This window comes from Pseudoalteromonas lipolytica (assembly GCF_003515105.1).
In the GTDB taxonomy this organism is placed as follows: Bacteria; Pseudomonadota; Gammaproteobacteria; order Enterobacterales; family Alteromonadaceae; genus Pseudoalteromonas; species Pseudoalteromonas lipolytica.
Map to the genome: position 1 here is coordinate 966,713 of NZ_CP032090.1, position 461,373 is coordinate 1,428,085.

Here is a 461,373-nt window from a genome sequence, read left to right on the forward strand (position 1 = left end):
GCTTGCGCTTGGTCGTAGCATTGGTCTTTTCTCAATGGATTTATTCTCCTCGTTAAAAACCCCGTTAGCCAAACAGTTAATGGGTCAAGTTAAGCAAGGTAAACGAATATGAAACAAGCACAGGTTTGTATTGTTGGCGGTGGCTGTGTAGGCCTTACGCTTGCACTTGGTTTAGCTAAAGCCAATATTAGTGTGGTGGTGATTGATGCCAGTGAAAAGCAGGCGCTTCCGGGGGATGAGTATGGCCTTCGCGTTAGTGCGCTGAGTCTGGCGAGCCAAAGTTTGTTTGAGTCACTGAATGTGTGGCCTGAAATTATTAAGCAACGCGCCACGCCTTATACCTCGATGGATGTACGCGATAAAGACAGCTTTGGCAAAATTCATTTTGATCACAATGATCTCGACTTACCGCAGCTTGGTCATATCGTTGAAAACGACATTATTCGCTACGCTTTAATTAGTGAACTTGAAAAGCAAAGTAATGCCAGCTTATTATTCGAAACCCGTTATCAACAAATACATCAAACAGAGTCCGATGTCTTTATTACACTTGAAAGCGGTGAGCCTGTGATTGCTAAATTGCTGGTAGCAGCCGACGGAGCAAACTCGGCGATTCGAAAGCAGTTCAATATGCCAATTACGTTTAAAGATTATGATCATCATGCCATTGTTGCGACTGTAAAAACCGATGATGAGCATAATCACACAGCACGCCAAGTGTTTTTACCAACCGGCCCTTTAGCGTTTTTGCCGCTGCCTGATAAACATACGCATTCGATTGTGTGGTCAACCAGCCCTGTGCACTGCGAGCAGTTACTAGCACTTGACGATACCGAGTTTAATAAAGCACTACTGGCTGCACTGGATGGCCAATGCGGTTTATGCGAAGTTCAAAGTGAGCGCATGGCGTTTCCACTTAAAATGCGTTATGCACAGCAGTGGGTGTCGGGCAAAGTCGTGTTAATGGGGGATGCAGCGCATACTATTCACCCACTTGCCGGGCTTGGCATGAACTTAGGCTTAAAAGATGCCGCTTACCTAATTGAGTTATTAACCAATGAGCAGGGTGAGTTTGCAAGTACACGCACGCTGCGTGATTATGAACGTACCCGTAAGCTTGATGCGCAAAAACACATTGCCATGATGCAAGGACTAAAAGAGTTATTTGCCGGTGCTAATCCGCTTAAAAAGCTCGTGCGCGGTGTGGGGCTTAGCCTTGTTGATAACTTGGGGCCAATTAAACACTTGTTCGCAAAAGAAGCGATTGGTAAGTAATAACTAAGCCGTTGTAAATATTTAAATAAAGCCGTAACTAGCCAGCTAGTTACGGCTTTTTTACGTTTAGCTGAATGCAAAATGATAGCGCTGTCATTTTTGTTAGTGTATGATTAAATTTTTGTGATTGGTATGGAAATTAAACAGCACAATGATGTTTTAAAGCCAGCCAAATAAAAATAATTAATTAAAATAACTAGTTGAGAAAAATTATGGAAGCAACGGTTGAGTGTGACAACAACACAAAACAAAGCATTTGGCTGCCAATGGTATTGGCAGGATCAATGTTTTTTATTCTGGGGTGTATAACGTGGCTTAATGGTGCAATTACACCATTTTTGCAGCAAATGCTTGAGCTGTCGCCGTTACAAGCTTCGTTTATTATTTCTTCGTTTTATATTGCGGTTACTGTTGCAGGTATTCCCTCAGCGATGCTCATAAGACGCGTTGGTTATAAAAATGGAATGGCGATTGGCTGTGCTGTCATGGCGCTGTCGGCGTTAATGTATATTCCTGCCGCGAAACTGCAAATGATCGAAATATTTTTATTTGCACAGCTTATGATAGGTGTAGGTCAAACAATTCTTCAAACGGCTGTTAACCCCTATGTAGTAAAAATGGGCTCTGAAAAATCAGCCGCGGTGCGTGTATGTATTATGGGCTTATTGAATAAGTTTGCTGGAGTTATCGTACCGGTGATCTTTGCTGCGGTCGTTGTAAGCGGTGTAGTCGATGGTGCGGGTAAACTGTCGCAAGAGCAAAAAGACATTATGGCCAATAGCTTAATTATGCCGTATGTATTAATTGCGGGTCTTATTATGTTATTTGCTGCGTTCGCAAAATTTGCGCCTCTTCCCGATTTAGTGTTTGACGAAGGCGAGTCATCAAATGGTAAAGGTGAGTTAAAAGAAACACTTGCTCATCCGCACCTTGTTCTAGGTGTTGTGGGTATTGCTTTGTATGTCGCAGTTGAAGTGATTGCTGCCGATACGATTGGCTCTTACGCTTTGCAAATTGGCGTTGCTGATTACTCCGTTATGACTTCGTACACAATGGCGTGTATGTTGATTGGCTACGCGATAGGTATTGCAACTATCCCACGTTTTATGAGCCAGCAAACAGCGCTATTAATGTCGGGTATCGCAGGCATAATCACCGTGCTACTGGTGGTATTTGGTAGCAATGACTCGTTTATTATTTCTAATCTATTACTTGTGCCATTTGGAGGCCCTGAACTCCCCGATCCTTTATTGTGTATCGCGCTACTTGGTTTTGCGAATGCGATGGTGTGGCCTGCAATTTGGCCATTAGCATTGGCGGGTTTAGGCCGCTTAACTGGCACTGCATCGGGGTTGTTGATCATGGGTATTGCAGGTGGTGCTTTAGGTCCGCTGCTGATTGGTTTAGGTAACGTAGCAGGGCTGGGCGCGCAAGGTGCGTATATTGTTATGATCCCAAGTTATCTATTCATTTTATTTTATGCTCTTAAAGGCCATAAGATGAAAAGTTGGAAATAACAATACGTTAAGAATTCAAGTTAGAACAAAGCCGCGACGACCATCATCGCGGCTTTTTTACGAGTTAGCACGACAAACCGGATATAAATACAAAGAGTTGCGACCCTTACAGCTGAAATTGGCGTTTTAAAATCTCGCCGGTAAAGCTTGTTTTTAAATAAAAGCCGCGAGGTAGGGTTTGGATCACATGCCCATTTGGCCCAATAGCATCAGTAAGCGCTTTACTGTTAGCCGCTTTTGGTCTTATTTGCATTACATCACCCAAGTGTCCCGAAATTTCATCGATTCGACCCAGCGCGATAAGTTCCATTTGCTCTTCCCAGTCACGTTGCAACTGTGCATCTTGCTCAGCACTGGGTTGCCATAAAAAACCACTGCCAATGGTACGATTAAATGGCAGAATTTCGCGTTCTCCCAAAATCGGTAACCACAACACATGATTGAGCTTTTTACGCACCGTACTTTGCTGCCATGTAAGACCTGTTACGTTCAATAACGGCGTAACAGAGACAAAAGTTGTCTCTAAGGGTTTACCTTTAAACGAAATAGGCAAGGTTTTTAACTCAATACCAAGCTCTTCAAAATCAGGAGTGGGTTTCGAGCCCGCTGTTGCCCCTAATACATATTCAATAAGCTGACCGGTCCAGCCTTTTTCACGCAGCAAGTCATCGGGTGTTTTAAATTGGTACTGCTCTGCAAGCTGGCCGAGTGTAAGCCCCGTTATTGCATTCACGCGTTGCATTAATTCGTTGATTGAGCTTGGTTTTAGTGGTCGCATACGGCGTTTATTTGATTGTGTTATTAACCTTAACATGATAGCAAATGCGCATTGCCGTGGATATCTTTGTATTTGGGTGTTTTTTGCGCATGTTGAAAGTGAGTTAAAAATAGTCAATTTGTTTTGTGGGAATAACATCTTAATGTATTGAAATTTAATGACTTTTGTCGGTGTTTGATTTTTGGCTGTTGTATTAATTAGACAGTTGTTTGTATAAATACAGATATATGAACATGTTTATCCACAGTTTCTGTGGAGAAAGTGCTTTTTTGAACTGGCTATTGTGGATTTGTTTGCAAAATAAGCATGATTTACAAAAGTTATGCACAAGCTGTGGGTAAGGTGAGAAAAATACGGTTGTAAACTACTATTTTATTAAAAGCGCGTATTTTCGTAATAATTGCTTTCTAACATATTGATTAAAAGCGCTTGTTAAAATGCTAATTTCAAATCTGGTTTCGGCGAAGGTGTAAAGTGTTTGCTGTATCGCAGGTTATGTGGAACAATCAATAAAAATCGACTTACAAATGAGGCACTAAGGTGATTGATGCCGAAGGTTTTCGTGCCAATGTCGGAATTGTAATTTGCAATAATCAGGGACAAGTATTTTGGGCTCGACGTTATGGTCAGCACTCTTGGCAATTTCCCCAAGGTGGTGTCGATGATGGTGAAACAGCAGAGCAAACCATGTACCGAGAATTACACGAAGAAGTGGGCTTGCTTCCTGAAGACGTCGAGATCGTCGCAAGTTCAAAACATTGGTTACGCTACAAATTACCCAAGCGTTTAATTCGCAGAGACTCAAGTCCTGTGTGCATTGGGCAAAAACAAAAATGGTTTTTACTGAAATTACGTTGTAAAGACGAAGATGTAAACTTACTTAAAACTCATCATCCAGAGTTTGATGACTGGCGATGGGTGAGCTATTGGTATCCGGTGAGGCAAGTTGTGTCATTCAAGCGCGATGTTTACCGTCGTGTAATGAAAGAGTTTGCCCCGTTTGCAATGCCGTTTAATAAACGAGAACAACATAAAGATAATTGGCGACAAAAGCGATAAGGGCAACTTTATCAACTAAATGAAAGGAGCAGCATCATGTTAGCCACGCTCAGATCAATTGCTGAGGCTGTGTCGCAACAAGCGGACTTAAACAGTGCCTTAGCGTGTTTTGTGCAAATGGTAAAAGATGCCATGCAAACACAGTGCTGCTCAATTTACTTTGCTGATTACAGCCAAGACAACTTTGTATTAATGGCCACGCAAGGACTTAACCCAGATGCTGTGGGTAAGTTTAGAATTGGTTTTACCGAAGGCTTAGTTGGCTTAGTGGCGCAACGCGAAGAGCCAATTAATATAGCGTTCGCTAAATCACACCCTCGCTTTAAACTCTCTCCAGAAGTTAATGAAGAAGGCTATAACGCGTTTTTATCTGTGCCTGTGGTGCATCAAAAAAAAGTGCTGGGCGTTATTGTAGTTCAGCAAAAGTTAGCGCGTGTTTTTAGTCCCGATGAAGAATCTTTTTTAATTACTCTTTCGGCACAACTTGCATCGCAGCTTGCACATGCCGAGATCAAAGAGATTTTAAGGCTTGATGAGTTCTCGCATCAGACTTCGGTACTCAAAGGGGTGTCGAGCGCGCCGGGTATTGCCATTGGTGAAGCTTTTGTGGTGTTGCCTAAACTCGATTTTAAATCGATTGAGTTGCAAAAAGACGATGACATAAGCACGCAACGTAAATTATTTACGCAGGCTGTTGCGGCAACACGCAACGAGTTTAATACGTTATCAATGACATTAAGCGATTCGATTCCGCAAGAAGCGCTCGCGGTATTCGATGTGTATCAGCAGCTACTTGATGCAAAAAGCCTAGGCAAAAATGTTGAAGAGCAACTTCAACAAGGCTGGAGTGCAAAAAGCGCATTAAAAATAGTTATCGAAAAGCTGGTGGCGCAGTTTAACGCCATGCAAGACCCATACATAAAAGAGCGCGCAGTAGATGTTAAAGACATTGGTTTGCGTGTTTTACACCACTTAGTTAATACTGAGCATGCGGCAAAACCTTACCCTAAAGACACCATTTTAATTGCCAGTACGCTAACACCTGCCATGCTTGCCGAAGTGCCCAAAGGGCATTTAGCGGGGGTGGTTAGTGTAAATGGGGCAGCAAACAGCCATGCGTCAATATTAACGCGAGCAATGGGGATACCCGCTATTTGGGGTATTGAAGACGTTCCCTTACTGCAATTTGAAGGTAAGCCGATGATTTTAGATGCCTACGCAGGGCGTTTATATATCTCACCTTCGCAAATGCTCCACGATGAATACAGCCAATTAAAATACCAAGAAACATTACTGAATGATCGTTTCGTCGCAGAGCAGAACCTAGATGCGGTCACCTTAGATGGCGAGCACATTAGCTTATTGTTAAATGCAGGCCTTGAATTAAACACAGAGCAAGACAACAAACTGTTTTGTGATGGAGTGGGTTTGTATCGTACCGAAGCCTGGTTTATGCAAAAGGGGCAATTTCCTTCGCAGTCGGAGCAAGAAAAGTGGTACCGAGAAGTGCTTACCAGCTATCACCCGAATCCTGTGGTAATGCGCACCTTAGATATCGGCGGTGATAAAGTATTAGACTACTTTAATATCACAGAAGAGAATCCTTTCTTAGGGTGGCGGGGTATTCGCGTCACCTTGGATCATCCTGAACTATTTTTAGATCAACTCAGAGCGATGTTAAAGGCCAATATCGGTTTAGGTAACCTTAGAATAATGTTACCCATGATCAGTGGCTCTGAAGAAGTCGACGAGTCAATTAAGTTAGTTGAACAAGCGCTGTTCGAACTAGAAGAACAATACCCAGAGCAAGCCATTGACCGCCCAGAAATTGGCATTATGTTAGAGGTCCCTTCAAGTATATTCATGCTCGAAGAGTGGTCACAAAAAGTCGACTTTTGCTCTGTGGGTAGCAATGATTTAACTCAATATATGCTGGCCGTTGATCGCTCTAATGCGCGTGTTGCAGAGCTCTTTAACCCCTATCATCCTAGTGTGCTGCGAGTGCTACTTAAAGTTGCTCAAGAGTGCCAAAACCATGAATTACCCTTTAGTTTATGTGGTGAGCTTGGTGGTGACCCAGAAGGGGCATTATTACTAATCGCCATGGGGTATCGTCGCTTAAGTATGAACCTTTCATCAATCAGTAAAATTAAATTTGTACTGCGTCGCTTAAAAGTAAGCGATATGGAGGAGCTGCTTAGCGAATGTTTATTGCAGCCTACCGCTAAGCAAGTATTGAGGCTCACACGTAACTTTATGATAGAGCACCAATTGGGTGAGTTATTTTACACCCCTAGCCAAGGGCAAGCATGAGAGTAAATTGTACTGTGAAGCGTTTATATATTCGTTTAGTATATACATATAACAAACTGAATATATGAGTGTGCTATGCATGACGTAATACTTTTAATGGTGTACTGCGCTATTTTAGGCAGTGTAGTAGGGTTTTTAGCCGGTCTGCTTGGCATTGGTGGTGGCTTAATTATTGTGCCTGTACTGAGCGCCATGTTGGTATCATTTAATGTTGCTGACTCAAGCCATGTATTAGTTATTGCCATAGCCACCTCACTTGCTTCCATTATTTTTACGTCTACCTCTTCAGCGTTGGCTCATCATCGTAATGCTAATGTGCCGTGGGAAATTGCTCCTTGGGTCATGACCGGTGTAGGTATTGGTGCACTCGTGAGTGGCTTTGCGGCGAGTTTTATTCCTGAGCAGTTATTACGTTTAGTTTTTGCCACGAGTGTGGTGTTTATCGCGTTACGCATGGTGTTATCTACACGTACCAAGGCTGCAAGTGAAAAACCATTGCCCTCAGGTCCCGTAATTGGCTTTTTATGTGCAATAATGGGGGCATTATCAGGACTGATTGGTATTGGTGGCGGTGCACTTATTGTGCCTTTGCTGCATTATTTCTCTGTCGATATTAAAAAGGCCATTGGTTGTGCCGCAGCATGTGGTATTGTCATTGCGCTGTTTGGCTCGGTTGGTTATGTGTCTGCAGGTTGGCAAGTAACCTCCTTTAGTGATGGTTTTGCCGGATTTGTTTATTTACCCGCATTAGTCGGCATCGTTGTCACGTCGTCATTAATTGCTCCTTATGGTGCAAAAGCGACGCATTATTTACCTGTGGCAACAATAAAAAAAGTATTCGCGCTATTACTTGTCATAATTGCGCTTAAAATGGTGTTTAGTTAAAGGTTTTTATTTTTATGGCTCTTCAATTTCCAGAGATAGATCCGGTTATTTTTTCGGTAGGACCGCTCAGCGTACGTTGGTACGGTTTAATGTATTTAATTGGTTTTGCTTTAGCTATGTGGCTGGCAAACCGTCAAGCTGCAAAACCTAATTCTGGGTGGACGAAAGAGCAAGTAAGCGACTTATTATTTTACGGTATGCTCGGGGTAATACTCGGTGGGCGTATTGGCTATGTGTTGTTTTATCAGTTTAGTTATTTTATTGAAAACCCGTTTTATTTATTCAGAATAGACCAAGGTGGCATGTCATTCCATGGCGGCACACTGGGGGTTATTACCGCAATTATGGTCTTTGCCTGGACACGTAAAAAATCATTGTTAGAGGTCGGCGATTTTGTGGTGCCATTAGTGCCATTGGGCCTACTAGCCGGCCGCATAGGTAACTTTATTAATGGTGAGTTATGGGGACGCGTAACCGATGTACCTTGGGCGTTTATTTTCCCTACCGGTGGGCCAGAACCACGCCATCCGTCACAACTATACGAAGCATTTTTAGAAGGCTTGGTGCTATTTTTAATTTTGCAATGGTTTATTAAAAAGCCACGCCCAGCAGGGAGTGTCGCCGGTTTATTTTTATTAGGCTACGGCGTATTTAGATTTGTTGTTGAGTATTTCCGTGAGCCAGACGCGCATTTAGGCCTATTTGCAGGTGTGATTTCAATGGGACAAATACTCTCGCTGCCAATGGTATTTGGGGGCCTTGGTTTGTTAATATGGGCCTACATGAAGCCGCAACGACGCGTTGCAAGCAAAGCATAATAAGAGCAAGTCAATGAAACAGTATTTAGATTTATGTCAACGCATTGTTGATGAAGGCGTGTGGGTCGAAAATAAGCGTACAGGCACCAAATGTTTAACCGTTATTAATGCTGACCTTGAGTACGATGTAGCAAACAATAAGTTTCCGCTTATAACAACACGTAAAAGCTTTTATAAAGCAGCCATTGCAGAGTTGTTAGGCTACCTTCGTGGTTACGACAGTGCGGCACAGTTTCGTGATATCGGTTGCATGACATGGAATGCCAACGCGAACGAAAATAAAGCTTGGCTCGAAAACCCGCATCGACGTGGTGAAGATGATATGGGCCGTGTGTACGGCGTACAAGGCCGTAGCTGGCAGCGCCCAGATGGTACACACCTTGATCAACTTAAAAAGGTAATTACTAACTTATCTAACGGCATTGATGACCGAGGTGAAATTGTCACGTTTTATAATCCGGGCGAGTTTGAGCTAGGTTGTTTACGTCCGTGTATGCATACGCACACTTTTTCATTACTGGGTGATACTCTATACTTAACCTCGTATCAACGTAGTTGTGATGTGCCACTGGGTTTGAATTTTAATCAAATTCAATGTTTTGTGTTATTAGCGTTGGTTGCACAAATCACCGGACACAAGCCCGGAAAGGCGTATCATAAAATAGCAAATGCACATATTTACGAAAATCAGTTAGAGTTAATGCGTGATGTACAGCTCAAGCGTGAGCCATTTGCATCACCTACACTAAAAATAAATCCAAATATTAAATCACTTGAAGACATTGAAACTTGGGTCACAAAAGACGATTTTGAAGTAGAAGGTTATCAGTGTCACGATGCAATTAAGTATCCGTTTTCAGTGTAAAAAGAAAAAAGTTTAAGGAGAAATCAATGAAAGCAGTGATCCCAGTTGCTGGTCTTGGCACGCGTATGTTGCCTGCAACAAAAGCGATTCCAAAGGAAATGTTACCTATCGTTGACCGCCCTTTGATTCAATATGTGGTTAATGAGGCGATTTCAGCGGGAATTAAAGAAATCGTATTAGTGACGCATTCAAGTAAGAATTCTATTGAAAACCACTTTGATACGAGCTTTGAGTTAGAAGCAACATTAGAAAAGCGTGTTAAACGTCAACTACTCGCAGAAGTACAGTCTATTTGTCCTAAAGATGTCACTATTATTCAAGTACGCCAAGGTGAAGCGAAGGGGTTAGGCCACGCAATCAACTGTGCAGCGCCAATCATTGGTAATGAACCGTTTGTGGTTATTTTACCCGATGTGATTATTGACGATGTGGCGAGCGATCTAAAAAAAGACAACCTTGCAGAGATGATTGGACGCTTTGAAAGTACTGGTCAAAGCCAAATTATGGTTGAGCCTGTGCCACTTAACGAAGTTGATAAGTTTGGTGTGGTTGACCTAGGTGATGCGAAAATTAAACAAGGTGAAAGTGCCGCTATTTTAAATATGGTTGAAAAGCCGCCAATTGATCAAGCGCCTTCAAACCTCGCCGTGGTTGGTCGTTATGTATTAAGTAAAAACATTTGGCCACTTCTTGCAAAAACCCCAGCAGGGGCAGGCGATGAAATTCAGTTAACAGACGCGATTGCAATGTTAATGGAAAAAGAAACCGTTGATGCCTACTCAATGAAAGGGAAAAGCCATGACTGTGGAAGCAAAATAGGCTATTTAAAAGCGATTGTTGAGTTTTCATTACGACGCGATGAATTTAAAGATGAGCTCACCGACTTCATAAAAACGCTGGTTAAATAATCAATTCTATTTGATTAGTTAAAAATGATGTAAAAAAAGTGTCTATATGGCACTTTTTTGTTATTTACATGTCATGCACAATTGTCGATTATTACCTAATTAAGGACTTTTCTGATATACCTTTGTATTAGCAGATTGCTAAGATAGTTATTACAGAAAAGTGCTTAGTTACCCACTGTAGAATAGCTAATTAAGCTATACTCATAAAAATACCTATAATGAAACGGATTTTTACTGCTTTAGGTTGTCGTATATGAAAACTTAAGCTGAGGGTGCTACTAAGTTTTTATTGCAGTTAGTAGAAGCACTGTACTGAAAATATAATAATAAAAAAGCAATTTGTTAGTGTTTTCTTGTTTAATATCTAAACGATATTTCAGGCTTTTTACAGGCAGGTAAGTACTAACAAACGGTCTTCTCAGATTAAGAAGCAAATATATAATGGTACGTTTAAGAATCCTGCTTATGAAATATTGCTTAAAACCGTTGCGTTACAGCGCGTGCCTAATGGTGCTGTTTGTTGTATCGGGTTGTAGTAACCATTCATTACCTACCACATTATTTAATTTTTTGTCGTTTAGTCATCTATTTCAGTCAATGAATGTTCAGGCCAATGAGCAAAGCCTATTAGCAAACGTGCAATCGCTGCCTGAGCTAAGCACAGATGGCGCAGAGAGCACAGATAGCGCGTTACCTGCAGCTGGGCTGCCTACTAAAGAAGAGCCAGATTCTATGGCTAAATCAGACGAGCGTAAGAGCAGCGAACAGGTTAAACCTGAATACAGTTTTGCATTACAGCTTGTTGCAGTAAATTCAGAAAAAAACTTAGCCATTACATTTAAAAAAATGAAGGCCTTAGCCCCTGAGGTATTTCAAGGCAAACCGCTATTAAATGTTGAAGTGGCTGATGTTAATCAAAACACCTATTACCGTTTAAAATTTGGTGGCTATAAATACCTTAAAAACGCAACCGCTGATTGTGAAGCCATTAAGCGTCAAGGGCTTGATTGTTGGGTAAGTAATTATACCGATAATCGCATTTACCTATAGCGTGCTGATATAAAGGCTAAAAGCTGGCATTTTATTTGCTGTGCTTAAGCTCTGTTTTTTTAGCTGATGATAAATATGCCAATTTCAACGTTGTTCAAACACTTATTAATTACTGCCAGTGTGAGTCTGTTGCCTGCATGTATGTTGCTGCAACAGCAACCAGAGCCGCTATATACAGAGCAACAAATACAGCAATTTGCGGCTCAATATCAATCACAGCAGCAAAGTATTGCCCGTTTAACCGAAATGGAAAATGATTTACGCATTATGACGGCCGAACTCAATAGTAAGCCAGACGTGCAAACGCTCTCTAAAGCATCTAAGAGTGATCAAACTCATTCCGATAACGCGCCAGTAACCTACAATGATGCCGTAGCGCGAAATGCTCAGGCGCCTGCTGGCGCTCAGCTTGGAGTGTATTTAGACCCAAGCCAAATTAAGCGCCAAGTGTTAATAATGAAAAAACAGTATCCCGGTGCATTTGATAAACTAGAGTTTGTGTTTTTAAAACGCCCCACAAAATCACAAACACGGTATGCACTGCGTGTTGGCCCGTTTGCCAACTACAACGAAGCAACCGTGTTTTGTTACCTTGCTAAACAGCTTCAACAGCACTGTTTAACCGCGCCTTTTCTAGGCGAACCACTCGACTTATCACGTCGCTAAAACGATTTATACTAAGTAGGCACAGTTATTGCTTTTAATTAACCATGTTCGATATGGGATGGCAATTATGCGTCTACTAGTGTCATTAATATTTTTAAGCTTAGCGGGTTGTAAGCTCTCTGAAGAGCCAAAACCAGTGGTAAGTACAGCAGCACCAAAAGCCGTTATGGCGCCTTATACGGTACACCAGTATGTGGCTGATTTAAGTTCGCAATTAAGCCGAATTCAAGGGGCTTTTAAAAGTAATGCACGCATTGCTGTAACCAGCTTTTACTTGGCTGATGCACTTGATTCGGGCCTTGCAGAAGGTCAGGGGGCAGGGCTTAGTCAACAAATTCAAGAAAGCTTAATGACGCAATTTGCTCAGCTTGGTTACCATACCATTGAGTACCGATTAGAAAATAATTTAAATTTACAATCATCTGCCGATAGTATGTTAAGCAGAAATACAAAAAATTTGCGCCAACGTCAGAATATTGACTTTGTGATCACCGGCACCTTAACGCGGCAACAACATGCCTATATTGTTAATGCCCGTTTAGTGGATGCAGCCGATCAGCGTATCGTGTCTGCAGCCAGTACCGAGATCCCCATTAATGTAATGTGGGGAAGTGAAAAAGTTCAGCAGCGCGGTGGCATGATCTACCGCAGTGAATACTAATTAGGAGTCCACTCATGAGACGTTTACTACTCAGCTTATGTTTACCATTAGGGTTCGGCTGCGCACAAATGATGTCACCCTCACAAACGATAGACACCAAAGAGCCACAGCTTACTCGCAGTGAGCGCGCGGTTGCCGCACCACAAACAAATGTGTCGGTTTATCAAAGTAGTCAGGCCGTTAAAAATAACACCACCTTTACTGCAGCCCCTACGCGCAAAAATATAAATCATTATGTACGTGGATTAATGCAAGACATGGCACAAAATCTTCAATACGTTAGTGATAAAACACCCCTTGCCGTATCGAGTTTCATCTTTTTAGATGATCAATACAACACATCGAGCTTACTAGGTAATCAAATTGCCGAAAGCTTCATGCACGAACTGCATACGTTTGGTGTGCCTGTTGTTGATTTTAAAACCACAGACTACATTCGTGTAACCCCAAGCGGTGATTTTGTGTTTAGCCGTGATTATTTAGAGTTGAGTCAAGATCAAAACTTTAATTACGTACTTGCAGGCACGTTAGTAAACCACCAAGGTGGTGTGTTGGTAAATGCACGTATTATTGGGCTTGCCAGCAAAGCCGTGGTTGGCTCGGCACAAGGCTTTATTCCGCAGTCAGTGGTTGATGCTCTTGATAGTAGCAACCGTACCGACGGTATTATGCTTAAACAAGCGAGTGAGTGAGGTAAGCTATGAGCAAGTTTAAACTTGTTGCATTAACCGCCGCTATGACACTCAGTTTATCTGGGTGTGAGTTACTTAGCCAAGCGCCTGAGCCAAGCAACCAGACTGCGAGCAACGCACCAACTAACTATGATATAAACACCATGATGCTACTTGCTCAGCAGCAAAATGAATCAGAGTTACAAACCAATAGTCGCCAATTTAAGCCTTATCAGCATTATAAAACGTTAGGTAATTACGTTGAACAAATGGCGCTTGATATAGCCGACACCATGCAACAAGAGTCCGAGCTTGGCATAGCCGTGACCTCGTTTGTCGATTTAAATGAAAGCCTACAACAAAGTAACCAACTTGGTAATCAAGTGGCAGAAACCTTGTATCATCAACTGCAAAAGTTTGGCTACGGTGTTATTGATTTTAAGACGCGCGATAGTGTGGTTATTGATAAAACAGGTGATTTTGTTTTTTCACGCGATATCAACGAATTAACCAAGCGCCGAATTGCAAGTCATGTGCTAGCGGGCACCTTAATTTATCGCCCGAGTGGCGTTGAAGTGAATGCCCGCGTGATCAACTTAACCACCAAGCAAGTTGTCGCCACCTCAAACAAAGTAATCCCTTACTTTGTGCTGCAAAATGAGTCGATACAGTCGGCAACAGCCCAGCTAAACTAACAAAAATTAATACCAACCGGCTAAAACCGTAGTCGGTTGGCATAATCTCTTGATTACCAAAGCCTTAGCCCGTTATAATTTTACGAGTTGCATACCGCTAGTGACCGTCACTAGAAAACCCAGCGCAAACGTGGCCTCTTAGTTAAATGGATATAACGGCCCCCTCCTAAGGGGCAGTTACAGGTTCGATTCCTGTAGGGGCTACCAATCTCACATTTTTTCCTAATACCGCATGTCTAGCATTGTGAGTTGAGATTTTAAAATCTAACGATGTTCTTATATTAAACTAGCCAGTTATATTCAGGCAGCTTCGTGTCATGAGCGGATATTAATAACATTCTGCTAAACGGCGAGCACTAGCGAGTCCAGTGGAGGATGCGCTTTTTGCAACCGTAACGAAGTTTGAGCGGTTGGTTAGGCAACATTACTCTCTGGCTTAATTTCTTTCATTTTGTAAAAAAGAACTGTTCAAGACTGATTTCACCTTTATTTTTAAAAGCAAATATAGACATAGAAACAGCAAGGTGTTCACTTATTGATTTCTCTATATCAGTAAGCTCAACATTTAATTGTGTCAATTTGTCCAATTTAGCTATATCCACTGAGTTAGCAGGTAAAATATCTGAACGCTACAATGAGCGCCCAGATATAAGTTAGTCTATATTTTGATCAACATTATTTAAGCTTAGTTAAATCATAGTAAGCCTTTATTAAACGGCATACTATAGTAGTCAAACCAGACAAAATTAAAACTATTTGCTGTATTTCTAATAGTGAAATGTCCATGAGACAGCCCTATGTAATATTAAAATTTAAGCAAATGCCAACTGGTCGGATGTGTTATTGCATTGTTTGGTGTTATATTTAAGCCGTCTAAAGATTAAATTAACGTGTGTATGCATGTACATCGTTCAGGTGGCACTTATTTGCTTTGTAAGTGCTCTCTACTTTTCAAAAGCAATTTTCATTGTCATCACATATAAAAGTCCTTAACTAAAAATTTATTAATTGATCTTACTACTCTTCTAAATTTGAAGCAAACGCCACACATGAGAGTAACGTACTGTTATAAAAGAAGTTAAATGATTTTATAAAAAATAAATCAATTATTTTTGTTAGATTTTATAAGCTTTTTAACGTTATTTTGAACATTACAACAAAATTGAAAGCTATAAATGTAATAAAAAATGCTTACTTACCTTACTATGTGGATAGTTTAAAGCAAGGTTCAGTATAGTTAATCGCTTTATATAAGAATTTATAAAAATATGCTTCAGAATTTAAAATCGTCTTATGACACCTTTGACATAAAAAAGGAATGAACTTTTAACAGCTCCCCCCTTTTTGATTATCCTCAATGATCAACCTACTATTTCACATAACAGATTAGTTCTTCAAACCATACATCGCCTTGATTGCAGGAGACCTAATGTTACCTAGATGGCTTGCAGAGCCTTCATCCCATTATCTATACTCATTATTTAGTTCTAGGATTATACTTTGAAGGTTTTCATATTCAGGTACTGGTCTAAAGAATCCGATTAAAGCTATAGTGATAGACACTATAGCTAAAATATGTTCTCTCAAGGTGTCATCCGATTTATACCATTCCGCAAAAATACTTAATCATTTTGAGTGATTAAACCAGTCGCTACCTGCGTTAAAAATTTCTGATTTAGAACAACTAAATAACTAAATTTTTGCCTTGTTATCAACGCGGTTTTATTGCCTCAAAATAGACCACTTAATTAAGCGTAATGGTATTAGGGTATTTAACACCTGATCTTCCCCTGAAGAGTTTGAAGTCTGATACAAATCGGCAAGCTAGGTGTATACTAATTTAGGGGAAGATCAAAATACTCAAGAAACTCTATTAGGGATGAATCTCCAGATAAATGAACTTTGTAAAAAATTTGCATGATATGCCTTAAATATACCTGAAATAACAAGGTTCATTTTTGTAGTATATTAACCTATTCTTCATTATCCAATCAAATCAACTGCAGCGGCTTTATGTACTAGCGCTAAATGCGCATATCTCAGTGTCATTTTTAAGTCACTATGACCTAACAGCTCCCGCACAGTATTTAAGTCTACACACGGCATTACTAGCATGCTTGTAACGTGGTGGTGTAAATCATGAAACCTCGAGTTAGTGATATTTGCACTCTCAAGTAGGTTAGCCTAGTTGTATCTAAAATCGTTTAGCGGTTGCCGATTACCACCTTTGAATAGGTGGCCTATATCACCTGATAAATCTTTTCAGTGAATAAGGTGTTGAACGCATCTGTATTTAGTGGAATGTGGCGAGAATTACCCGATTTAGCATTTTGGAAATCTACTGTGAGGACTTTATTTGTTAAATTGATTGTGCTGTTCCTTTAAATGATTATATTAATCATGATGTTATGTAAGAAACAATTAATAAGTTACAACAACGAATATAATTCGTTTATCAATAAAAGAACTCCAAGTAAGAGATTTCTTGCCATTCTGACAAGTAGATAGCTTAAACCGCATAAGAGGGCTTTAGCTATTTAAAGTGATTGAGTTAGGTTTTTCTAACTGCCATGGGTAAAGCGAATAACAAAGGTTTTTACTTATCGGTTTTTAGAATATCTGTTTGCTGGTTTTAGGGGCTACCAAGTTGCATATCAACCCGAATAACCCCCGTTTTAGTCATTGTGATGACTAATCTGTTACTTTTTCTAATGCACCTGTGCGCCATGGTTCGATGATAATTTTAATGTGGTCGTTTGGTTTAAATAAGGTGTCGAATGCGCCTTGTACACCGTCGATGCCGACTTTGCCGGTGCGCATTTTTTGCCACGCTATTTTGCCCGAGGCGATATTCTCAAGTGATTGAGCGAACTCTTCAGGTTGATAGTAATAAGAGAAAATAAGGTCGAGCTCTTTTACGGTTGCATACGCAAAGTTCACTTCGAGTGGTGCGGTATGAATGCCTGTTACAATAATTTTTGCTTTGGCTGGCGCACGCAAAATATAGTCGTTTAGTAGGCGGCTTACACCTGCACATTCAAAAATTACTACCTTGTGATCGCCTGCGAGTGTGGCCGCTGTTTTTACTTCGTCATCGGCCATGGGGTTTACGTAGTGTGTTGCACCAAACTCAAGGGCGATTTGTTTTTTACTCTCTTGCGGGTCAGAGGCAACAATATGTTTTACGCCTTGCAGTTTTAGAGCGGCAATAGCGGCAAGACCAATAGGTCCGCAACCTACGACAACGGCGACATCATCTTTATTCATGTTTGCGCGATTAACGGCATGCAAGCCCACAGCAAGAGGCTCGGTAATGGCGGCGGCTTCTGATGGCACGCCATCAGGAATAGGTAATAATAGCGCTTCATCAACAATAAAGTACTCTGAATAAGCACCATATATACCGGGTGTTACTCCAACTCCAGCACCGCCTGCCGACATTAAAATAGGCACCGATGTTACGCGAGTGCCCGCAGCAAGCTCGCCTTTTGTATCTGGACCGTAGCTAACAATTTCAGCGGCATATTCGTGGCCGAGTAATACTTCTTGATCGTTCCCTGCGCTTTTATCCATGATGCCAAGGTTCTTATAAATATCAAATACATCGCTCGTATGGCGAGTAATATGAATGTCTGATCCGCAAATTCCACACGCAAGACTTTTTACAAGTACTTGTCCAGGCCCAGGTGTTGGAATGGCTATTTGTTTTACATGTAGTTGGCCATTTTGCATAGCGACCGAATTCATTTGGCTCATATGTGTATCCTCAATTGAACGGGAAAGGTTTTCACCTTGTGTGCTATCTACACTAAGTAAACTGGCAGGGTATATCTTGACTTTTTACGACAAAAACATGATAAATTGCGACATAACAAAGCAATAAGAGCATTAACATGGACTATTGTGTACGTGCAGGTTCGTTAGCTGGGTATCAAGAGTTGGTGAATGAGCTGGGTGCAAACCCTATTAGCTTATTAAAACAAGCGGGTTTTTTACCTAGCCACTTGCGTGACGCTGATAACATGATTGTATACGAAAAAGTATCGCACTTATTAGAGCTAACGGCACTGCAGCTGGCCGACCCTTTATTTGGTTTTAAGTTGGGATTACGCCAAGGGATCCGCGCGTTAGGATTAATTGGCGCACATATGGCGCAGCAAGAAAATATTGCGACAGCCTTGAGTATTGCACGTAAATATTCATTTATGCATGTGCAAGGCGCGCAGTTAGCGCTAACACATTTGACGGCAAAACAATGCGAGTTGCAAATAAGTTTAGTGATAAACGAGTTAAGCCGCAGCACACTAGTCGTGCAATTAAGCATTGCGCTTATTTACCGTATTTTACGTGATATGGCGGGGGCTGATTTTGAGCTTCAGTGTATTTGTTTACAGCAGGCTATTAGCCACGAACAGCAAAAAATACTCCGTAAGATGTTTCAATGTGAAGTTGTGCCACAGGCTCAAAATAATGCTTTATTGTTTTCGTCGCATATTTTGATGAAAAAACCAATTCGTCCAGATAATTTAATTACCGACATTATTAATCAGCAATTTCAACTAAACAGTGCATCTGTAGTGCTACCTATTAGCGATTTAGTTAAGCACAGCATTACAATGTTATTACCGACAGGTGAATGCAATAAAGACAGCGTGGCTTTAAACCTTGGTATGCACCCTAAAAAGTTAGAGCGATCGCTCAAAGAAGCCGGAACAAGCTTTCGGGAAGTGTTAAATGAAACACGAAAATCAATTACGTTACGTACTCTCGAAATGAGTAATATGTCGATGACCACCTTGGCATTGAACCTTGGTTATGCAGAGTTCTCGGTGTTTAGCCGCAGTTTTAAACATTGGTTCGGGCTGTCGCCTCGTGCTTTTAAGCGGCAAATAAAGAGGTAAGCCCTCGGCGCTTTACCGAGGGCGTATTACTGAGTTAGTTAAAATAACCTGTATTTAGGTATAAATGTGTGACCACCCCTGCAAAATAGCCGAGCAAAATAACCGGTGTCCATTTTAAATGGCTATTAAAGGTGTATATACCACGCGCTTGCCCCATAAGAGCCACACCCGCAGCTGAACCAATTGACAATAGACTGCCGCCAATGCCAGCGGTGAGGGTAATTAATAGCCATTGACCATGAGACATATCTGGCATCATTTGCAGTACTGCAAACATCACAGGTATGTTATCTACCACAGCCGACATTAAACCTAAGATTATATTTGCACCTGTTGCTGACCAGTTGTTATAAAGCAAATCAGACAACAAGCTTAAGTATCCGATAAACCCTAAACCACCCACACAAATTACAATGCCATAGAAGAACAGTAGGGTATCCCATTCTGCGCGAGATACGCGGCTAAATACATCAAATGGCACCACGTTTCCTAAACGCTCTAAACGCTGTTTATCACCTTCACGCTCTGCCATAGCACGTTTTCTTGCCAGTGAACCCGGTAGGGTTACACGTAAGAAATAACCAAAGAACTGTAAGTAACCAAGCCCCATCATCATACCTACAACAGGGGGTAAACCAAACGCTGTTTTAAGTACCACAGCCGTAAGAATGGTAAGTAAAAATAGGCATAAAATACGGATAGCACCGCGTTTTAGTTCCACATCTTCATCGGCTGTTTGTGGGTGTTTATTGTTAATAAAGAAAGACATCACTAAAGCAGGAATAATATAGCTGACTAACGCGGGTAAAAATAAAACGAAGAACTCAGAAAAGGCAACAACATCGGCCTGCCAGACCATAAGTGTGGTTATGTCACCAAATGGGCTAAATGCACCGCCCGCATTGGCAGCAATAACAATATTAACGCACGACATAGCAATAAAGCGGTTATCATCGGTTGCTACTTTCATTACCACGGCACATAGCAGCAATGCGGTGGTTAAGTTATCTGCCACAGGCGAAATACAAAAAGCGAGTACGCCACTGATCCAAAATAATTGTTTATAACTAAAACCGCGTGCGACTAACCAGCTACGCAGGCCGTCAAATAGGCGGCGCTCTTCAAGCGCGTTAATGTACGTCATCGCGACCAGTAAAAAGAGCATTAACTCAGAAAACTCAAGCAACGCATGACGAAATGCATTGGTGCTTAAGTCCGACATGTTTTGGGCGCTGTATTGCCACGCAATTAAGGTCCAAATAATACCGGCAGCGACAAGAACCGGTTTTGATTTTCGTAAATGGATTTTTTCTTCAAGAATAACGAGTACATAGGCAAAAATAAAAATAGCGACACAGATAATGCCGACGGGGTGGTTAAGTAGGTCAATAGCGGCTGTTGTTTCAGCGTAAGCTTGGCTACTGAATCCTACCAAGGAGAGCAGGAGTCCTAGTATCAGTTTGTTCATTGTGTGTTCCATTTAGTCATATTTAGAGTCGACGGTATTTACTGTGTGAAGCGGTGGCTATTTTAGATTTTTTTTGTACTTTTTGTAACAAAGAAGTAATAAAAATGTAGGTATATCCAATATAAATATGAGTAATGTTTAGGTATGAAGGTGCTAAAAATAGCAGGGGAAAAGTTCGTAAGGTACATAGGCCGCGATTTCTAATGGGCAGAATCGTTAAAGGTTTTATTTAAGGTTTATTCAGCGCGGTTTATAACGATTAAATAGCGCAAATACAAAAGGGCTACAAAGTAGCCCTTAAAGGAAGTTTTGCGTTGCTTATGCAAAATGTTTTTCTAAGTCGTCTGAGCCGCCAATGTGCTGACCACCAATAAATACTTGTGGAACAGTTTCACGACCAGACAAGGCTTTTAAGCTCGTAAGTGACGCATGTTGCCCCAATACAATTTCTTCGTACACAAGGCCTTTGCTGTCTAGCAATGCTTTTGCTTTTATACAAAATGGGCAATTAGGTTTAGTAATAATGCTCACAGGTTCTGGTTTAACTTGCGCTGGGTTAATGTAATCAAGCATGGTATCAGCATCAGAGACTTCAAATGGGTCACCTGGCTTTTGTGGCTCAATAAACATTTTTTCAATCACGCCATCTTTAACAAGCATTGAATAGCGCCAGCTACGTTTACCAAAACCTAAGTCGTTTTTATCTACTAACATACCCATGCCGTCAGTAAATTCGCCATTACCATCTGGAAGCAGGGTAATATTTTGTGCTTCTTGGTTTTGTGCCCATGCGTTCATTACAAATGTATCGTTTACCGAAATACATACGATGTCATCTACCCCATTTTTCTTAAATACGGCTGCAAGCTCGTTATAGCGAGGCAAGTGAGTTGATGAGCAAGTGGGTGTAAACGCACCTGGTAAGGCAAATAACACCACGGTTTTACCTTTAAAAATGTCGTCAGTGGTGATTGACTGCCATTGCTCACCTACACGTGTTGCAAATGTAACGTTTGGTACTTTTTGACCTTCGATATTGTTTAACATTGTTTTTAATTCCTCTTGATTTGATGAGTACTATTGTGACGGTTTGCTCTTAATAGTTCCAATCGTTTGTTTGTATTGATACGATAGGTAATACCAATCAGTAATAATGCTTAATCATTTTGAGACGGATATGAATTTAAAAGACTTTGAATATGTTAAAGCCGTTGCCCAATTTCAGCACTTTCGTAAAGCGGCCGATGCATGTTATGTCAGCCAGCCTACGTTAAGTGGGCAAATAAAAAAGCTTGAAGAAGCGCTTGGCGTGACTATTTTTGACCGCTCAACCAAGCACGTTACTATAACAGCGCAAGGGCAGCGGCTAGTTGACCAAATTATTGTAATACTTGAGCAAACTCAAGTGTTAAAAGAACTGGCCGCGAGTTCACATGACCCCCTTCAAGGTAAAGTTAATGTGGGTATTATTCCTACCATAGCGCCTTATTTATTACCTACTTTGCTGACCTCAATGAAGCATGCATTCGCTAAAACGCAGTTTTCGTTTATAGAAATGCAAACAGCACAAATATTAAGCGCCCTCGACAAGGGCGAAATAGACATTGCGATTGTCGCTGATGTGCCAGACTTAGAGAGTTATCACAAATCGGCTTTGTACAAAGAAGACTTTTTACTTGCGGTATCTGAACAGCACGCGCTGGCAAGCCATAATGAGGTTGCATTAAAACAGTTAAATGGCGGCGAGTTACTGATGCTTAATGAAGGGCACTGTTTTAAAGAGCAAGCTGAGCAGTTTTGCTTTTCGGCAGGGGTTGAAGTGTCTAATCAATATAAAGGAAACAGTTTAGAAACCTTGCTTGCGCTGGTGGCAATGGATGATGGCGTGACCTTTGTGCCAAAATTGGCGTGTTCACCTAGAGCGGGTATTAACTATGTGTCTATTGCGCCTAATCAGCAGCGTCAAATTGTGATTGCAACTCGAAAACATTACCCACATATCGCTGGGGTAGAGCAATTAGCCGCATGGCTAAATGCTCATAAGGGCTTACACGAACGCTTACTCAGCGCCCGCTAGTTCTATAATGTCGTTAATTTGAATCGCGGGCAAAGGTTGTTTATCGATACTGGTAGCAACCGCTGACTGCTGATACAGCTGTGTTACTTTCACTTGGTTTAAAGTGGTAATTTTGTGTGGCAGCTTATTTCCTTGTGCATCTGTAATGTAGTTGTGATGCGCAATATTTAAAATTTGGCCTTGTTGCAGGCCATGAGCTTTGCCCAAGTTAATAATGAGCGTGTCGTTTTCAATATGTAAGATCTTGCCTTGAGTGGGCAAACACGCCATGGCTGCTTGCAAGTCGTAGGTCAGAGTTTGGTTTACATCACTGATTGCACGGCCATAATCGGTTGCCCAAAATCTATCGCTGTAAACATCGATGATATCGGTTTTTTTGTACGGCCAGACCCCTTCTGCTTGATAGCTTTTCTCCCACAGTTTTTCATAGGTTGTGCCATCAAATAAAACATAATCGACTTTGTAAGCACGTTTAAAGCTGTCGTCCTGCCAAAATGCATAGTCGTTGTTGAGCTTTTGATTAACCGACAGGTCGCGAATACGGCTAAGCAACACGTATTGCGAATTACTGCGACTGGTTATTTCTTCAAGTAGGGCATTACTGTAATCGTATTGTTGGGTAAAAAAGTGATCAACCCTAAGAGGCACGTTGTAATAGGCTGTTGGCTTGGCTGCCATTTGCGTATTACTTAAACTGGCATACAGTTGCTCACTGATCGCTTTATTAACGTCAAAAATTTGGCCCATTCTTGCCTGTTCACGATTTACTAATTGGCTTTGTGTAACCGCGATAAACTTAGTGTATTGATTTGCAGGGCATTCTTCGGCTTGAGGGAATATATCTAAGCGAAGTGTAATGGCATAGGTGTCGTTATGACGGTCTTCGCTGATTAACTCTATTTTTTGGATCTCGCCATGACTGCTGATCTTCAACTGATCTTGTGTCAAAACCCCGTCAACAAGGGTTTGAACAGACGTTACACGGGCTCCTGAAAACACCAATGCTTGGGTGATCGCATCTTTAATGGCGGCTGATTTTGCCTGACTCGTGTCGCCATTTTTCACTACGGCATGCCCTGTAGACTCAAACCATTGAGCTAAGCTATTGTTTGAAAACACAATTGTGAAGGCTAATCCGATACCTTGTAAACTGGCTATAATTTTACGTTTCATGCTGACACCTAGCACCGATAACTATTGATTAGCCTAAACGAGCAAGGAATGTACCAGAAGTGGCATTAAACGTGCATATTTGTGACAAATGAGTTTTAAGCGGAAGCAAATTATGCGAGCACTTCTATTTATTGGGCTTGTTACCTGCGCAGCATTAACGGGCTGTAGCAGTATTTTTGATAAGCATGTTGAGTATACTTACATTGAACCAGATGACTACCCAATACTAAAAGCGGTGGGTTACGCGCCTATTAGTGCGCAGCCAGGCGGCAGTGAATCGCAACGAGCGCTGCTTGCAATTAAAGCCTCTAAGCTTGAAGCCTACCGAGAGCTGGCTGAGCAAGTTTATGGGCAAAAAATTTCCGCCGGCACCACGGTGCAAAATAGTGTTGCGCACAACGATCAATTGCAAAGCCAAGTGCAAGGGGTGATCAAAGGCGCTCAGGTGATCAAAAGCTACGCTGTAGGCGATACGTATGCAACCGAATTACAGCTAGATATGAAACGCGTTCACGACCTTTATATTGGTGAAATTAAGCCGCGTGAAGTAAAAAAAGTGACTTATTATTAACCGTTAAATTCTCATAGTTGCAGCTTGGGTGCTATGCTTTTAAGACTGTCGGTTTTAATAAAAGCATACTGGTGATAACACGTTACTTAAACCAAGCTGTTCTGTTCTTTGGCATGGCCTATGCTCAGTAAAGGCATTGTGAGTGCATGCCGCTTTGCTTGGCGCTATCGCTTTTTTTCGATCCTCTTTTTTTTGGTTTTATGCTTAACGAGCGTCGCGCTTGCTGAGCGTTTGGTGATTGAGTTTTCAACCTTTATCCAACAAATGCAACAGCGTTATGGTGCTAACCGAGTGACTGTCGCCAGACAGTGGCAGGGCATGCTGCAACATGCTGCAGGCTTACCCGAGCAGCAGCAAATTTTAGTTGTGAATGACTTTTTTGCCCGCACACTTCGTTATCAAACTGATATAGAACTTTGGAAGCAAAACGACTATTGGGCGACCCCTCTCGAGACCATGGGTAAAGGGTTGGGGGATTGTGAAGATTATGCGATTGCCAAGTATGTGAGTTTACGTGCACTGGGTATCAGTGACGACAAACTTAGGCTTATTTATGTTAAAGCCCAACTCCCCGGTACTCGGCAAACCCAAGCGCACATGGTGCTCGGTTATTTTACTCAGCCCAATGCCCAACCCCTTATTTTAGACAGTTTGATTGTTAAGGTGCTGCCTGCAGCCAAACGCACCGATCTTAGTCCCGTTTTTAGTTTTAATAGTAAAGGCCTTTGGGCAAATAATTCGACGCAAAGTGTGGCAGATCCAACCGCGAGACTATCGCGTTGGCGTCATATTTTAGAGCAAACGCGTAAAGAAGGAGTTAAATGGTGAGCGTATTTAAAGTGTTAAAACGCAAAAGAAATAAAACCATTACCTTAAAACAGGAATTGTGGATTGCCATTTTAACGGTGATCATTATTGGTTTTGTAAGTAGTTTGCTGATTAGTACCAGCTCGGCGAAAGAATACTTTACCACTGAGCTTAGAATGAAAAATGTCGATAATGCTAACTCGTTGGCATTAATGCTGAGTCAAATGAATAAAGATCCGGTGGAAATAGAGTTACTTATTTCGGCTACTTTTGATACCGGGTACTACCATCGTATTGAGCTCAAAGACCCCCAAGGCGACACCATAATAAAACGCATTTACCGTGGTGAGCTAACCCTAAATGCACCCCGTTGGTTTCGTCATTTATATTCGTTAAATGTGGCGCCGGGCATCGCACAAGTCAGCGATGGCTGGCAACAATTTGGTACGTTATATGTCGAAAGCCACAGCGAATATACGCAAGATGCACTGTGGCAAAGCGCCGTACATTTATTTTATAGCTTTTTAGCGGTTGCGGTGTCTGCATGTATTGCTGGTGCTTATTTCTTATCAAAAATATTAAGCCCATTGAGCGATGTAATGAAACAAGCGGTGGCGCTGGGTGAAAAGCGCTTTATTAAATCAAAAGTGCCAAGAACCTACGAGTTTGCCAAGCTTGTCACGTCAATGAACCAATTATCATCTCGCTTTAGTCGCACAGTCAAAGAAGACCGCCGACGCCTAGAAGAAATGCGCTTTAAAAGTCAGCACGACGATTTAACGGGGCTTGCTAATCGTGAGTATTTTAATGCAACGCTCGATACCTTTTTACAAAACTCACAATCACACGGTGCTTTATTTCTGTTTAGAGTGATTAATCTTGATGCATTATCTGACCAAGTGGGACGGGTTGAAATGGTGTCATTTTTACGCCGTTTTTCAGAGTCGTTAGTGGTGTTTTTAGAATCAAATGAAGACAGTTTTCGTGAGAGCCAAATTGCACGTATGTCGCATGTCGATTTTTTAGTGTTATTTAGTGATGTCAGCGAGCTAAAAACACTCAGCGATAATGTGCTAAATATACACAAACAGTTAGTGGCAGAGTTTGCTCAAGTGGAGCTTGGGGTGTCTCATAGTTGTAGCCTTATTAAAGCCGATGATACTCGAGGAGAGTTACTAACACGCGTTGATCAGCTATTAAAAATTGCTATTGCCCAGCCAGGATGTAATGCATGCATTAACGACAATGTGCCGGTCCATCAAGAACATATTGATGCCGACCAATGGCGCACAACAATCGAAACTGCACTTAAAGAGAATCAACTTGAAATTGCCTTATACCCAGTCAGTAGTTTTAGTGGCTCGTTACTCCAGCAGCAAATTTCATTGAGTTTACTGTTAAACGGTGAAAAATATCGCTTTGGATTTTACTACCAATGGGCACATCGCTTGCACTTATTAGCAAGGCTTGATTGGAGTTTAATGAAACTGATGATCCTTGAATATGGTGATAGTGAGGATGAATCAATACTTGCCATAGAGCTGAGCGCCGATACTTTGCGAGATGACATGGCTGTGGCCTCTATTTTAACAGGGCTTTCTGCTTACCCGAATTTAGCTAAACGCTTATGTTTTGAGGTAAGAGCGGGTTTTGCAGTGAAAGAGTTTAGTTTGTTTAGAAGCTTTTGTTCGCAAGTACACTGTATTGGCGCCAAAGTTGCGCTTAAAAGAGTGGGGGCTGAGTTTACTAAGCTCACTAAAATACAAGAACTTGGCCTTGAGATGATTAAAATTGACACGGTTTATTGCCACAATATTAGTTTTAGTGAAGACAACCAAACGTTCTTACGTGGCGTATGCTCTTTAGCTCATTCTTTAGGTATTAAAGTGGTTGCAGAGGGAGTTAAAAACCCGAGTGACCAAGCCATACTGCACAGTTTAGGATTTGATGGCTTAGTCGCAATTGAGGAACGTGTTGGTTAATGGCCTTTTACGGCCAACATTAATTGCATACGATCGCGTACTTTTAATTTATTAAAAATAGAGCTCATATGCTCTTTTACAGTCCGCTCTGTAATATGTAAGGTTTGCGCAACCTGTTTATTGGTTGCGCCAGTGACAACGTGATCAACAACTTGTTTTTCACGTTTAGTTAAACAGCTCAAATCGCATTGATGTTGGTAGCTAATAGGTTGGTTTGACAAAACACCGACCAGATTCGACAGTAACTGCCCCGGTAACCAAATACCGCCTGAACACACGGTTTCTGCTACTTGCTCGATAATCACCTTACTCGCAAATGCCTCTATGTAACCACGTGCACCAAGTTGAAGTGCTTGACACAACTGGGCTATATCAAGTTGTGTGGTCATTACGATAACGGGTATGCGTTGGGCGCTGTACTTCTCAACGAGAGACGGCCACTCAGGTCCATCGGCTAACAACCAAATTAATGTGTCTGCAATTAATTGCTTGGGCGACGAGGTATGAACGGCACAATCTGGAAACGCACTTTGCCAATGAGGCGATTGCAATTTATCTTGTGTAATAAAAATACTGCGGCGCATGAATACTCCGTAAAAATGCTGTAATTATCTCGTCTTACCTTTCGGTCATCGCTAAAGACGTTGCACGTAAAATGGGTTTGAAAAGGTATTCTAGTACGGTTTTTTTGCCGGTTATTATATCTACCTGAGTGGTCATGCCCGGAATAATGGTCAGGTTTTCTGAAAAATGATTGCGGTTCGTTTTTAACTGCACAACGTAAAACGTATTATCTCTTTCATCGGTGACGGTATCAGCACTGATATGCGTTACTTCAGCTTCTAAGCCGCCATAAATAGCAAAGTCATAGGCACTGAATTTGATCATCGCAGTTTGGCCTGGACGTAAAAAAGCGATGTCTTTCGGTAAAATTTTTGCTTCGACAACGAGCTGATCATCAAGTGGAATAATTTCAAGAGCATCACTGCCCGGTTGTAAAATGCCCCCGACGGTATTAACCAGTAAACGTTGAACCGTGCCATTCACGGGGGAGCGAATTTCGGTTTGTGTTACTTTGTCGGCAAGCCCTGATTCGGTTTCTTTTACAGCATCAAGACGAAGCAAAGCTTCTGATAACTCGTTGCTCCAGCGGTTGATCATGGCAAGCTCAACTTCGGTCACTTTGTTTTTAGCTTCGTTAATGGCTGACATGGTGCGGTTTATGGCGGCTTTGGTTCTGTTTATTTCGCCTGTGTGTTCTACTATTTGGCGCTCTAGGCGAATAATATCAATATCAGAAACGGCACCAGAGCGTAATAATGGGCGGGTGACAGACAACTCACGATTGGCCAAACTTAACGAGTTAGTATGTTGCTGAAGTGCTGCTTTTGCTTCGGCATAATCTTGACGGCGTTGCTCTAATTGCCGCTTGTGTATAGTAACTTGCTGTTCGAGTTCTTGATTACTGCTCTCAAACATGGCTTGTTCGTGGGCGATTGCCTCAGGGGCTTTTTCTATAATTTCTGGATCAAACGCGAGAGGTCTTTTTTGGGTTAACGCTTTAAGGCGCTCTACCTTTGCTGTTAACGACAGTATTTTTGCTTGGTTTTCTCTAAATGAAGAAATAAAGCGTGTTGGATCTATCTTTATTAATACATCGCCTTCGTTAACTATTTGGCCTTCTCTGACATAGATTTGCTCAATCATGCCGCCATCATAAGACTGCACGACCTGTAGTTTATGCGACGGGATAACGCGTCCTTCGCCCCGTGCTACTTCGTCGAGGTGCGCAAATGCGGCCCACATAATTAAGGCTAACAGGCTGAAACAAATAATATAAAGCAGTACTTTAGCGCTAGCAGGTTGCTGCTGCATTTTTTCCCATTGTGCATCTACAACCCAGTCTTGACTGGTTGGGGGTGATAACCAACCTGAAAATAACTTTGAAAAGAGCGAAGGGCGTTTTGTTTTTTGTTTTTCAAGTGCTTTGTTTAAGCGCTCAAACGAGCGCTGTTCAATAGGTAGGTTGTTATCGCTCATGATACTTTTCCTACTGTTTGATGATTTAACGCTGATAACACTTGAGATTTAGGGCCATCGGCAACCACTTTACCGTTATCGAGCACAATGACACGGTCGACCAGTTCGAGTAACGAGGTTCTGTGAGTTACAACGATTAAGGTTTTTTCTTGGCAACTGCGTTTGATGTTATTAATGATCTTAGTTTCGCTGTTGTGATCAAGCGCCGAAGTTGGTTCATCCATCAACAGTATTGGCGGGTTATTTAACAGTGCTCGGGCAATACCAACCGCCTGACGTTGACCCCCAGAGAGTAATCGGCCTTGCTCACCAACTTGCATGTCGAATCCATCGGGGTGAGAGTTTATAAGTTCAAATAACTGACTTTGCTGGCATGCCGAAAGTATTTGCTCATCTTTAGCGTGCCACGCACTGAGGGTGATGTTGTCTTTTAACGAACCAAAAAATAATGAAATGGTTTGGGGCACATACCCAATGTTGTGCCTAAGCTCCGCGGGATCTATTTGGTGGATGTCGTTATTATCAATTGAAATCGTGCCCGCTGTTGGCTCATACAAACCTAAAATTAGTTTTTCTATGGTGCTTTTCCCTGAGCCATTGCGCCCTAAAATAGCCACTTTTTCACCGGCTTTTATTTTAAAGCTAACACCACTGAGCGCTTCGTTGCTTTCATCGGTATATTTAAAGCGTACGTCGTTAAATTCTATGTCGCCAAGCAACACTGGATGACTTAACCAATGTTTACCTGCGGGGCGCTCAACGTCTTTTTCCATGATTTCATTTAACGAGTGCATTGCAATTGCGGCATGATGAAATTGCGCGAGTACAGCCGCAGATTGACTAATAGGAGCCATGGTACGTGACGACAATAAGTAGGCGGCAATTAGCCCCCCTTGGGTTAAATCACCTTCGATAATTAGGTGTACACCTACTAACATAATCACCACACCAACACACTGCTGAACCCACGAGCCAGCATTGGCTATAGAAGATGATATTAAGCGACTTTGGGCATTGACTCGGGCTATAAAAATCGTTGATTTTTCCCAGTTTGACTGGGTTTTACATTCACTGTGAAAGCTTTTGACATCTTCAATGTTTGTTAAGCTTTCAACCAAAACAGCATTGCGCATAGAGCTTGCTTTCATGGTTTGTTCTGACAGGCTCTCGAGTTTTCGATGGGCAGCCAGCGCGTAACTCATTAATAGCAGTGCCCCAACGATAATAGGTAAGCTTAATTCAACGCCAATAATCGCGATGACTGTGAGGTAAAGCAGTACGAAAGGTAAATCGACAAGGGCAATTAATGTAATGGAACTAAAAAAGCTGCGCACTGCCTCAAATGATTGAATATTACTGGCAAACGAGCCTGCTGACGCAGGACGGTTTTTTAACTTCATACCCAACACGCGTTCCATGATCACTGCCGACACTTTGACATCAATACGACTGGCTGCCAGCTCTACAAAATAACTGCGCACGAGTCTGAGAATAAAGTCTGCGGTAAGGGCAATTAGTACGCCTGTGGCAAGCACCCATAACGTTTCAGTGGCATGGTTAGGCACAACGCGGTCATAAACATTCATGACAAACAATGGCATTGCAATGGAAAGAATGCCCAAAGCAATGGCAGAAATAATGACATCTTTGTATAAGCTTCGACACTCTTTAATGACACCCCAAAACCAGCCGTCTTTCGACAGTTTTTGCAGTACGGGGGAGCGCGCATCAAAGGCAAACTCGGGTTGTGCATAAATGATCATCGATGTACTGGTTTTATAAAGCTCTTCAAGGCTTAATGTCACAGCAGAGTCTGGCATCTCGGGGTAGATCACTTCGACTTTATCATTTTGAGTGTCGAGTTTTGTAATGACGCAAGCCTCATTGCCTTGCAAAATTAATACGGCGGGTAACAAAGCAACGTTTAAGTCGCAAAGTGCTTTACGCACAACCTTGGTTTTAAAACCAATACGTTTTGCTGCTCGCGAGAAACCCGATGGCGTTAATAAGCCATCCTCAAGGGGAAGCCCACTAAGCAGTGTTTCACGAGAAAACTCTCGATCATGATAGCGGCATAAAATTTCTAGGCAGTCTACAAGACTGCCGCCGTGGTCGAGTACATCGTTCTCTTGCATAAAATGTCCATTATTAATAAACCTAAAGTTTAAGACCAGCCGTCTTTCATGGCGGGTGGGCGATTACCTTTTTCGGTTATTACCGCTTCAATGCGACGATTTGCTGCGTTTGCGCGAACAGAAATCTCATTTATTCTTGGCTGATCAATTCCATAGCCTAATGACTTCACTCTTGTTGGTGATATACCGTATTGTTGAATGAGTATTTCAGCGACCGAAAAAGCACGTTTTTCTGACAGTTTTTTATTGTAAAGAGCAGGGCCTTCTAATGAAGCATGGCCTTGGATTTCGACATTTTTACTGGGGTGTTCTTTTAAGAAGTCTGCCAGTCTTGCAATTTCTTGCATATATTCAGGGCGTACAACACTAGAGTCGGCAAGAAAGGGAATACCTATTTCGACATTGCTAGTGTTGCTACGGTACTTTGTACAGCCTCTTTCATCGACCTCCGTAAAAGCAGGAGTTGATGGGCAATCATCATTTTCGTTAGCAACGCCGTCGTTGTCATCGTCAACGAAGGTGCTTGCGGGTGTTGTTGGAATGGTGAGATAACTCGGCATGGCTGTCACACTCATATACGCGTTATCTTGTTGCTTCTTTTTTTGTAAAAAGGCTTGTCGACTCAGGGTCGCTGCAACATCAAATTTAGGACAAATACTGTCAGCACTGAGTGCGATAGGGTCGTCGGTTAGCTCACTGATTGCAGGGAATTTATCTGATTTTACATTGAGGGTTTCAAGTAATTTCCCCATTTCGGCTAGCATCGTTAGTATGGCTGCTTGTCTATCGTAAAGGGCTGCAGTGTAAGAGCGATTAGATTGAAATGATTCATTCTCTGCATCAAGTACATCGAGCAATGTGCGCTGACCGATATCGAATTGGTCTTTGTAGGCGTATTTAACTTTTTGCGACGATTCTTTATGGTTAGCGAGCGAAGGTATTTTGCTTTGTAGGACTTGTACACTGTTGTAGGCGATTTGTAAGTTCTGCCTTATTTCTATACATGTTTGATCGCGTTGATATTTAGCAACGTTCACTTCTTGATAGGCTTGGTCTAGATTTGCGCTATCGAGTCCGCCGTTATAGAGGTTGTATCTCACATCAATACCAACACGTGCCTCAGAGCGGGTTTCGTTTAACCCTAACTCGTCTCGGTCTTGCATGCCGTAGCGTGCAGATAAATCAACATTCGGATGAAAGGCCGATTTTTGCGAGTCTGCATTGGCTTTTTGTGCTTCTATATTGTAAAGCGATGCATAAAAATTTGGGCTGTTTTTATAGGCGATATCAAGGGCTTGATTTATTGTGATGGGGATTGCGTCATCACTCAACTTTGCCTTTACCGTACCTTGAGTCGGAAGCTCGCCAATAATACGCAAATAGCGTGCACTGACATCATGCAAGTTTTCATATTCTGTCATCACGTTTGACTGCGCTAATGACAGACGACCACTAATTTGTTCAAGATCAGCAGCACGCGCAACGCCAGCTCCCACACTTTGTTCAATTTGCTGATAAACTGATTCATGTTCTTTAAGGTTAATTTCAGCAAGTTCAACAAGCTCGGTAAACTTTTGTACGTCTAAATAAGCGATACTTGCAGCGAGTGCTGTTTTTTCGGCTTGATCTAATAATTCGAAATAACGTATTAATTGGATTCGTTCAAAACGTTTTACGTTATTTGAGGTTCTGAAACCATCGTAAAGCATTTGCCCGAGCGTTAATTCGGCAGTGTTACGATTATATTCTTCTTCAATACCGTAATTGCGCTTTTCGTACCCAGCACTGGCCGACACATCCACTGTGGGTAAATAGCCAGAACGTGCCGCATCAATACCATGCATAGATGCTTTAAATGCATGCCAAGCTTGTTGCACTTCAGGGTTGGTTGAAATTGCTTTATCTGCCACATAATTTAGCGGCATCACTGAAACTTGTTCTGCATTAGCATTAAAAAAGCTGCCGTTTGCAGCAAATAATAAAGTGAAAAATACAGAGAGTTTCTTGGTAGTGAACTTTTCGCTAATAGTCATATCATCCTCTTTTATCGACTAAATTTAATTCACGCTAAGTTAGTTTTAGTCAACAAATTTAGATACTGCAAATACTTCTTTTGTATTATTTTGTGGGTGTTTGATCGTATTTTACGTGTACCCGTACTTTAGTCCTATAGTATTAGCTTTGTGTAAAACCTGTACCATAGTCCAGTAACTAAGTGCTGTTTCTCTACTAGATTTACGTTATACGCGTGCAATTTAAATATGTTGAGGAATAGCAAATGGATGCGAACCAATTATTAGTTATTGATGTACAAGGCTCTGCCGGTATTATTCAAGCCGATGGGTCAATTAAAGCACTGAGTGTGGGTGATGTTATCACTGTGGGTGATACCGTTATCACCGCGGATAAGTCAACATTGTTAATTGACGTGCAAGGTGAGTCTTTATCTATTCCTGCTAATAAAAAGGTCACCATTACGCCGGACCTACTCGCAAAAGAGGTCAAAGATAGCTCTGAAAATACGGTGTTTGATGACAGTATTGACGACGCCATTGCAAGCTTGAATCAACCAAATCAAGCAACCCCAGACCCGCAGCAAGGTGGTGACATAAGCGACTTTTTAGATGCGCTTGAAGGCGGTGGCGATATTCTCGATAGTTTAGAAGCCACAGCCGCTGGTGGTACAGGGGGAGCGACCTCAGGTGGCGGTACTTCATTTGTAGAATTAGCACGTATTGCAGAGGGCATTGACCCTTCAAGTCTCGCATTTGATGATAGTTTTAATAGCGATAGCAGTGGTATTTTTTCGCCGCGTGATACAACCGATGGTGTTGTCCCAACAGACACCTTAACGGCAACGGTTAGTATTGATGACCCAGGTGTTATAAATAACTCTCAACCTGTGATCACAGGAACCACTGAAAATCTTGTTGGTGAAACAGTCACGGTGACTGTCACCGATGTGAATGGTAATAACCAAGTGGTTACGGTGGTTGTTCAACCCGATGGTACCTTTACGACTCCACCTTTGGATCCACTGCCTGACGGCCCTATTGTGATTGAAGTGGTTGCTATTGACCCAAATGGCGACCCTGTTAGTGACACGATTGGTGCGAATATCGATACCATCGCGCCTGTTGTTACCATTAATGAATTGCCCGACTCTGCGTCACAAACGGTGGTGATTAATGGCTCTGTATCAGGCATTAGCGCAGGTGATGATGTCACAATTACGGTGACAGACAGCGCAGGCCAAGTACAAACATTTGTCACCCAAGTTGATGAGCAAGGAAATTGGAGTATTACCACTGAAGCGCTTGCTGAAGGTTTATATACCGTATTGGCTTCGGCTGAAGATGCGGCAGGTAACGAAGGCACCGATACAGAAAATGGACTCGTTGATTTAACGGCACCGGTGATAAACATAGACCCAATTGGTGAAACTAATGACACAACCCCCACGATTTCAGGCAATGTGAGTGGGGTGACTGTTGGCAGTGAGATCACGGTGGTGATTACTGCAGCCGATGGCGCTATTCAAACCGTGATAGCGATTGTTGCTGACGACGGTAGCTGGACAATTGATGTGCCAGTTGCGTTGGTTGAAGGCGAGTTTACTGTGACAGCCACTGTTTTAGACGCAGCGGGTAACGAAGCACAAGCAAGCACCACTGGTATTATTGATGTAACCGCCCCGATAATAAATATTACCCCAATTGATGATACGCAAGACACCACGCCAACCATAACCGGTAATGTAGTCGGTGTGGTTGAAGGTAGCGTTGTGACGGTTGTGGTAACCGATATAAATGGCCAAGTACAGACTTTAACCGCCCTCACCGATGCTAATGGTAATTGGACTCTCGATGTTCCAAGTGAACTGGCTGAAGGGCCGTTTGAGGTGGCTGCAACTGTCAGCGACTTGGCAGGAAACCAAGCTCAGGATAGCGCAACAGGGGTGATTGACTTAACGGCACCAGACATCACCTTAACTGCCATTGCCAATACGAATGACACCACGCCTGTGTTTGTTGGTCGTGTAGAGGGGGTGCCAGAAGGCACACAAGTGACTATTCAAGTTGTGGGTAGTGATGGCCAATCACAATCGCTTACAGCGTTTGTGTTAGCCGATGGCAGCTACAGTGTGGAGGCGATCATAGCATTACCAGAAGGCAGTTTTACTGCGATTGCAACAGTATCAGATCCGGCAGGAAATTCTGCGACGGCTAATACTTCTGGGACCGTGGCGTTTTCGCCTATTTCAATCACGATCGACTCTATTGCAGATAGCAACGACACCACGCCATTACTAAGTGGTCAAACAGAGGGGGTTGCGCCGGGCACAACTATCATGCTGTCTGTTACAGCAAGTGATGGTAGCGTATTTAATTTATTAGCGATTACACAAGCTGACGGAAGTTGGTCTATTCAAATGACTCAACCTCTTCCTGAGGGGGATTTTACGGTTGTAGCAACCGTGCTAGACCCACAAGGTAACGAAGCGCAAGCTACTGCAATCGGTAATGTTGACTTAACAGTCAGTATTAACTTTATTATTGATACCAATGACACAACCCCCAGTGTATCGGGTTCGACCCAAGATGTTGCCCCGGGCGCAGTGGTCACCGTGACCTTTACAGGCAGTGATGGCGCGACAGAAACAATACAGGTTATTACCGATGCAAATGGTGATTGGTCTGTAGAGGCCACCATTCCTTTGGTTGAAGGCCAATTTACCGTCACGGCAACCGTTACGGATGAGGTGGGTAACACGGCCACAGCCAGTGAAATTGGTGAAATTGACTTAACCGATCCAACTATTTTCATTGATCCCCTTAATGATACCAATGACACAACGCCAACAATTTCAGGGTCAGTACTTGATGTACCCGCAGGTACTACCGTTTCATTGTTTGTGACAGACAGCAATGGAGTAACGCAAACACTAACAGCTACAACCGATGCGCAAGGTAACTGGCAGGTCGATGTTGCCAGCGAATTAGCCGAAGGCGATTACACTGTCACAGCAAGTGTCAGTGATGAAGCCGGGAATACCAGCACCGCCACTGCAACAGGTACTATCGATTTGACCGCGCCTATTATCAACATTGATACAATGGCTGATAGTAACGACACAACGCCGACAATATCAGGCACGACGCAAGGACTTGATGCAGCAACGACAGTTACGGTAAGTGTGACAGACAGTGCAGGCAGTACACAAACATTCACAACAATTACTAATGCCGATGGTAGCTGGTCAGTTACAGTCACTGATGAATTAGCGGAAGGTGAATTTACGGTTGTTGCACAAACACAGGATAAAGCGGGTAATAGTGCTGAAGATACTGAAACAGGTGTTATTGATTTAACCGCTCCGAGCATTGCGATAGACGAATTTACGGATTCAAATGATGTTACACCCGTTATATCGGGTGTTGTTTCGGGCGTTGAGCCAAGCACTTTAGTCACTATTACGCTTGTTGATAGCAATGGCAATCAACAGGTCTTAACTGCGGTTGTAAATGCAGACAACACGTGGCAAGTCGGTGCAAATCAGGTCTTAGCAGAAGGTGAGTTTACAATCACCGCCACGGTGAGTGACCCTGCTGGTAATCAAGCACTTGATACAGCAACAGGCGTTATTGATTTAACAGCTCCTATTATTGCTCTTGACTTCCTTGGAAGCAGTGCAGACAACACCCCGACTATCACGGGGACGGTGCAAGGCGTTAATTCGGGTACAACCGTCACGCTTGTGGTCACTGACTCTAATGGCAATAGCCAAACGTTCACGGCCTTAACCAACAGCGCAGGTGGCTTTAGTGCGGATGTACCAAACGGCCTAGCAGAGGGGGAATACACGGTAACTGCTTCGGTGGCAGACGAAGCTGGCAATCAAGCGCTTGATACCGCAACGGGTAATATCGATTTAACCGCGCCAATTATTGATCTTGACCCCTTAGGGAGCAGTGCCGACAACACCCCGACCATTACAGGTACGGTACAAGGTGTTAATGCTGGAACAACAGTCACGCTCGTGGTCACTGACTCCAACGGCAATAGCCAAACATTTACAACGGTAACCAACAATAATGGTGGCTTTAGTGCAGATGTGCCTACAAGCCTTGCTGAAGGTGAGTATACCGTAACTGCCTCGGTGGCAGATGATGCAGGCAACCAAGCCTCTGACACTGAAACAGGTCAAATCGATAGTTCTTCACTGACTATTTTAATAGACGCTGTCGGTGAGACAAATGATATAACCCCCACCATTTCAGGGTCTACATTAAACGCGACAGCGGGAGATCAAATCACCGTGGTGATTACGCCTGAATCTGGCGTGGCTCAAACCTTTACCACACAGGTTGATGCAAATGGTAATTGGACCATTACAGTATCGCAAGCGTTAGCTGAGGGTGAGTTTACCGTTGATGCAACGCTGACTGATCAATTTGGTAATACAGCAAGCGACTCAATTACAGGGGTGATTGATATTACGGCCCCTAGCGTGACAATTGATACGATAGGCTCAATAAACGACAGCACACCAGTGATTTCAGGCACATCACAAGGTGCCGTGAATGGCAGTACAGTGACTGTGACAGTGGTTGATTCGCAAAATAATAGCCAAGTGTATACCACCACAGTCGATGCTAATGGAAATTGGTTTGTGCCTGTAACCAGTGCAGTCGCGCAAGGGCAATTTACAGTGACGGCCAGTATCACTGATAATGCGGGTAATACAGGCACAGATACCGAAATTGGTAATTTTGATGGTGTGGGTCCGCTATTAACGCTTGATTTCGATCCGCTTACAAATGATACAACCCCACTTATTTCGGGTACTACAGATGCAGTTGCTGGCACGGTTGTGTCGGTTGTTGTTACAGATAGTAATGGAGCGACGCAAACTCTTTCGGCTGTTGTAGCTGCTGATGGTACGTGGTCTATCAGCCCTGATACGCCTTTGGCTGAGGGCGCATTTACAGTCACAGCCAGTGTCGCGGATGAGTCAGGTAATCAAACTCAAGTAACGGATACTGGGGTGATTGATATCACTGCGCCGACCATTTCGATTGATAATCTGGGCACAGTGAATGACACCACGCCAACGATCAGTGGTCAAACAAATGAACCTGCGGGCAGCATCGTAACTGTGGTGGTCACTGATGGTGTCGCAAGTTATGAATTTACAGCAATTGTGAATGCCGATGGCAGCTGGTCAGGCGATGTACCTGCTCAGTTAGAAGATGGCAATATTAGTGTTACTGCTACTGTGACCGATGCGGCGGGTAATTCAGCGCAAGCTAACAGCGCCTTTATTCTTAATAGCTCTGCACCGAGTATTGCGATTGATGCCATTAATGATACCAATGATACAACACCGACAATTAGCGGTACGTCTGATGCCCCTGATGGCACGTTAATAACAGTCATCATTGAAGACAGTGATAACAATAGCCAGTCTGTTACTGCGACAGTGCAAAATGGCGTATGGAGTGTAGAACCAACACAAGCACTTAGTGAGGGGAGTTTCACGGTGTCGGCGTCGGTCACTGTGGATGGCTTAACCAGCGATGCCAGTGCACAGGGTTTAATTGATATAACCCCTCCGACAGTCACTATTGATGCACTTGCAGATACCAGTGATGTTACGCCATTAATTTCAGGCCAAACATCGGGTTTAGTGTCGGGTAGTATTGTAACCGTGACCATTACAGACAGTAATGGGGATTCGCAGGTTGTTTCAGCGACGGTGGCACAAGATGGTTCGTGGTCTGTGGCGGCAAGTACAGACTTAGCCGAAGGTCAATATACAGTAACCGCGGTGGTTGCCGACAGTGCAGGTAATCAAGCAACAGACACCGAAACAGGCATTATTGATTTAACAGCCCCTACAATCAGCATTGATAATATTGCCGACACAAATGATGTAACGCCCGTGTTGTCTGGTCAAACAACGGGTGTACCCGCAGGCTCACAAATTACTCTCTTGGTGACAGATAGTAACGGTAATACGCAAACCCTGATTACGACTACCCTAGCAGATGGTTCATGGTCAGTTGAGGCTGATGTGATTATTGCCGAAGGCGCATTCACCGTTGAAGCAACAGTAAGTGACGCGGCAGGTAATACAGCCACTGATACCGCGACTGGTGTTGTGGATACTACCGCACCTACTATCACGGTGGATGCACTTGCACCAAGTTCAGATGTAACACCAGTGATCAGTGGTATGGCAGAAGGAGTTCCTGCGGGCACTGTTGTCAGTATAGTGATCACAGACAGCCAAGGCGTGCAGCAATCACTCTTTGCAACCGTTAACAACGATGGTAGTTGGTCTGTAGAGGCGTTAGATGCGGTAGCTGAAGGCGAATACACCGTTGTTGCAACAGTGCAAGACGCAGCCGGAAATCAAGGTACAGACACCGAAACAGGTCTTATTGATACCACAGCACCGACAGTGGTCATCGACCCACAAGCTGTGACAAACGACACAACCCCCGTCATTAGCGGACAAACCTCAGGTGTGCCAACCGGCACCGAAGTTAGGCTGATAATTACAGACAGTGCGGGCAATGTGCAAACGCTGGTGGCAACAACGGGAGCCGACGGTAGTTGGTCAGTTGCTGTATCTCAAGCATTAGCGCAAGGCAGTTATACCATTGACGCTGAGGTGTCAGATGCTGCTGGTAACACAGGAAACGACACGGCCTCAGGCGAAGTAGATATCACCGCGCCTGTTGTCAGTATTGATGCGATTGCCGACAGCAACGATGTAACCCCTGTTATTAGTGGCCAAAGTACAGGCGTGCCTGCGGGGACGCTTGTTACATTAACCATCACCGACAGTGCGGGTAATGTTCAAACAGTAACAACAACTGTACAAGCCGATGGTAGTTGGTCAGCCGAAGCAACAACGGCACTCGCCGAAGGTGATTACACCGTTGTTGCAACCATTGTGGATGCCGCCGGTAATACAGGCACCGACACCGAAACCGGCACAATTGATGTGACCGCGCCAACCATCACCATTGATGCGCCAGCGCTGACCAATGACAACACGCCCACAGTCACTGGCTCATCAGACTTAGCCAATACGAATCTTGATGTGACCTTTACTGATGCCAATGGCACCAGCCACACAGTGACAGTGACCACCGATGCGTCAGGTAATTGGAGTGTCGATGCAGCGCAAGCATTGGCCGATGGCAACTACAGTGTGACAGCGAGTATTAGCGATTCAGCGGGTAATAACAGCAGCGCCACAGACAGCGGCGTGGTTGATACAATTCCACCAGAGCTTGCCTTTGTGCCAACCTTCTTACTGGGTCAATTGGTGACTTTAAGCGGTACCTCTGATTTACCGGCTGGTAGCACGGTCACCATTACCCAAAACTTGGTTGGCGGTGGCGTAGTGACATACACTGCGACAACCGATGCCAATGGTGATTGGTCATTGACCGGCTTAACTGTACCACTGGCCAGTTTAGCGTCTATCACCGCAAGTGCGTCTGATGAAGCCGGCAATGTACGCACGATTACCTCAACCGATTTTGATGGTACACCGCCGACCTTAACCGTGAGCGTGGATGCACTGACAAACGACAACACCCCACTTATTAGCGGGACCACCGATGCCGGTGAAGGGGCACAAGTCAGCGTGGTTGTCACCGATGCCAACGGTGCAACAGAAACACTGACCGCCATTGTTGATGCTAATGGTAATTGGAGCGTGAGCCCAACCACCGCCTTAGCCGATGGTCAGTTTAGCGTTGAAGCCAGTGTCCGCGATGGGGTTGGTAACTTAAGCGAAGAAACCGTGACCGGTGTTATCGACACCCTTGCGCCAACATTAACCTTAACTGGCGTGGGTGAGGGCAGTGATGTCACTCCGGTGTTAAGTGGTACCAGTAATGAAATTGGTGCGACGGTTACTATTTCTGTCACGGATAGCAACGGCACAGTACAAACTTTTACTGCCATTGTTGGCAGCAACGGAACCTGGAGTAGAGAAGTTCCTAATGGTCTTGCTGAAGGGGATTATACCGTCACGGTGACAGTAAGTGATGATGCAGGTAACACCAGCAGCGTGACTGCAACAGGCAATATTGATACCACCAACCCGGTTGTTACTGTGAATGATAATGGCCTGGGTAACGACGATACACCAACCTTAAGTGGTACCTCAACCGAGGCTGCGGGAACACTGGTCAGTATTATTGTTATTGACAGTAATGGGGATACACATAACTTTACTGCGACTGTAGCTGCCGATGGGTCGTGGCAAACAGATGCCTCTGTATTACCTGACGGCGATTATACTATTACTGCAACGATCACCGATGCAGCAGGCAATGTTGGCACAGACTCAGGCTCGGGTCGTATTGATACAACGCCACCATTATTAACCATTAATAATCTAGGGACGGTCAATACAGATACGCCAACAATCAGTGGGACTTCGTCAGAACCGGCTGGCACAGTTATTTCTTTAGTTGTAACTGATTCAAGCGGAAATACGCTGAACTTATCAGCGGTGGTTGATGGAAATGGCGACTGGTCTGTTACTTCATCGTCACTAACAAACGATGATTACACGGTTGTGGCAACGGTTGAAGATGCTGCGGGTAATACCGCAACAGCCTCTGAAAGCTTTACACTCGATACCTCTGCGCCAAGCATTGCGATAGATGTTATTGGTGAAACTAACGATCCAACTCCTACGATTACGGGCACAACTGATGCCGCTGATGGCAGCACGGTGACAGTTGTGATTGATGATGGTGTCAATCCGGTAGAAACATTAACCACAACGGTCACTGGCGGGGTTTGGTTTGTGACAGCAAACAATGCGTTACCAGAAGGAAGTTTTACAGTTACCGCAACGGTGACGGTTAATACTATTGATGGCACGGCAACACGCACAGGAACAGTCGATCTTACTGCGCCTAGTATCACCATAAATGATATTAACGACACCAATGATACCACTCCAACGATTAGCGGTACGACAGACGCAAGTGCAGGCAGTTTAGTCACCTTGACTATTACTGACTCTCTTGGAAATACACAAACAGTTGTCGCGACAGTATTAGCCAATGGTAGTTGGTCTGTTGCCGCTTCGACTATATTAGCCGAAGGTACATTTACAGTCACAGCTTCTGTTACCGACGCTGCTGGTAACACAGGCACAGACAATGCGACAGGTAATGTAGATATCACCGCACCTGTTGTCAGTATTGATGCGATTGCCGACAGCAACGATGTAACACCTGCAATTAGTGGCCAAAGTACAGGCGTGCCTGCGGGGACGCTTGTTACGTTAACCATCACCGACAGTGCGGGTAATGTTCAAACAGTAACAACAACTGTACAAGCCGATGGCAGTTGGTCAGTCGAGCTGAGCTCAGCACTGGCTGAAGGAAACTACACCGTTGTTGCGACACTGAGTGATGCCGCCGGTAATACAGGCTCCGACACCGAAACCGGCACAATTGATGTGACCGCGCCAACCATCACCATTGATGCGCCAGCGCTGACCAATGACAATACGCCAACGGTGACAGGTTCATCAGACTTAGCCAATACTAATTTAGATGTGACCTTTACCGATGCCAATGGCACCAGCCACACAGTGACAGTGACCACCGATGCCTCAGGTAATTGGAGTGTCGATGCGACGCAAGCATTGGCCGATGGTAACTACAGTGTGACAGCGAGTATCAGCGATTCAGCGGGTAATAACAGCAGCGTCACAGACAGCGGCGTGGTTGATACAATTCCACCAGAGCTTGCCTTTGTGCCAACCTTCTTACTAGGTCAATTGGTTACTTTAAGCGGTACCTCTGATTTACCGGCTGGTAGCACGGTCACCATTACCCAAAACTTGGTTGGCGGTGGCGTAGTGACATACACTGCGACAACCGATGCCAATGGTAATTGGTCATTGACTGGGTTAACTGTACCACTGGCCAGTTTAGCGTCTATCACCGCAAGTGCGTCTGATGAAGCCGGCAATGTACGCACGATTACCTCAACCGATTTTGATGGTACACCGCCGACCTTAACCGTGAGCGTGGATGCACTGACAAACGACAACACCCCACTTATTAGCGGGACCACCGATGCCGGTGAAGGGGCACAAGTCAGCGTGGTTGTCACCGATGCCAACGGTGCAACAGAAACACTGACCGCCATTGTTGATGCTAATGGTAATTGGAGTGTGAGCCCAACCACCGCCTTAGCCGATGGTCAGTTTAGCGTTGAAGCCAGTGTCCGCGATGGGGTTGGTAACTTAAGCGAAGAAACCGTGACCGGTGTTATCGACACCCTTGCGCCAACACTAACCTTAACCGGTGTGGGTGAGGGCAGTGATGTCACGCCGGTACTCAGTGGTCGTAGTAATGAAGTGGGCGGCACCGTCACTGTGACAGTCACCGACAGCAATGGGGCAGAGCAAACACTCACCGCCACCGTAAATAGCAGTGGTGATTGGAGCGTTGAAGTACCGACAGCCCTAGCCGAAGGCAGCTACACGGTTGCCGTGACCATCAGTGATGATGCAGGCAACACCAGCAACGTTACCGCCACAGGCAATATCGATACCACCAACCCTGTTGTTACTGTGAATGATAATGGCCTAGGTAATGACAGTACACCCACCTTAAGCGGTACCTCAACCGAGCCTGCTGGCACGGTCGTGAACCTCAGCATTGTTGATAGCAATGGTGATTCACACAGCTTGACCGCGACAGTCTTAGCTGATGGGTCATGGCAAGCCACATCAAGCAGCTTGCCAGATGGTGCATACACTGTGACGGCAACCATCACCGATGCTGCGGGCAATGTTGGCACAGACACAGGCACCGGCAGCATTGATACCTTACCGCCTAGCTTAGCAATTGATAGCTTGGGAACGGTGAATGATACCACCCCAACCATTAGCGGTACGTCTAACGAGCCTGCGGGCAGTGTGGTGAACTTAAGTGTCTCTGATGGCACCAACACCTACACCTTCACCGCGACAGTATTAGCGGATGGCACTTGGAGCGCCGATGTCCCTAGCCCACTGGATAATGGCACCTTCACGATTGATGCGAGCATTACCGATGCGGCAGGCAACGCCACCACCGCAAGCGACAGTGCACTGCTTGACACCACGGCCCCAAGTGTCACGATTAATGTGATTGGTGAAACAAATGACACCACACCGACCATCAACGGCACCAGTGATGCAGAGAATGGCAGTGTGGTGACGGTTGTGATTGATGATGGGATAAACCCTGTCGAAACAATTACCACCACCGTCAGTGGGGGCACGTGGAGTGTCACGCCGACAACCGCATTACCAGAAGGTGAGTTTACCGTGACCGCCTCAGTGCTCGAAAATGGTAACACTGGCACCGCCACACGCACCGGTATTATTGATACCACCATGCCAGCGATTGACATTAACGAACTGGGCATTACAAACGACACCACCCCGACGATTAGCGGCACAGCCAGTGCGCCACAAGGCAGCACAGTCACCGTGGTGATCACCGATGCAAACAACAACAGTCACACCGTGACCACCACCATGCAAAGTGATGGTAGTTGGTCAGTGGCAGCCAGCACGATTCTAGCGGAAGGCGAATACACCGTTACCGCGACAGTCAGTGATCAAGCTGGTAACCCAGCATCAGCAAGTGCCACCGGTGAAGTGGATATCACCGCGCCTGTTGTTAGTATTGATGCGATTGCCGACAGCAACGATGTAACCCCTGTTATTAGTGGCCAAAGCAGTGGTGCGGCAGCAGGCTCTCAAGTCTTGTTAACCGTGACTGACAGTGACGGGGCGACACAAAGCGCCACAGCCATTGTGCAGGCTGATGGCAGTTGGTCAGTTGAGCTGAGCTCAGCACTGGCGGAAGGAAACTACACCGTTGTTGCGACACTGAGTGATGCCGCCGGTAATACGGGCACCGACACCGAAACCGGCACAATTGATGTGACCGCGCCAACCATCACCATTGATGCGCCAGCGCTGACTAATGACAACACGCCCACAGTCACTGGCTCATCCGATTTAGCCAATACGAATCTTGATGTGACCTTTACTGATGCCAATGGCACCAGCCACACAGTGACAGTGACCACCGATGCCTCAGGTAATTGGAGTGTCGATGCGACGCAAGCATTGGCCGATGGTAACTACAGTGTGACAGCGAGTATTAGCGATTCAGCGGGTAATAACAGCAGCGCCACAGACAGCGGCGTGGTTGATACAATTCCACCAGAGCTTGCCTTTGTGCCGACCTTCTTACTGGGTCAATTGGTGACTTTAAGCGGTACCTCTGATTTACCGGCTGGTAGCACGGTCACCATTACCCAAAACTTGGTTGGCGGTGGCGTAGTGACATACACTGCGACAACCGATGCCAATGGTGATTGGTCATTGACTGGGTTAACTGTACCACTGGCCAGTTTAGCGTCTATCACCGCAAGTGCGTCTGATGAAGCCGGCAATGTACGCACGATTACCTCAACCGATTTTGATGGTACACCGCCGACCTTAACCGTGAGCGTGGATGCACTGACAAACGACAACACCCCACTTATTAGCGGGACCACCGATGCCGGTGAAGGGGCACAAGTCAGCGTGGTTGTGACCGATGCCAACGGTGCAACAGAAACACTGACTGCCATTGTTGATGCCAATGGTAATTGGAGCGTGAGCCCAACCACCGCCTTAGCCGATGGTCAGTTTAGCGTTGAAGCCAGTGTCCGCGATGGGGTTGGTAACTTAAGCGAAGAAACCGTGACCGGTGTTATCGACACCCTTGCGCCAACACTAACCTTAACCGGTGTGGGTGAGGGCAGTGATGTCACGCCGGTACTCAGTGGTCGTAGTAATGAAGTGGGCGGCACCGTCACTGTGACAGTCACCGACAGCAATGGGGCAGAGCAAACACTCACCGCCACCGTAAATAGCAGTGGTGATTGGAGCGTTGAAGTACCGACAGCCCTAGCCGAAGGCAGCTACACGGTTGCCGTGACCATCAGTGATGATGCAGGCAACACCAGCAACGTTACCGCCACAGGCAATATCGATACCACCAACCCCGTTGTTACTGTAAATGACAATGGCCTAGGTAATGACAGTACACCCACCTTAAGTGGTACCTCAACCGAGCCTGCTGGCACGGTCGTGAACCTTAGTATTGTTGATAGCAATGGTGATTCACACAGCTTGACCGCGACAGTCTTAGCTGATGGGTCATGGCAAGCCACATCAAGCAGCTTGCCAGATGGTGCGTACACTGTGACGGCAACCATCACTGATGCTGCGGGCAATGTTGGCACAGACACAGGCACCGGCAGCATTGATACCTTACCGCCTAGCTTAGCAATTGATAGCTTGGGAACAGTGAATGATACCACCCCAACCATTAGCGGTACGTCTAACGAGCCTGCGGGCAGTGTGGTGAACTTAAGTGTCTCTGATGGCACCAACACCTACACCTTCACCGCGACAGTATTAGCGGATGGCACTTGGAGCGCCGATGTCCCTAGCCCACTGGATAATGGCACCTTCACGATTGATGCGAGCATTACCGATGCGGCAGGCAACGCCACCACCGCAAGCGACAGTGCACTGCTTGACACCACGGCCCCGAGTATCACGATTAATGTGATTGGTGAAACAAATGACACCACACCGACCATCAACGGCACCAGTGATGCAGAGAATGGCAGTGTGGTGACGGTTGTGATTGATGATGGGACAAACCCTGTCGAAACAATTACCACCACCGTCAGTGGGGGCACGTGGAGTGTCACGCCGACAACCGCATTACCAGAAGGTGAGTTTACCGTGACCGCCTCAGTGCTCGAAAATGGTAACACTGGCACCGCCACACGCACCGGTATTATTGATACCACCATGCCAGCGATTGACATTAACGAACTGGGTATTACAAACGACACCACCCCGACGATTAGCGGCACAGCCAGTGCGCCACAAGGCAGCACAGTCACCGTGGTGATCACCGATGCAAACAACAACAGTCACACCGTGACCACCACCATGCAAAGTGATGGTAGTTGGTCAGTGGCAGCCAGCACGATTATAGCGGAAGGCGAATACACCGTTACCGCGACAGTCAGCGATCAAGCGGGTAACCCAGCATCAGCAAGTGCCACCGGTGAAGTGGATATCACCGCGCCTGTTGTTAGTATTGATGCGATTGCCGACAGCAACGATGTAACCCCTGTTATTAGTGGCCAAAGCAGTGGTGCGGCAGCAGGCTCTCAAGTCTTGTTAACCGTGACTGACAGTGACGGGGCAACACAAAGTGCCACAGCCATTGTGCAGGCTGATGGCAGTTGGTCAGTCGAGCTGAGCTCAGCACTGGCTGAAGGAAACTACACCGTTGTTGCGACACTGAGTGATGCCGCCGGTAATACAGGCTCCGACACCGAAACCGGCACAATTGATGTGACCGCGCCAACCATCACCATTGATGCGCCAGCGCTGACCAATGACAATACGCCAACGGTGACAGGTTCATCAGACTTAGCCAATACTAATTTAGATGTGACCTTTACCGATGCCAATGGCACCAGCCACACAGTGACAGTGACCACCGATGCCTCAGGTAATTGGAGTGTCGATGCGACGCAAGCATTGGCCGATGGTAACTACAGTGTGACAGCGAGTATCAGCGATTCAGCGGGTAATAACAGCAGCGTCACAGACAGCGGCGTGGTTGATACAATTCCACCAGAGCTTGCCTTTGTGCCAACCTTCTTACTAGGTCAATTGGTTACTTTAAGCGGTACCTCTGATTTACCGGCTGGTAGTACGGTCACTATTACCCAAAACTTGGTTGGCGGTGGCGTAGTGACATACACTGCGACAACCGATGCCAATGGTAATTGGTCATTGACTGGGTTAACTGTACCACTGGCCAGTTTAGCGTCTATCACCGCAAGTGCGTCTGATGAAGCCGGCAATGTACGCACGATTACCTCAACCGATTTTGATGGTACACCGCCGACCTTAACCGTGAGCGTGGATGCACTGACAAACGACAACACCCCACTTATTAGCGGGACCACCGATGCCGGTGAAGGGGCACAAGTCAGCGTGGTTGTCACCGATGCCAACGGTGCAACAGAAACACTGACCGCCATTGTTGATGCTAATGGTAATTGGAGTGTGAGCCCAACCACCGCCTTAGCCGATGGTCAGTTTAGCGTTGAAGCCAGTGTCCGCGATGGGGTTGGTAACTTAAGCGAAGAAACCGTGACCGGTGTTATCGACACCCTTGCGCCAACACTAACCTTAACCGGTGTGGGTGAGGGCAGTGATGTCACGCCGGTACTCAGTGGTCGTAGTAATGAAGTGGGCGGCACCGTCACTGTGACAGTCACCGACAGCAATGGGGCAGAGCAAACACTCACCGCCACCGTAAATAGCAGTGGTGATTGGAGCGTTGAAGTACCGACAGCCCTAGCCGAAGGCAGCTACACGGTTGCCGTGACCATCAGTGATGATGCAGGCAACACCAGCAACGTTACCGCCACAGGCAATATCGATACCACCAACCCTGTTGTTACTGTGAATGATAATGGCCTAGGTAATGACAGTACACCCACCTTAAGCGGTACCTCAACCGAGCCTGCTGGCACGGTCGTGAACCTCAGCATTGTTGATAGCAATGGTGATTCACACAGCTTGACCGCGACAGTCTTAGCTGATGGGTCATGGCAAGCCACATCAAGCAGCTTGCCAGATGGTGCATACACTGTGACGGCAACCATCACCGATGCTGCGGGCAATGTTGGCACAGACACAGGCACCGGCAGCATTGATACCTTACCGCCTAGCTTAGCAATTGATAGCTTGGGAACGGTGAATGATACCACCCCAACCATTAGCGGTACGTCTAACGAGCCTGCGGGCAGTGTGGTGAACTTAAGTGTCTCTGATGGCACCAACACCTACACCTTCACCGCGACAGTATTAGCGGATGGCACTTGGAGCGCCGATGTCCCTAGCCCACTGGATAATGGCACCTTCACGATTGATGCGAGCATTACCGATGCGGCAGGCAACGCCACCACCGCAAGCGACAGTGCACTGCTTGACACCACGGCCCCAAGTGTCACGATTAATGTGATTGGTGAAACAAATGACACCACACCGACCATCAACGGCACCAGTGATGCAGAGAATGGCAGTGTGGTGACGGTTGTGATTGATGATGGGATAAACCCTGTCGAAACAATTACCACCACCGTCAGTGGGGGTACGTGGAGTGTCACAGCGATGACCGCATTACCAGAAGGTGAGTTTACCGTGACCGCCTCAGTGCTCGAAAATGGTAACACTGGCACCGCCACACGCACCGGTATTATTGATACCACCATGCCAGCGATTGACATTAACGAACTGGGTATTACAAACGACACCACCCCGACGATTAGCGGCACAGCCAGTGCGCCACAAGGCAGCACAGTCACCGTGGTGATCACCGATGCAAACAACAACAGTCACACCGTGACCACCACCATGCAAAGTGATGGTAGTTGGTCAGTGGCAGCCAGCACGATTATAGCGGAAGGCGAATACACCGTTACCGCGACAGTCAGCGATCAAGCTGGTAACCCAGCATCAGCAAGTGCCACCGGTGAAGTGGATATCACCGCGCCTGTTGTTAGTATTGATGCGATTGCCGACAGCAACGATGTAACCCCTGTTATTAGTGGCCAAAGCAGTGGTGCGGCAGCAGGCTCTCAAGTCTTGTTAACCGTGACTGACAGTGACGGGGCGACACAAAGCGCCACAGCCATTGTGCAGGCTGATGGCAGTTGGTCAGTTGAGCTGAGCTCAGCACTGGCGGAAGGAAACTACACCGTTGTTGCGACACTGAGTGATGCCGCCGGTAATACGGGCACCGACACTGAAACCGGCACAATTGATGTGACCGCGCCAACCATCACCATTGATGCGCCAGCGCTGACCAATGACAACACGCCAACGGTGACAGGTTCATCAGACTTAGCCAATACTAATTTAGATGTGACCTTTACCGATGCCAATGGCACCAGCCACACAGTGACAGTGACCACCGATGCGTCAGGTAATTGGAGTGTCGATGCAGCGCAAGCATTGGCCGATGGTAACTACAGTGTGACAGCGAGTATCAGCGATTCAGCCGGTAATAACAGCAGCGCCACAGACAGTGGTGTAGTTGATACAATTGCACCAGATATCCGTATTATTCCTTCATTCTTATTAGGAAATTTAGTTGGCTTATCGGGCACATCAGATTTGCCAGAAGGCAGTGTGATCACAATTACTGAACATTTAGTAGGGGGCTTAATAGGTGCGAATTATACCGCCACGACTGATGCAAATGGTAATTGGACGCTTGCCAACATTACTGTCCCACTTATTAGCCTGGCTTATGTTACGGCAAGTGGCACAGATGCGGCGGGTAACACTGCTACTGTGAGCACATTAGAATTTGATAATGTGGCGCCTGAGCTGACGGTTACTGTTGATGCATTAACAAATGATACAACCCCAACCATTTCGGGCACAACGGATATGGGAGAAGGCACGGTGATCAACATCACCGTTCAAGATGCCAATGGTGATTCACAAACCTTTACTGCAACTGTGCAAAGTAACCAAACTTGGTCTGTCGATGTGCCCACAGCGCTAGCTGAAGGGACCTTTACAGTAACGGCATCGGTAAGGGATCAGGTCGGTAATTTAACTACAGAGCAAACATCGGGTGTGTTAGACAGCATTGCGCCAACCTTAGTTGTTAACGCGGTTGATGGCACCTCTGACGCGCGTCCAACTATTTCAGGTAGTAGTAACGAAATAGGCGGCTTAGTTATCGTTGAGGTTGCAGGACAAACCATTACCACCACAGTAGCATCAGATGGTACTTGGCAGTTTATAGTACCGGTTGATATTACCGATGGCAGTTACACTATTACGGCGACCATAACGGATGATGCTAATAATACGCAAACTGCAACGGCATCTATAACGGTTGATACCGTCGCCCCCGTTGTGGCGATAGATACACTGGGACTTGGTAACTCAAGTACGCCTGTTATTTCGGGCACATCGACAGAAGCCACAGGTACTCAGGTTTCTGTTACGGTGACAGATAGCAACAACGATATACAAACATTATCGGCAACCGTCCAAAGTGATGGGTCATGGCAAGTAACACCGAGTACTATGCCAGATGGCAATTATAGTGTCACAGCGACTATCACAGATGTTGCAGGTAATGTTGGTACTGACACCGAAACGGGGTCAATTGATACTCTTACACCTGAGTTGGTTCTTGATGGTTTAGGGACTATTAATGATTCAACACCAACAATTAGTGGTAGCACCAATGAGCCTGCAGGCAGCACCGTAAATATTAGTGTGGTAAATGATGGGAATACATACAGCTTTACTGCAACTGTTCAGGCTGATGGGTCATGGTCAGCAGATGTTCCAACAGCATTGGCTGATGGCTTACTGACTATTACAGCGACAATTACCGATGCTGCAAACAACACGGCAACGGTAACAGACACGGCAACGCTAGATACCAATGCACCTACAATTTCGATTGATGCTCTTGCAGTCACTAACGACACCACACCGACCATTTCGGGAACAAGTGATGCAGCTGACGGTATTCAAGTGACCATTACTGTTGTCGATGCACTTGGTAATAGCCAAACAGCTATCGCCACTATTAGCAGCGGTACATGGACTGTAGACTTAACAACGCCACTCAGCGAAGGAAACTATACTGTTACAGCAAGTGTATCTGAAGATGGACTCACTGGTACGGCAAGTCGTCAAGGTGGCATCGATCTCACTCCGCCAGCGTTAACAGTTGACTCTCCAGCAATCACGAATGACACCACACCAACAATCAGTGGTACAAGTGATGCACCACAGGGTAGCGTGGTGACGATAAGTGTCACCGACAGTGCGGGCGATATTGTGACAGCATCTGCGGTTGTTGGCACATCAGGTGCTTGGTCTGTTGCATTAGGTACAGCATTAGCTGAAGGTGCCTACACGATTTCAGCAAGCGTTTCTGACACTGCTGGTAACACCAGCTCAGCCTCTGCATCGGGTGTGATTGATATTACACCTGCGAATGTGGTCATTGACACTGTGGCTGTTTCAACCGATTTAACGCCAGTGATAATGGGCAGTGCAACTGGCGCAGTGGCAGGCAATCGAGTAGTCGTTACGTTTGTAGACTCTGCCGGCGTAAGTCACAGTGTCGAAACGACACTAGATGCAAGTTTAAATTGGCAAGTTGAAGCGACTCAAGCACTCGCTGAGGGAGCGTATACAGTAACCGCAGTCGTGACAGATACCGCAGGAAACAATGGCAGCGCTTCAACGACATCTGCGGTTGATACCACAGCACCTGTCGTTAGCATTGATCAAAGTAGTTTAACTTTAACGAACGACTCAACCCCTCTTATTAGTGGTACGTCTGATGCGGCCAATAGCACTATTACAGTCACCTTTATCGCAGCCGGTGGAGCACAGCACAGTGTTACAACGACCACCGATGCGAACGGTGACTGGCAAGCAGCAGCAGATCAAGTGTTGGCCGATGGAGTTTATTCTGTTACTGCAAGTATCACGGATACTGCGGGTAATACCGGAACAGACAGTAAAACAGGTGGCGAAGTTGATACCGTAGCCCCAGAGCTCACCATTGTGCCATCGTTCCTATTAGGTCTGTTGGTCTCTTTATCTGGTACATCTGACTTACCTGAAGGCAGTGTTATTACGATAACAAACTACCTCGTCGGTGGAGTGGCTGGTGTGCCATATACAGCAACCGTTGATGCCAATGGTGATTGGCAAGTATTGAACTTGTCGGTGTCATTATTGAACTTAGCTTATGTAGAGGCAACAGCGACAGATGCCGCCGGTAATACCACGACTATTAGTACAGACACTTTTGACAATTCTGCCCCTGAATTGACATTAGATGTACCCGCTATCTCAGCAGACACAACGCCAGTGATAAGCGGCACAAGTACTGTGGGAACAGGGCAAACTGTGACACTGATTGTGCAAGGTGCCGATGGTGCTTCACAAACGCTAACGACCTTAGTGAACAGTAATGGCACTTGGTCAGTGGAAGTATTATCTGAACTTGTTGATGGCACTTACACCGTAACGGCAAGTGTCACAGATGCTGAAGACCGCACTACAGAGCAAACAGCCTCAGGTATTATTGATGCTGGATTGACTATAACCATTGATGATGGGTTACAGCTAACCAATGATGACACCCCGCTCATTACGGGTAAATCAATTGCACCAAACAGTGAAATAGAAGTGGTGTTTGATAATGGCACTACGCAACAAACGAAAACGGTTACCTCATTAAGTGATGGCACTTGGAGTGTAACACCAGACAGTGCGTTAGTGGATGGCACTTACACGGTAACCGCAACGATTGTTAGTAGTGGCGTAACAACAGGTGCAATTTCAGGATTAGAAATTGATACGATTCCGCCGACACTTGAAAATATAGATGTTAACTCTTTACTAAACTTAGGGCTTGTCATTACTGGCTTTGACGGCACAACGGATGCAGAAGATGGGGCTATCGTGCAATTAGATAACGCCCTTGCTTTAGGGATCACCTTATTAAGTGAAGGCGGCTCGGTTGTACAAAATGGACAGTGGTCAATAGGTATCGTTGATATTAACCTGCTTGATATATTGGGTTTAGGCCTAGCAGATGCACGCTTTAGCATTACAGATTCAATTGGTAATGTGCGCGTTGTTGATATTAACGGCAATGATATTGAAATTAATGGAGAGCCCGCAAGCACTGGTGGTGCGGGGCCTGAAGAAATGGCCTTAGGAGCTGACAGCATTGAGGCTGACGAGCAAACTGCAGAAAGTATTGATCTCAGCCTTGTTCTATTAGATGCAAGCCCAGAGCCAACCTCAAGTGGTGGCATTGCTGCGCTTGACGTGACTATCGAAGATGTCTTAAGTGATAGTGAGCAAAGTAATTTACTTGCCCTTGATAGCAACAGTGAAAGTCAGAGCTTAGCATTTACAGGCAATTCAGAAGTCACGTCAGAGCCTGCCAGTAATATCCAAAGTGAGTCAGATGAGCTAATCAAAAAACTCATTGAGGGAGGCAATAACTCAATTGATATTTAGATAAATAGTTAAGCTTAAATAAGAAAAGCGCGATAATTATCGCGCTTTCTTTTTGAATTGGGTAGTTTGTAAAACGAGAAACGAGAAACGAGAAACGAGAAACGAGAAACGAGTAACGGGTAACGGGCAACGGGTAACGGGTAACGAGCAACGGGTAACGAGCAACGGGTAACGAGCAACGGGTAACGAGCAACGAGCAACGGGTAACGAGCAACGGGTAACGAGCAACGGGTAACGAGCAACGGGTAACGAGAAACGAGAAACGAGTAGCTAGAAACGAGTAACGGGCATTATGCTTTAAGGTTATGCACTATTTTTTTATCGCCTTGAATCACACTGCCACCTTGATCGTAGGTCATCGATGAAGGTGCGCCAATCAAGATATCTTTTAGTTGCTTAACACTAAGCTGGGCTTGATGAGCTGCATGTGCATTCACATCATTTTTCTTTTTACAGGCTGCAAGAAGAGAGTTTACTTTAGAAATGAGTTCGTTTACTTCATCATCTGGCGAGTCATTTTTGCTAACCAGCGTTTGCACTTCTTTATCTATTAACTGAATTTGCTGTAGTAGAGAGACTTTTTGTTGGGCAATACTTTTTAGCCCCTCACCACGTTTTGCAGCAATGGCTGTTAATTCATCATCCAAAAGCACAGCAATAGACTCTAAACAAGTGACTTGTTGTGTTAATTTGCTGGCGATTAAATGATTATGATCAGCCATACACATCAAACTCAAATGCGGCGATATTTTTAGCTAACTTTTCAGCATCAATTTGGTATTTACCTTCGCTGATTGCTTTTTTTAACTCAGCCACTTTATTGCTATCAAAGCCAGACGACTGTTCAGCTTTATCTTGTAAAGATTTAAGTTGTTTAGCCTGAGGCGTTAAGCTTACCGAATCTGCACTTGCTTTTGGCGCTGTCGATTTTGCCGCTGCCGCGTTAGCGTTATCTTTTTGTAAATCAAGATTTTTTTGCTTGGTATTCGTCAACACAGAAGTTTGTTGTTGACCATTATTGACATTGCTTACCATAATTTTTGACCTATACATTACCCAACATATGCCTATATATCGGCGGGCACAGCGGATACTTTAGCATAAATATAAAAAATTAAATATTCACTTGCACAGACTCAACACCATCCACACGTGCATTTAATACTTTACCTGATTTTTTGTTTTTTACACGTACTAATTCGTCTAATGTGCCATCTTCAAGCGCAATACCTGTTGTTTTGATCCTCAAGCCACGCAGTGAAGCATAAATAGTCACATTGTCGCCTTTACACACCATGCAAACATGGCTCATTACAATAGGCACACCACTGCGAATATTGCGCTTGCTACGACTGCCGACAAGCATTGATTTTTCTTGAACATATTGCGTTCTTACAAACTGCTTAGGTTTCATCTCTAAGCGCAAATGCTCTGCTCTAATTACTTCACCGCGTGCTAAATTGGTTGTTACGACAACAACGGGTTCCAGCTCAATAATGCGAACATGCACATATTGAGTCCAACTATTTATGTCATCGCATTTAAGTTGTACGGTAACCTGCCGATTAAAAGGAGGTTCTGTCGGTAATGTTTTATTTAATGGCGATTCACACAATCTTTCTGGAATACGGCTATCAAGTGGTAATGCACTTACTTGCGGTGCCGTATCGAGATCGGGGATCTGCTCGCTGACAAAATCAATAGCGATTTGTTGAAGTTGCTCGTTATTATACACTTCAGCTTGTAGATGCGTGGCAAATAACAAGCTAGAAAGAAAATAAAAAACACTGTATCTTCGGCTTTTTTTTAACAAACTCATATTGTTTCGACTATGCTTATTGTTGAAAACAAGGTATAAATATTTTGCGTCAAAAAACAGACGCTTCGTAACCTTATGTAGCTTTAACACAAAGTAAGCAATTATTGTTCCGGCTCTGGTTGTTTATCTTTAGGAGATTGAAATGGCAGGCATTTTAGACTCAGTAAACCAGCGTACACAGTTGGTTGGGCAAAACCGCCTTGAATTACTATTATTCAAACTCAGAGGGCGACAACGCTTTGGTATTAACGTGTTTAAAGTAAGAGAGGTTCTACAATGTCCACCGCTTACAAACATGCCAAAATCGAATGCTTATATTCGTGGTGTTGCACACATTCGTGGTCAAACCATTTCTGTTATCGATTTATCAATGGCTGTTGGCGGTCCTGCCATTGAAAATATCAAAGATAGTTTTATTATCATTGCGGAATACAATCGTTCAGTGCAAGGGTTCTTAGTCGGTGGCGTAGAGCGCATCGTTAATATGAACTGGGAAAAAATTATGCCGCCACCTTCAGGTGCAGGGCGTTACTCTTATTTAACCGCGGTCACTGAAATAGAAAACGAACTGGTAGAAATCTTAGACGTCGAGAAGATCCTTAACGAAATTTGCCCTGTTAACACTGAAGTAAGTGCGGATGTGATTGGTGAGGGAGAAATCCAAAAAGATTTAGGGGAGCGAATCGTTTTTATTGCTGATGACTCGGCCGTTGCGCGTAATCAGGTAAAACGTGCGTTAGAACCTCTCGGTGTACAAACTGAACTCGCTAAAAATGGTAAAGAAGCTTTAATACGCTTACGTGAAATAGCAGAACTTGATTGTGTAAATAATATTACTGAGCGAGTTGGCTTGTTAATTTCAGACGTTGAAATGCCAGAAATGGATGGCTACACCTTAACCGCAGAAATTAAGGCCGATCCAAAATTATCACCTTTGCATGTAATCTTGCATACATCACTCAGTGGTGTTTTTAATCAAGCGATGATAGAAAAAGTGGGTGCCGATGATTTTATTGCAAAATTTAACCCAGACGAATTAGCGACTGCCGTTAAAAAGTGGGTTCATTGTGATTAATTATTTATAGGTGGTATTACTTTGGAAAATAAGCACTTACAACAAAGCGAATACGATCAGTTCCGCTCTTTTTTAGAGCAACAATGTGGCATTGTACTAGGCGATAACAAACTTTATTTAGTGAAAAGTCGCTTGGCGCCATTGATGGCGCGTTTTAATGTTGAGTCATTGTCACAGTTGGTAAGTAAAACCTTGAGTCCTCACGAGAGGCAGCTTCGTGCCGCAGTGGTTGATGCAATGACAACAAACGAAACTTTGTGGTTTCGTGATCAATACCCATTTGAATTGCTTAAAACTAAACTTTTCCCTGAATTCAAAGAATTGCGTCGTCCAATTAAAATTTGGTCAGCGGCAAGTTCATCAGGTCAAGAACCGTATTCTATTGCCATGTCGGTTGCTGAGTTTCAATCTAAGCAACCTGGCGTTTTAAAAATGGGCGCACAAATTATCGGCACAGATATTTCTAATACTATGCTTGATATGTGCAAAAACGCAGAATATGACTCACTGGCTTTGGCACGTGGCCTGTCTGTTGAAAGACGTCAAAAGTTTTTTAAAGACAGTGGTAACGGTATGGCTCAAGTAGTTGATCCAATAAAGAAAATGGTCAGTTTTAGGCATTTAAACTTATTGGATTCGTATGCCTTGATGGGTAAATTTGATATTATTTTTTGCCGTAATGTATTGATCTACTTTGCACCCGAAGTAAAAGCAAAAATTATCGCGCAATTTGCGCAAGCACTTAATCCAAAAGGGTACCTGTTTTTAGGCGCTTCAGAGTCAATGGCTGGCCTTAGTGACAGTTTTGATATGGTGCGATGTAATCCGGGTATCATCTACCAGAAAAAGTAATCTTTCCTTAGCAACCTAGTTCTTAGGTTGCTAATTTCATTATATATCAACACCTTAATTATAAAATAATCATGCTTAATTTTTGGCTTACCTTTTGCATTAGCTAAGGAGAGTCAAATTTTTGGAGATGGTTATGGCTATCAGTTTTGATAAAGCATTCGGTGTGCATCCTCATGCCATGTTGATCCGTTCACAACGCGCTGAGTTATTAGCGACAAATATCGCTAATGCTGATACGCCGGGCTATAAAGCGAAAGATGTCGATTTTGCATCCGCATTAAAAGCGGCAAAAAGCAACCAGCACGGCGGCAATAGCATGGTAAGAACGGATGAGAAACACCTTGCCGGTGGCAGTCGATTTGTTGGTAATTCAGAAATGTTTCGTACGCCAAATCAAGCAGATACAGGTGATGGTAACTCTGTTGATATACAAGTGGAACGAAACTTGTATGTACAAAACTCATTAGAGTATCAGGCAAGCCTGCAATTTATGAGTAGTAAAATTAAAGGCCTTAAAAAAGCCCTCGGTAGTCAAGGAGCTTAATCATGAGTTTATATAATGTTTTTGATATTTCGGGCACGGGTATGAGCGCACAAAATGTTCGCTTAAATACCACAGCAAGTAATATTTCGAATGCAAATACAATTAGCTCAAGCCAAGACCAGACATACCGAGCGCGCCATCCTGTGTTTGCTGCTGAACTTACAAAAGCGTCAGCATCGCAAAGTAATCCGCAGGGCTCTTCTGTTGGCGTTAAAGTATTAGGCATTGTAGAGAGCGATAAGCCGCTACAAATAGAATACAACCCGAATCACCCCAGCGCGGATGAAAATGGGTATATCTATAAACCAAATGTCAACGTTGTAGAAGAAATGGCTAATATGATTTCTGCCTCTCGCTCTTACCAAACAAATGTGCAAGTTGCTGATGCAGCTAAGCAAATGTTAAGTAAAACACTGTTGTTAGGACAACGGTAATCGAGGATAAGTTATGAGTAACGACATCAGCTCTGCATCATCATCCTATATGGATAGCTTGCGTTGGAATGAGACAAACACGCCAACAGCAAAAGAAGACAGTAATACACTGTCTCAAGAAGATTTCTTTTCGTTGTTAACGCAGCAGTTGTCGTTTCAAGATCCGAGCAATCCTGCTGATAACGATCAAATGATTGCGCAAATGACGAACTTTACCATGGCAGAAGGTATTTCAAATTTAAACACAAAATTTGAGTCACTCACTGCATCCATGACATCAAATTCGGCATTACAAGCGTCAACGTTAGTGGGTAAGCAAGCATTGCTTGAGTCAGAGACTATTGACTTTGATGGCGAAAATTTAGCTAAAGGTTCCGTTGTGGCAGAAACAACTGTTGAATCTCTTACGTTAAGAATCACTGATTCGACGGGACAATTAGTTCGCACTATTGATTTAGGATCGAAATCTGCCGGTGCTCACCGTTTCGAGTGGGATGGTAAAGATGGTGAGGGCAATGTTCTTCCTGAAGGCGAATACAATATTAGCGCTGAAGGCTTCGTAAATGGAGACTACAGCAGCATGCCTCTGGCAACCTTTAAGAACATTGAAAGTGTCAATATTAATGGCAGCAGCGGCATTATCGTAAATACAAAAGAGGGTGCGGTTAGGCTAACTGATATAGCTGAAATCGCATAATTAAAAAGGTTTGGGTTAGCTTAGGCTAAGAGATAGGTTAGAGGTGAGTTATGAGCTTCAATATTGCATTAACAGGTTTAGCAGCCGCACAAAAAGATTTAGACGTAACGGCAAATAATATTGCCAACGTAAACACAACGGGCTTTAAAGAGTCGCGTGCTGAGTTTGCTGATGTGTACGCATCGTCAGTATTTAGTTCTGGTAAAACAAAAAACGGCGACGGTGTTAAAACAGCAACGGTTGCACAACAGTTTCACCAAGGGTCGTTATCATTCACAAATAACTCACTTGATTTAGCAATCACAGGGGAAGGTTATTTTGCGATGAGTGATGACATCGCATCACAAGACTTTACATATACGCGTGCGGGTGCATTTAAATTAAATGCAGATAACTTTGTTGTTGATGCCAATGGTAACTACTTGCAAGGTTTCCCTGTTGACCCATCAACGGGTAATACGACGTCGGTAAGTTTAAGTACTACTTCACCGATTCAAATTCCTGATGCTTCAGGTTCGCCTCGTCATACGAGTAATATCTACAGCTCAATGAATTTAGACGCACGTGTCGATACGCCAACAACGACAACCTTTGATCCAACTGATAGCACGAGCTATAACTCGTCTACTTCAACAACTGTTTATGACTCATTAGGTGAGCCGCATGTTGTACAGTTATTTTTTGTAAAGCAAGACCCTACAGCAACGCCAAATACGTGGGAAGTGTACGCCACAATGGATGGTCAAGCGTTTGATGCTTCAGGTGCTGCAACGGGCACAGGTGCACACACGCCAATTGATACACTTGAGTTCACGGCGGCGGGTTTACCGAACGTAACCGCTCCAGAAACCACATTTGATGACATTATTTTGCCTTCAGATGCTTCGACAGGTTTATCGACACTACTTGGTAATGGCGCACAGTTCCCGAATGAAATCACGGTTAATTGGCGTGATGAAGCAGGCACCGCTAATAAAGTGCCTACGCAATACGCTAGTAACTTTGAAGTAAAAGCACTTGAGCAAGATGGTGCGACAGTCGGTCGTTTAGCGGGCATTGATATTGGTGCAGATGGAAAAGTAGTTGCTTCATACAGCAATGGCGATACTTCATTCTTAGGCCAAGTGGCTATGGTGCGCTTTTCAAACTCTCAAGGCTTACAACAAGCAGGTGACACTTCTTGGAAGAAAAGCCTAACCTCGGGCGAGCCTATTGCGGGTGAGCCCAACTCAGGCACATTGGGTTCAATTAACTCATCAGCACTTGAGCAATCAAACGTTAACTTAACGAATGAGCTGGTTGACCTTATCAGCGCACAGCGTAATTTCCAGGCGAACTCACGTGCCTTAGAAGTTAACTCAACATTACAACAAAATATCTTACAGATCCGTTAATTTTAGCGGCTCTAAGCTTAATCCGACACGAAAGGCTGCCCCCTCTATTGGCAGCCTTTTTTTATTTTCCTTTTCTTATTTCCGCGTCAATTTTACTTTGGCACTTTTATTGCATTTCATAGTTATCGTATTTTTAGTGAGTCAATGTTATGGACAAAATGGTCTACATTGCCATGTCTGGTGCAAAGCAAAGCTTGCGTGGCCTTGAATTAAAGGCAAACAACTTAGCAAATGCAAACACCACTGGCTTTAAAGCTGATTTTGCACAAGCACGCTCAATGCAAGCATTTGGCGAAGGCTTGCCATCGCGTGTATTCGCAATGCAAGAGCGCCCAGGTTCTAACATGGAGTCGGGTGGTTTTGTTGAAACAGGCCGAGAACTTGATATTGCCATGAGTGATCGGGGTTGGTTAAGCGTACAAGATGCATCGGGCAATGAAGCCTATACCAAAACAGGCACGCTGAATATTACTCCCGATGGCGCATTGATGACCAGTCATGGTCGTCAAGTTATTGGCGAAGGTGGCCCCATTATTTTGCCTTTACCAATCGAGAAGATTGAATTTAGTTCTGATGGGTCAATTCAGGTGCGTCCACAAGGGGCACCTGCAAACTTTTTAGAAGTGGTTGATCGTTTAAAGGTAATCGAAGCCGATAACAATCAACTAGAAAAAGGCAATGATGGCTTATTTAGGCCAAAGCCAGACATGTTGGTAAATGATTTATGTGGGTTTTGCGACATTTCAAATAATGTAAAAGTGCTTTCGGGCACCCTTGAAATGTCCAACGTTAACCCCGTACATGAAATGGTCGATATGATCAGCAATCAACGCCAATTTGAATTACAAGTTAAATTGATGAAAACAGCGGAAGAAATTGATGAACGTCAAGATCAGCTGTTACGCATTGTTTAAGATGACTGAGAGGGTAGAGTTATGAATCCTGCATTGTGGATCAGTAAAACCGGGCTTGACGCCCAACAAACCGATATTTCGGTGATCTCAAATAATCTCGCGAATGCCAGCACGGTCGGTTACAAAAAAAGCCGCGCCGTATTTGAAGATTTACTGTATCAAAATATTAATCAGCCAGGTGGTCGTTCCTCACAAGACACTGAAATGCCATCAGGTTTGATGTTAGGCGCGGGTGCGAAAGTGGTTGCTAACCAAAAGAACTTTTCACAAGGTAACATGCTTACCACTGAAAATTCATTGGATTGGATGATTTCAGGACCGGGCTTTTTTGAGGTCTTACTCCCAGATGGCAATATCGCTTATTCGCGTAATGGTCAATTTACCACCGATGAAGATGGCCGCATTGTTACCGCGGGAGCCGGTTTTCCTGTGCAACCAGAGATGAATGTGCCAGACGATGCACAATCAATTACGGTATCACAAGATGGTGAAGTGTCGGTGCGTATCTCAGGCCAAGCTGACAATGTTGTTATTGGTCAGCTAACTATCAGTGATTTCATCAATCCATCTGGCCTTGAGCCTATGGGTCAAAACCTTTACACCGAAACGGCTGTAAGTGGGGCTCCTGTGCAAGGTAATCCCGGTATTGATGGTTTAGGAACTGTTGTACAAGGTTCACTTGAAACTTCAAATGTGAATGTAACAGAAGAGCTCGTTAACCTCATTGAAACACAGCGAATTTATGAAATGAATTCAAAAGTGATTTCGGCTGTTGATGAAATGCTTAGTTACATTAACCAACAGTTATAATGGGTAGGAGGCAGCATGCGTAACATTATCTTAGTCACATCAACAGCGTTATTGCTCGGTGGTTGTATGGCAACACAAAATAACCATGTGGTTCAGGATGACCCTTACTATGCGCCAATGTACCCAGAGCCTGCAGCAGAGCAAATGGTACCCACTGGTTCATTATTTGATAGTTATTTATCAAATGACCTGTATTCAGATAAAAAAGCGTTGCGGGCAGGCGATATCATCACGGTTAAACTGCAAGAATCGACTCAGGCAACCAAAGCGGCGAAAACCGAAACCGATAAAGAAACCGACGCAAGCCTTGACCCAGTCATTGGTTTAGGCGGCAATCCTGTGAATATAGGTGGTGATAGTATCCAATTTGGTATTGGTTCAGATTCATCATTTAAAGGTGATTCTAAATCGAATCAATCGAACAGCTTATTTGGTGATATTTCAGTTAATGTTATGCGAGTTTTGCCGAACGGTAACTTAGTGATCCGTGGCGAAAAGTGGCTTACTTTAAATACCGGTGAAGAGTTTATTCGTCTTGAAGGTTTAGTGCGTCCCCAAGATGTGACAGCAGATAATACGGTGACTTCAAACCGAGTTGCGAATGCGCGCATTCAATACTCAGGTAAAGGTCAACTTCAAGAAGCGCAAAGTGCGGGTTGGTTAACTCGCTTCTTTAGCAGTTCTATTTTCCCATTTTAGAGGATACAAATCATGAATGGGTTTAAATACATTATTGCTCTTTGCTTAATTAGCGTACAGTTTTCTGTTCAGGCTGAGCGAGTTAAAGATGTGTCTATGGTTGAGGGTGTACGCTCAAATCAATTAGTCGGTTATGGTTTAGTGGTGGGTTTACCTGGCACGGGCGAGCAAAGTCGTTTTACAGAGCAGAGCTTTAAAGCGATGTTAAATAGCTTCGGTATCACGCTTCCTGCGAACTTAAAACCAAAGATTAAAAATGTTGCAGCCGTTGCTGTACATGCCGAGTTACCCGCGTTTAGAAAACCAGGTCAAACCATTGATATTACCGTGTCTTCAATTGGCAGTGCAGGAAGCTTACGCGGTGGTACGTTATTACAAACCTTTTTGAAAGGGGTTGATGGTAATACGTATGCCATTGCACAGGGCAGTTTGGTCGTGGGGGGCTTAGGCGCAGAAGGTGCTGATGGCAGCCGAGTGATTATAAACACTCCCACCGTTGGCCGAATTCCGAATGGGGCAACGGTTGAGCGCGCTGTTAAAAGCCCGTTTATGCAAGGTGACTACATCACCTTTAATTTGAATCGTCCAGATTTCACAACGGCAAAGCGCCTAGAGCAAACTATTAATGATTTAGTTGGGCCAAACAGTGCTCAAGCAATTGATGCAGCGTCTGTACGTGTCATTGCACCGCGCGATGCATCGCAGCGCGTATCGTATTTATCAACGCTTGAAAACTTAGAGTTCACACCGGCTGATACTGCGGCAAAAATTATTGTCAATTCACGTACGGGCACCATTGTTATTGGTAAAAACGTAAAATTACAGCCAGCTGCAATTACCCACGGTGGATTAACCGTGACCATTGCTGAGCAGCAAAACGTATCGCAGCCGAATGCACTGAGCGAAGGCGAGACGGTGGTGACAAACCAAAGTATTATCGATGTTAATGAAGATGACTCTCGTGCTTTTGTGTTTAATCCAGGTATTAGCCTTGATGATTTAGTGAGAGCGATAAACGAAGTTGGTGCCGCCCCAGGTGACTTAATGGCTATCCTTGAAGCGTTGAAAGAGGCGGGAGCCATAAACGGGCAACTTGTTATTATATAATCAATTAAAAACGCGCTGAGCTCAGCGCGTTTTTTCATTTCTACCTCCCCTCAATCTGATAAATCCTCTTTTGGCGTAATTATTGCATTTGATTATGCATTATTAATTATTGTGTCAAAAAGCTGATGGATACGAATCATCTCGACAAGCAAAACTTTTTTGATTTAGGCAACTTAGACTCATTGCGTCAAAGTGCTCTAAAAAGTGATGCCTCTAGCGATGCGTCAAAAGAGGCGCTGAAAAAAGCGGCGGCACAATTTGAATCTATCTTTACGCAAATGCTGCTTAAAAGCATGCGTAAGGCTAATGAAGCCTTTGAAGACAAAGACAGTCCGTTTAACTCGAGTGGCGTAAAATTCTTTGAAGAAATGCATGATCAACAGCTTTCTGTTGAGTTGTCTTCTAACGGCTCACTGGGTTTGGCTGATCTTATTGTGCAGCAGCTATCGCCCGACGGTAAGAAATTTACTCCTGGTTCCGTGTTAAGAACAACCGCGGAGTTTGATAGCGATAAGCGTGTTCGCGGTAATCAAGAAGCTAAGCCAGAAACACACTCAATGGCTGAAGTTGCCACTGATGAGCAATCAGAAAACCGCTTTGAAGATGCTGAGTCTTTCATTAGCTCTGTTTGGGAGCACGCAAAAAATGCGGCTGAAAAAATTGGTTTAAACCCTGCTGTTATGGTTGCTCAAGCTGCGCTTGAGACAGGGTGGGGTAAGCATATTATTAGTAAAGCGGATGGCACCAGTAGTAATAACCTTTTTAACATTAAATCTGATAAGAGCTGGCAAGGTGACAAAGCAAGTAAAGTTACGCTTGAGTTTGAGCAAGGTGTGCCTGTTAAAAAGCATGCAAGCTTCCGTTCTTATCAGTCAATTAAAGACAGTGTGAATGATTTTGTTGATTTCTTAAATGAAAACCCACGTTATCAAGACGCACTAAAAAACACCGCAGAACCTGCAGCCTTTTTAGATTCGTTACAAAAAGCAGGTTATGCAACTGATCCAAATTATGCCAACAAAATTAAGCAGGTATTGAAGCGTGTTGAGCTTCAAAGCGTCGCTGCTTCATTGGTACGTTAAGGAGTAAGTCCTCATGTCATTCAGCTTATATGACATAGCAAATTCAGGTGTAAGAGCGAATTCTGAGCTTTTACAAACGACCAGTAAAAACATAGCCAATGTAAATACAGCGGGTTATGTTCGTGAGCGCACTGAGTTCAGCACCATGATCGACAACCAAGTTGGTCGGGGTGAAACGTATCGTTTACTCAATGAGTTTGCTCAAAAACAGCTAAATCGTGATACGTCAAATAAAGCATTTTTTGATCAGTTTGTAACAGAAGCAAGCCGAGTCGATAGCTTGTTTTCTGAAGAGTCGAATAGCTTATCAACCAGCATTAACTCGTTTTTTAATAATGTTCAAGAAAGCTTAAATCAGCCTTCATCGACGGTGGCGCGTTCGCTGGTTATGACAGATGCACAAAACCTCATTGATCAAATGGACAGGCTTTCAAGCATCGTGGTTGACCAGCAGACTGTTGTGAATGAGCAATTAGAAATTTTCTCGGACGAAGCAAATAACTTAATCCAAAGTATTAGCGAATTGAACTCTAAAATTGCCGCGGTGCATGGCACTGATCGTGAGTCAGCGTCTAGCGGACTGTACAACGAGCGCGACAAAGCAATTCGTGACTTATCAGAACTCATTGATGTAGAAACTCTCAACGGTAATAACGGTGAGAAACAAGTCTATTTGGGATCTGGTCAAGCATTAGTGATGGAAAGCGGTACATTTAACCTGTTTTCATTTACTGGCGATCCCGATCCTAGCTTCAAAGAGCTACATTTAGATGTTAATGGTGGCAAAGCCGTGCCGCTTGAGGTTGATGTAAGTAAACTTAAAGGCAAAATAGGCGGCTTACTGTCATTTCGTGATGACATTTTAGTGCCAGCCCAGAATCAATTAGGCCAAATGGGCTTAGCCCTTGCTGATGCCTTTAATCAGCAAAACCGTCTTGGTATGGACGCAAATGGTGAAATTGGTGGTGATATTTTTGCCATTCCAACGGTGAATGGTTTTGGTTATCAAGCTAATACCGGTTCATCGACCATGACGGCAACACTTGAACCTGGTAAGGGCAGTGAGTTGCCTGCCAGTGATTTTATAGTTACTTACACCAGCGCATCGACAGTTGAAATTCAGGCAATCGATAATAAAGGTGAACCGGTAGGCACCGCATCAACAGCAAATGTGGTTGGCGGTGTGATTGATTCATCAACGATCACCGGTGGCGAAGCCTTCGGTTTACAGCTAAATGTGTCTGGTACCGCAAACGCAGGCGATCAATTTCAAATTAAATTAAATTCACAGGCAGCAACAAGCTTAGAATTGGCAACAGAGCGTCCAGAAGATTTAGCGCTGGCTTCACCCATTCGCACCGCAAATGATATTAATAATAACAGCGACGCGAGTATTTCAGCTGGAACTGTATCAGATATTGCCAATTCAAGTGGAATTGCGGTAGGTCCACCACCGAGCTTAGCAAACGGTGATATTACCCTGGTAAAAACCGCCAATGCTAACGAATATCAAATTACCGACGGCAATGGCACCAGTACTTTTACGATTACGCCACCTGCAGAAAATATTCTTGCGCAAGCGGGAGCACCTTACGATACTTACGGGTTTGATTTTAATATCGAAGGTACACCTGCAATAGGTGATACGTTTACTGTTGAGTTCAATGAGGGTGGTTTCGATGATAACCGTAATGGTTTATTACTTGCCGACCTACAAAATGGTGAGTTAGTGCGTCAAAACGTTGAAGCGAGTAGCACGGCTGATAATCATCAAACATTTAATCAGGCTTATTCGGGGATCGTAACCGATATTGGTGTTATTACTAGTCAAGCGCAAACGAACGGCGCAGCATTTAATGCGCTCGCAGAGCAGTCAGAAGCGTGGTACGAATCTCTGTCAGGTGTAAACCTCGATGAAGAAGCAGCCAATTTACTGCGGTTCCAACAATCGTATGCAGCATCAGCACAAGTACTTGCAACAGCGCGTACTATTTTTGATACCTTATTAAGTGCGGCGAGGTAATTATGCGTATTTCAAATAACATGATGTATAAGAATAACCTTAACTCTATTCTTAACAGTCAACAAAATGTCAGTAAAGCACAAGAGCAAGTCAATACGCAAAAGCGCGTATTAACAGCCGCAGATGATCCTTCTGCTACAGCACGTGCATTGCTTTACAGTGACCGCATTCAGGGTAACGAGCAGTACAGCAAAAACATTACAATGCTAACGAGTCGATTAACCACAGAAGAAAGTGTACTGCAGAATATTAAAGGTGCACTTGAATCTGCCTATACCTTATCAATCCAAGCAGGTAATGGCGCTTATAGTGATATTGACCGCGAAGGCATTGCTGAAGAAGTAAAAGCACTGCAAAGTACCGTGCTTGATTTAATGAATGCGAAAACAGAAGACGGTAAGTATATTTTTTCTGGTTATCAAGATAATACCCCTGCTTATTCTTATGATAGTACATCGGGTAGTTATCAATATGGTGGCGACCAAGGTCAACATAAGATAAAGGTCGCAGAAGGTGTTGAAATAAAATCAAGTGATAATGGCTATGATACTTTTGAAAAAGTCGATGCACGTTTAAATGTGGTGTCGAACGATGGTACAGTTTCAGGCGGCATAACCAGTTCTAAAATATATGTCACTGAGCAAGCTGAGTTTGATAAATTTCACAAAGCCAATTACAACGCAGATCCGACGGCAGCAGCCAATGCGAATACCCTGAGCTTTATTACCACAACTGGCACCCCAAATACTTTTGTGGTCGAGCTTGGCGGAACCGCTATTGACAGTGGTAGTTTTGAAAACGGTAAAATAATCTACCAAGGTATGGAAATTTCTGTTGAGCCAGTTGCTAATGGGCAGATTGACGTTCAATTAGAAGCCCCACAAAAAGAAAACGCCCTCAATACTTTAAATAGCTTAATTGCGGGGCTCACCAATCCTGATTTAACTCAGGATGAGTTTGACCAAGTATTGGCTGATGCAATAGTGCAATTAGAGAATGCTAAAAATAAGGTGTCGTTGGTTCAAGCTGGCCTGGGTGGCAGGTTAAATACGGCAGAAAAAATAGAGCAATCAAATAGTGATTTAGATATTAGCAATAAAGCAGCGAAAGCAGAGCTTGTTGAACTTGATATGGCAGAAGCTATTACTGAACTCACTAAGCAAGAAACGGCGTTGCAAGCATCCCAAGCAACTTTTGGTCGTTTAGCAAACCTTTCGCTATTTGATTATTTATAATTTCCCCCAAGCTAAGCTCATTTTTTGAGCTTAGCTTTTAAAAACCACTTTTAAAATATCCCTTTCTACGTCATTTAAGTATTCGTTTTTATTTCTTTAGACTTAATGTCACCCAATTTTTTACTGCTTGTTTGCTGTGGTTTAATTTTGAACAGTAAAAAGTTGATGTTTTTTACTGTTTAAATTCATAGTATTAGAAATATTTTTAAATTTTTTATAAAAATAGCTAAAGGATTTTTTGAGCGGACCGATAACTTAATTAACCAAGCAGCGTAGCAAATAACCGCTACCGCTTAATTAGAGTAAGTTTGAGAGTAAATGATAAGTTTACTTCGGGAGAAATATCATGGCACTTTATGTAAATACAAATGTTAGTTCATTAAACGCTCAAAGACAATTAATGAATTCAGGTAACTCACTTGATACTTCGTTTAAACGTTTATCATCAGGTTTTCGTATCAACAGCGCAGCTGATGATGCAGCAGGTCTACAAATTTCTGACCGTTTAACATCACAGATTAATGGTCTAAACCAAGGTAATCGTAACGCGAATGATGGTATCTCTCTAGCGCAAACAGCTGAAGGTGCGCTTGACGAAGTAACATCAATGTTCCAACGAATTCGTACTTTGGCGCAACAAGCATCAAACGGTTCAAACACAGATGAAGACCGTTTGGCTATTCAAGAAGAAATTCGTTCACTATCTTCTGAGGTTAATCGTGTTGCTGCTGATACAACGTTTGGTGGTCAAAACCTACTAGATGGTAGCTACGAAGCAAACTTCCAAGTGGGTGCTGATGCGGTGCAAACTATCGGTTTTAGTATGCAAAATGTAGGCGGAACTGCTAACACAATGTCTGCAAACGGCGGTTTCACATTATCAGGTATCGCAGGTATTGCATCTGCAATTTCAGGTAGCGTGCTTGCTTCAAGTGTTGCAGGTGTGAGTGATGCAGGTGGTACGGCAGCTGCTTCAACATACACTTATTCAGGTGTATTTACTGAGACAGGTATTAGTGTATCTACTCAAGGTAATGCGCAAGCTGTGTTAGCAGGTATGGATGCAATGATTGCGGTCGTAGATAAGAAGCGTGCGGAATTGGGTGCTGTACAAAACCGTTTTCAGTCAACAATTCGTAACCAATCGAATATCTCTGAAAACCTAAGCGCTGCACAGTCTCGCATTAAAGATACAGACTTTGCTCAAGAGACAGCTAACTTAACGAAGATGCAAATCTTACAACAAGCTAGCCAAACAATCTTAAGCCAAGCAAATCAACGTCCACAAGCGGCATTAAGTCTTCTAGGTTAATAGTTAGCTTAAAGAATATGAAGTCAAAATATTGACTTAAAGAAAAAGCGCCTTTGTCTAATGGGGTATTAACAAAGGCGCCAAGATAGGATTATAAAGCGGAGGCGCTCAAAATCCTGACAGTAGTGTTCTAACATTTGTAAGAACATAAATTACTAAGCACAGATTATGCCATAGTTTGTGTTGATTTAACCCACTCTTAAACTTATCTCTTTATAAGGCTCCTTTGGAGCCTTTTTTCGTTCTCTTTATTATCTTTTTAAATAATTGGCCTACTAATTGCTCTACTTATCTCAAGTTAACTAACTAACCCGCAAAGTGGCAGTTTTTTGCCCCAGGCGACTTAGGTTTGCCGCTGTAACGAGTCACTTTGTCAAAATCACTTTTGAAGTGACTAAACTTTGACAGATAAGAAGAGAGTTTATTATGGCTTTATATGTAAATACTAATGTTAGTGCGTTAAACGCACAAAGACAATTGGACAGAACAGGTACTGATTTAGATACTTCATTTAAACGTCTATCTTCAGGCTTACGTATTAATAGTGCTGCTGATGATGCAGCAGGTTTACAAATTTCTGACCGTTTACAATCGCAAATTCTAGGCCTTAATCAAGGTAACCGAAATGCGAATGATGGTATTTCACTTGCGCAAACAGCTGAAGGCGCGATGGATGAAATTACATCTACATTTCAGCGTATTAGGACGCTTGCTCAACAAGCTGCGAATGGTTCAAATACGGATGAAGATCGTTTGGCAATTCAAGAAGAAATTCGCCAGTTATCTGATGAAGTTAATCGTATTGCTACAGATACAACTTTTGGTGGTCAAAACTTACTTGATGGTAGTTATGAGGCTAACTTTCAAGTGGGTGCTGATGCAGTACAAACTATCGGCTTTAGTATGCAAAATGTCGGTGGAACAGATAATTCATTATCTACGAATGGTGGTTTTACATTATCAGGCATCGCCGGAATAGCATCAGCAGTATCTGGTAGTGTTTTAGCTTCAAGTCTTGCAGGAGTCAGTGATGCAGGTGGTACAGCAGCTGCTTCAACGTATTCTTATGCTGGTGTGTTTACAGCGTCAGGTATTAGTGTGTCAACGCAAGGTAATGCACAAGCTGTATTAGCTGGTATGGATGCGATGATTGCTGTTGTTGATAAAAAGCGAGCTGAACTTGGTGCGGTACAAAACCGTTTCCAATCAACGATTCGTAACCAAGCTAATATTTCAGAGAATTTATCAGCTGCAAAATCGCGTATTAAAGATGCAGACTTTGCTGCAGAAACAGCAGCGTTGACAAAAAACCAGATCCTACAGCAAGCGAGTCAAACAATCTTGGGTCAAGCAAATCAGCGACCTCAGGCTGCGTTGAGCTTACTTCAAGGATAAAAAATTAAATAATATTTAAAATATTTACAAATAAAGCTAAAGCTTTCGCTTTATCAGACGATAAATGAGTTAGAGAACTATCAATCTAGGACTCTAAGTCGGTTGAATAGCAGGGTAGGGGTATCCCGCTATTCTTCTATAAAATGATAAAGCGGAGGCTAATATGGCTTTATACGTAAATACTAATGTGAGTTCATTGAACGCACAGCGCCAGTTAATGAATTCTGGCAACTCATTAGATACATCATTCAAACGTTTATCATCTGGTTTACGCATCAATAGTGCGAAAGATGATGCGGCTGGTATGCAAATTGCCAACCGTTTAACAGGCCAAGTTAATGGCTTAACTCAAGGTAACCGTAATGCCAATGATGGTATTTCACTTGCGCAAACTGCTGAAGGTGCGCTTGATGAAGTAACATCAATGTTTCAACGTATACGTACACTTGCTCAACAAGCAACAAACGGTTCAAATACTGATGAAGACCGTTTAGCGCTTCAAGAAGAAATTCGTTCTTTATCTTCAGAAGTAAACCGTGTTGCAGAAGATACAACTTTTGGTGGCCAAAACCTTCTGGATGGTTCTTATGAAGCAAACTTCCAAGTCGGCGCAGATGCAGTTCAAACAATTGGTTTTAGCATGCAGAATGTTGGTGGAACAGCCAACACGATGTCTGCAAACGGTGGTTTCACGCTATCAGGTATCGCTGGTATTGCATCTGCAATCTCTGGCAGTGTATTAGCGTCATCGGTAGCTGGTGTGAGTGATGCAGGTGGTACTGCTGCCGCTTCAACTTATACTTTCGCTGGTGTATTTACAGAAACAGGTATCAGTGTATCGACACAAGGTAATGCTCAAGCTGTTATGGCTGGTATGGATGCGATGATCGCGGTTGTTGATAAGAAGCGTGCTGAACTTGGTGCGGTACAAAACCGTTTCCAATCAACCATTCGTAATCAATCAAACATCGCTGAAAACTTATCTGCGGCACGTTCTCGTATTCAAGATACAGACTTCGCAACAGAAACAGCTAACTTAACTAAGATGCAAATCTTACAGCAAGCTAGCCAGTCAATCTTAAGTCAAGCAAATCAACGTCCTCAAGTAGCGCTTTCTCTACTAGGCTAATTTACTTGATTTATAAGCCACTTTAGACAGAGGTATTTTTTCCTGAAGTGGCTTATACTTGATATGAGTTAACATTTTGAGGTGTTATGATGATAGATCTTAATTCAACTCAAAGGTCTAATGAAAACCTTTCAACAACGAATAGTGCCAACAACACAAAAGCAGAGTTAGATAACGCAAAACTCGCGAAAGGCACGGAACTTGCTGGAAGAGAACCAATAGACATAGAAAGACAGTCTAAGACTGAGCAAAAAGATAAAAAAGATCTGATTGCTGAAGTGAAGCAAAACTTAGAAAAGCTGAATGAGTATATTCCCGTTACTTCGACAAATTTGATTTTTGAATTTGATGAATTGGGTGACCCCCCAGTAATCAAAGTTCTTGATAAACAGAACGATGAAGTAATTCGAGAAATCCCTACCGAGGAATTTCGAGAAGTGGCTAAAGCTTTGGAAGAATTTGCCGATAAATTAAGCAATAAAGGTTTGCTCTTCGATAGAACTGCATAGAGATTTAGATATTTTAGGAGTATTAGTATGGCTTTAATTACATCAGCAGGGGTTGGTTCTGGCCTTGATCTAGAAAGTATTATTAGTGCAACACTGTCAGCTGAAAATACCCCTAAATTACAAGCTTTTGCTAGAAAAGAACAATCTTTGCAGGTCGAGCTTTCTTCACTTGGTGAAGTAAAGTCAGCAATGTCTACGCTTCAAGATACAATTGAAAAGCTAGCAGACATTGATAATTTCAACAAGCGTATTGCTAACATCAAACAGCCTACGAGTGATGATGGCGATTTAATTTCGGTTACACCTACTTCTGACATATCACCCGGTGATTTTAATATTGAAGTGGTTGAACTTGCTCAAGGTAGTAGAGCAACATCTAATGCTGGTCTATTTACGTCAACAGATGATGTAGTGACAGCATCAGGCGGTACATTATCATTTGCCGCTGGCGATAAGAGCTTTGATCTTACACTTGATGCGGGCGCCACGCTTGCTGATTTACGAGACGCAATTAACAGTTCTGATAATAATTTTGGTGTGACTGCTAATATTATAAATACTGGAACAGAATCAAAGTTAGTGCTTAGCTCTAGTGTGTCTGGAACTGGCAATGATTTAGTTATTACTAACGATAATGCTGAACTCGATAATGTTTCAACAGTTGCAAACGCTGGAGGAGCTGGTGGTATCGCTATTGCTGCGGGTAATGAAGCACGCGATGCAACAATAAAAGTTGATGGTATCACTATAACTAACGACACCAATACTTTTAAAGATGCTGTACAGGATATGACAATTGTTGCTAAACGTCAGAGTGTTGATGGCGAAACAGCGAAACTATCCGTTGAGACTGATAGAGAAAGCGTAACAGCTCTAGTTGATGAGTTTATAAAAAACTATAACAATTTAATCGGTCAAATAGGTTTACAGACTCGAATTGGCAAACCATTAAACTCAGATTCTACAATTCGTTCTTTTGATTCTCAGTTAGTAAATGCACTATCAACTCCCTTGACCGATGCAGGTCCATTTTCAAGCATATTTGATATAGGCTTAGGAATAGATAAAGAAGGCTATCTTGAGAAGTCTAGTTTAGTTCGCAGCCTAAATGAAGCGATGGATGAGAATTATGATGATATTGGCAAGGCTTTTGCAGGTGAAAATGGAATAGCAAAACAACTAGAGTCATTGTTTGATAACTATCTAGATTCTAAAGGGATCATGAATCAGCGAGAAACTAACTTAAACTCGCAACTTGATGACTTAGAAGATGATATTATTAATCATGAATACAGAATGGAAGAGTTAGAGGCTAGACTTCGTCAGCAATATGCGGGTTTAGACGTATTGTTAGCGCAAATGCAGTCAACACAAAGCTATTTGAGCGCTCAATTATCAAGCCTTCCAGGGTTTAAGAAGTCATCTTCGTAAACGCTGCTTTTCTCTTTTTTAGATATAAAGGTGTACCATGTATAACGCTAAAGTTAAAAATTACCAAAAAGAGGCACTTAAGACTCGTGTGGCGGGTGCTGATCGCTATGAAATAATCCAGATGTTAATGGCTGGTGCTTTAGAAAAAATGGTACTAGCTAAAGTTGCTATAGAGAAAAAAAATCTAGAAGCTAAGAGTGAGCACTTATCTAAAGCCTCAGCAATTTTTGAAGCATTACGTGGATGTTTAGATTTTGAAGTGGGTGGAGAGGTTACTGAAAACTTATACGCACTTTATTCATACATGATTGACAGACTCATTGATGCATCAATTAAAAATGATATAGAAATTATTGATGAAGTATCTGGGTTATTAAAAGAAATTAAATCTGCATGGGATGCGATCCCAGTTGAAGTTCGCAATAAAACGTTTTCAGAAAACAGTGCTCATGCAAGCTAATATTCATGATTTGCAAGCTCAACTTGAAAAGGTTGAGTCAGCGTTGAGCGAAGAAAACATTGAAAGCTGTGTTGAATTAGTCAATGAGTTACATTTGATGCTCGAGAGTTTTTTTAACTCAGATAGTGACATCCCATCTGAAGCTCATCCTCAATTAAATCAGTTGTTACAGAAGTTAGATGGATACAGTTCTGATATTCTTTTAAAGAAGAACGAAGCTAAAAGCCAACTAACGAGTATCGTTAAAAATAAAAAGAAAGTAGGCCTTTATAACCAAATAAAGTAGGAACAGATGAAAAGCACTTTGGGTTTAGATAAAGAATTAGATCACCTTGCAGATAAATTGACAGAGGTAAGGGCGCATGAAGAGCGTGAGCAAAAGTTTGCTTCAGAAGCAAATGAAAGATTTGTACTAAACCTAGAAGTCTTTAGGAAATATTATCCTGATATTTTTAACGTTGTAAGTAGCTATAAACCCAGAGAAGATTTCTGCCTTCATGTCACTAAGTCAGGCCATGGTAACTTTAAACCAAAAGACTCTGAAGTTGTATTATATAGTGATAATCCAAAAGCCCAAGCTAAAGAACAAGTAGATAAATACACCTCGCAAGCAAACTTTGGTCGTGCAGACTATTTTTCAACTCAGAAATGGGATACAAGTCCTGATGACGATCGTCTGCACATGAAATATATGTCTAAATTAAGTGGTATTTTAAGTGAGCGGAAGAAAGAGCGTTCGCATAAATTAGCATTTAGTCTCCCTACTCATTATCCTACGGCACTCATCTTTGGCATTGGTTTGGGGTATCACATTCCTGAATTAATGAAAAAGCACAGTTTTGACTATGTTTTTATTTGTGAGCCTGACTTTGAGCTATTTTTTGCGAGTTTGTTTTGTATTGATTGGCAAAAAGTCATTCATGATTTAGATAATGCGGGAAGCTCACTTTTTTTAAGTATTGGCGTTGATTATGAGTCGTTTTTTGAAGAGGTATACAGGATATCTCTCGAAGTAGGTTCTACTGCTGTAGTAAATAGCTTTTGTTTCCAACATTACCCTTCAAAAGAAATTAATGAGTTAATTAAATCTTTTTTCAAAAACTACTACCAGCTTCACCAAGGCTTTGGTTTTTACAATGATGGAATTACAGGGCTAGCCCACAGTATTTACAATGTTGAAAACGGAATAGAATTTTACTTTAAGAATGAAAAAGAAAATCAGTTTTTAGATGATGTTCCAGTATTTGTAGTAGGGAATGGTCCTTCATTAGACCAATCTATTGATCTAATAAGAGAAAATCAAGATAAAGCCATCATATTTGCTGCCGGAACTGCACTCCAAAGTTTATTAAAAGTAGGCATAACACCAGATTTTCATGTGATTGTTGAAAGGCCTAAATCTCAATATGATGTGTTAGTAGATATACTGCCAAGAGAAGAGTACAAAAAGCTAAATCTTTTATCAGTAGATGTTATTTATCCTGAATTACCAAAGCTTTATAAATGGGCAGGTTTAGGTCTAAAAGGGCCTGAAGCATCTACCGCATTTTTGACACTACATAGTTTTTTAAAATACAGACAACCAATTACAGAATTACCAGCGAGTGGGCCTTTTGTATCTAATACCGCCTTTTCTTTTGCAACAATGTTAGGTTTTAAAAATATTTATCTAATAGGTGTCGATAATGGTTATTCGTTAAGTGGTCAAACGCACTCGAAGCTAAGTATTTACTCTGATACAGGCCTTAAATCAAAATACAGTGCCCCAGCTGGTGCTGATATTGACTTTGAAGCGAATTTAAATTATGCCGTTAAAGCAACACCTTTAATGGCCATGTCGAAAAACAGTCTTGAAAGACTAGCAAGGCAGTTACCTAAATCCGTGGCCGTATACAATGTAGGTGAGGGTGCTCGAATTTCAGGAACTCAACCGTTATCTGAGGATGATGTAATTTTATCAAAAGTGATCGATGATAAAGATATGATTATCGAAAAGATAAAGTCAGCAAACTTCCAAAAAGTCAGTTTTGATGATTTTGAAGGTAAACTTAACTTTGATGAGTTTGAGTCTCTTTGTGATCATTTAATTGAGTTAGCGAGTAGTCATTACTCATCTCGTGAAGAAGCGAGTAATTTAGTTAATCGGCAGCAACGCGTCATATATGCTTATAAACACTCAGCCCACCCCCATATTTTTAATTTGCTAAAAGGGACTATGCTGTACTTTTTCTGCCCCCTTCTAACTACTTTGTATTATTTTGAAGATGAAAAAATATCAAAAGATTACTTTTCTCGGATTAATAAACTTTGGATTGCTTTCTTAATTGAAGTGAAAAGTGATTTTAGAGTGAACTGGAAAACCAAATGTAAAACAGTGCACGAAGCACATAAGTAGAGAAATTATAAGTAATATGCTTTTCTTAAATTAACTTATTGCTTCAAGAGTGCACAGTTAAAATCTTTAAGACCGTTGCTATGATCTATCAATAGGCTATAACTTATTTTCAATAAAGTTTGTCGTTAAATACACGTGATATAGCTTTTTAACAATTAGCTTTACTGATTTACTCGAACTTTAGCAATGCGACTCTCTTTTACTTAGGAGGATGTTCATAGCTAGCCTGGAATTAGTCTCGATCGCCTATCTGATATCAATCTGTAAAAATCCAAAATCATTTTGCGGTTTTCTTACCTCAGAATACCTCTCTTAGTTAAACGATTTGGTATAAATTCCAATTTGCCACTTTTTTGCTTATAATTTAAGCAATCGGTTTGTCGGAGGCCGCTATGAAAATTCAATCACCCAAAATCGGGTTACTCAATCAAACTCAGCAAGCAAATAACAAGCTTGCTGAACAATTAGCGACAGGTAAAAAAGTAAATTCTGCGGCGGACGATGCCGCTGTACTGCAAATTATTGATAGGCTAACCTCTCAGCAAAATGGTTATAGCCAAGCTATTAGCAATGCTTATGATGGTATTTCTTACTCGCAAGTGACTGAGTCTAACTTGTCGGGCGTTAACGATGCGGTGTCGCGAATCCGCGAGCTGTCTATCCAAGCAGGCAATGGTGCACTGACAGACAATGACAGAGCAGCATTGCAAGAAGAAGTAACGCAGTTGCAAACGCAGATCACAGAAACATTTGAAAATGCCACTTTTGGTGGTAAGCCATTGTTTGATGGTGAGCAAGTATCATTTCAAGTGGGACCAGATGCCAATACCACCCAGTCAATTACGCCGAGTAACGGCAGTATCGCCTCAGTGATTGCGGGTATTGATATCTCGACACAAGCAGGAGCACAAGCTGCGATTGATATAAGCGACCAAGCGAGCGAAGAAATTAACACGCAACGTACTGAGCTAGGTGCATTTCAAAACACTTTAGAAAGTACAATAAAAGGACTGGGTAACCAACGCGAAAACATTGCAGCAAGTCAAAGTCGAATTGAAGACACTGATTATGCAAAAGCGGTGTCTGATCAAATTGCTAATGATATTTTATCGCAGGCATCCGTTGCACTGCGTGGACAAGCAAACCGTTCTGCAGAATCAATTTTGGGTTTGCTTTAACCCTTTAGTATTAGTTATAGCTGCTGAGTGACTATTTTTTGGCGTTGATGTCAAAAAGTTGCCGCTTAGCGCTTGCATCCCTCTTAAACTCGCTTACAATTTAGAAACTAACTAACCCGTAGTCACTGTGGTTCGCCAATAATGATCTTAATTTTAGACAATAATAATAATCGTGCGATTGGTTTAAATGCAGCCCTCACTTTTATCGGAGAAGCTGTACAACTCGTTGATGAGTCAACACTTCAATCATTTTGTGAAAAACATCAACAACAAGAGTGCATGGTTATTCTTGGTGCACTTCAGCAATTAGATCATGAGTCTGTCATTAAGCAGTTTCCTGCGATCCCTTTTCTTTTGATTGGTGAAACGTTAAAACCACTTTTAAGCATTGCCAATGTTGTAGGCTTAATTTGTGAGCCATTTAATCATGATGTGACTACGCAGCTTTTACATGATTGTCAGCAGTATCAACGTATGTTGCCGGGCGATCATAAACAGTCAAAATCGAATAAATTGTTTGATGGTTTGGTTGGTGAAACAGATGCCGTTAAAGATGTGCGCTTTTTAATTGAGCAAGTTGCTAAAACCGATGCCAATGTGCTGATACTCGGTGAATCTGGAACGGGTAAAGAAGTGGTTGCGCGAAATGTTCATTTGCTATCTAAGCGCAGCTCCGGCCCATTCGTTCCCGTTAACTGTGGTGCCATTCCGGGTGAGTTATTAGAAAGTGAATTATTTGGCCATGAGAAAGGCGCATTTACAGGTGCAATTTCGGCGCGAAAAGGACGTTTTGAATTAGCCCAAGGTGGTACGCTCTTTCTTGATGAAATAGGTGATATGCCGCTACAGATGCAAGTAAAGTTGCTGCGCGTTTTACAAGAGCGAAGCTATGAGCGGGTCGGTGGTACGAAACCAATTCAAGCCGATGTGCGTATTATTGCAGCGACCCATCGCAATTTAGAAGAGATGATAGAAAAAGGCGATTTTCGTGAAGATTTATTCTATCGTTTAAATGTATTTCCTATTGAGAACCCGTCTTTAAGCGAACGCGCTGATGATATTCCGCTCCTGCTTAAAGAGTTAATGCGTCGTGTTAACGAGCAAAGTGGCACGACGGCGAAGTTTACAGAGCGAGCAATTCAAAGCTTAAAAGAGCATGCGTGGCCTGGGAATATTCGTGAACTGGCAAACTTGGTTGAGCGTATGGTGATCATGTTCCCTGATAAAGTGGTTGATGTGCCAGATTTACCTGCAAAGTATCGTTACATAGAAGTTGAAGCCTATCAGCCTGAGTACCCTGAAGAGTTGATGGAACGAGATGCATTTAACGATATATTCAGCACTGGCTTTAGCGATTATGAAGATGAAGAGCCGCAAACGCCCGCTACACATGTTGACTCGGGTTTATTACCAGATGATGGCATTGAGCTTAAAGAATACTTAGCAGAACTTGAAATTAGCCTAATTAGTCAAGCGCTTGAGCGTTATGACTATGTTGTAGCGCGTGCTGCCGAAATTTTGGGCGTGCGCCGCACGACACTCGTCGAAAAAATGAAAAAATATAACTTATCGCGAGACTAGCGCTTGTTTGTATTATGTAGGTCGATGTTTACGGGAATACCTGAATTAACAGGCTAAAGTACGACCTACTTGATATCGCATTACCTTCCTTTATTTAAATCAAGCGCTTAATATTGCTCGATTATCTGGGCTTTTCTAAAACAATCATTACTGTGATCGTTAACCATGCCACAGGCCTGCATATGGGCATAAACAGTTGTTGGACCTAAAAATTTAAAACCACGTTTTTTTAAATCTTTTGCAAATGATGTCGAGGCTTCAGTAATGGCTGGGTAATCTTCAAGTTTATCGACATTATTCACCAAAGGTTTGCCCCCAACGAACTGCCATTGGTAATTTGAGAAGCTACCAAACTCTTTTTGTATCTCAATAAATCGCTTGGCATTATTAATCGTGGCGGCAATTTTTAAGCGATTGCGAATAATGCCGTCATCTTGCATTAGGCGTTCAATGTCGCTGTCATCCATTTGTGCAACGTCGTCAACAACAAAATTTTTAAAGGCGCGACGGTAGCCATCACGCTTTTTTAAAATTGTGTACCAGCTGAGTCCTGCTTGTGCAGATTCTAAAGTAATGAATTCAAAAAGGCGGTGGTCATCATAAATTGGCACCCCCCATTCTTCGTCATGATAGGCGACATAATCGTCTTTGCTGGTATCGAGCCATGGGCAGCGGTTGTGGTGATGGTGTTGCATCGTTCCCTCGCAATTGTCATTTTTTTGTCGTTGTAAAATTAACGCTAAACTACTGAAATAAAACAATAATAATTATGGTACGGATTGTGCATTTATACAGCTAGACACGATTTTTTGAGTATCGATTATGGCCTTAGCACATGTACTAAAACCACAATTTATCACAGCTAATCAATATAACCCATGTTTACAGCAAGAAGAGTATGTGGGTGAGTTGAGTGAACTTCGTCAGCAAGCAAGTTGGTTGAGCCATTTGGTTGATACCATGCCTGCGGGGGTTGTGGTATTGGATGGCCGCGGCATGATTGCAAAAGCGAATCAAATCGCTATCGATATGCTTGGTGAGCCTCTGGAAGGTGAAAAGTGGTTCAGCGTTATTCAGCGCTCTTTTCGTCCTAAACAAGATGATGGTCACGAAGTCTCACTCAAAGATGGTCGTTTGATTAAGCTTGATATAACGGCTCTGACGCCAGAACCGGGGCAATTAATTTTAATGACCGATTTGACCGAAACACGCCGACTGCAAAAGCGTGTTGCGCACATGCAGCGCCTGAGTGCGCTGGGTAAAATGGTCGCATCGCTTGCGCATCAAGTAAGAACACCGCTTTCGGCTGCTATGTTATATGCGGCTAATTTAGGCTCTAAACGCTTACCTGAAAGCTCACGGGGTAATTTTCATAACAAGTTAATGTCACGATTAAAAGATTTAGAAACCCAAGTGAATGATATGTTGTTGTTTGCTAAAAGTGGCGAACAGCAAGTAGTTGAGCGTGTATCAATGCAGCAATTACTCAATGAAGTAAAAGCAGGAGCTGATGCTATGGTGGCGCAAAACCACAGTGAATTAACCGTTAGTTTGCCAGAGCCCGATATTGAAATTGTGGGCAATAAAACAGCGTTAGCCAGTGCTGTTCAAAATCTTATTCATAACAGTATTCAAATTATTGGCCAGCACGCAAAAGTGTCACTCAGCGCTCAGCGTGATGAGAGGAGTGAACACTGTGTTCGTATCAGCGTCAGCGATAATGGCCCTGGAGTCGATATTAGCCAAGCCGAAAAATTATTTGAACCCTTTTACACAACGAAAAGCCAAGGTACAGGGCTTGGGCTTGCAGTCGTAAGCTCAGTCGCTAATGCGCATCAAGGGCGGGTCGAAGTGGCTAATAATGCCCATGGGGGGGCATGTTTTAGTTTAATCCTGCCCATTAGTGCAGAAACTACGTCAGTGGAGGCAAGATGAATACGAACTCTATTTTAGTCGTTGAAGACGACGCAGGCTTACGCGAAGCCTTAATTGATACATTGGAAATGTCAGGTATTGATTGCATCGCTGCCGACAGTGCCGAGCAAGCAATGGTATTGCTAAAGCAAGGAACGTATTCATTGGTGGTAAGCGATGTACAAATGGGCGCGATGAGCGGCCTTGATTTATTGCGTAGCATTAAACTTAATTACCCTGAACTACCAGTATTAATGATGACAGCATACGCCACCATTGATGATGCGGTTGAGGCAATGCGTTTAGGGGCCATTGATTATATGGCTAAACCATTTGCACCCGAAGTTTTACTGAATATGGTGAGTCGTTATTTACCCGAGAAAGAAAAAGAAACCGATGGGCCGATTGTCGCGGATCCATCCAGTATTAAATTACTTGAGCTGGCCAGTAAAGTGGCACGTTCAGATGCCAGTGTCATGGTGCTCGGACCCAGTGGTTCGGGTAAAGAAGTGCTGGCGCGCTTTATTCACGATAAATCAAGTCGCGCAGATGCTCCTTTTGTAGCGATTAACTGTGCCGCTATTCCTGAGAACATGTTAGAAGCGACCTTGTTTGGTTATGAAAAAGGCGCGTTTACTGGGGCGATTCAAGCGTGTCCGGGCAAATTTGAACAAGCACAAGGTGGCACTATCTTGCTTGACGAAATCACCGAAATGGATTTGGGTCTGCAAGCTAAGTTATTGCGTGTTTTGCAAGAGCGTGAAGTTGAGCGTTTGGGTGGTCGTAAAACCATTGAGCTCGATGTTAGAGTACTCGCAACCAGTAACCGTGATTTAAAAGAAGCTGTTAGCGAAAATTTATTCAGAGAAGATTTGTATTATCGTTTAAATGTTTTTCCTTTAATGTGGCGTCCGCTGTGTGAGCGCCCAGGTGATATTATTGTCCTTGCAGAGCATTTAATTGAGCGTCATTGCATCAGAAGTAAAGAGCCTATCGCATTATTAACTGAGCAAGCTAAGCAAAAACTGCTATCGCATGCTTGGCCGGGTAATGTCCGTGAACTTGATAATGTGATTCAGCGTGCACTGATACTATGTGATGGTAATAGCATTCATGAAGACGATATATTTATTGAAGAGCTCTTAGTGGTTAAAGCACAGACTGTAAATAGTGCACCGGTGCAAAATGCCCCGGTTTATAAAGAGCAAGTGGTTAACCCCACGCATGACGAAATTCCATCTGTTAACGAGCAGGGAAATTATAAAGATGAGCTTAAAGACAAAGAGCATCGCATTATTTTAGAAACCCTAGCTAGGTGTCAAGGAAAGCGTAAAGAGGTTGCTGAAACATTAGGGATTAGTCCACGAACACTTAGATATAAACTAGCTCAAATGCGCGACTTAGGTATTGCATTACCCGCTTAAAAGCATCCCCCTTTAACTGACAAGCTCACTCCATGTGGGCTTGTTTGCTGTCAAAACTCTGACAAACAAAATAACCATCTAACACATTGATTTATAGTGTTTTATTTTGTGGCACGTTTTGTGCTTTATCTGTGTATAAGTAAACTGCATTGTCAGAGAGTATTATGAAAGTTCAAAACAGCGCATTATTTCAAGAAATGCAATCTATGGCACTTGAAGCTAGCCGTAGTCAATCCGTTAATAATTTACCAACTCAGGCTCAGCCAACATCATCGGCGCAATTTGGTGACTTACTTACAAGCGCGCTAGATACCGTTAATGGCCTGCAGCAAGAAGCAAAACAAAAAGTAACAGCACTTGAGATGGGAGACCGCAGTGTATCCCTTGCTGAAGTAATGATTGCTTCGCAAAAGTCTTCGGTTGCTTTTGAAGCAACGGTGCAAGTTCGCAACAAACTTGTTGAAGCATATAAAGAAATCATGAACATGCCTGTTTAACTAGGTAGTGGAGAATTATTGTGGCGCAATCTAATCAATCAACTGATCTAGCCCTCGCAGGCGGCGGTGTCGATACTTCAGACACGGATGATCAACAAGAGCAAAAGTCAGGCTACCTCAGTGCCCTCAATGGCGTTGATGTATTACGTCAGGTGACGTTGGTCATTGCACTGGCTATTTGTTTGGCAATCGCAATTTTTATTATTATCTGGGCTCGTCAACCAGATATGCGACCGCTGGGTAAAATGCCAACCGAAGAGCTTATCCAAACGCTGGACTTTTTAGACGCACAGAAGATTGATTATGAACTTGATGGTAATGTCATCTCAGTTGAAGAAGGCGAATACCAAAATATTAAATTATTGATGGCCCGTGAAGGTCTTGAGCAAGCGCCAAGCTCAGGCACCGACATCATCATGCAAGATATGGGCTTTGGTGTTAGCCAACGCTTAGAACGTGAACGTTTAAAACATGGTCGTGAGCAGCAACTTGCTCGCACAATCGAAGAGCTAAAAAATGTCACTCGCGCCAAAGTGCTTTTAGCAATTCCAAAAGAAAACGTATTTGCTCGTCGTGAAAAACTACCATCAGCTACCGTTGTACTGACTCTTAAACGTGGCCGTATGTTAGATGGTGAAGAAATCGACTCAGTTGTTGATATTGTTGCCTCTGCAGTACAAGGTCTTTCACCTGAGCGTGTTACGGTGACAGATCAAAACGGTCGCTTACTTAATTCGGGTTCACAAAATTCACTGGCAGCGCGTTCTCGCAAAGAATATGAAATTGAGCGCAAGCGTGAAGAAGAATACTTAAATAAAATCGACAGCATCTTAATTCCTGTCGTAGGCTTAGGTAATTACACTGCGCAAGTTGATTTAAATATGGACTTTAGTGCGGTAGAAGAAACACAAAAGCGCTACAACCCAGACTTACCTGCAGTGCGCAGTGAAACAACATTTGAAGAAAATAACATTGGTGGTCTTGCTGTGGGGATCCCAGGTGCCTTGACTAATCAACCGCCTGTTAATTCAAATATTCCTGAAGTTGCAGGACAGGGGGGTGCTGGTAGTGCAATGAACCCAAGTCGTTCGCACAAAGAAGCAACCCGTAATTACGAGCTAGATACCACTATTTCTCATAAGCGTCAGCAAACAGGTGTTATTCGTCGTATTAGTGTATCTGTTGCGGTTGACTATGTGCCACAAGTGGGTGAAAACGGCGAGACAACAATGGTTCCTCGTTCTGTTGAAGCGCTGTCAAATATCCGTCGCTTGCTACAAGGCGGAGTGGGGTTTGATATGCAACGTGGTGATGCGCTTGAAGTTGTTACTGTTCCGTTTGTACGTGAAGACACCGCTGCGGCCATAGAAGTGCCTATTTGGGAACAAGACTGGTTTATGAAGATATTGCGTTTATCATTAGGTGCATTAGTGATTATCGTACTTATCATGGCGGTTGTGAAACCTATGCTGAAACGCTTAATTTACCCAGATGATACACTTGAAGAGTATGATGAAGATGCACTTAGCTCTGGTGTAGATATTGGTGATAGTACGCTAGATATGCTAAATAAAGACTTTGACTCTGCTGCTGTAGGATTCTCAAGTGATGGTACACTACAGCTGCCAGATTTACATGGTGATGAAGATTTACTCAAAGCAGTTCGTGCATTGGTTGCTAATGAACCAGAACTGTCTTCTCAAGTAGTGAAAGCGTGGTTAACTGAAGATGACTGATCAAGAACAAAAACAACTCCCACCGGCGTTTGATGTTGATAAATTAGACGGTGTTGATAAAGCAGCGATTTTATTGCTGAGTTTATCGGAAGAAGATGCTGCGCAAATTCTAAAACACTTAGAGCCTAAGCAAGTGCAAAAAGTGGGCATGGCGATGGCTGCATTAGACGATTTATCGCAAGCGAAAATCAGCGCCGTTCATAACTTGTTTATTGAGCAAATTCAAAGCTTCAGTACCATAGGTTTCCAATCTGAAGACTTTATTAAAAAAGCGCTTACGGCCGCACTTGGTGAAGATAAGGCCGCCAGCCTAATCGACCAAATTGTGATGGGTTCGGGAGCGAAAGGTCTTGATTCACTTAAGTGGATGGACTCGAAACAGGTGGCTAATATTATTCGTAATGAGCATCCGCAGATTCAAACCATTGTGCTTTCTTACTTAGAGCCTGAGCAATCAGCCGAGATTCTGTCGCAATTCCCAGAGAAAGTGCGTCTTGATTTAACGATGCGTATTGCGAACCTTGAAGAAGTTCAACCAGCTGCATTGCAAGAGTTAAACGAGATCATGGAGAAACAGTTCGCCGGCCAAGCAGGTGCACAGGCAGCGAAAATGGGCGGCTTAAAAGCAGCGGCAGATATCATGAACTACCTTGATACCAATATTGAAGGTCAGTTAATGGATTCGATTCGTGAGCATGACGAAGAAATGTCGCAACAAATTCAAGACTTGATGTTCGTATTCGAAAACTTAATGGATGTAGAAGATCGAGGTATTCAAGCGATTCTGCGCGAAGTACAGCAAGATGTCTTAATGAAAGCGATTAAAGGCACAGATGAGGCACTGAAAGAGAAGATCTTAAGTAATATGTCTAAACGTGCAGCGGAATTACTGGCCGACGACTTAGAAGCTATGGGCCCTGTGCGTATTAGTGAAGTAGAAGCGGCACAAAAAGAAATTTTGTCTACAGCACGTCGTTTAGCTGACTCAGGCGAAATTATGCTTGGCGGTGGCGGTGGTGAGGAGTTCCTGTAAACCATGACAAAGCCTTCCTTTCATCCCGGACGCCCAGTTCATGCAAGTGACGCAGTCGATGAACTACTCGAGAACTGGCCGATTCCTGATGTAGCGCAAGATACCCGAAAGTTTGCTGGGCGCTCAACAGCTTACGGTACCCCTTTGGCTGATCTGTACCGTAAAGAGCAAGAAAAAAAAGACGTTGAAGAAGAGCCAGAAGAACCTGAATTTCCACCTTTGACGATGGCTGAGCTTGAAAAAATTCGTCAAGATGCTTTCGACGAAGGCTTAAAGCAAGGCCATGAGCAAGGTTACATTGATGGCTTTGAAAAAGGCGTGGGTGAAGGAAAAGAAGCGGGCTACAAAGAGGGTGTTGAGCTGGGTAAAGCACAAGGCCAAGAAGACATAAAACCGATTTTAGAAGAGCAACTGACTACGCTAAGAAGTTTGCTTGATAGCCTAACTCAGCCCTTATCAAAAGTGGATGAAAGTGCTGAAAAGCAACTTGTTCAACTGGCCGTTATGCTTAGCGAATCGCTTATTTATCAAGAAATAAAAACATCACCAGATGTTATTTTGCACGCACTTAAACACGCTATTGATGCACTAGCAGACGAGCAAACAAGAGTGCGTATTCATCTACACCCAGATGACATTGCGCTGATCACCGAAAGTTACGGTGAGCAAACTATTACAGATAATCACTGGCAATTAGTAGCAGAACCGACACTTGAACGCGGCGGCTGCGAAATAAAAACCCCGCAATCATCCATCGATATGACCGTAAAAACACGCGTCAAAGAAACATTGGAAAACTTCTTGCATAATAGTGGTATCTAACTCTTTTTAGGCTCACTATGAGTAGTCAATCAATGACCCTTAGCGACCGTTTAAAACGGTACGAAAAGCATATTAAAGTTTCTAAACCGGCCGTTGCGGGTATGTTGACGCGCGTAGTCGGTTTGACGCTTGAAGCAAGAGGTTTGAGAGCGCCAGTAGGCAGCCAATGTAAAATAGAAACTATCAATGGGTTTGTCGATGCTGAAGTGGTTGGTTTTAACGACCAAACGCTTTATTTGATGCCAAACGACCATATTTCTGGAGTACTCCCCGGTGCAAGGGTGATCCCACAAGTTAATGAAACGGGTTTACCTGTAGGGATGGGCTTATTAGGTCGGGTTGTTGACGGCTTAGGTCGACCGTTGGATGGGCTGGGTGCTGTTAATGCTGAGCACTACCTCAAGTTTGCGCAAAATACGATTAACCCCCTTTCAAGAAGACCAATTAGTCAGCCGATGGATGTGGGTGTTCGTGCGATAAACTCTGTGATTACGGTGGGTCAAGGCCAGCGTATGGGCTTGTTTGCAGGCTCTGGTGTTGGTAAGTCGGTGCTGCTAGGAATGATGACTCGTGGTTCAGAGGCTGACGTCATTGTTGTTGGTCTTGTGGGTGAGCGTGGCCGTGAGGTCAAAGAGTTTATTGAAGAAATACTAGGAGTAGAAGGGCGTAAACGTTCAGTGGTCGTTGCTGCTCCTGCTGATGCATCTCCCTTGATGCGTTTAAAAGGCTGCGAAAGTGCAGTAACCATTGCAGAATATTTTCGTGACCAAGGGCTTAATGTGCTGTTACTGCTCGACTCTGTAACCCGTTATGCTATGGCACAGCGTGAAATAGCGCTGGCAGTGGGTGAGCCACCGGCAACAAAAGGCTATCCACCCTCGGTGTTTGCTAAGTTACCAGCATTGGTAGAACGCGCGGGGAATGGCGGCGAAGGGCAAGGATCTATCACAGCCTTTTTTACGGTACTGAGTGAGGGGGATGATATGCAAGACCCTATTGCTGACTCGGCTCGAGCTATTCTTGATGGACATATTGTGCTCTCTCGAGAGCTTGCTGATAGCGGCCATTATCCCGCAATAGACATTGAAAAGTCGATCTCGCGGGTGATGCCGCAAGTGGTGTCAGAGGCGCATATGCAGCAAGCACGTGTGCTTAAACAGGTTTATTCAATGTATCAGCAGAATAAAGATATGATCACGCTTGGAGCATATCAAAAAGGCACTGACCCGATGCTCGATCAAGCCATTAATATGATGCCAAGAGTCAATCAATTCCTACAGCAAGGCATGAAAGATGTGATCAGTTATGATGATGGCCTTCAAGGCCTTGCGCAGTTATTAGGACAAGCATAATGGCAAACAGTAAACTTGATTTATTATTAAAGCTTGAAAACGACAAAGAAGAATCATTGCGCATGGATTACTTAAAAGCGCAGCAGCACTTGCAAAGTAATCAACAAAAACTGCAAGGTCTAAACAACTTTCGATTAGAGTACTCACAGCAATTGCACTTAAAAGGCCGTTCTGGTTTATCAAGCGCAGGGTTTAGTCAGTACCATTCGTTTATAGCAAAAATCGAAGAAGCCATTCGCCAACAAGCCAGTACTGTTAATACGGCAAAACAAGTTGTATCGCAAAGAAAAACACTGTGGCTAAAACAGCAAGTTAAAGCAAAAGCAGTCGCTAAATTAATTGAGAAACACGCGTTAAAACAGGCTGCGATAGTGGCTAAAAATGAACAAAAAATGTTGGACGAGTTTGCCTCTAATCAGTTCTTCCAGCGTCAACTGAAAAACCCAACCTTATAATCCTGATTTTTAGGCATGCAATTTGCAGCTATCTGCTTAACAGCGTTAATTTTGGCACTTGCGGCGGCAAATTGCCTCTTTATATTTAGGTGAATTATGGCGATCAGTGATATTAATTTGCAGGTTAAAACTGAGCACGATACTGGTTTTTTAAGCAAAGAATCAGAGGCAAATGATCACGCATCAGGCCTAAGCTTTTTAACTGAATTGTCTGAAGCAAGCGAAGCGGTACACTCTAAAACTGTCGCTAATAAACAGAGCGACAATAGTAACGTAATGCAAAGTGAGGCTGAACAAGCAGGCGGTGTCGTAGCAAATAATACAGACAGCAAACAGGTCTCTGATAAGCCGACGCATAATGATGAAGGCACAGACGTTGCCCTCATCGAAGGGGAAGACAACCCACTGCTCTCACAAATTAATGCATCACACGCAATGAGCACGCGTGTAAACGTGCTCGCAGACAAACATGAATTTAGTGGGATTGTGGTTGATAAAAAGCCCACCCCAATTGATGATATTACGCCTGTTATTCCTTCGCCTTTAAGTGCGTCTTTAGCAGATGATGATGCGTTGTCTGACAGCGAAAACTCAGTTGCCAATCTATTAACTAAGTCTAAAGTTGCTACCGCGATTGACAATCAATTGAAACCGATTGGCGAATTGCCACCGAAAGATTCAGTCACGCCAATTATTGATAGTCCGTCTGTACTCGATGACACTGAAAATGCGACAACAGTAAACACTGCCAAGCAGCCTCAAGTTATCACGGCAAATACTACTGAGCAAAATGCAGCGATGAAACAGGCCGCACAGGCTACAGAACTGTTGAGCAGTGTAAGTAATGATACGAAGGCCGCATCGTTAGGTTCAGTGGTGACTCCCAGTGGCGAAGTGCAAGAATCGCAAGTTGTAGATGCTAAGTTAGCACCGACTAACAACGCTGCTGAAAATGCGAAAAATATCGCTAGTAAGCCAGCGATAGATACTGACAATACCATTACTAAAATGGCGGCGACAAATTCAGCTGATAGCGTGATGAGTGAGAAAGCGGCAAACGAGTCAGTCACGAATCAATCAATTGTCAGCTTGTTGGCAAAAGTACAAAGTGGTGATGGTCAAGCGGTCGGTCAATTTGCCAAAGAATTGACTTTAACGTCAACGCAGCAGGTAAAACTTGAGCAGCAAATTAATCAATTAAAGGCGGCAGGTGAGCTAAGCTCAAATGACGTTGATAAGATTAAAGCGCTACTTAGCGAAGCGATGAATACTCATAGTGAAAAAACACAGACACCGCAGCCGGCATTAGTCGCAGACGCAGCGAAAGCAGCACTAAGTAATGCTACAGAAAGCAAAGTGTCTGACAGTAAAGTCCCTGACAGTAAAGTTCCGGCTGCAATAGAAAAACAAATTGCCACATTAACGAAAGATGAGCAGCAAGCATTGCTTAATAAAGTAAACGCACAGTTGCAATCTTTAACACCAGGCACTCAACAATATGAAAAATTAGTGGCGGTGCAGACTCTTTTATCTGACGCGGTTACCCCCGTGAAAGCGGATGCTGTAACACCCACATTAACGGCGACAACAGAGCCTGACAGTAAAAGCCCTAAAGCTGAGCGCAGTGAGCAATTATCAGTGCTAAAAAATGCCAGCGCTGTAAACACAGACACTGAAGCAACATCAAAGCTTGATACTTTACTCGACACTGAGCGCCCAAAAGAGGTGTCGACAGCACGAGTCGTGCAGCTTTTCAATCAATTGACGGCACCGCTTAATCCCTCTCAAACAGGGGCTTATGAGGCGGCCTATCAACAATATGAACAAGCCTTAGATGTGCATAGTTTTCAAACACAGGCTCAACAGCAGCCACAAAGTAAAACAGTGAGCCTTGACCCTGGGGTGATGCAAGCAATTAATATTATAAAAAGTGATGCGGCAAAAATGCTCCAAGAGCGAGTCAGTGCCCTGTTAAATATTAATAACAAAGAAGCTGAAATACGTCTTGATCCGCCTGAAATGGGCAGCATGCAAATTCGTATCCGCAGTGATGCTGAGCAAGCACAAATTAACTTTGTTGTGCAAAATCAACAAGCCAAAGAAGCTTTAGAGCAATCGATGCCACGTCTGCGAGAAATGTTAGCGCAACAGGGGATTGAGCTAGGCGAAAGTAGTATTCAGCAAGGTAACCCTGAACAACAAGGCAGCCAGTCAGAGCAAGGGCAGCTTGCAGGGCATCATAATGACGAAGAGGTTCAGCAAGACGTCACGACGCAAAGCGTAGAAACTTCTCGACAACAATCGTCATCATCAATAGATTACTATGCATAAGTCCTGCTATTATAAGAAATAATACAGTTACAGAGAATGAGTTTACTGTAACGCTTAAGGAAGTGATTATGGCCGAAGACGCAAATTTAGAAATAGAAGATACCGGTAAAAGTAAAAAAAAGCTGATTATAATCATTGCTGCAGTTGTTGTGATTTTAGCCGCAGGTGCAGGGTATTTTTTATTTATGGGCGATGATGCCCCACAAGAAAGCCTTGCTGATGAAACAACGGTTTCTGAAACGGCTGCTCCATCAAGCTCTGCGAAGGTCGGTTCGGCGTTATATGTCGCGATGCCGCGTCCTTTTGTGTTTAATGTGCCAGGTGCCAGTCGTGATCGAATTGTACAAATTAAAGTGCAGTTATTAGTACGCGGTGAAGTAAACGAAGAAACGGCAAAGAAACATATTCCACTTATCGAAAGTACTTTATTAGGGGTGTTGTCTACGACCACAGCTGATGAACTTGGCACCAGTGAAGGTAAAGAGTCAGTGCGTGTGGCGGCACTAGAAAAAGTTCAAACTGCCTTAAATGATGTTGAAGGCAGTAAAGTGATTGAGCGGGTGTTGTTCACCGGCTTTGTGATGCAATAAGGGGTCAGCGTGAGCGATTTATTATCCCAAGACGAAATTGATGCGCTCTTACACGGCGTTGATGAAGTCGAAGAGGAAGATATTCACGACGGTGGTGATTCAGACGGTAATACACTTCAGTATGACTTCTCATCACAAGATCGTATTGTCCGTGGTCGCATGCCGACCTTGGAAATCGTGAATGAACGTTTTGCCCGTCATATGCGGATCAGCTTATTTAACATGATGCGCCGTACCGCAGAGGTATCAATAAACGGCGTACAAATGATTAAGTTTGGCGAGTACATCCATACCTTATTTGTACCAACAAGTTTAAACATGGTGCGTTTTCGTCCTTTAAAAGGCACTGGCCTGATCACCATGGAAGCACGCTTAGTGTTTATTTTGGTCGATAACTTTTTTGGTGGTGACGGGCGTTATCATGCAAAAATAGAAGGCCGTGAATTTACGCCAACAGAGCGTCGTATTGTGCAAATGCTACTCAAAATAATCTTTGAAGATTATAAAGAAGCATGGGCACCGGTTATGGATGTGTCGTTTGAGTACCTCGACTCTGAAGTTAACCCTGCGATGGCAAATATTGTTAGCCCAACAGAAGTGGTGGTTATTAGCTCGTTCCATATTGAACTTGATGGCGGTGGCGGTGACTTTCATATTGCCTTGCCGTATTCAATGCTTGAGCCAATTCGTGAATTACTTGATGCCGGTGTTCAATCAGATACTGAAGACACTGATTTGCGTTGGAGTAAAGCTCTCCGTGATGAAATTATGGATGTCGAAGTCGATTTATCAACTCAGTTATTAGAGGTTGATTTAACGCTTGCGCAAATTATGGAATTAAAAGCGGGTGATATTATTCCCGTTGAAATGCCTGAACACATTACGGTCTTTGTTGAAGAGCTGCCGACCTTTAGAGCTAAAATGGGCCGCTCTCGAGACAATGTGGCATTACAAATTAGTGAAAAAATTAAACGCCCTGAATCAGTTAAGTCTGAACTCCATGTGTTCACTAAAGGTGGCAAAAAACTGGATTCGGATGCAGAATTAGCAGAACTAGAAGAAGATCTTCACCTCTCTGAAGGTGTCGATTTAGACTGGTAGTCGATTTATAAGGTTAAATATAATGAGTGATGATCAAGATACAATGGACGAATGGGCAGCGGCATTAGCCGAGGCCGAGGAAGCCGAAAGTGCAACAAGTAATGCCTCAGTTGCTGAGCTTGACGAGCTGAAAGATGAGAAGCATGAACTCTCAGGTGATGAAAAGCGCAAACTTGACACCATTTTAGATATTCCAGTCACCATTTCGATGGAAGTTGGTCGTTCTAAAATCAATATTCGCAACTTATTACAATTAAACCAAGGCTCTGTTGTTGAGCTTGATCGTGTCGCTGGTGAGCCACTTGATGTGTTAGTTAATGGCACCTTGATTGCGCACGGCGAGGTGGTGGTTGTTAATGACAAGTTTGGTATTCGTCTTACAGATGTGATTAGCCAAGTTGAGCGAATTAAAAAGTTACGATGAGCGCATTTATAGCTTTATCTAGTGCCAGTAGCACTGTTTTTCCTACAGCATCACCTACGGCAGATTTGCTGTCTATGGTGATGTCTTTGCTTTTAGTGTTAGTGGTTATTGTGGTATTGGCGTTTTTTGTCAAGAAGCTCAACCCTAATTTAGCAAACAGTGAAGAGTTTAAAGTTGTTCGCAGTTTACCGCTTGGTTCGCGTGAACGCTTGATGGTTATTGAAATTGATAATGCTCAGCATTTAATAGGTGTTACGCCGCACAGTATTAACTACTTGCATAAGCTAGAAACTCCCTTAAAAGAAAAAGAATTACCGGAACTTGCCAAGCGCTTTGGCAAGTTGTTGAACCCACAATCACCCCCTAATAAAAAGAATTAACGCTATGATCAAGTGGATACTTATTTTAGCTACCGTGTTATTCCTGCCATCTGTTAATGCAGAAGGCATCGATGCACTCACTATCACGACCAACCCCGATGGCTCGCAAGACTACTCGGTAACTTTGCAAGTACTTGCAATAATGACTGCGCTGAGCTTTATTCCTGCGGCAGTGATTATGATGACTTCATTTACGCGTATTATTGTAGTGCTGGCAATTTTGCGCCAAGCAATCGGTTTACAACAAACTCCTTCGAATCAAATATTGCTTGGTATGTCATTGTTTTTAAGTATCTTTATTATGGCGCCAATTTACCAGCAAGTGAATGAGCGTGCGATAGAGCCATACCTAAATGAACAAGTCACCTCAGTGCAAGCGTTAGAATTGGCAAAAGAACCAATGAAAGCCTTTATGCTTTCGCAAGTGCGCCTTAAAGATTTAGAAACATTTGCAAAAATAGCGGGTTACGATAAGTTGGATTCTCCTGAAGACACGCCTTTAATCGTGCTGATCCCCGCATTTGTGACCAGTGAGCTACAAACCGCTTTTATCATAGGTTTTATGTTCTTTATTCCATTTTTGATTGTCGATCTCGTGGTTGCATCGGTCTTGATGGCCATGGGTATGATGATGTTATCGCCGATGATCGTCTCCTTACCATTTAAAATTATGTTGTTCGTACTGGTTGACGGGTGGAGCTTAGTAATGGGGACGCTTGCGAAGAGCTTTGGGCTTGGTGTGTAGCAATGCGTAACATAGCGTGTAACAGTTAGGAGTCATACGATGGAACCGGAAATTTTTGTCGATATTCTCAGCGACGCTTTATTTTTAGTGATCAAGCTGGTGTCAGCGATTGTTGTGCCTGGCTTGCTGGTGGGGCTTGTCGTTGCGGTGTTTCAAGCTGCAACATCAATTAACGAGCAAACACTCAGTTTCTTGCCTCGTCTACTCATTACAATCAGTGCGCTTATATTGGGTGGTCATTGGTTCACTCAAGAACTCATGGATTATTTTACGCGGCTTGTTATGTCGATTCCGGAGATTGCGGGGTAAATGGAGTTTCCATTTGCGGTCATCTTACAGTGGCTCAGTGACTTTTTACTGCCATTTGTACGCATTAGCTCCATGATTATGATCATGGCAGGCTTAGGTGCGAAGAATGTGCCAACGCGTATTAAGCTGGGTTTAGCGGTCGTGGTGACCTTTGTGGCTGTGCCTATGCTGCCGCAGAGCACGTTTACAAACCTGTTTTCGTTTGAAATGGTACTGGTTGTTATCCAACAATTATTGATTGGTGTGGCAATTGGCTTTGCTTCGGTATTATTGCTGAATACTTTTGTACTTGCTGGTCAAATATTGGCGATGCAAACAGGCTTAGGTTTTGCCTCTGTTGTTGATCCCTCGAATGGCTTGAGTGTACCCGCGGTGGGCCAGTTTTACCTGATTCTAGCCACGTTACTATTTTTTGTCTTTAATGGGCATTTGATGATGATTCAAATGGTCATACACAGTTTTGAAGTCTTGCCTATTGATGGTACTTGGTGGTCGGTTGACCACTACTGGGATATCGTTACATGGGGTGGGTGGATGTTTACCACCGCGTTAGTTCTGGCTCTTGCTCCATTGACAGCGATGCTTGTGATCAATATGTCATTTGGGGTCATGACGCGTGCTGCTCCGCAATTAAACATTTTTTCGATAGGCTTCCCTTTTACTCTTGTCGCAGGGCTTGTGATTATTTGGGCTACGTTAGGCAATTTTATGACTCAGTTTGAGTTTCAGTGGTTAAAAATGGTTGAGTTAATGTGCAGCCTTGTTGGCTGTACACCTTAGGAGCGCGCCATGGCTGAAGATTCAGGTCAAGAGAAAACCGAAGAACCCACCGGGAAAAAAATAGAAGACGCCAAGAAAAAAGGCCAAGTTGCCCGCTCTAAAGAGTTGGGAACGATGTTCGTATTAATTTTTTCGGCTATTTCATTGCTGTTGTATGGCCCTGAAATTGGCAAGGGCTTATATAATGTGATGGGACGATTATTAAGCCTTAATCGTAATGAAACTTACGACACCACCAAAATGTTTTCAGTGTGGAGCATTGTCTCTGATGCCTTGTTGTTCCCGATGGCGATGTTTGTTCTCATTATTGTAATAGCGGCATTTATCGGTAACACGTTACTGGGCGGCTTTAACTTTAGTTGGCAAGCTGCAGCGCCTAAAGCCAGCAAAATGTCACCGGCTAAAGGGATTAAACGTATGCTTGGTCCCCAAGCAGGCGTTGAGCTGGTTAAGTCGATATTGAAGTTTGCGGTGGTTGCAGGCTTTGCAGTATTTTTAATTAATACCTTTTTTGATGAAATATTACATCTAAGTATTGAAAGTGCGCCGGGGAATTTCATTCATGCCCTTGAGATTCTAGCTTGGATGTTTTTAGGCCTGACTTGCACGCTAATTATTATTGCAGCGATAGATGCGCCTTATCAAAGCCACAAGCATCACAAAGAGCTTAAAATGACCTTGCAAGAGGTAAAAGACGAATATAAGAACTCAGAGGGTGATCCACAAATTAAAGCCCGTATTCGTCGTACTCAGCGTGAAATGTCGCAAAGGCGTATGATGCAAGACGTGCCAGATGCCGATGTTATCGTGACCAACCCGACTCACTATTCGGTTGCCCTAAAGTACGATACCGCCAAAGCAGGTGCGCCAATTGTACTTGCTAAAGGGGTCGATGAGCTTGCTATGCAAATTCGTAAAGTGGGTAAGGGTAACGATGTGCCTATTGTTGAATCACCCATGCTTACCCGTGCGCTTTATCACACCACCGAGGTGGGCCAGCAAATACCTGATCAACTGTTTACCGCAGTAGCGCAAGTGCTTGCCTATGTATTTCAATTAAAACGCTTCCAAAAAGGGCGTGGTAAACGTCCTGTTCCACTTAATAAAAAGCTCCCTATCCCAGAGGCTTATAAATATTAATTAGCCGTTTAATAACTTGGAATAGTTATTGCAAATTCCGTGTAGTGTCAATTTTTTGAAATTGTTGAATTATGGAATTTAAAGCGGTATTACAACAACTTAATAAAGATAAAAAAGAGTATGCGAAGGGGCTTGGAACACCATTACTGGTGCTTGCAGCCCTTGGCATGGTTATTTTACCTCTGCCTCCTTTTCTTTTAGATATTCTTTTTTCGTTTAATATCGCGCTTGCGCTGGTGGTGTTACTCGTTACGGTTTACACCATGAAGCCCCTTGAGTTTGGTATGTTTCCGGCCGTGCTGCTAATAGCCACAATTATGCGTCTTGCATTGAATGTTGCCAGTACTCGGGTGGTACTCCTTGAAGGTCATAATGGCGGGGATGCTGCTGGTAAAGTAATTGAAGCGTTCGGCTCGGTGGTTATCGGCGGTAACTATGCCGTTGGTCTTGTTGTGTTCCTTATTCTCATTATTATCAACTTTGTGGTTATCACCAAAGGTGCAGGGCGTATTTCAGAGGTGTCAGCGCGTTTTACACTTGACGCTATGCCAGGTAAACAAATGGCGATTGATGCTGACTTAAACGCAGGTTTTATTAGTGCAGAGCAAGCTCGTGAGCGCCGTGAAGAAGTAACCCGTGAAGCCGACTTTTATGGCTCAATGGACGGTGCCAGTAAATTCGTAAAAGGTGATGCTATTGCCGGTATTGTGATCCTTGTGATTAATATCGTGGGTGGTTTATTTGTCGGCATGATTCAACATGACTTAAGCTTCAGCCGTGCAATGGAAGTATATACGTTATTAACCATTGGTGATGGTCTCGTTGCGCAATTACCTTCATTACTTCTTTCAATTGGTACTGCGATTGTTGTGACGCGTCAAAATGAGTCGCATAACATGGGCGATCAGTTTAAGTCGCAGCTAGGAAACGAAAAGTCGTTATTTATCGCTTCAGGTATTTTGATCACCATGGGCCTTGTGCCAGGCATGCCTCATCTTGCATTTTTAAGCTTGGGCGCATTGTTAGGTTACCTTGCTTACTTTACCCAACAACAAAAAATTAAAGCAGAAGCAGAAAAAGCTGAATTGGAAGCAAATGGGGGCTCGCCAGGCACCGGTGTTGCTAACAAGCAAGAGCAAAAAGAATTGGGTTGGGACGATGTACAGCAAGTAGATGTGATTGGTTTAGAAGTCGGTTATCGCTTAATTCCACTGGTTGATCAGTCGCAAGGGGGAGAGCTACTTAACCGTATTAAAGGTGTGCGTAAGAAACTCTCGCAAGAACTCGGTTTCTTGGTACCGCCCGTGCATATCCGTGACAACTTAGAGTTAGACCCTAACGCCTACCGTATCACAATGATGGGTGTATCCAGTGGTGAAGGTGAGCTTAAGCATGGTGACGAACTTGCTATAAACCCAGGGCAAGTATTTGGCCCAATCAAAGGTGTTGAAACAAAAGATCCTGCTTTTGGACTCGATGCAGTATGGATTAAGCCAGACCAGAAAGATGAAGCCCAATCATTGGGTTACACCGTGGTTGATGCAGCTACTGTCGTGGCAACCCATATTAGTCAGCTATTAACAAACAGCGCAGCATTACTATTAGGTCATGAAGAAGTACAGAACCTACTTGATATGTTAGCGAAAAGTCATCCTCGTCTTGTCGAGGGACTGGTTCCTGACGTATTACCATTGACCACGGTTGTAAAAGTGCTGCAAAACTTACTTAACGAAGGGGTCGCAATTCGTGATATGCGTTCAATTGTTCAGACCCTTGTTGAATATGGCCCACGTAGCCAAGACCCAGATGTGCTAACGGCTGCAGTGCGAATTTCACTGCGCAGATTGATTGTTCAAGATGCGGTTGGTATGTCATCTGAAATCCCTGTCATAACCTTGGCGCCTGAGTTGGAACAGATGTTGCATCAGTCACTTCAAAATGCAGGTGACGAAGGTGCCGGAATAGAGCCAGGACTTGCAGAGCGACTTCAGCAATCATTAAATGAAGCGCATCAAAACCAAGAAATGGCCGGCGAACCTTCGATATTACTAACGTCAGGAATGTTACGCACTGTGTTATCTCGTTTTGTTAAGTACACCATCCCAGGTTTAAGGGTAATGTCTTACCAAGAGGTACCAGACGAAAGACAGATTAAGATTGTCAGCTCAGTAGGCCAACAATAGGATAGTAAAGGGGTTGTACCATGAAAATTAAACGTTTTTTTGCTAAAGATATGCGCACCGCACTGAAAGAAGTGAAAGATGAATTAGGTGTTGATGCGGTTATTATGTCTAACAAAAAGTTAGCGAATGGTGTTGAAATTGTCGCCGCTGTTGATTATGACAAAGCAGCCCCAAAAGCCGAAGCGAAACCGGTGCCTGCACACACAGCGCCACAACAGTCGCATAACTTCGTTAAACCAGAACCTATGCGCGCTAAACCTGAGCCACAAGCCCAAGTTGCAGACAGCCTACAAGCGTTACTAGAGCGTCAAGCCCCACGCCCTCGTTCGCCAGAGCTTGCTTCAATGTTTAATCAATCTGGTATTGAAACGAGTGAACATTATCAGCCAAAAACACACAGTTTTGCGCCGCAAGAGCAGCCGCAATATTCAGCAAAACCTCGCTATCAAGAGCAAGCAGCACCGCGAGTGCAAACACAAGCACATAGCTTAGGTTTTGATGATGATTTAGACACAGGCTTCGACGATTTAGATTCACCAGCAGAACACAAAACGGCCACACCCGCAAGCCACTCAGAAATGGCGACGATGCGTGAAGAAATGAATGCCATTCGTCAATTACTTGAACATCAAGTATCTGGTTTGATGCAGCAAGACATGGCGCGTCGTGATCCTACCCGCGCTTGTATGATTGATCGCCTAGCCGGTATGGGCATTGAGCGTGATGTTGCGGAGCAAATGGCGTGTTTTATTCCTGATGACGTTTCGCGTCAACAAGCGTGGCAAGCCTTATTGCAAATGGTTGAAAACCAAATGCATACAACAAATAATGAAATTTTACGTCAAGGCGGTGTGTACGCTTTAGTGGGTCCTACGGGGGTGGGCAAAACCACCACCGTGGCGAAATTGGCAGCCCTTGGTGCACAAAAATATGGTGCAGATAAAGTCGCGCTTATTACAACAGACACTTACCGTATTGGAGCGTATGAGCAGCTAGCCACTTATGGCCGCATTATTGGCTGTGGTGTGAAACAAGTTAAAGACGCAAATGAATTAGCTGAAGTGTTATACCATTTACGCAATAAGCGTCTAGTATTAATAGACACTGCGGGTATGAGTCAACGCGACTTACGCTTAACTGAGCAACTTAATACATTAATGCGCAATCAGCGTGTCGACATTCGCAGTTATTTAGTGTTAAGTGCAACAGCGCAAATTAACGTGCTACAAGAAACCGTTCGCCACTTTAAAAAAGTGCAACTAAGTGGTTGTATCTTCACTAAGTTAGATGAATCACTTAGTTTAGGTGAGATTATTAGTATTGCGATTCAAAATCGCTTGCCAATAGGGTATCTTACTAATGGTCAGCGTGTTCCTGAAGATATTCGCGTTGCGAATGCAGAAAAACTAGTAAAAAAAGCTGAGCAATTATATTTAAAACGAGCAAAAGCACAACATTCACGACGTCAAGCAGTAGCGTCGAACACAGTAGGGATGTATGATTAACACAGTATTAGATCAAGCAAGCGGCCTGCGCAAAATGAATCAAAATAATAATAGTGGCGTTAAAGTTATCGCTGTCACTGGCGGCAAAGGTGGTGTGGGTAAAACGAATGTGTCACTCAATACCGCGATCGCATTAGGTCAGCTGGGAAATCGTGTATTAGTATTAGATGCCGATTTAGGGTTGGCAAATTGTGACGTAATGCTTGGTTTACGTGTCGAGAGAAACTTATCTCATGTTTTATCTGGTGAGTGTGAACTGGATGAAATTCTTGTCGAAGGCCCAGCAGGTATAAAAATTGTGCCAGCGACTTCGGGCTCGCAAAGTATGGTTGAGTTAACACCGTCAGAACATGCGGGGCTTATCCGCGCATTTAGCGAGCTAAATACTGAGTTTGATATTTTAATTGTCGATACCGCTGCGGGTATTTCAGACATGGTATTAAGCTTTTCGCGTGCAGCGCAAGATGTTGTTGTTGTTGTATGCGATGAACCTACCTCAATTACCGACGCTTACGCCCTAATTAAAGTGTTAAGTCGTGAGCATGGCGTTTACAAATTTAAAATAGTTGCCAATATGGTGCGCAGTATGCGTGAAGGGCAAGAATTATTTGCTAAACTCTCAAAAGTAACGGATCGATTCTTAGATGTGTCTATGGAACTTGTCGCAACCATTCCGTATGACGAGAATATGCGCAAATCGACCCGCCGCCAAAAAGTGATTGTGGAGTTATTTCCAAACTCACCAGCCGCTGTGGCATTTAAAACATTAGCAACGAAAGCAGTTAAGTGGCCAATTCCAAATCAACCGTCAGGTCATTTAGAATTTTTTATTGAAAAACTAGTAAACGGTTAACTATGACAACATCGGTGAATAAAGCGATGGGATATCAATCAGCACAGAATTTAAATGCGATTGTTGAAAAACATGCCTCTTTAGTCAAAAAAGTGGCGTGTCATCTAATTGCTCGTTTACCTGCCAGTGTGCAACTCGATGATTTGATTCAGTCAGGTATGATTGGCCTTATAGAAGCGTCGAAAAATTTTGATGCGAGTAAAGGGGCCAGTTTTGAAACATTTGCGGGTATTCGAATTCGAGGTGCTATGCTCGATGAAATCCGTCGAGGTGATTGGGCTCCCCGTTCAGTTCACCGCAATGCACGCCTTGTCGCTGAAACGATTTCGGATTTAGAGAGTATTTTAAACCGCGAGCCAAAAGACACAGAAGTTGCTGAAAAACTTGATATTACACTGGATGAGTACCATCATATTCTACATGATGTAAATTCCAGTAAGGTACTGGGTATAGAGGATTTAGGCGTTGATGAAGACGTCATCACACCTATGGGGCATGATTTAGCACTAGACAAACCGTTTAATAATGTTAAAAATGAACGGTTTAACCAGTCTCTATTGACGGCTATCCAATCTTTACCAGAAAGAGATGCACTCGTTTTGTCTTTGTATTACAACGATGAAATGAACTTAAAAGAAATAGGGCACATACTCGATGTTAGCGAATCGCGTGTGAGTCAAATACATGGTCAGGCGATGATTAAGCTCAAAGCAAAAATCAATGACTGGATTAATTAGTAGTAAGTAAATAAGGTTCAAACCTCACCGGAGGATGTTTTGGATAAAAACATGAAAATTCTTGTTGTTGATGATTTTTCTACAATGAGACGTATCATTAAAAACCTGTTAAGGGATTTAGGTTTTACCAATGTGCAGGAAGCTGATGATGGTTCAACAGCATTGCCGATGTTGCAAAATCAAGAGTTTGATTTTGTTGTAACAGATTGGAATATGCCTGGAATGCAAGGTATTGATCTATTACGCGCAATTCGTGCTGATGATAGCCTTAAACATATCCCCGTGTTAATGGTGACAGCTGAAGCGAAAAAAGAACAAATTGTTGCTGCTGCTCAAGCGGGTGTTAATGGCTATATCGTCAAACCATTCACTGCTGCGACACTGAAAACCAAATTGGAAAAAGTGTTTGAACGTTTAGGTTAATCTAAGGGGAGAGGCTTATGTCAGCACTTGCTGCGCCTCAAATAAGTTTAGAGCAAGCTCGTCAACTTGTTGAGTATCTTGAAAATGGTGAACAAGAGAAGGCTGATAAGCTGATACTTGAAACAGCATCAAAAGAACAATCAGAGTTGTTTGCTGAAGTCGGTAAATTGACACGACAACTTCATGAAGCACTAAAAAACTTCGATCTTGATACTCGACTCACAGATTTAACAACAGAAGCAATCCCGGATGCAAAGCAGCGCTTGAATTATGTCATGGAAATGACTGAAAGCGCGGCCAATAAAACGATGGATGCCGTGGAAGCGAGTTTGCCTATAGCACAACAGCTCGCTGATGAAATTGCCACGATTAAACCAACGTGGGATCGTTTAATGAATCGAGAAATTGAACTCGGTGAATTTAAAACGTTATGCCACAGCTTAGATAAGTTCATGAATAACTCGCACACCAAAACAGATGAGTTACAAGGCTTGATGACCAACGTGCTAATGGCGCAAGATTATCAAGACTTGACGGGGCAGGTAATACGCCGTGTTATCGAATTAGTGCGCGAAGTAGAAGACAGTTTAATCAATCTCTTAACTGTATTCGGCAGTCAAGACGATGGTCAAATAAAACAAGAAAAACAGGCCATAGACAAAGCACCTGCACAAAGCGATACGCTGGCAGGTCCAGAAGGGCCAATTATTGATAAAGAGTCACGCGATGATGTTGTTTCAGGACAAGATGAAGTTGATGACCTATTATCAAGTCTGGGCTTCTAAGAGGAGAGTAGCTGCATGAGCTTTGAAGTCGATGAAGATATTTTACAGGATTTCCTTGTTGAAGCAGGGGAAATTTTAGAGCTTTTGTCAGAGCAATTGGTCGAGCTTGAAAATAATCCAGATGATAAAGACTTACTAAACGCTATTTTTAGAGGCTTTCACACCGTAAAAGGTGGCGCAGGCTTTTTAAGCATGACTGAACTTGTTGATGCGTGTCATGGTGCTGAAAATGTGTTTGATTTGTTGCGCCAAGGCGTGCGCAGTGTCACACCAGAACTTATGGATGTTATTTTACAAGCCCTCGATACAATCAATGAAATGTTCGCGACAATTCAAAATCGTGAACAACCAGAGCCAGCAGATCAAGCCCTCTTAGACGTCCTACATAAATTAAGTCAACCACCAACAGCAGAAGAGCTCGCTGGTGAAGACACAACCGTAACAGACGAAGTAGCAGAAGAAGTCACTGTTGAGCCTGAACCGGTTGTTGATACACCCGAAGTTACTGCTGATGTCTCTAGTAATATTGATGACGACGATCCGTTTGCATTTGATATGTTATTTGATGGGGGATTGGGTGATACCCAAGCTCAACCACAAAACATAGATGAAATTACTGAAGATGAATTCGAAAGCTTGCTCGATGAGTTGCACGGTAAAGGCCAAGGGCCTGCATCAATCACATCAGACACCATGAGCAGTGACAGCGATGATATTACCGATGATGAGTTTGACAGCTTATTAGATGAGCTTCACGGCGTTGGCAGTTTTGGTGAAGTAAAAGCCGACAAAATTACCAGCCAAGCTCCCGCTGAGCCAAGCGCTCCGGTCGAGCAAAGCCCCCCTGCAGTCAGTAATGAAGGCTCTGATGATGAAATTAGTGATGATGAGTTTGAAGCATTACTTGATGAATTACATGGCAAAGGCAGTGCGCCGCAATCATTAGAGACAGATAAGCCGCAAACGCCAGAAACAACCAAAGTTGAGCCAACAAAACCTGCGGCCCCAGTGGCTGCAAAGGTTGAGCCTGCTAAATCTGCGCCACAACCTGCAACGAGTAAGCCTGCGCCAACTGAAAAAGCGCCCGAGAAACAGGCTGCTGCGGCGGCGAAAAAAGCGCCGCCTCCCCAAGCTGAAACAACCGTGCGTGTCGACACTAAACGGTTAGACCAAATTATGAACATGGTTGGTGAGTTGGTGTTGGTGCGCAATCGCTTAGTGAGCCTTGCAAATAACACCAACAGTGAGGCTATGGGGAAAGCCATTTCGAACCTAGATGTCGTCACGGCAGACTTGCAAGGTGCGGTAATGAAAACCCGCATGCAGCCAATTAAGAAAGTATTTGGTCGTTTCCCGCGTGTTGTTCGTGATTTAGCACGTAGCTTGAAAAAAGACATCAACTTGCTATTAGTCGGTGAAGAAACCGACTTAGATAAAAACTTAGTTGAAGCCCTTGCTGATCCACTTGTTCACTTAGTGCGTAACTCTGTTGACCATGGTATCGAGATGCCTGCGGTGCGCGAAGCGGCCGGTAAGCCTCGTACAGGGACAGTTACGCTTTCAGCATCGCAAGAAGGCGATCATATCCTGCTCACCATTCGTGATGATGGTGCAGGTATGGATCCTGAGAAGCTGAAAAAAATAGCAATAAACAAAGGGGTTATCGATCACGACCAAGCGAGTCGTTTATCGGACACTGAAGCGTATAATTTAATATTTGCACCAGGTTTTTCAACCAAAGAGGAAATCTCAGATATTTCAGGTCGTGGTGTGGGTATGGATGTGGTGAAAACCAAAATCACCCAACTAAATGGCTCTGTGAACATTCAATCTGAGCTAGGTGTTGGAACCATACTTGAGATCAAAGTACCTTTAACACTGGCAATCTTGCCGACTCTGATGGTTATTGTGGGTGAGCAAACTTTTGCTTTACCACTGGCTGGGGTGAGTGAAATTTTCCATCTTGATTTAACAAAGACCAACGTTGTCGATGGGCAACTGACAATTATTGTCCGTAAAAAAGCGATTCCATTATTTTATTTACAACATTGGTTAGTGAAAGGAGCCAATCGCCAAGAGCGTAAAGCAGAAGGTCATGTGGTTATCGTACAGATTGGTACTAAGCAAGTGGGCTTTGTCGTTGACTCATTAATTGGTCAAGAAGAGGTGGTGATAAAACCTCTCGATGCTTTACTGCAAGGTACACCAGGTATGGCAGGCGCAACAATCACTTCTGATGGTGGCATTGCACTGATTTTAGATGTACCAAGTATGCTAAAACATTACGTTGGCTAATAATAGTTAGGCTCAATAATTTTAAAGTGCAGCTAATATGCTGCACTTTATGGCATAAATAACAAGAGAGTGCTAATGGCAGTCAAAGTATTAGTTGTTGATGATTCAAGCTTTTTTCGTCGCAGAGTAAGCGAAATATTAGAGCAAGACAGCGACATTCAGGTAATAGGGTTTGCTGTAAATGGCCGCGAAGCAGTTGATAAAGCGCGTGAGCTAAAACCAGATGTTATTACAATGGATGTTGAAATGCCGGTACTTGACGGCATTAGTGCTGTTAAAGAAATTATGGCAGCAACGCCTACGCCAATATTAATGTTTTCTTCGTTAACCCGAGATGGTGCAACAGCCACGCTAGATGCACTGGACGCGGGGGCGCTTGATTTCTTGCCTAAAAAGTTTGAAGACATTGCAAGAAACAATGAAGAAGCGATTGCCTTACTACAAAATAAAGTAAAGGAAATAGGGCGTCGCCGTATTTCTCGTTTTACACGTCCTTTGACTTCACCTCGTCCGGCGTCCCCGACACCTGCAACTAGCACGCGAAGCGGCGGCATTGTTCAGCCAGATCGTAGTTTTAGCCGTTCAACTCCCGCAGCGCCTTCGCCGTCGAGTAATGTTAGAGCGTCAGGGAAACAGTACCAAGTTGTTGCAATTGGCACCTCGACAGGTGGCCCCGTTGCGCTGCAAACAATATTAACGCAACTACCTGCTAATTTTCCGCACCCCATATTACTTATTCAACATATGCCGGCTGCATTCACGCCAGCGTTTGCTGCACGTTTAAATGGCCTGTGTAAAATCAATGTGAAAGAAGCACAGCAGGGTGACAGACTGATGCCTGGCACTGCGTATTTAGCACCGGGTGGTCAGCAAATGCTGATAGAGGGACGTGGCTCTGCACGCACACTGCGTGTGTTTGAAGATGACAGTCCGCGTATTACCTATAAACCCAGTGTCGATGTGACATTTGCCAGTGCTGCAAAAGCATTTGGTGGTGATGTATTAGCGGTGGTGCTGACTGGTATGGGGGCTGATGGTCGTGATGGTGCTCGCATGCTGAAGCAAGTGGGAGCCACTATTTGGGCACAAGATGAAAAAACCAGTGTGGTTTATGGTATGCCACAGGCTGTCGCTAATGCGGGTTTAGCCAGTGAAAACCTAGCTCTTAATGATGTTGCTACACGCTTAATACGTGAGACTGGCTGTGGATAAGCTGTCTTTTCTTGGATTAATCGTTGCTATTTGTGCCATAACCTTCGGCTACGCGCTTGAGGGAGGGGTTGTCAGTGCTTTGTTCAATGGTCCTGCCTTAATTATTGTACTTGGCGGAACTTTAGGTGCGGTCATGCTGCAAACACCAGGCAGTGTGTTTACTAAAACGCTGAAAATTAGTCACTGGGTGTTTTTTCCGCCTTACCATGACGTGGACGCCGCGATTGAACAAGTGAAGCGGTGGTCACAAAAAGCGCGTCAAGAAGGGTATTTAGTTTTAGAGTCTGAAGCGCTTGCGCACCCAGACCCCTATGCTGCAAAAGGTTTAAGCTTGCTTGTTGATGGCGCCGGCGAAAATAAGCTCAGAGATACGCTAGAGATTGATTTAATGCTTGAACGCGAACGTCTGTTAGAAGTCAGTCGCGTGTATGAAGCAATGGGCGGCTATAGCCCCACAATTGGCATATTAGGGGCCGTGCTTGGCCTTATTCAGGCAATGCAATTTATTACTGACCCAGAAAAGTTAGGTGCAGGCGTTGCAACGGCGTTTATTGCGACGATTTACGGCGTCGGTTTAGCTAATTTATTGTTCCTGCCAATGGCAAATAAGCTAAAACAACAGATTGAACAAAAAATGCTGTATCACGAATTACTTGCTGAAGGCATTATTGCGATTGCTCAAGGCGAGAGCCCACTCAATATTGAACTTAAACTTGAGGCGTACCGTGTTGAACGTCCAAGCTTAGTCAGTGAGTAAGTTTTTATGATGCGCCGTCGTATGCGTCATACCACTCAAAAAAGCCAGCACACCGAGCGCTGGTTAGTCTCTTATGCGGACTACATGACTATTATGTTCGCTTTTTTTGTTGTTATGTACGCTATCGCTATTAGCAAGAATGAAGATTTTCAAATTTTGTCTGATTCGCTTGAGCAGGTGTTTGAAAAGTCAGCTCGCAAACAGGAGCAGGCAGGCACAGGCGTCAATGGGACGGGTATTTTAACTGACCGTGTGACCCCTGAAAACGACATTTTGTACGGTGAAAGTATACGTAAAGATGAGCAAGGCCCCGAGTTACTCGACGGTCAAAGTGAAACCAGCAATATAGATAAAAAGCACTTAGGTAAACCCCTTGATAGCTTGCTTACCAAGTTACAATCGGCATTAATCGATGAAATTCGGGATGGTGAGGCTAGTTTAGAGCTTCATCAAGATTGGCTTATCATAGAATTGAGCTCAGGCATGTTATTTTCATCGGGTAGCGCAGTTGCACAACAACGAGCAAAGGAAGTGGTTGCTCTAGTTAAAGAGATTATTGCCCCTGTTGATAACTATATTCGCGTTAGAGGCTACACGGATAATGAAGGTATCCGTAATGAAATGTTTCGTTCTAACTGGGAATTATCTGTTGCACGTGCCACGTCTATACTTGTTGAGCTTGAAAGTTTAGGAATAAACCCTGCGCGAATGGCAATTGAAGGGTATGGCCAGTATTCACCGTTTGCCAGTAATGATACAGCACAAGGTCGAGCCGAAAATCGTAAAGTCGTGGTGGCATTATCTAAATACGGTTTACCGCCAGAGCCAAAGCAGAATAATGATCAACCAATGGATGTCGCACCTGAAGAGCCTGCTGAAATTGAGTTGCCAAGCAATGATAACACCATTAAAGTGATTCAATTACCCCATGGTGGGATTCGAATTACCACGCGCAATGAACAATAATAAGGTGTGATGTGAAAATTTGGACAGTAGCGAATCAAAAAGGTGGAGTAGGGAAGACAACAACAGCTGTTAGTCTTGCTGGTATTCTAGCATTACAAGGAAAGCGCGTTTTACTCATAGACACCGATCCGCATGCGTCACTTACTTATTATTTTGGCATTGATTCAGAAGAGCTGGAAGTCAGTGTTTATGATATTTTTGCCCGCGGCAATAGTATGGCAAGTGAAGAAATTTTACAGGCGCTGTGCCCTTCAACGCTTGAAAACCTTGATATAATGCCCGCGACCATGGCCATAGCAACACTTGATAGAAGCATGGGCAACAAAAATGGCATGGGCCTTATTTTAAAAAAAGCACTGGCTAAAATTAGTGAGCATTATGATTACGCTATCATTGACTGCCCGCCAGTCCTTGGGGTGCTAATGGTTAATGCATTAGCTGCCAGTGAGCGAATTTTGGTTCCTGTGCAAACTGAATTCTTGGCATTGAAAGGGCTTGATAGAATGATGCGTACTATGGAGTTAATGCAAACTTCACAGTCGAAACAATACCAATATACAATTATCCCTACAATGTATGACAAGCGGACTAAAGCATCCCTTGAAGCCTATAAAACGTTGCAGGATAATTACAAAGACAAAGTGTGGTCTGGTGTAGTGCCGGTGGATACAAAATTTAGAGATGCGAGTTTGGCACAACAAGTGCCGATTCAATTTTGCCCGCGTTCACGCGGGGTTTTTGCATATCGCGCGTTACTTGATTTCTTAATTGCACAAGGTTAACGATGAGTAAGCATTTATTTGCCAATGAAAAAGTGATGACCCAATACTTGGGTGCCTTGCTGTGCGAAGATGAACCTGCTGAACAAAATCTAGAGCCTGTTGCAAAATTACTGGAGCAAGTAAAACAACCAAAAGTAGATATTGCTCCGCCAGAAGCGGCACCTGAACCCGAAATACCCCTAGTTGAACCGACTAAAGAGCTTGAGAAAACCGAGAACCAAGCTAATATCAAAGATATAGTCGAGAAATCTAGCAATGACATTGCAGCTAAAACGTCATCTGAACGTCAAGAAGACTATTTTGATGGTGAGTTTCAGGCTTTATTTTTTGAGGTGGCAGGGTTAACCCTTGCAGTGCCGTTAAAAGCATTAGGCGGTATCCATCAACTTGCAGAGGTAAACCAATTATTTGGTAAGCCTAAGTGGTTTAAAGGGGTCATGCTTAACCGCGATGAAAAACTGAATGTGGTAGACACCGCTCGCTGGGTTATGCCAGAAAAGTATAATGAAAAGCTAGAACAATCACTAGATTATCAGTATTTAATCACCTTAGGTGATAGCCAATGGGGATTGTTGGCTGAAAAGCTCGTAAATAATATTACGCTTCGCAAAGAAGATGTAAAATGGCGAGCAAAATCAGGTAAGCGGCCTTGGCTTGCTGGGGTTATCAAAGAAAAAATGTGTGCCTTGATTGATGTTGAAAATTTATATCAATTGCTAGAGCAAGGCTTAGACAGCCGTGAGCAGTAACTATTATTACGGAGTAATAGCATGAGTGAAGAAAGACTACTGTCAGCGAATAAAAATGCTGATAGCAACGATGAAGTGTTACAGTGGGTAACCTTTAAACTTGAAGCAGAAACGTACGGCATTAACGTAATGCAAGTACAAGAAGTACTTCGCTATACCGAAATTGCTCCTGTACCAGGCGCGCCTTCTTATGTACTGGGCATTATTAACTTGCGTGGTAATGTTGTTACGGTTATCGATACGCGTGCACGTTTTGGCTTAATGGGTGCAGAAGTAACAGACAATTCTCGCATTGTTATTATTGAAGCCGAAAAACAAGTTATTGGTATTTTAGTCGACAGTGTGGCTGAAGTTGTTTATTTACGCAGCTCTGAAATCGACAGTGCGCCAAATATTGGCACTGAAGAGAGCGCTAAGTTTATCCAAGGCGTTTCAAACCGTGATGGTGAGTTATTGATCTTGGTTGATCTGAATAAGCTATTAAATGACGATGAGTGGGACGAGCTGAGCGCACTATAAAGCGTTTGGAAATTATATGCTGTTATACTCCTTGTTTGGTGCCTCAATCCTACTTGTATTAGTGTGTTTGGGGCTTATTTTTGTTAATAACAATAAACAATCCGCGGCTATTCAAGCAAAGCAAAAACAACTGCAAGAAACTCAACAACAACTGAGTATTCTGCGTAGTGAAGTGGCTGAAATGCGCGCAGGAATGCTAAGTATTGGCAAACGTGTTGTCGCAGTGGAAGAAAAAAGCCAAGAGCTTGAGCAACTGCAAGACGCACAAAAATATGATGATCCTAATGCGAAAATCTATTCGCGCGCGGTCAAAATGGTTGAACTGGGTGCTGATCTCGAAGAGATTATTCACGAATGTGAACTACCCAGAGCTGAAGCTGAGTTACTTATGTCGCTTCATAAACAAAAAGGTGCTTAAGAGCACCTTTTTGCCAACTTGCACTAATGCTTAATCATTTTGAGGGATAAAACCTATCGCTAGCTGCGTTAAAAATGTCTGATTTACGACTGCATGGGTGCAGGAGGTAGGGCAGGAGCAATTGCCGAGAACAACTAAATAACGACATTTTTGCCTTGCCATCGACACCATTTTTTACCTGATATAGATTATACCATTCCGCAAAAATACTTAATCATTTTGAGTGATTAAACCAGTCGCTACCTGCGTTAAAAATTTCTGATTTAGAACAACTAAATAACTAAAATTTTGCCTTGTTATCAACGCGGTTTTATTGCCTCAAAATAGACCACTTAATTAAGCGGAATGGTATTACTTAATGATGTGAAAGGACGTTCCTTTTTAAGCCTGAATATTTAACTTGCCTTGAAAATCTTGCCAACCAGGGGGAAATTTACCGCGTAAAACATACGAAAAGGCAATAAGCTCAGCAATCACATAATAAAGCTCCTTCGGTATCTCTTCACCTAACTCAAGATGTGACAGTGTTTTTGCTAAATCAGCATCTTGATGAACTAAAATGCCTTTTTGTTCGCCAAGCTTCACAATTTCTTCTGCCAGCTCACCAAATCCTTTACAGGTTACTTTTGGCGAGTTTCCAGCTTCGTAGAGAAGACCAATGGCTGACTTATGTGTGTATTGTTCGCTCATTGAATATTAAACCTTAATGTTGATGATGGCATGCGATTTATAAAATGCCTGATGAGTCGTTGTACCTTGTTTTAAACTTAACTCTCCTACATTTAAACCATGACTAGCGAGCTTATGGCGCAGTGTATCTAAATGCGGGTGCGCTAGAGCGGTTACCTCTTGCGACGATGCAAGCAATTGGCAATCGACCGCGGTATCCATAACCTCAGCCGTTACTTGCAGTTTACCAAGCGTTGCAAAGTCAAAGTTTAACCTAACAAACCACACATTCTTGCTCTCGAGTTTATTTTTACTGGGTTTTTTGTATTGCCCAAGACTTATCTCTGTTTGCCCTGTTTCTGGGGGGAGTTTCATGGGTAAGAAAAATTGCGCGAGGGCGCTGGCATCTTGTTGCTGGTTAATCGGTGTTGCTTGCACTTGAGTGAGCGCTGTTTTTACTTGGCTTATTTCTGCGGCCATGGCTTGCAAGCTAGGTTGTTGAAGTTGTTCGAGTAACTTATTACTGTTCACGGCTTTAAAGTTAGGTACTAACACCTGTAAAAGTGCATCAAGCCCTGTTTGATTATTAAAACTAAGGTTTGTAGGGGCTTGGCTTACGATGGGGGCCGCGAGTGTGGTTATAGCTAATTGTTCAAGCCCTTGAGTAAAACTGGCTTGTTGGCTTTGAGGTGTCAAACTTGAGGGCCTTATAATGCTCAGTAACTCACGCTCAATGGTTGAAGGGTGTACATTTTGAGTTGATATCATTCTATTAAATGCTTGATTCACCAATCTATTTAAATCGACTGAGGGGGATTTGTTTTGCTCACTTAGTTCATTGATTTTTTGACTCAGCTGTACAGGAAGATCACTGACTGCGCTACTTTTGGTGTTAGGTAAAGGCAGTAACTTTGCAATTAACGCCGCCTCTAAAGGCCTAATGGGTTGTAATGGTTGCGCTAAGTTAGGCTCTTTCAACGCTAAATAAGGTGGCTGCATTTTTAATGTATTACCCGCATCTGTCAGCAGTTTGTCTAACTTGGGGTGTGTCAGCGCTGGTTGCGTTTTGAGACTTGCTACATTACTTGGCGGCTGGGTCAGTGTCATTTGGTTTGCTGCAACAGGTTTAGCGTGAGGCTTTATTAATGGCGACTCTGTCCCCTGAGTTTTATTAGCCTCAGCGGGGATTAGTTTTTGTAATTCAATTGCTTGTTGACTATTGATGCGTGGAAAAACACTTGCTTTAATCAATTTAAATAGCTGAACAAGTGGCGCCGATTTAGTAAAGCTAACAGGCAGCATCGGGTTTTCGACCTGCGCTCGTATTGTAGCTGTTGTCCCTGAAGTGTTGGCTAAGGGGGCATGAGTCTTTGGTGCATCAGCCACAGCGGTTGCTGATGTTGGCTGATGGAATCGTGTTTCGGTTGGCCTGTTATTTTCAAAAGCCGCGAGTTTGACAATATCGAGTCGTTTAGCATTAAAGCCAAGCTGACTGATTGAGTCGGTTTTAGTATTCAATGCAGCATCAAGTGAATTATTTGTGGCTTTATTTGCAGCGGGTAGTTTTTCGAAATAACGAACAGCATCGGTTATGCGCGTTTTTAGGTCGGCAAAACTGCCTTTTAACCATGAGCGAATCGGTGAGTCTGTGGTGCTTAGTGGCGTTAATTCAACATGCTGTTTAGGGGAAGCATTGCGCTGGCTTTGCAGTGCTTGAATAAAGGTCTCTGCGAGAGAATTTTTAAGTGTTATTTGCTGTGCAGGCGCTTGATTAATAAGCGTGATAGTGTCTTTAATTGCCTTAGGTGTCATTATTAAACTAAGCGGGCTTAACTGCCATTGAGCTTGAATATTTTTTACTTGCTTAGAGGGCAGTGTATTTAATGGCACCGTTAAGGAGGACGTTGGCTTTTCAGGTATGTTCAACTGCACTTGTTGCCCAGATAGCTTTAGGTTTAGCTCAGGTGTGAGTTTTGCCAAAAGTTCTGCGACCTTTTGCTGGCTAATACTTTGTTGGTGAAGTGAATCACCAAAACGGTTAATGATTGTCAGCGAAAACTCGTTGTGTTTATTGCTGGCAGGCACTATCACAGCCTTGAGTGGAGTTTCTGTTTTTAAGAGTGCTGCAAGGGTGTTATTGAGTACAAACTCAGTGTTGAGTACGGGTAATTGCAAAGCCGGCTTTGTTGCAGCAAGGTTTGCAGGTAAGGGGGCGGTTGTACGTGAGTCACCCTGTGCTAACAGATTAAGTAAAGCGTGTAACTGAGGCGCTTTACTCAGCGTCATTGTTACGGGTAAGGGTGATATTGTCAGTTGTTTACCATCGCTGCTTAATTGAATGGTTGCGGCTAAAAATTTCTCAAGTTGTGGGTTCGCTTGTTCTGTCGATAAGCGTAAGGTTTGCCAGCTGTTATTAATTAATACATCCATTTGCACAGTATGTTTAGTTACAACAATATTGCGTGCTGTTAAGTGCTGATCTGTGAGTGCTTTTAACGCGTCGTTGGGGTGTTGTTGATCAGCCGAATGTATGCCTTTTGGATCAAGGTTTAGGTGAGTGGTGAGAGTCAACTGGCTTTGTTTATTCATTATTTTAGATCAAATATAAGTTAATCGTTATAAAGCAATATTCGTATTACCCTATCATTATGGTAGACTAACGCCTAATTTTGGGTATAGAGAATCATCATCTTGTTACACATTAAGGCCGTCACCTGCATCAAGCAAGATCGTTGTTTGTTTGCGGATCTTAATTTCAGCTTGAAATCGGGGCAAATTATGCAGTTAGCTGGTCCGAATGGGGCTGGTAAAACATCATTATTGCGTATTATTGCTGGTTTCGCTATGCCAGATGAGGGCGATGTTTTATGGCAAGACCGTTCGATTGCAAAATACTACGATGAGTATGCGCAATCGCTTTTATTTATCGGTCATAAAACAGGTGTGAATAGCCAACTGACGGCGCTTGAGAATGTGGCGTTTTGGCTAAAGATTAATGGTTACGATACACAGCAAGATCTCTATCCTATCTTAGCCAAAATTGGTTTAGTGGGGCTTGAAGATGTGCCAGTACGCATGCTCTCCGCAGGACAGCAACGTCGTGTGGCTTTAGTGCGACTATGGCTAAACAGTGCAAAGTTATGGATTTTAGATGAGCCATTTACAGCACTTGATAAAAGCGGTGTGGCATTTTTACAAGCACGATTCGTTGAACACTTAAATGCTGGTGGGGCTATTCTTCTCACTACGCACCAAGATTTAACAACACAGTTTAGTGATCTTAAAACGGTGACTTTGGAGTATCGCCACTGATGGTAAAGCAGCACTCTTATTGGCAACTGTTCTCTGCGGTTTTTTCAAAAGATCTTAAATTAGCGTTTCGTCAGCGTGCTGAAATCGTTAATCCTATTCTATTTTTTCTGATTGTTATCACTCTTTTCCCACTGGCGATTGGACCTGAACCGGGTTTATTAGCACGAATGGCACCGGGTATTATTTGGGTCGCCGCATTACTTTCAACCATGCTTGGTTTAGACAAACTTTTTCGTGATGATTACCACGATGGCACATTAGAGCAGCTTATAGCTTCGTCATACCCGTTACCTTTGACAGTATTGGCTAAAGTGGCTGCTCATTGGGTGATTACGGGGCTGCCTTTGGTATTAATGACGCCAGTTTTCGCTTTGTTATTAAATTTAGAAAGTTCAGCACTTCTTGCTACAGTGCTAACCCTGTTATTGGGTACACCTTTGCTAAGCTTTATAGGCGCAATCGGTGCTGGACTCACGGTGGGTTTACAAAAAGGCGGCATTTTAATGAGCTTACTTGTGTTGCCTTTGTATATCCCAGTATTAATTTTTGCAACATCTGCTATCGACACCAGTTCAATGGAGCTTGCGTATAGTGGACAGCTTGCAATCCTTGGCGCCATGCTAATCGTTGCGATTTTAGCTGCGCCAATTGCCATATCGTCAGCATTGAAAGTGAGTGTAAGTTAATATGTGGAAGTGGTTACATCCCTACGCAAAAGCAGATCGTGCTTACCAATTGTGTAACACCTTACTGCCTTATTTCGCCGTCGTGACGGTGGTGTGTATGATTGTTGGATGGGTCTGGGGGCTGGCTTATGCACCTGCAGATTACCAACAAAAAGACAGCTACCGAATTATTTTTATCCATGTCCCATCTGCAATCTTATCGATGGGTGCTTATTCCTCTATGGCGATTGCCGCAGTGATCGCATTAGTATGGCAACTACGTAATGCTGAACTTGCAGTGATTGCAATTGCGCCTGTTGGAGCGTGTGTAACAGCAATCGCATTAATCACCGGAGCAGCCTGGGGTAAACCTATGTGGGGCGCTTGGTGGGTGTGGGATGCACGCTTAACGTCAGAGCTTATTCTGTTATTTTTATACTTAGGTGTGTTGTCGCTATACCATGCTTTTGAAGATAAGAAAGCCGCAGGGCGAGCCGCGTGTATTTTGGCCATTGTTGGGGTAATAAACCTCCCTATCATTCACTTCTCAGTTGAGTGGTGGAACACCCTTCATCAAGGTGCCACAATCACAAAGTTTGATACAAAAGCGATTGACCCAAGCATGTTTTGGCCATTAATGGTGAATATTGTTGCGTTTGCTGCCTTTGTCGGGACTGTGACGTTGATCCGTCTTAAAAATGAAATATTACAGCGTGAAAAGCACCGTCCGTGGGTGCGTCAAATGCTTGAGCGAGGTTAATCATGCAGTTTGATTCTTTTGCAGATTTTATTGCCATGGGAGGCTATGGCTTTTATGTGTGGTTGTCATTTGGCAGCTGTGCATTAATTTTACTTGGTATTTTAGTGAGTTCGTTAAACGATACGAAACGTATTTTCTCTTCAGTTAAGCAACAAGCACAACGAGAAGAGCGCATTAAAAAAGCGAAGCAAGAGGCAGGGCAATGAATCCAAGACGTAAAAAACGCTTATTAGCTGTTGTCGCCATCATTTTCGGTGTGGGCGCAACGATTGGTTTGGTGCTATATGCACTACAAGAAAACATTAATTTATTTTATACGCCGAGTGAGCTTGTTGATGGTAAAGGCCCTAACAAAGAAAAGCCGCACATAGGTCAAAAATTGCGTATTGGCGGTATGGTTGTGCCAGGCTCTGTTGTGCGTGATGAATCAAGCCTTAAAGTCAGTTTTAAACTGATTGATACAGGCCCAATGGTGACAATTAATTACCAAGGCATCTTGCCAGACTTATTTCGTGAAGGCCAAGGGATTGTAGCCCAAGGGGTGCTTGTGAATGCCAACGAAATTGATGCGTTTGAAGTACTCGCTAAGCATGATGAAGAATACATGCCTGCGGAAGTTGCTGAAGCAGTGAAAGGTATCAAGCACGAAAAACCGACCTATAACTTAGAAAGCGGTAATTAATATGATCCCAGAACTCGGTTATTTTTCACTCACACTGGCCATGGTGCTCAGTGTCTTATTGTGTATTTTTCCATTGTGGGGGGCTCATACTGGTAATTTACGCCTGATGCGTGCGGCGCCCTCACTGGCAGTGGGCCAGTTTGTGTTTGTACTGCTCTCTTTTGCTGCGCTTATTTATGCCAGTTTAACTGATGATTTTACCGTTTCTTACGTAGCCTACCACTCAAGTAGCACCTTACCTTGGTATTACAAAATTACCTCGACGTGGGGGGGCCATGAAGGCGCTATTTTGTTGTGGTTAGTGATGCAAGCAGGGTGGACTGCGGTTGTTGCAATGCGTTCTAAATCATTGCCTTGGGTATTACGTGCGCGTGTACTGGGTGTTTTAGGCTTTTTAGGCGTGGGCTTTATGCTTTACACCTTGTTAATGTCGAGTCCATTTGAACGATTACTGCCTTATTTCCCTGTTGAAGGGCGAGATTTGAATCCACTTCTTCAAGACCCTGGCATGATTATCCACCCGCCATTACTTTACATGGGCTATGTGGGTTTATCAGTGTCATTCGCGTTTGCGATTGCTGCACTCCTTACCGGCAAGCTTGATAATACGTGGGCAAAATGGTCTCGACCTTGGACTATGACAGCGTGGGGCTTTTTAACGTTTGGTATTACTATCGGCAGTTGGTGGGCATACTCAGAACTAGGCTGGGGTGGCTGGTGGTTCTGGGATCCAGTGGAAAATGCCTCGTTAATGCCGTGGCTTGTTGCCACCGCGTTATTGCATTCATTATCGACCACAGAAAAGCGTGGTGTATTTAAGTCGTGGACAGTACTACTGGCAATAGCTGCGTTTTCATTGAGCCTATTAGGCACCTTTATTGTGCGTTCAGGCATTATTGTTTCGGTGCATGCGTTTGCCTCAGACCCTAATCGCGGTATGTTCATATTGGCCTTTTTAGCGATTGTTGTTGGTGGCGGGTTGAGCCTGTATGCACTGCGCGTTTCTCAAGTGAAAAGTGAAGGGCGATATAAGTTTGCATCACGCGAAGTGGCACTGTGGCTTAATAATATCTTTCTCGTTGTAGCGACTTTAATCGTTCTGTTAGGTACGTTGTTACCTATGATCCATAAAGAGCTTGGTTTAGGCAGTATCTCTATTGGTGAACCATTCTTTAACAAGATGTTTGCTATTTTACTTGTTCCATTCGCTATTTTAATGGGAATTGGGCCGCTACTACGATGGAAACAAAATAAGTGGTCAATGCTACAAAATAAGCTTGCGTTATCAGCAGTAGTCAGTGTTGTTGCAACTGCTGCATGGCTGTACTCAAGCTATGATGTAGTGGCGCCAATCACGTTTATAGCCACAACGCTGGCGATATGGATTTTTGTCACAACGTTTGTCGATTTAGTGTCAAAAGTGACTATTCACACGACATTGTCTGAGGGCTTTAAACGTCTAGGTTTGAGTTATTGGGCGATGGTATTGGGTCATGTTGGTTTAGCATTTGTAATTGCAGGCGTTACCTTAACCTCTGCGTACTCAGTTGAGCGCGATGTATCGATGAAGCCGGGTGATAAAGTCGCGCTTAATGAATACCAGTATCGTTTTGACGGTGTTAAAGCAATCCGTGGTGCGAATTACAGTGGTCATGCAGGTGTGGTGACCGTGTTTAAAAACGACAAGCAAGTAACCGTCTTACATGCAGAAAAGCGTCGTTACGACATTGGCATGCAATTTATGACAGAAGCTGCGGTTGATGCAGGGTTTACTCGTGACTTGTATTTAGCGCTTGGTGAGCAACTTAGCCAAGGCGCGTGGTCGTTGCGTATTTACCACAAACCGTTTGTTCGTTGGATGTGGCTTGGTGGTATTTTAATTTCACTCGCGGGTTTCTTAGTCTTAGGCGATAAGCGTTACCGTCAAAAATCATTGAATGGGGAGGCCGCAGCATGAACCGAAAGTTGTTAGCATTAGCGCCTTTGCTGGTTTTTGTTTTACTGTGCGTATTTTTGTACCAAGGCTTATTTGCTAATCCACGTGAATTGCAAACAGGGCGTATTGGTCAAGCGATGCCTACTTTTAATTTGCCTGATTTAATGGATGAGTCTAAACGTTGGACAGACACTGATTTAAAAGGTGAAGTGTATCTTCTTAACGTATGGGGCACATGGTGCCCAACCTGTTTGGCTGAATTAGGCTACTTAACTGAGCTCAGAGAACAAGGCGTTAAAATTATCGGCTTGTACTATGAGCAAGGTTATGACCCTGACTTTGACGGTCAATTTGATATTAATGCGTTACGTGACGATGTCACGAGTATGCTCAATCGTGCTGGCGACCCATACCAGTTTAATATTTTAGACTTAAAACGCACCTTGGCTCTCGACTTAGGTGTATCGGGTGCCCCCGAAACCTTTTTAGTTGATAAACAAGGTACTATTTTACTTCACCATACTGGCGATATTAACCCGCGTGTATGGCGAGCTAAGTTTGCACCGTTAATGCAGGAGCTACAGCAATGAGGTGGGTGATTTTTTTAGTAAGCTTGCTGATCACGGTGAGTGCTTTTGCAGAGCAAGATAAATATCAATTTGATAATAACGAACAAGCAGCGCGTTTTAGTGAGTTAACGAAAGAGCTGCGTTGTCCTAAGTGCCAAAATCAAAATATTGCCGATTCAGATGCCGTTGTCGCAAAGGATCTCCGTGATAAAGTGTTGGCGCTCGTTAAAGATGGCAAAACCAAAGAGGAAGTGATTGATTACATGATTGATCGCTATGGCTATTTTGTTCACTACGATCCACCTGTTACACCAGCAACTTTAGTGTTGTGGGTGTTACCTGTATTGATTGTGGTGCTGGGTTTTGGCTTTATTGTTTTGCGTCAACGTAAAGCGTCGGTTAAACAAACTTGGACAACAGAAGACGAAGCGTTACTCGCTAAGTTAATTGAACAAAATCAACGTCAGGAGCAAAACTAAATGGCATTAATGTGGGCTTCTTTTGTTTTACTCACACTGATTGCATTGCTGTTTGTTGTGGTGCCGTTTTTTAAACGCGAACGTATTCAACGCCTTGATCACAATGCAAACTCGGAATTGATCCGAATTTATTACCAACGTTTAGAAGAATTGAAAGCTGATTTAGACAACCAGCGTATTGATAAAAATATGCACAGTGAATCGGTTATTGAGTTAAAGCGTCGTTTATTAAACGAGCTTTCGCCAGAAAAAGCACTGAATAGTAAAGGTAATAATCGTATTTTTGCACTAACCGGAACCGTGTTTTTAATTACATTAACGGTTATTTTCTACAGCTACACCGGCAGTCAGCAACAGATTAAAGGCTGGCACGATGCCATGGCAAACTTAAAGTCATATGGTGAGCGTGCAGTAATGCAAAGTGGTGAGCCTTTGACAGCAAATGAGCTACAAGCGTTTGCGTTAGCACTGCGTACTAAGCTTGATCAAAGCGGTGACGATGAAGTGGCTTGGATGCTGCTTGGACGTGTTGCTATGTCGTTGAATGAGTTCGACATGGCGATGCAGTCATTTGATAAAGTGTTGAAAATGAATCCTGATAACAAACAAGTGCTGATCAGTTACTCTCAGGTACTTTTAATGGAAGGCAGTGACGCAAACATGTCACGTGCTGCAACAATGTTATCTCGCGTGCTCAAGGCTGAGCCCACCAATATCGATGCTATTTCATTGTTAGCACTTATTGCTTATGAGCGTAAGGATTGGTTGCAAGCTAAAACTGCATTCGAAGTGTTACTTGCTAGTATGGAGCAAAATGATCCCCGTTATCCAATGATTGCACAGCGTATTGCTGAAATTGATGCACATTTAAATAATGAGCAACAAGTCGCAAGCGCTGGTGCAGTCAATGATAGCAACAGTGAGATTAAAATCACGGTCAATTTAGATGAATCACTTAGCAATAAACAACCTGAAAATGGCACTTTGTTTATTTTCGCAAAAGCAGCCAGTGGTCCACAAATGCCATTAGCCGTTGTGAAAATGACCGAGTATAGCTTTCCACTTGAGGTGACCCTCAGTGATAGTAATGCCATGGTTGATGGTTTAAATTTATCGAGTGTCGATAAAATTATTTTAACCGCGCGTTTATCAAAAGATGAGACTGTGGTAACTTCTAGCGGCGAGTTGGAAGGTAATTCGGATGTCTTAGAGCGTAAAAACGTTAAAGAATACGCGTTGCTAATTAATGAGTTAATACCGTAAGGATAGCCGATGTTTAGGCACAGTATATTTTTTATCTTTTTTGTAGTGCTAGCAGGATGCGCACAAATTCCTGAAGAAAAAGTTGATGAGCGTGACCCGTTACAGTCATTTAACCGTCCAATGTACGATTTTAATATGGACGTACTCGACGCGTACATTCTTCGCCCTGCAGCGGTTGGTTATGTGGCCGTTACGCCTATGCCTGTTAGACGCAGTATTGTGAATTTTACCGATAATATCACTGCACCAACAGACATGGTAAATGCGGGTCTTCAAGGTAAGCCTGGTAATATGGGAATTAGTCTGGCACGCTTTTTAGTCAATTCAACGGTCGGTTTGTTGGGTCTCTTCGATGTTGCTTCATCACTGGGGTTAGAGATAGTGGATGAAGATTTTGGCCAAACACTGGGTGTTTGGGGAGTTGGTGATGGTGCCTACTTAATGATCCCAGGCATGGGACCAAGTACAGCCCGTAATTTAACTGGTGATGTTGTCGATAACGTCGTATTACCAGAAATAGCCCTGACTACACCGCAAACCGTCTTGGTTTTTGTTTTAAAAGCAGTGGAGGCCCGTGCCTCATTGATAAACCAAGAAAGTTTATTAAATGAGTCGCTCGATCCGTATATCTTCGTAAAAGATGTCTATTTTCAGCGCCAGCTCTATGAGCTTCACGATGGCAATCCCCCCATCGAAAAAGAGCCTGATGACTTTGATGAAGACTTCTTAGAAAATCTTTAAAAAGTATCCTATAAAAAATGCCAGCATGAATGCTGGCATTTTTTATGGAGATGAAGCGGGGTGGTATTAGTCGCCAAACACAGCCATTTGTTCATTCGCCCAGTTAACAGCGTCATGGTATGCATCGGGAACTTCTTCAGGCTTCAGACCAAGTGCTTGCTGTATTTCATTGGCATTTTGCCAATTAGCTTGCTCATATTGTTTTACCAAGCGTAAATAACTGGCTAAAAGGCCTTCGTCTTTAAGAAGCGCAACTTTAATGTCGTTTGCCAACGGCAACTTATTCATTACGCTAGACATCTCTTCATCTAAAATAGCGTCCATTAAGGACATCATACCGGTTAAAAATGCCATTCCTGTATCACGGAATTTTCCGTGACTGATTGCCAATAACTCTGCAAATCGAGCACGAGTGAGTGATAATCGAATAAGCTCTGCAGGCTTATCAGCAGCCACTTGTGCAGCAAAAAGTAGCGATAAGAAGCGTTTAATTTCTTCACTTCCCAATACAATAAGTGCTTGTTTAATAGTGCTTATTTCTGCACGGCGTTTAAACGCGGCTGAATTTGAGTAACGTAATAATTTATAAGATAAATTAACATCACGCTCAAAGACTTCAGTGATTTTCTTAAGGTTTAGATCAACACTCGATGTTTCGTATAAAAGCTCAGCAAGTGCCATCTCTGACGGAGGCAGCGTTTTACTTTGTACCATTTCAGGTTTTGAAAAAAAGAAACCTTGGAAATAACTAAACCCTAGGTCGAGAGCAAGTTGATACTTTTCGTGGGTTTCTACTTTCTCAGCAAGTAATTTTATATGAGGGAAAGGCTTTATTGCCTCAATTACCTCTTTAATTGACTCGGCCTCGGAGCTTAAAAAGTCGATTTTAATAATATCGATAAACGGATAAAAATGACGCCAAACAGGTTGATGAATATAGTCATCAAGGGCAAGTGTATAGCCTTTTTCTTTTAAATCTTTGACTAAAGCAAGCAGGCGTTTTCCCGGTTGAATTGTTTCAAGGATTTCGACAACAACGTGGTCTTTACCTAATAACAGCGGATAGCCTTTTTGTAAGGTGTCTAAAGTAAAGTTAATAAAAGCGGGTTTATTGTCGGTTAAATCTTCTAAGCCGAAATTAAACTGGCTCCCTTCAATAAGCCGTGAAGTTGCTTCATCGCCATCGATGTCTGGAAACACATTATCTACACCATCCCGAAAGAGGAGCTCGTAGCCTATGAGTTTCTTTTCCTTATCTAAAATCGGTTGGCGCGCAGCGTAAAAATACATAATTGAAGCAAGTCCACATCTGTTAATTCATTTCCTTCCCGCAATATATTGCATTGAGCTTAAAATAGCATTAGTTAAATAAATTTTATGCGGGAAACGTAATTTTATTCTCTTGTTCAAGACCTTAAGACTAAGATAAATTGTGCTTAAATTCTATAACTTGAATTAAATATCAGAAAAATTGTTAGCAAACCGTTGTTATTGTAAATTATACAGCTCATCGGCTTAATTGGAGTTGTGGGGCACAAGCATGATATAGTCGTGTGTGATACCGGCTTTTATCCCAATAATGTCTTAAAACTAAGTAACTTGCGAGTCATTATTTGGATTAGAAGCCTACATTGATTAATTTTTGGAGGCTGATTTGGAAACAGGAATGATAATTTCGTTAGCATTGTACTTCATTGTTATGTTGGGAATAGGGCTTTATGCCTATAAGCAATCAACTGACGATGTATCGGGTTATATGCTAGGTGGGCGTAATTTATCACCCAGTGTAGCTGCGTTATCGGCAGGTGCGTCTGACATGAGTGGTTGGCTGTTAATGGGCCTGCCAGGTGCAATGTATTTATTTGGTTTAAGTAAAGTTTGGATTGCAATAGGACTCGTATTAGGTGCTTGGGCAAACTATTTCCTCGTAGCGCCGCGATTACGTGTGTATACCGAAAAGGCGAATGACTCGATTACTATCCCAGACTACTTCGCTAATCGATTCGATGATAATAAGAATATTCTTCGCGTTATTTCTGCCATTGTGATCATTGTCTTCTTTACTCTTTATACCTCATCAGGTGTTGTTGCCGGTGGTAAATTATTCGAAAACTCATTTAATATGAGCTACGAAATGGGGCTCTATATCACCACGGGTGTTGTGGTTGTGTATACCTTGTTTGGTGGATTTCTTGCAGTAAGTTTAACAGACTTTGTGCAAGGCTGTATTATGTTTATCTCGTTATTAGCTGTGCCAATTGCGACTTTTACAATGCTTGATCAGCCTTTCATGGACACCTTGGCTAATGCTCGCTATGACCTATTATTAAGCTCACCCAAAGAAACAGAAATTCATGCACTTAACATGATGGATTGGTTTGCAGGTGGCTCGACAATTGCGATTATTTCGGCAATGGCTTGGGGCTTAGGTTATTTTGGTCAGCCACATATTATTGTCCGCTTTATGTCAGTGCGCTCTGTCAAAGATATGCCTACCATGCGTCGTATTGGTATGTCTTGGATGACATTGTCTGCAATTGGTGCTGTATTTACTGGTTTATTCGGTGCGGCTTATATGCTTGAAAACCAAATGCCAATCGACGATAAAGAAACAATTTTCTTAGTTTTATCTGAACTCATTTTCCACCCACTGATCGCAGGTTTTCTCCTAGCCGCAATTTTAGCAGCGATCATGAGTACTATTTCTTCGCAGTTATTAGTGTGTTCGAGCTCTTTGACTGAGGATTTTTATAAAATTTACCTGAATCGCGACGCGTCTCAAAAAGAGTTGGTATTAATTGGTCGTGTTAGTGTGATGTTGGTTGCCGTTTTTGCTATCTACTTAGCTTATGACCGTGATAACTCTATATTAGATTTAGTGAGCAATGCATGGGCAGGGTTTGGTGCTGCATTTGGACCGTTAGTGTTGCTTAGCCTTTATTGGAGACGAATGAACCTACAAGGGGCAATAGCGGGAATGGTTGTGGGCGCTGCGACAGTGCTGTTTTGGATTTATGCACCGATTACGATTGATGGTGAAAAGTTAAGTGCCATTATTTATGAAATTGTACCGGGCTTTATCTTATCAAGTATTGCCATTGTGGTCGTTAGCTTGAACACATCAGAGCCAAAACAAGAAATTACACAATTATTTGATGAAGTTGAATCGTCACTTTAGGACGCTAAGTGTCATTCTTTAGAATGTAATTAAAAAGGGCAACATAAGTTGCCCTTTTTTGTGTTAATTTTTTAACTCTACTTTAAGAGTGACCGGTTACTTTGATGAATAATATCCGCTGCTAAAGTAAGGGATATTAACTGGCTGCTTTTTCTTTTATATCAGCGACTTTATCTGTGTCTGCTGATTTGGCTTTTTTCGGTTTGCTAGGCAGTTCTTTAGCGCCTTTTAGGACAGCCATAAATTGGTCTTTTTCTTTTGCTATTTCAAGGGCTAGAGATTCAATTTGTTGCTCACTTAATGGTACATCTACCTTCTCAAGCATGAGCTCTAACGACTCAGCGATGTCGAGCATTTTATCGTACGCATCAGCTTCTTTTTTGGTAGTAAACGTCATGCGCTCGACTCCGTTTCTTTCTACAACATATTTAACAACAACAGCCATGATTTCTCCTGCATTCAAGCGTGGCATTTGCAGCGTGTAATCGCTACTTTGATTACTGTTTTTATATACAGTAATCGTTTGGGGCCGAATTTGCAAGCTGCGTGTGTGTATTTTTTATGACATTAATTTGACAAAAAGGCATAAATTGACTTTATTTAGTTTGTCACCAAATTAGTGACGAATGTAATGGAATTAGTGTTCGGTGACGAGACTATTTAACAGTCCACGTAAGGACATCATGGAGGAAACAATGAAGTTATTATCAAGTTTACTATTTGCAGCAAGTCTTGCATTACTGCCGGCGACTCAGGCACTCGCTGAAAAACCAGCTGAGTCAGTGCAAACAAAAATTCAAAAAGTGAGTATCAATAAAGCCACTGTAGAGCAACTTTCTCAGTTACCTGGCATTGGTAAATCGAAGGCTCAAGCCATTGTTGAGCATCGTAAGAATCAAGGCCCATTTAAATCAGTTAAGCAACTGAAAGAGGTTAAGGGGATTGGTGATAAATTATTCGCTAAAATAGAAGGAAAAATTTCGCTTTAACTAAATAGTAATTTAAACAGGGCGTCTATTCGCCCTGTTTAAACTCTTGTATCGCTTTTCGCAGGTGAGGTTGAGCGAACATATTTTCAACCGGCGTTGTGATTAATGGGTAGCTTAATCCCGCTAATAATAACCAAGGTAAAAGCATCCAACCTTCAAAGTAGGCAAGGCCTAGAAACAAGGGCGCTAAAAATGCCAGTTTGCACACAGATAAAACGATTTTATGCATTGGGCTTAAGTGGCTCAGTGCAATTGCTATTATCTGCTGACGCTGCCTTACTTTAAAGGTCTTTAATTCAGGAATTTGACTGCTAAAAAAGTAAATCATTACAGTGACTTTTTGACTAGTAAGCGGCTTGCTAAAACCCCGACAAAAACAATTGAATATGCGGCAAAGATGACTTCCATCCATGCGGGCATACTCATTGACGCAAATTGCCAATCAATGTTGCCACAGTCTCCTGTTGCTGCGAAAAAGTGCGGGATCCATTCATGTAGGGGCATGAAACTAGGAAAATTTGGCTCAAACGCACAGCTAAATGCAAATGGATCTGTGTTGTTTTGCATAGCAATGTGCTCTTTTGCGATAAAGTAGCCCCAAATGGCAGAGACTCCCCACGTTGCAAAGGCGATTAATCGGTAGGTTACAGCGTGTGGGTTTATTGCTCCAATGATACCCGCGGCTAAGAGACCAAGCATCGCTGTGCGTTGGTATATGCACATAATACAGGGTTCTAGACCCATATTATATTGAAAAAACAGGGCTGTTATTTCAAATGCGAGTGCCGTTAAGGCTAATAATACCCAAGGGGTTCTTTTGTTTGCTAACTCAGCTAACCAACTCATGAAAAATCTCATTTCTAATTGTTTTCAAGATTATGCTTAGGGACTGCGCAGGGTGCAAGTGCCTGCGATGAATATTCGTAAAAACAACGCAGATAAATAGTAAAGGAGCCAACGGCTCCTTTACTTAATGTGTATGAATGAAGGTTAAACACTCACAGCTTGTAGAGATTCACTTTGATAACAACCCAGTACGCGTGTGTATTGGGTATGCTCTTTTAGCTCTTCTAGCGCTTGTTTTACATGTGCATCATCTAGGTTTGCTTCTAAATCAACGTAAAACACTTCTTCCCATGGATTTCCTGGCACTGGTCGAGACTCTAGTTTTACAAGGTTAATTTGATGGTGTTTAAATATCATTAAGGCATCTGCAAGCGAACCTGCTTGCTGTTTAGTTGCCATAATCAAACTTGTTTTAGTGGGGATTTGTTTAGAGACTTGCAATGGTTTACGTGCAACAACAATAAAGCGGCTGTGGTTTTCACTTTGGTTTGCAAGTCCAGACTTAACAACCTCGAGGCCAACATTTTTACCCGCTTGAGCAGAGCCAATGGCCGCACTATTCGGGTTCTCAACTGCGGATTGTAGCGCGTGAAATGTCGAATCACAGGTTTCATGTTGGATATCACCGAGCCCTTGCACAAAACGACTGCACTGTGCGAAAGGTTGTGGATGCGCATATATTTTATTGATGTGTGAAAGCTCAGTGCCCGGTATTGCAAGTAAACAATGCTCAACACTGTGAGTGACTTCACCTACAATAGAAACTTGGGCGTGTTGTAATAAATCAAAGACTTCATTGATACTGCCCGAACTTGTGTTTTCAATTGGTAACAAGCCAAAGTCGGCTTGGCCATTTTCAACTTTCCCCGTGATTTGCTCAAAGCTCGAGCAGCCTATTTCTATGACCTTACCCGGGCGGCGGCTAAAGTATTTATGACACGCTAATTGGCTGTATGAGCCCTGACCACCTAAATATGCCACACGATGCGTTTCGCTCATTGCATCTGGGTTCAGGCTTTTTTGTAACATGGCCTGTTGATTTAATACGGAGTCTTCCAAAATAGTCTGGAACACATTATTAATGTAGTAGGCGTCTAACCCCAGCGACTTTCCATAGCTTATTAGCTTTTCAAGCAATGCTTGTTCGCGGGCTTCATCGCGAATCGGTTTATTGTTGGCAATTTTATATTCAACAACACTGTGACTAATACGTCGTCGTTTTGCGAGTAATACTAATAAATCGGAATCTATTTCATTGATATCGTGTCGTAACGCATTTAATGCATCGTTGCTCATGTTGGTTTCCTCATTCCAAAACAGTGCACAAACAAAAAAGCCTCCCAAGAGGGAGGCTTTAGCTATTCGGTGAATTTATCTCGCAAACAGTTAAGCCTCCTCTATCTAAAGAAGCTAAAAAACGAAAAATAAGTGCGAGAAATAATGTGTTTCATCCAGTTAATGTAAGAAGTGTCGTTTATAAAGTCAACAGCATATCGAAGGAATTTGCAAAACACATGGATTAGTTATGAAAATTCATCAATCTTCATAAAAAATTTATAAATCTAAAAATGAATCTGGTATATTTGTTTTTGGATAATAAATAATAACAATTATTAATAAGGTAGTCCTGTGGTGTATCGACGCCCGCCATCTCGTTTTGGTGTGAATTCGTTAAGTATGAAGCTATCGCTGCTGATTTCTGCAATTTGTTTAATTGCGGGTATTTGTGCAGCGGCATTAATGCTTAAATCAGAAGAAAAGCAGCTCGTTTTTGAAGAACACGAACTTTTAAAGCATTCGAGTGAACGCTTAAGTCGTCAATTTAACGGCTTGATAAAAACAAAAACAAATATTGCTGAACAAGCGAATAATGTCGTTACTAGCCAGTTATTACTTAACGAGTCTCACTTGCAAAGTAATCACAATGCCGATATTAAATTTGCTGTTGATGGCAGCATACGCAGTACGTCTGCAGATGGACTCTCCGCCGCTTTTATTCCTCAAGATAACTATTCCGCTTTTTATAAAAGGCTGATTAACGATTCCGAGTCATTATGGAAAATAGTGTCACCGACACTTATTCAAGATTTCTTTAATTTTTATTTAGTCAGTAAAGATAATTTTATACGTATCGCGCCACCAAACTGGGCACTCAATGTACCTGCTGAGTTTGATTTTACAAAAGGCGAAACATTTAACTACGCACAAGAAGCATTAAACCCAAGCCGAGAAGCAGTCTGGTCAAAAGTTTACTACGACACCATTTGGCATAAATGGGTGGTGAGTGTATTGGTTCCGGTTTACCACAATAATGAATTTTTTGGTGTCACAGGCAGTGATATTGCGCTAGAAACCTTACTTGCTCAATTACCAATTGGTGATCGCGAGCAACATTTATTTGTGTTTGATGCAAAAGGACAGTTACTTGCGCATCCCGACTTAGATAAATCGACATTAGAAGAATATGGTCGCGAAGGTAAAAAACTACTGACAAAAGACTTTGTTAATGCGGATTTACAAACGCTCGTCTCAGAGACTATTCGTTCTAAATTACCTGAATCTGCAAATTCATTTGTGCAAGGCGGCGAAACACACATTATCAATATTCGTAAAGTAGAAGGCCTTAACTGGTACATTGGTATTTATAAAAAGCGTTCTTCGGCGTTGTCTGCCTTAGAAGAGTTAAAAGTTAAGTTTTTTGGACTGTTTATTTTATATGCCATCTTAGTCGCACTGTTGTTACATCAAGCGCTTTACCAGCTTGTTCTGCGCCGTATCCACTCGTTAGTTAATGCCGTTGTCAGCTTTGGCAAAGGGCAATTGCAAACAGAGTTTCCGTACGCAAATAAAGATGAGATTGGCACCCTCAATGGCTCATTTAAAGATATGGCGATAGAAATCAGAAAGCTAATTGATGGTTTAAATCAGCGTATCAGTGAAAAAGAAATTGCCGAAAAAGCGGCTAACCGATTATCAAAAGCGGTGGCATTCTCTGGAACCGGTGTTGTCATCACCAACCAAGATTTTGAAATTGAGTACGTCAATCCGAAAATGGTTGAGATGACTGGGTTTGAAGAGCGCTACTTTATTGGCTCGCCTTTAATGAGCATCATATCGCAAGAAATGGCCATTTTGGTTGACGACATAGATGTTGATTTAAGAAGCCGAAATTATTGGCGTGGCGATACACTGTTACAAGCCAATGAGCGCCAATCTGTATGGGTGTCATTAAGTATTTCGCCGATTCGTGAAGATGGCGGAAAAATTACCAGTTATGTTGCATCAGCGCAGGATATTTCGTTTGTAAAAGAAAGCCAACGTAAGATGGAGCAGTTAGCTTATTTCGATACACTAACCGGACTTGCCAACCGAACGTTCTTTAGAATGCAACTACGTAAATCGATGGCGCTTGCAGAGCGTGGACATTATGCGTTTGCGTTATTTTATTTTGACCTAGATGAATTTAAGCGAATTAACGACACTTTAGGTCACGATGCTGGTGATCAGTTATTGGTCGAAGTGGCTAACCGTTTGAAAAAACGTTTACGCACAGAAGATACGATTGCCCGACTCGGAGGCGATGAATTTGCCGTACTGTTAAGTGGTATTGAGCATCAAACACATGCAATGGAAGTGGCAAATACGATTCAAAGAACGCTCAATGAGCCAATCAAACTTGGTAATAATGAAGTGATTATCAGTGCGAGTATAGGCATTACAATGGCACCATTTGATAGCCAAGAAGAAGATCAATTACTTAAACATGCCGATTTGGCTATGTATGAGGCGAAAGCAAAAGGACGAAATACTTTCCACTTCTACAGCCAAGAATTAAACGCCGCTGCGAATGAGCGGTTGTTCATTGAAAATGAGCTACGTAATGGCATTCGTGAGCGTCAGTTTGAGGTTTATTATCAACCTCAAGTTGATAGCCGAAATCAGCAAGTGGTTGGCTATGAAGCGCTTATTCGTTGGTTCCACCCTAAAGAAGGCATGATCCCACCGACTAAGTTTATTCCGATTGCAGAGGCAACCGGTTTAATTGTTGAATTAGGGGCGTGGGTTCTTCAAGAAGCGTGTGAGTTTGCTGCGCGTTTAGCGAGTAAAAACCTAAAAAATAATATTTCAATCAACTTATCGGCACGCCAGTTTAAAGACGCTAATTTGGTTTCGACACTCGATAAGATCATTAAACAAACAGGGGTTGAGCCTAAGCGACTTCATTTAGAATTAACTGAAAGTATGTTGATGGGGCATGTTGAAGCGGCAATTTTGCAGTTGCATCAGCTTAAAGCATTGGGCGTATCAATCTCTATTGACGATTTTGGCACAGGTTATTCATCGCTGAGTTACTTGAAACGTTTTCCTGTTGATATTCTCAAAGTCGACCGCTCATTTGTAAAAGATATCCCTGAGGATACCAATGACATGGAAATCACCGCGGCGATTATTGCTATGGCGCAAAAGTTAAAGCTTAATGTTGTTGCTGAAGGTGTCGAAACGATAGAGCAAGTTGAGTTTTTACAAAACAACAACTGCTATATTGTACAGGGTTACTATTACAGTAAGCCGGTGTCCGAAGCGCAGCTGCCAGCACTTTTTGAGCGCTTGAGCCATATAGAAGACGTTAATTAAAAGGGGGCTTTTTAGCCCCCTGCGATTTTAACTTTAAATTTGAGCGCTTCGAGAATCGCTTTAAGCTTTTCTCGGTCGTCGCCTTGAACCTCAATAATACCGTCTTTTACTGCACCGCCTTGGCCCATTTTACTTTTAATGGTTTTGGCGAGCTTTTTAAGATCATGTTGTTCAGCGTCAATGCCAACAACAAGCATGACACCTTTGCCTTTACGTCCTTTGGTTTGACGTTCAATGCGAAGGAAGCCATCTTTAAACACCTTACTTTGCAAAGGCTTTGTTTCTTTAGGTTGCTCAATGCGTCCAGTGGCTGTTGAATAAACTAGATTATTATCGCTCATAGTGATACTCGTTATAAAAGCTTGCCTAAATGATAACAAATTTCCTCTTAAGTGTTTTAATTTTTGGCTTATTTCTTCTAAGCAGTTATATTTAGATATGTCTTAGAAAAGATTTGTTTATTAGGAGTTTATTATGAGTTTGACGCGCAGCACTTCTGCTGATGGCGCTATTTTAACTGTACAAATCAAAGGAAAGTTTGATTTTAATCTGGTGCAATCTTTTCGTCAGGCATACGCTGACTTAAGCGATAACATAAATAAGATTGTAATCGATTTAAGAGAAACTGATTACATGGATAGCTCTGCGCTGGGTATGTTACTAAATATGAAAAAAAACCTTACGGGAAAAGTTGATAATATTCAAATTAGTAATTGTCAGCCGCAGCTAAAAAAGATTCTGCAAATTTCTCGTTTCGATAAAAAGTTCGACATTGATTAATGCTTAATATCCTGGTTGTTGACGATCTTGCTCTAAATCGTCGCATGTTAACCGTGATGTTAGAGCAACAAGGCTATCGAGTTTATAACGCTGAAAATGGCTTGATGGCGCTAAAATTACTGGCAGAGCACAGTATTGATATTGTGCTACTTGATGTCATTATGCCGGTTATGGATGGCTTTGAAACAGCTGCAATAATAAAAGAGCGTTTTAGCCAAGTTTATCTCCCCATTATTTTTATTACGTCGCTTGAAGACGAAGCCAGTTTTGAACGTTGTTTAGCGGTAGGCGGAGATGATTTTCTTCATAAGCCGTTTCAAGAAGTGATTTTAAACGCAAAAATTAAGGCGCACAGCCGAATAAGAAACTTAAGCCAAAAGGCGCGAGAACAAAATTTACAACTTGAGTATCACCAAAATCAAGTTGAACGCGAACACGAAATCGTTGAGCATATCTTTAATAATGCGTTAGAAAATCAAAAGCTATTTACGCAACACCTCGATTTTCATCTTTCACCCGCTGCCATGTTTAATGGTGACATGTTTCTCGTCGCGCAAAGTCCCATAGGCAGTTTATATTGCATGCTTGGGGATTTTACCGGCCATGGCTTAGCGGCTGCAGTTGGGGCCCTGCCAGTATCACGAGTGTTTTATACCATGGTGAGTAAAGGCATGTCAGTGAGTGATATTGCTGCTGAAATTAATGCTGTTTTGGCTAATTTATTACCTGGGCACATGTTCTGTGCTGCGACAATATTAGAGCTTAGCCATTCTGGACGCAGTTTATCTGCGTGGCTTGGCGGCTTACCTGACACCTATATCATTAACGATAAAGGCGAAATTACACGTACCTTAGAGTCCCAGCATATGGCACTGGGAATACTTGAGGGAGATGAATTTGAACGCGGTCTAATACATATCGAAGTCGAGCCAACCTCACGCGTTGTGATGGCTACCGATGGCATTATTGAAACGGCCAATCCTCAAGGTGATTTTTTTAGCGAGACGCGTTTTAAAGAAGCCTTGTGTTCAAAAGAAAACATTACAACAGCGCAGGTGTTAGAGCGGGTAAATAAATTTGCGCAAGGTAACGAACAACAAGACGATTTGAGTTTAGTGCTATTAAATTGTTTACCTGTTCCTGAACCAGAACAAGCGGCAGAGCCTTTTTCTCCTTTACCGTTTAACTTTTCTTTGAGCCTGAATTCAAAGCAAATAAAAAGCACAGATCCGGTGTTAGAGGTTGTGGATGTGCTCACCCAAGTAGCGGGCTTGAATGCGCATCGCGCAAATATATTTTTAATATTGTCTGAGGCATACAATAATGCTTTAGATCATGGGGTGTTAGGCTTAGATTCTGAGATTAAAAATCAAGAAGATGGTTTTTTAGTTTATTACCAAGAAAGAGACACCGCACTTGCCACTCTAAGCGACGCTTTAATTATTATTGATATTCGTTATTGCCCAGATAACTTAGCGTTGTATTTTACGGTGTGTGATTCTGGAAATGGCTTTGCTAAGGCGCATGCCTCAGATCAAAGCTTAACGCGAGAGCATGGTAGGGGGTTAAGTTTACTAGGTGAAATAGCCTCTCATATTTCATTTAATGCCGCTGGGAACCAAGTCGAAATTTGTTATCAATTATCCTCATCAAGCACTAGCTCACACTAACAACGCATGTTATGATTCTGCCATTATAGATGTTTGGATGGCTAAATGATTTCAACTTACTTATCAATTGCGCAGCTTGATTTACCAGAAAACCTTGTTGCTGAGCAATTATCGTATCTAGAACAATACCTAGCAGATGCAGAGTTACCTGAAGTACGCTGGCAGTATCAAATTCCTGAATTAGGTGAAGGTGGTGCCTGTAGTCTGTTTGGTTATTTACAGGATGAGCCATTCAAGCTGAGTGATTTTGTCGCTAATAACGCAGAGAACACTGCTAAGCTGGCAAAACTACAACAAATTATTGATTTTGTTGTTGAAAAAACTCAGGTGGACTGGTTTGGTATTTATCAAGCGACAGCAACGGATGAAGGTAAGCAGTTATTAAAATTAGTTTACCATGGTGCCCCAAGTCGTCCTTTGTTTCCTATAACAGAGGCCTTTGCTAAAGGCAGTAACAATGTGCAAGTCGCGTTATCTAAGCGTGGCCGAGTTATTAACAATGTTGCTGATTACCTTGCCAAGGGGGGTGAATATTATACGTGTGATCCCAACGTGAAAGCAGAGACATGTTTGCCGCTACTTTCACAACAAAATGAGTGCTTAGGTATTATTGATGCTGAAGCATTTAATAATGATTTCTTTGATAAGCAAACCCTTGCTTTACTGGTGGCTTGCTGTATCAAAATTCCTCAACTCTTGGTCTAATTTAACTAGTAATTAGGCTGGGTTTTTATGTTAAGCTAGTGGCAACGCTAACCCCTATAAAAAGAGATAGTCAATGTTCTCAGAATTAAAACCATTACCAACAGACCCTATTCTTGGCCTAATGGCGGCCTTTAAACAAGACACAAATCCAAATAAAATTGATTTGGGTGTCGGTGTTTATAAGGATGAGCAAGGCAATACGCCTGTACTTAAAGCGGTTAAAAAAGCGGAAGCGTTTCGTTTAGAAAACGAAACCAGTAAATCGTACATTGGCTTGGCGGGTAACTTAGATTACTGCCAAAAAATGGAAAACTTATTACTGGGCGAGCATCCAGCACTATTAGCAAACCGTGTACGCACAGCACAAGCACCCGGTGGTACAGGTGCGCTTCGCGTTGCGGCTGAATTTATCAAGCGTTGTAACAAAGACGCGACAGTGTGGGTAACAACGCCAACATGGGCAAACCACATTAGCCTATTTGAAGCGGCTGGTTTAACAGTTAAAGAATACCCTTATTACGATTACGAGAATAAAGACCTGTTATTCGATGAGATGATCAATACCTTAAAGCAAGTGCCAAAGGGTGATGTTGTGTTATTCCATGCATGTTGTCATAACCCAAGTGGTATGGATTTAAATGCAGAACAATGGAGCACAGTTGCAGACCTTGCTGTCGAAGTTGGTTTTACACCTCTTATCGATATCGCTTACCAAGGGTTTGGTTCAAGCTTAGAAGAAGATGCTGCAGGCTTACGTAAGTTAGCAGCAGCCGTCGATGAGATGATCATTTGTTCTTCTTGCTCGAAAAACTTTGGCTTATACCGTGAGCGTATTGGTGCATGTTCTATCATCGCCAAAGATGCGGCAACGGCCGATGTGTCAAATTCTGTGCTATTAAGCGTTGTGCGTAGTATTTACTCAATGCCTCCTGCTCACGGTGCTGATATTGTAAGCACTATTTTAAGCAGCACTGAACTGACACAAATGTGGCATGATGAGCTTGATGAAATGCGTAACCGTATTAATGGTTTACGTACTCTAATTAAAGAAAGCCTCGCAGCGAAAGGCATTGCGCAAGATTTCTCATTTATTGACCGTCAAAACGGGATGTTCTCTTTCTTAGGCATCAATAAAGAGCAAATTGATCGTTTACAAAAAGACTATTCAATCTACATCGTTGGCTCTAGCCGAGTAAATGTTGCTGGTATCAGTGATACAAACATTGACTACTTTGCTAACGCAGTTGCTGATGTATGCAAATAAGACATTAATGTATGTCAAAAAAAAACCGCACGACGTGCGGTTTTTTTCTATCTGCTGTTTCGCTAATGTAGCCAGCGAATGGCGCTGTTGAGCATACTGTTATAGCTATCAAGCGGTGCGCCGATACTGGCAATGAGTATTGTATCTGCTCGCTCACCTCGGTTTATATGTCCAGCAAAGCGTTCGTCGCTGAAATCTTCAGCGCCAGTGCCAAAGGGCTGTTCATCAGATGGGACAATAAAAACTGTCATTGGGCCAAAATCAGATTCAAATACTAAATGCAGGCCTTTTTTACCTTGGAAATCACAAAACGTAAGGTACGTTACTTTACCTGGTAGCTCATCTAAGTGTCCGCCGATCGTGGCAAACTTTTTGTTCACATAGGCAAGATCAATTGCCTCGTGTTTATCAAGCGATCCAATCTCATGGTATAAATGTGCAAAAGCATGTTCACCGACACTGTAGAGAGTATGTTGTTTGTTGGTGACAAAGAAAATACTTACGGCGACTAAAAACGACGCTGCTGCGGCTAAATAAAGGCGCTTAAAGGCGAATCGAGATTTTGCCTCAATAATTGTGTCAAGTGGTTGCTCAGCCGTTTGCTCCTCAGCCGTTTGCTCTTCAGTACGATGCTCCTCAGCGGCATAGGTGTTTTCAATAATGCGTGCGGCAAGGTTTTCGGGCACGGGTACATTTAATGCGCTGTGAATTTCAGCATCAAGTGCTCGCACATCATTAATAAATGCGTGTTTTTCTGTGTCCTGCTCGGCAAACGTTTCAAGGTCCTTATCAATCGTGCTTGGTTCGGCGAGGATGCGGCGGCGAAACTCGAGTTCATCCATTACTTTGATGCTCCTCTAAGTTGGTCATCATCACTGCTTAAAGCCTCTTTAAGCTGGTTTCTGGCACGAAAAAGACGTGTCATAACGGTATTTTTATTTAAATCGAGGATCTCGGCAATCTCATCGCCAGAACACCCCATTACAACTTGTAAGAGTAATGGTTCTCGATATTCATCTGCTAACTTTCCAATCTGTCGTTGGATCACTGTTTGTTCCATTTCAGCGTCTAAGGTTGTGCTTCTTTCATCTACTAGCGTCTCGTTTTCAACGTCGGCGTAGTCAAATTGTTTACGCTCAAAACGACGGGCGTTTTCGCGCCTTAGTATGGTTAAAAGCCAGGGTTTAACCGCGTGCTGATCTTGAAGCGAATCCAAGGCACGCCAAGCTCTCAGGAAGGTTTCCTGCACTAAGTCTTCGGCAACACTTTGATCACGACACAACCAATATGCAAAGCGAAAAAGCTCACTGTGGTAGATATGAACCAGCGCTTCATATCGCTTCTGTTTTTCTGTCATAGTAATTAAGACCTGCCTATCAGAAAAAAAATTTCTGATATTATTCATTATTTTTAATAACAGCTAACCTCAAGATTAGCTGTTATTTTTCATTATTTTATTACTATTAATTGATTTTAATCGTAAAGATTTTTCAATGTCTGATTTTGCGCCGCCGATTTAGGGTGTTTTTCAGCCTGGTTAAGCTGATTAACAATCAGCACTAAATCAGGTTTTTCATGCGATGAACTATAGAGTTTTGCACGTAATTTGGCAATTTCAGTGTTTAATGATTCATCGTTTAGTGTGGCTAGCAGTGAGTCTAAAGCCCCCGTTGTTTTTCCTGTGTGGTGTTTTGCATAGCGACTTAATGCACTATAAAACGCAGTGTATTTACCTTGCTTAGCTAACTTTTTAAGCTCGGGTAATGAGGATGAAGTCGTCGCTGAAGTGTGCGTTGACTCTCCTGTTGATTGAGGGCGTTTTTTAAAATACAGCACCAGCGTCACTAACCACAGTATGTAACCGGCAACGGCAATAATTATCAGCCAAGTTGGCGTACTTAACTGAGTAACGACAGCAGGTGTGCTGTTATTTAAGCTAGGCGTGGCTGCTTGCTCTGTAGGCGCTGTAACAGCTGCTTGAGGTGGCGTAAGCGGGTTAGTGCTTGGTACGACGGTAATCGAGCGTGCTGGGATTGTTGCATAGCTTATACGATTAATTTTAGTGTTGAACCAAGGCAGCTTGATTTCGGGCAGTGTATACGTTCCCGGGGTTTGCGGTAATAAAGCATAAGAGGCTGTTTGCTGAGAAATGACGCGGCCATCGCGAACAAGGTGATTGTTCTCTTTTTCGTCAGGGTAGCTTCTAAAACCTTGCACTTGCGGCATATCGATATCAGGAAGTTGCTCTTTAGTCACGCCCAGTGCCGTTAAAGTAATGGTCCGCGTAATCGGGGTGCCAACTTCTACAGTGTCATCTTTTGGTTGCCATTGCTCATCAAGGTTAACCAGCTCACTTGGCAACCAAGCACCAGAATAGTTATCAGGAATCGGTTTGATTTCTGCGTCAATATCTTCGCCCATCGCAGAGATTTCCATTTGGCGATAGTTTTGACGAATACGGCCATTAAACACAGGGGCTGTTATGGTGTGAATGCCACTTTTTTGTGGTTGCACTAAGTATTCACGGGTGATCACTAAATACCGTTTACCGTCAATCAGTTCATAGCTTTCTGATTGTTTGTTAATAGGGGTTAGTTCAGCATCTGCCATGACTGGTGTCGTTAAGTTACCATCGAGCAGTTCTTTGTTATTGTCTAAGTACAGTTTAACTGTGTAAACACCCGCTTCTTGAACATATAAGTTGTTTGGCTTGAGACTGGTTTTTATAAACGCATCTTTATTTTGCTCTGACGATTGGCTGCGTTTAGAAACGCTAAGTTGAATTGGTTTTGAACTTACACCTGCCACCGTAAAAGCAGGAATAGTGTAGGTGCCTTCCTTACGCGTCATGAGTTTTACAGACCAATTAGTTTGTTTACTAATTTCGCCGTTAATAATGTTTGTGCGTGAGCTCACACTGGTTGGCCCAACGACAAAGTCTTTTAATAATACAGAGGTGTCGGGTTGTTCACTGTTAATCGTGTCGTCTGCAGAAATAGTGAGGATAAAAAATTCGCCCGCAAGGACGGGGTTTTTATCAACACTGGCCTGTAGTTGGGTGGCGGCCCAAAGCGGCGCTGCCGCGATTAGCAATAAACAACATAATAATCGCATTACCATGATTTTTCGGCTCCTCGTGGACGACGTTGATAGTTTCGTTTTTGTGCTTCTAACTGCATTTTATTTCTTAATAAGATAGCGGGATCATCGGGAACTTTACGCAGCAACTGATTCAGTTGCTGGGCTTTCTCTTTTTCTTCATTTGTTAGTTCAGCCGCTTGGGCCTGCATAGCTTGTTGTTCAGCTTCTTTTTTAGCTTGTTCATCACTTTGCATCGGCTCCGGCTGCGCGTCTTTTTGCTCGGGTGTTTGCTCAGGCTTTTGTTCACCAGAATCGGATGGTTGCGCTGATTCAGATTGCATTTCAGGTTTATTTTTTTGCTCGCTATTTGACTCGCTTTGCTCACCTTTCTGATCCGATTGTTTATCTTGCTCAGAGGGTTGTTCACCTTCTTGTTGCTCGCTCTGTTCGCTGTTTTCACCTTGCTGCGAATTATCGCCTTGTTGCTTTTGCTGGTCGTCTTGCTGACCATCCTTGTTTTGTTGGTCAGAATTTTGCTGTTGATCTTGTTGTTGCTGTTGTTGATTTAATAACTGCTCAACAAGTGCTTGATTTTCTTGTGCCTCAGTAAAATCATCTTGTAACTGTTGGGCTTGCTTATAGGCATCAATGGCTTGTTCTAGCTGCCCAGCTTTAGCCAGAGCATTACCGTAGTTATAAAGGCCTGTTGCAGACTTATCTTGGCTAAAAGCATCAACCGCAGCTTGGTAATTACCTTGCTGATAAAGTGCGGCTCCTTTTAGCTGGGTGTTATCTGTATTAACGGCCTGATCAAACTGCTTTTGCTGATAAGCATCCAAAGCGCGTTGATCTTGGTTTTTAAACACTGCTGGTAACTCTGCGGCGTGTATTTGCTGTTGTGGTAGTAGCATAATAAACATAAAACCAAGCACTAGGCTGCTGCCCCGGATTAAAAAGAGTGCCAGTGGCATTAAAATCAGTAAGCCATAAATACCTGCATCGATACGCCATAACGTTTGGCTTTGTTTTTCGTCTTTGAGACGCTCTGCGTTGGCGCTGGGGGCGAAGGCTTTTATGTCTTGGTTACTGGTTTGATATAACGCAAATTTGCCGCCACTGTTACGAGCAATTGCTGTTAAGCGGCTGCTATTAAGAGTGGGAATGACGATTTGCCCCTGTGAGTCTTTCAAAAAGCCGCCTTCAGGTAACTTAATGGGGGCGCCTTGTTCAGTGCCAACGCCGTAGACATTTAAGCGGTAGCTCGATTGAGCAGTAAAGCGACTAATGTCATCGTGATCGAGTTGATCAATGCCATCGGTTACCAAAATAATGTCACCGTCTAAATACCCGGCTTGCTTTAGTAAATCATCGGCTTTTTCAAGGCCATCAATCACGTTTGACCCTTTGCTTGGCATAATATCTGGACTCAAACTTGGAATCAGATTCGCTAACGTGCTGGCATCATTAGTTAAAGGCGAAATAGTAAATGCTGACCCCGCATAGGCCACAAGTGCAGTATCACCCTCTTTAAATAGCTCAATCATATCAAGTGCTTTAAAACGCGCTTGTACTAATCGACTGGGGGCTATGTCGGTACTGAACATTGAGTACGACATATCCATGACGATAACGCGTGCATTTTTTGCTTGAAACACGGGCACCTGTTTTTTCTCAAAGCTTGGGCCGGCCGAAAAAACAATCGCAAGCAGGGTAAATAGCGCCACCAACCAGAGTGGTTGTTTTTGTTTGTTGTGACTTTCGCTCATAACAAATTGTGCAAGGTGCGGTGCAATTAAATCAGCTGGAGCATGCTTTTTATTTCGTACAAATAGCACGCTAAAAATAATCAATGCAGGCAGCAATAACCAAAGTAGGGTAGGGCGAATAAACTCAAAATCCATGCTTAGACCTCCCGTTTAAATTGGCGAATAAAATTAACAAGCAAGGCAAGTGCAATAATGCCCAACGCTGCAAGTAAGGGTAAATAAAACAAGGAGACTTGCGGGCGGAATGTTTGTTCATCACTGCTGATAGGCTCCAGTTTATCGAGCTCTTTATAGATTTGCTGAAGCCCTGCGACATCCTTCGCTCTAAAGTAGAGACCACCGGTTTGTTCTGCAATGCGTTTTAGTAAGCCTTCATCTAGATTACCACCACTCATTCCGCCCATGTTAAATAAGCTAAAACCGCGAGGGTTATCGGAACCTACGCCTATGGTGTAGACTTTTATTCCCTCTTCACGGGCAAGTAACAGCGCGTCATCAGGGTCAAGGTTGCCAGCAGTGTTTTGGCCATCTGTTAACAACACCACAATACGGTTACTTTCGTCTTTATTGGCAAACCGTTTTACCGACAGCCCTAAAGCATCACCAATCGCTGTGGCACGGCCAACTAACCCAATTTGGGCTTCGCTGAGCATTTGGCTTACTGTTTTTACATCGCGGGTTAGTGGGGTTTGTAAAAAGGCGGTATCACCAAATAAGATCAGTCCTAAGCGGTCGCCTTGGCGTTGCTCTATAAAGTCACTGAGTACCGCTTTTACCATGGTCAGTCGATCAACATATTGTCCTTGATACGCCATATCTTGCTCTGTCATTGAACCTGATAAATCAACTGCCAGCATGATATCGCGGCCTTCATTTGGTAAGGTAATTGGTTCATCAAGCCATGTTGGGTTGGCAATAGCGATAACCAAAAGCGCCCAAATTATCCACTCGATAATCGATACCTTGCGGCCGTGGTCTTGTACGGCTTGATTATTAAGGCCTAACTTAGCAAATCCAGGGATACGCAAACGCAAGTTACCTTGTTGCTTTAGCGGCTTTAAGCGGCTTAATAACCAAGGTAAAGGTATTAAAATAAAGCACCATGGCCAGCTAAACTCAAACATTAATAGACTCCTTGAGTTTAAAGTTATTGATGGCATGGCGTAATTTTACACCCAGCTCGGCATGGTTATTGTTTGGTTGATAAAGTTGCATTAATTCATCATAGCTAAAGGTGTCGCCGCTAAGCTGTGACAAACTCTGTGACCATTGTGCCACAGGCTGAGCAGCTAATTGTTCTGTGTAGTAGTGACGTGTTAAGCGTTTTAAAATGATATGCAGCGCTTGAACGTCGTCATCTTCGAGTGTGCGACTTAGTTCAATAGCCTGTTTTTTGGCTTTTTTAAATTGGTTATTTTTATATAACTGCACCAAGCCAATAATCAAAAGCACACAGACTATTGAGATTATTAGCCACCAAATAGGCGCAAGTGGCCACCACGCAACCTCTGCGGGTGCAATGACATCATGTAAGCCATCGAGCGGATTTGTTTGCATTGTTACTTTCTCACTAATTGCAGCTCAAGCGGTGTGGCTGCACTGAATGAAATTAAACTCAGCCCCGATTTCTGTAAGCGTTTTAGTCTTTGAGTAAAAGAGTGCTCGGCTGATTTTGCGAAGCGTTCACGGAATTGTTTGTCCATTAATGGTAGGGCTAAATCTTGGCCATTAGCAGACACGGTGACGGTTTGCTTAAATGCTGGCAGCTGATGCTCAAACGGGTCACTGATATGACAACCAATTAGTTCGCAGTGTCTACTGAGCATTTCAAGCTGTTTAAAGCTTGCTTCATCAAGAGCATTAAAGTCTGAGACAATATACACAAGGCTTCCTGGCTTTGCTAAGTGATTTAATCGTTTGAGATTATCGCTGAATAAGCTGGAAGCTGTTTTGTCGATATTGTTAAGTGCGTTGCTGTGAATATCGCATAAATTATGGCAAAGCTTTAATACTGCTTTTTCACGTGATGTAGGTTTTAGCTCATGATGGCTGTGTTGGTTGAACACCAAACCACCTATGCGGTCACCTCGTTGGCAGGCCGACCATGCTACCAGCGCACTGATATGCGCAGCTTGCACCGACTTTAATAATAACCGAGAGCCAAATAGCATCGAGTTTGAAAAGTCAGTAAAGACAAAAACAGGACGCTCTTTTTCTTCTTGAAACAGCTTTGTGTGGGTTTCGCCAGTACGTGCTGTTACACGCCAGTCGATAGAGCGTATATCATCACCAGCTTGGTAATGGCGCACTTCGGCAAATTCCATCCCACGCCCCTTATGAGGCGCAAGATATTGCCCAGCTAAGCTGTTTTTGATTTTTACTTTGGGCGCAAGTTCAAGCAAGCGAGCCTTAGCTTTGTAATACATCAACTCTTTGAGTGATAAATTAACGCCTTGACTATGACTTGCAGCTAACCACGCCGCTGTATCAAATTGGCTCGACATAGTTTATGGCACTGCAACCAATTCTAGGATGCGACTGATAACGTCATCCTTACTAATACCATCGGCTTGGGCTTCGTAGCTTAAAATGATGCGATGACGTAACACATTGTGAAGAACCGCTTGGATATCATCGGGGGCAACAAAGTCGCGACCTTCAAGCCATGCATGTGCACGGGCACATTTATCAAGCGCGATTGTGGCACGCGGACTGGCACCGTATTCAATCCAGCGGCCAAGTTGTTCATCAAGTTCTGATGCTTCACGGGTTGCAACAATTAATTGCACTAAGTACTTTTCAAGCGGTTCAGCAAGGTATAAGCCTAAAATTGCTTTTCGGGCGGCAAATAATTCGCTTTGGCTAATTTGCTCTGTACTCGCTTGTTTATCAGAAATTGCTTCGCCACGCGTCAGACGCAAAATATCAAGCTCATGCTCAGCGCCCGGGTAATCAATGCTTAAGTGTAATAAAAAGCGGTCTAGTTGTGCTTCTGGCAGAGGGTAAGTCCCTTCTTGCTCTAATGGGTTTTGCGTTGCCATCACCATAAACAAGTCTGACAACGGGTAAGTGTTCTTGCCAACGGTTACTTGGCGTTCTGCCATCGCTTCGAGCAATGCAGACTGCACTTTTGCAGGAGCACGGTTAATTTCATCAGCCAAAATCAGGTTATGGAATAACGGCCCTTTTTCAAAGACGAATTCGCTTGTTTGCTGACGATAGATATCGGTGCCTGTGACATCTGCTGGTAACAAGTCAGGGGTAAATTGAACCCGTTGGAAACTGCCTTCAACGCCTTTAGCTAGCGCGTTAACAGCACGCGTTTTAGCAAGTCCTGGCGGGCCCTCAACCAATAAATGACCATCCGCTAAAATAGCGATTAACAGTGCTTGAGTTAATTGAGGTTGGCCGATAATTTGCGTGTCTAAGTATGATTTTAATTGTGAAAATGCGTTAACTGCCATAATAAAAAGACTGTCCTAAAAGCGTGAGTCAAAGTTCATTTTTGTGAAGCGCCAATAAACACTATTCAGTGCCGATAAATTATCCAAGCGATACTGTGATTGGGGCGCTATCAACAAGTTATAAGGATTCAAAAGTCATAACACAAGTGTTAGACAGAAAATCCTAAAATAGTTCGTTATTTTTTAAGGATTTTTAGCCTAGCATATAAATGGTGCTATTTTTTGTAAATAGGTCGAAAAAAGCCTATGGTTGGTAACTTACTATTGGCATTCATACACGGGTTGTTTTAGAATCAGGAAAAACAAACAGGTCAGACCTGTCAGCGGGAGAGCATAAATGTCTGAGCAAAACATACTTAAAACAGCAAAGGGCGATCGTATCGCTATCGTTAGCGGCTTACGAACGCCATTCGCAAAACAAGCCACAGCATTCCATCATGTACCAGCCCTTGATATGGGCAAGTTAGTTGTCAACGAAATGCTTGAGCGCCTTAACTTCGATAAATCTGAAATTGATCAATTGGTATTTGGGCAAGTAGTGCAAATGCCAGAAGCCCCTAATATTGCCCGCGAAATAGTGCTTGGTACCGGTATGCCTGTCTCTGTTGATGCGTATTCGGTATCACGTGCGTGTGCAACAAGTTTCCAAGCAATTGCCAACGTAGCCGAGTCAATTATGGCGGGGTCTGTGCAGGTTGGTATTGCTGGCGGTGCTGATTCATCGTCTGTATTACCAATCGGTGTGAGCAAAAAATTAGCGGGCAGCTTAGTTGATTTAAACAAGGCGCGTACGTTCGGGCAGCGTTTAAAAATATTCTCTAAATTGCGTTTAAAAGACTTAATGCCGGTACCGCCAGCCGTTGCGGAATACTCTACAGGTTTATCTATGGGTCAAACAGCTGAGCAAATGGCTAAAACGCATAACATTAGCCGTGCTGACCAAGATGCACTTGCGCACCGTTCACACACGCTTGCGAGCCAAGCATGGGCCGACGGTAAATTAAAAGACGAAGTGATGACGGCACACGTTGCACCGTATAAGAGCTTCATCGAGCAAGATAACAATATTCGTCATAACTCAAGTATTGAAGGTTACGCTAAATTAAAACCAGCCTTCGATCGCCAACACGGTTCAGTGACGGCGGCAAACTCAACGCCATTAACTGATGGGGCCGCTGCGGTGCTTATGATGAGCGAAAGCAAAGCAAAAGCACTGGGTTACAATATTTTAGGCTATGTCCGTAGCTTTGCGTTTTCGGCAATCGGTGTGCACGAAGACATGCTTATGGGCCCAGCCCATTCAACACCCATCGCGCTTGACCGTGCGGGCATCACATTAGCTGATTTAGATTTAATTGAAATGCACGAAGCATTTGCAGCGCAAACACTGGCAAATATGAAAATGTTTGCATCAGATAAGTTTGCCCAAGAAAAGCTGGGTCGCAGCAAAGCGATCGGCGAAATTAACATGGACAAGTTCAATGTGTTAGGTGGCTCACTTGCTTACGGTCACCCATTTGCGGCAACAGGTGCGCGCCTGATCACGCAAAGCTTACATGAACTTAATCGTCGCGGTGGCGGCCTTGCTTTAACGACTGCCTGTGCAGCGGGTGGCTTAGGTGCAGCCTTTGTATTGGAGAGTGCGTAATGACAGATTCAGTATTTAGTTTATCGGTAGGTGATGACGGTGTTGGCGTTGTGACAATTGATGTGCCGGGTGAAAAAATGAACACCCTGCGCAGTAGTTTCGCAGAAGATTTAAAAACACTATTAAAAGACGCACAACAACAAGCTGTTAAAGGCATGGTATTTATTAGTGGTAAAAGCGATAACTTTATTGCCGGTGCCGACATTAAAATGCTTGATAGTGCAAACAGTCGTGAAGATGCATTAGCGCTGAGCGAGATGTGTCAGCAAGCGTTTTTCGATATGAAAAAACTACCATTCCCAACAGTCAGTGCCATTCATGGTGCGGCGCTTGGTGGGGGATTAGAGTTTGCATTAGCGTGTGATTATCGTGTCTGTTCAGACAGCGACATCACGAAGCTGGGTTTACCCGAAGTACAACTAGGCTTATTACCTGGGGGTGGGGGTACTCAGCGCTTACCTAAATTAGTTGGCCTGCAAAAAGCGCTCGAATGGATGCTAACAGGTAAACAAGTACGTGCAAAACAAGCGAAAAAAACAGGCTTGGTAAATGATTGTGTTCCGCACAGTGTATTACTTGAAGTTGCAAAAGAGTTTGCCCTTAAAGGGAAAGCGAAAGTAAGCAAGCCTAAATTAGACCGTTTGAGCCAATTGTTAGAGTCAAACCCGTTTGGCCGCAATATTATTTTCAAAAAAGCCCAAGAAAATGTGCTTAAGAAAACAGGCGGTCATTACCCTGCGCCTTTAGCAATTATTAAAGCCGTGCGTGCGAGTGTTGAACTTGATCAATTAAAAGCATACAAAACAGAAGCAGAAGGCTTTGCAACGCTTGTTATGAGCGACGAGTCTAAAGCGTTGCGTGGTATTTTCTTTGCAACCACTGAAATGAAAAAAGAGTGGCGTAATGATGACGCACCAGCCATTAGTAAAGCCGCAGTTCTTGGCGGTGGATTGATGGGCGCGGGTATTGCCCACGTAAGTGCTGTTAAAGCGGGTGTGCCTGTGCGTATTAAAGATGTGGCTGAAAAGGGCATTAGTAATGCAATGAACTACAGCTACAAGATTTTAGACAAAAAGCAAAAGCGCCGTATTTTATCAAAAGCCGAGCTGCAACAAACCATGAGCCGTATTACAGGCACGACAGATTACAGCGGCTTTAAACACATTGATATTGTTATTGAAGCTGTGTTTGAAGATTTGGCACTTAAGCAAGGTATGGTGGCCGATGTTGAGCGTGAGTGCCAAGACACCACGATTTTTGCAAGTAATACATCGTCATTACCGATTGCACACATTGCCGCTAATGCTGCACGCCCAGAGAATGTAATTGGATTGCACTACTTCTCACCTGTAGAAAAAATGCCATTGGTTGAAATAATTCCTCACGCTGGCACGTCTGAAGACACCATTGCGCGCGTTGTTAATTTTGCTCGTAAGCAAGGTAAAACGCCGATTGTGGTGAAAGACATGGCGGGTTTTTACGTAAACCGTATTTTAGCGCCGTATGTAAACGAAGCGGCTAATTTACTGCTTGCGGGTGAACCTATTGAGAAGATTGACCAAGCGCTTGTTGAGTTTGGTTTCCCTGTGGGTCCATTAGCTTTACTTGATGAAGTTGGCATTGATATTGGCTCTAAAATTGCGCCAATTTTAGAAAAAGAATTGGGTGAGCGTTTTAAAGCCCCTGATGCCTTTAATCGTTTAATCGATTCTAAACGTTTAGGTCGTAAAACGGGACGTGGTTTTTATCTTTACGACAAGAAAGATAAAAAAGTGGATGAGTCAGTTTACGAGTTATTGGGTGTGACTCCTTCGCCACGTCTAAATAAAAGCGAAATAGCCAAACGCTGTGTGGCACAAATGCTAAATGAAGCGGTACGTTGTTTAGATGATGGCATTATTGCCAGCCCACGTGACGGGGATATTGGGGCTATTTTTGGTATCGGCTTCCCACCGTTCTTAGGCGGCCCATTTAGCTATATGGATAAGCTAGGGGCGGCGCAAGTGAGCTCTGAAATGGCAACATTTGCAAACTATAACCCTATTTTTACGCCATGCGATACATTAAAGGCAATGGCTGAGAATAAGGGGCGTTTTTATCAAAGTGCTGAAGAGTCTGTTGTTGAACAACAGGAATCACACCTAGACCCTGTCGAAGTAACGAAAGAAGTGGTTGAAGATGAGCAAGCCTCAGAAGAGCCAAATGCTGAAACAACTAAAAGTTAAGCTGCGTAGTTAACGAGTGACTTTATACTAAAAGCCCTGTTCCTATTGAACAGGGCTTTTTTGTTGCTGTATTGGCTATAAGTTGTATTTAAAGTAGGGGAGTGATTTGCTATAACAGACTTTATTTAGCAAACGACTAATCACCATGACTCTCACCACTGCGCGATTAACTTTAAGACCTTTAAATGCCGATGACTGGCCATTATTTTATGCATTACACAACGATATTGATGTGATTGAAAAGTGCTTTGATAAACCCTCTGAAGCACACGTACGCGCTAAGTTTAATGAACGCTTAAAGCCTTGGTCACCAGGTGGCAATACGCCGTTGTGTTTGGTGATAGTCGAAACCTGCACGGGCAAAGAAGTCGGGGTGACAGGGTTTACGTCATCCACTGTGCCAAATAGCCAAGAAGTAGGCTATTTGCTACTGCCAAACTTTCATGGCCGTGGCTATGCCACTGAGTCATTAAAAGCGGTGCTTGATTATGCTATTCGCGAACACCGCGTTTGTGAATTTAAAGCCGTGGTCACTGAGGGCAATGTCGGTTCAGAAAAAGTGCTGGAGAAATGTGGTTTTCAGTTAATTGAAAAACAGCCTGATGCTTATATGATAGGGGGTATTTTGTATACCGATCATCATTTTTACTTGAATCGCACTGATCACACCCTGTGATCAGTGCTGATGTAACTAGCGAAGAGGTTAAAGGTGCATCTCAATCGCTTTTCTGTCTTTTTCAGGCATGTTTGCGACCACTAGATTAAACGAATTATCAATCATACGTTCAATCTCCCCTTGTGGTACTGTGCCATCTAAAATAACGGTATTCCATAAACGTTTATTCATGTGATAACCCGGGACCACGGATGGGAAAATATCTCGCAATGCTTGGGCTTCATCAGGATCGCATTTTAAATTTAACCACCAAACAAGGTTACCTTCATCGTCAATTTGGCCTTCTTTTCCCTCTACGAGAGTGGCAAACATTTTATGGTTAACCTTATAAACATCGACATCTTGGCCAAATGGTTGGGTGATCATCACCAATGGCTTTTTCATTAAATATTCGTGTACTGTGTGTTGATTCATGATCCAATCCTTGAAGTCATTTTTCGTAGTTATAAACATAGCAGAATTTTTAAGTTTGGAGATATCTATTTTTATAATTTGCTGAAAACTAGGATAAATAATGCGGGTGATGGAAAACTGCAAATTTTTATTGAACAAAAGCCATTACGTGGTAAATTTCTGTCATCAAAAAACGATAGGAATACACCCATGCCTAAGGCAAGTGAAGTAAAAAAAGGCGCAGCGATTGAATACAATGGCCGTGTTTTAGTAGTAAAAGATATCCAGCGTTCTGTGCCGCAAGGTCGAGCTGGTGGTAGCTTATACCGTATGCGTTTATACGATGTTGTTACTGGCGGTAAAGTCGATGAGACGTTTAAAGACAGTGACATGTTAAAGCTTGCTGATTTGACGCGTCGTGAAGCAATGTTTTCTTATATTGATGGCGAAGAATATGTGTTCATGGACAATGAAGATTACACGCCTTATAACCTTAATAAAGACGCAATTAGCGAAGAAATTTTATTCGTTAACGAAGAAACACAAGGTGTGCATGTCATTGTGATTGATGGCGCGCCTGTTGGTATCGATTTACCTTCAAGTGTAGAACTTGTTGTTGAAGAAACTGACCCTTCGATTAAAGGTGCCTCTGCGAGTGCACGCTCGAAGCCTGCGCGTTTAACTACTGGGTTAACGATTCAAGTACCAGAGCACATTTCAACGGGCGATCGTATTCGTATTAATACTGCTGAACATAAGTTTATGGGTCGAGCAGAAAAATAATTATCAGATCATCTGTAAAAGCCGACGTTATGTCGGCTTTTTTGTTAAGTTAAAATTAGGGCTAAGTTCACTTTAAACATCAGCCTATGTTCCTTTTTTTAGGCTAAAAGGCATTGAAAAAAGACAGGAAAACGCGCATCATGGTTTACTTAACTTATTGCTTTTTAAGGTTCTGCCCTAATAAGCAAAGACGATAATAACGACTAGTAGTAGATTGCATGTTAAACCACGGATTGGAAAACAGAGAGTACATTAAACTCCCAGAAGGTGTTGATATTGCTATAACACCAGCAGGTGTTGTGGCGCGTAGTTACGCTTATATTATCGATCTTATTATTCGTGGCTTGATCCTGCTTGCCATAGCAACGCTCTTTTCTTTTTTTGGAGACGCAGGCGAAGGCCTTGTTCTTATTGCCTACTTTCTTATATCTTGGGGATACAACATCCTTTTTGAAATGGAAAATGGTCAGACCCCCGGTAAAAAACGCCTCAAAATACGTGTAGTACAAGACAACGGTTTGCCAGCGAGCTTTTCGCAAATAGTGGTACGCAACTTATTACGTCCTGCTGATATGCTGCCTATTGGTTATTTTTTAGGACTCATCGTGATGATGTTTAATACGCGATTCAAACGGATCGGCGATTGGGCAGCAGGCACCTTAGTTATTTATGATGATGAGCTGCAAGAGCGCCCATTACTGCCTAAAGGTGATGTGAGCATTCCTGCTGTCAGCTTGACGACCGAAGAGCAATTAGCGGTGCTTGCTTTTGCTGAACGACACAATGAGTTATCCGCTGCCAGACACCTGGAGATTGCCACTATACTTGCTGAGCCTTTAGCCAGTAATGAAACCGATATTGAGGAGCAATTAGCCAGTTATGCCCGTTATTTTGCTGGGCAACTACACGATAATCATGACCACTCACACGTGGAGAGTCAGCAATGAAACAAACCCAATTTGTAAAATCGAACACACAAAGCTGGGATGAATTCAAAGCGTTATGTGAAATGGAACGTTCAGAGTCGTTGCCCATTCATTTTCCAAATCTGTATCGCAAGATCTGTAATGATTTAGCCATCGCTCAAAGCCGTCAATACAGCCCCATACTCGTTGAACAAATAAATCGTTTAGTGCAGTTAGGCCAAAAACGTTTGTATTTGTCTCGTAGCAATCAGTTTTCTGAGCTATGGCATGTCGCACGAACAGCGTTTCCTCGGGCTCTGTATGAAAACCGTGTGATGTTAGCTGTTAATTTGCTGGCTTTTTGGGGCTTAGCTTTAATTGCCTTTATTTGGGTAAGACTGGACCCAGATGCAGCGTATACTTTTCTAGGGCAAGGTACGTTGCTAAACATAGAAAAAATGTATGACCCAAGTGGAAGTGTGCAATCTGCTGAGCGGGGAGCATCACAAGATTTATTAATGTTTGGGGTGTATATCTACAACAATATAGGGATCGCATTTCAAATGTTTGCAGGGGGAGTGTTGTTTTGTGTAGGAGCTGCATTTTTCTTGTTATTCAACAGTTTTTATTTCGGGGCCATTGCCGCACATATTGTAAATGTTGGGTTTGAAGGACCGTTTTTCTCGTTTGTTATCACCCATGGCTCTTTTGAACTGACAGCGATTATCATTGCCTCTGCAGCAGGGTGCCGAATTGGCTACGCACTCCTTAACCCTGGCCAATTCACGCGTGCTTATGCCATAAAACAAGCCGCACAAAAAGCTTTGCCCTTAATTGTAGGGGCCTTTTTAATGCTGGTGATAGCTGCTTTTATAGAAGCGTTTTGGTCCCCGCGCGATATTGCGAATGAAATAAAATATACAGTGGGCAGTGGGTGTTGGGCGTATGTGCTGTATCGTCTCTATAAGGGAATGCGTTATGGAGCTTAATCGCCTGAGTTTTAACCCTCGTAAACGTGATGCTTACGAAACCTTTGATTTAACAGTGTTATTAGTTAAATCGCACTTTTTTTCTTTGTTTTTTATGTATTTATGCATGGCCTTACCACTATTTATAATTGTGGGCGTGTTACTTAATTGGAGCTGGAGTGCCTTTTTAATATGGTGGCTTAAACCTTTATTCGAGCGCCCGATACTCGATTACATGTCAAAGGCGGTTTTTAATCAACCGGTCTCGATTACCCACAGTTTAAAGTCGTTAAAGCAATTAAAGTTGGCAGAGATGCTAGTGCATTTAAGTGTCTTAAGGTTCAGTCCTAATCGTGCTTTCTTGGCGCCAGTTGAACAACTAGAGCAACTGTCTAAAGAACGAAAAGCGAAGCGTAAACAGCTGTTGTTCGCTTCAACAAAACCCAAACAAACACTTTGGATGCTATTTTGTGTCCACTTTGAATTTATTTTGTTGATGGGGTTTTCTGCATTAACGATTGCATTAGTGCCGTATTCATTTACTGCTGAAGAAGCGATGTATCAGATTTTTGAGGCCCCTGAGTGGTTAGAAATTGCCTTTAATGCTTTATATATAGTAAGTATTGCACTCGTTGCGCCTTTATTTGTCACGGGGGGCTTTTTAGCTTATTTACATCGTCGAGTTGAGCTTGAAGGGTGGGATATTGAGCTTGCTTTTAAAAATATTCGCGCACGTCTAAGCGGTGTATTGTGTTCACTGGCACTGCTTTTCTTATCCAGTGTTACTATTGCTCCGTCTGCCAGTTACGCCGATGAAATTGATAAACAACAGGTAAAAGAGCAAGTCACAGCGCTTTATAATGAACCTAATGTGATAGAGACAGAAACAACGTGGACGCCTATTTTTGAACCCAAAAAAGCCTCATCGAGTGACTTATCATGGTTATTTAATATTTTTGAAGCCATAGGGCAGGTTTTTGGTGTATTGGGATGGGTGTTAGTGGCGTTATTAGTCATTTGGTTAGTCTATTACTTAATGAAAAAACGCGGCTTTTTTGCCAATTTAAGCCTGCCTGAACGTGCCAGACATAAAGAGGAGCCCGTGATCCCCAGTTTGTTTGCTGAAATTAAAGCACAGGATTTACCTACAGATTTAATTGCCTCGGCATTGCGTTGTTTTAATGCAGGGCAACACCGTTTAGCGCTGGCTTATTTGTTACATTACTCGCTTAGTTGGGCGCAGCAGCAACATCAAGTGAGATTACATCGCTCAATGACTGAGCGTGAATGTAAGCGTGCGATAGATGCCAAAGTACCGACGCATATACACGATATTTTTACGCGCTTGTTTACAGCGTGGGTGAGTGTTGCTTGGGGGCACCAAACACCCGATCTTGATTTTATTGCTCTTACAGAGGAAATAAAAACAATGACAGCCAGCAAGGAGGAAAGTACTCATGAAGCTTAAATATGTACTGATTGCTGGTTTGGTATTGCTTGGTTTTATTATTGTTGCGGGGGTTGCGTCGCTGGAGTGGGAGAAAAAAGAATTCGAAATAGGTTTTCACTCTGACGTGGCTAAAGATAATTTCACCATGGCGCAGCGATTGTTAAACGCAAATGGCATTAAATGGCTTAAAGATAAACACCTTGCTGCACATGCCGATAGCGAACAAATACGCATTGACCCACACACTATTTTAATTGTCGATGAAGCGGTGCTTGCCGATTCGTATCAATTAGATCAGCAGCTCGCTGAATGGGTGGCTGAAGGTGGGCGATTGGTGTATGTATTAAATCGACAGCGCGATGAGTTGGCACTTGATAATACATTGTTTTTTAATCAACTAGGGATCACCGTTTCAGCGAAAGACAGTGCCTTTGACTATGACTTTGCAATGCTTAAAGAAGGGTCTAAAAACAGCACCTTGGCTATAAATGAAGACACCGTGTTAGCGCTTGAACTAAGCCGTGCATTTACGATTGAACATTGCCCAGGTGTCAGCACAAACACAGAACAGGGCGATACTGTTATGTGTGACCTCGCTTTTGGGCAAGGCCGCGTTATTGTAATGCCGTCATTGGCACCATTTACAAACTATCGATTACGCCACCTTGACCATGGCAGCCTCCTACTTTGGCTTAGCAAAGGGGCTGATAAAGTGACGTATGTTCCTTATTTAACATACCCTAATTGGCTGGCAAAAATATGGCACTGGAGCTGGCAGTTTGTTGTGAGCCTTTTATTATTGGTAGTGTTTACAGTGTGGCATATCAGTAGTCGAATTGGTCGAGCCTATGCCCCTGACTTCGAGATTAAAACCAGTTTTAATGCGCATATTCGTGCGGTGGCTAATTTCTACATGCAACACGGACACGAAGCGTATTTATGGACAGCGCTTCGTAAAGACTTTAATGCCAAAGTAGAGATGCGAGTACCCAATTTTAAAATGTTAAGTGATGATAAACAGGCACAAATTATTGCTAATTTAACGCACTTCGACAAACAACAAGTGACTCAGCTGCTTGTAAGTGAATTACCCACATCACGCGAGCAACGATTAGAATATATCAAACGATTTAAACAATTAAGGAATGCATTATGAGCACGGAACTGGAAAATAAACGCATGAGCTTGATAGATGCAGCGGAGGCTGTAAAACAAGTAAAGCAAAACATTTCACGTGTCCTCGTTGGTCAAGATGCCATTGTTGAAGATGTGCTAACCGTTTTATTTGCAGGTGGTCACGTACTGCTTGAAGGTGTGCCAGGGCTTGGCAAAACGTTACTGGTTAGGGCATTGGCAAAAAGCTTAAACGTGGATTTTTCGCGCGTACAGTTTACGCCTGATTTAATGCCATCAGATGTTGTTGGTCATAGCTTATATGATATGAAGTCGGGTGAATTCAATATTAAAAAAGGACCCGCCTTTACCAATATTTTATTGGCAGACGAAATTAACCGTGCACCCGCAAAAACCCAGTCCTCATTACTTGAAGTGATGCAGGAGCAACAAATAACGATTGATGGTGAATCGCTTTCTATCGATTCTCCTTTTATGGTTTTAGCAACACAAAACCCGCTCGATCAAGAAGGGACTTACCCGTTGCCTGAAGCGGAATTAGACCGATTTATGATGAAAGTTGAATTGGGTTTTCCTTCGCATGAAGCGGAAGTGGAGTTGTTAAAACTTAACACCAAAGTGGTGTCGAATGAATCAACGGTTGAGCAACTGCCAGCAGTACTTGATGCCGCGCGTATTAGTGAAATTAAGCAGCTATGTGCAGATAGGCTAGTTGACGAAAAAATTCTTAATTATGCTGTCGATATTGTTCGTAATTCACGAACTTGGCAAGGTGTATTGCACGGCGCAGGTTTACGAGCATCAATAAACCTGATTAAGGCTGCAAAAGTAATCGCATTGATGAATGGGCGCGATTTTGTGATCCCAGATGATGTAAAATCAGTCGCCCCTAATATTTTAAGACACCGTTTGATCTTATCGGCCGATTTAGAGTTAGAAGGGGTGTCGTACGACGAAGTTATCAATGCCATATTAGCCAGTGTTGAAGCACCTCGCTCATGATTCGAATTAAGCTTAGACCTGCCAAACGCCTTGTTTTACTGCTATGTGCAGTTGTGCTGATGGTGCTTGTCTGTGCTATAGCTGAGCTTGGAAGCGTAATAATGACGGCGTTATTATTGGTGCCTGTCGTGATTACATGGATTGACTTAATGGCGTCAAAGTCGCAGCCGCTGTTATCAACAGAATTGTCGACGAGCCAAAATATGGCATTGTATCGTTGGCAGCCAGTTCAGCTTACTATCAATAACACCGCTAAGCAGCCCCAGCTTCTCGATGCTAGCCTGCATTTAAGTCAGGCCATAGAGCTTGCTGAGCCGCAACAGACGGTATTTTTAACAGCGATGCAGCAAGCACAGCTGAGCTTTAATATTCGTGCTCATAAACGCGGTGACGCTGACATAACCGCTATTGAGCTCAGAGTTGGCTCGTCTTTTGGGCTGTGGCAATCTAGCTGGTTAGTCAAGCAAGAGACTCGGTTAAAAGTGTACCCTGATTTTAGTCGTGTAACCTCAAAGCAACACCTTAATGGCGTAACCAATAAGCCAATTAATGGCTTAAAGTTAACCAAAAAGCGGGGTGAAGGTATTGAGTTTCATCAATTAAGGGAATACCGGCAAGGTGATAGTGTTAGGCAAATTGACTGGCAAGCGACCAGTAAACGTCGTAAATTAATTTCTCGTGAATACCAAGAAGAGCAGAATCAGCATGTGATTGTGATGCTTGATGCATCTAAAAAAATGGCGATTGAAGCAAACGAAGGCACTCACTTTGATCATGCATTAAATGCACTTTTATTGCTCGCTCACACCGTTTTAAAACAAGGTGACTGGTTCAGTATGCAAAGTTTCAATCAAGCCTTGCGTTGGTTACCAGATATTAAAGGGGCGCAGAATGTCTCGCGGGTGATGAATCATTTTTATGATTTATACCCCGATAATAGCAGCAGTGACTATTTAGTCGCGGTTAATCAACTTATTGCTAAGCGAACTAAACGCTCTTTAGTGCTCTTGGTGACAACGTTAGATGAGCAGAGTATTGATGAATTGCTCCCAGCCATAAAAATGCTGCAAAAGCACCACCTTGTAGCGCTTATCAATATAAATAACCGTGCAGTGGCTGAGGTACTCGATGAGCCAATCGAGAAGTATGAAGATGCAACTAGTTATTGTGCGGCACTTGCTTTACTTAATGCACACAAAGCCAATATGGCAAAGCTTAAAAAGCAAGGTGTCATCGCTATTGATTGTAAGCCTACGCAACTACTGCCACATGTGTTGAATACGTATTTAAATGTGAAGCACTCAGGTGCTCTCTAGCAGGTAATAAAAAAGGCATTGAATTCAATGCCTTTTTTACGTTTGTAACGATTATTTTTGCTTGTCTATTGCTTCGTTGATTTTATATTGAAAGTAAATCACGTTGAAGAAAAAGGTTAAAATACCATTTAGTTTGACAGGCTCATCACTGCTTTCGTTAATTAACTCAGTTAAAGAAGTACGCAGTGAAAAGATAAGAATGATCGCGACAACAAAAGAAATAAGCGACACAACCCCCCCAAGTTCGGGGCTAACTCCCGCAATCGATAAAATAATATTCACCGCGTATAAACCAACATAGCCGTAAATTAAACCTTGGCTAACTTGATGTTTAGCGAGTGAATTTGCAAGATTTGTGCGATTTACTAGCCAATAAACACTGTAAATGCCCAGTGTAAAAACACTTAAAAAGAACACGCCCCAGGCAGAGAAACGGTCAAAGTTTAAGATTGGTTTATTACCACTGCTGTTTGCATCTGTTAGGGTAGCTTCGGGCGCTTGGTATAGATTGCTGGTTTCATTAGACATAATATATCCTCATATTTTATTGTTTTTTCCTTAGGTGCCACAGGCACGTTCCTATATTATATCCTCGACTTTATTCTGTATATCATTTCACGCATTTTTTAGCGCTTTGCAATTGATAGTAATAGAATATAACCCGTCTTTATAGTGGCTATTACAGCTTCATGGTTTAAACCTGTGCTTAAATTATATACACTGCGCGCTGTTTTTAATGAGGTGCTGTGTGCTGCTAATTCTACTGAGTTGTTTATTTGTATTGGTGATGTATTTAGAGTCGCTTTCGAAGGGAATGCCTGTAAAACGTTGGATGTTTTTAGGGGGCGTACTTGGGCCCATTGCTTGGTGTTTGTTTAATGTGCACTACCGCCGTGCTTTTGTTCGCCATGTTGGCCGTCAGGCATGTGGTTGGCGCCCTTAATTAACGTTTACACTCCTGATTAAACTTGGAGCTGACTTAGTGAGTTGGCTTTTCAAAAATGCCGTAAATTCAGGGTGTGACAATGGTTTTGAGTAATAATAACCTTGCACCGTTTGACACTTTAATTCTTTTAACATCTCTACTTGTTTAGCTTGTTCAACCCCTTCGGCAACAACATGTAACTCTAGGTTGTGTGCGATGGTAACGATTGAGTCAACCATGTTCCGGCCCCGCTCAGTTTGCATATCATCAATAAATGCTTTATCAACTTTAAGCGTGTTTAGTGGAAACTGTTTTAGATAGGCGAGGGATGAATAACCGGTGCCAAAGTCATCCATCGCTAAGTGAATGCCTCTGGCACTTAATGAGCGCATGACTGCAATGGCTTCTTGCGGGTCATCCATTACGGTGCCTTCGGTAATTTCGAGTTCGAGAAAATAAGAGGGCAACTCGTTCTTTTGTAATATTAAATCAATGCGAGTGGTTAAGTCGGGTAAACTAAATTGCTTAGCGGATAAGTTCACCGCAACACGGCCATTAAAGAGGCCTTGATCTATCCAGTTTTTCACATCGCGACAGGCTTTATTTAAGACCACTTCACCAATTTCAATAATTTGCCCTGTTTCTTCGGCAATCGGAATAAAGACGCCCGGGCTTATAATCCCCTTTTTAGGAGTGATAAAGCGGACGAGTGCTTCCATGCCATCGAGTTTACCGGTGTGAATATTCATTTTCGGTTGGTAATAGACTTCGAAATGATCCTCTTTTAATCCGTAGCGCATTAAGTTTTCAATTTGTAAGCGCTTTACCGCCTCACGGTTCATTGTGTCATTAAAGAATAAGTAGCTGTTGCCTTTTTTCTTTGCGTGATACATCGCAGTATCGGCATTTTTTAGCAATAGCTCGGGGGTATTACCGTCTTCTGGAAACAGCACGATTCCGACACTTGAGGTAATTACCAGCTCATGGCCTGCCATATTAAAAGGGGTGGCAATTGCGGCTAAAAATAGTTTAGCCATCCGTGTGATGGTATGAATGTCGTTAGTGCCCGACATAACCAATGCAAATTCATCACCACCCAAACGATAAAACACATCTTTCTCGCGAGTGAGTTTATTTAAACGCATTGCCAGTTTAGCTAGGAGACTGTCACCTAGTTGATGACCTAATGAGTCATTAATTTTTTTAAAGTTGTCTAGGTCAAACACTAAAAGAGCATGGTGATTGTCTTGCTTTGCGAGTTTTTTTAAATTGGTGAAAAATAAGTTTCGGTTAGGCAAGCCGGTCGTCCGGTCTCTGTTTGATAGGTTATGTAATTGAGACTCCGCTTTTTTACGCTCGGTTTGATCAGAATAAACAACCACGTAATTACAAATTTGATTATGCTCATTTTTAATTTCATCAATTGAAATTTCAATGGGTAATAATTGACGTTGAGCATTTTTAAGTTTGACTTCTTGTTGCCAATGTTCGGTGGCTTTTACGGTGGCTTTAATTTCGTCGACATAACTTTGGTCGTAGCCAAGCAGTGCAAAATCTTTCTTTAAATACTGTTCACGGCTGCCGCCAAACAGAGTTAAAAAGCTCGGGTTTAAATCAACAAGCTTAAAGTTTTTGTCGTAGATAGCAATTGCATCAGTCAGCGATTCAACACATTTAGCAAATAGGTTTAAACGGGCTTCTGTTGATTTTAGCTGTGAAATATCCCTGACAGTGCCTGTCATTCGTAAGGGATTTAGGTTGGTATCTTTTTCGATAATTTTTCCACGGTCTAATACCCAGTGCCAGCGATCAAAACTATCTTTAATTCGGTAACTAGCCTCGAAAAATGCAGTGTGTTCTGCAAAATGTCTTTTGAGTGCATTTTCAACGTGTGGTAAATCATGTGGGTGAATAAGGTCTCGATTAGGAGGGAAGCCGTTGGCGTTATTCGTATCTGTGGTGTATTTATCGTTGATACGTATTACTTCGCCCGTTTTTATGTTCCAGTCCCATAGGGTATCACCACTGCCTTCTACGGTACTTTTTAGTCGATGTTCAGAGATTCGCAGCTGATGTCGAGAACGCTTTAGTTTGTAAATGACAAATAGCAAATATGGCAGCAAGAGCATCATAATTGTGCTTGGGATCAGCAACAGTGTACTTTGCTCAAGCTCTATCGGGCTTGCAGAAGCAGAAAAAACATCCGCCATACTCATTATTAAAAAAGTAGAAATCATTTTTATTATTTTTATCATTAATGAAATACCTTAATTCGCACCAGATAATTTAATCTAAGCTCACGAACGAGTCAAAGAGAATGAGAAGAAAGGTTGGCTTTTGCTGGTTTTTTGAGCTTTGGCTCACTTAAAAGTTCGATTCTAGGCCGATTTTCAGAAAAGATCTCAATAATATATTGCTGCATATCCTCAAGACTCAGCGCATCAAGCTCAGCGATCAGTTGTTGCTGCATATTAAACTCAGTATCGCGGTTACCAATTGCCAGCCATAAACGTTGTGAGCGAAGTCGTAAGTTTTTGTCTTTTTCTGCAATATGTGTCACGAGTCCCGCTTTTGTTTGAAGCCATTGCTGCTCATCAACAGTGGGGATCTGTGCGACAAAATTACTAATAAATTGCTGGTGGCGTTTGAGTATCTCATCAGCGTTGTGTTTAGGCGATTGCACATAAAACGCAATGCCAGCGCGTGTGTTGAATGGGGCATACCCAGCACCCACTAAATAGCCAAGCTGCTGTTTTGTTCTTAGCTCGTTAAAGTAGTCTTGATTGATAAGGTGATTAAGCACCATCATTTTAACTTTTTCTGTGGTGTCATCGGTTAATGCTTGGTAATAAAGCACCATTGCGTGGTCGTTGCAATTGAGTGTGATACGTTGGTGTTCTACTTCGGTAACATCGTTTAGTGGCCGTGTTAAATCGATAATAGTGGTACTGCCAGCGAGGTGATCAACGATTTGCTTTTGAAATTTAAGTGCATCGCTGCGCTGCCAATTGCCATGTAAAAATGACTCAACATGCAAGGCTTTAAAAAACTCAGTTCTAAAGCAGTTGAATTGGTGGAAACTGGTATCTTTTAGCGCCTGAGCAAGTGCATTGGGCTCAGGGTTCCACGGCATAATTTGCGCCCCTAAAATACTGAATAGCTCACTGACGGGTTTGTTTTGATTACTGTTACGCCAATGCCTAACAAGCTGTTTTTTATACTCGGCAAAGCGTTTTGCGCAAATATCGACATTAAACAGTGCTTCGAGTAATTCGTTAACTAAGGTGAGCTGACTTGAAGATAAACCGGCGGTGTGCAGTGTAAGCCCACCCTGATGCGAGGTTAAATGATAGCTCAGCCCAGCCAGTTCGGCTGGATAAAACTGCTCTGCCACACTGTCCATAAAAAGGTCTGCAAACAGGCGCGTTAGCGCCATGTGTTTTACGTCTTTAATTGCGTAGTGAGAATCCATCGCTAAATAAAAATGCCCTTTAGCAACGCGGAAAGTCGCGTCTTGCTTAAACCAAAAATCAAACCCTTCTTGTTTCACAAGTAGTTCAGGCGCTTTTTTGGGAGTGTCTAGCGGTAACAGTTCAACCTCTTTGGTTAAATAAGGGTTAGCGCAAGGCAGACACATTTCAGGTAAGGGCGTGTTTATTTCACTTAATGCTTCTAACCAGCATGGCGATATATCTTCGATTTTATAAGGTGTATTGTACCAAGCGGTAGTATGTTCTGGCTCAACATCGGGGTGAATGAGCACCAATCGCATATTATCTGGGGTTAACCATTGCATCGCAATTTCATGGGCGCAACGATTAAAGCCTTCCATTAAATAATCGCCTTGTACGTAATTTTCTTCATCGTAATGCTGCATGTTAATGCTTAAATTACTAACCCAGTCGATGAGGCGTGCTTTTTCTTGGTTATCAAAGGCAATTTGTAACAGGTTCTTTTTATCTTGATAAAGCCTGGGAAGTTTGGCGCAGTTTTGATTAATTAAACAAATATACTCGAATACCATTTCGACAATATCTTCATAGTATTCAATACCTTCATCTGTAAGAGCTACGCTGATATTAAAATCTTTAAAGTTACTGCCATTAATACCGCCACCAGCAGAAAGAGCATTGATCCAACCTTGTTCTTTTAAAATTGAATACAACGAGCCCTTGCCCTCATAGCCAAGCAAGTGAGCAATAAAACTAACCGTTTTATGGCGATAAAAATCATCAATGTTGGGCATAGCAAAACTGATGATGAGCTTTTGCATATGTTTGTGCGGTTCAATGTGTAAAACTTTTCCTAAATCTTGTTTGCGATAAAGGGGAGGCTCGATGATCTCTTTACTCTTTGCTTGCCCTTTAATATCGCTAAAATACTGCTTAACCCAGTCAGTCATCGTGGCAATATCGGCGTTACTGCAAATAACTAAAGTCATCCATTGTGCTTGATAATGACGGTTGAAAAATGCGCGCAGTTCTTCGCTAATACAGCCCTCACGGTCTGCTAATGTGTGTTGATTACCCACCGAAAACTTAGCAAAAGGGTGTGCCGGGTTTACCGTTTCTTTATGCGCTTGATAAATACGGCGTCCGTCGTCTTTAATTTTTAATTTAAATTCAGCGTCAATTGCATTGCGCTCTTTGGTGGTTTCTTTTGGACTGAGTAAGGGGGCAATAAAAAAGCGACTAAATTGCGCGAGTGCATCTGAAAACTGTTGATTATTGATGTCAAAAAAGTAGCAAGAATGCTCGGTGCCAGTCCAGGCGTTCGTGCTGCCACCTGATTGTGAAACAAAGTTAGAAAAGGCACCAGACTCGGGATATAAATCAGTCCCTAAAAAAAGCATATGCTCTAAAAAATGAGCCAGACCTTGTCTATCAAGGGGATCGTCGAAGTGACCCGCATTAACAGCCATAGAAGCCGCTGATTTTGTTGACTCTAGGTCTTGCACTAAAAGCACTTTTAGACCATTGTCCAGTGTTAGGGGCTGGTATGTTCTGTTATCATTGCGGCTGATATTCAAAAAATTCTCCTGAAAGAATGCGTTAATGTCCTAACAACAGATGATAATCTCAGGAACGCTAAAGGCACAGCAACGAAAATCTACCTGAATATCATAAGCGGATGTTTAATCTATCTTGTGATGATATTCTAATATAGCTAACAATCAAGCAAACTGGCTACTGTTTTATATTCTTTAATTGGTTGATTTTTTATGAAAACAATCTTAATCATGCGCCATGGCGAAGCAACGCCTATGCAAGCAGATGATGCAGCAAGACAATTGACGCCAACGGGTCAACAAGAAGCCAGTAGGATGGGGAAGTGGTTAGCATGTCATTATAAACCAGACGCTTTGTTGGTAAGTCCGTACTTACGTGCCCAGCAAACGGCTGAGAATGCAACACACAATATTCCGTTACTCTACAAAGAAATGTGTCGCGACATTACTCCCGACGGTGTACCACAAGTGGCTACTGATTATTTAGAAACGTTAATCGCGATGCATCCACAGTGTAATACTTGGCTAGTCGTCGCTCATATGCCGATCGTGAGTTATTTAGTTGATCAATTGAGCCCTGGTAATATGCCTATTTTTAATACGGGTGCTGTAGCAGTCATTGAATATGATGAAACGAAACAGCGAAGCCACTACTTAAGTATTCACTCGCCAAATAACGTCGAAATATAGCAGTATGTCTGTTAAATTACTGTCACTGTTAACTATTTAATACATACTATGACAATTGAACGATTACAAACAGGTGCGCGAATGAGTCGCATCGTTAAGCATAACGGCACGGTGTACTTATGTGGGCAGGTGTGCGCTGATGCAGAAAAAGGCATTGCTGAACAAACGCAAACTATGCTCGATAAAGTTGAAACTCTGCTAATTGAAGCCGGTAGCAGCAAAGAGCATATGTTAAGCGCCACCCTCTATCTTAAAAGCATGGAATACTTTGCCGATATGAATGCAGTGTGGGATGCATGGGTACCTGAAGGCCATGCCCCCGCGCGTGCCTGTGTTGAAGCTAAAATGGCGCGTGACGCGCTACTTGTTGAGATTTCAGTTGTTGCAGCCGTTAAGTAACGAGCAACGAATTAACAAGATGATTGCTGATTTTAACCAGCAGTCATCTCGTCAAATTAGTACTTTGCCTGCTTGGCATTTTTGCGATAATGAGGTGGATGCCAATGAATGCGCTGACCTTGTTCTGCAAGGAGTCAAGCGAGCGACCACCTCATCACTGTATTGGTTTGAAGCTAATAACGAGGCGCTCCCTCGGGTTGGTGACTTGGCTATTTTTACGAACTGGCAAGGGCGGCCGCTTGGCATTATTGAAACCACCTCTGTTGTTATCACCCCTTATAATCAAATTACCGAAGCGTATGCCGCGTTAGAAGGCGAGGGCGATAAAAGTCTTCGTTATTGGCAACAAGTGCATTGGCCATACTACCAGCGAGAATTACACGGCACAGCTTATTCACGTCATCCTGAGATGCCCTTAGTGTGCGAGCAATTTCAGTTAGTTTTTAAGGAGTCATCATGAGTTCAAATCCCGTTGTGCTTATTACTGGTGGTGGGCGTGGTATTGGCGCAGCAACAGCTAAACTATTTGCCAAGCATGGCTATGATGTGTGCATTAACTACAAATCAGACCAACAAAGCGCCGTGCAAGTTGCCAAAGAAATCGAAAAGCAAGGGGTTAAAGCGCATACCTTTCAGGCAGATGTGGCTGATGAGCAACAAGTAATGGCTATGTTTGCTGCACTTGATAGCACGGTGTCACGCTTAGATATACTGGTTAACAATGCTGCGATGATGAAGCCACAAATGTCACTTTTAGAAATGGACGCGGCGCGTATTAATGCTATTTTGAGCTGTAATGTGACAGGGGCATTTTTATGTGCGCGAGAAGCTATAAAGCGAATGCACAAAGGCAGTATTGTTAATGTGTCATCGGGGGCTTCACGGACAGGTTCAGCGAATGAGTATTTAGATTATGCTGCCTCAAAAGGCGCACTTGATACCTTTACCATAGGCCTTGCAAAAGAAGTCGCCAGTATGGGAATTCGTGTTAATGCTGTAAGGCCCGGCTTAATTTACACTGACATGCACCGTGATGGTGGTGAAGCTAATCGCGTAGACCGCTTAAAAAGTAAATTACCACTCGGGCGAGGCGGTGAGGCTGATGAGGTCGCCAAAGCTATTTATTTTTTGGCCTCAGAGCATGCATCGTTTACCACAGGCAGTTTTGTGGATGTATCTGGTGGGCTGTAAGACTTAAAGTAAAATGCTTAACCAAACAGTAAAACTTATAACGCTCAGTGTGGTTGATATGACGACAGCACTTGCGAGCGTTGCTTGATGTTGTTTTATTTGGTTAGCTATTAAATACGCATTCACTCCTAATGGCGACGCACTGAGCAATACCAGTACTGTCATCAAAGAGTGTTCAAGGTTGAAAACCTGAGTTGCAAAAAAGTACACACTACATGGTAAGACTACGAGCTTAATGATGGTTGCGATAAGGGATGCTTGCCAGTTATCTGCCACCTTATAAAACGCTAAATTTGCGCCTAACACAAACAGTGCGCAGGCAATAGCTGGCTTGGCAAGTAAGCTCAAACCATTCGCCAAATCGTGATAAAGCGTTACACCCAATAAGTTAATCGCAAGGCCACTGCTTATACTTAGAACCACAGGATTCAGTAACATATTTTTCGCGAAGGCTCGCCATGAAAAGGTTTGCTGCGATTTTGCACTCAATAGAAAAGTCAGTGTAAACAGTAAAGCGCTGTGAAAGGTAATGATCATAAACACAATCCCAACCATTTGCTGCCCAAGTGCGGCGATAATAATTGGTAGCCCGACTAGTACGGTATTAGAGTAGCTACTACCCAGCGCAAACACGGCATGGCGAGATGCGGCTGATTGCTTATAAATTACATAGCGATCAAGCAAATACCCGAGTGCGTAGATTGCTAATACAGGAATATAAAAGCTTAAAAATCCAGCAATACTAACGCTACTATGTAAATCTGCTTGCGCCATATTGACAAATAGAAATGCCGGAACGCTAATATAAAAAGTAAATTTACTGAGGCCTGCGATGTGTTCTTTCGATAAAAATCGGCTACGACTACTAATGTAGCCACTTAGCACGATAAAAATCAGTGGAAAGATGATCGAAAAAATATGCACTTGTGGCCTTATTAAAAGTGACGTTAACGTCGGAATTCGTCACTTTGTGGAAGGTTAATTAAAATAAGTACTGCGCCTTTACCGCCAAATTCAAGCGGGGCTTGGTGCATAGCAATAACATCGGGATGTTGCACTAAATACTGCGGTACTTTGTGTTTTAAAATACGCTCACCAATCCCATGCACGATACACGCGCAGTAGTAATGTTGTTTTTTACATTCGTGAATCAGTCCTGCAAGCTCATCTTTGGCAAGTTCTTTATTTAATCCATGTAAATCAAGGGTTAGCTCAGGTACGTAGTCACCACGACGCAGTTGTTTTGCCAAGTAGGAATCATGTCCTGGTTTGACATAGCTTACAGTGCCGTGCGTATCAATATCTGGCACATATTCGTCTGAAAAGAAAAATTCTGACTGATGTTGCTTTTTTTGCTGGGAAAATTGCTTCGCTTGTGACACTTTAGGCTTGTTAGTAAATCGGATAGTGTCTTGTTTAAATGCTTTGGCACCACTGATACTCTGACGAAATAAGTCTATATCGTCAGTGCTGATGTGATTGTTGTCGTGGGGATCTTTTTTCATGGCGGCAGTCTAAACAAAAAAACGCTAAAAATCGAGTAAAAAGCAATTGAAAAGACGGTACAATACGCGTCAGAACAGACTTTGAAAGTTAAGGAACATACATGAACCATTTCCAAATAGAAGACGCAATTTTAGACGAGGCAATTGCTGAACTTTCAACGTTGCACGATTGGTTACGTTGGACAACCAGTCAATTCGCGAGCAGTGGTATTTTCTTTGGCCACGGCACAGATAACGCATGGGATGAAGCGGTCAGCTTATTGCTACCAGCACTAAGTTTACCTGTTGATGCACCTAAAGAGCTAATGCATGCGCGTTTAACGAGCACTGAAAAAAATCGTTTAGCAGCATTAATCGCTGAACGTATTAACGATTGCACGCCAGTGCCTTATTTAACAAATATTGCCTGGTTTGCCGGCATGCCATTTTATGTTGATGAGCGTGTATTGATTCCGCGTTCACCTTTTGCTGAGCTAATTAACAACCGGTTTGCTCCTTGGCTTGAAGAGCCTGAGTCGGTAACCCGCATTCTTGATTTATGCACAGGCTCTGCATGTATCGCCATTGCGCTTGCACAAGCTTTTGAAGACGCGCAAGTTGATGCCGTCGATATTTCGTATGAAGCCTTAGAAGTTGCTGATATTAATATTAGTGATTACATGCTTAATGAGCGTGTATTACCTATTCAGTCAGACGTATTTAGCGGTGTGCCAGGACAAAAATATGACCTGATCGTTGCTAACCCGCCTTATGTTGATGCTGAAGACATGGCCGACTTACCGCGCGAATTCCACCATGAGCCAGAGCTTGGTTTAGCATCGGGCCATGATGGACTTGACGTCACTCGTACCATTTTAGCTGAAGCAGCAGAGCATCTAACTGATAACGGTTTGTTATTTGTCGAAGTTGGTAACTCTATGGTACATATGGATGCACTGTACCCAGGCGCGCCGTTTGAATGGATTGAATTCGAACAAGGTGGCTTAGGCGTATTTGTGATAAGCAAACAACAGCTTGTTAATTATTTCGCCGATTAATAGCGAATTTAAAAGCCGAGCCTTAGGGCTCGGTCTCAGTAGCCAGGAATGAGGAAAGTTAATGGCAGGTAATAGCATAGGGCAGTTATTTAAGGTGTCCACCTTTGGTGAGAGCCACGGCGTTGCATTAGGCGGCGTTGTTGATGGCACACCAGCAGGCCTTGAAATTAGTGAGGCCGATTTACAAATTGACTTAGATCGTCGTAAACCAGGGCAAAGTCGTTATACAACACAGCGCCGTGAAAGTGACGAAGTCAAAATTCTTTCAGGTGTATTTGAAGGTAAAACCACAGGCACAAGTATTGGTTTACTGATTGAAAACACCGATCAACGTTCAAAAGACTACGGTAAAATCGCTGACGTATTTCGCCCAGGTCATGGTGATTACACCTACTGGCATAAATACGGTATCCGCGATTATCGTGGCGGTGGTCGCTCATCAGCTCGAGAAACCGCGATTCGTGTGGCGGCAGGAGCGATTGCTAAAAAATATTTAAAGCAATTTCATGGTATTGAAGTACGTGCATGTTTAAGTCAGCTTGGGCCTATTAAAGCCGAAAACTATAACTGGGATGAAGTAGAAAACAATGCGTTTTTCTTCCCCGATACCAGTAAATTAGACGCGCTTGATGAGTACATGCGTGAGCTTAAAAAACAGGGGGATTCGGTAGGCGCTAAAGTGAAAGTAGTCGCTAAGAATGTGCCTGTTGGCTTAGGTGAGCCAGTATTTGATCGTCTTGATGCTGAGCTTGCGCACTCACTAATGAGCATCAACGCGGTAAAAGGAGTTGAGATTGGTGATGGCTTTGATGTCGTTGAGCAAAAAGGCTCAGAGCACCGTGATGAGCTGACCCCAGATGGTTTTACATCAAATCACGCGGGGGGAGTGCTTGCGGGTATCTCGACAGGACAAGATATTATTGCGTCTATCGCGCTTAAACCAACGTCAAGTATTACGATTCCGGGTAACAGTATAAATACTAGCAACGAAGCCGTTGAAATGATCACCAAAGGTCGTCACGACCCGTGTGTGGGTATTCGTGCAATCCCCATCGCTGAGGCGATGATGGCGATTACCTTAATGGACCATTTATTACGCCAGCGTGGCCAAAACCCCCATGTTAGCCACGAGCACGGGCCAATCAAAGGCTCAATCTAAAAGTATCTATTTAGAAAAAGTAATGAGCGCGATAGCTTTCAAGCCATCGCGCTTTTTTGTGTTTTAATTTAAAATTTTAACAGAGGCAATAAGCTGTTTTTTTGATCAGTCCATTCTGCAAGTTGATAATTCCCGTAGTGCTTTATAGGCGATAAGTCACTAATAGAAACATCATTTAAAAAAGTGTGATTACTGGTTAATACCACCCAGTCAGAGCCCAGAGATTTTAAGCCACGCCCTTGATAGCTGTACTTTATTAACGTTTTATCAAAATGCTGGCTGTGGGCTTGTAATACGGGCAATAAATCGATGTGGTTATTGGAAATATGCACGATCAGCACGCCATTTTCATTGAGTCTTTGCCAATAGAGCGACATAGCTTCTCGAGTGAGTAAGTGCGCGGGAATAACATCACTTGAAAAAGCATCAATGATTAACACATCAAATGTTTCTTGATGATTTTTTTGAAGCGCAATTCGACCATCACCTATGGTTACTCTCACATTGGCTTTACTGCTATTTAAATAAGAAAAATAATTCTTTGCCATGTCATGCACTGCAGGATTGAGTTCAAAAAAATGGAGGCGGTCACCTTGACCCACAAACTTTGCAAGTACACCAGCTCCTAAACCAATGACACCTATGTTTAATGCGCCCTGTTGTTTTAAAATCGTGAGAGATTTAGCAACACCCGTATGTTGATGATAATAACTTTGACCAAGGAATTGATTATTATCAAGTGGCTCTGCGCCATGGATGGTTGTGCCATCTATTAAGCGCCTTTCTTTTATTGTATTGGTATGAATATCTTTTACTGTGAGGTAACCGTAAAAATTGCGGCTCGTAGCAACATTATACTGATTAAAGTTTACGGCTAAGAAACAATAGCATGAGAGCCATACAACAGCGGTTGCAACGAGGGTGTACTTAATGTGTTTATTACCTGTTTGGGTTTTAAATTGGCAATAGCAAATAAAGCTAAAAATAACAGCTAACCCCAGTAGATACTCATCAAGTTGTACGAAAAGTAAAGGAGCAATCATGGTACTGCTAAGTGAACCTAGCACACCTCCTAGGGCAATATAAAAGTAAAAAGTGGTTAATTGAGCGTTATCAGGGGCTGTACTTCTTAGTTCACCATGACACACCATGCAGGCGGTTAATAAGATAGCGCAATACATAATGAGTTGAGCTAGTGCGCTAAATTGGCTGCCAAAATAAAACATTAACAGTCCAGCAAACACTGCAAATACAAACGTATACGCCCACACATAACGCTGATAATTTACTTTATTGGCAAACGTATAACTAAAAGTGAGTAGGTAAATCACCAGTGGCAAGGACCAAAGTAATGGCATTGGTGGAATATTAGTACTGATCATATGTGTTGTTGACACTAACATCGCGGTACTTAAGGCACTCAAAATAATCCAGATTGATTTTCCTTGTGATAGCTTTGCACTATTCGCTAACTGAGGTTTTCGGGCTACTTTAAGGTCTTTTTTTAGCAAAAACGCCATTATTAATAGTAATAAGGCACAGTAGCAGAGTAGCCCAAAAAGCCAATATGACTTTTGCTGCTCTAGCGAAAACAGTAATTCAAATATAAATGGGTAACTCATTAACGCCATTAAAGAGCCTAGGTTTGAAATAGAATACCAATGGTACGGAACATGTCTTGCAAAGACTTGGATATACCAACGCTGTAAAAGCACACTGGTTGCGCTAAGTAGCATAAAAATAGGGCCTATTTCTCGCAATAAATGCACAAATACAGCGAGAGTTGGAGGCCAATCAGTGAAGTGAAAAATTTCGTTTTGTAAGTAAATAACCAGTGTTGCAATGATAACCAATAACAGGTGAGTAACTACTTGTAATGTAATCGTGTACCGACTGATATAGTGTGCATAAAAATAACCAAGCAATAGCATTGTTTGATAAAACACTAAGCTGGCTGACCAGACAGAGGCACCTCCACCAAAGTGAGGTAAAAGTTGCTTTGAGAGCAGAGGCTGAATTTGAAAAAGTAAAAAAGCACTGATGAAAATAGTGGCGATTGATAAAAGTTTATACATTGTTTTTGTTACCTATTGAAAGATGAAAAAACAATCTACGAGTTTGAGTAAAGCCACAATGGAGTAATGCTTGAGTTTCTCTTAAGAAAACCTTAACCTTTGATTCGTCAATATTTATTGGAGCAGTAAGTGGCGAGTTATCGAATCGGTAAATTTGTGATTGATGAAAGCAGATGTTTAATTTCATCGCAAGAATATGAGCAAGTTGTCGAGCCCAAAGTCATGGATGTATTACATACCCTTTATATTCATCAGGGGAAGGTCGTAAGCCAAGAAATGATCTTCGCTGCGGTTTGGCCTAATTCAATATTTAATCCAAGCTCAGTACAGCGTTGTATTGCGTTATTACGAAAAGCCTTAAAAGAAGATGCCAAGAACCCTCAATTTATAATTACTCATCCAAAACGGGGTTATAGCTTGGAGCAGGTTGAATTGAGCCAATCAACTAAAGCAACTAAAGCAAAAACGCAATGGTTGCCGTTGCTACTCGTGGTACTCGTTTTTACAGGCGTTGTAGTTTGGCAAATGATTGCTGATAAGCAAGCGCATCCAAGTTTTAGTCAATTAATGCCACTGACGTCAAGCGAACTGAATGAATCTAATTTATCTTTATCGCATAATGGTAACCACTTAGCCTTTGTTCGAGGTGATAAAGGCAACCAACATATCTGGTTAAAGGAATTAGCCACAGGTCGAGAAGCTAGGCTCACGAAGTTTGCTGCAAGTTATTTTGCCTTAGGGTGGTCTTCACAAGACAATGCGTTGGCGTTTGTCGAAGCGAGTGAGCATAATCAGTCACTCCAAACTTTATCGCTTGATTTATCGTCATTTGTGGCACGTGAGAAAACGACTGTCAATCGCTTTACCGAGACGACACTGACGAGCCATCATATTTATTGGGGAGCTGGAGAAGTACTCTATTTTATCGAGAAAAATAAACAAAGTAATGACACCCAACTGGTTTCACTGGATATAAACAGTAAACAAAAAAAGCGATTACTAGCGGCTTCTGAGCAAGATTGGTTACTTGTTCATGCGTTATCAAATGATGGTAGTAAAGTCGCGTTAGGTTTTGAAGCAGGACAAAATAAATACCGTATCGATGTGCTTGAGCTTGCTAGTAATACAGTGAAAACCATTGCAGTAATAGAAAACGGTATTCAAGGTTTGAGTTGGCATCCAAACAATCAAGCGTTATTAATAAGCCAACGTAACCAACTTATAAGTTTAGATCTTGAAGGTGAGCTGCAGCTTATTCCGTTTAATAATTATCAAATAATTCGCGATGCCCAGTACACTTCATCTGCTGAGTCAATTTTAATGGAATTAGTGAATGTGGATGTTGATATTGTCAGTCAAACACGAACAGATCCAAATACACTTACAAAGCGGGTGGATACTTCCTCGGTTGACTTTCTGCCAGTGTTTTCACCGGATTCAACAAAATTTGTATTTGAGTCACATCGCTTTGGACTAAAACAATTATTTTTGTATGAAAATGAAAAACAGAAATTAGTCTTCGCAAATCCAGATAACGAAGAGCTGTTTGGTACTGTATGGCATAAAAATGGTCAGCAAGTATTCACTGCAAGCAAAGATACCTTATATAAAATTGATATTGTCAGTGGGACCTATGAAGCTATTCCACATCCTCATCACTCATTTTATTTACGCGAAATGTATCATAATGAAGAATCCATTTTAGTCTCTTACCGCGCAAAAGATGGGGTTACATTTCACCCAGCTAAATTTGATTTAAATGATCTATCGCTGACGCCATTTTCTGGTTCTGGTAAACGCTTGAGTTGCTACGGTATGGACTTAGATGATAAAGACCAGATTTATTTTTCAAATAGTAATGAAGTTTTTCGCGTAAATTCTGACGGTGATATTGAGTTAATATGGCAGTCTCAACAAGATGAAATTATTGGAATTGCAGTTGAAAAGCAGCAATTAGCTATCACCTTAGAACAGCCGCATAGTATCAAATATCAAACGATTGATTTAGTTTCATCTGATAGCGAAAGTTGGCAATTAACAGCCCCAAAACAGCATATGCTGATTAATGCGTCACACGATTTGAATGAGTTTTTATACTTAACCGACCCTAAACGTACGCGCAAATTAGTCAAACTACTTTAATATGTTCTATCAGAGACTTAAGTTGCTCAAGGCTGACGGGGTTATGAGCATGATTACCATGCAAAAGCACTATATCAATCACTGGTAAGAGGGGGAGTGTTTCATCGGTAATTTCTTCTACGCTCTTTTGCATACTAATGCGTGCCATGCTCCCTATTGCGAGATTTTGCTCAATTAAACCATGTAAAGCCCCCACAGAGCCGCAGCAGGCGATAATATTAAAGTGTCGCTCTGCTTTCAGTAGACCTTCGATGCTGGCTTGGTGAAATTTACAGTCGCGTTGAAATAAGGCCAGTGGCAAGGGGGTTGCAGGGTTTAATTTAAAAGACGGACTTTTCACCCACACTCCTTGGCTTGATTGTATTAGGTAACCTTCCTCTGAGTTTGGTGAACGGGTCGCAATCACTAAATCAAGTTGACCTTGGTCAAGCTTAGCCCTTAATTCACTGCTAGGTGCGCAGCTAATTTGTATATCCAGCGCAGTATTTAACATGCGCAGTGAATTCACGAGTCGCGGTAAAATTGAATGGGCGTAATCATCAGGGCAGCCAATACGAATTCGACGGTTTCCAGTGCCTGCTTGAAGTTGCTTAAAGGCCTCATCGTGAAGATTGATTAACTGCTTTGCATAACTTGCTAATTGATGACCTTGTTGGGTAAGCACTAACTGTCGTCCTTGCTTCTCAAATAAAGAACTCCCTGTGTCTTGTTCTAGTTTTTTCATCTGCATACTTACCGCAGATTGGGTTCGGCAAATCTGTGCGGCTGCGCGGGTAAAACTGCCCGTGTCTACAAAAGCACAAAAAGTTCGTAAGGCATCAATATCCATGATGTATCAGTTTCTCTTATGGGTTGTATAAAAACAATTGGCGAGTAATTCGCCTTTTGCTGCTCTATAGTGGGTTTATACCATTTTGCAAAAATACTTAATCATTTAGAGTGATTAAACCAGTCGCTACCTGCGTTAAAAATTTCTGATTTAGAACAACTAAATAACTAAATTTTTGCCTTGTTATCAACGCGGTTTTATTGCCTCAAAATAGACCACTTAATTAAGCAGAATGGTATTAATCTAATCGTTAAGGGATGAAAAATGCAATTATTTATTGGTAATAAAAATTATTCGAGTTGGTCATTAAGAGCGTGGTATTTATTAAGTAAATTCAATATATCATTTACTGAGCAGCAACTTGTTTTAGATACTCCAGACTTTTATGACAGATTAAAAACGAAATTTCCTGTACAAAAAGTCCCTGCATTAATCGACGGTGATTTAGCTGTGTGGGATTCACTCGCGATTTGTGAATACATCAACGATGCTTATCTAAATGGCAGAGCATGGCCTGAAAACTTAAATAAAAGAGCTCACGCAAGAAGTGTGGCTGCAGAAATGCATAGTGGCTTTCTCGCACTCAGAAATGAAATGCCCATGAATATTCGAGCTAAAAGACATGTTGAGCTGTCAGAACACGCAAAGAAAGACATTGCGCGCATTGATGAGATATTTTCGATGCGACCACAATCGTCGTCCAATACATGGCTGTATGGTGAGTTTTCAATTGTTGATGCGATGTTTGCGCCCGTGGTACTGCGCTTTAAAACTTACCAAGTTACATTATCAAGCCCTGCACAAGCTTATTGTGACCAGGTACTATCGTGTCCTGTTTTGAATAATTGGATTGCACACGCACTGCAAGAAACAGATATTGTTACACGTGATGAGGCAGGAGAGAATATTATTTAATCACCGCGCACAAAGCGATAACTTTATGCTTTGTGCCTTTTTCGCAACTTTGTGTTGGTGCATGTGTGTAATTTATATACAAAAGAACGAGTTTAATTGTAAGCTCTTCACTCTATAATGGAACGGTTGCTCTTTATTTAAACACCTCATTACTCGCCTTTTTCCGTTCCTGCGTAGGTATATAATTATGAGCACATTCGGTGCAAAGTTATTAAATCAAGATATGTCAATTGCACGCTACTTTTGTCGGTTCAACTCTATGCAAGTTGAGCAAGCATTTACTCAAAGTAAGCTTGAGCAAGATAAAAAAACTGCACAGTTTCTTGCCTGTATCACCGCCATTATGATTATGCTGGTGACCTATTCCGATAAAATGATAATTCAACCCAACTTTTGGCCCGGTATTGCATTATTTAGCCGGACTATTTCTGTTGCAGTTTGTGTGATCACTGCTCTTGGGGTGTGCTATATCCGGACACCACAGCAATTATCGCAGGCGGTGGCTGCGTTTATGACATTCTTATTTTTTAGTATGCAATTTATGGTGTTCACCTTTGAGCGCCATTATGTCCTGCATATGTTTTTTGATGTGATTATTTTGATCACTATGTATTTCTCTACTTTATTGTCATTAAAGAATGCCACCTTAATCGGTGTGTCTTACAGTGCATTTGCAATTACCGTTATTTATTTTAATAAAGATGTAAGTAGCCATACTTTTTATATGGTTGGGTTGGCACATGTATCCGCTAATTTTGCAGGGGTCGTTATGTCGGCTCATGAGCATTTAATCCGTCGGCAGCTTTTTGTTCGTAACACTCAGCTAAGTCAACTTGCAGATGAAATGAAAAGACAGGCATTTAAAGATGCACTCACACAGCTGCCTAACCGGCGTGCGTTTGATAACAATTATGAGGGATATCAAAAATTAATTAAGCAGCAAAATAAAACGAAACATGTGTGTGTCGTTTTAGCTGATATTGATTACTTTAAACGCGTAAACGATACCCATGGACATGAAATGGGGGATACCGTGCTTAAGCACTTTTCGACTTTTTTAACGAACTCTCTGCGCAGTGCTGATGATGTCTATCGATTTGGTGGTGAAGAGTTTGTCATTGTACTGCCGCTTTGTTCATTAAAAGATGCCACTGCGCTTATAAACGGCATGATAGCAAGGTTAAATGCCGAGGAGTTTAAATTAGGTAGTTGCTCTTTATCGATACAAGCAAGTTTTGGTATGACCATCATGCGTGAGGAGCAGCAAAAATCAGTGATATCACGAGCTGATTTGGCTTTGTATCAAGCTAAGGAAGGCGGAAGAAATCAATTGGTTATTAAAATTTAATCGATACCAAGGTGCGTTTAATTTAGTCAATAAATTGTAATTATCCAAAGATACTTGTATATATTATCTGTACTTCTTTTTTCTTATATTCATTCAATAAAGAGAGCATGCAAGGAGATGCATAATGCTATCACGCCATAAAAAAGGCTATAAAATATCAATTAGAGCGAGTGTTCTCTTAGTCTTTGCGCTTGCCAGTCTTTTGACGGGAATTGTGGCGATTAGCTTGCATTATTACTTCAGTGAAAAGTTAGTATTGCACACCAAAGCTCAGCAATTTAAGCAAACAAGCCAGCAGATTGCTGATCATATCACACGTATAAATCAGCGTGCAGATAACACCCTCAGCGTGATGGTTCATGACACACGCCTATTTTCACAAAGCCAAGGTAACTATGAGATTTTTCGAAATGTACTCATAGAGGTACTGAGGCGCCACACAGATTTTTATTCACTTATTTTAGGGCGTTCGAATGGTGATTTTCTCCAAGTTATTAATCTAAAAGGGTATGCAAATTTACCCGCCAGCTTGAATATAAAAGCTGAGTATAAATGGCTGGTCATTAAAGTATCGGGGGAAGGTGAAGAGCGTCGTAAGTCGATGTTATTTTTAGACTCACAACTGACAGTCCGTAAAGCAGAAGAGCAACAAACCGATTTTGATCCACGAACGCGAATATGGTTTCAAGATGCAGAAAGTGGGGTTGTTACCAAATCTGAACCGTACATGTTTAATGTTTACCACGTACCGGGTTATACCTATTCGATTAAGTCAGATGATACCGGCGATGTGCTTGCGGTGGATATAGCAAGTTCGAGTTTAAGTGCGTATTTAACTGAGCAACAGACTAAAATGCAGTTTTTGGTTTCCGCCGAAATGTATGTCTATCAGGGTAGTGGTGACATTATTGCCAGCAGTAGAACGCAAAGCCATCAGCATACCTTTGATGATTTATCAGCGCTTATTAAGCTTGATGACCAAAAAACAGGCCTTGCAAATAAGCGTCATCAGTTTGGCAAAATGCAGGATGTACATGAAAATGGGATAGAAAAATACATGTTTGTCGTGCCCTTACCATTAAGCGGTGACATGCAAGCTGACAATGAAGATTTCTTCACCGTATTGGTAGCAAAAGAAGATGTACTTGCGGTCATTCGTGAGAAAATTCGGATTTCTATTTTAATAACGAGTTTATGTTTATTACTGCTACTGCCAATATCGTGGTTTTTTGCATCATCAATTGTGAATCCAATTTTAAAGCTTGTTGGTGAGAACAAAAAAATTCAGCAGCGCGAGTATAAAAATGTGTCGACTCTGTCAAGTAGCATTCTCGAAATTCATTATTTAGCCAATTCAATGGTTGATATGAGCCGTTCTATAGAGAAACACGAAAACTCACAAAAAGCACTCATGGAATCGTTTGTTGAACTTATAGCCCAAGCGATTGATGATAAATCACCTTATACAGCAGGGCATTGTGAGCGTGTTCCTGAGCTTGGCATTTGGCTTGCAAATGCTGCATCTGATTCAACAGATCCCGCCTTTGCAGAGTTTGCATTTAAAAACGAAGATGAAAAACGTGAGTTTAGACTGGCAGCGTGGTTACATGACTGTGGTAAAATTACCACGCCAGAACACATTGTAGACAAAGGCACCAAACTAGAAACCATTTATAATCGTATTCATGAAATCCGTACACGTTTTGAAGTGTTACTGCGCGACGCTAAAATAAACTACTACGAAAAGCTGCTTGAAAACCCAACACACAGGGAGACACTGCAACAGCAGTTAGACGCTGAAACAGACAAATTACATGCTGACTTTGCTTTCATTGCTACTTGCAATGTGGGAAGTGAGTTTATGGATGATGAGCAACTTGCACGCTTAAAAGACGTTGCGTGTATTAAGTGGCATCGGCATTTCGATGCAACGCTTGGTTTATCGCCTCTAGAAGAAATACGCTTTGCAGATTTAAAGGGGCAATCTTTACCTGTTGAAGAAACGCTGTTAAGTGATAAACCCAGTGACCTAATTACGCACCACAAGGCTGTGGAATACGATGCTAATTTAGGTATAAAAATGTCGGTTCCTGAATACAAGTATAATTTAGGTGAGTTATATAACTTACAAATTAGAAGTGGAACACTTACCGCAGAAGACCGATTTAAAATTAATGAACACGTTATCAGCACGATTCGTATGCTTAATAATGTGCCATTCCCCGAAGAGCTAGCCCGTGTGCCGCGCTATGCATCGACCCACCACGAAACCTTAAAAGGCACGGGGTATCCGCGTAAATTATCAGCGGATGACTTATCGATACCTGAACGAGTGTTAGTACTTGCTGATATTTTTGAAGCACTCACTGCAGCAGATAGGCCATATAAAAAGGCCAAACCATTGAGTGTTGCTATTGATATTTTAGCTAAAATGGTCGATGACGATCATATTGATCGTGACGTATTTAAACTGTTTTTAAGTTCAGGTATTTACCTTGAATACGCAAAACGCTACTTGAGCCCTGAACAAATAGATAACGTCGATATCGCAAAATACCTCTAACCGAGAGGGGTTGTTTTTACTTTAGGCTGAAAAGTCCGTACAATTCGCCTCGTTTTTGGTGCGTTGTTGTAACGCTTTAACGAGATGAATGTAAGCCAGTATGCATCAGATTGCCGATTTAATTGCTATTTTTGACAGCACTTTTTATCAAAGCCATAACTCGCGCTTAATTAAAGGTGCTGACGAGCCTATTTACCTGCCTGCAGATGAGCAAACGACTTATCATCAAATTGTCTTTGCGCATGGTTTTTACGCCAGTGCACTCCACGAAATTGCCCATTGGCTGGTGGCAGGTGAAAAACGCCGCTTACTGGAAGATTATGGCTATTGGTATTGTCCTGATGGTCGTGATAAACATCAGCAAGCTGAGTTTGAAGCGGTAGAAGTTAAACCCCAAGCAATAGAATGGGCGCTTAGCGCTGCGGCAGGCTTTGACTTTAATGTTTCGGTCGATAATTTAAATGGCGAACAAACGTGTCGTTTTGCTTTTCAGCAGCGTGTTCACCAGCACCTATTAAGTTTACTAGCGTCTGGTTTTAATCAACGAACTTACGCACTACTAAAAGCACTCAGTGATTTTTATAAGACCCCTTGGCCACTGACAAGTGCACAATTTGTATGGCAACATCCAGGAGAGTTATCTGATGCAGTTTAAGTTAGGTTTAATTGTAAACCCTGTTGCAGGGCTTGGTGGCAGTGTAGCTCTTAAAGGCAGTGATGGTGCTGATACAGCAGCGAAAGCCATGGCACTCGGCGCAGAACCCAAAGCAAATTTACGCACCCGTGCAGCACTTGAAGTATTACTTGCGTATCAAGACTCGCTCATTATATACACCGTTAATGGTGAAATGGGGGAGCGAACTGCCACCCAACTAGGCTTTAATACCCAGATTATTTATCACAGTGGCGACGTTACGACGCCGGATGACACCGAGCAAGCTGCAAAGTGTCTCGTAGAACAAGGCGTAGACCTTATTTTATTTGCAGGCGGTGACGGAACAGCCCGAAATATTTGTCATGCTGTTGGCGACACTACACCTGTGTTGGGCATTCCCGCAGGCTGTAAAATTCATTCAGGTGTGTATGCTATTACCCCAAAAGCTGCGGGCCGAGTGGTTGAAATGCTTGTAAAAGGTGAGTTGGTGAGCTTAGGCGATGCAGACGTGATGGATATCGACGAAGCCGCATTTCGCGAAGGCACCGTAAAAGCAAAGCGGTATGGTGAAATGCAAGTGCCGAGCGAAGTACGTTACGTGCAAGCGGTTAAAAATGGGGGTAAAGAAACCGACGAGTTAGTGCTTGCTGATATTGCTGCTTATGTGGTGTCTGACATGGATGAAGAGACTTTATACGTCATGGGCAGTGGCTCAACAGTTGCTGCCATTATGGAAGAAATGGGCCTAGAGAATACCTTACTCGGTGTTGATTTAGTGGCAGACCAAGCGCTGATTGCTCAGGATTTAACTGCACAGCAATTACTGGAGCTAACACACGGTAAACCGACTAAATTAGTGATCACCCTGATCGGTGGTCAGGGCCATATTTTTGGTCGTGGAAATCAACAGCTCAGTCCAGCACTTATTCGTGCTATCGGCCGCGATAATATTATTGTGGTCGCAACCAAAACAAAATTACAGGCCTTGAATGGCCGCCCATTGATTGCCGATACTGGCGACAGTGAGTTAGACGATGAATTAAGTGGTTATATTAGAGTAACCACAGGTTTTAATGACCATATAATGTATGCAGTAGGTCATCAAGATGGGCTGCACCCAGAGGAGAGATAACCATGAGTTTAGTAAATTATATTGATGCAGCGCAGCAATATTTTGATGATTTAGTTGATAAAGCAACCGATGATGAGTTATTTGCTGGTGGCTATTTACGAGGCCATTTTGATTTGGCTGTAGGGTATGCGCAAGTTGAAGAATTAAACTTATCAACCGACGAGCTTAATAACCAAGTCGAGTCGAGCCTGGTTAAAGCATACCGTAATGGTGAGCTTAACGAAGATGATAAAGCATTAGTGGTTCGTTTATGGGATGAAGTAAAAGCATTAGCCTAATCGGTGTTGATGTTATTTAAATAAGCGGCTTTGGCCGCTTTTTTTATATAGTTTAAGTACCCAAATCGGATAGCTTAGTTAACTTAAAATTTACCTCTTAACGCGGATGCGATAAGGTAAGCAAGAAATTTTTCTAGGGAATTCGAAAATGAATAATAACAATGATGTGCAGGCATCAAGCGGAGCAATCGCACGTTTTTTAAATACCATTGAAAGGGTAGGCAATAAGCTTCCTGATCCGGCCATTATCTTTTTAGTGGCCATGTTACTTATTTGGCTGCTGTCGTGGCTTTTTTCGGGCATGACATTTGACGCCATAGACCCACGAACAGGCGAGGCCATTGTTGTCCATAATTTGTTGGCGGGTGATTCCTTAGCCACCTTTTTATCGTCGATGGTAAAAACCTTTACAGGCTTTGCTCCTTTAGGTGTTGTGCTTGTTGCAATGTTAGGTGTTGGGGTTGCTGAGCATTCAGGCTTTATCAATACGGGCTTAAAGCTAATGCTAAAAGTCACTCCTAAGCAGCTATTGACCCCGTCTATTATTTTAGTGGCGATTGTTAGCCACACCGCAACTGATGCTGGCTACGTGTTAGTTATCCCGCTTGCTGGGGTTATTTTTTATGCGATGGGTCGTCATCCTCTTGCGGGTATTGCCGCGGCTTTTGCGGGCGTGAGTGGGGGCTTTAGTGCCAATTTCATTCCATCAGGTATCGATCCATTACTGCAAAGCTTTACCCAAAGTGCAGCACAAATTATTAATCCTGATATGGCGATTAACCCATTAAATAACTGGTTTTTCACCTCAGCTTCAAGCTTATTCATTATTCTATTAGGCTGGTACATTACCGATAAAATTATTGAACCACGCTTACAAAATACCCCACTTGATGGTGACACCGAAGACTTACCCGCTTTTGATGAAGCGCGTAGCGATGAAAAGCGTGCGTTTTATATTGCAAGCACAGTGATGGTAGCAGGCCTTGCTTTACTTTGGTTTGTATCCGCTCCCGCAGACTCAGCTATGCGCAGCCCCGATGGCTCGCTGACTAACTTCCGTTCACCTTTGATGCAGTCTATCGTGCCACTAATTTTCCTACTGTTCTGGATACCTGGTGCAGTTTATGGCTTTGTGGTTGGCACGTTCAAAAGCTCTAAAGACATGATTGATGCCATGAGTAAAGCAATGGGCGGCATGGCGTATTACATAGTAATGGCGTTTTTCTGTGCGTTATTTATCGCGGCATTTAGTAAATCAAACCTTGGGGCATTACTGGCTATTGAAGGTGCACAGCTGTTAAAAGCCATGCAATTACCCAGTTCTGTAACCGTGATTGGTATTATTTTCTTAACTGCGTTCGTAAACTTGTTTGTGGGTTCAAGCTCGGCAAAATGGGCATTACTTGGGCCTATTTTTGTGCCTATGTTAATGCAATTAGGCATATCGCCAGACTTAACCCAAGCAGCGTACCGTGTGGGTGATTCAAGCTCAAACATTATCACCCCGTTAATGCCTTACTTCCCATTGGTTGTCGTGTACTGCCAGAAGTATGTTAAAGGCACAGGTATCGGCACCTTAATTGCCATGATGCTGCCGTACTCTATCGCGTTCCTAATCGGCTGGAGTATCTTCTTACTAGCATATTGGGGCTTAGGCATCCCACTCGGCCTACAGTCAAGCTACGTGTACCCAGCGGGATCATAACGATTAAGTAATAAAGCCTCAGCCATGCTGAGGCTTTTTCAATTTCTATTTATTTAGATTTCATATGGGAAATATAATTGAAACTTAAAATAGATATTAAATCATTACCTCAAGTTGAGTTTCGACCATATATGATTGAATGTGCATATGATTATTATATGGTAGCTAAAACTGCGTCGCATCAGAGAATGGGGCTTCAAAGTGTTTTATCGGTTTTATCTATCGAAATACTATTTAAAAGTTTTAATGCTCTTGCTGTAGGTAATATAAGTAAGCCAAATGAAACATATATCTTCGATAGAAAAAGTTTACCAAAGAAGTCTGATCCACATGATTTAATTATTCTATATCACTCATTACCTCTTGATATCGCAAAATTTTTAGTTAATAAAAATGAGCTTGAAATTCTAGAAAAATATAGAGAATCTTTTAAATCAAGCCGCTACATTTATGAGCCTAATGCTAGTAAATTACATAGGGACGACATAATCAAGCTAGCAGCAAAATTAATATGTTATGTAGTTTTCTTATATAAGGAGCAAGGGTGCAAAGATAGTTTTATTCAATATTTTAATGTTGATGAATTTTTCTTTAATGATGTCCAAAAGTTTCTAGGTGTTTATTAACTTAAGACTGAAAGTTTAGGCTGACAGCTTTACTTCAGACACAAAAAAACCTTGTCACTCTCATGACAAGGTTTTTTTAGTCGTTAGCTTTAAACGCTTAGTTTGCTGTGAAGCTTACTGGACGACGCTCTTTACGAGGGCCGCTACGTTTTTCACCACGGTCTTTGTCTTTGAAGCTACGCTTTTTATCACTGCGCTCACCTGCTGGGCGTTCGCTGCGCTCTGGGCGCTCAGAAGCGGCTTCAGCTTTGGTGAGTGTCATTCCCATTGGGCGTTTACAAATAAACACTTTTTGGAAGTGATCAAGCACATCTTTAGGCATGTTTTGCGGTAATTGTACCGTACTGTGACTGTCGTGCAGACGAATGTCACCAATAAACTTGCTTGAGATATCTGCTTCGTTAGCAATCGCACCAACGATATTTTTAACTTGTACACCGTGCTCACGACCTACTTCGATACGGTATGTATCCATAGGACCCATGCTGCGGCTGTTACGTTCACGCGGCTCACGCGGTTTACGTTCGCGAGCAGGGCGATCACCACGGTCAGCACGTTCGTTACGACGGCGATCACCACCGCGTTCTGTACGTTCGCCACGCGGTTGAACTTTAACTTCTTCAACCTTGATTGGTGATTGTTGCTGCGCTAAACACAGTAAGGCACCTGCTAAGTCTTCGAAGCTTAGTTCAAGCTTTTCAGCCATGTTGGCCGCTACTTGGTTAAAGAACGTGATGTCTTTATTTTCAAGTGCAATAGTCAACTTGTCTTGCAATGCTTTGATGCGTTTTTCTTCAACAACTTTCGCTGTTGGTAAATCTACTTGTGCAATTTCAGACTTCGTATGACGAATGATATTTTTAAGTAAATAACGCTCGTTGTGTTTTACGAAAAGAATCGCTTTACCTGAACGACCCGCACGACCTGTACGGCCAATACGGTGAACGTAGGCTTCAGAGTCTTGTGGAATATCGTAGTTAATTACCAAGCTTAAACGGTCAACATCTAGACCACGTGCTGCAACGTCGGTTGCAATTACGATATCAAGTAAACCACTTTTCAAACGCTCTACAGTGCGTTCACGTGCTTGTTGGTTCATGTCACCATTAAGTGGTGCGGCAGAGAAACCTTCGCGCTCAAGTAATTCAGCTAATTGTACTGTGTCATTACGTGTACGTACGAAAACAATCGCACCATCGTATTCTTCAGCTTCTAAGAAGCGCACGATCGCTTTGTTTTTGTGTACGTGTGCATTCCAAAATACTTGTTCAACAGTCGATACTGTTGAGTTACGCGCTGAAATATGAACTTGCTCAGGCTCGTTCATGTATTTGCTGCTGATATTTTGGATTTGCTTAGGCATGGTTGCAGAGAAAAGACATGTTTGCTTTTCACGCGGTGTTTTTTCCATGATGCTTTCTACATCATCAATGAAACCCATGCGTAACATTTCGTCCGCTTCATCAAGAACAAGGGCTTGTAAGCTCTCGAATTTGATTGTGCCACGGTTAATGTGGTCGATTAAGCGGCCTGGCGTTGCAACAATGATTTGCGCGCCACGACGAAGTGCACTTAATTGGATGCTGTAGCTTTGGCCACCATAAAGGGCTAAAACTTCTACACCACGAGTATGCTTAGCATATTGTTCGAATGCCTCAGCTACTTGGATCGCAAGTTCACGCGTAGGCGTTAGAACAAGGATCTGTGGCTGTTTCACAGACGGGTCAATATTATTTAGTAATGGCAGTGCAAATGCTGCTGTTTTACCTGTACCCGTTTGCGCTAGTCCCAGTACGTCCTTTCTTTCTAGCAATAACGGTATACATTGAGCTTGGATTTCAGATGGAGTCTTGTAACCTAGCTCTTCAACTGCTTTTAAAATTGCAGGAGAAAGATTTAAAGATTCAAACGTGACTGGTTCTGACATTAATACGCCTCAACGAATTTAAAGAGGCGCGCATTGTATAGGAAATACAATGCAATTGCTTGTATAAATTACAACTAATTTGTATGTGGTTGATGTTGGTCATAATTTAATCAGTTGTAATTTACCAAAATCAACCATGTTTACAATTTATTGATATAACCCTAAATTTTCTTTAGCGTATGCTTCGAATTCTGTGAAGCCACCAATGTGAGTTTGGTCAATAAAAATTTGTGGAACGGTTGGGCAAGGTTTGCCAGCAGACTTTTCTAAATCTGCTTTGCTGATACCTTCTTTAATGATATCGATATAGCGAAATTTAAAATCCTCACGCTCGTTCGCTAGTTTTTCTGCTACGTCTTTTGCGCGTACACAGTATGGACAGCCCTCACGGCCAAAAATTACAGTCAACATATCGCTCTCCTCGATGTAAGTGTGTTGGTCTAGTTATCATATTAACGAATTAGATTCATAAAAACAGTGCATAAAATCGATTACTCTATTCTGTTTTTTCTCTGAGTGCCTCTTAAGTCACTTTCGTGTTCGTATGCGCAGCCCAAGTTCTGTGGAATACCCCATAGAATGAGCTGTAATCGCGAGTTGCTCATTAATAACATAATACGTTGGGTAGGCACTGACTTTGTAATCTTGTCCTGTATACCGTGTCCCTAATAAAACGGGCATCGTTAAGTCTAGTGAATCTGTAAACTGCGTTATCTCGTCAATATTTTCATAATCAAGGGCAATGGCAATCGCATTCAGTTCGCCTTGTTGATAGGCTTTTTCGAGATTAGGCATACTGTAGCGACAAATACTGCACCAAGGGGCAAAAAAATACAGCACTGTGTTTGTGCCTTTTAAATCGGCAATGGTGACGCGTTGCTGTGGATTGTCGAGTGTCGCTAAATTGAAATAGGGGGCGGGAGTGTGGTCTGTTGGTAATAAATTTCGTTGCTGAAATAGCGTAACGGCATACAAGATGATAGCCATCAACAGCAAGTTTTTAGTCAAAGCGACTATTTTTTTTAAAACTGAGGGTATTTTTTTCATTTTTATTTTGTACGTGCTTAGCCCTTTAAAATCAACTTATTCAGACCAGAATAAGCCTCAATAAATTTCAAAAAGAGAAAAAAATTGCAATTTTTTTTGTAAAAAATCTTGAAAAGATTTTGCTTGCCCATAAATCGTTTAGTGAGGACGCCTGATGGGTCCCAAACAAACCAAAGTAATTGAAATTTATATAATTAATTTAACTTTGTTAGCACTTGTTCAAAAGAAGAGTACTAACAAAATATCGCTTAAATATGAGGATATTATTATGCGTACAGTAGACTTATCACCACTTTATCGTTCATTCATTGGCTTCGATCATTTAGCATCATTAATGGATGCGGCAGCACGCACAGACAAGCAGCCAAGTTTTCCTCCATACAACATCGAAGCATTAGATAAAGACAAATACCGTATCACTATGGCCGTTGCCGGTTTTAGTGAAAGTGAACTGACCATTGAGTCAGAAAACAATACATTAAAAGTCAGCGGCACAAAAGCTGACAAAGAAGACAATGCAGAGCGTAAGTTTATCCATCAAGGAATTGCTGAGCGCAACTTTGAACGTAAGTTCCAACTAGGTGACCACGTTAAAGTACTCGGTGCAGACCTTGAAAATGGACTTTTAAGCATTGATTTACAGCGTGAAATTCCTGAAGCACTCAAACCACGTAAAATTGAAATTGGCAGTGGTAAATTGCTTGAGAATAAGTAATTAAGCTGTAATCAGCATTGTTTCCCCTTGTTATTTGTTAGAAGTAGGCCGCCTCATTTGAGGCGGCCTTTTTTATAATTTCTCTAAATTATCGACGCACCACTTTGCGCGTTTAAGAGTGGCTTGTTGCTGCGATTCGTCTTGTTTATACCAAGTGTTATAAATCATGCCTATACGCGGATTTTTGCTAAGCAATTGTTCGTGCTCTAGCATGAAGTTCCAATATAAACTATTGAAAGGGCACGCATCATCGGTGGCTTTTTCTTTCACGTTGTAATGGCAATCCTTACAATAGTCACTCATTTTATTAATGTAATTACCGCTTGCGGCATACGGTTTAGTGGCAATTAAGCCGCCGTCTGCAAATTGACTCATGCCGCGAGTGTTGGGCATTTCAACCCATTCGATAGCATCAATATAAATACCTAAATACCAAGCATCGACTTCATTTGGGTTTATGGCTGTAAGCAAACAAAAGTTACCCGTTATCATCAAACGTTGAATATGATGAGCATAGGCGGTGTCTAAACTTTGCTTAATTGCATGGTGCATACATTTCATTTTAGTGTTTGCGTGCCAAAAATAGTCGGGCAGGGCACGCTTTGCGTCAAGGGCATTTTTGTTGGCGTAGTCAGGCATATTTTGCCAGTAAATACCACGCACATATTCGCGCCAGCCCAGAATTTGTCTAATGAACCCTTCAACTTGGGCAATATCAATTTTTTGCTGTTGTTGTTCAAAAGCCTCAATCACGCGCTTAATAACCTGCATTGGGTGCAGCATTTTAGTGTTGAGAGCAAACGACAAGCGGCTGTGATATAACGACCATTGGTGCTCAGATTGACAGGTCATGGCATCTTGAAATTGCCCAAAGTGAACTAACAAATGATCGCAAAAAAAATCAAGAAGCTGCTTTGCTTCATAACGTGTTGTTGGCCAAAGTATCGAATGATTGCACTCTCCAAATGTCGTTATGTTATGTTTTTTTATGCGTGAAAGAATGTCCTTAACATCGTGCCCAAAGCACAGTGGTTCAGGAATTGCGTTGAGATCATGTTGTTTTAACTTGTTTCTATTTTGTTGATCAAAGTTCCACTTGCCTCCGACCGGTTCATTGTTTTCGTCCATTAATATATTGAATCGTTTACGCATTGCGCGATAAAAGAATTCCATTTTTACATGCTTGTCTTTTTTAAAGTGTTGGCATATATCATTAAAGGGAAGTAAAAAATGCTCTGTGTCGTATGCGGTAATCGCACACTCACTGTTTTCTGAGAATGCCTGTAATTGCTGTTTGAGTCGGTATTCATCGGGATACTGGTATTCAATGCGTTTACATTGGTAGTGTTTCGCTAAACGGGTAAGAAGGGCGGGTAATGATTCGTCATCTTCTGTGTCATCTAAGGTAAGATGTAGCACATTAAACCCCGCGCTTTTTAGCGCCTTTGCAAAGTGTTCCATTGCTAAGAAAAAGGCGGCAATTTTTTGTGTATGATGTTTTACGTAATCGGTTTCTTGTTTTAGCTCAGCGATGACATAAAGAGTGGTGTGCTGGTCTTCGTCTTTATACCAGCTGTGGCTAGCATTGAGTTGATCGCCAAAAATAAATCGCAAAGTAGAGTAATGCACAATAGTAAACCCATGATAATTGATTTAAATTACTACGTAATACCGCTGAATTTAGATCGTGTTGGCCCACAACATGCTTACAGAAACACAGGATAAACAACAGGGACGATATTATGAAACCACGCTTCTTTACTTTATTTACACTGGTTTGTTTAGGGGTCACTTTGAGCAAGGCGGCCAACGCGGCAATTTATCAATGTGAAAAAAATGGCATTGTTGAGTTTAGCCAACAACCTTGCGGCAAAGATGCAAAGTTGATCACCGTTAAAGAGCAAAACCCCACATTATTAGGCTCGCCAAAACCTGTTTCTGAATCAAGCGATGTAACAGCAGAGATTGATAACTATATTCGATTAAAGCAAATAGACGCCAAAATTGCAGAACACAATAATAAAATAGACTCTTACTCAGAACGGATGAACAATGAAATTGCGGCATTAAGCAGTCAAGCCGATGCGCAACTGCACAATTTGGTCGGAGCAAAAAAAGAAGCCGCCATAGCTAAACAGATGTCTGCCGTTTCAGAACGTTATAATTTATTGATCAACAATGAGCAGCGTAATATAGACAGGTTAAGCACAGAAAAAAGCCAGTTAGTTTTGCAAAGTAACGATACAGAACAGAATGAAATTGACCATTTTATTCGTAGTGAACAGATTAAACGTGAAATCGCAGAGCACAAAGACAAAATTGACCGTTATCATGTTGAGCTAAATCAACAAATTAAGCGCCTTGAGCAACAAGCCTCTACGAGACCGACTAATCTAGTCGATGCGAGTAGCGACCAGGCTTTATCAGACAAAATGTCTGCGGTGACCAGTAAATTTAATACACTCATTGCTGTTGAGCAGCGCCAAATCGATAGACTGAATAATGAACTTACTCAACATTAATTAGTGTCAGCCCTCAACTACGAACTAAGTCGAGTAGCGCAACGTGTATTGATTGAAATTACATTACTGTAAGCAAACAAATAGCTTTTAACAATGTTGGAAAATATACGAATTGCCTGTGACCACGCTTGTTTTAGGTGGCTGTTTAAGCCTCTTTGCTGGGACTCCAGCGTGTCGAAAAATGCGTCACACAAATGGTCTATATCGTGACTTGATACATTCAAAAAGCTTAGGTTATTTGCTATATATTGAATGAAAGGCATCACCAAAGGTAAGTCATCAAGGTGTGACACAACCTTGTTAAGCGCACAAAATAGTATATAGCTTCGTTTGCTAACACTCTCTTCGCTTGGCATCGTCATTGTTAGATTACACTGGCTCAAATTGTGGTAAAAGATGTGCGTAAATTGATGGAAATCAGGTTTTAGCAATTCAACATTCTGTTGTAAAAGCCTTTTTTGAAAAATAGATAGACTCATAGGAAAATCGCTTAATAGCCAACACTATAGTTTGTTCTTCTTATAGTGTTAACTATAGACCTATTTTTTCGGAAATAGGAAATTTTATGACAAGGTTGTCATTATTTTTTTTCGTAAAAAATTGTCCAACTAATTCATGCCCGAAGGTTGCTAATTGAGCGCTACATGCTTATAATAGCCGCCATTGACTTGATGTGCTTGCCACTCAAGCAAACGATATTAAGTAATTTACTTGATATCCATTGGCGCGGGATGGAGCAGCCTGGTAGCTCGTCGGGCTCATAACCCGAAGGTCGTCGGTTCAAATCCGGCTCCCGCAACCAAATTCATGTTAAAACATCGTAAGTTGTCTTTAACATGCACAGTAATTTTTTACTGTATGAAGTCGCGCATTCTGGGTAATGCGCGTTTTGCGTTTAGGCTATTTAGTTTAATTTAGTCAGGTAATTGACCGCAACCAAGCTTGGCCCTAGGCCACACAGTTTTATGCTTTAGGTGTGACGCCCCGCTTGGTTCGGGGCGTTGTTGTATCTGATTCTAGCATGATTTTATGAATCATTATTAAACTCAGTATTTCAGGGCTATATGCCCTTTTTTTGTTTGTATGGAGGATTTTCGTGACAAAACTTGAGCAAGATTTAGTAGCCATGCTCTCACCAGCCGTTGAAATGTTAGGCTTTGAGTTACATGGTCTTGAGTTTGTGCAAGCTGGTCGCCACTCTACATTACGTGTTTACATCGATCATGATGCAGGGATCACGGTAGACAATTGTGCCGACGTAAGTCGTCAAGTTAGCGCAATCTTAGATGTCGAAGACCCAATTACAAACGAATACGATTTGGAAGTGTCGTCTCCTGGTGTTGATCGTCCATTATTCAAACAAGATCACTACGAGAAGGCACAAGGAGAAGAAGTACGCGTGCGTACTAAGCTTCCACAAGATGGTCGCCGTAATTTTAAAGGCGATTTAGTATCAGTTAGCAGTGATATGATCACACTTTCAGCAGATGGGACTGAGCATATGATTATGCTAAGTAACATTGAACGTGCGAACATCATCGCAAAGTTTTAATTCGAGTGCGAAGGAATAGGGCAAGCGAGGCATAACCCATGGCAAAAGAAATATTATTGGTTGCTGAAGCCGTCTCCAATGAGAAAGCGGTTCCAAAAGAAAAGATTTTTGAAGCGTTAGAGTTCGCATTAGCGACTGCAACAAAGAAAAAACACGATGGTGAGATTGACGTTCGCGTATCAATTGACCGTAAAACAGGTAATTACGATACATTCCGTCGCTGGAAAATCGCTCCTGTGCAAGAAGATGGTTCACTTGAGCACCCGTATAGCGAAATCACGCTTGAAGCGGCACAAGTTGAAGACCCTGAATTGCAAATGGGTGATTACGTAGAAGAACAAATTGAGTCAATTAAGTTTGACCGTATTACAACACAAATGGCTAAGCAAGTTATCGTACAAAAAGTACGTGAAGCTGAGCGTGCACTTGTTGTTGAAGAATACAAAGACCAACAAGGTGAGTTAGTAACGGGTGTTGTTAAAAAAGCAACGCGTGATGCTATCGTACTTGACCTTGGTAACAATGCAGAAGCGGTTATTTACCGTGACGACATGCTACCGCGTGAAAACTTCCGTCCGGGCGACCGTATTCGTGGTCTTCTTTACGAAGTTAAACCTGAAGCGCGTGGCGCACAGTTATTCGTAACGCGTTCTAAGCCTGAAATGCTCATGGAGCTATTCCGCATTGAGGTGCCAGAAATTGGCGAAGAAATGATTGAATTACGTGCAGCAGCGCGTGATCCAGGTTCACGTGCGAAAATCGCTGTTAAGTCAAATGACAAACGTATTGACCCAGTAGGTGCCTGTGTAGGTATGCGTGGTGCGCGTGTTCAAGCGGTGTCTACTGAACTTGGTGGTGAGCGTGTTGATATCGTACTTTACGATGATAACCCAGCGCAATTCGTAATTAACGCGATGGCACCTGCTGAGGTAGCATCTATCGTGATGGACGAAGACACACACTCAATGGATATCGCTGTTGAAGCTGATAACCTAGCGCAAGCAATTGGTCGAAATGGTCAAAACGTTCGTCTTGCTAGCCAGTTAACTGGCTGGGAATTAAACGTAATGACGGTTGATGAAATGCGTGCGAAAAATGAAGCTGAGTCAGACAAGTTAATCAACTTATTTACTGAGTACCTAGATATCGATGATGAGTTTGCAACATTACTAATCAACGAAGGTTTCTCAACCCTTGAAGAAGTTGCTTACGTACCAGCATCAGAGTTTTTAGAAATTGATGGCTTAGACGAAGAAACAGTTGATGTTTTACGTTCACGTGCGAAAGACGCACTGACAACCAAAGCACTTAAAACTGAAGAAAGCCTAGAAGGTGCAGAACCTGCAGAGGACTTATTAGCCCTTGAAGGTTTAGAGCGTCACCTTGCATTCGTTATGGCAAGTAAAGGTGTTATAACATTAGAAGATTTAGCCGAGCAAGGTATCGACGAGTTAGTTGATATCACTGAGCTTTCAGAAGAAGAAGCTGGCAAACTAATTATGGCTGCGCGTAACATTTGTTGGTTCGCAGACGAGTAATTTATTAACGGAGGTATTACACACTATGGCAGAAGTAAATGTTGAAAAACTAGCCGGAGATATTGGTACAACTGTTGATAAGTTACTACAGCAGCTTGAGCAAGCCGGTATTTCTAAAAAAGCAGGTGATATGGTGAGCGAGGCTGAAAAGTCAACGTTACTTGATCACCTTAGCAAGCAGCATGGCGGCACGGGCTCGGAAGGCCCTGCTCGCATGACTTTGCAACGTAAAAGCAAGAGCACACTGAGTGTGACTGGCTCTACAGGTAAAGCAAAGTCTGTACAAGTAGAAGTACGTAAAACACGTACTTATGTTAAGAAAAGCGCCATTGAGCAACAGCAAGAAGAAGAGCGTTTAGCTGCAGAAGAAGCTGCACGTAAAGCAGCAGAGCTTAAAGCCCAGCAAGAAGCTGAGGAGCTAAAAGCGAAACAAGAGGCAGAACGTAAAGCGAAAGAAGAAGCTGAGCGTAAAGCCAAAGAAGAGGCTAAACGCAAAGCTGAAGCTGAGCGTAAAGCGAAACAGAAGCAGATGACCCCAGAACAAAGTGCTAAGTCTGAAAAAGATCGCGCCGAAGCTGAGCGTCTGCAAAAAGAAGCAGAAGAGGCCGCATTGAGAAAAGCTGAAGAAGAAGCGAAACGTCAAGCAGAAGAGGCAAGAAAGCTAGCTGAAGAAAATGAAGCTCGCTGGAAGAAAGAAGAAGAAGAGCGTAAGCAGCGTGAAGAAAGTGCTGATCACCACCTTACGACTTCAACTTATGCACGTGAAGCAGAAGATGAGTCTGATGCTCGTGAAGAGCAAACTGCTCGCCGTGCTAAGAAAAAGAAAAAAGGTCCAGCAAAAGAAAAATTTGTTGCACCTAAAGGTAAAAAAGGCAAGCTTAAAGCGCCTACATCGTTACAGCATGGTTTCCAAAAACCAACCGCAGACGTTAAAAATGAAGTTCGTATCAGTGAAACTATCACTGTTGCTGAACTTGCATCGCGTATGGCTGTTAAAGGTGCCGAAGTTGTTAAAACAATGATGAAAATGGGTGACATGGTTACCATCAACCAAGTGATCGACCAAGAAACAGCACAGCTTGTTGCTGAAGAAATGGGACACAAGGTTATCATTGTTAAAGAAAATGAATTAGAAGAGAAAGTGCTAAACGACCGTAACGAAGAAGGTAAAGCGCTTCCTCGTGCGCCGGTTGTGACAGTAATGGGTCACGTTGACCATGGTAAAACGTCAACACTTGACTACATTCGTTCAGCGAAAGTGGCATCAGGTGAAGCGGGTGGTATCACTCAGCACATTGGTGCTTATCATGTTGAAACAAATGGCAACATGATCACGTTCTTAGACACACCAGGTCACGCCGCATTTACCTCAATGCGTGCTCGTGGTGCAAAAGCCACTGATATCGTAATCCTTGTTGTTGCAGCAGATGATGGTGTAATGCCACAAACTAAAGAAGCGGTTCAGCATGCGCGTGCAGCTGGCGTGCCTCTAATCATCGCTGTAAACAAAATGGACAAAGAAGGCGCAGATCCAGATCGCGTTAAAAACGAATTAGCACAGCTAGACGTTATTCCTGAAGAGTGGGGTGGCGACACGCAATTCGTCCATATCTCTGCCAAAACAGGTTTAGGCATTGATGACTTACTTGAAGCGGTATTAATGCAAGCTGAGATCTTAGAACTAACTGCACCATCAGAAGGGATGGCTGCGGGTGTTGTAATCGAATCACGCTTAGATAAAGGCCGTGGTCCAGTTGCATCTATCTTAGTTCAATCTGGTACGCTTAACCAAGGCGATATCGTACTATGTGGCCTTGAATACGGCCGTGTACGTGCAATGAAAGATGAGAACGGTAAAGACATTAAGTCTGCGGGCCCATCTATTCCTGTAGAGATTCTAGGTCTTTCTGGTATCCCTGCTGCAGGTGATGAAGCCACGGTGGTTAAAGACGAGCGTAAAGCCCGTGAAGTTGCTTTATATCGTCAAGGTAAATTCCGTGAAGTGAAACTAGCACGTCAACAAAAAGCGAAGCTTGAAAACATGTTTACTAACATGACTGAAGGCGATGTTTCTGAAGTTAACGTGGTACTTAAAGCGGACGTACAAGGTTCAATTGAAGCAATTGCTGATTCATTAACTAAACTATCTACTGATGAAGTTAAAGTGAAGATTGTTGGTTCAGGCGTAGGTGGTATCACCGAAACTGACGCAACACTTGCAGCAGCCTCTAATGCAATCGTTGTAGGCTTTAACGTTCGTGCCGATGCATCAGCACGTAAAGTGATTGAATCAGAAAACCTAGACCTACGTTACTACAGCGTAATCTACAGCCTGATCGAAGAAGTTAAACAAGCCATGTCTGGTATGCTTGCACCAGAATTTAAGCAAGAGATCATTGGTCTTGCTGAAGTTCGTGACGTGTTTAAGTCACCTAAGATTGGTGCTATCGCAGGTTGTATGGTGACCGAAGGTATCGTTAAGCGTAGCGCACCTATCCGTGTACTTCGTGATAACGTGGTTATCTATGAAGGTGAGCTTGAATCATTACGTCGCTTTAAAGATGACGTAGCTGAAGTTCGTAACGGTATGGAATGTGGTATCGGCGTTAAGAACTATAACGATGTTAAAGTTGGCGACCAAATCGAGGTGTTCGAGACGGTTGAAGTACAACGTTCACTTTAATTTCGTCTAAGTCACTATTATAAATGGGGGCTAAGCCCCCATTTGTGTATTCGTAATTAAATTAACTTATTTATATACATCAATAAGTTATAATTTTAGAGTGAAGTATAATGAGAGAATTTTCTCGCACTGATCGTGTTGCACAGCAAATTCAAAAAGAGATTGCTGTTATTCTTCAACGCGAAATTAAAGACCCGCGCTTAGGTATGGTAACGGTGTCTGCAGTTGAGGTATCTCGCGATCTTTCGTACGCAAAAGTATTTATTACAGTATTCAATACTGATGATGAAGATAAAGCCAAGCAGAGCGCTAAAATCCTAAATGAAGCAACGGGTTATATTCGTTCTTTATTAGGTAAACGCATTCGTGCGCGCATTATGCCAGAGTTACGTTTTGTCATTGATAACTCACTGATGGAAGGTATGCGTATTTCAAATTTAGTGGACTCGGTTATTCGTGAAGATAATGCAAAGCATGTCAACGAAGATGATAGCGAAGAAGGCACTAAAGACTAATGGCTAGACGCAGTAAAGGTCGTGCAATTGACGGCATTTTATTACTTAACAAGCCGCAAGGTATCTCGTCTAATAAAGCATTGCAGCAAGCAAAGGGCATTTACTTTGCACAGAAGGCTGGGCACACCGGCGCACTCGATCCGCTTGCAACAGGCATGCTGCCGATTTGTTTTGGTGAAGCAACTAAGTTTACCCAGTTTTTGTTAGACACGGACAAAACGTATGTCGTACGCGCTAAACTTGGGGAACGTACAACCACCTCAGATTCGGATGGCGAAGTTGTTGAAACGCGTCCAGTAGCGGTAACTCGTGCTCAACTCGAGCAAGAGATCGCAAGTTTTTTAGGTGAGTCGGACCAATACCCATCAATGTACTCAGCATTAAAATATCAAGGCCAGCCTTTATATAAATATGCACGCGAGGGCATTGAGGTACCGCGTAAATGCCGAAAAATTAATGTGTTTAGTTTAACGCTTGATGAGTTTGATGAAGCAAATAACGAAGTGCAAATGACCGCCCATGTATCGAAAGGGACGTATATTCGCACTATTGTGGATGACCTTGGTGAAAAGTTAGGGTGTGGCGCACACGTTATTATGTTGCACCGAAGTGCTGTTGGTCATTATCCGAGTGATAAAATGGTGACGCTTGAGCAACTTGAAGAAAAATTGCAACAAGCTAAAGCCGATGACGTTGCACCGTCTACTTATTTAGATGCGCTTTTGTTACCCATGGATACCGCGTTGGTTGACTTACCTGTGATTGAAATTAGTAAAGAACAAGGTATGGCATTTAGCCATGGTCAAACCGTGGTGATTGGTAAGCCCGTGCCTGATGGTGTGGTGAAAGTTATGGCTGATGGTATATTCATTGGCACAGGCGAGCGTCATAAAGACGGTCACCTAAAATCAAAGCGTGGTTTATCGAATCAACTGCCTGAGTAAAGATTACCTTGTAGTTATTGCTAAAGCTGGTAGAATACGCCCGCTCAATCGTTTTGGCTGAATTAGTGATCGGCTAAGACACAATTTAAATTAATTTTTGGAGTTACTATGTCACTAAGCAATCAAGAAAAAGTTGAAATCATTGCTAAATTTGCACGCGCTGAAGGCGACACTGGTTCACCTGAAGTACAAGTTGCACTTCTAACGTTCGATATCAACAAGCTTCAAGGTCACTTTGCTGATCACAAGCACGATTTCCACTCACGTCGTGGTCTTCTTCGCAAAGTAAGCCAACGCCGTAAACTGCTTGATTACCTTAAAGGTAAAGACATTGCACGTTACACTGCGTTAATCCAAGAGCTTGGCCTACGTCGCTAAGAACTAGATTACGAGAAAAGGGGCTATATAGCCCCTTTTTTTGTGCGCGTATGAAAGGTATACTAGCGCACAACTTAGTAGCACAGGTTGCTAAGTGTTTGAAAAATCATCATTGCCAATTGTAGTACTTAATTGATTTTACTTAAGGTTAATTAAGTACTGTAATTGGTACTTTGATGGACTATTTTTACCAATTCAGAGATGCAGCCTACGGGCTAATTTTTCTGAGTTGCTTCTACATTTAAAGGACATTTTTAAGTGCAAGCAATTATTAAAGAATTTCAACTAGGTCAACACACTGTGACACTAGAAACAGGTGCTATCGCTCGTCAAGCTGACGGCGCTGTACTTGCAAGCATTGGCGACACTTCAGTACTTGTTACTGTTGTTGGTAAGCGTGATGCACAACCAGGTCAAGACTTTTTCCCACTAACAGTTAACTACCAAGAGCGTATGTACGCTGCGGGTCGTATCCCTGGTGGTTTCCTTAAGCGTGAAGGTCGTCCTAACGATGGCGAAACACTTATTGCACGTTTAATTGACCGTCCAATTCGTCCCCTTTTCCCGAATGGCTTCGTAAATGAAGTACAAGTTATCGCGACAGTTGTTTCTGTAAACCCTGAAATCCAACCTGATATGGTTGCAATGATTGGTACATCAGCAGCGCTTGCAATTTCTGGTATTCCATTTAATGGTCCTATCGGTGCATCACGTGTTGGTTTCATCAACGGCGAATACGTTCTAAACCCAACGTTAAAAGAGCTTGAAGAAAGCCAACTTGATTTAGTGGTTGCGGGCACAGACAACGCGGTATTAATGGTTGAGTCTGAAGCGAACGTGCTATCTGAAGATGTTATGTTAGGCGCTGTTGTATATGGTCATGAGCAATCTCAAGCTATCATCAATGCAATCAATGAGTTCAAAGCAGAAGCGGGCAAGCCTACATGGGATTGGACTGCACCAGAAAAGAACGTTGCACTTGAAGAGAAAGTGGCTGAACTTGCTGCTGATAAAGTGGGTGAAGCATACCGCATCACTGACAAAGTAGCGCGTAAAGAAGCGTTAGGCGCAGCTAAAGACGCTGTTATTGAAGCGCTTTCTGCTGAGCTTGCTGAAGACGAAACACTTGATACTCAAGAAGTAAGTAAAGTATTTGGTTCTTTAGAGAAGAAAATTGTTCGTGGCCGTATCACTGCCGGTGAAAAACGTATCGATGGTCGTGAACCAGATATGATCCGTGCACTAGACGTAATGACGGGTGTATTACCGCGTACTCACGGTTCTGCTATCTTCACACGTGGTGAAACACAAGCACTTGTTACTGCAACGCTTGGTACAGAACGTGATTCACAGTTAATTGATGATTTAACGGGCACGCACAAAAACCACTTTATGCTTAACTACAATTTCCCTCCGTTCTGCGTAGGTGAAACAGGTTTTGTTGGTTCACCTAAGCGTCGTGAAATCGGCCACGGTAACCTAGCTAAGCGTGGTATCCAAGCTGTAATGCCAACACTAACTGAGTTCCCTTACTCAATCCGTGTTGTATCTGAGATCACCGAGTCTAACGGTTCATCTTCAATGGCGTCTGTATGTGGTACTTCTCTTGCGTTAATGAACGCGGGTGTGCCTATTAAAGCCTCTGTTGCAGGTATTGCGATGGGTCTTGTTAAAGAAGAAGAAAACTTTGTTGTTCTTTCTGACATCTTAGGTGATGAAGATCACTTAGGTGACATGGACTTTAAAGTTGCGGGTACTTCAGACGGTATCACTGCACTTCAAATGGATATCAAAATCGAAGGTATCACACAAGAAATCATGCAAATCGCGCTTAAACAAGCAAAAGCTGCACGTTTACACATCTTAGGTGTAATGGACGAAGCGATTTCTGCTCCTTCTGAAGAGTTATCTCAGTTCGCTCCACGTATCTACACGATGCAAATTCCGGCGAAGAAAATTGCTGAAGTAATTGGTAAAGGTGGCGCAACGATTCGTCAACTTACTGAAGAAACAGGCACAACGATTGAAATCGAAGACGATGGTACAATCAAAATTGCAGCAACTGACGGCATTAGCGCAAATAATGCAATCAAGCGCATTGAGCAATTAACAGCAGAACTTGAAGTAGGCACAATCTACACAGGTAAAGTTGTTCGTATCGTTGATTTTGGTGCATTCGTTAATATCCTTCCGGGTAAAGATGGCCTAGTGCATATTTCTCAAATCAGCACTGAGCGCGTAAACAACGTTACTGATCACTTAAGCGAAGGCCAAGAAGTACAAGTAAAAGTACTTGAGGTTGACCGCCAAGGTCGCGTACGTTTAAGTATCAAAGAAGCGATGGCACCGGCTGCTGAAGAAACAGCAGAAGCGCCTAAAGACGCTGAATAAGGTTTGATTTTCCAGTAATTTACTGGATACAAGAAAAAGGGGCTGTTTAGCCCCTTTTTTTATGCTTTAATGAAACTCAATCGCTTCAACTTTGTCTACAGAGAATTCAGGTATTAAGGACTTTAATGATTTTTAAACACTTAGCATTGACAGCTGTGGCTATTTTTTCTTTAAGTGCATGTCAAACAACTTCTCAGCCTGAGTCAGTCCCTATTGTTAATGTGCCGTTCACCGCACCATTAGCGTCTGATTTTCGAAATGAAATTACCATAGCCCGTTATTCAGAGCTGCTTAATCGCACCGATTTAAGTGCAGAACAACAAGCAAAACTTTATTATGATCGCGGTGTGTTATTTGACAGTTTGGGCATGTCGACATTAGCGCGTATAGACTTTAATCGGGCCATTAAACTAAAGCCTGATTTAGCAGAAGTGTATAACTTTTTAGGTATTCATCACACGCTTATGCAACAGTATGAGCAGGCGTATGAGCTTTTTGACTCGGCGCTGGAACTCAATGAACAGCATGAATATGCTTATTTAAACCGCGGAATTGCGTTGTATTATGGAAATCGTCCATTATTAGCGCAAGACGACTTACAGCAGTTTTTAGACCGCTCACCCAGTGACCCTTATCGTGTTTTATGGCTTTACCTAGCACAAGCAGACGCTGACAAGCAGCAAGCGCTGATTGATTTAAAAGCCAATTCACAAGGGGTTGACGAATCCCAATGGGGTTATCAATTACTTGCATTGTATTTAGGCGAAATCAGTGAGTTTGAATTCTTATCAGGTATTATTGAAGGGGTTACTTCTGAGCAAGAGTATGCGCATCGTTTATGCGAGGCGTATTTCTATCTAGCTAAATTACATCAAGCAGCAGGTAATGATTACATTGCGGCTGATTATTTTAGGCTTGCTCTTGCAACAAATGTGCATGAGTTTGTTGAATATAAATATGCGCGTCTAGAGCTTGAGTTAATGGCTGGTGAAGACGCGAGCTAATGTTTACCTGATAGGCGGGTTATTACTGAGCTTGAGCACTCTCTCAAGCTCGGTATCTGACTTCACGCCTTCGTATCTTTATTATTTTAATAAAACCCCAACACGTGCTGTGGCCATTTTCTATTTGGCTCCCACTGTTGTGAGTTCAAACCTTACCCTTGTTGATAATGTTCAATTACGGCAACTCGCTGAACTAGGTGAGTTAGATGCTCATTACCAACTCGCATTACGCTTTCTACAACAAGGTAACCCTGCGGCAGCTAAGCTGTGGTGGCAATCCGAGTTTGATAATTATGCTGTGAACCAGCAACAAGCCTTAGCAGACAACTTGATTGCTCAGCAGCAGTGGCAGTCAATTGAATGGTTGTGGCAAACGAATCGTTTGCCACAAGGCGATGCGAGGCAAGCTTGGTTGTTACGCCAGCGCTCGGATGCAGAGTATATAAAGGCCGATTTTGCAAAACGTCACAATTTTTCATTGTCATTACACACAGTGAGTGTCATGCCACAGTGTAAATTTAATGTGTTGATGTTGACTGATCATCATGCAGGAATTAATGCACTGAAATCATTTAAACGTTTTTACCAAGCTAAACCAGAGCCAGAGAAGAATAGTTTTTGCTTTAGTGAAATTGTCTACGTTGGCGATCAGTTTTCTTGCCGTAATCATGATATGGCAGTTCAGTGTAATTGGGAAAACGCTGTTGCATACAATTGGCCTGCAGGCTTTGACTTTATCGTAATGATGTCAGAGTCGGGCGCGGCAAATGTGGTTGGGGGGATTATGCATATTAATTCTCAACAGAGCTATCAAGTGTTTTTGCATGAGCTAATGCACTTTAATGGTTTTGAGGATGAATACCCACTTCCAGAGAAAAAACAGCAGTGGTTGTGTAAACAGCAGGGTAAAGTGGCGCCTAATTTATTCATTGCCAATGATGTATTGCCACCAAGTGGTTGGCAGAAGAGCCGCGCATGCAAGAATTCAATGGCGTATAAACCCAGTCCTAATTGGTCAATTATGCAATACCAAACAATGGCGTTATCACAGCAATACAGACAACTTTGGCAAAAACAAATTAACCAGCCCTTAACAAAGCCGATAAGGTTTATTGATTACTTCACGTTTTTAGGTGTAAAGCCAACGATAACAACAACTTCAAGCTTGGATAAATTTTCTGACTAATCGTAGAATTATTGCTATTTTAACACACAAAGCGGTTAAAAAATGTGCAAATAGGCTGCTCTCCTATAGACAAAATAGCACCTGATCAGTATAACTATACGCACTGTAAGCTTTTTTTGAAGCCAACTTTTAACCATCCAAATGAACAGTACGCACCTAACTATAACTAGCAGCGGTATTGATATTCTTATGACACAAAAAGGCTCCTTATTATGACTTTGCTCTGGATACCCCTGTTATCCTTAATCGGCAGTGTTATTTCATCCTGCACTTCAAAACTAACGCGAAATCAAAGTACGGCTTTGACCATGTTAGCGCCTTTGATTGCCCTTGGAATTGTATTCTCGTTTACGCCTGCGGTTTTTTCTGGCGAAATAATCCGTTATAGCGCGGACTGGATCCCGCTACTCAACATGCAAGTTTCATTTAGGCTTGACGGCCTAACCTTGCTGTTTCTGTATATGATATTAGGCATTGGTGTCTTGGTCATATTCTATGCTCGCTATTACCTGAGCAAAGATGACTCTTTACCGAAGTTGTACTGCTATCTAATGCTATTCATGACAGCCATGGTTGGCATTGTTATGTCAAATAACGTGATTCAATTATGGCTATTTTGGGAGCTAACCAGCATTAGCTCGTTTTTACTAATTAGCTATTGGTGGGATAAGTCAGAAGCACGTAAAGGTGCGCGCATGGCATTGGCAATTACTGGTGCAGGTGGTTTAGCGTTATTAGCGGGTTTATTACTCATCGGCGATATTGTTGGTAGTTATAATTTAGATGTTATTTTAGCCAGTAAGACACTGATTCAATCGCATGATTTATATGAAGTGGCATTGGTACTTGTGCTGTTGGGGGCGTTTACTAAATCGGCGCAATTCCCATTCCATTTTTGGTTACCGCATGCCATGGCAGCGCCAACACCTGTGAGTGCGTATTTACACTCGGCAACCATGGTTAAAGCAGGGATCTTTTTACTCGCCCGTTTTTATCCTGCCTTATCAGGAACCGATACGTGGTTTATTTTGGTTGCTATGACAGGGTTATCAACGTTGCTTGTTGGTGCTTACGTTGCGCTCTTTAAGCATGATCTAAAAGGGCTGCTTGCCTACTCAACAATTAGTCATTTGGGCCTTATTACCTTATTGCTTGGTTTAGATACAGAGCTTGCGACTGTGGCCGCTATTTTTCATATTATTAACCATGCGACATTTAAAGCGTCTTTATTTATGGCCACCGGTATTATTGACCATGAAACGGGCACACGCGATATGCGTAAACTCAATGGTATGTGGCGTTTTATGCCATATACCGCCACATTAGCAATGGTCGCAGCAGCGGCAATGGCGGGTGTGCCACTACTGAACGGCTTTTTATCGAAAGAGATGTTTTTTGCAGAAACACTGCATCAACAAGTGCTTGGTTCAATGTCATGGTTAATCCCTGTTTTAGCGACCGTTGCAGGTGCGCTCTCAGTCGCTTATTCGGCGCGATTTATTCATGATGTCTTTTTTAATGGTGACCCAATTGATTTGCCAAAAACGCCTCATGAACCGCCGCGCTATATGCGAGTACCAATCGAAATATTAGTCGTAGTGTGCATATTAGTCGGTATGTTCCCGCATTTTGCGGTCAGCGATATTTTGGCTTCAGCGTCATTTGCCGTTTTAGGTGATGCGGCGCCAGCCTATAAGTTGTCTGTTTGGCATGGTTTAAACCTTCCGCTGTTAATGAGCTTTATTGCGACCTGTTGCGGTATCATCATTTATGTGCAGCGCAAACACCTGTTCCATTTCCAAGCATCGCTCCCCACGCTGAATGCTAAAAAAGGATTCGACCTTGGCTTGTACAGTGTTATTAAGTGGTCGCAACAGAAAGTTAATCGTATCGAAAATGGCTCGCTGCAACGCTATGCTTTTGTGATGATTGCGGTGGTTCTTTTATGTGCAGGTTGGCCACTGTTTGAAATGCGCCAACTAGCAGGGGCAAGTGAACTAACGCCGATTGATTTTCATAATGCGATAGGGGCTGGCTTATTAATTATTGGTGCGCTGGCAACTGTTATTTGGCATCGCTCTCGTATGATTTCACTGATCATGATTTCAATCGTGGGCTTAATGGTATCGGTCGCATTTACTCGATTCTCGGCACCTGACTTAGCATTAACTCAATTAACGGTTGAAGTAGTGACTGTTATTCTACTGATGCTTGCGCTGTTTTTCTTACCACAGCGCACACCAAAAGAATCAAGCTCATTACGCATGTTACGTGACCTAGGTATATCCTCTGCATTTGGTGTTGTTATAGCAAGTATCTGTTATGCACTCCTAACTAGACCGCTTGAGTCTATTTCAGACTTTTTTGTGGCAAATGCAAAAACAGGCGGTGGGGGAACCAACGTTGTAAATGTGATCCTTGTTGATTTTAGGGGATTCGATACATTAGGTGAAATCACCGTGTTAGGTATCGCTGCACTGGGTATTTATAAACTATTAATTAACTTGCCATTATTTATGCCAGCAAGTGACAGTGAAGGGCGACCTTGGGCACGTGAACGATACCCCATTTTACTTGCCAGTATTTCACAAAGCTTATTACCGCTTGCGTTATTGGTGTCTGCGTACATTTTCTTGCGTGGTCATAACTTACCAGGAGGCGGTTTTATAGCGGGGTTAGTGACTGCGATTGCCTTTATTTTGCAATATATGGCTAACGGTTCTAACTGGATTGCGGCACGTTTTGATGTGAATTACCGTAAGATTATCGCTTCCGGTATTGCCATAGCCTTATTCACGGGGTTAGGAAGTTGGGTGTTTGGGCGTCCATTCTTAACAACATGGTTTGATTATTTTGATATACCGCTAGTCGGCAAGACAGAACTTGCCAGTGCTATCATGTTTGATTTAGGTGTGTATTTAACTGTTGTAGGTGCAACGCTGATGATTTTAGCAAGTTTAGGAAAACTCACTGCTGATACACCCAAGCAAGAGGTAAATATTTAATGGAAGTATTGTACGCATCATGCGTGGGCGTGCTTGTCGCGTGTGGAATTTACTTAATTTTAAGAGCACGAACCTTTCCGGTGGTGCTTGGTTTAACCATGTTATCGTACGCGGTAAACCTATTTTTATTCTCATCAGGCCGTTTAACAATCAATAAAGCGGCTGTGCTTGGCAGTGGCAGTGAATATGCCGATCCGTTACCGCAAGCGTTAGTATTAACGGCCATTGTTATTGGCTTTGCAATGACGGCATTTGTGGTGATTTTATCTATTCGTGGTCGCGCAGATTTAGGTAACGACCATGTAGACGGACACCTGGTTAAATCGTCGAAGGAGCAAAAATGATCCAGCATTTAGCTTCATTGCCTATTTTAATCCCTATGCTAACAGGCGTTATACTTTTAATGCCGCCCTGTGGGAAAAACCTCTATATTCGCCGTGTTATGTCGGTGATTATGGCTGTGATCACCGTGCTCATTAGCGCTGGTTTATTAGTGTATGTGAATGATACTACGCCACTTGTGTATGCTATTGGCGATTGGTCAGCACCGTTTGGCATTGTATTAGTGGCCGACAGATTAGCGACATTGTTAGTGCTTTTAACCAGTTTACTGGGGGCTGTTGTTGTACTTTATAGCTGTGCCGGAGATGACAAAAAAGGCAGTTTTTTCCACCCATTAGTGCACTTTTTGATCTTAGGTGTGAATGGCGCGTTCTTAACGGGAGATGTCTTTAACCTGTTCGTCTTTTTTGAAGTATTGCTCATCGCTTCATACTCATTATTAATGCATGCTGGCGACAAACACAACACCCGAGCTGCGTTGCAATATGTGATTTTAAATTTAATTGGTTCAAGCGTGTTCCTGATAGCATTAGGCGTGCTCTACGGTGTACTAGGCACATTGAATATTGCTGATTTAGCCCAAAAAGTGCCTTTGCTTACAGGGGATGATGTTTATTTAGCAAAAGTAGGTGGTTTGTTGCTTATTGTCGTGTTTGCGTTAAAAGGTGCGTTATTACCGCTGCACCTATGGCTGCCGAACACCTACGCAAGCGCATTACCGGTTGTGGCTGCACTCTTTGCTATTATGACTAAAGTGGGTGTATACGCCATGCTGCGTGTATACACCGTTATTTTTGGTGATAATGCAGGCGAGCTTGCGCACATGGCTCAACCGTGGTTATGGGGTTTAGCACTTGCTACCATTGTAATGGGGGCCATTGGTGTCCTTGCCAGCCAAGACTTTAGAAAACTGGTGGCCAACTTAGTCATCGTATCAGTCGGTACGTTAGTGGCACTTGTTGCGCTTCAAAATGTAGCGGCAACTGCGGCATTACTCTATTACTTAGTGCATTCGACTATCGTGTGCGCCGTGTTGTTTTTACTTGCTGACTTGGTCGCGCTTCAGCGTGGTAAAGTTGCAGACCGTTTAGTTGCAGGACGCGCTGTCGCTCAGCCGTTTTTGTTGGGGATTAGTTTTGTGATAGCCGCACTTACAGTTGTGGGTATGCCACCGCTGTCGGGCTTTGTGGGTAAAATTTGGATTTTAAAGAGTACCCTAGATAGCGAAAAAGCCATGTTATTTTGGCCTATTTACCTTTTAGCGAGTTTGGCTGTTTTGGTGGCTATTTCTCGTGCAGGTACAAGCTTGTTTTGGGATCATAAACACAAAGACAGCGATGCAATAAAAGGCGTCAATGCACACCCACTGAAAGTAATTGCATTAATGACGCTATTAATTTGCTCGCCGTTGATGGTTATTTTTGCTGGGCCAGTGTCTGAATTTATGTTGGCGACCTCAGAGCAACTGTTCGACATAAACAGTGGTATCAATGATGTTTTACATGGAGGCCAGTAAATGCGGTTAGAAGCTCGTTTTCGTTGGCTACCTACGCCATTTCGCAGCGTATTATTATTTATTGTGTGGCTGCTATTAAATAATAGCGTGTCACCTGGGCACCTATTGTTGGCTGCTTTCTTTGCTATCACGATCCCGTGGATTACTTTTCCATTTCGTGACCCGCAACCGTTAATTGTAAGACCGGGGCTGGCATTTAGACATTTATTGTTAGTTTTATACGATATTGTCACAGCCAATTTGCAAGTTGCACTTTTAATTTTGGGACCAACTAAAAAGTTGCGTCCGGGGTTTGTTAAAGTGCCTCTCGATTTAAGTCATGAAATGCCAATCACAATTTTGGCAAGCACCGTGTCGCTAACCCCAGGTACGGTAAGTGCTGAGGTGTATCCTATTCCTGAATCACTTGCGGAAGGGGAAGAAGTACAGCAACGCTATTTGTTAATTCATGTCTTGGACTTAGCAGATGAACAGGTGTTAATTAATACGATTAAGCAGCGCTACGAAGCACCGCTTAAGGAGATTTTTCGATGCTAGACACGGTTTTTTTAATTGTTTACGCCATGATCGCAATATCGTTATTGCTTAACTTGTGGCGTTTGATTGCAGGGCCATCAGTGCCTGATCGCATTTTGGCTCTTGATACTATGTTTATCAACACCATCGCATTGATTATTCTGTATGGGATGAGCATGGATACAGGGCTTTATTTTGAAGCGGCTTTACTTATCGCCATGTTGGGCTTTGTGAGCACCGTCGCTGTATGTAAGTACCTGCTACGCGGCGATATTATTGAATAAGGTAACAGATGATGAGTGAGTGGATTGTATCAATCTTATTATTAATTGGTGGTTGCTTTATTTTAATAGGCTCAATAGGGTTAGTTAAAATGCCTGATTTTTTCATGCGTTTACATGGGCCAACGAAAGCAACAACATTAGGTATGGCATCGTTACTCATTGCTGCCATGGTTTATTTTACTTACACCCACGATGGCGTGAGCGTAAAAGAAATTTTAATTTCTATCTTTTTATTAATTACCGCACCTATCAGTGGCTACATGCTCATTAAGTCGGCAATACATCATAAGCTACGGGCTAAAGAAGGCACGAAGGGCTTAGATAATATTGAAGACGATTAATATCTGAGCACACAGCATTGTGTGATCTGCGATGGTGGCTTTTATTGCGCTCGTAGATCGCATAAAATGCCCCGTCATTAAGCACACTAGGTAAATATGTCATTATGCGAGTAGCACTTGGAGTAGAGTACAACGGCGCACGTTATAGTGGTTGGCAGCGCCAGTCACATGTTAATAGCGTACAACAAGAAGTAGAAACTGCGTTGTCGCGCATTTGTAATCACCCCGTTGAAATAGTCTGTGCTGGCCGAACTGATGCTGGAGTGCATGGCACTGGGCAAGTCGTGCACTTTGATACACACGCAGAACGTGAAATGGTCGCGTTTACGATGGGCATGAATACCTTACTGCCTAAAGATATTTCGATACGTTTTGCAAAGCCTGTTGATGAAGATTTTCATGCTCGCTTTAGTGCGACGGCGCGTCGATATCGTTACGTGATTTACAATTACACTTATCGTGGCGCAATTATGAGCGAAGGGGTGACGCACTTTCATCACCCACTAGATGAAACTAAAATGCAAGCAGCCTGTCAGTATTTAATAGGTGAGCATGACTTTACTTCGTTTCGCGCACTGCATTGCCAAGCGAATACGGCAAATAGAACGATTCATCACTTGTCTGTAAAACGTCAGGGTGACTATGTCGTTATTGACATTAAAGCCAATGCATTTTTGCACCATATGGTGAGAAATATCACGGGCTGTTTAATGGATATTGGCTTACATAAGCATGAGCCAGTGTGGTTAAAAGAATTACTTGATTTAAAAGAGCGTGCAAAGGCAAGTGCCACTGCAAAAGCGGCGGGACTGTATTTAGTGGACGTGGATTACCCTGAGCATTTTGGTATTCCTAAAACCCCATTAGGACCTTTGTTCTTACCTGATTCAGATAGTTAACTGCGAAAGGCTCACTACTAAGACCAGTTTTTTATATCGTCTGCGGGTAATTCATGTTTTAATTGAAAAAATCTGTCTGCTTATTTCTTGTGTAAATTACTAAGTGGTATTTCACTTTAGCAGACTGCGACACAGAACAGTATTAAGAGAGTTGCAAATGAGTTGGTTAGAAAAAATCTTACCTAAAACGACTAAATCGTCAGGTCGTAAAGAAATCCCTGAAGGGGTTTGGGCTAAGTGTACAGACTGTGATTCAATTTTATATAAAGCAGAATTAGAAAAAGCACTCAATGTATGCCCTAAATGCGATCACCACATGCGTTTAAGTGGTCGTAAGCGTCTTGAAAACTTTTTAGATGACGCTGACCGCCAAGAAATTGGTGCACAGCATGAGCCAAAGGACGTTTTAAAGTTTAAAGACTCTAAAAAGTATTCAGATCGTATCACGCAGGCGCAAAAAGTAAGCGGTGAAAAAGACGCACTTGTTGCAATGAAAGGCCGTTTAAAAGGTATTCCAGTCGCTGCTGTTGCATTTGAGTTCTCATTTATGGGTGGTTCAATGGCGTCGGTTGTAGGTGCACGCTTTGTTGATGCTGTTGACCAATGTTTAGAGCACAACATGCCGCTTATCTGTTTCTCTGCATCGGGCGGTGCGCGTATGCAAGAAGCATTAATGTCATTAATGCAAATGGCTAAAACAAGTGCAGCTTTAGCTAAAATGAGCGAAAAAGGCTTGCCATTTATTTCAGTATTAACAGACCCAACGATGGGCGGTGTATCTGCATCACTTGCCATGTTAGGTGACGTTAATGTCGCTGAGCCAAAAGCATTAATTGGTTTTGCAGGCCCACGCGTTATTGAGCAAACAGTACGTGAAACGCTTCCAGAAGGTTTCCAACGCAGTGAATTCTTGTTAGAGCACGGTGCAATTGACATGATCGTTGACCGTCGTGAAATGCGTGACACCCTTGCTCGCATCCTCGCAAAATTTATGAACTTGCCTTCTACCGAACAAGAGCATAGAGTAGCGTAAATTTCAGCTTAACTGATTACACGCTATGACAGAAATCCTTCCTAGCCAATCATCGAGCCTTGATGATTGGCTTTGTTATTTAGAAAGTATCCACCCTGCAAATATTGAGATGGGCTTAGAGCGCGTTGCACGCGTTGCTAATCAAGTCGATTTACTCAATAGCCCTAGCAAAATTATCCTTATCGCAGGTACGAATGGTAAAGGCACGACTGCGCGTTGTCTTGAAAGCCTTCTTCTGGCGCAAGGCTTTAGTGTTGGTACGTATGCTTCTCCTCATTTAATTCGATATAACGAGCGAGTGCGTATTAACGGACAAGAGCTGGACGATCAATTTCATGTTGATGCGTTTGATATGCTCGAAAAAGGCCGAGGTGACACGTCACTGACTTATTTTGAATATGGCACCTTAGGCGCGTTAGCTATCTTTAAACGCCATGCTGTTGATTACGTGCTGTTAGAAGTCGGGTTAGGTGGACGATACGATGCAACAAATATTGTTACACCGCATGCCTGTGTGATTACTACCATCGACCTTGATCATAAAGAATACCTAGGTGATACACGTGAGCTTGTCGGTTACGATAAAGCCGGTATTTTTCGTAACAATACTCCCGCAGTTGTTGGCGATTTAAATATTCCTCATACGGTTACCGATTACGGTAATGAAATTAACGCGGATATGGTGTTATCTGGCCGTGATTTTACTTTTGCCGAGGACGCTGACGGGTTTAATTGGCAGTATCAGGGAAATAACTGGCGCTTTGCAAAGCCTGCCATCCCTTGTCAAAACGCTGCAACTGCACTGACGTTATTAAGCAAGCTTGCACTTTTACCACGTGAGCAGCAGGTGCGTGAGTGCTTGGCAAATTTAACGGTAGAAGGGCGCTTTCAACAATTAAGCGACACACCACGTGTTTTTACCGATGTTGCACATAATCCTGAGTCAGCACGTTATTTAGCGCGCAAATTAAGCGTGTATAAAGATCAAGGGTTTAAAATTCATGCATTAGTCGCTATGCTTGCAGATAAAGATAAAGTGGCTGCGATGTCGGCCGTGGCAGATGTGGTTGATGAGTGGTCATTAGCGAGCTTAGATTGTTTTCGTGGAGACACAGTTGAAAATCTAGCGAAGGCACTGGCTGAGACACCATCGACAGCACCCAGCACGCATTACCCTAATGTAGAAGCTGCGTTGGATAAAATAGTGCAAACAGTCGATGCGAATACCTTAGTGATTGTGTTTGGTTCGTTTATCACTGTGGCTGCAGCCATTAACTACTTTAAAAAATAGAGAGGAATTCGGTGAACGCAGGGTTTATTAATCGCTTAGTAGGGACCACCATTGTGGTTGTAGCGGCTATTGTCTTTATTCCAAATATTTTGGATGGAGAGAAGGTTCATTACACAGACGGCTTTAAAGCGATCCCTGAACGCCCAGAGTTCACGACGATTGACTTACAAGAGGCGATTGATAATAAGGTCGCCTCAACAGAGCAGCCCTTAGCAGCGCAGGTAGAAGATATTCAGGCTGATGACGCAAAGCTTGCTTCAGACCACGTTAAACAAATCGATGAACCCGCCAAAATGGTCGAAGCATCGACAGACGACACCGTGACTATTGCTAAAATAGAGCCTAAAGCGGAAGTTAAAACGCAAGTTAAAGCGCAGCCTAAGCCTGCTGAAAAAACAGCAGAACCGGCACGCAAAGCCGAAGAAAACTTGACGCAAATGGCTTATGTGATTCAACTCGGTAGCTTTTCGCACGCTCCAAACGTTAAATCACTGCAAGAAAAGCTAAAAGCAAACGGCTTTAAAACCTTCACTCGTCCAATTAAGACCCCTAATGGCACTTTAACAAAAGTCTTTGTGGGTCCGTCACTGAATAAGAAAGAGCTTGAGAGTAAACTGCCCGAGTTAAAACAGCTAACCAAGTTAAATGGCAAAGTTACTCAGTTTGAAGTAACAAAGTGATCTAATCTAAGTTTTACGCTTTCATACCAATGCGCTTATTTAGTTCATTAAAGTGATTTAGTCCCTTAAAGTGATTTAGTCTAATTGCGGATTGGTATAACCCCTTAACCCTCTAACGAATCCTGTAACAGCGACAAGGGGGCTTTCACCGAACGGGTGGCGATACAGCTCAAGTATCATTTAAGTTGCCACAACACCGTACAGCCCCCCTTGTAACGTGCCAAAGGGCATGGCTAAAACATGTTTTTACTGCCTTGTTGATTTAGCCAAGATATCACTATTGCCTGCAATCAATGCCTTGTCTAAATACGTTTTATATCATGCTGAAATCTTGCATCTACAGGTGGTTTGGGTATAGAATGCGCCCCAAATTAACGACTAGTTGGTTATTATGATCTGGGTTGATTACGCCATACTTGGCATCATTGCACTGTCTACCATCATTGGCTTAATACGTGGCTTTGTAAAAGAAGCAATGTCATTGGCTGTATGGGCTGGCGCATTTATCATCTCTAGCTTGTTTTACCAATATTTAGCATCCTTCCTAACAAGTATTTCAGAACCCCTTTTAAGAAATGCTGCCGCAATAGCCATATTATTTTTTGCGACACTCCTGTTAGGTGGATTACTAAACTATATTTTAGGTGAGCTTGTACAACGTACTGGTTTATCTGGCACCGACCGTGTTTTTGGCATAGTGTTTGGTGCGCTTCGAGGCGTGTTGGTCGTGAGCGCGTTACTCTTCTTTCTTGATGCTTTTACCGGTGCACCTAATACGCATTGGTGGGGCAACTCTATTTTGATTCCAGAATTTGGCTTTGTTGTTGAGTGGTTCTTTTCGTACCTCGAAAACAACTCAAGTTTTTTAAATTCTGTAAACCGTTAATCGGCGAGGATAAATTTAATGTGTGGTATCGTTGGCATAGTCGGAACTTCTCCTGTTAATCAGGCGATATATGATGGCTTAACTGTTTTGCAACACCGCGGTCAAGATGCAGCTGGCATCATTACCATTGAAAACAACACGTTTAGCTTACGTAAAGCCAATGGCCTAGTTAAAGATGTATTTCATACCCGTCATATGAAGCGTCTACAAGGAACGATTGGTATTGGCCATGTTCGCTACCCGACAGCTGGTTCATCTAGCTCGTCTGAAGCGCAACCTTTCTATGTTAACTCGCCATTTGGTATTGCACTTGCGCACAATGGTAACTTAACAAATGCAGAAGCATTAAAGCAGCAATTATTTTCAGAAGCTCGCCGTCATGTTAATACAACATCAGACTCTGAGATCTTACTTAATATCATGGCGCATGAGTTAAGTAAGCCAAATAAATTAAAGCTTGAAGCACAAGACATTTTTGATGCTGTCACTGAAGTAATCAATAAAGTAAATGGTGGCTATGCAACAATTGCAATGATCATCGGCCACGGTATTGTTGCTTTTCGTGACCCGAATGGTATTCGTCCGTTAGTATTTGGTAAGCGTGAAACGGCAAACGGCACAGAATATATGTTTGCATCAGAAAGCGTCGCATTAAAAACAGACGGTTTTGAGTTTGTACGTGATGTTGCGCCAGGCGAAGCGATTTATGTGACTGAAGACGGTCAGCTTTTCTCTCAACCTTGTGCTGACAAAACGAGTTACTCGCCTTGTATTTTTGAGTTTGTTTACTTTGCTCGCCCAGATTCAAACATTGACCGTATGTCAGTGTATGCAACGCGTGTCAACATGGGTACCAAGCTCGGTGAAAAAATTGCACGTGAATGGGCCGATAAAGACATTGACGTTGTGATCCCTATTCCTGAAACATCATGTGATGTCGCACTGGAAATTGCTTCTGTACTTAACTTGCCATACCGCCAAGGTTTCGTTAAAAACCGTTATATTGGTCGTACATTTATCATGCCTGGCCAAGAAATGCGTAAAAAGTCAGTTCGCCAGAAATTAAATGCGATTGACCGTGAGTTCAAAGGTAAGAATGTACTGCTTGTAGATGATTCAATTGTACGTGGTACTACCTCAGCGCAAATCGTTGAGATGGCACGTGAGTCAGGTGCTAAAAATGTATACTTTGCTTCAGCAGCGCCTGAAATACGCTTCCCGAACGTGTATGGTATTGACATGCCTTCGGCTGCTGAGCTGATTGCGCATGGCCGTGAAGTAGAAGACATTAATGCAAGTATTGGTGCAGATGGCCTAATCTATCAGTCACTTGATGACTTAATCTCGGCAGTAAGCCAAGAGAACCCTGAAATCACACGTTTTGAAACATCGGTATTTGATGGTCAGTATATTACGGGTGATATTGATCAGGATTATTTAAACCGCATTGACCGCTTACGTAATGATTCAGCGAAATCAACGCGTGAAAATGCAATGTCGTCAGGTTTAGAGTTACACAATCAAGAAGAGAATGGTGCTGATTAATTAGCAACTCGCTTGAATAATAAAAAAGGAGCTTGCGAGCTCCTTTTTTGTTTGTGGAAAGAAAGGATTTAATTCTCGTTAGGTAAACATAGGATGGACAATGCCGTTAGTCCACAAAATAGCGGTTGCAGCTAAAATAATGACCAATAAAATCAGTCCGCATGTGACCACTGAACTGGCATAAATAAAACCTCGCTCCTCAGGGATATGCATTAAAATGGGCACCCCTGTGTAGAGTAAATATACCGAGTAAGCAAGCGCGACCAAGCCTACACACACGACAAACCAGAGCTCGGGTAGAAATGCAGCAAGCGATGACATAAACACCGGTGTTGCCGTATACGCAGCAAGTTCCAAAGTTTGTGTAAAGGTCGGTTTTGCACCAAACGTAACGGCCATCCAATGCGCAAGGTAGGCCAGCGCAAATACGCCTACTATTAGTGCAAAATACATCGCAACCGCGATAAGCAATGCACTATCATGGGTCAAAAAGACTGCCTCACCTGAGCCAATGCTCCAACCCAAATGAACTGAAGAGTAATACCCCATAATAGAGGGGATACACGCGATAAGTAAGATATGTGATAAGCTGTAACGCAAGCTTTCATGCCGATTATCAATGGTTTGCCACTCTTCGAGTGGATGAGCATATAAGCCCCATAGATGGTTTAGAATCATAATTGTTGCCCCTGTAAAAAAGGAATATGAGCTGTTTTATTTTTGTACAGCTTTGATTAAGTTATGGTTCACTTATTAAATCTTGTCAAGAAGCTGAAATAATCGAATACTCAGTTAAGATGTAACTCTTTAGTGCATATAAGAAATTACTTTTGCCCTGATTTGGGTCATGGAGTGAAACGATATTTATGTGGTAAAATGCACGCTTGTTTGACGATGAGAATAGAATCAGTGCCTTACTCTGCATTATTAGCCCCGATACAGTCATTTTTGCAATGCGAAACACCCGATGAGTGGATTGTTGCGGCAACCAAAAAAGAAAACTTAGATATCGTATTAATCGATCACTTAATTTGTGAATTAAAAGCGGCACAGAGTGCGATGTTTTTAATTCGTAAGTATGCGGTTGATAAAGAAAGTGCGGATGCGTTACTTGAGTGGTTAAAGCCCTTTGAAACACTTATTTATAAGCGCGACGGCGATTGGCGTGAGCTTGCAGATAAAAACAAGCTGACTAAGTCGATGATCCCAAAATCGGATTCACCTTATGGGCAAGATCTCATTGATAAAATGGTGATGCTTATTAAAGAAGAGCTGCATCATTTTTATCAAGTGCTTGAGATTATGGATGAATATGGCATTGAGTATAAAAGTATTACCCCATGTCGTTATGCCAAAGGGATGCTGCGCCACGTAAAAACTTACGAGCCAGATGCCTTAGTTGATAAGTTAATTATTGGTGCCTACATTGAAGCACGCTCGTGTGAGCGTTTTGCTAAATTAGCGCCGCATGTTGATAAACGCTTAGGTGATTTTTATATTTCATTGCTGCGCTCAGAAGCGCGTCATTACCAAGACTATTTAACACTTGCGCAAGAGATCAGTGAGTTTGATATCAGCGAGCGTGTCGAATTTTTTGCGCACATTGAAGCTGAGTTAATTTCAACGCCTGATGACGATTTTAAATTTCACAGTGGGGTGCCTGCTTAAGGCATCTCAGTGCGAATAAATGGTGAGTAGAAGGCTTGTTTTTCTTTGTCACTTAGATGATAACGATTAAGGATTATTTCTGCTTGGCCATTGTTAATTATTTCGACCAAGCCTTTTTCTAATTCGTTTTGAAATTCAATTGATTGAGGATGGCTTTTAGCTGAAATGATATAAAGTTGATGAGTCGCAATATTGGGTTTTAACGCGGTAATAACCACATCGCTGTTTTGTAATTTACTATTATGTGCGAGCCAGTATTCAGCCACTTCTTGCGTACCTGCTACGAGGTCAACCCGTTCTTGCTGAAGCAAGTAAAGGCTTTCAACTAAATCACGTGTGGTTGTAATACCTAATGTTGTGTTGTTCGTAAATTCTTCACTACTTACATAATCTTCTCCTTTACTTATCGTGTAAGGCAGGAGAGATTCGAGAGAGCCATCGTATCGAATTACGGCATCTTGGCGCTTAAACAAAACAACATTGGCAAAGCCAAGAGGTTTTGAATAATAAAATACTTTGGCTCGCTCTTCTGAGTAAAAAGCACCTAGAACAGCAATGTGCTTATGTCGTTTGGCTAATTTAAGTGCCCGAGCCCACTGTGTATATTCAATGACGGCTTTTTTATTTTGACTTTTTAAAGCGGCAATAACCACCTCATGAACCCAACCCGGTTTTTCACTATTATCGATTAGAAAAGGTGGGAAAGGCTCTGTGACTAACCGCCAAGTTTGGCTATTGAGTGTAAAGCAAACTAGTAAGCAGCACAGGCATGTTAATCGTGTAATCATAAAACGGCACGCTTTAAACGGAGACTCTGTTCAAGCATAGCTAAAATTCTTACGATTTAAAGGGGGTGTGGACGAGTTCTTGATTGTTGGGGGTTACTCTTAAATATGAGCCTTGTTCATACCAGTCACCTAACACAGTACGAATTAACGTTTTACCATTAACAGTGTATTGATGAACATTTGGGCGGTGTGTATGACCGTGGATCATATTGGCAACGTGGTGCTTTTTGAACATGGCAAGAACAGCTTCTTCGGTTACATCAAGAATTTCGAGTGCTTTACCTGCTTGGCTTTGTTTTGACTTTTCGCGGGCGTTACGGGCAATTTTCTTTCTGTACCATAGTGGCATCGCTAACATGAGCTTAGGCCACCACCAACCACGACTTTTTTTACGAAACTTTTGATATTCAATATCTTGAGTACACATTTCATCGCCATGCAGTAGCACCGTCGGCGTGCCATATAAATCAATAACAACCTGTTCAGGCAGCAACGTCATATTGGCGCTGTTGGCATAGCCGTCACGCATAATAAAGTCTCGATTGCCGTGTATGAAAAAAAGCTCAGTACCACTTTCAGCTGCTTGTCTTAAGTGTGCAGCAACACGTTCTGAAAGTGTCGTTTGATAGTCATCACCAACCCAAACTTCAAAAAAATCACCCAGAATATATAACGCATCTACGTCATCATTAATAATCTTGTCATCAAGAAAATCAAAAAATGCCGCAGTGATATCAGGGCGGTTTTCTGTTAAATGGAGGTCGGCAATAAAATAGCTCTGTTTCATAGTCACTCGCAAAAAAGCGGGCTTAAGCCCGCTTATAAAAACTCACCGTTAGCTTAGCTAACAGTTACTTTTTCGATAATTACATCTTCAAGTGGTACGTCTTGGTGGAAGCCTGCGCTGCCAGTCGCAACACCTTTGATTTTGTTTACGATGTCCATACCTTCAACTACTTCTGCAAACACACAATAGCCCCAGCCTTGTGAAGTTTCGCTGCTGAAGTTTAAGAAATCATTGTCGTTCACGTTAATAAAGAACTGTGCAGTCGCTGAATGTGGATCAGGCGTACGTGCCATAGCTAATGTACCAACTTTGTTTGCTAGGCCATTGTTTGCTTCATTTTGAATAGGGTTATTAACTTCTTTTTGAACCATTCCTGGCTCAAAACCACCGCCTTGAACCATGAAACCATCAATTACACGGTGGAAAATAGTGCCGTTGTAAAAGCCTGCGTTTGCATACTCTAAAAAGTTTTTAACAGTGTTTGGTGCATCGCTTTCGTGCATTTTGATGGTGATATCACCAAAGTTTGTGTGTAGAACAACCATGAGGTTTCCTATATCTGGTTTAATAATGCCGTTATTTTATAGCACTTAGCTAAGATTAACAAAGTGCTTGTTGAGAAGATTAACAAAGTGCTTGTTCAATTGATAAAGCGCTAGAGCAGTGGCTTTGCAAGTGTTACCATAGAGAATCTCGAAACACCGTTAAGGACATTTTATAAATGGTACAAATTTACAACACACTTACACGACAAAAAGAACAGTTTAAACCCCTTGTTGATGGCAAAATCGACATGTATGTGTGTGGTATCACTATTTATGATTACTGTCACATTGGACATGCGCGTACTTTTGTTGGCTTCGACGTTATTGTCCGTTACCTGCGCCATATTGGTTACGACTTAAAATATGTCCGCAATATTACGGACGTTGATGACAAAATAATCAAGCGTGCTCATGAAAACGGTGAGTCTATAAATGACTTAACAGTCCGTATGACTAAAGCGATGCACGAAGACTTTGATAGTTTAAACATGCTTCGTCCTGATGTTGAGCCAACGGTAACCAACCACATGGATGAAATCATCGCCATGGTTGAGTGTTTAATAGCGAAAGGTCATGCTTACGTAGCAGCTGACGGCGATGTATTGTTTGATGTATCAACATTTGAGCAATACGGCGCACTTTCACAGCAAGACTTAACTATGTTGCAAGCGGGTTCGCGTGTTGAAGTTGCGCAAGATAAGCAAGATCCGCTTGATTTCGTACTTTGGAAAAGAGCCAAGCCAGGTGAGCCTTCGTGGTCATCGCCATGGGGTGAGGGTCGTCCTGGTTGGCATATTGAGTGTTCGGCAATGAGCTCTAAACATTTAGGTGAGCATTTTGATATTCATGGGGGAGGATCAGATTTACAGTTCCCTCACCACGAAAACGAAATTGCTCAATCATGCTGTGCAAACAACGGTAAGTACGTAAATACCTGGATCCACACAGGCATGGTGCAGGTAAATAAAGAGAAGATGTCTAAGTCATTGAACAACTTCTTTACCGTACGTGACGTACTAACAGAGTACGATGCTGAGTCGGTTCGTTATTTCTTAATTTCGGGTCATTACCGCAGCCAACTTAATTACTCGCAAGAGAACCTTGAGCAAGCACGCTCTTCATTAGAGCGCATTTACACGGCATTACGCGGTGTAACACCTGTTGAGTGTGAATTAGCCGACAATGAATACGTTACAAAATTCAGAAAAGCAATGGACGATGACTTCAATACACCTGAAGCATTACCTGTGTTATTTGAATTAGCAAAAGAGCTTAACCGTGTGAAAGACAGCGATGCAGAGCAAGCTGGAAAATTAGCTTTTGTGCTTCGTAGTATTGCCGAAGTATTAGGTGTTGCGCAGCAAGACCCAGAAGCTTTCCTGCAAGGCGGTCAAGACGATGACGAAGTAGCACAGATTGAGGCCTTAATCATGCAACGTAATGAAGCCCGCGCTAACAAAGATTGGGCCGCTGCTGATGAAGCACGTGATGCGCTAAATGCGTTAGGTGTGGTGCTTGAAGACTCTGCTGGAAAAACAACGTGGCGTAAAGCGTAAACACTAAGCTAAAATTGAAACCGACAAAAGGTTGCCATATTGGCAGCCTTTTTTGTTTTTAGTTTTTTATTTTTAAGTATTGACCTCAATAAAGGTTGAGGTTTTATTCTATCGCTATTGTGCATTTACAAGGACTTACATTGAATATTTTTCTTGCCATGATCCCCGCTTTTTTATGGGGTACAACTTATGCGGTGACAAAATATGCGACCCCTGATTGGCCGCCGTTATTATTAGGTGCGTTACGCGCATTACCCGCAGGGTTACTTTTATTATTAATAAAACCAAGCTTTCCTCGCGCGCGTCAATGGCCCAGCTTACTCGTTTTAGGCGCTATAAACATCGCCCTGTTTTTTGCGTTTATCTTTATTATGGCGATTAATCTTCCTGCAGCAATTGCTGGTGTTGGCATGGTGTCGGTCCCCGTGGTCGCACTTTTATATGCATGGATAGCAAAAGGACAGCGACCTGCAAAGCCTCAAGCTATTAGTGCAGCCGTATTAGTCGTGCTTGCATGGTTATTGTTCGACCCCGCTTATGTCGCTTTAAATGCTCTGGGTGTCGGTGCTTTATTGGGGGCATTACTGACGATTGTGATTGGCAGTACCCTTGTACAAACCTTATCAGTCAGTATTCATTGGTGGGTGGTGCTTACATGGCAGTTAATTATTGGCGGTACTATTTTATTACTCGCTGCGGTTATAGACGGCAGCTTCATTAATCCAACAAATTACTACAGCGTTTTTGAGCCTATTTCAACGCTACAATACAGTGCATTATTTTGGCTTATTGTGCCCAATACAGCGATTGCCTATATTTTATATGTGTGGTTACTTGGGCGTATGAGTGTGGCTGAATTTTCGTTTGGCACGATTGCGAATCCAATTGCAGGGATCATCTGTGCAATTATTTTATTAAATGAGCAATACCAACCATGGCAGTATTTGATTATGTTTACGATGATTATTTTTTCGGTGTTGCCGCAAATGCTAAAACTTAAACGCGTGTAAACGTATTCGTTTCACAACAAAAAAGGGTTGCCATGTGGCAACCCTTTTTACAATCAATCATTATTAGCTGTGATATTTTTCACATGCTTCAAGGGTGTTCTCAATGAGGCTTGCAACAGTCATCGGGCCGACACCACCTGGTACAGGCGTGATGAAGTGCGCTTTTTGTTCGGCAATATCATATTGAACATCACCCACAAGTTTGCCAGATTCAAGGCGGTTAATACCTACATCAATGACGATAGCGCCTTCTTTAACCCAGTCACCAGGAATAAATTCTGGTTTACCTACAGCCACCACCAATAAGTCTGCACGACGCACATGAGTTTCTAAATCTTGCGTGAATTTATGACACACCGTTGTTGTACAACCGGCAAGCAGTAACTCAAGTGACATAGGACGACCAACAATGTTCGATGCACCAACCACAACCGCATGCATGCCTTTGTAACGCACACCCGTAGAGTCGAGTAGGGTAATAATCCCTTTAGGTGTACAGGGGCGAAGTGCTGGCATACGCTGTGCTAAACGGCCAATGTTATAAGGATGGAAACCATCAACATCTTTATGAGGGGTAATACGTTCAAGAATCTTCTCTGCATCAAGACCTTGCGGCAAAGGAAGTTGAACTAAAATGCCGTCTACTTCTTTGTCTTCATTAAGTTGATCAATTAATGCGAGTAAGTCTTGCTCTGTCGTGTCGCCAGGTAAGTCGTAAGATTTAGAAACAAAGCCGACTTCTTCACAGGCTTTGCGTTTTGAACCTACATATACTTGGCTTGCTGGATCTTGACCAACTAACACGACTGCGAGTCCTGGAGCACGTAAACCGTTTGCAACACGCGCTGCAACTCGTTCTGCCACATTACTGCGTACTTGTTTAGCTATTGCCTTACCATCGATGATGTTTGCCGTCATGGGTGACCTTTCATTGGGGTTAGTTAACTTGATACTGATACATCAAAATATGATCATCCGAATAAGGGGCATGGATATAACAAACACGTTTGTTTGATCATATTTTATTATGCTGCGTATTTTCGCAGAAAAGCTGCATAGCGCCAAGATGCAATATGATATAAAGCGTCTATTTATAAAAAAGAGTTCAAATTTTAGCTTATATTTGCAATATTTAACCATTATGAACTAAAAGTGACCGATTGAATTATTTTCTTAAAAAAATGTTTGACCTGACTCGGCCAAATCACTATTATGCACCCCGTTGTTAACGAGGTCACTCGCAAACAATAGTAAGCATCGGCGATTAGCGCAGTTTGGTAGCGCACTTGGTTTGGGTCCAAGGGGTCGCAGGTTCAAATCCTGCATCGCCGACCACTTCTTCTTTAAGAAGCGGTTGCTTACAGGCAAACTTTTGAAGTTTTCGATGCGCCCGTAGCTCAGCTGGATAGAGCAACGCCCTTCTAAGGCGTTGGTCGAAGGTTCGAATCCTTCCGGGTGCGCCATTTGAAAATATGTAAATGCCGTGGTGATTGTAGCTCAGTTGGTAGAGCCCCGGATTGTGATTCCGGTTGTCGTGGGTTCGAGCCCCATCAGTCACCCCAATTTACACACAGTATCGGCGATTAGCGCAGTTTGGTAGCGCACTTGGTTTGGGTCCAAGGGGTCGCAGGTTCAAATCCTGCATCGCCGACCACTTTCACTGTGGTTGTATTTTCAAAACTTCTCTTTATATCGGCGATTAGCGCAGTTTGGTAGCGCACTTGGTTTGGGTCCAAGGGGTCGCAGGTTCAAATCCTGCATCGCCGACCATTTTCTACTAGTATATTCATCTTGGTAATCTGAGCGTTTCATGCGCTAAATTAATACCGCTTAGTCATTCCCTTTTTAAACATTCTGATTTAATTAATCACCTTACTTTGCTGATGATTTTTACGTTCGTTTTTTGTTCGTTTAAACGCAGATTGCCGCTATATAGACCAAATAATTGCCCCCTAGACTCGACTATCAAAAATATTAGGTTATAATGCCGCGTCTATTGTTTAACATAGTGCCCATAGGGGCAGAGCAGCAATGGTATCTCATGGTTACAATGCGCCGTTTTAAGTTGAATTTTTCAGCGTTAAAACTTGCTATCACTCATGGAGATCACCTTGTTTGTAAGGAAGGCGAACAGTCGCCAAAATTGAAGATTGAGGTAAATCATGCAAGTTTCTGTTGAGACGACTCAAGGCCTTGAGCGCCGTCTGACCATCACCGTTCCTGCAGAGAACGTTGAGACTGAAGTAAAAAAACGCTTACAACAACTGTCTAAAACCCAGCGTATCGATGGTTTCCGTCCTGGTAAAGTTCCAGCGTCTATCATCAACAAACGTTACGGTGCTGCAGTACGTCAAGAAGTTGCGGGCGAATTAATGCAACGCAACTACATCGAAGCAATCGTTTCTGAAAAAATCAACCCAGCGGGTGCACCAACTTTCGCACCAAAAGCGTTAGAAGCAGGTAAAGATTTAGAATTCGATGCAACGTTTGAAGTGTACCCTGAAGTTGAAATTCAAGGTCTAGATAAAATTAACGTTGAAAAACCAGCTGTTTCTGTTACTGACGAAGACCTAGCTAACATGCTAGAAACGTTACGTAAGCAACACGCATCGTGGACTGAAGTTGACGCTGCTGCAGGTGAAAAAGATCGTGTAACTATCGACTTCGTTGGTTCTATCGATGGTGAAGAGTTTGAAGGCGGTAAAGCTGAAGACTTCCCTCTAGAACTTGGTCAAGGTCGTATGATCCCAGGTTTCGAAGACAACATCGTTGGCAAAAAAGCGGGCGAAGAAGTTGTTGCTGAAGTAACATTCCCTGAAGAATATCACGCTGAAAACCTAAAAGGTAAAGCGGCTTCTTTCACTATTACTGTGAAGAAAGTTGAAACTCAAGAGCTTCCTGAGCTTAACGAAGAGTTCGCAACTAAATTCGGTGTTGCTGAAGGCGGCGTTGATGCACTGAAAGAAGAAGTTAAGAAAAACATGTCACGTGAGCTTGACCAAGCGGTTAAAGCTAACGTGAAAGACCAAGCTATCAAAGGTCTTTTAGCGAACAACGAAATCGACGTGCCAAAAGCACTAGTAGATCAAGAAATTGATGCTCTACGTCAACAAGCGGCACAACGTTTTGGCGGCAACGCTCAAAACATGCCTGAGCTTCCAGCTGAGTTATTCCACGAGCAAGCTGTAACTCGCGTTAAAACTGGCCTATTACTAGGTGAAGTGATTAAAGCGAACGAGCTTAAAGTTGATGACGCAAAAGTTGAAGAGTTAATTGCAACAGTGGCTTCTGCATACGAAGATCCAACTGAAGTAGTAGAATACTACAAAGCAAATGATCAACTAATGCAGCAAATGCGCAACGTAGCGATGGAAGAGCAAGCAGTTGAAGCTATCCTAGCTAAAGCAAACGTGACTGACGTTGAAAAAGCATTCGACGACATCATGAATCCACAGCAAGGTGCCTAATAAGTCATTGACTTAAGCTCTCGCTAGCGATTAAATGGCTCGTGTTACACTGTATTTATACAGCGTACTCGGGCCATTTTAGTTTGTGGTGGCCAGTTTCACCAAAACCAACAATACTTATGTTAATGCGCAACATTAAACATAAAGGATTGAAAATACATCTTTGTGTTCGCATATACTTAAATAGATTGAAAATACGCGTAAATTAACATTAGTATAAATGTGCTTTCCTTATAGTAAGGATGAGTCGCAGCGGATAAGGAATTAAATAAGAATGAACAGCGGTATGATAGACCCTCTAAACGCATTAGTCCCTATGGTTGTTGAGCAAACAGCAAAGGGTGAGCGCTCATATGATATTTACTCACGTCTTTTAAAAGAGCGCATTATTTTCTTAACAGGCCAAGTTGAAGATAACATGGCAAACTTGATTCTTGCGCAAATGCTGTTTTTAGAGTCAGAAAATCCAGAAAAAGATATTTATCTTTATATCAACTCGCCAGGTGGCTCGGTCACTGCAGGCATGGCGATTTACGATACAATGAATTTCATTAAGCCAGATGTCAGTACTATTTGTGTTGGTCAAGCGGCGAGCATGGGAGCCTTCTTGCTATCAGGTGGCGCTAAAGGCAAACGTTTTTGTTTACCTAACTCGCGTGTGATGATTCACCAACCACTTGGTGGTTTCCAAGGTCAGGCGTCTGATTTCGAAATTCATGCCCGTGAAATTTTATCAATTAAAGATAAACTAAATCGCTTGATGGCTGAGCATACGGGTCAGCCGTTAGACGTGGTATCACGCGATACCGACCGTGACAACTTTATGAGTGCAAGCGAAGCGGTTGAATACGGTCTCGTTGATTCAGTATTTTCTAGTCGCGAAACAAAGTAATCTGAATAGCTAATGATATCGTATTATTAGCTATCACCCTTTACTATGCGAAAACTTATATTCTTTGATATAGTTAACCATAGTGAATTAGCAGCAGTTGCGTGCTGCTGCCAACGTAAAAAATGAGGTAGCTGAATGTCTGACACTCCTACAGACGGCGACAAAAGTAATAAATTGTTATACTGCTCTTTTTGTGGCAAAAGCCAGCATGAAGTTCGCAAATTAATTGCAGGCCCTTCAGTATACATTTGTGATGAATGTGTTGAGCTGTGTAACGATATAATCAGGGAAGAGATCAAAGACATTGCGCCGAAACATAGCGCGTCTGATAAACTGCCTGTGCCGAAAGAAATTCGTAATCACTTAGATGATTATGTGATTGGCCAAGACCACGCGAAAAAAGTACTGTCGGTTGCGGTATACAATCATTATAAACGTCTTCGTAATCAAACCATCAACGCTGATATTGAACTTGGTAAAAGTAATATCTTGTTAATTGGTCCTACAGGTAGTGGTAAAACATTACTTGCAGAAACGATGGCTCGTTTACTTGATGTGCCATTCACTATGGCTGATGCCACAACATTAACCGAAGCCGGTTATGTGGGTGAAGACGTCGAAAATATTATTCAAAAATTACTGCAAAAATGTGATTACGACGTCGAAAAAGCGCAACGTGGTATTGTTTATATTGATGAAATTGACAAGATTTCTCGTAAATCAGACAACCCATCAATCACCCGCGATGTATCAGGCGAAGGTGTGCAACAAGCACTTTTAAAACTGATTGAAGGCACGGTTGCCTCTGTACCACCGCAAGGCGGTCGTAAGCATCCGCAGCAAGAGTTTTTACAAGTTGATACGTCGAAAATCTTATTTATCTGTGGGGGTGCATTCGCAGGCCTAGATAAAGTGATTGAGCAGCGTAGTCACAAAAATACGGGTATTGGCTTTGGTGCTGAAGTTAAACAATCATCTGGCAGCCGCAGCTTAAGTGAGACATTTAAAGATGTTGAGCCTGAAGATCTGGTGAAGTACGGTTTAATTCCTGAGTTCATTGGTCGTCTACCGGTTGTTGCAACGTTAACAGAGCTGGATGAAGCCGCACTGATTCAAATTCTAAGCGAACCTAAAAATGCTTTAACTAAACAGTTTTCTGCATTGTTCGCAATGGAAGACGTTGAGCTTGAGTTCCGTGAAGATGCCTTATCAGCGATTGCGCACAAAGCAATGGAGCGTAAAACAGGTGCACGTGGCTTACGTTCAATCGTAGAAGGTGTATTACTTGATACCATGTATGAACTTCCTTCGATGGATGATGTAAGCAAAGTGGTAATTGACGAAACGGTTATTAAAGGTGAGTCAGACCCAATTTTGATTTACCAAAGTGGTAATCAAGACAAAGCGGCATCTGAATAAATTTGAAATAGTTCAAAATTTAAGCAGTTAAACATAAAAAAGGAGCCAATGGCTCCTTTTTTTATAAATATGTTGAACTTTCCCTTACATATCCCCATATACTTGAGTAATCTTTAAAATAAATGAAGTGCGAAGAGAATATAATGACGCTTGAGAGAACAGATCGAGTTGAAATCCCCGTGTTGGCACTGCGCGATGTAGTGGTATACCCGCACATGGTGATCCCGCTATTTGTTGGTCGTGAAAAATCAATAAAATGCTTAGAAGCGGCGATGGACAAAGACAAACAAATTTTCCTAGTGGCGCAAAAAGACGCCTCTGTTGATGATCCGCAACAAGATGATATCTACCGTGTTGGTACCATAGCCACAGTACTTCAGTTATTAAAGCTACCTGATGGCACCGTTAAAGTGCTTGTAGAAGGCACGCAGCGTGCGAGCGTCGAAACGTTTTTAGATAACGATGATTTCTTCGTTGCTGAGGCGCAGTTCATTGAATCAAGCCACATTGATGAGCAAGAGCAAGATATCTTTATTCGTAGCGCTATTAGCCAATTTGAAGGCTATGTGAAACTCAATAAGAAAATCCCACCTGAAGTACTTACTTCTGTGTCGGGAATCGATGAGGCTGCACGTTTAGCTGATACGATGGCAGCGCATATGCCACTTAAAGTGCCAGAAAAACAAAAAGTACTTGAGATTTCTAATGTAACAGAACGTCTTGAGTACTTAATGGCCTTGATGGAAGGTGAGATAGACTTACTGCAAGTTGAGAAGAAAATTCGTACCCGCGTTAAAAAGCAGATGGAAAAATCGCAGCGTGAGTACTACCTCAACGAGCAAATGAAAGCGATTCAAAAAGAGCTTGGCGAGCTGGATGATGTACCAGATGAATTCGAAGCAATTAAAAAGCGTATCGAAGAATCGGGCATGCCAAAAGAAGCGCAAGAGAAAGCAAGTGCTGAACTTGCGAAGCTGAAAATGATGTCACCTATGTCGGCAGAAGCCACCGTGGTTCGCTCATATATTGATACGCTTATCAATGTGCCATGGAAAAAACGCTCTAAAGTGAAAAAAGACTTAGCGGGTGCGCAAAAAATTCTTGATACCGACCATTACGGTTTAGACAAAGTCAAAGAACGTATTATTGAGTATCTTGCAGTCCAACAGCGTACTAATAAGTTAAAAGGCCCAATTTTGTGCCTAGTCGGTCCACCGGGTGTGGGTAAAACATCACTAGGGCAGTCTATTGCGCGCTCTACGGGTCGTAAATATGTTCGTATGGCTTTAGGTGGCGTACGTGATGAAGCTGAAATACGTGGTCATCGTCGTACTTACATTGGTTCAATGCCAGGTAAGTTGATTCAGAACATGACCAAAGTTGGGGTTAAAAACCCACTGTTCTTATTAGACGAAATCGACAAGATGTCTTCTGATATGCGTGGTGACCCAGCCTCAGCATTGCTTGAGGTATTAGACCCAGAACAAAACAGCCATTTTGCTGATCACTATTTAGAAGTCGATTACGATTTATCTGATGTAATGTTTGTTGCTACATCAAATAGCTTTAATATTCCGGGTCCATTATTAGACCGTATGGAAGTAATTCGTTTATCGGGCTACACCGAAGATGAGAAGCTAAATATTGCCAAGCAGCATTTAATTCCAAAGCAAGTTAAGCGTAATGGTCTTAAAGATAGCGAAGTTGAGATTGAAGATAGCGCCATCATTGGCATTATTCGCTACTACACCCGCGAAGCTGGTGTGCGTAATCTTGAACGTGAAGTGTCTAAGCTGTGTCGTAAAGCAGTGAAAAATATTTTGCTTAATAAAGACATTAAGAAAGTCACCATTGACGAAGACAACCTAGAAGAATTCTTAGGTGTGCAGCGCTTTGATTACGGTAAAGCAGAAGATGGCGATCGTATAGGCCAAGTAACGGGTTTAGCGTGGACTGAAGTAGGCGGAGATTTATTAACGATTGAGTCAGCCGCAGTGCCTGGTAAAGGCAAACTAACGTACACGGGATCGCTGGGCGATGTGATGCAAGAGTCAATTCAAGCAGCAATGACTGTGGTGCGTAATCGCGCGGATAAATTGCGTATCAATAGTGACTTTTACGAAAAACGTGACATACATGTTCACGTGCCTGAAGGTGCAACACCCAAAGATGGCCCAAGTGCGGGTATTGCCATGGTGACAGGTTTAGTATCGAGCTTAACGGGTAACCCGGTACGTTCTGATGTTGCCATGACGGGTGAAATCACTTTACGTGGTGAAGTACTTCCAATAGGTGGCTTAAAAGAGAAACTTTTAGCTGCCCACCGTGGCGGTATTAAAACCGTTATTATTCCAAAAATTAACGAACGTGACTTAAAAGAGATCCCTGATAACGTTTTAGAGGGTCTTGAAATTCACCCAGTTACATGGATTGATGACGTTTTAAAGATAGCTTTGAAGCACCCAGTAGAGAGTTTTTCAGTCGAAACTGAAAAAAACCAGTAAAAAACAGCAAAAAAGTGCTTTTAGGGGCTTTTCAAATACAAAGGGTATGATAAGTTAAGCACTAGTTTTCAAGCCTAGGCCTTATGTGGCCTAGGGTTGAGAAAAATATAATAACCTGAGCATAAACTTAACTTGCTCATAAATTTTCAAAACAGTGATGTTAATTAAAAAAACAATCGCTCTTGATAATAACAATGAAAGAGGATGATATTGTGAATAAATCTCAATTAATCGATCAAATCGCAGCTGATGCTGACATTTCTAAAGCGGCTGCTGGTCGTGCACTAGATTCATTCATCGAGGCTGTTTCAGGCGCTCTTAAAGATGGCGATTCAGTGGCGCTAGTTGGCTTTGGTACTTTCTCAGTACGTGAGCGTGCAGCGCGTTCAGGTCGTAACCCACAAACTGGTGAAGCTATCCAGATTGCAGCAGCAAACATTCCTTCTTTCAAAGCAGGTAAAGCGCTGAAAGACGCAGTAAACTAATCAATAAAAGATTAGTAAGGTGAGAGATACCTAATCACACTTAAATTGAATTAGGTAACTTAGCACCAGTTACTTCAAGTGAAAAAGCGTATCTGGTAAGATACGCTTTTTTTACATGAGCAGGGTTAATTTGTACCTGATCAGAATAGAGATAGATAAATGCTTGAGAAAATCAGAGAAGGTTCGCAGGGACCTGCAGCCAAAATTATTTTAGGCGCGGTGATTTTATCTTTTGCTTTAGCTGGGATCGGTGGTTATTTAGGACAAACCACAGAGCAACCCGTTGCAGAAGTAAATGGAGTTAAAATTAGCCAAACCGAATTCAGCCGTGCTTATCAAAATGAGCGTAATCGTTTAGAGCAACAATTTGGTGAATATTTTGCGCAAATCGCAGCCGATCCAAATTACATGGCACAAATCCGCCAAGGCGTAATTGACCGTTTAGTACAACAAGAATTGCAAACTCAACTAGCGGCAGAATTAGGTCTTCGTGTTAGTGACGAAAGTGTTCGTAAAGCTATTTTAGAAATGCCTTACTTCCAAGTGGGTGGCCAGTTTAATAACGACCGCTATCTACAAGTACTTCGTCAAATGAACTTTCAACCAGATACTTTTAGAGAGTATCTACGTGAAGATATGACGCGTAGCCAACTTGTGGGTGCTGTTGCAGGAACTGATTTCGTATTAGAAAACGAATTAAACAACAGTGTTGCACTTCAACAACAAACGCGCAGTATCGATTACCTTGTTGTTACTAAAGAGTCGTTACAAGAAGGCGTTGAAGTAAGCGAACAAGAAATTGCTGATTACTATGACCTAAATCAACCGCAGTTTTTAGCACCTGAGCAAGTATCAGTGAGCTACATTGATTTAAATGCGGCGAATCTGAGCCTAGATTCAAGCGTGTCAGAAGAAGATGTAAAAGCGTATTACGATCAAAACAGCGCGCAATATATTGAGCCAGAAAAACGCCGTGTTTCACATATCTTAATTGATAATAGTGAAGACGATGATGCTGCAAAAGCGAAAGCAGAAGAGTTACTTGCACAACTTAAAAATGGTGCAGACTTTGCGCAGCTTGCTGAGTCGTCATCAGACGATGTCGTGAGTGCTGAGATGGGCGGTGATCTTGATTGGATAGAACGCGACATGATGGACCCTGCGTTTGAAGAGGCAACATATGCACTTGCAAACAAAGGTGACATTTCTGATGTTGTAGAATCTGAGTTTGGTTATCACATCATCAAACTGACAGATATTCAAACACAGCAAGTAAAACCTTATGCTGACGTAAAAGGCGAGTTACGTGCTGAGCTGGAGCGTTCTAAGAAAGTGAATGCTTTCTATGAGAAGCAAACAGAAATGGGTGAATTAGCGTTTGAAATCTCTGACACATTAAACGATGCAGCAGAAGCGGCAGGTGTTGAAGTTCAAAAAACAGAGCTAGTAACGCGTAACGCATTACCAGAGCCACTTAATAACCCACAAGTTATTGCGGCAATTTTCTCTCCAGAAGTGTTAGAAGATCGCATGAACTCAGAAGTGATTGAAGTGGGTGATGAGCATGCTGTTGTTGTTCGAGTGAATGATCACAAACCAGCAACGACGAAGCCACTTGCAGATGTTTCAGAGCAAATCAAAGCGACGTTAGTTGCGCAGAAAGCATCTGAACTTGCTAAAGATAAAGCACGCACTCTGTATGCAGATATTGAAGCAGGTAAAAGCTTAAGCGATATTGCGGCAGCTGAAGGCTTAGAAGTTCGCCAAGAAGCGGCGTTAGCACGTCAAGCGTACACCGTTTCACCCGCTATTGTTCAACAGGCATTTAGAATGGCACACCCACAAGGTGCACCCGTGACAGATGTTGTTGATTTAAATAATGGTGACTCTGCGATTGTTGCGCTTAAAGCGGTGAATGAAGCTCAAAGCAGTGATATTAATGAGCAACAAAAACAAAACATCACAATGGCGCAAGTAAATAAAAACTATATGGTATTTATTGCTGCACTCAAAGCGCAAGCTGATGTAAAAGTACCTAAAGCTGCTCAACCTTCAGAGTAAGCTATTAGTTAGCTAAATGAAGAGGCGCCTTATGGCGCCTTTTTTGTCGTTTAAAAATACCAATGGTTTACATCTCAGCGCAGGCAAAGTTCATCAATTAAGTAATCAAGGCTCTGAAGCGCTTCATTTTATTGTCACTTCAACACCCCCAGTCACGGTGATAGAGTCGAAGTGTCGCTCAGATGAGGCTTGTGCTGTTACTTAGCCTTGATGGGCCAAGATTGCGCGCTTTCTTTATACCAAAGTGCATTAGCGAATGCTGCATTCATGGCTAAAGCCATTCCTACCTCGATTTGGAATCGTGCCGAGTGTAGGAGGCTTTTAACGCCGAATAGCAACTTCTTCATGGCTAAAGCCATTCCTACCTCGATTTGAAATCGTGCCGAGTGTAGGAGGCGTTTTAACGCTGAATAGCAACTTCTTCATGGCTCACGCCATTCCTACCTCGATTTGGAATCGTGCCGAGTGTAGGAGGCGTTTTAACGCTGAATAGCAACTTCTACGTGGCTCACGCCATTCCTACCTCGATTTGAAATCGTGCGAAGTGTAGGAGGCGTTTTAACGCTGAATAGCAACTTCTTCATGGCTAAAGCCATTCCTACCTCGATATGAAATCGTGCCGAGAGTAGGAGGCGTTTTAACGCTGAATAGCAACTTCTTCATGGCTAAAGCCATTCCTACCTCGATTTGAATCGTGCCGAGTGTAGGAGGCGTTTTAACGCTGAATAGCAATCCCTTCGTGACTAAAGCCATTCCTACCTCGATTTGAAATCGTGCCGAGTGTAGGAGGCGTTTTAACGCCGAATAGCAACTTCTTCATGGCTAAAGCCATTCTGACCCCGATTTGAAATCGTGCCGAGTGTAGGAGGCGTTTTAACGCCGAATTAAGCGTAAAGCGTTAAGGTAAATCAACAACTCAGCAATTTCTGTGTTACGGATGATTGCGGGTTTTGGAAAATCGTTTCAGTTTGGCCGTATTCGACAATCTCGCCGTGATCAAGCACCACAAGTTGATCGCTAATATGGCGCACTAAACTTAAATGGTGAGTGATCAGGACATAGCTAAGGCCCGTTTCTTTTTGTAAACGTAGTAATAAGTTTACCGTTTGAGCACGCACAGAGGGGTCTAGCGACGATAAAGCCTCATCAAGCACCACAACCTTAGGATCTAGAATTAAAGCGCGTGCAAGCGCTATACGTTGCAATTGACCACTACTGAACATATGCGGGTAATAATGACGATGGTCTAACAAGAGCCCGACTTTTGCTAACGTTTGTTTAATTTTCTCTTCGCGAGCGGCTTTGTCTAGATCAGTATTATATTGTAAGCAGTCGTTTAGCATGTCACCAATAGTGAGGCCGGGGTTGAGTGAGGCTTCAGAATCTTGGAATATAAGGCGAATATGACGACAGTCATTATCGCGAAGCCCATCATTTTCAATGATATTACCATCGAGTAAAATTTGCCCTTTATCTGCGTTGTCTGCACCTGCTAATAGTTTTGCAAGGGTGCTTTTACCTGAGCCTGTTTCACCAATAATGGCGATAGTTTCTCCTTGGCCTAAACAAAATGAAATGTCTTTCAGCACCGTAAAACGCTTGCGTGAAAAGAGTCCTGCACGCAAATTAAAACTTTTCGATAGGGCTTGCACTTTTAGCAGAGGTTGCATTATTTCATCGCCTTAATTAATGGGAAGTGACACGCATAACTATGACCATGATGTTTCGTCAATTTAGGCGTTACCACACACGCTTTTTGTGCTTGTGGGCAACGGGGGCCAAGTCGGCAACCTATCGGCAAATGTTGCAAGGTTGGAATCGTGCCTTTGAGCGCATAAAAGGGCTCTTTATGTGCCAAACCTTGCTCGTAGTCAGGTAAGCTCTTTAATAATGCTTGTGTATAAGGGTGGTGTGGCTGACTAAATATGCGGCTTGTAGGGCCTGCTTCAACCATTTGTCCGCAGTATAAAACATGCATCCCATGCGACCAGTCTATGATCTCTTCAAGCTCATGAGAGATCATTAAAATTGACATGTTTTTTAACAGGTTCAAACTTTTTAATAATCTAAAAACTTGTGCACGAGTCGTGCTCTCAAGGGCTGTGGTTGGTTCATCGGCGATAAGTAATTTAGGAGTACGAGCAATCGCCATCGCTATCATCACTTTTTGGCAGATACCTTCTGAAAGCTCATGAGGATAGCTGTCGAGCACTTTTTTGTGATCTTTAATTCCCACTTTATGAATAAGTGCTTTTACGCGGTCTTTACGTTGGCGATTTCGTTTTAAGAAAAAGCCACTGGTTGCTTCAACGGGTAAGGTTTCGGCAATTTGATCAAATATTTTTGCTGTGGGGTCCAAACAGCGGCTTGGATCTTGGTAAATCATAGCAATATCTTGACCAACTAATTTACGGCGTTGCTCATTGGATAGACGCATTAAGTCAACACCGCGCCAGTGCATTCTGTCAGCAGTGATATGCCAGCGCTTATTCAACACCCCAACAATGGCTTTCGCAATTAAGCTTTTGCCAGAGCCTGACTCACCAACCAGCGCATGAACCTCACCTTCTTTAAGGGTTAGGCTCACTTTATCAACCGCACGAATTACCGTATCAGAGGTGCGTAACTCTATCGTGAGATTGCGAATATCGAGTAATTGCATAACTAGTCGGCCTTACGTTCTTTGAGCACTTGGCGTAAACCATCACCCACCAAATTGGTAGACAGCACAGCTAAAAATAATAATACGCCGGGTAAACCCACAGTCCAAGGGGCAAGGTAAATTAAACCAAGGTTTTCGGCCAAAATCGCCCCCCATTCAGTGGTTGGCGGCTGTGCACCGAGCTTTAAAAAGCCCAGTGCTGAGATATCTAATATTGCTGTAGAAAGTGCCATTGTGAATATAACCACAATATGTTCGTAGATATTCGGGAAAATTCCTCGGGCTAATATGTGCCAGTTAGACGCACCATCTAGTTTAAAGGCGGTGATATAATCTTTATTGAGCTCTTCAACAATCAGGTTTCGAACAGAGTGAATAAACTGTGGCAGTAGAGCAAGGATAATTGCCCACACGGTGTTCATTAAGCCAGGACCAAGAATCGCGATAATAATTATGGCTAAAAGTAACGAGGGAATCGACAAGGTAATGTCGAGTAAGTGATTTAAAAAGCTTGAACGAATACCACGACTAATGCCCGCAAAAGTGCCTACCAAAACCCCAATAACCGTGGTGATAAGGGCTGCTACAACAGATAAGCCAAATGTGTAAGTTGCGCCATTCATTAATCGCGACAACACATCGCGACCTAAATCATCGGTGCCTAATAGAAACCGAACATCACCGGCATCATGCCATGACGGCGGCAATAATAACGCATCGCTGTGCTGCTGGTTTACGCCATAAGGGGCAAGTAAAGGGGCTGATGCAGCCAGTAAAGCAAAGGCAATAAATAACCATAAGCCAACAAGTGCAGGGTGGTTGGTTTTAAATTTACGCCAAAATCGCGCCAACGGCGATTTATTCGACTCTTCAGAGAATAAATTAAACTTTGCCATGAGCTTGGTTCCGCGAGAGTGGGTCGAATAGAGTGTAAGTGAGCTCTGCGACAATCGTTGCTAAAATTACGAACATAGACACAGCCAATAAGCCGCCTTGAATAGCGGGGTAATCGCGTTGATAAATACTGTCAATTAACCATCGGCCTATGCCGGGCCATGAGAAAATGACCTCGGTGATCATCGCAAGGGTGATCAGCGTACTAAATTGTAAGCCGATTTGCTTTATCACAGGCAATAACGCATTTCTAAGGGCATGATGAATAATGAGCTGGGCGCGGTTTAACCCTTTAGCACGTGCTGTTTTAATGTAACTTTGATCAAGCACTTTGAGCATTGAATCGCGCGTAAAGCGCACCAACACGGTTGTTGGGTACATAGCCAAAACGATAGTTGGCAATGTTAGGTGGTGCAATGCATCCACAAAAGCCATGCCATGATACGGAAAGTCTCCCGCAATGATATCTATCAAAATGAACCCAGTGACAGGTTCAATCTCGTAAAGTAACCCCATACGGCCCGACATCGGAAACCAGCCTAACTGCAGTGAAAACACCATTATTAACAGCAGTGCTAACCAAAATACGGGCATTGAATAGCCAATGAGTGTGCCTGAGTTAATGAATTTATCGGGCCAACGTCTGTAATAAGCTGCGGCTAAAATACCGCTTGGCACGCCGACGACCACTGACACGATTAGCGCATAGGTACTCAGCTCGAGTGTGGCAGGAAATAGGTCAACAATATGTTGAAATACACTTTCACCAGAGGCGAAAGATACCCCCCAATCTCCTTGGACGATGCGCTCTAAAAACGCGAAGTATTGAACGGCATAATTTTCAGTAAAGTGGAACTTTTCTTCAAGCACGCTGGTTTGCGAAAAAGTGCTGTTAGTAATACCACTTAAATTGGTTAAGGCATCACCGGGGAATAAATAGCTTAACGAAAAAGTAAAAATACTTAATGTCAGCATCATAAACATTAACAGCGCTAAGCGGCGAAGAATATAATCAAGTATCATTATTCTTTCCTCGCGTTAGCCAGTGAAATACCGCCAAACGGGCTTAAACTTATCCCTTTCACATCGCTGCTAGATGCTTGAAAACGCATGCCGTGGGCAATTGGCAGAATCGGCAACTCTTGTACAATAATGCGCTGAGCTTGATTGTAAAATTGCTTCCGTTTTTCTAAATCGGTGGTGTCGAGCGCTTGAGTGAGTAATAAATCAAATTCAGGGTTACACCAGTTTGCCGGATTTTTACCACTAAAAGTTGCTGTGCAACTTAGCAATGGGCTCATAAAGTTGTCGGGGTCGGGCGTATCGGCTGCCCAGCCGAGTAACACGCTATCGTGGCGGTGTTCACCAACGCGTTGTAAAAAGGTATTCCATTCGTATTCCACAATACTCACGTTAACCCCGATTTTGCGCAGATCACTTTGCATCAGCTCCGCCATTTTACGGGCATTTGGGTTATAAATTCGGCTGACTGGCATGGCCCAGATATTCATATCAAAGCCATTTTTATAGCCGGCCTCTGCAAGCAGTGTTTTCGCAAGTTCAGGATTGAATTCAGGCATCGCTTTTTGTGCTTCAAAAGCCCAAGAGGCAGGGGGCAGTAACGATTGTGCCTTAATACCATTACCGTAGTAAACTGCTTGCATGATTTTGTCGACATCAATCGCGCTGGCCAGTGCTTGGCGCACACGAATATCATCAAACGGTGGACGCTCAGTATTAAATGCCCAATAACCAATATTAAGGTTTTGCTCTTTTTGAACGTTAATATCGTCTCGTTCAGCTAAAATACTTAATTGTGCGCTGCTAGGGTGAGCGGTTACATCGCATTCTTTGGTCAGCATTTTGGCAACTCGGGTGGTGCCATTTGGCGTTATGTCGTAAACCAATTGCTCAAGCACCACAGGGTGTTTCCAATAATCAGGATTACGGTAATAGCGAATTAAGCGATCGCGACGGTATTCTCTGTACACATAAGGGCCCGTGCCAACGGGGTACTGGTCAAAGAGGTTTTCTTGCTTTCGCTCTTTTAATTGCATGGCGTATTCTTTTGATAGCACCACGGCAAAATCAGTTGCAAGATTCGCTAAAAAGCTGCTTTCTGCATTATAAAGTTCAAAGCGCACCTGGTAGTCAGAAACACGCACAATGCGGCGAATTAATTGATCAATACCGACACTTTGAAAATACGGGTAATTGGCATCACCCACAAAATGATAGGGATTGTATACATCAAATAAGCGACTAAAGGTAAAAATGACGTCATCGGCATTAAAATCACGGCTCGGTGTAAAGTACTTGGTAGTATGAAACTTCACCCCTTTTCGTAAAGTAAAAGTGATGGACTTGCCGTCTGGACTGATTTTCCAATCGGTGGCAAGTTCCGCCTGAAATTCAGCAGACACAGGGTCGATACTCAATAGGCGGTCATAAAGCTGATTAGCAATAATATCAATGGTTGAGCCCGTGGTCGTTACTTGTGGATTAAACGACACCGGGTTAGCCTCAGCGCAATACACTAAGCCCTGATTTTTTTGTTCAGTGGTTTTTTCTTCGCTATCTAGGCAGCCTACTAAGCATACCAAAGACAAAGCAAGTAACGGTTTATACACCTGATTAGCCTCTAACTATTGCTGCTGGTCTAATAAATTGTATTTTTTCAAATAGCCACGTAATTGATGATACGTTAATTCGAGCTGTTCTGCAGTTTTCTTTTGATTAAATTGACTGTGTTCCAATGCTTTTTTTATGACATCAATTTCAAAGTCATTGGAAAGTTGTTTCAAGTTACAAGGAAACTGAATTTCAGGTTTGCTTAGTGATACTGACTCTTGCGCCTGTGAAGGGGGTGTAACCGCATGTTCTATATGTGCAATTGGTGCACTGTTACTACTGCCTTTAATACGTTGCTTAGGTCTGAATTTGCTGGCAAATGGGTCTAAAATAATCTGGTGAACGGGAATATGTTCATTGCCGTGACGATACAAACTTCGTTCAACAACATTTTTTAATTCACGAATATTACCCGGCCAGTCGTATGACTGCAGTGTTTCGGTAGCGCTGCGAGTAAAGCCACTAAATAGCTCCCACTCAAGATCACGCGCCATATTAATCGCAAACTGTTCTGCAAGTAACATAATATCTTCTTGGCGTTCACGAAGCGGGGGCAGGGTAATAACATCAAAAGCGAGACGATCAAGTAGGTCGCTTCTAAACTCACCTTGCTCTGCAAGACTTGGTAGGTCTTCATTTGTTGCGCACACAAGGCGAGTATCTACTTTAACGGTTTGCTTACCGCCGACACGCTCAAACTCACCATATTCAATAACGCGTAACAGTTTTTCTTGCACCATCGCTGAGGTGTTGGCTAATTCATCTAAAAACAGCGTGCCACTGTTGGCGCGTTCAAAGCGACCTTCATGGCGTTTACTTGCTCCGGTAAAAGCCCCGCTTTCATGGCCAAATAATTCACTTTCGAGTAGGTTCTCGTTAAGCGCCGCACAGTTGAGCTTGATATAGTTCTGTTCCCAGCGTTTCGATAAAAAATGTAAACGCGCTGCAATCAGTTCTTTACCTGTACCGCGTTCACCAATAATAAGCACTGGTTTATCTAAACTAGCCAGCTGTGATACTTGATCCAGCACGCTTAAAAAGCTGTCAGATTGGCCGAGTAAATTATCCTGTTGGCGAAATTGGCTCATATTCCCTAACTCTTAGTCATTTTTACTAAGATCTAGTGTATTTCATTATCTGAGAGAACTAAAGAAATTTATAAATTTAGTTTAACTGTTTGAATATATTAAGTTATTCTAGCTTTATAAAAGTTGGCAAGCATATTGATACTAGATATACCAACTGATTAAGTTAAAACACCAAAGAGGTAAATGTTATGGGAATTTTTTCACGTTTTGCAGACATCGTTAATTCTAATATCAATGCCATCTTAGATAAAGCAGAAGACCCAGAAAAAATGGTTCGTCTGATCATCCAAGAGATGGAAGATACATTAGTAGAAGTACGCTCTACGTCAGCAAAAACACTTGCTGAGAAAAAAGAATTAGTACGTCGCGTTGATACATTAAAAGTACAGGTTGCTGATTGGCAAGAAAAAGCGGAGTTAGCACTAAGCAAAGACCGTGATGACTTAGCGCGTGCAGCACTGATTGAAAAGCAAAAGTCTGCGGATGCTGTGGCTGCCGTTGAGTCTGAGCTTGAGCATGTTGAATCTCATATTGCAAAGCTTCAGCAAGAAGTAAGCACGTTACAAGAGAAGCTGGCTGATGCTAAATCACGTCAAAAAGCGATTATTTTACGTCAACGTTCAGCTGAGTCACGTTTAGAAGTGAAAAAAGCGCTTGATAGCTCAAAAGTGGAAGATGCGCTAAACCGCTTCGAACGTTACGAAAACAAGATCGATGGTCTAGAATCTCAAATAGAGTCTTATGATCTTGGTAAAAAATCATTAGCTGACGAAATTGCGGGTCTACAGCAAGACGAAAAGATTGATGATGAGCTTGCTGAGCTTAAGAAAAAACTGGCAGATAAAAAATAAAAAATGGGGGCAAGTCCCCCAATGCTTAAACACATAACGGATTGACAGGAGAGAATCATGTTCGACGCAGAAGTTTTGATGGCACCCATTATTGTATTTATGGTGGTTGTTGCCCCACTTTGGCTTATTTTACACTACCGTAGTAAAAAGCAAGTGAGTCAAGGTTTAAGTGAACACGAACATCGCCAGCTGTTAGAGCTTGCACAAAAAGCAGACAAAATGGCAGAGCGAGTTGAAACATTAGAAGCCTTACTTGATCAAGAGGCTCCACAGTGGAGACGTAAAGTATGAGTACCAAACGCGAATTATTCAGAGACGCAGAGCGCGGTAAAATAGCCGGTGTGTGCGCAGGTATCAGCGACTACTTTAATATGGAGCTTTGGCTCGTACGCATTCTTGTCGTCACCGCAGTGTTGTTATCGGGTGGGCCATTTATTGTTGTTGCTTACATTGCTGCGTGGTTTATTTTAGATAAGAAACCATCAGAGAAAACAATGAAAACTGGCGACAGTATTCACCAAGACCCGCTTGAAGTGAAATTTAAAGTATGGCAAAAAGGGGAACCACCTCGCCGTGCACTGCAAGATTTAAAAGAGCGTCTTGCGCGAGTTGATGGTCGTTTACAAGAGATGGAACGCTATGTCACCTCAACTGAATTTACGGTTAGCCGTGAAATTAACAAACTTTAAAGGATTTTAAAGCACCTTGTTTGCAATGTGAAACCAAGCGCAAATAGGGTGCTAGACACTGTATGAGCCAATCATTTGCAAAGAACACCTTTAATAAATTAAAAAACAAAGCCGAAAAAGCGCTGCATCGTGGTTTAGATCAACACGTGAAACTTGCTGTAACAGGATTAAGTGGCAGTGGTAAAACGGCGTTTATAACCGCACTTGTTAAGCATTTAACCAGTCAAGCTGATGATAAAAACCTACCATTTTTTAATGTAATGCGTGAAAAACGCCATATTGCAACCAAAGTGGTGCCTCAGCAAGCTCTCACCATTCCAACGTTTGAATATAATCAGGCTTTGTCATCATTATTGCCCTTGGAAGGTGAACCGGCATGGCCGGCATCAACTGAGCGTATCAACACACTGCGACTGGCAATCAAGTATCAAAGTAATGCCGGGCTTCGTGGTCATTTTGCACCGCAATCCACTTTGTATTTAGACATCATTGATTACCCAGGTGAATGGTTACTCGACTTGCCAATGCTTGAGCAGTCATTTGCTGATTGGTGTGAGTTACAATATTCATTGCTTATGCAAACGGCGCGCAATGAAAAAGCTCAGCCATTTTTATCTGCACTTGCAGAGCTCGATTTATCGTCCAGTGTTGATGAAAGTTTACTTGCTGAGGTGGCAGCACTGTACCAGCAGTTACTCGTCAGTTTAAAGCAAGATACCAAACTTGCCATGTTACAACCCGGGCGTATGTTGATGCCGGGTGAACTTAAAGGTGCCCCCTTACTGCAGTTTTTCCCGGTCGCAAACGTACCAGAGGAAATCGCTGAAGGGTCAAATTTAGCGCACCTTAAAAAGCGCTATAAGGCTTACGTAAAAGAAGTTGTGAAGCCATTCTATGAGCAACATTTTCGCCATTTTGACCGACAAATTGTGCTGGTGGATGTCTTGAGTGCATTGAACGAAGGGGCCGAAACGTTACATGAGCAAAGTCGTGTAATAAACCAATTGCTTGCACATTTTAATTACGGTGAAGCCAGTTTCTTTAAACGTTTGTTTAAACCTAACATCGACAAGCTGTTGTTTGCTGCAAATAAATCAGACCATATTAGCGCGCAGTATCATAAAGATTTAGCATTATTGCTTGATTCAATCGTGCATGATCAAAGCAACCATTTAAAGTTTGAAGGCGTACAAATTGAAACCATGGCTATGTCGTCAATTTGTGCGACAGAGCCGCGCCAAGTTGTAGAAAAAGGCCAGCAATTAGCCTGTATTTACGGTAAACCATTGGGCGAGCATGAGTGGGTCACTTATTTACCCCCCCAGCCACCTTCACGACTATTGAATAAACACGAGTGGCCAGCACAAGGCTTTGAGTTTTTGTCGTTTTCGCCATTACCATGCCCTGATAAACGGTTAAAGCATATTCGTTTAGATCATGTCATGCAGTATCTGATAGGAGATAAACTAACATGAGTAAACAGCCGAACGAGGTTGATTTTCAAGCTGGGCGCCGTATTGCGAGCTCTGCAGCAAATGAAGCACCGACTGAGGAGCTTACAGCTGCAAAGGTAATTGAAAATGCAGAGTTTATTGAAAACGATGACGAATTAACTGACGACATAGAACTGGCACCGGTATACAGAAAGTCAAAATGGCAAACATTAAAAAGCCTTTTTGTTGTGAGCTTTTTAGTCTTGGTCTTGCTTGAATTTGGTATGTCGCTGTATGTGACGTTTCAGCAATCGATTATTGTCGGTTCAGTGTATTTAACAGCGGTACTAAGTGGCGTGCTCTTGATTAGCCGTGTTATTTGGCGTGAGTATCGCATGCTGCGTAGCTTAAAGCGCAATCAGCTACATCGTACAGAGGCTGATCGATTACTTAATAGTGAGCAAGTAGGTGAAGCGCTGCCTTGGCTTGAGAAACTCAATAAACATCAAGCACTCATAGGCTTTGATGACTTTAAAACACAAATAGCCAGTCATCATACCGACAAAGAAATCATGACGTTATATGCAGACAGCTTATTAGTCAGCCAAGATCAGCAAGCAAAGAAACTGATTAATCGGTTTGCCACAGAATCGGGCTTATTGGTGGCATTAAGCCCACTTGCACTGGTTGATATGATGGCGGTACTTTGGCGTGGCACTAAATTAATTGAGCAAATTGGTCGTATTTATGGCATTGGTTTTGGTTATGCAAGTCGCATAAAATTGTATCGCTTGTTGATCAAACAAGTGCTTTTTGTGGGCAGTGCTGAACTGGTGTCCGATCTGGCTGCAACGGCACTCAGTGCAGAGCTGTTGGGTAAATTGTCGGGCCGTGCCGCGCAAGGGCTTAGCGCCGGTATTTTTACTGCTCGCATTGGCTATAAAGCCATGGAGTTAAGTAGGCCATTGCCACGTTTAGAGCACAAACGTAGCCTATTAAAAGAAACGGCTAATAGTATTGCGCGAAAAATAGCCTCGCGCAGCAGCGATAAAGACACCGAAAAGACTCAATGACAACATTTGTGTACAGTTAATAAAAACGGTTGAGTGATATTTAGCCATCTGTGCATCCGGCATGCTTGTGGTTAGGCTGTATGTGCGTTTTATTTATGAGTATGAAGTACTGATAATAAAAACGAGAACAGACAATGACTAAGCATCACTTACATACACAATGTATCCATGGTCCAGAAAAGCCAAATGATCCTCACGGCGCACTGAGTGCGCCACTTTATCAAACCTCAACATTTGCGTTCACGAGTGCAGCACAAGGGGCTGCACGTTTTGCTGGTGAAGAGCAGGGGTTTATTTACACTCGCTTAGGTAACCCAACAACGCAAGAGTTAGAGCAAAAAGTTGCACAACTTGAAAATTGTGAAGCGGCTGCAGCAACAGCAACGGGAATGGGCGCAGTATCAGCCTCAGTATTAAGCTTTTTACAGCATGGTGACCATCTTGTGGCATCAAGTGCACTCTACGGTTGTACTTTTGCTTTTTTTGCTCACATGCTGCCTCGCTTCGGTATAGAAGTCAGTTTTGTTGATATGAGCGATGAAGCCGCATTACGTGCTGCTGTTAAACCAAACAGTAAAATGATTTTTGCTGAGACGCCGATAAACCCAACCATGACGGTGCTTGATTTAAGCTTAATTGCAGAAGTCGCGAAGCAACATAAGTTGCTTAGTATTATTGATAATACTTTTTTAACGCCTTTACTTCAGCAACCCACTTCATATGGCATCGATATTGTTATTCACAGTGCGACTAAATATTTGAACGGACATGGCGATGTGGTTGCTGGCATTGTGTGTGGTTCTAATGAGCACATTAATTTAATAAAAATGACCGTGCTTAAAGATATTGGCGCAACGATTAGTCCGCATGATGCCTGGTTAATAAACCGAGGGTTAAAAACGCTTGCAGTACGAATGGAGCGTCATTGTGCGAGTGCCCAAGTGGTTGCTGAGTTTTTAGAGCAGCACCCGTTGGTGAGCAAGGTTTATTATCCTGGCCTTAAATCACATCAAGGTCATAAGTTTATTGGTACACAAATGAAAGCAGCGGGTGGTGTGATCGCGTTCGAAATTAAAGGCACCCTAGAACAAGGTGAAACCTTCATTAATAATACTCAGCTTTGTACGTTAGCAGTGAGTTTAGGTGACGCTGAAACCCTCATTCAGCATCCCGCGTCTATGACTCACTCTCCCTATACACCAGAAGAGCGGGCTGCGGCTGGCATTAGTGATGGATTAATTCGCTTATCAGTCGGTTTAGAGGATGTTAACGACATAATTGACGATCTTAAAACTGCATTTACATCTATTGGATAGGATGTAAATTTAAGTTTACACTAAAATGGTGTTTTATCCCTTATTTAACGGGTTGTGTAAACATTTGGATCTTTTGGTGTAATTTTTTATTTACAGTAGAGGTGTTTCTGCAAACAGTAGAAACACCCAAAACTATTAAAATCTCGCTTACTTTTACATAGTATCGACTTAACAAGTTAAAGTGATTCTTATCGTGCTGATCAAGATTTAACGAAGAAGGTTATTATGGCTAAAGCAAGTAATTACACCTCCAAGCAACCCGATGAAAATGGGGTGATCCATTGGAGCGAAGACGAAAACAAAATATGGTCTGAGCTGGTTGCTCGCCAACTCGCTTGCATTGAAGGCAAAGCCTGCAATGAATACCTTGAGGGTTTAAAAAAAATAAACCTTCCTTCAGATCGTATTCCCCAATTAAGTGAATTAAACGAAGTACTGGAAAAAACCACCGGCTGGCAAGTTGCGCCTGTGCCTGCGTTAATTGATTTTGACGAGTTTTTCCGTTTGTTAGCTAATAAGCAATTCCCCGTGGCTACGTTTATTCGCACACGTGAAGAGTTTGACTACTTACAAGAGCCAGATATTTTCCACGAAATTTTTGGTCACTGTGCAATGTTAACAAACCCTGCATTTGCTGAGTTTACGCATAAATACGGTCAATTAGGGTATGCAGCAGAGAAAAAAGATCGCGTGTATCTGGCACGTTTATATTGGTTTACTGTTGAGTTTGGTTTAATGCAAACAGACCAAGGCTTGCGTATTTATGGTGGCGGTATTTTATCAAGCCCAGGTGAAACGCAGTACGTGTACTCTGATAAACCAGAAATCAATGCAATGAATGTACTGGATGTGCTTCGCACACCGTACCGTATTGATATAATGCAGCCTGTGTACTACACCATTAATTCGATTAATGACTTATTTGATATCTCACAAATGGATATCATGTCATTGGTGAGTAAAGCAAAAGAATTAGGGCTTCATGAGCCAAAGTTTCCACCTAAAGAAAAATTAGCAAGTTAAGGATTTATAATGTCTTCATTAAGCACACAAAAGTGTGAAGCGTGTCGTGCTGATGCGCCGAAAGTATCTGATGCTGAGTTAGCAGAATTAATTAAAATGATCCCTGATTGGGTACCAGAAGTGCGCGACGGCATTATGCAATTAGAGCGTGTGTATAAGTTTAAAAACTTTAAACAAGCACTTGAATTTACAAATAAAGTAGGTGATATGGCTGAAGAAGAAGGCCATCACCCAGGTTTACTTACAGAGTGGGGCAAAGTGACTGTTACGTGGTGGAGCCACTCAATTAAAGGCTTACATAAAAACGATTTTATTTGTGCTGCAAAAACTGACGATGTCTTTGCTGCATTATAAAACGCAATAAGTTCTGCCCAGAAGGCGTGACCCAAGGTCGCGCCTTTTTATTTTTGTTAAAAGGAAAAAGCCTATATAGTGTATTTGCGTTATGAAACAACACGGTAGAAAACAATGAAGAATAAAAGCCTAATCATAGCCTCATTACTTATTTTATTGCCGCTTATCGACAGCCTTTTTGTACCTCCTGTATTTGGCATTCAATGGCATAGCCCAAAAATGATGTATCAAATAGGCGTTGCGTTACTCATTATTAAGCTGTTTATGGTCATAACGGGCATTTATTTATTACTCAAAAATAACAGGTGTGACACAGGCAGAGCAGCGTTAGATACTCAGCCAACTGCTAGACGACATCTTTTATTATTCATTGTCGCAGGGCTTCAACTTGTGGTTATGGTGAGTCTGTGTTTTTGGTACCTTGTTGCAGGGACACAGGCAAAGTATTTTAAGCAGCAACAGCATATTAGTGTATTTACAGCTGACTATGGCGTTTTTACTGATGTTTACCATCATATTTCATATATTTGCTATGACCGTTATGGTTTTTATCGCCAAATCCCGGTTGCTTCATTACCGTGGGCAGGTGAATTTAGTTTTAAAGTTCATCAAGATAGTTTACAGATCTATCAAAAAAGTAATGTCGATGAGCAAACTAAACAGATTTCCTTAGAGGGGTTTAATTGTTTATAAAACTGGAATAATTAGGACGATTTTTACTTACATATCAGATATTTCTTAAATTCCCCCCTATTTCCCCTCATAACATATCATTCTCACTGTTGTTTCCTATACTTAATGAGATTTTTAGTAAGGAAGCCATCACGCATAGGGTACTGCAATTAAACAGAGAGAACATTATGTTTACGAAGTTCAGGTTAAATACACAGCTGTATCTTGCATTTGGCGCAATGATTGTCCTGCTAGGGATAGTCAGTATAGTTGCCTTGTTAGCCCTTAACTCAGGCTATGATAATTTTGTTGATTATCGCGTAAATGCACGCGATAGCAATATCACGGGACGAGTCCAATCAAACGTATTAACTTTACGCTTAAATGCACTCAAATATTTGAAAGATCAAAAACCTCAAGCCATTTCCGATTTTAACGAGCGTCATAATTTACTCAGTGAATTAATCACTCAGAGCAAAAAACAGTTTACTGATGCCGAGAAAGTAAAAGCAATGACAGCGATAGAAAAAGGAGCAAGTAATTATAAAAATGGTTTTGAAGACATCGTTAAGTTAGTAGAAAAACGCAATGATGTGGTCGAAAATAAGCTCGATGGAAATGGGCAGTTTATGCGTGAGGCCTTAACTGAAATTATGCTGCTGAGTAAAAACAAAGAAAACAGCGCAGCATTATTTTTAAGTGCACAATTGCAAGAGTCGTTATTACTTGGGCGATTGTATGCTGCAAAGTTTTTAGTCAGCAACTCACTGGCCGATTTTGACAGAACAACGAAAGAATTTAAGGGCGTTCAAGCTAAAATTCAGCAATTGTCAGCGGGCCTTTTTGATGCAAAAGAGCAGGCATTATTGTCTGATTTCAAAACCAGAACGAATGACTATATTACAGGGCTTGAGCAAGTAAAGTCCTTGATTACAGAGCGTAATAATATAATTAGCGGGACACTTGATAAAGTAGGCCCGCAAATAGCTGAGGAAATTGAACGTATTAAACTCGCCAGCCAAAACCGCCAAGATGAAATTGGTCCCATGATACAAGCCAGCAGTGAAAATGCGATTACCACCATTTTAGTCTTTGCCATCATAATTATTACTGTGGGCATTTTCTTAAGTATCTTTATCTCGCGTTTAATAAAAGCGCCTATTGGCGGGGAGCCGAGCGAAATAGCGACCATTGTGCAATCGATAGCTGAAGGTGATTTAACATATCGTTTTAGTCAGCATGGAAATGAAACAGGAATTTACTTAGCGATGCGCGAAATGGTGTCAAAGCTTAACGAAATGCTGACTCAGATCAGTGAATCTACCACGCAAGTTTCGCGCACATCACAAGATTTAACAACGATAACGGCGAGTTCTAAAACAGGTGCAGAGCATCAATCTGACCAATTAACACAAACAGCCACTGCAATGCATGAAATGTCAGCAACCATTAATGAGATTACGCAAAGTGCACAAATGGCTGCTGATGCAGCAACAAAAGCCGATAATGAAGTACTGACGGGCACGCAAGTAGTTTCACAAACGCATCACGCAATGGGCGAGTTGGTTGAGACCATGATGAACGTGAGCAAAACGATTGAAAACTTAGAAGCAGAAACTGAGTCAGTGGGCTCCATTTTAGATGTGATAAGAGGTATTGCTGACCAAACTAACTTATTAGCATTAAATGCGGCCATCGAAGCTGCTAGAGCTGGAGAGCAAGGACGCGGTTTTGCAGTGGTTGCAGATGAAGTGCGCTCTTTAGCAAGTCGGACACAACAAAGTACTGAAGAAATTCAAGTGATGATTTCTAATTTACAGAATGAAGCGAAGCGCTCGGTCGATTCGATGAAAATGAATATGCAAAATGTGGAGCAAACCGCAGAGAAAACTGAGCAAACCGGTGAAGTCCTCGAGCAAATTTCACAATCGGTGGGCACAATTAAAGATATGAATGTACAAATTGCCAGTGCGTCTGAAGAGCAAAATGTCGTGAGTATGCAAATAAGTGAAAGTGTTCAACATGTTAACGAAAAAGCACATGAAACGATGGATGGTGCAGAGCGCGCAGCAGCGATTGCTGATGGCTTAGCGCAAACAGCGCTTGAGCTAGACCAAATTGTGAAGCAATTTAAAGTCAGTTAAAAGCCTAGGAGTATAAAGCCAGTGACACTGGCTTTATACTTTACTCATTTTTCATTCGGGCTTTATTTGTACATCAACCTTTTGGCCCGTTTGCAACTGTTCAGCTCCCCTTATTGCCACTTTATCGCCCGCACTAAGAGACGCAGGAGTGAGGGGACTTACCTCAACAAGCTGACCCTTGCCACTGCCAACGATAACGGGAATTTGTGCTGCTGTACTGGCGTTATCAATCTTTACGATATGCGTGCCATTTTTACGTAAAATGAGGGCATCTCGGTTCACTAATAACACATCGCCTTTACTTGTTAATGGAACAGTAACATCGACAAGTTGACCTATCGCCCATACTTGCTCTTGAGATACGTGCAATGCGGCACGTACTTCGACCGTTTGTGAACGCGGGTCTGTGGATGGGATCACTGCTGTAACTTTAGCGGTTGTTGTTTCAGGTGCTGATAAATCGCCTGCTTTGACCGGCAGTGCAATGTCTTTATGTAAAAACTTGAGGTATTTAACAGGGACATATAAACGCACTTCTAAATGAGTGATATCGAGTAAGGTGACTAATTCATCGGCGCGGTTTATTTCACGTCCAGCACGTTTATAGCGCTCGCTGATAACACCTGAAAAGGGGGCGCTGATGGTCGCACGGGATAGTTTATCGTCGATCACCTTTAACTCTACCTCAGCAAGGGCAATATCAGACAAAGCGAGGTCGTGTTTATTTTGCATTCCATCAACTTGGCTTGCCGCTGCACTGCTCGCTTTAGCGAGTTTTTGTAAACGGGCTAACTCTTGCTCGTATAAACGCAGGTTTATTTTTGCACGGTTGAGCATTTCTTGCTGACGGGCTTTTTCAAGTTCCAGTGGTAAAGTGTCCATGCGTACTAGCGTATCACCTTGGTTGACTAAAGTGCCGGGCTCTACCACATAGAGTAAACGTCCACTAATTCCTGCGGTAAGCGTGACATCGTCTTTGCCGTATAAAGTGCCACTTACTTCAATTTCACTGGTTAGCTGTGCTTTACTCACTGTATCGACCGTGACAGGAACGACCGCGAAAGCATGAAAGGCGAAGGCACATAATACCGCGGTTACAATACGTATATTTTTTATCATCGTTTTATCACTCATTGATTCGATACCAAGCTTAAAGGCGTTTTTTCGGGTTGTTGATTATTGTTTATTGGTGGTAATTGCCTGCCAAGCTGCAATAAACTCGGCATTAAAATAAGCGTAAATAGCGCGCTAATAGCCATGCCGCCTACAATGACGGTCGCAAGACCGCGATAAATCTCTGAGCCAACACCGGGCATTAACATCAGCGGTAACATGCCAAATAAACTCGTTAAGGTACTCAAATAAACGGGGCGTGCTCTAAGTAGCACTGCTTGGCGAACTGCAGCCTCTCGGTTAAGCCCTGCAGACATCGCAACACGCGTTTGGTCGACCAATAAAATCGCATTATTGACCACTAATCCCAGCAAAATGATAAAGCCAATCATGGTCAATAAATCGAGTGATTGGAAAGTGAATAAATTCAGCACAAACAAGGCCAGTACCCCGCCAGCTATCGCCAGCGGCATAACTAGCAGTACCAAGACACTGTCTTTTGCAGATTTAAATAATGCTGTCATCAGCAGGAATAAAATAAACAAGGCTAGTAAAAAGTTGAGAGTCATCTCTTGCATAGCTGAATTCATTTTTTGTGCGTTGCCAGCCAAAATCGCGCCAGCACTTTCGGGTAAGCTGGCACGTACTTTTGGCATAACGTGTTCGGCTAAAATAGCTTGTGCTTGTTGCAAACTCATATCGGCAGGTGGTGTGACGACAATACTCACTGTGCGACGTCCGTTAACACGGCGTAATTGTGTAGGGCCAACAGTGCGCTTAATTTGGGCAAGCTCGCCCAGCGTTTGAATGCCCGAGAGCGGTGTAACAATGGGCAAGGCTTTTAGTTCTTCAGGGGTTTGCCATGGAGTGCCTCGCAAAATTACATTCATGCGCTCGTTGCCGTCAAAGTATTCGTTAACAAATAAGCCGCCTGTATAAGCCTGTACCGCTTGTGAAACGTCACGGCGAGTTAGCCCTGCTTGAGTAATACGGCGGTCGTTAGGTGTAAGCCTGAGCTCTGGTTCGGCCATATCTAAACGCGGTTGTGGTCTTGCTGTGGCATTTGGCATTGCTTCTGTGACTGCTTGCAAGGCGACATTAGCACCTGAAATCAGGTCATCCATGTTCGGACCGGTTAGATCAATATTGATATCTCGGCCATCTCCCCCATTCGCGACTTGGATCATAGAACCTCGAAAGAAGAATACCTGCGTGTCGGGTAAGTCGATGAAAATTTCTTCTCGAGCAACTTTCATCAATTCTTCAACGCGTTGTGGATCAGCCGAATAAATAAATCCGCCAGCGTTGGAGCCAAATGCATAAAAGTTAAAGTCTTTTATTCCTGGCTCTTTCTCACCAGTGTAGTAAGGCATTAAGCGTTTTTTGATACGCATTAATAACTCTTCTTCCATAAATTGCACATTGCCACCCGGTGGGGTATTCAAGTTAAAGAAAAAGCCATCAGTTGGCGCTCTGGGCATAAAGTCAGTTTTTGGCAGCATAGTCATGGTGGCAATTAATGAGCCGCCTAATAATGAGGCAATCCAGAGCAGTTGCTTAGTGCGGGTGTTAGTGAGTGCCATTATAAAGTTAGTTAGTTTTTGCCAATAAGCACGATAAGGATCGGGTTTTAGTTCAGTGTCAGGCCAAACATGGTTCGCTAATGGAATGAGTGTAATGGCACAGACCATTGAGGCAATGACCGCAATAGAGAGGGTGAGTGCAAGGTCTGAAAACAGCTGACCTTCAATGCCTGCCATAAAGAGAATAGGGAGAAAAATAGCAACGCTGGTGGTGGTTGACGCAAATAAGGCACCGGTGACTTGCGCTGCTCCTTTTAATGCCGCTTTTTTAGTATCAAAGCCTTCGCTTCTGAGTCGGGCTATATTTTCTTGGACTATGATAGCAGCATCTAAAACTAAGCCGACAGCAAAGGCTAGGCCGGCAAGGGAAATAACATTTAAGCTGCGCTCAAAAATATTAAGGGCTAAAAACGCCACCATCAACGACACCGGGATTGTAGCGGCAATCACAAACGTGGCTTTTAACCCGCGGAAAAACAACCATAAGATCAAGCATGATAAAAGTACACCTAATCCTAAGTTGCTTTTCACTAATGATAAGGCGTTACGAATATGCACTGAGGCATCAAAGCTTAACTCAATCGATAAGCCATTTTCAGCAAGAGGACCTTCGTTTAGTTCTTTAATCGCTAAATTTATGTCATCAAGAAGTGCGACAGTATTGGCTTCGTTGGCGCGCGAAATTCGAATGTAATACGCCGGTTTACCATTTCGGCCACTCATGCCTAAACGGTCAGAAAAAGTGCGTTCTACGCGTGCAATATCGCCAAGGTAAATTGGCCTGTCGCCAGAATAACCAACGCGCATTTGTGCCATGCTCGACAAATCATACTGACCCGTAAAGCGCACGGTATATTGACGGCGTCCGACATTAGCAAGGCCTCCTGAGGTATCGCGTGAACTAGCTAATACGTTACTTATTTGGTCAAGGCTTACGCCAAGGGCTGCGGCTTTGTGAGGATCAAAGGTGATGCGCAACTCTTTTGGTCGTTCACTAGCTAAATCAACGCGGGCAACACCGGGAATACGGGCTAAACGTGGCTCAACAAATTCGTCGATTTGTTTTTGAAACTGTGCCATATCAAGATCTAAGCTATCGGCGTTGTAGTGCGTGGGAGTCACTAATAAAGTGGCAGCGGCTTCGCCATTATTGCCGCCTGCAAATACCACAGGGTCGAATGCATCTAAGGGGAGTGGCGGTGCTTGGTTTAGACTTGTGAGTACATCGAGCATGGCTTGCTGCATATTTTGCCCGACTGCAAAAGTAAGGGTGATAGAGCCATTACCTCGGTTGATATTGGTATTTACCTCTAAAGCGCCAGGCGTGTTTTTTACTGCGTTTTCGAGCGGCTCAATAATCACGGATTCTATTTCTTCTGGTGCGGCTTGGCGCCAACCTGAAAAAATAGTGATTTGCGGTTGTTCAATATCGGGTGTAAGTTGAATTGGCAGCTTGAAAATACTCAACATGCCAAACAACATAATCAGTACTAAGATGACAATAACACTCGCTGGGTTCTTCAGTGAACTGCGCGTCAAATTCATTGTGTGTGTTCCAAAATCAATTTGTGTGCATTGTAATGCGACGTAAAAAAAGTGCCAGTAAGTTTAATGGAATGTATGTCAAAGTAGACGCTGGGTTGCTGTAAATACGCGATAAAGTGTGTTTTTGAAATAAGATGTAACAATTTAATAAAGTTGATGAAAATTAACAGGTATAAAAAAAGCGCTATTCCTCATTAAGGAAAGCGCTTTTTAGTCATAACAGACTGTGTAAAATCACTGATTACTCATCAATCGAGCGAAGTAGTGCATTAATGCCTACTTTTTCGCGCGTTTGTTGATCTACTTTTTTTACGATGATGGCAGCGTATAGGCTGTGCGAACCATCTTTAGAAGGCAGTGAACCCGGTACAACAACGGCACCCGCTGGTACACGGCCGTAGTGAACCTCGCCGGTTTCACGGTCATAAATGCGCGTACTTTGGCTGATGTATACACCCATTGAAATAACGGCGCCTTCTTCAACAACAACCCCTTCAACAATTTCAGAGCGTGCGCCAATAAAGCAGTTGTCTTCGATAATGGTTGGGTTTGCTTGAAGTGGCTCAAGTACACCACCAATGCCTACGCCCCCTGATAAATGAACGTTTTTACCAATTTGTGCGCACGAGCCAACGGTTGCCCAAGTATCGACCATGGTGCCCTCGTCAACGTAAGCACCAATGTTGACGTAAGAAGGCATAAGCACCACGTTTTTACCAACAAAGCTGCCTTTGCGCGCCACAGCGTTAGGGACTACGCGCATGCCGCCTTGTTGGAATTGCTCTGGCGTATAGTCGCTAAATTTTAGTGGTACTTTATCGTAGAATTGATTAACACCATCGTTCATTGGTTGGTTATCACGAATACGGAATGACAGCAGTACTGCTTTTTTCAACCATTGATGAACAACCCACTCACCACTGATTTTTTCAGCAACACGAGCCGCGCCGCTATCAAGCAGTTCAAGCGCATCAATAATGGCCTGTTTTACTTCGCTTGATACTGTGCTTGGGCTGATACTATCGCGGTTTTCCCAGGCGTTTTCGATCATGGTTTTTAAATCTGACATAAGATCCTCTTATTCGGTTTCTGCGTTGAGTTTTTTACGCAATGCTTGATGAATTTTTGCTCGTTCTTCGTCTGTTAATGCTTGGTATTCATTATTCGATACCACGAAGAAATCTTCTGCGCGTTCGCCCACTGTGGTGATCCGTGCAGCATGAATATGCAGTAAATGTGCTTGGAATACTTCGGCTATTTTGGTGAGTAAGCCCGGAATATCCACTGCTTGAATTTCAATTAGACTGCGGTCTTTTCGTGCATGCGGTCTAAGCACAATTTTTGGTTTAATATTAAAGTCTTTAAAGCGCTGCGAACGATTCTTTTTAAAGCGAATTTTCTTTTTAGGATCATTAATCGCGAGATCCAATGCACGCTTAATCGACTGTGCACGACCACTGGCAATAGGGTCGCCATTCACTTCTAAAATAACAAAGCTAAACAGCACATAACCGTCTTTGGTCGTTAATACTTGCGCATGTTGGATCTGTGCTTTTTTAGAGCCTATAACACTCACAAGGCGTGCAAATAAGCCACCAGAATAGGGGCTGTAAGCAAATACCTGTGTGCCACCATGCATTGCTGTGTCAGACACCATGACACTGGGTTGGCTTAAGTCTGCACTGTTTAACAGATGCTCTGTGTGCCATGAAATCTGCTGCTCGCTAAAAGCGGTAAAATAATTAGCTTTAAAGCGACTCCAAATTAAATCAATCTGATCCTCGTTACAGCCAAGATTAAGCAAGCGCTGTTTTGCTTGGCGTTTTTTGTCTCGAATTTGATCTCGTTGGTCCATTGGATTTTCAAGCCCTAAGCGCAGTGCGCGCTGGGTGTGTAAATACAGCTCTCGCAGTAGGGTGTTTTTCCAATCATTCCACAAGTTATCATTTGTAGCGCGGATATCAGCCAGTGTTAAACAATATAAATAATCGAGCTGGCGTTCATTTTTCACCTTGCTGGCAAAGTCTTTAATTACATCAGGGTCGTTAATGTCTTTGCGTTGCGCGGTGACCGACATAAGTAAGTGATTGCCAACCAACCACGCAATAAGTTTACCATCTGATGCAGGAAAACGGTGCAGTTTGGCAAACGCTAAGGCATCGACCGAGCCAAGCTCTGAGTGATCGCCACCTCGTCCTTTGGCAATATCGTGAAAAATACCGGCTAAATATAACAGTTCAGGTTTATCCATGCGGGTGACGATTTCACTGCACAGAGGAAACTCACTGACTCGAGACTTATCAAAATATTTGTAAATATTATTAATAAGCTTATGCGTGTGCTCATCCACAGTGTAGGCGTGGAATAAGTCAAATTGCATTTGTCCGAATATATTTCGCCACTGCGGTAAGTAAGCCGCAATAATGCCGTGTTTGTGCATGAGCGTGAATGCTCGGCCCATGCCATTAGGGTGTTTAATTAACCGTAAGAATGCTTCACGACACGCCGCGTAATCTTGTAAATCACCTAATAAACGGCGACGTACTTGGCGCATTGTACGAATCGTGCTTGGGTAAATATGCGTAATTTCAGGGTTGTCGGCAATGTGCTCAAACAACACAAAGAGTTGGTCGCGACGGAAAAATACAGAAGGGTTTTTAACCCGAATCTGATGACCAATACGCTCAAAGTTACGGTCAAGCTCTACAACGGGTAACTCGCCTGCACCTGGCAAAATGCTTTGCTCAAAGTAAGACAGCAACATTTGGTTAAGCTCTCGTACACGGCTCATAATGCGAAATAAACGTTTCATCATGCGCTCGACCGACGCTTTACCGTCGCTACCAAAACCTAAAATTTCGGCAGCATGAGGCTGGTGATCAAACAATAAACGGTTTTCAGAACGTCCCGCAGCGATGTGCAAGGCAAAGCGGATATTCCACAGGTTTTCTAAACACTCTGAGAGTTCTTGGTATTCTTCATGAGTGAGGTAACCATGATTAATGAGTTCTTGTAATGTTTCAGCCCTAAAGTGCTTTTTTGCGACCCAAATAATGGTTTGTAAATCGCGCAAGCCACCTGGGTTTTCTTTAATGTTAGGTTCAAGATTATAGGCTGTTCCATGGCATTTTTTATGGCGTAATTGTTGTTCTTGTACTTTTGCCAAAAAGAATTCATCAGAGCGCCAAATTGGCGTGTCGATTAAGTGCATTTTGAGTTTTTCAAACTCAATGTGATTGCCAAATATTAAACGGCTTTCGAGTAAGCTGGTAGCAAAAGTAACGTCTTCACGTTTTTGCTCCAGTGCTTGTTCAATAGTGCGAACACTGTGACCAATTTCGAGATTGAGGTCCCATAGCATCGTCACGAACTGGCCAATTTTTTCGCATACAGCGTCACTTGGTTGTTCACTAACCAGCAGCATAAAGTCAATATCGGAGTAGGGGTGTAGCTCGCCACGCCCATAACCACCGACAGCAATAAGTGCTAAATCACTTTCGTGGGCAAGGTCAAAGTCGTGAAACAGTTTAATCAATAAGCGGTCAATAAACTCAGCGCGGGCATTGATTAAGTTGCTGACGGGTTGTTTAGAAAATTCGTTCTGTAGCCACTTATAAAAATAACCAGAACAGTCGCGATAATCGCTAAGTTGCTCAGCTTGGCTGAGCAACTTTTTTACTTTGTTGGGTAATGCCACAGGGGCTGGCTCCTAGTGTTCGATGATCCTGTCGATAGTATCATCTGATCGGAGCGTTAAAATTTCAACACCATTTTCAGTCACTAACAGTGTGTGTTCCCACTGAGCAGACAATGAACGGTCTTTTGTAACGACAGTCCAGTTATCTTTTAATAACTTACATTGGCGTTTTCCTGCGTTCACCATTGGCTCAATTGTTAAACACATTCCTGCTTTTAACACCTCGCCTGTACCTGGTTTGCCGTAGTGCATTACTTGAGGTTCTTCGTGGAACTCAGCGCCGATACCATGACCACAATATTCACGTACAATCGAATAATTAAAGCTTTCTGCGTACTTTTGAATCGCGGCACCAATGTCACCTAAGCGAACACCTGGTTTTACCATTTTTATGGCAAGGTAAAGGCTTTCTTGGGTTATATCAGCAAGGCGTTTGCCTTGAATATTGGGTGTGCCTACATGGAACATCTTTGAGGTATCACCATGAAAGCCGTCTTTAATTACGGTTACATCGATATTAACGCTGTCACCTTCTTTGAGAGGTTTGTCGTTAGGAATACCGTGACAAATAACATGATTCACTGAGGTGCAGATTGATTTAGGGAAACCGTGATAGTTTAGCGGCGCTGGAATCGCGTCTTGCACATTAACGATGTAATCGTGGCAAATTGTATTTAGCTCATCCGTGGTTACACCAGGCACCACATGCGGTTCTATCATTTCGAGTACCTCAGCGGCTAAGCGCCCGGCAACACGCATTTTTTCGATTTCTTCAGGGGTCTTGATCACAGCACTCATTGAGGCTCCAAAGTTGTTTTTCAGGTCATTTTTCAGTGCACAATTTTTGCACTGAATGTTGAGTTTTCAATTTTAATATGGTATAAAGCGCGCCGTCTTTTTACAAATAAATTCTTTACTGATTTTTTGTATTTAAGACAAACACAATTTTATTTTAACACACACACGTATCGTCACATACACTTGGGTGCACATAAGTTACAAATTAACTTAGGTGTTGGTGCTATGGGATATGTGGAGGCCTAACCCTAAACTATTAGAGGAATTTACAAATGGCAAACGTTTCAATGCGCGATATGCTTCAAGCTGGTGTTCACTTTGGTCACCAAGCACGTTACTGGAATCCTAAGATGAAGCCTTTCATCTTCGGTGCTCGTAACCGTGTACATATCATCAACCTAGAGCAAACTGTACCAATGTTCAACGAAGCACTTAAGTTCTTATCGAACGCAGCTTCTAACAAAGGTAAAGTACTTTTCGTTGGTACTAAGCGCGCAGCAAGCGAAGCAGTTAAAGAAGCAGCTCTTCAAAGCGATCAGTTCTACGTAAACCACCGTTGGTTAGGTGGTATGTTGACTAACTGGAAAACAGTTCGCCAATCAATCAAGCGTCTTAAAGACCTTGAAGCACAAAGCCAAGACGGTACTTTCGAGAAATTAACTAAGAAAGAAGCGTTAATGCTTACTCGTGAAATGGAAAAGCTTGAAAAGAGCCTTGGTGGTATCAAAGATATGGGCGGTCTTCCTGACGCACTTTTCGTTATCGATGCAGACCACGAGCACATCGCTATCCGTGAAGCTAACAACCTAGGTATTCCAGTTGTTGCTATCGTTGATACTAACTCTAACCCAGACGGTGTTGATTACATCGTACCTGGTAACGACGATGCGATCCGTGCTATCAACCTTTACACAAGTGCTGTTGCAGCTGCGATCACTGAAGGTCGTGAGAACAACATCGTTGCTCAAGCTGAGAAAGACGACTTCGTAGAAGCTGAATAATTAGCTGTCATCAAGTCTTCATCTTACTTAAGGTGAAGACTTGTTATTCTTGTAAAGCGGCCTATACCGCTTCCCTAATAACAGAATTCAATTGAGGATATTCTAATGGCTGTAACTGCTGCCCTAGTTAAAGAATTACGCGAGCGTACTGGCGCTGGCATGATGGATTGTAAAAAAGCGTTAACTGAAACTAACGGTGACATTGAGTTAGCGATCGAAAACATGCGTAAGAGCGGTGCTGCAAAGGCTGCTAAAAAAGCGGGTAACATCGCTGCTGAAGGTACAATCCTTATCAAAGAAGGCAACGGTTTTGCTGCACTTCTTGAAGTTAACTGTCAAACTGACTTCGTTGCTAAAGACTCAAACTTCCTTGGTTTTGCTAACGAAGTTTTAGATGCTGCTGTTGAATCAAAAGCAGACATCGATGCACTTAAAGCACAGTTCGAAGAAACACGTGTTGCACTTGTTGCTAAAATCGGTGAAAACATCAACGTTCGTCGCGTTGAGTACATCGACGGTGAAAAACTATCTGCATACCGCCACGGCGACCGTATCGGTGTTGTAGTAGTAGGTGACGCTGACGAAGAAACACTTAAGCACGTTGCAATGCACGTTGCTGCGTCTAAGCCTGAGTTCGTAAACCCAGAAGACGTTCCAGCTGACGTTGTTGAAAAAGAAAAAGCAGTTCAAATCGACATCGCGATGAACGAAGGCAAGCCTGCTGAAATCGCTGAGAAAATGGTTGTTGGTCGTATGAAGAAATTCACTGGTGAGATCTCTCTTACTGGTCAAGCTTTCATCATGGAACCTAAGAAAACTGTTGGTGAAATTCTTAAAGAGAAAGGCGCAACTGTTACTAACTTCATCCGTTTAGAAGTTGGTGAAGGTATCGAGCGTAAAGAAGAAGATTTCGCTGCTGAAGTTGCTGCACAAATCGCTGCTGCAAAAGGCGAGTAATTTTCAACGTAAGTGACGCAACGATAATTAGATGAAATTAATCTGCTATTAGCTTTTGCGTCACTGACGAAAATTCTTTAAAATAACCGCGTTTTATGTGTAACCATAAGCGCGGTTATTTTTTATCTCATTATTAAGGCTGGCCCAAATACTATGACTATCAATCGTAAACCTATTTTTAGACGTGTTCTTCTTAAACTTAGCGGTGAAGCATTAATGGGAGACGAAGGCTTCGGCATCGACCCGAAAGTACTTGACCGTATGGCGCAAGAAATTAAAGAACTTGTAGAGCTCGACGTAGAAGTAGGTTTAGTTATCGGTGGGGGTAACTTCTTGCGTGGTGGTTCATTAGCCGAAGCGGGTATGAACCGCGTTGTAGGTGACCACATGGGTATGTTAGCGACTGTAATGAATGGTTTAGCGATGCGTGATGCGCTTCACCGTGCATTTGTAAATTGTCGTCTAATGTCTGCTATTCCACTTAATGGTGTGTGTGATGCATACAACTGGGCTGAAGCGATTAGCTTATTAAAATCTGGCCGTGTTGTTATTTTTGCTGCGGGCACAGGTAATCCATTCTTTACAACAGATTCTGCTGCGTGTTTACGTGGTATTGAAATTGAAGCTGACACCGTGATCAAAGCAACGAAAGTAGATGGTGTTTATTCTGATGACCCAGTTAAAAACCCAGAAGCTACACTATATCGCCACTTAAGCTACAATGAGATCATCGAAAAAGAGTTAAAGGTGATGGATTTGGCGGCATTCACACTTGCACGTGACCACAAAATGCCTTTAAGCGTTTTTAATATGAATAAATCAGGCGCGCTTAAGCGTGTTATTATGGGCGAAGATGAAGGAACGCTTATCTCTTCACAAGCCTCAGATGAAATTGTTAAATAGATTAGGATTGAACCGTGATTAACGATATCAAAAAAGATGCGTCAGAGCGCATGCAAAAAAGTGTTGCGGCACTAGGCAGTCAATTATCTAAAATTCGTACAGGTCGTGCTCACCCAGCATTACTAGACGGCATTCAAGTGTCTTACTACGGTGCAGACACGCCATTAAACCAAGTTGCAAATGTGACGATTGAAGATTCTCGTACTCTTGCAATTAGTGTGTTTGATAAGTCGCTTGCACAAGCGGTAGAAAAAGCAATTATGGCATCTGACCTAGGTTTAAACCCTATGTCAGCAGGTACTGTAATCCGTGTACCACTTCCTCCACTCACAGAAGAGCGTCGTAAAGACCTTATCAAAATTGTACGTGGTGAAGTTGAAGGTGGCCGTGTTGCCATTCGTAATATTCGTCGTGATGCCAATGGTGATATTAAGAGCTTATTGAAAGATAAAGATATTTCTGAAGATGAAGCACGCCAAGCTGAAGATGAAATTCAAAAGCTAACGGACAAATTCATCAAAGAGATGGATACACAGCTGGCTGCGAAAGAAGCAGAGTTGATGGAAATCTAAGCAACTAAATTTATTAGTTTTGAAACGCCGTCTGGGGTATACTAGACGGCGTTTTTTTATGGAATACTCGATATTTATGGTTCTTAACGCTGATAAAATTTCCCAGCAAAGTTTGCCTAAGCATGTCGCTATAATCATGGATGGCAACGGTCGTTGGGCGCAAGCGAAAAATCGCCCACGTGTATATGGGCATAAAAAGGGCGTTGATGCGGTTCGTCAATCAGTGCAATTTTGTACTCGCTTAGGTATACAGTCGTTAACACTATTCGCATTTAGTAGTGAAAATTGGCGACGTCCAGAAGACGAAGTAAATACACTCATGGAACTGTTTTTATTCGTACTGGGCAAAGAAGTTAAAAAACTTCATAAGAATAATGTAAAGCTCACTATTATTGGTGATTTATCGCGCTTTTCAGAAAGTTTGCGAAACAAAGTTGATGCAGCCCATGAATTAACTCGTAATAATACGGGTCTACAATTAAATGTTGCAGCTAACTATGGCGGTCGTTGGGATATAACCAACGCAGCAACCGCACTTGCAAAAAAAGTCGCTGCGGGTGAATTAGCAGCTGAAGAGATTACAGAAGACCTCATGAATGAACACATGAGTATGGCAGGTCAAGGTGAGCTTGATTTAATGATCCGCACTGGTGGTGATTTACGCATTAGTAATTTTCTTTTATGGCAAGCTGCCTATGCTGAGCTTTACTTTACCGATACGCTTTGGCCAGACTTCAATGAAGCTGCTTTTGCTGATGCTGTCGCATGTTACGTTGCCAGAGAGCGACGATTTGGTTGTACCGGCGAACAAATAAAACAATTACTCGCCGAGACCTAATTACTAGTTGAAGGTACACACATTGCTTAAACAACGAATTTTAACCTCGCTGGTGCTGGCACCGCTTGCACTTGTACTGGTTTTTTATACCCCACTAACATTATTTAGTTATATCGCCGCTGGTATTGTTTTACTTGGTGCGTGGGAATGGTCAGCTTTTATGGGCCTGTGCGATAAAATTAAACGTTTTTCATTTGTGGCAGCCACGGCGGTCATTCTTGCTCTTTTCAATTGGCATTGGCCTATTGAAGCGTTGTGGCAAAATGGTCAGCTTGTTGGTGACGCGAACTATTTGTTTACCCTTTCATTTGCATGGTGGATTGTTGCGACGTACTTAGTATGGCGCTACCCAGCCATGGCAAAAGCATGGAATGAAGGCATTCTCATGCGCGCGATTGCAGGATTCCTTACTTTAGTACCGTTGTGGCTTGCGCTCAATACCTTAAGAAGTGCAGGGTATACCGAGTCGACGCATTTTGGATCAGTGCTTATTTTAGTCGTGCTAGGTATTGTATGGAGCGCAGACATCGGCGCTTATTTCACCGGAAAAAACCTAGGTAAACGCAAGCTCATGCCGAAAGTCAGCCCAAATAAGACGATTGAAGGTCTATTGGGGGGCATTGTTGCCGCGGTTATTTTTGTTTTGGCGTTTTGTCACTTTACCAATGTAGACATGGCAGTATGGCCAATCTACGCCGTAATGACCGCGTTTATCGCCTTGTTTTCAGCAGTCGGTGATTTATTAGAAAGTATGTTTAAACGTGAAGTCGGCTTAAAAGACAGTGGCTCATGCCTACCCGGTCATGGCGGCATTTTGGACCGTATTGACAGTTTAACAGCTGCGGCGCCTATTTTTGTGCTTTGTTATGCATGGACGTTAAGTTTATGAGCAAAATAGAACAGCTTGTCGTACTTGGCGCAACTGGCTCAATCGGTTTAAGCACCTTAGACGTTGTTTCTAGAAATACAGATCGTTTTGCTGTTTTTGCATTAACCGCGGGGCAAAATGCAGAAAAAATGGCAGAGTTGTGTATTACGCATCAGCCTAAATTTGCAGTGATGGCGGATGAGAACGCTGCAAATAAATTAAAATCGTTGTTAGCTAATACCGCTTGTACAACTGATGTGCTCGCGGGTGTCACTGCTATGAGTGAGCTGTCGGCGCATGGTGATGTTGATACGGTTATGTCGGCCATTGTCGGCGCGGCAGGTCTATTACCCACGTTAAGTGCGGTTGAAGCAGGTAAAAAAGTACTGCTTGCCAATAAAGAATCGTTAGTTATGTCGGGTCAGTTGTTTATTGATAAAGTAAAACAACACGGTGCAACCTTGTTGCCGATTGACAGCGAACATAATGCTATTTTTCAATGTATGCCAGCAAAACTGCAAGCCTCTGCGGGGTTACTGTCCGACAACGGCGTGAGTAAAATATTACTGACAGGTTCTGGTGGGCCATTTTTGACGCGTGACTTAAAGAGTTTGTCATCGGTCACTGTGGCAGAAGCTGTTGCGCACCCAAATTGGTCTATGGGACAAAAAATCTCAGTCGACTCAGCAACCATGATGAATAAAGGGCTTGAGTTTATCGAGGCTAAATGGCTGTTTAATTGCCATGCTAGCGATATTGAAGTGGTGATCCACCCGCAAAGTATCATTCATTCTATGGTGCAATATCAAGATGGTTCGGTGCTTGCGCAAATGGGAAATCCTGATATGCGTACTCCGATAGCGCATGCACTGGCGTTTCCTGAACGTGTTGATGCAGGGGTTAAGCCGCTTGATTTTTCTCAGATTGCTGATTTTACATTTACCAAACCTGATTATGCACGTTACCCTAACCTTAAACTGGCCATTGATGCGTGTGAAATGGGACAGGGTGCAACAACAACAGTCAATGCTGCGAATGAGATTGCCGTCGCTGCATTTTTAAATGGGCAAATCGGTTTCACTGATATTTACCGTATAAACTCACAGACACTCAACGCGACTGAGGATGTGAACGTACACACGCTGGAAGAGATTTTAGCGTGTGATGAAGCTGCACGTATCAAAGCGAGTGAGTTTATAAAAAGGGGTCTGAACTAACATGTTTGATTTTTTCTGGAACCTTGGTTCGTTTATCTTGGCACTGGGTATTTTAGTGACTGTCCATGAGTATGGGCATTTTTGGGTAGCCCGTAAAGCGGGTGTAAAAGTGCTACGTTTCTCAATAGGTTTCGGTAAACCACTGATTAAGTGGTACGACAAACACAAAACAGAATATGTTATTGCTGCTATTCCCCTTGGTGGCTACGTTAAAATGCTGGATGAGCGTGTCGATGAAGTGCCTGCTGAAGAGCGTCATTTATCATTTAATGCTAAGTCAGTGAAAGCGCGAATTGCGATTGTAGCAGCAGGTCCTATGGCCAATTTTTTGTTCGCTATTTTTGCACTTGCTGTAATGTACATGGTCGGTGTGCAATCATTAAAGCCTGTGGTGGGTTCTGTAACCGAGGGCAGTCGTGCAGCAGCGGCTAAGATCGAACCTAATCAGCAAATTATCAAAATTGGTGAAGATGATATCAGCACTTGGCAAGATGCCACATTCTCATTAATGAGCCGCTTAGGTGAGCAAAGTGTGGTCGTCACATTACGTGATCAGAATTACCAAAAACATGTCCGCACTTTAAATCTAGATGGTTGGAAACTTGATCAGCAAGATGTCCCACCATTGACCTCAATCGGTATTGTGCCCTTTAGACCTGAAGCAACATTAACCGTTGCGCAAATCACTAAAGACTCAGCCGCTGAGCTGGCTGGTTTACAGGTTAATGACACAATTGTGGCTGTAAATGGCGAAAATATCAGCAGTTGGACCCAGTTAGTTTCAGTTATTCAGCAATCACCTAACAAATCCTTACAATTTAGTGTACAAAGGCAAGATAGTATAAGAAAGTTGACTGTGACACCTCAGAGCAGAACCAATGCAGATGGTGTAGCGCAGGGCTTTTTAGGTGTGGCTCCTGTAGTTGAAGCATGGCCAGAAAATTATATTGAAACTAGACATTATGGCCCTGTCGATAGTATTGTGCTGGGCATACAAGAAACATGGCGTTTAATCACCCTAAGTTTTGACATGATTGGTAATTTAATTACAGGTCAAGTCTCGGTTAAAAATTTAAGTGGCCCTGTAGGCATTGCAGTTGGAGCGGGAACTAGCGTAAGCTATGGCTTGGTTGCATTTTTAAGCTTTTTAGCTTTGATCAGTGTAAACCTTGGCGTATTTAACTTATTACCGTTGCCAGTGCTTGATGGTGGGCACTTAATGTATTACATAATTGAACTTTTTCGCAAAAAGCCGGTCTCTGAAAAGACGCAAGAATTTGGTTTTAAAGTGGGTGCCTTACTACTCATATTTTTAACATGTTTCGCTTTGTTCAATGATGTATCGCGTTTATAACAAATAAGTGAAAAATTCCAATTTGAACACGATTGTAAAACACCGCAAAAGTTTAATTTATAAGGTGTTGAGCGGTAATACAGTTGTAAAGGATAAAGATAACAAAATGGCTATAAAAAAACATTTGGCAGTTTCAAGTTTATTAGGTGCAAGCTTTGCAGCCCTAGGCCAAAACTCCTTTATTGTAGAAGATTTAAAAGTTGAAGGTTTACAACGTGTTGCTCTAGGTGCAGCGCTAACCCATATTCCGATCAACGTGGGCGATAATATTGATGAGTACACAATTTCAAGAACCATAAAGGCTCTCTATCGCTCTGGTCACTTTGACAATATTAAAGCGTTACGTGACGGTAATAACGTCATTTTTCGAGTAACTGAGCGCCCTACGATTAGCCTCATTGAGTTTGATGGTAACAAAGACATCAAAGATGAGCAGTTAAACGAGTCGCTAGACCAGCAAGATATTCGTACTGGTGAGCCGCTTGATAAAACGGTACTTGATAACATTGAAAAAGGCTTAGTTGAGTTTTTCCACAGTATTGGTAAATACAATGCAAAAGTGGAAGTTAGCATCACAAAGCTGCCACGTAACCGTGTAAAATTATTATTTAAGTTTGATGAAGGTGACGCCGCGTCAATTCGTCAAATAAACCTCGTGGGTAACGAATTATTCTCTGACGAAGAATTGCTAAAACTTGCTGAGTCACAACAAGACTTGCCATGGTGGAAGTTTATGTCGAGTGACCGTTATCAAAAGCAAACTATCGAAGGCGATTTAGAGAAAATTCGTAGTTACTACTTAGACCGTGGTTACCTGCGTTTTAATATCGATTCAACACAAGTATCGGTTAGCCCTGAGCGCGATTCTGTTTATGTAACCGCTAATATTACCGAAGGTGTAAAATACACCGTAAAGGGTTTTGACTTCATCGGTGATTTATTAGGTCGAGAAGAGCTAATTAAGAGTGTTATACCGCTAAAAACTGGTGAGCTTTATAATGGTTCAGTGGTTACGTCATCTGAAGAATTTATCAAAAGCTACTTAGCACGTTTTGGCTATGCAAACGCAGAAGTGCGCACCATTCCTGAGATTGATGATGAAAAGAAAGAAGTGCAACTGACACTGTCTGTTAATCCAGGTAAGCGTGTGTATGTTCGCCGAATCATTGTTGGTGGTAACCAAAATACTGCGGATGAAGTTGTTCGTCGTGAGATGACACAGCTTGAAGGTGCATGGCTTTCAAATCAAAATCTTGAGCGTTCAAAATTACAAATTCAACGTCTTCCATACATGGAAAGTGTTGATTTTAATGTGGTGCCAGTTCCCGGTGTTGACGACCAAGTTGATGTAGACTTTACGGTTAAAGAACAATCTGCTGGTAGCTTTAATGCGGGCCTTGCGTATGGTTCATACTTGGGTTTGCAATTTAATATTGGTGTGAGTGAATCAAACTTCTTAGGCACCGGTAACCAAATTGGCTTTAACATTAATACCTCACGTGGTTCTGAGCGTATCAGCTTGTCGTATACCGACCCTTACTTTACGCCGGATGGTGTATCGCAAGGAAGTAGTATCTTCTATAGCAACTATGATGCGAGCAAATTTAGTCTTATCGACTATAAATCGAAGAGTTATGGTATTGGTACCAACATTGGTTTCCCAATTGATGCGGTGAACCGTATTAACTTTGGTTTCCGTTGGATTCAAGAAGAACTGTCTGATATTGCAGAATATGAGCAAACACGTGTAATGCGTGAAACCTTCTTAGACCCAGAAAATCCAGATGCAGGTTTCGACTTTACCAAGTTTGAGCTGAGTGCAGGGTGGTCGCGTGTTACTGTAAACCGTGGTTTATTCCCAACAGCGGGTTCGCGTCAGTCACTTAACTTAACTGGTACAACGCCGAATTCAGATTTAACCTACTTTAAGTTAAATTATGATTCACGTTTTTACTGGCCAATCAGTAATGACCATCGTTGGGTATTCTCAACGCGTGCAGCCCTTGCTTATGGTAATGGTTATGGCACGACAAATGGTTATGACCAAACGCTGCCTTTCCAAGAGTTTTTCCGTATCACCGAGATGGAACTGCGTGGTTTTGACCGTAATACAATTCTACCGCGCGCGGTGTCTCGTCAGCCACAAAGCATTCCGGGCACACCACTGCCAGATGGCACAACAACAGGCAGTATTGGTGGCGCATCAGAATTTGATGTATTAATACCACAAGGCCGAATTGGTGGTAACGCCAAAGCAGTTGCAGGTATGGAGCTTATTGTTCCTACGCCTTTCTTAGATGAAGAAAACACCAGCTCTGTACGTACAAGCTTCTTCGTGGATGCTGCGAACGTATGGGATACAGAGTTTAACATTGACCGTTATCAAAACTTGTTACCTGATCAACGCGCTAAACTAGAGGATTATTCAGATCCTATGCGCTTTAGGGTGTCAACCGGTCTATCACTACAATGGATCTCTCCAATGGGTCCAATGCTGATCAGTTTTGCGTATCCATTGCAAAAAGAAGAAGATGACGATACGAAGACCATCAGCTTTAATATTAGTAATACATTCTAAAGGAGTTTTTTGTGAAAAAATCATTTAAATCAACAGCGTTTGCACTTCTTGCTACATTGTCTATGGGCCTATCTACGAATGCTTTTGCGCACAAGGTAGGGATTGTAGACATGCAAGAAATCTATAAACAAATCCCTCAAATGGCGAAAGTTGAACAAACACTTGAAGCTGAATTCTCAGAGCGTCGTCAGGAGCTTGAAAAGCTGCAAGGTGATATCCGTTTTGAAGCTGAAAAGTTCAAGCGTGAAGCAACGACAATGAGCGACAAGCAAAAAGAAGAATTACGTACTAAGATTCAAGGTATGCAACAACAACTTGCAGAAAAAGGCCGTCCTTTAGAGCAAGAAATCAAAATGCGTCAAAACCAAGAATTAGCGAAAGTACAAAAGCTAATCTTAGATGCAATTGAAGAAGTTGCTAAAGCAGGCAAGTTTGACGAAGTAAAAGTGAAAGAAACCACAATTTACGTTAACTCTAAAACAGTATCTGATTTATCAGATAAAGTAGTTGAAAAAGTAAGTAAGCAATAGAAACCATATATGCAAAACTACACGCTTTCGCAGATTGCGGATCTTCTGGGCGCCGAACTTCAGGGTGATGGCGCTACAGAGATTAAAAAAATATCAACACTTGCAAATGCCCGTACTGGGCATATTGCATTTTTAGCGAACAAGAAATATCGCTCGCAATTAGATGATACACAAGCCAGTGCGGTGATCTTATCACCTGCCGACGCTGAGTATTTTGCGGGTAACAAGATTATTGTTGCTAACCCGTACGTGTGCTACGCCAAGCTAGCTCAATTAATGGACACGACGCCACGCTCTGCTTCGACAGGTGTTCATCCGAGTGCAGTCATTCACGATTCAGCCTCAATTGGTGATAATGCCGCGATTGCTGCTAACGTCGTGATTGAAGCCGGTGCCGTGATTGCAAATGATGTGCAAATTGGCCCAGGTTGTTTCATTGGCGAAAATGCAAAAATAGGTCAAGGCACTAAGCTTTGGGCTAATGTCACTATTTACCACGACGTTGAAATTGGCAGTGACTGCTTATTTCAGGCGAATACCGTGGTCGGCAGTGACGGGTTTGGCTATGCAAATGAGCGTGGCGAGTGGGTGAAAATTCCGCAGCTGGGTCGCGTTATTATAGGTGATAAAGTTGAAGTTGGGGCATCGACCACCATTGACCGTGGTGCACTTGACGACACACTCATCCATAGTAATGTAATTATCGATAATCAATGTCAAATAGCGCATAATGTCGAGATCGGTTCAGGTACAGCCGTTGCTGGTTGCACTGTTTTTGCTGGCAGTACTGTGATTGGTAAGAATTGTCAGATTGGTGGCATGGTCGCAATTAATGGTCACATTAGCGTATGCGATGGTGCTATAATCACGGGCATGAGTATGGTGACAAAGGCAATCACTGAACCTGGGATCTACTCATCTGGTTTACCGCATCTAACCAATAAAGAATGGCGACGCAGTATCGCCCATATCCGTAATTTAGGTGATATGAAAGACCGCATTAAAGCACTTGAGTCACTGACAAAGTCACTCAATATTGAAGACAAATAAGGAAGCTATTTTGGCAAATGAATTAAATAGTCTTGATATCCAAGATATCTTGAGTTTACTTCCGCATCGTTATCCGATGTTGCTTGTTGACCGTGTACTAGATTACACGCCAGGCGAGTCGTTACATGCTATTAAAAATGTAACAGTGAATGAACCTATTTTTACGGGACATTTTCCTAATCAACCAATCTTCCCAGGTGTGTTGATTTTAGAAGCAATGGCTCAAGCGACTGGTTTACTCGGTTTTAAAACAGTTGAAAACCGTAGCGAAAATGAACTTTATTTATTTGCTGCGATTGATAATGCGCGATTCAAGCAACCCGTTTTACCTGGCGATACGATGCATTTGCATGTAGAGTTTGTAAAAGAGCGCCGCAATATATGGAAATTTGCAGCAGAAGCAAAAGTTGACGGCAAAGTAGTGTGTACTGCCGAAATCATGTGTGCGAGAAGAGAGTTTTAACAGTGATCCATCCTACGGCGATAATCGAACCAGGTGCGAAGCTTGGAAATAATGTTTCAGTTGGCCCATACAGCTACATTGGTAATGATGTAGAAATTGGTGATAACTGTATCATTGAGTCTCATGTGGTTGTTAAAGGCCCATCGACAATAGGTTCTGGTAACCATATTTTTCAATTTGCATCGGTTGGTGAAGCTTGCCAAGACAAAAAATATGCTAATGAGCCAACTACGTTAATTATCGGTGATAACAACGTAATTCGTGAATGTGCAACAATCCACCGTGGTACTATCCAAGACCAAGGCGTTACTAAAATTGGTAGCAATAACTTGTTTATGGCGTACACCCATGTTGCGCATGATGCCGTCATTGGCGATAACGTTATTTTTGCTAATAATGCATCTGTTGCAGGCCATGTACACATTGGTGATTGGGTTATCCTTGCTGGTAACTCGGGTATTCATCAATTTTGTAAAGTGGGTGCACATGCATTTGTTGGCATGTATTCAGGCGTTAACAAAGATGTTCCACCGTTTGTTACAACGATTGGTACCCCAGCAGGACCCGTTGCTATCAATACAGAAGGCATGAAACGACGTGGCTTTGAAAGTGATGAAATAATGGCAACACGCCGTGCGTATAAAACACTTTACCGTAAGAGCCTAGGTGTAGAGGAGGCAATCGCTGAACTCAGCGAAGATGCAGCAAAATACCCAGCCGTTCAGCTTATGATCGACTTTGTGAAAAGTTCTGAGCGCGGAATCATTCGCTAATCAATAGCGATAGACGAAAAGCCACCGACAGGTGGCTTTTTTGTATTTGTAGTTCAGGTTTTACTAAGCAATGATTTGCTAAATTTATTGATTAAAAAGGACAATCAATATGAACAAACTCTTTATTTTAGTGTTAGCGACCTTGCTAATGAGTGGCTGTAGTAGCGCACCTTCCGTACCAAAGGGCGCGATAGAAAAAGGTAAAGCGAGTTATTACGCTGACAAGTACCATGGTCGAACGACAGCAAGCGGGGAGGCTTTTAATCAACAAGCCTTGAGTGCTGCTCATAAAACACTTAAGTTTGGCAAACGGGTCAAAGTGACGAACCTTGCCAACAACAAAAGTGTGATTGTTACCATTAACGACCGCGGCCCATTTATTCGCGGTCGCATTATTGATTTATCTAAGCAGGCGTTTTCAGAAATTGCTTCCTTAAAGCACGGTGTGATTGACGTTACGGTTGAGCAGCTCGATTAAAAACGCGTGATCAGCTCAACATAATCAGCTTCGTTTGCAAGCAACTCTGCATGAGTGGCCACTGCTCTTATTTTCCCTTGCTCTAACCAAATGACCTTATCAACCCGGCTAAGCATGGCTGGGTCATGGGTAATAGTGAGCATCGTTTTATCTGCCCAAACTGTCTCAAGTGTATTAAGCAAATGGTATTTAGTGTGGTTATCTAAACTTTCTGTCGGTTCGTCAAGAATGACTAAATTACCGCGCCTTAATATGGCTTGAGCAATTGCAATACGGCGTGATTGACCGTGCGACAGCTTTCTACCTGCTATGCCTAAACGGGTATTGAGCCCGGCCTTTAAATTGTTAAGCCAAGAGCTGAGTTCTGCTTGTTCGCAGGCTTGAATAAGCATTTCATCTGTTGCATCAGGCGCTGCATAGAGTAGGTTTTCACGCAGAGTGCCATCAAAAATATGATGCTGCTGCGCAACAATTGTCAGTTGTTTAAAGCGTGCTGAAGGTGTCATGCTCTCAAGCTCAAAACTGTGCTCGTCTGTGGTCAGCTTTAAAGAGCCTGATTGCAGTGGCCAAAGACCGGTGAGTAAATTAACAAGCGTGGTTTTACCACTGCCACTGGCACCAACCAGCGCAACCTTGCTTGCAGCACAGACAGACACGTTGATGTTATTAAGTGCCTTACGTGTGCTTCCAGCGTATTGATAACTGACATTACTTAACGTAAGACCGAGCGCTGATTGATTGTCTATTTCATTTTGCTGTGTATTGGCTTTGCTGTGATTGTCTTCAAGTACGAACAGGCGCTCTGCGGCGCTTAAGGTCAGAGGTAATTCTATAAACGCTGTAGGCAGGGTGAGTACAGTTTCAAAGCTTGCTAGAACAAATAGCGCCAGCATAGCCAGTTCAACGTTTTTCATGGTGCCCAGAGAAACCAATGGAATAATCATAAACACACTTGCCAGCATAGTCAGTTGAATAACCAAGGTGCTTAAACCATTGCTGTTTGCAACCGCTTTATGGCGGCTATAGAGCTGAGCATTGTATTGTTGGCTTAAAGAATCACAATGCGTGAGTTGAGCGTTTTGTGCTTGATATACAGCAAGCTCTCTTGCCCCTTTTAATGTATCGGCAAGTTCAGCTCTTAATTCTGCACTAAGTTGTGTTTCGACATGCGCTTCTTTATGAAGTTTACGGCTTAGTAAAGCGGGGAGTAGCACCCCTATAACCATTAATGAAATAAAGCATAGCAATGCAACGTCGGCGTTATACGCTGCCATAAACGCCATCACAATTGGGATAGTAAAAAGCGCAACGATGATTGGTAGCAGCACATTTAAGTAAAACTTATCAAGCGCGTCGACATCGTTTTGTAATCGATTGACTAAATCGGCACTGCGGCTCATTGCTAAATCGACATTATTGAGCCGACTCAGTGTTGCGAACATTTTTACGCGAATCTCGCTCAATAATAAAAATGTCGCGTTATGTGTAATCATACGCTCGCCATAACGCGATGCGGTTCGTACAATCGCTAAAAAGCGGATCACGCCTGCTGGAGTAAAATAGTTCATCTGCACACCGGCAATGCCAGCGGCAGCCATCGCGGCTAAAAACCAGCCTGAAATAGCCAGTAAACCCACATTAGCCAGCACGGTTAAGCTTGCTAAAAAAGCCCCCAGTAACAGCATGCCAGCATGCGGTTTGCATAGTTTAAGTAAGCGTACAAAATTATGCATGGGCTTCACCTCGACTTACCAGTTTTGCAAATAGCCCCGCATCGTTGACCAGTTGTTTATAACGGCCCGACTCTACAATGCTGCCTTGCTGCATTACGTAAAGGGTATCAGCGTGCTTTACCGTATTAAGTCTGTGAGCAATGACCAAGACTAAATGATTTTTCGCATATTCACAGATTGCTTGGTTGATAAGCTGCTCTGTTTGGCTGTCTAAATGTGCTGTAGGTTCATCGAGTAGTAGAACTGGGGCATCTTTTAAAAATGCACGGGCAAGCGCTATGCGCTGTTTTTGCCCACCGGAGAGGCCTTCACCTTGCTCACCCAGTAAGGTATCAAAGCCATGTGGTAAAGCGTTAATAAATTCAAGTGCGCCCGCTTTACTGGCGGCTTCAATGAGCTCGTCTTGGCATGCATCAGGTTTGGCTAGACGCAGGTTGTCGGCAACACTTCGGTAAAATAAAGTGGCGTGTTGAGGGATCCATGCAAGCTGTGCATGCCAATCACTTAAAGCCGTGTCACTTAAGGGTTGCCCGTTGATGCTAATGGCGTGGTTAGCGTGATGATGAAAACCTAATAGGCAGTCAAATAAAGTACTTTTTCCTGAGCCACTTTCGCCAACAAATGCAATTAAACCCGTGTTAGGTAGTGTTAAATTGATATCTGTCACCCCTTCGTTTGTTTCGGGGTAGTGATAGCTAAGTGCGGTTAATTTTATGTCTTCAAGTGGTAATGGGAGAGGGGATGTACCCGTGTGATCATCTGCTTCACTGTGATTAATAATCTCGACCATATCAGCAGCAGCGCTGATACCTTCAAGTTTTGCATGGTAGTGGGTGCCCATTTGCCTAAGCGGTAAATAAAACTCAGGAGCCAGTAATAACACCACAAAACCAGTGGCAAAGTCGAGGGTGCCAAAGAACAGCCTAAAGCCAATGATAACGGCAACAAGGGCAACACTAATGGTGGCTAAAAACTCAAGGGCGAAAGATGATAAAAAGGCGACTTTCAACACCCCCATGGTCGCACCACGGTAATCATCAGAAATCTGACTTATGCTATTTAGCTCACGCTTGGTTGCATTAAAGAGCTTGAGTTGAGTCAGTCCTTGTAATCTGTCAAAAAAGTAATTTCCTAGTACCGCTAGCTGTTGCCAACGCTCTTGGTTTAACTGTTCAGCCTTATGGCCCACTAAAATCATAAAAAATGGGATAAGCGGGGCTGTTAATAGGAAAATGAGGCCCGCTTTGTAATCGGTTGGAAAAATCACCACTAATATTGCGAATGGAATAAGTGCACTGTAAGCCACACTTGGAATATAGTTGGCGTAATATTGATGCAGTGCTTCAACACCATTGTGTAAGGTATTAAGTGTAGCGCCGTGACCTTTTTGTTCACTGTAAGCTGGCCCAAGTTTGCTGAGCTTTTCTAGCAATGTATTTCGCATCACGTTTTTTATTTTTAACGCGGCAAGGTTACTCACGCGTTCACTTAGCGCAACCAACAAAGCACGAACTAAAATTAGCCCAGCAAGAGGCCATAATAAAGGGCTTACGGCTTGCAAGTTTGCTTGTTCAAACATGACTTGATGCGCGGTATTTGCAAGTAAGTAACAAGAGGCAATCATTAACAGGGCATTGAAAGTGCCCAGACTAATGCTTAATTTAAGCAGCCCAGAAGCGGACTGACTATACTGCTTTAAAAAAGCGCGCAGCGTTTGCTGCTGCGCGCGATTTGGTCGGGGTTTAGTTGTCATCGTTGTTTTTGAGTCTCGCGTACAGCTCTAGCTCATCATCAGCGATAGAATCTTTATGTTGATGAAATTCGTACCACATCACGTTAATTACCCCAAGTGTACAGGCTAATAGAACACCTAATATCCAGGCAAAATACCACATAATTAAATCTCCTTAATAGCTACCGTGAGTGTTGTTTTCGATTTCAGCGATAGTGACTTTTCGCCACATCTTCACATAACACCAGGTCGTGTAAGTTAAAATTAAAGGAACAAAAATAATGGCAACAACAAACATAACATTGAGGGTCATATGGCTCGAAACCGCATCCCACATAGTAAGACTAATATTTGGGTTGTTGCTTGAAGGCATAATAAACGGGAACATTGACATGCCTGCTGTTAAAATAACTCCAGCCAACATGATGCTTGATGAAACAAGTGCTAACGCAGGCTTTTGTAATTTAGATAACACAATAGCCAGTGCCGCCATCACAAATGTTAGCGCTGGGAAAAGCATCGTTAGTGGCATTTTTGTATAGTTATCAAGCCATGCACCAGGTGCCTGCGTTACTGTTTTAGCCAGAGGGTTCGCATAGCCTTGAGTGTCGCCCATGCTGACGATTGTATAACCGTCAATTTGCGATACCCAAACACCGGCCAAAGCAAACAATACAATAAACGCCATAAGTGCATATCGGCCATATTGTGCTGAGCGTTTGGCTACGTCTGCATCGGTACGAAGTTGCAGCCACATACCCGCGTGACCAACCAACATAAGCACACTTATTAAGCCAGCAACAATGGCAAATGGATTAAGTAAAGCAAAGAATGAGCCCTGATAGCTTACACGTAATAAATCGTCAATATGATAAGGCACACCTTGCAGTAGGTTACCAAAAGCAACCCCAAATACGAGTGCAGGAATAAAACTGCCTGCAAACAAGCCCCAATCCCAGTTATTTCGCCAACGGGCTGACTCAATTTTTGAGCGATAATCAAACCCAAGTGGTCTGAAAAACAGCGCAAATAAGACCAGCATCATTGCAAAATAAAAGCCTGAGAATGCAGCAGCATACACCATAGGCCATGCAGCGAATAATGCACCCCCAGCGGTAATAAACCACACTTGGTTACCATCCCAGTGAGCCCCGATGGTATTGATAACGGTTCGGCGCTCGATATCTGTTTTGCCAACAAGGCGGAGCAAAATAGCCACCCCCATATCCATGCCATCGGTAACAGCAAAGCCAATCAAGAGCACACCGATTAATACCCACCAGATTAATTTTAGTGTTTCGTAATCAAAGATCATGACTGTACTCCTTGGCCTGCTAGCGAGTCTTCTTTAATGAGTTCATGATGATATTTACCTGTGTGCAAAGAGCTAGGCCCTTGTTTAACAAAGCGCAGCATCAACCAACCTTCAACGGTTGCTAGACCGGTGTAAAATACAATAAAGCCCGTAATGCTGATCAGCAAATCATTTACCGTTAACGAGGAGGTTGCTAAAAATGTGGGTAATATTTCTGAAATTGCCCATGGTTGACGTCCATATTCAGCAACAATCCAACCAAACTCAATAGCAATCCAAGGTAATGGAATACTCCACACGGCGGCCCAGAGTAACCAGCGCTTATGCTCTATAACGCGTTTGGCGTTATAGTAAAAGGCCAGTACAAAGACCCCTAACATAATCACACCGCAGCCAACCATTATCCTAAATGACCAAAACATGGGCCCCACTTTCGGAAATGAGTCTTTCACCGCTTTCTGAATTTGCGCTTCTGTGGCATCAACCACATTAGGGGTGTAGCGTTTAAGCAACAGACCATAACCGAGGTCAGCTTTAAGTGTATCGAACTTGGCAATGTTCTCGGCGGAGTCATCACCACCACGCAATTTTTCGAGATACTCGTATGCTTGCATACCGTTACGAATACGTGTTTCGTGTTGTTTTTCTAAATCTTTGATACCCGTGACTTGTTCATCAATCGAACGTGTCGCAATAATGCCCAACGCATAAGGTATTTTAACCGCTGCATGGGTGACTTGCTGTTCAGAGTCAGGAATACCTACCAGTGTAAATGCTGCGGGCGCTTCTTCTGTGTGCCATTCAGCCTCGATTGTAGCCAGTTTAACTTTTTGCACTTCGCCTACTTCATAACCAGACTCATCTCCTAGTAAAATAACGCATAAAATAGAGGCAAGGCCAAAACCTGATGCAACAGAGAATGAACGTTTCGCAAAGGCCAAATCACGACCTTTGAGTATGTACCAACTACTGATGCCGAGTACGAACATTGAAGCCGCGACATAACCGGCAGACACCGTATGAATAAATTTAACCTGTGCGACTGGGTTGAATACTAGCTCCGCAAAGCTGGTCATTTCCATGCGCATGGTTTGATAGTTAAACTCTGCGCCCACAGGGTTCTGCATCCAACCATTGGCAATCAAAATCCACAATGCCGAAAGGTTGGTGCCTAAAGCCATTAAAAAGGTCGCTGCAAGGTGTTGGCGTTTTGTGAGTCGCTCCCAACCAAGGAAAAACATGCCGACAAAGGTCGATTCTAAAAAGAACGCCATCAACCCTTCAATAGCCAGAGGAGCGCCAAAAATATCACCCACATAGTGAGAGTAATAAGACCAGTTAGTACCAAACTCAAACTCCATAGTGAGACCAGTGGCCACACCAATCGCAAAGTTTATACCAAACAACTTACCCCAAAATTTAGTCATATCACGGTAAATTTCACGACCTGTCATCACATAAACGGATTCCATGATCACCAAAATCCACGTCATACCTATAGTGAGTGGTACAAATAGAAAGTGAAAGAGGGCAGTAATTGCAAATTGCAATCGCGATAGATCCACAAATGTTTCATCTATCATTGTTTAGCTCCTTATTAAAGGGTGCGGTAGACACGACAAAAAAAATATCTTTCAAAGTTTCAGTAATTACTGAAACTTCGTGAATATTAACCTTGTATCTATTTTAGTCAATAGAAAATAGGAAATTAATATGATAGCGATTGTTCGTTAATTCTACAGGTTAGAGATAAAAACTAAATATTTCAAATGATTAATCTATAGTTTAAGAAAGTAATTAATTACTAATTCAACCCCTTTGACTTACTCAAAAGTGAGTAGCCCCCTGTGCTGGCATTGTTTTTATCTATTTTATAAACGGCTTTTAGAGCAACTTTTAATCGCAATTTTAATTTCTAGTATTTATTAACTCTGTGACATTTATCCGATTGCTAAAACACGGTAAACTCATTTTTATTAGTGCAGAAAGTTGCGAATTATCAACGAATGAAAGAACAAACAAAGCCGTTACGTATTGCCTTGGTGGCAGGTGAGTTATCAGGTGATATTTTAGGTGAAGGGCTCATTAAAGCACTTAAAGTACGTTTCCCAGATGCTATTTTTGAAGGAATTGCAGGGCCGCGTATGCAAGCTGCGGGTTGTACAACGTTATTCGATATGGATGAGTTGTCGGTAATGGGGCTGGTTGAAGTGTTGGGGCGCTTACCGCGCTTATTAAAAATTCGCAAACAGCTCGTGCAACATTTTATAGATAATCCGCCTGATGTGTTTATTGGTATCGATGCGCCAGACTTTAATTTACGTGTTGAAAAGCCGCTAAAAGAAGCGGGTATCAAAACAATTCAATATGTGAGCCCCTCTGTTTGGGCGTGGCGTGAAAAGCGTATTCATAAAATCAGCGCAGCAACTAATTTAGTGTTGGCTTTATTACCATTCGAAAAAGCATTTTATGACAAACACAACGTGCCTTGCACATTTGTTGGTCATACGCTGGCTGATGATATTGCGCTGGAGCATGATCAGAGCAAAGCGCGTAATGCACTCGGTTTATCAGATTCAGACAAAGTATTGGCGCTTTTACCGGGCAGCCGAGGCTCAGAAGTGGGTCTTTTGAGTGACACTTACATTCAGACCGCCGCTAAACTACAGGCAGAAAACCCAGCACTGAAAATAGTGGTACCACTCGTTAACGAAAAACGAAAAACTCAGTTTTGTGACATTCTAGAAAAAACAGCCCCTCATTTAAAATTACAGTTACTCGACGGCCAGTCAAATCTTGCTATGCAAGCTGCCGATGCGATTTTACTTGCCTCAGGGACCGCTACATTAGAAGGCATGCTCTATAAAAAGCCAATGGTAGTAGGGTATAAAATAAAGCCAATGAGCTATTGGATATTTAAAACGCTGTTTACCTTTAACATCAAGTACTTTTCGCTACCGAATTTACTGGCCGATGAAGAGCTTGTCCCCGAGTACCTACAAACAGAATGTAATGTTGATAATTTAACAAATGCACTCACACCTATGTTAAATTCAGATAATAGTGAACTAAAAGCACGCTTTTTAGCGATTCATAAAGAAATTAGGTTAAATGCCAACGAACAAGCTGCAACAGCAGTCGCGGAGTTACTAAATGCAGATTGATCGACCACATGTAAATTATATTGCCGGTGTTGATGAAGTAGGACGTGGCCCGCTCGTTGGTGACGTAGTAACCGCCGCGGTGATCCTCGACCCTACAAAACCGATTGTGGGACTTGCCGACTCAAAAAAATTGTCGGATAAAAAACGCCAACTTTTAGCCGCAGAAATCAAAGAAAAAGCCCTGTGTTATGCCATTGGTCGTTGTAGCCCAAGCGAGATTGACGAGCTTAATATTTTACATGCCACTATGCTGGCAATGAGCCGTGCGGTTGAAGGACTCAGTGTAAAACCTGAGTTTGTATTTATTGACGGTAATCGCGTTCCTAGCCAATTAACCATACCTGCGCAAGCGGTAGTTAAAGGCGACAGCTTAGTGGAAGAGATTTCGGCTGCATCAATTCTTGCGAAAGTGGCCCGAGACGACGAAATGATTGAACTCGATAAACGCTATCCAGAATACGGCTTCGCAGGACATAAAGGTTACCCAACCAAAGCGCATTTTGCTGCACTAGAACAGTATGGTGCTATTAATGAGCATCGCAAAAGCTTTAAACCTGTGCAGCGCATTTTGGCGTCAAAAGGAGAGCAACGCTAATGCCTGCGCCGCAATTTGTTCATTTACGTGTTCATTCTGATTTCTCAATGGTGGATGGCCTCGCAAAAACAAAACCAATCGTTGCCAAAGCAGAAGAGCTACAAATGCCAGCGCTGGCCATAACAGACCAGATGAACTTATGTGGTTTGGTGCGTTTTTATGGGGCTGCACATGGCGCTGGAATTAAGCCAATTGTGGGAGCTGATTTTTGGTTACGAAGCCCAGAATTCGAAGATGAACCATGCCGAATAACTATTTTAGCCAAAGATAACGAAGGCTATAAAAACCTCACGTTATTAATCTCTAAAGCGTATCAACGCGGGCATGTTTTTCATCGTCCCGTGATTGACCGTGAATGGCTGGTGGGGCTCAAAAATGGCCTCATAATTTTATCAGGCGCAAAAGATGGCGATTTAGGCAAAGCATTACTTAAAGGCAATGCCGGCCTGATTGAGTCGGTGGTGAGTTTCTATAAGCAACACTTTAGTGACCATTATTATATTGAGCTTATTCGGACTGAGCGCCCATTTGAAGAAGATTACCTTCATTTAGCGGTAGAATTAGCAAGCCAAGAACAACTGCCCGTGGTGGCCACTAACGAGGTGGTGTTTTTAAAACCTGAAAACTTCGAAGCCCACGAAATTCGTGTTGCAATTCATGATGGTTACACCCTTGAAGATAAGCGCCGACCAAAACGTTTTTCTGATCAGCAATACCTAAAAACAGCTGAGCAAATGGCTGAGCTCTTTAGTGATATTCCTGAAGCGCTCGAAAACACCGTTGAAATTGCAAAACGCTGTAACGTAACCGTACAGTTGGGCACCTATTTCTTACCCGATTACCCAACGGGCTCGCTCAAAATCGATGAATTCTTAGTTAAAGTATCGAAAGATGGTCTTGAAGAGCGATTGCAGTTTTTATTCCCCGATGAAGAAGAGCGAAAAGAAAAGCGCGTAGAATACGATGAGCGCTTACAAATCGAGCTCGATGTAATTAACCAAATGGGGTTCCCGGGTTACTTCTTAATCGTAATGGAGTTCATCCAGTGGAGTAAGGATAACAATATTCCAGTGGGACCGGGACGTGGCTCGGGTGCGGGCTCGTTGGTTGCATATGCACTTAAAATTACCGACTTAGATCCGCTTGAATTTGACTTACTATTCGAACGTTTTTTGAACCCTGAACGTGTATCCATGCCCGACTTTGACGTTGACTTCTGCATGGACAGACGTGATGAAGTGATTGATCACGTATCGGCATTGTATGGCCGCGACGCGGTATCGCAAATTATCACCTTTGGGACCATGGCTGCAAAAGCGGTTATTCGTGATGTGGGGCGTGTACTTGGCCACCCTTATGGGTTTGTCGATCGCATATCAAAACTAGTCCCTGGCGACCCCGGTATGACGCTTGCGAAAGCGTTTGATGTAGAACCGCGTTTACAAGAAGCCTATGACGGTGACGAAGAAGTAAAAGAGCTTATCGACATGTGTCGCATTCTTGAAGGGTGTACACGTAATGCCGGTAAACACGCAGGGGGGGTGGTAATTTCACCCACCACGATCACCGATTTTGCTGCACTTTATTGCGACGATGAAGGCAAGTTCCCGGTAACTCAATTTGACAAAAATGACGTTGAAACCGCAGGCTTGGTTAAGTTCGACTTCTTAGGTTTAAGAACATTAACCATCTTGCAATGGGCGCTCGACATGACCAACGAGCGTTTAGCGCGCGAAGGTAAAGACCCCGTTGATATCAATGCTATCCCGCTTGATGATAAACCCAGCATTGACTTATTGCTCCGCGCTGAGACGACCGCGGTTTTCCAGCTAGAATCGCGCGGCATGAAAGACCTTATTCGTCGTCTAAAACCCGACTGCTTTGAGGATATGATTGCACTCGTGGCATTATTCCGACCGGGTCCACTGCAATCAGGCATGGTAGATAACTTTATCGACCGTAAGCATGGGCGTGAAGAAATATCGTACCCCGATGTACAATGGCAACATGAAAGCTTACAGCCAATATTAGAGCCGACCTACGGCATCATCCTGTATCAAGAGCAGGTAATGCAGATTGCGCAGGTACTGGCAGGCTATACCCTTGGTGGCGCAGACATGCTTCGCCGTGCAATGGGTAAGAAAAAACCTGAAGAAATGGCCAAGCAGCGTTCAACCTTCGAAGAAGGTGCAGAAAAGAACGGTATTGACGGCGAACTAGCGATAAAAATCTTCGACTTGGTCGAAAAGTTCGCAGGTTACGGCTTTAACAAATCTCACTCCGCTGCTTATGCATTGGTGTCGTATCAAACTCTGTGGATGAAAACGCATTATCCGGCCGAGTTTATGGCGGCCGTAATGTCGGCTGATATGGATAACACCGATAAAATTGTTACCTTGGTCGACGAATGTGAAAACATGAAGTTAACCTTGCTACCGCCTGATGTAAATGCGGGTGAGTACAAGTTTACGGTTAACTTAAAAGGCCAAATTGTTTACGGTATTGGTGCGATTAAAGGGGTGGGTGAAGCCCCAGTAGAAGCCATTTTAGAAGCGCGTAAAGAAGGCGGCCCGTTTAAAGACTTATTTGATTTTTGCGCTCGCGTTGATTTAAAACGTTTAAATAAACGCGTAGTAGAAAAACTTATTTATGCGGGGGCGCTGGATCAGTTAGGCCCTGATAAAACACAGCCTGGTCGCGCAACATTGTTAGCTAGTTTAAAAGATGCCATGCGAGCGGCAGACCAGCACCATAAAGCGGAGTCGCTTGGTCAGGCTGATTTATTTGGTTTATTAGCCACAGAGCCAGACGAAGTTGAACAAGCCTTTATTAAAGCCCCAGACCTTACGGATAACGAATGGTTAGACGGTGAAAAAGAAACGTTAGGGCTGTATTTAACGGGCCACCCGATTAATCAGTACCGAAAAGAGCTTAAATATTATACTTCGGGGCGTTTGGTTGATTTGCAGCCAACGAATCGCGATGTGCAGTCAACCGCTGCAGGCTTAGTCATTGCGGCGCGTACGCTCATAAATAAAAAGGGAAATCGTTGGGGTCTTGTAACTTTAGATGACAAGAGTGCCCGTATTGATGTACGCTTATTCCCAGAACAGTTTGAAATGTACCAAGATATGCTGCAAGTTAACAATATCTTGGTAATATCTGGACAGGTCAGCTTTGATAACTTCTCCGGTGGCATTACAATGACCGCCAGAGACATATGCACCATTGCTCAAGCGCGAGAAAAGCGTATAAAAGCGATTAAAATGACGCTGAATATGGTGCAGATCGAGGCGAACTTCTTCGATAATTTACAAAAAGTGCTTGAACCTTATAAGTTTGGCACGTGTCCTATTAAAGTATTCTATCAACGTCCTGATGCGTTGGCTGAGATTACGTTAGGAACCGAATGGTGTGTTACGCCTAGTGATGACTTAATTCACAAGTTATCACTGATGGCGGCGCAAGATGTAGAACTAGAATTTAATTAATTAGGTAGTTTAGAGCATGAGCCTCAATTATCTTGATTTTGAGCTTCCAATCGCAGAATTAGAAGCAAAAATTGAAGAGTTACAAAATGTAAGCCGCGCTGGCGAATTAGACCTTGGATTAGAAGAGGAAGTCAGTCGATTAAAAGAAAAAAGCGCTGAAATGAAAGAGAAAATTTTCTCTGAGTTAGGTGCTTGGCAGGTTTCACAGTTAGCCCGTCACCCGTTGCGTCCTTATACTCGTGATTACATCGAGCGCATTTTCACGGAATTTGACGAACTAGCAGGTGACCGTACTTTTGCTAACGATCCCGCTATTTTAGGCGGTGTTGCGCGTTTTGAAGGCCAACCAGTCATGGTTATTGGTCAGCAAAAAGGGCGTGATACAGCTGAAAAAATCAAACGTAACTTTGGTATGCCAAAACCAGAAGGCTACCGTAAAGCATTACGTTTAATGGAAATGGCTGAGCGTTTCAAAATGCCTATCATGACATTTATCGACACGCCGGGAGCATACCCAGGTGTTGGCGCAGAAGAACGTGGTCAATCAGAAGCGATTGCACGTAATCTTAAAGTGATGGCTGCATTAAAAGTACCGACGATCTGTACTGTTATTGGTGAAGGTGGTTCGGGTGGGGCATTGGCAATAGGCGTGGGTGACCGCGTAAACATGTTGCAGTACAGCACTTACTCAGTAATTTCACCAGAGGGTTGTGCATCAATCCTTTGGAAGAGTGCAGATAAAGCGCCTATCGCTGCAGAAGCAATGGGTGTAACAGCTGCACGTGTTAAAGAACTAGATTTAATCAACAACGTGATTGAAGAGCCGCTGGGTGGCGCACATCGTAACTACGATGCAATGGCGCGTAACCTTAAAAATCAACTAAAGCGCGATTTAGCTGATTTACAAGGCTTGTCACTTGATGAAATGCTTGATCAGCGTTACAAACGTTTAATGTCGTTTGGTTATTGCTAATTAGCATAATGATGAAAAAGCCGCTTTTGCGGCTTTTTTTGTTTTATAATACAACGCAATTTATTTTAAGCGTGCCAGTCGATGTTAACTTTGCCACTTTATACCGATTTTCGTAAAGAACTTGAGCCTTTAATTACAAAGGGGCACAAGGCGTATACTGTTGCCTTGTCTGGTGGTGTCGACTCTGTGGTGCTTTTGCATTTAATGGCTGAATTACACCGTGAAAATACGGCACTGAGTGTAGATGCTGTGTATGTAAATCATGGCTTGAGTGAATATGCAGGGCAGTGGCAATCATTTTGTGAAACGTTATGCAGCTCTCTTGCAGTGCCATTTAAAGCAATAAAAGTGAACATTGAAACACAAGCACGAACCAGCCTCGAGGCGCAAGCCCGAGACGCACGCTATGATGCGCTCGATACGCATAGTCCAAAAGGCAGCGTGTTGTTACTAGGTCAGCATTTAAATGATCAGCTTGAAACGTTCTTTTTGCGCCTAAAGCGTGGCTCAGGCTTGCAAGGGTTAAGTGCAATGCAGCAGCAAAGAGTGTTGTCATCTGGGCGTGTTTGCTTTAGACCCTTGCTTAATGTGACACGCCAGCAAATAGAGCTATTTGCTGAACAGCGTGGAATTCAACATATTACAGATGACTCAAACAGCGACGAGCGCTTTGACCGTAATTTTTTACGTCATCAGGTGATCCCCGTTTTAAACGACCGCTTTCAGGGCTTTGAGAAAAGTGCTGCGCGCAGTATTCGCTTATTACAGCAGCAACAATCACTGTTAGATGAATACACAGAAACAGACCTTGCGCACTGTCAAAATAAACACGGCGGTTTAAGCTGTTGTGCGGTTGAAGGTTTTTCTGATACGCGTAAAGCAAACCTTGTGCGCGCGTGGCTCAAGCAATTTACACATCAAATGCCCTCTGAAAATCAGCTTAAGCAAATTATTGAACAGGGCTTAAACGCACAGGCCGATGCCCAATTAAAAATCTGTTTAGCGAGCGGACAAGTTCGTCGCCATCAACATTACTGGTATTTCGTTACAGAACAGCCAATACCCAAATCATGTGATATAAATCTTGAAACCGTAACCTTATCGGATGGCCGAACTTTAAGATTTAAAACAGGTAAAGGAATTCGATTGCCAACGGCTGATGAGCAGGTGAAAGTGGTGTTTAATTGCCCGCAAGCGCGCATAAAGCCGCTTAAAAAGCCGGGGTCAAATACGCTCAAACATTGGTTTAAAGATGCGAAGGTCGCTCCTTGGGTTCGTGCACAAGTGCCGCTTATTTTTTATAATGATCAGCTTGTTCAAGTGGTTGGCTATTTTATCAGTGCTACGCACAGTTCAGATGAAGGCATTTTTTGGGAGAGTGAAAATGAGTGAACAGGCTCATGTTGGTTTATCGCTAGTTAATAAAGCACCGCTGGGTTTTATTGTGTCGATTATAGTTGCGGTTATTGCCGGTTTTTTGTTTGCTGAGCTTGAAATGAGTACCTTGTTTTATGCACTAGCGGGGGGCGTTGCGTGCTCGTTATTGCTGTTAGGGTATTGGTCAGGCAAAGGCGGCGTGTTTTTTATTTTAGGGGTGTTAACACCCCTCGCTCTCGTGGTTGTGTCGCCATTAACGACCATGGCAGCTTTACTTTATTTACTGAGCGGTTTTTTTTCAGGTTTTTGGTTGGTATTACTCGGTTATAAATTGGCTACAAAAAAGCCGAGCGGGGAAGCTAGGCTTTTCGTAACGATATTTGCGTATTGTTTTGCGCTTTAAAAATGTGACTTTTAGTACGCTTTTGCGCAGTTTCTACCCGCGGCTTTAGCACGGTATAGGCCTTTATCTGCGCGGGCAAACACTTCATTTTCGCAGTCTTGGTTATTCGCAAGCGTAAACCCTATGCTCGATGTTACAGCGTATTGGGCCATTAAGCTTGATTGCGAGACTAAACGCATAACGCGATCTGCGATGACTTTGTTAGTGGTAAATTCAGGGTCGTCAATTAACAGCGCAAATTCATCGCCACCAAAGCGAAAAATTGAATCTGTGCCTCGTACACAGTTACGTAAAACGTTAGCAAATTCTTGTAGTACGTCGTCGCCAATTTTATGACCGAAATTGTCGTTCACTTGTTTAAAGTTGTCTAAATCGAGCAACATTAAGCTAAATGGACGATGCTGACGGCGACAACGCTCTAGTCTTTGTGCCAAGCTGTCATTAAATTGACTACGGTTATTTAACCCCGTTAGTGCATCTTTTGTTGCCAAGCGTAATACACGTGTGTACATAATTGCATTACGAAGCGGGTAAACAAGCGCAGCATGTAATTGCTGTAGTTTGGTTTCGATAGCTTGCCCCATAGGAAATTGGCTAAAATAAATTAGCTGACCTAAACGCTCACTTTCTAAATCTAAATCAAACGAGTAGGGAGTGTGCGTGGTATCGCTGTCAACACTTTCAGACACACCCAAAGCCGATTGAAACTGCAACCCAGACAAATTGATGAGCTGTTTTGCATGCTCGGCAAAAATAGTCAAAATCCCCTCAATAGACAGGGTTGTTTGTAACTTTGTCACTAAGTCATGTGTATTGTGCTGTTCACTTATTCGGTAACGTTCTGCCGAAAACGGCATAAAGTCGCCTCTTGCAGTCACTCGCTGCGTCAAAATATGGACATTTTCCATGATTGTTCTCCCCCCGGAGTGTTAGATACTCCTTAATAAAGCGAAATTTGTGCCACTTTTTTAAACTGGCTGAAAAACATATGGTTGCTATATTTAAACGAGGGTTCGGCTTTATCATTAAGTAGAAGGAGGTAATTGCTTGCAAAATGTGCTGATTCAAGCCTTTGGGTTACTCGTAGCTGCGGTCATTTTTGTTTGGTTTTTCAAGCGAATTGGCTTACCTCCTATCCTGGCGTACCTCGCAACGGGTTTATTAGCGGGGAGTCATGGCATTGGCTGGATGGCACAAAGCCACGAAATGCACTTTGTAGCTGAGCTAGGCATTGTTTTTTTACTGTTTAGTTTAGGGCTTGAGTTTTCAGTACCGCGCTTAATGGCAATGCGCAATATTGTATTTGGCTTAGGGTCACTGCAAGTGGTGATCACAAGCCTAGTGTTCATGTTGATTTTACTGTTACTTGAGTACAGCCTACTTAATAGCTTTACGATTGCGAGCTTAATGGCTTTATCATCAACGGCAGTGGTCGTGAAGTTACTCAAAGAATCAGGTGAGTTAAATCAGCGGCGTGGTCAGTTAGCAATTGGCGTGTTGTTGTTTCAAGATATCGCTGTCGTGCCCTTACTAATTATTTACCCCTTACTTGCTCAAAGTGGCTCTGATGAAATTGTTGGCGCACTTGCCTTTGCATTAACCAAAGGTGCTTTTGTGTGTATTTTGTTATGGGCAATAGGCAAGTGGGTACTGCCTAAAGTCTTTAGAGAAATAGCGCTTGTTAGAACCGACGAGCTCTTTGTGCTCACCACATTGTTAGTGGCATTGTTTGCAGCCGGTTTAACGTATTTGTTTGGTCTTTCTATGGCGCTTGGAGCGTTTTTGGCTGGTATGATGCTCGGTGAAAGCCAGTATCGTCACCAATTAGAAGCCGATATTAGACCGTTTCGCGATATTTTAATGGGGCTGTTTTTTGTTACCGTAGGAATGCAATTAGATATTTTGTATGTGTTGCAAAGTTGGTATTGGATTATTGCGGTATTAGTCGGTTTATTATTTTTTAAAATTGCGGTTCTGGCTATTTCTGCACAGCTTATAGGCGAGCGAAAGCAAGATGCCGTTGCAGCAGGTATTATGCTGTGGCAAATGGGCGAATTTGGCTTTGTGTTGATTGCACTCGCTTCACAGCATTTATTGATAAGCTCAGAGCAAGCCTCATTTTTAATTGCGGTAGGCGTGTTGTCTATGGCACTGACCCCTTACCTTATTGAAAAAACACCTGTTTTACTAAAGCGTTTGGGTTTGCTTTCTCAGCCAGGGCAGTATTGGCAACAGCCAGCGAATAGCAGCCCCTTGTATCATAACCATGTTGTTATATGTGGGTTTTCGCGGGTAGGGCAAACAATCGCTCGCTTTTTAAAGCCCGAAGCCATTGAGTACGTTGCAATAGAAAGCAACCCCATTTTATTGCAAGAAGCAAAAGCCGCAGGTGAGCCAATTATATTTGGTCATGTAAAACAAAAAGATATTTTAAAATCTGCAGGGGTTGAACGTGCTCGTTTAGTGATCATAACGTTTACAGACTTTGAGCAGACGCAAGTCGTGGTAGATGCGATAAAACAAATTGCACCCACCGTGAAGATACTCGTACGTATGCGTGACGACTCTCAGCTCGAAACCCTAAAAGAGTTAGGTGTCACAGAAGTAGTACCAGAAACCCTTGAAGCAAGTTTAATGCTCGTATCACACGTACTGTATATGTCGGGTGTACCAATGACCCGTATTATTCGCAGAGTGAGCAAAGAGCGCCGCAATCGTTATCAGTTTTTAAATGGATTTTTTACCGGTGATAAACTCGACAGCGAAGAAAGCAGCTCAGACCGATTAGAGTACTTACATGTTATCGCTTTACCTGAACACGCATTCGCTGTGAATCACATGATAAGCGAACTTAAGCTTGAGCAGCGCCGAGTATCAGTTCGTGCATTACGTCGTCAAGACCGTGAAATAGAATCGCCCTCAGAGCAAACGGTTTTGCTCGCCGGTGATATTTTGGTATTGCAAGGCAAACCACGCAGGGTAGAGCGCGTTGAACGCTTTTTACTTGATGGATTAGACTAACAGATCAGTTACTCTAATTCTAAAAATTTCCGTATTTCTGGCAGTTTTTTAAGCCCATCTTGATAACCAATCTCGATCAATTTTTGGGTGTAACGTTTTTCGAATAACAAGTAACTCGTTAAACTGGATTGAGAACGTTTTTTCACCCCGATCATGCGCAGCAACACTTTAATAGCTAATGGCATATCATCGTAATACTGCGCAGCAATCATATTAAAGTTTTGTGATGGATTGATAATACAGGTTTCAATTTGTTTCAGTTCTTGGTGCTTGTCACGCGCTGGTAATAACCCAAGCGTACGATTAATACGCTGTAAACGTTCTAAATCAGACTGCAATGTGTCGGTAAAAACACTATCTAACAGGTGACCTGCAATATTAGACAGTCCCGGATAGTGGGGTTGATAACCAGGTGGGTGCAACTCTTTGGGTGCATCGACACCAATAATAAATATTTTTTCAGCCCCTAAATGCACAGAAGGACTTAACGGCGACAATTGGTGAATTGAACCATCGCCAAAGTAATGGTTGTACACATTAACACTTGGAAACACCATTGGAATGGCACTGGATGCCATTAAGTGTTCAACATTAATGCGGGTCGCTTGTCCCTCGCGTTTAGCTCGCTGCCAAGGCTGTTGGGTTAACGACTGAAAAAACGCCACAGAGTCACCCGTTGTATAACTAGAGGCTGTGATTGATACCGCATCAAGGTAGTTTTTGTGAAGATTACGCTCAATGCGTGCTAAATCGAGTATCTCGTTAAGCAGCTTTCTTAACGGTTGATTATTTAACAAGCTTGCGGGTGGGTGGTTAATATGTTCAGACTGAAAGCTCGTTAAAATATTGCGAGTGAGGTGTGAAAATACACTTAAAAAATCACTTTTATAAACTTGCGAGGTGGAAAAATTGCGCCATACCCATTCAAGCTTTTTACTTGCTAAGTGAGCACAAGAAGCATAACAGGCAAGCGCAGCGGAATTAATTGCGCCGGCTGATGTCCCATTAATAATGGTAAAAGGTAAAGGCGCAGTACGAGGCATACTTTGTGTGATGGCTTTAAGCACACCCACTTGATAAGCCGCTCGGGCACCACCACCTGTTAATAATAAAGCGATTTTTGAGTGTTGTGTTTTTTTTAACTTACTGCTCATGGTTGCATTTAAATCGTTGTGCGTCTTTACTTTATTTATCAACTGTAAGTCTTTAAGCTAGAAGAAGCAAAGTTTACCTTACTGGTAATATTAATTTTGTCGTGTTTTTTTGTCTGTTTTTTATATTAAGGGAGTGTGTATGTCAGAGCATTCGTCAGATACCGAATTAGAAAAGCGTCCTGGGAATAACAATCTCATTTTTGCAGTTGTTATTGTTATTATTGTAGCCTGTGTTGCGGCGTTTATTTTTTTACAGCCAGACGACAAACCGACGCAAGTAGTCGAAGACGTTGTTATCGAAGAAACGCCAATGGCTGAATATAACGAGCCAGCGCCAGAACCCGTAGTAACAGAGCCAACCCCAGACCCTGTTGCGGTTGAACGCCCAGAGCAACGAGCTGTTGAACCTGAGCCAGAGGTTAAGCCTTTGCCTACATTAAACGACAGTGATGAGGTCGTGGTGGCCCGAATGGATGAATTATTAACAGATCAAGTCATGAGTTTAATGGTGACCGATGATCTTATTCGTCGTGGTGTGGTTTATGTTGATAACCTAGCCAAAGGCAAAGTTGCATTGAGCCATGCGCCCGTTGAGCGCCCTAAAGAGTCATTCATGGTTATCGAAGGGGATATTTTAACGATTGACCCAAATAGTTATGAGCGTTACACCCCGTATGTAAAATTATTTACCAGCTTAAGTGCTGCACAAGCGATTCGTATTTATGACGAATACAAACCGCTTATTAATGAAGCATACGCAGAAATTGGTTATCAAGGTGATGCCTTTACGCAAACACTTGAAGAAGCGATTGATGTACTACTCGATACCCCAGAACCCAAAGGTGATATGCCGTTAGTGCGTAACTCAGTGACTTATCAATATGCTTATTCAGAGTGGGAAAACTTACCCGATGCGCAAAAACAATTATTGCGTATGGGCCCAGAAAATATGAAAAAAGTAAAAGCAGCATTGCGTAACATAAAAGCTGAACTTGAAAAGTAAGTATAAAAGCCCCTAAATACAGTGCGATTGTATACCAAGTATGCAATCGCACTTTCTTTTTCGAATACCCCTTGAATAACGAGCCAAAAGTAGAGATAATCCCTCCCGCGCCAAACAAGGCCCTCAATGGTAGTCTTATTGGTCCTCTCGCAACACTAGCAGGTGAACCTGGTCAGGCCCGGAAGGGAGCAGCCACAGCGTGTGACGTGTGTGCCGAGATGTGGCTGGTAAGACTGCCACCCAAATTCTTCTTGGGTGTCGTTTGAAGTAAAAAATGACATAAATTGAAAGTATAAAGTGACATGGCTTTGTACTTAACTAAGTACTAAATAAGTAGTACTTAACTAAATAGAACTTAACTAAGTACTAAATAACTCATTCACATGTACAGAAAAAATAAAACACCGCCTGTTAAATCCTCCAGTAAGATATAAACAAAAAATAAATCTAGCTATTTAGTTGAATCACTTTTAGAGTTTGATACGTGTTTTATACCAATCCGCAAAAATACTTAATCATTTTGAGTGATCAAACCAGTCGCTACCTGCGTTAAAAATTTCTGATTTAGAACAACTAAATAACTAAATTTTTGCCTTGTTATCAACGCGGTTTTATTGCCTCAAAATAGACCACTTAATTAAGCGGAATGGTATTAATTATGAGTTTTCGTTATCAACACCCGAAATTGAAGCCCAACTCTCAAACTCCACTGTTGCCGGCTAGTGTGTATCACTCATTATGATATTTTTAAAAATATATTTAAATCAATCTCTTATATAAATAGAAAACTGATCTTCGAGACTTTTTTACTCAATGTGCACTGTTTTGTCAGCCAACTTAAACATATTTATTTCAATTAAGAGTGTAAAAAAAATGTTGATCAACGTAATTTTTTTAGCTATAAAGACAACGTTGTTTAAATCGTTTTCAACATAATAATTAACATTACACATTGTGACTGCAATAAGCCTAGCTAATAAGCTGGGCTTTAAAATAAAACAAAAAGACAACGTTGTTTATTTGCAGGAGCCTTTCATCTATAACGAGGACACACCATGCGGAGATACCATAAAAGTCAGCTCGCGCTATGTATTCAGGCACTTTTGTTCGGTTCAATATTATTACCTAAAGTGACAATAGCGGCTGAAGAAGCCCAAGAAGATGTAGCAAAAAAAAGTAGCGGCATTGAAGTAATCGAAGTTTCTTACGGTTACGGTAGCGTCAAAAAAGAAGATCTTACAGGTGCTGTAAGTACTGTGGAACTTGAAGATGTTGCTGATTTACCAGCTGGTAACATCATGCAAAACCTTCAGGGTCGAGTTCCAGGTCTTCAAATAACAACCAATGGTTCTCCCGAATCGACGGCGACAGTTAGAATTCGAGGTCAAGGACTAGGCCCGCTTGGTAATAATGACCCTTTATACGTAGTAGATGGTATTCCAACTAAATCGGGAATGCATGAATTGAATTCGCATGATATTGCCGATATTCAGGTTTTAAGAGATGCTGCAGCGGCTAGTATTTTTGGCGCGAGATCGGGCAATGGTGTCATCGTTATTACAACAAAAAAAGGCCAAGAAGGACTGAATTTTGATTTCTCATTCAATCAGTCATACGATGATTTTGACTATGATTTAAATCCTTTAAATACTCAGCAGCGTGGTGAAGCAGTGTGGAGAGCAGCAGTGAATGATGGCTCTGATCCAAATGCCGCAAGCCCGCTATATAGCTTTGATTGGAACGGTGATTTTAATAATCCACAATTAAATGGCATTTCTCTTCCAACATATACCGATCCTAATCAAGTCCAGCGTCCTGCAGATACAAATTGGTTCAATGAGGTAACTCGTTCGGCAAAGGTTACGGATATTAACTTTTCCTTATCTGGTGGGTCAGATCGTGCGTCTGTATATAGCTCATTAGGTTACTTCAATTCTGAAGGTGTTGTAGATGGCTCTGAGTTCGAACGTATTAATTTTCGTGTAAATTCAGAATTTCAAGTCACTGATAAGCTAAGAATAGGTGAAAACTTCACAATCACCAATCAGGAATCAAATTTAGTTAATACATTGGCGGGACAAATCTTGGGCTTAGCTATTGAGCAACAATCAATAGTACCAGTTTATAACGATGAAGGCGGTTGGGGTGGTCCTGTTCCAGGTGTAACGGATCGTGATAATCCCGTTCGCATTATTGAAATGAATCGAGATAATGTCAGTCGCTTTAATAAAGTGATGGGTAATATCTTTGTAGAGTATGAGCCGGTCGAAGATCTAACTTTGAAAAGCTCATTAGGCATCGATTATGGCCAGTATTATTTTAGAAACTTCACGCGTGCATTTCAGGCTGGCTCTTTAAATTTTGGTGATCAGTTATCTGTTACAGATAATTGGAATAGAAGTATTACTTGGACTAATACGGCTGAATATAAGTTCGATATTAATGACCTACACCAATTTACGGTGCTAGCAGGTACTGAACAAATAGATTATGAGTATGAGGGTGTAGTTGGTTTTGGCTCTGGTTTTGCTTCAGATGAACGAAACTATGCTCATTTATCCCAAGCAACAGGTGATGTGCGTGTTGAGGGTGATGGTGATAAATGGTCTTTAAATTCATATTTTGCACGATTGGATTATAACTACGATAATCGATATCTTGCTGGGTTGACTATTCGTAGAGATGGCTCTTCTCGCTTCGGTAGTAATAATCGGTATGGTAATTTCCCTGCTATTTCAGCAGGTTGGGTGGTAAGCAATGAATCATTTTATGATTTAGAGTTTTTATCAACACTTAAGTTTCGTGCCAGTTGGGGTAAAACAGGTAATCAAGAAATCCCTACAGATGCGACATATACAACCTATTTAAGTCGCTATGCAACTCAATCTTTATTTACAGACCGCCAAGATGAAGGTACTGCGTACGATATAACTGGTGCAAATGGCGGCAATTTACCATCTGGGTTTGTCAAAGCGCAAACTGGTAATCCTGATTTGAAGTGGGAGACATCGACTCAAACTAACTTTGGTATCGATTTTGGTATGCGGTATGACACCATCTACGGAAGTCTAGATTGGTTTGAGAAAACAACCGATGACATTTTAACCCTAACTAATCCGATTGCTACGCTAGGTGAAGGTGCCCAAAAATGGGTTAATGGTGGGACAATTGAGAACTCAGGTATCGAGTTTATCGTTGGATATGCAGATTATTTGACGTTTGACAGTTTAGACGGTGATATTGATGTTGATGTTAGTTTTAATGTGTCATCAGCTAAAAATAAAGTGGTGTCTCTTCCTGAAGATGTTGTGAATTCTTTTGGTGGTAATGGAACGGATAAAACTATTTTAGGGCACTCAATTAACTCTATTTATGGGTATGTAGCTGATGGCTTATTTCAAAGTCAAGCGGAAATAGATGCGCATGCTACTCAAGCTGGAGCTGGTTTAGGCCGTGTTCGTTGGAAAGACCTTGATGGAAATGGGGTCATTGATGAAGATGACCAAATGTTCTTTGCAGATACAGATCCAGATTATACCTACGGCTTTAATTTAAGTCTTAAATATAAAAATTGGGACTTCAACATGTTTTGGCAAGGCGTTGAAGGCGGTCAAATCCGTAACGGTTGGAGAGGGTTTACGGACTTCACATCATTAAATATCGGTTCAAATTACGGTGACCGTGTACTAAATGCTTGGACAGTCGATAACACAGACTCAAATGTACCCGCTCTCACGCTTATTGATAATAACGGTGAAGGACGTCAATCAAGTTTATTTTGGGAAGAGGGGACTTATTTAAAGCTGCGTAACCTGTCGATTGGTTACACCCCTGACGAGCAGTGGTTAAACCAATACGGTATATCTTCTGCCCGTATATATCTGCAGGGAAGTAATTTAATCACTATTACGCCTTCAGGTACTTTAAGTCAGGATCCTGAAACACCTGATGGCAATTTCCCTATTCCAAGACGTATCACACTTGGCGTGAACCTTTCATTTTAATTACTGGCAACAATAAGAGTACAAACTATGAATAAATTAACCACCATGTTTGCTGCCACAGCATTTACTCTCGCTCTCGCCTCATGTGGAGGAGCCGATTTAGACACTCCTCCTTCTGGGGTTTTGACTGAAGATCAAGTCTCGACAACAGATAACGTTGACTCTTTGATCATCGCAGCGTATTCGTATTTAGGAAATGACCATTATACCGCGCCAAATTTCTTATGGCCTACTGGCAACTTACGAGCTGGAGATGCGCATAAAGGAGGGAATGGCCCAGGTGATATTTTTGCTTATCACGCATTATCATTATATCAACCGATAGTACCTGATATGGAGTCTTTCCCGCCTGATTTGATTGATTTAAATAATAAAAAATGGACACGTAATTATACCGGTATTTCACGGACAAACGCAGCACTGCAGGTGATTGCTAATGCTGCTGCTGATGCTGTTGATAATCGAGAAGCAAAGCAGGCTGAGTTGCGTTTTATCCGCGGTATTTTTTATTTTGACTTAAAGATTCACCATAAGTTTATTCCTTGGATTGATGAGTCGATGACTCAAGAACAGATATTAACAGCGACTAACCGTGACTTTAGTGATCAAGAGTTATGGGACAAAATTGCTGCTGATTTCGAATTTGCAGCGAACAACTTACCAAACATTCAAGAGGATGTTGGTCGTGCTTCCGCACTCTCTGCAAAAGCGTATTTAGCAAAAACTCTTTTATATCAAGCGTATGAGCAAAATGAAAAACATCAAGTAGTCAAAATAAATCAGCAAAAGTTAGAACGAGTTGTGAACTTAGTTGATGAAATTGAGCAGTCTGGTGTTTACGGCTTATTTGATGATTATGCAGATAATTTTTTATTTGAAAGTGAAAATGGTATTGAATCTGTATTTGCCATCCAACGCTCTTTAAATGACGGCTCTCCTGATGGTCGTGGTAGTTGGCCTAGTGCGTTGAATGCGCCAATGGCCGGTGGTTTTGGTTGTTGTGGTTTTCATGTGCCAACAGAAAACTTCGTTAATGTATTTAAAACAGATCAGCAAGGCTTGCCTATGTTCGATACATACAATGACATGAACTATGACATGACCCTTGATGCTGTAGACCCTCGTCTTGATCATACGGTCGCGATGGAAGGAAAACCATTCAAATATGATGAAGACCTGATTCATGGTGGTGATAGCTGGGCTAGAGCGCCAGGGATTTATGGAAACTTCACTGCTATGAAAGACCTTGAGCATCCACAGTGTAGCTGTCGTGGTGAAAATGGTCCATTTCCAATATTTTCATTGAATACACCGCTAATTCGATACTCTGATGTTTTGCTTTGGAAAGCTGAGGCATTAATTGAATTAAACCGTCTTGATGAAGCATTAGTGATTATTAATCGTATCCGATCTCGCGCTAAGCAAAGTACTGCAAAGCTGCACAACGCGAGCATTTATAACATTGGCCTATATGACGAGTTTTTAACCCAAGAGCAGGCCCGTAAAGCATTACGTTTTGAACGTCGCTTGGAATTAGGGTTGGAAGGACATCGATTCTTTGATCTTGTTCGATGGGGAATTGCTAAAGAAACGATAGATAAGTACTTATCTGTTGAGGCTGTTCGTAAGCCATATTTAGTTGAAGCGTTATTCACAGCAGGAAAGCATGAGTATCTACCTATTCCAAATCAGCAAATGATTTTGAGTGGTGGTTTATACGTTCAAAACTCAGGGTATTAACGTGAGTGGGCGAAAGCCCACTTAACTGTTGATTCATAAGAAGAAGTTGTTATGAAAAAAATTATTTATTGGTCTATTACTGTTGCTGTAGCTGGTTTTTTATTCGGTTTTGATACCGCTGTAATTTCAGGTGCAGATAAACCTATCCAAGCACTGTGGGAAACGAGTTCGCTGTTTCATGGTTTATTTATTATGTCTTCGGCATTGTGGGGCACTTTACTAGGTGCACTGATGGGTAATTACCCATGTGATAAGTTAGGGCGTAAGCCAACACTTGTTTTGGTGGGAATACTATTCTTTATTTCTGCTTTAGGTTCTGCTGTCGCGCCTGATCCATATAGCTTTGCGTTGTTGCGTTTTATTGGTGGTGTGGGAGTGGGAATTTCCTCTATTGTTGTCCCTGCCTATATTTCTGAAATTGCCCCTGCAAAATTTAGAGGACGTCTTGTTGCGCTCTATCAGTTTCAAATTGTATTTGGGATATTGATTGCGTTTGTTTCAAATTTTTTAATATCGGGTACATCATCAATTGATTGGCGATTAATGTTGGGTGTTGAGGCTATTCCAGCATTGATCTACTTAGTCATGATATTAAAAGCGCCTGAAAGCCCTCGTTGGCTTGTGCAAAAAAAGCGTGAGAACGACAAAGCACGTCAAATTTTGGTGAATCTTGGTGAAGAGAATCCCGATATAGTTTTGAATGCTATTGAGCAAGATCACAAACAGCACAAAGAAACAAAACTGTTTGGTGGAACTTATAATAAAGCAGCATGTTTTGCGTTTCTATTTGCGGCTTTTAATCAACTTTCAGGTATTAACTTTATTATCTATTATGCTCCACGAGTATTTGAATTAGCAGGTTTAGATGTCGATCAATCACTACTTTCGGGTGCAGGGATCGGGATTGTTAATTTGTGTTTTACGATGTTAGGTTTGTCATTGATCGATAAGTTTGGTCGTAGAGCACTTATGTTTATAGGCTCATTTGGCTACGTTATATCTCTTTCTGTAGTTGCATGGGCATTTAGCTCTGGTTCAGGTGGTTTTACAGTCGTTGCATTTGTCTTCATTTTTATTGCTGCTCATGCAATTGGACAGGGGACTGTTATTTGGGTTTTTATTGCAGAAATATTTCCAAATAAAGTTCGGTCAAAAGGGCAATCACTCGGCTCAGGAACGCACTGGTTCTTCGCTGCAGCTATCACATTATTAATGCCTTTCTTTTTGGAGCAATTCACTGCATCTGAAGTATTTACTTTTTTCACCGTCATGATGCTAGGTCAGCTCATTTTTGTTACTTGGTTTATGCCTGAAACAAAAGGGCGTGCTTTAGAAGCTATTTCAATTGATACAGATAATAAACACGGAGTTTTAAATGCGAGTCGTTAACTTAATCGTAATTTCATCATTTATGGCAGCATGCGGCATGACAGATAAAGTACAAAAAACGGGCGTTGATCTAGTGGCAAATTCAGCTGCAGAAGCATTTCGCCCCGCCTATCACTTTACACCTCCTCAAAATTGGATGAACGATCCGAATGGAATGGTGTACTACAAAGGCGAATATCACTTATTTTATCAGCATAACCCAAATGACACTGTCTGGGGGCCTATGTATTGGGGCCATGCTATAAGTAAAGATATGGTTAATTGGGAGCATCAGCCAATTAAACTATTTCCTGATGAGCATGGCACTATTTTCTCAGGCAGTGCAGTCATTGACTGGCAAAATACAAGTGGTTTAGGCAGTAAAGAAAATCCACCAATGGTTGCAATTTTTACCTACCATAACGAGGAAAAAGCCAAAGCAGGTGATATCGATTTTCAAACTCAAGGTATTGCCTACAGTTTAGATAAAGGCCGAACTTGGACTAAGTATGAAGATAATCCAGTATTAAAAAATCCAGGCATTCGTGATTTTCGCGATCCTAAAGTGAGCTGGGACCTACAGACAAATAGCTGGATAATGGTATTAGCACAAGACGATCATATTGGTTTTTATTCATCGAAAGATTTAAAAAATTGGCAGCAGGAAAGTACTTTCGGCGCTGATTGGGGAAGTCATGCTGGTGTATGGGAGTGTCCTGATCTAATACGAGTTAGAATTGAAGGAACGGATAAATATAAATATGTTTTACTTGTAAGCATAAACCCTGGGGCACCAAACGGAGGTTCTGGTACACAGTACTTTGTCGGTGACTTTGATGGTAAAAAGTTTGTTTTGGATAAACAGTACCAATCGATGCTGAAATCAACTCCAGCGACATTCCCAGAAGGTCTGAGTTTTAGTGATTTCGAAAAGGGAATTGAAAGTTGGAACGTAACAGGTGATGCATTTCACGTTGAACAAGGAGAGCAATCTATAGTTAGCTCATTTAATGGCACGGACGAATCAACAGGGAGCATGTTATCACCAGCTTTTGACATTAATAAACCATTTATAAATTTTAAAATTGCAGGCGGTAAACACCATAATAGAACAGCGGCACAACTGATTATTGATAATAAAGTTGTTCGCACTTCAACTGGAAATAACTCCGGAAATTTATTAGAGAAATCTTGGAGTGTCAGTGAATTCGAAGGTAAGAGCGCTCAAATTAAAATTGTAGATAATGAAATATCTCATTGGGGACATATTAAAGTCTCTGACATTATATTTTCAGAACACGCAGCAAATACTAAAATCGAACCATCCGTATGGTTGGATTATGGTACAGATAACTATGCTGGCGTAACATTTGCTGATGTGAAGGATGATCGTCATTTGTTCATGGGATGGATGAGTAATTGGCAATACGCTAATACTGTACCTACAGAGTCATGGAGAGGTGCAATGACAATCCCAAGAGAGTTGAAGCTTTTACAAACAAATGAAGGACTACGAGTGGCGTCTGTTCCTGTTAAAGAGCTTGATACATTATTAAGTGGTGAACAAAAACAAGCTATCCTTGAAGGGCGAAAAAGTTATGCTTTACATGAGCTTTTTAAAATTGCTTCTGGGCAGTTTAGGGCGCAATTCGGTGCAAATAGCAAAAACCAAGAGCTTATAGAAATTAAGTTAAGTTCGATTAACCAAGAAAGTGTAAGCATACTGCTGAATCCAAAAACAGGCCTCGTTTCTCTAGATAGAAGTAAATCGGGTTTAAGTGATTTTGATCAAGAATTTACGCGTTTACAAAAAGCGCCGGTGATTGCTAATCTTGAGAATTATCAATTTGATATTTGGGTTGATAAAGGCTCAATAGAGGTGTTTATCAATGATGGACAGACAACATTGACATCTGTTGTGTTTCCAACTGAACCATATAGTCAGCTGTCCATTTTGAGCTCACAAGAACTTACTTTAAATGATGTAAGCGTCACTAATATTTCAGTCACCAAGTAACTTAACCATTCTATCGACCTTATAGTAACATAAGGTCGATAGATTTTAAGGCGTAATAAGTTATGGGTCGCAATTACGGGCTATTAAGTGCCATATTTTTCGTTTATTTTATAGCGTGGTCGTTTTCCTTTTCATTGTACCCAATTTGGTTGAGTCAAGAAGTAGGCCTCAATGGCGAGCAGGTAGGGATCGTGTTTAGTGTGAATGCGCTTACTGCTTTAGTTATTATGCCTTGGTACGGTTATATTCAAGATAAGCTTGGATTAAAAAAAGGTTTATTGTATTTCATAGCAATCGCAATGATTTTACTTGGGCCATTTGTTAACTTAATTTACGAACCTTTCCTTAAATCTCATTTTTACTTGGCTGTTTTTATTGGAGGGGCTTTTTTTTCCCTCATATTTCTTGCAGGTGTGGGGGCATTAGAAAGTTATATAGATAAACAGAGCCGAATTGTTCAATTCGAGTTTGGTAAAGCTCGTATGTGGGGGTCATTAGGATGGGCCTTCGCAAGCTACTTTGCCGGACTGTCGTTTAATATCACGCCAAGTTTAAACTACTGGTTAACAAGCATTGCTGCAGTCTGCTTTTTAGTTTTGCTAAAATTCGTAAAAGTAACAACAGATGATGTTCAATTAAATAGTTCTCCGAGTCTTTTAGAAAACAAAAGGATTTTGTCGTTTTTTAAAGTACCGGGGCTTTGGCGGTTGAGTACGTTTGTTATTGGGGTAACGTGTATTTATGCTGTTTTTGACCAGCAATTTGCTATTTATTTTACAACATTTTTTGAGGACCGTAACACAGGAAGAGAATACTACGGCTATTTGATGTCTGCGCAAGTTGTCTTTGAAGCACTCTTTATGTTTCTAGGGGTGAAATGGGTTAATCGTTTAGGAATTAAACGTGCTTTGTTATGCAGTGGTGTACTTATGGCTATCCGTATCTTCCTTTCAGGAATTGTTGCTGATAGTTATAGTATAAGCCTGCTTAAATTATTGCATGCCGTCGAACTTCCATTGATGATTATAGCAATATTTAAGTATATTAATATGCATTTCGAAGCTCGATATTCTGCTATGATTTATATGATTGGTTTTCAGTTTACGACTCAGTTTATGGCCTCAATTCTTGCAATAGTAGCTGGGGTGCTCTATGACCAAATAGGATATGCTCAAACTTATCGTTATTTGGGCTTCCTTGTAACACTATTTCTAATAATCTCTTACTTTACTCTTGCACATGATAAACCTAAAAAGAGTTGCGACTAATTAACTCAAAGGGCAAGTGGTGATGCACAATATCGCTACGCTGATCTATTAAATATTCCATTGCCCATTTACCCATTGCGTAGTGAGGTAATGCCATTGTTGTTAAGGTTGGTTTCAATAATTCAGGGATATCACCCCAGTTATCGAAACTAGCGATACCAATGTCTTTGCCTATTTCCATACCTTTGTCATGTACAATAAAGTAAATCTCAATAGCCATAGGGTCTTGGCCACAGATAATTGCATCTGGTTTAAATTCATCAATAATCCTTGACGCGGCAACTCTAGAATTTGAAACTTCACTTCCATCGGGCTGACAGTGAATAACAGATTCAATAAGTAAATTAGATAAAGGCAGGTTATGGCTTTTGAATGCACTAATAACGCCTTCTTTACGGCCTTTTGCAGCTACAATATCTTCGTTTAAGTTTAGAAATGCGATACGCTTATATCCCTTACGAATCAGAGCGGAAGTAATCTCTTCACCTGCTTGTTTTTCATCTGGTACTACACAAGGAAAAGTTGATGTTTTAGGGAAGCAATTAGCTAAAATTGTAGGTATCCCCTTTAGTTCATCCGCCATAGAAACTTCGCGGTGATACATTGCAGAGTAAATAACACCTTCAACCCTGTATTCAAACAAACTTTCTATCGCCTTATTTATACTTGCTTGGGTTTCATTGACATTGAGTATCAGCAATTCTTTATTCTGCTGCCAAGCAACCTCTTGAGCACCACGAATCATATCGAAAGTGTAAGGAATATTTAGTAATTCATCCGCAATAATGGCGTAAATGTTAGATTTTTTTCGGCGTGTTAAGCTTGCAGCTCTATTTGGCCTGTAACCTAACTCTTTAATGGATTTTAATACTTTCTCTCGGTTGATACTTTTCACAGTAGGATCATTGTTCACTACCCTAGAAACTGTCTTAAATGATACACCTGCATGAGTAGCAACTTGTTTGATAGTAACCATCGTAACTAGTTTATTCCTTTTGTACTAAAATATCTTTTGTAAATCTCAGGGGGTATGATCTTACTACATTTATAGAACTTACCATCGTAGTAAACTAATGGATTAACGTTATTTTTGACATAATTTATTTCTTCAGTATACCTAATAAATCACTATTTTGAAGCTGTTGTATTCAGATCTAAAGTGAATGATAGCGTTTATTTATAGAAGTAAATCATATCTTAAGTGATTACTAGGCTATCTATCTTTAAAGTTAACTTAGACTACAACGTTCACTATTTTAGCGTAAGAGGGTCTTAATGTTTGTCCCTTTTGTAAGTTTGTTAGCTCATTCTCTCAATTTAAGGTGGAAATTTTGAGAGTGTAAAAAGAACAACATTAGTTTTTCAACAGATTAAAGGCTGGAGTGGTATAAGAATCTAGTAAACCTTGGGGGATATTTATATGAAAAACTGAATAATAATCTTAGTGTCATCCACCTTTTTGTGTACATGCTCTTTAAGGGTAGGGGGTTGGTTTTAAGGAATAATATGTATTGGTTTATCTGCTTACAAGTCGAGTTAGTTTTAGGTTTTATCTGGTACGCAACTAAGAGCGAATTTGAGACTTTTGACTAAAGTCAAAAACGTGGCAACAACTTATATTATTTGATACATGTACATCAATCACTAAAAGTGAGCACGAGTGTGTAGAAAAATATATTACCTGTTCGCTATAAACATGACATTTTTTAGCGCATATGAGTAACTACAAAATATTTTTTGAATTTCAGCGACCTTGGTTTCTCAGCGATTTAACAACTAGAAAAAACAGCCTTGAAGGGGAGTTGGCACTCTGTTTTCAAGTTGAGTGTGATAATGAATCCAAGACTATAGAAATAGAGGGCTTGGATGATCTAGATCTAGTTTCTAACCTACTTCAATCTGAGAAAGTAATCATATCCCAAGCACTAAACTCACAAAGAGAGTATGGAACGATTCGTGTTGAGTGTTGGATTGATGGTAGTTATTCAGAATTTTGGTGCAATAAAATAAAGTAGAGCTGACATCTTTGTTTGCTTCAACCTCAGTTATTTATGGCTCTTAAACACACGCTATTTTTTAAAACGGTTACTTAAAGGTTATCGTTTTTATCCTCGATATTTAATTTTAATAACATACATAAGGTTATTTTAAGTTTAATAAATTACAGTTAAGTGCAAGCAAAGTAGTAAGCAAGAAAGTAGTAAACAAAAAAGTTAAAAGTAACTCATTTTATGTTTTAGAACATGAAAACAAGGATGAGTATACGCTAGGCTAATTCTGCACATTTATTACGCATAAAAAGAGCACTTATCTGAATGCGTTTTTTACACAAGAGGCACTATGAATTTTAAAAATACAACAACTCATTACAATACACTCTCTATTGCCTTGCACTGGCTAATGTTTATATTAATTGTCACTGTTTTTGGCAGTATTGAGCTACGTGAGTTATTTGAAAAAGGCACTGAAACCCGTGATGCCTTTAAAATGTGGCATTTTATGTTGGGTTTATCGGTTTTAGTTTTAGTGTGTGTGAGGGTAATTGTGCGTTTGGCGAGTGGCTCGTTACCTGCTATTCAGCCTGAACCTGCAAAGTGGCAAAGCACACTCGCTAAATGTGTACACGTTTTGCTGTATGTCTTTATGTTTACTATGCCGATAGCGGGTTGGTTAATATTGAGTATGGCAGGTAAACCTGTGCCATTTTTTGGGGTAGAGCTCCCCCCATTGGCAAGTGAAAACAAAGAGCTTGGTAAAACCATAAAAGAAATACACGAAACAGCAGGTAAGGTTGGGTATTACTTAATAGGCTTACATGCTGCGGCTGCATTATTTCACCATTACGTTTTGGCAGATAACACTTTTAAACGTATGTTGTTTTCTAAAAAATAAACACATTACAAAAGCCAAAATGGTGGAGCTTTAAGGTCTGGTATCACAATTATCAAGGTCTGCTCATGCGCGTGAGCTTAATGTAACGATGCAATAAGTCGTTTAAGTCGGCCCGTTGGTTCGCTCTACATTGCTAACGTTTACAAATTATAGTTGGCGTTTTTAGTCACTTTATCGTTGATTTTATTGCGAAACCGCTGTGCTTTTAATTTGTTTTTAGCACGGCTAAATCAGCGATGCATAACAGCCAAGCCATAACAGCTAAGCTATAACAACCAAGCTTTAAAGAGCGAAACTTATTTTATCAACACCCTGTTTTTGAGCCTTAAAACAGCCCTCTTAATTAAGAGAGCTGTTATGTACCTAAGGTCGTTATTTTTCGAATACCTTAAACCCCCAAGCGGGCAAACTTAACGTTGTGTCGTTGGTAAAGTTAACCGTTTTCCCCGATAGCGCCTCTTTATATTCACCGATAAATAATGGTTCTTTAAAGTTCACTGTTTGCGGTTCTTTGGATAGGTTAAATACTGCAAAGACTTTTTCATCGCCTTTTGCGCGTACGAAGCTAAGAACGTGTTTTGGAGCCGTGTTTGGTACGTGTGCCATACGCCCACCAAATTGGCCATTCCACAGCGCTTCGTTACGATGTTTGAGTGCAAATAGTGATTTATATAAATCACCGATTGGGTGGGGTTGCCACTTAATCGGATCGCGTTCAAAAAAGGCGAGTCGTCTATCGTTTCCTGCTTCTTGTCCGTTATAAATCATTGGGAAACCTTCACCTACGACCGATAATGTAATGACCGCTTCAAGTGCGTCACCGTAGGTTTCAAACATAGTCCCTTCCCATGCATTCGAGTCGTGATTGGCAACCCCTACAAGCCGATAAGCCTCTACAGGGAATGCGCTTTCGTTCCAAGAATAGTAAACAAATAGAGCGCTGACATCGGCATGGCCATTAACTATTTTGTGCATGTGTTCTGACCACGACCATGCATAGGTCATATCAAAGGCTTCAGCGTGTAAATCACGAGACTCCCATTCTGCTAGCATTAATACAGGTTTTATTTCATCGAGTTCGCGACGTACATTATTCCAAAAATCAACGGGAACAAAACCGGCTACGTCACAACGATAGCCATCTACACCGACTTCTTTTACCCAGAACTTCATAGACTCTGTCATGTATTCACGCAGCGCAGGTTTTGAGTAATCGAAGTCGATTATGTCAGACCAATCCCACCAAGGCGTTGGTCTAAATTGTCCTTGGTAGTCACGCTCGTACCAATCAGGGTGCTCATAGCGCAGCCAGTTATCCCATGCACTGTGATTCGCCACCCAATCTAAAATAACGTACATGCCCATGTTATGCGCTTCACTTACAAAGGTTTTTAAGTCATCAAGGGTACCCAGTTCAGGGTTTACTTTTCTGTAGTCTTTGACTGAATATGGGCTGCCGAGAGTGCCTTTACGGTTTTCTTCGCCAATTGGGTGTACGGGCATTAACCAGATTATGTCGACACCTAACTCTTTTAAACGAGGTAACTGCTTTTTAGCTGCGTTAAAGGTGCCTTCGGGCGTAAATTGACGGGTGTTTAGTTGATACATTACCGCATTTTTTGACCAGTCGGGGTGAGTGATCTTTACATAGGGCTTTGGCTCGTAAACATGGGATGTTGACGTGGTTTGCGTACAGGCAGTGAGCACACACAGTGTGAGTATTAGTAAACTTTTTTGCAGAAATGAATTCATGTGATTCCTTAAACACAGTTGAATAACAGCATGTGATTAAAATATATACTTCAAATCGCGGTGCAACAATAAAGTGCATACGTATTCACTTTTAATTTACATAATCGATTAAGTGATATATTTGCTGTGTTTTCGTAGTTATTTTTTGATGTTTTCTGGAATGGTTAAGTTTATTTAGGGGTGCCTTTATCAATAAACAAAACGGCTAGCTAATATTAAGCACTGCTAGCCGTTATGTGATCTAGGGAAATTAAGCAGAGATGAAAAATGCAGATTTATTGGGATCCCAGCTGACGAGCTGTTTGATTTCAAGCTCTTTCATAATGGTTAATAATTCAAACTCGCTCAGGCAGCAATCTTGTTTGAGTTTTTCCAGTGAAATTTCTTTGTTACGGCTACGAAGTTTAGAGGCCAACATAATACGGTAAATTAATTTTGATTTACGGCTCATAACATTCTCCCTCCTTATTTTTTTATGCAATGACACTGCTTATTGAGAGTGTTTTACTGTTTTGGATTAAAGCATGGGTTGAATGACTATGGCTCATCATTTTTATCTCGTCAATTTATGTCTAAATGTTAATGCGTCAGTGGTAAAAAACGTTCAAAAACCTGTTTTATATTCGCAAAATAATGCATTGAAAAATAAGCTGTTATTTATCTAAAAACAGTAATAGGTAGGCTGCATATTTAATTGAATTAACTAATGACCTTAGTATCTCATTGTTTTAGTTTGATTTTTTACTAAAAGATTTGTTCAATGCGTTTTGTGTATTTAATGGCTATGTGTTTAGTGAATGGCATACAGAGTAAGCTAGCAAGCGTTTTAAAAGAGGCGGTTGCAACTATGTTATCGGGCACTTTTTAAGGCTGATAAAACGCTTTTTGTAATCGAACAAAAAGTTAAAGTTTATGTTTAGGTATTTATACATTACGGCGAGCACAGAGAGCGAAAGCCGATAAGTGCCGAAGTAAAGGGGCGGTACTATGGTGACAACGGCCCTTGCAATCAGTTTTCTGGGCACTGTATTCACCTAGTTATGAGTTAAGCATACTCTTTTTAGGAGGTGTGTATACCCACTGTCTCATCAGCACTTTTTGGTTACCCAATAACAGCAACCCGAGCGCGAATTTCTCTGTTTTAGGCGTTATAAATGCGTATTCATCAGGGGGTGTTAAGCGATATAGCCTTTTCTCGTTTTCTATAACGTTGATTAATGGATAAAAAATAATGTGGCAAAAATTCAGCTAAACACTTTTAGTCCCTTTTATAGAATTTTATATTTTTAAAAAAATAAATATAAAGAATAAAATATCTTGATTTTAAAGTTTATTACGAATATTGTAGCCGCAATGTAACAATAAAGTTGTTACCGTTTGTTGTTCTAAAGAGCATTTATGTAGTTTGTAGTCACAAAATCTCTCACTTTATAAAAAACGATAGGGTTACAGTTTCATGAATAAAAAATTCTCTGCGTTAGCTATTTGTATTAAAAAAGCGCTCGTTCCATCACTTGTTTTAGGGGCTTCAGCATCGGTTTTCGCAGCCGATGAACAAGCTGATAAAAAGAAAGTCACCAAAGAAGACATTGAACAAATAGAAGTTCGTGGGTATGCGGCTTCCGTTGAAAAAAGTATCAATATGAAGCGCTTTTCAAATAGCGTAGTTGATGCTGTGTCTGCAGAAGACATCGGTAAGTTTCCAGATCAAACGGTCGCAGACGCACTTCAGCGTATTCCAGGTGTTCAGGTTGAAAAAGACTTGGGTGGCGAAAGCGACAGAGTAAGTATCCGTGGTACTGCACCTCATTTAAATATTACGTTGTTGAACGGGCAAAACGTGGCATCAGCGACAGCTTCAGCCTCAATTACGCGCCCATCACGAGGTTTTAACTATTCGTTATTACCTGCAGAGCTTGTTGATACGCTTGAAGTATATAAATCGGCTGAAGCTGACATTGACGAAGGCTCAATTGGTGGAACCGTTGTTGTTAAAACACGTAAGCCGTTGGATAGCGAGGCAAATTATGCCGCGTTATCAGTAAAGGCTTTCCATTTTGAAAATGCTGATGAAACAAAACCGTATTTATCGGGTTTATACTCGTGGAAAAATGAAGCACAAGACTTTGGCTTCAATGTGGGTTTTATTCACAAAGAAACAGCGACGCAACGTGACAGTAAAGAAGTACGTTTTGGCTACCGTAGTACTGATGCAAACCAAGACGGCAATGCTGAGTTTTATCCGGGTGCTGTGGGTTACAACCGTTATGCTAGTGACAGTGATTTAGACACCGCAACCGTGACGCTGCAATATGCTGCAAATGATAATCTGGATTTTGTATTTAACAATTTATATTCATCGTCGGAGCACAAGTCGTTTGGCACTTACTCCAGTGGTTTTATTTTACAAAACATCAGTAATGTAGAAAATCCTGTTATTGTTGATGGTACGTTAGTGGCGGGTGATTTACCGGCTCATAATAATTTAGGTTATTACGGTAATGCAGGTTACGAGGGCGAATTTAAGACTCAAGCGCATGATTTAAAAGTAACTTACAAAGCTGATAATTACACCGTAACGGGGCAATTAGGTTACAGCAAAGCGGATGGTGAGGTCAGCGATGTGTATTCAGAATATTATGCTAATACAGATGCCTCATTTACACTTGAAAATGGTACACCCGATGTCACTTTATCAGCGGACTTAAGTCCACAAGATTACCGCTTAGACTATAACCATAAAAACGATATTTTTAATGACTCAAAAGAAATTTATGGTCAATTAGACGTTGAATATTTACTTGATGGTGGTTTTTTTACCGCTATCAAAGCGGGTGTTAAGTACAGAGAGCACTCAAAAGCAGCTAGTTTAATGAAAGCTAATTACCCTAAAGTGTCAGCAGATGGTGAAACTTATCACTTGGGTATGTTTGCAAGCGACTCGGCCTCTGACTTTATGGGCGAGGGGGCAAATGCAATTTTATGGCAGTTTGATAACGCTAAGTACGCCGATTGGATTTCATCAACCACGCCGACTAGTGGCCCATACGAGCACTTAGATTACACCTTTGATTTAGAAGAGACCGTGACCGCTGGGTATGTAAAGGCTGTGTTCGATTACAATAAATGGCGTGGTAACATGGGTGTTCGAGCGGTGAAAACTGAGCTTGATTCGCGTTCAGTTGAGTACACAGGTCGCAGCTTTGCACCTGAAAATATCCAAGATGTCGAAAGCACAAATAGTTACGATGACTTTTTACCAAGTGTAAATATTAATTATGATTTAGCCGATGATGTTGTTGTGCGTTTTGCTGCAGCAAAAGTGATGTCTCGCCCTGATTATGACTTTTTATCTGCACGCAAAAGTGGTTACTGTGCAGCTGCCACAGGGTGTAAAGGCACCGAAGGGAATCCTTATTTAAAACCATATCGTGCGACTCAATATGACCTTTCGGCAGAGTGGTACTTTAATGAATCGTCAATTCTATCATTTGCTTACTTCTACAAAGATATCGACTCGTATATTACCAATGCGACTGTTGAAAAACAGTGGACATGGACAGACCCAGATACCGGTATTGAAGAAGTGCGTGATTTCTTAGTGACGCAGCCACAAAATGGTTTAGGTGGCGAAAATGCGGGCTTCGAAGTGAACTATACTCAAAAACTACCGTATGGTTTTGGTATTCAAACAAACTATACCTATTCTGATGCTGAGCTTGAGCAAACCGCTGAGCAAAAAGAAGCAGGTGAAGAAGCCGTATTACCAAATAACTCTGAAGATACGTTTAATGCCACGGTTTATTACGAAAACAGCGCATTCTCTGCACGTGTTTCATACACTTATCGCTCTGAGTACTTCTACACAAACTACTTAGGTTTAAACCAGTATAAAGATGGCTTTGGTCAATATGATTTGAACATGAGTTACAACGTGACAGAAAATCTTAATCTTATTTTCCAAGCGATTAACCTCACAAACGAAGAGCAAAAAGCGACGTCGGGTAACAGCACCGGTATGCCTGATAACAATCGTCCGTTGGCTATTCATGACTACGGTCGCCGTTTCTTACTGGGCGCACAAATGAAATTCTAATCAGATTGATTCGACGTTTACTCATTTAATTAAGGCACAGCATATTTATGCTGTGCCTTTTTAATAATAGGTTAGCTATGCATTTTAAAAATTTACTTATCTTGTTGATGTTTTCTGGTTTGATTGGATGTAGCTTTTTGCCCAGTTCTGAGCCCAGTAGTGCTGAAAAGCAGATGCTTGGCAAAATTCACCAACAGGTCGTCGCGCGAGAATTTCGCGCAGCGTGGGTTGCGACAGTGGCCAATATAAATTGGCCCCTGGAGCCGGGGTTACCTGTTGCAGAGCAAAAAGAACACGCAATTAGAATACTGGATACGCTGCAACAACATAATTTTAATACGGTGATTTTTCAGGTGAGGCCCCAAGCTGATGCCCTTTATCAAAGTAGTTATGAGCCGTGGTCTTACTATTTAACGAAAGAGCAGGGAAAAGCCCCAGAGCCTTATTATGATCCCTTACAATTTTGGATAGAAAACGCGCATAAACGTGGCTTAAAGCTTCACGCATGGATCAATCCATATCGAGCACATCATCATGTAGGCGGGCCATTATCGTCGCAGTCGGTCGTGAATACCCAGCCTGATAAGGTGGTTAAATTAAAAAATGGTACTTTTTGGTTTTTGCCGACAGATAAAGATGTGGTCACTCATACATTAAATACATTAACAGAGCTGGTAACGCGCTATGATTTAGATGGCATTCATTATGATGATTACTTTTACCCGTATCCATCGTATAACGAAGGAGACGATTTTCCAGATGCTGAGCAATATCAGGCATATATTCAAGCAGGTGGGACGCTTAGTGTGTCAGACTGGCGACGCAATGCGGTGAACACATTTGTGCAGCGTCTTTACAGTACGGTGAAAGAAATTAAACCACATGTGTTAGTCGGGATCAGCCCATTCGGTGTATACAGACCAACACAACCTAGTACCATTCGTGGCATGGATCAGTACGAAACGCTTTTTGCAGATGCCAAGTTATGGCTAAACGAAGGGTGGTTAGATTACTTTTCACCTCAGCTTTATTGGCCAATAAACCAATACGCACAAAGCTACCCGCTCTTATTAAGCTGGTGGCAGTCACAAAACACGCAAGGTCGTCATTTATGGCCGGGTATTAATGCGCTGCGATCATTCGACGAAGCAGGTGTTGATGAAGTGGTTAATCAAATAATGATCAACCGTGGATTTTTGACTGCATCACCAGGGACCGTTTTTTGGAATGTTGCCGCACTAGATGGTAGCCAATTAATGCGTGACGTCATTGCAGATGGCGTATTTCAGCATCAAGCTTTAATTCCTGAAACGCCTTGGATAGACATGCCCGCTCTATCACCGTTTAAACTTGAGTATCAACAACAGGCTGAATCTATAGTGTTACGCTGGCAACATACAACCCCTGAACACGTCGCGCACAGCTTAGTGTACACGCAATATGGTGATGATTGGCACTATCAAATTTACACGCCTGATGTTAATTGGCTTAAGGTCAATGAAACAAAAGAGGGGCAGTCGCTCAATGCTGTAAAAGTGATTGCGGTCGATAGGCTAGGAAATCAAAGCCCTGCCACAGAAATCGCCTTTAAGTAGAGCCTGTACGCTGTAACCCTTTATCTGTTACGCTTATGAAAATCAATAAAATAGGCATCAGAGTGAACGCAATTAAGGTATTTGCAGTATTGCTGCTGGGATGTATTTTTTCGACAAAAAATATGACCGCAACTCAACATATAAATCTTGTTAAGCCAGTAGTTGCGGCATTTAAAGCGGGTGATAAAGACACCATCGCAGAGCGTGTTCATTATCCGCTAAAGCGTAAAGCCCCCTTAGAAGCTATTAAAAACAAGCACATGCTGATAGCGCGCTTTGATGAGGTTTTTGATAAAGCGTTCGTTGAAAAAATCACGACCTCCAATATTCGCCACGATTGGCAAATGATGGGCTGGCGAGGCATTATGTTTGACTCTGGTAAATTGTGGCTTGATTTTGATGGTTCAATTTGGGCTGTTCCCTATGAATCAGAAGCAGAAAAAACACGGCGTGAAGCGCTTATTGCAAAGCAAAAACAACGCCTGCATGAAAGTCTTCGCGAATTTACACAGCCGATACTAACTTGGAAGACAAAAAAGCATTTAATACGTATTGATGAGTTGGCAGAAAATCAATACCGCTATGCAGCATGGGACATCACGCAAACAATGGCGGATGAACCACGCATTGTGATAACAAATGGCACGTTAAGCTTTGATGGCAGTGGCGGTAACCATTTTTATACGTTTATGAATAACGGCTACCGCTATGTGTGTCATGTTATTGTGCTAGGTACTGAGCAATCACCAGCGGGGCAATTAGAAGTATTTAAAAATGGTGTACAGGTTTTGTCTGAGCCTGCTTTGGATTTTTAGGTGTTTTTGCTTATTTTGCACTACGCTTACTCTTTTAAAGGAGTAAGTTATGAGTACAAAATTTTGGATTTTAAGAGCCATTAGAATTTTCACGCTGGTGGCTATTTTATTATTTATGGTAGAAATCCTTAAAGGTCACGACACACAAAGTGCATTAAGTTTTGCGTTACTTTGGTCATTTATTGCAACGGCAATTTTTATCGCAACCCGTTTATATCACTCATCAAAAGGGCGACATTGTGCATTGTGTAATGACACCCCAGATGATAAAAAAGCGAATTAACCTAGGTTGTTAACAAATACACCGCCCCATACCAGCGCACAAATCGTAAGAGCAATAAGTACAGCTGCTGACCCCAAGTCTTTGGCTAGGCCTGATAACGGATGAATTTCAAGGCCTATGCGGTCTATTGCAGCTTCAATTGCCGTATTGACCACTTCAGCAAACATCACAAATAACACAGAGATAAGCAGCATGATTTTCTCATACAGGGTAATTTGCCAGACAAAAACCACGGCTATGGCAAGGACTAACAGTATCAGCTCTTGTTTAAAAGCAGACTCATGCTTTGCTAACCACGTGAATGCACGTTGGGAATTTTTAAATGCTAGGCGAATACGTTTAATGCCTATAGGTTTGTTAGTGCTATCAAATTGCATCGTATGAAATCTCTATTTCGTTAGCTTTGTTTTGAGCAAGCATAGAAAATGTCTTGCTCAGGGTTATATTTAGTACTTCCGACATGAGTTAAGCCAAGTAGGGTGTCAAATATGTTATCGTGCGAAAAAGCATGGTTACGCTGTTGTTCAATACATTGGTTAAAGCGGCTATCGGCTAGTTTATTACTCCAAAATAGCATAGGCACTTGGGTTTGCTCTTTAGGCGCTAATGCGTATGGGAAGCCATGTAAATATAAACCTTTTTCACCTAACGACTCACCATGATCAGAGACATATAACAGTGATTTATCATCCGCCTTACTGTCTTTAAGCAAGTTGATTAGTTTACTCAGCACTAAGTCGGTATAAGCAATGGTATTGTCATAGGTGTTTGTGAGTTGCTCGCTGCTACAATTTTGGATATCGCTACGTGGGCAGTCAGGCAAAAATTTAGTCTCTTTTTCTGGATAGCGGCGATAGTAGGTTGGCCCATGCGAGCCAATCATGTGTAGCACGACTAATTGGTGCGTCGCATGACTCTTGGCAAGTGTTGCAGCTAACTCTTCAACGAGTACTTCATCAAAACAGTAATGGCCATCACACTGTGTATTTATTTTATTTGGTTCGATAGTCTTAGACTTAACGCGAACACAAACGCCTTTACAGCTGCTGTTATTGTCAATCCAAGTGACTTCAACACCACTTCGCTGGATAAGATCAAGCACATTTTCTTGGCTCTGCGCAAGCCGGGAATCGTATTCATTTCTATCTAAACGCGAGAACATACAAGGCACAGAAATGGCTGTTGCGGTGCCACATGAGCTGACATCGCTAAAGTATTTCACACCGAGTTTTGGTGTATATGGATTCGTTTTCTTGTCATAACCTTGCAGTGAAAAGTTAGCTGCTCTGGCTGTTTCGCCTACCACCATAATGGTGAGTGAGCTTTGCTGCTTAGCCAATAAATGCGGTGTTTTATCTAATACTTTAAATGGTAAAGGCGGGTAAAAATAATTATCGCGCAAGTACTTATAGCTTGCGGTGTAAAATGCAAAAGGAGTTATGTAACTTGTTAGCTGGCGGTTATTACGCCCTACAGAGGCATAATCTTTATAAAATGGCACAGCAATAACGGCTACAGCAATAAACGCTGTGACGTTGAGAAACGCAAAGCTTTTTAGGCGAACACGAAAGTTTCCGACAATTTTAAAGCGAGAAAACAAATAGGCTGGGAGCACCCCAAGCACACCAATAAAAGCGATGACTTGTACATTTAGGTATGAAAATGCCTCACCTGAATTTGTTTCTAAGACATTTTGCAACATGCTTTTATCAAAGATAACACCGTAATTTAAGGTTGCATAAAACAACAGCGACGAAACTACGATGCTTGTTAAAAGCACGGGTTTTACAAAGGTGATTAACGATAACCAACTCAATACCATTGCCGACAGTGCTAATAAGAAAAAAGGTACGCTTGCTATAAATAACCAATTGATATGTTCAGGTTTGCTGGCAGCTTCAAGCATGTTAAATAAAAACAGGCCATTAAATGCTATAACCAAGTAAAACGACACCAGCCAGACAAATTGGCTGTAGCTAACGTGCCATTTTTTAGTAAGGAGTTGTTTAATTTGCATGCTCATAATCATTCCTCATCGCTACGGTTTATTTGGTAAGCGATACAACTGTTCGGTATAAGCTAAATTGCTAAATAAGACGTGAGCTAAGGCTTTTTTGGCAAGCTCAACGCTGCTATCTGCGTTATCGATGGCAACTTGGGTTTTACTAGCAGGGTCATAGCGCCAATAGCTCACTTTTTGGTTTGGCATCAGGATCACGGCTTCACCATTTTCTACGTAAGCAAAGTTGTCGTAGTACTGCATCATGGCGCGCTCTACGGGGTATTGTTTTGTTAAGTCGTAGCCGATCATTGGAGTCGCTTGTTCAACACCTAACAACGATAACAAGGTTACCGGTAAATCCATTTGGCTTACTAAGCGAGTATCACGCTTTGCTTTCATATCACTGTTTAAAATGACCGCAGGAATATGGAAAGATTTAAGCGGCACAGGCTCTGAGCCAAACACGCGTACATCATGATCAGCAACCACTAAAAATACCGTGTCTTGCCAGTAATCTTGTGTTTTGGCTTTTGCGATGAATTTACCTAGCGCGTAGTCAGCGTATTTAATTGCGAGATCGCGTTTGTAGTTTTGAGGGTCGTGGCCTTCAGGCAGCGTTACCTTACCTTCTGGAATATCAAAGGGATCGTGATTACTTGAAGTAAACACAAGGCTGAAAAAAGGTTTGCCCGCTTTATTTAGCTCGTTTAGCTCTTTATCAGCTTGATTGAATAAGTCTTCGTCGCTTACTCCCCAAGATGAGATAAACTCTGGGCTTTGTATGTCATTAATATCTACAATATCGCTAAAGCCATTGCCTAAGAAAAAGCTTTTCATGTTATCGAAGTGACTTTCTCCGCCATAAATAAATTGGGTGGTATAACCTGTGCGTGCCAATACATCGGCAAGTGAAAAGAAGTTATGCTGTGACTTTGATAGCTTTACTACTGAGCGAGAAGGTGAGGGGATAAAACCGGTTGTTACAGCTTCAATTCCTCGGACAGAACGTGTACCCGTTGCATATAAATTGTTAAATCCCCAACCTTCTTTATACAGCTTATCAAGGTGTGGTGTAACACCAATGCCACCTAACTCCCCGACAAAACGAGCACCTAAGCTCTCTTCTAAAATGATCACTAAGTTTTTTTTACTTTTATGGTTAAACGCTGTGTTAACAGCAAGCGTTGGGATTGCCTCAATGGTGAACTGTGAGCGATATGATGCTTTTTTAACGGTGTCGATAATGTCACTGCGTGGCATGGTGCCATATAGACTACTGGCATTCTTTTCATTACCCATATTTTTTAAAGCAAACGCTACACTGTAGGGTGAGTTGAGCACCAGTGAATTAACCAGCGAGTCACCCGAAAAATACACTAATGCCGGATTTAGAGGGCGATGACTTACAGTACCTCTTGCGCTAATTAAACAAATTATTAAGGTGGTAACGAGTATTACCACTTGGCTAGCCTTTTTAGTGTTTTGTTGTTTACTAAATGCTGCATTTATAAAGCGATACGCAAACACACAACTTAGTGTTGCAATAATTAAGGTGCTTATCATAGCCAGCTGATGGCCATTTAACAGCATAGAGAATACTTCTTGAGGGTAATCTAGGTATTCGACAAACAAGCGATTTGGTCGCACATCGTATTGGTTAATAAATGCGGGTGTTGAAGCCTCAACAACCACGATTAAAGTTACGACTAGGCTGCTATAAAGAGTAAAAGCATGTTGAAATAAAGCGGTTCTACTGCGCAAAAACACGTTAGCAAGTAACATCAAAACGGCTAAAGCTGATAGGTAACCTAGGCTACTCAAATCGATTCTCAGGCCACCAATTAGCACAGCTATGCTATCACCATCAACAAGCCGTTGCTGCTGCCATAACAGTAAGCCAATTCTCGACAGCATAAAAACTGTCATTAATAATAAGGTAAAACGAAACAAAGGTTTTAAAACGGAGAGTTTTGCTGTCATAGTCGTACTTTCTTAATCGAAACTACGGCAATAGTAGGAAGCAAAACTTAAGAAATCCTTATGGTAATCTTAATATTTTCTAAACCAGAAAAACTTCAGTAAATCTTAAGTGAATCTTAAGTTTGGTGCTGTAACCTGATGAGGTAGAAGAGTTTTTACTTATTTGAGTAACATATGAAATTGTTAATTATTGAAGATTCAGTGTCATTAAGACGTAGTCTACGAGTTGGCCTTGAAAACTTAGGTTTTACCATTGATGAAACTGGCGATGGCGCTGAAGGACTTAGTATGGCAATGACAGGAGAGTACGAATTAATAGTACTCGACATTATGTTACCCAGTATTGATGGTATTACGTTATTACAAACCATAAGAGCAAAGCAGCTCGATGTGCGTGTGCTCATTTTATCTGCCAAGCAAGAACCTGAAGACAAAGTGAAAGGGCTGCTGACTGGGGCCGATGACTACCTAACAAAACCATTTTCGTTTGATGAGCTTCATGCAAGGTTATTAAACTTGATGCGTCGCGGTGGCTTGAAAACAATCAGTGATGTGATCCGCATCGATAACTTGGCTTTGAACTTACAATTAAAACTGTTGCAAGTCGGTGACACTGTAATCGACCTTACGCCCAACGAATACAAAATTGTTGAGTGCTTATTTAGTAATCAAAATAAAGTGATTACATCAGAAAAGTTAAGTACTTATATTGCAGGGCAATATGACTTAGTTTCGAAAAACTCTATTGAGGCGCATTTATCATCAGCACGTAAAAAGGTCAGAGCGGCAGGTGGTGAGTTACCTATTCAAACCAAGCGTGGTTTTGGTTACATAATTCAAGGAAGGTGATGAAATCAATTCGCAGTAAATTAGTTTTTACTCTATCCATAGCGATAACTGGGCTTGTTTTAGGTATTTTATTAGCCACAGATATTGCAGTCGATAATTGGATTGATAATGAGTTTAACCGTGGCTTACACTCAAAAGCTGGCATGCTGATGACTTTGGTACATGAAGATGAAGAAGGGGTGGCTTTTAATTTCTCGAGTGAATTTATGCCAGAGTTTGATGGGCAGTTTGAGCCTGAGTATTTTCAGATTTGGACTGAGGAGGGAGTGTTTACACGCTCACAAAGCCTTAATTTATTTGCTTTGAAGAACCTTAAGTTTGAAGAGTTAAAATTGGGTGAAGCGAAAATAATGACCACCCAGCTACCGGATGGTCGTGACGGACGAATCATTTATACTCGTTTTCAGCCGCAACTTGACTCGCACTCACATAGGAATTTTTATAATGGAGTGAGTAGACCACATCACAGCACGCTTACTTTGGCCTATGCCGCGTCTTCTGAAGAAGTTGATTTTATTTTGTGGTTAATTGACGTTATTTTTATTGTAACCACAGTGACAGTCATTGTTTTTATTCGGCTCTTTGTACGTAAATCGGTCGACAGTTCTTTAGCGCCACTGAATAAACTCAATCGTGATATTAGTCGGCTTAGTATCGCAGATAAAAATGCAATAATTGTCGTTGAAGAACCAGTTAAAGAGCTGCAGCCGATTGTAAATAGCTTGAATGCCTTTATTAAAGAAAATAGGCAGCTGTACTTTCGCGAAAAACGTTTAACGTCAGACATCGCTCACGAACTAAAAACCCCCATTGCTGAGCTAATCAACATGGCCGAAGTGGCCATTCGTTTTCCTGATGAAAAAGAATTTGAAGCCGATTTTAAACCCGAGGTACTGAAAATTAGCCAACGGTTAAAAAGCATTGTGTCGAACCTATTGCTACTGCATAAATACAGTAATGAAGCCTTACCAAAACAAGATGCTTGCGATTTAAATCAGGTCATAATGCGTACCTTAGAAAGGTGCGATCTAGAGCGAGTTGAATTTGCACTTCAAGAAGATATCCCAGCTATTGTTAGTAACTTATTTGCACTTGAATCAATCATCATCAATCTTGTGAATAACGCCAAACAATACAGCCCAGAAAAGAGTGTAGTGACTGTAAGTACGCTGCTTAATAAAGAGGGTAAGTTGCAATTATCTGTTACTAATGAATTAAAAATACCCTTAACCGATGAAGATATTAGCCAGTTATTTGATCCACTGTGGCAAAAAGACAGTGCCAGAACATCCAGCGATAATTTTGGTCTTGGATTATCGATTGCCAAAGCGTTAAGCACATCGATAAACGCCGAACTTAACGTTGAGTTAAATGATGAAATTATTACCTTTAGTTTGAAATTAAAGTGAAATTTTGCAGCGTGTGTATTTATGTGCAACACTGAAAGTGAACAACAATAAGGAATAATAACTATGGGTAAAATTATTGGTATCGCACTTATCGTGATTGGTGTTGCACTTGCTGTATGGGGTTATAACGTTTATGACTCGGCCAGTGCTCAAGTAAGTCGTACGTTTAGTGGCGACACACCAATCGAAGCATGGCTTGGTATGGTGGGGGGGGCAATCTGCGCCATTGTGGGAATTTATAAAGTAAAATAAGCAACCACATGTTGAAATAAGCAAGCTAATACCTGATACTGTATTTATATACAGTTGTGGTGTTAGCTATGCAAAAACAATTACCGCTAAAATATTATTTAAATCACTTTTTTGAATTAGCCGAATTTATTCAGGCGCAATGCAAAACGTTGCTAACTCCTGAACAACAGCAATTTATCGTTAAGTTAACCCAGCTCGACGAACAAAGCTTGTGTACTTTGTTACGTATCTATTCGCGAAAACCAAGACTCGTCGCGCTTTCATCGCTTAATTACGAAGAAATCCCAAACCTACACGGCGCTATTTTTAAACTTAAGCAGTTTGCGCTGGTGGCTCACCCTACGGTTGATGATCTTGATTTGGTACTTGCTCATTTAACGAAACCTGAGCTTGTTGCATTGCTTGCCGATGACGCACTTTTTAAAACCCCTGTTACGTTTAAAAAGTCGGCCAGTAAAGGGGTTTTACTGGCACTGTGTAAACAACATATTGACCGAGAGGCGAATACGCTTGAACAGTTATGTGGAGAGTTTGTTGTTAATAGCCGAGCAGAATATTACGAGTACTTTGAATTTTTATACAGCGGTCGCTTAAGTGCAGGTGATATAAACCATCAAAACCGCTTTGTTATGCGTGATTTAGGGATAGCGAAGGTGCGTAATGATGTTGGTGAAACGCGGTCACGTTTTAATACTCTTGAAGAAGCACAGACTCATTACCAATTAAATCAATGTCGCATGCAGTTTAAGGCATGCGAGATGCCTGAACAATATCGTCATTTAGCCAATGAACTGTTACAGATAAACTGTACTGACGATTTAGCGCACAGTATTAAAAATAAACTGCTTATTCGCTTATTTAAGCAATTTAAAGAGGTCGATTTGGCTTATGCATGCACACTTTTAGATAATTGCACTGGTAGCAGTGAGGCACAAGAGCTGGCTATTCGTGTACGTTATAAACAAGGTGATACTGAATGGGTACAGCAAACGTTAGAAGCAATTATTAACGACCCCATCGACGACGGCATTTTGTATTTTGCTGAAGATTTCTTACAACGAAAATACAACAAGCAGCAGCGCTCTCGGTTAACACAAATGCTCAGTGATACTGAGTGTCAGTTAGAGATTGACGATATTTATCGTGGCGATGTTGAGCAAGGAGTCTGTGAGTATTACCAACAGCAGGGATATACGGTATTTTTTACTGAAAATAATCTGTGGTTGAGTTTATTCGCGCTGACGTTTTGGCAAGAACTGTTTGTGGATACACCGTACCCACCGTGCAATGAATTTGATATTTACCCGCATGTTTTATTAGCCGATTGTTTTTACGCTTCGCAGCAGGCAGATATTGAGCAAAAACTGGCAACGTTCACCCATAATGATTGTATTTATAAGCAGGTTTGCAAAAGTGCAGCGCAGTTTTACGATACGCCAACGGGGTTGTTTCAATGGCACAGTGATATTCTTGAGCCTTTAAAAGTGCTTATTCAGCACAGTGAACTTGAGAGTTTAAAAGCGCATTTATTGCAAATGACAAAAACTTTTAAACAACTCAAAGATGGCTACCCAGACTTAATGGTACTGAAAGACACTGGCTTGTGCTTTGAAGAAGTGAAAGCGCCTGGTGATAAACTCAGACGCAATCAGCTGGTGAGTATTGATATATTAAAACAGCATGGCTTTACCGTGAATATTGTTGCGGTAAATTGGTTTAATGATCCTAACCGTATATACAGTGTGGTTGACATTGAAACCACGGGTGGGGTGCAAGGTAATAATAAAATAACCGAAATTGCCGTGGTGCAGCTACAAGCCGGCGAAGTGATTAAGCAGTGGGCAAGTTTAATTAATCCAGAGCGAAGTATACCGCCATTTATCACCAAGTTGACCGGCATTAATGCCGCCATGGTGCGCGATGCCCCTTGTTTTGCTGATATAGCCGATACGCTCAGAGGGCTCTTAAAAGGGTCGGTATTTGTGGCTCATAATGTGAATTTTGATTACAGTTTTATTCGTAAAGAATACGCCGCAATCGCCCAGACCTTTAAAATGCCTAAATTGTGTACGGTGGTTGAGTCGCGAAAAGCATTTCCGAAACTTCCCTCATACTCGCTTGGTAATTTAGCTGCACATTTTGAACTGAATTTAACGAATCATCACCGTGCGCTGGCTGATGCTACCGCCACAGCCCAGTTGTTAAAACTTATTCAGCAAACACAATCAAAAAAGGCGAGTTAAACTCGCCTTTTATCATTTTGCGTTTGCGGTTATTCGTACTCAATAGGGTCTGTTACGTTATTAAGTGTGAAGGCTTCTAAACGCTCTTGGCATGCACCACATTTACCACAGGCTTTGTCGCGGCCGTTGTAGCAGGTCCATGTTTGGCTGTAATCAAGGCCCATTTTTAAACCATCTGTCAAAATATCGATTTTCGTATTGTTTAAATAAGGGCTGAAAATTTCAACGGCGTCGTAGTTTGCAATACGGCATACATCATCCATTTTTTTAACGAACTCTGGACGACAATCTGGGTAAATTGCATGGTCACCTGAATGAGCACCGTAATACACTTTGCTGGCTTTTAGCGACACTGCGTAGCCAACAGCCAGTGATAATAAAATCATGTTACGGTTTGGCACGATCGTGCTTTTCATGCTCTCTTCTTCGTAATGACCTTCTGGCACGTCTATATCGTCGGTTAACGACGAGCCGCCAATCAGTTGATTAATCGCAGAAATATCAACGATTTTATGAGGAACACCAAGCTTTTCACATACCTGTGCCGCCACTTTAAGCTCTTTAACATGACGCTGGCCGTAGTCGAACGACAGGGCATACACTTCGTGGCCTTGCTGCAGGGCTTTATTTAATACGGTAAATGAGTCCATACCGCCGGAATAAATAACAACTACTTTTTGCGTCATAACTGTTTTGCTCATACTTTTGATAGAGGTTTACTTCAGGGCGCGATATACTACACGGCTCGGGCCTAAATAACAATTTTTGCCCGCGATTTTGGTTTTTAGGCGGCCAATTTTTACTGTCCGTCGCGTCGTAAGTGAGATGTCTTTTGTACAAAATTAACGAAGTGTTTGAAACAATTCAAGGTGAAGCAAGTTTTACGGGTACACCTTCAATCTTTTTACGTTTGCAAGGCTGCCCTGTGGGCTGTGCTTGGTGTGATACAAAACAAACATGGGACGTTGATAATGTGTATAGGGTGTCGCTTGATGACACGGTCGAAAAAAAAGCGGACTCTGATCATTGGGCCGAAGCCTCTGCAGAGCAAATATTAGCGCTATTTAAAGAACGCGGTTACAACGCAAAGCATGTGGTGATCACCGGTGGTGAACCTTGCATGTATGACTTAAACCCAGTGTGTGAGCTATTACATGCAAACGGTTATTCTACGCAAATAGAAACCAGCGGCACATTCGAGATTTTAGTCCCTGAGCAAACGTGGGTGACGGTTTCACCAAAAATTAATATGCGCGGCGGTTACAAAGTACTGCGCAGTGCAATGCAACGCGCCGATGAAATTAAACACCCAGTGGCTATGCAAAAGCATGTCGAAGAGCTTGAAGATTTGTTCTTAAAAACAGGCGTGAATCCGCGTTTAGTTTACCTTCAACCCATCAGCCAAAAAACATCAGCGACTAAACTGGCCATTGAAACCTGTATTGCAAAGAACTGGCGTTTATCAGTGCAAGTGCATAAGTATTTGGGAATTAGTTAAACAGATAATTTTTGTGTACAGAAACAAAAAAAGCGTTGCACCATGGCAACGCTTTTTTACTATGTTCTCGTAACTCGTAACTCGTAACTCGTAACTCGTAACTCGTAACTCGTAACTCGTAACTATTTATTCTGCGCTAAATAATCAAGCACAACCTGATGATGATCTTTGGTTTTAAACTTATCAAACACGTGCTTGATTTTACCATCTTGGCCAACTAAAAAGCTGATGCGGTGAATACCCTCGTACTCTTTACCCATAAACTTTTTGTAACCCCAAATACCGAATGCATCGGCAATGGCGTGATCTTCATCGGCTAACAGATCAAAGTTAAGCTCTTTCTTTGTTTCAAAATTCTTTAGTCGTTTGATTGGATCAGGGCTAATACCAACAACGTGCGTATTGAACTTAGCAAGCTCTGCTTTTTCATCACGAAGGTTTTCAGCTTGCACTGTACAACCAGGAGTTGATGCTTTAGGGTAAAAATAAACCAGTACTTGCTGCTCTTTTAAAAGATCAGCTAAGACAACGGTTTCGTCGTTTTGGTTTTGTAAACTAAAAGCAGGGGCTGTGTCGCCAGCTTGTAGTGGATTAATTTTCTTCATGCTTTGCTCCTTAGCGAATGCGTCTGAATATATAGTCTACGTTCAAACTACGAGAAAGATCTTCAAAGCTCACTTTAAAGTGATCAATATCGACTTCTACAGGGATATTAAACTCTAGTTCGCAGCGCATTTTAAGTTCGTCATTCTCTTCATAGGTGTCTGATTTAAGAGAACAAATACTGATATGATTGTCAGCAAAAAAGCGCGTTACTTTGCTTAGTGTTCCCGGTGTGTCAATACCTGTGTATTCGAGGGTGTAACCAGCACAAAATTCACACGCAACATGACTTGCTGTGCGTTTCATCATGGTTAATAAGCCAAGCTCCATGCCTTTTGTAGGCAATGTATGCTCAATGCGGCTAATTGCTGACATATCGCCAGCCAATAACATGATAAAGGTAAATTCGTTGCCCAAAATAGCAATGCGACTGTCAATTATATTGCAATGGCAATCACTCACTAACTGAGTCAATTCGCTAACGATACCGGGTCTATCTTCGCCAATCGCAGTGAGCACTATCTGATGATTTGTAAAAACAGTCATGGAATTTTAAGTACCTAGTAATTAATAATACCAATAGATATAAGCCAGAATAAGCCTTGATTTCACGTGAGTTTAATAACGCACGGCGGCAAAGTTTAACATAATTTACTCAGTTAACGATAGCGACGATTAATTAAGCCGTGAATAAAGTACGCTCTTTCTTGTTTTTAGGGGCATCAGAAAGTACCATAGTTAAAATTTTGCAAGGTGATAAGCAAACACATACGTTACGCTAACCCAAACCATTCGGGTTTTTTGCATAAAATAAAAAATGTAAAGTTAAAAGTGATTTTACAGTGAACCAAATCGGCATTACCCACTCATATATTTGTTAAAAAAATTAAGGGTTTGCTAAGGAGAAATATCTGTGCAGTATTGGATCTCAAAGGCGCTTGCTGTAAGCGTATTGGTAAGTTTAACTGGGTGCGGTGTATTTACCGATGAAGCACACCATAAACGTAATTATCGTGCTAACGAACCGGTTAAAGCGCCTGAAGGACTTGCGCAACCAGCTCAAGATCCGACTTATAAAATGGAAGTGGCTCAGTACGACAATAATCCTGAAGCGAAAAATTATCGTCCACCGGCGCAAGTGATCACCATTGCACAAGGTAGCTGGGTTGAAGAAGGCGATAAAGACGCACGTGTTTATTTTGATAAAAATGACGGTATCGTTGATTTAGATGAATTTATTTGGGATTCCGTTCACGCGGTACTGAATGAGAGTAATACCCGTGCCGTTAAAGAAGATAAGTTATTAGGCAGCATAGAAACTGATTGGTACACAATCATCAAGCCTGAAGATAGCTGGTTTTGGGAAAGCGAAACGGAAGTGTCACAGCAGCGTTTTCTTTTTACAATTGAAGAGAAATCGCATCAACGTACTGCATCTTTAAATGCAAAACTGGTTGATTATAAAAGTGACTCACAAGAATTAACACCGCTTCTACAACAACAATTAGAAGTGCGTGCTTTAAACCAAGTAATCGCTGAGTTTGACTATCGTTATCGTCAACTTGAGGTTGAAATGCGTAAACAACAAGGCATTATTTCGCTTGAAATGGGCTTTGATAACAAAGGCAACGCCGCATTAGTTACTGAGCAAGATTACTTTGTTGTGTTTGATCGTTTTTCTGGTTTCTTAGAGCGTTTGTCTTTCACCATTGTTGAAATTGATCAAGAGCGCGGTTTGATCACGGCTGATTACAAAAAGCCAGAGTCAAGCGTGTGGGATTCTATTTGGGGTGAAGAGCTTGCAGAACTGCCTATTGAAGATGGCCAATACCAAATTCTTGTTAGCCGTACCAATGAAGGTGGCACAAGCCTGACTTGGATGGACTCAGAAGGCAATACACTTGAGCCGGGTACAATGAATGACCTACAACAAGCATTAGAAAATGCGCTGCGCCAACGCGGCATCAATATTTAATAATTAAAAAAGTTAAAACCACCACAAAAAGAGCCTAGCCGCTCTTTTTGTGGTTTTTACAGGTTGAAAATATGTCTAACTTAAACGCTGCAAACCGCAGTAACTTGCGAACTTTGTTTACCTTTTTCGTTCCTTCACTTATAGGTGTCTTCTTGTTTATGACGCCGGTACCCATAGGTGAAGCAATGACAATTCCAATTGCTGTTATGGCAAAAGCTGTGCAGGAGTGGATTGCGCCATTTGCATTGGGGTTAATTACCACAATTGTGTGTATCACAGGTTTTATGTCGTTAATAATAAAGTTTTTTAAGCCAAGAGCGCTGTTAAAAATATTTATTATTAAACATTTGTTTGATGTAAGTTGGCTGTGGTTGACTGTGCGTTTGCTCGGTATGGTATTTATTATATTAACGTACACGAAGCAAGGTCCCGAAATGATTATTTCGGGTGATACAGGGGCATTAGTTTTAAACGACCTCCTGCCGGTACTTTTTTCGGTGTTTATTTTAGCGGGTTTACTGCTGCCATTATTACTCAACTTTGGTTTGTTGGAGCTTGTTGGTACGTTACTGACAAAGGTGATGCGCCCTTTATTTGGTGTACCAGGACGAAGCGCCGTTAACTGCGTAGCGTCGTGGCTTGGTGATGGTAGTGTCGGTATTTTAATGACCGCACGCCAATATGAAGACAAGCATTATACACAACGTGAAGCTGCGATTATTGGTACCACATTTTCTGCTGTATCAATTACTTTTTGTTTGGTTGTTATTGGCCAAGTAAAATTAGAACACTTGTTTGCTCCATTCTATTTGACCGTGTGTTTAGCGGGTTTTGTTGCTGCTTTAATTGTTCCGCGCTTACCGCCTTTACGTTTTAAGAAAGATTTGTATGTTGACGGCACAGAACCCGACAAGCATGCAGAGTCGGTGCCAGAAGGGAAAACTCTTATTACGCATTCTCTCGATGTAGCTTTAGCTAAAGCACGCACAGCTCCAGGCGTTGTAGGTACGCTTAAAGAAGGCTTACACAACGCATTTGACATGGTTTTTGCTGTATTACCCGTGGTGATGGCTGTGGGTACATTTGCCCTGATTATCGCTGAATACACTGCCATTTTTGAATACATGGGCAAACCATTTGTGCCATTTTTAGAATTACTGCAGGTTCCTGAAGCAGAAGCAGCGGCGCAAACTATTATGGTGGGTTTTGCCGATATGTTCATACCGTCAATATTAGCGGCGGGAAACATTGAGAGCGATGTCACCCGTTTCATTATTGCTGCTATGAGTGTCACGCAGTTAATTTACATGTCTGAAGTAGGGGCATTGTTATTAGGCAGCAAAATCCCAGTGAATATCGTTGAATTGTTTTTAATTTTTATTTTAAGAACATTAGTAACGCTGCCGGTCATTGTATTGATGGCGCATTGGTTAGTGTAAACTCGTCAGCGCATAATCAAAAAGCCCTGATCAATCAGGGCTTTTTTGATCATTTTCGTCTTTTTTTTCGGGCTTTTTAAAGTCCATTTTTGCTGCATGTTTTAATAAAGCAAGGTTGCCAATGACAACCCCAAACACGGCCACGACGATTGCAATTTTTTGCCAGGTTTCCATAGGTACACTCAGCTAATTCACCAACCTAGATAGTAGCACTTATATCAATCCGCAAAAATACTTAATCATTTTGAGTGTTCAAACCAGTCGCTACCTGCGTTAAAAATGTCTGATTTACGACTGTATGGATGCAGGAGCAATTGCCGAGAACAACTAAATAACTAAATTTTGCCTTGTTATCAACGCGGTTATATTGCCTCAAAATAGACCTCTTAATTAAGCACAATGGTATTAAAAGCGTTTTGCATAAGAAAGAGAAATAAAATCAAGTCCAGGGTTTGGGCTTTTGAATCCTGCGTTAGAGTAGTGTAAATAGCGTAGTGCTAACGAACGGTTGTCACCTAAATCAGCAACCAAGCCTAACCTATCTTCAAACTGGTAGTGAGTGCTAACATTTTTTCCTGCAAAGTGGGTGTCATCTAAAATTGAGACGCCTATACCAAACTCAACTGACACCGGTATACCTTTAACATTGAACACGGGGTATTGAATCACGGGTGACATTGCTAACACTACGTTAGTTTGATGATTGTTTTCTTTACCGTATTGCCAAATGTTAAAACTCGATTCGAAGTATAAACGGCCGTACTTGAGTGGTAATTTCTCGCTCGGGATATGATATTGGTAGGCTAATTTAATGCCTTTCACGTCGCCTTCACCTTGAATATAATCAATTGCATAACCATGATTTGAAGCTGCATAAAGCGGGCCTGCGAACAAAGCCGTTGCGCAAAGTATGAGGGTTTTTAATTGATGCATTTTTTTCATATCGGTACTTCTCTTTGTGACTGTGAGAATGTAGATAAGGGCAGGGGGGAGTCGTTTTCAATGTGCGAAAATACACAGACGCTGTGCAGGCTCGTGGTTTTAGAAGTAATTATATGAAAATGCTAATAAAAACTGATTGGTGTCATTTTGGCATTAAAAAGGTGTCGTATTGGTTCTTTTTCTTTGGGGTAGTAATCGGTATATTAGCGAAAATTTTTTGATCCAGAAGCACACACAATGACCAGATTAGTTAATTCATTCTTGCTAATTGCAACACTCTTTACGGCCAGTGTAAGCGCCAGTAATGTGAGTTCGCCAAAGCAGTTATTAGAATCAGTAACAGCCGATTTATTTGTTGATATCGCCAATGTGAATGCCAAAGGTGATGCAAGCCCTGAAGCAATGAGCAGTATTGTAGAGCAACGTTTACTGCCACACATGGATATTAAATTTGTATCTTACAAACTGCTAGGTAAGCATATTAAAGGTTTACGCCGCGAACAGGCTGTTGAGTTTATTGCTGCTGTTGAGCATTATTTAACGGTGACTTATGCGGGTGCGCTTATGAAGTACACTGGCCAAAAAGTTATTTTCGATCAATCTCAGTTAGTCGATGGTGATTATGCAACAGTGAAAACGCAAATTGTTGATGATAATGCCCCAGCCATTGATTTACACTTTAAGTTGCGTCAAGGCAAAGACAAGCAATGGAAAGTTTACGATATCGTTGCTGAAGGTATTTCGCTCTTAAGTGCAAAGCAAAAAGAAGTATTGCAACGCATTAGCCAAGTAGGCATCGACCAAGTAACACACGAATTAGCCAGTAAATAAGTTTATATAGTCTCCAACCAAGCAGTGTGCTCCGTGTGTGTGCCACTGCTTTTCTATTTTCTTTAAAAATCACCTACTTTGCGCTAGCACCTCGTACCCTCTGTGGTAGAATCAAGCTACTTTTCTTATTAACCTAAGTATCTGTCAAGATACTCGTTTTTTGGTCGCAATATTAAGCTCAGTGTCAGTTATATTTTGTTATAACTGAGTGCTTAATAAGACCTCGAATAATGTGCAGCGGAGTTGTGTTTTTTTAATGGAAAATGTACTGATTTGGCCGAAGGAATACCCGTTACTGATCAAAGGATTAGCTGAGCAAAACGGGGCTTATATTTTAGATGCTTTAGAAGCTTGGCCTGCATGTCGTTCAACAAATGAAGATGACGGTGTGTGCACGACGGTTCTGCCACCTATTTATTACCTTACTTGGTTAACACCGCTTGAGCCTTTTGAAGAGTGCTACTTTCAGCATATTTCTGAGTTTGATGAATCTGCGCAGCACTATATAAATGCAATGAAAACGCATTTTCTAGACAACGATTACACCCCAGAAAGCCTTGTACTTATGCTCTGCCAGCGTCTTGAAAAATACGCCAGTGCATTTGCGCAATCAGCGGTTAAAACACCGATTACACTTATTCACCAGCTATTCAATCGTCGTTATTTTACGGTGATTGAGCATGTGCTGAATCAAGGTGCAAAAATGTCTGCACAAGACGTACTTGAGCTGTGGACTGAAGTGGATTTTAGAGACCGTCTTAGTGGCTTTATCCCTGAAACGGTTGCTGACCTGGAACACTTAACCAGCCTTGCAGCAGATAAAGTCGCGCAAGGGGAAGACTACTTTACGTTATTGAAGTTGGTCTCGCCAGACGTTGATTCTGTCGCGTTACTTGAGCAAGCGCTGTTAGCGCATTTAAGTCATGAAAGTGCAAAGCAAACAATGGCAAAGCGCTTTATTGAGCAAGGGGCAACAGGCACACTTGCTGACGAAAACGGTAAAACAGCGTTTATGTGGGCGATAGAAAAAGGCTACGTAAATGTTGTTGAAACGATACTCGAACATCAAGATAAAACGCGACAAGATAACAAAGGTAATACCGCATTACATTATGCCGTGTTTGCCCAAAGTGAACCTTTGTTAGTGTTTTTGTTAAAATCGGGGTTTGATTTTCGTGTCCGTAATAACGAAGGTTTAAGTTGTTATCGCTTAGCCGTCAGTATAAAAGCAGATAACTTGGTAAAATGCCTAGAGCGCGATTTTGGGATTAAAGAACTTTCACCAGAAGGGCAGTTCGAACGTGTGAAAAAAGTGCATTTGCTGCATGCCATCGTCACTTTGCTTTTCCCTGTGCAGTTGTTCTTCTTTTTTGATGATAGCATTGCTATAAAAAGTGAATTAACGCTGAGCTTTACCTTGCTTGCCATCATGTGCTTTTTCTTTGCAACGAGCTTAAAGCGTTGCGCGCTTTACCCACATTTACGCCACCCTTGGGGACTCTTTCTACTGCGTATGTTTTCGTTGTTTAGTTTGATCGCACAAGTTGGTTTGGCAAGCATTGTGGCATTAGCGACACTTTCAGAGCTTGTTTAATACCATTAATTCGTAATAATACTTAATCATTTTGAGGGTTTAACCTGTCGCTATCTGCGTTAAAAATTGCTGATTTACGACTGCATGGATGCAGGAGGTAGAGCAATGCAGGAACCATTGCCGAGAACAACTAAATAACGATTTTTTTGCTTTGTTATCAGCGACGATTTAGCCTCAACACTGCTCATTTAATTAACCGAATTGAATTGGGATAAGTATAGAAGTGTGGAGTTTCCGCTTTTATTTCAATAAAAAACGGCAACCTTGGTTGCCGTTTTTGCTATTTTTTAGACTCGCTTTCGTGGGCGGCTTTTTCTTCTGCTAACTCTTCTTTGAGCTTACGAATTTTCAATCCTAACTCTTGCCCTCTATGGCGTGCATAATAAGTGCAACCAATAAACATGAGGCTTGCAAAGGTTAACTCAAGTAACACCCAAATAAGCTGATCTTGGGCTACCCAAAGCAAGGTAAAGCCATGAATAAAATAGAACATGACAATAAAGTTAGCCCATGCGTAGGTGTAGGGCTTGTCTTGAATAATTCCTTTTAATGGCAATAGCAATGGCGCAATATAAACAACAAATATAAATGCGTTGCTGTGGCCTTCTCGTGGTGCAATTAAAAACAACCAAATTGGCATTAAAATTAATAAACCAATGTAACCAATTAATGCAAAACGTTGAAAACGCTTTGTAATCGGCTTTTTGGCTACAGGGTGGTTTAACTCAGACTCTGAGCTCATTGTAATTTACTCGCAATCAGTGCCAGACGTTTTCCAACACTCTGACAAATTTTTATTTCGTCTTTACTTAGAATATTGCTGTTATTACTACCCGCGACATGTGTTGCGCCATAAGGCGTACCCCCTGTTTCGGTGCCAAGCAGTTCAGGTACGTCATAGGGAACACCAAGCAACATCATACCGTGATGTAACAGTGGTAATGATAAATTAAGCAGTGTGGCTTCGTTTCCGCCATGCATACTACTTGATGACGAGAAGACACAAGCAGGTTTATCAATCAGCTGGCCTTTAAGCCATAAATCGCTGGTTGTTTCCCAAAAGCTTTTTGCTTGTGAGGCCATCATACCAAAGCGTGTAGGAGTGCCAAACGCAAGGCCATCACAGTTAATCAAATCCTCTTTACTGATCAAGATGTCGTGCGGTTGACGTTGTACAAACGTACGCAATAAGGCGTTTGCCCCTTGCTGCTCAATGGCATCGCAAATCTCATGGGCCATAGCTTCTAAAGAACCATGGCTTGAGTGGTATAAAACAACAATATTGGTTGTCATTAAAGCACGCTTAATACGTTTTCAGGTGGACGACCTAGGGCTGCTTTGTTGTTATTTACAACAATTGGACGCTCAATTAATTTAGGATTAGCAACCATTGCAGCACGCAGTTTGCTTTCATCTTGCTCGTTCTTTAAATCAAGTTCTTTATAGATATCTTCTTTGGTGCGCATTAATTCTCGCGCAGAAGAAAAACCAAGCTGGTCTACAAGCGTTGCGATTTGCGCTTCATCAAGTGGCGTTTTTAAGTATTCAACCACGGTAGGTTGTACGTTATTGCTTTCGAGTAGGGCAAGTGTCTCACGTGACTTTGAACAACGTGGGTTATGATAAATAGTAACAGACATGGTGTGTTCTCTAAATTTATGAATTTGGTTTATTTTAGGGCAAGCGTGGCGAGACTTAAAGTCTCGCTAGTTCTTTTTGCAGTTGACGATATTGTGTTAGAAGTGCTTTTAAGCGTTGTTGCTTAACGAGCTCTTCAGGCTCAACAAAATTAAGCGCTTTTTGAATTTCGTCAGCGGCTTTTAAATAGGCTCCATACTGGGCAAGTACATCGGCATTTGCTTCATGATATGACGCCATATTTTCTTGTTTTTTATAAACAGAGGCAATTAATTGCTTCCCTAAGTTATGTTCTGGCTTTGCTAATAAAAACGATTTTAAAATACGCTCAGCGAGTTCGTATTGTTCTGCTTCAATTGCTGCATTTGCGTAGTTTAGGGTAATTACTTGATTGTTTGGCCTATCAACATCCAGTTTTGCTAAATACGTCACAGCCTCAGCGGCTTTGCCTTGTGCAATAAGTAAATCAGTGTGGGTGTCGATATAAAATAGGTTTTTAGGGTCTTCCTTCAGTAAAGGCTCAAGGATATTGGCTGCTTCATCCAGCTTTTTTTGATCTAACAAACTAATGCCTAATCCGTATTTCAGTGCGGTGTTGTGTACGGTATTTTCACGCATTAACTTACGAAATAAGTCTTCAGCAGCTTTTGATTTCTGGTAATAGCGAGCAATAACTCGGCTTTTTGCTAAATTGAACTCGAGGCTGTCTTCGAAATGTTTTTTTGGATATTGCTCGGCACGTAGGCGAACATCAGACACCCTGCTTTCAGGTAATGGGTGAGTTAACAAAAACGCCGGTGGCTTATACTTGTAACGAATTTGTGCAGCCAGTTTAGTTAAAAATTCACTCGATTGGCGCGGATCGAAGCCGGCATTATTGAGTGTTTGCATACCAATACGGTCTGCCTCTTGTTCTGCAGCTCGGCTGTGTGTTAGTTGGCTAAATGCCGCTTGTGTTTGGTTAGCTGAAATAATAGCAATACCGGCATCGGGAGCAACGACGGTTGCTAAAATACCTGCAATCATACCGGCAATGGTTAAAGCATTATTGTCTTGTTGTTGTTGAATACGACGCGCTAAGTGGCGTTGTGTTACGTGTGCAATCTCGTGACCTAGTACTGAGGCAAATTGACTTTCATTATCGGCTTGTGCAATGAGACCCGTGTGTACACCAACATGACCACCGTAAAAAGCAAACGCATTTATTTCGGGGTTGTCGATCCAAAAAAATGAAAAGGGGAAACGCACATCATTGGCATTGGCCACCAATCGACGGCCTAAAGTGGTGAGGTATTCATCAAGTACCGGATCAGATACGACAGGGGATGAGCCGCGAATTTGCATCATCATAACTTCGCCGATTGCTTGCTCTTTTTCAATCGGCAATGCTTGCAGTGCTGAGGTACCTAAATCTGGAAGCTTAAAATTTGTTTGTGCCTTCAACGGCTCACTATGCAGTATCGAAAACGTTAATAATGCACTGCATAGTGTAATAAAGGCTGATTTTATTCGCATTTTATTCCTTGTTGATTTGTTCACCTAGCATGACTTTGGCTATATCAATTTCGTCGCTGCATGCACGGCTATCTTTTTCGCACAATTGATAGAAATCTTTTATTGTGACTCCATCTAGCTTAACAACGTTCAACTCCCGTTGTAAAAAAGTTATGATTTTATGCACAACTTTATGAGCATGAAGGATCAGTGCTTTATCTGCTTTATCGCCTCGTTCAAAGTAAAATGCAATAAATTTATGTAGCTGATTGATACGAATCAGATTTTTCATAGTATGTGGATCCCACACACGAAACTCCATAAAGCGATTATCTTTAATATACTGATCGACCGTGACATCTTTTGCATAAGGATAAGCCCACAGCTCGAACCCTCGGTCCGTGAAGCTTTGGTGCAAAGCAAGGCGCGGCTTATTATTACACACTATTTCGCCTAATTCTGTTTCGTGTCCATCAAGTATATCAAGATTCCAATTTCGCGGGTCGATAAGCCGCTTTACTGCATTGTCAAAACCATGATCTAAAATACCTTCCGATTCGCTGACCGAAGATGCCACCATGTGATAAAATGGAGGCAATTCCCCCCAGTTTATTTGTTTTTTAAACCAATTAATCTCTTTAAGAGTTGGATTCGCTGGTAATTGCGCTTTATTATGCGAGCCAGGCATCGTGTTTCCTTTACTATCCGGTATCCGATAAGGATAAACTATTGCTTTGCGTGTTTTAAGAAAAAAATGATTTATTGCTCATTATAAAGACTTATTTTTTAATGAGTGCTGTGATCTAATACTTATTATTCATATAAATTACGTAGTTGATTCGTTATGTTGATGTGTGATTTGCGGCCATTTAAATGCCCGCAACAGTTTATTCAGTTTAAATTAGGGTTAAATAAGGCAGTATCTGCCAATCAATCAGTTACTTTTACATTTAATGCTGCTGAGTCGAGTGAGGATATGCAGCGATTTTTAGAAAAACATCATTACCATTTTAAAATTGACCTAAAATTAGGTGTACTCATTGTGGAGCCAATTCGTGTTTGAATATGTAAAAGCTTGGTACGAAAATAAATTTTCCGACCCCCATTCGGTCACCTTATTGTTGCTGCTAATTGCAACGGTGGCGCTGTTTTACTTTTTTGGCTCTCTTATTGTGCCGGTGCTGGTTGCGCTGGTCATTGCATATTTACTTGATTGGCCTGTTGTTCATTTAGAAAAGCTAGGCATGAAGCGCTTTACGGCCTCTATTTTAGTGATGCTGTTATTTAGCGGCTTGATGATCATGATTTTAATTGGAATGGGGCCTGTACTTTGGCAGCAAACCAGTAATTTAGTGCAAGAAACCCCCTACATGATAGAAAAAGGGAAAGCACTGCTGCTACATTTACCTGAAGATTACCCCAGTTTAATTACCTCTGAACAAGTTAAGTCGATAGTCAGTAGCGTTGAAGCAAAAGTGATTGAATTTGGTCAACTTGCGCTGTCGGTTTCGTTAACGTCGTTAAAAGATGTGGCTGCTTGGCTTATTTATCTGATTTTGGTGCCACTGTTAGTTTTCTTTATGCTTAAAGACAAGCAAGAATTAACACAAAGTGCTGAACGATTAATTCCAAAACAACGCCGCCTTATTATCCAAGTATGGCAAGAGATGAATCAGCAAATCATGAATTACATTCGTGGCAAGGTGTTTGAAATTTTAATTGTTGGTACTGCTTCATTTATTGCATTTGCGGTGCTTGATTTACGTTATGCAGCATTACTTGGCGTTTTAGTGGGCTTATCGGTGCTTATTCCATTTGTTGGCGCTGCTTTGGTGACGATTCCGGTTGCGGCTGTTGCGCTATTCCAATTTGGTTTAGAGACTCAATTTTGGACAATCCTTATTATTTATGGGGTTATTCAGGCGCTCGATGGCAATGTGTTAGTTCCGCTGTTATTTTCGGAAGCTGTTGATTTGAATCCTGTATTTATAATCGTTGCGGTTTTATTTTTTGGTGGCTTATGGGGATTCTGGGGCGTGTTTTTTGCGATACCGCTGGCGTCGCTTGTTAAAGCACTAATTAATGCCTGGTCATCAAAGCAGGTCGACCTTACTCCTAGCTAGCTTAGTATTAAAAGCTATATAAAACGCACTTTACTGACTAATTGATTATTATAATTTACACGTGAAAAATGTAAAATAGGTTATAAGATATATCTTTTAGTAATATGGTGCGTTTTTCATGGCAAATTTTTTTCTTCCAGACGATGCTAATCAGCAGATTTATTTAGATGCAAACGCAACGACACCGGTACTTCCTCAAATTGCAGATGTAGTGTCTCATACAATGCAAGTCTGTTTTGGTAACCCATCGAGTTCACACATCACAGGTATTCAAGCAAAATATCTATTAGAACAAACGCGAAGCAAAGCACGTGATGTGATTGGGGCGTCTGATGGCGACATATTGTTTACCTCGGGAGCAACTGAAGGTATTCAAACTGCTGTTGTATCGACATTAATAGCGGCAAAAAATCATCAAATTGAAAATCCAGTGTTGCTTTATGGCGCCACAGAGCACAAAGCGGTTCCAAATACACTAAAGCACTGGAACAATGTGCTGGATATTAATGCGCAAGTGTTGGCTATTCCGGTTGATAAATACGGCATTTTAGATCATGAGTTCATCCGCAAGCATGCTGCAAATGCTCTAATGATCTGCACTATGGCAGTCAATAATGAAACGGGTGTGTTTCAAGACTTAGCGGCTATCGAGCAAGTGATCCGCAGTGAAAACACGCGCGTCGCTTGGATGGTCGATTGTGTTCAAGCTTTAGGTAAAACCCGTTTGGCTTTAAGCCAAACCACAATAGACTATGCGCCTTTTTCTGGCCATAAACTGTATGCACCCAAAGGCATTGGGGTGCTATATATTCGTAAAGGCAGTGCATACACTCCGTTTATTGCCGGTGGTGGTCAAGAAAGCGGCATGCGCTCTGGCACAGAAAACTTACCGGGTATTGCTGGCTTGAACGAGTTGTTTTCGTTATTGCTTGATAAAGATAATCACACCTTTAAACCACTAGAGCAGTTACATGCTTTTCGCAAGCAGCTGCATGAAGCACTGATTGATACGTTTGGCAGTATTACGTTTAATCATGAATTTGAGTATTCAGTGCCAACGACATTAAATTTTGCTGTGAACGAATTAACCAGCAAAGAGGTGATGGACTTATTTGATGCTGCGGGTATTCGTGTTAGTGGCGGTTCTGCGTGTAGCTCTGGTGCGAATCGCAGCTTTGTACTTGATGCAATGGGCGCATCTGATTGGCAGAGTGAAAATGCAATTCGGATGTCATTTGGTCCAGCGGTAACCGAGCAAGAAATTAATTATGCCTGCGATAAAATCCGCTCGCTTAAACCTATTCTTGAAGCAAATTGCTTGGTGGTTTCGGACAGCACTTCACCTCAACAAGAGGTCTGTGCAATTGGTTTGACTCAATTACGTCATCAAGCGGCGTGTTGTTGGTTATACGTTGATAGCAATAAGCACGCAGTTGTGATTGATCCAATTATTGAGCTGATACCGCGAATGGCTAAAATTGTCGCAACACAAGGTTTGTTAGTTAAAGCTATTTTAGATACACACAAACATCAAGAACGCTTATCTGCTCGCTGTTTACTTGCTAAAGAACTAGCAGAGCAGTACGTAGGCAATGAAACAGACGAATTAGGCTGGCCTGTTAATGATGAAACAATACCACTTAATACCGCGCGTTTACGTAAAGTTGCGACACCGGGTCACAGCCAAGACAGTGTGAGCTATTTACTCGAAAATAGCCTAACAAATGATGTTAGCTATTGTTTCTGCGGTGATTTAATTCTTCCTGGTGGGTTAGGTAACACAGTAATTAGTGGCAGTGATACGGCACAAATGGTGCAATCATTAAAATCTCTCGCTACCCTGATTGATGATACTACGCTGATTTGCTCGGGACATGATTACCAGCAATGCTTTGCGATGGATTGGCATGCACAAAAAGCGACGACTCCTTTATTAGCGACGTTGCTTAATGGGCAGTTAAGTGAGGCTGAATTTATTGAATTAAAGCAGCAAGCCGATCAACAAAAGCAGCACACAAGTCACCCATTGTGTGGCTACGTTGATGTGCTTGAAAGCACGCCAATGAAACAGCTTACATCAACGGATGCCAAAGCTATGTTAGCCGATCAAGCAACCTATTTGATTGATACCCGTGAACCTTACGAACATGGTGTGGCTAATCTTGCTGAGGTATTTAATGTTGAGAACGCGAAAGTTATCAATATTCCATTGAGCCGTATGGCAAATGCGATAGTGCAAGGACAACTCGATAAAGCGAAAAATTATATTTTAGTGTGCCGCAGCGGTAATCGCTCAAAGCAGGCTGCAAATAATTTATCGCAATTAGGGTTTGAACATGTTTATAACTTGAATGGCGGACTCGCACTGATCAATTCCAATCAGCAATAATACTTAATTTTTGAGGAATTAAACCTGTCGCGACCTGCGTTAAAAATGCCTGATTTACGACTGCATGTATGCAGAGCAATGCAGAAGCAATTGCCGAGAACATCTAAATAACAACATTTTTGCCTTGTTATCAACGCGGTTTTATTGCCTCAAAATAGGCCACTGAATTAAGCGAATAGGTATTAGCGCGACACAGCACTATTGAGTTATAAAAAAACAAAGCCGCTATTTATAGCGGCTTTTGTATAGTTGATGTGTTTTATCAGGAGGCGCTGTTAGGCCCTGAGCTTTCACGTATCACCAACGAAGGGGTGAATGTGGTAATAATGTCTTTATCTTGATTGCGCGCACCACGTGTTTTTCTGAATAACAGGCGCGCTGCATGTTGTGAAATCACATCATTAGCCTGATGCGCGGTTGTTAGTTTAGGCCATGTTTGGCGCGAGAATGGTGAATCCTCGAACCCGGTGATTGATAATTGCTCTGGAATTTCAATTCCCATTAGTCGAGACGCGAACAACGCACCGGCTGCCATTTCATCGTTTCCGCCTAAAAGCGCAGTAATTTTCAGTGGGTTGTTCTCACCAAGTAACGCTTTGGCTCCTTCAACGCCTGATTCAAATGAATATTGGCCTTCATAAACCAGTGCATTGTTGAGCGCGATGTTGTGATCTTTTAGCGCAGCTTGATAGCCTTCTAAGCGCTCAGTGGTTGACTTATGCTCTTTGTCGCCGCATAAAAAGCCAATGTTTTTATGACCAAGCGATAATAAATGAGCAGTAATTTCATACGCAGCTGCATAATCGTTCACATAAATACACGTATCTTGGTCTTCGTCTGTAGGGCGGCCAGATAATACACGCACATAGTGGATACCCATTTCATCGAGCATATCAATAATACTATTTTGCTCGGATAGTGGGGGAGTGAGGACTAAACCAGCTAAACGAGAGCGTTTTATCATGGTCTTAAAATCTGCTTCCATATTGCTGTCGGTGTAGCTACATGGGTGGATTACAAGTTCATAGCCCTCTTCTTTACAACGAGATAAAACCCCATTTTGCATATCGATAACGTAATAGGCATTCGGGTTGTCATACACTAAGCCGACAGTGAAAGAAGATGTACCCGCAAGATTTCGAGCTGCAAGATTAGGTTGGTAGTTAAGCGTATTAACAGCGTCCATCACGATGTCATACGTTTTTTTTCTGACCGATGGCTCTTTATTGATCACTCGCGAAACGGTTTTCATAGAAACACCCGCAAGTTTAGCTACATCATTTATGGTTACTTTCATACGGTTACTTTATAGTTCGTTATAATTGTATTATAATATTACTCGAAAGATGTGCTCCTGCACGCTTTTCTTACTTAAGTACATTAATATTTAATATAAGTTGCTTAGTGTATCTAATGTTCTACCAAATTAGCAGTAAAATAATTGAGATAATTTTTATGATACCGGTGTCAAAAGAGAAAAATTGCGCTATTATCTCGACTATAAAATGTAAAAGTAGAACATTGACAGCGTTGTCATTTTAACTTAGTGTTATTTTACTTCGTGTTTTTAGTTGCTGTCTTTATTCTAAATTAATAAAAAGATAGTTTTAAATCAGTTTGTTGCAAGTTTTTAGGGGATTATGTTTATGAGCAGCCGTTCGCAATTAGCTAGTTGGCAAGCACTGTCAGAAAGTGCAAAGAAGATGAAACAAATTCATCTTAAAAATTTATTTGCCGAAGATAGTGCGCGTTTCGAACAATTCTCTACTCAAATCCCAGGCGTATTATTTGATTATTCAAAGCAACATATTGATAAAACGGTTTTTGAGCAGCTCATTTCATTAGCCAAAGAGTGCAATGTGAGTGCATGGCGTGAAAAAATGTTCAGTGGTGAAAAAATTAATATCACTGAAGATCGTGCCGTACTTCATACCGCTCTTCGTAATCGTGCAAACACGGCTATTGTGGTTGATGGTGAGAATGTGACCGATGCAGTCAACGCAGAACTGGCTAAAATGAAGACCTTTGTAAATAAGGTGCGCAGCGGTGAGTGGCGTGGTTACACTGGCAAAGCAGTGAAAGATGTTGTCGCTATTGGTGTCGGGGGTTCTAACTTAGGACCGCAAATGGCAACTGAAGCATTGGCCGCTTACGCTGACGATACGTTAAACGTGCATTATGTATCGAATGTTGATGGTGTACAGATTGCATCTGTTTTAAAAGAATTAGACGCAGAAACCACGCTTTTTGTGATTTCTTCGAAAACATTTACAACGTCTGAAACGATGACGAATGCTAAAACGGCTGTTGAGTGGTTTTTACAAGCGGCAGAGGCACAAGCGCATATCGCTAAGCACTTTGTAGCAGTCAGCACAAATTTAGAAAAAACAGCTGCATTTGGTATTGCTGATGAAAACGTATTCACAATGTGGGATTGGGTCGGTGGTCGCTTTTCTTTATGGAGTGCGATAGGATTACCAATCGCGTTGTACCTAGGCTTCGACGCGTTTGAAGCGATATTAGAAGGTGCGTTTGAAGTTGATGAGCATTTTAAAAATGCTGACTTTGAAACTAATATTCCTTTATTAATGGCACTTTTAAGTGTGTGGAATACAAGCTTTCTAGGTCATACGTCGCACGCTATTTTACCGTATGATCAAGCACTGCATATGCTACCTGCGTACTTACAGCAAGGTGAAATGGAAAGTAACGGTAAGCATGTTAACTTTGCAGGCGACACTGTACCGTATACAACCGTTCCAATCATTTGGGGTATGACAGGTATTAATGGCCAGCACGCATTTTACCAATGTTTACACCAAGGTAATGTGATTGTGCCAGCTGACTTTATTGCGTCAATTGAGCCGCAAGTGAATGTTGGCAAACACCATGATATTTTATTATCAAACTTCTTTGCACAAACAGAAGCCATGATGGCCGGTGTCGATGCAGAGCAAGTAACAGCAGATTTGACCGCGAAAGGTAAATCTGAAGCCGAAATTGCAGAATTACTGAATCATAAGATTCATCAAGGCAATCGCCCAACAACGTCAATGCTACTAGACAAAGTAGATGCAAAAACAGTGGGTCGTTTAATTGCGCTTTATGAGCATAAGATTTTCTGCCAAGGCATTATTTTAGAAATTTGTTCATTTGACCAATGGGGCGTTGAACTAGGTAAAGGACTTGCCTCTAAAATTGAAGCTGAATTATGTGATGACTCAGTGAGCCATCCTCATGACAGCTCAACCAACGGATTGATCGCTTACTACAAAACACATCGTAAGCAGTAACAGATTCGCAGCATTGCTGCAAAAAAAATACCTTTGAACGGGTAGCGCTGGAGTTCTTAGGGCCTGTATTTTTGTGAGAGGATTTACAGAGCCCCTAAGACTCATTTACTTCAGCACACTATAAGAATAATGAGTAAGCTACTTACAAAAAAATTCAACAGGCTTTGTTAAGGGAACCTGCTAACACGGCCAAATCATCCGTATAACAATACGCACTGCCATACAACATGAAGTGAACTAAATGGCATTGCCAATGTAGAGAGTGATATATGCTAAATCCATTTGATATCGTAATTTTTGGGGGCGGTGGTGATCTTGCGTTACGCAAATTACTTCCTGCCATGTATCGCGCTTATCAAGAGGGCAACCTTCCTCAAGGTTCACGTATCCTTCCTACCGTACGTGAGCAAAGCAAATGTGAAGAATACATAGAAACTGCGCACAAAGCATTACAAGACTTCTTAGGAAAAGGCGAGTTTAACGCAAAAGACTGGAAAGCCTTTTCAGCATATTTAGTACCCGTTGTCTCTAATGTGACAGAAGCCGATGATGACTGGGATAAATTAAGAGATATTTTAGATGAACACGATACCGACAAGTCTCGTGTTTTTTATCTTTCGCTTCCTCCTGCCGTGTACGGTAGTTGTTGTGAAATTTTATCTAAAAAAGGGCTTATCACGGAAACTTCACGTGTTGTTGTAGAAAAGCCAATTGGTTATTGCGGTGCGTCTGCAGAAGAAATTAATGCCAAAATCGCTGAGTATTTTACTGAAGAGCAAATTTTCCGTATCGATCATTATTTAGGTAAAGAAACCGTACAAAACTTAATGGCGCTGCGTTTTTCAAATTCATTATTTGAAAATATGTGGGATGCAAAGTCTATCGACAATATTCAAATTAGCTTATCTGAAACTGTGGGTCTTGAAAGCCGAGCTGGTTTTTATGATAAAGCAGGTGCTTTGCGTGACATGGTACAAAACCACTTGTTGCAGTTACTTTGCTTAGTGGCGATGGAGTCACCAAATAAATTAACAGCGAATAGCATTCGTACTGAAAAATTAAAAGTACTTGAATCACTGCGTCCATTGGTTGCAGAAGATGTTGATGCAAATATTGTTCGAGGACAATATGTACCAGGTAACCTTGACGGTAAAATCGTCCCTGGTTATTTAGAAGAGTTAAACGAAGGGGCAAGTAAAACAGAAACTTTCGTTGCTATTCGTGCACACATTGACAACTGGCGTTGGGCGGGTGTGCCATTTTATCTTCGTACAGGTAAACGCATGAAGAAGCGTTGTGCTGAAATTGTCGTTGAATACAAAAAAGTATCGCACAATGTGTACAGCGATAAAGTCGGAAATATTGAGCCGAACCGCTTAGTGATCCGACTACAACCTGAAGAAACAATTCAGTTAACCTTGATGTCGAAGCGTCTTGATAACCTTGAAATGCAATTAGAGCCAGTGACAATGAACATTGAATTATCACAAGCTTACAGCAATGGTTTCCATTCTGATGCCTATAAACGTTTAATGTTAGATGCAGCAGCAAATAATCCATCACTTTTCATCCATCGTGATGAAGTTCGTCAAGCGTGGAAATGGATTGATCCAATTATCGAACGCTGGCAAGAAAAAGGGGCACCATCGTTATACCGTGCAGGTAGCTGGGGCCCAGAAGATGCAGATGAGCTACTCGAAGAAAATAACCATGTATGGTTTAACACTGGCGACAAGGCATAATTAAGATGGCTACAATTGTTGAAAAATTCTTTGCAAGCAAAGACGAATTAACAGCTGAGCTTTCAGCAAGTTTAGAGCAACGTTTAGTTGCAGGCATTAAAGATGATGGCCGTGCTGTATTAATGGTATCGGGTGGTTCTTCACCTGCACCTGCGTATAAGCATTTATCTAACCTTGATCTTGATTGGCAAAATATTGATGTTGCAATGGTCGATGAGCGCTGGGTTGATGCCTCACATGACAAAAGTAACGAAGCATTTATCAACAGCACCTTATTGCAAAACAAAGGCGCAGCCGCTAATTTCATTACAATGAAAAATGATGCGTTAACAGCACATAATGGCGTTACTCAATGTGAAGCTGCTTATCAGACATTAAAGCGCCCATTTGATGTAACCATTTTGGGAATGGGGCCTGATGGCCATACTGCATCGTTGTTTCCACACGCTGATGGATTAGAGCATGGGCTTGCCACTGATGATTTGGTGTGTGCAATAAATGCGATTGAAAGTGATGTGACAGGTAAAATTACTGAAAGAATGACATTAACGCTTGCAGCGATTGCTCATTCAAAAGTGGTTAAGCTATTGATCAGTGGTGAAGAAAAACTGGCTGTATACAAACAAGCGAAAGAGGGTGGTGATGTTGCAGACATGCCACTTAGAGCAGTTCTTAACCATCCAACAATTAATATTGAAGTTTATTGGGCACCTTAGTTTCTAATCAACATCTCTGTATTTAAAGCGAGCTTAGGCTCGCTTTTTTGTTTCAATAACAAAATATAAAAACGATAGACATCGTAAGAATGACTCGTTATACTTAAAAATGACAACGCTGTCATTGATATTGATTTTTATTATCATAACCCTTGACTCTTTCTGCCCTGAAAAAAGTTAACATTTCTTTTCCAGTGACAGTGCTGTTCCAAAATAGTACGTTTTTTTAATTCTAACATATTGTAAAAACAGTGGTTTATTATAACTTTTTGTTATGGTTAATAAGTGGTCACTGGCAAGTTAAGCTTACAAAAAAGTCCAAAAAATGATGTCAATTTCACAAAGTTATCATTTGTGACTTGTCATCAGCCTCATTACTCATGTTATATTTGCGCCGTTTAAATGTAACAATTCTTAAATATCTAATAATTAATTTTCTTCTATATCAATAACTTTGTTTATTTGTTGCCAATTTTTTGCACAAATTCACCAAAAAGATGTAGCACAAATGTAATTTAGAGTGTATGGTTTGTTACTAGATGACAGCGTTGTCATCATCACTGGGCAGAAGTGATATAAAAACCAACAAAATGATTCAAGGGGAATCCTGTGTTAGCTAAAAATTTTAAGAAAAGCTTATTAGCAGTTAATATCGGTCTTGTAATGAGTGCCGGGTTCACTGGTGCTGCATATGCAGCTGATGAAACAAAAGTTCAAGAAGACGTTGAAGTTATTGAAGTACGTGGTATTCGTCGTTCACTTGAAGCGTCAATGAATACTAAGCGCTTTGCTGACAGCGTTGTCGATGCTGTGTCAGCAGAAGACATCGGTAAATTTCCAGATGGTGACGTGGGTGAAGCATTAGGCCGTATTTCGGGTGTTGCCGTAAACCGTCAATTCGGTCAAGGTCAGCAAGTTTCTATTCGTGGTGCGTCTAGTCAATTAACACGTACACTTTTAAACGGTCAAACTGTTGCATCGACAGGTTGGTATGATCAGCAATCAATCGACCGTAGCTTTAACTACACACTTTTACCACCAGAATTAGTTGGTGAAATTCAAGTGTATAAATCATCTCAAGCAGACATTGTTGAAGGTGGTGTTGGTGGTACAGTAATTGTTAATACTCGTAAACCGCTTGACCTTGATGCTGGTACAACTTTCTTAAGTGCGAAAGCAGATTACGGCACAATCTCTGAAGAAACAGATCCACAAGTTTCTGGCTTATTTAGCTGGAAAAATGATGAAGAAACATTTGGCCTATTAGGCTCAGTGTCTTGGGCTGAAACAAACTATCAACGTAACGGTATTGAGTCACTAATCGGTTGGGGTGATATTGTTCCTACAACGTTCCAACAAGAGCGTGAGCGTACTGCATTAAATGCAACTTTCCAGTACCGTCCTACAGAAAACCTAGAATTAGGTTTAAATATTATGAGCCTTGAGTTAGATGCAAACAACGCAAATACCTCAAACTTCGTAATGTTCCCAGACGATAAAGAAGCAGCATGTGAGCAAAAAAATGCATCAGGTACATGTACTTTCTATCGTCGTACAGGCGAAGGCGCTAACCCAGGTTGGGTTCAAACGTGGGCACGTATCGCTAGCATGACATCTGATACAGCCGATTTCAGCCTTAAATATGAAGGTGAAAACTTTACGCTAAAAGGTCGCTTAGGTACAACTGAGTCTGAAGGTGGTACAGATCTTACTGCAAACTATGGAAACTTTATTGGTGTTCCATCTGATTATGCCGGTACATATGATGCAACGGGCGAAGTAATCAAAATTGATATTAATAACAAATACTTTGAAGCGTCAGACTTTGCTGGTCCATTATCGCCAGCTGGTTGGGCACTTAAAAAGCAACCTAACACAGATGAAGAAACTTACGCACAGTTCGACCTTTCTTTCCCTGTAGAGTTTGGTGCTATTACTGCGATTAAAACAGGTTTCCGCTGGGCTGACCACGAAGTTAAGCAAGAAACTTATTCAACAACGTTAGTTGATACATTACCAAGTGGTGATGGCGAGACATATTACTCTGGTACGATGTCATCAGGCGCTGGTTTTACTTTACCTGAACCAGACTTTGACAAAATGGTTGCAGATGCACGTGCAGCAATTTCAAGTTTTGATAATGATTCAGCAGTATACCGTTCAGGTTACGGCACTATCGAAGAAGAAAACTTTGCAGTTTACGCAATGGCTGAATTCTCTGCGGAATCTATTCGCGGTAACTTCGGTTTACGTTATATCTCGACAGATGCAGAATCAGATTATTATGGCTTTGCAAACGGTGAATACGAAAGCACTCTGAGCACAGATAAAGCAAGCTATAACGATATCTTACCTAGTATCAATATTGCATTCGATATTGCTGAAGATGTTATTTTACGTACTTCTGCTGCACAAGTTATTGCGCGTCCTAATTACACTGATATGTTCTCTGCATCATCATTTGCAGGTTACTCAGATGGCACAGCAAATAACGAAGTACTAACAAAAGGTAACGTTGGTCTTAATCCATTCAAAGCAACACAAGCAGATTTAGGTATCGAGTGGTACTTTGATGGCGACGGTATGGTAAGTGCAACTTACTTCTTTAAAGACATCACTTCATTCGTGACTTCAAGCCAAATCTTGAATCAACAAATTGGTGTTGTTGACCCAGATACTCAAGGCGACAACTGGACTTTATCAACTAAGCTAAATGCAAGTGGCGGTCAAATCGAAGGTATCGAGCTACAAATCCAAGATGGTTTCGACAGTGGCTTTGGTTACTCTGCAAACTATACATTTGTAGATGCACCATCAGAAGCTGAAAATTACCCTGATATGATTCCATTATTCTCGGATTCGTCTAAGCACACAGTTAACTTAGTAGGTTACTATGAAACAGATACGTACTCAGCACGTTTAGCTTATAACTGGCGTTCAGAGTATATGATCCGTGAGCTTCCTGGTTTCTACGGTAACCGTGAACACCAATCTTACGGCACACTTGATTTCAGTGCGAACTACAGTGTGACAGATAACATTGACGTAACGTTTGAAGCTGTTAACTTAACTGAAGAAGATAGCGTACAAATTGGTGTTGCGCCTTCAGATGCTGAAGTTGTTCCTGAGCTTCGTAATGGCTACCCAGCATGGAGCTTCGAAGGTGAAGCACGCTATAAGCTAGGTGTATCACTTCGTTTCTAATTTAAGTTAGGTAACGAAACTATAAAGCCCAGCGTGTTCTGGGCTTTTTTGTGTGTAAATGATAGCGAGTTAATAATGATTAAAAGAATCGCAATTGTCGGCGGGGGAACTGCAGGGTGGCTGGCAGCTAATCACTTGGGTCACGCTCTCGTTGGATCTGGTATCGAAATTACCCTAATTGAGTCACCCACAATTCCAACGATAGGTGTAGGCGAGGGCACGGTTCCTTCTATGCGCAATTCACTAAAAAAATTCGGTATAAGTGAAACTGACTTTATAAATGAATGCGATGTGACCTTTAAGCAGTCTATAAAGTTCGTGAATTGGCTCGATAAATCAAAACATGGCAGTAATTTTTATCATCACTTGTTTGATCACCCTCATGTATTCGGTGAGCAATTAACCGACGCATGGCTCGGACAAAGTAGTGATTCAGACTATGCTTCATTTGTTTCAAAGCAACATGCCTGTTGCGAGCATAACCTGGCACCAAAAACAATTGCCACGCCAGAATATGCAGGAGTTAATGGTTATGCTTATCACTTTGATGCGAAGAAGTTTGCTGCTTTTTTAGGGCGTCATGCGCAGAAACAATTTGCAGTTAAGCATCGTTATGCTGAAATTGAAGAAGTAATAACAGACCAAGATGGCTACATTACTCAGCTTATTGATACTGATGGAAACGCCACAGCGTTTGATTTTATTATTGATTGTTCAGGGTTTTCCGCGGCATTTATTGGTCAGAAGCTGGGCGTTGGGTATATCGATAAGTCAGACTACTTATTGACGGATACTGCAATTACGATTCAAGTTCCAACCAATCCTGAACAAGAAATCCCACCTTATACTATTGCCACTGCACACCAAGCCGGGTGGATTTGGGATATTGCTCTCACACAGCGAAGAGGGGTTGGCTTAGTCTATTCATCAAAGTACATGACGGAAGAACAGGCTTTAGTTAAGTTGCATCGCTATTTAGGTAATCAATTTACTCACCTTACTCCTCGTAAAATACCGATTAAAGTGGGACGGCGAGAAAAAATGTGGCATAAAAACTGTGTTGCTATTGGTTTGTCACAAGGCTTTGTTGAGCCCCTAGAAGCCACGGCGATACTCATCGCTGACTTTTCTGCTAATTTACTTTCAAAACGTTTTCCTCGGTGCAGAGCCGATATCGCTTTAATCGCAGATGACTATAATCGCCAAGTAAATTATGTATGGGAACAAACTTTTGATTTTATAAAAATGCACTACTGTGTCTCCGATCGTACTGATTCGGGCTTTTGGCGTGAAAACCGAAATAAAACACAGATATCAGATAAGCTTAAATATAATTTAGCGCGTTGGCAGCGGTTTGCACCGCAACGCGAAGATTTCGAAAGCAAGTTTGATCTGTTTGATCTTGAAAACTATTTATATGTGCTTTTCGGTATGAAATATTTGCCGACGTTAAACACAGGTCACTCTGACAATATGGCACATGAACAATTAACTCAGTTAAAGCAACAACGTGTTAATCAGCTACTAGCCGAGTTACCGACACACCGGGCATTATTAGCCAAAATTAAAATGTTCGGCATGCAAAAATACTAATTTATATCAGGTACATATAACTGGCTGTTAATTTTATGAATTGATGGCCACCTCGGGTTTTAGTCAATTCTAAAAAAAGATGAAATACTTAACCGACAGTTCCCTATTGTGGGCTCATTTGTTGGTGCTTTAATGATGGCAGCGCTATGAAGTAAATTGCTTTTATAGATCACAACACGATTTTCTTTAGCTTCAATATTGACCACTTTTTCAAATAACTCTGTACTGGTATTTAAATAACCTTGATGCGTACTTTCATATTGCTGCATGTCATTGATCATTTCAAAAATTATCTCTTTATTATCGGAGCCCACTTTAATTACGTTTGCAGGTAAATACTTGTAAATACCAGTTCCTCCCCATTCTTTACCTGATAAGTAGTGCACCGCAGCGAATGTTTTGTCATCGGTTGAATCGATATGTGGCATACGTTGTAACGGCGAAAGCTCGTTTGGTTTTTGGGTCACGATAGAGAGTTTACACTTGTGTAAATAAAGGGAGTTTTCGCCACTGACTAATATGCCTTTATCAATTAACTCTGCCATTAATTGTTCAAAAACGCGATAATAAGGGGCGGGCATTTCATCACGCTTACCAGGGTATAATGTACCGTCGCTCCCTGGAGGTTGGAAATAGGCAACCTCTGATGCAAAGTGATAAACAGGTGCTAAGCTGGATAAAAAGTCATCAATAATGATTACATTGTCGTTGATTTCATTAATATGAATGACTTGTGTTTTATAGTGCTTATTTAATTGATAACTTTCCATTATAGGCTCAGTAAACATAGTATTATTTATTGAATATACTAACAAAAATAATTACTTAAGCGTGACAATATTTACTTCATTGATGCTGTTTTTTTAGTCAATTTAAAGTGTAAGTAAAAACAGCTCGGTTTGTTAATTAATAATGTACAAACTGCCACAAAATTTTCACTTCCTTTTTGTTGCCAAAACCTATAGGCTTTGGGCACTAACAGCAAAAAACATATTATAAAATTTAATGGAGCAGTATCATGGCGGAGCAACAAGTACAGCCTTTACATAACGAAAAACATGCCAACACTAAAATTCAAAACGGCATCAACATTGAGTTCATGAAAACTCAGCATTTAGTTCCTGTGGTTGCACACGAATTTGCACGTATCGCAAATGAATTCCCAATGGCATTTGTTAAAAACAACGAGTCAGGTCAATTTCAAGCCGTTGCGTTATTTGGTCTAGAGCCAGGTGAAAACCTTTTCATTCAAGACGACAAGTGGACAGCTGCATTTGCACCAATGGCAATGACTCGCTACCCACTGGGTCTTGTTAAGCACCCAGAAGCTGATCAATTTGGCATCGTTATCGACGAAGCAAGCCCTTTAGTTAGCGAAGAAACTGGTAATGCACTTTTCGAAAATGGTGAAGAAACTGAGTACCTTAAACGTCGTAAAGAAGCGCTTGTTTCTTTCATCGAGTTTTCTCAAGTAACTGAAGCATTCACTAAATACCTTGCAGATAAAGAACTACTTGTAGCACAAACGCTAACAGTAGAAATCAAAGGTGAGAAGAAAGACATTAACGGTATCTACCTGGTTGATGAGAAAAAACTTAACTCATTAAGCGATGAAGAGTTCTTAGACCTTCGTAAACGTGGTTACCTAGCACCTATCTACTCTTTCTTAACGTCTACTCATCAAGTAGCACGTTTAGCGCGTTTAAAAGCGGCTAAAGCTTAATTTTAAACAGCAAACAGAAAAGCGCCGTTAGGCGCTTTTTTTGTTTCTTTCGTCGGTTAAAGCTTGAAAAACAGTCGTAAATTATTCACATTGGGCTTACAAACTACACTCAATTTAAGTGCCCACTATGCTAAGAACATTACTCACTTCAATCGTTGCATTCAGTGCGTTAACGACAAGCACGTTTGCTTACTCAGCAGAGCAACCATTCGCTATTGCCATTCATGGTGGAGCGGGAACCATCGAGAAAAGCCGTTTTACCCCAGAGCAAGAAAAAGCCTACCGTGCAAAATTAAAAGAGGCGGTTGAAACAGGCTATTCTGTGTTAGAAAAAGGCGGAGAAAGCTTAGATGCCATCACTGCGGCAATCAATGTACTTGAGAATTCACCTTATTTTAATGCAGGGCGTGGTGCGGTATATACCTACGACGGGACACACGAATTAGATGCGTCAATTATGGATGGCCGTTCTCGTCAAGCCGGCGCCGTGTCTGGTGTAAAGCATATTGAAAATCCCATTAATCTAGCGCGTTTAGTGATGGAAAAATCGGTGCATGTGATGTTAAGTGGCCAAGGAGCCGAAGAGTTTGCAAAAACTCAGGGCATGCCATTGGTTGAAAATAATTTATTTGATACCGAAGACCGATATGAAGCTTTACTAAAAGCCAAAGAAAAACTCGATAAAGAGAAAGTGACCAGTAAAGATTACCAAGCAGCACATAAAGCGTTACCTGTTAATTACAAAATGGGCACGGTTGGTGCCGTTGCACTAGATAAAAATGGCAACATTGCGGCAGGTACTTCAACAGGGGGAATGACAGCTAAACGCTTTGGACGCGTTGGTGATGCGCCAGTGATTGGTGCGGGCACCTTTGCCGAAAATGCATCGTGTGCTGTGTCGGCAACCGGCCATGGCGAGTACTTTATTCGCTACAACGTTGCCGCAGATATCTGCGCACGTGTGAAATACCAAGGTAAAACGATTGCTGAAGCGGGTAACGAAGTTATCCACGATGTATTAATGCCTGTTGGTGGCACTGGCGGTGTAATTATTATTGATACGAAAGGCAATATTAGTTTGCCGTTTAATACTGCTGGCATGTATCGCGCGAGTAAATCAAATACAACACCAACGTATGTTGCGATCTTCAACGATGAGTAACGAAGCTGGGCTGTTAAAAAAGAAATCGACGCGTTAATCTCTTCTGCAATGCTGCTTAACGATTAGATAAGCAATAAAAAACCGAGTTCTACTCGGTTTTTTATTGCTTGAGTTTTGCTTATTGGCGATTAATTTTCACGTTAAAGGGGGTTATGTCTTGATTCGTCGAGCGATAAGGATTGATATCTAAACCACCTCGGCGTGTATAGCGAGCATACACTTCAAGCTCATCAATGTTTAAGTGCTGCATTAAGTCACAGTAAATACGCTCAACACATTGTTCGTGGAACTCATTATGAGTTCTAAACGAAATCAAATACTTTAATAAGGCTTCGTGACTGATTGCTTGGCCGGTGTAACGAATGATCACGCTGGCCCAATCTGGCTGAGAGGTGATTAAACAGTTCGACTTTAAAAGGTGGCTGTGTAAGGTTTCAGATACCTTTTCATCATGGCTATGGCAAAGTGATGTTGCATCAATGTCATAACTTGATATTTCAATATCGAGATCATCAATACACTCACCCGGTAGCGCACTAAATGGTAAGCAATTATGATCATCTGCACGATACAAAGTAACGTTCACGTTTGCATTCACTGCCGCTGACAAATCGCGTGTAAGTGCTTGGTGCACTTCTTCAGTCGATGCAAAGCGAGTTTGGTTAAAACTATTCAAATAAAGCTTGAATGACTTTGATTCAATAATATGACTACTTTGGCAAGGAAACACGAATGTAGCGACAGCAACCATCGGCTTACCTTTACTATTTAGCCATGATAATTCATAGCCTGTCCAAATATCTTGGCCCTTAAAAGGTAAGTTATCTTCGCTCACACCGAGTGCATCGCGGTTTAGTTTACGGGCAATAGGAAACAACAAGCTAGGTGTATAGGTATCAACATAGTCCGTTGACTTACCAAGCACGCTGTTTTTCAGTTCGGGGGAGTTGCTGTAATCTGTCATCTTTACACTTTTGTGGTTACAATAACGGCATTATACCTAAAGCTAATGAGTTTCGCAGTATGTCTGTTTCTTCAAAACTGGATAAGTTACACCAAGCATTTAGTGAAAAATGCCTAGAGCGTACAGGAAAGCTTCCTGTCATTGAACATGACACCGCTTGGCCAAGTCCTTGTGAACACGGTGAAGTGGACGAGCAAGGTTTAATTCAATGGCGTGCCGTTGCGCAGCAGCCAGCAGGTTCTTTAGATGACCTAGCCAGTGCGCTTGAGCTTCGCTTCCCTGAAGGGTTAAATGCGTTATTTGGTCACCTTTATGCAGGCAACGTGCTGTTAAATATAAACGATCATCATATTGAGTTATTACAAGCATGGAATGAAGACGATTTTAGCCGCCTGCAACAAAATATTACCGGGCATGTGCTTATGAAACGTAAGTTAAAACAGCCTGAGACCGTATTTATTGGCCTCACAGAGCAAGATGATTTGCTGATTACGGTGTTAGTTGAAAACGGTCAGGTGTGTTTAGAATACGTGGGCAAAAAACCGCACCATGTACTTGCTAACAGCATTAGTGAGTTTTTAGATATGGTAACGGTTTAATACCAACCTGCAATAATACTTAATTATTTTGAGGGATTAAACTTGTTGCTACCTGCGTTAAAAATGTCTGATTTACGACTGCATGGATGCAGAGCAACACCTAAAAAACGACATTTTTGCCTTGTTATCAATGCGGTTTTATTGCCTCAAAATAGACCACTTAATTAAGCACAGTGGTATTAATTAAGCGCATTGCATTGGTATAGTTTAATAAACAAAAAGGGGCTGTATGCCCCTTATGTTTACTGAAAATCCCACGATATATTCGATACAAGGCCACAGGGCTCACATCTAAAATCAAATAAGCCAAACCATGGCTCAGGCAGTTTCCAGTCACCATCACAGCTAGGACAACGTCGTTTGAGTTCTGATTCTTTATCAATACCACCAACACGATATAAGTAATAGTAGACAGGTTTTTTAGTCAAATAACTTATTCGCTTAGTAATGTCTTTACCACGACGATACAAATCACTTTGTGTGCTCGCCATTTCCTCAAGGGCTGGAAACTCGCAGCGTGTAGCGCCATTGATCTGGATTTGATCGCATGCTTGCCAGTCTTCTTGCCATTTGATCAGTGTTTTGTAATCACCATTAGCAATGGCTGGAATACGAAACAGGGGGACAGGCAAAAAGTCATCACCACAATAAAGTGGGCTGCAGGTATGCACATAAGTGGTGTATAAAATATAACACGATGGGTCCTGACACGCGTCAGCCCCATTTGAATGTATATCTTGGCCGATCACTTTCACTTTAGGCGCTAACAATCCCGCCGAGTGCAGTTGCTCTATGCTGTGTTTAACAAACGGGCTGTTGTTAAGCGGGTGCATCGCATCTTCGGTTGGGCACATAACACGCGTAATAAAATAGCCATCTTTTAAAACAGTGGGGAATTCATCACCGATTATTTGGCCATTAAATCGCAATGCATTCACAAGGCGGTTTATTGCCTGTTCAGCAAGCTCTAGGGTGGTATCTTGGTAGCAATCAAAAGTCAGATCGACAACAAACATTATTTTTTCTCAAGTAATGCTAATAACCTATCTAGTTTTGCTTCAATACGATCTAATTGACTTTCTTTTGGCGCACTAACATGTTCATTTGACGGGTTATTAATGAAATTTTTAATTGAATCCGGATTGTTTTTATACTGACTAACAGCTGCAATAATTACAGGCATTGGCATCGGTTGTGATAGTTTGCTTTTTGTTAGCGCAACTGTAGGGGTTTTACCTTCATCAAGAAGGGTTTTAATTGCATCAAATACAACGGCATTCATTTTTGTATAAACTCTTATTAAAGAATAAAAAGCACTGTAGCGTATGGGCTGCAATGCGCGCGTATGGTAGCAATAATAGAGGTGATGTGAAATTACTTTCCTTATCCATAACCCAAAATTGGCAGATTTTAGGTTATGGATAACTAATCGTGTGTTTATTGACGCAATCGGGCGTCTAATTCATCAATAACCTCACTCCACGCCCCATCTTCAGCTAAAGATTCTGCTAGAAAATGTTGCTGAGCTTCGTCCCAGAATGGAGCCTCCTGTAGTAGGGTGGTATCAGACAGCTGATGCGAGGCAATAAATGCATCGATTTCACTTTCTTTGCTGGGTAAACCTAATTGTGCAAATAAGGTCGAAATATCATGTTTTGTCGTATCCATAATTCTGCTCCTTGTGTATGGCGGTCTTTATTACTGCTCAACCATAATAATGATGAACAGCAGTTTAACTCACGCTGAATTTGTCTTTAATCGCGCTTGGGTATATACCTTATAGTCTAGTACTAAAAATAATAAAACACAGAAAAGGATGAGTATGACAACTGTTGCTGAACCCGAGACCTTACGTGTGCAATACCTAAGTGCTGAAGATATCAGCACGGCCGCTAGTCTTATTTACCAAGCCTATCATGATGACCCCGTACTTCAGAATGTGCTGGGCTACAAAGAAGATAATCCCAGTAAGTATGAAACCAAACTACGCGCTTTAGTACGTGAAGAGCTCGCGAGCTTTTGGCAAGAAAAACAACCTTTAATTGGTTTGTACTCGCAAAGCCGATTAAAAGCCATTGCATGCGTGTTTGATTCATCCAGTGAGTTACAAGCAGAGCGCTATTGGCACTGGCGTTTAAAGTTAATGCTTAGTGCAGGATATCTACAGACAAATCAACTTATTGAAAAAGAGCGCACAATTCGTGAAATGTTAGCTGAAAAAGGGCAGTATTTGTTTTTAGCGTTTATCGCTGTAGACCCTCATTTTCAGGGGCAAGGTTTAGGGCGTTACTTACTTCGAGGACTAGATGATTTAGTAGACAGCCACCAACAAGTATCGGGTTTAGCCGTCTTTGTTACACGTGGTGAGCAGCGTGAATTCTTTAGTTCCGAAGGGTTCGAAGTCTTTAAAGCATTAAGCTTTAATCAGGTCGAAGGTGAGTTAATGTTCAAAGCGGCGAAAGAGTAATTGGGACGTTTTGGAAAGTAGCGTGTGCGATTTCTCTTACATTGCTGTGAGTATTATCACTTTAATACAGTTATTTTTGTACCTAAAATGACTTATTTAAATGATTTATAAGGATTTATTGTTTTTTGCAATTTTGTGACTTAAGAAAAATTACTTTTTATGCCTATCTACATCTCAGGAATTCTCTAAACTTAACCATGTCAAGAAGACACAGGTTCAATGAATGAACTTATGCCAAGGATTAGGATTATGGCACACCAAGCATGATGCTTAAGCAGGAAGCAAAAGGACAAGTTCTAAGGAAGGCAAGGACGAACAAGGACACTGCCAGGACGCAGTACAATTGCGGAGCAATTGAAAAGGATTGACCAAAGGATGATATTAGCAGGAAGCTAAAGGAGCGTTTGGAAACGTAGAGGATAGCCAGTGAAGGCAAGTGGACGACACTAGGATGTGTTAAATGTGACATGATGTTGCATGGTGGGTGTATCGGATGTATACCCGTTCAGGGGATAGATGAAAACGGCAGCTTCGGCAAAAGTACGGATACTTTATCATGGAAGTAGCAAGATTGGGGCGTGGCTTGAAGCTACGCCTTAGTTCTTTATGGGGTTGTATTTTTAGCTGAGCAACTTAGTATTGTTAACTCGCAACTCGCAACTCGCAACTCGCAACTCGCAACTCGCAACTCGCAACTCGCAACTCGCAACTCGCAACTCGCAACTCGCAACTCGCAACTTAGATCTTATGCGGTGGTATCACCACACTTTTCAGCATTTCATTTTCCATAAACAGCACACCTTGATAGACACTTTCCCCATCACTTGAGAATTCAAAAATAAACTCGCTTTTGATGCCGGGTTTGCCATTTTTTAGAATGCCAATACGTCGCTTATTACATGCAACACTCACCAATTGCACATTTAACTGTTCAATTTGCCTTTGTGCATGAAGATTGGCGGCCTCAGCTACTTTTCTGTTTAACCAAAAAAAGTAGATAATGCTGCCAATAATGATGAGTGTCCATAAACCTGCCATTTACGAAAATAACCTTCCTATTGCACGCGCGAGTGTTTCGCTGCGATTTTCTAAACGTAACAAACCTAATAAGTGAGGTCGAATAGTTGGAATTGCAACTAGGTCTGTGAAAATACTCACAAACAACTGTTCGATATCGGTGTGATGCGCACAACAATCCATAAACACATGTAGGCGCGCAGGATCTTCTAAGGTACTAAAGCAACGTCCGGCAATGGTTAAAAGCACATCTGAATGCGTGTTCATTTCAGAGTTCAATACGGCATCAACCAGTTGGGCTGTTAAACCTTGTGCTGATGCTTTTGATATACTGCGAAGTGCAGCGACGAGTGCTATCTCATCTTTTTGCTCTATGGCATTTAAGCCATAAGCTAAAAGTTGCTCCGCAAAAGCGGGAGGAATTGTAACGTGTTCAAGCATAGCGCTGAGTGGTTGTAACACTTCAACAGGTAGTTGCGGCCACGCTGATTGCAAGTTAGTTAGGTTTTTATCGTTGTCTAATCGCATTGCGAAATCAGCAATGCCTTGTACAGCAACACTTTGCCAATTTTCAAAACCTAGGGTGCCAGAAAAATAAAGTTGTGCATATTCATAATATTGCGATGCACTTTGTTTGAGTAAGCACTTAACTTGGGCATTAAATGCGGCCAATTTATTGGCGTTTGGTGTAAATACATACGGGTTATTGTCGAGCTTGCCTTCGGCATTTTCACCGGTAATTTCGGTACCTAATGCTTCGATGACCATGTTCGCAAAATGATCACGGCTAGCACTGACTAAACGGCTTTGTTCATCGAGTGGGAACTTCAAAAACCAGACATAAGGCTCTTTGGATGCTTTGACATCCCAAAACTGAATCGCAAGCCAAGCGTGACCAGCAAGAGGGTAAGGGTAAGGGATTTTAGTTTCTTCAATCGCAAGAAATTGTTTTTTGTCTAACTTAGTGATGTGTCTACCAATATCAAAAGCACGCCATGTAGTGCCCGCAGCATCAAGAAGTTGCCCTAAAGTAGCAATTTGCTCTGTCATAAAATCCCAATCGTCGTTTATAAATCGTTATAAGATGCGAATTATACGCCATACCATGGCGCCTTGGAACAGGGTATAATAAGTCCAAAGGTTTTAAGAGTTATATAATGTATCAACAGACTTTGGCGCTGCTGCGCGAATTACAAACGACACTCCAACGTCATGAACTATGGCAAACAGCTGCAATTGATCCTGCAGCATTAAATTCATCTGTTCCGTTTTGTCATGACACCATGGCGTTTGAGCAGTGGTTACAATTTGTATTTATTGAAAAAATGCAGGTGTTAATCACCAATAACCAGCCATTGCCTCGAAACTTTGCTATTGCGCCTATGGCTGAAATGATGCTGGCACAACATGCCGGTGGCCATGATGTTATTAGCGTTTTACTAAAGCTTGATCAGCATTTGAGTGATAACCAAGATGGATGAAATTGTTAAACCGCACTATGAAGAGTTAACGGTTTTATATCGCGACGAAAATTATATCGCAATAGACAAACCGTCTGGTTTACTGGTGCATCGCTCATTTTTAGATAAACACGAAACACAATTTGCCATGCAAATGCTACGTGATCAAATTGGTCAACATGTGTTTCCGGTGCACCGTTTAGATAGACCCACCTCAGGTGTTTTATTGTTTGCATTGAGCTCAGAAGCGGCTCGAGACATGAATCAATTGTTTATTGATGGGCAAATAGAAAAGCGTTACTTAGCCTTGGTTAGGGGCTTTTTAAATGAGTCAATCTTCCTTGATAAGCCTTTAAAAGAAGAACTCGATAAAATAGCCGATAAGTTTGCTGATCAAAATAAGGCTGCACAAGAGGCGCAAACTCACTTTAACTGCTTGCACCAAGCTGCTTTGCCGATCCCAATTGGTAAATACCCCACTGTGCGTTATTCGCTAGTGGAGTGTTTTCCTAAAACGGGGCGAAAGCACCAAATTAGACGGCATTTAAAACATTTATCGCTACCGATCATTGGTGATGTAAACCACGGTGATAACCAACATAACCAATTTTTTAGAGAGCACTTTCAGCTGCGTCGTCTGATGTTATTTGCGTCTGAGCTAAAGTTTGTGCACCCTTATAATAAACAAGTAATAACGATTAGAGCCCCCCTTGGAGAGGCGATGTTAACGATTTGCCAGCAACTAGGCTGGCCAACAGAAGAAAAGGATTATTATGGCAACCATTAGTATTTTTGTCGGCAGTGTGTACGGCGGTGCAGAGCGTTTAAGTGAGCAAGTAATTGAGGTGATTGAAAAGTCACCGCACCAAGCACAGCTTATTGAAAATGGCACAGTAGAAGACATGCTGGCTGCATCACATATATTGGTGATTACCTCGACCACAGGCCAAGGTGATATTCCTGATAATTTAGTGACATTGTACAGCCAATTAAATGATCAATTCCCCATGTTAACAGGCAAGCAGTATGGCATTATCGCTATGGGTGACCGCAGCTATGGTGATACATTTTGTGGGGCAGGGCGCAGTTTTGATGAACTATTTCGTGATTTACAGGCAAAGCCTGTTGGTCATCGCCTTGAAATTGATGCCTGTGAAGACTTTGAACCGTGGCCGGTAACTGAGCCATGGTTAAATGAATGGCTAACAAAAATTAGCTAATAGCTTATAGCCTATTCACACGTGCCGATTGGGGAAAGCAATTGGCACGGTCTGCGACTTTAAGTGCGCTCTTACTGTGCGATACATCATTCACCGCGAGACACCCCCTGTAGTCGGTTTAACGGTGATTTTTATGATTTAAAGATTTAAATATCGGAATAATCACACTTTGCAATTAATGCCTGCCTAAATCGCGTTTAATTCTAACTGAAACTCGCATCTTTAGGTGGTTTGGGTATACTAACGGCTTCATTTTATGAGGCTGTTATGATTTCAAAAAACCAACTGAAACTTATTCGAGCATTAGGTCAGAAGAAATACCGCAAGCAATACAACCAGTATTTAGTTCAAGGTGAAAAAAATGTCCTTGAGTTATTAAACAGTGGTTTGAGTATCGCAAATATATTCGCAACCCCCGCGTTTATTGCCGCGCATCGCTCAGCACTTGCAGCCCATCAAATTATCGAAGCCGATGAAGACAGTCTAACGAAAGCCAGCACCTTGGTGACCAATAACGCAGCCATTGCTGTTGTTGATATGCCAAAGCAGCAAGCATTACCCACCTCGGGCCTTATTTTAGCGCTAGACGGCGTATCAGACCCCGGTAACTTAGGCACAATTATTCGCGTGGCGGACTGGTATGGAATTAACCATATAGTGACAAGCCAAGACAGTGCCGATGCATATAATCCAAAAACCATTAGTGCAACCATGGGGTCATTTGCCCGTGTGACAGTGTCGCAAACCGATTTAACGTGCTATTTACCGAGCTTAAACCTGCCCGTTTATGGGGCTTTTTTAGCGGGTGATAATATTCATCAAGCAAAGCTTAAACAAGATGCTGTTCTTTTAATGGGCAGTGAGTCGCACGGTATTCGCCCAGATTGTGAAAAGCTGGTCACTGATAAAATAACCATACCTGCTTATGGTCAGGCTGAATCGCTGAACGTAGCCATGGCAACAGGCATTATTTTAGATAATTTTAAACGTCACGCTTAACCTTTTGTTATAAAATGAGTTAAATTGCAGAATAATAATAAAAATCGGTAAAACAACTAGATGCGCTTAAGCACCATAAAGTTAGCGGGTTTCAAATCGTTTGTTGAACCCACTAAAATCCCATTTCCTGATCAAATGACTTGTGTTGTCGGGCCTAACGGCTGTGGCAAATCAAATGTTATTGATGCGGTGCGCTGGGTGCTTGGTGAAAGTTCAGCGAAGAACTTACGTGGCGATGCCATGACCGATGTTATTTTTAATGGCTCAACCAATCGTAAGCCGATTTCACAGGCCTCTGTTGAGCTAATTTTTGATAATACCAGTGGTCATTTACCGAATACGTTTGCTGACAGGAACCAAGTTGCTATTAAGCGTTTGGTAACGCGTGATGGGCAATCTATTTATTTTCTTAATGGCAGCAAATGTCGTAAGCGCGACATTACTGATATTTTCTTGGGAACAGGGCTTGGGCCGCGAAGCTATGCCATTATAGAACAAGGCATGATATCGCGACTAATCGAGAGTAAGCCTGCCGATTTGCGTGTGTTTTTAGAAGAAGCCGCGGGGGTGTCTAAATACAAAGAGCGCCGACGCGAAACACAAACCCGTATTAAAAGTACTCGCGAAAACCTTGAGCGCTTACTGGATGTTCGTAAAGAGTTACAAACGCAACTCGATAAACTTGCTGTACAGTCAGTCGACGCGAAAAAATACCGTGAGTTAAAAGCCACAGAGCGGACTCTAAAAGGGCAAATTGCGGTTTTAAAGTGGCAAAAGCTGCATCAACAGCAAGTTGATAAGGCTGCTGAAATAGATAAGCTTAAAGAACAAATACAGTTTTTTAAAGAAGCCCACTCTGGTCATGATGATGTTTTAGCGAGCCTTGAGAATCAAGTACAGCTTGAGCAGCAAAAATTACAAGATGCACAACACGCGCAGCACCAAACTCACACTGAGTTAACGCGTAAAGAGCAGCAACAAATCAGCTTAAAGCAACAGCAGCAAAATATTAGTCAAAACTTGATTAAGCAGCAGCAACTGCAATTGCAAAACAAAGAGTTGCAGGCTGAGCAACACGCTGCGGCTTCTTTACTGCAAGAGCAGTTACAAGAAGCGATAGAGCAAAGTTTATTATGTGCAGAGCACGTGGCCGAAGTTGAACTTCACGCATCAGAACAACATCAGCACAGACATACTGCTTCACAGGAATACCAGCGTGCATTAGAGCAAAGTCAAACGCTCAGTAGTGAGGTGACAGTAGCCAAAAATCAGCTGGCGCATTTTTCGCAATCCATCGACCAACTAGAGACACAGCTTAAACAGCTTACGGACGAAATCAGTGAGCTTGAAGCGACTCCTGTTGCGACGCAGATTACTGAGCAGCAAACTCATATCCAAGCGCTCACCAAGGAACTTGCTCAACAGCAAACGGCTCTGAATCGGCTGACACAAAATCTAGTGCAAACAGAGACAGAGCAAGCACAGTTAGCGCAAGCACTACAACGGGTGCAACAACACAGCAATGAAAATAAAGCCAGTATTGCGGCACTGAGTTCAGTCCTGAGTGAGCATGCTGACAGTGACCGCACTTCTTTATTATCACAATTAAAAGTAACGCCAGGTTTTGAGCCTCTCGTTGAGCAAGCTTTACTGGGTCTTGAGCATTTACAGGTCAGCAAAAATGCGCAGCCTAATAGTGTTTGGTCACAGACCCTTGCTGTGCCTGATCATTCATTAGCACAATACATTGAACAGGGGATTTACCCTGAATTGCTGACACGATTTGCATTTCAAGCAACGTTTGATGAAGCGATTCTAGCGGATCCATATTGGCTCGCCGTGATTGATGAAAAGGGCTGTATTTATGGTCGTAATTTTCAAGCTGATGCAAAAAAAGACACGGACAACTCACTGCTGTTAAAACATGCCCAGTTGAGTGATGCAGAGGAACTTGATGAAGAGCTCAATGAGCAAATCGCAGACAAGCAACAGCAGCTCGACAGTCACCTTACCAAAAAGAACACGCTCATCGCTGAAAAAGAGCAACACAGAGAGCGTATTCATCACGTTGCGCAGCAAATTGCCTCAGCAAGTACTCGCAGAGACATGCTCCTTGAGCAGCAAACGCAGTGGCAAAATCAACTGGCTAAATTACAGCTGCGCAAAACGTCGCTTAAAGAGCAAATGCAAGGTGTCGTTCAGCAACAAGAAAACCAACAATTGCGCCTAGAAGATTTGCTAGAACACCACGCAACGCTTGAAAGTAACCTTGAACAGGCTAAGCAAGTGCAAATGGATGCTGACAATCAGTATCGCCAAGTTGCGTCTCAATTAGAGCATTACAAGACACTTGCCCATCAAGCGAATTTAGCGGAACAAAAAGCCCGTAGTGAGTGTCAACTCAGTGAAACAAAATTACAACATGCTGATGCAGCACATACAGCCGCAAGTGACGCTGTTTTAGAATTAACAGCGCAGTTAGAAGAGTTAGTGATCCCGCTTGAAGAGACGGCAGAGCATATTGTGTTATTGCTTGAAAAACATCAACAAAGTGACGTTGAGCTAAAAAACTTGCAAGCGTCACTGACTCACGCTAAAAAGGAACTAGCGGATAAGCAGGCATCGCTTAAATCATCGCAATCAGAGCTAGTTACGTTGCAAGAACAACTGCAATCACTGGCGTTAGATGAACAAAGTTTGCTTGTAAAAGCGCAAGCGGCGCTGGAGCCACTTGAAGAGTTGGATCAACACTTAAAAACAGTGCTTGAATCACTGCCAGACAATGCCAACTTAAATAGTATGCAAAGCATGCTATCTAAAACGACGCAGGGCTTACATGAACTAGGGGCAGTTAACTTAGCCGCGATCGATGAGTTTGAGCAGGCTAAGCAGCGAAGTGACTATTTAGATCAGCAACTTGATGATTTAACTCAAGCACTTAATACGCTTGAGGGCGCGATTCAAAAAATCGACCGCGAAACGAAAAATCGATTTAAGGCGACGTTTGAACAAGTAAATAGTGATTTTGGTGAGTTATTTCCAAAAGTATTTGGCGGCGGAAGCGCTTACTTAGAATTAACCAGTGATGACTTGCTTGAAAGTGGTGTTAGTATAATGGCACGGCCTCCTGGCAAGAAAAATTCGACAATTCACCTGCTTAGTGGTGGAGAAAAAGCGCTGACCGCATTATCATTGGTGTTTTCAATATTCAGGCTCAATCCAGCTCCATTCTGTATGCTAGATGAAGTGGATGCGCCATTGGATGATGCAAATGTGGGTCGTTTTTGCCGTTTGGTAGAAGAGATGTCACAATCAGTGCAATTTATTTATATCAGTCATAATAAGATTGCTATGGAAATGGCAGGCAGATTGACGGGTGTAACTATGGCTGAACCAGGCGTTTCACGTATGGTTGCCGTAGATATCGAACAAGCTGTGCAAATGGCACATGCATAAATTTAGTTTGGCATATCAAATAATAAAGGTGAGGGGATGGCCGAAGAATTAAGATGGGCTTTAATCGTAATCAGTGTATTTGTCATTGGTGGTTTATTAATTCATGGTTTATGGTCTGTGCGCAAAAAGGATAATCCTGATGTTGAGCAGCAAGAACGGGTTGAGCCAAATGAAGCAAGTGCAGAAACGAGTGAATCTTCACAGCCTTATGCGCAAGAGCGTGATGAGCCTGAGTTTGGTGATTTAAGCTTTACTGCTGAAAACACCGAAGAGCCAGACGTTGAAGTCGAAGAAGCGGCTGACACTGAAGAGCAACCAGAATCGCCTGCACCGACAGACTTTATAATTGTGCACTTACAGATGCCTGAAGGCTTAGCAATGGAGGGCAGTCAATTACTGCCAGCTGTTAATATGCTAGGTTTCAAATACTCGGATGAAGGCTTCTTTAATCGCCATCTAGACCCCGCTGGAACAGGCCCTGTGTTATTCCGTTTGGTGAATATGTACAATCCTGGAACGTTTGATATTGATAATATGGAACAGTTCAGCACAGCGGGTGTCAGTTTGTTTATGACATTACCATGCGATGGTGATGGCCTAAGTGCCTTCAATATGTTGCACAGCGCTGCTAAAAAGTTAGCGGATGAGTTTGGTGCGACTATTTTAGATAGCAACCGTGAAGAAATGACGGTTGATAGCGTACGTGAATATGTTGAAAAGGTAAGAAGCTTTTCAGCGTAATCCATATTCGCAAGTAAATGATTGTTAGGCCACTTGGCGTTAAGTCGTCTAAGTGGCTTTTTTATGTAGATTTTTGAGGTTTTCATGTCCAGCCCTATCTTTGAGCAAATTAGTCAACTACGTGCCCAGTTAGAAGAGCATAACCATAATTATTATGTGCTGGATGCACCCAGTATTCCCGATGCTGAATATGACCGCTTAATGCGAGAACTAAGTAGCTTAGAGCAAGCAAATCCTGAGTTTCAGAGCCCTGATTCACCCAGCCAAAAAGTGGGTGGAGCCGCGCTTGATAAATTTGAACAAGTAACCCACCAAGTTCCTATGTTGTCGCTTGATAATGCTTTTTCACAAGAAGAGTTTGCGGCGTTTAATCGCCGAATTAAAGAGCGCGTGATGGATTCCCGCGAACTCACATTTTGCTGCGAACCAAAGCTTGACGGTTTAGCTGTGTCGATTATTTATCGTAATGGTGTGCTGGTTCAAGCTGCAACACGTGGCGATGGTATGGTGGGTGAGAACATTACACAAAACGTGAAAACGATTCGTAATGTGCCATTAAAACTTCGCGGCAATGACTTTCCTGCTGAACTTGAAGTACGCGGCGAAGTATTTATGGACAGTGCAGGCTTTGCAAAACTGAACAGCGACGCTGAAAAGCGAGGCGAAAAGGTATTTGTTAACCCTCGTAATGCTGCGGCTGGGAGTTTACGTCAGCTCGATTCTAAGGTAACGGCAAAACGCCCATTAATGTTTTATGCATACAGCACAGGGCTGGTGGCTGATGGGCAATTGCCAGAAGATCATTACCAACAACTGGCAAAATTGACTGATTGGGGATTACCACTTTGCCCTGAAACTAAGTTAGTTGAAGGTCAACAGGCGGCGCTTGATTATTACCAAGACATCTTAGCGCGCCGAAGTGAGCTTGCCTATGAAATTGACGGAGTGGTTATTAAGGTCAACGACAAAAAGCTCCAAGAGCGCTTGGGCTTTGTTGCCCGCGCCCCCCGTTGGGCTATTGCGTTTAAGTTTCCAGCTCAAGAAGAAATTACACAACTTTTAGATGTTGAATTCCAAGTAGGCCGAACGGGTGCAATTACACCGGTAGCACGTTTGGAGCCCGTATTTGTTGGCGGAGTGACTGTATCGAATGCCACTTTGCATAATGGGGATGAAATAGCCCGTTTAGGCGTTAAAATTGGCGATACGGTGATTATTCGCCGCGCAGGCGATGTAATCCCTCAAATTACCCAAGTGGTACTGGAGCGTCGTCCTGAGAGTGCAAGAGAGATTGTATTCCCAACCACTTGTCCAATTTGTGACTCGCATGTAGAGCGTATCGAGGGTGAAGCAGTTGCACGATGCACCGGTGGGTTGGTGTGCCAAGCACAACGTAAACAAGCAATTAAGCATTTTGCTTCACGTAAAGCGCTTGATATTGACGGGTTAGGAGACAAAATTGTTGACCAATTAGTCGATCGTGAGCTTATCAAAACGCCTGCTGATTTATTTATTTTAAAACAAGGTCACTTTGAGTCACTTGAACGAATGGGGCCAAAGTCTGCTAAAAATTTGGTGAATGCGCTGCAAGAGGCAAAGGAAACTACCTTAGCTAAATTTCTTTACTCTTTGGGTATTCGTGAAGTCGGTGAAGCAACAGCCCAAAACCTCGCTAATCACTTTTTAACCTTAGAGAAAATTACTCAAGCCAGTGTTGATGCACTAACAGAAGTGAGCGATGTGGGTGAAATTGTTGCTAAGCATGTGCGCGGGTTCTTTAGTGAAGAGCACAACATGGCTGTTGTTAATGCGTTAATAGAGCAGGGAATTCATTGGCCAGCTTTAAATGCACCAAGCGCTGAGAAGCAACCTTTAGCTGGTCTGACGTATGTTTTAACAGGCACCTTAAGTGAGCTTAATCGAAACGATGCGAAAGCGCGTCTGCAAGCTCTCGGTGCAAAAGTATCGGGGAGTGTGTCGGCTAAAACAAATGCCCTTATTGCAGGTGAAAAAGCAGGCTCTAAACTAACAAAAGCACAAGAGTTGGGTATTGAGGTGCTTACTGAAGCCGATTTAATTGCTTTATTAAGTGAACACAATGGATAGTTTTCAGCAAGCTGTCTCGTCAGTCGCTTTAACGATAGGGCAGTGGATTCAACCCCATTTGTATAATATTTCTTTATTGTTAGTGGTGTGTTTTATCTCATTATATGCCAACGATATTATTAAAGTGACTAAGCGCTTTGTTGCCAGACGTCACTTTATTATTCGCGTGTTATGCTTTGTTGCCGTGACAGGCTTTGGTATGGGGCTTTTGGTGGTGTTTGTGACGCCATTTTTAAGTAAGTTACTGATGTTATTAGGTATAAAGTGGTTAGGTTTAACGTTAACCGGTGCATTCTTGGTATTGGGTGTTATCGCAGATAAGAAGAATCAGCTATGATGCGTTACGGGCCAGAATATTGGGATAAACATGGCGCTTATCGAACCCCCATAGCGTTTCATTTAACCTTGTTAGTACTGCTTCGTAGTTATTTTATCTGGTTAATGGCCGCGTTAAGTCGGCGCCCTGATTTAGATATTATGTCGTTGTTTTTTAGCTCTAAATCAGAGTTTTTTATGGCGATAGGCATTGCAGCAATTGCGCTGTTACCCGCGGTTGTTTTTTGTTTTAGAAGGCCACAAGAAAACCCTGAAACCGCTAAGCGGTGGGCAACTGTGTGGCGTTTTATGCGGTGGCCTTTGATTGTGTGTGCTGTGATAGATTTAGGCTGGCTGACTTACCAAGCCGCGCACAGTTATTATCAATTCTCATTTTTTTTGGCGTGCCAAATGGTATTGGTGCTTTGGGTGCTACTTTATCTGGTAAAAAGTCGCTATTTATCCGTATTTTTCAATGATTGGCCCGATCCAATCGTAAAAAAAGGAAACTAACCATGCTGGCTATTAATCAATTACTAGCAAAAATTTCAGCATTGATTGCAGTGGTATTGATTGCCCTGTGGTTTTTTACACCACTTTGGCACAGTGTCGCGTTTTCTTTTTTTGTTCTTTTGTGGGCTTTTATCACAGTATCAAGTCTGTACCGTGTGACACCTTTATTCGTGTCACGCAATCCAATTGAAGATTCATTAAAGCGCGATGTTAACCAGTTAGCATTGATTAGCCTTTCCGGTTTGTTTGATTTTAAACGCAAAGCGGAATTTGTATTAATAGGGCAGATTAAAAAGATAAAAATTGGCGATGGCATTATTCATGTTACAGATATCAATGAACAGACATTGACCGCAGTTTTAAGCGTTGCAGAGTCGAAAATTGACGCTTATTTACATACCTTACTGTCTGAACGAGAACGCGAAAATATAAAAATAATTAAGCAGTCTAGTACCGACTAGCCATAATACAGAATCATTTTGATGGATTTAACCAGTTGCTATCTGCGTTAAAAATTGCTCATGAACGACAGTTTCGTTGTGGGCGTTAGAGCAAGGTAGGAGCAATGGCCGATAGCAACTAAATATCATCGTTTTTGCCTTGCGACCACACGGTTTTTTTGCATCAAAACAGATCATTTAAGTAAGTAAATTGGTATAAGGTTTAATTTGCTTAACTATTTTTTAAGCAGTATTTTGAACGTGGGTTTATCAATCCTAGGAGAACACAATGTTAACTTGGCAAGATATTTTAGAGTTTGCCCACAACGGCAATCCAACACCTCCCCGTAGAGTTGAAAAAACGCCATTAGAGTGGCAGCGTGAGCTTGCGCAAGATACTTTCTATGTAACACGCCAAAAAGGCACAGAGCGTCCGCACAGCTCTGATTCATGCACACTCTTTGAGCCTGGGAAATATGCGTGTGTATGTTGCGATAATTTATTGTTTGATGCCGATGAAAAGTTTGACAGTGGCACTGGTTGGCCTTCATTTACTCAACCAAGCAGCGTCGAAAGCATTGCGTACATAGCCGATACAAGTCACGGTATGCAACGTATTGAGGCTATTTGTAATGTCTGCGATGCCCATTTAGGTCATGTTTTTCCTGATGGTCCGCCGCCAAGTGGTTTGCGCTACTGCATGAATGCGGTGGCAATGAAAAAATGCGATTAGGTAAACTAATCTAAATATTGCGCAATAATAAAAATAAGGTGCTCTCGGTAAATTGGCTTACTGATAGTGTAGTCTGTCAAGATACTTGATTGTGCCTTATCATCCTTTAAAGCCGAGGCTGTTACAGCAATAATCGGGATATGTTTAAAACGATCATCACTGCGAATTAACTGGCTGGCTTCAAGCCCTCCCATTACAGGCATCTTCAAATCCATTATGATTAGGTCAGGCTGATGTTGCTCTATTTTTTTCAGTGCATCTTCACCATTAATTGCCGTATCGATAGTAAAACTCCAGCGCGATAAGAACGATTCTAAATAATCACGGTTATAGGGAATGTCGTCTACGATTAAAATGCGCGCAGGATTAAAGTGATAACTAGTGATTGCAGGGTAATTACGGTGCTCAATTTCTGTTATTGATTCAGCTAACTCGACGTTGGGAATTGAAACAATAAACTCACTGCCTTTGCCTTTTTCACTGATAACCGATAACTCGCCGCCCATCAATTTTATAAAGCGTAATGAAATAGCAAGGCCTAACCCTGTACCACCAAACTCAGAACTGCGTTGTCCTTGAACTTGTTCAAAGTCATTAAAGATTAAATCTTGTTGATCTTTTGGAATGCCTTTACCGGTATCTTTCACATGAATTTTTATATCAAGGTGGCTGTCGTCATCATGTGGTTTAAAGTCAAAGTATACGCTTACACTGCCTTGTGACGTAAACTTAATAGCATTACTTATTAAGTTGGTAAGTACTTGACGAAGCTTGTTACTGTCGAGCAATACAGGGGGAGTGAGATCAGGGTGTGCGGTTACTTTAAAATTGAGATCTTTTTGTGCGCTGAGCTGTAAAAACATCATATTTAATTCATGGCACATGGTGGGAATTTCAACCCGCTCAATATCGAGCTGCATTTTACCTGCATCGACTTTTGATAAATCAAGAATATCGTTTAGTACGTTTAATAACGAATTGCCTGAGATGGAAATCGCTTCAAGGTAGCGGCGTTTGTTTTTGTCGGTTTCGCTGTCTTGCAATAATTGGCTGAAGCCTAACACGGCATTTAAAGGTGTTCTTAACTCGTGGGACATATTGGCTAAAAAGCGACTTTTTGCTTGGTTTGATTGTTCTGCTTGTTCTTTTGCATCCAAGTATTCTTGAGTGCGCTTAGCCACGGTTTCTTCGAGTTGGCTGTGCTGTTCATGCATGCTGTTAATTTGTTGTCTAACCGCGGCTCGCATCATTTTAAAGCCACTGGCAAGTGTGCCTATTTCATCTTGGCTTTTAATATTAATAGGGCAATTTAAATCGCCTGTGGTCACTGCATGGGAGAACTCAACAAGTTGATCAATGGGTTGCAAAATTATGCGCCTAATAATGATATAAGCAATAATGAGTGCAGTTAGCAGATAGATTGCAAATAAAGAGACGGCGTTACTGATAATAGATTTGGTTTTTTGGGATAAATCGATGTCAGAAAACGTGACAATAACGTAACCAATATTTTCACCGTAATGATTTTTTACTGGCACTGTTACAGCGTACTGGTGATCAAGCGCGATAATATTATTTCGTCTCGGATTGAGTTGCTGCAATATCGTTTGATTCGTCTCTAAGGTATCGACTTTGCTGTTATCGGGGTGAGCCGCAATAAAGTTATTTTGATCAATAAAATAAATGGTTTTGAGGTCATCAAAGGTATTATGTTTGAGAATATTTTTTAATGTTATCCCCTGAATTTTTAAGACCCAACTGCCAGCGGTGTTATCTGATGTTAATGAGTTTATTTCAGACAGCATCGGCGAAACAATCGCGTCTGCTTTTTCACTCATATTAAGCAAGGTTTGCTCTTTTAATTCCAAGACATGTATAGCCGTGCTCACGCCTAAAATTAGCGTGATAGTAAAACCGATGATTATCAGAATTTTATGCGCAATACTGATTCTCATTGGCTGCTCTTAGTTTGTGTTTTTAAAGCGTGCATGTTTGCATTAATTTTTGCATCAGTACTTTTAATTAATTGTTTAATGTCGGCACCATAAAATATTTGGCTAAATGTTTGCGAAATAATTTCACCAATGACTGGAAATTCAACCATACCGGCTTGCAGTCGATCAGGCGTGGCATGCTCAAATACCCATAGCATTGCGTTGTTAAAGCCGGGTTTATTGACTAAAGTAAATAGCTTTTCGTGCCATACCTTTTGTCTTGGTGGCGACCCCCCGGTGCTGAGTAAAGCGGCCGTTTGCTCACTCGTCGCCCATTGAATAAATAACCAGGCTGCAATTTTTTTATTAGAATGACTATTAATCGCAAATGCCCATGCCCATGGTGATGTTTCTCTGGCAACAGGTCCTTTTGGAAGGGGAGCGGCTTCCCATTTATTCCAAATATCGGATTCTTCAGCCGTGTCTATTTCATTGTAAAAGTGAGACGCAAGGATTGCCGAAGCCAGTTTGCCGTGTTTAAACAATTGACGTATCTCATAAAAATGCAGTAAGCGGCTATTTTCCGGATTACCGTAACCTGTGACTAAGTTCCGATACATTTTAAGGCTTTGTGCCGTCTGTGGACTATCAAATGTTGATATACCTTGTTCATTGAGCACTTCTGCGCCATAGGCACGCATTACGGGTAACACCGTCCATGTATTAAGCCCTGCACCGGGTAGTGTGCGTGAAGCAAACGCGTGCATGCCGGCGAGTTTAGAGTCGGCATCAATCGCGCGCTGTAATTTTATTTTAGTTGCGTGTAACTGCTCGTAAGTATCTGGCACTTCAAGATTAAAGCGCTCAAATAAATCTTTGCGATAAAAATAAATAGGGGCTGAAAAATCAAAAGGTAAAGAATAAAGTTTGTTATCTATTTTGCAAAGAGTGAGGCTTCTTTCGCTAATATCTTCAAGTTGATACCACGTTTTATCAGTTATGAGTGGGTTATCTAGATAAGGTTGTAGGGGCTCTATCCAGCCTTGATTTTGTGCTTCACCTAAAAATGTAATGCCCATAGGCAATACATCGTATAGGCCTAAACCTTCGCTTAAATCTTGATGACGACGAGAGCGCATTTGAGATTGTTCCAGCGCATGAAAACCAACAGAAATCCCGGTAAGTTGCTCAAACAGGGGGATATAAGGTTTAAGGGCCAAAAATGCGGGCTGCTCGTCAGCCAGTATATTTATATGACTGCCTGCTTCACTTTGCCAATTTATATTAGCTTGCTGCCAATACTGCAAAGTAGCAGAAGCAATACTGACTGGACTGAAGAGTGCTATTGCAGCTAAAAGAAGCTTAATAGATTTCAAAAAAGGGCGCTCCATAATGAGAACATTTACTCAGATAGCTGAAGATTCATTTTTGCAGCTTGCGCTTTTATTTTTTCGAAGCGAGTGGCTTGCTCATCGTGTAATGTGTATTCATTAAGTAAAGCGTAGCATTTTTTTGCTAGCAATAAGTTAAATGATTGCCCTTGCGCATTAGAGTCGAATAAACATTGTAAAAGATTCAATGCAATACTGGCGTTTTTAGGCATAATTCTAAAGGCCTGTGTAAACGCTTCGAGCGCAATATTTAGCTGGCCTTTATTAAATTGCGTAACAGCATGGTTATTGAGTTCTTTCGGCCCCATTTTGATATCACGACGTTCAGTTTGCTGTTGTTGAATGTAGCGAAGAAACACAGGATCACTTACCGAAGGATGGCGCTCACAATGGCTTATAATTTGATTAAAGAGTGTTTGCGCTTTGTTGTGAAAACCGAGCTCGTGGAATGCCTTTGCTTTATCAAGCGCACCATCAACAGAACGAATTTGACTGTCACTCTCATCAAGTTGCTCGATTAGGGCCTTTGCTTTTTTATGCTCGTCTTTCAAATAATGTAAACGTGCGTTGAGTACATCAATTTGGGTTTGATTGTTACTATTTGGAAACTGTTGTTTTAAATCATTTAAATATTGATTTGTTTGTCTCGCAATACGATTAACTTGGTCTGTTTGATCTGTTGTCAGAGCAAAATCGATACCTGCCCGTGCTGCATTTAAGTATATATCAGGGTGATCGTGTATGGAGTGCTTTGCATAACTGGCGATATCTTTTTGCGTTAAGTAGCTTTTCTCGTAGTCATGATTTAACAGTGATACATGGCTGAGTGCTTTTTGTCGCTCAATGTTTCTTGGTGCTATATCAACAGCTTGACTAAAAAATAGTTGAGCGTCATCAAACTTATTAAGTTTAATGTCTAAACGACCTAACAAATCAAGGGCCACAAGGCGAGTTTCACTGCGCTGTAGCATGGTTTTTAACATGCGTTGAGCAAGAATATGCTCATTATTGGCAATAAGCGCCTCTACTAACCCGACTTTAGCCCACGTAAACTTTTGTATATCGAGTACGGATTTAAAAAATGTTTTTGCATCTTCATTTCGATTTAAACGAAGTAGGGCATCACCTTTTAATCGTAATAAAATGGCACTGTAGGTATTACTTTTATTTTGTAGTAATTCATCGATTTTCTTTATTGCTTTCGAGTCATTTTCATCATCAATTAGCTGATAAACACTGTAAAGGTGGTGCTTACGTAGTAGTACTTTCTCAATACGGCTTTTTAATTCATAAATGGTAAATGGCTTTACTAAAAAATCGTCAGGCTGGAGCTCTAACACACTGTGAACTAGAGAACCGCTTGTTTCGGCTGAAATGAAAATAAACCCTGTGGAGTTTTTAATTAAGCGTTTAACTTTAAGTTCTTCGTAAAGTTGGTAGCCATCTTGGTGCTTACTTAAATTGAATGAGCAAACGATGAGATCAAATTGTTCGTCCTGACATTGTTCTTTGGCTGAAATGGCATGGTCAGCAAAGCGCAGTTGTCGAAAACCTAATCCTTCGAGGGATTGTTTCATGTAGCTTTGAGCGAGTGGTTGCTCTTCAACTATTAAAATTTTGGCTTTCGAAAAAATCTTTGCAGGCATTGGACTTGCGATCGAGTGATATTAACAGTGACTATAATAAACAGTCTAGCTGCTGACAAGGCAAATTACAGGTTTTCAGTTAATTTAAAAACCTGACTCATGCTATAGCATGACTTATGTCGTATTTTTTATTTCCTTTTTATCTCAAAGAATTAGCTTAACAATCAGCTACAAACGTGATGATATTTATATTAGTGAATATCAAAAATGGCACAACGACTAGACGTGTTTTACAGGTGGTGGGTCGTACTGGACTAGCACCATCGAGCCGAGTCTTTGTAGAGAGTAACGATGCTTTTAGAAAATTTTTAATATGGAGCATAGAAAAGAGTGTTTTATAGCTGGTGGGTCGTACTGGACTTGCACCATCGAGCCTAGTCTTTGTAGAGAGTGGCGATGCTTTTAGAAAATTTTTAATATGGAGTATGGAAAAGAGTGTTTTATAGGGGTGGGTTGTACTGAACTTGAATCATCGAGCTTAGTCTTTGTAAAGAGTGGCGATGCTTTTAGAAAGTTTAGAATATAAAGTATGGAGTATGGAGTATGAAAAGAGAGTTTTATATGTGGTGGGTCGTACTGGACTTGAACCAGTGACCCTCGCCTTGTAAGGGCGATGCTCTCCCAACTGAGCTAACGACCCACATATAATTGCCGAAAGGCTAATTTGTAAAGATTAAATGGTGGGTCGTACTGGACTTGAACCAGTGACCCTCGCCTTGTAAGGGCGATGCTCTCCCAACTGAGCTAACGACCCAAATAATCTTTTTCTTCGCGATACCATTTTTAAAATGGTGGGTCGTACTGGACTTGAACCAGTGACCCTCGCCTTGTAAGGGCGATGCTCTCCCAACTGAGCTAACGACCCGCGAAGAATAATCTAAATGAGAACACCATTAAACTTGGATTAATGGTGGGTCGTACTGGACTTGAACCAGTGACCCTCGCCTTGTAAGGGCGATGCTCTCCCAACTGAGCTAACGACCCATTTAGATTGTGTAATATGAAGTACCATTAAAAGATAATGGTGGGTCGTACTGGACTTGAACCAGTGACCCTCGCCTTGTAAGGGCGATGCTCTCCCAACTGAGCTAACGACCCATATTACATGCAATAAATTCTTAATGTTGAGTTTACACCATTTAAATGGTGGGTCGTACTGGACTTGAACCAGTGACCCTCGCCTTGTAAGGGCGATGCTCTCCCAACTGAGCTAACGACCCATTAAGAACTTTAGATATGAACACCATTTAATAATGGTGGGTCGTACTGGACTTGAACCAGTGACCCTCGCCTTGTAAGGGCGATGCTCTCCCAACTGAGCTAACGACCCATATCTAAAAAACAACTCATTGCTGCGTTGTTGTGGGGCGCTATTATAGATAGAGTTGTAAATGTGTCAACACTTGAATGAGTAAAAATGTGCTAGATGCAGCTTTTATAAACAACGACATGGCTTTTTTACATTTTTTGATGAACAATTATGCAATTCAGTGCTTTTCCTTCTATACGCAAGCTGACTTTTAGGCTGTTTGGGGTCAATTACTTTAGCGAGGATGAGCTGTGTTAGTTTTGTTTATATGTAAATGCATTTGTCGGTTGTATAAATAAGTACAACGCAGTGCTCTTTTTTAACGTTAATTAAAAGGGCGTGGGGGAGGGGAAGAATGATCAATTTAGTTATAAAATTAAGATATCGCCGTTTTCCATATAAATGTATACCTTTTAGTAAGCGAAACCTCCTTTCATTGAGGCACAATAAAATCTAAACAGCACGCTAATATGTAAAATTCAGCTATTTATTAGTGGATTGTATAAAATAGCTTCTCCTCGGGGTGTTATTTAGTCAGCTTGTTGAAATTTAAATCATTTAAATAAAGTTAGATAAAAAACTGTTGACTTTATTTGGGGGGCTGCATAGAATGCGCCCCGCACTCAGCGATACACGTCAGCATTAGTTGGTAGTGTGTATGCAAGGTCGGGGCTATAGCTCAGCTGGGAGAGCGCTTCGCTGGCAGCGAAGAGGTCTGCGGTTCGATCCCGCATAGCTCCACCAATTTTGCATAGTGTTTGTCCTAGGGTAGCAGTTTCTGCGTCCCCATCGTCTAGAGGCCTAGGACACCGCCCTTTCACGGCGGTAACAGGGGTTCGAATCCCCTTGGGGACGCCACTTATTTATGTAAGTGAGCTAATACTAAGGCGCTAAACATGTCAATCTCGAGTATTTACATGTTAATTTAGCAACCTTACTCTGATATGAGTCAAACTATCATTTAATGTCCTAGTGACACATTTTTGTGTCCCCATCGTCTAGAGGCCTAGGACACCGCCCTTTCACGGCGGTAACAGGGGTTCGAATCCCCTTGGGGACGCCACTTACTTTAACCGTGTTAAAGAAGGTGTTGTGTTATTAAACAGCTCGCCTGAATCGAGCTTAACTATTCAGTTGTCCTAGTGACACATTCTTGTGTCCCCATCGTCTAGAGGCCTAGGACACCGCCCTTTCACGGCGGTAACAGGGGTTCGAATCCCCTTGGGGACGCCACTTACTTTAACCATGTTAAAGAGGGTGTTGTGTTATTAAACAGCTCGTCTGAATCGAGTTTAACTATTCAGTTGTCCTAGTGACACATTTTTGTGTCCCCATCGTCTAGAGGCCTAGGACACCGCCCTTTCACGGCGGTAACAGGGGTTCGAATCCCCTTGGGGACGCCACTTACTTTAACCGTGTTAAAGAGGGTGTTGTGTTATTAAACAGCTCGCCTGAATCGAGTTTAACTATTCAGTTGTCCTAGTGACACATTCTTGTGTCCCCATCGTCTAGAGGCCTAGGACACCGCCCTTTCACGGCGGTAACAGGGGTTCGAATCCCCTTGGGGACGCCACTTACTTTAACCGTGTTAAAGAGGGTGTTGTGTTATTAAACAGCTCGCCTGAATCGAGCTTAACTATTCAGTTGTCCTAGTGACACATTCTTGTGTCCCCATCGTCTAGAGGCCTAGGACACCGCCCTTTCACGGCGGTAACAGGGGTTCGAATCCCCTTGGGGACGCCACTTACTTTAACCGTGTTAAAGAGGGTGTTGTGTTATTAAACAGCTCGCCTGAATCGAGTTTAACTATTCAGTTGTCCTAGTGACACAGAAACTTTCTGTTTAAGCTAAGGCCATTCGCCTAACAGGCTCGGTCTCATCTTACGCAGAAATAGCAAATCAGTGATTTGCAAACCAATTTCTGCGTCCCCATCGTCTAGAGGCCTAGGACACCGCCCTTTCACGGCGGTAACAGGGGTTCGAATCCCCTTGGGGACGCCACTTACTTGCGTAATTTACATTTATTGCACAGTGAATACTGTAAGATTCAATTCAAAAACTCCTATTTATACATCCCATACTTATCTTATAAAAATCAATTATCTACGCTATTTAATTTCGACTTTTCTCTGATATTTTTAAAAATCACAGTACAGATCTTTACTTCTCACTGCGACAGACCGTTTTAATCTATTTCTAATGCTTCCTGCGACACATCATTTATGTCTAATTTGAGGCATTGTTTTTAAAAGGTGTGACGTTAACGAGTATGAGTGGAGACCTTATACCAATCCGCAAAAATACTTATACCAATCCGCAAAAATACTTAATCATTTTGAGTGATTAAACCAGTCGCTACCTGCGTTAAAAATTTCTGATTTACGACTGCATGGATGCAGGAGGTAGAGCAATGCAGGAGCAATTGCCGAGAACAACTAAATAACTAAATTTTTGCCTTGTTATCAACGCGGTTTTATTGCCTCAAAATAGACCACTTAATTAAGCGGAATGGTATTATTTGGTTAATTTGTTTTGCAATTGTTGGTTTAGTGATCACAAAGTTGAGATGTAAGAAAACCCCTGATTAAGCTAGGCAATTGTAAACAAGTGTGCTTAACTAAATTTATAATTTTCTGTTTATTAAGTAGATACGAGTGTGTGGCGAGTATTTGGGTTGGTAGTGCTGTTGGCAATGTTCCCGTGTTATGCCACGACAATTAAGCTGGCCTATACAATGAAGCATGATAACTTCAATCAACTGTTAAGTGAGCTGGCTGAGCAAACAGAATTAACGGTTGATTCTGTGTTGGTTGACCAAAAAGCGTTAAAAGTACGGCTTGTTCAAGCCAATAGTGCGACAACCACCGATGCCGTAATTTTTCCTGCTGACCATCTGGGTCTGAACAAATACGCTAATTTTAGTGTTATTCCCGAATCACTAATAGCTGAAACAACAGATAAACGCACTTTAGATACAACAAGAGTAAATGGCCAATTACTCGGCATTCCCATTATTCAAGGTAATCATCTACTGCTTTTTTATAACACTCGGTACGTAAAGAAAAAAATAAATGACTGGCAGGATATTATTAAACTAAAACCTATGCTGCCTGAACAGGTGAAACTAATCACCTGGAGTTTTATGGAAATGTATTGGTTTATTCCATTTTTAAGCGCATTTGAAGGCGACCTGATTGTTGATGACAAAGTACTGTTGAATACATCTGCAATGCAATTAGCTCTGCGATATGTATGGGATTTAAATCAGCAAGGTATCGTGGACAGAGAGTGTGATTACAGCTGTTCACATGCCGCATTTCAAAACCAACAGGCTGCATTTATTATAAACGGTGCTTGGGCCCTCAATACTTACAAAGAAGCACTGGGGGAGCAGTTGGCCGTACAACCACTACCAAAACTGAATGGTCACTTCATGCAGCCGTACTACTCAACGTTTGTTTTAGCTTTTCCGAATAATAGTTTACAGGGCCCTAATAAAGACAACTTAATTAAGTTTGCAAAGGCTGTGCAACATGCACCATTTCAGCATTTAATTTGGCAAAAACTTCACGATATCCCAGTGAACACGCAAGTTTTAACGCAGCTTTTAGAGCAAAACGATGATACGTTACTTACCTTGCTTGCTGCTTTGCAACACACCAAACCAATGCCATCATCGGCTGCGATGATAATTGCATGGGAAGTGTTAACAAAAGGCTTTTCTCGTTATGGCAGTGGTGCGCTGACTGCCGAACAAGCAGGTTTATTTATGCAGGGACTCGCAGAGCGCTCAATTGCGAATGAAGAGGTGCAATGAACAGCCCACGGTTTAGCCAAGCATTATTCGCAAGTGTATTATTGCTGGTTATTATTCCGCTTTTGGTGCTGGCAGGCTTGATGATCGGGCGTTTTTATTTAAACTCGATTGAACAAGCTAAAACAAGCTTACAATGGCAGGCAAGAAATAACGCGGCAAGCTTGGAACAACTGATCTTCAAATTAGAAAAAAATAGTCAGTTATTAAGTAGTACAAAAGCGATAGCTGAGCTTCCAGATACCGTGGTGTATTCGCAATTTGCATTGGTTCAATTACAGCAATTTGTAACAGATAACCCACAAATAATTGCATCAATTGTTTTAGATAATCAAGGCTTTATTGTTGAAGGTTACCCAATAACATCGTTAACGCTAAATTACGCACTAACAAAAAGTATTCTCGATAGTGTGCAGATCTCGAACAATCAAAATAGCATTCAAGTAATTAATAAGCCGCAGTTGAATGAATTGCTCTTTCAAACAGAAGCCAAACAAAATGCATTAATAGCAATTACTTCAACGCTGTTACACGAGCAAGACTCGTTAAGTGAACCAATCCGAAAAACGGGGTTATTAGTGTCGTTCATTCCGTTATCTGAAGCATTAAAGTGGCTTGCTGTTCACAATGAGCAGCCTACTTACCAATCAGGTAAACAAGTACAAATTACCGTGCAAGATCATGTTTTATACAGTTTAGGGGTCGTTGAAAGTACGGCGTTACTAACAGGAAGTGCGTCGATTAGTAACGTGCTGTTTAATAATGAACGAACAGCATTACACTTTAGAATTAATGAAGCTGAAACTGCATATACCAATGCGGTAAAGGAAACAGCGATAGCTGGAGGTTTGTTAATTATAGGCCTTTCAGTTGTGTCATTGTTTTTGGTTCATTGGTTAACGCAACGTTTGCATAATCCACTTAATCGTATTACTGCACTGAGTCGGGAGTTTGCATGTGGTAATTACAAAAAAATAACCGATGATTTCCATTATCAAGAGTTTAAAGATATAGCTCAGTCACTTAATAGCATGGCAGAAACAATTGATATTCAGATCACTTCTTTACAGCTAGAGAAGGTTAGGGCGGAGCATTCTGAGCAAGTTAAAAGCCAGTTTTTAGCAAATATGAGCCATGAAATTAGAACACCAATGAATGGGATTGTTGGTTTCTTACAGTTGTTGAAAAAAAGCCAATTAAATCCAGAACAAGCTGATTTTGTGAGACAAATTAATAACTGCAGCGATGTGTTACTCACAGTGATTAATGACATACTCGACTTTTCAAAAATTGAAGCAAATAAAATAGAACTCGATACGCGAGAATGTAATTTAATCGCGCTATGCCAAGATCTCATTGTGTTATTTAAACCCAGCTGCGATGCTAAGGGGATTGCTTGCCAACTTAATATTAATCAACTCAAAGCAGTCAACGTCGAGTGTGATGAAATTCGCGTTAAGCAAGTGCTCATAAACCTGCTGTCAAACGCGATTAAATTCACAAAAGAAGGGGAAATTACTCTATCAATTAATGTCATTGACAAAGATGCTCACACGACAACAGTTGAATTTACAGTGACTGATACAGGTATTGGTATAGCAGAAGATAAATTAACCGCTTTGTTTAACCCCTTTGTACAAGCGCAAAGTAATATCATGCGTGAATATGGCGGCACAGGTTTAGGGCTTGCCATAAGTAAAGGCTTAGTGGATTTAATGGGCGGCGAAATTACGCTTAAAAGTGAGCTTGGTGAAGGCACTACATTTACTATTATGGTGAGTTTTAAAACCCACTCACACGTGCTTAGCAAAGCAAAAACAAGTCAACTCGACACGGCGATAACGGTCGACTTTTCAAGCATAAAAACACCGTTGTTAGTCGCAGAAGATAACCCAATTAACCAAATTGTTATTACGAAATACTTATCGCAATTAGGTTTGAGCTATGAACTTGCTGAAAATGGCCAAATAGCCTGTGATAAGGCATCAATGAATAACTACGCGTTAATTTTAATGGATATTCAAATGCCTGTGATGGATGGTTTAACGGCCAGTAAAACACTGCTGAAGCAAGAAGGGTTTAATACACCCATTATCGCAGTGAGTGCGAATGCAATGAGAGAAGATATCGAAAAAAGTATGGAAATAGGTATACACGATCACATTGCGAAGCCAATCGATTTCACAGAGCTTGAACGGGCGCTTGCAAAGTGGCTATTTCAGTCAATTTAATGACTGAAATAGCCAAAACAATTAAAATTGACTGTAGTCTTTTTTCTGAATTAGCTCAATTGCATAACCATCAGGGTCTTTAACAAAAGCGATTTCAGTGGTGCCGCCCTTTACTGGGCCTGGCTCACGGCTCACATTACCGCCTGCGGCTTTAATATCTTCGCAGGCTTTATAAATGTCATCAAACTCAATTGCAATGTGGCCATACGCATTGCCTAAGTCGTAGCTGTCAGTATCCCAGTTATAGGTGAGCTCGAGTACGGTAGCGTCTTTTTCTTCACCGTAACCAACAAAAGCAAGTGTGTAACGGTATTCTTCATTATCTGCACGACGCAGTTCTTTCATGCCTAATACTTGCGTGTAAAATTCGATAGATTTGTCTAAATCAGCAACGCGAAGCATTGTGTGTAATAAACGCATTTAAATCCTCTTTAAAATTCACAAATTTTTGATAACGCAGCTACTGCTGCGCTGTTAAAATATCAATAATTCGATTATAAATTATTTCTGCTAGCATCACAGTATCATCGCCATTAGTATTTATAAACTGCACAACGACTGTATCGATATCTTTATAATAACGAGCAATGCTTGAATACCCTAATACCCAACCTGTGTGTTCATACTTATAAAGTGATGCATACAAAATTTGCTCTTGTTGGTTGAAAAAAGTGCCTTTGTTTAAAGCAAGAATAAAGTCGCCTACATCTTGTGCTGTCGCCACATAGCCTTGATCGAGTGCTTTAAAATCATTCTCATAACCCACGTAATAACCACTCATCAAATCTACTAAATTGATTTCATGTACTGATGAAAACGTATGCGTTAGGCCCAATGGCGTTAAAATTTCATCTTTAATAAATTGGTTATGATCATAACCTAGCACAGTAGACATTATTTTTCGCAGTAGCAGGTAATTTGTGTTGGAATAACCATAATCTGTATCTGGATCAAAGTCAGCAGGGGTGTCTAGCACCAAAGCTAGCGGATCGGGGTAGGCGATTGACCAATCAAAGTTATTAGTATCTGTGTAATTGGGAATGCCACTTCTGTGCTGTACCATCATTCGTAAGGTGATTTTATCTGCGTTTTGAATGCGTCCAACTAACGATGGAAGATAATCAGCCAGTGTTTTATCGATATCAATCAGCCCTGCAGACACAAGCTTTGTTAAAGCTGATGCGTCATACAGCTTACGGATACTCCCAATTTTAAACAACGCAGTCGCATAAGCGGGGATTTTTTGCTCTCGATTATGCCAACCTTGTGCAAAATATTCAGGTTGGTTTCCTTGTTTATGAATATACACAATAATGCCATCAACTCCTTGTTCAATAGCCTCTTGTGTTTGTGCTTGAATGTTGGCGGGAAGTGGCTGAAAGTAATATATGGCAAACTGCCAGGGGGCAAAAATGTATATGCTAGTGAGAGTAACAATAAGAGCTGCAATGCGCATAAGTCTGAGCGCTTTTTTGTTCTTCAATTGTATCATTGCATTCTCGCTTCGTTTATTTTGTAGTGTGTGGGGCTGTTTTTAATCTACTATTGAGCAATACCGTGTGGCATTGCTGAATAGTGATAAGGTACTTGACGGTATTAATAGCCTTTTTTACTTTTTCACCTTACCTTTAAGAACATAGATCTCGCCATCAAAACTCCCTTGAATCGTCAGTCCTTGTCCTGCTAATTCTTTTAGATATTCTATATGCTCATCAGTGATATGCTGGCCTGGCACTAAAAGTGGAATACCAGGCGGGTAAGGAGTCACTAATCCGGCACAAATGCGGTTGTTACTCTTACTAATAGGCACAGACTCGCGTTCGCCGTAAAACGCATCGCTTGGAATACATGCTAAGTCTATGGCTGGTAAGTTCTCTGGTAAGCGTGTACGTCTCATCGATGTAGCCAGTTTTACTTTTCCGCTGTCTAGTTTCTTTAATGCATTGTAAAGACGAATGATCTTAGAACGCGTTCCGCCAAGTGTCAGTAAAACCAATATTGTACTGTGCGTGTATTTTTCTATTTCTAGGCCAATTTCATCCAATAGGAATTTATGAATATCCTTTAATGAATAAGGCAATTCGCTAATATCAATAAGAATTTTTAGTGGATCGTGACCCATGTTATCGCCACTAAAATGCGGGAAAATTTCCATAAAATCTTCTTTTCCAAGCACTTTTATATACTTGAGTGACGCCATCTGTTGCTTGAACTCTGCGACATGATTCAACAAGGCATTCAGTAGCTTATAGCCTTCCATCTCTAGTTGTTTTTGGCACACATCAAGCGAGGCAATAAGTTGATACTTAGGTGATGTACTGGCGTAAATACTGTAGATCTCGCGGAAGAAATCGGCGTCGAAATCAGGATCGTTTACGTGAATATAAGACGCCTGAGAAAATGCCGACACGACTTTATGTGCAGAGTGGGTTACATAGTCAGCGCCTGCATGAATGGCAGAGTAGTAGCGTAAACTTGGATGAAAAAGCGAGTACGCAAACCACGCTTCGTCGATAAACACTTTAATCCCATGTTGATGGGCAAACTCAACCACTTGTTTCAAGTCACTAAGAAGGCCATCGTAGGTACAACCGGTGAGAACAAGCAGTTTTGCGTCAGTATTCTGTTCAATCGCTTGCTTAATATCTGCTAATGAGGGGGGCGCGAAGATGCCATATTTAGGGTTTAAAATACTCGACAAATAAATGGGTAAACTAGCTGATTGCAAAATGCCATAATGTACTGATTTATGACAATTGCGATCGATGATCACTTTATCGCCTTTACGCAGCAACGTTTGCAAAATAATTTTATTCGAGGTGGATGAACCGTTGGTGACAAAATAAGTATGCTTAACTTCAAATGTCGCAGCAGCTGACTCTTGTGAGCGGCCAATGGTATTGGTGCTGTCTGACAATGAACCAAGCGAATCAACAGAAACCGACAGATCGCCAACAAATACATTACGGCCATAAAACTGATAAAAATCTTTGATGTAGGGAGAATTTCTAAAGCTAGAACCACCACTGTGCCCGGGTGTGTGCCATGAATCATTCGCTTCGCCGACATAACGACGGTAGGCTGTCCAAAATGGGGTTTCTGATCTGTCATCAAAGTCGTTGATCATATAACCTAAGATTGCTTCGGGGTCCGAAATTACTTCATCTTTAAAGAAGAAAGATTCAATTTCTTCTGACTCGTTAACGATCTCTAACCCTTTAGTATCGTCGCCAATAACATACACTGGCAGCTCAAGACGGATCCCTTTTAACTGCTCTATAAAGCGACTATAGGTTCGTTCGCTATTGTTCAGTACATCCCAACTGAGTACCACAGCTTGAATATCACCATCTTCTTCTACACATGTTAATGCCTGCTTGAGCTCATTACACTCAATAATATCGATATCAACATCACTCCGCTCAAAATTAGGGATTGTTCGTGCAAGGTTCGTTGACAGCTCTTGCAAAGTGGCAGGGTCTTGCTCAATTAACAAGATACGAAGTAAAGGTAACATAGCAATTCTCATAAAAATTTTCACAATACTCAACAGCATAACGAAAGGATGGTGGCTTGTGAAATTAATACTTTGATTATTGTGCTATTAGTTTCGAGCCTTTTGAGATGACAGTTTGTGCAATTTCATGTTTTTAATTCGAGTACAAGTTGGAATCACTCACAATCATTCGATACTAGTAATACCTTAGCAAGGAAAGTGTTTTATGTATTAGCAAACAGAATAGTGAGTTTGAACACATATATTTTATTTTCTGGCGAGATTGCTGTAATCATATACAACTAAACGCAGACAACTTATATCGCCGCACTTGAGTTAGGAAGGCAGAAAAATATATTTTCCTTAGAGGGGGCTTAATTATACCTAATTCGAAAATTAAGCTTATTAAGAATAGGGAGCAGAAAATGAAGTGGATGTATTATTTGATTTGTGTACTTTTCGTTGGAAATATTGCATCAAATCGTATTTGAGAAGGGGACGGGGCCAAAAGGTGTGGTTTTTCATCCTGATGATCGTACTTTGTTTTTGTTTACTTATGAAAAAATAAGGTGCTTGTTATTGATATAATCTCTGGCAAAACGTTATTTGAACTGCCCACAGGAAATGGACCCGATGGCATAGGGTATTCACCACAGAGGCTATCCTGAGTGAGCAACACGATAATGCAATTTTTTACATCATTGCCAAGTGTAAACAGAGGGAGCTTACACGCTTCTAAGTTTGACTCGTGGGAGGATGACTGCCTAATTGAAAAATGCTCAGCGATAAAGAACGAGTGACAAAAGCACTCCCACTCGATAAAGATAAAAACAAAAGTAAACAACCAAGAGAGTAAAGAATGGCGTATTTTAAAAATTTCAAAACAGTGGTCATATTTACATTAAGCGCGTTGAGTATAAACGTGGCGTATGCAGAGGAAGTATCAGCTTCAAACAACAGTAAGAAACTGATACCAGAAGCCACTCAATTTGTTACACAGCACAAAGGCACCTTTAATGGCAAAAAACTGAAATACAAAGTTATAGCCGGTGAAACCTATTTATTGAACAAAGACGAAGGACCTACCGCCTCTGTCTTTTCATTTGATTACATTGTCGCAGACGACAAAGAAAACAGACCGGTTACGTTTATATGGAATGGTGGCCCTGGTTCATCTTCTAATTGGTTACACATGGGCGCTTACGGGCCTAAACGCGTTGTTGTGCCAAGCGACGCAGCGCATCCAGGGGCTGCTCCTTATGAATTAAAAGAAGCGCCAGAAACGATTCTCGATGTGACTGATATGGTGTTTGTTGATCCCGTTGGCACAGGATACTCCCGCGCATTAGGTGAAACTGAAAGCAAAGCCTTTTGGGGGTTGAATGAAGACACATCCGCCATTGCTGATTTTATCGCGCAGTGGCTGACGAAAGAAAATCGCTGGAATGCACCAATATTTTTATTAGGAGAAAGCTATGGTACGACTAGAGCGGCAGCTGTTTCTAAAGTGCTCATGGACAAACACCTTATTAATGTAAATGGCATCATTTTTGTGTCCCAAGCTTTGGATTACCAAGGCTCAAGCCCTTATGTAGACGACAACATTATATCTTACATTACTTACATACCAACATTAGCTGCGACAGCTTGGTACCATAAAAAAGTTGATACATCAGGAAGTTTTGAAGCGTTTATTGATGCGAGTCGACAATTTGCCGTTGATGAATTGCTGCCCGCATTATTTAAAGGTAATACCCTTAGCACAGCTGAAAGAGCGCGAATTGTTGAGGGATTACAACGTTATACAGGCCTTAGCAAACAATACATAGAGCGGACTGATTTGCGCATCAACGCGTTTAGATTTGCTAAAGAGTTGTTGCGTGACGAGGGCGTCGCCGTTGGGTTGCTCGATGGACGTTATAAGCTTGATGAAAGAGACGATCTATCCGCTGATCCTTCGCAAGATGCGTCGAAAGCCATAGCACCGGCCTACAAAGCAGCACTCATGAAATATATGCACACGGATTTAAACGTACAGTGGAAAAGAAAATACTTAAATCCATCTGCCCCTGAATTATCTGATAATTGGCGCTGGCGTACGGCTCCTGATGGACAAAGCTGGGAGCCAAAATACGTGAATACTGCGCCAGATTTATCGTATGCCCTTCGCAGTAATCCACAGATGAAAGTTATGGTTGCCTCTGGGTATTACGATATGGTCACACCATTTTTTGATGCTGAATACACCTTAAGCAGACACGGTATAAACGCTGATAAAATAGATTACTACTATTATCACGGTGGTCACATGATGTATGTTCACGAACCAGCAAGAGTGTCGCTTTTAAAAGATACGCGAGACTTTATTAAAAAACAGTTGAGCCAAAACCCTTAATAGGCCTAGCTAATTGTGTCAAAGCCTGTGTTTGGCACAATTAGCGAATGAACTCAGGATGGAAAATAGCAGTGGTGAGTTTGCAATACTGATAGATTCTCACAAATTAGCGATTATACTGACACATTAGCGACATTATCCGCGCATTCAGCGCGACCACTTTTTAAGTTAGCAAAGCAAACTTTATTACTCTGTTTTATCCTTAAACTCACACAAGTCTTCGATAATACAGCTGCCGCATTTTGGTTTACGAGCAGTACACACGTAGCGCCCATGAAGTATTAACCAGTGGTGTACATCGACCTTAAATTCTTTAGGTACGACTTTTTCTAGTTTTTGTTCAACTGCAACGACGTCTTTACCCATGGCAAATTTGGTGCGGTTAGAGACGCGATAAATATGGGTATCCACGGCAATGGTAGGCCAGCCAAAAGCGGTATTTAAAACAACGTTAGCCGTTTTTCTACCCACGCCCGGTAGGGCTTCAAGGGCTTCGCGGTTTTCTGGTACTTCAGCGTTGTGTTTATTGACCAGAATTTCACACATTTTATAGACATTATTGGCTTTAGAATTAAACAAACCAATTGTTTTTATGTAATCACGCAGGCCTTCAAGACCTAAATCAAGAATAGCTTGGGGCGTGTTTGCGACAGGAAAAAGCTTACGGGTCGCTTTATTTACACCAACATCCGTTGCTTGAGCTGATAGGGTAACCGCAACCAACAACTCGAAAGGGCTTGAGTATTCAAGCTCAGTTTCTGGGTGAGGGTTTTCTGCGCGGAGGCGAGACAGGATCTCGTAGCGTTTTTCTTTATTCATGGTGAGTGTTAAGCACGCAGTGACGGTGCGTGCTCTCCTTTAAGTTAAACTCGTTACTCGGGCTCGAGGGCCTTTTTCTACTTCTGGAGTAACAACTTGCTTAGATTTTATTTGTGTATCAATCACATTCTTTGCCGCAATCAATAATCCAAGCCCTAAAAAAGCGCCAGGAGGTAAAATTGCTAATAAGAACTGATTGTCAAAGCTAAATACTTCAATGCGCAGTACTTCTGCCCATGGTCCAAGTAATAAGTCGGCACCATCAAACAGTGTGCCTTGGCCTATTAATTCTCGAATAGCGCCAAGCACAACAAGCACCAACATAAAGCCAAGTCCCATCATTAAGCCATCGAATGCAGAAAGAGGCACGGTATTTTTAGAGGCAAATGCCTCTGCTCGGCCAATAATTGCGCAGTTGGTTACAATCAGTGGAATAAAAATACCTAATGATTGATACAGACCAAATGTGTAGGCGTTCATAAGCAGCTGAACGATGGTAACAAACCCTGCAATGATCATCACGAAAACGGGAATACGTATATCTTTCGGCACCCAGTTACGCACAATAGAGACAGTGATGTTTGAACCAACCAATACCAGTAAGGTTGCTAAACCAAGGCCTAACGCATTTGTAATGGTTGATGTTACGGCCAGCAGAGGACACAAGCCCAGTAATTGCACAAGGGCGGGGTTGTTTGCCCACATACCCTCTTTAAATAAGGTTTTGATTTCGCTCATTACTGTGCTCCTTGGCATGAATTTGGCGCAGCAAATAGGTTATCAAACTCAGCTTTTGCGAACAGCACCGCATTTTTGACTGAGCCAACGACCGCTCGAGGGGTAATTGTTGCCCCAGTAAACTGATCAAACTGACCGCCATCTTTTTTAACGGCCCAACGTGTGTCATCGTCACCTAGCACATTTTGGCCTTTAAAGAGGGTGATCCAATCCGATTTTTTTATTTCGACTTTATCGCCGAGACCGGGCGTTTCTTCGTGCTTTGTGACACGCACGCCAGCAATGTCGCCATTAGCAAATACGGCTGTTAGTAAGTTGATATCGCCGCTGTAGCCACTAGGTGTGACATGGCGCATCACTAAAGCATAGGGTTCGTTATTTTTGTAAGCACGGTAAATAACCTGATCAGGACGAGGTCCTAAACGTTCATCTGTAATGATCACACAATCTTTATATAGTTGATTGTCATAGTGATGGGCATCAAGCACTTGCTGTAATTGCTCTGCAAGTTGCTTTTTTTCTTGCTCGCTTATACGCTCAGCCGTCAGGCTATGTGTCAGTGCAACAGCCCCCGTGGTAAGCAGTGCAAAAACAGTAAGAATGCCACCATTTTTAGTCATTGAGGAAAGGATCATTATTTCACTCCATGGCCGTAAGTACGTGGTTGTGTATAGTAATCAATTAACGGCACAGCCATATTTAATAACAAAACACTAAATGCCACCGCATCTGGATAACCACCAAAGGTACGAATTAAGTAAATAAGTAAACCAATTAAGGCTCCGTAAATTAAGCGGCCCTTATTGGTGGTTGATGCCGAAACAGGATCAGTCGCGATAAAAAATGCACCTAACATGGTTGCACCACTGAATAGATGAAATACCACGCCTGGCTCTGTGCCTGGCGCTGCAATATAACCAATACCACTGCACAGTATGAGAGATGCTAAAAAGCCGACTGGAATATGCCAGTTTATTATCTTTGCTTTTAATAAGTATAAACCACCTAATAAGAAGCCAAAGTTTACCCAGCCCCAGCCAAGTCCAAACCAATCATTAAACAGTGGTTTGCTCATACTTTCTGACACTGTTAGGTGGTGAGCCACATCGGTTTTAACCGTATCTAAAGGGGTTGCCATTGTTGTGCCATCAATTGCAACACGCAGCTGATCAACGCTAAATCCAGCAGAGGTAAAGCCGTTAAAAATAACGGATAGTTGTTGTGTAAAGCTAATTGGATTTGCGAGCAGTTCGTTTACTGGCAGCCAGCTTGTCATTTGCACAGGGAATGACACAAGCAATAATACATATGCCGCCATTGCAGGGTTAAACAAGTTAAAACCAAGCCCGCCATAAAGTTGTTTAACAATGACAATAGCAAATAGGCAACCAATTACGATAATCCACCATGGGGCAAGAGGTGGGATACTAAGCGCCAATAGCACAGCTGTAAGCCAAGCACTACCATCACTTAATGTTGGCCATACTTTGCGTTTACGAAGTAACAGAACAGCCGCTTCACAGGCACTGACAGTCAGTAATGCGAGCACAAGCTGAATTAATACCGCAGTGCCAAAAAAGTAAACTTGGGCTATTAAACCTGGAATACACGCAGCAATCACGGTGATCATTAAACGGCTTAATGATTTGGTACTATGATTATGCGGCGAACTGGCCATGGTTAGTTTCATGACTTATCGGTTCCTTCTTGTTGTAACTTTTTAGCTTTAGCGCGAGCAATTGCACGTGCAATCGCCGCTTTCTTTTTGTCTTCGCTTGATTCAGGCGTGTTATCTATTTGCTGTGCTTCAGATTCATCTGTACTTGAATCATCAGAGTGAGCGTCAGTACCGTGGGTGTCTGCGCTTTCGCTTTCGTTTTTTGCTTGTTGCTCAGCGTGCTCTTTCGCTGCTTTTTTCGCTTTTGCACGGGCAACTGCCGCTGCTACGGCCGCTTTTTTATCGTCAACGGCTGCAGGTTCTGCATCGGTTGCGCTCTCAGTTTCGGCTTGCTCTTTCGCTGATTTTTTTGCTTTTTCACGGGCAATCGCCGCGGCTACGGCCGCTTTTTTATCGTCAACGGCTGCAGGCTCTGCATCGGTTGCGTTCTCAGCTTCTGTGGCTTGCGCTGCTTTTTTCGCTTTAGCACGGGCAATCGCCGCTGCAACAGCCGCTTTTTTATCGTCAACGGCTGCAGACTCTGCATCGGTTGCGTTATCAGCTTCAGTGGCTTGCGCTGCTTTTTTCGCTTTAGCACGGGCAATCGCCGCCGCTACGGCCGCTTTTTTATCGTCAACGGCTGCAGGCTCTGCATCGGTTGCGTTATCAGCTTCAGTGGCTTGCGCTGCTTTTTTCGCTTTAGCACGGGCAATCGCCGCAGCTACGGCCGCTTTTTTATCGTCAACGGCTGCAGGCTCTGCATCGGTTGCGTTATCAGCTTCAGTGGCTTGTGCTGCTTTTTTCGCTTTAGCACGGGCAATAGCCGCTGCAACAGCTGACTTCTTATCGTCTTTATCGACGGTTTCTTCACTTTGCTCTAGCGCTTTTTGCTCTTTGTACTTACGCGCTTGCTCTTTACGTGCAGCACGCTCTTTAGCTACTTCAGAATTATCAGGTTCCAGTTCTGCGCCTTGTTTTTTCGCTTTGGCACGGGCAATAGCGGCTGCAACAGCTGATTTACTGTCTTTATCGTCAGATTTTGGTTTAACACGGGCGAGGGCATCAGCCACTTTTTGTTTTTCATCGCTCGACTTCGTCGCGGGCTTGCGTTTATGACGGTTTTGTCGCTCTTCTTGCTCGCGCTCTAAACGCTCTTTGCGTGCTTCAAAGCGCTCTCTGGCGCGCTCAGCTTTTATTTGTTCTGCTTGTTGCTCTTTGATTTCGGCTTTAGCAACTCGGTAGTATTGCACAAGTGGAATTTCACTCGGGCAGACATAGGCGCAGGCTCCACATTCGATGCAATCGAATAGGTTATGCTCATTTAACTTGTCGTATTCTTTTGACTTAGCAAACCACTGCAGCTGTTGGGGTAATAGCGAAGCAGGGCAGGCATCAGCACAGGCACTACAACGAATACAGGCTTTTTCGTCTCCTGGTTCAGCCAGCTCTTGATGATCAGGGGCTAAAATACAGTTTGTGGTTTTTACAATGCCGATTCTTACCGTTGGTAAGGTAAAGCCCATCATAGGGCCGCCCATGACAACTCGTTGTTGTGGCACCGGTGAAAAGCCTTGGCAATCTAGTAAGTGTTTTATTTCAGTGCCAAGTAACGCCCATACATTTCCTTGTTTATGGATTGTATTGCCAGTCACTGTGACCACGCGTTCAATTAATGGCTTGCCTTCATAAACCGCTTGGTTAATTGCAAACAGGGTGCCTACATTGTGCACTAACATACCAATGTCAGCAGGAATATTGCCGCTAGGTACTTCTTTGCCTGTTAGCAATTTTATCAATTGTTTTTCACCGCCAGAAGGATAAACAGTAGGGACAGTTTGAACAATGATAGACTCATTATGTTTTGCTGCTTGTTGCATTGCTGCAATAGCTTCTGGCTTATTATCTTCAATACCTATGATTGTCAGTGTTGGGTTGAGCAAGTGCTGCATTAACTCAATACCGGCGATAATTCCGTGTGCATGTTCACGCATTAACATGTCGTCTGCAGTGATGTATGGCTCACACTCAACGGCATTTACAATTAAAAATTCAATGCTTTTTCGCGTATCTGCTTTTACATAAGTGGGAAAACCAGCTCCCCCCATCCCTGCAATACCTGATTGATGAATAATATCGACTAGCTCATCATGTGAGAGTGCTTTAGGGTCATCAACAGGGTTTAGTTCACACCATGTATCTTTGCCATCTGGTTCAATAATGACGCTGAGCTCAGGCAACGCTGATGGGTGTGCAGATGGCATCGGGCAGATATCTGTGATCACACCAGAAGTAGGCGCATGTACAGGCACTGACCAGTTACCGCTAGGTTTCGTTAACGCTTGACCTTTAAGAACTGATTGGCCTTTTACTACGATTAATTTGCCGTTGGCACCAATATGTTGTTTTAGTGACACAACTAATTTATCTGGCAGCTCTAGTCGCTCAATTGCACGTGATGTTGATTGTTGCTTTTGTCCAGGTGGATGAATCCCCCCAGCGAATGGCCAGACTTTACCTTGTTTGATTTGTTCTATTAACGTTTCCATCTGCGCTCCTAATCTACCTGAGTCACAGGGATTGCATTTAATTGCCATTTCCAAGTTTGTTTGGTTTCTTTTACAGGCAGCATATCAATACAGTCAACTGGGCAAGGTTCAACACATAAATCACAGCCAGTGCATTCGTCAATGAGTACGGTATGCATTTGACGGGTCGCACCAACAATGGCATCAACAGGGCAGGCTTGGATACATTTAGTACAGCCAATACATTCGTCTTCTCGAATGTATGCAACGGTTTTTACTGGCTCTGCTTGTTCGCCGCCAGCAAGAGGTTTTGCTTCAACCCCCATTAAATCTGCCAGTTTTTTTACCGTGGCTTCGCCGCCCGGCGGGCATTTATTTATTTCGTCACCATTCGCTATCGCCTCTGCGTAAGGGCGACAACCAGGGTAGCCACATTGTCCACATTGAGTTTGTGGCAATATGGTGTCAATTTGATCAACGATAGGGTTGCTTTCTACCCGAAAACGTACGGCAGCAAATCCTAAAATCAAACCAAATATTAGCGCTAATGAACCTAGCGCAATTAAGGCATAAAACAAGGTCATATTAAAACTTCACTAATCCTGTAAAACCCATAAAGGCCATCGACATCAGACCTGCGGTGATCATCGCAATCGATGCACCTTTAAATGGTGAAGGAACGTCTGCAACAGCTAAACGTTCGCGTAATGCGGCAAAAAGAATTAACACCATTGAAAAACCAACTGCTGCGCCAAAACCATACACGGCTGATTGTAAGAATGAATGGTCTTCTTTGATATTAAGAAGGGCAACACCTAACACTGCACAGTTTGTTGTGATCAGGGGCAAGAATATACCGAGCAAACGATACAAAGTTGGACTGGTTTTTCTAACAACCATCTCAGTAAATTGCACAACGACAGCAATCACCAAAATAAAGCTCATGGTGCGTAAAAATGCGATATCGAGTGGAATCAAAATATAGTGATTCACCAGATAGCTGGTAACAGAGGCGAGTGTTAGCACAAAGGTTGTCGCTAAAGACATACCAATAGCAGTGTCGAGTTTACCTGATACACCCATAAACGGGCATAAACCTAAAAACTGAACTAAAACGAAGTTGTTGACTAGTACGGTACCAATCAGTAACAAGACATACTCTGTCATGCGTGCCTCACGAGAATAAAAACAACGTCATTATCCTTTTTTCTGGAGGCTGACACAACACATGCGAGGCGATTAGCTTAAATTAACAAAGCTGTTTGTATTTGAAGTGTTAAAGTTACGTTAAAGACCTGATAAACAGTCGGTTTATTAGGTCTTATTGGCGTAGATCTTAGATGTCTTTTGGTTTTTCTATGTAATAACCCTGCACGCCATCTAAGCAAAGGGTTTCGATAATGTGTTTCTCTTCCTGGCTCTCTACACCTTCGGCAAAAACATTAACCCCAATCCGGTGAGCAAGATCTACCATTAAGCGCATAAAATATTGATTGTTTTTATCATCTTCAAGACCGCGGGTATAGCTTGCATCCATTTTAATAAAGTCAGGCTTCAAGTCTCTGAAGAATTTAAATGAAGTTAAGCCTACACCAAAGCGTTCAACAGTCACACGCGCACCGACACGATGAACCATATCAATAAAACGCTTACTTGCTTTTATATTTTGCTGAAGACCAAATTCGCTGACTTCAAAAATTAATTTAGTGGCAATATTGTTATCTTTTAACAAACGGCGTTCTAACCAAATAAGAAACTGATCATTATGCGCACTGGATGCTGTGACATTTATACCAAAAAACTTTTGTGAGAAGTTGCGTGTCTTCACTTTTTCAAGGGTGGTGTCGATTATTAATCGATCAATTTCCATTGCCATACCGAGTTTTTCGGCCATCGCTAAAAAAGACGCCGTAGGAAGCATTTGATTTTCGGCTGTTTTAAAGCGCACTTGAATTTCGGCATAGGCTTTGATGCTTTTACCAATTGGCATGATATTTTGCATAACTAAGTGAACACGCTTTGACTCGATCACTTCGTTTATCACTTTGCGCCAGTTTTGATTACCAAAGCCAGCACTCACATTGTTTACTAAATCTGTTTCGCGTTGAACATGCCATGCATTTGCTTGCTTAGATTGTGCCATGCTCATAGCGTTATCAACAATCGACAGTAGTTCGCCTAAAGGTTTGCCTTTTTCGTACCCAACTATGCCTGTATTTGCTACTGAACTTAATTCTTGGTTTTGCTGATACTGCGTAAAACGCGATTGTAAGTTATCACCGAATCGTTCAGCTTCTTTTAGGGGAGTATTAGGTAAAATAACAGCAAAGTCTGAACTGTTTACCCGAAATACTTGGCTATTGGTGTAAGTACCACTGATATGTTTAATAATATCGGCAACACCTTTTACGTATTCATCGCCTTTTTGATAACCGCGAGTTTGGTTTATTGCTTGTAGCTCACTACAACGCACCATAGCTAAAGAGCCAAAGGTGCTTTTATCGGCATTTTCGATGTTTTTCTCGTAGTATTCGACGAACATATTACGATTACCAAGATTTGTAATGACATCTTTATACGCTTCTTGCTTAATGCTCATTGCATTGTTTTCAATATCATCATGCTTGGTTTGTAAAAAGTGCGAAAGACGATTGAAAGTAGGTATTAAATCTTTACTAAGCTTTTTCAAGCGTGTTGTGTCCATTGCTTGTTCAAGATCGCCATTAACCTGATTTTGATTGATATAGATATCGATGATATCTGCAATGGTGGTGCTCACTTTTCGGTTTAAGCGTCTAAACATGCTTTGCATATATATAATAGGCAACAAAGCAATTAAGCCTGAGACTAAAATGACAATAAACATGGACTGTTGTAGCAGGTTTGCCAGATTGTTTGCGTTGATTGTGAATTCAACTTTTATGTCAGAAGCTTGGTTAACAGCAAATTGTGGGCGAATCGAATTAAAGCTCGTATTTACAATATCTGCAAAGAGGGGCAGGGGCTGTGGCGATTCAACCATGGTAACGAGGTTACCTGCTTGATCTCGTATTATAAATTTAGAGAAAGTAGTGCCGTCGGCAAGCGCTTTTTGTATTTTTTCAGGCGCAAGCTCGTCCATCGTTAAACTATTTATGTAAGTATTCACTACGAATTGCGCTTTTTTCTGAGCATCGCTAACTGCGTTGTCAAACCCCAGTGCAATAAAATACCCACCGAGCAATGCAAATAGTAGCCAAGAAATAAGTTGAACAAATATTAGTTTTTTAAAGCCTGCCATGTTTTTTATCTTATAAAAGCCTAAAAGGAAGAATCAATTCCCTGATTGATTGCTTTAAGTACAGTGAATTCTATTTAAATAGCAAAAAAGAAATAACTCAGGATAGATTAGAATATATAAGGCAGAAAGTCTAATAGATTCGCAGAATGTGAAAGATGATAAAAGTCTAATATATTCTGGAAGTTGGCTCCCCCTCCCCGACTCGAACGGGGGACCTGCGGATTAACAGTCCGTCGCTCTAACCAACTGAGCTAAGGGGGAACAATAGAGTAGTGTGCTTTATGATTTGGCTCCCCCTCCCCGACTCGAACGGGGGACCTGCGGATTAACAGTCCGTCGCTCTAACCAACTGAGCTAAGGGGGAACAATCATAATCATAAACTTGGCTCCCCCTCCCCGACTCGAACGGGGGACCTGCGGATTAACAGTCCGTCGCTCTAACCAACTGAGCTAAGGGGGAAACGTTTATGGTCGAAAAACTTGGCTCCCCCTCCCCGACTCGAACGGGGGACCTGCGGATTAACAGTCCGTCGCTCTAACCAACTGAGCTAAGGGGGAAGCGTCATGCCTTTCAACGGGGCGAAATATTAATGACAGCATTGCAAAGTGTCAACATAAAAACTTCATAAATTCAAAAAAGAAGTGTATTCGATGTTTTTATGTTCGATCTGAACAAAATGTAGCTGAAAAACACAGATGTTTTCGCGGTTAAAGTAAAATTTCATGTTGGATCATGTGATTTTTTGCATGCTTTTTGACCACGAGCAATATTATAAATTAGTCAAAAGTATTCGTTGTATAGAATTTTGGCTTATAAGAGAGGAAATTGTCATTTATCTCAGATTTTATTCTCGCTATAAAAATTTAATCTAATCATTTTTATTTGCGCATTAAATTCTTCCATTTTAGAGGTCTCAAATCGGTCTGTCGGTTGAGAAAAAACGTTAAATACGGCATTAATTGATCCTGAATTGTGAATGTAAAGACAGATAGAAGAGTGGTTTAAGTGTTTTTTATCAGTGTGTTAGGCTGTTTTTTAGCCTCTTTATTTTGAATTGTCATATTTATTTGCAGGGTGAGTGTGAACAATAATTAGGCATTCTTTAAAAGAATCTAACAAAAGGGTTAAAACAAGACACTTGCGTGATTTTCATAGGTTGCGATAAATACTGAGCTCAAAAGCCTTTATAATTGCGGCTTTCAGAGAGTTATCCACGGTTTCTGTGGATAACTCTGTTTATTAAACTTTAAGAACAGCTATGGCGCTAGAATTTTAGGGCGCTGCAGCAATTTCAAGCATTTAATCATATTTTTTTTACTTATTTAAAATCAAACGGTTAAGTTTTGTATCTGAAGCGACGCTGAATTGATAAGTAATGTTATTCGTGACGATAAAATGACGCGGTTTGTTGTGTAAAAAAGCAGCGGTTACTGCCATTTTATTGTAACAATGCTATTAATGATGTTCTTATTTTGTTTTTTAACGATGTTCGTGGTTGTTTTTATGTTAAAGCCTCAAAAGTGACAGTTTTCTTTGTTTAAAATTAACCGTGGCTTGCAAGGCGAGGATGCTTTAAACTTATCAGCTCAGTAAAAGAGGCAAAGTATTCCCATGACCGTGACGTCGCAGAGCAAATCTAAACCTGATCTTTTAAACTCTCCAATCCTGCCAACGTTGAAAAAAATGACTATCCCTATGATCTTCGGGATGATCACCTTAATGATGTTTAACCTAGTTGATACTTTCTTTATTAGTCTACTTGGTACAGAACCCCTTGCAGCAGTGAGCTTTACTTTTCCTGTAACCTTTACGGTTATTAGTCTTGCCATTGGCCTCGGTATTGGCACTTCAGCGGTAATTGCGAAAGCATTAGGGAGTGACAAATTAGATGAAGCTCGGTTTGATGCCAGTATTGCTTTACTCATTTCTGTGGTTTTGGTGTTTTGCTTGTCTGTTATTGGGTATGTATTTATTAACCCTATTTTTGAATTGTTGGGAGCTGGGCAGCAAGTACTTCCGCTAATACACGACTATATGAGTGTGTGGTTTTTAGGCAGTGTATTTTTGATTACCCCGATGGTTGGTAATTCTGTTTTGCGCGCAAGTGGCGATACAAAAACGCCGAGTTTAGTAATGGGGGGCGCGGGTCTCATTAATGCCGTGTTAGATCCGATTTTAATTTTTGGTTTGGGCCCAATACCGGCATTGGGTATTCAAGGCGCTGCCATTGCCAGTGTAATTGCATGGTCTTTCGCGGTGGTGATTATTCTTTATATACTGGCAATTAAAAATGGTTTGTTGAGCTTGTACGCTGGCCAACAAACGATTATTGGGGCAATAAGAAAAATTTTAAAAATAGGTTTACCTGCAGCAGGGGCGAACATGTTGACACCCATTGCAATGGCTGTGATGACGGCGTTAGTGGCTAAGCATGGCCCTGAAGCCGTCGCTGCATTTGGTGTGGGTAGCCGAATTGAGTCAATAGCCAGTTTAGTGGTTTTAGCATTGTCGATGACACTGCCACCGTTTGTCAGTCAAAACTTTGGAGCCGGAAAGTTAGGCCGTGTAAAAGAAGCGTATATTACTACGTTGAAGTTTGTGATGATTTGGCAATTCGGCATTTATTTACTGTTGCTTTTGACCTCTAGTTTTATTGCGCATGTCTTTGGTAAAGAGCAGGCGGTTATTGATGTCATTAAACTTTTCATTTATATCTTGCCATTAAGTTACGGTTTGCAAGGTGTGATAATTCTCTCTAACTCTTCATTTAATGCTTTACATAAGCCAATGAATGCGCTGATTTTAAGTATCATTCGTTTATTTGTCTTTTATGTGCCAATTGCCTATGTCGGGAGTGAAATTGCAGGGTTAACAGGCTTGTTTATAGGCGCAGCTGTGGGTAATTTGTTTACGGCTTTTGTGGCTTATAAGTGGTTTATAAAAGAAGTAAATGCATTAAGCACAACGGCGATGAAGGAGTGTCATTTATGAGTGATCATTTTCAACTGGTTTCAAAATTTAAACCAAGTGGTGACCAACCCACGGCCATTGCTCAATTATCTGAGGGCCTTGAAGCAGGGCTTGCTCATCAAACATTGTTAGGTGCTACAGGGACGGGTAAAACCTTTACCATGGCAAATATAATCCATGATCTAAATCGGCCAACGATTATCATGGCGCATAATAAGACGCTTGCAGCGCAGTTATATGGAGAGATGAAAGAGTTTTTCCCTCATAATGCGGTTGAATATTTCGTGTCATATTATGATTACTATCAGCCTGAAGCGTATGTTGTTGCCAGTGACACATTTATAGAAAAAGATGCCTCTATTAACGAGCATATTGAGCAAATGCGCTTAAGTGCAACCAAAGCGTTACTTGAACGCCGTGACACAATTATTGTTGCATCTGTTTCGGCTATTTACGGTTTGGGCGATCCTGACTCGTACATGAAGATGATGTTGTTACTCAAAGTAGGCGAAACTGTCGACCAGCGTGATATGCTTCGTCGCTTAGCCGAGTTGCAATATACGCGTAATGACATTGAATTTAGTCGTGGTACGTACCGTGTGCGCGGTGAAGTGGTTGATATTTTCCCTGCTGAGTCAGATACATACGCGGTGCGTGTGGAAATGTTTGATGATGAAATTGAGCGTTTAAGTATCTTTGATCCATTAACAGGGGCTGTTGAAAAGCACATTGTGCGCGCGACTATTTACCCAAAAACACACTATGTGACACCCCGTGAGAAAATTCTTGATGCGATTGAAAATATTAAGGTCGAGTTAAAAGATCGCAGAGCCCAGTTGCTTAGCGCAAATAAACTTGTCGAAGAGCAACGTATTGCACAGCGAACACAATACGATATAGAAATGATGACCGAGCTTGGTTATTGCTCTGGAATTGAGAACTACAGCCGTTATTTATCGGGGCGTACTCCGGGCGATCCGCCGCCTACATTGCTTGACTATTTACCTGATGATGCCTTGATGATCATCGATGAGTCGCATGTGACCGTATCGCAAATTGGTGCAATGTACAAAGGTGACCGTAGTCGAAAAGAGAACTTAGTTGAATATGGATTTCGTCTTCCTTCGGCATTGGATAATCGGCCACTTCGATTTGAAGAGTTCGAAGCAATTGCACCGCAAACGATTTATGTATCGGCAACGCCAGGCGAATTTGAGCTAACGCGCTCAGCAGGTGAAGTGGCTGAACAAGTTATTCGTCCTACAGGCTTAGTAGACCCTGAAATTGAAGTGCGCCCTGTGGGTACTCAGGTTGATGACTTATTGTCTGAGATTTACAAACGAGTTGAGGTAAATGAGCGTGTCTTAGTGACAACCTTAACAAAACGTATGGCAGAAGACTTAACGGATTACTTAAATGATCATGATGTAAAAGTTCGTTATTTGCATTCTGACATCGATACTGTTGAGCGAGTTGAGATTATTCGTGATTTGCGCGCTGGTGTTTTCGATGTGTTAGTGGGTATTAACTTATTACGAGAAGGCCTTGATATGCCAGAGGTTTCACTCGTAGCGATACTCGATGCTGATAAAGAAGGCTTTTTACGTTCGACGCGTTCTTTATTACAAACAATAGGGCGCGCTGCTCGTCATTTAAATGGTAAAGCAATTCTGTACGGTGATCGTATAACGAATTCAATGCGTCAGGCTATTGATGAAACTGATCGTCGTCGTGAAAAACAGCAAGCTCATAACGCAGAACATGGCATTGTACCGCAAGCGTTAGTGAAAAGTATCACGGATATTATGGATGTTGGTGAAGAGGCTGGCCCTAAAGATAACCTTCGATTGGTCCGTAAAGAATCTAAAAAAGTGCTAAGCGCTAAAGAGATTGCCAGTCAAATTAAAGCACTGGAGACTAAAATGCACGCGTACGCAAGTGATCTGGAGTTTGAGAAAGCAGCCTCAGTGCGTGACGAAATACATGAATTACAACAACAGCTAATAAATTAAGTACTATGACAAACGATTTTTCAGCCATTTTAACTGCGTTAGCAGATGCGCCACTTTCGGCTAACGAACTTTGCCGTATTTTTCATGGCCGCGGCCACAGTGTGGCTGAATTAAGCCATATTAATGTTGATTTTTACCCTCCGGCATTATTTTTAGTGTCGTATGAGAGCATCCCTGACGATCAACTAGGTCAACTCACTGAAGTACTTTGGCAATGGGCGCAAAATAATGCCCCAGAATTAATTACTGCGTTGGTGTATCAACAGCGTAGCGGTATAAATACGATTAATAGCGTGGTACACGGCGAACTTCCTGACGAGCATGTTGTTCAAGAAAATGACATAAAATTTAGAGTCGATTTATTGAGCAGGCAAAATACCGGTATTTTTCCTGATATGCGTCGTGGCCGTGAGTTTGTACAGGCTCATAGTCAGGGGGCTAAAGTACTGAATTTATTTTCATATACTTGCGGATTCTCCGTTGCGGCAATGCAAGGGGGGGCTGAGCAAGTCATTAATATGGATATGAATAAAGGCGTGCTCAGAACAGGTAAACAAAATCACCAACTTAATGGGTTTACACGGGGTGTTAGTTACTTGCCTCATGATATTTTAAAATCATTTGGTAAGCTTAAAAAGTCAGCACCTTATGAGTTGATTATTGTCGATCCGCCCAGCTTTCAAAAAGGCAGCTTTATTCTGACGAAAGATTATCAAAAAATATTGCGCCGTTTGCCTGAGCTGCTCAACGAAAACACCCTTTTATTGTTGTGTGCCAATAGCCCTGAAATGTCTGAACAAGCATTTAAAGCACTGATTGCAGAGCACACAGAAGGTGCAATTACATTCGTTGAACGTTTAGCGCCTACCGCTGGTTTTATTGAAGTAGACAGCGATAGAAGCTTAAAAGCGCTTGTTTATAAAACCACACAGTAATGGCGTTAAGTAAGCGTTTATCAGCGATCGCGCAAATGGTCCCAAATGAGTATGATGAGATTTGGGACTGCTGCTGCGATCATGGCTTTTTAGGCATGCAGTTACTCAAAGATAATAGAGCCGATCAAATCCACTTTGTAGATATCGTGCCTGAGTTGATGCAGTCACTCCAACAGACACTGGCGCGTTTTTCAACTGAAGAACAACGCGGACATTGGCAGGTACATTGCCAAGATGTGGCCACTATTTCTTTAACACCCCAAAAACGTCATCTCGTGATTATTGCAGGAGTTGGGGGAGATTTAATGTGTCAGTTTATTTCGCAGATTCAGGCTCACAATCATCTTGCTCACATCGATTTTATAGTTTGTCCTGTGCACCATAGCTATAAAGTACGTAGCCACCTACAGTCATTAGATTTTGGTTTAGTCGCCGAGCACCTTATTTCTGAAAATAGACGCTTTTATGAGTTAATGTTCGTGAGCGCATCGGCTAAAACGCCAATAACGCGAGTAGGACAGGGGATGTGGCAATTAACGAATAAGGAGCACCAAGCTTACTTAGGGCAACTATGTGCACATTACCAACGCATGCTAAACCAAGATGCTGATTATTATCAGCAAGTGCTTGATGAGTATACTCGCTTAATGCGAACCTAATTGTTTTAAAGCTTGTTAATCTCTTGTTTTACGCTGTAACTTGAGTCTGTGACTATGGCTTCGAGGGTCTGTACGCGTTGTTTTAACTCAAGAAGCTCAGCGGTAACCGCTGCAACTTGTTCATTCGCTTCTTTATTGTCTTTTAGGGTGCGCGATTTAAATTCTAAATGTTTTTTATACATATCGAAGATAACGCCTGAACCAACCGAGGTCAGTACAATTAATACCACCATCGTAGTGCCTGACATCATAATTCTCCTTTTATCAGTATCTTTATCCAATAGAGTATAGACTGGATTTTAAAAAGCAAAGGGGATTCTGTTACAAGGTATGTCGTTTAAAAAGCGATTTTATACGAATAAACCCAGTCACAAGCATGGTGCCAGCAATAACACACAGAGCGCCAAGTAACGTATTTGGCCCTATTTCTTCGTCGAGTATCAGGTTGCCCCATATAATGCCAAACAAAGGAATTAAGAAGGTAACGGTGAGCGCAGAGGTTGGACCAATCTCGTCAATTAGACGAAAAAAGAGAATATACGCCACTGCAGTACACACAATACCCAGAGCAATAACACCCGCCATTACGGTTTGACTTGGCATTTCTCTTATTGGCATCACAAAAATCAATGGTAATACGAGCATACTTGCGGCCCACATACTGCCATGCGCATTATCGAAAGCTGACAGTTTGGGGGCGTGTTTGGTGTAATGCGAGGCAATAGCATAACTAAGTGAGGCACACAGGGATGCAATAATTGCTGTTACTGTGGCGGTATTGATAGTTAGGCTGTTTTGTCCAACTAGGATAGCAACCCCAATGAGACCGACTAAGAGTCCCAGTATCATACTTTTACTCGGTGTCGATTTACTCCAAATTATGCCAAAAATGGCTCCCCAAATGGGGGTTGTTGAATTTAAAATCGCTAATGTCGAGGCATTAATAGTTTGTGCGGCAAACGCAAATAATAAAAATGGAATCGCAGAATTGAGTGCACCAATAATAAAAAAGTGCTTTTTGTAGGTAAGAAAAGCAAGCTTTTTATTAAAATACACGGCAAAGACACAGAGTGTTAAGGCAGCAAACCCTACGCGTAGTTCAATTAAAACGGCAGGCCCTAAACTTGAGGCCGCCATACGCATAAACAAGAATGATGCGCCCCAAATAGCGGCAAGAAAAAATAAGCGCAGTAAGCTGTGTATTGGCATAATGATGAATCATTCAAAATAATAAAGCACGAGCATATCAGATACTGCCTGATAAACTCGCCTTATTCGGGCTTGTAAGTGTAGAGTAAGCACTGAATAGAAGGCCTCTATTCAGCAGGTTTCACACGTTTTTTTTCGTAATCTGATTTGACTATTTCTAATGCTGCGAGCACATCCTCTGCAGGGACTTCGTTTTGTTCTAAGAGCATAATAAGGTCGACAGCCACTTTAATATAATTAGGAGCGGCTTCTAATTCATTGCCCATTCTGTAATTCCTTTTTCTTTGCAACCTGGCTGATTGCAACATCGATAGCCGTTTGTACTTGTTGTTCCATTAGCATTCGCTCACTGTGCGGTAAATAAAACTCCATATCGACATCGTAGCGAATGTAACGAGCGGGAAGCTGGTTGAGTACTGTGCAGCATAAATCGGCCATCACATCGTCATTGTATACGGAATCTAACTCTCGTTGCGCTATATCTTCGACAACCAGTTTTTCATAATAGTTATGAATATCATCATGCAATTTCATACAGTTTGAATCCAAAGTGATAGTCATTTCAGTGTATACCAAGCTTTAAAATAAATCGACAGCAGCTCTAAAAAGCTGAGAATGAACATTAACTAAGCGATTTATATTTCGTTGATAGCCCCCACCCAAAGCCGAAAAAATAGGAATTTGCTGCGCTTTTGCTTGGCTTAATATGAAGTGATCACGTTGGTATACCCCATCAAGGCTAACAAAAAAATGCCCTAACTCATCGTCGCTAGCGATATCTGCGCCGGCGTTATATAAAATGATATCGGGTTGATGCAGTCGAACGGTTAGTTGGAATGCTTGTTTTACTGTTTCAAGGTAGTGTTGGTCAGTAGTGCCATGCTCAAGTGCGAAGTCGTAGTGAGAGTGTTGCTTGATGCGCGGAAAATTTTGCTCACAATGAATTGAGCAGCTAATCACTTGTTCGTGATGGCTTACAATTTCTGCGGTGCCATCTCCTTGGTGTACATCACAATCGAAAATCAGAACAGTGTCAGCCAGCCCTTCGTTTATTAAGTGGTTTGCAGCAATCGCTAAATCGTTAAAAATACAAAAACCACTTCCGTGATCACTAAAGGCGTGATGATAACCGCCGCCTAGATTAAAAGCGGCACCGTGCTGCAATGCGAATTCAGCGCCATTTATACTTGCACCGACAGAAAGTAAGGTGCGTTCAACTAACTCGTTTGACCAAGGAAAGCCCATTTTCTTAATGGCTTTTTCCTCAAGTGTCCCATTTAAAAATGCATTAATGTAAGTCGGGTCGTGACACAACGCTAATTGTGCTGTTGTGGCTTTATTAGGTGTAATAAACTTATCGTCGTTTATAGAGGTACTTAATTTTTGTTTTAGTAAGCTGTACTTCTGAATAGGGAAGCGATGCCGTGCGGGTAAATTAAGCGCAGAATAACTGGGATGATAGTAAAACATTATCTAAGCTGCTGTTTTTCGACCTGTTGAATTTTGTCTTCGGTGGCAGAAATTGCTTTACGACACCTTCCTAAGCGTGCATGCAATGCTAGTATCTCTTGATTTATTTCTGCTGCTTTTGCTGCGCTGGCTGCGTCTAGTTTGAGTTTTCTTTCTTCGATCATCAGTACTAAACGACGTTCAAACTCATGGTTCTGTTTCAGTTCGTCATACAGTTCATGCGACGATTGCATCATTTTTTGTACGGCTTGTTTGTATACCTGAGGTTTGGTTTTAGGCCTAAAACTGTATTTGTTTTCTTTTGCCCAAACAGGAGTCGACTTTATTACATTGAAGACGGCTTGTACCTGCTGAGTTATCCGCTCTAAGGCATATTGATACGCGTGGCGATGCTCTGCCGGGGGTAAACTTTTTAACTCGTCTTCAATTTCACTCACGTAGTCAGCAAGCTTCATACTTTTTGTTGTAAACACCCCTCTATCAAATAAACTTGGTTGCGCTTGCATGTAGCGGTTTTTAGCAAATAAATTGCTCTGATCGAATTGTGTGGCTTGATGTTTCAGCCGAGCAATTTGTTCACATAGTTTATCAAAAGCAGGGGAATGCATTTATAAGTAAGCCTCATAAATTAGCTTTAATGCCAAAATAATGACCACGGTATTAAAGACAGGGCGTATCATTTTACCACCAAATTTAATCGCAGAATGCGCACCTAGCCATGCGCCTAGCATTAAAAATAAGCCCATCGTGATGCCTAATAAAAAATTAACATGGCCTAATGCGACAAAGGTAATCAATGAAATAAAGTTTGAGACAAAGTTCATTGACCGAGCAAGGCCGCAGTTAAGCAATAAGCTCATTTTATATAATAGACTATTTGAAGCCGTCCAAAACGTGCCGGTACCGGGCCCTGCAAGACCATCAAAAAAGCCAAGTCCTAAACCTTGTAACCATTGTTTAATCTTTGTTTTAGTATCAAGTGTTGGTAATTCATTATGCTCTGTTGTGCTTAGGCTGCCAAATAAGCTGTAACAGGCAACCAAAATGATTACCACAGGGAGCAATTTATTTAAAAAATCGATACTTAAATAATCAACAACCAACGTACCAATTAATGCCCCTATTGCTGTTGCTATTATGGATGCAGCCCAAAAACGAGGGTTAAATAACTTCTTACGAAAGTAGGTGACACTGGCTGTTAATGAGCCAAAACTGGCTGCCAATTTATTGGTGCCAAGCGTAAGATGGGGAGGAAGTCCGGCTGTCAGTAACGCGGGGACGGTAAGCATACCTCCACCGCCAGCAATGGCATCAATAAATCCAGCGGCCAGCGCGACAGCGCAAAGTAATGCCCATGTGGTTGGTTCTAAAGCTAGTTCAAACATTAATAATCAATTTGTCTTTTAAAAGGTGGCAAGGTATCGAGCATGGCTTTGCCATATCGCTTGGTCACTAAACGGCGATCAAGAATGGTAATGCGACCTTGATCGTTTTCTTTGCGAAGCAGTCTACCACAGCTTTGAACTAATTTCTTTGCTGCATCAGGAACTGTGATTGATAAAAATGGATTGCCCCCTTTACTTTGCACAAACTCGGCCTGTGCTTCTTCTATCGGTGAAGTTGGCACCGCAAAAGGAATTTTAGTAATGACGAGGTTTTCTAGGTATTTACCCGGTAAATCGAGCCCTTCTGATAAGCTTTGTGTACCAAATAAATAACTTGGCCTCCCTAAATCGACATTAGCTTTGTGTTTTTTGAGTAAGGCCTCGCGCGACATTTCACCTTGAACTAAGACATCTATCCCTTTCGTTCTAAGTGCTTTGACCACATGGTCCATTTGCCAATATGAGGCAAAAAGCACTAAATTTGCTTTTTTATCATCAAGGTAACTTGGTAACTTTTCGGCTAAATGATCACTAAATGCTTTGTCTGTCGGTTCTATAAGTGTGTTCGGAATATGTAATGTAGCTTGTTTGGGGTAATCAAAAGGTGACGGCACTTTGATATACTTAACACCCTCTTCTTTGGCAAGGCCACACTCGTAAGCAAAGTGGTCAAATGACCCTAGTGCGGTTAAAGTTGCAGAGCAAAGTACGGCTCCCGCGCATTGATTCCAAAGTTTATCTTTTAAGTAATAACCAACTTCAATTGGGCAATCACTGAGTAAATGATCATGATGATTTTTATATTCTAAACGTTTAATCCAGCGTGCATGGGGAATACCTTCGCCCTTTGTGGCATAACTAAACCATAATTTATTTAATAATTCCAAACGATTTATGTAGTGACCACTTTCCCCTAAAATAGGGTCGGCAACATAGGGTTTTATATCGCCATCACTCACATCTTGTACGAGCGTGTCATGCATTTTATTCAAGGCACGCAGAGCATCAAGCGTTGCGTCGCTAATGTCTTTTGCTTTGGCATGTAACGAGGCTGGGATTTCACCGTGCTCAAAGCGATAGGTATCATCACTGTTGTAATTAAAGTTGGCATTGTCGAGTATGTCGCGCACCACTTTTAAGTTTTTAGCCGCATCATTAATACTGTCGCTCAGTTTAAAATTTTGCCCAATGGCCTTTTGGCCTACCAAAACGTTGGCCATTTTGCCTGCAAATTTTACCAGTTTATCAAGCCACTCTATCGTGCCTTTGATGGTCGCTGCGGCAGATGAAAAGTCGCGAGTGATATGGGCTAAGTGATGCGCCTCATCAATAACATAAATGGTGTTATCGGGTTCAGGCAGTATTTTTCCGCCGCCTAAATCAAGATCGGCAAGCAATAATGAGTGGTTGATAACAAGCACATCCATCTGCATTAACCGCTGGCGCGCCATATGAAATGGACATAATTGATGAGCACGCATTTGTCGTTGGCATGAGTGCTTATCGCAAGCAATAAGGCCCCATACTTTATCGGGAATTGTGTCGGCCCAGCTATCGCGATCGCCTTGCCATTGTTTTTTTGAATACGCATCGTACAGCTGTTTTAAACACTTTGTTTCCATATCACTTAATGGAGAAGAAAGTGTGGGCATGAACTCCATTTGGGTTTGGCTATCGCCATTGACCGCGTTGCTGAGCTTTTGTGCACAAATATATCGTTGTCGACCTTTAACAAGATCAAACTTGATATCGAGGCCTGAATGCTCTTTGAAAAAAGGCAGCTCTTTGTTAATTAGCTGTTCTTGCAGGGCAACGGTCGCCGTTGAAATAACCAGTTTTTTCTTTTTTGCCATAGCGAGTGGCAGCGCACCTAAACAATACGCTAACGATTTACCCGTGCCTGTGCCGGCTTCTATAACACAGATACGTTGGCTTTTATGGTATTCACCCGCCAGTGTTTTGGCTATTTCAGCAACTAAGTAGTTTTGACTACTTCGTGGGCGGTAATCAGTGAGATTATCAGCTACATGCTTATGAATTTGCCGAATAGTTTTTTTTAATGAGTCAGAAAGCATGCCCAGATAACCTAAAGTATGTATATAATTACAGTAATTAATTTTAGAGAGTTAACTGAGTAACTACAAGCGACTTGTTAGTAAATTTGTTGATTAGCATTTGTTTTATGCATTTCGCATTTTCATATTTGGGTTTAAAGGGTCATATAGATGCAATTAACTTCTGGCTTTATTCTTTCAACACAATGCTTTGATAGTACGCATGGCGTATCCATTGTGGTGTGGATTTTGTCTGAGCAAGGACCTGTCAAGCTGATTAGCCCACCGCAAAAAGTGCTCTTTTTCATTAATGAAAAAGATGTTGCTGCGGCAACTCGAATCTTGGCACAGCACAATGTGGCATGTGAATTTAAGCCAGTGCAATTAAAAAGCTTCCAGCAGCAGGCTGTTGTGTCGTGCTATTTTTCTTCACTTAAGCATTATTACCGCGCTGCAAAACAGCTAAAAGCCCATTTCATCAAAGTTTACGAAGACGATATTAGACCGGTTGACCGGTTTTTAATGGAGCGTTTTATCAAAGGTTCGGTGTGGGCCAAAGGGCGGTTAATTAAAGGTCAGCCTTACCCCGTATTAGCAGACGTTCAGTTTAAACAAAATACCGAGTTCACACCCACTTTCACTACTGTATCGTTAGATATCGAATGTGATGGAGAAGGGGTGCTGTTTTCAGTAGGACTAGTCGGGAAGAGCATAGATGCTGTTCTTATGATCGGTAAAGCTGAGGACACCGCTGATCTTAACTTCAATGTTATATGGTGTGAGGATGAAATCGACTTATTGTATAAGCTCTGTGAGTGTGTGCAAGTCATTGACCCTGACGTTATTATTGGCTGGAACGTTATTGAGTTTGATTTTACAGTACTTCATGCTCGTTCTGAAGCATTAGGTGTAGGGCTGTCTCTGGGTCGTAACAATGAAAAAATGACTCTCAGAACTGGTAATTTTACACGTTTAACGATCCCAGGCAGGGTTGTTATTGATGGTATTGATACACTTAAAAATGCAACGTATCACTACGATAGCTTTAGCCTCGCGAATGTGGCGAGTATTGAGTTAGGTGAAGAAAAACTAATTTCTTCAGATAACCGCTTAGCAGAAATCGTTCGTCAATTTAATGAAGATAAGCTCGCACTTGCTTGCTATAACCGCCAAGACTGTATTTTAGTACAACGCATTTTCGAAAAGCTTAAGTTACTCGATTTTGCCGTTGTTCGAAGTCAACTAACCGGCTTAGAGCTTGAAAGAATGGGTGGATCCGTTGCGGCCTTTACTAACCTTTATCTTCCTTTATTGCATCGCAGTGGTTATGTAGCTCCAAACTCAGGCGATCATGGTCTTAGCTTTGATAGTCCAGGTGGTTATGTCATGTCCTCGGAGCCTGGTTTATATAAAAATATATTAGTACTTGATTACAAAAGCTTATATCCATCAATAATGCGCACTTTTTGTATAGATCCACTTGGTATGGTGGAGGGGCTAAAACACCCTAATCACGCAATTGAAGGTTTTAATCAAGCCCTTTTCTCAAGAACAGAGCACCACCTACCTGAGCTTATTCGTGAACTTGCCGCAACGAGGCAACTTGCTAAAGACAATGAACAGCCGATGCTTTCTCAGGCTATAAAGATCATCATGAATAGTTTATATGGCGTTTTAGGCTCGAAAGGCTGTCGTTTTTACGATCCTCGTCTTTCAAGTTCAATTACATTACGTGGTCATGAAATTATGCAAACTACTAAAAAGTGGCTAGAAGAGTGGGGGTATAAGGTAATTTATGGTGATACTGACTCCACGTTTGTGAAACTTGATGATGAATTAAATTCTCAGAGCTGTAACGAAATTGGTACAAAGCTGGCAAGAAATATAAACAAACGCTGGGAAAGTGTATTACAGGAAACATACAAATTAGAAAATTTCTTAGAAATTGAGTTTGAAACTCACTACAGCCCATTTTTTATGCCGACAATTAGGGGCAAAACCACCGGTTCAAAGAAACGCTATGTAGGTAGAGTAGAAAAACATGGCAAAACAGCACTTGTGTTTAAAGGAATGGAAACAGTGCGAAGTGATTGGACAGAGCTTGCTCAGAGGTTTCAGGTCGCACTCTTTGAAATTTTATTTAGCGAACAATACAACCAAGAGCTGATCAGGCAGCTATTTGATAACTATGTGGAAAAGCTTTACGCAGGCGAGTATGACTCGCTACTGGTTTATCGAAAACGTCTAGGTCAACACCTAACAGACTATCAAAAAAATATCCCTCCTCATGTCAAAGCTGCGAAGCAATATTTAGCACATAACCCCAATGCTCAAATACAACGAGGTCAAGTAATTGAATACGTATATACGCTGAAAGGCGCTGAGTATTATACCGGAAATCACAAGTTCGATTATGGTGTTTATGTTAATAAACAGCTGTTGCCACTGGTTAACATGATTATTGAGGTTTCAGGGACTAATTCAAAGGGGCTATATTCTAGTCAAATTCAGCTGTTCTGATTGTTTTTTGCCCAAGTGTTGTAAATTTCACAGCTTTATTAATGTTAAAATAGTGCTTTTTTTGAGCGTTTAATTAATTTTTGTATCAATTTATTAATTTTTTATAAACAAAACTCTGGATATTTTGTTTAATTTGTTTATTATTTGTTGGTCGCGACGCATGTCCGATAACAAATAATAAACAAGCTTATGCAAAATATAGCCACAGTATAGTGGTCCAGGGAGAATCAAATGTTAAATAATAAAGTTTCAAAAGCTGTTCGCTTAGCGATCGCTTTTGGTGCAGCTTCAGCTGCTTCTTTTTCTGTTAGCACTATGGCAGCAGAAGATGAAGAAAGTGCTGAAAAGGTTGAGCGAATTGAAGTAACTGGTTCACGCATTAAGCGTGTTGATATGGCTACTGATTTACCAATCACAGTAATTGACCGTGAAGCAATTGAGCTTAGTGGTGAATCTTCAGTTGCTGATCTACTTCGTAACACAACTTTCAACAGTCTGGGTTCGTTTCGTCCACAGTCTGGTAGCTCTGCGCAAGGTGCTACTACTGTAAGTTTACGTGGTCTAGGCTCTGACCGTACATTAGTTCTAGTTGACGGTCGTCGTTTACCTAAGTCAACACTTACTGGTTCTAGCCAAGATTTAAACTTCATCCCAATGGCAGCTGTTGAGCGTGTTGAAATTCTTTCAGATGGTGCATCAGCATTGTACGGTTCAGATGCAATTGGTGGTGTAATCAACGTAATCACTCGTAAAGATTACAACGGCGCAGAAGTTACATTAGGTTCTGGTCGTATTGAGCATGAAGGTGGCGATCGTGAAAATGGTTCTGTAGTTTTCGGTGCTTCTTCTGATAATGCATCAGTGCTTGCAGGTGCTTCATGGAATGGTCGTGATATTGTTTACGCTCGTGACTTCCCTTGGTATTCACCAGGTGGTTCAGTGTACTCAAACAACTTCACAACAATGGCACAAGATGATGAGGGTAATTACATCCCAGGTGCAAGTAACTTTGATTTCTTCTCGCCAGAAGCTACTTGTGAAGGTGTTGGTAACGAAAACTTCTACCGAATTGGTGCGCGTTGTGGTTTTAACTTCGCAGCTGTATCTGCTGATGAAGCGTCAATTAAAAACCGTTCAGCTTTCGTAAAAGCACGTTTTGACATCAATGATGACTGGAGCATTTTCTCTAACATCAATATCGCACAAACTAAGTCATTTGGTCGTTACGCACCAGGTCTAGATGAGACTGCATATGGCCCAGACCAAATTGATGCGGATAGCCCAAATAACCCAACTAACCCTGATAGCCCTATTTACGATCCTTCGTTAGAGCTTGAGCAACAGCCACTCGATTTTTGGCACCGTTTTGCTGCTCTAGGTAATCGTGATAACAACCTTTCTACAGAGTTGAAAGATATCACATTCGGTACTAATGGTATGATTGGTAGTGTTTCAGTTGAAGCTGGCGCACGTAAAACAATCAACGAAAGCCACAACGTAGGTAGTGGTTACATTCTTCGTAGTATCGCTCGTCAGTATATCAATGACGGTACTTACATGTTAAACGACCCGTTTGGTGCTTCAGCAGAAGTACGTAACGCGATGACTGTAACGACGTCTCGTACTGGTAAATTTAACCAAGAAGAAGTCTTTGCGAATGCGGCATTTGACATCATGGAAACTGATGCTGGTGCTATCCAAGGTTTCGTAGGTTTTGAATACCGTACAGAAGATTATGCTGATAACTACGATTCACTTTCTGAAGCGGGTCAAGTAGGTGGTTCATCAGGTAGCTCTGCAGGTGGTTCACGTTCTGTTCGAGGTCTATTCTTCGAAGCGCTAGTACCAGTAACTGAGCAATTTGAACTAAACTTCGCTGGTCGTTACGATGATTATTCTGACTATGGTTCAGATTTCTCACCAAAAGTATCTGCTCGTTATAACCCAATTGATGCGTTAGTACTTCGTGCTTCTTGGGGTAAAGGTTTCCGTGCACCGTCATTACCAGACCTTACACAACAGCCAGCAGAGTCTGCTGACTCAGTAAGCGATGATTTAACATGTGCGGCAATCGGTGAGGCAGCTGGTTGTTCATCACAAATTAATGCAACTGTTATCTCTAACCCTGATCTACAATCTGAGCAATCAGAGCAAATGTCATTAGGTATCGTATATCAAGCGACTGATAACATCGATTTTGAGCTAGACTACTATGATATCGAGATTACTAACCGTATCCGTGCGTTTGGTTCTCAATACATTATTGATGCAACATTACGTGGTGACTCACTTCCGCCAGCATTTACAGTAACTCGTGCACCAAATGGCGGTATTACTAATGTAGTTCGTGGTTTCGGTAACGATGGTACACTTGAAACTTCTGGTTTAGACTTTAAAGCACGTTCAAGCTTTGATTTCGGTGATGCAGGTCGTTTAACAACTAACTTAAACATCTCTCACATCCTTGATTACAGCACGGACGGTGGTCGTAACTTCGTTAAAGACCCTGGTGTACCACAACAACGTCTAACATTATCAAATGTTTATTCAGTTGCTGATTTTGATGTAACTTGGAACTTAAACCTTATTGATAGCCAATGTGAAGACATCGATGCAGATGGTAAGTGTATTGGTCATATTCCTACGTGGGTAACTCATGACCTTCAAGTAGCGTATAACACGCCTTGGAACTCTAAGATCAGCTTCGGTGCTCAAAATGCATTTGGTAAAGAGCCACCTCTATTTGCTTATGATGGTCGTGACTACAACTTCAACCTATACTCAGGTTTCGGTCGTATCATGTACTTCAACTTTAAACAATCATTCTAATATTGTTTAAGTTTAACTAGAAAAGAGCGACATTATTATATGTCGCTCTTTTATTTTATAACCTCTTTCGCCCCTCTTTATTAATACGAATACACAGTAGAGACTTTAATTATAGAATCTAGTTTTTTGATTCTTTATAATATGAGCTGGAGTGTGTGCGTATCAAATTCGGACTTTATTATGCATTGGGAACAATATTGGAATTCAACAGATGGTTTTTCAAGTTTTGCAGAACTTAAAAATGAGTTTGGTTACCCTAAAGAAATACTGCATTTTTGGCAGAAAACTCTTAGTGAAATAAGCAGTGAAAATCTAAAGGTACTTGATTTAGCAACCGGTAAGGGGGCACTTGCTATTTGGCTAAAAGCTGCGGCAAATTCACAGAATAAGTTGGTTGATATTTATGCTTGTGATGCGGCTGACATAGACGTAAGTTCGATAAAGTCAAATGATGTGAAATTAGAAAAAATCATTAAAGATATAAATTTTTCATTTGCGACTAACCTTGAACAGTTGCCTTATGAAGATGATTGTTTTGATCTGTTAGTTAGTCAATTTGGCTTCGAATATTCGTCGTGGGAATCATCCCTCAAAGAAGTGACCCGGGTTTTAAAACCAAGTGGCCAAGCGGTGTTTATGATGCACAGTGCATCATCACAAATTGCACTAAACTCGGCAGCAGGACTGTCAGTGTTTAAATCTTTGGTTGAGTTGGAACTGTTTGAAAAACTAAAAACATTGGTTGATCTCAAGCTTACAAATCAGCAGCTTGAGTTTACTAACAAAAATAAACAACTCATTAAATCACTAAATGAGTTTTCACTGGACAATAATTCATTACAGTGGTTTCAAGATGTTGTAAGTAATGTTGCAAAAATAATGCAAAACATTAATTCAGAGTCGCATACTGCAATTGATAAATTACAGACTAATGTTGAATTTCAAATTAAACGGCTTGAAGAGCAAACACGTGTGTCAATGACTGAAAACTCTATTCGCAGCGCATTCGATGAAGCGAGTCTAGAATTAAAGATTAAAAGTATTAACTCAATGTCAGTTGATGAAGAACACTTTGCATGGACCGTTGTTATCGAGTAAAGAGGCAAGGGCCCCTTGTTTCGTTAAAACGAATCTCCCGCTGAATATTTCTATTGTGTTTCTGTGTATTTATCACTAATAAAAGGACTTTAAATTTAAGTTAGCGTTACAAAAAAGCATGAACATTATAAAAACTTCCTAGTAAATATAAGCTGCTCAGATTAATTACTGCACGCTATTTATAAGAGCAGTGAACTTTTTTATTTTCTCAAAGCGTATCACAACTAGGTTAATAAACTTAATTATCTACACTCTGTTTAACATTAAGCCGTTAGAGGTTATTTAACTAACGGCTTAAAATTTTGCTAATTTTATTTCTGGTTCTTTAAACTCTATTTAAGATTTTCATCTAAAAACTTTGTCATAGCATTGTAAAAATCAGTGCGATTTTTAGGCTTATGATAACCATGCCCCTCATTTCTTACCATTGATTTATAAGGGTAATTAATTCTATCAAGGGCTGAAGTTAGCGCTTCATATTGCTCCATAGGAACCCTAATATCATCCGAGCCATGAGCTATAAAAAGTTTAGCCTTAATTTTATCAACATTATATGCAGGTGAACGAGATTTCTGATCTTCTACGTCCATACCATGCACAGTATTTAAAAATTTCACCCCAGAATCTCTCGTTGGGATATCTCCACTGGAAAACATTTCAGGGATAGAGTATACGCCTACATATCCAATAGCACATTTGTACAAGTCAGGCTCTCTTACTGCGCCCATTAGTGCTGCGTAACCACCATAACTCCCACCATATATACAGATATTATTTTTATCGATAATTTTTTGCTTTATAGCCCAGTGGGTGGCATCAGTTACATCATCTTGCATTTTTGTACCCCAATTTTTGTAACCACTCTTTAAAAATGAGCTACCATAGCCACCAGAGCCTCTGAAGTTTACTTGCAACACTGCATATCCAATACTTGCGAGATACTGAGCTTCAGCATTAAACCCCCAGAAATCTCTGACACCATGAGGTCCTCCATGCAGCATTACTACTGCAGAGTAAGGTTCTTTTTTATTATTTGGTATCGTTATATAACCGTGTAATACGACACCATCTCGTGCTGATATTTTGAATGGCTCTACAGTTGCTAGTTCCTTTTTGTTTATTTTCTCGTTCATCGAAGCGACAAAACTCGCTTTCTTCGAGGTAATGTCGTAAAGGTAAAATTCTGTGGGTGATTTATCTGATGAAACTTCAAAGACAGAAAGCTTTTGTTCTTTGGCATGACTTGTAAATCTTAGCCTATATGCGTGGAATGAGTCACTTAGCCTTTTTAAAACATCGTTATCCCCTGCATCCGAGAAATAATGATATGCAGGATAATTGGGATCATACGTAACACCCACAACCTCACCTGAAAAGCCATATATAGGTGTTGAAATATCAACATCTGCGTCTTCTATCAGTTTCTTAAGTTCATTTGTTTCCAAATTAAAAGAAAATACAGCTATGTTCTTAGTGGTAGAGTCATTAGTAAAGTACGCTAAATTTCCTGACTTGTTCATGCCAATAATTGAAAGGTTATCACCAGGATTATAATTTAAGATTCCTAGGTTAAATGTCTCCCAGTCTGAATTAGGTGTCTTTTTATAGAACATGTTGAGTTCACCTTTCCCCATTTCATGCTCTTCTTTTTCAACATAACTAAAAGCAATTCTTGGTTGGCCTGACACATCTGCAACCATGCCAAAGACATCTTCTTTAGGTTGATCTGCTTGATAACTAGAACGACCATTATAAACATTTACCTTATGAACTTTTACTGCAAAATCATCAGCATAATGTTGTTTTGTAACTAATATGTTTTCTTTGTCGTCAGGTAAAATACTTAAAATGTTGTAAAACGATGTTTGTGACGCTAACAATTCCCGTCGGTTAGAGCCGTCAAAGTTTGAAGCTATGAAGTAAGGTGAACCACCTTTAGTATCTAAATAACCAACGGTTTTTTTGACTGACATGATGAAGCGTTCATCATTTACCCAGATGACGTTAGCTATTTTTTGATATTCACCAAATCCATAACTGGATAGCACTTTTTTTGTCTTTCTATCGAGAATCACAAGCTTAACTTGTGTCTCATCTTGAAATGTAATCGAAAAGTATTTTCCATTAGGCGAGATTTTTACTTGTTGATAATCTTTGCTGTTAAAGAAGTCTTCAAGGGTGTTTTTAGCAAAAGTCATTTGGCTAAATAGTAAAAGTAAGAGGCCTAAACTTTTTATATATCTCATATCAATCCAATTGTTTTTGGTTTTTTAATTGTAGGTATTAAGAATATCAGAGTTGAAAGTGTTGTAAATACATTGTTGTAACATTGCCTTATCATATGTAATTAAATGTAAATACAAGTGGCATTTCCAGCTCTTTCGTATTGGCTTTGAGTGCAATGGTTTCATGTCTTTATTTATTTTTAATGCTTGTTTTTACGTTTGTTAAATTTTTGTGTTTTTATGAGGGGTTTTTATAATAAGTTTTGGAAGATTATATTTAATATTTTGTACTATTAATTTTCACGTGAATGAAAATAAACTTTATATTTGTAATGGTGTTTTTTAGAAATGTCACTTCTTTACTTTTTATATTAGATCTTTTGTCATTCAACAATATTGAATTAAGAATAGGGTAGTGCTTCCAGTTATGAAGTAGCCGTCCATTTCATTTCGCATAGCAGCTGCATATTTTGACACTTATATGCCATTAATCTCGAACATTTAAAATCTTTCCTGCGTCTCAAATTTAGCTTTCTGGCTATTTAAACTAAAAATAGATTAAAATCAAGTGCTTATGCTTAAATGATGAGTTTAACATGTAAATGTACATAGCTGATCCGTCTATCGGGTGGTAATTATGCCGAAGGCTATCAAAGTTACTTTTATTTATGAAAAGTTGTGTCTTTAGTATTTTATGTTCGCAAATCATCAGTGTTTATAACCTTTTTGACTTATGAGGACGTTATAGGTGATGAGCTTAGTGGTTGTTAATTGTTCTGTTTTTTGGATTTATGTGTTTTAAGGTTGATGCTCTCTTCTTTCCTGCGTTTTTAGACTGTCTCCCTTTAAAATAGTGGGGTTTTAATGTTTTTTTTAAATATGCATTATTAATATATTGTTGCAATTTTGTTTTTACATTGTTTGGTTTATTTTAAATTTTTTATTTTTTGTTGCGTTTGTATTTATATTGATTTTATTTTAAAAAGCGCAAGTTAAAAACATGTTGACCAGAAGTTATCTAGGATATTAGTATTTAATCACCGCATTAAGGTATTAGTGCCTATGGCGGGGTTAAATAAAAATTAATAAGTCATAATATGGATATGACCAGGGAGAATACAATGTTAAATAATCAGGTTTCGAAGGCCGTTCGCTTAGCACTTGCTTTCAGTGCAGCGTCAACTTCACTATTCTCTGCAAGCTCTATTGCGGCAGATGAAAATGATGAAGGCGTAGAAAAAGTTGAGCGTATTGAGGTTACAGGTTCGCGCATTTTTCGTGAAGGGGCTATCTCTCCATCACCAGTTACTGTAATTACAGGTGAAGATTTAGTCAGCACTGGTGCAATGAATATCGGTGAGGTTTTAAACAAGCTACCTGCACTAGCAACGACGTATTCACTGGCTAACTCAGGCCGATTTATTGGTACAGCCGGTGTAAGCTTACTTGATTTACGTGGTATGGGTAGTGAGCGTACGTTGGTACTTGTAGATGGAAAACGTCACGTTTCTAGTGCCCCAGGTACATCTTCTGTAGATACAAATACTATTCCTAGTGCGTGGATTGAACGAGTTGAGATTATCACCGGTGGTGCGTCAGCTGTATATGGTGCTGATGCTGTAACGGGGGTTGTTAACTTCATTTTAAAAGAAGAAATAACAGGCCTTAATGTATCTGCAACGAAAGGGTTTGCGGATAACAATAATTATGAAAATGAGAAGTTTACTTTTTCATACGGTCAAGATTTTTCAGAAGGGCGCGGTAATGCGGCTATCTCTTTCGAATACAATTCACAGGATTCTCTAAATGCATTAGATAACCCGTGGACTTCGACATCTTATGCTTCGATGCCATATGAAGTCGTGACAGGTATGCAAAGACCTGAAGATATGCTAGACAGTGAAGATTTTCCAGACAAAATAGTAGTACCAAATGCGGGCTATTATTTAATCTCTAACGCGGGTACAGTTTGGAACCCTAACACTGGTGCGATTATGGGTCGATTTAACCCAGACAGCACGTTAGGACCTGTAAATACAGGCAGTTTTGAGGACGGCTCATATTGTGGTGGCCCAGATTGTGATTATATTAATTTACGCCAATATTCGGAAATTCAGCCAAAGTTTGACCGCATTAACTTAAATTTCAAAGTTAATTATGATGTTACAGATGACTTGAATGCATATTTCCAAGCAAAGTACTCTAAAACCGAAGGGGAAAATATTGGTCAGCCTTTCTTCCGCTTCTTCAGTGGTGCAAACTTAATAAAGCGTGATAATGCTTTCTTATCTGAAGATACAGCAGCCCTAATGGATCAAGAAGGTCTATCGATCATTGGTGTCAATAAAATGTACAATGATATCGGTCGCCGCTTAGAAGAAAATACGCGTGAGACAACACGATTCGTAGCAGGGTTCAAAGGTAACTTGACTGAAGACTGGAGCATGGATATATCTTTGGTACATGGTAAGTCAGAGATAGAACGTATTAATGGTGCAAACGTCATCATGGCTAATTATGCCAATGCAATAGATGCGGTTTTTGATGACGCAGGAAATATTGTTTGTCGAAGTGAAGAAGCCCGTGCTGATGGCTGTGTAGCTGCTAATATTATGGGCGATGGTGCTATTAGCCAGCAAGCGATTGACTATGTTACTACGACGTCTGTAGGAACTTCAGAGATTGAGCAAACTGTGTTTAATGCGACATTCTCTAATTCTGCACTTTTTGAATTACCTGCGGGTATGGTTGGTTTCGCTGGTGGTATCGAATATAGAGACGAATCAAGCGTCACTATTGAAGACCCATTTGCTAAAACCGGGGCTACTTTCTTTAATGCCCTAGGTGAAACCGATGGTGGATATGATGTATCTGAAGCATTCTTTGAATTATCGATTCCATTACTAGAAGAAGTCTTTTTAATCGATTCACTCGTTTTAGATACGGCTGTTCGTTATGCGGATTATTCTACAATTGGTGATGCAACAAGCTGGAAGTTAGGTTTAGATTGGACCATTAACCCAGAGTTGAGAGCACGTTTCACTGTTTCAGAAGCAATGAGAGCACCAAACATCGACGAGTTATTCTCTGGTCAGAGCCAGTCATTTACTAATGTAGATGATAGTTGTAAGGTTTCTGAGTTGGATCAGTTAAGCGCTGAGGGCAGAGCAATACGTGCTGCAAACTGTGCTGCATTAGGTGTTCCAGCAGACTTCGATTCTAACTACGATAGCGCAACTCTTGAAACTTTAGTCGGTGGTAATCCTGATTTGCAACCTGAAGAATCAAAATCAATTACGGCTGGTATCGTTTATCAACCAAGTTGGTTAGAAGGCTTCAGCGTAACTGCGGATTACTGGGAAATTGACATTGACGATACAATTAGTGGTATCGGTTTCCAAACTATTATTGACCGTTGTGTTGATTCGCCTACAGGTGTTGATAATCAATTCTGTAATTTAATTACTCGCGATCCTGAAACGAGCGAAATTACCCTACTAAAAGGGTTTGCGCTTAACATTGCTCGTAGTTTAAATTCTGGTGTTGACTTTGAGTTTGCATATGACTTTGACGCACTAGGTGGTCGATTCAATACTAGCTTCATTGGTACATACCTAATTGAAGCAAAAGATTATCCATTCTCAGCAGAGCCAGAAAACTACACTGATTATGAAGGTGTTTTAGGTGAAGAGACATGGCAAGGTAATCTAACCGTTGATTATACTTACAATAACTATAAAGTTGGTTTTAGCACACGCTTTATAGATGGTGTTGAACTATATGATCACACGTCGTTAGATACTAACCCAAATCCATCAAGTGAAATGCGTTATGGCTCATACTTTATAACTGATGCTTCATTCGCATATAACTTTGAAAATGGCGTTGGCCTTAAACTGGGTGTTGACAACTTATTTAACCGTAGGTTACCAGGAAGCACAACGGGTACAGGTGCAGGCTCAGCCATCTATGACAATATCGGTCGATTTGGTTACCTTCAAGCATCTTATAAATTTTAATACAGTATAATTAGTCTGTATTATCAATAAAATACACCATAAAGAACGTTCCTGTTCTTTATGGTGTATCATTCATCATTACGCTCCAATAGCCTTTCCTTCGTACAAGAATATTCTTAATATTAATACCATATATGGACTCTCTCCGATTGCAAGACAGTAATTGATAGAATTTCAAAGTTCATTGCTGCCATATATTCGGCTTTTTTATGAGCAGATTTATCCGCTCTAGCCCTGATGGATATCCGCCCCTATCACCTTATCAATCTCGACGGCTTCTAACAGCCTTTGGTATTATCAGGTTTAAATAGGACGGCTATGAACCGTTTTCCGTCAATCTCAATCTTTGCAATTTTTGCTATTGAACTTTTGTCTTTTAATTGCGGTTAATGTTTTTATACAAATTTGTACCTCTCTTGTTTTACGGTCATCGCCCATGCCATTCGCGCCATTTTATTCGCTAATGCAACCACTGCTTTATTAAATGGCAGCCGCTCCCGCAGGTTATTTGCCCATAAGCTTACCTTGTCAGCTTTACTCCCCGATTTGACTAACGCAGCTCTGGCACCATTAATCAGCTGAGTTCGCAAATAAGTATTTCCTCGTTTACTTATTCCCTTTAACTTGGGGTTATCGCCAGTCGTATGCTGTTTGGCAACTAGTCCCAGCCAAGCTGCCATATGACGCCCACTTTTAAAGGTTTTACCATCACCTATTGCACTATACAAAGCTGTTGCGATGATGGGACCTATTCCTGTCATTGTTTCTAATTTCTGGCACTGCTCTATCTGATGGCTTAAAGCTTTTATCTCGCTATCCAAATCCGTGATTAACTTATCTACCTCAATTAATTCATCATACAAACTGGCTATGTATCGACGAGACAATGGCGTTAACATGTTACTCGCATCTTCTAAAATATCGGGGATAGACTTTCTCACTTGATTAACGCCTTGCGAGAGGCTAATACCATATTCGGCTAAGAGGCCTCTGGTTTGATTCACTAAGGCCGTTCTACATTTTATTCGCCGCTCTCTTATACGGTGCAACAGTTGAATGTCTTGTTGCTCTACACTTTTTATTGGCACAAATCGCATATTCACTCGTTGTGAAGCTTCAGCTATCGCTTCTGCATCATTGAAATCATTTTTATTTCCTTTTCGGTAAGGGACTACATATTGTGGAGCGATAACTTTCACTTCATGACCATAGTTTTGAATACTTTGTGCCCAGTAGTTTGATGAGCCACACGCTTCCATGACGACAATTGCGGGCTCTAAATTACAAAAATACTCTTTCATGTTAGTGCGTTTGAGCTTTTTCTTTTTGAGCACTTTTCCCGAGTTTGATAACCAAACTAAATGAAAAATGTTCTTGGCGATATCTAATCCAATTGTTATTTTATTCATGTGACTCTCTCTACTTTGTTTACGCTAAAACTTACCCTAAACTACTATGGCGCATTATGACGCCGTTGGGGAGTGGAGAGAGTCCATTCCATTAATCCGCAAAAATACTTAATCATTTTGAGTGATCAAACCAGTCGCTACCTGCGTTAAAAATGTCTGATTTACGACTGCATGGATGCAGGAGGTAGAGCAATGCAGGAGCAATTGCCGAGAACAACTAAATAACTAAATTTTTGCCTTGTTATCAACGCGGTTTTATTGCCTCAAAATAGACCACTTAATTAAGCGGAATGGTATAAATTTGGGTAGTCAAATATCCATCGTCATTTAGGTGAAGTATTTTTGCTGTTTACAGCTTGCTTATGTATGGCATAAACCATGATTTTTATCACCTTGTAAACTGTATTTGAACTAAGGTGAATTAGAGTGGTGTTGTTCACACGTTAAAACGAGTTAGCTTAAGTGATACACGTAAAGTTGTTGTTAGGGCTTTTAAATAGTCTTTGCCGTAAAGAAATCTAAGCAGTGGGGATTTCTGAATTGTTGTATTTAATTTACACTGCTAAAATGTAACAAATTTTAACCTTCTTATTGGCATCATTCTGAATAAGCTATTCTTATTTTTCATTGCGTTAACATTTGCTTTCCTTACAAGTTGTGCATATGCAAAGCAGCTCAAAGCAGGTATCGTTAATTATAACTTCTTTCCTTATCATACACGTGATGAAAATGGCCGGTTTTCGGGGGTCATCGTTGGTTACAGTAATGAGATTGCGCGATTAGCAGATGCTGAATTAGAGTATCATGTATACGACAGTCTCGATTTACTGTTAGATGCGCTTCAGGCGGGTGAAATTAATTTTACTGTGGGTCTTAATAAAACCCAGCAACGTAAAAAGCATTTTTTATTCTCTTCCGCATTTATGGAAGCCCCACGGGGCATTGTTGCAAACCAGTCTATTGCTAATGATGCATTAAAGAATTTAGCGAGTCTGCGTTGGGTATGTATAACGGGGAGCTCACACTGTGAGTATTTAGCCGAAAACGGTGCTTTATTCATAAACCGATTTATTCAACCTGAAGATGCGATAGACAAGGTTGCTGATGGTACGTTTGACGGGTTTTTGGGGGACTATTCAGTGTTGTCTCACCAATTAAAAAATCACTCTAAAAATAACTTAAAGGTTGTTAGTCCTATTTGGCTCGAGAGTGAAACCCTTCACGTCATGTTTAATAAAGAGGAAACCGCATTACGAAATCAAGTTAACTCGGTACTCGCCTCTATTTCACCTGCGACTAAACAGCTGTGGGAAAGTTCTGCCAGTGAAGAATACATCGCTGCAAAGGCATACAGTAAATTCAAGCGTGATTTTAACCGTATTGATGCACAGCAGAGTACTAACTATTTACTCACATTCTCGTTTATTGATGGTTTATACCCCGTTAATTCAACCAGTAAAACAGGCGAAGCTACTGGGTATTTAAATGATACTCTTGCATTGCTCTCACAGAGAAGTGGCATCCAGTTTAAATATATACCCGCTGCAAATAGTAAAGAGTTAGAAAAGCTATTTCTTGCAAATAAAATCGATATCATTCCATCGATGACACCTGACAAAATAGATGAAGGAATATTAATTGCGTTACCCTCACATTATAGCTTCGAAATGGTATTGGTTTCTAAGCGTGCGAGTAAAATTCGCCGTATTGGTTATATTGAGGCGTTTGCAGATCCTAAAGAAAAATTAGTTGGTAGCGAGCCTATCGAAACCGTATCATTTGACTCAATTCAAACGCTTTTCTATGCACTACGAAATGATGCTGTTGATGCGGCTATGCTACCGCAGAGCATTGCAGCGTATCAGCTAAACCAGTTTTATATTGGTGAGTTTTATATCAACCCTAAATATCGATATACACAGCCAATTTATTTTTTAATTAATAGGCACTTTTCTGAATTAACAACGTTGCTAGACAGTTTATTTAAAACCTTAACTAGCAATGATTTTAGCCATGTTGTAAATCGTCATGGTATTTTTAATATAGAGCGTGGTTATGATAAAAAAACGGTCAATATCACTGCAATTTTGGTGTTGATTTTAGTTGTTTTATCACTGATTTACTTTATCAATCGGCGTCTCAATATAAATCGGGAAATAGCGAGTCGTAAGCAATCAGAACAGGCTGCACTGAGTAAGCTTAATTTTACGCAAAAGTTAATTGATGATTTACCCACAATGGTTGTTATTCAGGATCAAGACCAAAAGCGCATCATGTGGAATAAAGCGTATAAAGATAATTTCGCGCATCTTTGGGATGACGAGCAGCAATTTTTGCGCAGTGATCTTGCAGTCGTTAAAGAATTATTAGATCAAAATAAGCAAAGCCTTACTTCGGGTAAAATAATTAATCAACATATCCGCTTCACCAATCGTCTGGGTAAACCACTCGAGTTGCTTTATACAAAGAAGCCTTTTTTGGGGATTGACGGCCATATCGCAGGGATCATGACTGTGATAACTGATGTCACAGAGCATAATAATCTGCAGCGAGAAAATGAATCTGTTCAAAAATTATTAAAGACGATCACGGATACGATACCCGGCGGGGTATTTCAATATGAATACTATGACAATGGTGAGGGGTTTTATACTTACATAAGTAAAGGAGCGCAAAGCCTTTTAGGGATTACATCTCGAACCATTAACCAACGCGGTATGACTGGGTGTATTTCACCGCTTATTGTTGATGAAGACAGAGTAAAAATTGCGAAGAGTTTTAAGCGAGCGGCAAAGCGTAACTCAATGATTGATATTGAGTTTAGGGTTAATAACTTAGGGCAGAAAATATGGTGTCGTTACATTGCGACAGGCGAAAAAAATTCTGATGATCAACTTCAAGGCGTTCGCTGGAATGGTATATTGCTTGATATTAGTTTACTCAAGCGTCAGCAAGCAGATTTAAGTAAAGCAAATCAACTGGCTCATCAGGCCGATTTAGCTAAAAGCCGATTCATCGCGACCATGAGTCACGAGTTAAGAACCCCCATATCTGGCATTAATGGTTTTATTGAACTACTGCGGGCTTCTTATTTAGATGAAGAGCAGTTCTACCTCGTAGAACATATTGACAGTGCAATTTCGAAATTACGTAACTTGGTTGATGACATTTTATATTTTGCAAATACAAGCTCAGGTAAAATTGAAATCGACTGCCAAGATGTAGATCTCGAGTCCCACCTGTGCCGTGTTTTAAGGGCGCATGAATATTTAGCAAAACAAAAAGGTCTCGAATTCCGTTTAACGTGGCGAACAGCTGCTTTTACTCAAGCGCGTATAGATGTAAGTCATTTACTGCAAGTTTTGTCTAATATTTTAAATAATGCCGTTAAGTTTACTGAGAAAGGCGCGATTAGCTGCGACGTTTTATTTGAAAAACAGACCTTGAAGATTGAGATATCCGACACCGGCGCAGGAATGACTGCCCAGCAACTTGCGCATACTTTTACACCCTTTGAGCAAGCTGATAACTCGACAGAGCGACGTTATGGCGGCACAGGGCTCGGTTTAACACTTGCTAAGCAATTAATAGAAGCGATGAAAGGTGAAATTAATATTTCCAGTACATTTGGAAAAGGTACGAATGTATTTATTTCGGTTCCTTTGACTAAAGTCGCTAAACCTGATTTAGCAGTGAGTTCTGTTTATTGGTCTGTGTGTACTCAGAATCATTTATTACTGAATAATTTAGCAAGCATGGGAGTTAAACATAATCAACTCAGCCATCCTTTAGATGCTAACGTATTTCAGCAAGTTGATAATATGATTATTGATGAAAAGTATGCCATTGAGCGTTGGGGTAAAAACTGGCAAAAGAATATTTGTAATATTGAGAATAAATACATCATCGTGGCCAGCGCTAATGATACTCAAACTCCCGCAAAATGTAGTTGCCATATTTTACTTGTTGATCCTCTTTATCCCGATTTACTCAGAGAGCTGGTTAACAATGTTCATTGTGGTGTTGACGTATTACCACACAGCCTCACAACTGCGTTGCATGGGCAGATTCTAATTGCAGAAGATAATAAAACTAATCAGCTTCTTTTAGAAAAACAGTGTCAAAAATTAGGCATAAAAGCCGTGATGGTTGAAGACGGTTTAGCCGCATTAAAAGCCCTAGAAAATGATAATTTTGATGTATTACTAACTGACTGTCATATGCCTCATTTAGATGGCTTTAAATTAGCTAAACAGTTACGTGATAAGGAAAAGTTTAAGTATTTACCGATCATTGGTTTTACTGCTGACGATTCACAAGAGTGCCTAAATAAAGCGTTAGATGCAGGCATGAACAGTGTGTTATTTAAGCCATATAAACTTAACGAGTTATATAATCGTTTAGCCGAGTTTATTGAGGTAAATAAAGATGAAATACAGGTACAAGATGAGGCGCCAGTATCGAACCTGCAAGGTATAAAAGATAAACAACATTGGTTAAATGTTTTTGGTAATGAAAATGACGCTAAAACACTAGCAGAGGTGTTTATTACGAGCTTGAAACAAGATCTAAACACGCTAACTGCACATGTGGATAACCAAGATATAGAAAAAATTCCCCCTGCTATTCATAAGCTTAAGGGAGCTATTGTGATGTTGCAATACCCGCCATTATCAAAACTTATAGTGAGTACTGAAAATCGCTTTAATCAAGAAAAAGAGACATTAATAGTCAGGGAATTAATTGTAGAGTTAAGCGACGTGATCGAAAAAATAAAGTTATGGTTATAATAAACTTAAATTAGATTATTTTATTTTTTCACCATATACTAAGCTGTGTATTGATATATATCTTTAACTTTTATAATTAAGAGAGCTTTAAATGAAAGAAATCCGATCTTTTGTCAAATCTGCGTCTTTAACTGAACTTGAAAAAGCAAAACAGTTAATTGATTCAGCTATCGAGAAATATACTCAACAGCAAGAAGCTAAAAAAGAAGTACTCGATCTGCTAAAAGAAAAAGGACTTACATTAGAAGATTTACAAGATGTAGTAGGCACAGATAAGCGTACGAAAGTAAAACCTAAATACCGCATCGAATACAATGGTGAAATTATTGAGTGGACAGGCCGTGGTAAACGTCCTAAAGCATTCCAAGGTGTTGACTTAACTAAGCACCTCGCTTAATTTCACCCATATGAACTTTTAGGGAAGCACATGCTTCCCTTTTTTGTCTTTATTACAGCACAAAATAATGAAATACGTACTTAGACCTTATCAGCAAGAGGCCGTACAGCGAACGGTTAGCCACTTTAAGCAATCGGACGAGGCGGCACTGATTGTATTACCAACAGGCGCGGGCAAAAGTTTAGTGATTGCTGAATTAGCACGTATTGCTAAACAGAAAATTTTAGTCTTAGCGCATGTTAAAGAGCTCGTAGAGCAAAACGCACAAAAGTACATCAGCTTTGGTTTTGAAGCGAGTATCTTCTCTGCAGGGCTTAAACAAAAATCGCTTAAAGAACAGGTTACGTTTGCAAGTGTGCAGTCACTAGCGCGCAATACGGCGCAACTTAGTGATACGTATTCATTGCTCATTATTGATGAGTGTCATCGCGTCAGTGGGGATGATCAAAGTCAGTATGGTCAAGTGATATCCAGCCTTAAAAAACAGAACCCCCGGCTAAAAGTATTGGGGTTAACCGCGACTCCTTTTCGTATGGGAATGGGGTGGGTTTATCATCATCATTATCATGGCTTTGTAAGGGGAGATAAAGACGCACCCTTTAAAAAGTGTATTTTTGAGTTACCGCTTCGTTACATGATTAAACATGGCTATTTAACGCCGCCTCATGAAGTAGACGCAGCCATAAGTCATTATGATTTTTCATCTTTACCCTGCGATTCATTTGGACGCTATAGTGCTGAAAATATGAATGCGCTCCTCAAAGATAATACCCGCGCAACGAAGGCGATTATTGAGCAGGTTATTGACTACAGTGAGCATCGGCACGGCGTCATGATTTTTGCGGCAACAGTCATGCATGCCAAAGAAATCGTCGGCTACTTGCCAACTGACAATACCGCATTAATTACTGGTGATACAGATAACAACGAGCGCGACACTATCATCAATCAATTTAAAGCGAAAAAGTTGAAATTTTTGGTCAATGTGTCTGTACTCACCACCGGATTTGATGCGCCGCATGTCGATTTTATTGCCATTTTGCGTCCAACCGAGTCAGTCAGTTTATATCAGCAAATTGTTGGCAGGGGGCTTAGATTAAGTGAAGGGAAAAAAGAGTGCTTAGTGATTGATTACGCAGGCAATGGCTTTGACTTATTTTACCCAGAGGTGGGCAGTAAAAAAGCCCAAAGTGACAACGAACCTGTGCAAGTACTGTGTCCTGGTTGTGGCTTTGCGAATATTTTTTGGGGAAAAACAGATGCCGCAGGCAATGTCATTGAGCACTTTGGGCGTCGCTGCCAAGGTCTTCTAGACGATGATGATGGCACGCAAATACAGTGCGACTACCGTTTTAGGTTTAAAGAATGTGAGCAGTGCGGTGAGCAAAATGATATAGCAGCGAGGCAATGCCAAGCTTGCTCAGCCATGATGACAGACCCCGATGATAAGTTGCGTGAAGCCCTTAATTTAAAAGATGCGTTGGTGCTTCGCTGTAGTGGTTTATCGGCACAACTTATCGCAAATGGGCTGTTGAAAATTAGCTATTTTGATGAGGATGGTGCCAGTTGCGACGAAGTTTTTAATCTTAGCAACGACACAGGCCGTTTTATCTTTAACAAGCAATTTGGTCGGCGAGCTCAAGGGAATAGTGCCCCGATTACCTGGAAAACAGCAGAACAGGTTATTGAACAACAACATGTATTGGTCGCGCCAGATTTTGTTATTGCCCGAAAGAACAAAAAGTATGGTTGGAAAGTTGCCCAGAAACTATTTGATTATCAGGGTAATTATAGAAAAGCCAATCAATTAAAGTAATCAACGCCTGCCATATGCAGGCGTTATGTCGCGTGTTTATTCGTCAGCCATTAAACCCCAACCATCACCATAGCCGTTGTGGCTATTTGCGATGCTCTCGAGGTATTGTTCAGTTTGGCTTAATAGCGTGTGGTCAGGGACCATTTCAACACGTGTAACGACTTCCCACACCCCGGTGTCGGGACACTTTACTAACTCTGTTGCAGGCGCTAGTTCATCACTTGCAATTGCCGTTGCGAACTTTTCTGCTTCAGGTTTTTGTTCAAAAAGAATATAGAAATCTATTACTTGCATGCTGGTTAAATCAACACCAGCCGCTGCAATTTCTGCTAATAATTGACCATTTTCGTCGTCAGGGAAATGCATTTAATCGCTCATTCATTATAAATCTAGGAATTGTTAGCTATTGTAGCGAAAATAATTGGTTAACGCGCACTAATTTTAACACTTCAATTATGTCAGTGGCTATTTCACTGTGCTAGTATCATTTTGTATTTATCTGATTTATGACACTTTCAAAAAAGTAAGGATATTTTTTGTACATTCGGCATTTCTTTTTTGTCTTTCTAATTTTATTTTTTTCACTGAGTAATAATGCATTTAGTGCTGAAACGATCATCAAAGATTATAAAATTCAAGGGGTCAATGGCGACCTAGAAAAAAACGTCGCGCTTTACATTAAACCGTTAATAGATGAAAAAACGTCTAAAGCCTTGCAGCGTCATGCTAAAAGCCAAGTAAAAGCGAGCTTAAAAGCACTGGGGTATTATAAGCCTGTCGTTAAAATAAAATTTGATAACGCCGAGCAGTTGATCATCGTTGATATAGAGCGTGGGCCAGTGACACGTATATCCGACGTCGATATTACCATTAGCGGGGCCGGTAAAGCGGATCCTGAGTTTATGGTTGCTGTAGATAGTATTAGTTTAAAACCGGGTGATTTTTTAAATCACGCTAAATATGAAGCGGCAAGGAAGCGTATTGAAAGTCAACTTTTAGAGCTGGGGTATTTTGATGCTAAATGGCATGCACATACCTTGGCTGTATCTCTTAAGAAAAACAGTGCGAAAATTACCTTCAATGTTGATACCGGTCCTCGTTATCAATTTGGTGAAATAACGATAGGTAATCAAACGCCAGCTGAAAAATACATTCGATCTTTAGCTGAATTTAAGGCAGGTCAACCTTACAAATCAACAGAAGTATCCGACTACAATCTAGCGCTCTCGAGTACCCCTTATTTTACGAGTGTACGAGTCTATGCCGACATAGCAAATCGAAAAGATGGCAAGGTGCCAGTGAATGTTGATGTTTTGCACAAGCCTGCAAATAGTTACGAAGTGGGGGGAGGATTTAGTACCGACCTAGGCCCAAAAGTGCGTTTTAAATGGTCTAAACCGTGGATTACACAAGACGGACACTATCTCGAAAGCAACCTGAATGTCTCTGAAAAGCAACAAGACATATCGTTAGGTTACACTGTGCCGGTAAATGATCCAAATGATGATTTATGGCGTTTTTCAGTCGGTTATAAGCTCGAAGATAAGCTGACAAATGATGTATACAGTAAAATTTTAACAGCCCAACTGCAGCGCCAGTGGTTAACTGATGATGAGTGGGTGCGTACTGCCTTTTTAAGACGCGATAGAGAAACCTACCAAATTGGCGATGAAGAGCAAAGCTCTAAAATGCTGATGCCAGGCATTAGTTACGCGAAAAAAGACACCGAAGGTGGCACAACACCTTACGAGGGTTATCAATGGCTTATATCTGCTGAATTTGGTTTAAAAGACATGTTTTCAACGACAAATATTTTGCGACTTCAATTGCAGAACGCTTGGCTTACAACCGTTGCTGATCGTCACATGATATTTTTACGTGCTAATTTGGGGGCCATGTTAGTGGATGATATTGACAATGTGCCTTTTTCACTGCGTTTCTATGCGGGGGGGGACCAAAGTGTCCGTGGTTTTGCATATCAATCAATTTCTCCTGAAGATGAAAAAGGTCGCCTTATTGGGGGGAAATACCTAGCCACTGGAACTGTTGAGTATAACTATCAATTTGCAGAACATTGGCGAGCTGCCGTCTTTGTAGACAGTGGTACAGCGACTAATGATTTTACTGATCGTGTTGAAGTAGGTGCTGGTTTTGGTTTTCGTTACTTAACGCCCGTTGGACCCGTTCGCATTGATCATGCATGGGGGCTAACAAAAGAGAGTAAAAGTACCCGTTTAAGTATTACCATAGGGCCTGAAATTTAATGAACAAGTTTAAAAAAACGACGACGATTTTATCAGCCATATTAGTCAGCGTAGGCGTCATACTTTTTTGTTTATTATTCACCGCGCCAGGAAATCACTTTATTGCATATTCAGCTAATAAATTAGTAGATGGCTTGAAGATAAATTTACCGAGCGGGCGTTTTTTGTACAATGATGCATTCGATATCTCGTACGATAAACAAGGACTCAAGTTTTCAGCAAAACAACTAAAAATTGATTTGTACTGGTGGGGGTGTGATGGTGTTTGTGTAGACAACTTAAGTGCGCAAACAATAGATTTAAAACTTGATACACCCCCCTCTTTGGCAGAAAACCCACAACCAACCGATACAGAAATGACTGACGGTGAGCCCACCACGGCTGAGCAAATAACGTTGCCGATAAATGTCACGGTTAAACGCATTGCTGTTAATCGTTTTACCTTGGAGCATGCAAGTGCTGATGTGACGGTGAGCAAATTAAACCTGACAGCCTATGCATCACAATCTGATATCAACGTACACGCATTTACTATCGCCGATATTGCAGTTGCATTGCATGAAGTAAAAGAAGCCCCAAAAAGTGCGCCGCTGAATGAGCTGCCAGCTCTACCATCACTTGATTTTACCTTACCAATTAATGTGCAATTGCACGCATTTAAGGTCGATAAAGTTGCAATAACTCCTTTTGCAGCTGAAAGTGCGCACGTTATTAATAACATTGAACTTGAAGCGATAGCGAAAGAGAGTGAAATCAGCGTCGAGAAATTGGCTGCACGTTACATTGACTGGCAGTTGAATACCCAGTTTCATGCGCTTTTAAGGGGTGATAATAAAGTTGATGCCTCGTTGTCTGTGGTTAATTCTCAGCACCAAGCAACTCTTGGCTTAAATGGGCGTTTAGGGGATTTAAACTTAAACCTCACTACGCAGGGTCAATACCCAGCTACACTGAGTGGTCAAGTCAATCTACAACAAACGAATTACCCGTTTAGCCTAAAAGGTGGCATTGATACGTGGCTGTTAGACACAGAAGCTGCGCAATTACGTTTATCTGACCTTGCTATCAGTATGCAAGGCGATGCGGATGATTACGCCATTAATGTGAATTTAACAAGTCGGCTAGGTGCATACCCTGCGATGTTAACTGAAATGCAGGCAAATGGAGGCCTTACACGAGTCAAAATTGATCAACTAAAGCTCAGTGCTAACGACAGCCAAGCTACGGTTAACGCATCAGCAGATTGGTCTGAGGGCGTGACAAGTCAGTTTTCAGGCACGTTAAGCGATTTAAAAGCTCAGTACTTAACGGATGCCGTAAGCAGTAATTTATCTGGCAAGTTTAATGGCTCCTTCACTCTAAAAGACGAGGATTGGCAGCTAATCTTAGCAAACACAGTGATTGATGGCACAGTAAATGATATCCCCGTGAACGTCGCCTCTGACTTTAAACTCGACAGCAGCCTTCACGCGAGTTTTGATAAGCTTGAGCTTAAAAGTGGGAATAACGAAATTACACTATCGGGTCAAGTCGATGATACATGGCTTGTTGACGGTAAAATCCGCCTTGATGCAAGTGAACAAAGTGTGCTTCCTTTGCAGGGGAAAGGAAGTGCAGACCTTAAATTGCGCGGAGCACGCCTTGAACCGACAGCCAATGTGAACTTGCTCCTCAATACTTTAAGTTATCAGGATATCCAAGTTGAGGGTTTAGCGTTAAACGGGCAGTTTGATTATGCTGCGGACTGGCAAACAGAGATATCGCTTATTTTGGATTCAGCTAGTTTTGCTGAGCATAAAATTAATCAGATTGAACTTAATGCCTCAGGTGACAAAACGGATCACCATGTCGTATTTTTACTGGATGCTGATCAAGGTAAAGTGTCGTTTGATTTAGATGGAAAGTTCACAAAGAACACGTGGCAAGGGGCGTTAAGTCAAATACTTGTTACCGATAATAAAGTTCGTTTTGGAACAGATAAAGCCATTAATGTCAGTGTAAATACGCAGACGCAAGACTTTAATGTCTCGGCACACTGTTGGCAAAGTGACAAGTCTCAGTTGTGTGTAAACACCTTGCAGCAAACAAAGCAATTGGGTCAACTTAATGCGCAACTTGGGGCGTTATCGATACCAGAGTTTAAACATTTCTTACCAGATAATCTCGATTTAACCGGCTTAGCGCAAGGTGAGTTTGTTGCCAACTGGCATAACGCAGAGCTAAAAACCCTGCGAGCTAACATAAATACGCAAGAACTAGCTGCATCACTAATCGATGGTGCGACAGTTTATAAGCTACCGATTGAGGTCTTCAGTCTGTCTGCGATAAGTGATGCAGAAACGGCGAAGCTTGAAGCGACACTCGACTCATCAGTACTTGGAAAAGTAACCTCACAAATTAATGTAGAGGATATTCAAAACCAGCAATTGCTCTCGGGTGATCTGGTTATTGAAAAAATTCTACTCACGAATATACAGCCTTTTATTGGCACGTTAGAGCAGCTAAATGGTGATATTAAGGGTCAGCTGGCCTTGGCAGGTTCATTAAAAGAGCCACTCATTAGTGGTGAGCTTAATGTTGACAGCATTAACTTAGAAGGAGCAACGCTTCCTGTTTCATTGCAAAACTCACAGGTGAATATCGCTTTTAATAACCAAAGTGCGACAGTGACTGGTGAGCTAAAAGACCGTGAAGGGGGAGCGCTAAAGTTATCTGGGGGGGTTGATTGGCATGCAGATTTACCTGATGTAAATTTACAATTGCAAGGCAATGAGTTCTTTGTACGTGCGCAACAAGATGTCACCTTTAAAGTGTCGCCAGAGCTTACTATGTCATTAAAAAATAATGCCTTTAACCTTGAAGGACAGGTTGTTGTTCCGTGGGGGCGGATTGCCATTGAGGAGCTACCCGAGGGAGCTGTGCAAGTCAGTGATGATGAAGTCATTGTGGATATTGAACAACAACAAGCTGAAAAAGTTCCTTTCGATTACGCTATCAACTTAAAGGTACTGGTTGAAAGAGACGTGCGTATTGATTCATTTGGATTACAGTCAAAAGTCGAAGGGGATATTAATATCAACATGGACCAAACGACACCGATGATTGCCACCGGAGAATTAAACCTTGTTGAAGGAACCTACCGCGCTTTTGGCCAAGATTTACAAATACGGACAGGTCAAGTCGGCTTTAGTGGCTCTGTAGATAAACCATATTTAAATATTAAAGCTATTCGCAACCCTGATAACACCGCAAATGGTGTGGTTGCGGGTATTACTTTAACCGGGAATGTGGAACAGCCATCGTTAAAAGTGTTCTCAGAGCCGGCAATGGATCAAGCACAAGCATTGGCTTACTTATTGAATGGTCAGCCACTTGACGAAGGGGACAGCTCAACCGATGCAATGTTGACGCAACTATTACTAGCGCAAGGTGTTAACCGCAGTGAAGGTGTGGTATCTAAAATTGGCGAAAGCTTTGGTTTATCGGATGTGAGCTTGAGTTCTACAGGCAGTGGCGATGATACTAAAGTTGAAATATCAGGCTATGTTACGCCCGGTATTCAAGTGAAATACAGCGTGGGGATTTTTGATTCATTGAGTGAGGTGGCAGTGCGCTATCAACTCTTGTCACAACTGTATATTGAAGTAACCAGCGGTCTTTATCAAAATGTTGATATTCTGTATAAGTTTGATTGGGATTAATAACCATACCAATCCGCAATAAGACTTAATCATGTTGAGGGACTAAACCTGTCGCTGCCTGTGTTAAAAATGTCTGATTTACGACTGCATGGATGCAGGGGGGAGAGCAATGCAGGAGCAATTGCAGTGAACACCTCAATAACGACATTTTTGTATTGTTATCAACGAGGTTATATTGCCTCAACATAGAGCACTTAATTAAGCGAATGGTATCACAGTGCGTTGGGGTATTTTTACTTGCTTAATTGTTAAGAAGTTAATAGGCTGAATTGTCAATTACTTAAAAGATAATAATAATGAAATTTAGTCTATTAACGGTATGCGTTGCTGCACTTTTAACAGGGCCTATTCACGCTGCTGATAACGTTGAAAAACGCTCAGCAGCTGAAATTATTGAAACCGCAGATGAGTCTCAATGGCGCATTGTGCAACCAAACAACGTTCTTAAACTTACTCTCCCGACGGGTGCCGCGTATATTGAGCTCAATGATGGCTTGGCGCCTTTGCACGCCAAAAATATGCGACTACTCGCCCAAGAAGGTTTTTATCAAGGGCTGAGTGTTTACCGCTTTGTTGAAGGTTTTGTCGCGCAAGGTGGTGACGCGAATGAAACAAAGTCGGTTAAAAAGGCGAAAAAAGCGCTGCCTGCTGAATTTTACTTCAAAACGGATACACCACTGGCGATCACTGAATTAAAAGGCCCAGATGGTTACGCAGTAAAAACGGGCTTTCTAAATGGGTTCGCGGTTGCGCAAAATGAAAGTCAAACACAAACATGGCAAGTGCATTGCCCCGGCATCTTTGCAATGGCTCGTGATAACGATATTAACAGTGGTGGCACAGAATTTTATGTCACTATAGGTAATGCACAGCGCTATCTAGACCGAAATATTACAGTATTTGGGCGTGTATTAGAGGGGATGGAGCACTTTAACCAATTAATGCGAAAGCCCATTGAAGGTGCGGTATTTAATCCTATTACAGATATGCAAGTTCTGGCTGATATTACAGACACTGATACAAGCCAGTTTAAAGTAATGAAAACAGATTCAACAGCTTTTAAACAGTTAATCGATGCGCGCAAAAATCGAGTAGAAGATTGGTTCGTTGAAAGCCCACATTACATCGACGTATGTGCCATGCCTATTCCAACCGAGCGAATAATGCCAAGTCGCAGTAATACTTAATCATTTTGAGGGATTAAACCTGTCGCTACCTGTGTTATAAGTGTCGGATTTACGACTGCCTGGATGCAAGAGGTAGAGCAATGCAGGAGCAAATGCCGAGAACACCCCAATAACGACATTTTTGCCTTGTTATCAACTCGGTTTGATTGCCTCAAAACTGTTCATTTAATTGAGCGAATTGGCATAAATAAGCCATGACCACCCAATAGATTATTTGATACAATGGTTGCCCTATTGGCAAATAACTATAAGGGTATCGGGTGGTTAACCTAGGTCCGCTGTTCGGCGAATTAAAAACATGCTTACGCAAAGATCAATTCATCCTCAAAAAACGCCTGCATGGCATCAAAAAAATAAACGATGAAACAAAGCAAGCGAACATAGCGCAAAAAATCGCGGATGATATTGCTCGCTCACAGCAATTGCGTGTTCAACGTATAGCGGCATTACCAACAGTAACCTATCCAGAGCAACTTCCTGTTAGCCAAAAGAAAGAGGATATTAAGCAGGCGATTGCCAACAACCAAGTGGTGATCATTGCAGGTGAAACTGGCTCGGGTAAAACAACACAAATTCCAAAAATGTGCTTAGAGCTTGGTCGTGGGGTAGAGGGCTACATAGGGCATACTCAACCAAGGCGTTTGGCAGCTCGCAGCGTTGCTAACCGTATTGCTGAAGAGATGCAATGTGAGCTTGGTCAGCAAGTCGGTTTTAAAATTCGTTTTAGTGATCAGGTCTCAGATAACAGTTATATAAAATTGATGACCGATGGTATTTTGCTGGCTGAAATTCAGCAAGACCGCTTTTTAAATCAATATGATACGATTATTATCGATGAAGCCCATGAGCGTAGCCTAAATATCGATTTTATTTTGGGCTATTTAAAGAATTTATTGCCAAAACGCCCCGATCTAAAAGTCATTATTACCTCAGCAACCATCGATCCAGAGCGATTTTCTCAGCATTTTGATGACGCCCCGATTATTGAAGTGTCAGGACGCACTTTCCCTGTAGAAGTACGTTATCGCCCAACTACAGAGATTAATAAAGAAGAGATGGAAGCCGATGGTGACCAACTGCAAGGTATTTTTGATGCCGTTGACGAGCTGTGTGACGAAGGACCCGGTGACATTCTTATCTTTATGAATGGTGAGCGTGAAATACGCGACACTGCCGATGCGCTTTCTAAACGCAACTTAAAAGGCACAGATATCCTGCCACTCTATTCGCGTTTATCGAATGCAGAACAAAATCGTATTTTTGCACCGCATTCACGTCGCCACATCATTTTAGCCACAAATGTGGCAGAAACCTCGTTAACCGTACCCGGCATTCGGTATGTTATTGACCCAGGCACCGCGCGAATTAGCCGTTATAGCTACCGTACAAAAGTACAACGCTTACCAATAGAGCCAATTTCACAAGCCAGTGCCAATCAGCGTAAAGGCCGTTGTGGTCGTATCGAAGCGGGTATTTGTATTCGTTTATACAGCGAAGATGATTTTAATTCGCGTCCAGAATTTACTGACCCTGAAATTCTACGTACTAACTTAGCGTCGGTTATTTTGCAAATGCTAGGCCTTGGGCTGGGCGATATGCAACAATTTCCGTTTGTACAAGCGCCAGACAGTCGTAACATCAATGATGGTTTAACGTTACTCGAAGAGCTTGAGGCGGTTAAACCTGCTAAGCGCCATAAGCAAACTGAGCTGACTAAATCAGGACGTAGTTTAAGTCGTTTACCCGTCGACCCGCGTTTAGCCAAAATGGTGCTAACCGCAGACAGCCTTGGGGCATTGCGTGAAGTCATTATTATTGTTGCTGCGCTTTCGATTCAAGACCCCCGTGAGCGACCCCAAGAAAAGCGGGGGGCAGCTGATGAAAAACATGGCCGATTTGATGATCCAGATTCAGACTTTATCGCATTTTTAAATCTGTGGAATTATCTTGAAGAGCAACAAAGTGAGTTAAGCAATAGCCAGTTTAGAAAACTGTGTCAAAAAGACTTTTTAGCTTATATGCGTATTCGAGAATGGCAAGATATCGTTTATCAACTGTCGACCGTGTGTAATGAAATGGGCATGAAAGCAACAACTAACGTAGCCGACAGCGACCGAATTCATCAGTCACTCTTAAGCGGTATGTTGAGCCACATTGGTTTTAAAGACGAAAAACAAATTTACAAAGGCGCACGTAATAGTCAGTTCCATATTTTTCCGGGCTCAGGATTATTTAAAAAGAGCCCTAAGTGGATTATGGCTGCGGAGCTGGTGGAGACAAGTAAACTCTACGCTCGTATAAATGCCCGTATCGACCTTAAATGGGTTGAAGGTTTTGCTCAACATTTAGTGAAGCGCAGCTACAGCGAGCCTCATTGGGAGAAAAAACCGGGTGCTGTTATCGCCTTCGAGCAGCAAACTTTATACGGCCTGCTTATTGTTAATAAGCGTCGTTGTGTATACAGCAAAATTGATCCTAAAGTGAGCCGAGAGTTGTTTATTCGTGGCGCTTTGGTTGAACAAGAGCTTGGTCAGAATGAAGGCTTTTTACAGTATAACCAAGAGCTTATTGATGATATTCAAGTGCTTGAGAATAAGTCTCGTCGTCGCGATATCTTAGTGGATGAGCAAACACTGTATGAGTTTTACGACAAAAAAATTCCTGCTGATATCAACAATCGTGCGGCATTTAACGCCTGGTGGAAGCAACAAAAACAAAAAGATAAACGCTTTTTGCACATGTCACGTGAAGCGTTAATGCAGCATGGTGCTGATCATGTCACCGAATTTGATTACCCAGATACATGGCAACAAGAAAACTTACTCTTGCCGCTGACGTACCATTTTGATCCAGGGCAAGCTGTTGATGGTGTTGCGGTTCAAATTCCGGTTGCATTACTTAATCAAGTACAAGAAACCGGCTTTGATTGGCATATTCCTGCGTTTAGGCATGAGTTGATTTGCGCATTAATTAAGTCATTACCAAAAACACTGCGCCGTAATTTTGTTCCAGCTCCGAACTACGCCGATGCTGTATTAGCGGCAATTGAGCCTATGCAAGGCAATTTAATTGACGCCATAAGCACTCGTTTGCTGCGTATGACAGGGGTACGTGTTGAGCCAGACGCTTGGGATTACTCAACGTTGGCCCCTCATTTGCGTTTGCAGTTTGAAGTTCGCGATGAGCACGATAAGTTACTTGCTCGAGGCCTAAATTTGGCTAAGCTGAAAGCTCAGCTTCAGGGCAAAGTCACCGATACCTTATCAAAAGTGGCTGATAAAGGCATAGAAAAAGCCGACTTAACACAGTGGAGCTTTGGTGAGTTACCAGCTTCCTATGTTAAAAAGCAAGGTCAGTATGAAATAAAAGCGTTTCCAGCTTTAGTCGATAAAAAAGACTCCGCTGCGGTTGAGTTATTTGATAACGAACAAAAAGCACAGCAGGCGCACCAACAGGGCTTACGTCGTTTAGTGCTTTTAAATGTACCGTCACCGATTAAGTATTTGCAGCAAAATTTACCTAATAAATCTAAGCTTGGGTTGTATTTTAACCCCTTTGGTAAAGTGAATGATTTGATTGATGATTGTATTGCTGCAGGTGTTGATAGTTTATTGATAAAGTACGGCAACATTCGTACTCAGCAAGCATTTGAGCAGGCTAAAGAGCAAATTCGTGGTGAGTTGGGCGATACGGTGGTCGACATAGCAACGCAAGTTGAGCAAGTGCTCAGCATTGCTCACAGTCTTAATAAGCGTATGAAAGGGCGCGTAGATTTAACCATGATCACTGCTCATGGTGATATTAAATCACAATTACAAAGCCTCGTTTTTAAAGGGTTTGTAAGTCAGCACGGCGCGGCAAAAATGGCGGATTTAATTCGTTATTTAAAAGCGATTGAACGTCGTCTAGAAAAACTCCCTGTTGATCCTAATCGAGATCGTTTATGTGTACTTGAACTAGAAAAAGTGGCTGAACAGTATCAAAAACTGGCGAATAAAATTCCCAAAGGAATGCCCGTACCTGATGAAATCAGGTCTATTTTTTGGATGCAGCAGGAATTACGTGTTTCTTTATTTGCACAAACACTAGGGACACCTTATCCTGTATCTGCAAAGCGTGTTTTAAACGCAATCAAAGAATGTGAGTTATAATTCAGTAAAGGTATGCGCAATGAAACAGTGAATTCATTGCGCTTGAATTAGTAACACAAATGCTAAAAGGAGATTATGTGGGCATAGAAAAGGATAAACCGATTGCAGTTCCAGCAGACACTTCACGTCGAGTACGACCAGAAATTTTGGTTGTTGACGATGAATATTTTAACTTCGAAATGCTCAAAGCAACCTTAAGCAATGAGTTTTCGTTAAGCTATGCAGATTCAGGAACATCGTGTTTGGCATCGGCTATTGCAAACCCTCCCAATGCCATTTTATTAGATGTGTGTATGCCTGGTCTTGATGGTTATGACACGTGTCGGTTATTAAAAAACACCCCGGAAACAGAAAATATCCCCGTTGTTATGGTATCTGGCTTAGAATCTGAACTTGAGCAAAAAGCAGGATTTGATGCTGGATGTGACGCCTATGTAGTGAAACCATTTTCTGTAAAAACACTCATAGAAAAAATAAAAGCACTTGTGTAAGGAGGCGTCATGTTTCATGAGGAAAAGCGCGATTTTCGCCGCATGCAAATTCATACCCCCGCAAAGTTAATACCTTTAGAGGGCGAAAATAGTCACACCGAAATAGTCGTTACATGCACTGATTTAAGTGCAACAGGCTTAGCAATATGTTGTGATGAAGTATTAGAAATTGGCAGTGTTTACCGAGTGGTGATTGCCTCTACGAGCACAGCAATCACCTCGTTTGATGCAACAGTTAAAGTTATTAGAGCAACCAAGGAGCAAGATGGCTCCTTGAGTGCAGGACTTGAAATTGTTCACTTTAACTAGGTTTTAGCTGTTTTTAGTACACTTTACAGATAAGGCCTTTTAGGTAAAAACCTTCGGGGTAGCTGCCAGCAATAGGGTGGTCGGCAGCTTGGTTTAATCGTTCCATAATCAGTAAATCTTTACCTGCATCTAGCGCTGCATCGGCAACCACTTTTTGAAATAAGTTTTGTTCCATTAAGCCAGAGCACGAGAACGTTAATAAGGTGCCACCGGGCTTTAGTATTTGCATCGCAATCATATTAATATCTTTATAGCCGCGACATGCGCCGGTCAGCTGTGCTTTGTTGTCTGCAAATTTAGGCGGGTCCATCACGATGGTATCAAACAGCTTGCCTTCATCACGGTATTGACGCAGTAACTTAAAGACGTCTTGCTTAACAAAGTCGACTTTATTCAAATCTAGGTTGTTGTGCTCCACATTGCGTCTGGCGGTATCGAGCGCAGGTTGTGATACATCCACATTGGTTACATGCTGACAGCCGCCACGTAATGCGTACAGCGAAAATGTGCCAGTATAACTGAAGCAGTTAAGCACTGTTTTATCTTTAGAGAAGCGTTCTAGAGCCGCACGACTATCACGTTGGTCTAAATAAAAGCCTGTTTTATGACCTTCTATAATATCGACTTCTAGCTTTAGGCCGTTTTCTTCAATTAATAGGGGCTCTGTCGGTGCATTACCCCACAGAACACCTTTGATTGGATCTAACCCTTCTTTTGTTCGCACGTCGACATCAGAGCGCTCGTAGATATCGCAGCCAGGAAAAATAGCCATTAGTGCCGCGACTATTTCGCCCTTATGGCGCTCTGCACCTGCACTGAGTAACTGACATACTAATACGTTATCAAACTTGTCGATTGTGATACCCGGTAAGTAATCAGACTCCGCAGCACTTAAACGAAAGCCTGTTAAGCCTCCCTCGCTGATCACTTGCTGGCGTGCATCGTACGCACGGCGAAGACGCTTTTCGAAGAATGCTTGATCAATCACTTCGTTTTGGTCAAAGCTCCAGACACGTGCGCGTATTTGTGACTCTGGGCTGTAAGCTGCAATGGCGAGAAACTTACCGTCATTATCATAAATAGTAACCGTATCACCTAGTCCTGGTTTACCTTTTACTTTTTTAATGGCTTTAGAGAACACCCAAGGGTGTTTTCTTTTTAATGATTTTTCTCGTCCAGCTTGTAGGTAAATAGCAGATGACATAGGGATTCTCGCGTCAAACAAAAGGGGGCATAGTTTAATGAAGCACTGGCAAACATACAATGAATGTTTTGAACAAATCCAGTAACCACGTTAAAGTAAGCATAATTTCAATCAGTTAATGGTAACAGCCGCTTTATGCAGTCAAAAATAGACTTTGCAGAACTTGAAACCCAGTGTCGAGATTTTATTTTATCTTTACTTCATGCCGATGTGGCACACGACATCAGCCACATTGAGCGAGTGGTGAGGGTTGCAAAACAGCTGTGCACTGCAGAAGAGGCTAATATGGCAGTTGTGTTACCCGCAGCCTGGTTACATGATTGCGTTGCGGTTGCTAAAAACCACCCTGATAGAGCGAAAGCGTCAACAATGGCTGCAGATAAAGCGTTGAGTTTTTTATCATCCATTAATTACCCAGAGCAATACTTTGCCGCAATTCATCACGCCATTGTTGCACATAGTTTTAGCGCTAACATCGCAGTACAAAGTGTTGAAGCACAAATAGTCCAAGACGCTGATCGAATGGATGCATTAGGGGCTATTGGGGTAAGTCGCTGCATGAAAGTGGGTGGCTCGATAGGGCGTTACCTTTACCATAAAGACGATCCATTCTGTTTACATCGTGAGCCTGATGACACTAAATACACGCTTGATCACTTTTTTATTAAACTATTACATATCGCCCAAAGTATGAATACTCCCTCGGCGAAAGATGAAGCAAAAAGACGAACAGAGTATATGTTGGCCTTTCTAGAGCAACTTAAATCTGAGATTGGTGAGTAACCATGGGTGTACCTTTATTAAACGGGGTTGATCACTGCCATTTACATGTTGATGATTTGGCGCGGGCAGTGACATGGTACCGTGATGTGTTAGGTTTTTCTGTGGTTCCTGAGCTTGCTTTTTGGGATGAAGGTAAAGGTCCATTAACCCTTGAAGATCAGGCAAAAACAATCCGTCTCGCATTATTTGAAGCGCCCGGTAATAGTAAAGGGATCGCTTTTAGTGTAAACGCAGAGCAATTTTTAGCGTGGCTTGAGCATTTAGCTCAATTTAATATAAAAACGGTGATTGCCGACCATGGCGTGACTTATTCTATGTATTTTAAAGACTGTGCTGGCAACAGTCATGAAATTACCTCTCATGATTATGAGCAAATTAAAAAGGGGCTTAAGTAAGGCCCCTTTTAATGGGTATAAACTAGCGAGAGTAAGTATTTTTAATCTCGATAATTGCGTCGATTTGGCCAATGAATAAATCGACGAGTTGGGGATCAAAGTGTTTGCCTGATTCGGCTTGTAGCAGCTCTACTGCTTTTTCAACTGGCCACGCATCTTTGTATGGGCGCACAGAGGTGAGTGCATCAAATACATCAGCAATACTGACGATACGACCTTCAATGCTGATCTCTTCTCCTTTTAAACCAAGAGGGTAACCCGTACCATCCCACTTTTCATGATGCTCCAGTGCAAGCTTATGAGCGAGCTGTAATAGGGGAGAGCTTGAATTTTCGAGTATTTTTGCACCAATGACAGCATGTTGCTTCATATGCTCAAACTCGTTGGCATCTAAACGGCCGGGTTTTAAAAGTACCGAATCGGGTATGCCTATTTTGCCAACATCATGCATAGGGGCGGCTTGTTTCAACTGTTCAGCTTGATATTCAGTCATACCATAAGCTAACGCGAGTACTTTGCTGTAGCGACTCATACGGGCGATATGCTCACCTGTATCTGTGTCTTTATATTCTGCCGCTCGGCCTAAGCGATTAATTAAATCGATATGGGCTAATTGTAATTGCTCGGCCTGCACTAGCGATAAATGTGTTTTCACTCGGGCTCGCACAATAGCAGGGCTGATGGGTTTGGTTATATAATCAACAGCACCAAGTGAAAAGCCTTCGGACTCATCTTGTTCATGGGACAGTGCCGTGACAAATATCACGGGAATATGAGCTGTTTCAGGGTTCGCTTTTAAAATTTTACATACCTCGAAGCCATTCATATCTGGCATCATGACATCCAGTAAAATTAGTTTTGGAGGTTCATTTTCAATGAGCTGCAGAGCTAAATCACCCGATTTAGCAAATGATAACCGATAGTCATTTGCAAGAACTTCACGCATGACCTTAAGATTTGCGGGCTCATCATCAACGACAAGAATTCTTGCTCGATCAGTAATTTGACTCATGACTGCTCCTTAATCAGCTGTAATGCGGTGCTTTAAATTGGCTAATGCAGTACTTGCTGCATCAAAGTCAAAGTTATCAAAATGTCCAACTATCTCTGCGACTGCGTCTTTATACTCGACAGGGGCATTGTTTTGGACATCACTCAGTAGTTCATCATCTATTTCAGCATGCTCGGCTTGATTTTGTAGTGCCTCGATGTGATTTAAAAATACGCTTATCGATACCGCTTGCGAAGGTGTTTTATCAGTATTAACCTGCTCTTGCTCCTCGAGTAAAGTAACCAATGCTTGCCACTCTTGATAGCACGCAGTTATTAAATTAGAAAAGTCTTCTTTACCCTGTTCTTTTTCGGCCTGCGACAATAAATACAGTAATTTCGTTAGTGTCAAATTGCCCGCCACACCTTTTAGCGTGTGTAACAGTGTCGTTTGTTCAGATGCATCAAGTGTTGACTCTTTTAAACGTAGAATACTATGCTGATGATTAGCAAGAAATAAGCGTATTTCAGTATTAAGCTTTTCTTTGCTACCCCACATTTGGATACCTTTAACATAATTGATATGTTGCTTTGCTTTGTTATCAGGCTTAGCTGTGATGTGCTTAATTTCTAAACCGAGCACTTTCGCTATCTCATGATTAACTTGTTGTATATCGACGGGTTTGTTTGCAAAGCCATTCATACCTGCTTGCTTAGCTGTGAGCTTATCTTGTTGAAGCACGCTGGCGGTCAACGCGATGATAGGTGTTTTCTTTAATTGTTGTTGCTGCTCTAATTCACGAATTTTTTTACAAGCAGTTATACCATCGCATTCAGGCATGTGGATATCCATTAAAATGATATCAAAGCTGTGTTGTTTAAATTCAGCAATAGCCTCTAGCCCATTTTTTGCTTTATACACTGTGTGGCCAGCTTGTGAGAGTAATATGTTTAATAGCTCGACATTTTGTTCAATATCATCAACCACTAAGACACGAAGAGGTGGTAATGTAAGTAGGTTATTACTGAGTTTATCTACTTTATTAATGTCGCCTTCTTGCAAAGGAAGAGAAAAGAAAAAACAACTGCCTTCGCCTTCATTACTCACGGCACTTATTGTGCCTCCCATAAGCTCGACCAATTGCTTGCTTATGGTGGTGCCTAAGCCTGTGCCGCCAAAGCGACGCGTCATCGTTCCATCGGCTTGTTCAAAAGGTTGGAAAATTGCTTTCAAGCGGTGTTTTGCAATGCCAATCCCAGTGTCTTGCACCTCAAAAAAGAGCTGATTGTTTTGTGTCTTACTGACACTAATCGTGACAGAACCTGATTCTGTAAACTTAACCGCATTACCAATTAAGTTATTGAGCACTTGACGAATACGCGCGTCATCACCGATATAAATTGGTGCGACATCATCAGCAATTTTTAAATCTAATAACAGGTTTTTGCGCTTTGCTTCAAGCCAAAAGGTAGAAACGATGTTATCGAGAAGGGCTTGTAAGTTAAAGTGCTCATGATGAATATCGAGTTTGCCTTTTTCTAATTTTGCCGAGTCTAAAACATCGTTTAGAAGATGCAATAATGAGCGTGCTGCGGTATTTACGGTAACGATGTGCTTTTGTTGTTCTTTATTAAGTGGGCTGTCCATTAAAATATCGCTGAACCCGATAATTGCATTCATGGGCGTGCGAATTTCATGGCTCATATTTGCCATAAATGCCTGTTTAGCTTGTGCAGCGGCTTCAGCTTCTTGTTTTGCGTGTTTTAATGATTCTTCATAGATATGGCGTGCGGTAATATCAACTAATACACCATCAATCCACTGAACTTCAGAATCATCCGTTTTGTTTATAGAACCTTGATCTAATACCCAAACGATCTTACCGCTGCGATGGCGTATGCGATACTCAAGTGCATATTGATTTTTTTCAGAGATTGCTTTTGTCATGATCTCATTAATATGCGCTTCGTCTTCTTTATTTATAATGTCAGCAAAACTGATGGCTTTTGACGTAAATTCTTCGGCAGTATAGCCCGTTAGATCAAATACATTGGGACTAATGAACAGCATGCTCCAATGGTCATCGAGCAAACAACGAAATACAGCGCCAGGCGTGTTATTCATTAACGTGCGATATTGCTGTTCTTTTTCTTCTAGGCTGCGTTGTAATGCGCGTTGTTCGGTTAAATCGGTTATGAAGCCCACAAACAACGTTTCTGCATCGGGTTGTTTCACTTCACCAAGACCTAAGCGAATAGGGAATAAATGACCTTCCTTGTGTTTTGCACACACGTCGCGGTTAACGCCAATCACTTTTTTAAGAGCGTGGTTGCCACTGTTTAGCAAATAACCATCGTGCTGAGCCGCAATGTCGTCATCCATCAACACTTTCACGTTCTGACCGAGCACTTCTTCTTGTTTCCAGCCAAAGATACTTTCTGCAGATTTATTAAAGCTTAAAATAATACCGCGACAATTAATTGTCACAATACCATCGATTGCCGTACTTAAAATGGCATCGAGTCGTGATTCTTCTGCCGATTTTTCAGCAAGCAGCATACGATAGCGCACCATACCATTGATAATCGCAACGACAGCGGTTAATAACACGGTAGCAAATGACACCATGGCAGCAATAAAAACAAGATTGGTATTGTCTGTGTTATCGGATAAAAAAGGGGAGGTCGCGACAAATCGCGTTGCAGCCATGCCCATGTAATGCATACCGGCGACAGCAAAACCTAAAATAATGGCGCAAATAATCCGGTTTTGTAATGCGGTTAAATTTTGAAAGTGGTCGTTCAAATGAAAGCGAGTATACAGCCCAATAAATGATAAAAACACGGCAACAAAAATGGATGCAGCAAACCACATAGGGTCATAACGAAGTAATGGGCTCATTTCCATTGCCGCCATACCCGTGTAATGCATGGTACCAATACCTGCGCCCACTAACACAGAACTCATGAGTAACTTTAACCCTGCGGGAATATGTGCAATGTCTTTACTGCGTATTAGTGACATACCTGTGTAGCAGGCTAAAAAAGCAGGAATAAACGAAAAAAATGTCAGAGCAGGATCATAGTTAATGGTTGTGCATAAAGAAAATGCAAGCATACCAATAAAGTGCATACTCCAAATTCCGCCAGACAAGACTAGAGAGCCGGTTGCATTGCCTAGTTTTCTGTATGATTCAAAGCGGGTTTTATTGGCTAAATCAATAATATGCAATGAGAAATATGCAGCAAAAATAGCGGTAGCAATCGAAAGGACAACTAAACTAGGATTGTACACCCCACTTATGATTAAGCTTGGATTTTGATCGGTAATAAAAAATTTCGCGAGCATAATAATTCGTTCAGACTGCAAGTAATGTCAGTCTAATACAATTTGCGCTAGATTTAGAGAAAAAAGATATGACAGACTAAGTAGGATTTATTTCATTAGCTATATTTAATTAGAAAATACTTAAGTGTGAGACTACCCATGCGCAGGACTGAGCAGACACTCGTCGAGCAAATGCAAATAAATGATGTTGAAATTCAGCATAGAATGAATTTATTAGGGCTCTCTTCACAATGCTTAGCATCACTCATTAACTATAAACCACTTATCGAGTCGGCGATTGAAAAAATGGTTGATGAGTTCTATAAAAAGCAAACAGAAGTCGATGAAATTTCATTACTTATTGGAGATGCTGACACACTGACACGTTTAAGAGATGCACAAAGACAATACATTATAGATTTATTTTGTGGCTGTTATGAAAATGATTACGTTAATAATCGGCTACGTATTGGCATGGTACATAAGCGAATTGGGGTAGAGCCCAAACTTTATTTATCGGCGGTATGTACCCTTAAAGAGCTCATTTTTGATGTGTTAAGAAACACCATAAAAGACCATGCAGAGCTAAATCAAACATTAACCATTATTGATAAGCTTATTTATTTTGATACAACATTAGTGTTTGATACGTACATTGCGAGTCTTGTTGGCGAAATAGAAAATGCGAAACGAAGAACAGAAGTGTATGCGAAAGGGCTTGAAGAGAAAGTGGCGCAGCGTACACATGAACTTGAAAAACTTGCCAAACTAGACCCCCTCACAAATTTGTATAATCGCCGAGAAATGCAAGAGTTGTTTCAGCGAGAATTAGCAAGAGCGCGCCGTCAGAAGTTACCTTTGACTATTGTATATTTTGATTTAGACAACTTTAAATCAGTGAATGACACACAAGGGCATTTGAAAGGTGACGAGGTATTAAAATTCATCGGGAAATATCTTAAAAAGAATACAAGAGAAATAGACATTGCCTGTCGTTATGGGGGAGATGAATTTTGCCTGATCATGCCAGATTGCGACGTAGAAAACACCATTGCGATATGTAATAAGCTGATCGTTGCTTTTGAAGCAAAATACCCCGCGTTACATTTGAGCTTTGGCATTATTTCAGCGCCTTTAGACAGCACAGTCGGTGCTGAGGAGCTTATAAATCGTGCTGATCGGAAAATGTACGAGGCTAAAAAGCATCAAGGTTCTCACATAATCCATTAACGTGTCATACGCTTTACAAACACCACCACAAACAGCGCTAGCGAAAAGCTGCCACAAAATGCTTCAATCGCTGCTATGAGCCTTGATAATCCAATGGGGGTAATATCGCCATAGCCTAGCGTTGTAAAAGTAACAACGCTAAAGTAAATGCTGTTTAAAAGTGCTGATACGTTATCATCGAACGAATTATCAAAACTAAATCTAAGCAATGAATCTTGATAGCTGACACCAAATAAAAAGTAACATATTGCGCAACAAACGATAAGAGACAGACTAAAGCGAATGACATTTTCAGGTTTTTCACCATAACCACATAACATGTCAATAAAGCTGGAAGTAATTTGTTTCGTTGATCCTTTCGGGTACTGTGCGTGGCGCATTCTTAATTCTTTATAGGTAAAGTTACCCGCGAGCTCGAAAAGCCCTTGGTGTTCAGACGCTTTACGTAAATTTCTGTATATTTCTTCGGATTGTTCAAATAAGTCGCGCGCAGTCGAGTATTGCCTATTTCGACGAGCTTTAAACGCCTCGGCTTCTTGCAGTAATTGTTCGCCTAAATCGATATTATCAATGCGGCTATCACTGAGTTTAACCCCAAGTAGGTTGGTATTTCGCAAATCGCAGTAGTGTAAGCTGGCGCTATGAAGGTTCGCTTTCATTAAGGATGCATTGGCAATTTTATTGTTGAAAAGATGTGCCCCCGACAAATTGGCTCGATAAAAATTGCAGTAAGAAAGATCATAACCTTCTTCATCATCTTTCTTTATTAAATTTAGACCCACTAAATTTGCACGTTGTAATTGCAGACCCTGAAGTAACCCGCCCTTTTTTGCATATCGTTCAAGTTTTTGAGTCAGCTCTAAGCCTGATTTATCAAATTTATTATCATGCCAAAAGCAATACCCAGAACCCATATCGGTTTCTTGACACGTGTTACCTGTTGGTGAAATGTAGCTACAACACGGTTTATCAGGCATAAGAATAAAAACTTATTTATGAGTCATCTTTATAGATTAGCAGGTATTTTACGGGGTAAAATATAATACAAAGATTTTATTAATTACATTGGCTTATTTTGTTTGAGTACACGTTAAAACGCAGTAAACGTAGAAAAACTGTCGCGATTAAAGTCGCCGAGCAGCAGTTGACTGTGTATGCACCTCACTTTGTCCCGCGTAAAGATATTGAAGCGTGGTTAAAAACAAAGCAGCATTGGGTTGCAGAGCAAGTTACTAAACAATCATTACACGCTGAGCAGTGTCAATTTCCCATTAAAAATTCGCAAATCAAGCTATTTGATCAGGTAATTCCCCTTGTATTTAAGCAAGAAAATTGCAGCCAATGGTATCAAGACACTGATACTCATGAATTAACCCTTGCTATTTCACCGCGCGTTAAACTCACAGACGCAAAGTATCTTGCATTGATGGAAGAGTTTTTACATGACAAGTTAGAAACCTACCTTGAGATGCGTATACAAAACTACTGTATTCAAATGAGAGAAGCGTTACCAACACGTCTTAAAATTCAACATTACAAGCGTCGATGGGGCAGTTGTAATCGCCAAAGAGAGTTAACCTTTAATTTGCACTTAGTCAGTGCGCCTCTATGGGTTATTGATTATGTTGTTGTTCATGAACTTGCGCATTTAAAGCATATGGATCACAGTGCGGCATTTTGGCAACGGGTGAGTGAGTTTTATCCCGAACATAAAAAAGCAAGCAATTGGCTGAAAGTGAATGGTCCATTTTTACGCTGGCTTTAATACCATATATGGACTCTCTCCGATTGCAAGACAGTAATTGATAGAATTTCAAAGTTCATTGCTGCCATATATTCGGCTTTTTTATGAGCAGATTTATCCGCTCTAGCCCTGATGGATATCCGCCCCTATCACCTTATCAATCTCGACGGCTTCTAACAGCCTTTGGTATTATCAGGTTTAAATAGGACGGCTATGAACCGTTTTCCGTCAATCTCAATCTTTGCAATTTTTGCTATTGAACTTTTGTCTTTTAATTGCGGTTAATGTTTTTATACAAATTTGTACCTCTCTTGTTTTACGGTCATCGCCCATGCCATTCGCGCCATTTTATTCGCTAATGCAACCACTGCTTTATTAAATGGCAGCCGCTCCCGCAGGTTATTTGCCCATAAGCTTACCTTGTCAGCTTTACTCCCCGATTTGACTAACGCAGCTCTGGCACCATTAATCAGCTGAGTTCGCAAATAAGTATTTCCTCGTTTACTTATTCCCTTTAACTTGGGGTTATCGCCAGTCGTATGCTGTTTGGCAACTAGTCCCAGCCAAGCTGCCATATGACGCCCACTTTTAAAGGTTTTACCATCACCTATTGCACTATACAAAGCTGTTGCGATGATGGGACCTATTCCTGTCATTGTTTCTAATTTCTGGCACTGCTCTATCTGATGGCTTAAAGCTTTTATCTCGCTATCCAAATCCGTGATTAACTTATCTACCTCAATTAATTCATCATACAAACTGGCTATGTATCGACGAGACAATGGCGTTAACATGTTACTCGCATCTTCTAAAATATCGGGGATAGACTTTCTCACTTGATTAACGCCTTGCGAGAGGCTAATACCATATTCGGCTAAGAGGCCTCTGGTTTGATTCACTAAGGCCGTTCTACATTTTATTCGCCGCTCTCTTATACGGTGCAACAGTTGAATGTCTTGTTGCTCTACACTTTTTATTGGCACAAATCGCATATTCACTCGTTGTGAAGCTTCAGCTATCGCTTCTGCATCATTGAAATCATTTTTATTTCCTTTTCGGTAAGGGACTACATATTGTGGAGCGATAACTTTCACTTCATGACCATAGTTTTGAATACTTTGTGCCCAGTAGTTTGATGAGCCACACGCTTCCATGACGACAATTGCGGGCTCTAAATTACAAAAATACTCTTTCATGTTAGTGCGTTTGAGCTTTTTCTTTTTGAGCACTTTTCCCGAGTTTGATAACCAAACTAAATGAAAAATGTTCTTGGCGATATCTAATCCAATTGTTATTTTATTCATGTGACTCTCTCTACTTTGTTTACGCTAAAACTTACCCTAAACTACTATGGCGCATTATGACGCCGTTGGGGAGTGGAGAGAGTCCATTCCATTAATCCGCAAAAATACTTAATCATTTTGCGTGATTAAACCAATCGCTACCTGCGTTAAAAATGTCTGATTTACGACTGCATGGATGCAGGAGGTAGAGCAATGCAGGAGCAATTGCCGAGAACAACTAAATAACTACATTTTTGCCTTGTTATCAACGCGGTTTTATTGCCTCAAAATAGACCACATAATTAAGCGTAATGGTATAACAAAAGGATAATTCAATTGAAAATAGCTGTATTTTTAGTTTAACGATTTAGGAAAAGAGAAGTAAATAATAATATGAAAAATAGAATAGTGAATTAGCAGAGAAGGAAAGTGGTGGAGGGAGCTGGATTCGAACCAGCGAAGGCTGAGCCGTCAGATTTACAGTCTGATCCCTTTGGCCGCTCGGGAACCCCTCCACACTAATTTTTATTGCATTTGGCCCCACTTAACTGAGCGTAGAAAAGTGGTGGAGGGAGCTGGATTCGAACCAGCGAAGGCTGAGCCGTCAGATTTACAGTCTGATCCCTTTGGCCGCTCGGGAACCCCTCCAATGCAACGGCGCTGATAATAGCAAACTGGCTCTTTAAGTAAAGAAAAAAACTAAAGAAAAATAGATTAATGCCGATAACTGGTTAATCTTGAAACTATTCGGCCAAAGTCTATGCAAATTGATGGTTTGTTGCTCAACGAGAGTCAACTTGATAATCGTCTTAACAAAAGTGTTCATGAACACCGCCAAGGTGAGTTTGCCTTATTATTGGCGATGCTGTCTCATGATGCGCTTGATTTTAGCCAGTTTCATTTACCGAAAACAGAATTAACCGATACTCAGAGTTCAGAACACGTACTCAGAAATGAGTTAGGGGCAGGCCCAAAACAACCATTAGCGCCTGAACAATATGATATGTTAATCGGGCAGAATAATGGGCTGCGACTTTTACAAGGTGGCTTGTCAGATATTCGCCTACGTAATTGTCTCAGTCCTGAGCCGCTTGCTATCCGCGATGATAAAAATCATGTGCCGTTAGAAGTCATCGATAACTGTGAGCCAGCAGTCAGAAAACGCTATTACGATAAAAACGCACCCACAGAGCGTATGCAAATGGATGCAGCTGCGTTTTATGACAGCTTAACGGACGAGGCGATTCATCAGCCTTTGCAATTGGCAACTGCTTAATTAATTGAAATTGTCATACTCGCCTTGTACGCTACACTTACAAAGGTAGGTAAATTGGTGCAAATCAGTAAAAAGTACAGCTAATTTTTTATGTGCTTGTTATAATGCGCCCAAATGGCTTTATGCCATTATCATTGAACCAAGTTATTAGGACTATAATGAAGAAAACATTCACGCTTAACCATGAGAAAATTAAATACCCTCGCATGGTTGATGCAGCTAAGCACGAAGTGAAGAAGTATTTAAAACGTGAGCGTAATAAAACTCTCCCAGAAGATGCCGATTACTGGGCATTTGATTGTAAATTTGGAGAGTCAGCTGACGACGCGAAAGTCGTTCATGTGGCGGAAATTAATAAATGCATTAGCGATATTGAAGCAAAAGGGCTTACATCGTTTTATGTCGAGATTCTAGCGCGTCCAGCACAACGCCAGTTACAAGAATTTGACGAAGAATAGTCGTTATAATTCATAGAATTTAAGAATGGGCCTTGAGGCCCATTTTTATTGTCTGAAATACAATGACATTATTTTGTGTTGATTTATATCACATGCCCACCACGCAACGGCTTTCCCTACAATGGCTAGTCAAGGTTTAGATTGGCTATATAAACAGTGAATAGCCGTGATTTAAATTGCGTGACACTTTTTATATTTTTTGCCGCTACCGCAAGGGCATTCATCATTACGGCCAGTTTTAATATCAGCAACGGGCGTTATTTCACCATCAAGGTAACGCCATAGTCCATCTTCTTTAATAAAACGCGATTTCTCGTGTAACTCACAATACAAGTTTTGGTAAAAGTAATTTGCTTTAAATTCTACAAAACCTTCTTGCTCGTTATATTCAGTATCTAAAACGCTTAGCTTGGTAAAACGACAGCTATTAGCAAAATCTTTGATTTCGCTAACAGGGTTAGCGGTTTGTTGGCTTTGTGCGTATGTTGTAAAGACATATTTTGCATCTTTTAAGGCATAAGCACTAAAGCGAGAACGCATAAGTTGTTCCGGCGTTTGTGCTTGGCTATCGCCTGTGTGCAAAGGTTGGCAGCAAAGCGAGTAATCTTGTTTGCTGCCACAAGGACAAAGGGAGTGTGTGAGTGATGTCATAACAACTTACCTAAAACAATAAATTGCTATTTTAGCAAGCCTATTGTGGCTGCGGTACTAAATTGTTTAATGGGTTGCTTTTGGTGAAGCAGTAAAACTTTGCAGATGCATGTTCTAAATTAAGAGTCATAGAATCTAGTTGATTGTTGCTGACAATATCTGTCCAGGTGATCACTGCGGCAAAGTTACCGTTGTGCAGCGCCGAACTTAACACATATTCAAGATTCACAAGGTGCTTTTGTCTGATCACTAACAGTTTACTGGTGTCGATTGAACATGAATCGAGTAATGCTTTACTTGGCACATGATCAGGTGCAATTAACAATGTCCACGCACTTTGACTGTTATAGTGATGTAATACCTTTAATAGCTCAAATGTTGCTGAAATTTCGTCTTCAATTTGAATTAAATTAACCGACGCTTTGTCGTTATCTTGTTGATAGCTTTTAACGGTTCTTAAGGTAATTGGCTGTAACATAACTTTCACTCACTGGTTGTTTATACAGTATGTGTATACAGTAGTTTATACAGTATTTTTGCGCAAGTGTTTTTTGCTATTTTTTTAACCAATTATTCAGCTTTTAATAATTTTAAAAATTAAATCTTTAAAAACAATTAGTTATTTTGTTTCTTTGCAGTGTGATATTTTGTGAAAAATGGATGAAATAATATATACAGTGTTTTATATCGAAGTTTATACAGTAGTTTGTATGCAGGATATTTGAGGTTTATACAGGTGTTTTGATAAAGAAGCCGGTGTACACCGGCTTCTAAAATTTAGTTTTTCAAGTACGTATTTAAAAACTCAAGGTACGCGTTTGATGCTTTGATACGGTTTTCTTTTTTAGTAAAACCATGACCTTCGTCATCGAACAACACGTATTCTACGGGGACACCATTCGCTTTTACTGCGGCAACAAGCTCATCACTCTCAACTTGCAATACACGAGGGTCGTTTGCACCTTGAATAACCATCAGTGGTTTCGTAATGTTTTTAGCATGGAAGAGGGGAGATATCGCTCGATGGCGTTCGCCATCAGTTGCAGGGTCACCCATTTCATCGTACAGTGCCTTTTTAAAGCTTTCCCACCAAGGTGGTATAGAGTTTAATGTTCTTACCCAGTTAGTTACGCCAAAAATATTAATACCTACTTTAAATTCTTCAGGTTCGAAAACCAGCGCCGCTGCCGTCATAAAGCCACCGTAACTGCCACCCATAATGCCAATTTTATCAGCATCAACCCAGTCTAAGCTCTGTAAGTGCTTTTTCCCGTAGACAATATCTTGCAAATCGTCTGTGCCATGCTTTTTATCATCTAAATGGAAAAAAGTTTTACCATAGCCAGAGCTACCGCGATTGTTTACAGCAAATATAGCATAGCCATGATTAACTAAATGTTGCTGCATTGCGCTGTAACCTGTGCGGCTCTGGCCGCCCGGACCCCCATGCACCCACACTAGAGCAGGCACTTTATTGTTACTATTAGCCTGTTTGGGCTTATATAAAACGCCAGGGATTTCTAAACCGTCAAAGCTTTTAAAACGCACAATCGTGCTTTCAACAAGATCATTTTGATCAATTGCATCGCTTAAAGTATGGGTCAGTTTTTTTGCTTTCGTTTCGCCTAATTGCCAAACAAATAAGTTACTTGGCGAGGTATCTGAATTTAGGTAAAACGCCATGCTCTTTTCATCAGCTGAAAAGCTTACACCACGTAAATTGCCCGGGGGCAAGGCAGGCATATCGATTTGTTTATTGGTTTTTGTGTCAATGATTGTCACTTTAGTACTGGCATCAGCATTAACCCCACTTACTTGGTAACGCCCTGATTTTGAGAAGTAAATAAAGCTGACATCCCAGTCATCTTTTAGGGCGGGGCTGTGCTCACCTGTCGTTAAGTCATAGCGCCAAACCTGTGAAAATTCACCTTTTGCATCGGTCGAGTAATACAGAGACTTGCTGTCTTTTGAGAATGTTTCAGGGCCATATTGCGCTTCATTATCATGACGAGTGATTAGCTCAGGTTTGAGCATTTTTTTCATTGTATCGAGAATGAACACATCACTGTCTTTATTAGAGTTATTTTTTGATAAAGCAATAAAGCGGCCATCAGGGCTAATCGCCCCGACATCTAGACCGAGAGTATTTTGATAAACAGGTGTTATTTCATAGCGTGAACTGTCTACGCGATATAAATCCATAAACTTAGGATCGCGTTGATTACTCGTTATAAAAAAGTGTTTTCCATCGTCTGTAAAGCCCGCAAAGCTGGCACGAGTTTCATCGCCAGGAGTCAGGTCTTTGACAGTGCCGTCTGTCTCACGTACATAAATATGATAGCGCTCGTTCCCGCCTGAGTCCTTGGTAAATAATACGCGCTCATCATTTGGAAAATAGCGAACAGCATAGGTGCTGTCTTCAAAGTTTGTTAAACGTGTTTTGTTCGCTGTTTTAATATCAATTTCGTAGAGGCTATAGATGCCGCTTTCATCACTGCTAACAAGGATTTTGTCACCTTTAGGTGAAAAGCTGCTGCCCATAATTGAAGTGGTATCAAAAAATGTTTCAGCGTCATACTGTTTAATAGTGTGTTCTTGTTGCTGACTAATTTCGCTGGTGGTCGTTTGGTTTGATTGTGAACATCCTGCTAATGCAAGGCTTAATGCACACGCAATGGCTGCTAGTTGAAAACTCGGTTTCATTTTAATTATTCCTTATTATTTTTCCGTTATTGAGTCTTACTTGTTCAATATATAAACGCAAGTTTTGCAGCTAAATAATTGTTACAAAGCATGTAACTTTTTAGGGACATTGCTGTGTTACAATTTAAATTTCGCAAAGGAATGGCAATGATAGAAATAAAAAATCTCAATAAGCGTTTTGCTACAGCAACCGTGTTCGAAAATTATAATAAGCAATTTAACAGTAAGAAAATGTGCTTACAGGCGAGCAATGGGAGTGGCAAAACCACGTTACTGATGATAATTGCTGGCCTTGAAAAACCACAGTCGGGGCAAATAATGTATGCTAATAAACAGCATAGTTCACCACAAAAGTATGTGGCTATTGCCAGCGATCGCATTTGTTTACCTGATTTTTTAACGGCTCAGCAAATTATTCAACTGACCTGTAAAGCCTTAAATGTGCCTGCGCCAATTGACCTTATTAACGGATTTAAGTTCAGCGAACACTTACACACCCGTTTTAGTGCATTATCGACAGGCAATCAAAAAAAATGCCAGCTTATAATCACGTTTATGAAGCGGGCGCCTTATTTGCTTTTAGATGAGCCGAGTGCAGCACTTGACCAAGCAAGTATCCATTATTTACTAAATTTGCTTGATAACTATTTAAGTGATAAACCCGATGGGCAAATCATTTTAACCAGCCACGAGCCAGATGTGTTTTTACACCAAGGCTTTGAGTGTACGCCATTATGATAGAGAGCTTGTCACGTTATAATGCATTAATGAGCTACCGCTATTTAGCATATACAACTGCACTTAAGAACTTACTGGCGCAGCTTAAAAACTTTGGTTTGTTGTTTGCGTTAGTGCTTGGGCCTGCGGTTTTAGGCATCGCGCTGTTGTTATTTTTGGGGCTGGGTAAAATTGTAGACAGCCATGAACATGCCCGTTTTAGCGCCCAGTTAGCTTTGCTCTATCTGGCACTGCAAGCCGTTATGTTATGGGCTGTTGCTCCTGCTATAACAAACTCAGAAAATAGAGCCTTTCAAGCACATATCTTTAAGCCTGCTTGGCTAATTTTAATCGACTGTAAGCTTTTACTACTCAGTAATGTGTGGTTAATGGCAAGCTTATTGATAGCCGTTGACCTTCGTCTTCAGCAATGGTTGCAGGTTCCTCATTTTATTCTATTTATGCTGTTGCAGTGGCTGTGCGGTTTAATGGTAATTTATAGACCTTATTCGCTATTTTATGGTTTTTTAGCGTGTAGTATTCTGGTTCTTTTACCGTTTAGTTTAGATTCCTTACACTACCATAGCGGCTTTTTAATTGGTTTTATGGGGAGTTTATTTTTTCCTAACATGAACCTCAGTCACAAACGTGTGGTTAGTTCACTCACTTCATTTTGGATTAGTTACTTTTTGGAGCACAGCTGGAGTGTAATTTGGCGAAGTGCTTTGTTTACTGCAAGCCTATTAGCCGCAGTGCAACTAGTTGAAATTCGTAGCGACTTTAATCATGCGATACAGGTTATGGTGTTGGCAAACTGTGTATTACTAGGTAGTTCATTACAGTTTGATTGCTTTGCAGTGCTTCAAAAATACCGAGTGTTTTTTCAAACAAATGGTCAGTACAGACGGTTTTATTTAAGTCATTTTATACCCAGTTTACTGTTTTATAGTGCAGCGACATTGGCGGCAATGCTTTTGTTAAATGTTTTACAATGGCCGCTGGTCGCTTTGGCTGCTGTGTGGTGCTTTTTACAGCAGCTTTTAGCGCAAAAAAAACCAGCGCATTATGCGCTGGTTTGGTGTGTTATAACAATTGGAATAGCGTTAATTGCTTAAGCTGCATCAGCTTTGCTGTTATTTCCGCTACGTGCAGCTTTACCTGCAACGAGGTCAGCTGGGTCAAAATCGTCTACGTTAATTACATCGAGACGAGCTTTTTCAACAGCAGCTAGTTTATCAGCTTCGGCTTGGCTTAAAATGCCTGCTTCAAGGCCCATTTGCGCCACTTTATCAAGTTGGAAGAAAGGCAGTTTTACGCCTTTTTCGCGGCATACTTTATCAAATAATGGTTCAACTTCTAGTACGTCTTTAAGCGTTTGCTCTTGACGGCCCACTAAGTTAAGTGGCTCATTTTTAAGGTATACATAACTTGCTAAACGGTTACGTGTTTCGCTAGGTACTTGTAATAAGTGTGCGAGTTTGTGCTCAAGCTTATCTGTTGGCTTGCGTACCGGGCGACCAAATGGGAATAACATGATTTTAAGCATCGCACGAAGCGCAGCAGATGGCATGTTATTAATTAAGTCAGCCAGTGCACGTTGGCAGTGATAAAGGTGATCTTGGCAGCTCCATTGAACAAGCGCAAAATCTTCTTTTTTACGGCCTTCGTCGTTGTAACGTTTAAGTGTTGCAGACACTAGGTATAAGTAGCTTAGTAAGTCACCTAAACGTGCTGAAATACGCTCTTTACGTTTTAATGAACCACCAAATACAGCCATGCTGATGTCAGACATTAATGCAAGTGAAGCACTAAAACGTGACGCTACGCGGTAAAACTCTGCGGTTTCATCTTTGTACGGCGTACTTGTAAAGCGCGCACCGGTGAATGCTAACCACTTAGTACGTACTAGGTTCGAAATGGTAAAACCAATATGACCCATAAGTGCTTTGTCGAATACTGCAAGTGCTTCTTCGCGGTCTTCAATCGAGCATGCACCTAGTTCAGTAAGTACGAACGGATGACAACGAATTGCACCTTGACCATAAATGATCATGTTACGCGTAAGAATGTTTGCACCTTCAACTGTTATTGCAATTGGCGCACCTTGGTAACCACGGCCTAAATAATTGTTTGGACCAAGCATAATGCCTTTACCACCGTGAACATCCATGCCGTGAATGGTTGCTTCACGCATTTGTTCTGTTAAGTGGTATTTAATGATAGCGGATACCACTGACGGCTTTTCACCAAGGTCAACGGCACCGGTCGACATGCTGACTGCGGCATCAGAGCTGTAGGCATAACCTGCAAGTTTTGCGAGTGACTCTTCAACCCCTTCCATTTGACCGATAGGTAAACGGAATTGACGACGAATGCGGCTGTATGAACCAGTAGCAAGTGCGATGGTTTTAATTCCACCCGTTGAATTAGACGGCAAGGTGATTGCGCGACCTACCGATAAGCATTCAACCAACATACGCCAGCCTTGGCCAGCCATTTTAGGGCCACCAATGATGTAATCTAGTGGTACGAAAATGTCTTTACCGCGTGTAGGACCATTTTGGAATGGAACATTCAACGGGAAGTGACGACGACCAATTTCAACCCCTGGAGTGTCTGTTGGGATCAGCGCACAAGTAATACCTGGTTCTTTGTCATCACCTAATAACCCGTCTGGATCTTGTAATTTAAAAGCAAGACCAAGCACTGTCGCAACAGGTGCTAGGGTAATGTAACGTTTATTCCATGTTAGGCTAATACCTACCACTTCTTCACCATTCCACTGACCTTTACATACGACACCGTAGTCAGGAATAGCACTCGCGTCTGAACCGGCTTCAGGTGAGGTTAGGGCGAAACATGGAATTTCTTGACCACTTGCTAAGCGTGGTAAGTAATGATCTTTTTGCTC

Annotated in this window: 373 protein-coding genes, 28 tRNA genes, 1 other RNA gene and 1 pseudogene (2 of these 403 only partly in view); 267 read left to right on the forward strand and 136 right to left on the reverse strand. The window is 41.9% G+C overall.

The annotated features are described in order from the left end of the window. The 3 genes from ubiH to nagP all read left to right on the forward strand — a co-directional run. Window positions 1-112, forward strand: partial view of a 2-octaprenyl-6-methoxyphenyl hydroxylase gene (gene ubiH, locus D0907_RS04440; protein WP_065978399.1) — the 3' end only. It extends 1,070 nt beyond the left edge of the window; 112 of the gene's 1,182 nt are visible here — the last part of the coding sequence; its start codon lies beyond the left edge, outside the window; it ends in the stop codon at window positions 110-112. Next, on the forward strand, window positions 109-1,275 hold the full coding sequence (locus D0907_RS04445) for an FAD-dependent monooxygenase (RefSeq protein WP_036970414.1): 1,167 nt from the start codon (window positions 109-111) through the stop codon (window positions 1,273-1,275). The genes ubiH and D0907_RS04445 overlap by 4 nt, the downstream gene beginning before the upstream one ends. Window positions 1,276-1,487: 212 nt before the next feature. Next, entirely contained in the window at window positions 1,488-2,792 is a 1,305-nt protein-coding gene (gene nagP / locus D0907_RS04450) for an N-acetylglucosamine MFS transporter NagP (protein ID WP_036970411.1), read from the forward strand. 106 nt (window positions 2,793-2,898) lie between these two features. On the opposite strand, the gene mutH is transcribed toward nagP, so the two are convergent. Continuing rightward, the gene (gene mutH / locus D0907_RS04455; RefSeq protein WP_075593899.1) at window positions 2,899-3,570 is read right to left on the reverse strand and encodes a DNA mismatch repair endonuclease MutH; all 672 of its coding nucleotides are present in this window, start codon (window positions 3,568-3,570) and stop codon (window positions 2,899-2,901) included. Window positions 3,571-4,110: 540 nt separating this feature from the next. Between mutH and rppH the strand changes: the two genes are divergently transcribed. From rppH to D0907_RS04515, 12 genes are all read left to right on the forward strand, one after another. Beyond that, window positions 4,111-4,629 carry an RNA pyrophosphohydrolase gene (gene rppH, locus D0907_RS04460; RefSeq protein ID WP_036970409.1) on the forward strand — a complete coding sequence of 173 codons (519 nt, stop codon included), beginning with the start codon at window positions 4,111-4,113 and terminating at the stop codon, window positions 4,627-4,629. A 36-nt stretch (window positions 4,630-4,665) separates the two neighbouring features. Then, window positions 4,666-6,942 (forward strand): phosphoenolpyruvate--protein phosphotransferase, encoded by a 2,277-nt coding sequence (gene ptsP / locus D0907_RS04465; RefSeq protein WP_036970406.1) that lies wholly within the window; start codon window positions 4,666-4,668, stop codon window positions 6,940-6,942. A 75-nt stretch (window positions 6,943-7,017) separates the two neighbouring features. Next, complete coding sequence (locus D0907_RS04470) at window positions 7,018-7,827, forward strand: sulfite exporter TauE/SafE family protein (RefSeq protein WP_065978398.1); 810 nt, start codon at window positions 7,018-7,020, stop codon at window positions 7,825-7,827. A 14-nt stretch (window positions 7,828-7,841) separates the two neighbouring features. Beyond that, complete coding sequence (gene lgt, locus D0907_RS04475) at window positions 7,842-8,645, forward strand: prolipoprotein diacylglyceryl transferase (protein WP_036970400.1); 804 nt, start codon at window positions 7,842-7,844, stop codon at window positions 8,643-8,645. Between the two features lie 13 nt (window positions 8,646-8,658). Continuing rightward, on the forward strand, window positions 8,659-9,510 hold the full coding sequence (locus tag D0907_RS04480; protein WP_036970397.1) for a thymidylate synthase: 852 nt from the start codon (window positions 8,659-8,661) through the stop codon (window positions 9,508-9,510). Between the two features lie 26 nt (window positions 9,511-9,536). Further along, window positions 9,537-10,418, forward strand: coding sequence for a UTP--glucose-1-phosphate uridylyltransferase GalU (gene galU / locus D0907_RS04485; RefSeq protein ID WP_065978397.1), 882 nt, complete (start codon window positions 9,537-9,539; stop codon window positions 10,416-10,418). A 465-nt stretch (window positions 10,419-10,883) separates the two neighbouring features. Beyond that, complete coding sequence (locus D0907_RS04490) at window positions 10,884-11,468, forward strand: SPOR domain-containing protein (protein ID WP_065978396.1); 585 nt, start codon at window positions 10,884-10,886, stop codon at window positions 11,466-11,468. A 75-nt stretch (window positions 11,469-11,543) separates the two neighbouring features. Then, a complete protein-coding gene (locus D0907_RS04495) occupies window positions 11,544-12,134 on the forward strand; it encodes a hypothetical protein (RefSeq protein ID WP_036970393.1) in 591 nt (196 codons plus the stop codon). Between the two features lie 67 nt (window positions 12,135-12,201). Continuing rightward, complete coding sequence (locus D0907_RS04500) at window positions 12,202-12,795, forward strand: FlgO family outer membrane protein (protein ID WP_036970392.1); 594 nt, start codon at window positions 12,202-12,204, stop codon at window positions 12,793-12,795. A 14-nt stretch (window positions 12,796-12,809) separates the two neighbouring features. Next, window positions 12,810-13,487, forward strand: coding sequence for a FlgO family outer membrane protein (locus D0907_RS04505; protein WP_036970388.1), 678 nt, complete (start codon window positions 12,810-12,812; stop codon window positions 13,485-13,487). Between the two features lie 8 nt (window positions 13,488-13,495). After that, window positions 13,496-14,161, forward strand: a complete 666-nt coding sequence (locus D0907_RS04510; RefSeq protein ID WP_118844075.1) for a FlgO family outer membrane protein — start codon at window positions 13,496-13,498, stop codon at window positions 14,159-14,161. A gap of 132 nt (window positions 14,162-14,293) precedes the next feature. After that, a tRNA-Arg gene (locus D0907_RS04515) sits at window positions 14,294-14,368 on the forward strand. A gap of 1,776 nt (window positions 14,369-16,144) precedes the next feature. On the opposite strand, the gene D0907_RS21265 is transcribed toward D0907_RS04515, so the two are convergent. After that, the gene (locus D0907_RS21265) at window positions 16,145-16,321 is read right to left on the reverse strand and encodes a tyrosine-type recombinase/integrase (protein ID WP_118844076.1); all 177 of its coding nucleotides are present in this window, start codon (window positions 16,319-16,321) and stop codon (window positions 16,145-16,147) included. 531 nt (window positions 16,322-16,852) lie between these two features. Further along, window positions 16,853-17,917, reverse strand: coding sequence for a zinc-binding dehydrogenase (locus D0907_RS04525; RefSeq protein WP_118844077.1), 1,065 nt, complete (start codon window positions 17,915-17,917; stop codon window positions 16,853-16,855). A gap of 137 nt (window positions 17,918-18,054) precedes the next feature. On the opposite strand from D0907_RS04525, the gene D0907_RS04530 reads away from it, so the two are divergent. Further along, window positions 18,055-19,062, forward strand: coding sequence for an AraC family transcriptional regulator (locus tag D0907_RS04530; protein ID WP_118844078.1), 1,008 nt, complete (start codon window positions 18,055-18,057; stop codon window positions 19,060-19,062). A 34-nt stretch (window positions 19,063-19,096) separates the two neighbouring features. Here the strand turns inward: D0907_RS04530 and nhaD are convergent, their stop codons facing one another. Further along, window positions 19,097-20,530 carry a sodium:proton antiporter NhaD gene (gene nhaD, locus D0907_RS04535; protein ID WP_036970244.1) on the reverse strand — a complete coding sequence of 478 codons (1,434 nt, stop codon included), beginning with the start codon at window positions 20,528-20,530 and terminating at the stop codon, window positions 19,097-19,099. Between the two features lie 318 nt (window positions 20,531-20,848). Continuing rightward, on the reverse strand, window positions 20,849-21,577 hold the full coding sequence (locus D0907_RS04540; protein WP_036970241.1) for a glutathione peroxidase: 729 nt from the start codon (window positions 21,575-21,577) through the stop codon (window positions 20,849-20,851). Between the two features lie 130 nt (window positions 21,578-21,707). Here D0907_RS04540 and D0907_RS04545 point away from each other — a divergent pair, with 130 nt between their 5' ends. Beyond that, on the forward strand, window positions 21,708-22,607 hold the full coding sequence (locus D0907_RS04545) for a LysR substrate-binding domain-containing protein (RefSeq protein WP_036971689.1): 900 nt from the start codon (window positions 21,708-21,710) through the stop codon (window positions 22,605-22,607). Here D0907_RS04545 and D0907_RS04550 read toward each other — a convergent pair. Next, window positions 22,590-23,780: a flagella assembly protein FlgT gene (locus tag D0907_RS04550; RefSeq protein WP_036970238.1), complete on the reverse strand. Its 1,191-nt coding sequence runs from the start codon at window positions 23,778-23,780 to the stop codon at window positions 22,590-22,592. The two genes, D0907_RS04545 and D0907_RS04550, sit on opposite strands and share 18 nt — an antisense overlap. A 112-nt stretch (window positions 23,781-23,892) precedes the next feature. Here D0907_RS04550 and D0907_RS04555 point away from each other — a divergent pair, with 112 nt between their 5' ends. The 3 genes from D0907_RS04555 to D0907_RS04565 all read left to right on the forward strand — a co-directional run bounded on the left by D0907_RS04555 (window position 23,893) and on the right by D0907_RS04565 (window position 27,140). Further along, entirely contained in the window at window positions 23,893-24,351 is a 459-nt protein-coding gene (locus tag D0907_RS04555; protein WP_036970235.1) for an LPP20 family lipoprotein, read from the forward strand. 120 nt (window positions 24,352-24,471) lie between these two features. Continuing rightward, a complete protein-coding gene (locus D0907_RS04560) occupies window positions 24,472-25,179 on the forward strand; it encodes a transglutaminase-like cysteine peptidase (protein WP_083422949.1) in 708 nt (235 codons plus the stop codon). Further along, window positions 25,173-27,140 carry a bifunctional diguanylate cyclase/phosphodiesterase gene (locus D0907_RS04565; protein ID WP_118844079.1) on the forward strand — a complete coding sequence of 656 codons (1,968 nt, stop codon included), beginning with the start codon at window positions 25,173-25,175 and terminating at the stop codon, window positions 27,138-27,140. The genes D0907_RS04560 and D0907_RS04565 overlap by 7 nt, the downstream gene beginning before the upstream one ends. Here D0907_RS04565 and D0907_RS04570 read toward each other — a convergent pair. From D0907_RS04570 to D0907_RS04585, 4 genes are read right to left on the reverse strand one after another with little or no spacing between them, the layout of a single operon-like run. Next, the gene (locus D0907_RS04570) at window positions 27,137-27,724 is read right to left on the reverse strand and encodes a response regulator transcription factor (RefSeq protein WP_036970232.1); all 588 of its coding nucleotides are present in this window, start codon (window positions 27,722-27,724) and stop codon (window positions 27,137-27,139) included. The genes D0907_RS04565 and D0907_RS04570 overlap by 4 nt on opposite strands. 34 nt (window positions 27,725-27,758) lie before the next feature. Next, window positions 27,759-29,180, reverse strand: a complete 1,422-nt coding sequence (locus D0907_RS04575) for an HlyD family type I secretion periplasmic adaptor subunit (RefSeq protein ID WP_036970229.1) — start codon at window positions 29,178-29,180, stop codon at window positions 27,759-27,761. Beyond that, window positions 29,177-31,315, reverse strand: coding sequence for a type I secretion system permease/ATPase (locus D0907_RS04580; RefSeq protein WP_118844080.1), 2,139 nt, complete (start codon window positions 31,313-31,315; stop codon window positions 29,177-29,179). Before D0907_RS04580 ends, D0907_RS04575 begins: the two co-directional genes overlap by 4 nt. Before the next feature lie 29 nt (window positions 31,316-31,344). After that, entirely contained in the window at window positions 31,345-33,348 is a 2,004-nt protein-coding gene (locus D0907_RS04585) for a TolC family outer membrane protein (RefSeq protein ID WP_227006835.1), read from the reverse strand. A gap of 245 nt (window positions 33,349-33,593) precedes the next feature. On the opposite strand from D0907_RS04585, the gene D0907_RS04590 reads away from it, so the two are divergent. Continuing rightward, window positions 33,594-54,551, forward strand: coding sequence for an Ig-like domain-containing protein (locus D0907_RS04590; protein ID WP_118844081.1), 20,958 nt, complete (start codon window positions 33,594-33,596; stop codon window positions 54,549-54,551). A 290-nt stretch (window positions 54,552-54,841) separates the two neighbouring features. Here D0907_RS04590 and flgN read toward each other — a convergent pair whose 3' ends face one another. From flgN to flgA, 3 genes are all read right to left on the reverse strand, one after another. Continuing rightward, window positions 54,842-55,273: a flagellar protein FlgN gene (gene flgN / locus D0907_RS04595; protein ID WP_036970220.1), complete on the reverse strand. Its 432-nt coding sequence runs from the start codon at window positions 55,271-55,273 to the stop codon at window positions 54,842-54,844. Further along, complete coding sequence (gene flgM / locus D0907_RS04600) at window positions 55,266-55,586, reverse strand: flagellar biosynthesis anti-sigma factor FlgM (protein WP_036970217.1); 321 nt, start codon at window positions 55,584-55,586, stop codon at window positions 55,266-55,268. The genes flgN and flgM overlap by 8 nt, the downstream gene beginning before the upstream one ends. A 79-nt stretch (window positions 55,587-55,665) precedes the next feature. Next, entirely contained in the window at window positions 55,666-56,370 is a 705-nt protein-coding gene (flgA, locus tag D0907_RS04605) for a flagellar basal body P-ring formation chaperone FlgA (RefSeq protein WP_036970214.1), read from the reverse strand. A gap of 142 nt (window positions 56,371-56,512) precedes the next feature. Between flgA and D0907_RS04610 the strand changes: the two genes are divergently transcribed. The 23 genes from D0907_RS04610 to D0907_RS04720 all read left to right on the forward strand — a co-directional run bounded on the left by D0907_RS04610 (window position 56,513) and on the right by D0907_RS04720 (window position 80,626). Next, a complete protein-coding gene (locus tag D0907_RS04610) occupies window positions 56,513-57,445 on the forward strand; it encodes a chemotaxis protein (protein ID WP_036970211.1) in 933 nt (310 codons plus the stop codon). A gap of 21 nt (window positions 57,446-57,466) precedes the next feature. After that, on the forward strand, window positions 57,467-58,297 hold the full coding sequence (locus tag D0907_RS04615) for a CheR family methyltransferase (protein WP_036970209.1): 831 nt from the start codon (window positions 57,467-57,469) through the stop codon (window positions 58,295-58,297). Between the two features lie 133 nt (window positions 58,298-58,430). Further along, a complete protein-coding gene (flgB, locus tag D0907_RS04620) occupies window positions 58,431-58,841 on the forward strand; it encodes a flagellar basal body rod protein FlgB (RefSeq protein WP_036971676.1) in 411 nt (136 codons plus the stop codon). A gap of 2 nt (window positions 58,842-58,843) precedes the next feature. Beyond that, window positions 58,844-59,275 (forward strand): flagellar basal body rod protein FlgC, encoded by a 432-nt coding sequence (gene flgC / locus D0907_RS04625; RefSeq protein WP_036970207.1) that lies wholly within the window; start codon window positions 58,844-58,846, stop codon window positions 59,273-59,275. Between the two features lie 13 nt (window positions 59,276-59,288). Further along, window positions 59,289-59,972, forward strand: coding sequence for a flagellar hook assembly protein FlgD (locus D0907_RS04630; protein ID WP_074988698.1), 684 nt, complete (start codon window positions 59,289-59,291; stop codon window positions 59,970-59,972). Window positions 59,973-60,022: 50 nt separating this feature from the next. Then, window positions 60,023-61,366 (forward strand): flagellar hook protein FlgE, encoded by a 1,344-nt coding sequence (flgE, locus tag D0907_RS04635; RefSeq protein ID WP_074988697.1) that lies wholly within the window; start codon window positions 60,023-60,025, stop codon window positions 61,364-61,366. A gap of 149 nt (window positions 61,367-61,515) precedes the next feature. Next, the gene (locus tag D0907_RS04640) at window positions 61,516-62,280 is read left to right on the forward strand and encodes a flagellar basal body rod protein FlgF (protein ID WP_036970198.1); all 765 of its coding nucleotides are present in this window, start codon (window positions 61,516-61,518) and stop codon (window positions 62,278-62,280) included. Window positions 62,281-62,301: 21 nt separating this feature from the next. Then, window positions 62,302-63,090, forward strand: a complete 789-nt coding sequence (flgG, locus tag D0907_RS04645; protein WP_036970195.1) for a flagellar basal-body rod protein FlgG — start codon at window positions 62,302-62,304, stop codon at window positions 63,088-63,090. A 15-nt stretch (window positions 63,091-63,105) separates the two neighbouring features. Further along, window positions 63,106-63,789 carry a flagellar basal body L-ring protein FlgH gene (gene flgH, locus D0907_RS04650; protein WP_036970191.1) on the forward strand — a complete coding sequence of 228 codons (684 nt, stop codon included), beginning with the start codon at window positions 63,106-63,108 and terminating at the stop codon, window positions 63,787-63,789. 12 nt (window positions 63,790-63,801) lie between these two features. Beyond that, entirely contained in the window at window positions 63,802-64,896 is a 1,095-nt protein-coding gene (locus tag D0907_RS04655) for a flagellar basal body P-ring protein FlgI (RefSeq protein WP_036970188.1), read from the forward strand. A 125-nt stretch (window positions 64,897-65,021) separates the two neighbouring features. After that, the gene (gene flgJ, locus D0907_RS04660; protein ID WP_118844082.1) at window positions 65,022-65,978 is read left to right on the forward strand and encodes a flagellar assembly peptidoglycan hydrolase FlgJ; all 957 of its coding nucleotides are present in this window, start codon (window positions 65,022-65,024) and stop codon (window positions 65,976-65,978) included. Window positions 65,979-65,991: 13 nt separating this feature from the next. After that, window positions 65,992-68,001: a flagellar hook-associated protein FlgK gene (flgK, locus tag D0907_RS04665; protein WP_118844083.1), complete on the forward strand. Its 2,010-nt coding sequence runs from the start codon at window positions 65,992-65,994 to the stop codon at window positions 67,999-68,001. 2 nt (window positions 68,002-68,003) lie between these two features. Beyond that, window positions 68,004-69,236 (forward strand): flagellar hook-associated protein FlgL, encoded by a 1,233-nt coding sequence (gene flgL, locus D0907_RS04670; protein ID WP_118844084.1) that lies wholly within the window; start codon window positions 68,004-68,006, stop codon window positions 69,234-69,236. Window positions 69,237-69,582: 346 nt separating this feature from the next. Next, a complete protein-coding gene (locus D0907_RS04675; protein ID WP_118844085.1) occupies window positions 69,583-70,548 on the forward strand; it encodes a flagellin N-terminal helical domain-containing protein in 966 nt (321 codons plus the stop codon). Between the two features lie 426 nt (window positions 70,549-70,974). Beyond that, on the forward strand, window positions 70,975-71,943 hold the full coding sequence (locus D0907_RS04680; RefSeq protein ID WP_118844086.1) for a flagellin N-terminal helical domain-containing protein: 969 nt from the start codon (window positions 70,975-70,977) through the stop codon (window positions 71,941-71,943). Between the two features lie 163 nt (window positions 71,944-72,106). Continuing rightward, window positions 72,107-73,072: a flagellin N-terminal helical domain-containing protein gene (locus D0907_RS04685; protein WP_118844087.1), complete on the forward strand. Its 966-nt coding sequence runs from the start codon at window positions 72,107-72,109 to the stop codon at window positions 73,070-73,072. 89 nt (window positions 73,073-73,161) lie between these two features. Next, a complete protein-coding gene (locus D0907_RS04690; protein WP_118844088.1) occupies window positions 73,162-73,581 on the forward strand; it encodes a flagellar protein FlaG in 420 nt (139 codons plus the stop codon). A 27-nt stretch (window positions 73,582-73,608) separates the two neighbouring features. Further along, on the forward strand, window positions 73,609-75,012 hold the full coding sequence (gene fliD / locus D0907_RS04695) for a flagellar filament capping protein FliD (RefSeq protein WP_118844089.1): 1,404 nt from the start codon (window positions 73,609-73,611) through the stop codon (window positions 75,010-75,012). Between the two features lie 37 nt (window positions 75,013-75,049). After that, window positions 75,050-75,472 (forward strand): flagellar export chaperone FliS, encoded by a 423-nt coding sequence (gene fliS, locus D0907_RS04700; RefSeq protein WP_118844090.1) that lies wholly within the window; start codon window positions 75,050-75,052, stop codon window positions 75,470-75,472. Then, window positions 75,462-75,758, forward strand: coding sequence for a hypothetical protein (locus D0907_RS04705; RefSeq protein WP_118844091.1), 297 nt, complete (start codon window positions 75,462-75,464; stop codon window positions 75,756-75,758). Before fliS ends, D0907_RS04705 begins: the two co-directional genes overlap by 11 nt. Window positions 75,759-75,764: 6 nt before the next feature. Then, complete coding sequence (locus D0907_RS04710; RefSeq protein ID WP_118844092.1) at window positions 75,765-77,867, forward strand: motility associated factor glycosyltransferase family protein; 2,103 nt, start codon at window positions 75,765-75,767, stop codon at window positions 77,865-77,867. 392 nt (window positions 77,868-78,259) lie between these two features. After that, the gene (locus D0907_RS04715; protein ID WP_118844093.1) at window positions 78,260-79,045 is read left to right on the forward strand and encodes a flagellin N-terminal helical domain-containing protein; all 786 of its coding nucleotides are present in this window, start codon (window positions 78,260-78,262) and stop codon (window positions 79,043-79,045) included. Window positions 79,046-79,186: 141 nt separating this feature from the next. Continuing rightward, window positions 79,187-80,626, forward strand: a complete 1,440-nt coding sequence (locus tag D0907_RS04720) for a sigma-54 dependent transcriptional regulator (protein WP_074988678.1) — start codon at window positions 79,187-79,189, stop codon at window positions 80,624-80,626. A gap of 107 nt (window positions 80,627-80,733) precedes the next feature. Here D0907_RS04720 and D0907_RS04725 read toward each other — a convergent pair whose 3' ends face one another. Next, the gene (locus D0907_RS04725; RefSeq protein ID WP_118844094.1) at window positions 80,734-81,321 is read right to left on the reverse strand and encodes a DNA-3-methyladenine glycosylase I; all 588 of its coding nucleotides are present in this window, start codon (window positions 81,319-81,321) and stop codon (window positions 80,734-80,736) included. Window positions 81,322-81,448: 127 nt separating this feature from the next. Between D0907_RS04725 and D0907_RS04730 the strand changes: the two genes are divergently transcribed. The 31 genes from D0907_RS04730 to D0907_RS04880 all read left to right on the forward strand — a co-directional run bounded on the left by D0907_RS04730 (window position 81,449) and on the right by D0907_RS04880 (window position 111,843). Beyond that, on the forward strand, window positions 81,449-82,561 hold the full coding sequence (locus tag D0907_RS04730) for a sensor histidine kinase (RefSeq protein ID WP_036970150.1): 1,113 nt from the start codon (window positions 81,449-81,451) through the stop codon (window positions 82,559-82,561). Continuing rightward, the gene (locus D0907_RS04735) at window positions 82,558-83,964 is read left to right on the forward strand and encodes a sigma-54-dependent transcriptional regulator (RefSeq protein WP_065978745.1); all 1,407 of its coding nucleotides are present in this window, start codon (window positions 82,558-82,560) and stop codon (window positions 83,962-83,964) included. The genes D0907_RS04730 and D0907_RS04735 overlap by 4 nt, the downstream gene beginning before the upstream one ends. Before the next feature lie 164 nt (window positions 83,965-84,128). Continuing rightward, window positions 84,129-84,461, forward strand: coding sequence for a flagellar hook-basal body complex protein FliE (gene fliE / locus D0907_RS04740; protein WP_036970144.1), 333 nt, complete (start codon window positions 84,129-84,131; stop codon window positions 84,459-84,461). A gap of 20 nt (window positions 84,462-84,481) precedes the next feature. Further along, window positions 84,482-86,197 (forward strand): flagellar basal-body MS-ring/collar protein FliF, encoded by a 1,716-nt coding sequence (gene fliF / locus D0907_RS04745; protein WP_065978746.1) that lies wholly within the window; start codon window positions 84,482-84,484, stop codon window positions 86,195-86,197. Further along, window positions 86,190-87,230 carry a flagellar motor switch protein FliG gene (gene fliG / locus D0907_RS04750; RefSeq protein ID WP_036970138.1) on the forward strand — a complete coding sequence of 347 codons (1,041 nt, stop codon included), beginning with the start codon at window positions 86,190-86,192 and terminating at the stop codon, window positions 87,228-87,230. Before fliF ends, fliG begins: the two co-directional genes overlap by 8 nt. Window positions 87,231-87,233: 3 nt before the next feature. Then, window positions 87,234-88,052, forward strand: coding sequence for a flagellar assembly protein FliH (gene fliH / locus D0907_RS04755; RefSeq protein WP_075593867.1), 819 nt, complete (start codon window positions 87,234-87,236; stop codon window positions 88,050-88,052). 17 nt (window positions 88,053-88,069) lie between these two features. After that, complete coding sequence (gene fliI / locus D0907_RS04760; protein ID WP_075593868.1) at window positions 88,070-89,404, forward strand: flagellar protein export ATPase FliI; 1,335 nt, start codon at window positions 88,070-88,072, stop codon at window positions 89,402-89,404. Continuing rightward, a complete protein-coding gene (gene fliJ / locus D0907_RS04765) occupies window positions 89,404-89,859 on the forward strand; it encodes a flagellar export protein FliJ (RefSeq protein ID WP_036970129.1) in 456 nt (151 codons plus the stop codon). The genes fliI and fliJ overlap by 1 nt, the downstream gene beginning before the upstream one ends. A 96-nt stretch (window positions 89,860-89,955) precedes the next feature. Continuing rightward, on the forward strand, window positions 89,956-92,190 hold the full coding sequence (locus D0907_RS04770) for a flagellar hook-length control protein FliK (RefSeq protein WP_075593869.1): 2,235 nt from the start codon (window positions 89,956-89,958) through the stop codon (window positions 92,188-92,190). Between the two features lie 68 nt (window positions 92,191-92,258). Continuing rightward, on the forward strand, window positions 92,259-92,780 hold the full coding sequence (gene fliL, locus D0907_RS04775) for a flagellar basal body-associated protein FliL (RefSeq protein ID WP_036970126.1): 522 nt from the start codon (window positions 92,259-92,261) through the stop codon (window positions 92,778-92,780). 9 nt (window positions 92,781-92,789) lie between these two features. Next, window positions 92,790-93,881 carry a flagellar motor switch protein FliM gene (gene fliM / locus D0907_RS04780; RefSeq protein ID WP_036970123.1) on the forward strand — a complete coding sequence of 364 codons (1,092 nt, stop codon included), beginning with the start codon at window positions 92,790-92,792 and terminating at the stop codon, window positions 93,879-93,881. Between the two features lie 22 nt (window positions 93,882-93,903). Further along, window positions 93,904-94,305, forward strand: a complete 402-nt coding sequence (gene fliN, locus D0907_RS04785) for a flagellar motor switch protein FliN (protein ID WP_036970120.1) — start codon at window positions 93,904-93,906, stop codon at window positions 94,303-94,305. Continuing rightward, a complete protein-coding gene (gene fliO / locus D0907_RS04790; protein ID WP_036970117.1) occupies window positions 94,302-94,685 on the forward strand; it encodes a flagellar biosynthetic protein FliO in 384 nt (127 codons plus the stop codon). Before fliN ends, fliO begins: the two co-directional genes overlap by 4 nt. Before the next feature lie 4 nt (window positions 94,686-94,689). Next, window positions 94,690-95,430, forward strand: a complete 741-nt coding sequence (fliP, locus tag D0907_RS04795; RefSeq protein ID WP_036970114.1) for a flagellar type III secretion system pore protein FliP — start codon at window positions 94,690-94,692, stop codon at window positions 95,428-95,430. A 39-nt stretch (window positions 95,431-95,469) separates the two neighbouring features. Next, window positions 95,470-95,739: a flagellar biosynthesis protein FliQ gene (gene fliQ / locus D0907_RS04800; RefSeq protein ID WP_036970111.1), complete on the forward strand. Its 270-nt coding sequence runs from the start codon at window positions 95,470-95,472 to the stop codon at window positions 95,737-95,739. After that, a complete protein-coding gene (fliR, locus tag D0907_RS04805) occupies window positions 95,740-96,519 on the forward strand; it encodes a flagellar biosynthetic protein FliR (RefSeq protein WP_065978751.1) in 780 nt (259 codons plus the stop codon). A gap of 9 nt (window positions 96,520-96,528) precedes the next feature. Continuing rightward, on the forward strand, window positions 96,529-97,659 hold the full coding sequence (gene flhB / locus D0907_RS04810; RefSeq protein WP_036970105.1) for a flagellar biosynthesis protein FlhB: 1,131 nt from the start codon (window positions 96,529-96,531) through the stop codon (window positions 97,657-97,659). Window positions 97,660-97,730: 71 nt separating this feature from the next. Beyond that, window positions 97,731-99,842: a flagellar biosynthesis protein FlhA gene (gene flhA / locus D0907_RS04815; protein WP_075593871.1), complete on the forward strand. Its 2,112-nt coding sequence runs from the start codon at window positions 97,731-97,733 to the stop codon at window positions 99,840-99,842. Window positions 99,843-99,862: 20 nt separating this feature from the next. After that, window positions 99,863-101,347: a flagellar biosynthesis GTPase FlhF gene (gene flhF, locus D0907_RS04820; protein ID WP_075593872.1), complete on the forward strand. Its 1,485-nt coding sequence runs from the start codon at window positions 99,863-99,865 to the stop codon at window positions 101,345-101,347. Next, entirely contained in the window at window positions 101,340-102,200 is an 861-nt protein-coding gene (locus tag D0907_RS04825; protein ID WP_036970099.1) for a MinD/ParA family ATP-binding protein, read from the forward strand. Before flhF ends, D0907_RS04825 begins: the two co-directional genes overlap by 8 nt. Window positions 102,201-102,226: 26 nt before the next feature. Then, the gene (locus D0907_RS04830) at window positions 102,227-102,937 is read left to right on the forward strand and encodes an RNA polymerase sigma factor FliA (protein WP_036971668.1); all 711 of its coding nucleotides are present in this window, start codon (window positions 102,227-102,229) and stop codon (window positions 102,935-102,937) included. 39 nt (window positions 102,938-102,976) lie between these two features. Further along, window positions 102,977-103,360, forward strand: coding sequence for a chemotaxis response regulator CheY (gene cheY, locus D0907_RS04835; RefSeq protein WP_016708035.1), 384 nt, complete (start codon window positions 102,977-102,979; stop codon window positions 103,358-103,360). A gap of 17 nt (window positions 103,361-103,377) precedes the next feature. After that, the gene (locus tag D0907_RS04840; protein WP_036970081.1) at window positions 103,378-104,145 is read left to right on the forward strand and encodes a protein phosphatase CheZ; all 768 of its coding nucleotides are present in this window, start codon (window positions 103,378-103,380) and stop codon (window positions 104,143-104,145) included. A 15-nt stretch (window positions 104,146-104,160) separates the two neighbouring features. After that, on the forward strand, window positions 104,161-106,440 hold the full coding sequence (locus D0907_RS04845) for a chemotaxis protein CheA (RefSeq protein ID WP_075593873.1): 2,280 nt from the start codon (window positions 104,161-104,163) through the stop codon (window positions 106,438-106,440). Window positions 106,441-106,515: 75 nt separating this feature from the next. Beyond that, window positions 106,516-107,652, forward strand: coding sequence for a protein-glutamate methylesterase/protein-glutamine glutaminase (locus tag D0907_RS04850; RefSeq protein ID WP_118844095.1), 1,137 nt, complete (start codon window positions 106,516-106,518; stop codon window positions 107,650-107,652). Continuing rightward, window positions 107,645-108,409: a flagellar motor protein gene (locus D0907_RS04855; RefSeq protein ID WP_065978755.1), complete on the forward strand. Its 765-nt coding sequence runs from the start codon at window positions 107,645-107,647 to the stop codon at window positions 108,407-108,409. Before D0907_RS04850 ends, D0907_RS04855 begins: the two co-directional genes overlap by 8 nt. Before the next feature lie 6 nt (window positions 108,410-108,415). Then, window positions 108,416-109,375: a flagellar motor protein MotB gene (locus D0907_RS04860; protein ID WP_065978756.1), complete on the forward strand. Its 960-nt coding sequence runs from the start codon at window positions 108,416-108,418 to the stop codon at window positions 109,373-109,375. 11 nt (window positions 109,376-109,386) lie between these two features. Then, on the forward strand, window positions 109,387-110,157 hold the full coding sequence (locus D0907_RS04865; protein WP_036970071.1) for a ParA family protein: 771 nt from the start codon (window positions 109,387-109,389) through the stop codon (window positions 110,155-110,157). Between the two features lie 2 nt (window positions 110,158-110,159). After that, the gene (locus tag D0907_RS04870) at window positions 110,160-110,906 is read left to right on the forward strand and encodes a chemotaxis protein CheW (protein ID WP_036970068.1); all 747 of its coding nucleotides are present in this window, start codon (window positions 110,160-110,162) and stop codon (window positions 110,904-110,906) included. Window positions 110,907-110,927: 21 nt separating this feature from the next. Beyond that, window positions 110,928-111,425, forward strand: a complete 498-nt coding sequence (locus tag D0907_RS04875; protein ID WP_036970065.1) for a chemotaxis protein CheW — start codon at window positions 110,928-110,930, stop codon at window positions 111,423-111,425. Window positions 111,426-111,441: 16 nt separating this feature from the next. Then, window positions 111,442-111,843 (forward strand): DUF2802 domain-containing protein, encoded by a 402-nt coding sequence (locus tag D0907_RS04880; RefSeq protein WP_036970062.1) that lies wholly within the window; start codon window positions 111,442-111,444, stop codon window positions 111,841-111,843. Window positions 111,844-112,224: 381 nt separating this feature from the next. Here D0907_RS04880 and D0907_RS04885 read toward each other — a convergent pair whose 3' ends face one another. Further along, window positions 112,225-112,533 (reverse strand): EscU/YscU/HrcU family type III secretion system export apparatus switch protein, encoded by a 309-nt coding sequence (locus D0907_RS04885; RefSeq protein ID WP_036970060.1) that lies wholly within the window; start codon window positions 112,531-112,533, stop codon window positions 112,225-112,227. Between the two features lie 6 nt (window positions 112,534-112,539). Next, entirely contained in the window at window positions 112,540-115,101 is a 2,562-nt protein-coding gene (gene fliK, locus D0907_RS04890; RefSeq protein ID WP_244223141.1) for a flagellar hook-length control protein FliK, read from the reverse strand. A gap of 102 nt (window positions 115,102-115,203) precedes the next feature. Here fliK and ccmA point away from each other — a divergent pair, with 102 nt between their 5' ends. From ccmA to D0907_RS04940, 10 genes are read left to right on the forward strand one after another with little or no spacing between them, the layout of a single operon-like run. Further along, entirely contained in the window at window positions 115,204-115,824 is a 621-nt protein-coding gene (gene ccmA, locus D0907_RS04895; RefSeq protein ID WP_118844096.1) for a cytochrome c biogenesis heme-transporting ATPase CcmA, read from the forward strand. Beyond that, on the forward strand, window positions 115,824-116,510 hold the full coding sequence (ccmB, locus tag D0907_RS04900; RefSeq protein ID WP_036970055.1) for a heme exporter protein CcmB: 687 nt from the start codon (window positions 115,824-115,826) through the stop codon (window positions 116,508-116,510). Before ccmA ends, ccmB begins: the two co-directional genes overlap by 1 nt. Window position 116,511: 1 nt before the next feature. Next, window positions 116,512-117,249, forward strand: a complete 738-nt coding sequence (locus tag D0907_RS04905; RefSeq protein WP_036970052.1) for a heme ABC transporter permease — start codon at window positions 116,512-116,514, stop codon at window positions 117,247-117,249. A gap of 2 nt (window positions 117,250-117,251) precedes the next feature. Beyond that, the gene (gene ccmD, locus D0907_RS04910) at window positions 117,252-117,455 is read left to right on the forward strand and encodes a heme exporter protein CcmD (protein ID WP_036970047.1); all 204 of its coding nucleotides are present in this window, start codon (window positions 117,252-117,254) and stop codon (window positions 117,453-117,455) included. Beyond that, window positions 117,452-117,931, forward strand: a complete 480-nt coding sequence (ccmE, locus tag D0907_RS04915) for a cytochrome c maturation protein CcmE (protein ID WP_036970044.1) — start codon at window positions 117,452-117,454, stop codon at window positions 117,929-117,931. Before ccmD ends, ccmE begins: the two co-directional genes overlap by 4 nt. Window position 117,932: 1 nt before the next feature. Beyond that, window positions 117,933-119,888 carry a heme lyase CcmF/NrfE family subunit gene (locus D0907_RS04920; RefSeq protein WP_036970041.1) on the forward strand — a complete coding sequence of 652 codons (1,956 nt, stop codon included), beginning with the start codon at window positions 117,933-117,935 and terminating at the stop codon, window positions 119,886-119,888. Then, window positions 119,885-120,457, forward strand: a complete 573-nt coding sequence (locus D0907_RS04925; protein ID WP_065978760.1) for a DsbE family thiol:disulfide interchange protein — start codon at window positions 119,885-119,887, stop codon at window positions 120,455-120,457. The genes D0907_RS04920 and D0907_RS04925 overlap by 4 nt, the downstream gene beginning before the upstream one ends. Then, window positions 120,454-120,915, forward strand: a complete 462-nt coding sequence (locus tag D0907_RS04930) for a cytochrome c-type biogenesis protein (protein ID WP_036970035.1) — start codon at window positions 120,454-120,456, stop codon at window positions 120,913-120,915. The genes D0907_RS04925 and D0907_RS04930 overlap by 4 nt, the downstream gene beginning before the upstream one ends. Then, window positions 120,916-122,178, forward strand: coding sequence for a c-type cytochrome biogenesis protein CcmI (ccmI, locus tag D0907_RS04935; RefSeq protein WP_074988670.1), 1,263 nt, complete (start codon window positions 120,916-120,918; stop codon window positions 122,176-122,178). Window positions 122,179-122,187: 9 nt separating this feature from the next. Next, the gene (locus tag D0907_RS04940; protein WP_036970030.1) at window positions 122,188-122,919 is read left to right on the forward strand and encodes an MlaA family lipoprotein; all 732 of its coding nucleotides are present in this window, start codon (window positions 122,188-122,190) and stop codon (window positions 122,917-122,919) included. A 66-nt stretch (window positions 122,920-122,985) separates the two neighbouring features. Here the strand turns inward: D0907_RS04940 and D0907_RS04945 are convergent, their stop codons facing one another. Then, complete coding sequence (locus D0907_RS04945; protein WP_036970026.1) at window positions 122,986-124,209, reverse strand: EAL and HDOD domain-containing protein; 1,224 nt, start codon at window positions 124,207-124,209, stop codon at window positions 122,986-122,988. 376 nt (window positions 124,210-124,585) lie between these two features. Between D0907_RS04945 and putP the strand changes: the two genes are divergently transcribed. After that, entirely contained in the window at window positions 124,586-126,097 is a 1,512-nt protein-coding gene (putP, locus tag D0907_RS04950) for a sodium/proline symporter PutP (RefSeq protein ID WP_065978762.1), read from the forward strand. 136 nt (window positions 126,098-126,233) lie between these two features. Here the strand turns inward: putP and D0907_RS04955 are convergent, their stop codons facing one another. Beyond that, window positions 126,234-126,542: a YebG family protein gene (locus tag D0907_RS04955; protein WP_074988669.1), complete on the reverse strand. Its 309-nt coding sequence runs from the start codon at window positions 126,540-126,542 to the stop codon at window positions 126,234-126,236. A gap of 250 nt (window positions 126,543-126,792) precedes the next feature. On the opposite strand from D0907_RS04955, the gene D0907_RS04960 reads away from it, so the two are divergent. Further along, window positions 126,793-127,086: a ComEA family DNA-binding protein gene (locus D0907_RS04960; protein WP_065978764.1), complete on the forward strand. Its 294-nt coding sequence runs from the start codon at window positions 126,793-126,795 to the stop codon at window positions 127,084-127,086. Window positions 127,087-127,111: 25 nt separating this feature from the next. Here the strand turns inward: D0907_RS04960 and D0907_RS04965 are convergent, their stop codons facing one another. The 3 genes from D0907_RS04965 to D0907_RS04975 form a co-directional block, all read right to left on the reverse strand. After that, the gene (locus tag D0907_RS04965) at window positions 127,112-127,414 is read right to left on the reverse strand and encodes a DUF6170 family protein (protein WP_036970014.1); all 303 of its coding nucleotides are present in this window, start codon (window positions 127,412-127,414) and stop codon (window positions 127,112-127,114) included. Then, window positions 127,414-127,932 carry a disulfide bond formation protein DsbB gene (dsbB, locus tag D0907_RS04970; protein WP_074988668.1) on the reverse strand — a complete coding sequence of 173 codons (519 nt, stop codon included), beginning with the start codon at window positions 127,930-127,932 and terminating at the stop codon, window positions 127,414-127,416. Before dsbB ends, D0907_RS04965 begins: the two co-directional genes overlap by 1 nt. Window positions 127,933-128,076: 144 nt before the next feature. Next, a complete protein-coding gene (locus D0907_RS04975; RefSeq protein ID WP_036970008.1) occupies window positions 128,077-129,228 on the reverse strand; it encodes a chorismate mutase in 1,152 nt (383 codons plus the stop codon). A gap of 333 nt (window positions 129,229-129,561) precedes the next feature. On the opposite strand from D0907_RS04975, the gene D0907_RS04980 reads away from it, so the two are divergent. Then, window positions 129,562-132,567: a bifunctional diguanylate cyclase/phosphodiesterase gene (locus D0907_RS04980; RefSeq protein WP_118844097.1), complete on the forward strand. Its 3,006-nt coding sequence runs from the start codon at window positions 129,562-129,564 to the stop codon at window positions 132,565-132,567. Between the two features lie 11 nt (window positions 132,568-132,578). On the opposite strand, the gene D0907_RS04985 is transcribed toward D0907_RS04980, so the two are convergent. Continuing rightward, window positions 132,579-132,908: an SUI1 family translation initiation factor gene (locus D0907_RS04985; protein ID WP_036970005.1), complete on the reverse strand. Its 330-nt coding sequence runs from the start codon at window positions 132,906-132,908 to the stop codon at window positions 132,579-132,581. 133 nt (window positions 132,909-133,041) lie between these two features. Here D0907_RS04985 and D0907_RS04995 point away from each other — a divergent pair, with 133 nt between their 5' ends. From D0907_RS04995 to D0907_RS05010, 4 genes are all read left to right on the forward strand, one after another. Then, a complete protein-coding gene (locus D0907_RS04995) occupies window positions 133,042-133,347 on the forward strand; it encodes an STAS domain-containing protein (RefSeq protein ID WP_036970002.1) in 306 nt (101 codons plus the stop codon). Next, entirely contained in the window at window positions 133,347-135,017 is a 1,671-nt protein-coding gene (locus D0907_RS05000) for an ATP-binding SpoIIE family protein phosphatase (RefSeq protein WP_065978766.1), read from the forward strand. Before D0907_RS04995 ends, D0907_RS05000 begins: the two co-directional genes overlap by 1 nt. A 45-nt stretch (window positions 135,018-135,062) precedes the next feature. After that, the gene (locus D0907_RS05005) at window positions 135,063-135,722 is read left to right on the forward strand and encodes a GAF domain-containing protein (protein WP_036969998.1); all 660 of its coding nucleotides are present in this window, start codon (window positions 135,063-135,065) and stop codon (window positions 135,720-135,722) included. Window positions 135,723-135,795: 73 nt separating this feature from the next. Next, a complete protein-coding gene (locus D0907_RS05010; protein ID WP_036969996.1) occupies window positions 135,796-136,986 on the forward strand; it encodes an amino acid aminotransferase in 1,191 nt (396 codons plus the stop codon). A gap of 62 nt (window positions 136,987-137,048) precedes the next feature. On the opposite strand, the gene D0907_RS05015 is transcribed toward D0907_RS05010, so the two are convergent. The 8 genes from D0907_RS05015 to D0907_RS05050 all read right to left on the reverse strand — a co-directional run bounded on the left by D0907_RS05015 (window position 137,049) and on the right by D0907_RS05050 (window position 145,297). Continuing rightward, on the reverse strand, window positions 137,049-137,828 hold the full coding sequence (locus D0907_RS05015; RefSeq protein ID WP_074988665.1) for a DUF3379 family protein: 780 nt from the start codon (window positions 137,826-137,828) through the stop codon (window positions 137,049-137,051). Beyond that, window positions 137,828-138,343: a sigma-70 family RNA polymerase sigma factor gene (locus D0907_RS05020; protein ID WP_036969992.1), complete on the reverse strand. Its 516-nt coding sequence runs from the start codon at window positions 138,341-138,343 to the stop codon at window positions 137,828-137,830. The genes D0907_RS05015 and D0907_RS05020 overlap by 1 nt, the downstream gene beginning before the upstream one ends. A 116-nt stretch (window positions 138,344-138,459) precedes the next feature. Continuing rightward, window positions 138,460-140,106, reverse strand: coding sequence for a BatD family protein (locus D0907_RS05025; RefSeq protein ID WP_036969990.1), 1,647 nt, complete (start codon window positions 140,104-140,106; stop codon window positions 138,460-138,462). Next, window positions 140,100-141,968 (reverse strand): VWA domain-containing protein, encoded by a 1,869-nt coding sequence (locus tag D0907_RS05030; protein WP_118844099.1) that lies wholly within the window; start codon window positions 141,966-141,968, stop codon window positions 140,100-140,102. Before D0907_RS05030 ends, D0907_RS05025 begins: the two co-directional genes overlap by 7 nt. A 2-nt stretch (window positions 141,969-141,970) precedes the next feature. Beyond that, entirely contained in the window at window positions 141,971-142,957 is a 987-nt protein-coding gene (locus tag D0907_RS05035; protein ID WP_118844100.1) for a vWA domain-containing protein, read from the reverse strand. Beyond that, window positions 142,950-143,390 (reverse strand): DUF4381 domain-containing protein, encoded by a 441-nt coding sequence (locus D0907_RS05040; RefSeq protein WP_118844101.1) that lies wholly within the window; start codon window positions 143,388-143,390, stop codon window positions 142,950-142,952. The genes D0907_RS05035 and D0907_RS05040 overlap by 8 nt, the downstream gene beginning before the upstream one ends. A 2-nt stretch (window positions 143,391-143,392) precedes the next feature. After that, complete coding sequence (locus tag D0907_RS05045) at window positions 143,393-144,337, reverse strand: DUF58 domain-containing protein (protein WP_036969983.1); 945 nt, start codon at window positions 144,335-144,337, stop codon at window positions 143,393-143,395. Window positions 144,338-144,340: 3 nt separating this feature from the next. Continuing rightward, window positions 144,341-145,297: an AAA family ATPase gene (locus tag D0907_RS05050; RefSeq protein WP_036969980.1), complete on the reverse strand. Its 957-nt coding sequence runs from the start codon at window positions 145,295-145,297 to the stop codon at window positions 144,341-144,343. 337 nt (window positions 145,298-145,634) lie between these two features. Between D0907_RS05050 and fadI the strand changes: the two genes are divergently transcribed. From fadI to D0907_RS05065, 3 genes are all read left to right on the forward strand, one after another. Then, window positions 145,635-146,945: an acetyl-CoA C-acyltransferase FadI gene (fadI, locus tag D0907_RS05055; RefSeq protein ID WP_036969977.1), complete on the forward strand. Its 1,311-nt coding sequence runs from the start codon at window positions 145,635-145,637 to the stop codon at window positions 146,943-146,945. Beyond that, a complete protein-coding gene (fadJ, locus tag D0907_RS05060) occupies window positions 146,945-149,170 on the forward strand; it encodes a fatty acid oxidation complex subunit alpha FadJ (protein WP_065978771.1) in 2,226 nt (741 codons plus the stop codon). The genes fadI and fadJ overlap by 1 nt, the downstream gene beginning before the upstream one ends. 145 nt (window positions 149,171-149,315) lie before the next feature. Further along, on the forward strand, window positions 149,316-149,846 hold the full coding sequence (locus tag D0907_RS05065) for a GNAT family N-acetyltransferase (RefSeq protein WP_036969973.1): 531 nt from the start codon (window positions 149,316-149,318) through the stop codon (window positions 149,844-149,846). A gap of 27 nt (window positions 149,847-149,873) precedes the next feature. On the opposite strand, the gene D0907_RS05070 is transcribed toward D0907_RS05065, so the two are convergent. Beyond that, on the reverse strand, window positions 149,874-150,260 hold the full coding sequence (locus D0907_RS05070; protein WP_118844102.1) for an MmcQ/YjbR family DNA-binding protein: 387 nt from the start codon (window positions 150,258-150,260) through the stop codon (window positions 149,874-149,876). Window positions 150,261-150,449: 189 nt separating this feature from the next. On the opposite strand from D0907_RS05070, the gene efpL reads away from it, so the two are divergent. From efpL to D0907_RS05105, 7 genes are all read left to right on the forward strand, one after another. Next, window positions 150,450-151,022: an elongation factor P-like protein EfpL gene (gene efpL / locus D0907_RS05075; protein ID WP_036969970.1), complete on the forward strand. Its 573-nt coding sequence runs from the start codon at window positions 150,450-150,452 to the stop codon at window positions 151,020-151,022. 218 nt (window positions 151,023-151,240) lie between these two features. Next, window positions 151,241-151,969, forward strand: coding sequence for an RDD family protein (locus D0907_RS05080; protein ID WP_118844103.1), 729 nt, complete (start codon window positions 151,241-151,243; stop codon window positions 151,967-151,969). Next, window positions 151,966-152,916, forward strand: coding sequence for a stage II sporulation protein M (locus tag D0907_RS05085; RefSeq protein ID WP_074988657.1), 951 nt, complete (start codon window positions 151,966-151,968; stop codon window positions 152,914-152,916). Before D0907_RS05080 ends, D0907_RS05085 begins: the two co-directional genes overlap by 4 nt. Next, window positions 152,906-154,363 (forward strand): hypothetical protein, encoded by a 1,458-nt coding sequence (locus D0907_RS05090; RefSeq protein WP_118844104.1) that lies wholly within the window; start codon window positions 152,906-152,908, stop codon window positions 154,361-154,363. Before D0907_RS05085 ends, D0907_RS05090 begins: the two co-directional genes overlap by 11 nt. Next, on the forward strand, window positions 154,353-155,501 hold the full coding sequence (locus tag D0907_RS05095) for a DUF4350 domain-containing protein (protein WP_118844105.1): 1,149 nt from the start codon (window positions 154,353-154,355) through the stop codon (window positions 155,499-155,501). The genes D0907_RS05090 and D0907_RS05095 overlap by 11 nt, the downstream gene beginning before the upstream one ends. Next, the gene (locus D0907_RS05100) at window positions 155,498-156,481 is read left to right on the forward strand and encodes an AAA family ATPase (RefSeq protein WP_036969962.1); all 984 of its coding nucleotides are present in this window, start codon (window positions 155,498-155,500) and stop codon (window positions 156,479-156,481) included. Before D0907_RS05095 ends, D0907_RS05100 begins: the two co-directional genes overlap by 4 nt. Then, complete coding sequence (locus D0907_RS05105; protein WP_118844106.1) at window positions 156,478-157,797, forward strand: DUF58 domain-containing protein; 1,320 nt, start codon at window positions 156,478-156,480, stop codon at window positions 157,795-157,797. Before D0907_RS05100 ends, D0907_RS05105 begins: the two co-directional genes overlap by 4 nt. A gap of 51 nt (window positions 157,798-157,848) precedes the next feature. Here the strand turns inward: D0907_RS05105 and D0907_RS05110 are convergent, their stop codons facing one another. After that, window positions 157,849-158,325, reverse strand: a complete 477-nt coding sequence (locus D0907_RS05110; RefSeq protein ID WP_074988653.1) for a DUF4234 domain-containing protein — start codon at window positions 158,323-158,325, stop codon at window positions 157,849-157,851. 220 nt (window positions 158,326-158,545) lie between these two features. Here D0907_RS05110 and D0907_RS05115 point away from each other — a divergent pair, with 220 nt between their 5' ends. Next, window positions 158,546-158,740: a hypothetical protein gene (locus tag D0907_RS05115; RefSeq protein ID WP_036969956.1), complete on the forward strand. Its 195-nt coding sequence runs from the start codon at window positions 158,546-158,548 to the stop codon at window positions 158,738-158,740. Here D0907_RS05115 and D0907_RS05120 read toward each other — a convergent pair. Further along, window positions 158,737-160,854, reverse strand: coding sequence for a putative bifunctional diguanylate cyclase/phosphodiesterase (locus tag D0907_RS05120; protein WP_371915642.1), 2,118 nt, complete (start codon window positions 160,852-160,854; stop codon window positions 158,737-158,739). The genes D0907_RS05115 and D0907_RS05120 overlap by 4 nt on opposite strands. 176 nt (window positions 160,855-161,030) lie before the next feature. Next, on the reverse strand, window positions 161,031-163,751 hold the full coding sequence (locus D0907_RS05125) for an insulinase family protein (RefSeq protein ID WP_118844107.1): 2,721 nt from the start codon (window positions 163,749-163,751) through the stop codon (window positions 161,031-161,033). Between the two features lie 192 nt (window positions 163,752-163,943). Here D0907_RS05125 and sixA point away from each other — a divergent pair, with 192 nt between their 5' ends. From sixA to D0907_RS05145, 4 genes are read left to right on the forward strand one after another with little or no spacing between them, the layout of a single operon-like run. After that, the gene (gene sixA / locus D0907_RS05130) at window positions 163,944-164,420 is read left to right on the forward strand and encodes a phosphohistidine phosphatase SixA (RefSeq protein WP_118844108.1); all 477 of its coding nucleotides are present in this window, start codon (window positions 163,944-163,946) and stop codon (window positions 164,418-164,420) included. A gap of 48 nt (window positions 164,421-164,468) precedes the next feature. Continuing rightward, window positions 164,469-164,819 carry a RidA family protein gene (locus D0907_RS05135; protein ID WP_065978777.1) on the forward strand — a complete coding sequence of 117 codons (351 nt, stop codon included), beginning with the start codon at window positions 164,469-164,471 and terminating at the stop codon, window positions 164,817-164,819. Window positions 164,820-164,838: 19 nt separating this feature from the next. Further along, entirely contained in the window at window positions 164,839-165,279 is a 441-nt protein-coding gene (locus D0907_RS05140; RefSeq protein ID WP_075593883.1) for an ASCH domain-containing protein, read from the forward strand. Next, window positions 165,276-166,010: an SDR family oxidoreductase gene (locus tag D0907_RS05145; RefSeq protein ID WP_118844110.1), complete on the forward strand. Its 735-nt coding sequence runs from the start codon at window positions 165,276-165,278 to the stop codon at window positions 166,008-166,010. Before D0907_RS05140 ends, D0907_RS05145 begins: the two co-directional genes overlap by 4 nt. Before the next feature lie 3 nt (window positions 166,011-166,013). Here D0907_RS05145 and D0907_RS05150 read toward each other — a convergent pair whose 3' ends face one another. Both D0907_RS05150 and smrB read right to left on the reverse strand, forming a co-directional pair. Beyond that, window positions 166,014-166,934: an AEC family transporter gene (locus D0907_RS05150; RefSeq protein ID WP_118844111.1), complete on the reverse strand. Its 921-nt coding sequence runs from the start codon at window positions 166,932-166,934 to the stop codon at window positions 166,014-166,016. A 23-nt stretch (window positions 166,935-166,957) separates the two neighbouring features. Beyond that, complete coding sequence (smrB, locus tag D0907_RS05155; protein ID WP_036969939.1) at window positions 166,958-167,515, reverse strand: endonuclease SmrB; 558 nt, start codon at window positions 167,513-167,515, stop codon at window positions 166,958-166,960. A 101-nt stretch (window positions 167,516-167,616) separates the two neighbouring features. On the opposite strand from smrB, the gene prmB reads away from it, so the two are divergent. After that, window positions 167,617-168,552 carry a 50S ribosomal protein L3 N(5)-glutamine methyltransferase gene (gene prmB / locus D0907_RS05160; protein WP_065978781.1) on the forward strand — a complete coding sequence of 312 codons (936 nt, stop codon included), beginning with the start codon at window positions 167,617-167,619 and terminating at the stop codon, window positions 168,550-168,552. A 61-nt stretch (window positions 168,553-168,613) separates the two neighbouring features. Then, window positions 168,614-169,711, forward strand: coding sequence for a chorismate synthase (aroC, locus tag D0907_RS05165; protein WP_036969935.1), 1,098 nt, complete (start codon window positions 168,614-168,616; stop codon window positions 169,709-169,711). Between the two features lie 68 nt (window positions 169,712-169,779). Here the strand turns inward: aroC and D0907_RS05170 are convergent, their stop codons facing one another. Beyond that, window positions 169,780-171,786, reverse strand: coding sequence for a fused MFS/spermidine synthase (locus D0907_RS05170; RefSeq protein WP_118844112.1), 2,007 nt, complete (start codon window positions 171,784-171,786; stop codon window positions 169,780-169,782). Window positions 171,787-171,915: 129 nt separating this feature from the next. On the opposite strand from D0907_RS05170, the gene D0907_RS05175 reads away from it, so the two are divergent. Then, window positions 171,916-173,928, forward strand: coding sequence for a winged helix-turn-helix domain-containing protein (locus D0907_RS05175; RefSeq protein ID WP_036969931.1), 2,013 nt, complete (start codon window positions 171,916-171,918; stop codon window positions 173,926-173,928). Here D0907_RS05175 and D0907_RS05180 read toward each other — a convergent pair. Then, complete coding sequence (locus D0907_RS05180) at window positions 173,915-174,757, reverse strand: LysR family transcriptional regulator (protein ID WP_036969929.1); 843 nt, start codon at window positions 174,755-174,757, stop codon at window positions 173,915-173,917. The genes D0907_RS05175 and D0907_RS05180 overlap by 14 nt on opposite strands. A 264-nt stretch (window positions 174,758-175,021) precedes the next feature. Between D0907_RS05180 and D0907_RS05185 the strand changes: the two genes are divergently transcribed. From D0907_RS05185 to D0907_RS05220, 8 genes and pseudogenes are all read left to right on the forward strand, one after another. Beyond that, window positions 175,022-175,672, forward strand: coding sequence for a glutathione S-transferase family protein (locus D0907_RS05185; RefSeq protein ID WP_074988646.1), 651 nt, complete (start codon window positions 175,022-175,024; stop codon window positions 175,670-175,672). A 187-nt stretch (window positions 175,673-175,859) separates the two neighbouring features. Then, a complete protein-coding gene (locus D0907_RS05190; protein WP_118844113.1) occupies window positions 175,860-177,020 on the forward strand; it encodes a GGDEF domain-containing protein in 1,161 nt (386 codons plus the stop codon). Window positions 177,021-177,993: 973 nt separating this feature from the next. Next, window positions 177,994-179,583 (forward strand): annotated as a pseudogene (locus tag D0907_RS05195) (HD-GYP domain-containing protein); the annotation flags it as partial. Between the two features lie 100 nt (window positions 179,584-179,683). Next, window positions 179,684-180,238, forward strand: a complete 555-nt coding sequence (locus D0907_RS05200) for an elongation factor P hydroxylase (protein ID WP_118844115.1) — start codon at window positions 179,684-179,686, stop codon at window positions 180,236-180,238. Beyond that, complete coding sequence (locus tag D0907_RS05205; protein ID WP_118844116.1) at window positions 180,228-181,370, forward strand: ATP-NAD kinase family protein; 1,143 nt, start codon at window positions 180,228-180,230, stop codon at window positions 181,368-181,370. Before D0907_RS05200 ends, D0907_RS05205 begins: the two co-directional genes overlap by 11 nt. A 2-nt stretch (window positions 181,371-181,372) precedes the next feature. Then, window positions 181,373-181,648, forward strand: coding sequence for a YfcL family protein (locus tag D0907_RS05210; protein ID WP_036969913.1), 276 nt, complete (start codon window positions 181,373-181,375; stop codon window positions 181,646-181,648). A gap of 148 nt (window positions 181,649-181,796) precedes the next feature. Next, window positions 181,797-183,353, forward strand: coding sequence for an AbgT family transporter (locus D0907_RS05215; protein ID WP_118844117.1), 1,557 nt, complete (start codon window positions 181,797-181,799; stop codon window positions 183,351-183,353). Window positions 183,354-183,430: 77 nt separating this feature from the next. After that, a complete protein-coding gene (locus D0907_RS05220; RefSeq protein ID WP_075593889.1) occupies window positions 183,431-183,979 on the forward strand; it encodes a hypothetical protein in 549 nt (182 codons plus the stop codon). Between the two features lie 97 nt (window positions 183,980-184,076). Here the strand turns inward: D0907_RS05220 and D0907_RS05225 are convergent, their stop codons facing one another. The 3 genes from D0907_RS05225 to D0907_RS05235 form a co-directional block, all read right to left on the reverse strand. Continuing rightward, window positions 184,077-185,906: a DEAD/DEAH box helicase gene (locus D0907_RS05225; protein WP_036969910.1), complete on the reverse strand. Its 1,830-nt coding sequence runs from the start codon at window positions 185,904-185,906 to the stop codon at window positions 184,077-184,079. Between the two features lie 147 nt (window positions 185,907-186,053). Beyond that, complete coding sequence (locus D0907_RS05230; protein WP_036969909.1) at window positions 186,054-186,317, reverse strand: GrxA family glutaredoxin; 264 nt, start codon at window positions 186,315-186,317, stop codon at window positions 186,054-186,056. A 117-nt stretch (window positions 186,318-186,434) separates the two neighbouring features. Next, entirely contained in the window at window positions 186,435-186,914 is a 480-nt protein-coding gene (locus tag D0907_RS05235; RefSeq protein ID WP_244223142.1) for a TlpA family protein disulfide reductase, read from the reverse strand. Window positions 186,915-187,221: 307 nt separating this feature from the next. Between D0907_RS05235 and D0907_RS05240 the strand changes: the two genes are divergently transcribed. Continuing rightward, entirely contained in the window at window positions 187,222-187,668 is a 447-nt protein-coding gene (locus tag D0907_RS05240; protein ID WP_036971655.1) for an Hsp20 family protein, read from the forward strand. A 72-nt stretch (window positions 187,669-187,740) separates the two neighbouring features. On the opposite strand, the gene D0907_RS05245 is transcribed toward D0907_RS05240, so the two are convergent. After that, window positions 187,741-189,300, reverse strand: a complete 1,560-nt coding sequence (locus D0907_RS05245) for a cryptochrome/photolyase family protein (protein WP_118844118.1) — start codon at window positions 189,298-189,300, stop codon at window positions 187,741-187,743. A gap of 110 nt (window positions 189,301-189,410) precedes the next feature. Between D0907_RS05245 and D0907_RS05250 the strand changes: the two genes are divergently transcribed. The 23 genes from D0907_RS05250 to purF all read left to right on the forward strand — a co-directional run bounded on the left by D0907_RS05250 (window position 189,411) and on the right by purF (window position 214,719). After that, on the forward strand, window positions 189,411-190,190 hold the full coding sequence (locus tag D0907_RS05250) for a DUF4124 domain-containing protein (protein ID WP_075593892.1): 780 nt from the start codon (window positions 189,411-189,413) through the stop codon (window positions 190,188-190,190). 725 nt (window positions 190,191-190,915) lie between these two features. Further along, a tRNA-Met gene (locus tag D0907_RS05260) sits at window positions 190,916-190,992 on the forward strand. 294 nt (window positions 190,993-191,286) lie between these two features. Beyond that, window positions 191,287-191,742: a ribosome maturation factor RimP gene (gene rimP / locus D0907_RS05265; protein ID WP_036969905.1), complete on the forward strand. Its 456-nt coding sequence runs from the start codon at window positions 191,287-191,289 to the stop codon at window positions 191,740-191,742. A gap of 38 nt (window positions 191,743-191,780) precedes the next feature. Then, window positions 191,781-193,280 carry a transcription termination factor NusA gene (nusA, locus tag D0907_RS05270; protein WP_065978792.1) on the forward strand — a complete coding sequence of 500 codons (1,500 nt, stop codon included), beginning with the start codon at window positions 191,781-191,783 and terminating at the stop codon, window positions 193,278-193,280. A gap of 25 nt (window positions 193,281-193,305) precedes the next feature. Then, complete coding sequence (gene infB / locus D0907_RS05275) at window positions 193,306-195,963, forward strand: translation initiation factor IF-2 (protein WP_065978793.1); 2,658 nt, start codon at window positions 193,306-193,308, stop codon at window positions 195,961-195,963. A gap of 110 nt (window positions 195,964-196,073) precedes the next feature. Then, entirely contained in the window at window positions 196,074-196,478 is a 405-nt protein-coding gene (gene rbfA / locus D0907_RS05280; protein WP_036969898.1) for a 30S ribosome-binding factor RbfA, read from the forward strand. Continuing rightward, entirely contained in the window at window positions 196,478-197,422 is a 945-nt protein-coding gene (gene truB, locus D0907_RS05285; RefSeq protein WP_065978794.1) for a tRNA pseudouridine(55) synthase TruB, read from the forward strand. Before rbfA ends, truB begins: the two co-directional genes overlap by 1 nt. Before the next feature lie 108 nt (window positions 197,423-197,530). Further along, window positions 197,531-197,800 (forward strand): 30S ribosomal protein S15, encoded by a 270-nt coding sequence (gene rpsO / locus D0907_RS05290; RefSeq protein WP_036969894.1) that lies wholly within the window; start codon window positions 197,531-197,533, stop codon window positions 197,798-197,800. Between the two features lie 258 nt (window positions 197,801-198,058). Next, entirely contained in the window at window positions 198,059-200,191 is a 2,133-nt protein-coding gene (gene pnp / locus D0907_RS05295; protein WP_036969884.1) for a polyribonucleotide nucleotidyltransferase, read from the forward strand. A 125-nt stretch (window positions 200,192-200,316) separates the two neighbouring features. Continuing rightward, entirely contained in the window at window positions 200,317-201,195 is an 879-nt protein-coding gene (nlpI, locus tag D0907_RS05300) for a lipoprotein NlpI (protein ID WP_036969883.1), read from the forward strand. Between the two features lie 31 nt (window positions 201,196-201,226). Further along, the gene (locus tag D0907_RS05305) at window positions 201,227-202,381 is read left to right on the forward strand and encodes a hypothetical protein (RefSeq protein ID WP_065978795.1); all 1,155 of its coding nucleotides are present in this window, start codon (window positions 201,227-201,229) and stop codon (window positions 202,379-202,381) included. Between the two features lie 212 nt (window positions 202,382-202,593). Next, complete coding sequence (locus tag D0907_RS05310) at window positions 202,594-205,386, forward strand: monovalent cation/H+ antiporter subunit A (protein ID WP_036969881.1); 2,793 nt, start codon at window positions 202,594-202,596, stop codon at window positions 205,384-205,386. Further along, window positions 205,386-205,730: a Na+/H+ antiporter subunit C gene (locus tag D0907_RS05315; RefSeq protein ID WP_036969879.1), complete on the forward strand. Its 345-nt coding sequence runs from the start codon at window positions 205,386-205,388 to the stop codon at window positions 205,728-205,730. Before D0907_RS05310 ends, D0907_RS05315 begins: the two co-directional genes overlap by 1 nt. After that, window positions 205,727-207,244 (forward strand): monovalent cation/H+ antiporter subunit D, encoded by a 1,518-nt coding sequence (locus D0907_RS05320; protein ID WP_118844120.1) that lies wholly within the window; start codon window positions 205,727-205,729, stop codon window positions 207,242-207,244. The genes D0907_RS05315 and D0907_RS05320 overlap by 4 nt, the downstream gene beginning before the upstream one ends. Beyond that, window positions 207,245-207,781: a Na+/H+ antiporter subunit E gene (locus D0907_RS05325; RefSeq protein ID WP_036969871.1), complete on the forward strand. Its 537-nt coding sequence runs from the start codon at window positions 207,245-207,247 to the stop codon at window positions 207,779-207,781. Next, window positions 207,775-208,044 (forward strand): K+/H+ antiporter subunit F, encoded by a 270-nt coding sequence (locus tag D0907_RS05330; RefSeq protein WP_036969869.1) that lies wholly within the window; start codon window positions 207,775-207,777, stop codon window positions 208,042-208,044. Before D0907_RS05325 ends, D0907_RS05330 begins: the two co-directional genes overlap by 7 nt. Window positions 208,045-208,052: 8 nt before the next feature. Beyond that, window positions 208,053-208,385, forward strand: a complete 333-nt coding sequence (locus D0907_RS05335) for a Na+/H+ antiporter subunit G (protein ID WP_036969868.1) — start codon at window positions 208,053-208,055, stop codon at window positions 208,383-208,385. Window positions 208,386-208,489: 104 nt separating this feature from the next. After that, on the forward strand, window positions 208,490-209,284 hold the full coding sequence (truA, locus tag D0907_RS05340; RefSeq protein ID WP_036969860.1) for a tRNA pseudouridine(38-40) synthase TruA: 795 nt from the start codon (window positions 208,490-208,492) through the stop codon (window positions 209,282-209,284). A gap of 157 nt (window positions 209,285-209,441) precedes the next feature. After that, window positions 209,442-210,317, forward strand: a complete 876-nt coding sequence (gene accD / locus D0907_RS05345) for an acetyl-CoA carboxylase, carboxyltransferase subunit beta (protein WP_036969857.1) — start codon at window positions 209,442-209,444, stop codon at window positions 210,315-210,317. Window positions 210,318-210,342: 25 nt separating this feature from the next. Continuing rightward, complete coding sequence (gene folC, locus D0907_RS05350) at window positions 210,343-211,608, forward strand: bifunctional tetrahydrofolate synthase/dihydrofolate synthase (RefSeq protein ID WP_065978798.1); 1,266 nt, start codon at window positions 210,343-210,345, stop codon at window positions 211,606-211,608. An 11-nt stretch (window positions 211,609-211,619) separates the two neighbouring features. Further along, on the forward strand, window positions 211,620-212,288 hold the full coding sequence (locus D0907_RS05355; protein WP_036969853.1) for an SPOR domain-containing protein: 669 nt from the start codon (window positions 211,620-211,622) through the stop codon (window positions 212,286-212,288). A 391-nt stretch (window positions 212,289-212,679) separates the two neighbouring features. Further along, window positions 212,680-213,174, forward strand: coding sequence for a CvpA family protein (locus tag D0907_RS05360; RefSeq protein WP_036969851.1), 495 nt, complete (start codon window positions 212,680-212,682; stop codon window positions 213,172-213,174). Between the two features lie 18 nt (window positions 213,175-213,192). Beyond that, the gene (purF, locus tag D0907_RS05365) at window positions 213,193-214,719 is read left to right on the forward strand and encodes an amidophosphoribosyltransferase (RefSeq protein WP_036969850.1); all 1,527 of its coding nucleotides are present in this window, start codon (window positions 213,193-213,195) and stop codon (window positions 214,717-214,719) included. Between the two features lie 78 nt (window positions 214,720-214,797). Here purF and D0907_RS05370 read toward each other — a convergent pair whose 3' ends face one another. Further along, window positions 214,798-215,397 (reverse strand): Yip1 family protein, encoded by a 600-nt coding sequence (locus D0907_RS05370; protein ID WP_036969848.1) that lies wholly within the window; start codon window positions 215,395-215,397, stop codon window positions 214,798-214,800. A 231-nt stretch (window positions 215,398-215,628) separates the two neighbouring features. Here D0907_RS05370 and miaE point away from each other — a divergent pair, with 231 nt between their 5' ends. After that, window positions 215,629-216,387: a tRNA isopentenyl-2-thiomethyl-A-37 hydroxylase MiaE gene (miaE, locus tag D0907_RS05375; RefSeq protein WP_036971653.1), complete on the forward strand. Its 759-nt coding sequence runs from the start codon at window positions 215,629-215,631 to the stop codon at window positions 216,385-216,387. Here the strand turns inward: miaE and D0907_RS05380 are convergent. Genes D0907_RS05380 through D0907_RS05390 form a run of 3 tightly spaced genes read right to left on the reverse strand, consistent with a single transcriptional unit; the run spans window position 216,384 to window position 218,507 of the window. Then, window positions 216,384-217,175 carry a substrate-binding periplasmic protein gene (locus tag D0907_RS05380; protein WP_036969846.1) on the reverse strand — a complete coding sequence of 264 codons (792 nt, stop codon included), beginning with the start codon at window positions 217,173-217,175 and terminating at the stop codon, window positions 216,384-216,386. The two genes, miaE and D0907_RS05380, sit on opposite strands and share 4 nt — an antisense overlap. 49 nt (window positions 217,176-217,224) lie before the next feature. Then, window positions 217,225-217,962: a UDP-2,3-diacylglucosamine diphosphatase gene (locus D0907_RS05385; RefSeq protein ID WP_118844121.1), complete on the reverse strand. Its 738-nt coding sequence runs from the start codon at window positions 217,960-217,962 to the stop codon at window positions 217,225-217,227. A 53-nt stretch (window positions 217,963-218,015) separates the two neighbouring features. Beyond that, on the reverse strand, window positions 218,016-218,507 hold the full coding sequence (locus D0907_RS05390) for a peptidylprolyl isomerase (protein WP_036969841.1): 492 nt from the start codon (window positions 218,505-218,507) through the stop codon (window positions 218,016-218,018). 176 nt (window positions 218,508-218,683) lie between these two features. Between D0907_RS05390 and cysS the strand changes: the two genes are divergently transcribed. Then, window positions 218,684-220,063, forward strand: a complete 1,380-nt coding sequence (cysS, locus tag D0907_RS05395) for a cysteine--tRNA ligase (RefSeq protein WP_118844122.1) — start codon at window positions 218,684-218,686, stop codon at window positions 220,061-220,063. A gap of 140 nt (window positions 220,064-220,203) precedes the next feature. Then, the gene (locus D0907_RS05400) at window positions 220,204-221,073 is read left to right on the forward strand and encodes a DMT family transporter (protein WP_118844123.1); all 870 of its coding nucleotides are present in this window, start codon (window positions 220,204-220,206) and stop codon (window positions 221,071-221,073) included. A gap of 63 nt (window positions 221,074-221,136) precedes the next feature. On the opposite strand, the gene folD is transcribed toward D0907_RS05400, so the two are convergent. Next, window positions 221,137-221,991 (reverse strand): bifunctional methylenetetrahydrofolate dehydrogenase/methenyltetrahydrofolate cyclohydrolase FolD, encoded by an 855-nt coding sequence (folD, locus tag D0907_RS05405; RefSeq protein ID WP_036969836.1) that lies wholly within the window; start codon window positions 221,989-221,991, stop codon window positions 221,137-221,139. 340 nt (window positions 221,992-222,331) lie between these two features. Here folD and D0907_RS05410 point away from each other — a divergent pair. From D0907_RS05410 to D0907_RS21020, 12 genes are all read left to right on the forward strand, one after another. Beyond that, window positions 222,332-222,408: transfer RNA gene (locus D0907_RS05410), tRNA-Pro, on the forward strand. Window positions 222,409-222,459: 51 nt separating this feature from the next. Continuing rightward, a tRNA-Arg gene (locus tag D0907_RS05415) sits at window positions 222,460-222,536 on the forward strand. A 23-nt stretch (window positions 222,537-222,559) separates the two neighbouring features. After that, window positions 222,560-222,635: transfer RNA gene (locus D0907_RS05420), tRNA-His, on the forward strand. Between the two features lie 15 nt (window positions 222,636-222,650). Further along, window positions 222,651-222,727 (forward strand) — tRNA-Pro (locus D0907_RS05425). 39 nt (window positions 222,728-222,766) lie between these two features. Next, window positions 222,767-222,843, forward strand: a tRNA-Pro gene (locus D0907_RS05430). Window positions 222,844-223,235: 392 nt separating this feature from the next. Further along, window positions 223,236-224,540 (forward strand): trigger factor, encoded by a 1,305-nt coding sequence (tig, locus tag D0907_RS05440; protein ID WP_074988630.1) that lies wholly within the window; start codon window positions 223,236-223,238, stop codon window positions 224,538-224,540. Window positions 224,541-224,814: 274 nt separating this feature from the next. Beyond that, complete coding sequence (gene clpP / locus D0907_RS05445) at window positions 224,815-225,432, forward strand: ATP-dependent Clp endopeptidase proteolytic subunit ClpP (protein ID WP_036969828.1); 618 nt, start codon at window positions 224,815-224,817, stop codon at window positions 225,430-225,432. Between the two features lie 135 nt (window positions 225,433-225,567). After that, entirely contained in the window at window positions 225,568-226,851 is a 1,284-nt protein-coding gene (clpX, locus tag D0907_RS05450) for an ATP-dependent protease ATP-binding subunit ClpX (RefSeq protein ID WP_036969827.1), read from the forward strand. Between the two features lie 143 nt (window positions 226,852-226,994). Further along, window positions 226,995-229,355 carry an endopeptidase La gene (lon, locus tag D0907_RS05455; protein ID WP_036969826.1) on the forward strand — a complete coding sequence of 787 codons (2,361 nt, stop codon included), beginning with the start codon at window positions 226,995-226,997 and terminating at the stop codon, window positions 229,353-229,355. Between the two features lie 212 nt (window positions 229,356-229,567). Beyond that, the gene (locus D0907_RS05460) at window positions 229,568-229,840 is read left to right on the forward strand and encodes an HU family DNA-binding protein (RefSeq protein WP_036971652.1); all 273 of its coding nucleotides are present in this window, start codon (window positions 229,568-229,570) and stop codon (window positions 229,838-229,840) included. Window positions 229,841-229,999: 159 nt separating this feature from the next. Beyond that, complete coding sequence (gene ppiD, locus D0907_RS05465) at window positions 230,000-231,901, forward strand: peptidylprolyl isomerase (protein WP_036969824.1); 1,902 nt, start codon at window positions 230,000-230,002, stop codon at window positions 231,899-231,901. A gap of 31 nt (window positions 231,902-231,932) precedes the next feature. Then, window positions 231,933-232,106 (forward strand): hypothetical protein, encoded by a 174-nt coding sequence (locus D0907_RS21020; protein ID WP_162898028.1) that lies wholly within the window; start codon window positions 231,933-231,935, stop codon window positions 232,104-232,106. Between the two features lie 703 nt (window positions 232,107-232,809). Here D0907_RS21020 and D0907_RS05475 read toward each other — a convergent pair. The 6 genes from D0907_RS05475 to pspF are packed head-to-tail and all read right to left on the reverse strand — an operon-like array spanning window position 232,810 to window position 239,176. After that, a complete protein-coding gene (locus D0907_RS05475; RefSeq protein WP_036969818.1) occupies window positions 232,810-233,571 on the reverse strand; it encodes an ATP-binding cassette domain-containing protein in 762 nt (253 codons plus the stop codon). Further along, entirely contained in the window at window positions 233,571-234,563 is a 993-nt protein-coding gene (locus D0907_RS05480; protein WP_036969815.1) for a peptide ABC transporter ATP-binding protein, read from the reverse strand. Before D0907_RS05480 ends, D0907_RS05475 begins: the two co-directional genes overlap by 1 nt. A 2-nt stretch (window positions 234,564-234,565) precedes the next feature. Then, a complete protein-coding gene (locus tag D0907_RS05485) occupies window positions 234,566-235,459 on the reverse strand; it encodes an ABC transporter permease subunit (RefSeq protein ID WP_036969812.1) in 894 nt (297 codons plus the stop codon). Continuing rightward, a complete protein-coding gene (locus tag D0907_RS05490; RefSeq protein WP_036969807.1) occupies window positions 235,446-236,480 on the reverse strand; it encodes an ABC transporter permease in 1,035 nt (344 codons plus the stop codon). The genes D0907_RS05485 and D0907_RS05490 overlap by 14 nt, the downstream gene beginning before the upstream one ends. Beyond that, the gene (locus tag D0907_RS05495; RefSeq protein ID WP_036969802.1) at window positions 236,480-238,087 is read right to left on the reverse strand and encodes an ABC transporter substrate-binding protein; all 1,608 of its coding nucleotides are present in this window, start codon (window positions 238,085-238,087) and stop codon (window positions 236,480-236,482) included. The genes D0907_RS05490 and D0907_RS05495 overlap by 1 nt, the downstream gene beginning before the upstream one ends. 15 nt (window positions 238,088-238,102) lie before the next feature. Beyond that, window positions 238,103-239,176: a phage shock protein operon transcriptional activator gene (pspF, locus tag D0907_RS05500; RefSeq protein WP_036969799.1), complete on the reverse strand. Its 1,074-nt coding sequence runs from the start codon at window positions 239,174-239,176 to the stop codon at window positions 238,103-238,105. A 188-nt stretch (window positions 239,177-239,364) separates the two neighbouring features. Here pspF and pspA point away from each other — a divergent pair, with 188 nt between their 5' ends. The 10 genes from pspA to D0907_RS05550 all read left to right on the forward strand — a co-directional run bounded on the left by pspA (window position 239,365) and on the right by D0907_RS05550 (window position 248,731). Beyond that, complete coding sequence (gene pspA / locus D0907_RS05505) at window positions 239,365-240,027, forward strand: phage shock protein PspA (RefSeq protein ID WP_036969796.1); 663 nt, start codon at window positions 239,365-239,367, stop codon at window positions 240,025-240,027. Between the two features lie 57 nt (window positions 240,028-240,084). Further along, window positions 240,085-240,318 carry an envelope stress response membrane protein PspB gene (gene pspB / locus D0907_RS05510; protein WP_036969793.1) on the forward strand — a complete coding sequence of 78 codons (234 nt, stop codon included), beginning with the start codon at window positions 240,085-240,087 and terminating at the stop codon, window positions 240,316-240,318. Further along, window positions 240,315-240,716, forward strand: a complete 402-nt coding sequence (gene pspC, locus D0907_RS05515; RefSeq protein ID WP_036969787.1) for an envelope stress response membrane protein PspC — start codon at window positions 240,315-240,317, stop codon at window positions 240,714-240,716. The genes pspB and pspC overlap by 4 nt, the downstream gene beginning before the upstream one ends. A gap of 62 nt (window positions 240,717-240,778) precedes the next feature. Continuing rightward, on the forward strand, window positions 240,779-242,191 hold the full coding sequence (locus D0907_RS05520; protein WP_075594257.1) for a YcjX family GTP-binding protein: 1,413 nt from the start codon (window positions 240,779-240,781) through the stop codon (window positions 242,189-242,191). Then, a complete protein-coding gene (locus tag D0907_RS05525; protein ID WP_118844125.1) occupies window positions 242,188-243,222 on the forward strand; it encodes a YcjF family protein in 1,035 nt (344 codons plus the stop codon). Before D0907_RS05520 ends, D0907_RS05525 begins: the two co-directional genes overlap by 4 nt. 134 nt (window positions 243,223-243,356) lie before the next feature. Next, window positions 243,357-244,538 carry a methionine gamma-lyase gene (megL, locus tag D0907_RS05530; protein ID WP_118844126.1) on the forward strand — a complete coding sequence of 394 codons (1,182 nt, stop codon included), beginning with the start codon at window positions 243,357-243,359 and terminating at the stop codon, window positions 244,536-244,538. A gap of 225 nt (window positions 244,539-244,763) precedes the next feature. Then, on the forward strand, window positions 244,764-245,561 hold the full coding sequence (gene phhA, locus D0907_RS05535) for a phenylalanine 4-monooxygenase (protein WP_036969774.1): 798 nt from the start codon (window positions 244,764-244,766) through the stop codon (window positions 245,559-245,561). Window positions 245,562-245,570: 9 nt separating this feature from the next. Then, window positions 245,571-245,915, forward strand: a complete 345-nt coding sequence (locus D0907_RS05540) for a 4a-hydroxytetrahydrobiopterin dehydratase (protein ID WP_036969771.1) — start codon at window positions 245,571-245,573, stop codon at window positions 245,913-245,915. A 114-nt stretch (window positions 245,916-246,029) separates the two neighbouring features. Continuing rightward, the gene (locus tag D0907_RS05545) at window positions 246,030-246,608 is read left to right on the forward strand and encodes a hypothetical protein (protein WP_075594259.1); all 579 of its coding nucleotides are present in this window, start codon (window positions 246,030-246,032) and stop codon (window positions 246,606-246,608) included. A 167-nt stretch (window positions 246,609-246,775) separates the two neighbouring features. Further along, window positions 246,776-248,731, forward strand: a complete 1,956-nt coding sequence (locus D0907_RS05550) for a methyl-accepting chemotaxis protein (protein ID WP_118844127.1) — start codon at window positions 246,776-246,778, stop codon at window positions 248,729-248,731. A 51-nt stretch (window positions 248,732-248,782) separates the two neighbouring features. On the opposite strand, the gene D0907_RS05555 is transcribed toward D0907_RS05550, so the two are convergent. The 5 genes from D0907_RS05555 to map all read right to left on the reverse strand — a co-directional run bounded on the left by D0907_RS05555 (window position 248,783) and on the right by map (window position 257,467). Further along, entirely contained in the window at window positions 248,783-249,865 is a 1,083-nt protein-coding gene (locus D0907_RS05555; protein ID WP_244223143.1) for an efflux RND transporter periplasmic adaptor subunit, read from the reverse strand. Beyond that, on the reverse strand, window positions 249,862-252,972 hold the full coding sequence (locus D0907_RS05560) for an efflux RND transporter permease subunit (RefSeq protein WP_118844128.1): 3,111 nt from the start codon (window positions 252,970-252,972) through the stop codon (window positions 249,862-249,864). The genes D0907_RS05555 and D0907_RS05560 overlap by 4 nt, the downstream gene beginning before the upstream one ends. 241 nt (window positions 252,973-253,213) lie before the next feature. Continuing rightward, complete coding sequence (gene dapD, locus D0907_RS05565) at window positions 253,214-254,041, reverse strand: 2,3,4,5-tetrahydropyridine-2,6-dicarboxylate N-succinyltransferase (protein WP_036969760.1); 828 nt, start codon at window positions 254,039-254,041, stop codon at window positions 253,214-253,216. A gap of 9 nt (window positions 254,042-254,050) precedes the next feature. Then, window positions 254,051-256,669: a [protein-PII] uridylyltransferase gene (gene glnD, locus D0907_RS05570; protein ID WP_118844129.1), complete on the reverse strand. Its 2,619-nt coding sequence runs from the start codon at window positions 256,667-256,669 to the stop codon at window positions 254,051-254,053. A gap of 12 nt (window positions 256,670-256,681) precedes the next feature. Beyond that, window positions 256,682-257,467, reverse strand: coding sequence for a type I methionyl aminopeptidase (map, locus tag D0907_RS05575; protein ID WP_036969755.1), 786 nt, complete (start codon window positions 257,465-257,467; stop codon window positions 256,682-256,684). Between the two features lie 272 nt (window positions 257,468-257,739). Here map and rpsB point away from each other — a divergent pair, with 272 nt between their 5' ends. From rpsB to D0907_RS05645, 14 genes are all read left to right on the forward strand, one after another. Further along, a complete protein-coding gene (gene rpsB, locus D0907_RS05580) occupies window positions 257,740-258,468 on the forward strand; it encodes a 30S ribosomal protein S2 (protein WP_036969753.1) in 729 nt (242 codons plus the stop codon). A 105-nt stretch (window positions 258,469-258,573) separates the two neighbouring features. Beyond that, complete coding sequence (tsf, locus tag D0907_RS05585) at window positions 258,574-259,425, forward strand: translation elongation factor Ts (protein ID WP_036969749.1); 852 nt, start codon at window positions 258,574-258,576, stop codon at window positions 259,423-259,425. A gap of 153 nt (window positions 259,426-259,578) precedes the next feature. Next, window positions 259,579-260,328, forward strand: a complete 750-nt coding sequence (gene pyrH, locus D0907_RS05590) for a UMP kinase (RefSeq protein WP_036969747.1) — start codon at window positions 259,579-259,581, stop codon at window positions 260,326-260,328. Between the two features lie 14 nt (window positions 260,329-260,342). Next, entirely contained in the window at window positions 260,343-260,900 is a 558-nt protein-coding gene (frr, locus tag D0907_RS05595) for a ribosome recycling factor (RefSeq protein WP_036969745.1), read from the forward strand. A 58-nt stretch (window positions 260,901-260,958) separates the two neighbouring features. Next, window positions 260,959-261,738: an isoprenyl transferase gene (locus D0907_RS05600; RefSeq protein WP_036969734.1), complete on the forward strand. Its 780-nt coding sequence runs from the start codon at window positions 260,959-260,961 to the stop codon at window positions 261,736-261,738. Between the two features lie 22 nt (window positions 261,739-261,760). Continuing rightward, complete coding sequence (locus tag D0907_RS05605; protein ID WP_036969733.1) at window positions 261,761-262,627, forward strand: phosphatidate cytidylyltransferase; 867 nt, start codon at window positions 261,761-261,763, stop codon at window positions 262,625-262,627. Further along, a complete protein-coding gene (gene ispC, locus D0907_RS05610) occupies window positions 262,624-263,823 on the forward strand; it encodes a 1-deoxy-D-xylulose-5-phosphate reductoisomerase (protein WP_118844130.1) in 1,200 nt (399 codons plus the stop codon). The genes D0907_RS05605 and ispC overlap by 4 nt, the downstream gene beginning before the upstream one ends. Before the next feature lies 1 nt (window position 263,824). Then, entirely contained in the window at window positions 263,825-265,177 is a 1,353-nt protein-coding gene (gene rseP, locus D0907_RS05615) for a sigma E protease regulator RseP (RefSeq protein WP_036969731.1), read from the forward strand. A gap of 106 nt (window positions 265,178-265,283) precedes the next feature. Then, on the forward strand, window positions 265,284-267,755 hold the full coding sequence (bamA, locus tag D0907_RS05620; protein ID WP_118844131.1) for an outer membrane protein assembly factor BamA: 2,472 nt from the start codon (window positions 265,284-265,286) through the stop codon (window positions 267,753-267,755). 11 nt (window positions 267,756-267,766) lie between these two features. Continuing rightward, a complete protein-coding gene (locus D0907_RS05625; protein ID WP_036969722.1) occupies window positions 267,767-268,285 on the forward strand; it encodes an OmpH/Skp family outer membrane protein in 519 nt (172 codons plus the stop codon). A gap of 9 nt (window positions 268,286-268,294) precedes the next feature. Then, window positions 268,295-269,335: a UDP-3-O-(3-hydroxymyristoyl)glucosamine N-acyltransferase gene (gene lpxD / locus D0907_RS05630; RefSeq protein WP_118844132.1), complete on the forward strand. Its 1,041-nt coding sequence runs from the start codon at window positions 268,295-268,297 to the stop codon at window positions 269,333-269,335. 10 nt (window positions 269,336-269,345) lie between these two features. Continuing rightward, the gene (gene fabZ, locus D0907_RS05635) at window positions 269,346-269,798 is read left to right on the forward strand and encodes a 3-hydroxyacyl-ACP dehydratase FabZ (protein ID WP_036969715.1); all 453 of its coding nucleotides are present in this window, start codon (window positions 269,346-269,348) and stop codon (window positions 269,796-269,798) included. Window positions 269,799-269,800: 2 nt separating this feature from the next. Then, on the forward strand, window positions 269,801-270,571 hold the full coding sequence (lpxA, locus tag D0907_RS05640) for an acyl-ACP--UDP-N-acetylglucosamine O-acyltransferase (protein ID WP_036969713.1): 771 nt from the start codon (window positions 269,801-269,803) through the stop codon (window positions 270,569-270,571). Between the two features lie 103 nt (window positions 270,572-270,674). Then, complete coding sequence (locus D0907_RS05645) at window positions 270,675-271,049, forward strand: septal ring lytic transglycosylase RlpA family protein (RefSeq protein ID WP_118844133.1); 375 nt, start codon at window positions 270,675-270,677, stop codon at window positions 271,047-271,049. Here the strand turns inward: D0907_RS05645 and cydC are convergent. Genes cydC through D0907_RS05670 form a run of 5 tightly spaced genes read right to left on the reverse strand, consistent with a single transcriptional unit; the run spans window position 271,046 to window position 277,412 of the window. Then, window positions 271,046-272,782, reverse strand: a complete 1,737-nt coding sequence (gene cydC / locus D0907_RS05650) for a thiol reductant ABC exporter subunit CydC (protein WP_065979756.1) — start codon at window positions 272,780-272,782, stop codon at window positions 271,046-271,048. The two genes, D0907_RS05645 and cydC, sit on opposite strands and share 4 nt — an antisense overlap. Further along, window positions 272,775-274,535 carry a thiol reductant ABC exporter subunit CydD gene (cydD, locus tag D0907_RS05655; protein ID WP_118844134.1) on the reverse strand — a complete coding sequence of 587 codons (1,761 nt, stop codon included), beginning with the start codon at window positions 274,533-274,535 and terminating at the stop codon, window positions 272,775-272,777. The genes cydC and cydD overlap by 8 nt, the downstream gene beginning before the upstream one ends. Continuing rightward, the gene (gene cydX, locus D0907_RS05660) at window positions 274,525-274,677 is read right to left on the reverse strand and encodes a cytochrome bd-I oxidase subunit CydX (RefSeq protein WP_036969707.1); all 153 of its coding nucleotides are present in this window, start codon (window positions 274,675-274,677) and stop codon (window positions 274,525-274,527) included. The genes cydD and cydX overlap by 11 nt, the downstream gene beginning before the upstream one ends. 12 nt (window positions 274,678-274,689) lie before the next feature. Further along, window positions 274,690-275,829 (reverse strand): cytochrome d ubiquinol oxidase subunit II, encoded by a 1,140-nt coding sequence (cydB, locus tag D0907_RS05665; protein WP_118844135.1) that lies wholly within the window; start codon window positions 275,827-275,829, stop codon window positions 274,690-274,692. Further along, window positions 275,826-277,412 carry a cytochrome ubiquinol oxidase subunit I gene (locus D0907_RS05670; protein ID WP_036969704.1) on the reverse strand — a complete coding sequence of 529 codons (1,587 nt, stop codon included), beginning with the start codon at window positions 277,410-277,412 and terminating at the stop codon, window positions 275,826-275,828. Before D0907_RS05670 ends, cydB begins: the two co-directional genes overlap by 4 nt. Window positions 277,413-277,835: 423 nt before the next feature. Here D0907_RS05670 and lpxB point away from each other — a divergent pair, with 423 nt between their 5' ends. The 6 genes from lpxB to D0907_RS05700 all read left to right on the forward strand — a co-directional run bounded on the left by lpxB (window position 277,836) and on the right by D0907_RS05700 (window position 285,832). Next, window positions 277,836-278,993 (forward strand): lipid-A-disaccharide synthase, encoded by a 1,158-nt coding sequence (gene lpxB, locus D0907_RS05675; RefSeq protein WP_036969702.1) that lies wholly within the window; start codon window positions 277,836-277,838, stop codon window positions 278,991-278,993. After that, window positions 278,983-279,588 (forward strand): ribonuclease HII, encoded by a 606-nt coding sequence (gene rnhB, locus D0907_RS05680; protein ID WP_118844136.1) that lies wholly within the window; start codon window positions 278,983-278,985, stop codon window positions 279,586-279,588. The genes lpxB and rnhB overlap by 11 nt, the downstream gene beginning before the upstream one ends. After that, window positions 279,588-283,079, forward strand: coding sequence for a DNA polymerase III subunit alpha (gene dnaE / locus D0907_RS05685; protein WP_074988618.1), 3,492 nt, complete (start codon window positions 279,588-279,590; stop codon window positions 283,077-283,079). The genes rnhB and dnaE overlap by 1 nt, the downstream gene beginning before the upstream one ends. Before the next feature lie 16 nt (window positions 283,080-283,095). Continuing rightward, entirely contained in the window at window positions 283,096-284,052 is a 957-nt protein-coding gene (accA, locus tag D0907_RS05690) for an acetyl-CoA carboxylase carboxyl transferase subunit alpha (protein WP_036969697.1), read from the forward strand. A gap of 81 nt (window positions 284,053-284,133) precedes the next feature. Then, a complete protein-coding gene (gene tilS, locus D0907_RS05695; RefSeq protein WP_118844137.1) occupies window positions 284,134-285,444 on the forward strand; it encodes a tRNA lysidine(34) synthetase TilS in 1,311 nt (436 codons plus the stop codon). Next, on the forward strand, window positions 285,437-285,832 hold the full coding sequence (locus D0907_RS05700) for a hypothetical protein (RefSeq protein WP_118844138.1): 396 nt from the start codon (window positions 285,437-285,439) through the stop codon (window positions 285,830-285,832). Before tilS ends, D0907_RS05700 begins: the two co-directional genes overlap by 8 nt. Window positions 285,833-285,843: 11 nt before the next feature. Here the strand turns inward: D0907_RS05700 and D0907_RS05705 are convergent, their stop codons facing one another. Beyond that, entirely contained in the window at window positions 285,844-286,740 is an 897-nt protein-coding gene (locus D0907_RS05705) for a GGDEF domain-containing protein (RefSeq protein ID WP_118844139.1), read from the reverse strand. Window positions 286,741-286,879: 139 nt separating this feature from the next. Between D0907_RS05705 and D0907_RS05710 the strand changes: the two genes are divergently transcribed. Next, on the forward strand, window positions 286,880-288,853 hold the full coding sequence (locus tag D0907_RS05710) for a monovalent cation:proton antiporter family protein (protein ID WP_118844140.1): 1,974 nt from the start codon (window positions 286,880-286,882) through the stop codon (window positions 288,851-288,853). 8 nt (window positions 288,854-288,861) lie between these two features. Here the strand turns inward: D0907_RS05710 and D0907_RS05715 are convergent, their stop codons facing one another. After that, window positions 288,862-290,007, reverse strand: coding sequence for a patatin-like phospholipase family protein (locus D0907_RS05715; RefSeq protein ID WP_036971648.1), 1,146 nt, complete (start codon window positions 290,005-290,007; stop codon window positions 288,862-288,864). Between the two features lie 139 nt (window positions 290,008-290,146). Here D0907_RS05715 and D0907_RS05720 point away from each other — a divergent pair, with 139 nt between their 5' ends. The 7 genes from D0907_RS05720 to D0907_RS05755 all read left to right on the forward strand — a co-directional run bounded on the left by D0907_RS05720 (window position 290,147) and on the right by D0907_RS05755 (window position 301,407). Beyond that, window positions 290,147-291,010: a DUF3014 domain-containing protein gene (locus tag D0907_RS05720; protein ID WP_118844141.1), complete on the forward strand. Its 864-nt coding sequence runs from the start codon at window positions 290,147-290,149 to the stop codon at window positions 291,008-291,010. 136 nt (window positions 291,011-291,146) lie between these two features. Continuing rightward, an RNA gene (gene ffs / locus D0907_RS05725) (signal recognition particle sRNA small type) lies at window positions 291,147-291,243 on the forward strand. 822 nt (window positions 291,244-292,065) lie between these two features. Further along, window positions 292,066-295,014 (forward strand): SusC/RagA family TonB-linked outer membrane protein, encoded by a 2,949-nt coding sequence (locus D0907_RS05735; protein ID WP_075594269.1) that lies wholly within the window; start codon window positions 292,066-292,068, stop codon window positions 295,012-295,014. Between the two features lie 27 nt (window positions 295,015-295,041). Then, on the forward strand, window positions 295,042-296,754 hold the full coding sequence (locus D0907_RS05740) for a RagB/SusD family nutrient uptake outer membrane protein (RefSeq protein WP_075594270.1): 1,713 nt from the start codon (window positions 295,042-295,044) through the stop codon (window positions 296,752-296,754). A gap of 51 nt (window positions 296,755-296,805) precedes the next feature. Then, the gene (locus tag D0907_RS05745) at window positions 296,806-298,143 is read left to right on the forward strand and encodes a sugar porter family MFS transporter (protein WP_075594271.1); all 1,338 of its coding nucleotides are present in this window, start codon (window positions 296,806-296,808) and stop codon (window positions 298,141-298,143) included. Beyond that, window positions 298,130-300,139, forward strand: a complete 2,010-nt coding sequence (locus tag D0907_RS05750) for a glycoside hydrolase family 32 protein (RefSeq protein ID WP_118844143.1) — start codon at window positions 298,130-298,132, stop codon at window positions 300,137-300,139. The genes D0907_RS05745 and D0907_RS05750 overlap by 14 nt, the downstream gene beginning before the upstream one ends. Window positions 300,140-300,201: 62 nt before the next feature. Beyond that, window positions 300,202-301,407 carry an oligosaccharide MFS transporter gene (locus tag D0907_RS05755; protein ID WP_118844144.1) on the forward strand — a complete coding sequence of 402 codons (1,206 nt, stop codon included), beginning with the start codon at window positions 300,202-300,204 and terminating at the stop codon, window positions 301,405-301,407. Here D0907_RS05755 and D0907_RS05760 read toward each other — a convergent pair. Beyond that, window positions 301,388-302,383, reverse strand: coding sequence for a LacI family DNA-binding transcriptional regulator (locus D0907_RS05760; protein ID WP_075594274.1), 996 nt, complete (start codon window positions 302,381-302,383; stop codon window positions 301,388-301,390). The two genes, D0907_RS05755 and D0907_RS05760, sit on opposite strands and share 20 nt — an antisense overlap. A 1,364-nt stretch (window positions 302,384-303,747) precedes the next feature. Here D0907_RS05760 and D0907_RS05770 point away from each other — a divergent pair. Beyond that, window positions 303,748-304,299, forward strand: coding sequence for a cytochrome b (locus D0907_RS05770; RefSeq protein WP_118844146.1), 552 nt, complete (start codon window positions 303,748-303,750; stop codon window positions 304,297-304,299). A 372-nt stretch (window positions 304,300-304,671) separates the two neighbouring features. On the opposite strand, the gene D0907_RS05775 is transcribed toward D0907_RS05770, so the two are convergent. Together D0907_RS05775 and D0907_RS05780 are read right to left on the reverse strand one after the other, a co-directional pair. Next, window positions 304,672-306,051 carry an alpha-amylase family glycosyl hydrolase gene (locus tag D0907_RS05775; protein ID WP_118844147.1) on the reverse strand — a complete coding sequence of 460 codons (1,380 nt, stop codon included), beginning with the start codon at window positions 306,049-306,051 and terminating at the stop codon, window positions 304,672-304,674. 250 nt (window positions 306,052-306,301) lie between these two features. After that, the gene (locus D0907_RS05780) at window positions 306,302-306,502 is read right to left on the reverse strand and encodes a hypothetical protein (RefSeq protein WP_075594278.1); all 201 of its coding nucleotides are present in this window, start codon (window positions 306,500-306,502) and stop codon (window positions 306,302-306,304) included. 1,005 nt (window positions 306,503-307,507) lie between these two features. Here D0907_RS05780 and D0907_RS05785 point away from each other — a divergent pair. From D0907_RS05785 to D0907_RS05800, 4 genes are all read left to right on the forward strand, one after another. Next, the gene (locus D0907_RS05785) at window positions 307,508-310,147 is read left to right on the forward strand and encodes a TonB-dependent receptor (RefSeq protein ID WP_036969673.1); all 2,640 of its coding nucleotides are present in this window, start codon (window positions 307,508-307,510) and stop codon (window positions 310,145-310,147) included. Between the two features lie 77 nt (window positions 310,148-310,224). Then, window positions 310,225-311,742 carry a glycoside hydrolase family 10-like protein gene (locus tag D0907_RS05790; protein ID WP_118844148.1) on the forward strand — a complete coding sequence of 506 codons (1,518 nt, stop codon included), beginning with the start codon at window positions 310,225-310,227 and terminating at the stop codon, window positions 311,740-311,742. A 62-nt stretch (window positions 311,743-311,804) separates the two neighbouring features. Then, window positions 311,805-312,557: a hypothetical protein gene (locus tag D0907_RS05795; protein ID WP_118844149.1), complete on the forward strand. Its 753-nt coding sequence runs from the start codon at window positions 311,805-311,807 to the stop codon at window positions 312,555-312,557. 49 nt (window positions 312,558-312,606) lie between these two features. Then, window positions 312,607-312,840 (forward strand): hypothetical protein, encoded by a 234-nt coding sequence (locus tag D0907_RS05800; protein WP_118844150.1) that lies wholly within the window; start codon window positions 312,607-312,609, stop codon window positions 312,838-312,840. Here D0907_RS05800 and D0907_RS05805 read toward each other — a convergent pair. The 3 genes from D0907_RS05805 to D0907_RS05815 are packed head-to-tail and all read right to left on the reverse strand — an operon-like array spanning window position 312,837 to window position 316,822. Continuing rightward, the gene (locus D0907_RS05805; protein WP_036969667.1) at window positions 312,837-313,217 is read right to left on the reverse strand and encodes a diacylglycerol kinase; all 381 of its coding nucleotides are present in this window, start codon (window positions 313,215-313,217) and stop codon (window positions 312,837-312,839) included. The genes D0907_RS05800 and D0907_RS05805 overlap by 4 nt on opposite strands. A gap of 20 nt (window positions 313,218-313,237) precedes the next feature. Next, on the reverse strand, window positions 313,238-314,863 hold the full coding sequence (locus D0907_RS05810) for a phosphoethanolamine transferase (protein WP_244223144.1): 1,626 nt from the start codon (window positions 314,861-314,863) through the stop codon (window positions 313,238-313,240). A 15-nt stretch (window positions 314,864-314,878) separates the two neighbouring features. Beyond that, entirely contained in the window at window positions 314,879-316,822 is a 1,944-nt protein-coding gene (locus D0907_RS05815) for an LTA synthase family protein (RefSeq protein ID WP_118844151.1), read from the reverse strand. Between the two features lie 174 nt (window positions 316,823-316,996). On the opposite strand from D0907_RS05815, the gene D0907_RS05820 reads away from it, so the two are divergent. The 4 genes from D0907_RS05820 (at window position 316,997) to D0907_RS05835 (ending at window position 321,575) form a co-directional block, all read left to right on the forward strand. Then, a complete protein-coding gene (locus D0907_RS05820; RefSeq protein ID WP_036969661.1) occupies window positions 316,997-317,671 on the forward strand; it encodes a response regulator transcription factor in 675 nt (224 codons plus the stop codon). Further along, window positions 317,671-319,080: a sensor histidine kinase gene (locus D0907_RS05825; RefSeq protein WP_065979771.1), complete on the forward strand. Its 1,410-nt coding sequence runs from the start codon at window positions 317,671-317,673 to the stop codon at window positions 319,078-319,080. The genes D0907_RS05820 and D0907_RS05825 overlap by 1 nt, the downstream gene beginning before the upstream one ends. A 63-nt stretch (window positions 319,081-319,143) precedes the next feature. Then, the gene (locus tag D0907_RS05830) at window positions 319,144-319,332 is read left to right on the forward strand and encodes a DUF3185 family protein (protein WP_065979772.1); all 189 of its coding nucleotides are present in this window, start codon (window positions 319,144-319,146) and stop codon (window positions 319,330-319,332) included. A 68-nt stretch (window positions 319,333-319,400) separates the two neighbouring features. Beyond that, the gene (locus D0907_RS05835; RefSeq protein WP_036969653.1) at window positions 319,401-321,575 is read left to right on the forward strand and encodes an exonuclease domain-containing protein; all 2,175 of its coding nucleotides are present in this window, start codon (window positions 319,401-319,403) and stop codon (window positions 321,573-321,575) included. 29 nt (window positions 321,576-321,604) lie between these two features. Here the strand turns inward: D0907_RS05835 and queC are convergent, their stop codons facing one another. Further along, window positions 321,605-322,261, reverse strand: a complete 657-nt coding sequence (gene queC / locus D0907_RS05840) for a 7-cyano-7-deazaguanine synthase QueC (RefSeq protein ID WP_036969651.1) — start codon at window positions 322,259-322,261, stop codon at window positions 321,605-321,607. Between the two features lie 146 nt (window positions 322,262-322,407). Here queC and queE point away from each other — a divergent pair, with 146 nt between their 5' ends. Continuing rightward, entirely contained in the window at window positions 322,408-323,073 is a 666-nt protein-coding gene (gene queE / locus D0907_RS05845) for a 7-carboxy-7-deazaguanine synthase QueE (protein ID WP_036969649.1), read from the forward strand. Between the two features lie 122 nt (window positions 323,074-323,195). Here the strand turns inward: queE and bcp are convergent, their stop codons facing one another. Continuing rightward, complete coding sequence (gene bcp / locus D0907_RS05850; RefSeq protein WP_036969646.1) at window positions 323,196-323,678, reverse strand: thioredoxin-dependent thiol peroxidase; 483 nt, start codon at window positions 323,676-323,678, stop codon at window positions 323,196-323,198. Between the two features lie 10 nt (window positions 323,679-323,688). Next, complete coding sequence (locus D0907_RS05855) at window positions 323,689-324,222, reverse strand: glycine cleavage system transcriptional repressor (protein ID WP_036969643.1); 534 nt, start codon at window positions 324,220-324,222, stop codon at window positions 323,689-323,691. Between the two features lie 367 nt (window positions 324,223-324,589). On the opposite strand from D0907_RS05855, the gene bamC reads away from it, so the two are divergent. Both bamC and D0907_RS05870 read left to right on the forward strand, forming a co-directional pair. Beyond that, window positions 324,590-325,651 carry an outer membrane protein assembly factor BamC gene (bamC, locus tag D0907_RS05865; RefSeq protein WP_036969641.1) on the forward strand — a complete coding sequence of 354 codons (1,062 nt, stop codon included), beginning with the start codon at window positions 324,590-324,592 and terminating at the stop codon, window positions 325,649-325,651. 71 nt (window positions 325,652-325,722) lie between these two features. Continuing rightward, on the forward strand, window positions 325,723-327,090 hold the full coding sequence (locus D0907_RS05870) for a YjiH family protein (RefSeq protein WP_118844153.1): 1,368 nt from the start codon (window positions 325,723-325,725) through the stop codon (window positions 327,088-327,090). A 30-nt stretch (window positions 327,091-327,120) separates the two neighbouring features. Here D0907_RS05870 and D0907_RS05875 read toward each other — a convergent pair whose 3' ends face one another. Together D0907_RS05875 and D0907_RS05880 are read right to left on the reverse strand one after the other, a co-directional pair. Further along, on the reverse strand, window positions 327,121-327,264 hold the full coding sequence (locus D0907_RS05875; RefSeq protein ID WP_074988602.1) for a DUF2897 family protein: 144 nt from the start codon (window positions 327,262-327,264) through the stop codon (window positions 327,121-327,123). Between the two features lie 231 nt (window positions 327,265-327,495). Continuing rightward, window positions 327,496-328,032, reverse strand: a complete 537-nt coding sequence (locus D0907_RS05880) for an acyloxyacyl hydrolase (protein WP_036969637.1) — start codon at window positions 328,030-328,032, stop codon at window positions 327,496-327,498. Between the two features lie 237 nt (window positions 328,033-328,269). Here D0907_RS05880 and D0907_RS05885 point away from each other — a divergent pair, with 237 nt between their 5' ends. Together D0907_RS05885 and D0907_RS05890 are read left to right on the forward strand one after the other, a co-directional pair. After that, window positions 328,270-328,863, forward strand: a complete 594-nt coding sequence (locus D0907_RS05885; RefSeq protein ID WP_036969635.1) for an MlaC/ttg2D family ABC transporter substrate-binding protein — start codon at window positions 328,270-328,272, stop codon at window positions 328,861-328,863. 256 nt (window positions 328,864-329,119) lie between these two features. After that, the gene (locus tag D0907_RS05890; RefSeq protein ID WP_074988600.1) at window positions 329,120-330,457 is read left to right on the forward strand and encodes an ankyrin repeat domain-containing protein; all 1,338 of its coding nucleotides are present in this window, start codon (window positions 329,120-329,122) and stop codon (window positions 330,455-330,457) included. A 280-nt stretch (window positions 330,458-330,737) separates the two neighbouring features. Here the strand turns inward: D0907_RS05890 and D0907_RS05895 are convergent, their stop codons facing one another. The 5 genes from D0907_RS05895 to D0907_RS05915 are packed head-to-tail and all read right to left on the reverse strand — an operon-like array spanning window position 330,738 to window position 334,277. Next, window positions 330,738-331,199: a DUF2069 domain-containing protein gene (locus tag D0907_RS05895; RefSeq protein WP_074988599.1), complete on the reverse strand. Its 462-nt coding sequence runs from the start codon at window positions 331,197-331,199 to the stop codon at window positions 330,738-330,740. Next, a complete protein-coding gene (wrbA, locus tag D0907_RS05900) occupies window positions 331,196-331,750 on the reverse strand; it encodes an NAD(P)H:quinone oxidoreductase (RefSeq protein ID WP_118844154.1) in 555 nt (184 codons plus the stop codon). Before wrbA ends, D0907_RS05895 begins: the two co-directional genes overlap by 4 nt. Further along, complete coding sequence (gene arsC / locus D0907_RS05905; protein WP_074988597.1) at window positions 331,750-332,097, reverse strand: arsenate reductase (glutaredoxin); 348 nt, start codon at window positions 332,095-332,097, stop codon at window positions 331,750-331,752. Before arsC ends, wrbA begins: the two co-directional genes overlap by 1 nt. A gap of 55 nt (window positions 332,098-332,152) precedes the next feature. After that, window positions 332,153-333,610, reverse strand: a complete 1,458-nt coding sequence (gene bepA / locus D0907_RS05910) for a beta-barrel assembly-enhancing protease (RefSeq protein WP_036969619.1) — start codon at window positions 333,608-333,610, stop codon at window positions 332,153-332,155. 1 nt (window position 333,611) lies between these two features. After that, a complete protein-coding gene (locus D0907_RS05915) occupies window positions 333,612-334,277 on the reverse strand; it encodes a hypothetical protein (RefSeq protein WP_036969618.1) in 666 nt (221 codons plus the stop codon). 367 nt (window positions 334,278-334,644) lie between these two features. On the opposite strand from D0907_RS05915, the gene D0907_RS05925 reads away from it, so the two are divergent. Both D0907_RS05925 and D0907_RS05930 read left to right on the forward strand, forming a co-directional pair. Continuing rightward, complete coding sequence (locus D0907_RS05925) at window positions 334,645-335,712, forward strand: AI-2E family transporter (protein ID WP_036969615.1); 1,068 nt, start codon at window positions 334,645-334,647, stop codon at window positions 335,710-335,712. Between the two features lie 118 nt (window positions 335,713-335,830). Then, window positions 335,831-338,101: an aminotransferase class V-fold PLP-dependent enzyme gene (locus D0907_RS05930; protein ID WP_118844155.1), complete on the forward strand. Its 2,271-nt coding sequence runs from the start codon at window positions 335,831-335,833 to the stop codon at window positions 338,099-338,101. Window positions 338,102-338,363: 262 nt separating this feature from the next. Here D0907_RS05930 and D0907_RS05935 read toward each other — a convergent pair whose 3' ends face one another. Then, complete coding sequence (locus D0907_RS05935; RefSeq protein ID WP_065979782.1) at window positions 338,364-339,398, reverse strand: LacI family DNA-binding transcriptional regulator; 1,035 nt, start codon at window positions 339,396-339,398, stop codon at window positions 338,364-338,366. Between the two features lie 349 nt (window positions 339,399-339,747). On the opposite strand from D0907_RS05935, the gene pgi reads away from it, so the two are divergent. The 5 genes from pgi (at window position 339,748) to D0907_RS05960 (ending at window position 348,649) form a co-directional block, all read left to right on the forward strand. After that, on the forward strand, window positions 339,748-341,394 hold the full coding sequence (pgi, locus tag D0907_RS05940) for a glucose-6-phosphate isomerase (protein ID WP_118844156.1): 1,647 nt from the start codon (window positions 339,748-339,750) through the stop codon (window positions 341,392-341,394). 269 nt (window positions 341,395-341,663) lie between these two features. Continuing rightward, entirely contained in the window at window positions 341,664-343,136 is a 1,473-nt protein-coding gene (gene zwf, locus D0907_RS05945; protein ID WP_036969609.1) for a glucose-6-phosphate dehydrogenase, read from the forward strand. Between the two features lie 5 nt (window positions 343,137-343,141). Beyond that, window positions 343,142-343,852, forward strand: coding sequence for a 6-phosphogluconolactonase (gene pgl, locus D0907_RS05950; protein WP_118844157.1), 711 nt, complete (start codon window positions 343,142-343,144; stop codon window positions 343,850-343,852). A gap of 663 nt (window positions 343,853-344,515) precedes the next feature. Beyond that, window positions 344,516-347,056 (forward strand): TonB-dependent receptor, encoded by a 2,541-nt coding sequence (locus D0907_RS05955; RefSeq protein ID WP_180311623.1) that lies wholly within the window; start codon window positions 344,516-344,518, stop codon window positions 347,054-347,056. A gap of 75 nt (window positions 347,057-347,131) precedes the next feature. Beyond that, window positions 347,132-348,649: a tryptophan halogenase family protein gene (locus D0907_RS05960; RefSeq protein ID WP_331272824.1), complete on the forward strand. Its 1,518-nt coding sequence runs from the start codon at window positions 347,132-347,134 to the stop codon at window positions 348,647-348,649. 59 nt (window positions 348,650-348,708) lie between these two features. Here the strand turns inward: D0907_RS05960 and D0907_RS05965 are convergent, their stop codons facing one another. Continuing rightward, the gene (locus D0907_RS05965) at window positions 348,709-349,419 is read right to left on the reverse strand and encodes a DUF6445 family protein (protein WP_118844159.1); all 711 of its coding nucleotides are present in this window, start codon (window positions 349,417-349,419) and stop codon (window positions 348,709-348,711) included. Between the two features lie 248 nt (window positions 349,420-349,667). Between D0907_RS05965 and D0907_RS05970 the strand changes: the two genes are divergently transcribed. Together D0907_RS05970 and D0907_RS05975 are read left to right on the forward strand one after the other, a co-directional pair. After that, entirely contained in the window at window positions 349,668-350,372 is a 705-nt protein-coding gene (locus D0907_RS05970; RefSeq protein ID WP_036969596.1) for a SapC family protein, read from the forward strand. Between the two features lie 127 nt (window positions 350,373-350,499). Next, on the forward strand, window positions 350,500-351,534 hold the full coding sequence (locus tag D0907_RS05975) for an isoaspartyl peptidase/L-asparaginase family protein (protein ID WP_118844160.1): 1,035 nt from the start codon (window positions 350,500-350,502) through the stop codon (window positions 351,532-351,534). A 118-nt stretch (window positions 351,535-351,652) separates the two neighbouring features. Here the strand turns inward: D0907_RS05975 and queF are convergent, their stop codons facing one another. Beyond that, window positions 351,653-352,498, reverse strand: coding sequence for an NADPH-dependent 7-cyano-7-deazaguanine reductase QueF (gene queF, locus D0907_RS05980; RefSeq protein ID WP_118844161.1), 846 nt, complete (start codon window positions 352,496-352,498; stop codon window positions 351,653-351,655). Window positions 352,499-352,557: 59 nt separating this feature from the next. On the opposite strand from queF, the gene syd reads away from it, so the two are divergent. Then, window positions 352,558-353,097: a SecY-interacting protein gene (syd, locus tag D0907_RS05985; protein WP_118844162.1), complete on the forward strand. Its 540-nt coding sequence runs from the start codon at window positions 352,558-352,560 to the stop codon at window positions 353,095-353,097. A gap of 242 nt (window positions 353,098-353,339) precedes the next feature. On the opposite strand, the gene D0907_RS05990 is transcribed toward syd, so the two are convergent. From D0907_RS05990 to D0907_RS06000, 3 genes are all read right to left on the reverse strand, one after another. Next, window positions 353,340-354,113, reverse strand: a complete 774-nt coding sequence (locus D0907_RS05990; RefSeq protein ID WP_036969585.1) for a Zn-ribbon-containing protein — start codon at window positions 354,111-354,113, stop codon at window positions 353,340-353,342. Beyond that, window positions 354,113-354,379 (reverse strand): hypothetical protein, encoded by a 267-nt coding sequence (locus D0907_RS05995; RefSeq protein WP_036969583.1) that lies wholly within the window; start codon window positions 354,377-354,379, stop codon window positions 354,113-354,115. Before D0907_RS05995 ends, D0907_RS05990 begins: the two co-directional genes overlap by 1 nt. 155 nt (window positions 354,380-354,534) lie before the next feature. Then, a complete protein-coding gene (locus D0907_RS06000; protein ID WP_036969581.1) occupies window positions 354,535-354,765 on the reverse strand; it encodes a DUF2789 domain-containing protein in 231 nt (76 codons plus the stop codon). 148 nt (window positions 354,766-354,913) lie between these two features. Between D0907_RS06000 and D0907_RS06005 the strand changes: the two genes are divergently transcribed. Then, window positions 354,914-355,564, forward strand: a complete 651-nt coding sequence (locus D0907_RS06005) for a GNAT family N-acetyltransferase (protein WP_118844163.1) — start codon at window positions 354,914-354,916, stop codon at window positions 355,562-355,564. A gap of 738 nt (window positions 355,565-356,302) precedes the next feature. Here D0907_RS06005 and D0907_RS06010 read toward each other — a convergent pair. Next, window positions 356,303-356,602: a DUF3301 domain-containing protein gene (locus D0907_RS06010; RefSeq protein WP_036969572.1), complete on the reverse strand. Its 300-nt coding sequence runs from the start codon at window positions 356,600-356,602 to the stop codon at window positions 356,303-356,305. Beyond that, on the reverse strand, window positions 356,603-357,631 hold the full coding sequence (locus D0907_RS06015; RefSeq protein WP_036969569.1) for a DUF3549 family protein: 1,029 nt from the start codon (window positions 357,629-357,631) through the stop codon (window positions 356,603-356,605). A 107-nt stretch (window positions 357,632-357,738) separates the two neighbouring features. Between D0907_RS06015 and D0907_RS06020 the strand changes: the two genes are divergently transcribed. The 11 genes from D0907_RS06020 (at window position 357,739) to msrB (ending at window position 368,564) form a co-directional block, all read left to right on the forward strand. Then, window positions 357,739-358,062 (forward strand): YqcC family protein, encoded by a 324-nt coding sequence (locus D0907_RS06020; RefSeq protein WP_036969562.1) that lies wholly within the window; start codon window positions 357,739-357,741, stop codon window positions 358,060-358,062. After that, complete coding sequence (gene truC / locus D0907_RS06025; protein ID WP_036969558.1) at window positions 358,055-358,828, forward strand: tRNA pseudouridine(65) synthase TruC; 774 nt, start codon at window positions 358,055-358,057, stop codon at window positions 358,826-358,828. Before D0907_RS06020 ends, truC begins: the two co-directional genes overlap by 8 nt. Next, window positions 358,815-359,261 (forward strand): flavodoxin, encoded by a 447-nt coding sequence (locus tag D0907_RS06030; RefSeq protein WP_036969555.1) that lies wholly within the window; start codon window positions 358,815-358,817, stop codon window positions 359,259-359,261. Before truC ends, D0907_RS06030 begins: the two co-directional genes overlap by 14 nt. A gap of 267 nt (window positions 359,262-359,528) precedes the next feature. Further along, window positions 359,529-360,260 carry a TrmH family RNA methyltransferase gene (locus tag D0907_RS06035; protein WP_036969551.1) on the forward strand — a complete coding sequence of 244 codons (732 nt, stop codon included), beginning with the start codon at window positions 359,529-359,531 and terminating at the stop codon, window positions 360,258-360,260. A gap of 60 nt (window positions 360,261-360,320) precedes the next feature. Further along, a complete protein-coding gene (locus D0907_RS06040) occupies window positions 360,321-363,716 on the forward strand; it encodes a chromosome segregation SMC family protein (RefSeq protein WP_036969548.1) in 3,396 nt (1,131 codons plus the stop codon). Between the two features lie 36 nt (window positions 363,717-363,752). Then, complete coding sequence (gene zipA / locus D0907_RS06045; RefSeq protein WP_036969545.1) at window positions 363,753-364,457, forward strand: cell division protein ZipA; 705 nt, start codon at window positions 363,753-363,755, stop codon at window positions 364,455-364,457. Between the two features lie 84 nt (window positions 364,458-364,541). Continuing rightward, window positions 364,542-366,563 carry an NAD-dependent DNA ligase LigA gene (gene ligA / locus D0907_RS06050; RefSeq protein ID WP_075594152.1) on the forward strand — a complete coding sequence of 674 codons (2,022 nt, stop codon included), beginning with the start codon at window positions 364,542-364,544 and terminating at the stop codon, window positions 366,561-366,563. Then, window positions 366,556-366,900 carry a DUF3392 family protein gene (locus tag D0907_RS06055; RefSeq protein ID WP_118844164.1) on the forward strand — a complete coding sequence of 115 codons (345 nt, stop codon included), beginning with the start codon at window positions 366,556-366,558 and terminating at the stop codon, window positions 366,898-366,900. Before ligA ends, D0907_RS06055 begins: the two co-directional genes overlap by 8 nt. Further along, window positions 366,897-367,391: a DUF2919 domain-containing protein gene (locus D0907_RS06060; RefSeq protein ID WP_065979790.1), complete on the forward strand. Its 495-nt coding sequence runs from the start codon at window positions 366,897-366,899 to the stop codon at window positions 367,389-367,391. The genes D0907_RS06055 and D0907_RS06060 overlap by 4 nt, the downstream gene beginning before the upstream one ends. Window positions 367,392-367,393: 2 nt before the next feature. Beyond that, complete coding sequence (locus tag D0907_RS06065) at window positions 367,394-367,852, forward strand: hypothetical protein (RefSeq protein WP_036969534.1); 459 nt, start codon at window positions 367,394-367,396, stop codon at window positions 367,850-367,852. Window positions 367,853-368,120: 268 nt separating this feature from the next. Next, the gene (msrB, locus tag D0907_RS06070) at window positions 368,121-368,564 is read left to right on the forward strand and encodes a peptide-methionine (R)-S-oxide reductase MsrB (RefSeq protein WP_036969532.1); all 444 of its coding nucleotides are present in this window, start codon (window positions 368,121-368,123) and stop codon (window positions 368,562-368,564) included. Window positions 368,565-368,569: 5 nt separating this feature from the next. Here msrB and D0907_RS06075 read toward each other — a convergent pair whose 3' ends face one another. The 10 genes from D0907_RS06075 to D0907_RS06120 form a co-directional block, all read right to left on the reverse strand. Then, window positions 368,570-370,519: an ATP-binding protein gene (locus tag D0907_RS06075; RefSeq protein WP_075594150.1), complete on the reverse strand. Its 1,950-nt coding sequence runs from the start codon at window positions 370,517-370,519 to the stop codon at window positions 368,570-368,572. Then, complete coding sequence (locus tag D0907_RS06080) at window positions 370,516-371,874, reverse strand: extracellular solute-binding protein (RefSeq protein ID WP_162898029.1); 1,359 nt, start codon at window positions 371,872-371,874, stop codon at window positions 370,516-370,518. The genes D0907_RS06075 and D0907_RS06080 overlap by 4 nt, the downstream gene beginning before the upstream one ends. 26 nt (window positions 371,875-371,900) lie before the next feature. After that, window positions 371,901-373,535: a response regulator gene (locus tag D0907_RS06085; protein WP_036969529.1), complete on the reverse strand. Its 1,635-nt coding sequence runs from the start codon at window positions 373,533-373,535 to the stop codon at window positions 371,901-371,903. 564 nt (window positions 373,536-374,099) lie between these two features. Then, a tRNA-Val gene (locus D0907_RS06090) sits at window positions 374,100-374,175 on the reverse strand. A 38-nt stretch (window positions 374,176-374,213) separates the two neighbouring features. Next, window positions 374,214-374,289, reverse strand: a tRNA-Val gene (locus tag D0907_RS06095). Between the two features lie 35 nt (window positions 374,290-374,324). Then, window positions 374,325-374,400: transfer RNA gene (locus D0907_RS06100), tRNA-Val, on the reverse strand. Window positions 374,401-374,443: 43 nt separating this feature from the next. Continuing rightward, a tRNA-Val gene (locus D0907_RS06105) sits at window positions 374,444-374,519 on the reverse strand. A gap of 38 nt (window positions 374,520-374,557) precedes the next feature. Then, window positions 374,558-374,633 (reverse strand) — tRNA-Val (locus D0907_RS06110). A 46-nt stretch (window positions 374,634-374,679) separates the two neighbouring features. Further along, a tRNA-Val gene (locus tag D0907_RS06115) sits at window positions 374,680-374,755 on the reverse strand. A gap of 34 nt (window positions 374,756-374,789) precedes the next feature. Continuing rightward, window positions 374,790-374,865 (reverse strand) — tRNA-Val (locus D0907_RS06120). 647 nt (window positions 374,866-375,512) lie between these two features. Between D0907_RS06120 and D0907_RS06125 the strand changes: the two genes are divergently transcribed. The 10 genes from D0907_RS06125 (at window position 375,513) to D0907_RS06170 (ending at window position 380,889) form a co-directional block, all read left to right on the forward strand. After that, window positions 375,513-375,588: transfer RNA gene (locus D0907_RS06125), tRNA-Ala, on the forward strand. A 38-nt stretch (window positions 375,589-375,626) separates the two neighbouring features. Next, window positions 375,627-375,702 (forward strand) — tRNA-Glu (locus D0907_RS06130). Between the two features lie 129 nt (window positions 375,703-375,831). After that, a tRNA-Glu gene (locus D0907_RS06135) sits at window positions 375,832-375,907 on the forward strand. Window positions 375,908-376,001: 94 nt separating this feature from the next. After that, window positions 376,002-376,077 (forward strand) — tRNA-Glu (locus D0907_RS06140). A gap of 94 nt (window positions 376,078-376,171) precedes the next feature. After that, window positions 376,172-376,247: transfer RNA gene (locus D0907_RS06145), tRNA-Glu, on the forward strand. A gap of 94 nt (window positions 376,248-376,341) precedes the next feature. Continuing rightward, a tRNA-Glu gene (locus D0907_RS06150) sits at window positions 376,342-376,417 on the forward strand. A gap of 94 nt (window positions 376,418-376,511) precedes the next feature. Further along, window positions 376,512-376,587: transfer RNA gene (locus D0907_RS06155), tRNA-Glu, on the forward strand. Between the two features lie 182 nt (window positions 376,588-376,769). Continuing rightward, window positions 376,770-376,845 (forward strand) — tRNA-Glu (locus D0907_RS06160). 733 nt (window positions 376,846-377,578) lie between these two features. After that, window positions 377,579-378,661 carry a sugar ABC transporter substrate-binding protein gene (locus D0907_RS06165; RefSeq protein WP_036969526.1) on the forward strand — a complete coding sequence of 361 codons (1,083 nt, stop codon included), beginning with the start codon at window positions 377,579-377,581 and terminating at the stop codon, window positions 378,659-378,661. Further along, on the forward strand, window positions 378,658-380,889 hold the full coding sequence (locus D0907_RS06170; RefSeq protein ID WP_118844166.1) for a HAMP domain-containing hybrid sensor histidine kinase/response regulator: 2,232 nt from the start codon (window positions 378,658-378,660) through the stop codon (window positions 380,887-380,889). Before D0907_RS06165 ends, D0907_RS06170 begins: the two co-directional genes overlap by 4 nt. 21 nt (window positions 380,890-380,910) lie before the next feature. Here the strand turns inward: D0907_RS06170 and gloA are convergent, their stop codons facing one another. From gloA to D0907_RS06185, 3 genes are all read right to left on the reverse strand, one after another. After that, entirely contained in the window at window positions 380,911-381,309 is a 399-nt protein-coding gene (gene gloA, locus D0907_RS06175; RefSeq protein ID WP_036969520.1) for a lactoylglutathione lyase, read from the reverse strand. A 40-nt stretch (window positions 381,310-381,349) separates the two neighbouring features. Continuing rightward, window positions 381,350-382,381, reverse strand: coding sequence for a serine hydrolase domain-containing protein (locus D0907_RS06180; RefSeq protein WP_118844167.1), 1,032 nt, complete (start codon window positions 382,379-382,381; stop codon window positions 381,350-381,352). 117 nt (window positions 382,382-382,498) lie between these two features. Next, the gene (locus D0907_RS06185) at window positions 382,499-384,406 is read right to left on the reverse strand and encodes an aminotransferase class I/II-fold pyridoxal phosphate-dependent enzyme (protein WP_065978844.1); all 1,908 of its coding nucleotides are present in this window, start codon (window positions 384,404-384,406) and stop codon (window positions 382,499-382,501) included. An 838-nt stretch (window positions 384,407-385,244) separates the two neighbouring features. Here D0907_RS06185 and D0907_RS06195 point away from each other — a divergent pair. Further along, window positions 385,245-386,780: a S10 family peptidase gene (locus D0907_RS06195; protein WP_118844168.1), complete on the forward strand. Its 1,536-nt coding sequence runs from the start codon at window positions 385,245-385,247 to the stop codon at window positions 386,778-386,780. Between the two features lie 186 nt (window positions 386,781-386,966). Here the strand turns inward: D0907_RS06195 and nth are convergent, their stop codons facing one another. From nth to D0907_RS06255, 12 genes are all read right to left on the reverse strand, one after another. Beyond that, window positions 386,967-387,599, reverse strand: coding sequence for an endonuclease III (gene nth / locus D0907_RS06200; RefSeq protein WP_036969510.1), 633 nt, complete (start codon window positions 387,597-387,599; stop codon window positions 386,967-386,969). Between the two features lie 39 nt (window positions 387,600-387,638). Next, complete coding sequence (locus D0907_RS06205) at window positions 387,639-388,337, reverse strand: electron transport complex subunit E (RefSeq protein ID WP_036969507.1); 699 nt, start codon at window positions 388,335-388,337, stop codon at window positions 387,639-387,641. Further along, entirely contained in the window at window positions 388,337-388,972 is a 636-nt protein-coding gene (gene rsxG / locus D0907_RS06210; protein ID WP_036969504.1) for an electron transport complex subunit RsxG, read from the reverse strand. Before rsxG ends, D0907_RS06205 begins: the two co-directional genes overlap by 1 nt. Next, the gene (gene rsxD / locus D0907_RS06215) at window positions 388,972-390,027 is read right to left on the reverse strand and encodes an electron transport complex subunit RsxD (RefSeq protein ID WP_118844169.1); all 1,056 of its coding nucleotides are present in this window, start codon (window positions 390,025-390,027) and stop codon (window positions 388,972-388,974) included. The genes rsxG and rsxD overlap by 1 nt, the downstream gene beginning before the upstream one ends. After that, window positions 390,024-392,540 carry an electron transport complex subunit RsxC gene (rsxC, locus tag D0907_RS06220; RefSeq protein ID WP_118844170.1) on the reverse strand — a complete coding sequence of 839 codons (2,517 nt, stop codon included), beginning with the start codon at window positions 392,538-392,540 and terminating at the stop codon, window positions 390,024-390,026. The genes rsxD and rsxC overlap by 4 nt, the downstream gene beginning before the upstream one ends. Window positions 392,541-392,548: 8 nt before the next feature. Next, a complete protein-coding gene (gene rsxB, locus D0907_RS06225; protein WP_036969496.1) occupies window positions 392,549-393,103 on the reverse strand; it encodes an electron transport complex subunit RsxB in 555 nt (184 codons plus the stop codon). 1 nt (window position 393,104) lies between these two features. After that, window positions 393,105-393,686, reverse strand: a complete 582-nt coding sequence (gene rsxA / locus D0907_RS06230) for an electron transport complex subunit RsxA (RefSeq protein WP_036969494.1) — start codon at window positions 393,684-393,686, stop codon at window positions 393,105-393,107. Window positions 393,687-393,855: 169 nt separating this feature from the next. Further along, entirely contained in the window at window positions 393,856-395,799 is a 1,944-nt protein-coding gene (locus D0907_RS06235) for an EAL domain-containing protein (RefSeq protein WP_036969491.1), read from the reverse strand. Window positions 395,800-395,983: 184 nt separating this feature from the next. Further along, window positions 395,984-396,060 (reverse strand) — tRNA-Asn (locus tag D0907_RS06240). A gap of 26 nt (window positions 396,061-396,086) precedes the next feature. Beyond that, window positions 396,087-396,163: transfer RNA gene (locus tag D0907_RS06245), tRNA-Asn, on the reverse strand. A gap of 19 nt (window positions 396,164-396,182) precedes the next feature. Then, a tRNA-Asn gene (locus D0907_RS06250) sits at window positions 396,183-396,259 on the reverse strand. A gap of 21 nt (window positions 396,260-396,280) precedes the next feature. Further along, a tRNA-Asn gene (locus D0907_RS06255) sits at window positions 396,281-396,357 on the reverse strand. 1,054 nt (window positions 396,358-397,411) lie between these two features. Here D0907_RS06255 and D0907_RS06260 point away from each other — a divergent pair. The 4 genes from D0907_RS06260 to D0907_RS06275 are packed head-to-tail and all read left to right on the forward strand — an operon-like array spanning window position 397,412 to window position 402,376. Beyond that, window positions 397,412-398,791 carry an MATE family efflux transporter gene (locus D0907_RS06260; RefSeq protein WP_074989787.1) on the forward strand — a complete coding sequence of 460 codons (1,380 nt, stop codon included), beginning with the start codon at window positions 397,412-397,414 and terminating at the stop codon, window positions 398,789-398,791. Further along, window positions 398,788-400,782: an excinuclease ABC subunit UvrB gene (gene uvrB / locus D0907_RS06265; protein WP_036969486.1), complete on the forward strand. Its 1,995-nt coding sequence runs from the start codon at window positions 398,788-398,790 to the stop codon at window positions 400,780-400,782. Before D0907_RS06260 ends, uvrB begins: the two co-directional genes overlap by 4 nt. A 5-nt stretch (window positions 400,783-400,787) precedes the next feature. After that, complete coding sequence (locus tag D0907_RS06270; protein ID WP_074989788.1) at window positions 400,788-401,717, forward strand: class I SAM-dependent methyltransferase; 930 nt, start codon at window positions 400,788-400,790, stop codon at window positions 401,715-401,717. Then, entirely contained in the window at window positions 401,717-402,376 is a 660-nt protein-coding gene (locus tag D0907_RS06275; protein ID WP_036969481.1) for a tRNA (adenine(22)-N(1))-methyltransferase, read from the forward strand. Before D0907_RS06270 ends, D0907_RS06275 begins: the two co-directional genes overlap by 1 nt. A gap of 5 nt (window positions 402,377-402,381) precedes the next feature. Here D0907_RS06275 and D0907_RS06280 read toward each other — a convergent pair whose 3' ends face one another. From D0907_RS06280 to dinG, 8 genes are all read right to left on the reverse strand, one after another. Further along, window positions 402,382-402,624: a hypothetical protein gene (locus D0907_RS06280; protein ID WP_118844171.1), complete on the reverse strand. Its 243-nt coding sequence runs from the start codon at window positions 402,622-402,624 to the stop codon at window positions 402,382-402,384. Between the two features lie 73 nt (window positions 402,625-402,697). Continuing rightward, window positions 402,698-403,585 (reverse strand): DMT family transporter, encoded by an 888-nt coding sequence (locus D0907_RS06285; RefSeq protein ID WP_118844172.1) that lies wholly within the window; start codon window positions 403,583-403,585, stop codon window positions 402,698-402,700. A gap of 107 nt (window positions 403,586-403,692) precedes the next feature. Beyond that, complete coding sequence (locus D0907_RS06290) at window positions 403,693-403,851, reverse strand: YbaM family protein (RefSeq protein WP_075594137.1); 159 nt, start codon at window positions 403,849-403,851, stop codon at window positions 403,693-403,695. Then, window positions 403,841-404,119, reverse strand: coding sequence for a late competence development ComFB family protein (locus tag D0907_RS06295; RefSeq protein WP_065978833.1), 279 nt, complete (start codon window positions 404,117-404,119; stop codon window positions 403,841-403,843). Before D0907_RS06295 ends, D0907_RS06290 begins: the two co-directional genes overlap by 11 nt. 45 nt (window positions 404,120-404,164) lie before the next feature. After that, window positions 404,165-405,058 carry a histone deacetylase family protein gene (locus tag D0907_RS06300; RefSeq protein ID WP_180311625.1) on the reverse strand — a complete coding sequence of 298 codons (894 nt, stop codon included), beginning with the start codon at window positions 405,056-405,058 and terminating at the stop codon, window positions 404,165-404,167. Next, window positions 405,055-405,663, reverse strand: a complete 609-nt coding sequence (locus D0907_RS06305; RefSeq protein WP_118844174.1) for a primosomal replication protein — start codon at window positions 405,661-405,663, stop codon at window positions 405,055-405,057. Before D0907_RS06305 ends, D0907_RS06300 begins: the two co-directional genes overlap by 4 nt. Continuing rightward, the gene (locus D0907_RS06310; protein WP_118844175.1) at window positions 405,664-406,440 is read right to left on the reverse strand and encodes a sulfite exporter TauE/SafE family protein; all 777 of its coding nucleotides are present in this window, start codon (window positions 406,438-406,440) and stop codon (window positions 405,664-405,666) included. Continuing rightward, on the reverse strand, window positions 406,440-408,515 hold the full coding sequence (gene dinG, locus D0907_RS06315; protein ID WP_075594135.1) for an ATP-dependent DNA helicase DinG: 2,076 nt from the start codon (window positions 408,513-408,515) through the stop codon (window positions 406,440-406,442). The genes D0907_RS06310 and dinG overlap by 1 nt, the downstream gene beginning before the upstream one ends. 150 nt (window positions 408,516-408,665) lie before the next feature. On the opposite strand from dinG, the gene D0907_RS06320 reads away from it, so the two are divergent. The 3 genes from D0907_RS06320 to D0907_RS06330 all read left to right on the forward strand — a co-directional run bounded on the left by D0907_RS06320 (window position 408,666) and on the right by D0907_RS06330 (window position 414,941). Next, window positions 408,666-411,014, forward strand: a complete 2,349-nt coding sequence (locus tag D0907_RS06320; RefSeq protein WP_075594134.1) for a DNA polymerase II — start codon at window positions 408,666-408,668, stop codon at window positions 411,012-411,014. Window positions 411,015-411,245: 231 nt separating this feature from the next. Beyond that, window positions 411,246-413,843, forward strand: coding sequence for a TonB-dependent receptor plug domain-containing protein (locus tag D0907_RS06325; protein ID WP_036969455.1), 2,598 nt, complete (start codon window positions 411,246-411,248; stop codon window positions 413,841-413,843). Between the two features lie 180 nt (window positions 413,844-414,023). Further along, window positions 414,024-414,941 carry a class I SAM-dependent methyltransferase gene (locus D0907_RS06330; protein WP_162898030.1) on the forward strand — a complete coding sequence of 306 codons (918 nt, stop codon included), beginning with the start codon at window positions 414,024-414,026 and terminating at the stop codon, window positions 414,939-414,941. A gap of 332 nt (window positions 414,942-415,273) precedes the next feature. On the opposite strand, the gene D0907_RS06335 is transcribed toward D0907_RS06330, so the two are convergent. Next, window positions 415,274-417,187 carry an alpha/beta hydrolase family protein gene (locus tag D0907_RS06335; RefSeq protein WP_065978828.1) on the reverse strand — a complete coding sequence of 638 codons (1,914 nt, stop codon included), beginning with the start codon at window positions 417,185-417,187 and terminating at the stop codon, window positions 415,274-415,276. Between the two features lie 1,100 nt (window positions 417,188-418,287). Here D0907_RS06335 and D0907_RS06340 point away from each other — a divergent pair. Next, window positions 418,288-421,185 (forward strand): TonB-dependent receptor plug domain-containing protein, encoded by a 2,898-nt coding sequence (locus D0907_RS06340; RefSeq protein WP_036969450.1) that lies wholly within the window; start codon window positions 418,288-418,290, stop codon window positions 421,183-421,185. Window positions 421,186-421,580: 395 nt separating this feature from the next. On the opposite strand, the gene D0907_RS06345 is transcribed toward D0907_RS06340, so the two are convergent. Then, entirely contained in the window at window positions 421,581-422,594 is a 1,014-nt protein-coding gene (locus D0907_RS06345; RefSeq protein WP_065979998.1) for an IS110 family RNA-guided transposase, read from the reverse strand. A gap of 749 nt (window positions 422,595-423,343) precedes the next feature. Between D0907_RS06345 and D0907_RS06350 the strand changes: the two genes are divergently transcribed. The 3 genes from D0907_RS06350 (at window position 423,344) to radD (ending at window position 429,597) form a co-directional block, all read left to right on the forward strand. Further along, entirely contained in the window at window positions 423,344-427,384 is a 4,041-nt protein-coding gene (locus D0907_RS06350; RefSeq protein ID WP_244223149.1) for an ATP-binding protein, read from the forward strand. A 91-nt stretch (window positions 427,385-427,475) separates the two neighbouring features. Continuing rightward, window positions 427,476-427,781 (forward strand): H-NS histone family protein, encoded by a 306-nt coding sequence (locus D0907_RS06355; protein WP_036969446.1) that lies wholly within the window; start codon window positions 427,476-427,478, stop codon window positions 427,779-427,781. A 67-nt stretch (window positions 427,782-427,848) separates the two neighbouring features. Further along, the gene (gene radD / locus D0907_RS06360; protein WP_118844178.1) at window positions 427,849-429,597 is read left to right on the forward strand and encodes a DNA repair helicase RadD; all 1,749 of its coding nucleotides are present in this window, start codon (window positions 427,849-427,851) and stop codon (window positions 429,595-429,597) included. A 36-nt stretch (window positions 429,598-429,633) separates the two neighbouring features. Here radD and D0907_RS06365 read toward each other — a convergent pair whose 3' ends face one another. Next, window positions 429,634-429,963, reverse strand: a complete 330-nt coding sequence (locus D0907_RS06365; RefSeq protein WP_036969441.1) for a ribonuclease E inhibitor RraB — start codon at window positions 429,961-429,963, stop codon at window positions 429,634-429,636. Window positions 429,964-430,133: 170 nt separating this feature from the next. Between D0907_RS06365 and D0907_RS06370 the strand changes: the two genes are divergently transcribed. The 6 genes from D0907_RS06370 to D0907_RS06395 all read left to right on the forward strand — a co-directional run bounded on the left by D0907_RS06370 (window position 430,134) and on the right by D0907_RS06395 (window position 441,700). Next, window positions 430,134-431,861, forward strand: coding sequence for an autotransporter assembly complex protein TamA (locus tag D0907_RS06370; protein ID WP_065979370.1), 1,728 nt, complete (start codon window positions 430,134-430,136; stop codon window positions 431,859-431,861). Beyond that, window positions 431,861-435,562, forward strand: a complete 3,702-nt coding sequence (gene tamB, locus D0907_RS06375; RefSeq protein ID WP_118844179.1) for an autotransporter assembly complex protein TamB — start codon at window positions 431,861-431,863, stop codon at window positions 435,560-435,562. Before D0907_RS06370 ends, tamB begins: the two co-directional genes overlap by 1 nt. 296 nt (window positions 435,563-435,858) lie before the next feature. Beyond that, window positions 435,859-436,749, forward strand: a complete 891-nt coding sequence (locus D0907_RS06380) for a peptidylprolyl isomerase (protein ID WP_118844180.1) — start codon at window positions 435,859-435,861, stop codon at window positions 436,747-436,749. Window positions 436,750-437,009: 260 nt separating this feature from the next. Next, the gene (hrpA, locus tag D0907_RS06385) at window positions 437,010-440,900 is read left to right on the forward strand and encodes an ATP-dependent RNA helicase HrpA (RefSeq protein WP_118844181.1); all 3,891 of its coding nucleotides are present in this window, start codon (window positions 437,010-437,012) and stop codon (window positions 440,898-440,900) included. Between the two features lie 179 nt (window positions 440,901-441,079). Next, window positions 441,080-441,391 (forward strand): response regulator transcription factor, encoded by a 312-nt coding sequence (locus D0907_RS06390; RefSeq protein WP_230236506.1) that lies wholly within the window; start codon window positions 441,080-441,082, stop codon window positions 441,389-441,391. Between the two features lie 9 nt (window positions 441,392-441,400). Then, entirely contained in the window at window positions 441,401-441,700 is a 300-nt protein-coding gene (locus D0907_RS06395) for a PilZ domain-containing protein (protein WP_036969429.1), read from the forward strand. 13 nt (window positions 441,701-441,713) lie between these two features. Here D0907_RS06395 and D0907_RS06400 read toward each other — a convergent pair whose 3' ends face one another. Further along, entirely contained in the window at window positions 441,714-442,904 is a 1,191-nt protein-coding gene (locus tag D0907_RS06400; protein ID WP_118844182.1) for a class I SAM-dependent methyltransferase, read from the reverse strand. 135 nt (window positions 442,905-443,039) lie between these two features. Here D0907_RS06400 and D0907_RS06405 point away from each other — a divergent pair, with 135 nt between their 5' ends. Both D0907_RS06405 and D0907_RS06410 read left to right on the forward strand, forming a co-directional pair. After that, entirely contained in the window at window positions 443,040-443,687 is a 648-nt protein-coding gene (locus D0907_RS06405) for an HD domain-containing protein (protein ID WP_036969424.1), read from the forward strand. 2 nt (window positions 443,688-443,689) lie between these two features. Next, window positions 443,690-444,082, forward strand: coding sequence for a VOC family protein (locus tag D0907_RS06410; RefSeq protein ID WP_118844183.1), 393 nt, complete (start codon window positions 443,690-443,692; stop codon window positions 444,080-444,082). 22 nt (window positions 444,083-444,104) lie between these two features. On the opposite strand, the gene D0907_RS06415 is transcribed toward D0907_RS06410, so the two are convergent. Both D0907_RS06415 and D0907_RS06420 read right to left on the reverse strand, forming a co-directional pair. Next, window positions 444,105-445,094, reverse strand: a complete 990-nt coding sequence (locus D0907_RS06415) for a response regulator (RefSeq protein WP_036969419.1) — start codon at window positions 445,092-445,094, stop codon at window positions 444,105-444,107. Window positions 445,095-445,103: 9 nt separating this feature from the next. After that, window positions 445,104-448,421 (reverse strand): PAS domain S-box protein, encoded by a 3,318-nt coding sequence (locus D0907_RS06420; protein WP_118844184.1) that lies wholly within the window; start codon window positions 448,419-448,421, stop codon window positions 445,104-445,106. Between the two features lie 138 nt (window positions 448,422-448,559). On the opposite strand from D0907_RS06420, the gene D0907_RS06425 reads away from it, so the two are divergent. Beyond that, window positions 448,560-449,630, forward strand: coding sequence for a GGDEF domain-containing protein (locus tag D0907_RS06425; protein ID WP_036969415.1), 1,071 nt, complete (start codon window positions 448,560-448,562; stop codon window positions 449,628-449,630). Here the strand turns inward: D0907_RS06425 and D0907_RS06430 are convergent. Further along, window positions 449,627-450,607 (reverse strand): ion channel, encoded by a 981-nt coding sequence (locus D0907_RS06430; RefSeq protein ID WP_036969411.1) that lies wholly within the window; start codon window positions 450,605-450,607, stop codon window positions 449,627-449,629. The two genes, D0907_RS06425 and D0907_RS06430, sit on opposite strands and share 4 nt — an antisense overlap. A gap of 98 nt (window positions 450,608-450,705) precedes the next feature. On the opposite strand from D0907_RS06430, the gene D0907_RS06435 reads away from it, so the two are divergent. Further along, complete coding sequence (locus D0907_RS06435; RefSeq protein WP_118844185.1) at window positions 450,706-451,395, forward strand: M48 family metallopeptidase; 690 nt, start codon at window positions 450,706-450,708, stop codon at window positions 451,393-451,395. A gap of 269 nt (window positions 451,396-451,664) precedes the next feature. On the opposite strand, the gene D0907_RS06440 is transcribed toward D0907_RS06435, so the two are convergent. The 3 genes from D0907_RS06440 to D0907_RS06450 form a co-directional block, all read right to left on the reverse strand. Next, entirely contained in the window at window positions 451,665-452,678 is a 1,014-nt protein-coding gene (locus D0907_RS06440) for an IS110 family RNA-guided transposase (RefSeq protein ID WP_065979998.1), read from the reverse strand. Window positions 452,679-453,087: 409 nt separating this feature from the next. Then, a tRNA-Tyr gene (locus D0907_RS06445) sits at window positions 453,088-453,172 on the reverse strand. 48 nt (window positions 453,173-453,220) lie between these two features. Beyond that, window positions 453,221-453,305 (reverse strand) — tRNA-Tyr (locus D0907_RS06450). A 112-nt stretch (window positions 453,306-453,417) separates the two neighbouring features. On the opposite strand from D0907_RS06450, the gene D0907_RS06455 reads away from it, so the two are divergent. Both D0907_RS06455 and D0907_RS06460 read left to right on the forward strand, forming a co-directional pair. Further along, a complete protein-coding gene (locus D0907_RS06455) occupies window positions 453,418-453,933 on the forward strand; it encodes a VC2046/SO_2500 family protein (RefSeq protein WP_065979363.1) in 516 nt (171 codons plus the stop codon). A 158-nt stretch (window positions 453,934-454,091) separates the two neighbouring features. Beyond that, window positions 454,092-454,391, forward strand: coding sequence for a DUF6172 family protein (locus D0907_RS06460; RefSeq protein WP_036969405.1), 300 nt, complete (start codon window positions 454,092-454,094; stop codon window positions 454,389-454,391). A 171-nt stretch (window positions 454,392-454,562) separates the two neighbouring features. On the opposite strand, the gene D0907_RS06465 is transcribed toward D0907_RS06460, so the two are convergent. From D0907_RS06465 to D0907_RS06475, 3 genes are all read right to left on the reverse strand, one after another. Beyond that, window positions 454,563-455,042, reverse strand: a complete 480-nt coding sequence (locus tag D0907_RS06465; protein WP_118844186.1) for a YchJ family protein — start codon at window positions 455,040-455,042, stop codon at window positions 454,563-454,565. Window positions 455,043-455,082: 40 nt separating this feature from the next. Beyond that, complete coding sequence (locus D0907_RS06470) at window positions 455,083-455,520, reverse strand: SulA-like leucine-rich domain-containing protein (protein WP_036969400.1); 438 nt, start codon at window positions 455,518-455,520, stop codon at window positions 455,083-455,085. Window positions 455,521-455,819: 299 nt separating this feature from the next. After that, the gene (locus D0907_RS06475) at window positions 455,820-457,745 is read right to left on the reverse strand and encodes a S9 family peptidase (protein ID WP_118844187.1); all 1,926 of its coding nucleotides are present in this window, start codon (window positions 457,743-457,745) and stop codon (window positions 455,820-455,822) included. Between the two features lie 147 nt (window positions 457,746-457,892). Between D0907_RS06475 and D0907_RS06480 the strand changes: the two genes are divergently transcribed. Both D0907_RS06480 and D0907_RS06485 read left to right on the forward strand, forming a co-directional pair. Continuing rightward, window positions 457,893-458,483: an ATP-binding cassette domain-containing protein gene (locus D0907_RS06480; RefSeq protein ID WP_036969395.1), complete on the forward strand. Its 591-nt coding sequence runs from the start codon at window positions 457,893-457,895 to the stop codon at window positions 458,481-458,483. Between the two features lie 8 nt (window positions 458,484-458,491). Continuing rightward, window positions 458,492-459,577, forward strand: coding sequence for a DUF6136 family protein (locus D0907_RS06485; protein WP_244223145.1), 1,086 nt, complete (start codon window positions 458,492-458,494; stop codon window positions 459,575-459,577). On the opposite strand, the gene fadE is transcribed toward D0907_RS06485, so the two are convergent. After that, window positions 459,574-461,373, reverse strand: partial view of an acyl-CoA dehydrogenase FadE gene (gene fadE, locus D0907_RS06490; RefSeq protein WP_036969391.1) — the 3' portion only. It continues 657 nt past the right edge of the window; only the last 1,800 of its 2,457 coding nucleotides appear in the window; its start codon lies beyond the right edge, outside the window; its stop codon occupies window positions 459,574-459,576. The two genes, D0907_RS06485 and fadE, sit on opposite strands and share 4 nt — an antisense overlap.

What these genes read in the sequence shown, in the direction of transcription:
- flgB (WP_036971676.1), top strand. Translation starts at nt 58,431, where the DNA reads ATGGCTATCAGTTTTGATAAAGCATTCGGTGTGCATCCTCATGCCATG.
- D0907_RS04570 (WP_036970232.1), bottom strand. Translation starts at nt 27,724, where the DNA reads ATGCGCCGCAGTATTTTTATTACACAAGATAAATTGCAATCGCCTCAT.
- D0907_RS05475 (WP_036969818.1), bottom strand. Translation starts at nt 233,571, where the DNA reads ATGCAACCTCTGCTAAAAGTGCAAGCCCTATCGAAAAGTTTTAATTTG.
- D0907_RS04965 (WP_036970014.1), bottom strand. Translation starts at nt 127,414, where the DNA reads ATGATTTACTTTTTTAGCAGTCAAATTCCTGAATTAAAGACCTTTAAA.
- ccmD (WP_036970047.1), top strand. Translation starts at nt 117,252, where the DNA reads ATGCAGTTTGATTCTTTTGCAGATTTTATTGCCATGGGAGGCTATGGC.
- D0907_RS06310 (WP_118844175.1), bottom strand. Translation starts at nt 406,440, where the DNA reads ATGTTTGAACTAGCTTTAGAACCAACCACATGGGCATTACTTTGCGCT.
- folC (WP_065978798.1), top strand. Translation starts at nt 210,343, where the DNA reads ATGACAGAAATCCTTCCTAGCCAATCATCGAGCCTTGATGATTGGCTT.
- D0907_RS04480 (WP_036970397.1), top strand. Translation starts at nt 8,659, where the DNA reads ATGAAACAGTATTTAGATTTATGTCAACGCATTGTTGATGAAGGCGTG.
- D0907_RS05210 (WP_036969913.1), top strand. Translation starts at nt 181,373, where the DNA reads ATGAGTTTAGTAAATTATATTGATGCAGCGCAGCAATATTTTGATGAT.
- lgt (WP_036970400.1), top strand. Translation starts at nt 7,842, where the DNA reads ATGGCTCTTCAATTTCCAGAGATAGATCCGGTTATTTTTTCGGTAGGA.
- D0907_RS04495 (WP_036970393.1), top strand. Translation starts at nt 11,544, where the DNA reads ATGCCAATTTCAACGTTGTTCAAACACTTATTAATTACTGCCAGTGTG.
- D0907_RS06285 (WP_118844172.1), bottom strand. Translation starts at nt 403,585, where the DNA reads ATGCCAATACACAGCTTACTGCGCTTATTTTTTCTTGCCGCTATTTGG.
- fliO (WP_036970117.1), top strand. Translation starts at nt 94,302, where the DNA reads ATGAGCGCATTTATAGCTTTATCTAGTGCCAGTAGCACTGTTTTTCCT.
- rsxD (WP_118844169.1), bottom strand. Translation starts at nt 390,027, where the DNA reads ATGAAACTAACCATGGCCAGTTCGCCGCATAATCATAGTACCAAATCA.
- map (WP_036969755.1), bottom strand. Translation starts at nt 257,467, where the DNA reads ATGAGTGCTGTGATCAAGACCCCTGAAGAAATCGAAAAAATGCGTGTT.
- fadI (WP_036969977.1), top strand. Translation starts at nt 145,635, where the DNA reads ATGTCTGAGCAAAACATACTTAAAACAGCAAAGGGCGATCGTATCGCT.
- flgN (WP_036970220.1), bottom strand. Translation starts at nt 55,273, where the DNA reads ATGGCTGATCATAATCATTTAATCGCCAGCAAATTAACACAACAAGTC.
- D0907_RS05870 (WP_118844153.1), top strand. Translation starts at nt 325,723, where the DNA reads ATGTCTAACTTAAACGCTGCAAACCGCAGTAACTTGCGAACTTTGTTT.
- D0907_RS06365 (WP_036969441.1), bottom strand. Translation starts at nt 429,963, where the DNA reads ATGCATTTCCCTGACGACGAAAATGGTCAATTATTAGCAGAAATTGCA.
- pgl (WP_118844157.1), top strand. Translation starts at nt 343,142, where the DNA reads ATGGCTACAATTGTTGAAAAATTCTTTGCAAGCAAAGACGAATTAACA.
- tsf (WP_036969749.1), top strand. Translation starts at nt 258,574, where the DNA reads ATGGCTGTAACTGCTGCCCTAGTTAAAGAATTACGCGAGCGTACTGGC.
- D0907_RS05965 (WP_118844159.1), bottom strand. Translation starts at nt 349,419, where the DNA reads ATGGAAAGTTATCAATTAAATAAGCACTATAAAACACAAGTCATTCAT.
- nhaD (WP_036970244.1), bottom strand. Translation starts at nt 20,530, where the DNA reads ATGAACAAACTGATACTAGGACTCCTGCTCTCCTTGGTAGGATTCAGT.
- D0907_RS06180 (WP_118844167.1), bottom strand. Translation starts at nt 382,381, where the DNA reads ATGATACAATTGAAGAACAAAAAAGCGCTCAGACTTATGCGCATTGCA.
- D0907_RS05180 (WP_036969929.1), bottom strand. Translation starts at nt 174,757, where the DNA reads ATGGATATTGATGCCTTACGAACTTTTTGTGCTTTTGTAGACACGGGC.
- D0907_RS04690 (WP_118844088.1), top strand. Translation starts at nt 73,162, where the DNA reads ATGATAGATCTTAATTCAACTCAAAGGTCTAATGAAAACCTTTCAACA.
- nth (WP_036969510.1), bottom strand. Translation starts at nt 387,599, where the DNA reads ATGAATAAAGAAAAACGCTACGAGATCCTGTCTCGCCTCCGCGCAGAA.
- D0907_RS06020 (WP_036969562.1), top strand. Translation starts at nt 357,739, where the DNA reads ATGTATCAACAGACTTTGGCGCTGCTGCGCGAATTACAAACGACACTC.
- D0907_RS04845 (WP_075593873.1), top strand. Translation starts at nt 104,161, where the DNA reads ATGAGCTTTGAAGTCGATGAAGATATTTTACAGGATTTCCTTGTTGAA.
- D0907_RS05800 (WP_118844150.1), top strand. Translation starts at nt 312,607, where the DNA reads ATGAGTACAAAATTTTGGATTTTAAGAGCCATTAGAATTTTCACGCTG.
- D0907_RS05205 (WP_118844116.1), top strand. Translation starts at nt 180,228, where the DNA reads ATGCAGTTTAAGTTAGGTTTAATTGTAAACCCTGTTGCAGGGCTTGGT.
- efpL (WP_036969970.1), top strand. Translation starts at nt 150,450, where the DNA reads ATGCCTAAGGCAAGTGAAGTAAAAAAAGGCGCAGCGATTGAATACAAT.
- truB (WP_065978794.1), top strand. Translation starts at nt 196,478, where the DNA reads ATGGCTAGACGCAGTAAAGGTCGTGCAATTGACGGCATTTTATTACTT.
- D0907_RS04545 (WP_036971689.1), top strand. Translation starts at nt 21,708, where the DNA reads ATGAATTTAAAAGACTTTGAATATGTTAAAGCCGTTGCCCAATTTCAG.
- D0907_RS05315 (WP_036969879.1), top strand. Translation starts at nt 205,386, where the DNA reads ATGGAAGTATTGTACGCATCATGCGTGGGCGTGCTTGTCGCGTGTGGA.
- D0907_RS05935 (WP_065979782.1), bottom strand. Translation starts at nt 339,398, where the DNA reads ATGAAAGTAACCATAAATGATGTAGCTAAACTTGCGGGTGTTTCTATG.
- D0907_RS05750 (WP_118844143.1), top strand. Translation starts at nt 298,130, where the DNA reads ATGCGAGTCGTTAACTTAATCGTAATTTCATCATTTATGGCAGCATGC.
- D0907_RS05030 (WP_118844099.1), bottom strand. Translation starts at nt 141,968, where the DNA reads ATGGATTTTGAGTTTATTCGCCCTACCCTACTTTGGTTATTGCTGCCT.
- rsxG (WP_036969504.1), bottom strand. Translation starts at nt 388,972, where the DNA reads ATGATCCTTTCCTCAATGACTAAAAATGGTGGCATTCTTACTGTTTTT.
- D0907_RS05955 (WP_180311623.1), top strand. Translation starts at nt 344,516, where the DNA reads ATGAGTGCCGGGTTCACTGGTGCTGCATATGCAGCTGATGAAACAAAA.
- truA (WP_036969860.1), top strand. Translation starts at nt 208,490, where the DNA reads ATGCGAGTAGCACTTGGAGTAGAGTACAACGGCGCACGTTATAGTGGT.
- D0907_RS05110 (WP_074988653.1), bottom strand. Translation starts at nt 158,325, where the DNA reads ATGTCTAATGAAACCAGCAATCTATACCAAGCGCCCGAAGCTACCCTA.
- queC (WP_036969651.1), bottom strand. Translation starts at nt 322,261, where the DNA reads ATGACGCAAAAAGTAGTTGTTATTTATTCCGGCGGTATGGACTCATTT.
- D0907_RS04940 (WP_036970030.1), top strand. Translation starts at nt 122,188, where the DNA reads ATGTTTAGGCACAGTATATTTTTTATCTTTTTTGTAGTGCTAGCAGGA.
- rsxB (WP_036969496.1), bottom strand. Translation starts at nt 393,103, where the DNA reads ATGACCTTGTTTTATGCCTTAATTGCGCTAGGTTCATTAGCGCTAATA.
- D0907_RS05960 (WP_331272824.1), top strand. Translation starts at nt 347,132, where the DNA reads ATGATTAAAAGAATCGCAATTGTCGGCGGGGGAACTGCAGGGTGGCTG.
- D0907_RS04995 (WP_036970002.1), top strand. Translation starts at nt 133,042, where the DNA reads ATGAGTTTGACGCGCAGCACTTCTGCTGATGGCGCTATTTTAACTGTA.
- D0907_RS05095 (WP_118844105.1), top strand. Translation starts at nt 154,353, where the DNA reads ATGAAGCTTAAATATGTACTGATTGCTGGTTTGGTATTGCTTGGTTTT.
- flgC (WP_036970207.1), top strand. Translation starts at nt 58,844, where the DNA reads ATGAGTTTATATAATGTTTTTGATATTTCGGGCACGGGTATGAGCGCA.
- D0907_RS06295 (WP_065978833.1), bottom strand. Translation starts at nt 404,119, where the DNA reads ATGAAATTGCATGATGATATTCATAACTATTATGAAAAACTGGTTGTC.
- ppiD (WP_036969824.1), top strand. Translation starts at nt 230,000, where the DNA reads ATGCTTGAGAAAATCAGAGAAGGTTCGCAGGGACCTGCAGCCAAAATT.
- D0907_RS05000 (WP_065978766.1), top strand. Translation starts at nt 133,347, where the DNA reads ATGCTTAATATCCTGGTTGTTGACGATCTTGCTCTAAATCGTCGCATG.
- tilS (WP_118844137.1), top strand. Translation starts at nt 284,134, where the DNA reads ATGTTAACTTTGCCACTTTATACCGATTTTCGTAAAGAACTTGAGCCT.
- rpsB (WP_036969753.1), top strand. Translation starts at nt 257,740, where the DNA reads ATGGCAAACGTTTCAATGCGCGATATGCTTCAAGCTGGTGTTCACTTT.
- fliE (WP_036970144.1), top strand. Translation starts at nt 84,129, where the DNA reads ATGAAAGTTCAAAACAGCGCATTATTTCAAGAAATGCAATCTATGGCA.
- fliP (WP_036970114.1), top strand. Translation starts at nt 94,690, where the DNA reads ATGATCAAGTGGATACTTATTTTAGCTACCGTGTTATTCCTGCCATCT.
- D0907_RS05825 (WP_065979771.1), top strand. Translation starts at nt 317,671, where the DNA reads ATGAAATCAATTCGCAGTAAATTAGTTTTTACTCTATCCATAGCGATA.
- D0907_RS05035 (WP_118844100.1), bottom strand. Translation starts at nt 142,957, where the DNA reads ATGTTTGAGTTTAGCTGGCCATGGTGCTTTATTTTAATACCTTTACCT.
- fliR (WP_065978751.1), top strand. Translation starts at nt 95,740, where the DNA reads ATGGAGTTTCCATTTGCGGTCATCTTACAGTGGCTCAGTGACTTTTTA.
- D0907_RS05700 (WP_118844138.1), top strand. Translation starts at nt 285,437, where the DNA reads ATGAGTGAACAGGCTCATGTTGGTTTATCGCTAGTTAATAAAGCACCG.
- fliH (WP_075593867.1), top strand. Translation starts at nt 87,234, where the DNA reads ATGACAAAGCCTTCCTTTCATCCCGGACGCCCAGTTCATGCAAGTGAC.
- D0907_RS06405 (WP_036969424.1), top strand. Translation starts at nt 443,040, where the DNA reads ATGCAGTCAAAAATAGACTTTGCAGAACTTGAAACCCAGTGTCGAGAT.
- D0907_RS06305 (WP_118844174.1), bottom strand. Translation starts at nt 405,663, where the DNA reads ATGCATTCCCCTGCTTTTGATAAACTATGTGAACAAATTGCTCGGCTG.
- D0907_RS06030 (WP_036969555.1), top strand. Translation starts at nt 358,815, where the DNA reads ATGGCAACCATTAGTATTTTTGTCGGCAGTGTGTACGGCGGTGCAGAG.
- megL (WP_118844126.1), top strand. Translation starts at nt 243,357, where the DNA reads ATGACTAAGCATCACTTACATACACAATGTATCCATGGTCCAGAAAAG.
- nlpI (WP_036969883.1), top strand. Translation starts at nt 200,317, where the DNA reads ATGATTTTTAAACACTTAGCATTGACAGCTGTGGCTATTTTTTCTTTA.
- D0907_RS05240 (WP_036971655.1), top strand. Translation starts at nt 187,222, where the DNA reads ATGCGTACAGTAGACTTATCACCACTTTATCGTTCATTCATTGGCTTC.
- D0907_RS06330 (WP_162898030.1), top strand. Translation starts at nt 414,024, where the DNA reads ATGCATTGGGAACAATATTGGAATTCAACAGATGGTTTTTCAAGTTTT.
- D0907_RS04675 (WP_118844085.1), top strand. Translation starts at nt 69,583, where the DNA reads ATGGCACTTTATGTAAATACAAATGTTAGTTCATTAAACGCTCAAAGA.
- D0907_RS06410 (WP_118844183.1), top strand. Translation starts at nt 443,690, where the DNA reads ATGGGTGTACCTTTATTAAACGGGGTTGATCACTGCCATTTACATGTT.
- D0907_RS05770 (WP_118844146.1), top strand. Translation starts at nt 303,748, where the DNA reads ATGAATTTTAAAAATACAACAACTCATTACAATACACTCTCTATTGCC.
- D0907_RS06075 (WP_075594150.1), bottom strand. Translation starts at nt 370,519, where the DNA reads ATGAGAATCAGTATTGCGCATAAAATTCTGATAATCATCGGTTTTACT.
- D0907_RS05335 (WP_036969868.1), top strand. Translation starts at nt 208,053, where the DNA reads ATGATGAGTGAGTGGATTGTATCAATCTTATTATTAATTGGTGGTTGC.
- pspA (WP_036969796.1), top strand. Translation starts at nt 239,365, where the DNA reads ATGGGAATTTTTTCACGTTTTGCAGACATCGTTAATTCTAATATCAAT.
- D0907_RS05065 (WP_036969973.1), top strand. Translation starts at nt 149,316, where the DNA reads ATGACTCTCACCACTGCGCGATTAACTTTAAGACCTTTAAATGCCGAT.
- tamB (WP_118844179.1), top strand. Translation starts at nt 431,861, where the DNA reads ATGAACAAGTTTAAAAAAACGACGACGATTTTATCAGCCATATTAGTC.
- D0907_RS05080 (WP_118844103.1), top strand. Translation starts at nt 151,241, where the DNA reads ATGTTAAACCACGGATTGGAAAACAGAGAGTACATTAAACTCCCAGAA.
- D0907_RS05190 (WP_118844113.1), top strand. Translation starts at nt 175,860, where the DNA reads ATGAGCACATTCGGTGCAAAGTTATTAAATCAAGATATGTCAATTGCA.
- D0907_RS05120 (WP_371915642.1), bottom strand. Translation starts at nt 160,854, where the DNA reads ATGATGCTCTTGCTGCCATATTTGCTATTTGTCATTTACAAACTAAAG.
- D0907_RS04840 (WP_036970081.1), top strand. Translation starts at nt 103,378, where the DNA reads ATGTCAGCACTTGCTGCGCCTCAAATAAGTTTAGAGCAAGCTCGTCAA.
- D0907_RS06480 (WP_036969395.1), top strand. Translation starts at nt 457,893, where the DNA reads ATGATAGAAATAAAAAATCTCAATAAGCGTTTTGCTACAGCAACCGTG.
- cydC (WP_065979756.1), bottom strand. Translation starts at nt 272,782, where the DNA reads ATGCATAATTTTGTACGCTTACTTAAACTATGCAAACCGCATGCTGGC.
- lpxB (WP_036969702.1), top strand. Translation starts at nt 277,836, where the DNA reads ATGAAAGAACAAACAAAGCCGTTACGTATTGCCTTGGTGGCAGGTGAG.
- arsC (WP_074988597.1), bottom strand. Translation starts at nt 332,097, where the DNA reads ATGTCTGTTACTATTTATCATAACCCACGTTGTTCAAAGTCACGTGAG.
- uvrB (WP_036969486.1), top strand. Translation starts at nt 398,788, where the DNA reads ATGAGTGATCATTTTCAACTGGTTTCAAAATTTAAACCAAGTGGTGAC.
- D0907_RS05810 (WP_244223144.1), bottom strand. Translation starts at nt 314,863, where the DNA reads ATGAGCATGCAAATTAAACAACTCCTTACTAAAAAATGGCACGTTAGC.
- flhA (WP_075593871.1), top strand. Translation starts at nt 97,731, where the DNA reads ATGGAATTTAAAGCGGTATTACAACAACTTAATAAAGATAAAAAAGAG.
- infB (WP_065978793.1), top strand. Translation starts at nt 193,306, where the DNA reads ATGGCAGAAGTAAATGTTGAAAAACTAGCCGGAGATATTGGTACAACT.
- D0907_RS05485 (WP_036969812.1), bottom strand. Translation starts at nt 235,459, where the DNA reads ATGGCAAAGTTTAATTTATTCTCTGAAGAGTCGAATAAATCGCCGTTG.
- pgi (WP_118844156.1), top strand. Translation starts at nt 339,748, where the DNA reads ATGAGCAGCCGTTCGCAATTAGCTAGTTGGCAAGCACTGTCAGAAAGT.
- pyrH (WP_036969747.1), top strand. Translation starts at nt 259,579, where the DNA reads ATGACTATCAATCGTAAACCTATTTTTAGACGTGTTCTTCTTAAACTT.
- D0907_RS05320 (WP_118844120.1), top strand. Translation starts at nt 205,727, where the DNA reads ATGATCCAGCATTTAGCTTCATTGCCTATTTTAATCCCTATGCTAACA.
- nusA (WP_065978792.1), top strand. Translation starts at nt 191,781, where the DNA reads ATGGCAAAAGAAATATTATTGGTTGCTGAAGCCGTCTCCAATGAGAAA.
- D0907_RS05250 (WP_075593892.1), top strand. Translation starts at nt 189,411, where the DNA reads ATGAAACCACGCTTCTTTACTTTATTTACACTGGTTTGTTTAGGGGTC.
- D0907_RS06280 (WP_118844171.1), bottom strand. Translation starts at nt 402,624, where the DNA reads ATGTCAGGCACTACGATGGTGGTATTAATTGTACTGACCTCGGTTGGT.
- D0907_RS04655 (WP_036970188.1), top strand. Translation starts at nt 63,802, where the DNA reads ATGAATGGGTTTAAATACATTATTGCTCTTTGCTTAATTAGCGTACAG.
- D0907_RS06415 (WP_036969419.1), bottom strand. Translation starts at nt 445,094, where the DNA reads ATGAGTCAAATTACTGATCGAGCAAGAATTCTTGTCGTTGATGATGAG.
- fliN (WP_036970120.1), top strand. Translation starts at nt 93,904, where the DNA reads ATGAGTGATGATCAAGATACAATGGACGAATGGGCAGCGGCATTAGCC.
- flgL (WP_118844084.1), top strand. Translation starts at nt 68,004, where the DNA reads ATGCGTATTTCAAATAACATGATGTATAAGAATAACCTTAACTCTATT.
- D0907_RS05360 (WP_036969851.1), top strand. Translation starts at nt 212,680, where the DNA reads ATGATCTGGGTTGATTACGCCATACTTGGCATCATTGCACTGTCTACC.
- D0907_RS04490 (WP_065978396.1), top strand. Translation starts at nt 10,884, where the DNA reads ATGAAATATTGCTTAAAACCGTTGCGTTACAGCGCGTGCCTAATGGTG.
- ccmB (WP_036970055.1), top strand. Translation starts at nt 115,824, where the DNA reads ATGGTAAAGCAGCACTCTTATTGGCAACTGTTCTCTGCGGTTTTTTCA.
- bcp (WP_036969646.1), bottom strand. Translation starts at nt 323,678, where the DNA reads ATGAAGAAAATTAATCCACTACAAGCTGGCGACACAGCCCCTGCTTTT.
- D0907_RS06325 (WP_036969455.1), top strand. Translation starts at nt 411,246, where the DNA reads ATGTTAAATAATAAAGTTTCAAAAGCTGTTCGCTTAGCGATCGCTTTT.
- D0907_RS06355 (WP_036969446.1), top strand. Translation starts at nt 427,476, where the DNA reads ATGAAAGAAATCCGATCTTTTGTCAAATCTGCGTCTTTAACTGAACTT.
- ispC (WP_118844130.1), top strand. Translation starts at nt 262,624, where the DNA reads ATGAGCAAAATAGAACAGCTTGTCGTACTTGGCGCAACTGGCTCAATC.
- D0907_RS06455 (WP_065979363.1), top strand. Translation starts at nt 453,418, where the DNA reads ATGCAAATTGATGGTTTGTTGCTCAACGAGAGTCAACTTGATAATCGT.
- flgA (WP_036970214.1), bottom strand. Translation starts at nt 56,370, where the DNA reads ATGAGTTTGTTAAAAAAAAGCCGAAGATACAGTGTTTTTTATTTTCTT.
- fliD (WP_118844089.1), top strand. Translation starts at nt 73,609, where the DNA reads ATGGCTTTAATTACATCAGCAGGGGTTGGTTCTGGCCTTGATCTAGAA.
- D0907_RS04920 (WP_036970041.1), top strand. Translation starts at nt 117,933, where the DNA reads ATGATCCCAGAACTCGGTTATTTTTCACTCACACTGGCCATGGTGCTC.
- D0907_RS04955 (WP_074988669.1), bottom strand. Translation starts at nt 126,542, where the DNA reads ATGGCTGTTGTTGTTAAATATGTTGTAGAAAGAAACGGAGTCGAGCGC.
- D0907_RS06340 (WP_036969450.1), top strand. Translation starts at nt 418,288, where the DNA reads ATGTTAAATAATCAGGTTTCGAAGGCCGTTCGCTTAGCACTTGCTTTC.
- D0907_RS05100 (WP_036969962.1), top strand. Translation starts at nt 155,498, where the DNA reads ATGAGCACGGAACTGGAAAATAAACGCATGAGCTTGATAGATGCAGCG.
- D0907_RS06195 (WP_118844168.1), top strand. Translation starts at nt 385,245, where the DNA reads ATGGCGTATTTTAAAAATTTCAAAACAGTGGTCATATTTACATTAAGC.
- D0907_RS06425 (WP_036969415.1), top strand. Translation starts at nt 448,560, where the DNA reads ATGCGCAGGACTGAGCAGACACTCGTCGAGCAAATGCAAATAAATGAT.
- D0907_RS04685 (WP_118844087.1), top strand. Translation starts at nt 72,107, where the DNA reads ATGGCTTTATACGTAAATACTAATGTGAGTTCATTGAACGCACAGCGC.
- D0907_RS06165 (WP_036969526.1), top strand. Translation starts at nt 377,579, where the DNA reads ATGAAGCATGATAACTTCAATCAACTGTTAAGTGAGCTGGCTGAGCAA.
- D0907_RS05895 (WP_074988599.1), bottom strand. Translation starts at nt 331,199, where the DNA reads ATGAGCTCAGAGTCTGAGTTAAACCACCCTGTAGCCAAAAAGCCGATT.
- D0907_RS05045 (WP_036969983.1), bottom strand. Translation starts at nt 144,337, where the DNA reads ATGTCGAGCCAATTTGATACAGCGGCGTGGTTAGCTGCAAGTCATAGT.
- D0907_RS06320 (WP_075594134.1), top strand. Translation starts at nt 408,666, where the DNA reads ATGCAATTAACTTCTGGCTTTATTCTTTCAACACAATGCTTTGATAGT.
- D0907_RS05325 (WP_036969871.1), top strand. Translation starts at nt 207,245, where the DNA reads ATGCGGTTAGAAGCTCGTTTTCGTTGGCTACCTACGCCATTTCGCAGC.
- dnaE (WP_074988618.1), top strand. Translation starts at nt 279,588, where the DNA reads ATGCCTGCGCCGCAATTTGTTCATTTACGTGTTCATTCTGATTTCTCA.
- ligA (WP_075594152.1), top strand. Translation starts at nt 364,542, where the DNA reads ATGTCCAGCCCTATCTTTGAGCAAATTAGTCAACTACGTGCCCAGTTA.
- D0907_RS04525 (WP_118844077.1), bottom strand. Translation starts at nt 17,917, where the DNA reads ATGAGCCAAATGAATTCGGTCGCTATGCAAAATGGCCAACTACATGTA.
- D0907_RS05540 (WP_036969771.1), top strand. Translation starts at nt 245,571, where the DNA reads ATGTCTTCATTAAGCACACAAAAGTGTGAAGCGTGTCGTGCTGATGCG.
- pspF (WP_036969799.1), bottom strand. Translation starts at nt 239,176, where the DNA reads ATGAGCCAATTTCGCCAACAGGATAATTTACTCGGCCAATCTGACAGC.
- D0907_RS05140 (WP_075593883.1), top strand. Translation starts at nt 164,839, where the DNA reads ATGATTGCTGATTTTAACCAGCAGTCATCTCGTCAAATTAGTACTTTG.
- D0907_RS04590 (WP_118844081.1), top strand. Translation starts at nt 33,594, where the DNA reads ATGGATGCGAACCAATTATTAGTTATTGATGTACAAGGCTCTGCCGGT.
- D0907_RS04860 (WP_065978756.1), top strand. Translation starts at nt 108,416, where the DNA reads ATGATGCGCCGTCGTATGCGTCATACCACTCAAAAAAGCCAGCACACC.
- D0907_RS06040 (WP_036969548.1), top strand. Translation starts at nt 360,321, where the DNA reads ATGCGCTTAAGCACCATAAAGTTAGCGGGTTTCAAATCGTTTGTTGAA.
- D0907_RS06380 (WP_118844180.1), top strand. Translation starts at nt 435,859, where the DNA reads ATGAAATTTAGTCTATTAACGGTATGCGTTGCTGCACTTTTAACAGGG.
- D0907_RS05090 (WP_118844104.1), top strand. Translation starts at nt 152,906, where the DNA reads ATGGAGCTTAATCGCCTGAGTTTTAACCCTCGTAAACGTGATGCTTAC.
- D0907_RS05010 (WP_036969996.1), top strand. Translation starts at nt 135,796, where the DNA reads ATGTTCTCAGAATTAAAACCATTACCAACAGACCCTATTCTTGGCCTA.
- D0907_RS04770 (WP_075593869.1), top strand. Translation starts at nt 89,956, where the DNA reads ATGGCGATCAGTGATATTAATTTGCAGGTTAAAACTGAGCACGATACT.
- fliL (WP_036970126.1), top strand. Translation starts at nt 92,259, where the DNA reads ATGGCCGAAGACGCAAATTTAGAAATAGAAGATACCGGTAAAAGTAAA.
- D0907_RS05185 (WP_074988646.1), top strand. Translation starts at nt 175,022, where the DNA reads ATGCAATTATTTATTGGTAATAAAAATTATTCGAGTTGGTCATTAAGA.
- D0907_RS05890 (WP_074988600.1), top strand. Translation starts at nt 329,120, where the DNA reads ATGGAAAATGTACTGATTTGGCCGAAGGAATACCCGTTACTGATCAAA.
- galU (WP_065978397.1), top strand. Translation starts at nt 9,537, where the DNA reads ATGAAAGCAGTGATCCCAGTTGCTGGTCTTGGCACGCGTATGTTGCCT.
- dapD (WP_036969760.1), bottom strand. Translation starts at nt 254,041, where the DNA reads ATGTCAGATTTAAAAACCATGATCGAAAACGCCTGGGAAAACCGCGAT.
- fliK (WP_244223141.1), bottom strand. Translation starts at nt 115,101, where the DNA reads ATGAATAAACAAAGCCAGTTGACTCTCACCACTCACCTAAACCTTGAT.
- D0907_RS05525 (WP_118844125.1), top strand. Translation starts at nt 242,188, where the DNA reads ATGAGTAAACAGCCGAACGAGGTTGATTTTCAAGCTGGGCGCCGTATT.
- smrB (WP_036969939.1), bottom strand. Translation starts at nt 167,515, where the DNA reads ATGAAAAAAGATCCCCACGACAACAATCACATCAGCACTGACGATATA.
- flgK (WP_118844083.1), top strand. Translation starts at nt 65,992, where the DNA reads ATGTCATTCAGCTTATATGACATAGCAAATTCAGGTGTAAGAGCGAAT.
- msrB (WP_036969532.1), top strand. Translation starts at nt 368,121, where the DNA reads ATGTTAACTTGGCAAGATATTTTAGAGTTTGCCCACAACGGCAATCCA.
- D0907_RS04975 (WP_036970008.1), bottom strand. Translation starts at nt 129,228, where the DNA reads ATGAGCAACGATGCATTAAATGCGTTACGACACGATATCAATGAAATA.
- D0907_RS04505 (WP_036970388.1), top strand. Translation starts at nt 12,810, where the DNA reads ATGAGACGTTTACTACTCAGCTTATGTTTACCATTAGGGTTCGGCTGC.
- D0907_RS05310 (WP_036969881.1), top strand. Translation starts at nt 202,594, where the DNA reads ATGACTTTGCTCTGGATACCCCTGTTATCCTTAATCGGCAGTGTTATT.
- D0907_RS05105 (WP_118844106.1), top strand. Translation starts at nt 156,478, where the DNA reads ATGATTCGAATTAAGCTTAGACCTGCCAAACGCCTTGTTTTACTGCTA.
- D0907_RS06290 (WP_075594137.1), bottom strand. Translation starts at nt 403,851, where the DNA reads ATGGGCAATGAATTAGAAGCCGCTCCTAATTATATTAAAGTGGCTGTC.
- D0907_RS04735 (WP_065978745.1), top strand. Translation starts at nt 82,558, where the DNA reads ATGAATACGAACTCTATTTTAGTCGTTGAAGACGACGCAGGCTTACGC.
- zipA (WP_036969545.1), top strand. Translation starts at nt 363,753, where the DNA reads ATGGCCGAAGAATTAAGATGGGCTTTAATCGTAATCAGTGTATTTGTC.
- D0907_RS06460 (WP_036969405.1), top strand. Translation starts at nt 454,092, where the DNA reads ATGAAGAAAACATTCACGCTTAACCATGAGAAAATTAAATACCCTCGC.
- D0907_RS04885 (WP_036970060.1), bottom strand. Translation starts at nt 112,533, where the DNA reads ATGAGCGAACAATACACACATAAGTCAGCCATTGGTCTTCTCTACGAA.
- ccmI (WP_074988670.1), top strand. Translation starts at nt 120,916, where the DNA reads ATGGCATTAATGTGGGCTTCTTTTGTTTTACTCACACTGATTGCATTG.
- D0907_RS06440 (WP_065979998.1), bottom strand. Translation starts at nt 452,678, where the DNA reads ATGAATAAAATAACAATTGGATTAGATATCGCCAAGAACATTTTTCAT.
- D0907_RS05780 (WP_075594278.1), bottom strand. Translation starts at nt 306,502, where the DNA reads ATGAGCCGTAAATCAAAATTAATTTACCGTATTATGTTGGCCTCTAAA.
- D0907_RS04725 (WP_118844094.1), bottom strand. Translation starts at nt 81,321, where the DNA reads ATGCAACACCATCACCACAACCGCTGCCCATGGCTCGATACCAGCAAA.
- fliQ (WP_036970111.1), top strand. Translation starts at nt 95,470, where the DNA reads ATGGAACCGGAAATTTTTGTCGATATTCTCAGCGACGCTTTATTTTTA.
- D0907_RS05880 (WP_036969637.1), bottom strand. Translation starts at nt 328,032, where the DNA reads ATGAAAAAAATGCATCAATTAAAAACCCTCATACTTTGCGCAACGGCT.
- cydB (WP_118844135.1), bottom strand. Translation starts at nt 275,829, where the DNA reads ATGATCTTTGATTACGAAACACTAAAATTAATCTGGTGGGTATTAATC.
- fadJ (WP_065978771.1), top strand. Translation starts at nt 146,945, where the DNA reads ATGACAGATTCAGTATTTAGTTTATCGGTAGGTGATGACGGTGTTGGC.
- D0907_RS04550 (WP_036970238.1), bottom strand. Translation starts at nt 23,780, where the DNA reads ATGAAACGTAAAATTATAGCCAGTTTACAAGGTATCGGATTAGCCTTC.
- D0907_RS05995 (WP_036969583.1), bottom strand. Translation starts at nt 354,379, where the DNA reads ATGAATGCCGTTGTATTTGATGCAATTAAAACCCTTCTTGATGAAGGT.
- D0907_RS04580 (WP_118844080.1), bottom strand. Translation starts at nt 31,315, where the DNA reads ATGCAAGAGAACGATGTACTCGACCACGGCGGCAGTCTTGTAGACTGC.
- D0907_RS05135 (WP_065978777.1), top strand. Translation starts at nt 164,469, where the DNA reads ATGACAATTGAACGATTACAAACAGGTGCGCGAATGAGTCGCATCGTT.
- dsbB (WP_074988668.1), bottom strand. Translation starts at nt 127,932, where the DNA reads ATGAGTTGGTTAGCTGAGTTAGCAAACAAAAGAACCCCTTGGGTATTA.
- D0907_RS05145 (WP_118844110.1), top strand. Translation starts at nt 165,276, where the DNA reads ATGAGTTCAAATCCCGTTGTGCTTATTACTGGTGGTGGGCGTGGTATT.
- D0907_RS06420 (WP_118844184.1), bottom strand. Translation starts at nt 448,421, where the DNA reads ATGCTCGCGAAATTTTTTATTACCGATCAAAATCCAAGCTTAATCATA.
- D0907_RS04880 (WP_036970062.1), top strand. Translation starts at nt 111,442, where the DNA reads ATGCTGTTATACTCCTTGTTTGGTGCCTCAATCCTACTTGTATTAGTG.
- accD (WP_036969857.1), top strand. Translation starts at nt 209,442, where the DNA reads ATGAGTTGGTTAGAAAAAATCTTACCTAAAACGACTAAATCGTCAGGT.
- D0907_RS05735 (WP_075594269.1), top strand. Translation starts at nt 292,066, where the DNA reads ATGCGGAGATACCATAAAAGTCAGCTCGCGCTATGTATTCAGGCACTT.
- D0907_RS05215 (WP_118844117.1), top strand. Translation starts at nt 181,797, where the DNA reads ATGAATAATAACAATGATGTGCAGGCATCAAGCGGAGCAATCGCACGT.
- D0907_RS05805 (WP_036969667.1), bottom strand. Translation starts at nt 313,217, where the DNA reads ATGCAATTTGATAGCACTAACAAACCTATAGGCATTAAACGTATTCGC.
- D0907_RS06395 (WP_036969429.1), top strand. Translation starts at nt 441,401, where the DNA reads ATGTTTCATGAGGAAAAGCGCGATTTTCGCCGCATGCAAATTCATACC.
- D0907_RS06000 (WP_036969581.1), bottom strand. Translation starts at nt 354,765, where the DNA reads ATGGATACGACAAAACATGATATTTCGACCTTATTTGCACAATTAGGT.
- flgE (WP_074988697.1), top strand. Translation starts at nt 60,023, where the DNA reads ATGAGCTTCAATATTGCATTAACAGGTTTAGCAGCCGCACAAAAAGAT.
- rseP (WP_036969731.1), top strand. Translation starts at nt 263,825, where the DNA reads ATGTTTGATTTTTTCTGGAACCTTGGTTCGTTTATCTTGGCACTGGGT.
- D0907_RS04960 (WP_065978764.1), top strand. Translation starts at nt 126,793, where the DNA reads ATGAAGTTATTATCAAGTTTACTATTTGCAGCAAGTCTTGCATTACTG.
- D0907_RS05835 (WP_036969653.1), top strand. Translation starts at nt 319,401, where the DNA reads ATGCAAAAACAATTACCGCTAAAATATTATTTAAATCACTTTTTTGAA.
- D0907_RS04830 (WP_036971668.1), top strand. Translation starts at nt 102,227, where the DNA reads ATGGGATATCAATCAGCACAGAATTTAAATGCGATTGTTGAAAAACAT.
- truC (WP_036969558.1), top strand. Translation starts at nt 358,055, where the DNA reads ATGGATGAAATTGTTAAACCGCACTATGAAGAGTTAACGGTTTTATAT.
- D0907_RS05385 (WP_118844121.1), bottom strand. Translation starts at nt 217,962, where the DNA reads ATGAAACAGAGCTATTTTATTGCCGACCTCCATTTAACAGAAAACCGC.
- queF (WP_118844161.1), bottom strand. Translation starts at nt 352,498, where the DNA reads ATGACAGATTACAGCAACTCCCCCGAACTGAAAAACAGCGTGCTTGGT.
- clpP (WP_036969828.1), top strand. Translation starts at nt 224,815, where the DNA reads ATGAACAGCGGTATGATAGACCCTCTAAACGCATTAGTCCCTATGGTT.
- dinG (WP_075594135.1), bottom strand. Translation starts at nt 408,515, where the DNA reads ATGCTTTCTGACTCATTAAAAAAAACTATTCGGCAAATTCATAAGCAT.
- D0907_RS05545 (WP_075594259.1), top strand. Translation starts at nt 246,030, where the DNA reads ATGAAGAATAAAAGCCTAATCATAGCCTCATTACTTATTTTATTGCCG.
- syd (WP_118844162.1), top strand. Translation starts at nt 352,558, where the DNA reads ATGTCTGTTTCTTCAAAACTGGATAAGTTACACCAAGCATTTAGTGAA.
- D0907_RS04870 (WP_036970068.1), top strand. Translation starts at nt 110,160, where the DNA reads ATGAGTAAGCATTTATTTGCCAATGAAAAAGTGATGACCCAATACTTG.
- D0907_RS05745 (WP_075594271.1), top strand. Translation starts at nt 296,806, where the DNA reads ATGAAAAAAATTATTTATTGGTCTATTACTGTTGCTGTAGCTGGTTTT.
- D0907_RS04710 (WP_118844092.1), top strand. Translation starts at nt 75,765, where the DNA reads ATGAAAAGCACTTTGGGTTTAGATAAAGAATTAGATCACCTTGCAGAT.
- D0907_RS05040 (WP_118844101.1), bottom strand. Translation starts at nt 143,390, where the DNA reads ATGCAAACAAATCCGCTCGATGGCTTACATGATGTCATTGCACCCGCA.
- D0907_RS05480 (WP_036969815.1), bottom strand. Translation starts at nt 234,563, where the DNA reads ATGCAATTACTCGATATTCGCAATCTCACGATAGAGTTACGCACCTCT.
- D0907_RS04560 (WP_083422949.1), top strand. Translation starts at nt 24,472, where the DNA reads ATGCTCAGTAAAGGCATTGTGAGTGCATGCCGCTTTGCTTGGCGCTAT.
- fliI (WP_075593868.1), top strand. Translation starts at nt 88,070, where the DNA reads ATGAGTAGTCAATCAATGACCCTTAGCGACCGTTTAAAACGGTACGAA.
- D0907_RS04930 (WP_036970035.1), top strand. Translation starts at nt 120,454, where the DNA reads ATGAGGTGGGTGATTTTTTTAGTAAGCTTGCTGATCACGGTGAGTGCT.
- rpsO (WP_036969894.1), top strand. Translation starts at nt 197,531, where the DNA reads ATGTCACTAAGCAATCAAGAAAAAGTTGAAATCATTGCTAAATTTGCA.
- D0907_RS05050 (WP_036969980.1), bottom strand. Translation starts at nt 145,297, where the DNA reads ATGGCAGTTAACGCATTTTCACAATTAAAATCATACTTAGACACGCAA.
- D0907_RS05560 (WP_118844128.1), bottom strand. Translation starts at nt 252,972, where the DNA reads ATGAATTTGACGCGCAGTTCACTGAAGAACCCAGCGAGTGTTATTGTC.
- lon (WP_036969826.1), top strand. Translation starts at nt 226,995, where the DNA reads ATGACGCTTGAGAGAACAGATCGAGTTGAAATCCCCGTGTTGGCACTG.
- D0907_RS06465 (WP_118844186.1), bottom strand. Translation starts at nt 455,042, where the DNA reads ATGACATCACTCACACACTCCCTTTGTCCTTGTGGCAGCAAACAAGAT.
- D0907_RS05790 (WP_118844148.1), top strand. Translation starts at nt 310,225, where the DNA reads ATGCATTTTAAAAATTTACTTATCTTGTTGATGTTTTCTGGTTTGATT.
- cysS (WP_118844122.1), top strand. Translation starts at nt 218,684, where the DNA reads ATGGTACAAATTTACAACACACTTACACGACAAAAAGAACAGTTTAAA.
- nagP (WP_036970411.1), top strand. Translation starts at nt 1,488, where the DNA reads ATGGAAGCAACGGTTGAGTGTGACAACAACACAAAACAAAGCATTTGG.
- D0907_RS05020 (WP_036969992.1), bottom strand. Translation starts at nt 138,343, where the DNA reads ATGACAGAAAAACAGAAGCGATATGAAGCGCTGGTTCATATCTACCAC.
- D0907_RS21020 (WP_162898028.1), top strand. Translation starts at nt 231,933, where the DNA reads ATGGCGCCTTTTTTGTCGTTTAAAAATACCAATGGTTTACATCTCAGC.
- D0907_RS04445 (WP_036970414.1), top strand. Translation starts at nt 109, where the DNA reads ATGAAACAAGCACAGGTTTGTATTGTTGGCGGTGGCTGTGTAGGCCTT.
- D0907_RS04875 (WP_036970065.1), top strand. Translation starts at nt 110,928, where the DNA reads ATGAGTGAAGAAAGACTACTGTCAGCGAATAAAAATGCTGATAGCAAC.
- zwf (WP_036969609.1), top strand. Translation starts at nt 341,664, where the DNA reads ATGCTAAATCCATTTGATATCGTAATTTTTGGGGGCGGTGGTGATCTT.
- D0907_RS06170 (WP_118844166.1), top strand. Translation starts at nt 378,658, where the DNA reads ATGAACAGCCCACGGTTTAGCCAAGCATTATTCGCAAGTGTATTATTG.
- ptsP (WP_036970406.1), top strand. Translation starts at nt 4,666, where the DNA reads ATGTTAGCCACGCTCAGATCAATTGCTGAGGCTGTGTCGCAACAAGCG.
- D0907_RS05550 (WP_118844127.1), top strand. Translation starts at nt 246,776, where the DNA reads ATGTTTACGAAGTTCAGGTTAAATACACAGCTGTATCTTGCATTTGGC.
- lpxD (WP_118844132.1), top strand. Translation starts at nt 268,295, where the DNA reads ATGCAAAACTACACGCTTTCGCAGATTGCGGATCTTCTGGGCGCCGAA.
- D0907_RS05715 (WP_036971648.1), bottom strand. Translation starts at nt 290,007, where the DNA reads ATGAGCAGTAAGTTAAAAAAAACACAACACTCAAAAATCGCTTTATTA.
- flhB (WP_036970105.1), top strand. Translation starts at nt 96,529, where the DNA reads ATGGCTGAAGATTCAGGTCAAGAGAAAACCGAAGAACCCACCGGGAAA.
- bepA (WP_036969619.1), bottom strand. Translation starts at nt 333,610, where the DNA reads ATGCGAATAAAATCAGCCTTTATTACACTATGCAGTGCATTATTAACG.
- D0907_RS06010 (WP_036969572.1), bottom strand. Translation starts at nt 356,602, where the DNA reads ATGGCAGGTTTATGGACACTCATCATTATTGGCAGCATTATCTACTTT.
- D0907_RS04715 (WP_118844093.1), top strand. Translation starts at nt 78,260, where the DNA reads ATGAAAATTCAATCACCCAAAATCGGGTTACTCAATCAAACTCAGCAA.
- D0907_RS06065 (WP_036969534.1), top strand. Translation starts at nt 367,394, where the DNA reads ATGCTGGCTATTAATCAATTACTAGCAAAAATTTCAGCATTGATTGCA.
- D0907_RS05025 (WP_036969990.1), bottom strand. Translation starts at nt 140,106, where the DNA reads ATGGTAATGCGATTATTATGTTGTTTATTGCTAATCGCGGCAGCGCCG.
- fliG (WP_036970138.1), top strand. Translation starts at nt 86,190, where the DNA reads ATGACTGATCAAGAACAAAAACAACTCCCACCGGCGTTTGATGTTGAT.
- D0907_RS04585 (WP_227006835.1), bottom strand. Translation starts at nt 33,348, where the DNA reads ATGACTATTAGCGAAAAGTTCACTACCAAGAAACTCTCTGTATTTTTC.
- D0907_RS04985 (WP_036970005.1), bottom strand. Translation starts at nt 132,908, where the DNA reads ATGAGCGATAATAATCTAGTTTATTCAACAGCCACTGGACGCATTGAG.
- D0907_RS05975 (WP_118844160.1), top strand. Translation starts at nt 350,500, where the DNA reads ATGCTAAGAACATTACTCACTTCAATCGTTGCATTCAGTGCGTTAACG.
- flgJ (WP_118844082.1), top strand. Translation starts at nt 65,022, where the DNA reads ATGGATACGAATCATCTCGACAAGCAAAACTTTTTTGATTTAGGCAAC.
- D0907_RS05555 (WP_244223143.1), bottom strand. Translation starts at nt 249,865, where the DNA reads ATGAGTGATAAAACGATGATAAAAAATATACGTATTGTAACCGCGGTA.
- D0907_RS04905 (WP_036970052.1), top strand. Translation starts at nt 116,512, where the DNA reads ATGTGGAAGTGGTTACATCCCTACGCAAAAGCAGATCGTGCTTACCAA.
- D0907_RS05990 (WP_036969585.1), bottom strand. Translation starts at nt 354,113, where the DNA reads ATGTTTGTTGTCGATCTGACTTTTGATTGCTACCAAGATACCACCCTA.
- D0907_RS06055 (WP_118844164.1), top strand. Translation starts at nt 366,556, where the DNA reads ATGGATAGTTTTCAGCAAGCTGTCTCGTCAGTCGCTTTAACGATAGGG.
- purF (WP_036969850.1), top strand. Translation starts at nt 213,193, where the DNA reads ATGTGTGGTATCGTTGGCATAGTCGGAACTTCTCCTGTTAATCAGGCG.
- D0907_RS04705 (WP_118844091.1), top strand. Translation starts at nt 75,462, where the DNA reads ATGCAAGCTAATATTCATGATTTGCAAGCTCAACTTGAAAAGGTTGAG.
- D0907_RS05830 (WP_065979772.1), top strand. Translation starts at nt 319,144, where the DNA reads ATGGGTAAAATTATTGGTATCGCACTTATCGTGATTGGTGTTGCACTT.
- D0907_RS06470 (WP_036969400.1), bottom strand. Translation starts at nt 455,520, where the DNA reads ATGTTACAGCCAATTACCTTAAGAACCGTTAAAAGCTATCAACAAGAT.
- putP (WP_065978762.1), top strand. Translation starts at nt 124,586, where the DNA reads ATGATAATTTCGTTAGCATTGTACTTCATTGTTATGTTGGGAATAGGG.
- wrbA (WP_118844154.1), bottom strand. Translation starts at nt 331,750, where the DNA reads ATGACAACCAATATTGTTGTTTTATACCACTCAAGCCATGGTTCTTTA.
- D0907_RS06015 (WP_036969569.1), bottom strand. Translation starts at nt 357,631, where the DNA reads ATGACAGAGCAAATTGCTACTTTAGGGCAACTTCTTGATGCTGCGGGC.
- D0907_RS04575 (WP_036970229.1), bottom strand. Translation starts at nt 29,180, where the DNA reads ATGAGCGATAACAACCTACCTATTGAACAGCGCTCGTTTGAGCGCTTA.
- D0907_RS04510 (WP_118844075.1), top strand. Translation starts at nt 13,496, where the DNA reads ATGAGCAAGTTTAAACTTGTTGCATTAACCGCCGCTATGACACTCAGT.
- folD (WP_036969836.1), bottom strand. Translation starts at nt 221,991, where the DNA reads ATGACGGCAAACATCATCGATGGTAAGGCAATAGCTAAACAAGTACGC.
- D0907_RS04945 (WP_036970026.1), bottom strand. Translation starts at nt 124,209, where the DNA reads ATGTATTTTTACGCTGCGCGCCAACCGATTTTAGATAAGGAAAAGAAA.
- D0907_RS06475 (WP_118844187.1), bottom strand. Translation starts at nt 457,745, where the DNA reads ATGAAACCGAGTTTTCAACTAGCAGCCATTGCGTGTGCATTAAGCCTT.
- pspB (WP_036969793.1), top strand. Translation starts at nt 240,085, where the DNA reads ATGTTCGACGCAGAAGTTTTGATGGCACCCATTATTGTATTTATGGTG.
- D0907_RS05885 (WP_036969635.1), top strand. Translation starts at nt 328,270, where the DNA reads ATGACCAGATTAGTTAATTCATTCTTGCTAATTGCAACACTCTTTACG.
- cydX (WP_036969707.1), bottom strand. Translation starts at nt 274,677, where the DNA reads ATGTGGTATTTTGCCTGGATATTAGGTGTTCTATTAGCCTGTACACTT.
- clpX (WP_036969827.1), top strand. Translation starts at nt 225,568, where the DNA reads ATGTCTGACACTCCTACAGACGGCGACAAAAGTAATAAATTGTTATAC.
- accA (WP_036969697.1), top strand. Translation starts at nt 283,096, where the DNA reads ATGAGCCTCAATTATCTTGATTTTGAGCTTCCAATCGCAGAATTAGAA.
- D0907_RS05970 (WP_036969596.1), top strand. Translation starts at nt 349,668, where the DNA reads ATGGCGGAGCAACAAGTACAGCCTTTACATAACGAAAAACATGCCAAC.
- D0907_RS04540 (WP_036970241.1), bottom strand. Translation starts at nt 21,577, where the DNA reads ATGTTAAACAATATCGAAGGTCAAAAAGTACCAAACGTTACATTTGCA.
- D0907_RS06060 (WP_065979790.1), top strand. Translation starts at nt 366,897, where the DNA reads ATGATGCGTTACGGGCCAGAATATTGGGATAAACATGGCGCTTATCGA.
- D0907_RS05200 (WP_118844115.1), top strand. Translation starts at nt 179,684, where the DNA reads ATGCATCAGATTGCCGATTTAATTGCTATTTTTGACAGCACTTTTTAT.
- D0907_RS06390 (WP_230236506.1), top strand. Translation starts at nt 441,080, where the DNA reads ATGCTCAAAGCAACCTTAAGCAATGAGTTTTCGTTAAGCTATGCAGAT.
- D0907_RS06260 (WP_074989787.1), top strand. Translation starts at nt 397,412, where the DNA reads ATGACCGTGACGTCGCAGAGCAAATCTAAACCTGATCTTTTAAACTCT.
- fliJ (WP_036970129.1), top strand. Translation starts at nt 89,404, where the DNA reads ATGGCAAACAGTAAACTTGATTTATTATTAAAGCTTGAAAACGACAAA.
- D0907_RS05670 (WP_036969704.1), bottom strand. Translation starts at nt 277,412, where the DNA reads ATGATAGATGAAACATTTGTGGATCTATCGCGATTGCAATTTGCAATT.
- D0907_RS05855 (WP_036969643.1), bottom strand. Translation starts at nt 324,222, where the DNA reads ATGACTGTTTTTACAAATCATCAGATAGTGCTCACTGCGATTGGCGAA.
- D0907_RS06335 (WP_065978828.1), bottom strand. Translation starts at nt 417,187, where the DNA reads ATGAGATATATAAAAAGTTTAGGCCTCTTACTTTTACTATTTAGCCAA.
- D0907_RS04530 (WP_118844078.1), top strand. Translation starts at nt 18,055, where the DNA reads ATGGACTATTGTGTACGTGCAGGTTCGTTAGCTGGGTATCAAGAGTTG.
- tig (WP_074988630.1), top strand. Translation starts at nt 223,236, where the DNA reads ATGCAAGTTTCTGTTGAGACGACTCAAGGCCTTGAGCGCCGTCTGACC.
- D0907_RS05085 (WP_074988657.1), top strand. Translation starts at nt 151,966, where the DNA reads ATGAAACAAACCCAATTTGTAAAATCGAACACACAAAGCTGGGATGAA.
- D0907_RS05930 (WP_118844155.1), top strand. Translation starts at nt 335,831, where the DNA reads ATGGCAAATTTTTTTCTTCCAGACGATGCTAATCAGCAGATTTATTTA.
- D0907_RS06270 (WP_074989788.1), top strand. Translation starts at nt 400,788, where the DNA reads ATGACAAACGATTTTTCAGCCATTTTAACTGCGTTAGCAGATGCGCCA.
- D0907_RS04555 (WP_036970235.1), top strand. Translation starts at nt 23,893, where the DNA reads ATGCGAGCACTTCTATTTATTGGGCTTGTTACCTGCGCAGCATTAACG.
- flgM (WP_036970217.1), bottom strand. Translation starts at nt 55,586, where the DNA reads ATGGTAAGCAATGTCAATAATGGTCAACAACAAACTTCTGTGTTGACG.
- D0907_RS05915 (WP_036969618.1), bottom strand. Translation starts at nt 334,277, where the DNA reads ATGCCTGGCTCGCATAATAAAGCGCAATTACCAGCGAATCCAACTCTT.
- prmB (WP_065978781.1), top strand. Translation starts at nt 167,617, where the DNA reads ATGAACCATTTCCAAATAGAAGACGCAATTTTAGACGAGGCAATTGCT.
- D0907_RS05230 (WP_036969909.1), bottom strand. Translation starts at nt 186,317, where the DNA reads ATGTTGACTGTAATTTTTGGCCGTGAGGGCTGTCCATACTGTGTACGC.
- D0907_RS05705 (WP_118844139.1), bottom strand. Translation starts at nt 286,740, where the DNA reads ATGGAAAATGTCCATATTTTGACGCAGCGAGTGACTGCAAGAGGCGAC.
- D0907_RS04630 (WP_074988698.1), top strand. Translation starts at nt 59,289, where the DNA reads ATGAGTAACGACATCAGCTCTGCATCATCATCCTATATGGATAGCTTG.
- flgG (WP_036970195.1), top strand. Translation starts at nt 62,302, where the DNA reads ATGAATCCTGCATTGTGGATCAGTAAAACCGGGCTTGACGCCCAACAA.
- D0907_RS05490 (WP_036969807.1), bottom strand. Translation starts at nt 236,480, where the DNA reads ATGATACTTGATTATATTCTTCGCCGCTTAGCGCTGTTAATGTTTATG.
- D0907_RS06400 (WP_118844182.1), bottom strand. Translation starts at nt 442,904, where the DNA reads ATGTCATCTGCTATTTACCTACAAGCTGGACGAGAAAAATCATTAAAA.
- D0907_RS06430 (WP_036969411.1), bottom strand. Translation starts at nt 450,607, where the DNA reads ATGCCTGATAAACCGTGTTGTAGCTACATTTCACCAACAGGTAACACG.
- D0907_RS05390 (WP_036969841.1), bottom strand. Translation starts at nt 218,507, where the DNA reads ATGGTTGTTCTACACACAAACTTTGGTGATATCACCATCAAAATGCAC.
- D0907_RS06005 (WP_118844163.1), top strand. Translation starts at nt 354,914, where the DNA reads ATGAGTATGACAACTGTTGCTGAACCCGAGACCTTACGTGTGCAATAC.
- D0907_RS05775 (WP_118844147.1), bottom strand. Translation starts at nt 306,051, where the DNA reads ATGAATTCATTTCTGCAAAAAAGTTTACTAATACTCACACTGTGTGTG.
- flgH (WP_036970191.1), top strand. Translation starts at nt 63,106, where the DNA reads ATGCGTAACATTATCTTAGTCACATCAACAGCGTTATTGCTCGGTGGT.
- D0907_RS04730 (WP_036970150.1), top strand. Translation starts at nt 81,449, where the DNA reads ATGGCCTTAGCACATGTACTAAAACCACAATTTATCACAGCTAATCAA.
- rsxA (WP_036969494.1), bottom strand. Translation starts at nt 393,686, where the DNA reads ATGACAGAGTATGTCTTGTTACTGATTGGTACCGTACTAGTCAACAAC.
- radD (WP_118844178.1), top strand. Translation starts at nt 427,849, where the DNA reads ATGAAATACGTACTTAGACCTTATCAGCAAGAGGCCGTACAGCGAACG.
- phhA (WP_036969774.1), top strand. Translation starts at nt 244,764, where the DNA reads ATGGCTAAAGCAAGTAATTACACCTCCAAGCAACCCGATGAAAATGGG.
- D0907_RS06205 (WP_036969507.1), bottom strand. Translation starts at nt 388,337, where the DNA reads ATGAGCGAAATCAAAACCTTATTTAAAGAGGGTATGTGGGCAAACAAC.
- D0907_RS05370 (WP_036969848.1), bottom strand. Translation starts at nt 215,397, where the DNA reads ATGATTCTAAACCATCTATGGGGCTTATATGCTCATCCACTCGAAGAG.
- D0907_RS06085 (WP_036969529.1), bottom strand. Translation starts at nt 373,535, where the DNA reads ATGCCTGCAAAGATTTTTTCGAAAGCCAAAATTTTAATAGTTGAAGAG.
- D0907_RS05070 (WP_118844102.1), bottom strand. Translation starts at nt 150,260, where the DNA reads ATGAATCAACACACAGTACACGAATATTTAATGAAAAAGCCATTGGTG.
- rbfA (WP_036969898.1), top strand. Translation starts at nt 196,074, where the DNA reads ATGAGAGAATTTTCTCGCACTGATCGTGTTGCACAGCAAATTCAAAAA.
- D0907_RS04470 (WP_065978398.1), top strand. Translation starts at nt 7,018, where the DNA reads ATGCATGACGTAATACTTTTAATGGTGTACTGCGCTATTTTAGGCAGT.
- rsxC (WP_118844170.1), bottom strand. Translation starts at nt 392,540, where the DNA reads ATGGAAACGTTAATAGAACAAATCAAACAAGGTAAAGTCTGGCCATTC.
- D0907_RS05740 (WP_075594270.1), top strand. Translation starts at nt 295,042, where the DNA reads ATGAATAAATTAACCACCATGTTTGCTGCCACAGCATTTACTCTCGCT.
- D0907_RS05600 (WP_036969734.1), top strand. Translation starts at nt 260,959, where the DNA reads ATGGAATACTCGATATTTATGGTTCTTAACGCTGATAAAATTTCCCAG.
- bamA (WP_118844131.1), top strand. Translation starts at nt 265,284, where the DNA reads ATGGCTATAAAAAAACATTTGGCAGTTTCAAGTTTATTAGGTGCAAGC.
- D0907_RS05785 (WP_036969673.1), top strand. Translation starts at nt 307,508, where the DNA reads ATGAATAAAAAATTCTCTGCGTTAGCTATTTGTATTAAAAAAGCGCTC.
- D0907_RS05520 (WP_075594257.1), top strand. Translation starts at nt 240,779, where the DNA reads ATGAGCCAATCATTTGCAAAGAACACCTTTAATAAATTAAAAAACAAA.
- D0907_RS05815 (WP_118844151.1), bottom strand. Translation starts at nt 316,822, where the DNA reads ATGACAGCAAAACTCTCCGTTTTAAAACCTTTGTTTCGTTTTACCTTA.
- D0907_RS05760 (WP_075594274.1), bottom strand. Translation starts at nt 302,383, where the DNA reads ATGGTTACTATCAAACAAGTTGCTACTCATGCAGGTGTATCATTTAAG.
- D0907_RS05005 (WP_036969998.1), top strand. Translation starts at nt 135,063, where the DNA reads ATGATTTCAACTTACTTATCAATTGCGCAGCTTGATTTACCAGAAAAC.
- D0907_RS05720 (WP_118844141.1), top strand. Translation starts at nt 290,147, where the DNA reads ATGTCAGAGCATTCGTCAGATACCGAATTAGAAAAGCGTCCTGGGAAT.
- D0907_RS04850 (WP_118844095.1), top strand. Translation starts at nt 106,516, where the DNA reads ATGGCAGTCAAAGTATTAGTTGTTGATGATTCAAGCTTTTTTCGTCGC.
- D0907_RS04825 (WP_036970099.1), top strand. Translation starts at nt 101,340, where the DNA reads ATGATTAACACAGTATTAGATCAAGCAAGCGGCCTGCGCAAAATGAAT.
- gloA (WP_036969520.1), bottom strand. Translation starts at nt 381,309, where the DNA reads ATGCGTTTATTACACACAATGCTTCGCGTTGCTGATTTAGACAAATCT.
- D0907_RS05755 (WP_118844144.1), top strand. Translation starts at nt 300,202, where the DNA reads ATGGGTCGCAATTACGGGCTATTAAGTGCCATATTTTTCGTTTATTTT.
- cydD (WP_118844134.1), bottom strand. Translation starts at nt 274,535, where the DNA reads ATGACAACTAAACCCCGACCAAATCGCGCGCAGCAGCAAACGCTGCGC.
- D0907_RS05015 (WP_074988665.1), bottom strand. Translation starts at nt 137,828, where the DNA reads ATGGATGAACTCGAGTTTCGCCGCCGCATCCTCGCCGAACCAAGCACG.
- ccmE (WP_036970044.1), top strand. Translation starts at nt 117,452, where the DNA reads ATGAATCCAAGACGTAAAAAACGCTTATTAGCTGTTGTCGCCATCATT.
- D0907_RS05225 (WP_036969910.1), bottom strand. Translation starts at nt 185,906, where the DNA reads ATGTCAGAACCAGTCACGTTTGAATCTTTAAATCTTTCTCCTGCAATT.
- D0907_RS04565 (WP_118844079.1), top strand. Translation starts at nt 25,173, where the DNA reads ATGGTGAGCGTATTTAAAGTGTTAAAACGCAAAAGAAATAAAACCATT.
- fliS (WP_118844090.1), top strand. Translation starts at nt 75,050, where the DNA reads ATGTATAACGCTAAAGTTAAAAATTACCAAAAAGAGGCACTTAAGACT.
- D0907_RS04610 (WP_036970211.1), top strand. Translation starts at nt 56,513, where the DNA reads ATGGCAGGCATTTTAGACTCAGTAAACCAGCGTACACAGTTGGTTGGG.
- D0907_RS04680 (WP_118844086.1), top strand. Translation starts at nt 70,975, where the DNA reads ATGGCTTTATATGTAAATACTAATGTTAGTGCGTTAAACGCACAAAGA.
- D0907_RS05380 (WP_036969846.1), bottom strand. Translation starts at nt 217,175, where the DNA reads ATGATTACACGATTAACATGCCTGTGCTGCTTACTAGTTTGCTTTACA.
- D0907_RS05330 (WP_036969869.1), top strand. Translation starts at nt 207,775, where the DNA reads ATGCTAGACACGGTTTTTTTAATTGTTTACGCCATGATCGCAATATCG.
- D0907_RS06185 (WP_065978844.1), bottom strand. Translation starts at nt 384,406, where the DNA reads ATGTTACCTTTACTTCGTATCTTGTTAATTGAGCAAGACCCTGCCACT.
- pspC (WP_036969787.1), top strand. Translation starts at nt 240,315, where the DNA reads ATGAGTACCAAACGCGAATTATTCAGAGACGCAGAGCGCGGTAAAATA.
- D0907_RS04925 (WP_065978760.1), top strand. Translation starts at nt 119,885, where the DNA reads ATGAACCGAAAGTTGTTAGCATTAGCGCCTTTGCTGGTTTTTGTTTTA.
- sixA (WP_118844108.1), top strand. Translation starts at nt 163,944, where the DNA reads ATGAAAACAATCTTAATCATGCGCCATGGCGAAGCAACGCCTATGCAA.
- D0907_RS06035 (WP_036969551.1), top strand. Translation starts at nt 359,529, where the DNA reads ATGATTTCAAAAAACCAACTGAAACTTATTCGAGCATTAGGTCAGAAG.
- D0907_RS06235 (WP_036969491.1), bottom strand. Translation starts at nt 395,799, where the DNA reads ATGGCAGGCTTTAAAAAACTAATATTTGTTCAACTTATTTCTTGGCTA.
- D0907_RS04640 (WP_036970198.1), top strand. Translation starts at nt 61,516, where the DNA reads ATGGACAAAATGGTCTACATTGCCATGTCTGGTGCAAAGCAAAGCTTG.
- mutH (WP_075593899.1), bottom strand. Translation starts at nt 3,570, where the DNA reads ATGCGACCACTAAAACCAAGCTCAATCAACGAATTAATGCAACGCGTG.
- aroC (WP_036969935.1), top strand. Translation starts at nt 168,614, where the DNA reads ATGGCAGGTAATAGCATAGGGCAGTTATTTAAGGTGTCCACCTTTGGT.
- D0907_RS06345 (WP_065979998.1), bottom strand. Translation starts at nt 422,594, where the DNA reads ATGAATAAAATAACAATTGGATTAGATATCGCCAAGAACATTTTTCAT.
- D0907_RS04720 (WP_074988678.1), top strand. Translation starts at nt 79,187, where the DNA reads ATGATCTTAATTTTAGACAATAATAATAATCGTGCGATTGGTTTAAAT.
- D0907_RS04500 (WP_036970392.1), top strand. Translation starts at nt 12,202, where the DNA reads ATGCGTCTACTAGTGTCATTAATATTTTTAAGCTTAGCGGGTTGTAAG.
- D0907_RS06275 (WP_036969481.1), top strand. Translation starts at nt 401,717, where the DNA reads ATGGCGTTAAGTAAGCGTTTATCAGCGATCGCGCAAATGGTCCCAAAT.
- D0907_RS05820 (WP_036969661.1), top strand. Translation starts at nt 316,997, where the DNA reads ATGAAATTGTTAATTATTGAAGATTCAGTGTCATTAAGACGTAGTCTA.
- flhF (WP_075593872.1), top strand. Translation starts at nt 99,863, where the DNA reads ATGAAAATTAAACGTTTTTTTGCTAAAGATATGCGCACCGCACTGAAA.
- rnhB (WP_118844136.1), top strand. Translation starts at nt 278,983, where the DNA reads ATGCAGATTGATCGACCACATGTAAATTATATTGCCGGTGTTGATGAA.
- D0907_RS05875 (WP_074988602.1), bottom strand. Translation starts at nt 327,264, where the DNA reads ATGGAAACCTGGCAAAAAATTGCAATCGTCGTGGCCGTGTTTGGGGTT.
- D0907_RS05170 (WP_118844112.1), bottom strand. Translation starts at nt 171,786, where the DNA reads ATGTATAAACTTTTATCAATCGCCACTATTTTCATCAGTGCTTTTTTA.